Source organism: Cereibacter sp. Soil_C_27 (assembly GCF_057657095.1).
Genome location: NZ_JBDGJD010000003.1, coordinates 115343 through 565958, shown reverse-complemented (window position 1 = coordinate 565958; position 450616 = coordinate 115343). Strand labels below are relative to the sequence as shown.

Sequence of the window (450616 nt, the reverse complement as noted above, 5' to 3'; positions counted from 1 at the left end):
CATCAGCCCCGGCCCGAGGATCGCCACCATGACCAGCGCCAGCAGCAGCGACGGGAAGGCGAGGATCACGTCCATCACCCGCATGATGACGGTATCGACCCAGCCGCCGAAGAAGCCGGCGATCAGCCCGAGGATGATGCCGCCGAAGAGCGCGATGGTGACGACGACGATGCCGATCACCAGCGACTGCCGCGCGCCGAAGATCAGCCGTGAGAGGATGTCGCGCCCCACCGCATCGGTGCCGAGCAGGAAGCTGGACATGCCGCCCTCCTGCCAGACCGGCGGCACGAGGAAGGCGTCGCGGTTCTGCACCGTCGGGCTGTGCGGGGCCAGCAGCGGCGCGAAGATGGCGATGACCACCAGCGCCATGAAGACGCAGAGCCCGATCACCGCGCCCCGGTTCTCACTGAAGTAGAACCAGAACTCGGAGAGCATCCGCCGGGTTTCGGAGGTCTGTTGCGTAGTCTCTGTCATGTCGACCTCACTTGTGACGGATGCGCGGATTGATGACGCCGTAGAGCAGGTCGACGATCAGGTTCACGATCATCACCACCCCGGCCATCAGCAGAAGACCGCCTTGCACCGACGGGTAGTCGCGGCGCGAGATGGAATCGATCATCCATTTGCCGATCCCGGGCCAGGAGAAGATGGTCTCGGTCAGGATCGCCCCGGCCATCAGCACGCCGATCTGCAGGCCGATGGTGGTGATCACCGGGATCAGCGCGTTGCGCAGCGCGTGGATGCCGACCACGCGGAACGGGCTCATCCCCTTGGCGCGGGCGGTGCGGACGTAGTCTTCGCTCAGCACCTCCAGCATGGCCGAGCGCGACTGCCGGGCGATCACCGCCATCGGGATCGTGGCCAGCACGATGGACGGCAGGATCAGGTGGCGCACCGCCGAGGTGAAGGCGCCGCTCTGGCCCGAGGCGAGCGAATCCCACAGCATGAAGCCGGTGCCGTTGGGGAAGAAATACAGCAGGTCGATCCGGCCGGAGACCGGGGTCCAGCCGAGGATGCCCGAGAAGAAGATGATGAGCAGCAGCCCCCACCAGAAGATCGGCATCGAATAGCCGACCAGCGCCGCGCCCATCGACACCTGGTCGAAGACGCTGCCGCGCTTGATGGCGGCGAAGACGCCGAGCGGGATGCCGACCAGCGTCGCGATCAGGATCGCGATGAGCCCCAGCTCGATGGTGGCGGGGAACAGGGTCATGAACTCGTCCAGCACCGGCTTCTTGGTGCTGAGCGAGCGACCGAAATCGCCCTGGAACAGGTTGCCGACGAATTCGAAATATTGCGCCCAGATCGGGCGGTCGAAGCCGAGCTGCTCGGTCAGCTGCGCGTGGCGTTCGGGCGAGATGCCGCGTTCCCCCGCCATCAGCAGCACGGGGTCACCGGGCAGCAAGCGGACGAAGCCGAAGGCGACGATGGTGATGCCGATGAAGGTCGGCACCAGATAGGCGAGCCTGCCAAGGAGAAATCTTATCATCTCGATCCCGAATGAGGAGAGGCGCGCCGGGGGGACGTCCCCGACGCGCCTGCACGTTAGTGTAGCGTGTTTACTCGGCGATATCGACGCCCGTGAAGTTGTGGGTGCCCAGCGGGTCCATGATGTAGCCCGTTACCTTCTTCGACATCGGCATGAAGACGGTGGAGTGACCCAGCGTCGCCCAGGGGTTCTGATCCTTGAAGATCACCTGGGCTTCTTCATAGAGCTTGGTCCGCTCGGCCTGATCCGCCGTCACCTTGGCCTTCTGGATCAGCGCGTCGAAGTCCTCGTTGCACCACTGCGCACGGTTGGCACCGCCTTCGCCGGTCGCGGCGCAGCCCAGAAGCACGGCGAGGAAGTTGTCCGGATCGCCGTTGTCGCCGGTCCAGCCGAGGATGACCGCGCCCTTGCGGGCCGGATCGGTCGACTTCGCCAGATACTCGCCCCACTCATAGGAGACGATCTCGACATTGACGCCGATCTTGGAAAAATCCTCCTGCAGCATCTCGGCGGTGCGGCGGGCATTGGGCATGTAGGGGCGCTGCACCGGCATGGCCCAGATTTCCATGTTCAGGTCGCTGACGCCGGCATCGGCGAGCATCTGCTTGGCCGCTTCCGGATCGTAGGTCGTGTCGACCACGGCGTCGTTGTAGCTCCACATGGTCGGCGGGATCGGGTTCTTGGCCAGCTGGCCCGTGCCCTGGAACACCGCATCGACGATGGCCTGCTTGTTCATCGCCATGTTCAGCGCCTTGCGCACTTCGGGCTTGTCGAAGGGCGCGACGGTGGTGTTGTAGGCGAGGTAGGCCACGTTCAGACCGGCCTGCTCCATGACGGTCAGGTTCTCGTCGGCCTTCAGCGCCTCCAGGTCGGCGGGCGCCGGGTAGGGCATGATGTGGCATTCGCCGGCCTGCAGCTTCTGCATGCGCACCGCCGGATCGGTGGTGATGGCGAAGACCAGATCGTCGATCTCCTCGCGGCCTTTGAAGTAGTCGTCATGCGCCTGATAGCGGATCACGGCGTCCTTCTGGTAGGCCACGAACTTGAACGGGCCGGTGCCGACCGGGGCGTTGTTCATGTTCTCCATCGTGCCGGCCGCTTCGAGCTGGTCGGCGTATTCCTTCGACAGGATCGAGGCGAAGCTCATCGCGAGGTTGGCGAGGAAGGGCGCCTCGGGACGGGTGAGCACGAATTTCACCGTCAGGTCGTCGACCTTCTGGATTTCCTTGATGACCGTCGGCATTTCCATGCCGCTGTAGTACTCGTAGCTGATCCCGGCGATGTACTGGTGCCACGGGCTCGCCTCGTCGCCCTGACGGTTGAACGAGAAGATCACGTCGTCGGCGTTGAAGTCGCGGGTCGGGGTGAAGAAGTCGGTGGTGTGGAATTTCACGCCCGGACGCAGCTTGAAGGTATATTCCAGCCCGTCTTCCGACACTTCATAACTCTCGGCCAGCGAGGGCACGACATTGGTGGTGCCGAGATCGAATTCGACCAGACGGTTGTAGACCGTCTTGCCCGAGGCATCGAGCGTGGTGCCGGCGGTGTAGGGCGCCGGGTCGAAGCCTTCGGGCGATCCTTCCGAGCAGTAGACCAGCGTCTTGGCATGGGCGCCGGCGGCCGACATCATCGCCAGCGAAGACGCGGCGACCAGATGTGCGAGTTTCATTTCGTTTCCCTCCGTTTTTGTTGGACTGGCCGCGGGGTTTCCCGATTTCGGCGACTGCGGCGAATTGAATGGGTTCGTTCTGTCAATTGCAAGCCGGATTCTCCAGAGGTGACGTTGCGGCCGGCCGGCCGTCACGCACGATCTTCCTGTTGACAGACGGCAGATCGTAAGGTGCCCTCACGCCCGGGTCACGGGCAGCGGGAAAACCCGCCGGAACGGCGAGAAATCTCTTTGCCCGCGGCGTCTCGCGGTGCAGGCTTGCGATCCATCGGACTGCAACGGGAGGAACTTGCATGACCATCTCTGGAAAAATCATTGCTTCGGCGGCGCTTGGCGCGGCGCTCTTTGCCGCACCCGCGCTGCGCGCGCAAGAGTTCATCAACGTGCTGACTGGCGGCACCTCGGGGGTCTACTACCCGCTGGGCGTCGCCCTGTCCGAAATCTATGCCGAGGGAATCGAAGGCTCGCGCACGCAGGTGCAGGCGACGAAGGCCTCGGTCGAAAACCTCAACCTGCTGGGACAGGGCAAGGGCGAGATCGGCTTCTCGCTGGGCGACGCGGTGGCGCTGGCCTGGGAGGGTGATGCCGAGGCGGGCTTTCCGCAGCCGCTGAAGAACCTGCGTGCCATCGCGGCGATCTATCCCAACTACATCCAGATCGTCGCCGAGACCGCCTCCGGCGCCACGACGCTGGAAGACCTCAAGGGCAAGACGCTCTCGGTGGGCGCCCCCGCCTCGGGGACCGAGCTGAACGCCCGGGCGATCTTCGGCGCGGCGGGGATGAGCTATGACGACCTGGCCAAGGTCGAATACCTGCCCTTCGCGGAATCCGCCGAACTGATCAAGAACCGCCAGATCCAGGCCACGCTGCAGTCGGCGGGTCTCGGGGTCGCCTCGATCAAGGATCTTTCGGCCACGCACGAGATCACGGTGATCGGCATTCCCGAGGAGGTCGTCGCCAAGATCGGCGCGCCCTATGTGCCCGCAGTGATCCCGGCCGGCACCTATACCGGGCAGGACGCCGATGTGCCGACCGCCGCCGTGGGCAACATCCTCGTCACCAACGAGGAGGTCAGCGAGGAGACCGCCTATCAGATGACGAAGCTGATCTTCGACAATCTCGACCGGCTGAAGTCGGCCCACAGCGCGGCGGGCAACATCGCGCTGGAACGGGCGGTGGAAGGGCTGTCGATCCCGCTGCATCCGGGGGCGGAGCGCTACTACCGCGAAGTCGGCGTGATCCAGTGATCTGACCGACGGCGGGGCGGCGCAGCCGTCCCGCACGCCCCCCGCCGCGGGGGCAGGACAGCCTTGGGAGGGGCAGCATGACCGAAAAACCGACAGTCGAGGTCTTGGCGCAGACCGCCGAGGAAGCCATCGAGGGGCTGCCTGCCGGCTTTGGCGAAGGCTGGACGGGCCGCGCGGCCTTCTGGATCGCGGTGACCTTTTCGGCCTTCCAGATCTGGACCGCCGCCTATGGCACGCTGGCGAGCCAGATCGTCCGGGCGATGCATGTCGGCTTCCTGCTGCTTCTGGGTTTCGCGCTGGTCGCGAACCTTCTGGCCAAGCGGCCCCTGACAAAGGCGCTGTTCTGGGCGCTGGCGCTGCTCGGCTTTTCCACCGGGCTCTACAATTGGGTGTTCTATGACGAGATCATCCGCCGTTCGGGCTTCCTGACCACGGCGGATATCGTCGTCGGCTCGCTGCTTCTCGTGCTGGTCTTCGATCTTTCGCGCCGCCTGATGGGCTGGGCGCTGGCGACCATCGCCGCGATCTTCCTCGCCTACTGCTTCTTCGGCCAGCATCTCCCCGGCCCGCTGGTGCATCGCGGCTACGACTTCGTGCAGATCATCGAGCATTTCTCCTTCGGCACCGAGGGCATCTACGGCACGCCGATCTATGTCTCTGCGGCCTACATCTTCATCTTCGTCGTCTTCGCCGCCTTCCTCGAACGCGCCGGGATGCTGAAGCTGTTCAACGATTTCGCGCTCGGCCTCGTCGGCGGCTGGCGCGGCGGGCCGGCGCAGGTCTGCATCCTGTCCTCGGCGCTGATGGGCACGATCTCTGGCTCCGGGGTCGCCAATGTGGTGGCCAGCGGCCAGTTCACCATTCCGCTGATGAAGCGTTTCGGCTTTCGCTCCTCCTTTGCCGGCGGGGTGGAGGCGACCTCGTCCATGGGCGGGCAGATCATGCCGCCGGTGATGGGGGCCGTGGCCTTCATCATGGCCGAGACGCTGAACGTGCCCTATGCGTCGGTGGTGCAGGCGGCGATCCTGCCCGCGATCCTCTACTTCGGCGTCTGCTTCTGGATGGTCTATCTGGAGGCCGGGAAGGCCGGGCTGCAGGGGATGGACAAGGCCGGCCTGCCGAACCCGTGGAAGGCGGTGAAGGAGCAGTGGCCGCTGGTTCTGCCGCTGGTGGCGCTGGTCTGGCTGCTGTTTGCCGGCTTCACCCCGATCTTCGCCGGGACCATGGGCCTCGCACTCGTCGTCGTGCTGATCCTCGGCGCCCCGCTGGCGGCGCTGATCGGCCCCTTCGTCTTCCGCCTCTTGTTCTGGATCGTGCTGGGCCTCGCCGCTGCCTCCTTCATCCGCTTCGGCGTCGACCTGCTGGCGCTGGTCATCGTCTTGCTGGTTCTTGCCTGTGCCGTCTTCAAGGGCGGGCGCGAGACGCTGCTGATCGTGCGCGACGCCTTGGCCGAAGGGGCGCGCAACGCGCTGCCGGTGGGCATCGCCTGCGCCATCGTCGGGGTGATCATCGGCACGCTGACCCTGACCGGCATCGCCTCGACCTTCATCGGAGCGATCATCGCCATCGGCGAGAACAACCTGTTCATCTCGCTTTTGCTGACCATGCTGGTCTGTCTCGTACTCGGCATGGGCATTCCGACCATCCCCAACTACATCATCACCTCCTCGCTTGCCGGTCCGGCCCTCCTGGAGCTGGGTGTGCCGCTGCTGGTCAGCCACATGTTCGTCTTCTACTTCGGCATCATGGCCGACCTGACGCCGCCGGTGGCCCTGGCCTGCTTTGCCGCGGCGCCGATGGCCAAGACCTCCGGGCTGCGCATCTCGCTGCAGGCGTCGAAGCTGGCGGTGGCGGGCTTCGTCGTCCCCTTCATGGCGGTCTACACCCCGGCCCTGATGCTGCAGGATGCTGGCCCGATCGCCGAGAGCTTCGGCTATCCGGTCGAGGTGGTCTACATCTTCGCCAAGGCCTGTCTCGCCATCGGGCTCTGGGGTGTCGCGGTGGTGGGCTACGGCTTCGGCCATGCGCTTTGGTGGGAGCGGGTGGGGGCCTTCGCGGCGGGCGCGCTTTTGGTGATGGCGCTGCCGCTGACCGACGAGCTGGGGTTCGCGCTGGCCGCACTGGTGCTCGGGGCGCATTGGCTGCGCGCCCGCAGGCTTGCGCGGCAGCACCCGGCATGAGCCTCTGCGTCGCCGCGGGGGCGGTGGTGCTCGCCCTCGCCGTGCCGGAGTTCGAGCTGAGCTGGACCCATTCCGTCACCCGCGGTCTCTGGTGGGAGCGCTGGGAAGTGAACGCCGAAGGTCTGCGCCCGGTCGAGGCGCGGATCAGCGGCAGCGGCGCGGGGATGGAGCCGCCCGAAGACGCGCGGCTGGTCGATGGCGTCTGGAGCTATGCGCCCCAACTGCCGCCGCAGCGCGAGGTCTTCCTTGCGGCCTCGGGGGCGACGGGCGGGGGCTGGACGCTTTGCGCGGCGGGAGCGTGTCATAGCCTCGGCGCGGCGGCGGGCCCGCCGGTGCGGCTCTGGCAGGCGGTGAACTGCGACAGGTAGCCCCCGCGCCGCCAAGTGGCAGCGCGGGGGGCCGGGCGCTCACTCCGCCGGTTTGGCCTTGGGCTTGCGCGGCGCGCGGGGGGCCTTCTCGGTTGCGGGTTTCGACTCTGCCGCCTCGGTCTGCGGGGCCTCTGTCTTGGCGGCGCGCTTCGATGCGGTGCCGGCGGCTTTGGTCGCGCGCGGCGCCTTCACCTTCTCCGCGGCCGGTGTCTCGGCGCTGCTTTCCTGCTCGGCGGCAACGGCTTCGGCGGCGCGATGCCAGTGTTCCTCGTGGCGGCCGTCCGGCTTGCCTTCCTTTTCCCACAGGTCGTGCGCCATCTTGGCGATGCGTTCGTCGCGCTGGGACATTCTAGAACCTCCTTGAATGCTGCCCGGAAACAGGGGCCTGTGCAGCAACGCAATATGCGCCAGAAAGTGCCATGGGAAAAGCAAGCTGCGGCGAATGGCCCGTTTTGCCGGCAGGGCGGCCTATTTGTGAACGATTGCCGCCATCAGTACGAAGGACAGGATCAGGCTTAGAAAAAGCGCCCCCGCGGTGGTGCAGAAGAGCCCGTGCCAGAGGCGTTGCAGGCGGGTCTTCAAACACAGGCGCCACCGCGGAGGCGACTCTGCCGGGGCAAGGTCCGGCAACAATGAACGGCGATTCATAAGATTGTCCAAGTGCAAAAGGTCTTGTAGTTCAAAAGCTTGTAGGGAAATGCCTAGCATTTTAGATAGCTTTTGATAGCTGACCTTTTGGACAGTGTCGCCGCCGGAGCAGAGGACAATGCACCCCCGGCAGCGGGATTTCCATGGACCGCGGCGGTGGCTCAGCGGGCAGCGGTTGCTACCGGCGCAGCGGGCGCATCCGGGGGTTGCGCGATCGAGCGGGCGACCGAGGCGCCGATCTCGGCGCTGGCAGTGATTCCCTGAATGAAGGGCCTGCGCCGCATCAGGAAGGGCAGCGCGGCGAGGCGGATCTCGCCCTTGGTCTCCGCCGGCACCTTGACGCGGAACTCGGGGTCCACCGCGATCTCCAGCCCCTTCGGGTCGGCCTCGCCCGCCAGCTGACGGCGCAGGCTGGGGAAGGGCAGGGCGGCAAGGTCGAGCGGGCGCTGGCCGCGCGCGTCGATGAAGAGATCGAAGCGGCGGTCGCCCGCCTCGCCCGAGACGGCAACCCCCGAGCCGCGTTCGCTCAGATCATAGTCCGTCCCCAGCCGCAGCACCTCGACCACACCCGCCCGGTGCAGCGCCAGCAGGCGGTTAACCGATGCGGGCGGGATGGCGGCGTAATTGTCGACGAAGACCGTCTTCATCCCGGCGTCGAACCGCTTCAGGTCGTCTTCGTCCAGCGCCGGGATCGAGGCGTCGAAGACCTCGTGCATCCGCAGGATCGCATAGCGCCACGGCACCGTGCGCCGCGCCGCGCGGTTCTCCAGCGCCTCGGCCAGATTGCGCGCGGCATGGGCGAAGGGCTCGGCCTCGCGCCGTTCCGCGAAATAGGCACGGGGGAAGGTCTCGACAGTCAGATCCGCCAGACCGATCGCCGCGGCATAGTCCGGGTCGGCGGCGGCAAGCTCTGCCTTGAACAGCGCGAAGAGCCGGTCGAGCAGGCCCTCTGCCCCTCGCGCCGCCTCGGCCTCGGCGGCCTCTTCGGTGCAGAACGCCAGCGGCTCGTAGGGCAGGGGGCAGTAGAAATCCGCCTCGGGTAGCACGCCGCTGCGCGACATCAGCGTGATGTTCGGCAGGTGCTCCGGGTCATCGGGATGATAAGTCACCGGCGTGTCATCCTCGCCGCCGCTGAAGTGGCCGTGCTGGGTGGCAATCGAGGTGGCGGCGTCGAGCGCGCTGAGCGAGGTGCCCAGAACGCCGATCCTCACGGCCGGGATCTCGGCTTCGGGCAGGCCGCTCCAGGGGCTGAGGTAGTAGGTCGGCGTGTCCTGCGTCTCGTCGGGCCAGACATGGCCGGTGGCGAGGATGATGCGGTCGTGGAAGAACGGCTCGGGCTCGGCCTCATCGGTCGAGGCCAGCAGCCGCAGCCCCTCGGGCAGCGCCTCGATGTCCAGAACGCGGCAGCGTTCGCGCAGCGCGATCTGATGGCCTGCCGCGCGGCCCCTCTCCAGCAGACGCTCGAACTGGTCGCGGAAATAGCCACCCAGCAGCAGCCGGGGCAGGAACTGACGGTCGTGCAGCGTGTCGGGATCGACGCCGTAGATCCGCAGGAAGGCGGGGGGCTGGCGGTGCAGCCAGTCGAGATAGGTCTCGGTCAGCGGCGGGATCTCGATGCTGGCGATATTGGCGAGCATGGCGATATGCGTCGCATCCGGGCTGTAGGGCATGCCGACCCCGCCGAGGCCGGCGGATTCGTAGATCGTCAGCAGCATCGGGTCGGCGTGGTCGACCAGCGAGGCCAGAGTGTAGAGCCCGGTAGGGCCGGAGCCGACGAGAGCGATATTGAGCGTCATGTGTCACCCGGAAAGGGTGCGGCGCACCCGGTAGCGGCTCGGAAGGAAAGCAAGCGGGGCCCGACCGCCGGGCTCGGCTGCGGTCAAACGACCCGGAAGCGCGGCGGTTCCCAGCCCGGTCTTCACATCGCGGCGTCGTGGCGTCGGCGCTACCGGCGGCGGGGCGGGCGCTGGCCGGGACGCGCGGGGGCTGCGGCGGGCTGGGCGCTTTCCTCGCTGAGCTTGCGCCAGCGGTTGACCCGCGCCGCGTCGAGCCTGCCCTCGGCCACCGCCGCCAGCACGGCGCAGCCCGGCTCATGCGTATGGGTGCAGTTGCGGAAGCGGCAGAGCGGCGCAAGCTCGGTGATCTCGGCGAACAGCGTGCCGATGCCGAAGGCCGCGTCATTGACCTGCAACGTCCGCATCCCCGGCGTGTCGATCACCCAGCCGCCGCCCGCGATGGGATGCAGCGAGCGTGCCGTGGTGGTGTGGCGCCCCTTGGCGTCATCCTCGCGGATCGCGCCGGTCAGCTGCGGCACCTCCAGCGCCTCGCCCGCCAGCGTGTTGAGAAGCGTCGACTTGCCCACGCCCGACGAACCGACCAGCGCCACCGTCTGTCCCGCGCCGCACCAGGGGGCGAGCACCTCGGCCGCCGAGGCGCTCTTGGCATCCAGCGCCACCGCCGCCAGCCCGCGCTGCAGCGCCGTGGCATCGGCGACATAGGCCGCGGCATCCGCCACGGTATCGGCCTTCGTCAGCACGATCACCGGCTCGGCCCCGGACTCGTTGGCCAACGCCAGATAGCGCTCCAGCCGGGCGAGGTTGAAATCCTCGTTGCAGGAGGTGACGATGAACAGCGTGTCGATGTTGGCCGCGATCAGCTGCGTCGCGGCGCTGCCCGCGGTGTGCCGCTCCAGCAGCGTGCGGCGCTCCAGCCTGCGGGCCAGCACCAGCGTTGCCGGATCGGCGAGAACCCAGTCGCCCACCGCGAAATCCGTGGTCCGCACCCCGGTCGGCAGCCAGAGCCTGACGCTGCCCGTCTCGGCCAGCGCCGTCAGCCGCGAGCGGTGCACCGAGAGGATGCGCATCGGCGCGAGTTCCGCCTCTTCGGGGCGGCACTGTTCGGCGAAGAACCCGGTCCAGCCGCGATCCTCGAGCGCGCTCACCAGCGACGGCTCGGCAGGGTCACGGTCGGCAGGTCGTCGGTCATGGAAGCTCCGGGGGTTGCGGCGCGCATTCCCTGCCTAGCATCGCCCGCCCGGCGTTTCAATCGCGGCCTCGGGCACCCGCCCGGCATACAGCATCTTGCACTGCCCGCGATTGCCCGGGATCATGCGCGCCGGAGCGGCCGACACCCTGTTGACGCCAGCCGGATCAAGGGGGCCGCATGGCAGAGGCAGGTATCGCGCAGATGGTGGGGCCGGTGATCGTGCTCCTCGGCTCGGCCGTGGTCGCGGTGCCGCTTTCTCGCAGGCTGGGGCTCGGCTCGGTGCTCGGCTACTTTGCCGGCGGCCTGCTGGTCGGGCCTTCGGTCTTCGGTATCTTCACCGAGCCTTCGACGATCCTGCACATCTCGGAACTCGGCGTGGTGATGTTTCTCTTCCTGATCGGGGTCGAGATGCGTCCGCGCAAGCTCTGGGGCATGCGGGCGCAGATCTTCGGGCTCGGCCTCTCGCAGGTGCTGCTCTGCATGGGACTGCTGACCGGGGCGGGGCTGCTGATGGGGCTCGATCCGGTCACCGCCTTCATCGCGGGTTCGGGCTTCGTCCTGTCCTCCACCGCCGTCATCATGTCGGTGCTGCAGGAGCGTGGCGACATCGCCTCGCCGCAGGGCCAGCAGGCGGTGTCGATCCTGCTGCTGGAGGATCTGATGATCGTGCCGCTTCTGGCCGTGGTCGCCTTCCTCGGCGCGCGGGGCGAGACCGAGGTGGGGCTCCTCACCGTGCTCGTTCCGCTGGGGGCCATCGCGCTGCTGATCGCGGTCGGCACATGGCTGCTCGATCCGTTCTTCGCGCTGCTCGCGCGGGCAAGGGCGACCGAGGTGCTGACGGCGGGAGCACTGCTGGTGGTGCTGGGCTCGGCGCTGCTGATGCAGGAGGCGGGGCTGTCGATGGCGATGGGGGCCTTTCTCGCCGGGGTGATGCTGTCGGGCTCGGGCTACCGCCACCAGATCGAGACCGATGTCGAGCCGTTCAAGGGCCTCCTGATGGGGCTCTTCTTCCTTGCCGTCGGCATGTCGCTCGACCTGCGGGCGGTGGTGGCCGACTGGGCGATGATCCTCGGGCTTCTGCTGCTCTACATCCTCGTGAAGTCGCTCGGCATCTTTGCGGTGGCGCGGCTCTTCGGGGCCAGCCAGCTGCAGGCGCTGCGCCGCGTCTCGCTCTTTGCCCAAGGGGGCGAGTTCGCCTTCGTGCTCTATTCGGCGGCGCTCGGCGGCGGGGTGATCGGGCCGACCGAGAATGCGATCTTCTCCAGCGTCATCATCCTGTCGATGGCGGTGACGCCGCTGGTTCTGCTGGCCGCCGACCGCTGGCTGGCGGCCGAGGCGCCCTCGATGGACGGGGTCGAGCCGGTGGACTGCCTGAAGGGCCGGGTGCTGATGATCGGCTTCGGCCGCTTCGGCCAGATCGCCTCGCAGATGCTGCTGGCGCAGGGGGTGGACGTCTCGCTGATCGACAACGATCCCGACCGCGTGCGCGAGGCGCGCCGCTTCGGCTTCACCGTCTATTACGGCGACGGCACCCGGCTCGACATCCTGCGCCAGTCTGGGGCGGCGACCAGCGACATGGTGCTGGTCTGCGTCGATAACCCCAAGTCCACCGACCGGATCGTGCAGCTGGTCACCGAGCATTTCCCGGCAAGCCGTGTGCTGGCGCGCGCCTATGACAGGGGGCATGCAATCCGGCTGCGGAAGATGGGCGTGGATTTCGAGATGCGCGAGACCTTCGAATCCGCGCTGGCCTTCGGCGGGGCCGGGCTGCGGACGCTGGGGATGACGGCCTTCGATGTGGCCGAAGTGGAAAGCGACATCCGCCAACGCGACATCGAGCGGCTCGAGGCCCAGTCGCAGGGCAACCTGCATGCGGGGAGCGATACGCTGCACACTGCGCCGCGCCCCGAACCGCTGGTCAAGCCGCGTCAGCGGGCCTGAGCGGCGCCGCGGAAAAAAAACTTCAGCGGCGAAGGACTGGTTTGCCGCCCGGCTCCGTATACCTTGCAACATGGACCGGAAAGCGCCCTTCGACATCATGGCCCAGCTGGGCAGCCTGCGCCGCTACGCGCGGGCGCTGACGCGCAACGATGCCGATGTCGAGGATCTGGTGCAGGACGCGCTGCTGCGCGCGCATGAGCGGCGCGACAGCTTCCGCAAAGGGGCGGATCTGCGGCTCTGGCTGATGTCGATCCTGCACAATGCCTTCATCGACAGCTATCGCGCCCGCCGGGCCGAGCAGCGGCGCGAGTCTGCCGCGGCACGGCTGGCACCGCGGTCGATGGCCGCGACGCAGGATGATGTGGTGCGGCTGGCGCAGATCCGCGCGGCCTTCTTCCGCCTTCCCGACGATCAGCGCGCGGCGCTGCATCTCGTGGCGATCGAGGGCATGAGCTACCCCGAGGCCGCGGCGATCCTCGGGGTGCCGCAGGGCACGCTGATGTCGCGGATCGCCCGTGCCCGCGCCGCGCTGCGCGCCTTCGAGGAAGGCGGGCCGCATCTGAAACTGGTGGGAGGACGCGATGACGTCGATGGATGAGCCCGTGATCGCCGACGACCTCGTGGCCTATGTCGATGACCAGCTCGACCCGCACCGGCGGATCGCGGTGGAGGGGCATCTGGCCCGCAACCCGCAGCTTGCCGCCGAGGTGATGGGCGACCTTCGGCTGCGCGACGAGCTTCGGCTGGCGCTGGCCCTGTCGGAGCCGCGCGCGACCCCTGCGACAACGCAGGCGGCGCGCCGTCTGGCGCGGGCGATGGGACAGGACCGGCTGACGCGGCGGCTGGCGCGGATGGCCGCCGTGGTGGCGCTCTTCGGGCTCGGCTGGCTCGCGCATCAGGGGCTGGGGCCGCTGTCGATCGGCACGATCAACGCCTCCGAGCGGCCCCCGGCCTTCGTCGAGGCGGCGCTGGCGGCCCATGCCACCAGCCGGCTGCGGATCGAGATGACCTCGCAGCCCGAGGTGCCTGAATTCGACCCCGCCGAGATCCGCGCTGCCACAGGCATCGTGCTGCCCGAGGTTCCCGCCGACTGGTCGGTGCGCGACGTGCAGGTCTTCCCTTCGCCGCAGGGGCCGAGCGTCGAGATGTCGCTCGATGCCGCCGAACTCGGCGCGGTGTCGCTCTTCGCCGTGCGCCCCGGCAATTTCACCGTGTTGCAGCCGCGCTCCGCCGTCCGGGCTGGAACGACGGTTGCATGGTTCCAGATCGGCGAGGTGGCGCATGTGCTCGTGTCCACCGGCGCCGAGGACGAGGCGCTGACGACCAGCGCCGACCGGCTCGCCCATTCGCTTTACTGAGACAGAGGAGACCCTGATGATCCCCGCCAGAGACAGATTCCAGACCGCAAGCGCCGGCTACGCGCTCGACGAGGGCCTGCGCGCGCATATGCTGCGCATCTACAACTACATGGGCATCGGCCTCGCCCTGACCGGCATCGTGGCGATGCTGGTGGCGGCCACGCCCGCGCTCTACGTGCCGATCTTCTCCACCCCGCTGAAATGGGTTGTGATGCTGGCCCCGCTCGGCTTCGTGATGTTCCTGTCCTTCCGCATCGAGCGGATCTCGGGCGGCACGGCGCAACTGCTGTTCTGGGTGTTCTGCACCCTGATGGGCCTGTCGCTCGCCTCGGTCTTCCTCGTCTTCACCGGCACCTCGATCGCCCGGGCCTTCTTCGGCGCGGCGGCGATGTTCGCGGCCTTCAGCCTCTACGGCTACACCACCAAGCGCGACCTGACCCAGTTCGGCAGCTTCCTGATGATGGGCCTGATCGGCGTGATCATCGCCAGCGTCATCAACATCTTCCTCGGTTCCTCGGCGCTGCAGTTCGCCATCTCGATCATCGGCATCCTGGTCTTCGTCGGCCTGACCGCCTGGGACACGCAGTCGATCAAGCTGCAATATGCCGAGCACCACGACGGCGAGACCCGGCAGAAGCTGGCGGTGATGGGCGCGCTGTCGCTCTATCTGAACTTCGTCAACATCTTCCAGCTCCTGCTCAGCCTGACCGGCGAGCGCGAGTGACCTGACAGCCTGCCCGCGGTCCGGTGAGGGACGCGCGGGATCGAGGGGGGCCGAAGCGATCCGGCCCCCCTCTGCATGGGCGGCGCAGGAACAGAGCCCGGCACCCGGCGTTGAGAAGGCCCCAACCCGGAGCCTCCGATGATCCAAGACCCCATCCGTTTCCACCCCGGGCTGGAGAGCCCCGACGAGAATGAACCGCAGGTGACGGCCGACCTGATCGCGGCGCTGCAGCAGATCCTCGAGACCACCTACGAGGATTACGGCCATGCCGTGCGCGCCGTCCATGCCAAGAGCCACGGTCTGATCGAGGCCGAACTGACGGTGCTCGACGGCCTCGCCCCCGAATATGCGCAGGGGCTGTTTGCCACGGCCGGCACGCATCCGGCGGTGATCCGGCTTTCGACCAATCCGGGCGACCTTCTGGCCGACAGTATCTCAGTGCCGCGCGGGCTCGCGCTGAAGGTGCTCAAGGCGGAGGGCGAGCGGCTGCCGGGCGCCGAGGGCGACACGCAGGATTTCGTCATGGTCAACGGCCCCGTCTTCGTGGCGCCGGATGCCGAGACCTTCCTCGGCAGTCTCAAGCTGCTCGCCAAGACCACCGACCGCGCCGAATGGGCCAAGAAGGCGCTTTCCGCCGTGTTGCGCGGCACCGAGCGGGTGATAGAGGCGGTGGGCGGCGAGAGCGGCACGCTCAAGACCATGGGCGGCGCGCCGAACGTGCATCCCCTTGGCGAACGCTACTTCACCCAGACCGCCTATCGCTACGGCGATCATGTGGCCAAGCTGTCGCTGGTTCCGGTCTCGGCCAGTCTGACCCGGCATGGCGGCGAGCGGATCGAGGTGGACGGGCGGCATGACGCGATCCGCGAGGACGTCGACCGGGCGATGCGCGAGGGGCCCGCGGAATGGGAACTGCGCGTGCAGCTCTGCCGCGACCCCGAAGCGATGCCGATCGAAGACCCGACCGTGCTTTGGGACGAGGCGGAAAGCCCCTTCGTCACCGTGGCCCGCCTGCGCGCCGAAGCCCAGCCGGGCTGGAGCGAAGATCGCGCGGAACGCATCGACGAGGCCATGCGTTTCTCGCCGTGGACAGGGCTCGAGGCGCACCGCCCGCTCGGTTCGGTGAACCGGGTGCGCAAGGCGACCTACGAGGCATCGGCGGACTTCCGGTCCCGCTTCAACCGCTGCCCGATTCACGAGCCCGACCGACTGGCCGGATGATCCGGCGCTTTGAAAGAGGAAAAGACATGCAGCTTACTGGCAAGACCATCGCCCTTCTGATCGCACCGCGCGGCACCGAAGAGCCCGAATTCACCCAGCCCAAGAGCGCGCTCGAGGGCGCGGGCGCCAAGGTCGTGGTCGTCGGGCTCGAGGCGGGCGAGGCGCAGACCGTGAACAACGATCTCGACGCGGGCGGCGGCTACACCGTCGACAAGACCGTGGCCGAGGTTTCCGCGGACGACTTCGACGGGCTGGTGATCCCGGGCGGGTCGGTCGGTGCCGACAAGCTCCGCGCCGACGAGGGAACCGTGGCGCTGATCCACGCCTTCTTCGCGCAAGGCAAGCCGGTGGGCGCGATCTGCCACGCGCCTTGGACGCTGGTCGAGGCCGATGTGGTGAAGGGGCGGACGCTGACCTCCTACCCTTCGGTGAAGACCGACATCCGCAACGCGGGCGGCACTTGGGTCGATCAGGAGGTCGTCACCGACCAGGGCCTCGTCACCAGCCGCACGCCGAAGGATCTGCCTGCCTTCTGCGCCAAGCTGATCGAGGAATTCGGCGAGGGCAAGCACAAGGGCCAGGCCCGCAGTGCCTGATCGCGGCGGCTGAACAGGCAGCAAAGGGGCGGTGGGTCATCCGCCGCCCTTTTCACATCAGATGAACGGTTTGCCGCCGGTGACGGCGACGGTGGCGCCCGAGGTGTAGCTCGACCCCGGATCGGCCAGCATCACATAGGCCGAGGCCAGTTCCGCCGGTTGCCCGGGTCGTTTCATCGGCACCTGCGTGCCGAAGTTCGACACCTTCTCGCCCGGCATGGTCGAGGGGATCAGCGGCGTCCAGATCGGCCCCGGTGCCACGCAATTTGCCCGGATGCCCTTCTCCGCGAGGAACTGCGCCAGCCCGCCGGTGAAGTTCTGGATCGCGCCCTTGGTCGTGGCATAGGCCAGCAGGCCGGGGTTCGGGCTGTCGGCATTGATCGAAGTGGTGTTGATGATCGAGCTGCCAGGCTTCATGTGCGGCACGGCGGCCTTGGTCAGATAGAACATCGCATGAATGTTCACCCGGAAAGTCAGCTCCCATTCGGAATCGGAAATGTCGCCGATATCGTCGAAGGTCGCCTGATGCGCGGCGTTGTTCACGAGGATGTCGATCCCGCCCAACTCGTTCACCGCGCGGTCGATGATCGACCGGCAGTGGCTGGCGTGCTGGATGTCGCCGCTGACCAGAACGGCCTTGCGCCCGGCCTCTTCCACCAGACGCGCCGTCTCGGCCGCGTCCTCGTCCTCCGAGAGGTAGGAGATCAGCACATCCGCCCCCTCGCGCGCGAAGGCCAGCGCCACGGCGCGGCCGATGCCGCTGTCGGCGCCGGTGACGACGGCCTTCAGCCCCGCCAGCCTGCCCGAACCCTTGTAGCTCGTTTCGCCATGATCCGGGCGCGGCTGCATCGCGTCGGTGCGGCCCGGCATCGGTTGCTGTTGTTCGCCGAACGGCGGCACGGGATGATCGGTCATTGCGGTCTCCTTGCTTTTGCTGACGAACCTTTCGCGACCGATACTGTTCCCATGCGCGGCCCGAAGCCCCGCCACGCTTCAGCCGACCGGCCCGAAATGCCAGACGGCGACCGGCACCGCCAGGAGCAGCACCAGCGAGGCGAGAACCAGCCCGCCGTCGCGGGTCAGAAGCCCCGTGGCGAACAGCGCGATCACTGCCGAGGCGATGCTGCCCGAGGTCGGGATGATCTCCATCACCGGCATGAAAAGTGCCAGCCCGAAGATCAGGGTCAGCGGCAGAAGCGAGCCGGGCCGGTGCAGCATGAAGCGCAGCCGGGGCCGGGCAAAGCGCTCGACGAAGCGCACCGGGCGGCGCAGCCAGTCGATGGCGCTGCTCAGCTTATCCGAGGGAATACGGCGGTGCATGACGAAGCCCGGCAGCCAGAGCGAGCGCCGCCCGACGATCATCTGCACCACCAGCGTGGCGACGATCAGCCCGACGGTGGCGGTGAGTCCGGGGATGGCGCTCGCCGGCGAGGTGGAGATCAGCGAGAACACCAGCATGAGCGAGGCGAAGGAGTGGTGCCCGAGCCCGTCGACGATATCCTCGACCGCGACTTCGTCGCTGGCCAGCGTCTGTTCCATCTGGTCGAGCACCTCGCTCAGCGCGCCCGTCGTCTCATCCGCCATGTCGCCCTCCTGTTGCCCAACCGAACGATCCTGCCCGGGGGCCTGTTCCCCCGCCGCTCGCGCGGACGTGTGGCGGGCAAGGGGGCGCCGGGCTGGACCGGGGCGCGGCGCGGGGGTAGTCAGGTCGGGTGACGGGAGGTGCGGCGATGGGCATGGGCAGACCGATGGTTCTGGCGCTCTCGGCAGCGCTCGCCTGGCCCGCCATGGCCGGGGCGCAGAGCGGCTGGGACAGGCTGGCCGCACAGATCGGCGCCGCTCTGCCGGCAGGCGAGCCGCAGGCCGACGCGATCCTGCGCGCGCTCGCGGTGGGTGGGGTGCAGACGGCGACCGACATGCTGGCGAAGTCGATCCTCGCCTCGCGGCAGCAGGCGCTCGACGAGGGCACGGCGCCGATCCCCGCGGCGATCCGGCAGCGGCTCGAGGGCTACGTTCCGGCGGTCGATCTCGATGCGGTGCGCTGGCGGGTGGGCGGCGGCGACGAGATGTCCTTGCAGAGGAACGCCATCGTCAACGGGCCGGCGACGGCGATCACCCTGCTCGATGTCGTGGTCTTCGAGGATGAAGGCGACGCGCTGGCCAATGCCGAGCTCTGGGCGCATGAGCTGCACCATGTCGGGCAGTACCGCCTCTGGGGGCTACAGGAGTTCAGCCGCCGCTACGTCACCGATCACCGCACGGTGGAGGCCGGGGCCGTGGCCTTTGCCGCGGGCTGGCGCGCGGCGCGCGGACGCCGCTGACGGCTGCCCGATCCGCGAGTTTTCGTTCCGCGTCAGGCGTCTGGCAGATCTCGAGGCCGCTGAGGGTGGTCGCTCGGGGCCGGATGCGCTAGGTTGGGGACAGGAGCAACGGACGACCCGGATCAGGCTCCGAAGGAGACTTCACGGATGGCACAATCAAAATCCAGCCTCGAAACCTTCGATCAGATGATGCGTGGCGAGCCGCAGACCGGGGCTGCGGGTGGCACGGCGCGGTCCCAGCCGCCGCGCTCGGAGCAGCAACGCAAGGCCGACGCCACCACGGAGGCGGCCCGCCTGCTGATCGATGCCGAACGCGAGGCGCGCGATGCCAAGACCGAACGCCTGAAGGCGATCCGGCTGGCCCGCGAAACCGGCGATACCGGCGATACCGCCGCCAAGTGACGGTTCGCGCCTCATGCGCATGAAAAAGCGGCCCCCGATGAGGGGGCCGCTTTTTTTGTGCAATCCGTTCAGTCTGCGCTGGCTTCGCCGAGCTGCAGCCCGGCCGGAGCCCCGCGCAGCGGCATCGCCTCGGCGTGCTGGTCGTCCCGCGCGCCGTTCATCACCGCATGGAAGCGCTCCATGTCGATCGCGCCCTCCCAGCGGCTGACGACGACCGTGGCCACCGCGTTGCCGATGAAGTTGGTGATCGAGCGGCATTCCGACATGAAGCGGTCCACCCCGAGGATGATCGCCATCCCGGCCAGCGGGACGGTCGGCACCACCGACAGCGTCGCGGCCAGCGTGATGAAGCCCGCGCCGGTAACGCCTGCAGCGCCCTTGGAGGACAGCATGGCCACCAGCAACAGCAGGATCTGCTGCTGCAGCGACAGGTCGGTGTTGGTCGCCTGCGCGATGAACAGGGCCGCCAGCGTCATGTAGATGTTGGTGCCATCGAGGTTGAACGAGTAGCCGGTCGGCACCACCAGACCCACGACCGGACGGGCGCAGCCGGCGCGCTCCATCTTGTCCATCAGGCTCGGCAGGGCGGACTCCGACGAGGAGGTGCCCAGAACCAGCAGGATCTCCGCCTTGAGATAGGAGATCAGCCGGAAGATCGAGAAGCCGTTCAGCGCGCAGACGGTGCCGAGGATCACGATGATGAACAACGCCGAGGTCAGATAGAAGGTGCCGACCAGCGCCGCGAGGTTCACGATCGAGCCGATGCCGTATTTGCCGATGGTGAAGGCGAAGGCCCCGAAGGCGCCGAGCGGGGCGACCTTCATCAGGATGTCCACCACGCGGAACACGGCGTGGCTCGCCGCCTCGAACAGCGCCACGACGGGCTTGCCCTTGTCGCCGATCAGGATCAGCGCGACGCCGAACAGGATGGCGATGAACAGCACCTGCAGGATGTTGCCCTCGACGAAGGCCGAGGTGAAGGTGGTCGGGATGATGTCCATCACGAAGCCGGTCAGCGTCGTCTCATGCGCCTTGGTGGCGTAGTCGGTGACCTTGCTGGCATCCAGCGTCGCCGGGTCGATGTTCATCCCGGCGCCGGGCCGCACCACGTTGGCGACGATCATGCCGATGATGAGCGCCAGCGTGGAGAAGAAGAAGAAATAGCCGAAAGCCTTGCCCACGACCGAGCCCACACCGCGCAGCGTGCCCATCCCGGCGAGGCCGGTGACGATGGTCAGGAAGATCACCGGCGAGATGATCATCTTCACCAGCTTGATGAAGCCGTCGCCCAGAGGTTTCAGCGCGACGCCGAGGTCGGGGTAGAAATGCCCGATGGCGGCACCCGTGACGATGGCGACGAGAACCTGGAAATAGAGATGTCTGTAGAATGGCCGCGGCGTCTGCGCCGCCGGCTGTGCCAACGTATCGATCTGCATGAGGTCCTCCTCCAACCTGCGGATGTGAAAATCCGGTGACGGTCAGGATAGGGATTCGCGGCTGCGCAACAAAATTGCGACAGGATCGGGCTAATTCCTTGATTCCATGCAGGATGGAAAAGCCGAGGCGCGACAAACTGTTTCCTTTTCCACACGCCGCCCCATCTGCTAGTCTGGAAATCCACACAGCCCGCGCCGGAGGACAGGTGAGCGCTCCCGCCCTCGATTCCCTTGCCCAGCCCCCGCGCCAGCGGGTCCGTCTGCTGCTGCTGGCCGGTCTGGTCTCCCTGCTCTGCCTCGCCATGCTGGCCGAGGTCTTCCATCTGGCGCGGCAGACCGCGCTGGAGCGCATCCGGCTCGAGGCCGAGGTGGCGGCGCGGTCCCGCGCGCTGGCGGTGGAGAGCGAGTTCGCCAAGCACCGCGCGGTGGCCGCGATCCTCGCCGACGACACCGAGTTGCGGAACACGCTGGCAAACCCTTCGCCGGAGGCAACTGCGGCATTGTCGCGCAAGCTCGACCGGCTGCATGACGAGACGGCGAGTTCGGTGATCTATGTGCTCGACCGCACCGGCAACGCGCTTGCCGCCTCGAACTGGGACGAGCCGGTCTCCTTCGTCGGCTCGAGCTATGCCTTCCGTGACTACTTCACGCTGGCGATGCGCGACGGCACTGCGCAGCAATTCGCCTTGGGAACGGTGAGCCGCCGCCCGGGGCTCTATCTCTCCCATGTCGCCGGTGAGGGGTTAGGCGTCGTGGTGGTGAAGGTGGAGTTCACCGCCATAGAGGCCAGCTGGGCCACCAGCGCCGACCGGACCTTCGTCACCGAGGCCGACGGGCGGGTGGTGCTGGCCAGCCGTGCCGAGGCGCGGTTCCAGCCCATGCCGCTGCCGGAGGGGCGCGAGCTCTCGACCCGGGTCGTCCTGCCCTCGGCGGGCTGGCAGCTCCTTCTGTTCAGCTCCTCGGCTCCCGCGCTCGAGGCGGCGGTCTTTGCCACCGGCACTGCGGCGCTCGGGCTGGGGATCGTCGCGCTCGGCGCCGGTTTCGCCTGGCGCGGCACCCGGCGGGCGGCGCGGCTGGCCGAAGCCGAGCGGCGCTACAGCGCCGATCTGGAACGCGCGGTGGACGAGCGCACCCGCGCCCTGTCGGACGAGATGCGCGAGCGGCGGGCGACCGAGCAGCGGCTCGGTGCACTGCAGGCCGATCTGGTGCAGGCCAACAAGCTTGCCGCCCTTGGCCAGATCACCGCGGGCGTCGCGCATGAGGTGAACCAGCCGCTGGCAACGATCCGGCTTCTGGCCGAGAACGGGTTGGCGATGCTGCCCGAAGACCGTCCCGCCCCGCCGGATGTGGCCGGCAACCTCGCCACCATCGTCCGCATGGCCGAGCGGATTGGCCACATCACCGCCGAACTGCGCGGCTTTGCCCGCAAGGCGACCGGCCGCACCGAGCCGGTGAAGCTGGGCGAGGCCTTCGAGGCCTCGCTCCTGCTGCACGGCAGCCGCCTGCGCTCCGACATGGTGCGGGTGATCGCACCCGCTTTCCCGCCGGGCCTTGCGGTGATGGGAGACCGCATCCGGCTGGAGCAGATCCTCGTGAACCTGCTGCAGAACGCGCAGGACGCTCTGGCCGACCGCCCCGATCCCGAAATCCGCGTCACCCTGCGCGAGACCGCCGAGACCGTGGTGCTCAGCATCGCGGACAACGGCCCCGGTCTCTCGCCCGAGGCGGCGGCGAAGCTGTTCATCCCCTTCACCACCACCAAGGCGAACGGGCTCGGCCTTGGCCTCGTCATCGCGCATGACATCGCCCGCGACTTCGGCGGCAGCCTGCGCGCCGACCCTCCCGTGCCGGGGCAGGGTGCCACCTTCCATCTCGAACTGCGCAAGGCCTGATGACCGACACGCCCCCCCTCGTCCGGCTCGTCGATGACGACGCTGATCTGCTCGCGGCTCAGGTCCAGTCGCTCACGTTGCAGGGGTTCCGGGTGGAGTCCTTCTCCAACGCGACCGATGCGCTGCGCGGGATGACGCGCGACTATCCGGGGGTGGTGCTGACCGACCTCCGGATGCCGCAGATCGACGGGATGGAGCTTTTCGCCCGGTTGCGCGCGATGGACCCCGATCTGCCGGTGATCCTGCTGACCGGGCATGGCGACGTGCCGATGGCGGTGCGGGCGCTGAACGAAGGGGTCTACGACTTCCTGACGAAGCCCGTCGCGCTGGACGATCTGCTGGCCACCCTGCGCCGCGCCGCCACGGCGCGGGGGCTGGTACTGGAAAATCGGATGCTGCGCCGGATGCAGGCGCAGGGCGAGGGCGGGGCGGAGCTTCTGGGCGACAGCCCGGCGATGCTGCATCTGCGCGAGACGGTGGCGCGGGTGGCCGAGGCCGGGGTGGACGCGCTGATCACCGGCGGCAGCGGCGTCGGCAAGGAGGCGGTGGCGCGGCAGATCCACCGGCAGAGCCCGCGCCGCGCCCGGGCCTTCGTGCATGTGAACTGCACCACGCTGAACGAAGACCGTTTCGACGCCGATTTCCTCGGTGCCGAGCCGGGGCTGCGCGCCGGGTCGCCGCAGCGCACGGGCCGGGTGATCGGCCGGATCGAGCGGGCGCATCGCGGCACGCTGTTTCTCGATCAGGTGGAGGCGCTCTCGCCCGCGCTGCAGGCTCGGTTGCACGGGTTGATCGAGGCGCGCGAGCTCTGGCCTCTCGGTGCGGAGGTGGCACGCCCGCTCGATCTGCGGGTGATCGCCGCGACGCAGGTCGATCTCGGCGCGCTGGTGCGGGAGGGCGGCTTTCGCGCCGATCTCTACTATCGGCTCGGGGGCATCGTGCTGACGGTGCCGCCGCTGGCCGAACGTCGCGAAGATATCCCGCTGCTGTTCCAGCACTTCCTGCTGTCGGCCTGTGCCCGGCTAAAGCTGCCGGTGCCCCTGCTGACTCCGGGGCTGAAGGCGCGGCTCGCGACGCATGACTGGCCGGGCAATGTGCGCGAGCTGCAGCAATTCGCCGAACGGCAGGCGCTGGGGCTTGCCCCCGCCGATGCCGAGGCCGAGGGGGCGGGGCAGACGCTGGCCGAGATGGTCGCGGCCTATGAGGCGGAGCTTCTGCGCGACGCGCTGCGGCAGGCCAACGGCAACGCGAGCCGGGCGATGCAGCGTCTGGGCCTGCCGCGCAAGACCTTCTATGACAAGCTCAGCCGCCATGCGATCCGCGCCGAGCTGTTCCGCACCGGGACGGAGGGGCCATGAGGCGCTGCGCGGTTGTATCGCCGCACGGTTTCGGGCATCAGCAGCACTGATTTCAGGGGAACATCATGGATTATGGAAAAGCGGGATCGGTCAAGACCGGCAAGGCCGCACCACGTCACACCGAACACAACGCCAAGGGCACCGAAAAGAACCCCTTTGGCGACCGCGCGACCAAGGCCGAGCTTCTGGCCCGGATGAAGGCGGCGGTCGAGGCGAAGAAGAAGAAGGCCGAGTAAGGCCCGAGGTTACGCCTGCGGCGCAGACGTCATCTGGACGGGCGCCCTGCCCACCGGCCAAAGGCGCGATGGGCGGAGAGCGGCGGGGCCGACCCTGCGCTACCGCTCCAGTTCCGCGGCCACCAGCCGGCTTGCCCCGGAGAGATCGCCCAGCTTCTCGCCCGCCTCGATCTTGCCGCGGTTGCGCCCCGCGCGGGCCTGACGGGCCGTGGCCTCGGCCAGCACTTCGGCGGCTTCGTCGGGCGGCAGGATCAGCACGCCGCAGGCATCCATCAGCACCAGATCGCCCGGCATCACCGGCACGTTGCCGCAGGAGATCGGCAGGTTCAGCGCGCCGCCCAGATCGTTGAGCCGCGTGGTGATGGCCGAGACGCCGGTGCAGAAAACCGGCAGGCCGACCTCGATGATCTCGTCGGGGTCGGTGCAGGGGCCGTCGAGCACCACGGCGATCGCCCCCGCGGCCTTGGCGGCAAAGGCGACGCCGCCGCCGAGGCAGGCATGGCGGCGGTCGCCCAGCCGGTCGATCACCACCACATCGCCGGGCTGCACCACAGAAAGCGCGTGATGCAGCAGGGTGGAATCCGTGCCTGGGATGGCGACGGTGACCGCCGGACCCGCCAGAAGACCGGTGATCGGCGCGATGGGGCGCAGGGCGCGGTCGACGAAGCCGCGGTGGCGGAAGTGGCCGATGGTGGCGATCTCGACCTCGCGGAAGCCCGCAAGCAGGCTCGCGTCGAGCGGTGCGGGGCGCGGGCCGATGCGGTATTTCTTCATGGCTGAACTCCTTGCGCGGGTTTGTCCTGCCAGCCACGCCCGGGCACGGCAGACAGCAATTCGCGGGTGTACTCTTCGCGCGGATGGGCGAAGAGCTCGGCTGCGGGCCCTTGCTCGACGATCCGGCCCTGCCGCATCACCGCGATCCGGTCGCAGATGCGCGAGGCGACGCGCAGGTCGTGGGTGATGAAGAGAAGGCCGAACTGCAACTCGCGCTGCATCCGGGCCAGAAGATCGAGGATCTGCGCCTGCACCGACACGTCGAGCGCCGAAACGCTCTCGTCGGCGATCAGGAGATCGGGATGCACAGCCAATGCACGGGCGATGCAGATACGCTGGCGCTGCCCGCCGGAGAACTCGTGCGGGAAACGGGTCGCGGCGCTGCGGTCGAGCCCCACCGCCTCGATCAGGTCTAGCGCCCGGGTGCGGGCGTCGTCGCGGGACAGGCCGTGGATGATCGGCCCCTCGGCGATGGCGTCACCCACCGACTGCCGCGGGTCGAGCGCGGTGTAGGGGTCCTGGAACACGATCTGCACCTTGCGCCGCGCTTCGCGCAGCACCTGCCCGCTGAGCCCGGTGAAGCGGCCGCCGTCGATGGTGACCTCGCCGCCATCCGGCTCCACCAGACGGATCACCGCCTGCGCCAGCGTGGACTTGCCGCTGCCGCTTTCGCCGACGAGGCCGAGCGTCTCGCCGCGGGCGAGGGTGAGATCGACATCCTTCAGCGCCTGCACCTCGCGGGCGGCGCCGATCAGCGTGCGGGTCCGGTAGGTCTTGCGCAGGCCGACGGCGCGCAGCACGGTCTCGCCAAGGCTGGCCGTGGTCGTCTTCGGCGCGAGCCGTGGCACGGCGGCGATGAGCTGGCGGGTGTAGTCTTCCTGCGGATCCATCAGCACCTGATCGCGCGTGCCGATCTCCACCAGCCTGCCGTGGCGCATCACCGCGACGCGGTCGGCGATCTCGGCCACCACGCCGAAGTCGTGGGTGATGAACAGGATGCCCGTGCCATGGTCGCGGCGCAGGTCGAGCATCAGTTCGAGGATCTTCGCCTGCGTCGTCACGTCGAGCGCGGTCGTCGGCTCGTCGGCGATCAGCAGGGCGGGGTCGAGCGCCAGCGCAGTCGCGATCATCACCCGCTGGCACTGGCCGCCCGAAAGCTGGTGCGGATAGGCGCGCAGGATCGCCTCCGGGTCTGGCAGGCGCACCTCGCGGAAGAGGTCGACCACCCGCTTGTTGATCTCCTGCGAGGAGAGGTCGGTGTGCAGGCGGAAGGTCTCGGCCACCTGGGTGCCGATCCGGTAGATCGGGTTCAGCGCCGCGACGGGTTCCTGAAACACCATGGCAAGCCGCTGGCCGAGAAGCGGCAGCCGCTCGCGGCGCGACAGCGAAAGCAGGTCGCGGCCCTCGAAGCGGATCTCGCCCTGCGGTTTCGGCAGGTTGGAGGGCAGCAGCCCCATAGTCGAGAGCGCGGTGAGCGACTTGCCCGAGCCGGTTTCGCCCACGACGCAGAGGATCTCGCCTCGGTTCAGCGTCAGCGACAGATCCTCGACGGCAAAGCGGCGGTCGGCGCCCTTGGGCAGCGGGACCGAGAGGTTGCGGATGTCGATCAGGGGCTCGGTCATGGCATGGGCTCCGCGACGGGTCGGCGGGGATCGTGCTGGCGCAGATGGGCAACGAGCCGCGCGCAGTAGCCGGTCAGATGCTCGACGATCCGCTCTCCGGCCTCGGCCGAGGCCAGCGCCGGATCGCCGCCGAACATGCCGTCGGGATGCAACTCTTGACCATCCAGCGGCAGGTTCACCGCCAGCCCCTCGAAGCGGACGCCGGAGGCGCCGATGCTGGGCAGGCCCATCGCCTCGGCCGGGCGCGCCGCCTGCATCAGGTCGGGCCGCATGGTCTCGGGGCGCAGATACATCGAGACGGAGGTGACCGGATCGCCGCCGTGACCGCGCGCCTTCGCGGCGTCGGGGCCGTGGATCTCGGTCCAGAGACTGTCGGGGATCGAGCGCCAGAGATCGACCGAGGCCACGGCGACGCCGGTCCTGCGACGCAGGGCGCGCAGGGTCTCATCGATCAGCGCGGCATTGGTGGAATGGCCGTTCAGGATCAGGATGCGGTTGAGCCCATGGTCGAGGAAGGCCGTCACCATGTCGTCCAGCACGGCGCGGAAGGTCGGGGCGCGCAGCTGGATGCCGCCGGGATAGCCGCGGAAGAACTCGGCATAGCCGAAGGGCAGGCAGGGCGCCGCGATGGCGCCCGAGCGCTCGGCGGCGCGCAGGGCAATCGCCTCGGCCAGCAGATAGTCGCCCATCGGCGCATGCGGCCCCTGCTCCTCGTGACTGCCGAGCGGCAGCAGGATCACCGGGTCTTCGGCCAGACGGTCGCGGAACTCCGCGACCGTCATGTCTTTCAGCGCATGTTTCACGCCGGCAACGTCATGTAATCGCCGAACATCCGCATCTCGCCGTCGGGGCGCGCCACGAACTCGATGTCGGCGCGGTGGGCCCAGTTGTAGACGCTCTTCCACAGGTAATAACCGGGCGTCACATCCTGCCAGGCCTGCGAGAGCTTCAGATAGGCTGCCTTGCGCTCCTCGAAGGTGATGGCCTCCTCGAATTCCTTGCCGGCGGCGAGATATTCCGGCGTCGGGTCCCAGGTCTTCCAATGCGCGGTGGAGCGGCTGGCGGTCGGACCCCAGTCGAGCCAGAGCGGCTGGTAGGGGTCGCCGGGGATGAAGTCGGTCGACATCGACATGTTCATCAGGTGGTAGGGCCGGGTGTAGACCAGCTCGAAGTTGTCGAGGATCACCGCCTGCACGTTGACGCCGATCTGGCGCCACTGTTCCACCATGATCTCGGCCGCGGCCTCGTAATTCGGGTAGAACTGCCGCGTGATGTGCCAGCGCAGCACCTGCCCGTCATAGCCCGACGCCTCGACCAGCGCGCGCGCCGCCTCGGGGTCGTAGGGCAGCGGGTTCACCATCTCGGGATCGTAGAAGTCGCCGTATTCGGGGAAGTTGAACGGCACGGCGGGATGGAAGGTCGTGTCGCCGAACAGGGCCTGCACGATGGCATCCATGTCGATCGCCTGCACCATCGCCTTGCGGAGGTTCACGTCGACCAGAGGGTTGTCCTCGGGGTCGGGCCGGGTGTTGAAGGCGAAGGCCGGGTAGTTGCCCGCCAGCGCCCGCGCCACGGTGACGTTGTCGTAGCTTGCCAGCTGCGCTTCCTGATCGGTGGGGATGTTGGCGATGAACTCGAACTCGCCCGAGACGAGACCCGCCATGCGGCCCGCGAATTCCGGAACGATGCGCCAGATCAGCTTCTGCGCCGGGGGCGGCCCGCTCCAGCACTCGTCGAAGGCTTCCATCTCCAGCACCTCGCCGGAGCGGAACAGGGTGACGCGATAGGGGCCGGTGCCGATCGGCGCCTGACCGAAGGCATCGACGCCCATCTCGAGATAGGCCTTCTTCGGCACGACGAAGCCGATGTAGCCGGTGAGCTTGCCGGGGATGTAGGGGTCTTCGCGCTCGGTCTCGATCTCGACGGTCAGGTCGTCGATCGCCTCGACCCGGACGAAGCCCGCGGTGAAGGTCTTGCCCCGCGGCTCGAAGGGGGTCTCGCCCCAGAGCCGCTCCGGCCCGAGGGTGAAGGCCACGTCCTCGGCGGTCATCGTCTCGCCGTTGTGGAACTTGACGCCCTCGCGCAGTTTCAGCGTCCAGACCTTGCCGTCGCGCGACCATTCGGTGGCGAGCCCGGGCACCAGCGTCAGACCCTGCTCGTCGGCGATGTAGTCGCGCTCGACCAGATGCGAGTAGATGTTGGGGAAGAACCGCCGCGTGGTGGTGGAGATCCCGTTGATCGTGTTGATGTTGGCCCAGAGGTTGTCGACCGCGATGGTCAGGGTCGGGCGGGAGCCGTCCTGTGCCAGGGCGAGCGAGCCGGGCAGCCAGAGAGTCGAGGCGCCGGCGGCGAGGGAGTATTTGCCAAAGTTGCGTCTGCTGATCATCGCAGTACCTCCTGTGGGTTGGGTGTTCCTGATTTTCAGGTTGTTCTTGCCTTGAGCATCGGATCGAGCCGGTCGCGCAGGGCATCGCCCAGAAGCGACATGGACAGGGTGATCAGGAAGATCAGCGCCCCCGGCCAGACCGAGATCCACCACGCGGTGGAAAGATAGTCGCGCCCGTCGCCGAGGATCTGCCCGAGGCTGGTGTTGGGCGGCTGGATCCCGAGCCCGAGGAAGGACAGCGAGGTTTCCAGGAGGATGATCTGCGGGAAGGTCAGCGTGACCTGCACGATCAGCGCCGAGGCGACATTGGGCAGGATGTGGCGCAGGTAGAGCCGTCCCGGCCCCGCCCCCAGCGCTTCGACCGCGCGGGCATAGGGCTGCGACCGGGCGGAAAGCACCACGCCGCGCGCGAGACGGGCGTAGGTCTCCCAGCCGAACATGCCCATCAGGATGACGAAGAGCACCATCGAGTTGCCGAAGAACGCCAGCAGCGTCAGGGCGATCAGGATGAAGGGCAGCGAGGCCTGGAAGTCGACCAGCATCATCAGCACCTCCTCGACCAGCCCGCGGAAATGGGCGGCGAGGAAGCCTACGAAGGTGCCGAAGATCGCGCCGATCAGCGTGCCCGCCAGCGCCACCGAGAGCGACATCTGCAGCCCGGCGACCAGACGGGCCACCATGTCGCGGCCGATCCTGTCGGTGCCCAGCGGGAACTCGGCGGTGCCGCCGAGGAAGGCCGGCGGCTTCAGCCGGCTCAGCAGGGCCTGATCGGTCACTTCATGCGGGGTGAAGACGTTGCCCACCAGCGCGACCGCGACGGAGGCGGCGAGGATGCCCCCCGCCATGAGGGTGAGGATGTTCGGCCGGCTCATTTCGCGCCCTCCCGGATGCGGGGGTCAAGCAGGCCGTAGAGCAGATCCACCACGAGGTTGGCGAGCACCATGGTCACGGCGATCACCAGCACCAGCCCCTGCACCACCGCCAGATCGCGTTGCGACACGGCGACCACCAGAAGCCGCCCGATGCCGGGCCAGGCGAAGACGGATTCGACGACGATGGCCCCCGCGACCAGCTGGCCGAGGTTGAGGCCGATCACCGTGACGATCGGGATCGCGGCATTCGGCAGCGCATGCAGCAGCACCCGCTTCCAGAACGGCACGCCTTTGGCGGCGGCGGCGCGCATGTAGGGCCGCTCCAGCACCTCGAGCATGGCCGAGCGGGTGAAGCGGGCCAGCGTTCCGGCGGTGAAGGTGGCCAGCGTCGCCGCTGGCATGATCAGGTGCAGGAAGGTGCCGGTGCCCGAGGAGGGCAGCACCTGCAGATAGAGCGAGAAGAGCAGGATCAGCAGGATGCCGAGGAAGAAGTTCGGCAGGGCGAAGCCGAAGACGGCGAAGACCATGACGATCCGGTCGGTCAGCTTGCCGCGCTGCAGGGCGGCGACGATGCCCGCCGGAATGCCGATCACCGCGGCGATGGCGAAGGCGGCGAGGCCGAGCTCGACCGTGGCGGGCAAGCGTTCGAGGATGATCTCAAGCACCGGGCGGCTGTCGCGCAGCGAGATGCCGAACTGGCCCGTCGCCATCTGGCCGACGTAGCTGACGTATTGGGTGAAGAGCGAGCGGTCGAGGCCCCAGAGTTCGCGGAAATGCTCGATCTCGGCGGGGAGCGCATCGGCGCCGAGCAGGGCCACCACCGGGTCGCCGGAGGTGCGCAGCACGATGAATGTGAAGGAGACGACGAACCAGAGCGTGATCACCGTTCGCAGAAGTTTGATCAGCCAGAAACGTGTCATGAACCTCTTGCCTGCCGTTGATCCCCCAGCGAACCATGCAGGCGCAGCATGATCAATTCCCCATTCACCAATCATTTGATATGCTGAGCATATGAATACCGGGATCGATCTTCGCCAGCTCCGCTACTTCGTCTGCCTCGCAGAGGAGCTTCATTTCGGCCGCGCCGCCGAAAGGCTGGGGATCGCGCAGGCGCCGCTGAGCCTGCAGATCCGCGCGATGGAGGACCGGCTGGGGGTGATGCTGTTCCACCGGACCACAAGGCGCACCCGGCTGACGGCGGCGGGCGACACGCTTTTGCGGCATGCGCGCAGCCTGCTCGACGGGATGGACCGCGCCGTGGCCCAGACCCGCGCCATGGCCGGAGAGACGACGGGCCGGATCACGGTGGCAGGCGTCAATCTGGCGATGACGCATGTGATCCCGCCGATTGTTGCGGAATTCCGCAGGAAATGGCCGGCGGTAATCGTCGATCTGGCGCATATCGGCACGTCCGAGCAGCTGCGCCAGCTGGAGAGCGGCGAGATCAACGTGGCCTTCATCCGCCCCACCGAACGCCCGGCCCATGCGCAGGTCGAGACGCTGATGCGCGAGGGCTTCGTCGCGGCGCTGCCGAAGGGGCACCGGCTGACGGCGAAGGCCGAGGTCAGCCTGCAGGATCTCGCGCAGGAGCCGCTGATCGGCTATGCGCCGATCATCGGGGCGAGCTATGCGACCTTCCTGATGAACGAATTCCGCCGGGCGGGGCTGCATCTGCGCATCGTGCAGGAGAGCACCCATACCACCGGCGTCGCCTCGCATGTCGCTTCGGGGCTGGGGGTGGCGGTGATGCCGGAGTGGATCACCAACATCCGCTCGCCCTATCTTGAGTTCCGCCCGGTGCCCGAACTGCCGCGAATGATCGAGCTGGTGGCGGCCTGGCCCGCGGGCGAAAGCTCGCCCGTGGTGCTGGATTTCATCGAGACCACGCGCCGGGTATCGCGGCAGATCGCGGGCGGGCTGGGGATGGACCCGGTGCCCGGCCCGCGGTTCTGACCGCGCTCAGACCAGGATGTCGATGCTGCGCGGCGTGGCCCCGCGGTCGATGGCCTGAAGGTTCTCCATCATCCGGGTCAGCGAGGTGGCGACGCTGTCGGCGGAGATCGCGGCGATATGCGGCGTCAGCACCACGCGGTCCAGCCCGAGAAGCGGGTTGTCGGGCGTGATCGGCTCGGCGGCGAAGACATCGATGCCCGCGCCGCGCAGACGGTTCTCGCGGATCGCATCGGCCAGCGCCTGCTCGTCCAGCACGCCACCGCGGGCGGCGTTGATCAGGATCGCGTCGGGCTTCATCAGCGCCAGCTCGTCCCGCCCGATCAGGTTGCGGGTGGAGGCGTTCAGCTCGCAGTTCAGGGTGACGACATCGGCGGCGGCCAGCAGGTCGGGCAGGGTGGCGAAGCGGATGCCGAGCTCGGCCTCCTCCTGCGTCGGAAGCGGGCTGCGCTTGGTGTAAAGCACGGTGCAGCCGAAGCCGCGCAGCAGCCTGACCAGCGCCTTGCCGATATAGCCCATGCCGACGATGCCCACGGTGCGGCCCGAGAGCCTCATCGAGCTGGGGGCGAGTGCGCCCTTCAGCCAATCGCCCGAGCCGATGCCGACATGGCCGCGCACCAGATTGCGGTTCACCGCGAGGATCAGGCCGAGCGTCGTTTCCGCCACCGCCACCGCGTTGGAGCCGGTGGTGCGCAGCACCCGCACGCCGTGCCGGCTTGCCGCCTCGAGGTCTATGCCGTCATAGCCGACGCCCCATTTGTGCACGGCCTTCAGCCCCGGCACCGCCATCATCGCGGCGCTGACCGGCACATCGCCGGTGATCGCGTAGCGCGCGCCCTGCAGCGCCGCGAGCTGATCCTCGGCCGCGCGCGAGGCCGCCGTGGTCAGGCGCCAGCCCTCGGGCAGGAAGGCCGCGACCCGTTCCATGCGGTCGGGTGCGGCGGGGTCGAGCATCACGACGGTGGTCATGGGTATCTCCAGTCAGATCTGAAAGCGGACGCCGGGGCGGGCCAGCCCGCCGCCCTGCGCGGTGACGGTGCCGTCGGCGCGCCAGCAGGCGGCGCCGGTCATCATGCCGTCCTCCTCGAAGGCGATGGCGTTCATGCCGCCGCCGATGGTCTTGACCAGTCGCACCTCATGGCCGCGCGCCCGCAGCGCCTCGGCCATCGGCGCATAGGCCGGTTCCAGCTCCACATGCTGTCCGTCGGTCCAGAGCCGCGGCGCCTCGACCGCCTGCTGCAGCGTCATGCCGTGGTCGATCAGGTTGACGATGGCCTGCATGGCAGAGGGAAAGATCCGCACCGCCCCCGGCAGCCCGAGCGCATAGAGCGGGCGGTCGCCCCGGAGCACGATCATCGGCGCCATCGAGGTCGGCACCCGCTTGCCCGGCAGGATCGACAGCGCCTTGCCGGGATGGGGGTCGTAGTTCAGCATGTAGTTGTTGGGGATGATCCCGGTGCCCGGCACCATGATCCGCGCGCCGAACAGCCCGTTCAGCGTATGGGTGGAGGCGACGACATTGCCCTCGCGATCCGCCACGGTGAGATGCGTGGTGTCGCGGCTCTCATGGCCCGCGACCGGCGGCGGTACGGGACGGGCGAGGTCGCGCAGGCGGCTCTGGCAGGCGAGCGCGTAATCCTTGGAGGTGAAGCGCTCAACCGGCACATCGACGAAATCAGGATCGCCCGAGGCGGCGCGGCGGTCCTCGAAGGCGACGCGGATCACTTCGGCCAGGAGGTGCAGGCCCTCGGCGCTGCCGAAGCCCATGCCGCGGATGTCATGCGGCTCCAGCATGTTCAGCATCTGCGCCACATGCACGCCCGACGAGGCCGGGGGCGGCGGCCCGGCGATGACATGGCCGCGGTAGCTGCCGAAGATCGCCTCGCGCTCCACCGCGCGATAGGCCACGAGATCCTCGAGCGTCACATGGCCCGCCGCTTCGCCGCCCTCGGCCAGCCGCTCCACCAGCGCCCGGCCGAGCGCGCCGCCATGCAGCGCCTCGTCACCCTGCTTCTGGATCAGCCGCAGGCTCTCGGCGTAATCGCCCATCACCAGCCGCGACCCGGCGGCCAGCGGCTCGCCGCCCGGCAGGAACAGCCGCGCCATTTCGGGGTCGGCCAGCAGATCAGCCTGATGCTCGCGCAGCGCGCCGTTCAGGTAGTGGCTGACGAGAAAGCCCGACTCCGCCACCCGGATCGCCGGGGCGATCACGTCGGCAAAGGGCAGCTTGCCATAGCGCTGCTGCATCTGGCACCAGCCGCGCAGGTTGCCCGGCACCGCCACGGCAGAGGCGCCGACCGTGTTGCGGCGATGCTTCGTGTCCATGTAGGTCGGCGGCGCGTCCGAGACGGTCTCGAACATGTCGGGCCGCGCGGCGGCGCCCGCGGTGGAGAGCGCGTCGATCACCACATGCCGCCCGTCCGCCAGCCGGATATGGGTCATACCGCCCCCGGCGATCCCGACCATCATCGGCTCCACCACGGTCAGCATCAGCATCGCCGCCACCGCCGCATCGATGGCGTTGCCGCCCACCGCCAGCATCTCGTTTCCCGCCGCCGATCCGAGCGGCGTGTTGGTCACGACGACGCCCAGAGCACCGGAGGCGGGCCGTTTTTCGCAGCTGAAAGGCAGGGGAAAGGATGTGGGGGGCAAGGGAAGATCTCTTTTCAGGAAGGGTGTGAGACCCCGGTGCGGCAGGGCTGCCAAAAGGATGGGGCGACTGTAACGCCCTCGTCGCCGGGGTAAACCCGCAATCTGGGACTGATGTTTTCGCGGTCGGCGTGCTGCTGCCGGGCGTCTCTAGCGTTCGGTGGCGCCCTTTCCGGCGAGGATCCGGTCGCGGAAGGCGGCGACGCGCCTTGTCCGCGTCGCCGCCTGCCTGGCCGTGCTTAGGGCGATGACATAGCTTCTGCGGCGGCCCGGGGTCAGGCGGTGGAAGGCCTCGGCAAGTGCCGGATCGGCGTCGAGCGCTTCGGCAAGCTCTTCGGGCAGGTCGGGTTCCCTCATGTCGCGTTCGGGCTTCAGGCCCTTTGCAGCATGGTCCATCGCCTGTGCGAGAAGGTTACGGATCAGGGGGGCCTTCCCTGCCACCTCGCCATTGGCGCGAAAGCGGATCATGTCGGGGTAGCGGGTGTTCGGCCCCTGCCGTTCGAGGGCACCCTCGGGATCCTCCAGCAGGGCGGCGTTGAAGAAGCTCAGCCGGAAATCGTCGCGCAGTGCGCCGAACAGCGCGACATTGCGCCCCGCGTGGGTGTAGCAGGGGTGGCCCCATTTGACAGTCTCGGTCAGGCCTTCGCTCAGGCAGATTTCGCGCAGCGCCGCGAGACCCGGCGCCCAGGGCTGGACCGAGCAGTCGGGCGTCGCGAAGCGCGCGCAGCGGCCGCAGCCCTTGGTGAAGAAGTCGTCGATATGCTCGATCATCGGGGGCGCCCGGCCTGCCTTCGTCGACAGGATAGCAGGCGCGGGCGGGCCGCGCCAAGCCGTCAGGGTGCGTAGCGCAGCACATCGGCATGCGAGGCGAGGCGGAAGCGGCCCAGCCCTGACGTGCCGAAGCTGCAGCTCTGAGCCTCAGGCGCGCCAGCGACGCAGGCGGGTCAGGATCGCTTCGAAGCCGAGGTCGATGACGATGGCGAGCCCGCCGACCAGCAGCGCGCCCTGCAGGATGTAGCCGATGTTGTTGCCGTTCAGCCCGACGATCATCGGCGAGCCGAGCGAGATCGCACCGACGGTCGAGGCGAGCGCGGCGGTGCCGATGCCGATGGTGACCGAGATGCGGATGCCGGCGAGGATCACGGGGGCGGCCAGCGGCAGCTCCACCTTGCGCAGCAGTTGGCTTCTGGTCATGCCGATGCCGAGCCCGGCCTCGCGCGCCGCGGGCGAGACGCCTTCGAGCCCGGCGATGGTGTTCTCGCAGATCGGCAGCAGGCCGTAGAGCGCCAGGGCCACGAAGGCGGGCCAGAAGCCGAAGCCGATCATCGGCACGGCCAGCGCCAGCACCGCGACCGGCGGGAAGGTCTGGCCCATGGCGGAGAGGGTCTCCACCAACCGGCGGAACTCGCGCCCGCCGGGGCGGGTGACGAGGATGCCTGCCGCGACGCCGACCACGGTGGCCAGCAGGCTCGCCGCCGTCACCAGCCACAGATGCGCCAGCACCAGATCGAGGAAGGGCTGCTGGACGTAGAGCGGGCGGTCGAGTTCGGGGAAGAGCCAGGCAAAGAGCGGGGTGCTGTGCGGCAGCGCCGCAAGCAGCGCGGCAAAGCCCAGAAGGGCGGCGACAAAGCGCAGCCCGGCGCGGCGTTCCTTCGCCGTCATGTGACGATATCCGCCAGCATCAACAGGCCGACGCGGCGCCCGGCGCTGTCTGCCACGCCCAGCCGGTCGGTCTTCAGCGCGACCATGTGCGAGAGCGCGAGCCGCAGGCTGTCCTCCTCCTGCACCGCCTCGGGGATGGCGCTGCTGTCCTCGCGCCGCATGTGGGCGCCCGCAGTCTCGACCGAGAGCAGCTTCAGCCCGTAGTCGTCCTTGCCGAGGAACTCGCGCACGAAATTGTTCGCCGGGTCGTGCAGCAGGTCGCGCGGGCTGGCGGATTGCACGATCCGGCCCTTGTCGAGGATGACGACGCGGGTGGCGAGACGCAGCGCCTCGTCCATGTCATGGGTGACGAAGACGATGGTCTTCCCCGTCTCGGCATGGATGCGGCGCATCTCGGCCTGCAGGCTATCGCGGGTGATCGGGTCGAGCGCTCCGAAGGGTTCGTCCATCAACAGCACGTCCGGGTCGGCGGCCAGTGCCCGGGCGACGCCCACCCGCTGCTGCTGCCCGCCCGAGAGCTGGTGCGGATAGGCGGTGCGGAAGCGCGCGGCATCGAGGCCGAGAAGCGCCATCAGCTCGGCGATGCGCGCCTCGATCCGCGCGGCGTCCCAACCCAGAAGCCGGGGGACGGTGGCGATGTTGGCCTCGACCGTCCAGTGCGGGAAGAGGCCGACCGACTGGATCGCATAGCCGATGCGGCGGCGCAGCACCTCGGGGGCGAAGGAGCGGATCGGCTCGCCGGCAAAGCGGATCTCGCCGGCGCTGTGCTCGATCAGCCGGTTGATCATCCGCAGGATGGTGGATTTGCCGGAGCCCGAGGGGCCGATCAGCACGCAGAACTCGCCCGCCTCGACGGTGAGGTTCAGCCCCTCGATCACCGTCACCGCGTTGAAGGTCTTGGTGATGTTGCGAAATTCGATCATGCGCTTCCCCGTCTCGAAAGTTCGACCGCCAGCTTGAACAGGCCATCCGCCACGGCGGCCAGCGCGATGATCGGCAGCGCGCCGAGCAGGATCAGGTCGAGCGCGTTGGAAAACAGCCCCTGGAACATGATGGAGCCGAGCCCCCCGGCGCCGATCAGCGCCGCCACTGCGGCAAGGCCGATGGCCTGCACCACGGTGATCCGCAGGCCGGAGAGGAAGACCGGCAGGGCCAGCGGCACCTCGACCTTCCAGAAGACCTGCCGCCGGGTCATCCCCATGCCGCGCGCCGCGTCGATGGCGCTGGCGGGCACCTGCGCCAGCCCCTCTGCCGTGTTCCGCACGATGGGCAGCATGCAGTAGAGCGTCAGCGCGATCACCGCCGGGGCGAGCCCGATGCCGCTGATCCCCAGCGCGCGGGCGGCCGGAAAGGCGGTGGCCAGCGCGGAGAGCGGGGCGATCAGCAGGCCGAAGATGGCGATGGAGGGCACGGTCTGGACGAGGTTCAGCCCTGAGAGGATCGAGGTGCCGAGCCGCTTGCGCCGCGCGGCGATCACCCCCAGCGGCACGCCGATGGCGAGGGTGGGCAGCAGCGCCGCGACGACGATCACCAGATGGCGCAGGATGGCCGCGTGAAACTTGTCGGGGCGGTTGGCATATTCCTTGAGGATCGACAGCTGGTCGAGATGCCCGGTGGCCAGCATCGCCACGACAGGCAGGGCGGCAGCAAAGCCCGCGAGCAGCCGCAGCACCGGCCCGACGCCGCTGCGCGCCACCAGATCGGTGAGCGCCAGCACCGCCGCCAGCGCCATCACCCAGAAGCCCGCACCGAAGGAGGTCCGCGCCGCCCGGCCCGCGTCTTCGGCCAGACGGTCGGCCCCGAGCGCTGCTGCATGGACGAGCCCGGCGAGGAACAGCATGGCGGCCAGCGCCAGAAGCCCTGCGATCCGCCGCCGTTGCGGCAGGAAGGGCCCTGCGAGCAGCGCCAGCCCCGGCAGCAGGAACCACGGCGCGCCGCCGCCCACCTGCCAGAGCGCGATCGGCTGGCCCGAGAGCAGCCGGTTCGGCGCGTGGCTCAGGAAGGGCAGCAGCACTGCCCCGATCACGAGCAGCAGGGCCAATAGGCACAGGGGTCGGTTGTGGATCGCCAAGGGCTCGTCCGTTCCGGAGGGGGCCCGCTCCGCAGGCGGAGCGGGCGGGAGGGTTACTTGAGGAACCCTTCGGCGGTCAGGTAGTCGGTCGCGACGGTGGTGATGTCCTGCCCCTCGACCTGGATGAGCGCGTTCAGCTCCTGCAGGGTCGTGGCGTCCAGCGTGGCGAAGACCGGGTCGAGCAGGTCGCGGATCTCGGGATGGGCGTCGAGCACCGCCTTGCGCACTGTCGGCGCCGGCTCGTAGACCGCCTGCGCGCCCTTCGGGTCGGCCAGCACCACCAGCCCCAGCGCCGCGATGGCACCGTCGGTGCCATAGACCATCGCCGCGTTCACGCCCGAGGTCTGCTCTGCCGCGGCGCGGATCGTCGCCGCCGTGTCGCCGCCGGCGAGAACCAGCGTCTGGTCGGGGTTCAGCGTGAAGCCGTAGGCCTCCTGGAATGCCGGAAGCGCTGCCGGGCTTTCGACGAACTCGGCCGAGGCCGCAAGCTTGAACGCGCCGCCCCCGGCGAGATAGTCGGGCAGATCCTCGAGCGAGGTCAGCCCGCCCTCGGTGGCGGTATCCTCGCGCATCGCAATGGCCCAGGTGTTGTTGGCGGGCGCGGGCTTCAGCCAGACGATGTCATTGGCGGCATCGAGCTCGGCTGCCTTGGCGGCGGCCTGCGCCGCATCCTTCCACGCCGGGTCGGTATCGACGCCGAAGAAGAACCCCGCGTTGCCGGTGTATTCGGGGTAGATGTCGATCTCGCCCGCGGTCAGCGCGTCGCGCACGATCTTGGTCGGCCCGAGCTGCAGCTTGTTCTCTGTGGCGATGCCGTTGGCCTCCAGCACCTGGATGATCATGCTGCCCAGCAGCGCGCCTTCGGCGTCGAGTTTCGAGCCGACGCGCACGGCCTCCTGCGCCAAGACGGCGCCGGTGGTGAGGGTCAGCGCGGCCAGGGCGCCGAGGATCGTGCGGCGGGGGAAAAGCAGGGTCATTCAGGGTCTCCACAGGTGGGAAGGCGCCCGATCGAACGCCCGTATGTCATGCACGGCGCCGGGACAAACCGCCACCGTCGGGGCAGCGGCCTGAAGGCATCGCCTGACAGAGATAGCGCGGGATGGCGGTGGTCAACTCTTCGGCACCGGATGAGGCGATGTGGCGGGCGCTGGCCTCAGCTCTTCACCCGCGCGCGACCGTCGGCCTTGGCGCCGTAGAGCAGCTTGTCGGCCAGACGCAGGTGCTCGTAGATGTCCTCGTCCGGCTGCACCGCGACGAGCCCGGCGGAGAAGGTGTAGCGGATCGCGGGAAGCCCGGCCGAGACCGGGGACAGGCCGATCGCCTGCTGCAGGCGATCGAGCCGCTGGCGTGCCATGTCGAGCGGGCAGTTGGGCATGAGGAACAGGAACTCCTCGCCGCCCATGCGCCCGAAGAGGTCGAAGGGGCGGATGCTGGCCACCACCTCGCGGCAGAAGGCGACGAGCACCGCATCGCCGAAATCGTGGCCGTGGGTGTCGTTGATGCCCTTGAAGTTGTCGAGGTCGATCACCGCAAGGCAATGGGTGCCGAAATCGGCCTGCATCCGGTGAGCCTCGAACCATTCCTCCAGCCGGTCCATGACATAGCGCCGGTTGGGCACCCCGGTCAGCGCATCGGTCCACGACGCCCGCCGTGCCGCGTCGCGCTCCAGCCGCAGGTTGCGGCTTTCGGAGCGGAGCGAGGAGATCTCGGAGGCGTGGAACAGCATGCGGCCCTCGGGCGAGAGGGTCTCGGTGATCCAGAGCCATCTGCCACCATGCAGCCCGGCCTCGAAGGACCGGTAGGGCACCGAGGCGCGGCGCGCGCTGGCGGTGGTCAACCAATCATCGATGTCGGCGGTCTCGATGATCGGGCCGCGCTTGGCACGGTAGTTGGCCCGCATGATCTCGTGCCAGGGCAGCTGGTCGGAGGGGTCGCAGTGATAGGCGGCGCAGAAGGCGGGATTGGCCGCAATCAGCCGGTCGCCCGCGTCGAAAAGGGCGATGAGATCCGGTGTTTGTGCCAGAAGATCGAAGAGGATCCCCGCCGCCCCCTCGCTGATGCCTGCTGCGATCGTTTCCACCTGATCTCCCCCGGAACTCTGGTCGCCAGACATCATCAGTCGCGGGCGGGCGCAAGCCTTCACGGGAGTCACGAGGGGCGGTTCAGATGCGACACATCCGGTTCTATGAGGGCCTCGAAGGCGGGGCGCTCGATCAGATAGCCCTGCACCAGCTCCACGCCGAGATCGCGGATCACCGCCAGCTCCCCCCGGGTCTCCACCCCTTCGCAGACGATGGTGATGCCGAGATCGTTCAGCATGCCGACGACATGGCCGAGCACCACCTGCTTCACGCGCGAGGTGTCGATGTCGCGGATCAGCTCCATGTCGATCTTCACGATGTCGGGCTGCATCTTGGCCAGCAGGCCGAGCCCGGAATAGCCCGAGCCGAAATCGTCGATGGCGGTCAGGAAGCCGATCTCGCGATAGGCGCTGAGGATCTGGCGCAGGTGGCGCGGCTCCAGCTTTTCCTGCTCGGTGAACTCGAAGATGATCCGCTCCGGCGGCAGTCCGGCCTTGTCGGCGGCGGCGATGGTCTGGCGGATGCAGGCGCGCGGCTCGTAGACCGCATTGGGCATGAAGTTGATCGAGAGCAGCGCCTTGGTGCCGACAATGCCGAGGCCCGTCGCCTGCTCGATTGCCAGAACCCGGCAGGCCTGATCGAAGCCGTAGCGGTTCTCGCTGGTGACGCGGGAGAGCACCGTCTGCGCAGGCTCGCCCTGGGTTCCGCGCGCCAGAGCCTCCTGCGCGAAGGTCTCGCCGCCCGTGATGTTCACGATGGGCTGGAACGCCATGGAAAAGGTCTGGCGGAAAGCCGACCCGCTTCTGCAACCCGCGCATCCGTCCATGTCTTCTACTTTCTTCGGCATCGACAGGCCCGGGGCGCGATGCGGGATAAAAGGCCGCGCATTGGGCGCGTCCAGATGTTCAAGGTGCGGGGAGGGGCCGATGTTCCCGGGATACGGGGGCAAAAGGACGTGCCGCAGCGGGGTGTGGCGTCGGGGTGACACTTCGGGCTTTCGGCCTGCGGATCCGGGCGATCTTCGCGGGGAACAAGGCGCCGGGGGGCCGGGTTGGCGAGGCTGAAAGGCGCCCGTCGGCAGATCCCCTGCATCGACTGCAGGCCGGAGAGAATGATGGACGAACAGCTTCCCGTCGGTATCGAGGCCTGCCGCCTTTTCGCGGAGATCAAACCGGAGGAGAGGGTGATCCACATCACCTCGGGGGAGGGGCGCGCAGAGGCCTTGGGCCGCTTTCTCCGGCAGGTGCTGCCGGAGCGGCAGGTCGAGGTGTTCCCGCCGTGGGATTGTCTGCCCTTCGACAGCGCCTCGCCCTCGCCCGCCGCGATGGGGCGGCGCATGGCGGTGCTGCAGCGGCTGTCCTCGGCGGAAGCGGGGGTGATTGTCATCGTGCCGCTGAGGGCGCTGGTGCAGCGCCTGCCGCCGCAGTCTGCCATGCGCGGGATGCGGCTTTGCACCGGCGATGCGGTGGATGTGGAGGCGCTGCGCGACTTCTGCCTCGGGGCGGGATATGTGCCGGACGAGCGGATCGACGAGCCGGGCGAGGTTGCCTTCCGCGAAGGCACGGTGGAGCTGTTCCCGGGCGGAGAGGAGATGCCCGCGCGGATCGAGATCGCCGAGGGTCGCGTCGGGGTGATCCGCCGCTTCGACCCGGTGTCGCAGCGCTCGGTGGCGGAGATCGACTGTCTCGACATCGCGCCGGTTACCGAATTGCCGCCCGCCGACGAGCCGTGGGAGCGGGGGGCGGAGCATCGTCTGGCCGAGGCCTATGACAGGCTCACCACCCTGCCGGACCATCTGCCCGGCGCGCGGCTGACGGGGCTCGCCTCCACCCTCGGCGGGGCGGAGGCGCTGTTTGCCCGGCTGGAGGAGGCGCAGGCCGATGCGGCGGAGGCTGCGCAGGGCAGGGCGCCCAGGGCGGGGCTCTACCTGGACCCCGAGACCTGGGCGGCGCTTCGGGGTCAGGTGGTGGCGCTCGACGATCCCGCGTGGAGCCCTGTTCCTGCCTTCGCCGCCGAGCGGCGGCCGCGCAACCGTCTGGCGGAGTTCCTGTCGTCGGAGAAGGGTGCGCGGCGCCTGCTGCTGACGGCGCATTCGGAACGCGAGCTGCGCCGCCTGCAGCGCATGATGCGGCAGGCGGGCGGCGAGGAGCCGGCGCTCGTCGCGCACTGGGACGAGGCCGAAGGCAAGCCCTGCGCGGCGCTTCTCGCCGATCTGGAGGGTGGGTTCCTGCTGCCGGATCTGGCGGTGCTGACGCCTGCCGATCTGATCGGCAGCCGGGCGGAACTGGCCGACATGCCGCTGCAGTCGATGACCGCGTGGAAGCTGCCGGATGCCGGGTTCCAGATCGGCGATCTGGTGGTGCATGAGGATCACGGCCTTGCGCGGCTGGAGGGCATCGAGCCGCTGAACACCGATGAGCCGGGGCCGGAGGTGATCCGGCTGGCCTATGCCCGCGACGAGCGTCTGCTGGTGCCGTCGCGCGATGCCGGGCGGCTCTGGCGCTATGGGTCGGGCGAAGGCGGGGCCAAGCTCGACCGGCTGGACAGCGCGGGCTGGGCGAAGCGGCGTGATGCCACGGCGGAGGGGTTGCAGAAGCTGGCCGCAGATCTGGTGCGGTTGGCCGAGGAACGCCAGTCCGGCGCGGCGCCGAAGATCACACCGCCCGCCGCCGCCTTCGAGCGTTTCGTCGACCGCTTCCCCTATCCGGCCACCGCCGATCAGCGTCAGGCGGTGCGCGAGGTGCTGGCCGATCTGGCCTCCGGTCGGCCGATGGACCGGCTGTTGATCGGGGATGTCGGCTTCGGCAAGACCGAAGTCGCCTTGCGGGCAGCCGCCGCTGCCGCGCTGGCCGGTCGGCAGGTGGCTGTGGCCGCGCCGACCACCGTGCTCGCCCGCCAGCATTTCGAGACCTTCCGTCGCCGCTTCGCCCCCTTCGGCATCGAGGTCGGGCATCTGTCGCGGCTGGTGACCGGCAAACCTGCGGCGGCGCTGAAGGCGGGGCTGGCCGATGGGTCGATCCGCGTCGTGGTCGGCACCCATGCGCTGGTCGGCGGCGATGTCGCCTTCGCCGATCTGGGGCTGCTGGTCATCGACGAGGAGCAGCGCTTCGGCGCGGCACAGAAGGAAAAGCTGCGCGCGCTGGGGCGGGGCAGCGGCCATGTGCTGTCGATGAGTGCCACGCCGATTCCGCGCACGCTGCAGACCGCGCTGGTCGGCCTGCAGGAGCTGAGCGTGCTCGGCACACCCCCCGCCCGCCGCCGCCCGATCCGCACGCTCGTCGCCGGAGGCGATGACGCGACGCTGCGGCAGGCGCTGATGCGTGAGCGGCGTCGGGGCGGGCAGAGCTTCGTCGTCGTGCCGCAGATCGAGGATATCGAGCCGGTTGCCGAGAGGCTGCGCGGCCTCATGCCCGACCTGTCGCTGCGCGTCGCCCATGGCGGCCTGCCACCGCGCGAGATCGACGCGACGATGGTCGGCTTCGCGGCCGGGGAAGGCGATGTTCTGCTGGCCACCGCGATCATCGAGAGCGGGCTCGACGTGGCGCGGGCCAACACCATGCTGATCCTGCGGCCATCGCTTTTCGGTCTGGCACAGCTGCACCAACTGCGCGGGCGGGTCGGGCGCGGGGCGCTGCAGGCCTATTGCTACCTGCTGACCGCCGAGGGCGAGACGCTGGGCGAGGAGGCCGAGCGCAGGCTGGGCACCCTGCAGGCGCTGGACCGGCTGGGGGCGGGCTTTGCCATCAGCGCCGCCGATCTGGACCAGCGCGGCGCGGGCGATCTTTTGGGTGACCGGCAGGTGGGCCATGTGAAGCGGGTGGGGCTGGGGCTCTATCAGCAGATGCTGGCCGAGGCGCTGCAAAGGGCGCAGGGCCGCCCGCCGCTGCAGCCGCCGCCGCAGGTGCTGGGCGACGTGGGCTTCATCCCCGAAGAGCATGTGCCGGAGCCCGAGACACGGATCGATCTCTACCACCGCATCGCCCGCGCGGCGCTGCCGCTGCAGGTCGGCGAGCTGGCCGACGAGATCGCCGACCGCTTCGGCGCGGTGCCGCCGCCGCTCGAGGCGCTGCTGCGCGCCGCCTCGGCCCGGGCGCTGGCGGGCAGTCTGGGGGTGGAGCAGATCAGCCTCGGCCCGGAGGGCACGGCGCTCGGCTTCGGCGCGGCGACGGCAGGGAAGGACTACGACAAGGCGATCCGCCGCATTCCCGACCTCGACTGGGACGGCGAGCGCTTGCTGCTGCGGCGCGGGGCCGAAGACCCGGTTGAACAGCTCGACGATGTGGCGGATCTGCTGGAGCGGCTTGCCTGACAGGGGGGGCGGCAGCTTGACGCAGGGGAAGGATGGGAGGGGCGCGCTGCGCCTTTCGGATAGACGCTGCGGTGCGTCGGGTGGCACGAAGATCCTGCCACCGTTCTGCTGCGCACCGCCGGTCTGTCAGAGAGGAGCCATCCGATGCCGCCCCTTCCCCGCATCCGCCCCCGCTTGCCGCTGTTGCCTGCCATGGCCGCGGCCTCGCTGCTGCTCACGACCGCATTCGCTGGTCCCAGCCTCGCGGCGGATGCGTCGATGCCTGCCGTTGCCGGGCCGGATCAGCTTGCCTTCAGCCCCGAGAACATGGACATCTCGGTTTCCCCGGGGGCGAATTTCTACCATTACGCTGTGGGCAACTGGCTGAAGCGGGTAAAGGCGCCGGAGCGTTTCGCCAGCTATGGCTTCTTCGAGATCATGGGGGAGCGCGTCGAGGCGCAGATGCGGGACGTGCTGGCCGAGGCGGGGAGGGCGGCCGCCACCGCCGCGCCGGGCAGCCCGGCGCAGCAGGTCGGCACCTTCTACAACGCCTATCTCGACGTCGCCGCGCGCGATGCCGCCGGGCTGACGCCGATCAAGGCCCATCTCGACGCCATCGACGCGGTAGAGGACATGGACCAGCTGGTGCGGCTGATGGCCGATCTGTCGCTGAAGGGCGGGCCGACGCTCTTCGTCGCGCTCAACCCCGACATCGATCTCGCCAACAACGCCGCCTACGCGATCTACGCCGGGCCCGGGCAGCTGGGTCTCGCGCCCGAGGTGGAGGATGTCTTCGAGGAAGCCGATGGCGGCCCGCGGATCGAGGCCTATCGCGCCTTCCTTGCCGGGGTTCTGACCATCGCCGGTGAGACCGAAGTGGAGGCCGCGCGCATCGCCGATCTGTCGATCCGCATCGACCGGCATCTGCATGCGGCCAAGCTGACCCCGGCGGAATCGGTCGATCTGCGCGCCATCTACAACCCGACCGCAATTGAGACGCTGCAGGCGCAGATCCCGCAGCTAGACCTCGGCCTGCTTTTCGCTGGCTTGGGGCTGCCGGTGCCTGACCGGGTGATCCTGACGGACCCGCGGTATTTCCCGGCGCTCTCGACCCTGCTGGACGAGCTTTCGCTGCAGGATCTGCGCGATTATGCCCGGCTGCAGACCGTGCTCGCCTTCCAGCCCTATCTGAGCACCGCCTTCGATGCGCCCCTCGCCGGGCTGAACCGTGCGCTGATCGGGGTGAGCGTGCTGCCGCCGCTCGAGGAACGCGCGCTGGGGCTGATCAAGATGCACCTCGGCCATCCGGTGAGCCAGCTTTACGTGCAGAACTTCTTCCCCGACGAGACGCGCGAGAAGGCGGTCGAGATGATCGGCCTGATCAAGGGCACCTTCGAGGAGCGGATGCCGAGCCGCGACTGGCTGACCGAAGAGACCCGCGCGGCGGCCCTCGACAAGCTCGAGGTGCTGTCCTTCAAGGTCGGCTATCCGGAGGCTTGGATCGACTATTCCAAGGTGCCGGTCACCGGTGATCTGGTGGCGAGCGTCTCCGAGATCGCGCAGTTCACCGCCGCCCGGCACCGCGACAAGCTGGGCAAGCCGGTGGTGCGCGACGGGTTCACCGGCAAGGACGGCCTGCCGATCGTGGTGAATGCCGGATACGACCCGACGGTGAACGGCTTCGAGGTGCCCGCCGCCATCATCCAGGCGCCGATCTACGATGCCGCCCTCGACGCCCCGGTGAACTTCTGCCGCATGGGCGCGGTGATCGGGCACGAGATGACCCACGGCTTCGACCGCACCGGCAAGTCCTTCGACAGCGCCGGCAACCTGCGCAACTGGTGGCAGCCCGCCGACGAAGAGGCCTTCGACGCCCGGGCGCAGGGGCTGATCCGGCAGGCGGACGCCTATGAGGTGCTGCCCGGCCTGCCCGGCAACGGTGCGCTGGAGGTGGGCGAGAACATGGCCGACCTGGGCGGCATCACCCTCGCGCATGCGGCGCTGCGCAGCTATCTGGCCGCGCATCCCGAAGAGGATGTGGCGATCGACGGGCTGAGCCCGGACCAGCGCTGCTTCATCGCCTGGGCGCAGCTCTGGGCCTGGCAGGGAAAGGAGGAGGTGCTGCGCTCGGCCGCGGCGACCGACCACCATCCGCCCAACGTGTACCGTGCCGCCGCCCCGCTCCGGCACCTCGCCGCCTTCTACGAGGCCTTCGGGATCGTGGAGGGCGACCCGATGTGGCTCGACCCGACGCTGCGGGTTTCGGCGTGGTGAGGCGGGGAGGGTGAGGCGAGCGGGGGCGGGTTTTGACACGCCTTACGTGACCCGCGTTGACCGGGGAATCCTGCAAGAGAAAGGCCGCAACGGCTGTTGCGGCCTTGATCGTCTTCGAGCCGGTGCCTTGGCCGAGAAACCTCTGGTAAAAGAGCTTCAGAACCCCAGCAGACGGGGCAGCGTGACGGCAGTCGCGGGGACGTAGGTCACGATCAGCAGCACGACCACGAGGATCCCGAGCATCGGCAGGGTGGCGCGCAGCACCTTCTGGAACTCCAGCCCGCCCACCTGCGAGAGCATCTGCAGTACCAGACAGACAGGCGGGGTCATCAGGCCGAGGGTCAGGTTGAAGATGACGATGACCCCGAGATGGATCGGGTCGATGCCGTATTCCATCGCGATCGGATAAAAGATCGGAACGGTGACAAGAAGCCCGGAGGCCGGTTCGAGCACCATGCCGACGAGCAGCAGGAAGATGTTCAGCAGGAGCAGGAAGAACAGCGGATTGTCGGTGATCGAGGTCAGGATCTCGGCCACCTGCTGCGGGATCTGCTCGCGCGCCATGATGTAGGAAAAGAGCGCGCCGACACTGGCGATCACCATCACCCGACCCGTCGTGGTGGCCGTGCCCGCCAGCGCCGCGTAGAGCCCCCTGAACGAGAGCCAGCCGCAGGCGAAGGACAAAAGCACGAGGTAGGCCGCTGTGATCGACGCCGCCTCGGTCGGGGTGAAGAACCCGCCGAGAATACCGCCCAGAAGGACGACTGGGGCGACAAGGATCGGAAGCGCGCCCATCAGGGTCGCCACTGCCTGCTCGCGCTCGACCGGTGGTGTTGTCAGCTCCGGACGGTTGCGGGCATAGAAGTAGACGTAGACGGTCAGCGACACAAAGATCAGCAACGCGGGGATGACGCCGGCAAAGAAGGTGGCGGCGACGGAGCTGCCGGTCAGCACCGCATAGAGCACGGCCGAGATCGACGGCGGCATGATCGGGCCCATAGTCGAGGACGCGGCGGTGATGCCCGCGGCAAAACCGCCCTCATAGCCGTTCTTGCGCATTGAGGGGATCAGGACCGAGCCGAGTGCTGCAGCATCCGCCAGAGCCGAGCCGCTCATCCAGGAGAAAACGAGGGAGGCGTTGATGTTCGCATATGCAAGGCTACCGCGGATGCGCCCCGTCAGCACGAGAAGGGCCGCGATCAGCTTGTCGGCGAGACCGGCGGAATTTGCCACGAAGCCCACGAAGATGAACAGCGGCACGGCGAGCAGCGGAAAGCTGTCGAGCAGGGCGGTGACCCGTTGCAGCGCCACCCCCATCGAGATCCTCGGCGAAAGGCCGATGTAGCCCAGCGAGGGCAGAAGCATCGCGAAGGCGACCGGCACGCGCAGAACCAGCAGAAACGCCATTCCGCCCAACAACATCAGGAGCAGCATGCGGATCGATCCTATTCGAAGGTTTCAGCGAGGGGAGGAACGGCAGGAATACGCCCCGTTGCGACGAAGACGAGGTTGAGAAGACTGTGCAGGGTCATCAGCGCGAAGGACAACCACACGCCGCCGTAGAGCCAGATCATCGGCACCCGCAGGGCGGGGGACTGGGGACGCGCGGTCTTCAAGAGCCAGTCGAAGCTGTAGACGACGACCGCCATGCAGGTCAGCGCGACGATGGACTGGGCGAGAGCCTCGAGCAGGCGGAGATGCTTCGGCGAGAGAAAACCGTCCAGAAGCCCCACCGTGACATGACTGCGGCGTCCGGTGACGAAGGCCCCGGCGAGGAAGGCCATCCAGACATAGCTGTAGCGCGCCAGCTCGTCGCCCCAGAAGAGCGGCGCCTGAAAGACGTAGCGCGCCACGACCTGCGTCAGAACCGCGAGCAGCACGATGCTGAGCAGCAGGACGCTCGCCCACTCCTCGATCCGGTCCAGCCACTTCAGGGCGGGCACCAGATCGGGGGGCGCCGCTGGCGCCCCCACGACCGGCCGATCTTCGGGAGCCGTGCTCATTGCAGCTCCACGAGAAGGCTCTTGTAGGTTTCCGAGAAGGGATAACCCTCGGAAAAGGCGGCTCGAGACCTGGCCTTCATCGCCTCGCGGTCCACCTCGACAATGGTGAGCTCGCCCGACGCCTTCCAGCTTTCCAGTGCCGCCGCGTCGGCTTCGCTGGCGCAGTCGAGAACCCGGTCTGAGCCTGCTTCGACGGCCGTGGTCAGCGCTTCCTGCTGTTCGGGTGAGAGTGACTGCCAGAAATCCTCGTTCACGACGAAGGGCTGCGCGCTGATCAGGTGGCGGGTCATCATCACGTAGTCGGCGGGTTCATCGAAGGATTCCGCCTCGATGACTGCCAGCGGGGCCTCGGCGCCGTCGACGATGCCCTGCTGCAAGGCAAGGTAAAGCTCGGAATAGGCCACCGGGGTCGGCTGTGCGCCGAGCGACTTGGCGCCCTCGATCGACACGAAGGTTTCGGGCACGCGCAGCCGGACGCCGGAGAAATCGTCGGGGGCCTTGATCTCCTTGGAGCCGAAGACGTAGCGCTCGCCGTAGAGCCATGGGCGACCGATCACCCGGATATTGGCCACCTCGAGCAGTTCGCCCAGCAGCTCCTTGGCGGTGGGCGTCTCGTAGACCTTCACGGCTTGGTCCACCGTGTCATAGAGGTAATAGGTTTCCAGCACGGCGAGGTTCTCGACCCAAGCGGCAAGGATGGAGGAGGTGATCGTCGCCATCTCCAGCTCGCCGGACCCGATCTGTTCGGCAAGCTGGTTCTCGGAGCCAAGCTGGGCCGAGTGCACGACGTTCAGCCTGAAGCCCGCGTCGATCAAGGCCTGATCCTCCGCCATCGGGATGGCGCCGCAGCGCACGAGGGGAACTCCCGGAGCGAAGATGCTGCCGAAATTGGCCTCGACCTCTTGGGCGGTTGCTGTGAATGCAATGGTGGTACTTGCGGCCAGCGCGAAGAGCGCAGCCTTCATGCGGATCGGGGTCATGGTCTTCTCCAACTGTTGAGGTGCCTTTGTTGTCTGTTCGAGGCGGTGCCCGGCACTTTGCCCGCCGTTCAATCGGGTCGTTCCGGCGACGCTATTCGGCGTAGTCCGGTTCCTCGCGGTCGAGGCGGCGGCGCCAGCTGTCCAGATGCAGGCGCGCGTCGAAGTAATCCGACCAGGGCCCGCGATGCTGCATCCTGAACTGCGGGTTCAACTCGCGCAGCCTGCCGCCCGCCGCCAGAGCGGTCATCTGATATTTGCAGGTCTGCTCTGCCATGTAGAGCTCGTCGAAGGCGTCTTGGATGGTCGGGCCGACGACGGTGACGCCGTGATTGGCCATGACCAGCACGGTCCTGTCGCCCAGCTTCTCGGCGATGCGGTCGCCTTCTTCGTCGCTCAAGGCGATGCCGCCGAAGTCGTCGTCATAGGCGATGCGCTCGGCCAGAGCCATGTCGTTCTGATGGCTGAAACCCATGCGCCCGCCCTCGATCAGCGATAGCGCCGTCAGATACTGCGGATGGGTATGCAGGACGCAGGCAGCCGCCGGATGGCGCATGTGGATGCGGGCGTGGATGTGCAGGGCGACCTTGCGCAGCTCGCCCGAGCCCCGCACCACCCTGCCGTCGAGCGTGCAGAGCAGCAGCCTGCTTGCGGTCATTTCCGAGAAATGCCAGCCGCGCGGGTTTATGAGGAACATCGGTTCGCCGCCGGAGACCTCCTCGGGCACCATCATCGAATTGTGCCCGGCGATCTGCTCGGTCATGCCGAGCCGGGCCATGGCGCGAAAGACCGCGGCCAGATCCCGACGCAGCTCGAGCTCGGTGTCGGTCATCTGCATCAGTCGAGCCTCGCGAAGCGGCGGACGACGTTTTCGAGCATCCTCGACACACCGTTGTCGAAGTTGTTCCAAGGCAGGCTGCCGCAGAAGCTGATCGAGCCGGTGGCGAAGATCTGCCCGCCGCCGGGCAGGCTGGCGTGCACGATTTCGGCGCGGACCAGATCCTTCGGCGGCTCGCCCGAGACGGTGGCGATGTGGCTCAACACCTCTTCCGGCACCGTGATGAAACTGGGGCCATGGCCTTCGCTACGGGCAAGAACCACCGTCCCCTCGGGCGTGCCCAGAGCAGCATCCGCGCGGTCGAGCTCGAAGCCTGCGGCGCCGCCACCCGAAAAGCCGTAGGCGCCGAGCGGGTTTTCTTCGACCCCCGCGAAGACCCAGGACAGATTGCCGTAGGAGGTCTCCGTCCGTCGGTAGGGCGAGCCCTCGAAGAGACCCTGGGCCGAGAAGCCGACCGCGCCGACTTCCTGCGGCGGGCGCCCGTTGCGCCGCCAGAGGCCGCCATACTGGCCATCGAGCACCTGATAGCCCTCGCCGGGCTCGGTGGCCCACGCACGGATACCACCTTCGGCACGGCGCACCTCCATGGTGCCGGGCACGGTGTCGCTGACGGCGATGCGCCAGTAGAAACCGTTGCCGCCCAGATAGATGAAGTTCCCGCCGCGGGCACTGTAGGCCTTCAGCGCATCCAGGGTGCGGGTGGTGTGATATTCGGGATGGGAGCCCGTCACCACCACGTCATAGCCGGCGATCGCCTCGACACCCTCGCGATGCAGATCCTCGTCGGTGATCACGTCGATCTCTAGGTTCTTCTGGCGGAACCACTCGACCAGATGCCCGTCCGCCGGGAAATGCCGCAGTCCGGAGCCTTCGTGGATCGCGAAGGTCAGAAAGCCGGGCCGCATGGTGAGCAGCGGCCGCAGTCTGGAGGAGAAGCAGGTGCCCGACCCGTCTGGATGGAAGTTGTAGGTCGAGAAACCGAAGCCCGGATAGCTGTCGGGGCCCTCGGGCGTCTTCCACTCGTCCATGCGGGTGCGCATGGCCTCGTCGAGGTTGCCGCGCGCATGGTTTCCATAGGCCATATAGGTATAGGTCGAGGCGAGATAACAGATCCGCGCGGTCGGGCGCCCCTTCGGCGCGATGACATAGAAGGGGACGATGTCTTCATGCCCGTTCTGCGTCAGCCTGACCCCGTAGACGCCGCTGGGCAGATCGTCGGGAATGCACAGTTCGACGTCGGTGTCCCAGCCGCAGTCGTAGATGTCGTCCTCGTGGAAGTGGATCGCCGCATATTGGCGCGGTGCGTGCTGGAAGGACTGCTCGGTCCCATCCCACAGCGAGCCGCGGACCGCGCGGGTGGGCAGGTTGACGAGCTGGCCATGCAACCCCTGCGGGCCGCTGTCGATGATGGTGGCGCCCTGCATGGCAAGGCTGAAATCCCAGAAGGCCTGCAGGGGGCCGTCAGGCGCATCCGACCGAAGCTTCACATCCTCGATGCGCCCGTTGAAGTGCCGCGCCATGCGCCCAGCTTCGGGCAAGGCGGCAAAGAACAGCTCGGCCTCCTTCGCAGCGGCCCAGGTCAGCGTTCCCGACCCTGCGGCGGATTGGCGACCGTCGAGCGAGACCACCTGCAGATCGACCGTGCCTGCACGCATGTCGAAGCGGATCGTGGCGTCGTACCAGACCTTGCGCTTGTGCGTCATCTCTGCCTCGGCGGCGCTGGTGCCGCCAGCGTCGATGCGCAGCCCGCCGGGGTAGGCACAGAGCGTCCAGAGCGGTTCCTGCCCTGGAGCGCAGAGCGAAAGCAGCGCCCCGCCATGGTCACGCACCAACCAGGGCTGATAGCGGAGCGTCATCACCGCGACCGGATCGCGGAAAAGACCGCGGGCCGGTGCCTTGCCCCAGCTGCCCAGCGAAACGGCCTGCTTGCGCGCGGGGAAGCGTCCCAGATCCAGACCGTCGACGGCCTCGGTCTGGATGCCTATTCCCGCCGGATTGCTGTCCGCGTTCCAGATGCGCACGACATGCGCCGCCACCTCTCCCGGTGCCTCGCTACTGACCTTGACCGCGATGTGCTCGCCCGGTCGCGCCGACAGTCGGTCGAGATAGCCTGCGAGAGGCGGGAAATCGGTGGCGTCTTTCTGGGACATCGAAGGTATGGCTCCGCGTTTCGGTGGGGGACTGTGCGTCATCCGCAGGATCAGGTTTCGGTCAGACTGTTCAACCTCGCCGACATCTGCTCGAGTCCAGTGTCGAGCCGCGCTAGCAGCAACTGGATCTCTTCGGCGGTGATCACGAGGGGAGGCGCGATCAGCGTGGCGTTGTTGTAGGGCGCGATGCCGGCCGGGTAGACGATCAGCCCTGCCGCCTGACAGAGATCGGCGAAGAGGCCCGAGGCATTGAAGGCCGAAGGGGGCGGCGTACGGTCTTGCCGATCCATCACGAACTCGAAGCCCCAGAGCAGGCCGCGCCCGCGCACATCCACCATATGGCGGTAGCGTTGGGCGAGCGCCTCGAGCCCTTGCCTCAGTTCCTCGCCCCGCACTCGGACATTCTCCAGCACGCCGTTCGTCTCGATGTGGTCCAGCACGGCGAGGCAGACGGCGGCGCTCAGGGGATTGCCCGAGAAGGTGTGGCCGAAGGGTGCGCTGCCGCTGCCGTTGCGCATCGACTCCACCAACGGCTCGCGCATCAGCACCGCACCCATCGGGGCATAGCCGGCACTCAGGCCCTTGGCGGTGATGATCATGTCAGGCACGATGCCTTCGGCCTCCGAGGCGAACCATGTTCCCGTCCGGCCCATGCCGGTGATGACCTCATCCATGATCAGCAGCACGTCGTGCTTGTCGCAGATCTCGCGCAGACGCTTGAAATAACCACTGGGGGCGACCAGCGCTCCGCCAGCGGCGCCAACGATGGGTTCGGCGATGACGGCGGCAACGGTGTCGGGTCCTGCGGCGAGGATGGCCTTTTCCCAGTCGTCCGCAGCGCGCCATTGCTCGTCCTCCGGCAGCTGTGCCCAGTCGCTGCGGTAGGCATAGGCTGCTGGAACGACCGCGAAGGGGTGGAGCAGGCTGCCGTAATCCGGCCGCCGTGCCTCGTGACCCGACATCGACAACGCGCCCATGGTCATGCCATGGTAGCTGCGTTCGCGGCCGAGAATCTTGAGCTTCGCGGGTTCGCCCCTCTCGCGCCAGACATGCAGCGCCACGCGCATCGCATGTTCGGAAGCCTCCGAGCCGCTACTGACGAAGAAGGCATGGTCCAGATCGCCGGGCGCGAGGGCGGTCAGCCGTGCCGCCAGCTCTTCCGCGGGCCCGTTGGTGAACTGGGTGCGAAAGGTAAAGGCGATCTGGCTGGCCTGCCGCTGCATCACCTTGGCGATTGAGGCCACGCCATGTCCGATATTGGCCGTCATCGCACCCGAGGACCCATCGATATAGTCCCGCCCCTCGCTATCCCAGAGCCAGATGCCCTCACCGCGCTCGACCGTCGGATAAACCTTGCCCAGGTTCTGCTTGAGCAATGATGATGCCATGACGCTTCCTCGCACTGGTCGATAGGGTTACGTATTCATACCAAGCAGAGGCAACCCGTCAACCGCCCAGTTCAGGCGGGCTACGTTCCCTTCACCGACGAGCGCAGCACGGGCTCGCAGCGCACAAAAAACAGGCTCCGAGGGTGGGCCTCGGGCTCCGCGAGAAGTTGCAGGGTCATCTCGATCATGGAATCAATGGGTTGCCTGATCGTGGTGAGATCATAGGCCGCCCATCCCGCTTGGGGCACATCGTCGAAGCCCACGACAGAGACATCCTCCGGCACCCTACGATGCAGCTTGTAGCGCAGGGCATCCATGGCGCCACAGGCTATCGCATCATCGGCGCAGAAGATCGCATCGGTCCGCGGCTCCGCAGTCAGGATGTCGAGCGTGGCCTGCCAACCCCAGTCGTAGCTGAACGTGCCCTGCAGGATCCCGGCAGGCACAAGGCCAGCTGCCGTCATGGTTTCGAGATAGCCCTGCTTTCTATCCTGGTTGGGCGACGAGTCTTCGTTCCCACCGATATAGGCGATATGCCGCGAGCCCGCCTCTACCAGAAGCTTCGTTGCGTCGGTCGCTCCCTGCCGGTTGTCACAGGCAACGGCAAAGGCTCCGCCGGCGCTTGCATATCGGTGGAACAGCACCACCGGCACGCCGGCAGTGTCGCAGAGCTCTGATGCACGGCTGCTGAGCGAAACGGTCGTCAGGATGATCCCGGCCACCTTGTAGGTGAGCACGTCTGGCAGCAGTTCATCGAGATCCTGCCCGTGGGCGGCGTTGAACAGCAGGACTTCGCGACCCTTCCTGCGCAGCGCGTCGGTCATCGCGGCGAGGATCAGCGGAAACAGCGGGTTCGTCACATTACCCACCACGATGGCGACAATGTTCGAGCGACCGGTGATCAGGCTTCTCGCTACCGGATCAGGGCGGTAACCCAGACTTTCGGCGGCCTCCTCGATTTTGCGGCGCACCTCGTCGGCCACATAGCCCTTCCGGGCCATCACCCGCGACACAGCCGTCTGGCTGACATTGGCCAGACGCGCCACATCGCGCTGCGTAACCGGGCGGCGCATCTCCACGGTCTCCATTCCGTTGTGTCTGTGCCGGGCCATCAGTCCTCTCTCGGGGGTGAGCTTGTCAAGGCGGCGAGAGAGAAGGGCGGCACCCGCCTGGAACTTGGCATGCAACATGAAAGCTTCATCAAGTTCGCTGTTTGCTGCGAAAGTTCCAGGGTTTCCTGCCGACCGACCTTGCGTCATGGCGCTTGTGTACAAGCCGGTTCGGACAGCTTCGGGTTGCTGCGTCCTGCGCATGGAACTACACTTCTTCCTGCTTAAAAGCGGTCAAGCGACGTCAGGATCAGGATCATGAGTGGAAAGATTGCAACATTGGGTATCGTTCCCCCAGAAGTCCTGACTGACCTCAGAGCGCTGGGGTTCACCGACTACGAAGCGCGGGTCTACATTCAGCTGCTGCGGCAAAGCCCCGCGACCGCCTACGAAGTTTCAAAGAACGCGGGTGTGCCGCGACCCAATACATATAATGCGCTGGAAAGCCTTGCACAGCGAGGCGCCGTTCTCGCGGTGAGCGAAAGCCCCGCCCGCTATGTCGCAGCGCCGCCGGACCAGTTGCTCGACGGCCTGTCGCGCCAGACGAGCGCCTTGTGCAACCGCGTATCCGCCAAGTTGGCGGCGATGGTCTGGACGGTAGATGACCAGCACGTCTGGACGCTGTCGGGCGAAGAGCAGGTCCACGCAAAGATCGACGCGCTGATCGACGGCTGCGAGGAAAGCCTGATGATCAAGGTGGCCGCCGATATCCTGCGGCGGCACAAGCCGGCATTGCAGCGCGCTGCCGACCGTGGCGTCGAGATGCTCGTCGTGCTCTTCGGGGAGGATGCGGACGAGTTCCGCATGGGTCCCGGCTGCAAGATCTACATTCACGAGGGAAATGGCGTCCGGATGGGCAAGACGGACAACCTGTTCACCATCGCCTCGGATCACGTGGAAATGGTCACCGCGACGATCCAGAAACAGGTTGTGGCCGTTCATACCCGGAATGCGCCAATCGTCACCATGGCTGAATCATTGATCCGCCATGATTTCTACATGGCGGAGATCTTTGCCCGCTTTGGAGATCAGATCGACGCGGCTTTCGGGCCTTATCTCAGGGATCTGAGGTTGGCGTGCTTTACGCCGGAGCAGGCCGAAAGCTTCAAGCAGAAGACCGGATTGAAATAAGCAGGGCGGCCATCAATCAGGTCGCCCTGTCTGGGATTTCAATGATGACGCCGGTTCAATCGCTTTTCGATGTGAGCGACGATTGCAAGTGCTCCCGCCATTGCTGGGATCTCGTCGAAAACCGGCAATCCGATCAGCCGGGCCTTTTCCCGATAGAGCCGCCGTTTTTCTTCAAGCTCGGGCGAACCGTCGGCCCGCAACGCGAGAGCGAAATGCGCGACGCCCGGGAATTTGCGCAAAGTGTCTTCGATCACGGCAAACAGGTTGTCGATAGGATCGACGGTCCCGCGACCGACGAAGGCAGCGAGATTGAGATGCATGGCGATGGCATCGGGCGAAGCGCCGGAAAGCACGTGATCAAGGATTTCCCCCGCGATCCAGCCCTCCTTCTCCTGCAGCGTACGCACGGGTGTGTCGATCGGGTTGGCGACGCTTGTTCCGGGCGGCAGCCCCATTGCTTCCAGTGGTGCCAGCACCGCTGCGGGGAAGGGCGCGACCGTCAGGCCGTTCTTCGCGAAGACATCCGTGCCGAGAACGCTCGATCCGCCGCCGTTTCCGAACAGCACGACGTTCTGCGTCGGCTTTTCGGGGCGCAACTCGAAGGACTGCAGTACCAGAAGCGCATCGATGAACTCGTCGACGGTCGTCACCATGGCAACGGGCAATTGCGCGGCAAGGGCGTCCCATGCGCGGTCGTCTCCCGCCAGAGCGCCGGTATGCGAGGCCGCTGCCGCACGGCCCAGATCGCTGCGCCCCCCTTTCAGGATGACGACAGGCTTCGGGGCGGGGTGGCTGCGGAGCAGATCGAAGAATGCCCGGCCCTCGCGCACGTCTTCGATGTAAAGTCCGACGGCCTTCGTCTGCGGGTCGGCGAAATAGTAGTTCACCAGCTCGTGCGGCGCGACATCCGCACTGTTGCCGATGGTCACCAGACCCGAGAACCGAAGGCCCCGCCATTGCCCGCGCTTGATGATGTCGGTGGACAGACCTCCCGACTGTGATACCACGCCGATGTGGCCGACGTCGCGCGGCGCGCCGGAGGGGAATGTCAGCCCGCCGCGTGGCGAATAGGTGCCGAGGCAGTTCGGCCCGAGAACGCGCACGCCGGCATCGGCGGCTTTGCGGACAAGGTCCTCCTGTAGTCCGCGGCCCTCTTCAAGCTCGCCGAAGCCGGAGGAAATGACCTGCGCGATCTTCAGGCGGCCAGCCGCCCCCGCAATGGCATCGGGAATTCGCGCAGCACCGATGGCGATGTAGGCGTAATCGACCGGTTCGGGGGCTTCGGCGATGGAGGGGTAGGCGGTCAGTCCCTCGATTTCGGCAGCGCTGGGATGGATCGGATAGATCTGCCCCTCGTAGCCGAAGTCCTTCAACCTGCGAATGAAGGTATTTGCAATCGCCACGTCCTTGGTCGATGCGCCCAGCACCGCAATCGTCCTGGGCTCGAAGAGCGGACGAAACTCTTCTGTCGGGTCCGAAAGCATCGCGGGCGACGTGGGCAAGGCCGCATCGGCGAGGATGAAGCGCGCATCCGCCGCGACCGCGCCGGAGGCGGAGACTATCACCGGGTTCAGATCCGCCTCCGAGATGTCGTCGGAGAAACTCATCAGCAGGCCATCGGGGCCGCCGATCGAAACCATCGCATCGATCAGGGCGGATTCGTCCACTGCCGCTTCCCCGCGCGCGCCTTGCAGAAGCGGATAGCCTTTCAGATCCTGCAGCATCTCCTGCGCTTGAGCCCGGTCGATGGGGCAGATACGGAAGGCTACATCCTTCAGCACCTCGACGAAGATGCCGCCGAGCCCGACCATTACCATCGGGCCGAACTGCGGGTCGCGGAAGCCGCCGATCACCACCTCTCGCCCCGCTGGGATCATTTCCTCGACCAGCCATCCTTCGACCGTTGCCGCGGCGATCTTGGGCTTTGCGGCCATCGTAAGGATCGCCGCCTCCACCGCTGCTCCATCGGCAAGATGCAGGGTCACCCCGCCCGCATCCGACTTGTGGAGGATGTCAGGGGAGACGACCTTCACGACGAAAGGTGCCGTCAGGGACCCGGCGCGTTCGGCACCCTCCTTCGCCGATCGGACGACGACGGACCGCGGGGTGCGGATGCCGAAACGCGAAAGCAGGGCCTTACCCGAGGCTTCGTCCAGTGCTGAGCGCCCCTCGGCGCGGGCGCGGGAGATGATTTCGGCGGCACCATGTGATTGGATGGTCATGATCGTCCCCTTAGTAGCTTGTCGGCCAGGTGCGCATCAAGTGCTGCCCGACCCCGCCGGTCCTGCGACGCTGCTGGATGTCGAGCATCCGGATGAGATAGGCTCGCGTTTCCTGCGGCTTGATCACGTCATGGGCCGAGAAAATCGTCGCCATGTCCCAGATCTCCAGATCCTTCTGGATCTCGGCCAGCGCAGCCTCGAATCCTTCGTCTCCCGCTTTCAGGTTGTGGACGATGCTCGTTGCGAAGACCGGATCCATGAACGAGACCTCAGCCATCGGCCAGGCGATGATCGCGTCGTTGTGCGCGCCGCCCCCCATCGCGACATAGGCCCGGCCATAGGCCTTGCGACAGATGACGGTGACCTGCGGGACCGTCGTCAGGCAGGTCGCGTTCATGAAGTTCATGATGTGTCCGGGCGCGCCGCGGCGCTCGGCGTCGGTGCCGACGACAAAGCCGGGGGTGTCCATCAGACGCACGATCGGGATGTTGAAGCTGTCGCAGAGCACGGTGAAGTCGACGATCTTGCGGCAGGCCTCTGCCGAGAGGGCTCCGCCTCCCACCTGCGGGTTGTTCGCGATGACGCCCACGACCTTGCCGTCCAGCCTCGCCAGGGCGACGACAGCGGAGCGGCCGAAGCGGGCCTTGAACTCGAACAGGCTGCCTGTGTCGAAGATCACTTCCATGACCTTCTTCATCGAGTAGACCTGCGTCCGCTTTTCGGGAACGATATCGAGAATGCGCTCCTGAGCGTCGCCCGATCCTTCGGCTACGGCGGCGACCGGGGAAAGTTCGCCATTGTGTGCGGGCATGTAGGACAGGAAGCGGCGGATGGCTGCCATGGCTTCTTCGTCAGTGTCGACGAACTGGTCGATCAGCCCGGTCTGCTCGGCATGGATACGCCAGCCGCCAAGCTCCTCCAGATCGACTTTCTCGCCGATGGCCATGGACACGAGGCGCGGGCTGGAGACCGACATGATCGATCCCTTGCGCATGACCGAGAAGTCGGAGCAGCAGCACAGCCAAGCAGAAGAACCGAAAGAGGTGTCCAGAGCCGCCGCGGCCCAAGGCGTATCTCGCATGCGCCGGAACTGTGTCGTGTCATTGCCCAGCATGGTGCCCATGCCCTTGGACCCCATGGCATCGGGCAGGCGTGCACCAGTGGATTCGCCGACATGCACGAAGGGCATCCCGCGTTCGGTTACCGTCTTGCGGATGTAGCCGATCTTCTTCGAGTTTGTGGCACCCGTCGAGGCACCCTTCACCGTGAAGTCGTTGACAACGACCCCCACATCCCGTCCGTCAATCCGCCCGAAGCCGGTGATCTTTCCATCGCGCGGAGTCCGTGCGGCTTCGGCTGCGGAGTAGCTGGATCTGCCGAGCAGCCCGGTCTCGAAGAAGCTGCCGCCGTCCACCAGCGCCGCCAAGCGCTCCTCGGCGTTCAGCTGCCCCTTCTCGCGGCGTTGTTCCAGCTTCTTCTCGCCACCCATTGCCAGTGCTTCGGCGCGGCGGCGATCAAGCGCCGCCAGGATTTCGTCATGTGCCATCAGTTCCTCCCTTGAGTGGTGTAGTCGACGCGCTCCGCCGTCAGCCGATCGACCTGAGCGCGGTCAAGTTCCGGCCGGAAACCGGCGTCGAGCCGGACAGCCCCCTCGACAAAGGGCAGCGGCATCTTGAAGACTCGCTCCCGTGCCTTGAGAAATCCGTTGAATTCGCCCGCGTTGCGGATCGTGGTGCGCGCCACGCAGGCTTCCATCCAGCCGTGGATTTCCGACCCGAGGCCATCACCCAGCACGGGCTCCATGCCGTTGTTGCGCACGGCGTCCAGACCTTCCTTCAACCGGCCCAGCCCGCCGAAGCGCTTCAGCTTGAGCTTGCAGAACCCGACGCCCGGCATGGCTGCAGCGCGCTCGATGTCACCCAAGGTGCAAATCGGTTCGTCCAGCATGAGCGGAACGGTGGACGCGCGGGCGACATCTCCGTTCGCCTTCCAGTCGTCAGAGTCGCACGGTTGCTCGAAAAGCTCGATGCCCTCAGGGTCGAGAGCGGCCGCAAAGCGGATGCCGTCTTCCCGGCTGAAGGCGCGATTGGCGTCCAGCCGCAGCGTGGCCCGCCCGTTTGATGCCGCCTGAATGCAGCGGACGCGCTCCAGATCGGCGTCCACATCCTTTCCCACCTTGATCTTGAAGGTGCGGAAACCCTGAGCCAGCCAATCCTCGACCTCTGTCGCGATCAGATCCGGCGTGGTCTGGTTGATCGGCGTGAGAAGCGGAAGAACCTTCGCCTCGCTCACATGGAGAAGCGGATCATCCAGCAGATGCTCCAGAGCCGTTACCAGCGCAGTGGTTGCAACCTTGCTCTCTTCGAACTGCCGCAGGACCGATAAGATGGCCTCCTGCGGCTCGGCGCCGATACTGGCGCTGATGTGCTCGTCCAGAAAGGCCCATGCGCCTTCCCGGGTCTCCTCGCTCGACCCGGGTGACACATGCGCATCGGAAAAGGCAAGATGTCCGGCGTCATCTTCCACTTCGATCATGAACGGTTCGAAGGTCTCGAAGGTTCGGTATGACAGCCGGTAGGGGCGGATCAGGGGCAGGTTCAAACGCCTCAGAGTGATCTTTCGAATCGCTGCCATCATCTGTCTCCGGCCATGGTTTCACAGTTCGATTTCCCCAGCATTTCCAGAGGTTCAGCGCGCAAGATGGATGCTTGAGGACTGGAAACACTGAGGAAATTTAGTAGTTGCTTAAGCGACTACGCTTGCCTAATCTTTGTCATGCGCCCCTCGTCAATGCAACAGTGATTTGCCGAAGGGCTCATGGGAGGAGACAAGATGAACAAGTTTAAGGTGGTGGCCGCAGCCGCCCTGCTAAGCGTCACGGGCGCCGTCCAAGGCAGCGCCCAGGACTATCCGGGCGGTCCCTTGCGCTATGTGCTGCATGTCGAGCCCGGCGGAGCGACGGACGTGATGGGCCGCCGGCTCGCCGAACAGCTCCAAAAGCAGCTCGGCGAAAACGTCATCGTTGAAAACCGCCCCGGTGGCAGCGGCGCACGGCAGATGGCCCAGCTTGCGCGCGCCAAGCCAGACGGCCTGACGCTGGGTTCCGTCACCGCTTCGCATCTGGGGATGTTCCAGCAATCCGGCCAGTTCAACATCGAGTCGGTCGAATGGGCGTGCAACCTGGTGCTTGAGCCCTACTTGCTGACGGTCCGCGCAGACAGCGGGATCGAGTCGATGCAGGATCTGGTGGCGAAGGCGAAGGCCTCGCCGGGGTCGCTCTCTGTTGCAGGATTCGGCGAGGCCTCTGGTGGGCACATCGCTTGGCTCATGTTCGGGGAGTCAGCGCAGCTCGCGGATGGCGACATCAACTGGGTGCCCTACAACAGCGTCGGTGATGCGGTCGTTGCCACCTTGGGAGGGCACAACAACATCGCAATCTCCTACATCGGGCTGGTGAAGCAGCATGTCGATGCGGGGACGTTGAAGGTGATCGGCATCATGTCCGACACTCGCTCGGAGATCATGCCCGACGTTCCGACTTTTGCCGAGGCTGGCTTCGACGTGGACACCCGTTGGCAGCAGTTCCGCGGCATCATCATGCCCAAGGGCACGCCGCCCGAGGCACAGCAGGCGCTTTGTGCCGAGGTCGAGACTGCCCTTCAGACCCCGGAACTCCAGAAGTACATCACCGACTCGGCGCTCATTCCCGGATACATGCCGACCGAGGAATTCACCGACTTTGCGAAGGCGCAGGAGACGGCGACAAAGACATGGCTTGACCGGCTCGGTCACGGGCAGTGACGCCATGGAGCGCCCCGACAAGAAGCCAAACAAGGCAGAGGCGGAGTTTCCCGTCTCTGCCGACGCGGAGCATGTCCCACCGTCAGGTCCGGACGCAACCGAGGAGTGGGAGAGCGAGGTAGCTGTCCCCGCGCCGCTCTACGACATCATCATCTGCGGTGCGTTGCTGATCCTGGGGTGCTGGTTCGTTTATGGGGCCTTGCAGATGCAGCAGACCACGGCTGTGTTCGATCCGGGCACCTTTCCCCTGATTGCCGGCGGTCTGCTCATCCTCCTGTCAGGCGTTCAGATCGCCCTGACAGTGGCGGGCAAGGGGTCACGCGGTTCAGTTGTCTTCCAGCGTCCACTATGGCTGGCAATCGGCATGGTTCTTGTCATGGCGTTCCCCTTCGCCGTGGGAGCCTTCGGCTACTACATCGTCGCGCTGATCTGGGTGCCTGTCTTCGGGTGGGTGGCGGGCGTCCGCCACCCCCTGTCGCTTCTGGCAACGACTGCGATTGTCCTGCTGCTGGCCAAGGGCGTCTTCGAGATGCTGCTCGGCACGCCTCTGCCGTGATCGGAGCGATATATGATCGACAACTTCATCAATGCCTTGGGCCTCGTCCTGACCTTCAAGGTCCTGATCGCCCTAATGTGCGGCATCCTTGTGGGCTACTTCGTTGGCGCGATGCCGGGGCTCACCTCTTCGATCGGCATGGCTTTGCTGATCCCCTTCACCTTCGGGCTCGAGCCTATCCCGGCCATCGTCATGTTGGTGTCCATCTACATGGCCTCCGACTATGCCGGCGGCATTCCGGCAATCCTGGTCAATGCGCCGGGGCAGCCAGCCTCGGCGGTGACGGCCTTCGACGGCTTTCCGATGAGCCAGAGGGGAGAGTCTGGACGCGCGCTGAACCTGTCGATCATGGCATCCGGAGCCGGCGCCCTGATCAGCGGCGTGCTCCTCGTCATCTCGGCGCAGCTGATGGCTTCGGCGGCGCTTGCCTTCGGTCCCGCGGAATATTTCGCTCTGGCCGTTCTCGGGCTTTCCCTGATCGGGGTGCTGAGTGCCGGCTCTACGCTCAAGGCGATCATCGGCCTGATGTTCGGGCTGACCGTCATCACCATCGGCATCGATCCTATCCGAGGCTCCGAGCGCTACGTCGTTCACTTCCTGCTGATCGACGGCCTCCCGTTCCTGCCTGCGCTGATCGGACTCTTCGCGCTGTCCGAAGTGTTCGTCATGCTCGAGACCGCAAACCAGAAAACCATGCCGATCAAGCACACGCCGTCGGCATCTGCCTCCTTCAAGGCTCTCATGCCCTTCAAGGTGACCGTCATCCGCTCGTCCCTGATCGGTTATTTCGTGGGTGTCATTCCGGGAGCAGGGGCGTCGATCGCCTCCCTCATCAGCTACGGGGTGACCAAGAACCTGTCCTCAGACAAGGGAAGCTTCGGCAAGGGCAACCCCGAGGGCATCGTTGCCTCGGAGGCGGCCAACAACGCATCGGTCTCCGGAGCGCTTGCGCCGCTTCTCTCCCTCGGGATCCCCGGATCGGCCAGTGCCGCCGTCCTTATTGGGGGCCTGACCATCCAGGGGCTGCAGCCGGGCCCGCTTCTCTTCGCGACAAACCCGGAGATCCCCTACTCGATCTTCGTGGGTCTGTTCGTCGGATTGCCGCTCATGGTCGCTGTCGGCCTGTTCGGCGCACGGCTCTGGGTGCAGATCACCCGGATACCGCGCCCCATCATCGCGACGGTGGTGGCGTCGATCTGCATGCTTGGAGCTTATTCCGCCGCCAATGACACTTTCGAGATGATGGTCACGGCCTTCTTCGGGGTGATCGGTTATCTTCTGCGGCGGTGCGACATCCATCCCGCTCCCATCGTTCTGGCGCTGGTTCTTGGAGACATGCTGGAGGCGAGCCTGCGCCGCGCCATGATCACGGCGAACGACAGCTTCTTCAGCCTTCTGCTGCAGCCGATCACAGCGGTCCTCATCGCGCTTGCGATCCTCGTTCTGATTTCCCCGCTGCTGGGCCGTCGGCGCGCCCGGTGAGCCATGAACAGGCCTGTGCACCTTCTTCCCGCCGTTGTCTTTGCATCGGCGGGAGGAGCACTTGCGCACTTGGCAGGCCTCCCGCTGGCATGGTTGGTCGGAGCGGCACTGGCGAGCGCGATCTATACCATGACGGTCGCGCACATAAATGTGCCGCAGCGGGCCTATCGCATGGCACAGCTTGTCGTGGGCACTTCGGTAGGTCTGACGGTAAGTGCGGACGTCGTTTCGCGCATCGGATGGCACGCCCTGGTGATCCCGCTCGGTGCCGCCTTTTCGCTGGGCATCGGTCTGCTGCTTGCCGCGCCGATGGCCCGGCTTGCGAAGTTGGATCGCTCGACCGCGCATTTCGCGATGATCCCGGCAGGGATTTCCGAAATGGCGGATCTCGCCGGACGACATGGTGCGGATGTCGGCGCAGTGGCGACGTTTCACGCCATGCGGGTCATGTTCGTCGTCTTCGTGCTGCCGCCGCTCATCTTTTCGGTGAACGAGGCAGCGGCCCTGAGCGTCTCGCGAGACCCCGGAGCCTGGACGGCTCCACTGGCGTTGGCGTTGCTGAGCGCCGCCTTCGCCGGATGGGGTGGCTCCCGTCTGGGGTTGCCATCAGCCTGGTTTCTTGGGCCGATGGCCGTCGTTGCACTGCTTTCGGGAGGCGGGCTCGTGGCCGCCTCGGAACCTCGCGAACTGATCGCGGTGGCGCAGATCGGGCTCGGCCTGAGCCTCGGGGCACGGTTGAAGCGCGAGACGGTCCGTCGGTTGCCCCGGGCGCTTGGGGCAGGGGCCATCATGATGCTGGTGCATGCGGTCGTCATGGCAGGCGCGGCCTTGGGGCTGGCGATCCTCCTGCGGGAAGACGTGGCCACGATGATCCTGAGTCTCGCAACCGGCGGTTCTGCCGAAATGGTGCTGACGGCGCGCGCCGTAGGAGCCGATGCGGCCATGGTCGCAGCCTATCAGCTGACGCGGGGACTGGCCGGGAACGCTCTGGCCGAGCGACTGCATCGAAGATCCTGGGAAGGGTCGTCCAAGGAAGGGACAAGACGTGACGATGATGACTGACCATGCCCGGCTTCTGCCGCTCCGGGAGACGGCTGGGAAACTACTTCCCGGCATTGCCGTGTCCTTCACGGTGGCTGCCGCCGCAACCTTCCTCTCCGAGCATTACGGCGCGCCCGTGATGCTGTTCGCGCTGCTGCTCGGCATGAGCCTGCATTTCCTGGCGGCCGAGCCAAAGTGCGCCCCTGGCGTCGAATTCACTGCAAAGAAGCTGCTGCGCTGGGGCATCGCACTTCTGGGTGCAAGGATCACCTTCTCGCAGATCTCCAGCCTCGGCACCGGACCCATCGCGCTGGTGATCGTCTGCCTCGTGTCTACCATGGGTTTCGGTTTGCTACTGTCGCGCATGCTGGGCCGTCGCTGGAGCTTCGGCGTGCTCACGGGGGGAGCGGTGGCGATCTGCGGCGCATCGGCTGCGCTTGCCATATCCGCCGTGCTGCCCAAGGACCGCGACCACGAGCAGAACACGCTCTTCACCGTCATCGCCGTGACTTCGCTGTCGACGGTCGCGATGATCGTCTACCCCATCATCTTCACCGCGCTCGGCTTCGACAACGGCGAGATCGGTGTCCTGCTCGGCGCCACGATCCATGACGTCGCGCAGGTCGTCGGCTCCGGCTACGCCGTTTCGGATGAGACGGGCGACATCGCGACCTATGTAAAGCTGCTCCGCGTTGCCATGCTGCCTGTCGTCATAATCCTGCTCGCGTTCATCGCCACGCGGCGCGACCGCAGCGATGGCGCGTCGGTGCCGTGGCCGCTCTTCACCGTCGCCTTTGTGGCGATCCTGATGGCCAACAGTTTCGGCCTGATCCCGGTCGTCATCGCAGGCCTGATGGTCGACACTTCCCGCTGGCTCTTGGTCGGCGCCATCGCCGCCCTGGGCATCAAGACGTCGCTTCAGGCGATGTTTGCGCTGGGGCCGGTCAACCTCGCTGTGGTGGTGGCGGAAACCCTGTTTCTGGCCGTGCTCGCCGTGCTGGTCCTTACCCTGCTCTGAAAGGAATCCCCATGACCTTCCGACCCCGCCGCAGCGCGCTTTACATGCCCGCCTCCAATCCGCGTGCTCTCGAGAAGGCACGCGAACTTGCCGCCGACGTGCTCATCCTCGATCTGGAGGACTCGGTTGCGCCGGACAGCAAGGCGGACGCCCGGACGAAGGTGCTGGAGGCCATTGCCAAGGGCGGCTTCGGCCGGCGCGAGGTGGTGGTCCGGGTGAACGGCCTCGATACCCCTTGGGGCGCCGAGGATCTTGCTGCCGTCTCCTCCTCCGGTGCTGACGCGGTGCTTGTCCCGAAGGTATCGTCGCGCGCTGATGTCCTCGCCGCACGGGAGGCGTTAGGGAATAACTCGGAGATGGGGCTCTGGGTCATGATGGAGACACCGGCGGCCATGTTGACTGCAGCCGATATTGCTGCGGCCCGTTCAGAGGTGCCGGGTCTGACGGCAATGGTCATGGGGACCAACGACCTGGCCAAGGAGACACGCGCCAGTCTTCTGCCCGGGCGAGCCGCGTTCCAGCCGTGGCTCGCAATGTGCCTCGCCGCAGCGCGAAGCGCAGGGCTCGATATTCTCGACGGCGTCTTCAATGACCTCGAAGATGCCGACGGCTTCGAGGCGGAGTGCCAGCAGGGGCGCGAGATGGGGTTCGACGGCAAGACCCTGATCCATCCACGGCAGATCCAGCCCTGCAACCGCCGGTTCTCTCCCACTCCCGAGGAGGTCGCCTGGTCGCGCCGCATCGCCGATCTCTTCGAGCAGCCAGAACATCAAGGCTCCGGTGTGGTGCGGCTGGAGGGACGCATGGTCGAGCGGCTCCACTCCGAGATGGCGCGCCGCCTACTTGCCGTCGTGGATGGAGGATGATTGCATGGTGCCCTGCGCGAACCCGCAGTTCCTCCGGACTTTGCCGGAGACCGATCTGAACTACCTCAGCCTTGCGGCAGCCGAGGAGGACGTCGGACCGTTGCGCGCCCTGCCGCGTTCCCTGAAGGTCCTCGCCGAAGATATTCTCTGGCGTCTGCCGCGGGAGGAGGCCCGCCGCGAACTGGACGCCTTGCGAGGCGAAGCTGGTGAGCGTCAGATCAGTTTCGCGCCGGGACGTGCGCTGCTGCAGGATTTTCTCGGCGTTGCGCTGATGACCGATCTGGCCTCGATCCGCGACACCATCGCCGGCGAAGGGGGGGATCCACGTCGTCTCGATCCGGTCATCCCGGTCGATTTCGTGGTGGATCATTCTCTTGCGGTTCAGCACTGCGCCAGCGCTGCGGCGCTCGTGCTGAACCGCCAAGTCGAGATGGAACGCAATCGGGAGCGGTTCGCCTTCATCAAGTGGTGCCAGAGCGCCTTCGGCAACTTCCGGGTCATCCCGCCGGGCCGCGGAATCATGCATCAGGTCAATCTCGAATGGCTGAGCCACGTTGTGCGGGTGCAGGATGGGTGCGCGCGACCGGACACGATGATCGGCACCGACAGCCATACCACCATGGTCAATGCGCTGGGGATCCTCGGTTGGGGTGTCGGCGGGATCGAGGCGGAAGCCGCGATGCTGGGGCTGCCGCTGGAGTTCAGCCCGCCCCGGGTTGTGGGCATTCAGCTTACCGGGGCCATGCGCCAAGGCGCGACGGCGACGGACCTTGTGTTGCACATCACCGAGATGCTTCGGCGGCTGGGCGTTGTCGGCGCCTTCGTCGAGTTCTACGGAGATGGCATCTCTGCGCTCTCCCTCGCAGATCGTGCGACCATCGCGAACATGTCACCGGAATACGGCGCGACATGCACCTATTTCCCGATCGATGAGGCCACCCTGTCCTACTTGCGCATGACCGGCAGGGAGGAGGGCCACCTTCGGCTCACCAGAGCTTATGCAAAGGCCCAAGGCCTGTGGCATGATGACCAGCCGGAGTTTGCGGAGCGTCACCTCTTCGACCTGTCGGAGGTCGCTCCCTCCATGGCGGGGCCCGAGCGCCCCGAACAGCGCGTCGCCTTGAAGGATGTTCCCCGCTCGTTTCAGGACCGGTTGGCGCGGTTGGGCATCGCGGGACAAGCGGATCATGGTGCAGTGGCCATCGCGGCGATCACCAGCTGCACGAATACCGCCAACCCCGTCCTGATGATGACGGCAGGCCTTCTGGCTCGCAACGCGGCGCAGCGTGGGCTCGAACCTGCGCCCTGGGTCAAGACGTCGCTTGCGCCGGGGTCTCGGGTGGTTACCGACTATCTGGACGCCGCGGGGCTGACCCCGCACCTCGAAGCTCTTGGATTTCATACGGTCGGCTACGGGTGCACCACCTGCAACGGCAACTCTGGGCCACTGCTGCTCGAACTTGCCGCCCGCATTGAAGAGGAAGGTCTGGCGACGGTTGCCGTGCTGTCCGGCAATCGCAACTTCGAGGGGCGGATACATCCGTCGATCAAGGCGGCCTATCTGGCGTCGCCGCCGCTCGTCATCGCCGCCGCGCTGGCAGGAAACATTTCTGTCGATCTGGCCACCGAACCGCTCGCAACGGATAGCGCCGGCATCCCGGTTTATCTTCGTGACATCTGGCCGGACCCGGCAGAGGTCGCCGATCTTGTGGCGTGCCACGTCACCGCGGAGTTGTTCAAGGCGTCCTACGCGGCGGGAATGGAGACGACCGAAGATTGGGAAGCCTTGCCGTCGCCCAGCGGAGATCGGTTCCCTTGGGATCGGGACAGCCTGTTCATCCAGCCCTCCGATTTTGCCGCGATGTCACCTGCCTATGGGCAGGCGAGCGATCTGGTGGACCTGCGTCCCCTGCTCTCGTTGAAGGACGGCATCACCACAGACCACATCTCCCCCAACGCAGCGATCCGCGCGGACAGCCCGGCGGGCCGATGGCTCACAGAGCGCGGCACACCACCGAACAGGCTTGGCAACTACGGCCTTCGACGAGGCAACCCTGACATCTGTGCTCGCGGGATGTTCGACAATCCGCTGCTGGAAAACGAGTTCTTCGACGGAGAACGCGGAAACCTCGCCCGCATCGATGACTTCAGCGGCAGCGTCTGGGAGGTTGCACAACAGCAGGCACAACTCGGCAGGGGGCTGGTGGTCCTCGCGGGGCACAATTATGGTGCCGGGTCGTCCCGCGACTGGGCGGCCAAGGGGCTGAGGACGCTGGGAGTCGTCGCGGTGCTCGCAGGCAGCTTCGAGCGCATCCATCGCTCCAACCTGATCGGCATGGGCGTGCTGCCGCTGGTCTTCATCGAAGGCGCAACGCGCTTCGATCTCGGGTTGCAGGATAGTCGACCGCTGTCGATCCACGTCCCGGACGAAGGCCTGTCTCCCCGGGGCCGGCTGGAGGCGCGGGCCGGAGAGCAGCATGTGCCCTTGCGGCTGGATGCACATTCGGAGGCCGAGGTGTCATTGCTGCTGGATGGCGGTCTGCTGCCGATGATCCGAAGGCGCTTCACCGGCCCGGTCGATCTCCGTGACTGAGCTGTCGCGCTGTTGCACTCCCCATGCGGAAGGGGTGACTGTCTGGCGCTGCGCGGGCAACGGGTCTCCGCTGGTGATGCTGCACGGCGGTTCCGGCTCGTGGACCCACTGGAGCCGCAATGTCATGGGGCTCTGCTCGGACTACCGCTTACTGCTGCCCGACATGCCGGGTTTCGGTGAGTCCGATCCATTGACCCTGACGGCGGATCTCGATCCTCTCGCCTCGGCGCTGCTGTCGGGCATAGAGGCGCTGATCGGCATGCAACCGTTTACGCTGGTCGGATTTTCCTTCGGCGGTCTCGTCGCGGCGCGTGTCGCGCGTTTGGCGGGGCCTCGGGTCGGACGGCTGGTTCTGGTCGGGGCAAGCGGGTTCGGCCTGCCGACCTCTCTGCGCCTGCCGATGCGGGCATGGCGTCATCTCCCTGTCCAGCAACAAGCGGCTGCCCATCGTCACAACCTCGAGGTTCTGATGCTGGCGGGGGAGGTCGGGGCAGAAGCGGTGCGGCTTCAGGCAGAAAATGCGACGCGGGCGCGGCTGAACAGCCGGCCGTGGTCGAACCGTCCGATCCTGCGCGAGACGCTGCCGCAGCTGCAGGTTTCCCTCGGAGCGATCTGGGGTGGCGCGGATGCGGTGCTGCAAGATGACCTCGATCAGAGGATCAGCCTCTTGCGCAGGAGCGATCCCGCTTGCCTGGTCGAGGTGATAGAGGGTGCGGGTCACTGGGTCGCTTTTGAGCAGCCAGGTCGCTTCGAGGCCGCGTTGAGGGCAATGCTCGTCGCCAGCTAGCCAAGCTTCACTCCATGAAACAGGAAATGCCCGGTGCGATCCGGGTTGGCAGGCACGCTCAGCGTTTCGCTGCCGGACATGCCGGAGAGTCTTCAGCGCGTCGCGGGGGGCAGGTGTGCCCTGCCTCCCGCAAGCGATGCCGTCTCTCGGTCGGTCACGGTTTACGGCGTCGCAGGCTCAGCTTCGACGGACGCTCCCAGCAAGGCGGTGAGGTTCTCGTCGATGAAGCTCGTATAGACGTCGCCGCTGGCGAAGCCGTCGTTCTCGAGACAGCCGATCAGGAAGGTGCGGTTGGTCCGCAGGCCATCCACCTTGACGCGCCGCAAAGCCTGTGCCGCCCGCTCACGCGCCTCGTCGCGGGTGGCGCCGTGCACGATCAGTTTGGCGATCATCGGATCATAGAAGGGCGTCACCGTGTCGCCCTCGCGATAGCCGCAATCGATGCGCAGTCCCGGGACGGCGGACGGCAGCGAAAACACCGACAGTGTGCCCGGCGAAGGCATGAAGCGCTTCTCGGGATTTTCCGCGTAGAGACGACATTCGATGGCATGTCCGCGCGTGCTAATCTCATCCTGCGGCAGGTTTCCGATCTCCCCCGCTGCGAACCGGAGCTGGAGAGAGACGAGATCGTGCCCGGTCACCATCTCGGTCACGGGGTGCTCGACCTGAATGCGCGTATTCATCTCCAGGAAGAAGAATTCGAAGCTCTCGGCATCCACGATGAATTCCACCGTTCCGGCGCCACGATAGGCCACGTGCCGACACAGCCGAACCGCCGCCTCCGTCATCCGGTTGCGGACAGAGTCGGGAAGGCCAGGTGCGGGGCTTTCCTCGATCACCTTCTGGAAGCGGCGCTGGAGCGAGCAATCCCGCTCGTAGAAATGCACCGCGCCAGCCTCGCCGAAACCAAACACCTGGATTTCCACATGCCGCGCCTTCGGAACGAAGCGCTCGAGAAAGACCGAGCCATTGCCGAAGGCCTTTCCAGCCATCGACTGCGTCGCGATGACGGTCTCGCGCAGCTTGGCAGGATCATCGACCCGCCGCATTCCGATCCCGCCCCCGCCTGCCGCGGCCTTGACGAGCAGCGGATATCCGACCTCCGCACCCGCCGCCTCGATGCCCTCGGTCGTATCCGGGGCAATCCGGTCGGAGCCGGGGACGATGGGAACGCCGGCGGCCTCCGCCAGAGCGCGAGCACGTTGCTTGTCGCCCATCGTCCGGATCGAATCCGGCGTTGGGCCTACCCATGTCAGACCCGCGGCCTCGACCGCTTCGGCGAAATCCGCGTTCTCCGACAGGAAGCCGTAGCCCGGATGAACGGCATCGGCGCCCGAAAGGCGTGCTGCCTCAAGCACCTTGTCCACGTTGAGGTAGCTGTCGCGAGCTGGGGCAGGACCGATGGGCCAGGCCTCATCCGCCTCGAGGACATGCACGGCATGGGCGTCGGCTTCCGAATAGACCGCAACCGTCGCGATGCCGAGCTCTCGTGCCGAGCGGAAAACCCGGCGGGCGATTTCGCCACGGTTGGCCACAAGAAGCTTCTTCATCGGATCAGGCCTCAATCCGCGCGACGACGGTCCCTTCCGTGACTGTCGCGCCTTCCTCCGCAAGCACTTCGATCAGCACCCCATCCTCGGTCGCGCAAACCGGGATCTCCATCTTCATCGATTCGAGCATGATGATCGTGTCGCCCTCGGCCAGCTTCTGTCCGGGCTGTGCCTCGATCTTCCAGATGTTGCCGGTGATTTCGGTTTTAATGTCGATGATGGCCATGAGTGCTCCTCCGCAGACAGACGTTCGTGCCGTCGCCATCTAGGCAACTCAAATAGTAGTTGCATTAACAACTACGGCCATGCAAGACAAAAAGTCGAGACGGAGGAGGATGACGACATGGACATCGAAAGCTGCATGCCTTGGCTGGGGCACACCGAGACCCGCGAAGATCGTGCCGATGCCTGGCCCGTGCAGGGGCTTCTGGCACTGCTGGACACGGCAGAAGTCACAGCTGACGGCAGCGCTGCCCCCTTGCTGAGCCAGTGGCTCTACTTCGGCCCGACGGCGAGGCAGTCGCAGATGGGGGAGGATGGCCATCCGGCGAGGGGTGGCTTCCTGCCGCCCGTCGATCTGCCGCGGCGGATGTGGGCCGCGAGCGATATCGAATTCCATGCACCGATCCGCCTCGGAGCGGCTTTGACCAAGACATCGAAGATCGCCGATATCTCGATGAAGGCTGGCGCCAGCGGTGCGCTGGTCTTCGTCAAGGTCGAAAACCGCTACGAGAGTGAAGGGAGGCCGCTGCTCGAGGAAACGCAAACGCTGGTCTACCGAGATCAGCCGCCCAAGGATGCGCCTGCACCTGCCGGAAAGCCTGCGCCGAAGGATGCAGCATGGAGCGTCAGGCATCAGCCCGACGAGGTGATGCTCTTCCGGTATTCGGCAGTCACCTTCAACGCCCACCGCATCCACTATGACCAGCCCTACGCAACCGCCGTCGAGGGCTACCCCGGCGTCATCGTTCAAGGGCAGCTGCTGGCGACGCTGATGCTTGAAGCCTGCAGATCCAAGGCAACACGGCCGATCCGGCGGTTCGGCTTCCGCGGCGTGCAGCCTGTCTTCGCCGGAGAGATCGTCTTTGCCGAAGGGCGGCAAACGCAGGATGGTTTCGATCTCTGGATCCGCGACGAAGCGGGGGTCCTGCGGACGACGGGCACTGTCGCACTTGGCGACTGATCGAGGAGGGGCTGGCTGATGCAGATGAAGAGTGGACTTTTCACGTCGGAGAGTGTGTCGGACGGTCATCCGGACAAGATCTGCGACCAGATCTCGGATGCCATCCTCGATGCTTGTCTTGCTCAGGATCCTGTTTCGCGCGTCGCAATGGAGACGGCGGTGAAAGGCGATCTTCTGTGCCTGATCGGCGAGATCACAACGCTGGCCAAGGTGGATTTCGAGGCGGTAGCACGGGATGTTCTGCGCGACATAGGACATGACGGCGGACGGTGGGGTGTCGATCCGGATCGTATCCGCATCCTGCGCCAGATCAGCCAGCAATCACCCGAAATCAGTTCGGGTGTCAGCCAGACGGAGACCGGAGCCGGCGATCAGGGCATGATGTTCGGTTTCGCCTGCACCGAAACGCCCGAGCTCATGCCGCTGCCAATCCAGCTGTCGCACCAGCTCATGCGCCGGCACCGCGACCTGCGGTTGACGGGCGTGGGGCAGGCCCTCGGGCCAGATGCGAAATCGCAGGTCACGGTGCGCTACGAGGACGGACGTCCCCGCGAGGTGACGCACGTCGTGCTCTCGTCGCAGCACGCGCGGGACCTTGGGTTGAACAACCTGCGCGAAATCCTGCGGGAAGAGGTGGCAATACCGGTCTTGGGAGACTGGATCACCGGAAATACGGTGTTCCACCTCAACCCGGCAGGGAGCTTCCATGTCGGAGGCCCACAGTCTGATGCCGGACTGACCGGCCGCAAGATCATCGTCGACACCTATGGCGGTTATGCCCGCCACGGCGGAGGAGCGTTCTCCGGAAAGGATCCGACCAAGGTCGATCGGTCTGGCGCCTACGCGGCGCGGCAGCTCGCCCGGGACGTCGTGGCGCGGGGCTGGGCGTCCGGCTGCGAGGCACGCGTCGCCTATGCGATCGGGGTTGCGGAGCCGTTGGAGATTTCGTTCGCCGTGACCGGCGGTGAGGAGCCAGAGGCCCTCTATCGCGAGGCGGGTGTGGATCTCGCCGATCTGATGCGTCCTCGTAGCCTCATCAGCCGCTTGAACCTCAGTCGCCCCTGCTTCCGCTCCACGGCGACCTTCGGTCATTTCGGACAGGCCGATTTTTCCTGGGAGTCGGCCTTGGTCGCTTGATCCTTCAATCTCTTCGAGATTGGTCTCGGTTTCAAGACGTTGGTTATGCTTAAAGAATTAGGCTGGGGCGCGGCGCTGCTGCTCCCCAGCCTTAAGCGTTCCAAAACATCATTGAAAGTCTTTTGGGCTCCCAGCTGCTGTCTGCGCCGATTAACCTGAGGTGCCGATGGGGCACTGGTTATCGCCCGACATTAAAGCACCTGCCGTCGACGCGCAGTGTCACAGGAGAGCCAACACCGCGGACGAATCTGCCGTCGGGGGCACCGCGGGCCTGTGCACATCTCATGCACACCCGATGCACGCCCTCTGCATCAGGATGTCGTTTTCCCGCCAAACTGTCAGCACAAGACAGACCTGCAACCAAACGGCGGGGCCGCCACCCGCTGCGCCATCCACAATTATAGATCGTAGTTGACGGCAGTGGGGTAAGCGCCGTGTAGTCATGGATATGAACTACATGCCATTATAATGTAATAACAGGGGAGCTGACCATGATCGTCCGTGCCACATGCTTGTTAAGTTCGGCCTTGATTGCCCTTTCCGTCGCAGGGTCCGCCTCTGCCGAGGGAACCATCGATGTCGCCATCATCGGCGATCCGGATACGTTCGATCCGATGGTCTCGACGAAGGACGTGGTCAGCATCGTTACCCAGCATTTCATGGAGACGCTCTATACCTTCGACAAGGGCGGAAATGTCGTGCCGCTGCTGGCTGCGGACATGCCGGCGATCAGCGAGGATGGGCTCGTCTACACCATCCCGCTGCGCGAGGGTGTCAGCTTCCATGACGGCTCGTCGATGGACAGCGCGGATGTGCAGGCCTCGCTCGAGCGCTGGATGAAGGTCGCGAGCCGCGGGATGGGCATTGCCGACAAGATCGAGAGCATCGAGGCCAGCGGGCCCGCCGAAATCACCATGACCCTGAACGCGCCCTATGCGCCGCTTCTGGCGCTGCTCGCCTTCTCGAACTCGGCGGCGGTCGTCTATCCGGAGGAGATCCTCGCCGACCAGATCGAGACGCCGGTCGGCACCGGGCCCTACAAGCTCGCTGCGCATGAGCCTGATCAATACGTCCAGCTGACCCGCTTCGACGGCTATACCCAGCCGGGTGCGGCGGCGGGGGAGCGCAAGCAGACCCTCGACGAGATCCGCTTCGTGCCGGTGCCCGACACCAACACCCGCGTCGAAGGCCTGCTCTCGGGGCAGTTCGCCTTTGCCGACAGCCTCTCGACCGAGGCCTATGACCGGATCGAAAGCTCCGAGGTGGCAGAGCCGCTGCTGCTGGAGCCCTTCGGCTGGCCGATCTTCGCGGTGAACCACAAGCAGGGGCTGATGACGGATCTCAACATCCGTCGCGCGGTGCAGGCGGCGCTGCCGCTCGACGACATGCTCTTCGCGGCATTCGGCGATGAGAAGTTCTTCCAGACCGACGGCGCGCTCTACCCCGAGGGCTGGACCTGGAACACCGGGGAAGGCACCGATCTCTACAACATCAACGATCAGGCGCGTGCGGGCGAGTATCTGACCGAGGCCGGCTATGACGGCCAGCCGCTGCGCATCCTGACCTCGCGCCAATACGAGTTCCACTACCAGATGGCCGAGGTGGCGCGGATGGCGCTGGAGATGGCGGGCTTCACGGTGCAGATGGATGTGGTGGATTGGGCGACGCTCGCCCAGAATCGCGACAACCCCGAGCTCTGGGATGTCTACATCACCCATTCGCCCTTCCTGCCCGAGCCGTCGCTGACCTCGTCCTTCTTCGCCACGGCGCGCGAGGGGTGGAACAACCCCGAAAAGAACGCCATCCTCGACCGCTTCACCGCCGAGACCGATCCCGAGGCGCGGCGCGAGATCTATGCCGAGCTGCAGAAGATCACCTATGAGGATGTGGGGCTGATCAAGATCGGCAACTTCAACTCGCTGCAGGGCAAGGCGCGCAAGCTCGAGGGGGTGGAAGCCTCTGCCTGGCCCGCGTTCTGGAACGCCTCGATCACGCAATAGGCCCGGTGGCCACGGGGGGCTTCCCCGTGGCCCCGCCGTCCGCCCCGTCCTTCGCCCGCCGCCCTGACCCGAGGCCGCCCCATGCGCAGCTATCTGTTCCGCCGTCTCGTCGGCATGATCGTCGTCATCTTTCTGGTGCTGACCATCGCCTTCATCCTGGTCCGTCTGGCGCCGGGCGATCCGGCCTCGCTGATGCTGGGGCCGGATGCCACGCCGGAAGAGGTCGATGCGCTGCGGGTCCGGCTGGGGCTCGACCGGTCGGTGCTGGCGCAATACCTCAGCTTCCTCGGCAATGCGCTGCGCGGCGATCTGGGGCAGTCGCTGTTCTACAACCAGCCGGTCACCTCGGTTCTGGCGAGCCGGGCGGAGCCGACGATCTTCCTCGCGCTGTTCTCGCTGCTGGTGGCGCTGGTCATCGCCACGCCGATCGGCATCTGGGCGGCCTACCGGCGCGGCTCGCTGCTCGATCAGGGGTCGATCACCAGTGCCATGCTCGCGGCCTCGGTGCCGAGCTTTCTCACCGGGCTGGTGTTCCAGCGCTACCTCGCCACCGATCTGGGCTGGTTTCCGGCCTCGGGCTATGGCGGGGCCGGGGCCGGGTTCGGCGACCGCATGTGGCATCTGGTGCTGCCCTCGGTCACGCTCGGCATCACCAATTCCGCGCTGATCCTGCGCTTCACCCGGGCGTCGATGCTCGACATTCTGGGCGAGGATTACGTCCGCACCGCCCGCGCCAAGGGCATGAGCGAGCGCCGCGTCGTGCTGCGCCATGCGCTCAAGAACGCGGGCATCCCGATCATCACGGTCGTGGGCCTGACCTTCGCGCTGCTGGTCTCGGGGGCCGTCGTTACCGAGCGGGTGTTCAACCTGCCCGGCATGGGCAATCTGGTGGTGAACGCGGTGCTGCGGCGCGACTACCCGGTGATCCAGGGCACGCTGATTGTGGTCGCGGCGCTCTATGTGTTCGTCAACCTGATCACCGATCTTCTCTATCTGGTCGTCGACAAGAGGGTGAAATACTGATGGCCTCCTCCTCCATGGCCGAGCCCGGCTTCGGCAAGATCCTGTTCCAGCGGCCCTCGACCGTGGTGGCGCTGGTCGTCTTCCTCGCCATCGTCGCCGCCTGCTTCCTGCTGCCGCTCCTGGGCATCACCGAGATCGGCGGCATGTCGGTGCGCAACCGGCTGACGCCGCCGGGGGCGGAGTATCTGCTGGGCGCCGATGCCTTCGGGCGCGACCTGCTGGGGCGGCTTCTGGTCGCCGGGCAGACCTCGCTGGGGATCGGTCTGGGCGTGGCGCTGCTAGCCTCGGTCGTGGGCATCACCATCGGGCTGGTCGCGGGCTTCTTCCGCAGGCTCGACACGCCGTTGTCGCGGCTGATCGATGCGATGATGGCCTTCCCCGACATCCTGCTGGCGCTGTCGCTGGTCGCGATCTTCGGCGGCACGATGGTCAACGTCATCCTCGCGCTCTCGGCGGTCTATGCGCCGCGCATCGCCCGGATCGTGCGCGCCTCGACGCTGGTGATCCGCGAGCTGCCCTATGTAGAGGCGGCACGTGCGCTCGGCACCCGCACGCCGACGATCATGGTCACCCATGTGCTGCGCAACATCATGTCTCCGATCCTCGTGCAGGCCACCTTCATCTTCGCCTATGCGATGCTGGCCGAGGCGGGGCTGTCCTTTCTGGGCGTGGGTGTCGATCCGCGCACGCCGACCTGGGGCATCATGGTGAACGAGGGCCGCCAGTTCATCGACAATGCCTTTTTCATGATCCTGTCCCCCGGCATCGCCATCGCCCTCTCGGTTCTCTCGCTGCAGATCGTCGGCGACGGATTGCGCGATGCCCTCGATCCCAAACTCGCCAAGGAAAGCTGAGATGGCTCTGACGCTCACCAACTTCACCCCCACAGGCTTCGACGCGAGCTCGTCCGAGATCTTCGTCGATGACGAAGGCCGGGTGGCGGCAGCGCCGGTCGATGGCGCGCGCAGCGTCGATCTGAAGGGGGCGTATCTCTCGCCGGGCTGGTGCGATCTGCATGTCCATGTGTGGTATGGCGGCACAGACATCTCGGTGCGCGCCTCCGAGGCGGGGCGGCCCACCGGGGTGACGGCGATGGCCGATGCGGGCTCGGCGGGCGAGGCGAGCTTTCACGGGCTGCGCGAATATGTGATCGACCCGGCCAGCGAGACGATCCGCGCCTTCCTCAACATCGGCTCGATCGGCCTCGTCGCCTGCAACCGGGTGCCGGAGCTGATCGATTGGCGCTCGATCGACATCGACCGGACACTGGCGGTGATCGAGGCGAACCGCGACGTCATCTGCGGCATCAAGGTCCGCGCCTCCGGGGTGATCGTCGGCAGCTGGGGCATCACCCCGGCCAAGATCGCCAAGCGCGTGGCCGAGATGACCAACCTGCCGCTGATGGTCCATGTCGGCGAGCCGCCGCCGCTGATCGACGAGGTCTTCGACATCCTGAGCCCGGGCGACATCGTCACCCATTGCTTCAACGGCAAGCCCGCGGGGTCGATCCGCGACACCGCCGCGCTGTTCCAGCAGGCCAAGGATCTGGCCGAGCGCGGCATCCTGATGGACATCGGCCACGGCGGCGCCTCGTTCAACTTCAAGACGGCGCGGGATTCCATTGCCGACGGGCTGCGGCCCTTCTCGATCTCGACCGACCTGCACCAGCATTCGATGGCCAAGCCGGTCTATGACATGGCGACCACGCTCGCCAAGCTTCTGGCGGTGGGCCTGCCCTTCGACGACTGCATCCGCGCCGTGACCCAGGCGCCGCGATCGGTGCTGGGGCTTTCGGGTTCCAATGGGCTGACGCCGGGTCTGCGCGCCGATTTCACCGCCTTCGATCTGGAGGAGGCGCAGATCGACGTCGAGGACAGCCAGGGCAACCACATGGTTCTCGACCGCATGTTAGAGCCGCGCCTGACCGTCCTGGGCAGCGACCTGCGCCCGGCGGCGCGGCGTCTGCCGCCGGGGGCCTGAGCATGGGCGCGATGTCCATGCCCGAAGAGACCATCCTCTCGGTCGAGGGGCTGAGCGTCGGTTTCGGTCGCGGCGCCGCCGGCGTGACGGCGCTGCGCGACGTCAGCTTCTCGCTGGCGCGAGGGCGGACGCTGGCGCTGGTGGGCGAGAGCGGGTCGGGCAAATCGGTGACGTCGCTGGCCCTGATGGGCCTTCTGCCGCCCTCGGGGCGGATCCGGTCGGGGCGGCTGTCGTTCACCGGCCGCTCCGGTGAGGTGACCGATCTCGCCAGCCTCGACCCGGCGGGCTTCCGCAAGCTGCGCGGCCCCGGCATCTCGATGATCTTCCAGGAGCCGATGTCGTCGCTGAACCCGCTCTTCACCATCGGCGACCAGATCGGCGAGATGCTGTTCCTGCACGAGACACTTTCGGCCGAGGCGCGGCGCAAGCGGGTGATCGAGATGCTGGAGCTGGTGGAGATCCCCGGTGCCGCCGCGCGGTTTGACGCCTATCCGCATCAGCTTTCGGGCGGCATGCGCCAGCGGGTGATGATCGCCATGGGTCTGATCTGCCACCCGACGCTGCTGATCGCGGACGAGCCGACGACCGCGCTCGACGTGACCATCCAGGCGCAGATCCTCGATCTGATGCGGCGCCTGCAGAAGGATCTCGGCATGTCGATCCTGTTCATCACCCATGACATGGGCGTGGTGGCCGAAATGGCCGATGACGTGGCGGTGATGTATGCGGGCGCGGTGGTGGAGCAGGCTTCGGTCAACGATCTCTTCGACGACACCCGCCATCCCTATACCCAGGGGCTGCTCTCCTCGATCCCGCGCGCTGGGTCGGGCCCGGACAACCGGCTGGTGCCGATCGCGGGCACGGTGCCGCCGCTGACCCGGCTGCCGCCCGGCTGCGCCTTCGCGCCGCGCTGCCCCTATGCCCGGCCCGCCTGCCAGGAACCCGTCGCGCTGGAGGAAAAGGCGCCGGGGCATCTGTCGGCCTGCATCTTCGACATGGCGGGGGCAGCATGACCGAGCCGCTGCTGCAGATCCGCAACCTGACCAAGCGCTTCGACACTGCCGGGGGCGTCGTGCATGCGCTGGAGGATGTCAGCTTCGACATCCCGCGCGGCTCGATCACCGGGCTCGTGGGCGAGAGCGGCTCCGGCAAGACCACGCTCGGGCGCAGCCTGCTGCGCCTGATCGAGCCGACGAGCGGCCAGATCCGCTTCGACGGCACCGATATCGCCGGGATCTCCGCCGAGGAGATGCGTGCCATGCGGCGGCGGATGCAGATCATCTTCCAGGACCCGATGTCCTCGCTGAACCCGCGGCTGAAGGTCGGTGACCTGATCGCCGAGGGGCTGCGCGCCTTCGGCATCGGCACCCGCGCCGAGCGTCGCGACCGCGTGGCGGCCCTGCTGGAGGAGGTGGGGCTGAGCCCCGATCACATGGGCCGCTATCCACATGCCTTCTCCGGCGGGCAGCGCCAGCGGATCGGCATCGCCCGCGCGCTTGCGGTCGAGCCGGATTTCATCGTGGCCGACGAGAGCGTGTCAGCGCTGGACGTCTCGATCCAGGCGCAGGTGCTGAACCTGCTGCTGGATCTGCGGGCCAAGCGCAACCTGACGATGCTGTTCATCGCGCATGACCTGTCGGTGGTGAACTACCTCTGCGATCAGGTGGCGGTGCTCTATCTCGGGCGGCTGATGGAGGTCGGCCCGGTGAAGGAGATCGGCAGCGCGCCCGCGCATCCCTACACGCAGGCGCTCAACTCCGCGATCCCGCAGCCCGATCCGCGGGCCAACCGCAACCGAACCCTGCTGGAAGGCGACATCCCCAGCCCGCTGGCGCCGCCCTCGGGTTGCGTCTTCCGGACCCGCTGCCCGCATGCGGCACCGATCTGTGCCGATGGACGGCCCGCCGCCCATCCGGTCGGGGCCAATCACCAAAGCTATTGCAAAAGAACCGAGGAACTTCATGGATACCGTGGCGTCGCCCCCCTCTCCTGAAAAGCGTCTGGCGACCCTGGGCATCGTCTTGCCCGGCACCGCTCCGACCCCGATAGGCTCGTTCCGCAACGTGCGCTGTTCGGGGAACATGATCTATGTCTCCGGGCAGGGGCCGGTGCGCGACGACGGCACGCTGATGCGCGGCAAGGTCGGCCAGGATGTGACGCCCGAGGAGGCGCGCGACCATGCGCGGCTGGTGGCGATCAACATCATGGCGGCGCTGCGCGACCATCTCGGCTCGCTCGACCGGGTGGGTGGGGTGGTCAAGCTGCTCGGCCTCGTCAATGCCGGACCGGATTTCGAGCGGCATCCCTTCGTGATCGACGGTGCCTCGGATCTTCTGGCCGAGGTCTTCGGCGAGGCGGGCATCCATGCCCGGTCGTCCTTCGGCGTCGGCTCCTTGCCCAACCGGATCAGTGTCGAGATCGAGGCGATCTTCGAGGCGGCCGAGGACGAGGCTCAGCGGTGAGGCAGCCCGAGCGCCCGCTCGACCGAACGTGCGGCCTCCCGCACCTCCTGCGCCACCATGTCGAACTTGTCGCGCACCCGGTGCTTGGGCATGACCACCGAGAGCGTCAGCTCGCAGGTTCCGTCCTGCCCGCGCACCGGCGCGGCGATGCAGGCGACCTGATCCTCGGACGTGTCGATCTGCACCGACAGCCCGTCGAGGAAGTCGCGCCGCGACACCTCGGCCAGAACCTCGGGGTCGGTCTCGGCCAGCCCGGTGTTCGAGGGGCGCGCGCAGGCGCGGAATACCGCCACCCGCGCCTCGTCGGGCAGATGGCCGATCAGCAGCCGGCCCGAGGCCGTCCAGTTGAGCGGCACGCGCGTGCCCACGTCGGAGGTCACGCGGAAGGCGCCAGTGCCCTCGGCCATGGCGACCACCTGCATCATGCCCTCGTCGCGGGTGCAGATCTGCACCATCTCGCCGACCCGCTCGTTCAGCGCGAACATCGCGCGCTCGGCCTCGCCGAAGGCGCTCATCCGCGCGCGATAGGCAAGGCCGTAGCGCATCAGCCGCGGCCCGAGCCAGGCCCGCCCGTCGGCGCTGCGCGACAGCATGTTCCGTTCGATCAGCTCGTCGATCAGCTTGTAGACGGTCGAGGGCGGCGCGCCCGTGACCTTGGCGAGATCGTAGGCCGTCATCGGCTGATGCCGCTCGGTGAGGATGTCGAGGATCTGCAGCGACCGGTCGATGCCGCTGGTGCGGCTGCGCGGTTGAACGGCGGGTTCGGGGTCGGGGAGGGTCATGTCGTTGCTCATGGCATCTTCCATTGCTTCGCCCGCGCTTACGTAATTATGGAACAACCTGCAAGGACAGAAAGATAGCACATGATCAAGAATACCCAGCATCCGATCGACTGGTCATGGCACGACGCCCAGGGCTATGGCCGCATGATCAACGTCTCGGGCACGATGACCTCGCTCGGCGGCTCCATCGCCACGCGGCGCGTGGCCGAGGCGACGGCCGAGGCGATGCCGCGCTTTGCCCGCATCCATGAGATGCAGGCCCGCGCCTCGGAGGTCATCGGGCGGCTGACCGGGGCCGAAGCGGGCTTTCTGACGGCTTCGGCCAGCGCCGGCATCACCCTCTCGATCGCCGGTTGCATCACCGGGCTCGACCCGGCCCGCGCCGAGGCCTTGCCGGAGGCTCCCGGCCCGCGCAACGCTGTCGCCATCCAGATGGGTCACATGTGCGAATACGGTGCGCCGGTCTCGCAGGCGATCTCGCTTGCCGGGGGCCGGACGCGGATCGTCGGGCAATCCACCTCGACCAAGGACTACCAGCTCGAGGCCGCGCTGGACGAGACCTGCGCCGCGGCGCTCTACGTCGTGTCGCATCACGTCGCCGATTACGGGATGATCCCGCTCGACACCTTCGTGCAGATCGCCCATGCGCGCGGCGTGCCGGTGATCGTCGATGCCGCCTCGGAATACGATCTGACGGGCTTTCTGACGGCGGGCGCGGATATCGTGATCTATTCGGGGCACAAGTTCCTCGGCGGCCCCACCTCGGGCATCGTCGCGGGCGCGCTGGAGCTGGTGCGGGCGGCCTATCTGCAGAACACCGGCATCGGGCGCGGCATGAAGATCGGCAAGGAGAGCATCGCCGGGGCCATCGCCGCGATGGAGCAGTGGATGGAGCGCGACCACGAGGCGATCCGCGCCGAGGAGACCCGGGCGCTGGATCTGTGGCAGAGCGCGCTGGCGCCGCTGACGGGCGTCACGCCGCTGCGCATCCCCGATCCCACGAACAACCCGCTGGAGCGGCTGCAGGTCTGGGTCGATCCGACGCAGGCCGGTGCCAGTGCCGCGCAATTCGCCGAGATCTGCGGGCGGCAGGACCCGCCGCTGATCGTGCGGGGCCATGAGGTCGAGAACGGCTATTTCCAGCTCGACCCCTGCAACCTGATGCCGGGGCAAGCGGAACTGGTGCGCGACATCCTGATCGCGGTGCTGAGCGATGCCCCCACGGCGGCGAAGGTCGATGCCCGGCGCGCTCTGGCGGGCGCGCGCAATGGCGGCACGCAGAGCTATCTCGACTGGCTGAAGCCTGCGTCGGAGCGCAGCGCGGGGTGAGGATCGGGCTGTGGCGATCCGGGCCGGGCTGGCCCGGGTTGCCGCTGCCGCCCGGCGGGTGACGGTCAGTCGAGGTGGAACACCTCTTCCGTCGCCGCCCACCATTCCCCCTCGGCGCGGGTGTCGAGCGGCACCTGCATCGGACCGCAGAGCGCCCACCAGCGCTGCGTCACCGGATCGGCGGCGATGGCAGCATCGTCGGCCGCGAAATCGGCGCCGACATATTCCCAGTAGCTGAACATGAGATTCTCCGGCTCGCGCAGGAAGATCGAGTAATTGGTGATGTTGGAGGCGCGGAGCCGCGCCAGCACCTCCGGCCAGACGGCCGCGTGCAGCCGCTTGTACTCGGCGATATGTTCGGCCCGGATGCCGATGACATGACCCATGCGTTGCATCCCGATCCCCTCAGCGCAATTCGTAGAAGCGGCGGGCCGTGCCGCCGAAGATCTGCGCCCGGTCTTCGGGCGTCAGTTCCGCCGTCAGGTGCTGCGCAACCTCCAGCCAGTCGCCATAGGTGCCCGCCAGCTCCAGGACCGGCCAGTCGCTGCCCCACATCAGCCGTTCCGGCCCGAAGGCCGAAAGCACGTGGTCGAAGACCGGGCGCAGGGTGCCCGCGGACCAGCCGGGGCCGAATTCGTTGGCGAGGCCCGAGAGCTTGCAGCAAAGGCCGGGGCGGGCGGCCAGCGCGCTCATGCCGCGACGCCAGTCCTCGCCGGGGTCGGTGCCGGTGAAGACCGGCTTGGCGCAATGGTCGATGACGATCGGCAACGTCGGGACCAGCGCCGCAAGCTCGGCGATCATCGGCAGGTGGCGCGGGGTGATCAGCGCGTCGAGCCGCAGGCCGGCCGCAGCCACCTTGCGCAGCCCGGCGACGACCGTCTCTTGCAGCACCCAGCCGGTATTCTCGATATCCTGCAGCATCGGGCGGATGCCGCGCAGTGCGGGGTGGGCGATCTCGGCCAGCTGGCGGTCCACATCGGCCTCGAGGTCGATCCAGCCCACCACGCCCTGCACCAGCGGGCTGCTGTCGGCGAGTTCCAGAAGGAACCGTGTCTCGGCCAGCGTCGGGGCAGCCTGCACCAGAACCGTGCCGCCGACCCCGTTCGCCACCGCCAGCGGCTCGAGATCCGCCGGCAGGATGTCGCGTCGGATTGCCGCGACGCTGTCGTCCATCCAGCCGTAATCGCCCCGCGAGATGCGCCAGAAATGCTGATGTGCGTCGATGATCACGGCTTGTCCTTGTCGCTTACGCATGTTCTAAATAATAATAAACCGTATCGGAGGAGTGGGCGACGTGTCAACAATGGCAATGGCGCTCTCCGACAGATCGCCCAGGCAACGCCGCGACGCGGCTCCGGCAGGAGAGAAGGCATGAAGAGCAACCGGATCGGCAGGACTGAGGTCAGCGTGACCGATATTTCCTTCGGCTGCGCCAGCATCGGCAACCTCTACCGCGAGATCGAGGACGCGGCGGCGCAGGAGGTGCTGCAGGCGGCGTGGGACGAGGGCATCCGCTATTTCGATACCGCGCCGCATTATGGCCGGGGGCTGTCGGAGCAGCGGCTCGGGCGGTTTCTGGTTGGACGGCAGGGCTATGCGCTTTCGACCAAGGTGGGCCGGGTGCTCTCGCCCGCTGCGGCGCCGATCGAGGAGGCCGATGGCTACATCCGCCCGGCGCAGAACGACGTGCGCTATGACTACTCCGGCGACGGGATCGAGCAGAGCCTGGAGCAGAGCTTCGAGCGGCTGGGCGTATCGCGTGTCGACATCGCCTATGTGCATGATCTGGGCAGCTACACCCATGGCGCGGGCAATGCCGCGCATATGGAAGCTTTTTTCAGTTCGGGCTACGAGCGGCTGGTGCAGCTGAAGCGAGCGGGCCGGATCGGCGCCTTCGGGCTTGGGGTCAACGAGTCCGAGATCTGCCTGCAGGTGATGGATCACGGGCCGCTGGACGCGATCCTGCTTGCCGGTCGGCTGACGCTGCTGGACCGCTCCGCCGAGGCGGAGCTGGTGCCGCGCTGCCGCGAGGCCGGGACGAGCCTGATCCTCGGCGGCATCTTCAACTCCGGCATCCTCGCGACCGGGCCGGTGCCGGGGGCCACCTATGACTACGGCCCCGCGCCGCAGGATGTGCTGGACCGTGTGTCCGAGCTGCAGCGCCGGGCCGAGGCGCAGGGTGTTCCGCTGGCGACCGCCGCACTGCATTTCGCCCGCCGCCATCCCGCCGCGGCCTCGGTTCTTCTGGGAACCGCAAACCGGCGGACGCTGCAGCGCAATCTCGAGGCGCTGCGGCAGGATCTGCCAGCGGGGGCGGAGGGGCTGCTAGCCTAGATCGTGGTGGCGCAGCGAGGAGAGCAGCGTCGATTTCGAGGTCCGCAGATGCCGCCGCGCCGCTTCGGTCGCGCGCGCCGCATCGCGGGCCTCCAGCGCATCGATGATCGCCAGATGCTCGTTGATCGCGGCGAGGTTGCGCTCCTTCTCGTGGGTCTTGTCCCACATGTAGTGGTAGTGGAAGATCAGCGAGATCACCTTCTGGAACTCGGTGACGAAGCGGTTGCGCACCACCGAGTTGATCGCCTCGTGAAAGGCCTCGTCCAGTTTGGAGAACTCGTGAAAATCGGTTTCAATCTGTGTGCTCAGCGCCAGATGCGCTTGGCGCAGCTCCGCCAGCCGCGGCCAGATCGGGTGATCCAGCGGCGCCTCGGCGGCCTTGGCCACGGCGTCGAGCTCCAGCACCAGCCGGAAATCCGACAGCTCGATCGAGAACTCCTTGGTGAAGCCGCGCAGCATCCAGCCGCCCTGCGGTCGGCGCGCCACCAGCCCGAAGCGGCTGAGCCCGGCGAGGAACTCCTTCAGGTCGTGCTGGGCGACGCCGAAGGTGCGCGCCAGTTCCGCGACTGACAGCGGCGTGTCGGCGGGCACGTCGAAGCGCAGGATCCAGTCGAGAAAGCGCTGCTCCAGCTGGTCGCGCCCGTTGCCGCTGTCGCTGACCGCGATCCGGTCGCCGGGCTGCGGCGCGCGCAGGATCTGCTTCGATCGCCCGTCCCAGGCGATGACGCCGCGTTCGGCAAGCCGGGCGAGACAGCGCCGCACCACGGTGCGGCTGACGCCCGCCACCTCGCTCAGCGCGGCCTCGGCGGGCAGGGGCGCGCCCACGACCAGGGTGCCGCAGAAGGCGAGCAGCCGGTTGTGCGCCTCGCGGTAGCGGATATCGCTGCGTGACATGGCGGCCTCCTGCTGCGTCGGTTTCTGTATTTGTCCTAAATTATTAAAAACCGTTGACAGATACAAGCGCCGCAAACATGGTGTTTAATAATTTGATGCAATCGGTCGGGGGGAACGATGTCAGATGCGAGCAAGCCGTGGCTCGGCACGGGCGACCGGAAGCTGATGGTTGCCAGCGGTCAACTTCACCGGGTCTCTGCCCTTTTGACGCTTGTGCTGCTGGTGCTCGGCTTTGCCATGGCGAGCCCTGCCTTCCTGTCGGTGAACAACGGGCTCACCGTGCTCTTGCAGACTTCGGTCATCGGGCTTCTGGGCATCGGCATGACCATGGTGATCATCACCGGCGGGATCGATCTGTCGGTCGGCTCGGTGCTGGCGCTGTCGGGGGTGATCTCGGCGATGGCGGTGAAGATCGGCCTGCCGGTGATCCCGGCCATGTGCGCGGGCATCGCCGTCGGCGCGGCCTGCGGCGCCTTCAACGGCTTCGTCATCACCCGGATGCGGATCCCGCCCTTCGTCGCCACATTGGGCATGATGCTGATCGCGCGCGGCGTGGCGCTGCAGCTGACCGGCGCGGCGCCGATCTCGCAGCTCGGCGACGGCTTCGGGCTGCTGGGCAACGGCGCGCTGTTCCGCATAGTCGAGATGCAGGCCAACGGCTTTCCGCGGGTGATCTTTCCGGGCATTCCCTATCCGGCAATCCTGCTTCTGGTGGTGGCGCTGGCTGCGAGCTACCTGCTGCGGCGGCGCCAGATCGGCAGGCACATCTATGCCACGGGCTCCAACGAGGAGGCCGCGCGGCTGTCCGGGGTCAAGGTCGACTGGACCAAGATGTATGCCTACACCATGTCGGGCGCGCTGGCCGGGCTTGCGGGCAATGTGCTGATGTCGCGTCTGGTCACCGCCCAGCCGAGCGAGGGCGTGATGTACGAGCTCGACGCCATCGCGGCGGCGGTCATTGGCGGGGCATCGCTGTCGGGCGGGGTCGGCACGATCGGGGGCACGATGATCGGCGCCTTCATCATCGGCATCCTGCGCAACGGGCTCAACATGTCGGGCGTCTCGGCCTTCATCCAGCAGATTGTCATCGGCTTCGTCGTGATCGGCGCGGTCTGGATCGACCAGCTGCGCAACCGGCGCTGAGTCCCGCACCACAATCATCAACGGAGGAGGAACCAAGATGAAGCTGCTGAAGACATGCCTGGCCGTATCCGCCCTCGCCCTGACCGCAGGCGCGGTTCAGGCGGGCGAGATCGCGGTGATCGTCAAGACGACCAATTCGAATTTCTGGCAGAACGTGAACAAGGGCGCGCAGGCCGCCATCGAGGGCCAGTCGGAGCATACGATCACCTTCGACGGCCCCGCTTCGGAAAGCGCGGTGGCCGATCAGGTCGGCATGGTCGAGAACGCGATCAACCGCGGCGTCTCGGGTCTGGTGCTGGCGCCGTCGGACCCCGATGCGCTGATCCCGGTGGTGCGCCGCGCCTATGAGAGCGGCATTCCGGTGGTGATCATCGACAGCGCCCTGGGCGAGGGCGGCAAGGGCGCCTTTCAGGCCTTCCTCTCCACCGACAACTGCGCCGCGGGCGAGGCTGTCGCCAAGCGCATGATCGAGGCGGCCGGGACCACCGGCAAGGTCGGCATCATGTCCTATGTCGCGGGCGTCGGGTCGGAGATCGGTCGCGTCGGCTGCTTCAGCGACTATCTCAAGGCCAATTCCGAGCTGGAGATCGTCGGCCCGCTTTATTCCCAAAGCCAGATGGCCAATGCGCTGAACCAGACCACGGACATGCTGGCCTCTAACCCCGATCTCGTCGGCATCTTCGGCGCCAACGAGCCGACCGCCGTCGGCATGGGGCGCGCGATCATGCAGGCAGGCAAGGCCGGTCAGCTTGTGGCGCTCGGCTTCGACGGCAACGAGGATCTGCAGCAATTCGTCCGCGACGGCGTGCTGACGGCGACGGCGGTGCAGGGCTCCTTCGCGATGGGCGAGATGGGCGTGCAGGCGGTGATGGACATCCTCGGCGGCAAGACCGTCGAAAGCTTCATCAACACCGGCGTCGTGATGGTCGACAAGGCCAATGTCGATTCCGACGAGGCGCAGAACGTCCTTTACTGATGCCAGCCGGGGGCCGTGCGCGGCCCCCGCTTCCCGACAGCTTGCGAAAGGCCCCAACCATGTCACAGCAGCCGCTGGTCGAGATGATCGACATCGCGAAATCCTTCGGCGGCGTCCGCGCCGTGGACGGGGTTTCGGTCAGCCTGTTCCCGGGCGAGGTCGTGGGTCTTCTGGGCCACAACGGGGCGGGCAAGTCCTGCCTGATGCGTATCCTGTCGGGGGCGATGACGCCGAGCAGCGGCGAGATCCGCGTGAATGGTGGCGCGGTGAAATTCACCGAGCCCAATGATGCCCGCGCGCAGGGCATCGAGACGATCTATCAGACATTGGCGCTGGCCAACCATCTCGATGCGCCGAGCAACCTGTTTCTCGGGCGCGAGCTGAAGACCCGCTTCGGCAATCTTGACGATGCCGCGATGCTGCGCGCCGCCCGCGAGGTGCTGGCGCGGCTGAACCCGAATTTCAAGAACCTGCGCGATCCGGTCTCCAGCCTGTCGGGCGGCCAGCGGCAGGTGATAGCCATCGCGCGGGCGATCTATTTCGATACGAAGGTGCTGATCATGGACGAGCCGACCGCGGCGCTCGGGCCCTCCGAGACGGCGATGGTGGCCGACCTGATCCGCCAGCTGCGCGCCGAGGGCATCGGCATCTTTCTGGTCAGCCACGACATGCACGATGTCTTCGACCTCTGCGACCGGGTGGTGGTGATGAACAAGGGCCGCGTCGTCGGCGCCCATGCCATCGCCGAGGTCAGCAAGGACGACGTGCTCAGCCTGATCGTCAAGGGCGAGCTGCCCGGCGATTGGAGCGCCCGCAACCTCGAGGCCGCGCAATGAAGGATGTCGTGACGACCATGATGGACTGCGGCGTCTGCGTCGAGCCGGGGCAGTTCAGCGTCGAGCCAAGGCCGATGCCGGTCGAGGCGCCGGAGGGCTGGGTGCTGGTGGACATCGCCGCCATCGGCATCTGCGGCACCGATTACCACATCTTCGAAGGCAAGCACCCGTTCCTGGAGTATCCGCGGGTGATCGGCCACGAGCTGTCGGGCCATGTCGCCAGCGGTCCCGATCAGGGCAAGCTCGTCGTGGTGAATCCCTATCTCTCCTGCGGCACCTGCCGGGCCTGCCGGCGGGGCAAGCCGAACTGCTGCCGCCAGATACAGGTTCTGGGCGTGCACCGCGACGGCGGCATGTGCGCGCGCATCGCCGTGCCCGCGGGCAATCTCTACCCCGCCGACGGGCTGACGCCCGAGCAGGCGGCGATGGTGGAATTTCTGGCGATCGGCGCCCATGCCGTCGCACGCTCCGGCGTGGGCGAGGGCGATCTGGTGCTGGTCACCGGCGCCGGGCCCATCGGACTGGGGACCGCGCTCTTTGCGCGGCTGGCGGGGGCGGAGGTGCATCTGATGGATCTCAGCCGGAAGCGGCTGGATCTGGCGCGCGATCTCTGCGGTTTCGACCGGCTGCACCTGCCGTCGGATGATCTTCTGACCGGCGATCTGGCCGAGGGGTTCGATGCGGTCTTCGACGCCACCGGCAATGCGCAGGCCATCGAGGCCGGCTTTCCGCTGCTCGCGCATGGCGGCAGCACGGTGCTGGTGAGCGTGGTCAAGGGCGACATCGGCTTTTCCGATGCCGAGTTCCACAAGCGCGAGGCCCGGATCATCGGCAGCCGCAACGCGCTCCGCCTAGATTTCGACCGGGTGATCGCCGCGATCCGCGCCGATCTGATCCCGACCGAGGCGCTGATCTCGGGCGTGGTGCCTCTGGCGGAGCTGCCCGCGCGGTTCCCGGCGCTGGTCCATGACCGCGACGGGATCGTCAAGATGCTGGTCACGCCATGAGTGCCCCGACCGTTCTGCGCCTGCATGAGCGCGACAACATCATGGTGGCGCTGCAGCCGCTGGCCCCCGGCGCCCCGGTGGCGGCCACGGTCAGTGCCGCGGAGGCCATTCCCGCCGGGCACAAGGTGGCGATCCGCGCCATCGCGGCGGGCGAGCCGGTGCTGAAATACGGGCAGGTGATCGGCATGGCGACAGAGGCCATCGCGGCGGGCGCGCATGTCCATGTGCAAAACCTCGGAATGGGGGCGCATCGGCAGGATTACGGCTTCGGCACCGCCACCACGCCGCTGCCGGTCGCCGAGGCGCCGGCGAGCTTCCGCGGGTTTCACCGGCCTTCGGGGCGGGTGGGGACGCGGAACTACATCGGCATCCTGACGTCGGTGAACTGCGCGGGGTCGGTCGCCCGCTTCATCGCCGAGGAGGCGGAACGGCAGGGCTGGCTGCGCGACTTTCCCAATGTCGACGGCATCGTGCCCATCGTCCACGGCACAGGCTGCGGCATGTCGGGCAAGGGCGAGGGCTACGAGACGCTGTTCCGCACCATCGCGGGCTATGGCCACAACCCCAATTTCGGCGCGATCCTCATGGTGGGGCTGGGCTGCGAGGTCATGCAGATCCCCGACCTGATCGACCGCAAGGCGCTGAAGGACAGCGCGCGCTTCCGCTACATGACGATCCAGCAGACCGGCGGCACCCGCGCCACCGTCGACAAGGGCGTGGCGGTCCTGCGCGAGCTGGCCGCCGAGGCCAACCGCGCGAGCCGCGCCGAGGCGCCTGCGGCCAAGCTGGTGCTCGGCATGCAATGCGGCGGATCGGACGGCTATTCGGGCATCACCGCCAATCCGGCGCTGGGGATCGCCTCGGATCTTCTGGTGGCGCAGGGCGGCATCTCGATCCTGTCGGAGACCTCCGAGATTTACGGCGCCGAGCATCTTCTGACCCGCCGCGCCGACGAGGCCACCGGGCGCAGGCTGATCGACCTGATCGAGTGGTGGGAGGATTACACCGCCCGCAACTTCGGCGAGATGGACAACAACCCCTCGCCCGGCAACAAGCGCGGAGGGCTGACGACGATTCTCGAGAAGAGCCTCGGCGCGGTGGCCAAGGGCGGGGCCGCGCCGCTTTCAGCGGTCTACCGCTATGCCGAGCCGATCGACGCGCCAGGCTTCGTCTTCATGGACAGCCCGGGCTACGACCCCTGCTCGGTCACGGGGCAGGTGGCGTCGGGGGCCAATCTGATCGCCTTCACCACCGGGCGCGGCAGCGTTTCAGGCTATCGCCCGGTGCCCTGTCTCAAGATCGCCTCCAACCCCGACCTCTGGCGGCGGATGGAGCCCGACATGGACGTGGACTGTGGCGAGATCCTCTCGGGGGTGACGCTGGAGCAGAAAGGCCGCGAGATCTTCGAGCGGATGCTGCGCATCGCCTCGGGCGAACACACCAAGAGCGAGGCGCAGGGCTTCGGCGCGGTGGAGTTCGTGCCGTGGCAGATCGGCGCGGTGATGTAGATGGGGGCGCGAATGACACGCGGAGATCTGAGCGGACAGCGCGTGCTGATCACCGCTGCGGCACAGGGAATCGGCCGGGCGAGCGCGCTGGCCTTCGCCCGCGCCGGGGCCGAGGTGATCGCCACCGACATCAACGAAACGGGGCTGGAGGGGCTGACGGGCTGCCGCAGCGCGCGGCTCGACGTGCTCGACAGTGCCGCCGTCGCCGCCTTCTGCGCCGGGATCGGCCCGGTGGATGTGCTCTTCAACTGCGCCGGGGTCGTGCATTCCGGCAGCATTCTCGAGGTGACGGATGCGGAGCTGGACTTCGCCTTCGATCTGAACGTCAAGGCGATGCTGCGCACCATCCGCGCCGTGCTGCCGGGGATGCTGGAGCGGGGGCAGGGGGTGATCCTGAACATGTCCTCGGTCGCTTCTTCGGTGAAGGGCGTGCCGAACCGCTTTGCCTATTCCACCACCAAGGCCGCGGTGCTGGGGCTGACCAAGTCGGTCGCCGCCGATGTCGTGGGCCGTGGCGTGCGCTGCAACGCGATCTGCCCGGGCACGGTGCAGTCGCCTTCGCTTGACCAGAGGCTTGCCGCGACCGGCGATTACGATGCCGCCCGCGCAGCCTTCGTCGCGCGTCAGCCGATGGGTCGCATCGCCGAGGCCGAGGAGATCGCGGATCTCGCCGTCTATCTGGCGGGGGCGACATATACCACCGGGCAGGCGGTCTGCATCGACGGCGGCTGGACGCTTTAGGCGGGCGGGCTCAGCCGCGCTCCGCTTCGGTGACCTGCGCCTTGATGCCGCCCATGAAGGCCCGGACGGTGCGGGTGACGGCGGCGGCGGCATCCTGCGGGACGTCGGTGCTGTAGATGTACTTGCGGATCGCCATATAGAAGACCCCGCCGTGCAGGCCCCAGAACAGCTCTTCCTCGGCCTCGGTCGGAGCGCGCTCCGGCAGGCCGAGGTCGTGGCGCAGCTCCATCGCCGCCGGAAGGATGACGCGGGTCCGGATGATGCTGAGATAGCGCTGCGGAAGGCTGTAGGATTTCAGCCCGGACGATACGAAGATCCGCACCCAGTCATATTCGAAGACGCAGTCCACATAGGCGCGGTAGAATCGGATCAGCCGTTCCTCCAGCGGCAGCGAACGGTCGAGGATCAGCGCCTCCCAGTCGCTGCGCCAGCGGCTGGTGTAGACATGCTGGTAGACCCGCTCGATCAGCGCCTCCTTGCTGTCGAAATGCCGGTAGATCACCGCATGCGACACCCCCAGCCGCTTGGCCAGCTCGCGCGTCTGGCCCTCGAAGCCGTTCTCCGCGAAGAACCGCACTGCCGCCTCGAGAATCTGCTTCTCGCGATCTTCCCACCGCATGTTCTTGCGTCGGGGAGCCGGCGCCGGCACCTGATCGTCCATCGGATCACTCTCCTCAAATCGCCCGGAGGATAGCCTCCCGGCAAGATGTGACCAAGTGGTCATTTATTTCTTGCGCAGACTCGCTGCTCCTGCCACTTGTAACCAAGTGGTCAGAAGTTGGGTCGAGGAGCCCGCCCTGGCCGGAGGACGGGGAAGAGATGAAGCCGCCACCCTTTGAATATCGGCTTGCGGATTCCGTGTCGGAGGCGCTGGACCTGTATGCCGGATCGGCGGGCGATGCGCTCTGGCTGGCCGGGGGGCACAGCATCGTGCCCTCTCTGGCGCTGCGGCTGCAGGCGCCTTCGCTGCTGATCGACATCTCGCGCCTGCCGGAGCTGATGGGGATTTCGCTGACTGGGGAGGGGCTGCGGATCGGCGCGCTGACGACCCATGCGCAGATCCTCTCCGACCCGCTGGTCCGCACCCATGCGCCGCTTCTCGCCGAGGCCGCCGCCCATGTCGCCCATCCGGCGATCCGCAACCGGGCGACCTTCGGCGGCAATCTTGTGCTGGCCGATCCGGCATCGGAGTTTCCCGCCGTGGTGCGCTGTCTCGATGCCGTGTTCGACATCGTCGGACCGGAGGGCGCGCGGCAGGTCGGGGTGGAGGACTTCTTCCTCGATCTCTTCACCACGGCGCTGGAACCGGGAGAGATCCTGCGCTCGGTGCTGATCCCGCCCGCGCCCGCCGGCCTGCGCTGCGGCTTTGACGAGCTGGCGCGGCGGCATGGCGACTTTGCCATGGTGGGCGCTGCCGTCTGGCTGGTGGAGGCCGAGGGGGTCACCGCCGAGGCGCGGATCTGCTTCCACTCCGTCGGTGCCACGCCGATGCGCGCGAGCCATGCCGAAGACGCGCTGCGGGGCCTCGCGCTCGATGGCGATGCCATCGCCGCGGCGCAGGCGGTGCTGGGGAATGACCTCGATCCGGCGGATGACGTCACGCTTCCCGGGGCGACGCGGCTGCATCTGGCCCGCGTGCTGCTGGGCCGGATCCTGCACCGGCTTGCCAAACAGCCAGCCCTGGAGACTGCCGCATGACGCTTCCGCTTCACCTGACCGTCAATGGCGAGGCCGTGGCTGAGCATGTCGAGCCGCGCATGAGCCTTGCCGATTTTCTCCGCGACCGGCTGCAGCTGACCGGAACGCATCTGGGCTGCGAGATGGGCGTCTGCGGCGCCTGTCTGGTGCTTCTGGACGGCAAGCCGGTGCATGGCTGCCTCGTGCTGGCGGTGCAGGCGGCAGGATCGGAGGTGCAGACCATCGAGGGGCTGGCGGAAAGCGGTGATTTGGCCGATCTGCAAAGGGCCTTTCACGAGCGCAATGCGCTGCAATGCGGCTATTGCACGCCCGGCATGCTGATCACCGCGCACAGCCTGCTCGAGGCCACGCCCGCGCCGGATCGCGGCGAAATCCGCACCGCGCTCTCGGGCAACTTCTGCCGCTGCACCGGCTATGAATCCATCGTCGATGCCATCGCCGTGACCATCGAGCGCCGCGCCGCGGGGGCAGGGGCATGAGCGACCGTCCCGCCCACATCGGCCAGCCGCATCTGCGGCACAACGCTCTGCGCCATCTGGCCGGGCGCGGCGCCTTTGTCAGCGACCTGCAGCTGCCGCGCATGCTGCATGCGGCCTTCCTGCGCAGCCCGATGGCGCATGGCCTGATCACCGCGCTCGACGTCGAGGAGGCGCGGACGGCACCCGGGGTCGTCGCCGTCTTCACCGCGGCAGAGCTGAATGCGCGCTGCAAGAGCTGGACCAGCGGGCTGGGCCATTTCGCCGGCATGGTCAGCGTGCCGCAGAACATCCTCGCCGAGCGCGAGGTGCTCTGGGCCGGGCATCCGGTGGCGATGGTGGTGGCGCGCAGCCGGGCCGAGGCGGAGGATGCCTGCGAGCGCATCCTGCTGGATCTCGACGAGCTGGAGCCGGTCTCGGGCGTGGACGAGGTGCTGCTGCCGGGCGCGCCGCTGGCGGCGGAGGGGCTGGAGAGCAACCTGTGCTTCCGCACCGAGCTGAAGACCGAGGGCGTGGCCGAAGCCTTCGCCCGCGCCGCGCATGTGGTCGAGGGTGAATATGCCTTCGGCCGGCACACGCCGGTGACGCTGGAGCCGCGCGCGGTGGTGGCGGATTACACCCCGTCGAGCGGGCAGCTGACGGTGCATCACGGCACGCAGACGCCCTACCAGTTTCAGGACATCTACGCCCGCCAGTTCGGCCTGCCCGACCACAAGGTGCGGGTGATCGCGCCGGATGTGGGCGGCAGCTTCGGCATGAAGCTGCATCTCTACAACGAGGAGATGGCGGCGGTGGCCGCCACGCTGATCCTGCACCGCCCGGTGCGCTTCGTCGCCGACCGGCTGGAGAGCTTCGTCAGCGACATCCATGCCCGCGAGCATCACGTCCGCGCCCGCATGGCGCTGGACGCAGACGGCACGATCCTTGCGATGGATGTGGAGGACCGCACCCCGGTCGGCGCCTTCTCGGCCTATCCGCGCACCTCGGTGGTGGAGGGCAACCAGTCGATCCGGCTGATGGGTGCCCCCTACCGGATGCCGGACTACCGGGGCGAGCTGAAGGTGCTGTTCCAGAACAAGGTGCAGGCAAGCCAATATCGCGCCGTCGGCCATCCGATCGCCTGCCAGGTAACCGAGGCTCTGGTGGATCAGGCAGCGGCGCTGCTGAACATCGACCCGTGGGAGATCCGGGCGCGCAACGTGGTGCCCGACGACGCCTATCCCCGCACCTCGCCCACCGGCTATCAGTTCGAGAGGCTCTCGCACCAGAAGTCGCTGCGCCTGCTGCGCGAGATGATCGACTATGACGGGCTGCGGCGCGACCAGGCGGAGCTGCGCAAGGCGGGCATCCATCGCGGCATCGGTCTGGCCACCTTCGTCGAGATCACCAACCCGGGCGCCGCCTTCTACGGCGTCGGCGGGGCGCGGATTTCGGCGCAAGACGGGGCGGTGGTGCGGCTGACGCCCGGCGGCGAGGTGCATTGCGCGATCTCGGTGACCGAGCAGGGGCAGGGGACCGAGACCATCGTGTCCCAGATCGTCGCGGACCAGCTGGGTGTGAACCCGGATCAGGTGAAGGTCACTACGGGCGACACCGACACGACCCCCTCGGGCGGGGCCGCCTGGGCCTGCCGCGGGGCGGGGATCGGTGGCGAGACCGCGCTGCGCGCCGGGCGCAAGCTGGCGCGTCGCATCGCCGAGATCGCGGGGGCGGTGCTGCAGGCCGATCCCGACACGCTGGCGTTGCGCGACGGGACCGTGGTCGACGCGGCGACCGGAGTGGAGCGTCTGACGCTGGCCGAGGTGGGCCGCATCGCCACCTACCGCCCCGAGACGCTTCCCGCGGGCACCGACAACTCGTTGAGCGTGGCGCAGCATTTCGCGCCCACCGGCTACCCGTTCGGTTTCACCAACGGGGTGCAGGCCGCGCTGGTCGAGGTCGACGTCGAGACCGGGATGGTGCGCCTGCTCAAGCACTGGGTCGTCGAGGATTGCGGGCGGATCATCAACCCGCTGCTGGTCGACGAGCAGATCCGCGGCGGCGTGGTGCAGGGGCTCGGCCCCGCTCTGTTCGAGGAATGCCTTTACGACGAGAACGGCCAGCTGCAGAACGGCTCGCTCGCCGACTATCTGGTGCCGATGGCCTGCGAGATGCCCGACATCATCATCGGCCATGTCGAGACCTTGACCGAAGACACGATCCTCGGCGCCAAGGGCGTGGGCGAGGCGGGGACCGCCGCCGCCGGAGCCGCCGTGATGAACGCCGTGAATGACGCCCTCTCGCCCTTCGGCGCGCGGCTGATGCAAACCCCGATGACCCCCGCACGCATCCTCGCCGCACTCGGCGTCGGTCAGGGCTGACCGGATCCCATCATCGATCGCGCAGGCGCCCGGCTTCGCCCTCTGCGCAGCGGGTTCAGATCACGTCCTGCAGCTTCCGGCAGATCTCGTCGATGTGCAGCGGCTTGAAGGTCATCGCGCCGAAGCCGACGCAGAACAAGCGCTCGATATCCTCGCGCGCCGCGGTGCCGACGAGGGCGAGGGCGGGGACCTGACGCTGGCCGCGCATATGGGCCGCGTCGCGCAGCTTGAAGAGGGTCTCGACCTCGTTCTCCACCGCGTCGACATCGACGATGACCGCATCGAAGCGGCCAAGGGCCGAAGCCCCGCCCTGCCCCAGCGTCGTCACCCGCGCGCCGCGCGAGACGAGGAGTGCCGAGGCCGTCTCGAGCGTATCATGGGCCTCGCCGATCAGCAGGATATGCAGCCCCGAAAGCTCGCCCACCGGGCGCTCGCCGGAGGCCTTCGGCAGGGTGATGCAGAGTTCGGTCTGGTCGTGCAGCCCGGCGGCGATGCCGACTTCGGCGCCGAGGTCGAAGACGAAGTCGCGGATCACCGATTGCAGCGTCCGGCCCGGCGCCCGGTCGCCCGACCAGAGCAGCTGCTGATCCCGGTCGGGGGCACCGATGTCGGAGAAGGTGAGGAACAGCCGCAAGGCGCCATCCGTCGCGCGATCGACGCGCAGGTTCACCTTGCCGTTGCGCGAATAGCGCACGGCGAGGCTGACGAGCGAGGTCGTCAGCTGCAGCACGCGGTCGCGGTCGTCGAACTGGCTCTCGTCATGCGGGTCGGTCGTCCGCACCCGCAGCGTGACGCCCTCGATCCGGGCGAGCGGGCTCAGCCCGCGGACGCGGTTGGCGAGTTCGCTCGGGTGAAAGCGGTTGCTTGCCGCCGGCCGTGCGACGGGACGGGGAGCGATGCGGCGCATGCCTTCTGGCTGGGATACCGGGATTGAAAGTTGCTGCACGTGACTCTCCTGCTTGGCTGTCCGCCCGGCCCGGATGGGCGCGTTGGCGTGCTGACAGCAGTGGATCACATCGTTGTTGAACCGGCAGCCAACAGTCCGTTCATCTTGGGTTCATCTAGAGGAGGAAGCCTGCCTCAGCCCTTGGCGCTGAGCCCGTGGGCGCCGCGCATCGGCAGGCGGAGCACGGCGCAGAGCCCGCCGAGCGCCGAGGAGCCGAGCCCGAGCGAACCGCCATAGACCTCCACCAGATCGCGGGCGATGGGCAGGCCCAGACCGGACCCCTGCGCCGAGAGATCGAGCCGCCCACCGGCCCGCATCGCCTCCGCATGGGCGCTTTCGGGCAGGCCGGGGCCGTCATCCTCCACTGTCACCACCGCTTCGACCCCGTCGGCGACCGCCCGCAGCCTCACCTCGGACCGGCACCACTTGGTCGCGTTGTCGAGCAGGTTGCCGAGCGCCTCCTCGAAATCCTGCGTGTCCATCGCCACGCGCAGCCCCTCCTCGACCTGGATCGACAGCCGCGCCTCGAGCTTGAGCATGGAGCGGAACAGCCGGGCCAGACGCTCGGCGGATTGCCGCACATCGGTGCGCGCAGTGCCGACCGAGACATTGGCCGCGCGGATCCGGGCCAGCGAGCGCAGGATCTGGGCATCGATCCGGTCCAGCGCTTCCAGCGCGCGCTGCGCGGGCACGTCCTCGGCCAGAAAGCTGTCGAGTTCGTTGCGCAGGATCGCCGAGGGCGTGCGCAGCGCATGGGCCAGATCGGCACCCTGCCGGCGGTTGCGGTCCAGAAGATCGCGGTTGCGCTGGATCAGCAGGTTGATGTCCTCGACCAGGGGCGCCACCTCGGAGGGATAGGCCTGCGGGTCGAGCACCTCCTCGCCCTGCCAGCGCCGGGTGATGTCGCGCCGCAACGCGCCCAGCGGGCGCAGCACGGCGGAGGTCTGCAGCAGCGCGCTCACCAGACCGAGGGCGGCGACGAGGCTGAAGGCCGCCGCCAGCCCGTTGCGGACCTGCCGCCGCTCGGCCACCAGCCCTTCGGTCGCCTCGCCCACGACCACGGTCTGGGGCTCGGCATCCTCGGTGAGGATCTGGCGGTAGCCGAGCCTGACGGGGCCGTCCGGCCCTTGGGCATCGGAGAAGGCGAGGGCGGAGCCGACATCGGCCGGAACCGGCAGCAGCGCGTCGAAGAGCGAGCGCGAGGTCAGGGCCGAGCCGTCGGCGCGCACGATCTGCCAGTAGCTGCCGGAATAGGGCCGGTCATAGGCGGGCAGGGCCAGCGCGCTGGCGATCGCCTCGGGGTCGGGCCCGGCGGAGAGCGAGGCGATGACCACCTGCAGATGCCGGTCGGAAATCGCGTCGTCGAAGCGCTCCTGCGCGATGGCGTTGAGGAAGACGAAGAGCGTGACGCCACCCAGCCCCATGCTCGCCGTCGCCAGCGCGGCGCCCGACAGGATGGCGCGTCCCTGCAGCGAGCGCATCATGCAGCGTCTATGCAGTAGCCTCTGCCGCGCACCGTGCGGATCAGATCCGGCCCCAGCTTCTTGCGCAGCCGTGCCACGAAGACGGCGATGGTGTTGGAGTCGCGGTCGCCGTCATAGACGTAGATGTGTTCCGAAAGCTCGGTCCGCGTCACCATCCGCCCGACGTTGTGCACGAGATAGGTCAGCACCGCTACCTCCTGCTGGGTCAGATCGACCGGCATGTAATCGATCGAGGCGCGGCCGGTCCGGGTGTCGAACTCCACCGTGCCCTTGCGGAACACCGGATCGGCGGAGGGCATCCGGCGGCGCAGGATCGCGCGGATGCGGGCGGCGAGCTCGGTCATGTGGAAGGGCTTGGTCAGATAGTCGTCCGCCCCGGCGTCGAGCCCGTCGACGCGCTGCGACCAGCCGTCCCGCGCGGTCAGGATCAGCACCGGCGTGGTGATCCCCTGCGCCCGCCAGTCCTTGAGGATCGACAGCCCGTCGCGCTGCGGCAGGCCCAGATCGAGGATGATGGCGTCATAGGGTTCGGTCTGGCCGAGGAAGGCCACCTCGTCGCCGTCATGCGCCACATCGACGGCGCGGCCCTCTGCAGCCAGAACCCGACGGATCTGGTCGGCGAGCACGGCTTCGTCTTCAGCCAGCAGAATGCGCATCATGGCTCCGGCGTGGGGGATGGAGAGGCGAGAGTAGCTACTTTCGCCCGTTGCCGCCACCGTTTCCACCGCCGTTACCGCCCCCGTTGCCGCCACCATTTCCGTTTCCGCCGCCGTTGCCCCCGCCGTTCCCGCCGCTGTTGCCGTTGCCGCCGCCGTTTCCGTTATTGCCGCCGCCGCTATTGCCGTTGCCGCCGCTATTGCCGTTTCCGTTCCCGCTGTTACCGCTGGTCCCGTTTCCGCTGTTCCCGTTGCCATTGTTGCCCCCGGCGTTCCCGTTCCCGTTGCCGTTGTTGCCTCCGGCGTTCCCGTTCCCGTTGCCGTTGTTGCCTCCGGCGTTGCCGTTCCCGTTGCCATTGTTGCCGTTCTTGCCCGGCGCTCCTCCGGCATTGCCGCTGCCCTTTCCCTTGCCGGGCTTGCCTTGGGCGGCACTCGGCGCGGCGGAGGGGCTTGGCTGGGCGGCGCTGTTGCGCACGGCTCTGGTGACCTCACGCGCGACGGCGCTGTTGCTTGGCACGACAGTGCCGGTGGCGGCATCGACAACGACCGAGGTCAGTTTGCCATTCGGACGCATGACGAGAATGCGGTAGAATACCCCGTCGCCGGCGATGGCACGGACATCCACCGCCTCGCCGGGCAGTCTCTGGCCGACCTTGCGCAGCACGCGGGCAAGACTCAGGCTGTCGCCGTTGCGCACCCGCTCGCGCAGTTCGGCCTGCCCAAGCTCTTGCCACGCCCATCCCGAGCCGGGAAGGAACGCTGCGAGGGCGAGGACGAGAAGGGCGAAACGGCCGGTCATCCCCTTGGCCTAGCAGATAGATGATGAACCGGGAATGAACACCTGCCGACGCCGCGGTTCCCTGCCGATCGGGAGGACCGGGGAACAATGGCGGGCGACCCCGGTTCGCAAGAGGAACAGTGCGGAGGAAGAGACGATGGCGAACCATGATCTTGGGCCCTTGCTGCGGACCCCGCGCGGCGATGCGACGCGCCTCCCGGGCCGCTGGTCCCGGCGTCCCCTGCTCTCCGGTCTCGCCCTCTGCAGTCTCGCAGTCTTCGGTCAGCCTGCGTCGGCGCAATCCGACGACTTCCTGCGTCAGGCGCTCGATCTGGTGAACGGCGCGCGGGAGGAGGCCGATCTCGGCCCTCTCGAGAGCGGCGAGGATCTGGTGGAGGCGGCCGCGGCGCATGCAGAGGACATGCTGGCGCGGGATTTCTACGCCCATGAATCGCCCGAGGGCGACACGGTGCAGGATCGCTACCGCGAGGCGGGGGGCAGCGAGTGGGAACTGGTTGCCGAGAACATCGCCCGCTGCACCGGCTGTCCCGCCCCCGACGCCGCGCGCATCGCCTCGTTGCAGGAGGGCTGGATGAACAGCCCCGGGCACCGCGCGAATATCCTGCGCGAGGGCCTCGCCCGCTTCGGCTTCGCCGTCGTCGGCGGCGGCGGGCGTGATCTCTATGCGGTACAGACCTTTGCCGGCCCGGGCCTGCCGCGCGGCGACGACACGCAGAGCCTGGCCGCCGCCGATGCCGCCGCAGTCGCGCTGGAGCGGCTGAATGCGGCGCGCGGCGAGGCTGACCTCACGCCGCTGCAACCGAGCCCGGTGCTGAGCGAGGCGGCGGGACGGCTGGTGCCGGAGGATCTTTCCGGCTTCTCGCTCTCGGGCATGGAGGGGCTGGGCGAGGCGCTGCCGCCAGAGGACCGCGGCGGCTGGCTTACCATCGCGAGCCTCGCAGGCAGCTGTGGCGGCTGCGGCGCCGCGCTCACGCGGGGCGATGCGGAGGCCTTCGTTGCCGACTGGCTGGAGCCCGGGGGCTCGCGGCAAAGGCTGCTCGATCCGGCGCTGACGCATTTCGGCTTCGTGCTGCGCAGCGATGGCACCGGGCGCAAGGTGGCGCTGGGGCTCTTCGCGGAGACGGCGACGCCCTGAGGGGCTTCACCCGCAGGATGGACAGGCGACAAGAGGCCCGCGCGGAAATCCCGCGCGGGCCTCCTGGCTTATTGCTCCTTGGTTTACTGCTGCGCTTCCAGCGTCAGACCGGCGAGGGCGCAGGGCTCTTCCTCGGCCTGTTCCAGCGTCATCCCCGCGTCGGAGGAGACCACCGCGCAGGTCATCGGGAAAGGCGTCGTGCCGATGTCGCCTTCGGCCTCGGAGAAGGTCAGCCGGCCGGCCTCGACGGCATAGGTTCCGTTAACCTCCTCGCCGCGCGCCTCGTTGCGCAGCGTGAAGCGACCGTCGTCGGCCAGCGTCACCGCCAGCGGCCCGGCGGAGTAGGTGCCCGGCGCCAGCTCCGCCGCCGGGGCGGGGGTGGCCGGAGCTTCCTGCGCCTGCAACTCGCCCATGCGCTTCTCGACCTCGGCCAGCTGCTGGCCGCGCGCGGCCAGATCTTCGGAAAGCTGGGTCACCACCGCCTGCACCGACTGGCGCTGTTCTGCCGCCGCGGTATTGTCGGCGGCCAGACGGTCGCGGCGCTCGGTCATCTCCTGCAGCTCCTGCGACAGCCCGTCCCGTTCTGAGGTCAGCCGGTCGAATTCGGCACTCGCCGAGGTCAGGGCGGTCTGCAGCGAGGCTTCTGCGTCGCGTGCTTCCTGCACCCGCGCCTCGGCTTCGGAGGCCTCGGAGGTCAGCCGCGCGGTTTCCTCGGTCAGCACCGAGAGCTGCTGCTGCAACTCGGCCTCGCTCTCGCGGGCGGTCGTCAGGCGCTCGCCGACATCGGCCAGCTCCTGCGTCCGCTCGCTCAGCCGCTGCTCGGCCTCGGTGCGCGCAGTGTCGAAACCCTCGATCTCGGCGCGCAGCGGCGTCACCTGCTGCTGCGCCGCGGCCAGATCTGCCTGACCCTGCGCCAGTTCCGCCTCGGCAGCCGTCACCTGCTCCTGCATCGCAGTAAGCTGCTGCTGCTGCTCGGCCACACCCGCCTGCGCGGTGTCGCGGTCGGCAGTGAGGCGCTGGGTCTCGGCTGTCAGCGTCTCCACCTCGGAGCGCAGGCTTTCCAGCGTGCCGACGGCCTGATTTTGCTGGTCAAGCTCCGTCTCAAGGCTCGACCGAGCGCTGAGCAGGTAGAGCGCGAAGCCCCAACCGATCACCGCCACCACCGCCAGCACGATGGGCACGGGCCCCCTGAACGCTCCGCCTTCGCTCATAGCCATCCCCTTTTGAAAAGCAGCCAACGGGCCCCGGAACATCGGGGCCTTCCCTGTCGCAACGTCAGGCCTTGCTTCGGGTTCCCCGGAGATCTGCAGGTCAGGCAGGCAGACCGGGGAAAGGCTCGGCCTTGAGCAGCCGTGCGGCATGAACCGCGTTCGAGACCGCCATCGAGATCGTGGAGGCCACGTTCTCGGGCACCTCGGGCAGATCGACAAAGTTGGTCTTGCCCATCGCCTCGCCGACCCAGTAGAGCCCGGCATTGGCCGGGATGGTGAAGCCCACGTCGTTCAGCGCCTGAAACGCCGATGCATGGCAGGAATGGGCGCCATCCTCGTTGCCGACCACGGCCACCAGCGCCACCTTGCCGAAGGCGGGCATCCGGCTCTGGTCGTCGGTCTCGGAAAGGAAGGCATCCAGCCGTTCGAGCACGCGCTTGGCCACGCTGGAAAGCTGGCCCATCCAGATCGGCAGGCCCAGGATGAAGATGTCGGCCTCGACGATGGCGGCGCGGATCGCGGGCCAGTCGTCGCCCTCGCCCATGTCCGACAGCACCCCGGGCTTCACGTTCTGCTCCACGACGCGCACCGTCTTGCCGGTGACGCCGTGGGTGCCAAGCTCGGTGAAGACCGCCTCGATCATGCGCTGGGTGGAGCTCGGCTCCTCGTCGCCGCTGGCCCGGAGCGAGCAGTTCAGGGCGATGGCGGTCAGGGGACGTTCGGTCGGCATCGGGAAACCTCGTGCTTGTTCTGATGCGTCCCAAGCCGGGAGCGGGGGCAATGTTCCCGTGTCCGCCGGGCCAATCGGGCGGCGCCGGAAACCCCGAGGCCCTTTGGCGGTTGAGCTTCATGGCACAGGATGGTGTCGGCCTGCCGCGGAGGACGACCATGCCGAACCCGATGCTCGAGGCGATCAAGGCCAATCGCCACCACGCCCCCCGGGTCGCGGTGCAGACCGGGGCGGCAGTGCTTTGCGTGCATCTGGTGATGCGGTCCATCGCGCCCGACCTGCAGTCCTGGGCGATCCTCTCGGCGCTGTTGACCATCGGCACCAGCGCGGATGCGAGTCTGCGGGCCGGGCTCGGGCGCATCGCGGGGGCGGTGCTGGGCACGGCGCTCGGCCTCTCGACGCTGCTGCTCGGCGGGCCGGTGCTTCTGTCGCTGCTCGTGGCGGCGGTGGTCGGCAATGTCGTCGGGGCGATCTGGCCGGCGCTCGGCTATACGGCGGTTCTGGCCGCGATCGTGGCGCTGGACCCGACGCCGGAGAATGGCAGCGTGCTGGGGCTCGGCGCCGCTGCCGTCTTCGGGGCGGTGGTCGGGGCTGCGGCGAGCTTTGTCGTTCTGCCGGTGTTCGGGCGCGACCGGGCGGCCTTGTCGCTGCGGCGGACGCTGGAGGACTGCCGCGAGTTCCTGCGCCTGATCGAGCGCAGCGTGACCACCGACGACCGGCGCAACCGCGACCGGGTGCACCGGCGGTTCCGCAGCAACGTCTCGGACCTGCGGTCACGGATTTCGGAGACGCGGTTCGCGCCGCAGCTCCGCACCGGCGCCTGGCTGATCGACACCGCCGAGGCTGTAGAGGCCTTCTGGTCCGGACTCGTCATCCTCGACCGCGTCATCACCAACGAGCGGCACGATCTGCCCTCGGGCACGACGGACAGGATCTGGCCCGCGCTGGAGGATCTGCGCGGCGAGGCCGACGGGCTTATCGACGCGCTCCTCCTCGTCACCCGGCGCGGCAGGCGGGATCCGATCGACCAGACCGCTTTCCGCGAGGCCCTCACCCGGGCGCGGACTTCGGTGCTCGATGCCGGAGAGGTGGCGGTGGTCGAAGACCGCGCACTTCAGGCTCTGGTCTTCGCGCTGAACGAGATCGAGCGCACGCTGCTGGCGCTGATCAAGGCCATCGAGCCGCTGCGGCAGTCGTGAAGCCCCGATCCGGGGTCATGCCGGGACGGTCAGCGCATCGGCGCGGCGGCGGGCGACCACGGCGCAGACGAAGAGCTGGGTCATGTGGAACATCATCACCGGCAGGATGATCGCGCTGACGATGCTCGGGGCAAAGATCGCGCTGGCGATGGGCAGGCCGCTGGCGAGGCTCTTGGTCGAGCCGCAGAAGAACAGCACCGCGCGGTCCTCGGCCGGCAGGCCGAGCACCCGGCCCGCCCCCTCCATCAGCCCCATAGCCAAGGCGAGGAAGACGGCGATGACGCAAAACAGGATGAGCAGCGTCTCGGGCGGGATCGAGGACCAGATGCCGGCCACCGTGCCGGCGCTGAAGGCGGAATAGACGATGAGCAGGATCGAGCCGCGGTCGACCATGCGCGAGAGCGTCATCTGCCGCTTGATGAAGCCGCCGATCCAGCGGCGCAGCGCCTGACCGAGGAGGAAGGGCAGAAGGATCTGGGTGCCGACCTTGAGGATCGCGTCGAGCCCCACCGCGCCGCCGTCCTGATGCAGCATCAGCGCCACCAGCGCCGGGGTCAGCGCGACGCCGATCAGGTTGGAGAGCGAGGCCGCGCAGATCGCGGCCGGCACGTTGCCGCCCGCCATCGCGGTGAAGGCGATTGAGGATTGCACCGTCGAGGGCAGCACCGCAAGGAACAGCACGCCGAGCGCCAGCGTCGGACCGAGGAGCCCGCCCACCACGCTGGTGATGCCGAGACCCAGAAGCGGGAACAGCGCGAAGGTGGCGGCGAAGGTCAGAAGCTGCAGCTTCCAGTTCATCATGCCCTTCAGGACCGCCGCCGAGTCGAGCTTGGCGCCGTAGAGGAAGAACAACAGCGCCACCGCCCAGAAGGTGATCTGGTGCAGGATGTCGGCCCCTACCCCCCGCGCCGGCAGCGCCGCGCCGAGCGCCATCATCGCCAGCAAGAGGAACATGTAGCCGTCGATGCCGACGCGTTTCAGATAGGTCATGTCTATTCCGTGGATTTCCGCGGGCGCGCGGCCCGTCTTGCACTGTCGCGGCGCCCACCGCCGGAGGCTTGCGGGCCGCGCTTAGCTGCCGCCGGCGGGGCTTTCATGCAGGGTGATGAGCAGGTTCGCCAGCATCGCCAGACGCGGGGCGATGGAGGGGACCAGCAGATGCTCGTTGAAGGTATGGGCGTCGGCGCCATCGGGGCCGAGCCCGTCCAGCGTCGGCAGGCCGAGCGCGGCGGTGAAATTGCCGTCAGAGCCGCCGCCCGAGGTCATCGGCACCAGCGGATAGCCCATCGCCTCGGCAATCGGGCGGGCGGTTTCCAGCAGCGCCAGCGTGCCCGGCTCGGCGCTGAAGGCGGGGCGCGAGACGCCGCCGGTGATCTCGAAGCGGATGTCGGGATCGACGGGGGCCAGAGCCTCGATCGCCGCCGTCACCTCCTCCTGCGCCTGACGGTCGGGCAGGCGCACGTCGATGTCGAGCACGCAGAGCGCGGGGATGGTGTTGCGGGTGGTGCCGCCCTGTATCACGCCGACATTGACGCCGATGCCGCGCGCGGGGTCGTTCATCGCCTCCAGCGTCAGGATCAGCCGGGCGGCGGCGCGGATGGCGCTGCGCCCGTCCTGCGGGCGGGTGCCGGAATGGGCGGCGCGGCCATGCACCTCGATCCGGTAGATCGCCGAGCCGCGCCGCCCGGTGACGATCTTGCCGCCGTCGCGCGCGGGCTCCATCACCAGAACGGCGCGGGCCTTGCGGGCGGCGGCCTCGACGGCGGGGCGGCCGGCATAGGTGCCGGTCTCCTCGTCGGGGATGAAGAGCACGGTGGCGGCGGTGCGGTCGCCGGCGAGGGCAAGCGCCTCCAGCGCCATCAGCGCGCCGCTCTTCATGTCATAGACGCCGGGGCCGAAGAGCTTGTCGCCCTCCTCGCGCCAGGGCAGCGGGCCGGCCAGCGCGCCTTTTGCGTGGACGGTATCGAGATGGGTCAGGATGAGGATCTCGTCGGCGCGGTCCTCGGGGCCGTGGCGGGCGGTCAGCAGATCACCGGTCGCGTCATCGGTCGGCTGCCGCGTGACGCTGAGGCCGAGCGCCGTGGCATGGGCTGCGGCGCGGTCGGCCATGGCGTTGACGGCGGCGGGATCGGCGGTCGGGCTTTCCAGCGAGACCCAGGCCCGCAGCTCCTCGAGGAAGGCCGGACGGTCGATGTCCTCGGGACGGATGGGGTAGGTCTCGGTCATGTCAGGGATCCTGGTCGGGAAGGGGTTGTCGGGCGAGCCAATGCGCCACCTGCCGGCGCTTGGAGTCGAGATGCCGGCGCAGCACCGCGCCGAGCCTGGCGCCGTCGCGTTCGGCCAGCGCTTCCAGCATCTCCTCGTGTTCGGCGATGGCGGTGGCCCATTCGTCCTCGCCGATCCGGGCGATGAAGCGCAGGTTGACGATGCGGGTGAAGATCAGCTTGCGGGTGCTGTTGAGGATGGCGTTGCCAGCGGCCTCGAAGATGGCGTCATGGATGCGGCGGTTGTGGGCGTAATAGCCGTCGAGGTCGCCCGCGGCGCGGCAGTCGAGCATCGCCGCATGGTCGGCGCGGATCGCGGCCAGCTGCGGCTCGCTGATCCGCGGGGCGGCAAGCTCGCCGGCTAGCCCTTCCAGCGCGCCCATCACCACGAAGCTCTCGAGGATCTGGTCTTCCGAGACAGTGGCGACCGAGGCGCCGCGATGCGGGGTGACGACCACCAGCCCTTCGGCGGCCAGCGCCCGGATCGCTTCGCGCAGCGGCGTGCGAGAGACGTTGAAGCTGGCGCAGAGATCCTTCTCGACCAGCTTGGAGCCCGGCGGCAGCACGCCCCGCGCGATCAGCCGACGCAGGCTGCCAACCAGGTCATCGTGAAGGCTTCGTCGTTCAATTGGCTCGATATCGGGCAATCCGTCCACCCATGGGCATTTACCGCTCAAGTTTTAAGCTTCGGACAAATCGTCATCCGGCATCCGAACCGCTCTCAAAATTATGTATACAAAATTAATCCTTATGAATAGCCTTTCCGAAGCGCGACGAGACGCCACGCACTGTCTGCAGAAGGAACGCACATGAAAACAGCTCTTGCTTATACGACTGCCATCATCCTCGGCCTCGGGGCAGCGCCCGCAGTCGCGGGTCCTGCAGACAACTCGCTGGCCTGGGCGTCGGACAGCATGCCGTCGAGCATCGATTTCTACACCCACACGATCCGGGAAGGCATCGTGTTGGGGCATCACATCTGGGACACGCTGATCTACCGCAACAACGACACGAACCAGATCGAGCCGCATCTGGCCGAATCCTTTGAGTGGATCGATGACACCACGCTGGAGTTCAAGCTGCGCCAGGGCGTCAAATTCCACGACGGCAGCGACTTCACCGCCGATGACGTGGTGGGCACCGTCGAGTTCGTGACCACCAACACCACCGTGCAGCCGATCTTCTTCCTCGAGAGCGCCGAGAAGATCGACGACTACACCGTGCGGCTGAAGACCAAGGGCGTCTTCCCCGCGGTGCTGGAATATCTCGCCAATGTCGTGCCGATCTACCCGTCGGACTATTATGCCGAGGTCGGGCCCGACGGCATGTCGCGCCAGCCCGTCGGCACCGGCCCCTACCGCGTGACGGAGATCGTGCCGGGCGAGCGGGTCTCGATGGAGGCTTTCGGCGACTACTTCGGCGGGGTGAAGGGCAAGCCTTCGATCGAGAAGCTGGAATTCCGCCGCATCGCCGAGTTCAATACCCAGGCGATCGAGCTGATGACCGGCAATCTGGACTGGATCTGGCGCGTGCCGCCGGATGCGGTGCAGCAGTTCGAGGGCCAGTCGCAGCTGAAGGTCGAATCCGGCGACACGTTGCGCGTGGGCTTCATCGGTCTCGACGCCGCCGGGCGCACCGGCGACACGCCGCTGAAGGAGCTCGAGGTGCGCCGCGCGATCAACCACGCGATCAACCGCGACGGCATCCGCGAGGCGATGATCGGCCCGGGGTCGCAGACCATCGACACCGCCTGCGCCCCGCCGCAGTTCGGCTGCTCGGCCGAGGGGATGACGACCTACGCGTATGATCCCGCGAAGGCGAAAGAGATGCTGGCCGAGGCCGGGTATCCCGACGGGTTCTCGATCGACTTCTTCGGCTACCGCGACCGTCCCGTGGTCGAGGCGATCATCGGCGATCTGGCGGCGGTGGGCATCACCGCCAACCTGACCATGCTGCAGGCCTCGGCCATCGCCCAGGCCCGCAACGAGGGCCGCACCCCGATCTGGTTCCAGGCCTGGGGCTCGTCGTCGATCCTCGATGTCAGCGCCGGTCCGGGCTACTGGTACGACGGCTCGGCGGTGGACTATGCCCGCGACGCCGAGGTGACGGCGCTGCTGGAAGAGGGCAACACCACGATCGACCCCGAGGCGCGCAAGGCAGCCTATTCCAAGGCGCTGGTCCGCATCTCGGATCAGGCGCTGCAGGTGCCGATCTTCACCTATGCGCTGAACTACGTCTACAACAGCGCGCTCAACTTCACCCCCGTTCCCGACGAGACGCCGCGCTTCTTCGAAGCCAGCTGGAACGAGTGAGACAAGCGCCTGCGCGGAGTCTTCCGCGCAGGCCAACCGAATACTGGTGACATATGCTGCGATATCTGATGCAGCGGATCGGCCTGGCGCTGCTTGTCTGCGTGGCCGTTTCGCTCCTTGCCTTCACCCTTCTGAACGCCTCGGGCGATGTCGCCATCGCCGTGGCTGGTGAAGAGGCCACCGCCGCGCAGATCGAGGAGATCCGCGAGGATCTGGGGCTGAACCGGCCCTTGCCGGTGCGCTACGGCGAATGGCTGGGCAATGCCCTGCAGGGAGATTTCGGCAATTCGCTGTTCTTCCGCCAGCCCGTGGCCGAGCTGATCGCCTACCGGCTGCCCAACACGCTGACGCTGGCGGTCATGTCGCTCGGCGTCATGCTGGCGCTGTCGGTGCCCTTGGGCGTCGCCGCCGCGCTGAAGCCCAACAGCCTGCTCGACCGCTTCGCGATGCTGGTGGCGGTGATGGGACAGGCGATGCCGACCTTCTGGTTCGCGCTGATCCTGATCGTGATCTTCTCGCTGACGCTGGGCATCGCCCCGCCGTCGGGGTCCGAGACGCTGGGCCATTTCGTGCTGCCCGCCATCGCCTTGGGATATTACTCCACCCCGCCGATGATGCGGCTGATCCGTCAGGGCATGATCGAGGCGCTGTCGTCGGACTATATCCGCACGGCCCGGGCCAAGGGGATCAGCAGCTGGAAGGTCGTGTTCAAGCACGCGCTGCGCAACGCGGTCATTCCGGTCGTGTCGCTGTCGGCGGTGCAGTTCGGCAACATGCTCGGCGGCTCGGTGGTGATCGAGACGGTGTTCGGCATCAACGGGCTGGGCTTCCTCGCCTGGGAGTCGATCTCGCGCATGGACCTGCCGGTGGTGCAGGCGGTGCTGCTGATCGTCGCCATCTTCTACGTCATCATGGTCCTGCTGGCCGATTTCATCAATGCCTGGCTCGACCCGAGGATCCGCATCCAATGACCAGCCCGGAACTCGTGCTTCCCAAAGCCCCCGCAACCCGCAAGGGCTTCACCGCCCGCGCCCTCGGCAACCCGGTGTTCCTCTGCGGCGCCATCGTGCTGGGGCTGATCTTCCTGATGGCGGTCTTCGCGCCGCTGATCGCGCCCTATGATCCCCTGGCGCAGGACATGCTGAACCGCACCGTCTCGCCGATCTGGCTCGACGGCGGCGACTGGGCGCATCCCTTGGGCACCGACGGTCTGGGCCGCGACTATCTGAGCCGCATCATCTACGGCGCGCGGATCTCGCTGCTGATCGGGGTCTTCACCGTCATCACTTCGGGCATCATCGGCACTCTCATGGGGGTGCTGGCCGGGTATTTCGGCGGGCGGATCGATCTGGTCATCAACTTCCTGATCATGACCCGGCTGACGCTGCCGGTGATCATGGTGGCTCTCGCCGTGGTCGCGATCTTCGGCGGCTCGCTGATGGTCGTGGTCTTGGTGCTGGGGCTGCTGCTCTGGGACCGCTTCGCCGTGGTCATGCGCTCCGCCGTGATGCAGATCCGCAATCAGGAATACATCCAGGCCGCGCAATCGATGGGCTATTCCACCCCGAAGCTGCTGGTGAAGGAACTGCTGCCGAACATCTTCGACCGGCTCGCGGTGATCGCCACCTTCGAGATGGCCCATGCCATCCTGCTCGAGGCCTCGCTGTCCTTCCTCGGGCTTGGCGTGCAGCCGCCGACGCCCTCCTGGGGGCTGATGGTGGCCGAGGGGCGGCAATACCTGCTGTTCGACAGCTGGCTGATCCTGATCCCCGGCGCCGCGATCTGCGTGCTGGTGCTGGCGATCAACATGATGGGTGACGGGCTGCGCGACGCCCTCGCTCCCGAAAACAGAAACTGAGAGAGACCGACATGACCCGTTCCACCGTCGTGGCCGCCGCTGGCGAATATGTGACAGGGGGCCGCTTTCTGGCCGACATGCAGGCGCGTCTGGCCATCCCGTCGGAAAGCCCGCGCGAGGACAGCGGCCCGGACCACCTGCGCTACCTGAATGAAGAGATGCGCCCGCTGCTGGAAGGCATGGGCTTCACTTGCCAGATCCTGCCCAACCCCAAGCTTGACCGCATCCCGGCGCTCTTCGCCGAGCGGATCGAGGACCCGGCGTTCCCGACGGTTCTGACCTATGGCCATGGCGACGTGCTCTGGGGCATGGCGGGCGACTGGAAGGAGAACCGCAGCCCCTGGGAGGCGACGCTGGCGGGCGACCGGATCTATGGCCGCGGCATCGTCGACAACAAGGGCCAGCACGCGCTGAACCTTGCCGCGCTGCAACTGGTGCTGGAAACCCGCGGCAGCCTCGGCTTCAACGTCAAGGTGCTGATCGAGATGGGCGAGGAATCTGGCTCGCCGGGGCTGGCCGAGATGGCCGAGATCCACAAGGATCTTCTGCGGTCGGACGTGCTGATCGCCTCGGACGGGCCGCGGGTTTCGACCCATGTGCCGACGGTCTTCCTCGGGGCGCGGGGCGGGCATGGCTTCCACCTGATCTGCGATCTGCGCGAGGGCGCGCATCACTCGGGCAACTGGGGCGGGCTCTTGCCGAACGCGGGCATCCGGCTGGCGCATGCGCTGGCGACGATCACCGACGCCAAGGGCCGCATTGCGATCCGCGAATGGACCCCGGGCACGATCCCGGCCAATGTCCATGCCGCGCTGAAGGACATCGAGATGGAATTTGGCCCGGACGATCCCGAGACCGACCCGACCTGGGGCGAGCCGGGGCTGGTCGGCCCCGAGCAGGTCTATGGCTGGTGCAACTTCGAGGTGCTGGCCTACAAATGCGGCCGTCCGGAGGCGCCGGTGAACGCCATCCCGGGCACGGCCAAGGCCACCTGCCAGCTGCGCTATGTCGTCGGCGTCGACCGCGAGCGCATCCTCCCCGCGCTGCGCGAGCATCTCGATGCCCACGGTTTCGAGGACATCCGCATCGAGCCGATGGACCGCGGCTTCTTCCGCGCCACCCGCACCGATCCCGACAATGCCTGGACCCGGCTCGTCGTCGCCTCGGTGCAGGAGACCACTGGCAAGAAACCGGCGCTGCAGCCCAACTTCGGCGGCTCGCTGCCGAACGAGGTCTTCGCCGAGACCCTCGCCCTGCCGACGATCTGGATCCCGCATTCCCACCCCTCCTGCTCGCAGCACGCGCCGGACGAGCACATCATGGTCGATGTGGCGAAAGAGGCGGCGCAGATGATGGCGGGGCTGTTCTGGGACATCGGCGAAGGCAAGCTGCAGCCATGACCCAGCCCGTTCTCTCGGTCCGCAACCTGACGGTCGATCTGCCGCCCAGCGGCGACCGGCCCCACGCGGTCAGTGGCCTGTCCTTCGACATCCACCAGAACGAGATCGTCTGCGTGGTGGGCGAGAGCGGCTCGGGCAAGTCGGTCACCGCCTTCACGGCGATGGGCCTTCTGCCCAAGGCGCTGAAACCCTCGGGCGGCGAGATGCTGTTCGAGGGCAAGGACCTCTTGAAGATGTCGAAGCGCGAGCATGGCCGGCTGCGCGGCAAGCGCATCGCCATGGTCTTCCAGGAGCCGATGACCGCGCTCAACCCATGCTTCACCGTGGGCGACCAGATCGAGGAGATCTTCGCCGCCCACACCAGCCTGTCGAAGGCCGAGCGCAAGGCGCGGACCATGGCGCTGCTGGAAGAGGTCCGCCTGCCGGACCCGCCGCGGGTCTATTCCAGCTATCCGCACCAGCTGTCGGGCGGCCAGCGCCAGCGCATCGTTATCGCCATCGCCCTTGCGATGGACCCGACGCTGCTGATCGCTGACGAGCCGACGACGGCGCTGGACGTGACGACGCAGGCGCAGATCCTCGCGATGTTCAAGACGCTGAAGACCACGCATAACGCGGGCATCCTCTTCGTCACCCATGACTTCGACGTGGTGGCCGAGATCGCCGACCGCGTCGTGGTGATGCAGAAGGGCATCGTGGTCGAGCAGGGCACGGCGGCGGAGGTGCTGAACAATCCGCAGCATCCCTATACCCGCCAGCTGATCGCCGCCGTCCCCCGCCGCCGCGAGGGCGCTGCCGCGCCTTTGGACGAGAACATCGCGCTCCGGGTGCAGGGTCTGGAGAAGACCTATCACGTCGCGGGCTCGCTGATGAAGAAGCCGCGCACCGTGCATGCGCTGCATCCGACCGATTTCACCGTGCGGAAGGGTGAGACGCTGGGCATCGTCGGCGAGAGCGGCAGCGGCAAGACCACGCTGGTGCGCTGCCTGATCCGGCTGATCGATCCGGACGACGGGGCGATCTGGGTCGGCAACCGCAACTTCGCCCAAGGGTCGCGCAGCAGCCTGCGCTCGGCGCGCAAGGACATCCAGATCGTCTTCCAGGACCCCTACGGCTCGCTCAACCCGCGCCGCTCGGTGGGCGAGCAGCTGATCGGCGCGCCGATGAACTTCGGCGTCTCGCGCGAGGTGGCGCTGGAGCGGGCCAAGCGGCTGATGAAGATCGTGCGGCTGGAGGAGGAGGCGCTCTATCGCTATCCGGCGCAGTTCTCCGGCGGGCAGCGCCAGCGGATCTGCATCGCCCGGGCGCTGATGGTCGAGCCGAAGATCCTGATCGCCGACGAGGCGGTGTCGGCCTTGGACGTGTCGGTGCAGAAGGAGGTGCTGCAGCTGCTGGCCGACATCAAGCGCGAGATGGGGCTGACGATCCTGTTCATCACCCACGACCTGCGCGTCGCCTCGCAGATCTGCGACAACCTGATCGTGATGAGCAAGGGCCGCATCGTCGAACGCGGCACGGTGGACGAGGTCTTCGGCAATCCGCAGGACGCCTATACCCGCCAGCTGCTCGGCGCCATGCCCGGGCGTGGCTGGGAGGTGCCGGATCTGGAGGGGCAGTCTCTGCTTGGGGCGCGCTGACGGCCGGTCGCGTCGTCAGTGTCCGCCCGCCCTGCCGTGGCGCCCGATGGGCAGCATCATCGGGCGTCCCGAGACCGGATCTGTGAGCGTGCGGCAGGGAAGGCCGAAGACCGCCTCGACCATGGCTTCGGTCAGCACCTCTTCCGGCGGGCCCGCGGCATGGACGCGGCCCGCGACAAGCGCCACCAGCCGGTCGGCATAGCGCGCTGCAAGGTTGAGGTCATGCAGCACCATGACGATGGTCGCCCCGCGCTGACGGTTGAGATCGGTCAGAAGGTCGAGCACCTCGACCTGATGCGCGATGTCGAGGAAGGTCGTCGGCTCGTCGAGCAGCAGAAGGTCGGTCTGCTGCGCCAGCGCCATCGCGATCCAGACCCGCTGGCGCTGACCGCCCGACAGCTCGTCCACGGCGCGTTCGGCCAGATCGGCGGTGCCGGTGGCCTCCAGCGCCGAGGCGACGGCGGTGTCGTCGGCCGCGGTCCAGCGCGACAGCAGCCCGTGATGCGGGTGCCGCCCCCGGCTGACCAGATCCAGCACGGTGATGCCGTCGGGCGCGAGGGGCGATTGCGGCAAAAGACCCAACTGCCGGGCCAGCTCGCGCGGGGGCAGGCGATGCACCGCCTTGCCGTCCAGCAGCACCTGCCCGGCACGCGGCGCCAGAAGTCGCGACATGCTGCGCAGCAGCGTGGACTTGCCGCAGGCATTGGCGCCGACGATGGCCGTGATCTGCCCCGGCGCCACAGCGAGGTCGAGCCCCTGCAGCACGGGTCGCGGTCCATAGCCCGCTTCCAGCCCGTGGACCACCAGCCCTTCGCCGCTCATATCCCGCCTCCTGTCCGGTTCACCCGGATGATGAGATAGATGAGATAGGGCGCGCCGATGGCCCCTGTGATCACGCCCACCGGATAGCGCCCGGGCAGCAGCATCTGCCCGGCGTAATCGGCAAAAAGCACCAGCGCCGCCCCGATCAGTGCCGCGGGCAACAGGATCGGCCGCCCGGGCGCCGAGATCCGCGCCGCGATCGGGCCCGAGAGGAAGGCGACGAAGGCGATGGGCCCCGCCGCCGCCGTGGCAAAGGCGATGAGCCCCACCACCGACAGCAGCACCACCAGCCGGGCGCGCGCCAGCCGGATGCCAAGCGCCGCCGCCTTGTCGTCGCCCAGGCGCATCGCCTCGAGCGTGCGGCTCTGGCCCAGAAGCAGCCCGCCGAAGACGATCAGCGCCGCTGAGAGCGGAAGCAGGTCGGAAAGCCGCGCGCCGTTGACGCTGCCGGTCATCCAGCGCATCGCCTCCTGCAGGCTCCAGTCCGGCGCCTTCAGCAGGATGTAGGAGGTAACGCTCTGCAGCATGGCCGAGATGCCGATGCCGACGAGGATCAGACGCGCCCCGGCGACCCCGTTGCGCCATGCGAGAAGGTAGATCACCAGCGCCGTCCCAAGCCCCGCGATCACGGCCAGAAGCGAGACCGCAGCGCCGCTCCAGCCCAGGACCACGATGGCGAAGACGGCGGCGGCGCTGCTGCCCGCGGTGATGCCGATGATGTCGGGGCTGGCCAGCGGGCTGCGCAGGAGCGTCTGACAGGCCGCCCCGCCGAGGCCGAAGCCGAGCCCGGCGAGGATCGACAGCAGCGCGCGCGGCAGCCGCAGCCTGCTCACGGTGAAGGAGGCGCCCTGCACCTCCTGCCCGGCGAGCACGCGCAGCACATCGAGCGGCGGCACCAGCGTCTTGCCAAGGATCAGCGTCAGGGCAAGGCCCGCGAGGACCAGCGCCAGCAACAGGAGACCCAGCCGCAGACCCTGACGGCTGCGGGCGCGCCGATGCGCGGCGATGCGGTGCAAAAGGTCCGGAGAGGGTGCGTTCACAGCTCGCGCAGCCTTCTGCGGCGGACGATCCAGATGAAGGCGGGGGCGCCGACGAAGGCGGTGACAATGCCCACGTCCAGCTCTGCCGGGCGGGCGACGATCCGCCCCAGTACATCGGAGAAGATGAGCAGCGCCGCCCCGGTCAGTGCCGAGGCAGGCAGGAGCCAGCGGTGATCGACGCCGAGCACCAGACGGCAGAGATGCGGCACCACCAGCCCGACGAAGCCGATCGGCCCGCAGATCGCCGTGGTGGCGCCGCAGAGCAGCACGGCCCCGGCGGCGGCGAGGAACCTGCTTGGCCCGACGGCCACCCCGAGCGCCGCTGCCGTCTCGTCTCCCAGCGCAAGCATGTTGAGGCTGCGCGCCGAGAGCAGGCTCAGCACGAATCCCGCGACGAGGAAGGGCAGCATCGCGAGGATCGATTCTCCCGTGGCGCCACCGACGCCGCCGATCTGCCAGGAGCGGACGCTGCCGGTGATGTCGTTGCGCGGCAGGATGATCGCCAGCGTCAGCGAGGTGACGGCGATTGAGGTCGCGGCCCCGGCCAATGCCAGCTTCAGCGGCGTCGCCCCGCCACGCCCGAGCGAGCCCACGGCATAGACCAGCCCCGCCGCCAGCCCCGCGCCGAGGATCGCCGTCCAGAGATAGGCGGGCAGCGCCTCCATCCCGAACCAGGCGATGCCGATGACCACCGCCATCGCCGCCCCGGCGTTGACCCCCAGGATGCCCGGATCGGCCAGGGGGCTGCGGGTCACGCCCTGCATCACCGCCCCCGAGAGGCCGAGCGCCGCGCCGGCCAGCGCGGCGAGCAGGGTGCGCGGCACCCGCACCGCCACCACCGCCTCGCCCATCGTCCCGCTGCGCCCGGCCAGGGCTCCCGCGATGTCGGGCCAACCCACGTCGCGCGTGCCCACCGTCACCGACAGCGCGCAGCCCGCGAGCAGCAGCGCGACGCCCAGCAGGAGCCAGAGCAGCCGCAGCGGCGCCGGACGCCGGATGGGCGGAGAGAGCAGGCTGCGTGTCATTCCGACTTTCGCGCGGCCTCGGCCAGAAGGTCGAGGTAGTCTTCGAGCACCCAGGAGATCGAGAGCGGCGTCGGGGTGGCTGCGGTGCCCATCGGGTCGTTGCCCAGGAGCACCATCGCCCCGTTGCCGACGGCCCGCATCCGCGAGGTCAGCGGGTTCTGCCCGACCCGCTCGCGCAGCGCCTCGCCGCCGTAGCTCACGAGGATGTCCACGTCGTCGAAGGCGTCGATCCGTTCGGCGCTGATCTCGCCGGAATAACTGCCGCCCACCGTCGCTTCGCGGACCCGCTCCGGTGTCGCCAGCCCCAGATCATCGAAGAACTTCACCCGGCTGTCATTGGCGGAGTAGAAGCGGATCACGCTCAGGTCGCGGATGTCGAGATGGGTGACGAACATCGCGGTCTTGCCCTGCAGCTCGGGGCGGCGCGCGGCGGCCTCGGCAATCTCGGCCTCGATCCGGGCGATGAGCGCCTCGCCCTCGGCGGCGAGCCCAAGGGCGGCGCCGTTCAGCCGGATCATCTCGCGCCAATCGGTCGCCCAAGGCGCATCGCGATAGGCGACTACCGGGGCGATCTCGCTCAGCGTGTCGTAGTCGGACTGGCTGAGGCCGGAATAGGCGGCGAGGATGACATCGGGCGCACTGGCTGCCACCGCCTCGAAATCGATGCCGTCGCCCTCGTCGAAGAGCATCGGCGGCTCGGCGCCCAGCTGTTGCAGCCGCTCGGACACCCAAGGCAGCAGGCCGTCGCCATCGTCGTCGCCGAAATTGGCCCGCGCAAAGCCCACCGGCACCACGCCGAAGGCAAGGGGAACCTCGTGATTGGCCCAGGCCACCGTCGCCACCCGGACCGGGCGCTCGGGGATCACGGTCTGGCCGAAAGCATGGTCGACGGTCAGCGGAAACGCCTGCGCCGTGGCGGCAGGGGCGCCGAGAGCGAGGCAGAGGGCTGCTGCAAGGGCGAGGAGGGGGGCGGCGAGGACGCGGGACATGCGGAGACTTCCATGGGGAAAGGCGGGTCGCTGGGCCCGGAATTCCATGCTCATCCCGAAGCCGTCAACCCATGGCCCGTCGGTTTTTCATGCGCGATCCACTGCTTGGACAGATTTCCCGGAGAATCCGACAATAACAGTCGGAATCTACAATACAGCCTCTTCTGGCTCGGTTAGGGCTCTCGCAGGAAATCCGGCCTCGTGGCGGGAGCCCTCGCCGTTTCACGCGTGCCGCGGCGGCAGGGGCACAGTCCGATCGACGACGGCAGAGCGAGCAGATGCGCGGCATCAGGCCAGCGAGCAACAGACACTTTGATGGAAGCACTCATGGACCCCAGATCCGAGGATACCTCGCGCCTTTTCCCCCGTACCCGCTGCCTCGCGGCCCTTCTCCTCGGCTGCAGCGCGCTCGTCACCCTGCCGACCGGCGCCCTTGCGCAGGAGGCGAGCGGCGCCGAGGGCGAGGACGGGGCCTTCCGGCTTTCGCCGATCATCGTCGATGCGGGCGCTGCGAGCGATGACGATGCCAATTCGGTCGTGGTGCGCGAGCTCTGGGTCGGCGGCAAGGTCGCGACCAGCATCCTCGACACCCCGGCCTCGGTCTCGGTCGTGACGCAGCGCGAGATCGCACAGCGCAACGCCACGACGACGGAAGAGGTGCTGCAATATTCTGCCGGGATCGTCACCGACTATTACGGCAGCGACGACCGCAACGACTATTTCCTCGTCCGTGGCTTCCAGGCCTCGACCTACCGCGACGGGCTGACCCTCGGCTCGATGCGCGGCGTGCGGGAAGAGCCCTATGCCTTCGAGCGGGTGGAGGCGCTGAAAGGCGCCAACTCCACGCTCTTCGGTGTCTCCGATCCGGGGGGTTCGGTGAACTTCGTGACCAAGGTGCCGCAGTTCCGCCGTTTCGGCGAGCTCTTTACCCAGATCGGCACCAACGATCATGCCGAGCTCGGCTTCGACTTCGGCGACACGCTGAACCCAGAGGGCACTCTGGCCTACCGCCTGACCGGCACGGGGCAGGATGGCGCGCTGGACTATGACCATTCGCGCGACGACAACGCCTTCCTGATGGGCGGGCTCAGCTGGGCTCCGACCGAGAACACCACGCTGACCGTAACCTTCGACCATCTGGATCGCGACTCCACCCCGAACAGCGGCGGCTACCCGCTCGACCGCGAATACGACCGGAGCGACTTCTTCGGCGAGCCCTCGTTCAACGACCACGATGTCGAGCGCGACACGCTGACCGCGATGCTGCGTCACGATTTCGGCAGCGGGCTCAGCGTCAGCGCCAACCTGCGCTACAGCGACCTGACCGACGATTTCGGCTACATCTACCTGTCGGATTTCGCGGGCCGCACCGGGACGGTGGTTGACCGCGACTATTTCGGCACCGACAGCACTGCCGAGGAGCTGATCGGCAATGCCATCCTGCAATACGACACGAGCTTCGGGTCGACCGACAGCAGCACGCTCGTCGGCTTCGAGTTCCGCGATGCCACCTTGACCTCGCGGTCGGTCTACGGCGATGCCGCGCCGATCGATCTCGCCGATCCGCAATACAGCGGCGCGCCCGCGAGCCTTGCCGTCTATGACGAAAGCGAGACCGACTACACCACCAAATCCGTCTTCCTGCAGCAGAACCTGTCCTTCGCCGACCGGCTGATCGCCACGGTTGGCCTCCGGCACGACTGGCTCGATCTGGCGAGCAAGGGGCAGAGCTGGGGCGCGGCCTTCGACGACAGCGATACCTTCTCGGAAACCTCGATCCGTGCGGCCCTGACCTACAAGGTGACCGACGAGATCTCGACCTATCTCAGCTATGCCGAATCCGTCGCGCCGCCGAGCCTCGGGGTGGAGCCGGAGCGTGGCGAGCAATACGAGCTGGGCATGAAGTATCAGCCCGCCGGCACCCGCGCACTGTTGTCGGCGGCGGTGTTCGACCTGACCAAGAACGACATCACCATGCCCGTCGTGCTGGACAATGGCGCGATCGAGCGGCAGCTGGTGGGCGAAACCCGGGTGCGCGGTTTCGAGTTGGAGGGCAAGGCCGAGATCGCCGAGAACTGGGACGTGATCGCCTCCTATTCCTATCTCGATACCGAGGTGGTGAAGTCGGGCCCGGTGCGCGGCGTCGAGGTGGAGGGCAACGAATTCGCCACTGTGCCCAGGCACATGGCCTCGCTCTGGGTGAACCGGATCGTGCCGGGCAGCGAGAGCCGGGGCGAGATGACCTTCGGCCTCGGGGCGCGCTATGTCGGCTCCTATTACTACGATTTGCAGAACACCACCGGCGAGAGCGACGCGACCACGCTGTTCGACGCGGCCTTCACCTATGAGGTCGCCGCGAACACCGGGCTTGCGGTGAATGTGAGCAACCTCTTCGACGAGCAGCATGTCGTGGGCAGCGGCACGGCCGATTACTACAACCCCGGCCGCAGCATCACCGCCACGCTGCGCCGCACCTGGTGAGCCTTCTGCCCCGTCCGCCCGGCGGGCGGGGCGTCCTCAGGTGGGGTTCTCGCCACCCGGTCGCGCCCGGCGCCAGGCCGCCGGGGTCGCCCCGGTCACCTGACGGAAGACGCGGGTCAGATGCGCCTGATCGGTGAAGCCCAGACGGTCGGCGATCTCGGCCACGCTGAGCCCGCTGCCGCAAAGCAGCCCCTGCGCCAGATCGACCCTCTGGCGCAGCTGCCATTGCAGCGGCGTGGTGCCGGTGGCGTTCTTGAAAAGATGCGAGAACCAGCTTTCCGACAGGCCGATGGCATCGGCCATCTCGGCCACGGTCAGGCTGCGTCCGCCCGCCGCGCGGAAGCAGCTTTCCAGCCGCCGCATCTGCGCCGCGCTCAGCCGCGCCTCCACCCGTCCGCTGGCCCCGCCTTCCAGATCGAGGATCCCCGTCACCAGAGCGGCGACCAGCGCCTCGGCATGCAGCGCATGGCGGCTCTGGCTGCGCGTCTCCTCGGCCAGAAGCCGCGCCAGCGTCTCGAGCCCCGGCGCGGCCGGACCTTCCACCGGGCGCTCCAGCAGGTCGAGGGCGGCGGGGCGACTCAGCGCGGGGGTGAGCATCTTCAGGAGCCGCTCGCCGTGCAGATGGATGTCGAGATGCGAGAAGGTGTGCCCCGCGGTGAAGCGCGTCCACATCGGCAGCCCCGCCGGAACGAAGAGCACCCGGGGCAGGGGCCGCCCGCCGCGCAGGGCGAGGCCCGCATCGTTCGAGAGCCGGATCGAGGAGACATCCTCGAAGAAGAACAGGATGCGCGGCTGGTCCGACAGGTAGTAGCCCCGCGCCCCGCGGGCGCCCTGCGCCTGCCAGAAGACGGTGGTCATCCCGTCGAGCGCGCGCCATCGCACCGGAGCGGTGCGCTCGATGCCCTCGGTCTCTCCGATGAAGGAATGCTGGAAGCTCATCCGCTCCGGGCCCCCGGCAGGTGGCAGACAGGTCGATCGGCTGGCGGATGGCTGGCTGATCCCCTGCCTCGCACGATCGGGCGCGGGATGCAATCGGGCCGTGGGGGCCGACCTGCCGCGCAATGGCTGGAAAGCCCGCGCCTGCGCGACAGGGCAAAAGGTCGCAGCGTGCATTGTCAACGCAAGAAATGGAAAGTAGGTAGGCAGCCGATGCAATTCGCGGAGGAAAGCCTGTGGGAATGAAAAAGTTTGTTGCTCTGGCGACGGTGGGGGCTCTGGTGGCCGGGGCGGCGGCGGCCGATCCGGTCGAGGTGAAGATCGGCTACGCGCTGGCGGAAAACTCGCATTACGGGGCCGGCTCGAAGACGTGGATCGAGGTCACCGAGGGCCTTCTCGGCGACAAGTTCAACTTCGTGGAATTCCCCTCCTCGGCGCTCGGCGGCGAGCGTGAGGTGATCGAGGGGCTGCAGCTCGGCACGGTCGAGGCCACCATCGTCTCCTCCGGCGTGCTGTCGAACTTCGTTCCCGAAGTCGGCGTCTTCGACATCCCCTTCCTGTTCCGCGACTTCGACCATGCCCGCGCCGTGCTCGACGGCCCGATCGGCCAGGACATGCTGGCGAAGTTCGAGGATCAGGGCCTGATCGCGCTGGCCTGGGGCGAGCAGGGCTTCCGCCACATCACCAACAACCGCGCGCCGATCAATGCGCCCGCCGATCTGGCCGGGCTGAAGCTGCGCACGATGGAAAACCCGGTGCACATCCTCGCCTTCCAGACGCTGGGCGCGGCGCCGACCCCGATGGCCTGGCCCGAGGTGGTCTCGGCACTGGAACAGGGCACGATCGACGGGCAGGAAAACCCGCTCTCGGTCATCGTCTCGTCCAAGCTGAACGAGGTGCAGAAGAACCTGACGCTCACCGGCCATGTCTATGCGCCGAACGTGCTCTTCGTGTCGCAGATCTTCTGGGAAGGTCTGACCGACGAGGAGAAGGAAGCCTTCCGCAAGGGCGCCGTCGAGGGCGGTCTGGCAATGCGCGCCTTCGTCGACAATGCCGAGGCCACCGGCGCGCAGGCGATGGAAGACGCCGGGATGACGGTCAACACGCTGAGCGTCGAGCAGAAGGAAGTCATCAAGGAGGCTCTGGCCCCGGCCTATGCCAACTATGCCGAGACTTTCGGCGCCGACCTGATCCAGCAGATCACCGACGTCAAGTAAGCCGCGATCCGGCCTCGCAGGCGGCCCCCGGGTCGCCTGCCCATCGACCGCGTCCGCAGGCGGCAGGAAGGACGATCCCATGAGCCCGTTTCTCAGCACGGCAGAGAAGGCTTTTCTCGCCCTGAACCGCTGGGCCGTCATGCTGGCTCTGGCGGCGATGGCCTGTCTCGTCTTCGCCAATGTCATGCTGCGTTTCTTCACCAACAACTCGATCGTCTGGGCCGAGGAAGTCGCACGCTACCTGATGATCTACATGACCTTCCTCTCGGCCGGGCTGGCGCTGCGCGGCGGGCTGCTGGTGGCGGTGAGCCAGATCCACCTGCGGCTGCCCCAGAGCGCTGCGCGCCTCCTGCGCGGCGCGATGCTGCTGGTGCTTCTCGTGTTCTGCGGCTGGATGATCTGGTCCGGCCTCGAATACGTCTCGCGCATGGGGCGGCAGGTGACGCCGGCGACGCGGATCTCCTTCAGCCATATCTACCGCGCCATGCCGATCGGCTTCGGCCTCCTGATGATCCATATCCTGCTGGTCTCGCGCCATTTCGTGACGCAAGGCCGGTTCGATGCCGAAACGCACGAGCATGGCTCGGCGGTCGGCGGCTGAGGAAACCCCATGACCCTCGCGCTCGTCCTCCTCTTCGCGGTCCTGCTGATCGCAGGCTTCCCGGTCGTCTTCGCGCTGGCCATCTCGGCCTTCGGCGCGGTGCTGATAGAAGGCAAGTATCCGGTCATCGTCGTGGTGAAGGAGATGTTCACCGGGCTCGACAGCTTCCCGCTGATGGCGGTGCCCTTCTTCGTGCTGGCGGCCGAGCTGATGACCGGCGGCGCGATGACGGCGGTGCTTTTGCGCTTCGCCGCGCAGTTCTTCGGCCGGGCGCGCGGCGGGCTCGGCTATGCCAACGTGCTGTCCTCGACGCTCTTCGCCGGGATCTCCGGCTCGGCCCTGGCCGATGCGGCGGGGCCGGGCGGCATGATGATGAAGATGATGGAGAAGGAGGGTTATCCCCGCTCCTATGCCGCGGCGCTCACCGCCTCGGCGGCGGTGGTCGGGCCGATCATCCCGCCCTCGATCACCATGATCATCTACGCCATGCAGGACGAGCGCGTCTCGGTCGGCGGTCTCTTCATGGCGGGCATCCTGCCCGGCATCCTGATCGCGCTGATCTATGCCGGGGTGAACATGATCCAGAGCTTCCGGCACGGCTACCGCTCGGAAACCCCGGTGCCGCCGCTGCCGCAGATCCTGCGCAACACGGTCCATGCCATCCCGGCGCTCCTGCTGATCGTCGTGGTGATCGGCGGCATCCGCGGCGGGATCTTCACCCCGACCGAAGCCTCGGTCATGGCGGTGTTCTACGCGCTGTTCTGCGGCATGTTCATCTATCGCAGCCTCCGGCTCCGCGCGATCCCCGAGATCCTGCTGGCCTCCGCCGTGACCTCCGGCGCGATCCTGATGATCCTCGCCGCCGCCCGCGCCTTCGCCTGGGTGCTGGTGATCGAGCGCATCCCGCAGGATGCCGCGCAATATATCGTCGACATGAACCTCTCGCCCATCGCCTTCCTGCTGGTGGTCAATGTGGCGCTTCTGATCTTCGGTTGCTTCATGGACCCGCTGCCGGGGGTGATGATCATCGTCCCGATCCTCGCCCCCATCGCGGCCTCGATGGGGATCGACTCCACCCATTTCGCCATCCTCGTCATCGTCAACCTGACGATGGGTCTGGTGACACCGCCCGTGGGGAGCCTGCTGTTCGTGGTATCCTCGGTGGGCAAGGTGCCCGTGGCGCAGATCCTCAAGGAGATGCCGATCTTCATGGTGGCGAACGTGCTGATCCTGCTCATGCTCAGCTTCCTGCCCGCCATCACCACCTTCCTGCCGCGGATCTCGGGGTTCTGAGGCGGTCCGCTGCGGGGCCGCCCTTCGTCGCCTAGTCCGGCGCGTTCAGCACAGGCGCGCCGCCGGTGACGTTGAAGGCCTCGAGCCGCCAGCGGCCATCGTCCTCGGCGAGGATCGACAGGCTGGCGGGACCGACCGGGATGATCTGCGCCGGGCTGAGGCCGATCAGCGCGTCGAGGGCGGCGCGGATGACGCCGCCGTGGCAGACGACGAGCGCCGTGATCCGGCTTGCGGCGAGAGCCGCTTCGGCGCCTGTGCGGACGCGGTTGCGGAACTCCTGCCACGGCTCGGCGCCCGGCGGGGTCAGGCGACCGGCGCGCCATTCGGCATAGGCCGTGCCTGCGGTTTCGCGGATCGCGGCGATGTCGCGCCCGCTCCAGTCGCCCAGCGATTGCTCGCGCAGCCGCGGCTCGCGCCGGGCGTCGGGATGGCCGAGCAGGGCTGCCGTCTGGGTCGCGCGGCTGAGGTCGGAGGTGGCGACGTGATCTGGCGCGAGCCCTGCCACCAGCGGCGCCAGTGCACGCGCCTGTGCGCGGCCCCGGTCACTGAGGGCGATGTCGGTCTGGCCCTGCAGGCGGCGGTTGGCATTCCATTCCGTCTCGCCATGGCGGACAAGGATCAGGCGTTTCACGGGATGGGGTTTCCTTCTGTGTCGAAAAGCGCCGCCGGGGCGGCGGGAAGTGCAAGATGCAGCGTGTTGGGCAGCGGCTCCGCGGGATCGGCGATCACCGTCACCCGCTGGTCGTCGATCCGGCAGGTGACGACCAGCCGCCCCGCCATGGGCACCACCTCGACCCGCGTCGCGGGCAGGCTACGGGGCCCGGGCGGGGCAAGGCGCCACTCCTCGGCCCGGACCATGGCATGCCCGGTCGCGCCACGCAGCGCCGCGTCGGGCAGGCGGCCCAGCCACGCGCCGTCGCGCACCGGGATCAGGTTGGCGGGCGGCGTGCCGATGAAGCGCGCGACGAAGGCGGTGGCGGGGCGCGCCAGCAGCTCGTGCGGTGGGCCGAACTGCTCGATCCGGCCGCGGTTCAGCACGGCGACATGGGTTGCCATCGTCATCGCCTCGACCTGATCGTGGGTCACATAGACCGCCGTCGCCCCCGTCGCCGCATGAAGCCGCGCCAGCTCGTGCCGCATCTCGACCCGCAGCGTGGCGTCGAGATTGGAGAGCGGCTCGTCGAACAGCATGATCCGTGGCTGCGGGGCGATCATCCGGGCCAGCGCCACCCGCTGCTGCTGACCGCCCGAGATCTCGGAGGGGTAGCGCCCGGCCAGATCGGCAATGCCGACCAAGGCCAGCGCCTCAGCCACCCGCCCCCTGCGCGCTGCGGCATCGAGCCCCGCGACCTTCAGCGGCCAGTCGACATTGCCCGCCACCGTCATGTGCGGCCAGAGCGCGTAGGATTGGAACACCAGCCCCGCGCCACGCTTGTCGGCGGGCAGCGACTGGCCGCGGGCGCCATCGGCCACCAGCGTCTTGCCGAAGCGGATCGTGCCTTGCGTCGGGCTCTCTAGCCCCGCCAGCATGCGCAGCATCGTGCTCTTGCCGCAGCCCGAGGGACCGAGCAGCACGAGAAATGCGCCCTCCGGCACCGAGAGGCTGACGCCATCGACCGCAGGCGCGCCGCTGCCGAAGGATTTGCTGAGCTGGTCGAGCTGGATCATGACGAGGTCCTTTGCCGCTTGCGCAGCAGATTGGCGACGAGGGTCGCGGCGATCGAAAGGGCGAGGATCACCAGCGTCACCGCATTGGCGAATTGGTGGAAACCGTCGGAGGCATAGCGGTAGGAGAGCACCGAAAGCACCGGGGTGGTGGGGGTGTAGAGCAGCACGACGATGGCGAGATCACCGATGACGCTGACGAAGGTCAGCAGCATCCCGGCGATCAGCCCGCGGCTGGCGAGCGGCAGGGTGATCGCTCCGATCCGCCGCAGGAAGCCCGCGCCGGTCATGCGCGCCGCCTCGTCGATCTCGCCCGAAATCTGCGCGACGGTGGCTCGCCCGGTCTGCACCGCGAAGGGCAGCATCGCTGCCGTCAGCGCCAGCCCGAGCAGCAGCGGCGTGCCGTAGAGCGCCGGGAAGGGGCCGATGGGCGCGCCGTAGAGCGCGATATAGGCGGCGCCGAAGGCGATGCCGGGCAGCAGCATCGGCAGGAAGGAGAGCTGCGTCGCGGCGCCGGTCAGGAACGGCAGGCGCCATCGCGTGGTGCTGACCGCGACAAGAAGCCCGATGGCATTGGCCGCTAGGGCCACCGCGACACCGAGACCGAGCGTCACCCCGAGCGCGGTCAGCAGATGCGGGTTGTTGAAGATCCCGGCCTGCCCGCGGGCAAAGGCGGGGTCGGCCTCGCCGATCCAGAAATGCAGCGTCCAGTCGGCGAAGAGAGCGGAAGACATCGGCGCGAGGCTGGCGGCGATCAGCAGCAGGATCGGCAGGATGGTCGTGGCGAGGCAGATGGCGAGGGCCAGCGCGCAGAGCGGCCAGCGCGCGCTTCCCAGCGCCATCGTGCGGCCACGCCCGCCCTTGCCGGTGATCGTCGAGAAATTGCGCCGCCCGGACAGCAGCCGGTTGCCGAGCCCGAGAAACAGCGCCGAGACCGCGATCAGCAGGATCGCGAGGATATAGCCGCGTTCGGTCTGGCCGATCTCGATCATGCCGAAGAGCCGGGTGGAGAGGGTCTGCATCCGCACCGGCAGGCCGAGCAGGGCGGGGGTGGCGAAGTTCGACACGGCCCCGGCGAAGGCCAGCGAGGCGCCCGCCAGCAGGGCAGGCGTCACCACCGGCATGATGATCCCGGTGACAATGCGGCGGCGCGATGCGCCCGTCATGGCGGCGGCGTCGACTAGATCGCCGTTCACGCTGGAAAGCGCCGCGGCGATGACGGTGAAGGCCAGCGCGTAGTAATGCGCGATCAGCACGAGGATCACCGGCACGAGCCCCCAGGCCAACCAGTCCGGCACGTCGAGCCCCATGCCCTGCAGCAGCCCGGCGCTGCCGCCGGTGCGCCCGTTGCGGAACAGCGTGCCCCAGGCGAGGGCAGTGGCGAAGCTCGGGATCATGAAGGGCAGCGTCGCCATGAAGCCGATCGCGCGGCGCAGCGGCACATCGGTCATGGTCACGAGCCAGGCGAGGAAGCCGCCGATCACGAGGCAGCCCGCCGCAACGGCGAGGCCGATCAGCAGCGTGGTGCCGAGGGGTCGCCAGAGCAGGTTGCGCGACAGCCTGCTCGCCAGAACCTCGCCCCATGCGGGGCTGCCGAAGGTGTCGGCGAGGATCGTGGCAAGCGGCGCCGCCACCAGAGCGACGAGAAGGGCGAGAACTGCCAGCGTCGGCCAGAGGCCGGGGCGGCGCAGGAGATGGGTCATTGCGGGATCCGGGTGGGGCAGGGCCGCGAGGGCGCCGCCCGTGAGGTCATTGCAGCGTCAGGATCAGGTCGGCCACATCGGCCCGGATCTCGGCGGTCGCCGCCGGATCGATGACCCAGCCGTTGAACGCGTCGAGCGGGATCGCATCGGGATGCGGGGCGATGTCGCCGCGCGTCGCCCAGTCACCCGCGACGTAGAAGGGGGCAAAGCCCGGCCCGCCGGTCTCGCTGTCGTCGCCCATCAGGAAGTCGATGGCGAGCCGGGCTGCCACCGGATTGGCGGCATTGGGATTGACCGCCAGCAGTGCCGGGAAGACGATGCCGTTGGCCGGCGCGATCTCGTTGGCCACCTGCAGCGCCCAGCCCTCGTCCTCGTTGTCGCGGCGGTCGGAGTAGGAGGTGAAGCCGATCGGCGCGGCCTTCTGCCCGAGGGCGCCGATGGCCGCGTTCACGTCGTCGGTGGAGCCGACCAGCACGAGATCATTGGCGAAGAGATCGGCGATGAACTGCTCTCCGGCATTGGCGATGCCGTCGCCGAGGGTGATCGGCGTGCCGAATTCGGTCTGGTAGGCTGCGGCCATGGCGTCGGATTGCAGCACGACCTCGGTCATCAGATCCAGATAGTCGCCGCGCTGCAACGGATCGACCATGATCACCCGCCCGGCCCATTCGGGCTTCGTCAGATCCCAAAGCGTATCGACCGGCGCGCCGTCGGGATAGCTTTCCTCGTTGTACATCAGCACCTTCGTCGACAGCCTTTGCGCCAGCAGCGGGCTGCGGAAGGTCTCGTCGAGCAGGCCTTCCAGCCGCGGCGGCACATAGGGGGCGACGAGGCCCTTCTCCAGGAGTTCGGTCAGCACCACCGGCGCGTCGGAGATATAGACCACATCCGCCCCCGGCAGACCGGCCTGCGCCTCGCTCGTGATGCGGGCAATCTGTTCGGTGGAGGACATGTCGAAGGAGACCATGTCGATGCCGGGATAGGCGGCCTCGAAAGCCTCTTCGACACGGGCGATGCGACTGGTAAAGGCATAGACCGTCACGGTCTTTTCGGCGCGTGGCAGCAGGGCTGCGGTGTCGAGACTGTCGAGGTCCTGGGCGGAGAGCGGGGCAGCCAGGGCGAGAAGCGCGATCGCGGAAGCGAGGGACGAGCGCATGAGCAAAACCTTTCGGATCAGGGTGCGATGGCGGCTGTGTAGGGGATTCTTGCAACATCTGTATGACATGCAAGTAATCTTGCAAAGATGTTTGCTGCCGCCTCACCGTGCAGCTCGCCCCGCTTATTCGAAGCGCTCGATCAGGCTTCCGAGCCGTGACAGCGCCGCCAGTGCGGTATCGCTCTGCCGCTCGCCCAAGGCGAGGATGAGCGCGTTGCAGATCAGCATCGGCACGGTCAGCGTCTGCAGCCCGCCCTCGCCGCTGCTGCGAGGAGCCGAGAGAAGGAAATCGGGCGCGGGGTTCAGCGCCGGGCCGAGCGTGTCGGAGATCGCCAGCGTCGCCGCGCCCTGCTCACGCGCGAGGGTGGCCAGCGCCGCATAGGCGCGGGGCTGGCGGCGGAAGGCGAAGAGCAGCAGCGCATCCCCGGCACCCATGGCCAGCGCCTGCTCCGCCAGATCGCGGGCACTGCCGGTCAGCAGGATCGGCTGCACCCCCATCCGCCGGAGCCGCCGCGCCGTCATCTCGGCCAGCACCGTGGCGTTCCCTTGGGCGAAGAGGAACAGCCTCGGCCGGTCGATCAGTGCGGCGGCGTCCTTCAGGCGGGCGGCGTCGAGATGGTCGCGGATCGCCGCGATGGCTGCCGTCTCGCTGGCGATGAGCCCGGCCAGCGGATCGCCGCCGCTGCGCTCCAGCGTTGCCGAGAGCCGCTCGGCCGGGTCGGAGGACTGCAGGTATTCGCGGCGCAGCTGGTCGCGGAAGGCGGCGTAGCTTTCGAACCCCAGCTTGCGGGCAAAGCGCGAAGTCGTCGCCTCATGCGCTCCGGCACGTGCGGCGAAATCGGCTGAGGTGCCGAGCGCCACCTCGCGCGGATGCGCAACGAGCGCAGCGACCAGCCGCTGCTCGGTCTGCGTCAACTGCGCGGAAAGCGCCTGAATTCGCCCGATAATGTCCTGCATCTGCCTCGTCACCCGACCATCCTCCGCCATCTTGACCCGGGCGCCTGTGCCTGTCCATCGGTCAGGCCGATTGCCTCGGCGCGAGAAGACGGATCGGCTGGCGATCCCGGCCCCATCAGCTTGGTGCGCCACCGCCAGCCCGGTCCAGGCCCGCTGCCGAGGCGGGTCAAGAAGAAGATCAGGTAGATCCGATTGATATTTCAAGAAAAGGAACTGGCCTCGCAGGCGGCGATTGCGATAAACCAACAGCGCAGAATCAACCATTCAACCTTTAGGTGAATGCGCGGACGTCTCCCCCGCATTCCTGGCCGACGACGGGGCGAAATCGTGGTGCGACGGCTCCACGGTGGCGTCCTTAGCAAGGAGCCGACCATGACCATGCAGAAGACCGGGTTTTCCGTCGGCGCCGCTGCAGGGTTGTTTCAAGACCATCCGCATCCGATGTGGATTCACGACGCAGAGAGCCTGCGCGTCGTCGAGGTGAACGATGCGGCGCTCGTGCAGTACGGATACAGCCGGGACGAGTTTCTTGGCCTGACCTTGCCTGAGATCGGCGCTTCCGGCGCGGTCGAGCCGGGCGCTGCCGCCATGGCACAGACGCACCGCCGCAAGACCGGGACGGAGTTTGCCGCCGAGGTCGTGTCGCGAGATATCGAGTTCGGGGGCCGCCCTGCCCGGCTGGTGACGGTGCGGGATCTGGCCATCGGGACGGGCGGCGATGCCCGCTCCGCGAACCACGAATCCCCGTCTGCGGCGCATCTGGCCGAGGGGCTGCAGTCGATGCTGATCGGCATGTCCGACGGGTTGCTGCTGATCGACCGTGACTGGCGCCTCTGCTGCGTGAACCCGGCGGCGGCGGCGTTGCTTGACCGCCGCCGGGAGGAGCTCGAGGGCCGCATCTTCTGGACGGAGTTTCCCGACTTTGTCGGCACCCGGCTCGAGGTCGTGCTGCGCGAGGCGCGGCTGCAGGGTGGGGTGCAGCGCTTCACGCTCTGTCTCGGCTCGCCCGAGCGGTCGCTGTCCTTCACCGTCCAGCCGGGCGGCGAGAACATGGCGCTCTATTTCCGCGATGTCAGCGACGAGATGCGTGCCAAGGAACAGCGGCGGCTGATCGATCTGGCGGTCTCGCGGCTGAATGACGCGGTGATGATCACCGAAGCGGAGCCTATGGGCGATGGGCCTTACAACCGCATCAGATATGTCAACGACGCGGTGCAGCGCCTGACGGGCTTCCACCCCGAGGAGCTCATCGGCCAGACGCCGAAGATGCTTCAGGGGCCGAACACGGAGGGGCCAGACCTGGACAGGTTGCACGAGGCGATCCGCCTGCGCAGCCATGCCCGGGTCGAGCTGGTGAATTACACCCGGGCTGGCATCCCCTACTGGGTCGAGATCAGCCTGTCGCCGGTCTTCGATCAGGCGGGGCACTGCACGAACTTCATCTCCGTGCAGCGCGACATCACCGGGCGCAAGAACGCGGAGCGATCATTGCAGCTTGCCGCGCCCCGCGACAGTCTCACCGGGCTGCTGAACCGGGCTTCGCTGCTCGACGTCCTGCGGCGGGAGCTCGAGACGCATCGGGCTGCCGGGCAGACGCTGGCGCTGATCTTCATCGACTGCGACAACTTCAAGACGGTGAACGATACGCTGGGTCATGCCGTGGGCGACGCGCTGCTGGCGGCGGTCGCCTTCCGGCTGTCGGAGGTCTCTTCGCGTGGGGCGCGGCTGGCGCGGATCGGTGGCGACGAATTCGTGGTGATCGCCTCGCACACCGGAGCGCTGGCGGGGCTCAGGCTGGCCGAACGGCTGCGCGAGGCGATCCTCGCGCCCTTCGTGCTGGAGCAGGAACGCATCTCGGTGACGGCCAGCATTGGCCTCGCGGTCGGACCGGGCGATGGCGAGACGGCGGATCAGCTGATTCAGAATGCCGATATCGCCATGTTCCACTCCAAGGCGGCGGGACGCAACGAGGTCACGCGCTTCGACAGCGCGATGCAGGTCGCGATGGTGCGGCAGGCAGGGCTGACGCGGGCATTGCAGCAGAGCCTGATCGAGCAGAAGGGCTTCCGCTTGCTCTATCAGCCGCAATTCGCGCTCGACGGCATGCGGCTGATCGGGGCCGAGGCGCTGCTGCGCTGGCACGACGCAGAGCGTGGCGACATCGAGCCGAGCGAATTCATACCGGCAGCCGAAGGCGCCGGGCTGATCCGCATGCTCGACCGCATGGTGATCGACCTCGCCGCGACGCAGCTCGCCAGGTGGAGCGCGACCGAGCATGAGCTGAAGATCTCGGTCAACATCTCGCCGCTCAGCCTGCGGCTCGACGGCATGGCCTCCTACATCCTCGACCGATTGAGGAAACATGCGATCCCGCCCGCCCGCTTCGGGGTGGAGATCACCGAGAACACCTCGCTCGACCACCTGCCTGCCGCTTTGAGCAATCTGCAGCAGCTTCGCGACGCCGGCATTTCGGTGGCGATCGACGATTTCGGCACCGGCCATTCCTCGCTGAGCTATCTGCAGCGGCTGCCGGTCGACGTGATGAAGATCGACCGCAGCTTCATCAACGGGCTGACCACGCAGCCGGAGCGAGACGCGCCGCTGGTCGCCGCGATGCTGGCCATGGCCCATGCTCTGAAGCTGCAGGTCGTGGCGGAAGGGGTCGAAAGCAAGGCGGAACTCGACTGGCTGGCGGATCATGGCGCCGAGGCGGTTCAGGGTTTCTGGACCGGCAGGCCGGTCGATGCCGAGGAGTTCGAACGCGTGCATCTGGAGGTGCCGGTCATCCTGCCACGCTGCCTCAGCGCGCGGTGACTTGCCGCAACGGGCGGCTTGCCATCCGGCGGCCATCCGCCATGCTGGCGCCTCGTTCCGACCGAAGGAGCCGCAGCCCTTGTGCAACCTCTATTCCCAGACCAAGTCGCAGGATGCGATGCGCCAGCTCTTCGACCTGCCGTTGGTCGATCTGACGGGCAATCTCGCGCCTCAGCCCGAGATCTATCCCGACTACCGCGCGCCGGTCATCCGGCAGCAGTCGGAAGGGCGGGCGCTGGTCATGGCGCGCTGGGGCATGCCGACACCGCCGCAGTTCCTGATCGGCAAGAAGACCGACCGGGGTGTCACCAACATCCGCAACACCCAGTCGCCGCATTGGCGCCGCTGGCTCGGCCCCGACTGCCGCTGCCTTGTGCCCTTCACCACCTTTGCCGAACCCGACAGCCGCCAGCCCGGGCGGAGCAACGTCTGGTTCCGGCTCAGGGGAGACCGCCCCGCCTTCTTCGCCGGGATCTGGACCCGCTGGACCTCGGTGCGCAAGCTCGCGGAGGGCGAGACGACGGACGATCTCTTCGGCTTCCTCACCACCGAGGCGAATGCGGAGGTCGCGCCGGCCCATCCCAAGGCGATGCCGGTCATTCTGACCGAGCCGGAAGACTGGGATCGCTGGCTTACCGCGCCATGGGGCGATGCGCGCGGGCTGCAGCGGCCCCTGCCCGCAAGGATGCTGCAGGAGGCGTAGTGTGGGGTTCTACCCCACCTCGCGCGACCCCAAGTCGGGCCCAGGCGGAAAAAACCATCGCGACGGCTTGCGCCCTTTTGCCCCTCAACTCCACATGGCGCGCATCGCCGCGCCCACGTCGATCGGGGCTGGGGCGGGGCGGGTGGCGCCTTCTGCCACGGGGGGCGACCAGCTCACCGCCTCGAAGCGGTCGAGGATCGCCGCCGGGATGAAGCGGCTGCGCGTGGCATAGACATGGCGGTCGCCGTTGCGCGTCTGCTGGCTGACGTAGAAGCGCAGCGGCAGGCCGAGGGTCAGCTGGTCCTTCGCCCGGGTCATGGCGACGTAGAGCAGGCGGCGCTCCTCCTCAAGCTCGCGCGTCGTGCCGGTGCCGAGGTCGGAGGGGATGCAGCCGTCGACCGCGTTCAGGATATGCACCGAGCGCCATTCCTGCCCCTTGGCCGAGTGGATCGTCGAAAGGATCAGGTAATCCTCGTCCTTCAGCGGCACGCCGGCCTGATCGCTGGTGGCGTCCGGCGGGTCGAGCGTCAGCTCGGTCAGGAAGGCCTCGGCCGATGGATGACCGGCCGCGATCTGCTCGAGTTGCAGCAGGTCGGCACGGCGGGCGTCGGCATCCTCGTGGATGCGGTCGAGATGCGGCTCGTACCAGGCGCGGGCAAGGCCGATGGCGGCGGGCCAGGGCGCCTCGGTCTGCATCGCCGAAACGAAGCCCGGCCAGTCGGCGCCGGCCCGGGACGGGGGCGAGACGTCGGCCCAGGCCGCCTTCGGATCGGCGGCGAGATCCAGCGCCTCAAGGATGCGGCCCGCGGCGCGGGGGCCGATGCCGGGGATCAGCTGCAGCACCCGGAAGCCCGCCACCCGGTCGCGAGGATTGCGCGCCAGCCGCAGGATCGACAGCAGGTCCTTCACATGGGCGCTGTCGAGGAACTTCAGCCCGCCGAACTTCACATAGGGCACGTTGCGCCGGGTCAGCTCCACCTCGATTTGCACCGCACGGCTGGAGGTGCGGAACAGCACCGCCTGATCCTTCAGGTGCAGCCCCGTCTCGCGATCCGCGAGGATGCGGTCGACCATGAAGCGAGCCTGCAGCGCCTCGGTGGCCACCGTCACCAGCCGCGGCTTTGCCGCCGAGGCGCGGTCGGACCATAGATCCTTGCTGTAGCGCTCGGACGCCCCCGCAATCACGGCATTGGCGGCAGCGAGGATCGGCTGGGTGGAGCGGTAGTTGCGTTCCAGCGTGATGACATCGGCGCGGGTGGCGAAGCTCGCCGGGAAGTCGAGGATGTTGCGCACATCCGCCGCGCGGAAGGCATAGATCGACTGCGCATCGTCGCCCACCACAGTCATCCCGCGCCCGTCCGGCTTCAAAGCCGTCAGGATGCGGGCCTGCAGACGGTTGGTGTCCTGATACTCGTCGATCAGCACATGATCCCAGGCCGCGCCCAGATGCGCGGCAAATCCCGGGTCGGCCATCACCTGCGCCCAGGCCAGTAGAAGATCGTCATAATCCAGCACGTTCTGCGCCTGCTTCGCCGTGACATAGGTGCCGAAGAGCTGCTTCAGCGGTGCCTCCCATCCGGCGCACCACGGGAAATGGTCGCGCAGCACCACGGGGAGCGGCTCTTCGGCATTCACGGCGCGGGAGTAGATCGCGAGGCAGGTGCCCTTGGCGGGAAAGCGGCTCTCGGTCTTCGACAGGCCGAGCTCGTGGCGGCAGAGGTTCATCAGGTCGGCACTGTCCTCGCGGTCGTGGATCGAGAAATCCGGATGCAGCCCGATCGCCAGCGCATGCTCGCGCAGGATGCGCGCGCCGATGGCGTGGAAGGTGCCGCTCCAGCTCAGCGCCTCGGCGGCGACCGGCGTGCCCGTCGCCTGCCGGGTGATCCCCTCCACCCGCCGGGTGAGTTCGGTGGCAGCGCGGCGCGAGAAGGTCATCAGCAAGATGCGGCGCGGATCGGCGCCCTTGACCAACAGATGCGCCACCCGATGCGCCAGCATGCTGGTCTTGCCCGAGCCGGCCCCGGCGATGACCAGAAGCGGCGGCGGCAGATCCGGCCCGTCCAGCCCGAACTCCACCGCCGCCCGCTGCCGGTCGTTGAGCTTGTCGAGATATGTCGCCACCGCCATGCCGCGCCCTCTGCCGCTTCGTCGGGGCAGTTTACCGGGGCGGGAACGAAATGGAAACAAATTGCTGGCGAGGCTGAGCGGCATTCCGGCCATCCGGCTGCGACGTCACCACGCCGCGCGATAGATCCCGAGCGCGTCCGCCTCGGTCACCGGGCGCGGGTTGTTGATCAGCAGGCGCTGCTGCTTCATCGCATCGGCGGCCATCTTGGCAAGGTGTTGCTCGCCGATCCCCACGTCGCGCAGCCGGCGCGGCAGGGCGAGCCGCTGCATCAGCGCCTCCAGCGCGTCGATGAAGGCGGCGCAACGCTCGGGCATCGCGACGCGGGCAAGGTCGGGGAAGGCATCCGCGGCGATCTCGGCATAGAGCGGCGCTGCCTCGGGCGCGTTGAAGCGCATGACCTGCGTCAGCACCAGCGCATTGGAGAGCCCGTGCGGGATGTGGAAACTGCCGCCGATCGGATAGGCGAGGGCATGGACGGCGGCAACCGGAGCATTGGCAAAGGCCTGACCCGCCAGCATCGAGCCGAGAAGCATCGCCCCCCGCGCCTCGAGATCGGCGCCGTCGGTGACCACCCGCTCGATGTGCCCGCCCAGGAGCTGCAGCGCCTGCCGCGCCAGCATGCGCGACATCGGATTGTTGTTCGGGTTCTGCGAGGTATAGGCCTCGATGGCATGCACCATCGCATCGACGCCGGTCGCCGCGGTGATCTCGGGCGGCAGGCCGGTGGTCAGGCTTGCGTCGAGCAGGGCGACATCGGGCAGAAGGATGGGCGAGGAGACGCCGCGCTTTTCCTCGTCGCCCACGGTGATGATCGCGACCGGCGTCACCTCCGACCCGGTGCCTGCCGTCGTCGGCACCAGAACCAGCGGCAGCCGCGGGCCCTTGGCCTGTCCGACCCCCCAGGCCGCGTCGAGATCCTCGCCCGAACCGAGCAGCAGCGCCGCGAGCTTGGCGACGTCGAGCGAGGAGCCGCCACCGAAGCCCACGACCCCTGTCGCCGAAGCGGCGCGCCCGCAGTCCACCGCTGCCATCAGGGTCTGCCGCGAGGGGTCGGCCTCCACCGCATCGAAGACCGTCACATCGGCGCCGCTGGCGCCGAGCGAGGCGATGGCCGGATCGCAGAGACCGAGCCGCCTCAGGCCCGGATCGGTGACGAAGAGGATCGAGCGCCCGAGCCTCGGGCCCGCCAGACCGGCAATACGGCCCGCCGCCCCGGGCGACACGATTACGGAAGGCGTGGTGTTGAAGGCGAAGTCGGAGGTCTGTCCCATGCCGCCGACCCTGACAAACGCCGTTCGGGCTGTCGAGGAAAAAGGATCGCGGCGGAGGCTGCCGGAGCCCCGCGGTGCCGGCAACCCGAGCGGCGCCCGACGCATCCAGGGATGCCGCGCGTGCCGGAGATGAGGCGGATCGATCACATTTTGAAGGCGGTTTGGGCTGCGTCGTTTTTCGCATCAAAAACGTCGCAAACGGCAGCCGGGCTGTTAACGGTAACAGTATATGCCAATGACTTCCGTGACATCCGCTGAGCCGGTGCATTTGCCGGCAAGGTGATCTCGCTCCTCGTCTGGTAGCCGGGAGCCCCCGGATCTGCCGCTTTTCCTCCCGGCTTTCCCCGGACCTCGCCCCTAGCTCGACGGACGCCGCCCTCAGATGCCACCGCTCAAGACCCCGACAGACTTCAAGGCATCTCCTGCGGATCCGCTGCTGCCGGCGGAAAGATCCCGGCCGTGAAGTCCCTGTCCCTTTCGGCGCAGTTGCTTACCGCGTCCTTCGTGATCTTTCCCTTCTTCGCCGGCGCGATCTTGTATTTCGTGACGCAGGTGAACGTCTATCACACCCGCATCGAAGCCCTGCTGCAGACCGAGCTCGAGACCAAGCGTCTGCTGCAGTTTTCGGCCGATGCCGAGACTGCCGGAAGGGGCTATACGCTGATCCTCGAGCCGGAACTGCTGCGGCCCCTGACGGAGGCGCGGCGCGGCATCGAACAGGGGTACGATCTGCCCGATGCGGTTCCCGCTGCCCTGCTCGCGGATCTGGGGGCGTTCGAGCAGCTGGTGGATCGGCGCATCCGCAATGCGGAAGACTTCGTCGCCAGGCTCGACGAAGGGATCATTACCCCCGAGGAGCGGCGCGCGGCCTTTGCCCGGGGGCGCAAGCTGCAGGACAGCGTGCGCGTCGAGGCGGCGGCGATCATCAAGGCTAGCCGCGCGCAGCTCGAGATCCACCGCAAGACGGTAGGGGCCTATCTCTTCATCCTTGTCAGTGCCATCGGTCTGACCACCGTCACCACGCTGTCGCTGATCTTCTTCTGGCGGCGGGCGCTGCTGAAGAACCAGACCATTCGCGAGGATATCGAGCGCACCTACAAGACCGCCTTCAAGGATGCAGACATCGGCATCGCGATCCTCGACGCGGGGGGGGTGATCGGTTCTGTCAACGACAGCTTCCTGCGGCTGGTGGGGCAGGGGCCGGGTCAGGTCGTGGGGGCGACGCTGGAAGCGGTCTTCCCGCAGCTTGCGGCGCAGGGAGCGCCTGAGGACGGCTCCGCCCCCGGGGCCGACAGCCTGCGCCAGACGGTGATCCCGCATGTCTCGGGCGGACGGAAGCGGTTCCTGCGTCTGTTCCTGCCGGGCTGCAGTCGGCCGGACGAGGATGCGCGGCGGCTTCTGGTGGCGCAGGATGCCACGGCGGAGATCGACAATCTCGAGGTGCTGCATCGCTACGAACATCTTCTGGATCAGGCGGGCGAGATCGCGGGTTTCGCTGCCTGGTCCTTCGAGCCTGCCACGGGGACGGTGCTGGTGGGCCGCGCTGTGGCCGCGCTGCTTGACCTGCCGGTGATGGAGCCGGTGCCGCTGGCCAGGCTGCGGTCCGCCATCCAGCGGCCCGACCTGCGCGCCCTGTCGCGCGAGGCGCGGCGCTGTCTGCGCAGCGGTCGGCCCTTCGAGCTGGTCATCCGGGCCGGAGCTGCGCCGTCCGAGGCCGCGCTGCACGACATCCAGATCTCCGGCCAGTGCAAGCGCGGGGCGGATGGGGCGATCTGGATCGAGGGTTCAGCGCAGAACGTCACGCAGCTCCACGAGCAGGCCCGCGCCGCCCGCCGCAACGAAGAGAAGTTCAGGGCCATCGCCCGCGTCACCAACGATGTGGTCTGGCAGGTCGACATGGCGACCCGCCGCCTCAGCTTCAGCTTCAGCTCGGCCCGCGATGCCGGCGGGCTGGGTGCATTGGTGGTCAGCGATCTCGACAGCTTCATCGCGACGATCCACCCCGAGGACCGCGACAGCACGGTGGAGAGCTTCCGCCGTGCGGTCAGCTCGGGCGCCGTGTCCTGGGGCCGTGAGTTCCGCTATGCCGACGGGTCGGGGATGCTGCGCTTCGCCCTGTCGCAGGCCGCCTTCATCCGGAGCGAGGGGAAGGTCACACATATCGTGGGCGGTTTCCACGATCTGACCAAGCGCAAGCAGATGCAGGCCGCGATGCAGGGCATGGCGGCGACTGTCGCCAGCGTCGGCGAGCAGGATTTCTTCCACAAGATGCTGGGCGCGCTGGCCGGGGGTTTCGAGGCGGATGCGGTCTGCATCGCCCGGATCAACCCGGATGGCGAGACGGCGACCTCGCTCGCCGTGCTGGTCGATGGCAAGCCGCAGGAGAATTTCACCTACGAGATCAACGGCTCGCCCTGCGAGAACCTGCTGACCGAAGAGGAATGCGCCGTGCCCCGCGATCTTCAGAGCCTCTTCGCCGGGGCCGGGCGGATCGGCGACCTGCGGGCGGAGGCCTATATCGGGGGGCGCCTGACCGGGGCGGGGGGCAAGCCCATCGGCTTTCTCTTCGCGCTGTTCCGCAAGCCGGTGAAGCGCACGCATGCCATGTCGTCGCTGCTGCAGGTCTTCCTCGCGCGAGTCGAGGCCGAGATCCAGCGGCAAGATGCCGACAAGATGCTGCGCGAGCAGGCGGAGCTTCTCGATCACGCCAAGGAGGCCATCATGGTCTTCGATCTCGACGGGCGCATCCGCTTCTGGAACCGAGGCGCCGAGGCGCTCTATGGCCTGCCGATGACCGAGGCGATCGGCACCGACATCGCCCGCTTCTACAGCGATCCCGCCGAGCTTGCGGAAGTCTTCAACGAGGTCGGCCATTCCGAGCAGGTCGTGCGGGAGTTCGCGCAGCGCGCCTCGGGCGGGGAGGCCGAAATCTATGTCGAGGAAAGCTGGACGCTGATCCGCTCGAATGACGGGCAGCCGATCTCGATCCTGAAGGTGGGCAGCGACGTCTCAGAACGCCGCCGTGCCGAGGCGCAGATCCGCGAGCTTGCCTTCTTCGACTCGCTCACCGGCCTGCCCAACCGGCGGATGTTCCTCGAGAACCTGAACGAGGCGCGGGAGAATGCGCTGCGCTCGGGCAAGCATGGCGCCCTGCTGTTCTTCGACATGGACAACTTCAAGCTGGTCAATGACGTGCATGGCCATATGGCGGGCGACAGGTTCCTGATGCGCGTCTCCGAGATCCTCGGCCGGCTGCTGGGGCCGGAGGATTTCGTGGCCCGGCTGGGCGGCGACGAATTCGTCGTCATCCTGCAATATCTGGGGCCGAGCGCCGCCGAGGCCCGCACCCGCGCCGTCCTCTTTGCCGAGCGCGCCATTGCCGATCTGCACCAGCCCATCGATCTGGGCGAGGTGACGGTGTTCTCCAGCGCCAGCATCGGCATCGCGCTCTATTGCGACGACAGCCTGCACATCAACGAGCAGCTGCGGCAGGCGGATGTGGCGATGTACAGCGCCAAGGAGGCAGGGCGGAACACCTACGCCGTCTATGACGCCGAGATCCATGACCAGAGCAGCGAGAATGCGGCGCTGATCGCCGATCTGCGCGCCGCTGCCCAGACCGGGCAGCTGCAGCTCTGGTATCAGCCTCAGGTCGATCCGCGCGGCCGCGCCTATGGCGCCGAGGCGCTGCTGCGCTGGCGGCACCCGGAGCTGGGGCTGATCGCACCCGCCGATTTCATCCCGCTGGCCGAACGCTCGGGGCTGATCGTCGAGATCGGGCGCTGGGTGATCGCCGAGGCCTGTCGTCAGGTGGCGGTCTGGGCGGAGACGCCGGAGCTGCGGGGCATGAAACTGTCGATCAACGTCAGCGTGCAGCAGCTGCGTCAGGACGATTTCGTGCCGCATTTCCTCGATGCCATCCGCATCTCGGGCGCCGATCCGCGGCGGATGATGATCGAGGTGACCGAGAGCGTGCTGGAGGGCAAGCTGGAGGTGACGGCGGCCAAGCTGCAGGTGCTGCGCAGCTACGGTATCCGCGTCTCGCTTGACGATTTCGGCACCGGCTATTCCTCGCTCAGCCGGCTGCGCAAGATGCCTTTCGACGAGATCAAGATCGACAGCTCCTTCGTGCGCGACACGCCGGAGAACCAGCGCGACTGCGCCATCGTCACCTCGATCATCAGCCTCGGGAAGACCATGAACATGCGCGTCGTGGCCGAGGGGGTGGAGACCGCGCGCCAGCTCGAATTCCTGCGCGGGCAGGGCTGCATGGCCTTCCAGGGCTATCTTTTCTCCCGCCCGCTGCAACAGGCCGACTTCCTGCGGCTGATCCAAGAGAGCCCCGAAACCGACCCGCCGATGCTGCTCGCCGTTTGAGGACGTGCGGTGCGCGCGACCGGCGGGCCTCGCTGCGGCGGGGCTGTTTCGGCTGCCCGGATCGCACAAGCCCTTCCGCGACGACAGAGACGGCCCGCCGCAGCCTGTCGGAACCATTCTCCCCCCCACCAGTTGCCGAGCCCAATACCTTCTTCGACAAGGAGCGACGCAATGAAGCAGATCGATCACTTGCCAGACCTTCGTGACCGCCAGACGCTCTGGCTCACGCTGGGGATCGGCGCGCTGGCGGGGGTTGTGGGCTATTCCGTCTATCAGGAGGCCACCCGCAACAAGGTCGCCTACCGCCCCGGCGACGACGCCCCCTCGCGCACCACCAAGCGCGGTGGCCCGGCCCGCAAGGTCGCCGGACGCACCGTGACCATTTCCAAGCCGCGGTCCGAGCTCTTCGCCTACTGGCGCGACTTCAACAACCTGCCGCGCTTCATGCAGAGCGTGGGCAGCGTGACCCTGCAGGGCGACACCGCCCAATGGCAGCTGCTCGGGCCCGGCGACCGGCCGATGTCGCTGGAGACCCGCATCGTCGAGGAGCGCGAGGGCGAGATGATCGTCTGGCGCAGCACGCCCGCTTCGGAGATCGAGGCGGCGGGCCGCGTGACCTTCCGCGATGCGCCTGCGGGCCGCGGCACCGAGGTCGAGGCGCTGATCGCCTACAACCCGCCGCTCGGCGAGGCCGGGCGCTGGATCGCCAAGCTGTTCCAGGCGGATCCCTCGATCCAGGGCCGGCGCGAGCTGAAACGTTTCAAGATGCTGATGGAGGCCGGCGAGATCGCCACCTCCCGCAACCACAACTCCTGAGGAGGCGACATGCGCGCACTTACCTGGCACGGCAAGCACGACGTCCGCGTGGACACCCATCCGGACCCCGAGATCATCAACCCGCGCGACGCGATCATCGAGGTGACCTCCACCGCGATCTGCGGCTCGGATCTGCATCTCTATGACGGTGTCATCCCCGGCATGCTTTCCGGCGACATCCTCGGCCACGAGTTCATGGGCCGCGTCGTCGAGGTCGGGCCGAAATCCACACTGAAGAAGGGCCAGCGCGTCGTCGTGCCCTTCACCATCTCCTGCGGCCACTGCTTCCATTGCCAGAAGCTCCAGTTCTCGGCCTGTGACAACTCCAACCCTGCCGAGAAGCAGGATCTGACCGAGCCGCTTTACGGCCATTCCCTCTCGGCTCTCTTCGGCTATTCCCATCTGACCGGCGGCTATCCGGGCGGGCAGGCGGAATATGTCCGCGTGCCGTTTTCCGATGTGGGTCCGATCGTCATTCCCGAAGGGCTGGAGGATGATCAGGTGCTCTTCCTGTCGGACATCCTGCCGACCGGCTGGATGGGGGCTGCGAATTGCGACATCGAGCCGGGCGACACCGTCGCCGTCTGGGGCTGCGGGCCGGTAGGCCTCTTTGCCATCCAGTCGGCGCTGCTGATGGGCGCGGGCAAGGTGATTGCCATCGACGAATATCCGAACCGGCTGGCGCTGGCGAAGAAGCTCGGCGCCGAGATCATCGACTTCAAGCGCACCCATGTGCTCGAGGCGCTGATGGAGATGTCGGGCGGCCACGGTCCGGATGCGGTGATCGACGCGGTCGGGATGGAGAGTCACGGCTTTGCCCCCGACACGGTGATGGACAACATCAAGCAGAACATCGGCATCGGGGCCGACTCGGCCCATGCGCTGCGCGAGGCGATCCTCGCGGTGCGCAAGGGCGGGCGGGTCTCGATTCCCGGGGTCTATGGCGGGTTCGTCGACAAGTTCCCGCTGGGCGCGATGATGGAGAAAGGCCTGCAGATCCGCACCGGCCAGACCCATGTGCAGAAGTATCAGGAAGAACTTCTGCGCCGGATCGGCGAGGGCGAGATCGACACCACCTTCTTGATCTCGCATCGCTTGCCGCTGGAGGATGCGGCGCGCGGCTACAAGAACTTCCGCTACAACCAGAACGAATGGACCAAGGTGATCCTCAAGCCCGGCACGCAGGTCGCGGCATGACCCTCGCCGTCATCACCGGAGCCTCCAGCGGCATCGGGCTGGAGCTTGCGCGCTGCGCCGCCGAAGACGGCTGCGACCTGATCCTCTGCGCCGACGAGGTGCAGATCGAGCAGGTCGCGCGCTCGCTGGAGCGGCCGGGCATCACCGTGACCGCGGTGGTGGCCGACCTCTCCACCGGCGAGGGGCTCGACCGGCTGTGGGATGCCATGTCGGGCCGCGAGGTCGATTACCTGATGGCCAATGCCGGGCGGGGGCTCGGCTATGCCTTCCTCGATCAGGATCTCGACGATATCGGTACGGTGATCGCGCTCAACGTCACCGGCACGACGCAGCTTCTGCACCGTAGCGTGCGCAAGATGCGGCTGCGCGGCGAGGGGCGGATCCTGATCACCGGATCCATCGCCGGGCTGATGCCGGGCAGCTATCAGGCGGTCTACAATGCCACCAAGGCCTATCTCGACACGCTGAGCTGGGCGATCCGCAACGAGGTGAACGATACGGCGATCACCGTCACCTGTCTGATGCCCGGCCCTACCGAGACCGAGTTCTTCGACCGGGCCGACATGCTGGAGACCCCGGTCGGCAAGGCTGACAAGGACGACCCCGCGATGGTGGCGCGGTCGGGCTACAAGGCGATGCTCGCCGGATCGTCCGGCGTCACTACCGGCTTCATGAACAAGGTGCAGGCGACGCTGTCCAGCGTCGTGCCCGACAGCGTGCTTGCCGCCCTGCATCGTCGCATGGCCAAGCCGGAGGATGCGGCATGACCAAACTGGCGGTGGTGACCGGCGCCTCCAGCGGCATCGGCTATGAGCTCGCACGCTTTGCCGTCGAGGACGGTTATGCCATCGTAATCTGCGCCGACGAGCCGGAAATCGAGGCGGCGGCGGAAAAGCTGGGCCGTCTGGGCGGCGCGGTGGAGGTGATTCAGGTCGATCTCGCGACGCGCGAGGGTGTGGACAGCTTCTGGCAGGCGATCGAGGGGCGCGACATCGACCTCTTCTGTGCCAATGCGGGCCGCGCTCTGGGCGAGGCCTTCCATGACCAGTCGTGGCGCGACATCGACCGGCTGATCGCGCTCAACATCACCCAGACGACGATCCTGCTGCACCGGGTCGGCAAGCAGATGCACAAGCGCGGCAGCGGCAGGATCCTCGTCACCGGCTCCATCGGCGGCTTCGTCCCCGGGCCCTTCGATGCGGTCTATGACGCGACCAAGGCCTATCTCGACAGCCTGAGCTATGCGCTGCAGGACGAGTGGCGCGACGGCGGGGTGACGCTGACCTGTCTGATGCCCGGCCCGACCGAGACGCGGATCTTCACCCGCGAGGGCAATCACCTGCAGGATGCACCGATCACCGAGAAGCCGAAGGACGATGTGACCACCGTCGCCCGTGCGGGCTATGACGCGATGATGGCCGGCGAGCGCGGCGTCGTGCCGAGCTTCACCAGCAAGGTGATCGCCATGCTCTCGGGTCTCGTGCCGCAGAGCGTGCTGGCGCAGATCCACCGCAAGGGGGCCGAGCCCGACCCCAAATCCCGGGGCTGACGCCCCTTCCCGAAAGGACAAGCCATGCCCAACACGCCGAAACCCGCCAAGGAAAAGCGCCCGCCCGAGCCGCCGAAGCATCACGATCAGGCCGAGCACGAGGGCTCGCCGCATACGCCGGACGAGTTCGACAGCATGAACCCGGCCCGGCAGGTGGAAAAACCCTGACGGGCGTGACCCTGTCACAGTCCGCCATCGCGCGATCCGGCATAGGGTAGGCGCGCGCGGCAGTGACGGGGAATGCGATGACCGAAAACCTTGCCTTCTGGAACCGGATGGCTGAGCGCTACGCCGCGCGGCCCGTCCGCGATGCGGCGGCCTACGAGGCGATGCTGGAGGATCTGGCGCAGCGTCTGTCACCCGAGGACCGGGTGCTGGAGATCGGCTGCGGCACCGGCACGACAGCGCTCCGCCTCGGCGGGCGGGTGGCCGCGTGGCGGGCGACCGATGGCGCGCCCGAGATGATCCGCATCGCGGCGGCAAAGCCCCGCGTTCCCGGCGTGACTTTCGCCGTTGCCGATGTCGGGCAGGCCTTCGATGGCGCGCCCTATGACGCCATCTGCGCTTTCCATATCCTGCATCTGGTGCCGGAAATGGAGCGGACGCTGATCCACATTCACGAGGCGCTGAAGCCCGGCGGGCTCTTCATCAGCAAGACGTGGTGCTTTGCCGAGATGAGCTGGCGCTTCCGGCTACTGATGCCGCTCCTGCGGCTGTTCGGCCTGTTCCCGCCTGCGCGGAAGCTGCGCGCGGAGAGCCTGCGCCGGGCCATCCGTGCTGCGGGCTTCGTGATCGAGGCCGATCTCAGGTTTGGAAGCAGCAGTGCCGCGCCCTATATCGTCGCACGAAGACTCGCCTCCGGCCCGATCCATTCATAGACTTCGCCGCCCGCCCCGGCGCTGCACCCCGCGCAGCCGGCGCAGCGGCTGGTGTCGGCGGTCGCCAGACGCACCAGCCCCTTCGTCACCCAATGCCCCAGCATGGCCCGCATCGCCTCGGGCTCCCGGCCGAAATGCAGCGCGAGGTCCGTCAGCGGGACGCGGCGGCGTTCCTGCAGCAGGGCGCGGATCTTCAGCAGCATGCCGGCCCTCTCAACCCGGCACCGGAAGCCCGCTGCCCGCCCGGCCGATGCGGCGCAGCAGCAGGATGGTCAGGGCGAAGGCCAGAAGGATGCCCCCGATCCAGGAGGCTGAGCTTGCCGGATGCCGGGTGAAGATTGCGGTCTGGTAGAACAGCACCGCCGAGCCCCAGCCCATCAGCAAGGTCCAGCCGCTGACGAAGAGCGTCCAGCGCCAGCCAGCCTCGCGCCAGATCGCGGAAATCGCTGCCGTGCAAGGCACATAGAGCAGAACCATCAACAGATAGGCGAAGGCGCCCGCCTGACCGTCGAAGAGCCCGCGCATCGCGCCAAAGGTGTTGACCGTCACCCCCTGTTCCTCAGCGGCGACATCCGGCCGGGCAAGATCTCCGACGGAGAGGCCCAGCGGATCGGCGAGCCGTTCGGCCAGACTGCCCAAGTTGGTGCCCACCGTGCCCCATGCCTCGGCGAGCCCCGCGGAGAGGTCGAACCCGGGCGCAGCTTCGGCGCGCGGCGCCTCGGCCAGCCCGGCATAGAGCGCGTTCAGCGTTCCAACCACCGCCTCCTTGGCCAGAAGCCCGGTGAAGATGCCGACGGTTGCGGGCCAGTTCTCGTCACGGATGCCCATCGGCTCGAATACCGGCACCAGCGCCTGCCCGATCCCGGCGAGCACCGAGTTCCGACTGTTCTCGTTGCCGAAACTGCCGTCACGGCCCCAGGAGTTCAGCATGGCGATCACCGCCACCACCGGCACCAGCACCCGCCCCGCGCGCAGCACGAAGGCTTTCAGCCGGTCCCATGTGCGGATCAGCACGCCCTTCAGCGTCGGCAGGTGATAGGGCGGCAGCTCCATCACGAAGGGCGAGCTTGCCCCCGGCAGCAGGGTGCGCTTGAGCATGAAGCCGGTAAAGACAGCTGCCGCAATGCCGATCAGGTAGAGCAGGAAGACGAGGTTCTGCCCATTGACCGGAAAGAAGGCGGCGGCGAAGAGCGCGTAGACCGGCAGCCGCGCGCCGCAGGACATGAAGGGGGTCATCGCGATGGTCATGGTCCGGTCGCGCTGATGCTCCAGCGTGCGGGTCGCCATCACGGCGGGCACGTTGCAGCCAAAGCCGACGATCAGCGGCACGAAGCTCTTGCCGGGCAGGCCGATCATCCGCATGAAGCGGTCCATCACGAAGGCCGCCCGCGCCATGTAGCCCGAATCCTCCAGCACAGAGAGGAAGAGGAACAGGCAGGCGATCACCGGGATGAAGGTCGCCACCGTCTGCGCGCCGCCTCCGATCCCCGAGGCGAGGAGGGTGGTCAGCCAGTCGGGGCTGCCCGCCAGATGCAGGAGATGCGCCGTGCCCTCGACAAAGATCGTGCCTGCCGCGATGTCGAAGAGGTCGATGAAGGCGCCGCCGAGATTGATGGTCACCATGAACATCAGATACATCACCGCAAGGAACAGCGGGATGCCGAAGACCCGGCTCAGCACCAGCCGGTCGATCCTGTCGGAGAGCGTGTGCCCCAGCGTGCCCCTGCGGTGGATGACACCCTCGGTCAGTTCGGCCACCCGGTCGTAGCGACCGCTGGCGATCATCGTGTCGGCATCGCAGCCGAGCTCCGCCTCGAGCTGCCGCCGCAGATGGGGCACCCGGTCCGCCAGAGGCGGGAAATGCCCGAGCAGGGTCTCGTCGCCCTCGAGCAGCTCCAGCGCGATCCAGCGCGGCGCCCGCCTCACCCCCGCGGTGCGCAGCGCGGGCAGGAGGTCGGCCACCGCCGCCTCGATCTCCGGCGCATAGCTGACCTTCTCATGCGTCTGGCGGTCCGCTCCGGCCACCCGCGCCACCTCGGCCTTCAACGCCTCGATCCCTTTGCCCGAGGCGGCGATGATCGGCACGACCGGGCAGCCGAGCCGCTCCGACAGGCGCGCGGCATCGACTTCGATTCCTTGGGTCTTGGCGATGTCGGTCATGTTCAGCGCGATGACCAGCGGTGCGCCGATCTCCATCAGCTGGACGGTGAGGTAGAGGTTGCGCTCCACGTTGGAGGCATCGACGATGTTGACGATCAGCTGCGCCGCGCCGGACAGGGCGTAATCGCGCGCGATCCGCTCGTCGATCGAGACCGCGTGGCCGGAGCCGAGCGAATAGGTGCCTGGCAGGTCCACCAGCTCGAAACTGGCGCTGCCGACCCGCATCTGCCCAACCTTCTTCTCCACCGTGACACCGGGCCAGTTGCCCACCATCTGCCGGGCGCCGGTCAGGGCGTTGAAGAGGGTGGTCTTGCCGCAATTGGGGTTGCCGAGCAGGGCGATGCTGCGCCCGCTCATGCGCTGCCCTCCTCGATCAGCAGTGCCTCGGCCTCGCTCTTGCGAAGCGAAAGCCGGAAGCCGCGTAGCTCGATCTCTACCGGATCGCCCAAGGGGGCGACACGGACCATGCGGAAAGCCGTCCCGGGGGTGAGCCCCATCGACAGGAGCTTCTGCCGGTAGGCCGCGCCGCCCTCGGCATATCCCGCCACCCGCGCCACGGCCCCCACCCGCATCTCCGCCAGCCTTGCCCCCATACCCGTTCCCCTCATGCCCGCGCCAGAATGGCTTCGTGGGCAAGTGTCCTAGTCTTTTGGTAGGAAATCGCTGAGGTGAATTGCCGCTGGCTGACGCTCTGGCATTCCCGCGGCGCGACCGGAGACCTGTTCGGAAGGCGCAGGCGGGGCGCGCAGCCTTGCTGCCGCCGCAGAAGGATTGGCTGAGTGCGGCGAACGGTCGCAAAGTGGTTGCACGCGGCACGCCGTGCTCTTCGCATTGCGGATAGCCCGGCCGGACCGGCGCGGCGTATAGCTGAGGGAGGTCTGCTTGGCCTGCTCCCGCTCGAACCCGGAGGATCTCGGATGACGCCTGCGCTTTCGCTCCTTGCCCTTGTCGCCGTTGCCGCCCAATTCGCCGCCGCCCCCGCGCGGGCCGAGATGTCGGACAGCGAGAAGGTCGCCGCCGCTATCGCGATTCTCGGTGTTGCGGCGCTGGCGCATCACAAGCACCACTACGACGAGGGCAAGGCCCCCCGCGATGGCGAGGAGACGGCGGAGTTCGAGCGCGGCTACCGCGACGGGCTGCATGGCTATCCCTATTGGGAGGACAATAGGACGCCGTCCTATGCGCAGGGCTATCAGGCCGGGGATGGGGAGCGGGAGAACAGCATGGCGCATCGTCGGCAACGGGCCGATGCGCAGGCGCCCCACATGGCCAACAAGGGCTGTGCCGAGCATGTCGCGGGGCAATTCGCCGTTGGCATCCATCAGGTGCATATCGTGAAGGCCCGCTCGCCCGGGAAGCACGAGTGGGAGATCGAGACTGCCGTCGGCCGAGAGCACATGGTCTGCACGATGCGCGACACGGGCGAGTTGATCGATCTGCGCGGCGGTCGGTTGTGAACCTGCGCGTTTCGGATAGCGGGGCGGGCCGCCGCCGCCCTATGCTGCCTCGAGCCCACCGCGAATGGACAGACATCATGCGCCCATCCCTGATGACCTCCCTGCTTTCCCCCTTGCTGCTGGCCGGTTGCCTTGAATCCACCGCGGCCACAGAAACTGCCGCGCCGACGACCATCGCCCCCACGGCGGAAGATCGGAACAGCCCGGCCTACAATGCCTGCGTCGCGGCCATCGCGGGCGAGACCAACCGGCCGGCCTCGGATATCGCGGTGTTCGATTATCTCTACTCGGAGGCCAATACGCAGGTGACGGCGACGGTTGCCGGGGCGGAGGCGCCGTGGCGCTGCCTGTCCTCGAACAGCGGTGTGGTCGCGCAGGTCATGTATACCGGGAGCGAAGGCGCGCTTTGAACCGGGTCTAGGTTTCTGCTGGCGCGGCATCTCCCCCAGACCGCGCTGGCCGGCACGCGGGGAGGCCGTTTGCGGCCTCCCCGCACCCCTCGGGTCAGGGGGCAAGCAGCACCTCCTGCGTCAGCGTCGCCTTTTCGAACACGGTGATCAGGATGTCGAGCCGCAGCTCCCACGGCCCGACGCCGGGCAGGGTGATCGGCCCGGCCCGCCATGTGCCGTCGGGCTGCTTTTCTGCCCGGCTCTCCAGCGGTCCAAGCCCGCGGGCCGCGTCGGTGAAGCGCAGCCGCACTTCCAGCGGGGTCAACGCCGCGAAATCGCCATCGGCGAAGCTGAGCGAGACGCTGTTCTGCCCAGCCTGACCCGGGCTGATCTCCACGTCCGCCATCGCCTCGCTGCCATGCATGTGCAGATAGACCGGAGGCGGGGCGGTGATGAGACGGGGCGGCGAGGTCAGGCGGAAGCTGGAGGCGAGGGCGAGGATCGCCACTGACAGGACGATCTCGGCCATCAGGCTGCGGCGCAGCGGGGCAGAGGCCGCGGGCTGCCGTGCCAGCCGCGGCGTGAGCCAGAGCCGGTTCGCCAGCGCCAGCAGCAAGAGAAGGGCGACGAGGCTCAATTTCACTGCGAGGATCATCCCCCAGGCGCTGCCGATCAGCGCCTTGAGCGAGCCCGCCTGCACCAGCGTCAGCGCGGCCCCGCTGCCGAGCACCACGATCACCATCGGCAGGGCGATGGCGGAAAAGCGGCGCAGCAGCCCTCCGGCCCCCGGCGTACGCAGCCCCGCCACGAGCGGCACCAGCGCGCCGAGCCAGAAGATCAGCGCCAGCCCGTGCAGCGTGAGTGCAGATCCCGCCAGCCAGCGCGGCGTGGCCTCGGCGGCGTGTCCCGAGGCGGCGAAGGAGACGGCTGCGAGTGCCCAGGCGACCAGCGCGAAGGCCGTGCTGCGCAGGCGGAGCGAGAGCAGCGCGGCCAGCGCGGCGGCGGCGGCGAGACCGAGGCTTTGCGCCACCGGCGCGCCGGTGGCCGCCTGCCAAGACGCGAGGCCGAAGAGCGCGGCGGGTGAGGCGCCCAGCATATCGAGCCCGTGCAGGCCGAGCGCCAGAAGCGCGGCGGGCAGTGTCAGGCCGCTGACAATGGCGGTCGCGCGCCTCAACCCCTGGCCCAGCGGCGCGATCAGCCGGTCGAAGACAACCGCCCCCGTCGCGAAGACCAGAAGCAGCGTCACCAAAAAACGGCCCGCCGCCGCGAGCCTCGCGGGGGTGGCATCGGGTGCCACAGTATCGGCCCCCCGCGTCGGCGCGCCGACAGCGAAGACCAGCACGCCCGTGACCGGATGCCCGTCGGCCGAGGCGACGCGCCATGTCAGAAGGTAGCTGCCCTCGCCCCCTTCGACCGAGGCCACCACCAGATCGTTGCCGCGCACCTCTGCCGTCGTCTCGGCCTCGCTGCCGTCGGGCAGCAGCCAGCGCAGGGCCAGCGGCGCGACCGGCTCGCTGAAGCTCAGCGCCACCGTTTCGGGCAGGGTGCCCACGATGGATTCGCGCAGGGGGTCGGTCTTCTGCAACTGCGCATGGGCCTCGGCCGATCCGGCGAAGGCGACCAGCAGCGCGAGCGTGGCGAGGAGGCGGGAGAGAAAGCGGGTCATGGCGGCTCTTTGCTGCAAAAGGACGGCTCTGCGGAGGAAGGACGGAGGCCGGATGCGGTCCGGCCCCCGCCTTGTCGTCAATGCGCCTCTGCGGCGGCCTCGGTGATCTTCACCCCCGGGGCCGGGCCTTCCAGCGCGTCCGGGTCCTGCCCCTCGGCCGGGATCTCGATCCAGCGTTCCGCGCCGGTCGCGCATTCCTGCACGGTCGGGAAGTAGACGGTCGAGCCGACGGGAAGCCCTTCGGTCAGCGTAGCGCGAAAGGTGAATTCATCATAATAGGCATCCGGCAATTCACCGCTCCAGACCAGTTCGCGCACGCCCTCGGTCATCGGCGTGCCGTAATAGTCGTAGGTCTTGTCATAGGGGCCGGTAACGATCTCCAGTGTCCAGCCGGGCTTCGGCATCGGCTTCACCGCGATCACGCCGTCGGGGATCTGGATGCGGACCTTCAGAGTCGCTTCGCCGCCGCAGCCATGGCCGATGCGCATGACGCCCTTGTAGGTGGATTTCGTGGGCGCCTCCTGCTGTTCCAGCGTGGCATGGGCGGAGGCGAGCGTGCCTGCGGTGGCGAAGAGCGCGGTCAGCGCGAGCGTCTTGAACATCGAAGAGGTCTCCGTTGAGGGCATGAGAATGTCGTTGCGGAGCGGATGCCCGTCCCCTGCCGCAGCGAGAGCGGCGGCGCGCCATGCGCCGCGCGGATCGACAGGCGGATCAGGGACGGCAGCCGCCGCACGCGAGGCACGGACGGGCCGGTGATGCTGTGGATGTCATGGGTCTGCCTGAACGGGGCATCGGCCCCGGGGTCACGGTCGGTGAGGACGTGCGGTCAGGCGAGAGGGGGCGCTCTACTGCCCAGAGCAGGGTCGCGGGGCGCGCGTGCGGCGACGATGCGCGACGGGATGAGCACGGTGGCTGCGAAAGCTCGCTCCACCGCGACGAAGCCCGGCTCGGGCGGGGGCAGCACGGCGGCGCCCACCAGACGGCAGGCATCACAATCGGTCTGGGTCAGGGATTTGCCGCTGCCCGCATCGCAGAGATCGTCCAGATCGCCCCCGGCCAGCACATAGGCCGCCAGCGCCCTATCCTGCGGCGCGGGCATGCGATGCGCAAAGGTCGATGCCACCAGCGCCACGCCGAGAACCAGCGTGAGCACGATCCCGATCAGAAAGGAGCGGCGCGGATGCATCATTCCGCACCGATAGCAACTCGGCGGGAATGGCGGAAGCCCCCTCGGGCAATCGGCGTCGAAACTCCGTCAGGCCTTGCGCTGCACCATGCCGTTCATCCCCAGAAGCCAGCGCTTCTCCAGACGCACCTTGCGCCGTTCATGCAGCACGAGATCCGCCGTTGCCGAGAGAAGCGCCTGATCGACCCACCACTCCGGCGCGGTCCCGCCTTCGGTCAGCCCGGCGTAGAGCCTGCCGTAGATCGCCAGAAACTCCGCCGTCCCTGCCGTGGGCGCGGCCACCAGCGTCTGCGCCGTCACCCTGCGCCACGGCACGGCGGTGAGATAGCCGCGCGGCGAGTCAGGATTCGTCGCCATGTTGAGCAGCATGTCCTGCCCCTTCAAGCTGTCGACCAGCGGCGTCACCGCTTCGCAGAACAGCGCATCGGCGTCCGAAGTGACCAGCACCTGCTTGTAATGCGCCAGAAGCTCCGGCAGCCGCAGGAAACGCACGGTGGCGAAATAGGCAGTTGGCGCGCGGGGCACGTCTTCGAAAGAGTGGCGCAGATGCGGCGCGTCGAGGATCGCCGTGGGGTCGGGGTTGATGACGTGGAAGTGCAGGTTGGCCCGGCCCTGCGCGGTATCGGCCAGACGCTGGGCATAGCGCGCGTAATAGGTGCCATCCAGCCCCACCACCACGATTGGCAGGGCATCGGCAAAGCCGCGGTCGCTGGCAAAGCGCATTGGCGGCAGGACGGGGCCCGCGCCGGAGCGCGCCCAGTCGGAATAGGTCGCAAGCGGCCTTAGCGACAGGAGCCCGCCGTTGTGGTGCCGCTTCACCCCCTTTTCAAGAAGCGCGCGGCGGGCGTTGTCGAACTGGGCATAGGCCGCGACCAGTGCGCCCTGCATGTAGAGAATGCCGCCCTGCAGCTGTCCGAGCTGCGGCCCGCCGTGACGCGCGTCATGGGCTCGGACATAGCGGATCACCCGCCCCAGCCCGTCCTGCCGCCGCGCCAGATCCTCCAGCGAGACCTGCTTCTGGTCGCCCGCAAGGCGCTTGGCATTGTGGTGGAAGGCCAGCTGCACGAGGAAGTCGCAAAGCACGTCCCGCATGCCCGGAGACATCTCGGCCGCTTCCAGCATTTCCACCATGTCGCCGGCGCTGAGGCGGATCGGGATTTCGGGCTTGTGGATGAAGATATTGTTCAGCCGCTTCGAGATCCGGTGCAGGTGGTCGGGATTGTCGGTGCGCAGCGCGATCAGCCTGTCGATCAGGCCGCGGTTCAACACTTCCCACGACAGCCCCTCGAGGTCGGCCTTGGCGCGCGGCTCCTTCGCAGCGGGCTTGGGCGCAGGCTCGGCGCCATGCAGCGCGGCGATGCGCCTGCCGCGCAGGAAGCCCGGCCAATGGCCCTTGTCATTCTCCAGCATCAGGTCGATCACCCCCGCCAGCATCTCGATGTGGCGCAGCTCGTCGGGCGAGAAATGGTCGGAGGCGGCCAGCGACTGCGGCTTGGCGCAGGCAGTGTCCACGGCTTTCTCCAACTCGCGCACCATCACCGGATCGGCGGCGAGCACCGTGCGGTCCAGCGTCTGCGCATCCGCGAGATAGTGGCGGCGGATGCGTTCGGCCAAGGCACGGTCAAGCTGCAGTCGGGTCTGCGTCCCACGCCGCGCCTTTGCGGCGGCCAGCGCGAGCGTCCAGCCCATCGCGTGACGCAGCGGTTTCGCCCGGTGCTGCAGATGCGACTGCACCTGACGCACGAAAGCCAGATCCTCGAGGCAGAGCGTCTCGTTGGTCGAGTCGTCCTCGATCTGCAGCCGTGCCTCGGGGCCGAAGACGGTGCGGGCGAAATCCTCCAGCACCGACTGGCCGTGTAACCTGTCGCGGACCATGGCGCGCAGCAGGAAGCGGCTGCCGAAGACAGTCTGCCAGGGAGCGAGCCGCTTCACATAGTCGAGCCGGCCCGACTTGGCCATCGTCTGGTGATAGGCTTCTAGTGTCCCCTGGAAATGGCCGAGCTTCACGTCTTCGGCGAAGTTCGACAGGATGCGGCCGGCATGGGGGCGCAGGTAGCAGACGATCCGGTGATCGGTGACATGCGGCAGGAAGAAACGCTCCATCGCCGCCTTCAGCGCCTTGGGGTCGGCGCCCTCGAACTCCTCCGCCGAGAAGATCGCCGTGTCGAAGCCGCCTTCCGCCAGCCGCTTGGCCTCGGTCTCGAGGTTGGGCACGGCGGCGGAGCCGGGCAGGAACTCGCCCGTCGTTGCGAAATGTTCGACATGACGGCGCAGCCCGTTGTGGTTCAGAGCCGCGGTATAGAGAATGCGCCGTCCCTCGACGCGCAGGCTTCCCGTGGCAAGCGCGTGCTGGATCGCGGTCGATCCGGTCTTGTGGTGACCGATGTGGAAGATCAGTTCTGGGCCGTTCATCGCTATACCTCTGCCCCGCCGCCGGCGGACGAATGACGGCAAGGCTAGACCACGGAATCCGCAGACGGACAATGATCCGCGTTCGGGCGCGGCCAAGTTGCGCCACCCTGTCAGGCGGATCGGCAACATGGCGCACATCGCAGGGCGGGAAAGCCCCGATTGCTCAAGAGGGGAAAAACAACGCCGATTTATGCGGTCGGTTCCGCGCAGACCTGTCTTTAAGGTGCGTCGAGGCGAAGTTTTCATTGCGCGGGTTGCCCCGAGCCACTAGACGCCGCGCCAAGCACGCAGGGCATCCGCCGCATCGGGCCGGATATGGATATCTTTCTTCACCTCCTCAACAGCACGACGCTGATCACCTCCATCGCGCTTCTCTACGGCACCGTGCAGCGCGCGCTGGATGGGCAGGCGCTTCGCCATGTCGTGCTCGGGATGCTCTTCGGCGCGGGGGCCTCGCTGTCGATGCTTCAGCCGATGGTCGTCTCGGAAGAGGTGATCGTCGACTCCCGGCGGCTGTTCCTCGGATTTGCGGGGGCCTTCGCCGGGCCGATGGCGGCGTCCATCGCCTTCGTGCTGGCGACGACGATGCGGGTCGCGCTGGGGGCGTCGGAGCATGCGCTGGTCGAGATCTGCCTGATGTTCGTGACCGTGCTCATGGGCCTTCTGTGGAGCCTCCTCGCCGAGCGCCTTGCCTTGCGCGGTGCGAAGGGGCTGCTGCTGCTCGGGGTGATGATCTCCACCTCGCTCTTCGGGATCTTCTTCCTGCCGAGCTACGAGGACGTCCACACGAGGCCGTGGATCCCCGCGCTGCTCGTGGCCTACAACATCGCGGGGGCGCTGACGCTGGGCGGCGTCATCCTGCGCGACCGGCGGCGGGCGCGGCGCGAGCGGGCGGCGCAGCAGGATGCCGAGACCGATCCGCTGACCGGGCTCCTGAACCGGCGCAACCTCGATCAGGTCTTCAAGGCGACTACGCGGCGGGGCAGCCGGGGGAGCGTGCTGTTCCTCATCGACATCGACCGTTTCAAGGGCATCAACGACCGCTTCGGCCACGCGGTGGGCGACCGGGTGCTGCGGGCGGTGGCGCAGAGTCTGCGCAGCACCGTCCGCGACGGCGGCCAGATCCTGCGGCTCGGCGGCGAGGAATTCGCGATCTTCCTCGGCAATGCCTCGCAGGAGGAGGCGCGGGCGGTCGGCGCACGGATCGTCGAGCAACTGCGCATGACGCTGACGCTGAGCAGCGAGGTTGCCATTTCGGTCACCTCGAGCGTCGGGGCGCATCATTGGCAGCGCAGGGACATGAGCTTTGCCGAGGCCTACGAGGCCGCCGATGCCGCGCTCTATGCCGCCAAGGAGAGCGGGCGCGACTGTCTGGTCTTCACTCTCGCCTTGCCGAAGCAGGATCGGGGCGATCTGCGGCGTGCGATCTGATTGGTTTGATTGGTTCGCCATTGTTTGGGTGGAGCGCTTGCCAATTGACCTGCAACAGTTGACTCGTAAGGCCTGCACCACTAGTGAACCATGAAAGTTTTTGGTTCAGCATTGGTCAGGAGCGCGCCGTGGGGTTGGAGATCGAGATCGGAACGCTGCTCGTCTGGGTCGGCGCGCTGGTCGTCGCCGGGCTCGTGGGCGGGCTTCTGGCCGGGTTGCTCGGGGTCGGTGGCGGGATCATCATCGTGCCGGTGCTCTATCACCTGCTCTCGGCGATGGGCGTCGATGACGACATCACCATGAAGATTGCCGTTGCCACCTCTCTCACCACGATCATCGCCACCTCGGCCGTGTCGATCCGCAGCCATCACCGCCGGGGTGCGGTGGATGTGGCTTTGCTGAAAAGCTGGGGGCTGCCGATCTTTCTCGGCGTCATCGCCGGCACGGCGATCGGCGGGAGGGTCGATGGCGAGGTGCTGACGGCGGTCTTCGCGGGGGTTGCGCTCCTGGTGGCGGCGAACATGCTGTTCGGCGGTGGCAAGTGGGCCGAGGGATTTCCGAACCGGGTGGTGAAGGCGGTGGCTGGGGTGTTCGTCGGGCTGGTGTCGGCGCTGATGGGGATCGGCGGCGGCACGCTGAGCGTGCCGATCCTCAACGCCGTGGGCTACGACATCCGCAAGGCCGTCGGCACGGCGGCGGCGATCGGCTTCATCATCGCCATTCCCGGGACCATCGGCTATGCGCTGGCCGGGCTGGGCAGTGACGACCTGCCGCCCTATTCGCTGGGCTATGTCAACGTGTTGGGCGCGGTTCTTCTGGTGCCGATGACCATGGCGATGGCGCCGGTCGGGGCACGGCTGGCGCACTCCATCGACCGCAGGCTGCTGCAGCGCTGCTTTTCGTTGTTTCTGTTCCTGACCTCGGCCAGGATGTTCTACGACCTGTTGAGCTGAGGTGGCGATGCGCGCGGGGGACGGAACGGCGGAACGGCTGCGCGCGCGCCTGCTGGTGGAGGATGCGGGCGTGGTCTCTGAAGGTCGACTGCTGCCCGAGCGTGCGCTGGCCGAAGCTCTGGGCATCGGGCGGCGCGAGTTGCGGCAGGCGCTGGCGCTGCTGGAAACCGAGGGGCTGATCCTGCGGCGGCAGGGGCAGGGTACCTTTCTCGCCTCGCAGGTGACGGCGCAGGCCGATCTCGGCCTGATTACCAGCCGCACCAGCCCGGTCGAGATCATGGAGGTGCGCCGCGCCATCGAGCCGCAACTGGCCCGCATCGCAGCCCTGCGTGCCACCCCGACCGACATCGACCAGCTGCAGCGGCTGGCTGAACGCGGGGGAGAGGCAACCTCGGGCACGCAATACGAAAAGCTCGACAGCCAGTTCCACGGCAGGATCGCGGAATGCGTGCGCAACAGCCTGTTCCTCGACCTGTTCCAGCTGGTCGCCTCGGTGCGGACGGCGCAGAACTGGTCAGGGATGCGCGAGCGGACCTTCGCGCCCGCCCTGCGCGACCGTCTGGTCGCCCAGCACGTCGGCATCGCCGAGGCCATCGCCGTGCGCGACCCCGATCTGGCGCAGGCGCGGATGGCGGCGCATCTGGGCCTCGTGCTCGACGTGGTGGGCGATTAGGGTCAGTCCTCGGAGCGCCCGGTGCCCTCGCGGTCCCGCTCGTAGTGGTGGCGCAGCGGGAAGGGCGGCAGCCAGCTTTCGCGGCGCAGAGTCCAGAGCTCGTAACTCGGCCGGAACCGGTCCGGCGCGTCGAGGCTGCCGAGGTTCACCTCCACCTCGTCGCCGGAGCGTCCGAAGACCGGCGAACCGCAGGTGGGGCAGAAGAAGCGGCCCCCGTAATCGCGCGCCTCCCCGGTCACCACCACCGCCTCCTGCGGGAAGATCGCCGAGGCGTGGAACAGCGCGCCATGATGCTTGCGGCAGTCTAGACAGTGGCAGAGGCCGACCCGGTAGGGCTGGCCCCGCGCCTCGATCCTGAGCGCCCCGCAGCGGCAGCCGCCGGTGATGCTGTCCATGATCGTCCCCTGTTCCGGCAAGGCGGCGGGCGTCGTTGGGCCAGCCTAGCGCGAGGCTGCGTAATAGGCGACCTTGCGTTCGAGGAAGGCGAGGAACTCCGACAGCGAGAAGGCGAGACCGAAGAGCACGATCAGCACGGCCCAGAACTCGGCCATCAGGAAGTTGCTGGAATAGGTCTCGAACAGCGCGCCGAAGCCGACAATCGAGATCAGCAGCTGGCCGATGATGACGCCCTTCACCGCGCGGATCACCCCGATCCGCACGCCACCGAGGATCTCGGGCAGGGCGGCCCAGAAGTAGACTTTCACGAAGGCATCCATCGGCGAGGCGCCGAAGCTGCGGGCCATCTCGACCAGCGAGCGGTTGATCTGCTTCACCCCGGCGCGGGCGTTGAGGATGATGATCCAGATCGCGAAGAGCGTGGTGGTGATGATGACCGTGCGGGTGCCGAAGCCGAAGAGCACCATCAGCACCGGGACCAGCGCGGTGAGCGGGGCGGAGAGGAAGATGTTGACCCAGGGCAGCAGCATCTCGTCCAGCAGGCGGCTCTTGCCCATCAGGATGCCGACCGGGATGCCGATCACCACCGAGAAGAAGACGCCCGCCCAGAAGGCATAGGCGGTGACGCCGAGCGCGTTGAGGAAGGCCGGGGTCTGAACGAGGGCGACGAGCGTGACCAGAACCTCGGAGATCGGCGGGATGAAGAAGGTCAGGTCAAGCTGGCCGACGATCTCCCACAGGGCGGCCCAGAGCAGCAGCGAGGACATGGCGGGCAGGCGGTAGCCGAGAAAGGTCATCTCCGGTCACTCCACATAGCTGCGCAGCGATGCCCAGATTTCATCGACGATATCGAGGTATTCCGGGTCGCGGCGAATGTTGTCGACGCCCTTGCCGCGGAAGCTGGTGGGGCGGATGATCTCGGACACGCGGCTGGGGCGGGGCAGCAGGATGGCGATCTGGTCGGAGACGTAGACCGCCTCCTCGATGGAATGGGTGACGAAGATGAAGGTCTTCTTCTCGTTCTGCACCAGCGACAGGAGATCCTCCTGGAACTTGCGCCGGGTCTGCTCGTCCACCGCCGAGAAGGGCTCGTCGAGCAGCAGCACCTGAGCATCGACCGACAGGGCGCGGGCGAGGCCGACGCGCTGGCGCATGCCCCCCGAGAGCTGATGCGGAAACTTCTTCTCGAACCCGGCGAGGCCGACGTCGCGGATATATTTCTCGGCGATCGCTTCGCGTTCCGATTTGGCCACGCCGCGCAGCTCCAGCCCGAAGGCCACGTTGCGGATCACGCTGGCCCAGGGCAGCAGGGCGAAATCCTGGAACACGAAGGCGCGGTCGGGGCCGGGCCCGGTGACGGTCTTGCCTTCGACCTCGATCTGGCCGGAGGTGGGCTGCATCAGCCCGGCAATGATCTTGAGAAGCGTGGTCTTGCCGCAGCCCGAAGGGCCGAGCAGCGAGGTCAGCTCGCCGCGCGGAAACTCCAGCGACAGATCCTTCAGCGCCTGCACATCGCCATAGGTCTTGGAGACGTTCTTGACGGAAACGGCGCTGCCGGGGGCCGTGGAGGCGAGGGCGGGGGGGAGCACGGTGGGCCGCGTGTCCGGCTTAATCTGAGACATAGCCACGGTTATTCCCTTCGAAGAGATAGTTTTCCAAGGTCTCCAGCAGGTTCAGAAACAGCACCGCGAGGAGGATGATGGAGAAGATTGCCGCATACATGCTTGGATAGTCGGCAATGGAGCGGCTGTAGGTGATGATGTCGCCGACGCCGGTCGGGGTGATCTTCAGCTCCGACAGGATCGCGCCGATGAAACCGGCCGACACTCCGAGCCGCAGGCCGGAGAAGATGATCGGCGAGGCGGCGGGCAGGATGATCTTCAGCAGCACGTCATGGTCCTTGGCCATGAACGACCGCGCCATCTCCTTGATCGAGCCGGGGGTGTTGCGGACGGCGCTCGCAGTGTTCAGCACGATCACCGGCATGGCCATGATGCAGACCACGAAGACCTTGGCGGTCAGGCCGATGCCATAGACCATCACCAGCAGCGGGATCAGCGCCGCCAGTGGCGCGGCCTGCATCACGATGAAGATCGGCGAGAAGATCCACTCGAAGCGGCTGCTCAGCCCGATCCAGAGCCCGACGCTGATGCCGACGATGGCCGAGATGACGATGCCCACCATGAGCGGGCGCAGCGTCTCGCCATAGGCCACGAAGATCGAGCCGTCGGAGGTCATGCGGGCCAGGGCCGCCATGGATTCGAGGAAAGTTGGAAAGGCGTAGCTGACCGGAATGCGGCCCGCGATTTCCCAGGCGCCGAAGACGATGGCGGCGGACAGGAGCTTGAGCAGCAGGGAGCGGTGTTTCATGTGTCTGTCCCGAGGTCGTCTGTGTCAGAAACCCGCTGTCGGCCGGGGATCCGGCCGACAGCCCGTGGACATGGTTGGATCACTTCATCGCGGCATCGAGCGGCGCGAAATACCAGAAGTCCTCGGGGTTCAGCGTCGCCGGATCGCCTTCCAGCTGGCCCGCGCCGACATACCATTCGAGATCGGCCTTCGCCGCCTCGCGCCCGCCGCCGTTCGGGTCGTAGAGCCCGCCTTCGACCGCGTTCTTGTAGAAGCCGTCGAGCTCGGCCAGCACGGTCGGGGGCAGCTGGCCGATCGGGCCGTCCGGATCGGTCTCGCGGCTGACCATGGTCGGGTCTTTCGCCATGTCGGTCCAGGTGCTGTGCAGCGCCTTGACCAGCGTGTTCACCGCCTCCTCATTCTCCTGGATCCAGTCGAGATTGGCAAAGAGCGCCTCGTCGCTGGCTTTCACCTCGAACATCGGCAGCGCGTGGAAGCGGTCGGGCGCCTCGGCCACCAGTTTGTTCTTGTTGGAGAGATCGAGGATCGTGGCTTTGGCCTGGCCCGCCAGCATCGCCACCACCCGCTTGTCCGAGCCCGGCACGTAGGAGCGCTCGCCGAGCGTGATGCCGGCCCTCTCTTCGATGACATTGGCGATGGAGTCGGTGCCGCCGCCGCGGGAATGCAGCATGATCGGCTGGCCGTTCAGGTCCTCGAGCTTGGTGAACTCGGTCGTGGTGACCGGGAAGAACACCAGTTTCGACAGCTGGAAGATGATCCTGACCGGTGCCTTCGAGCGCTGCATGGCGGCGTAGGGGGTGCCGAAGGCGATATCCATGTCGCCGCTGAGCACGGCCTGGATGGCGAGCTCCTCCTCGGCGAAGGCGGTCCATTCGTAGTCGAGGCCATCGGCCCTGGCCCGGTCGAGCGCCACGAAGAAGGCGGCGAGCTCGTCGGAGGGCGGTTCGGCAAGGGCGATGCGGATGGTCTCGGCGCTGGCAGCCGTGGCCATCAAGCTGGCGGCAACCGCCAGTCCGGCAAGTCTCCTGACAAAGGTATTCATGGTTCTCCTCCCTGAGAATTCATGCACGTCCCTGATGTTATGTGCCGTTCCATACGCCTCCTGATGGTCCGGGTCGTCCTGCCTGTCTCCTTTCAGTTCTCGCCGAAGAGCCGCTGCGCCACGGAGCGCAGATGCTGGCGCATGGCCTCGTACGCCGCCGCCGGATCGCGGTCGGCGATGGCGGCGGTGATGGCAAGGTGCTCGGCGAAGCTCGAATGGTCGGGCGAGGGCCGGGGGCTCTGACGCTCCACGCTGCCCCAGGCCACGGCGCGGCGCACCTCGTTCAACTGGTCGAAGAGCGAGAGCAGCAGAAGGTTGTCGCTGGCTTCGGCCACGGCGCGGTGAAACACGTCGTCCTGCGCCTCGTATTCCTTCCAGGTGGTCGCGGACCTGGCGCGGTCGACAGCGCGCTGCATCCGGGCAATGGCCTCGCCCGAGGCATTCACGGCCGCTTCCCGGGCGATGGCGGGCTCGATGGTGGCGCGGGCGCGCATCATCCGGAACGGCGTCAGCTGCCGGCCCAGCTCCACCAGTGCGCCGGTTGGCCGCCGGGTTTCGTCATCGGCGACGAAGGTGCCCTTGCCAACATGCCGCCAGATCACCCCGTCCCGCTCCAGCGCGTCCAGGGCCTTGCGCAGCGTGGCGCGGGTCATGCCAAGTTCGTCTGTCAGATGGCGTTCGGGCGGCAGACGCACGCCCCGGGTGAAGCCCCCCTCGGCGATGTAGCTGCGCAGCCGCGACACGGGATCGAAGTTGTCGGCTGTCTGGTCAGACATGGTCCGTCACCCGCTAATTGGTTGACCAATCCATTGCACGATTCGCCCCAAATCGCAATGAAATAATCAATCAATGGCGGATAGGCCGCGATATACCAGTGCATACTGAGATTGATCGAGATTGATTTTGCCGGGATGCTGCGCTACCGTCCGAGGCACCGTCATTGCCAAGAGGTGAAAAATGGCCGATTTCGTGATCCCCGCCCCGCCTGTCCCGACCATCCCCGTCGTCGGCGGAGGCGCGTTTCCCGTGCGCCGCGTCTACTGCATCGGGCGCAACTATGCCGCCCATGCCGTCGAGATGGGCCATGACCCCGACCGCGAAGCGCCGTTCTTCTTCCAGAAAAACCCCAACAACCTCGATGCCTCGGGTGAGTTTCCCTATCCGCCGCAGTCCTCCGACGTGCATCACGAGGTCGAATTGGTGGTGGCGCTGAAATCGGGCGGGACCAACATCCCGGTGGAGTCGGCGCTCGACCATGTCTGGGGCTACGCCGTCTCTCTCGACATGACGCGGCGCGACCTGCAGGGCGAGGCCAAGAAGCAGGGCCGTCCGTGGGAGATCGGCAAGGCCTTCGAGCGCTCGGCCCCCGTGGGCGCGCTGACGCCGGTGAGCGATCTGGGCGATCTGACCAACGGGCGCGTGGAGCTGAAGGTGAACGGCGCACTCAAGCAGGAGGGCGACCTGAACCAGATGATCTGGAAGGTGCCGGAAATGATCTCCTATCTCTCGGACTACTTTGAATTGCAGGCGGGCGACGTTATCATGTCGGGCACGCCGTCCGGCGTCGGGCCGGTTGTGAAGGGGGATACGATGGATGCCTCGATCGAAGGTCTGGGCACGCTGACCGTCAAGGTCGTCTGAGCGTCGGGGCCTTCGGGCCCCGATCTTCCGGATATGTCGGGTGGTGTCGGCGGCGTTGTCGTGTAGACCTCGGTGATACGTCGAAGCGATTCATGTGAATAAACAAGACAGGCTGAAGAAAATGACTGAACGTCCCGTCCCCGACATCATCTACACCAAGGTCGATGAAGCGCCGCAGATCGCCTCTGCGTCGCTTCTGCCCGTCATCCGCGCCTTCGCGGCGGCGGCCGGTGTCACGGTCGGCACCAAGGACATCTCGCTTGCCGGGCGCATCATCGCCGCCTTTCCCGAGCGCCTGACCGAGGCGCAGCGCCAGCCCGACGATCTGGCCGAGCTGGGCGAGCTGGTGAAGACGCCAAACGCCAATGTCATCAAGCTGCCCAACATCTCGGCCTCGACGCCGCAGCTGGTGGCCGCGATCAAGGAACTGCAGTCGCAGGGCTACGATCTGCCCGACTACCCCGAAGCGCCCGCCACCCCCGAGGAAAAGACCGCCCGCGCCCGCTACGACGCGATCAAGGGGTCGGCGGTGAACCCGGTGCTGCGCGAGGGCAACTCCGACCGTCGCGCCGCGGTGGCCGTGAAGAACTTCGCCAAGGCCAACCCGCATTCGATGGGCGCCTGGGCGTCGGACAGCAAGACCTATGTCTCGACCATGGGGAGCGGCGATTTCCGCAGCAACGAGACCTCGGTGACGATCACCGACGCGCAGGCCGGTCCTGCGCGGATCGAGCATGTGGCGCAGGACGGCAAGGTGACCGTGCTGAAGGAGGGCGTGAGCTACCCCGCCGGCACCGTTGTCGATGCGACCTTCATGTCGGCCAAGGCACTGAGCGCGTTCCTGGCCGAGCAGATCGAGGGCTCGAAGCGCAACGGTGTGCTGTTCTCGATCCACCTCAAGGCCACGATGATGAAGGTCTCCGATCCGATCATCTTCGGCCATGCCGTGCGCCAGTTCCTCAAGCCGGTCTTCGACAAGCACGGCGAGGCGCTGATGGCCGCGGGCGTCAACCCGAACTCCGGTCTCGGCACGCTGATGGAGCGGGTCGCCGAGATGCCGGAGCGCGCGGCGATCCAAGCGGACATCGAGGCGGTGATGGCCGAGCGCCCGCCGATGTACATGGTGAACTCCGACAAGGGGCTGACCAACCTGCATGTGCCCTCTGACGTGATCGTCGACGCCTCGATGCCGGCGCTGATCCGCGCGGGCGGCAAGGGCTGGGGGCCAGACGGCAAGGCCGCCGACACCAATTGCGTCATCCCCGACAGCAGCTATGCCGCGATCTATGACGAGACGGTGAGCTACTTCAAGGCGACCGGCGCGCTCGATCCGTCGACCGCGGGCACGGTGCAGAACATCGGCCTGATGGCGCAGAAGGCCGAGGAATACGGCTCGCACCCGACCACCTTCGAGATCGCCTTGGCGGGCACGGTGCGCCTGGTCGCGGCAAACGGCGACGTGCTGCACCAGCACGAGGTCGAGGCCGGGGACATCTGGCGCGCGGCCTCGACCCGGCGCGCGCCGATCGAGGACTGGGTGAAGCTTGCCATCTCGCGGCAGAAGGCCGAGGGTTGTCAGGCGGTGTTCTGGCTCGACGAGACGCGCCCGCATGACGCCGAGCTCATCCGCTACGTCACGCCGATCCTCGACGCCGAAGGCGTGGCCGACCGCTTCCAGATCCTCGCCCCGCGCGAGGCGACGTGGCTGGCGCTGGAGACGATCCGCAAGGGCGAGAACTCCATCGCCATCACCGGCAACGTGCTGCGTGACTATCTGACCGACCTCTTCCCGATCCTCGAGCTCGGCACCTCGGCCAAGATGCTGTCCATCGTCAAGCTGATGAATGGCGGCGGCATGTTCGAGACCGGGGCCGGCGGCTCGGCCCCCAAGCACGTGCAGCAGATCATGGAAGAGAACCACCTGCGCTGGGATTCCCTGGGCGAATTCTGTGCCTTGGGCGAAAGTCTGAAGTTCCTCTCCGAAGTGTCGGGCAACCGCAAGGCCGAGGTTCTGGGCAAGGCGGTGGATGCGGCGACGCAGGGCGTGCTCGACAACGACAAGTCGCCCGGCCCGAAGGTCGGCAAGACCGACAACCGCGACAGCCACTTCTACTTCGCGCTCTACTGGGCCGAGGCGCTGGCGGCGCAGGGCGAGGATGCCGAGCTTGCCGCGCATTTCGCGCCCATCGCCAAGGCGCTGGCCGAGAACGAGGCAAAGATCGTGGAGGAGCTTGCCGCGGTGCAGGGCAAGCCTGCCGATCTGGGCGGCTACTACCACACCGATCCGGCCAAGGCCGAAGCGGTGATGCGGCCCTCGGCCACCTTCGCGCAGATCATCGGCTGATCCCGCGCTTCGGACGGAGTTGAAACGAGGCCGGGCCCTGCGCCCGGCCTCGTCACATGTCGAGCGATAATTGCCGGGGCGGGGGCGCCAGCTTCTGCCCCATCTCCTGCTCGCCAAGAAAGGATTGCGCTGCCGCGACAATGGACGCGCGATGCTCGGGCGTCATCTGCCCGAGGCTGCGATAGGGCAAACCCATGCGCGGGTTGCTGCGCAGCCGGTCCTCGTTCTCGATCAGGAAATTCCAGTAGAGATAGTTGAAGGGGCAGGCCTTGGGGCCGAGTTTCTGCTTCGGATCGAAAGCGCAGCCCGCGCAATAGTCCGACATCCGGTCGATATAGGCGCCCGAGGCGGCATAGGGTTTCGAGCCCATCCGCCCGCCATCGGCATGCATCACCATGCCATGCACGTTGGGCAGCTCCACCCAGTCATAGGCATCGACATAGACGACCAGATACCACTCCTCGATCTGGCGCGGCTCGATGCCCGCGAGCAGCGCGAAATTGCCCGTCACCATCAGCCGCTGGATGTGATGCGCATAGCCATGCCGCCGCGAGGTGCCGATGCAGTCCGCCAGACAGCGCATCGGCGTCTCGCCCGACCAGTAGAACCACGGCAGATCGCGCCTGGCCCCGAGGTGGTTGCTCGCCGCATAGGCCGGCATCTCGGACCAGTAGATGCCGCGCACGAACTCGCGCCAGCCGAGGATCTGGCGGATGAAGCCCTCGACCGCGTTCAGCGGCGCCTCTCCGGCGCGGAAGGCGGCCTCGGCGCGGTAGCAGACCTCTGCCGCGGTCAGGAGCCCGCAGTTGAGATAGGGCGAGATCAACCCGTGGAAGAGGAAATCCTCGCCCGCCTTCATCGCATCCTGGAAATCCCCGAAGCGGGGCAGGCTGGATGCAACGAAGTCCTCCAGGGCCGCCAGCGCGTCCTTCCGCGTCACCGCCCAGCCGAAGAATTCGAGATCGCCGAAATGATCGGCAAAGCGGCTGCCGACCAGCGCCATCACCTCGCGCGTGGTGGGGTCGGGCTCAAAGCGCAGGCGCTGCGGCGGGGCGAGGCCGCGGGGCAGGGGCTTGCGGTTGTCGTGATCGAAGTTCCACTGCCCGGCCTCGGGCTTGCCGTCCTGCATCAGAAGCCCGGTGCGGCGGCGCATCTCGCGGTAGAAATTCTCCATCCGCCCGGTCTTCTTCACCTCGGTCAGATGCACGAACTCGGCCCGCGAGCAGAAGAAGCGATCGTCCTCGCGGATCTCGACCGGCAGGCCGAGCTCGGCGCTCCAGTCGCGCATCCGCTCCCAGACGCGCCATTCGCCGGGCTCGGTGACGACCACCGCCTCGGGGGCATGGCGTTGGGCGGCGCGGGCCAGCTCGCCGGTGAAGCTGTGGCTGTTCTCGGGATCGTCCAGCCGGACGTAATCGACCCGCACCCCTTCGGCTGCGAGCTCTTCGGCAAAATGCCGCATGGCCGAGAGGAGCAGCACGATCTTCTGCTTGTGATGGCGCACATAGCCGGTTTCCTCGGCCACCTCGACCATCAGCACCACGTCCTGCGCCTTGTCGAGATCGGCCAGCGCGCTCAGATCGCGCGTCAGCTGGTCGCCCAGAACGAAACGGAGCCTGCCGGTCATGCGGGCCGCGCCTCGCGCGCAGGCCGGGCGGCGCGGCATCGGTCGGAGCAGTGGCGCACCTCGGGCCAGTCGCGCTCCCATTTCTTGCGCCAGGCGAAGGGGCGGCCACAGGTGGCGCAGATCTTGCTGGGCAGATCGGCCTTCTTGCGCATCTTAGCCACGGTCGGCTCTCCGTCTTGGCCGGGACGGGCTGGCCCCGGAGGCCTGAGCATCGCCTGCGGGGGCGGGGCGCACAAGCCGTCTCGGCGCGGAAGGCCGCGGGCCGGCCTTTGCCGCGGCGCGGTCTTGCCGCAGGCCCCGGTGCCTGATCCTATGGCGCGGCACAGATATCGGGGATGCATCCATGGTCCTTCACGCCCTGCCGCCGGCGGTTCAAGGCTTCGCCCGCTCCTTCTCGCTGGCGGGGCTGCTTCTGGCGACGCTGTTCTTCGCCGCCTCGCTCTCGCCCAGCCTCATCCCGCGAAGCCCGGTGGTGCAGGGCGCCGTCTCGGGCGTTTGCCTCGCGGCGGGCTATGGCATCGGCGTGGCGCTCGGGCAGATCTGGCGCTACCTGCAGCTGCCGCGCTGGCGGCCCGGCCCGGTGCCGGTGCTGGTGGCGGCGGGGATCTGCCTCGGCATCGCCTTCTGGTTTCTCTGGCGTGCCTCGGACTGGCAGAACGCGATCCGCAGCCTGATGGAGCTGGAGCCGGTGGAGACATCGCGCCCGCTCGAGGTGGCGTCGCTGGCGATCCTGCTGTTCCTCATCCTCGTGCTGATCGCGCGGCTCTTCGGCTGGCTGTTCCGCACCCTCTCCCGGCGCCTCGCGCGTCATGTCCCGCCGCGGATCTCGCGCATCGTCGGCTTCACCCTGGCGCTGGCGCTGTTCTGGGGCGTCGCCAACGGGGTGCTGCTGAACGTCGGGCTGCGGATGTCGGACGGAGTCTACAAGCAGCTCGACCTGATGATCGAGGACGGGATCCTGCAGCCCGAGGACCCGATGAAGACCGGCAGCCCCGCCTCGCTGGTTAGCTGGGCGAGCCTCGGGCGGGCAGGGCGCGAGATGGTCGCCCGCGGCCCGACCCGCGCCGAGATCGAGGCCTTCACCGGCGCGCCCGCGCTGGAGCCGATCCGGGTCTATGTCGGGCTGAACGCCGCCGAGACCCCCGCCGAGCGCGCCGATCTGGCGCTGCGCGAGCTGCTGCGCGTCGGCGCCTTCGAGCGCTCGGTGCTGGTCATCACCACGCCGACCGGCACCGGCTGGGTCGATCCCGAAAGCCAGATCCCGCTGGAATACCTGCACCACGGCGATGTGGCGAGCGTTGTGGTGCAATACTCCTATCTCACCAGCGTGCTGGCGCTGCTCTTCGAGCCGGATTACGGGCGCGAGACCGCCGAGGCGCTGTTCGACGCGGTCTACGGCCATTGGACGGCGCTGCCGCGCGACGCCCGGCCCCGGCTCTATCTGCACGGGCTGAGCCTCGGTGCGCTGAACTCCGACCTCTCGGCCGATCTCTTCAAGGTGATCGGCGATCCGCATGACGGCGCGCTCTGGGCCGGCCCGCCCTTCCCGAGCCGGACCTGGGGGCAGGTGACGGCGATGCGCGAGCCCGGCTCGCCGCAACGGCTGCCGCGCTTCCGCGACGGCTCGCTGATCCGCTTCACCGCGCAGGAGAACCATCTGGACGAGGCCCGCGCGCCCTGGGGGGCGATGCGCATCGTCTATCTGCAATATGCCAGCGACCCGGTCGTCTTCTTCGACCCCGCCGCCTGGTACCGCCCGCCCGCCTGGATGCGCGACCCCCGCGCCCCCGACGTGGCGCCCCAGTTCCGCTGGTATCCGGTGGTGACGCTGTTCCAGCTGACGCTGGACATGGCGACGGCCACGACGACGCCGATGGGCTACGGCCATATCTACGCGGCACCGCACTACATCGATGCCTGGCGCGCGGTGACGGAGCCGGAAGGCTGGGACGAGGCGCAAATCGCCCGGCTGAAGCGCGCGCTGGGGGGAGGGGAGTGACCCGTCAGCTGCGGCGGCTTCCGGGCGTATGCAGGTTTTGTGACGTGGCGCGGAAAACACGCATGCCGTGTTCCGCTTCAGCGCAAGCTTGCGCAGAAGGGTAAAAGCCGCCAAACGGGGACTGTCGCAAGGCGTGCTTCCCGCCTTGCAGGCACCGCATCCCGGGCCCCATCGCGGCAGCGCCGGTGCGGTAGCCGTGGGTGGGGGCAGAGGGACTGCGAGGGTCCGATGCTAAGCGTTATCGGGGGTTGAAAAAGTTCATAGTGCCCCCGCTTTTCGTCTATGGCAATTGCAGGCAACACCCCTTGAAGTGGCGGTAGAACGCCCCTGCCTTTGGGACGCGGAAGCAACGCATTTACCGCTTCCCTTCGTACTCATGGCGCTTCAGTCGGATTTACGATCGGCGTCTCTGAGATGGTGCATTACGGGAAATGCTTACGCCTACGGGAATGAAACTCTGGACGCAATATATATTTTACGCGACGTAACGCCTTCTGACTCGTCGAGAAATAGAAACCCTAGACGAAAAACCGACGTCATATGAGCGAAGCGCTCTGCAGGCGCGACCTAAACTCGTCCCTCTAACGTTATAAAAAAAACCGGAATGCTTATTTCCGCGAAGCGTCTGGAGCAACGACCACTTCTCCTAGACAAGAGCAAAGATTGTTGCCCCTAAACGTCAATCCAGCCGACAAGAGAGGTTGCTCCGCCGTGATCAAAATTCTTACCGTCTTCGGTACACGTCCGGAGGCCATTAAGATGGCCCCAGTGGTGAAGCTGTTAAACGAAACTTATGGAGTGGACATTCGGGTTGCCGTCACTGCTCAACATCGAGAGATGCTAGATCAAGTCCTTAAACTATTCGAGATCGTTCCGGATTTCGATTTGAACATCATGAAGCCTGGACAAGGTCTTACCGAAATAACTAGCGACGTCCTCGCCGGATTGAAATCCATCCTCGAGGCTTATCGTCCCGATCTCGTCTTAGTACACGGCGACACCAGCACGACCTTAGCAACTTCGCTTGCAGCCTACTATCAGAGAATACCGGTAGGCCACGTTGAGGCGGGCCTCAGAACTGGCAACATCTATTCACCGTGGCCCGAAGAAGTTAATCGCAAGGTTGCCGGGGCAATTGCTCACCTTCATTTTGCGCCAACGGAACAATCTCGTCTAAATCTCATGGCGGAGAACGTGGATGGTGTTCGAGTCTTCGTGACCGGTAATACAGTTGTGGACGCACTATTATGGGTTGTAGATAAGCTCGATGCAGATGCGGAGCGAAGTTCCGATCTTGATAGTCTTCTTGGCATTGATTTGACTAAGAGGATAATTTTAGTTACCGGCCATCGCCGTGAGAGTTTCGGCGCCGGCTTCGAGCGGATATGCGACGCCTTGGAGCGCCTAGCCGCGCGCCAAGATGTACAAATAATCTATCCTGTGCATCTGAACCCGAACGTCAAAGGACCAGTGGAAGCACGTCTAGGTAGGATCAGTGGTATAAATCTGATTCCGCCGCAAGATTACTTGCCTTTTGTTCATCTAATGCGGAGGTCTCATGTGATATTGACTGACTCAGGAGGTGTCCAAGAAGAGGCTCCGTCACTGGGGAAACCGGTATTGGTCATGCGAGATACGACCGAACGGCCGGAAGCTGTGGAAGCGGGCACAGTCAGTCTTGTGGGCACTGATCCAGTTAAGATATTTGCGCAGGTTTCCCTTTTGCTGGACGATGAAGATGCATATGGTCGAATGGCACACGCGCACAATCCATACGGCGACGGTCATGCGTCATTTCGTATCCGAGACGCAATTCTAAGCTACGCAAACAACCTAAACGAGAGTTGATATGGATGATGTGAACTTCAAGAGGATTTCGGTAATCGGCCTCGGATACATTGGGCTGCCTACCGCGGCAATGTTTGCATCAAGAAAGTTCGAGGTCATTGGTGTTGACGTAAATCATCGAGCTGTGGAGATGATCAACAGAGGCGAGATACATATCGTCGAGCCGGATCTCGACATGATTGTACATGCAGCGGTGAGCGAAGGCTACTTACGCGCCACCCTAAAGCCCGAGCCTGCTGACGCCTTTCTAATCGCCGTCCCAACGCCTTTCAAGGGAAACGACCACGAGCCGGATCTTTCATTCATCGAGTCAGCAGTGAAAGCTATTGCGCCTGTCCTTGAGCCTGGCAACTTAGTTATTCTTGAGTCAACATCGCCCGTTGACACGACAGAAGTTATGGCGGACTGGCTTTCGGAAGCTCGACCCGACTTAACCTTCCCACAAAATTTGGGGGACGCATCAGATATCCGCATTGCTCACTGCCCGGAAAGGGTGCTCCCGGGTAAAGTGATGCAGGAGCTCGTTACCAATGACCGAGTGATTGGCGGCATGACTCCTCGTTGCTCTGCGCTTGCGGCGCGGCTGTACAAATCGTTTGTGACGGGTGATTGCATCATTGCGTCGGGACCTCGAGTGGCTGAAATGTGCAAGTTAACAGAAAACAGTTTTCGTGACATCAACATCGCGTTTGCCAATGAGCTCTCGGTCATCTGTGATAAGCTAGAAATAGACGTTTGGGAGCTAATTCGGTTGGCAAACCGGCACCCTCGGGTGAAGATCCTTTCGCCCGGCCCAGGTGTTGGCGGTCACTGCATTGCCGTAGATCCCTGGTTTATCGTTGCTAAGGCTCCGGCAGAAAGCAATGTCATTCGTGCCGCCCGTCTTGTCAACGATAGCAAGCCAGAATGGGTCCTTGACAAGATAAACGCTGTCGTCGCGGCCTTTATGGAGGCAAAACAACTGCTAGCGTCAGAGGATGTAACAATAGCTTGCTACGGTCTTGCTTTTAAACCAAACATAGACGATTTAAGAGAGAGTCCGGCAATACAAATACTTAGGACTTTGATCACCAGGCACAACGGGCCTATTCTGGCGGTTGAACCCAATATCAAGACCCTGCCACAAGATATGGACACAGTTGAACTTGTCGAGATGCAAGAGGCATTTCTTAAAGCGGACGTGCATGTGTTTTTGGTGGCGCATCGGGAATTTCTAGGAGCCGCGAGGCCGTTAGACTATGTAATTGATCCAGTAGGCCTATCATCTGCTTCCCGTTCTGGGTGACACGGACGGTACTTTCCAAGATGGACTCATCCTGTAACAAATGCCTAGTGTCTATATGCGCAATTAGGATTGGGAAGGGGCTAAAGTACCCAATAATAAATGTCTAGGGTAAGATAACAGCCACTGCGCAAGTTTCCTCGAGGGAGCTTAAATTAGAACCGGGTTCCAATGTTGCTGCTAGGGGATTGGTTCGGCACGGGAGTCAATCATTATATGCTGAAATGGTATACAGTTCTCGCGGTACTCTCAAGAGGGTCTATATCATTTGGTGTGCTCTCAGCTTCGCTCTTTATGTCAGCAAGCGATTTTGGACTTTTGGGCGTAGCCTTCATTGCAATTACTTCCTCCTCTCAGGTATTTGGTCACCCCGGATATTTAGCAGCTTTAAAGAGCGAAGAAGGGGACCACGAAAGGCGCAAGCTCAATGTGCCGTTATACACGGTTTTGGGAGCCGCTGCGTTCGTCTTTGTATTGTGGTCGTTCTGGGCTCAGCTAAGTGGGTACAACCTCTTGCTACTCCTATTGACCGCGGGGCTGGCAGGCACATCGACCGCCGCGCAAGTGGTAAATGGAACGCTGCAGGCAGGTGGCCTAGCCAAATTTGCCGCTGGTAACACCGGAGGCTTTATCATCGGGGGAACGCTGATCGGCGTAATTGCGTCGGTGTACCTTGGACCATCAGGTATAATCGCATCGCTCGCCTTGTGCTATTTATGTGCATTGTGCAGAACTCTGAAATTTATAGAGAGCATTTCTCAGGAACATAAGCTAGGAGGTCCCAGATACCTCAGCGTCTTTCAGTTCGCCCTGAGCGGCGCCGCTTCGAGTGTATTGTACATGGCCACCGCAAAGATTCTATTCGACCATGGCGGTGCAGTCCAAATGGGAAAGCTCAGTTTTGCCTTGCAACTTAGAGCCCTTATAATAGTGGGTGCGGGCATACTGGGCGCGGAAATGCTGGCTCGATATGCAAAGCTTTTCTCCAGTTCCGGCGAGATCCAGTTCAAGGAGGTGCGTCGAGACGCTGTTAGGATCACCAAAATGCTTCTGGTGCCGGTGATTGCAATCATCGCCGCGATATCTTCGTTTGATTATACCGAGTGGCTCCCGCCTCTAGATCAAGAAGTCATCTTATATATGTTAGGCTCAGGAGTCTGCATATGTTTAAGCGTCCCCTTCGTTCGAGCAATATCCACGGTGCATAGCGAATTCTTAAACGTCACGCTCACCGCCTTGAATTCCTTATGCTGTATTTGCATCTTAATTCTACTGCCAATAAACGCTGTAAACGCTGCATTTGTATTCCTGCTGAGCGGGTTAATGCAGCTAGTTATGTCAATGGCCGCATACTCTTGGATGCAAAAAAATGAATGCTCGTAAGATCCTATTGAAGGTATTTCTAAGATTTATCAGGTATCCCATCTGGGTCTGTTCTCCCCCGCTTTGCACTCGGTTAACCCAGATAGCGCTCACGCAACTGGGAGTCCGCGTAAACGGGAGGCTCAATTACATCTCTGCCCAAGTATGGTTTGACGGGGACAGGTATGAGAGCATCTCACTCGGACATGGCGTCACCATTTCGTCAAACGTCCGCTTGCTGACCCATGACTGGTCGCACTATACAGTTGCAAAAAGCCTTTGGGGCGATGACATTGAGGTAAAAGGCGTCAAGCGATGCATACGTCTTGAAGATTATGTGTTTGTTGGGACTGGGGCAATTATTATGCCGGGTGCAAACGTGGGCAGAGGATCTATTGTGGGGGCAGGCAGCGTAGTTCGCGGTAATATACCGGAATACTCGGTAGTAGTAGGAAATCCGGGCATCGTCGTTGGCGACGCGAGAGCTGTGGCGAGGAAAGTGTATCACGAATGAAAGAAATTGCTATCGTGCAAATGTTGGACTCTCCTTGTGTTCGCATGAGGAAGGTCGCGCATTCACTATCCCAGTCAAATTTAACTTACTTTGGCTGCTTACGCGGGGGCGCGAGATTAGATTCTCGCGTCAACGTTGTACATGTCGGACCTTCAGTCCCGTCGAAATCTATCAGGAAGGCCTTCTTGGCTCCGATATGGTCACTTGCTGCGGCATGGCGGCTACGGAGAACAGAGCTCGACATGATATATGCGGCCGATCTCGAGGCAGGTCTTGCTGCTTACCTTAGCGGCAAGGCATATATTTATGATGTGCTCGACACGTACGCAGATAGGTATAAGTTGCCGCCACCGATAAAATACTTGATCAGGCAGCTTGAAACATTGGTTTACCAAAAGGCGGCACTAAGTATTCAAGTTAGTGAGCATAGATATGACACATTGGGGACGAGGAGCGGTGATAATCGTCCCACTTTCACCGTGCCAAATACTCCTATGCGGTCGGACCTTCCTTTCATTAAAGAAGAACGGACGTTCGACGTGATAGCGACCGGCAACATCGACGCGAACCGCGGCTGTGATCTTCTACTGGAAGCGAGTCGATGCCTCAATCTAAGAGTATCGGTAGTCGGTAAAATTTCTGATGAGATTCGCCACCGATTCGGAGAGGATGCCAACATCCAATTTACTGGGTATGTCTCGAGTTCGGACGCCCTAGAGCTTTGTGCTGACGCGCGGGCAATATTCTGCGGGTATGATCCAGGTTTGCTGATCAACCGCCTTGCAGCTCCCAATAAAATCTATGACGCGATTTTTTGCGGTACTCCTGTAATCATCAACAGGGAAACAGTGGTTTCGAAGTTTGTCGAAGGTGCCGGTCTCGGGGCAACGTTTGTTTGGGGTGATTTAGAGAGTTTGATAGCCGTCCTTAGGGAAGTTCGTAGTGATGTTTGGGAAGCTCGGATGGCTCGTACTTTCGAGTATGGCAAGGTAGCTCCTCTCTGGGATGAGGCATTTATGCCTATTGCTGACTGGATTTACAAAAATGAGTTAGTAACGGACTAGACGACTTGTGTTTGCACAAGTACTACAAGTATGTTCTAAATGGAAAAGGCCTCGCGAAAAAATGCTTTCTGCTGTTGCCTTCCTTTTCACGTTTTTTCTTTTCTTCGCATTGTTCCCCGGCAAATTTTCCATAGTATTGGCGGTCTTTATTTTTGGATTTTCTTTCCAGTATGCCTTATCGATCGCTAGCTTGCTGCTCCTCAACGATAGCGGAAGCATACGTGCGTCTATTGAATCTCGCGTTATAGCGCTTGTCGCGGTACTATGGTCCTTTGCGTTGGGTTGCGTCGCTATTATCGCGGTAAGACCAAAAATCGCCTATCTTAGTCCATTGCGCGATGCGACTTTTTCTCGGGTGAATCAGATAGTTTCTGTGCTGTGCCTGATTGGTGTGGCGGCGCTGGCGCAGGTCTATTTTATTGTGGACTTTTCGGATAGACTTAGCGGGCGCTCCGGAAAGGGGTACATTTTCATTTTTGGGTTCCTAGGGCTCGCCGCGACGTTTAATATGCTCCGCACTGGTCGTTCAAAAAGTTCTATGTTCTTCTGGGTTGCCCCTCTTTTAGCGCTCATCTTTTTCTTTTTAGCGGGTTACAGGTCGATAGTGTTTCTTATTCTGATAGTGGTTGGTTTATGTTTTGTAGGCTTCGATATTAGTCGCAGACGATTTTTAACCGCCGTAGCGGCCGCCATCTTGGCGGTCGCTTCGGTGCCGGCCAATTTTATCTCTGGAGCTGTTAGATCGATCTTATCTGGTGCATCCAGAGACTTAGACGTGCAATCCACTGTGCAACTCGCTCGGGAGTTGAGTGATCGTCAGCCAGTCCCTCTTGCGAATTCCCATTTAGAAATTCTGGCACACCACTTAAGTAGTGCAGAGCGCAACGAGATCTGGTTGGGGACCTTCAAAACATTTTTTTCGGGCCTGTTCAATTTTCTTCCTAGAGCATTTTTTCCGGACAAGGGGGAGTCAACAGGCGTCGCGGCGGCGCGTTCACTATTCCCAGAATGGTTTGACGGCGGTGTGCACTCCAGTTCGGTGACTGTGGGGCTAATCTACGAGATGGTCCTCGGATTTGGACTTGTCTTGGGCCCATTAGCCTTCGCTCTCTATATATTGTTAATTTGTCTCTCCGTTAGGTTGCTGGAGAAATCAGGTATATACGGTAGATTTTTCTCCGGCTTTGTTATCTGGAATGGATTTTTTAATGTCTACTTTGATGACCTTGGTGGGGTGGTGAACAAATTCGTTTTGATCTTTATTGGGGCTTCGATTGTTATGGTGATTGACCAGTCTCTAATCCGCTTAAGAAAAGTGTGAGCACTCCGTCTCGCCTAAGACAGCATACGTAAGTAAGGGGCAAACTTTTGTGAAACAGCTACTTCAATCATTGCGCGACGGTACAACTATGGTGGCCGACGTTCCTGCGCCGCAATGCGCAAGCGGGCAGATTTTGTCGCGCACCAGCGTGAGCCTCGTTTCGGCCGGCACGGAACGCATGCTCGTTGAATTTGGCAGGGCGAGTTTGGTCCAGAAGGCTCGCTCTCAGCCCGAAAAAGTTAAGCAGGTCTTAGAAAAGGCTCGAGTCGATGGTGTCGCTTCGACGTTGGATGCGGTCCGCGCAAAGCTCGATCAACCATTGGCTCTAGGATATTGCAATGTCGGGCGGGTGATCGAAGCACGCGCCGATGGGTTTTTTCCGGGGGACCGGATCGTTTCCAACGGTAAGCATGCGGAGATAGTCTCTGTTGCTAAGAACCTGTGCGCGCGGATCCCAGCCGGTGTGACGGATGAGGAGGCAAGCTTCACCGTTCTTGCTGCTATTGGGCTACAGGGCATACGTCTTGCGCAACCCACTCTTGGCGAGTGTGTTGTTGTTACCGGGCTCGGCCTTATTGGGCTAATGACGGTACAGATGCTTCGCGCTCAGGGCTGTCGAGTCCTAGGTATCGACTTCAATTCGGAGCGCCTAGAGCTTGCAAGACGTTTTGGTGCCGAAACCGTTGATCCCTCTGCCGGTGAGGATGTGCTTGATCGGGCTGCCGCCTTCTCACGCGGTTCGGGGGTAGATGCAGTGATCATCACTGCGTCTTCTTCGGGCAATGAGATAGTCAAGCAGGCAGCGCAGATGTGCCGTAAGCGCGGGCGCATCGTGCTGGTTGGGGTAGTTGGGTTGGATCTAAGTCGCGCCGATTTCTACGAGAAGGAATTGACTTTCCAAGTGTCCTGTTCGTATGGACCCGGGCGCTATGATCCGTCCTACGAGGAGAGTGGCCAGGACTATCCCATTGGATTTGTGCGATGGACAGAGCAAAGGAACTTTGAGGCCGTTCTCGATCTCATGGCCGCGGGGACTCTTTGTGTTAAGCCTCTGATTACGCACAGAATTATAATCAGCGACGCCGCGCAGGCTATGTCACTGCTCACGGCGGTGGAACCCTCGATGGGCATATTGTTAACTTATCAACAGCCGCTAACAGATACGCCGCCGCAGCGGCGCTTGTTTATAGGTGGTAGTCCTCGGGCTGGAAAGGGCGTGGTTGGGTTCTTGGGGGCGGGAAACTATGCGAGCCGCGTGCTTATCCCGGCTTTCAGTGCCGCAGGCGCCAACCTGCACAGCATTGTCAGCAGCGGTGGCGTCAGTGCAGTACATTTTGGGAAAAAATTCGGTTTTGTCCAAGCAGCCACTGAGATTGAAGCTGTATTGGATAACAGAGACATTGATACTGTTGTGATCGCTACGCGCCACGGGTCTCATGCGGGTCAGGTTCTAGCTGCCCTACGTGCAGATAAACATGTCTTTTGCGAGAAGCCACTATGTCTGTCGCTGGCGGAACTTGCCCAGATTGAGTCAGAGATTATGCTCCGCCCCGACCAGCACCTCCTAGTCGGCTTCAATCGCCGCTTTGCTCCACAAGTTGTTAAAATGAAATCGTTGCTTGCGCCAATTGACGTGCCGAAGAACGTGGTTATCACAGTAAATGCGGGCGATATTCCGCCTGAGCATTGGACGCAAGATCACAAAGTTGGCGGCGGGCGGATAATCGGCGAAGCCTGCCATTTCATTGATCTTGCCCGGCATTTAGTCGGACATCCAATTACGGCACATCGGGCGGTTGCTCTAGGCCGTCATCACGGGAACGCAGTGCGTGATGATAAGGTCAGCCTAACGCTTGAATTTGCAGACGGGTCGGTCGCCTCAATCCTTTATCTCGCCAATGGGAACAAGGGCTTTCCTAAGGAGCGAGTCGAGGTCTTCACGGCCGGCAGGGTGTTGCAGTTGGACAACTTCCGTAAGCTCCGCGGCTGGGGGTGGCCCAATTTCAGAAGGATGAATCTCTGGCGGCAGGACAAGGGCGCAAAACCCTTCGTCTCGCTTTTTCTGGAGTCCGTGATAAACTCGAAGCCGATTCCCATCCCCAAGGTGGAAATCTTGGAAGTGTCACGTGTATCCATCGAGCTTGCAGAAGAAGTGCGCGATTGAGTCAGGTCTAGGCGGAACAATAGATGCTCTATGGCTGCCTTTTTTTAAGTACAGTATGATGATCATTCCTAAAGGCATATGTTATATCGTGAACCACGCTGCTTGCGGGCATCACCTCCGCGCGAACGTTGCGAGCAATGCGGCTATGACATGGAACGGACCCGCGGAACAGGCTTTATGTATACGCTCCATTGTCCGCATGGAAACTAGCCGTTTTTTTGGCAACGAGGCCGTAATTCGCCCTGGCAAGACTTCCGGTTTTCGCTTGAAGTTCCAAACTTTAGAAAATCTCGATGTTGATGGGATTTTGCGCATCAGGTTATTGACCATGGCAATTGACGTTTATAGCTTCGTCAAATCTTCCAATTCGAGCAATCCGCATGGCCATGATGGGCGTGTCTACAACCGGGTTGAATCACAGGAAACGGATGGGCTTCGAGTACACGAAACGCATTATACCCCTTTAAGGCTCACACGTGACAGACACTTAGGGAATGCGGAAGATTTTTGGTTCACGCGATGGACGCATCTGCTCCCTTGTTTGCCAAACTCGCTAGCGCTCTAATGGCTCGACTTTCCACATTTTGGCGGACCGCTCGTCACCTTCGGCCGGTACAGATCTATGGCCGATTGGCCTTTCAAATTTTGCGTCCGCGGCCGGATCTTTCCCCGGCGCCTCCGTTGAGACGCCGCAGCAGTGTTTGGAAGCTGGCTGCATGTCGTCCACCGAGCATGACAGGTCCGGGCAGCTTCAGGTTACTAAATGAGGCAGGGGACCTCGCCGTGCACGGTTGGGATGATCCCGCCAAAGAGAAGCTATGGCGCTACAACCAACACTACTTCGATGACTTGAACGCGGTGGATGCCCGGGGCAGGGTCGTTTGGCACGAGGCGCTGATCGACAACTGGATCACTGCCAATCCACCCGGTGAGGGATCTGGGTGGGAGCCCTATCCCACCTCGCTTCGGATCGTTAACTGGATTAAATGGGCATTCGCCGGCAATACGATGCCCGATCATGCACTTCACAGTCTTGCGGTACAGGCCCGATGGCTGACACGCCGTCTCGAGTCACATCTCTTAGGCAACCATCTCTTCGCCAACGCCAAGGCCCTAATTTTTGCGGGACTTTATTTTGACGGGCCCGAGGCGCAGCGGTGGAAAGAAATGGGGATAACAATCCTATCTCGCGAAATCCCAGAACAAATTCTTTCTGACGGTGGTCAGTTTGAGTTAAGCACCATGTATCACGCGCTGGCGCTTGAAGATATGCTAGACTTGGTAAACGTGGCAAATGCCTTTTGTCAAAGCGATCTAGCGAGGACATGCTCTGATCGGGTCCCGTCTATGCTTGCATGGTTGGCAACGATGATCCATCCCGATGGCGAAATTTCCTTTTTCAATGATGCGGCATTTGGCGTTTCACCAAGCCCAGGCTCCCTCTTCGACTATGCATCGAGACTAGGTTTTGTCATCCCGAAGGTTAATATCGGTTCGACGTGGCTTCGTGAAAGCGGTTACATACGGCTGGATAATGGCGTTGCCGTTGTGCTGGCGGATGTGGCTCGGGTTGGCCCCGATTATCTCCCGGGGCATGCGCATGCAGACACGCTAAGCTTTGAGCTCTCTATCTTCGGGGAGCGTCTAATTGTTAACTCGGGATCGTCGGTATATGGAACAGGTTCAGAGCGCCTTCGTCAGCGTGGAACGCCGGCTCACAGCACAGTTACTGTTCAGAGCGCCGATTCATCGGAGGTGTGGAGCGGGTTTCGAGTGGGGAGGCGCGCTTCTCCATTCGATGTACATACGCGGAAGATACGCGATGATCTATTATCAGCTGAAGCTTCGCATGATGGATATCGTCATTTGCGAGGTTCCCCGACGCATCGTCGGATCTGGTCACTGAGCGCCCACAAGCTCACTATTGAAGACCATGTTTTCCCAGCCGTCAAATCCAAGGCGCGGTACATCCTTGCCCCGGGGGCCGTGGCAAACAATGATAGCATGGACGGGGGTAACATTACTCTGCTCTCCGGGCGGATCTTGCGCTGGCATGCGGGTGGTGCTCGTGCTTGGATCGACGATACTACTTGGCATCCGGAGTTTGGCTTGAGTATATCAACGCAATGCATAGTTCTGCCTCTGAGACTTGGTAGCGCATCTTTGACACTTACTTGGACCTAGCCCATGCATATCCTCATCTTATCTGATAACTTCCCGCCGGAAGCTAATGCACCAGCAAATCGAACTTTTGAGCATGCTCGGGTCTGGGTGGAAATGGGCCATACCGTTACCGTTATAACTTGTGCGCCCAACTTCCCTACGGGAAAAGTTTTCTCCGGCTACAGGAACCGCCTCTGGCAATCTGAATACACCGCTGGCATCCGAGTAATTCGCGTCTGGAGTTATATGACGCGCAATGAGGGCTTTGGGTTGCGCGTCCTCGACTATCTGAGTTACATGGTCACCGCGTTTTTTGCGGGGTTGCCAATCCGAAAGGTGGACCTAGTATTGGGCACCTCCCCTCAGTTTTTTACCGTCTGCGCGGCTTGGGCTGTTGCAGCCTTAAAGCGCCGTCCATTCGTATTTGAGTTGCGCGACATATGGCCAGAGTCAATACGCGCCGTCGGCGCGATTAAGGGCAGCAGGCTATTGAACTTACTAGAACGGGTCGAAATATTTCTTTATCGGCGGGCTGATCTGGTTATTTGTTTAACTCATGCCTTTACTGAAAACCTTATGCAGCGTGGTATCGCCTCAGATAAGCTTCGAGTTATAACCAACGGGGTTGATGTATCAAGTTTCACTCCCCGTACCAAAGATTCTGGGCTGCTTTCACAATACAAACTAGGCGAAAAATTCGTTGTTGGTTATGTCGGTACACTTGGATTGGCGCATGGACTCGACACTCTGCTGGATGCCGCCAAATTGCTAGCTAGCAATGCGGCAACTCAGGATGTGCGTGTGCTCATTCTTGGAGATGGAGCAGAACGCCTTAAGCTTGAAGCAAGGGTCCGGGACGAAGGTCTGGATAATGTCTTTATGGTGGGTTCAGTCCCTCGGGAGGAGGTTGCTCGATACTGGTCTTTACTGGATGTCGCGGTCATTCATTTGAGGCGATCCAATCTATTCAAGTCGGTGATCCCTTCGAAGCTATTCGAATGCATGGCGATGGGCATTCCTGTCTTGCATTGTGTTGAGGGTGAATCCGCCGAAATTGTGATCGGGAATGCCGTTGGAATGACTGCTCTGCCGGAGGCCGCTGAGGATATGGCTGTTGCTATCGCGTGTCTTCATGCTAGCCCGGGGGTGCTGGGGGCCATGCGATGCGCAGGCCCGGTGGCCGCCCGCAAATACGATCGGCGCGAGCTGGCGCGCAGGATGGCTGAACTCTTGGAAGAAGTTGCTTTGTCTAGATGATTACAGAAATGTGTTGCTTCAATGGAGGCGATGCGATGTTAAGAAAAGGCGGCCAAGGCTGCCAGAGAAGGCATGTGACATGTGCGGCATCGTGGGCGTTCTGGGGGATCACGAGGTTGCCCCGCTGCTGGTCGAGGCGCTGAAGCGGCTGGAGTATCGCGGCTATGACAGCGCCGGGATCGCCACGGTGAACCACGGCACGCTCGACCGCCGCCGCGCGGTAGGCAAGCTGGTGAACCTGTCAGACCTTCTGGTGCATGAGCCGCTGTCGGGCAAGGCGGGCATCGGCCACACCCGATGGGCTACCCATGGCGCGGCCACGGTGGTCAACGCCCATCCGCACAAGGCCGGCCCCGTCGCCGTGGTGCATAACGGCATCATCGAGAACTTCCGCGAGCTGCGCGCGGAGCTGTCCGAGGCGGGCTTCGCCGCCGAGAGCCAGACCGACACCGAGACCGTCGCCCTCCTCACCCAGCTGCACATGTCCAGGGGCATGAACGCGGTCGAGGCGGCCACCGCCACCATCGCCCGGCTGCACGGCGCCTTCGCGCTCTGTTTCCTCTTCGACGGCGAGGACGACCTGATGATCGCCGCCCGCAAGGGCTCGCCGCTGGCCATCGGCCACGGCAAGGGCGAGATGTTCGTCGGCTCCGACGCCATCGCGCTTGCCCCCATGACCGACGAGATCACCTATCTCGAAGAAGGCGACCGCGCCGTCATCACCCGCGCCGGCGCCGAGATCTTCGACGCCGAGGGCCGCCGGGTGAACCGCGCCATGACCCGCATCCAGCTGTCGGCCACGCGGATCGAGAAGGCCGGCTACAAGCATTTCATGGCCAAGGAGATCGCCGAGCAGCCGGTGGTCTTGGCCGATGCGCTGCGCCATTACGTGCAGGATCAGCACCTCAACCTGCCGGTCGATTTCACCGGCGTCGACCGGCTGACCATGGTCGCCTGCGGCACCGCCTCCTATGCCTGCCATGTGGCGAAATACTGGTTCGAGCAGCTCGCGGGCCTGCCGGTCGAGGTCGATATCGCCTCGGAGTTCCGCTACCGCGAACCGCCGCTGTCCCCGACCTCCTGGGCGCTCTTCGTCAGCCAGTCGGGCGAGACCGCCGACACGCTGGCCGCCCTGCGCTATGCCAAGGAGAAGGTGGCCAAGATCGTCTCGGTGGTCAACGTCCCCACCTCCTCCATCGCCCGCGAATCCGATCTGGCCCTGCCGATCCTCGCCGGGGTCGAGGTGGGCGTGGCCTCGACCAAGGCCTTCACCTGCCAGCTGACGGTGCTCGCCCTTCTCGCGCTGAAGGCGGCGGTGGATCGCGGCCGGCTCGACGCCGAAGGTCTGCAGAAACACCTCGCCGATCTCGCCAGCCTGCCCGGCCTGATGAACCACGCACTCAGCGGCGGCGACTACCCCGAGATCGCCGAGGAACTGGCCGAGGCGCAGGACATTCTCTTCCTCGGCCGCGGCGCCATGTTCCCGCTGGCCCTCGAAGGTGCGTTGAAACTCAAGGAGATCAGCTACATACACGCCGAAGGTTACGCATCGGGCGAGCTGAAGCACGGCCCCATCGCGCTGATCGACGCCCGCGTGCCGGTGATCGTCATGGCGCCGCGCGACGTGCTCTTCGACAAGACCGTGTCGAACATGCAGGAGGTCATGGCCCGCCACGGCCGCGTGCTCCTCATCTCGGACGCGCAGGGTGTGGCCGAGGCCGGCGCCGGCTGCTGGCGCACGTTGACCATGCCACAGGTGCCCGATGTGCTGGCCCCGATCCTCTATGCCCTGCCGGCGCAGCTTCTGGCCTATCACACCGCCATCGCCAAGGGGACCGACGTCGACCAGCCGCGCAACCTTGCGAAATCGGTGACCGTGGAGTAACCCGCCCGCAACAGCCGGGAGGCCCGCCATGCTGTCGCTAGGCCCGGTGCTTGAGCGGCCTCCCAGTCGAAGATTATTCTCTGTTGGATATCCCCCGGTGGGGTTCGCAAGCCGGTTTAAACCGCAATAGCTTTTGTCCCATTTTGGAACCGGCGGCGGTGCGCATAAAAAGTGATGAAGTCCGATGGGGCATATCCACCGAGTCATCAGCTACCTGCCGATGCGCACGAGACGTGCAGTTCCGCCTGAGGTGGACGCCCATGGGCACTAACGGTCGCGGTATTAACGAGACGTTATCGCACCCGTCGGTCGCAAAGGCCCGCTCCAGCTGGCACTCGCGCCACAGTTGACATAAATTACGATGCTGCCCTTGCTATCGCCGCTCCATAGCCGGAGTGTCTGCCGTAACGCGCGCCGATTTGCCAAGCAGCTCACTGGCTTGCGACTAGTACGGATTGTATGGAGCTAATAAAATGACACCCGACAGGTATATGTTTCTGGTTGTTGCCGCTGCGGGGACAATCTCGGTAGCGACGCCTGCTTTTTCTCAACAAGTGTCTGCTTCCGAGGTGACTGGGGACCCCCAGCTGACAGCTTCGGCCCTGATCAATTCTCTGGATGATCTGAACCGGGCAGTGCAACCTCAGAAACTTGTCTCAATTCAGGGGATCGGGTCCGGCACGGTGGCAAGCCGCGGACTGGTGTTCGGCTCTGTCTCGGGAACCGACCAACGCAACGCGCCAGGTTCTGGCATTGATGGATCGCTCTCGCTTGGTGCCGGCTTCGGAGATCCCGAATCGGGCGTCGGTGGTCAGGTTACGGTCAACATTACCTCGGCTGACTGGGACGACTTTGGCGACTCAGGTTATTTGTCCGCCAAGTTCGGGACACGGATCTTCCGTAACGCGGGCAATACTTACGCCGCGGTCAACTTCGACGGACTGGCCCCCTGGGGGGACTCGTCAGGCATGGACATCCGCACAACAATGGCGGTCACGACCTTCAACGAGGTAGGGGGCGGGCAGTCGGGTGAAATGTATCCCCTCATGCTTACTGCAGGGGTTACATCGCACGACGGTGATGGGGACAGTAACGTATCTCCAATCCTCGGCGCGGGCATCGGCCTGTCTGAGTTCTTCAGCGCAAGCACCTCCTACAACGGCGACTACGTCAACGTCGGTATGGGCGCGAAACTGCCGTGGTTCGAATCTGCAGTGACAACGCTGACGCTGAATGATGTTTTCGACGACGAAGAGCAACAGCGTGCTGTGCTTGCTGTGTCCTTCGCGACCACCGACCTCTTCAAAGGATTTCAATGATGCGCCTCAACATCAGAACTCTTTCAGCGTTGGCAGCCGGTGCGTTCGTCTCGACCGTCGGAATTGCTGCCGCCGGGGTCACGATCGTTGAGCCGATTGAGCCCCCCCTTGTCATACCCTTCAACACGCCAACTACGGGCGTCGGCGGGGGTGCGGTTGCTGGCAGCCCGCAGGCTATTTCTGCTGCACTGGCAGCCGGCAATGCGCTTGCGCTCCAGGTGACGGCTCAAGGCGTGCCGCCTTTGACGGCACAACAACGGGCTTATGCTGCAGCGCGGGTTACGGCCTTGATCAGCCGGACTGGATCAACGCCTCAATTGCAGGCGCTGCTTGTCGCCATCCAGAATGCGCCTGCGGCTAACTAAGTCGCGCCATTGAGCTGACTTCCAAAATTATGGTTAACCGCGAGAATAGCGGTTAACAAAATACAAGCCTCCTTTGGTTGCGACGATCCGCAGCTTCAGAGGGCCGCAGGTGTTGCAGCAATGTCGGTGTACGTGGGCAAGGGTTACAGCTGTGACGGGGCTCGCCGTGTTTTTTCTAGAATAGCACAAAAGCAGCAGCTGCCTAACAGTCGCTATGGATCACTGCTGCCCAAACCTTACTTAATCAGCTTGCTCGAGCTGCGCGGGAGACATCAGTTGAGGACAAGCTGACGCTGACGGCGCGTCCCATGCATTTCAACAAAATATACATTCTTTCACTGGCCGAAAGCCTTTCGACGATGCCCGGGATGGCCTTCGTTCTGCAAGTGCCGTGTCATCTGGCGGAACCGTAGAACGGCGCGTCCCAGGAACTGCTTGGCGATCAACAGCATCACGTCGAGGTTCATCGCCGTCTCGCCCTACGGCGCGTAATAGAACGACGATCGCGCGATCGACAGCAGGCGGCACTGCGCGCCCACTGACAGCTTGGGATGTGAGCGTTCGATCATCCCACGCCTCACTTGCCGATCCAAGCTTGAGCATTTGTGACGAAAAATCGTCGGCGACAGCCAGCTCTCCGGTCTTGGGATGCAGGTCACGGATCGTTTCTTCGGCAACCTCTGCCGCCACAGCAGTCTTGCCGCCGCGCCAAAGATGCCTGCGGCACCCTCCAGCAGTGACCGCGCCCATTGATGGGTCATCGTCGGATGCGCCATATTCGGCGGCCAGTTCCGACACTGTGCGCTCTCCCTTCACGGCCTCCAGCGCCACACGCGCCTTGAAGGTCGCGTCGCGGTTCCGGCGTCTCTACATGTCCTGATCTCCTCGTGCTTCGAGATCAGCAGACTCCAGATCGTAGCTTCCGTCAGTGTTGGATTTTCTGGGGGGGGTAGCTCAAAGCGTTCGGTTGGGTTTGTCTATCGCGTCCCTCAACAAGCACTTCTCTACCTTGTGCTGGTGGCTGCCTAACCAGTTTCCACAACCCGGGCGACTTCGCGCAGCGGCAGGTTCACTCGGACGGCGCGGCCCATGCAGTCGAGTAGGATTGACACCCGCTCGCTGTCCGACAGGGTCTCCACCGTTCCGAACCGGCCGAAAAAGGCACCACTGCGCAGCTCCACCGTATCGCCGGGAGCGAGCGGTGGCGGCGGGCGCAGCACGCCTTCTTCGCTGCACGCGTCGATCAGCGCTTGGATGATTTCCGGCGGTACGGCGGTAGGGCTGCGACGGTCCAGCGAGACGAGACGTGAGACACCGAAGGTCGAGTTGATCGTCGTCCAGCGCGGCTCAAGCCGGTCCGCCTGCACGAAAAGGTAGCCGGGGAACAGCGGCCTCAGCCGCTCGACGGGGCGGTTGCGTACCAGCGCCGGCTCGATGAACTGCGGCAGGAAGGTCGTGAACCCCTGCCGCCTGAGATTGAGCGTCGCGCGCGGGGCCCCGTTCGGGCGCAATTGCGCGAGAAACCACGTCAGCTCTGTCATTATTCAGGACCTATCTGCCGCGTTGCGTCATTGATGCCAGCTAACCGGCCCAACGCAATTTGACAACTTGAAGCTGCGGCAACGGTGTCAGGGCGACGTTAGGGAAGGCCGTGGCGGCATATCAAAGAAAATGCGCGAGGTAGCGGCAGAGGCTGCGAACTTAGCACGCGACCGCTCCGAAACTGCTCATCGCGAGAAAATTACCGGCGCGACTAGAAATCGTGCAGGTCGCTGTCGCTTACAGTGCCGCAACTCCATTCGGTGTCGCCGCACTGCGAGAGCAAACCGCCTTTGCGCCTCCCGACACCGAATCTGCGTTTCTCAGACGCACCTTCAGTTGGCCTCCCTTTGTGCCTAAAGCTTCTGCTGCTCATGCAACCTGCCAGAAAAGCGACCTATGATCACCTCGGCATTCAAGTAAGGATAGCGGAAAAACCCTTTCTTCGCATAAACATATCATTCCTCTGGTATGTACCGTCTGAAGACGACAGCTGATGGAATGCCACGATGGACCTAGCTACCAGGCTAAGACGCCAACTCGAAATGGGGCGGCACTTTAGCGGGAGGGCGAGCCACGCTGACTTCTGGCGTTTCCTGCTGCTCGTTGGCGTTTCGCTCGCGGTGGCGGCAATTGTTGACGCGCTCGTCTTCCCAAACCTTGGGATCTGGCTCATCTGCCCGCTCTCGACCCTCGTTGCGATCGCGCTGCTGCTCCCCTCGCTGGCCATCAGCGCGCGCCGGCTGCACGATGTCGGGCGGTCGGGCAGCTGGCTCTTCGTGGCGCTCATCCCCGGTATCGGGCTTCTTCTCCTGATCTGGTGGTTCCTGCTCGAGAGCGAGCCGCGCACCAACCGCTACGGACGCGATCCTCTTGACGTCGCCTGACCGTCACCCGTCAGGTCCAGACGTTCTGCTCGGCATCCTGCAGATAGCGTGACAGCACCTCGACCGATTTCCAGCCACCGGCGCGCATGATGGCCGCAGTGTCATGGCCGTTGCGCAGAAGATCCTGCGCGGCGCCTACCCGCAGGCTGTGTCCTGAGAAGGCCAGCACGGTTTCCTCATCGAACCCGGCTTTCTTCGCGGCGGTCTTGATCAGCTCCTTCACTGCAGTCGTGCTCAGACCGCGATCCAACGGGTGCTGCTTGTAGATCGGGCAGAACAGCCAGTCGGTCGCCTCTCCGCGCCATTCGAGCCAAGCCTCCAGATGCTTGCCGCTGCGTCGTGAGCAGAAGGCCGTGCGGCCCTTGCCGAAAGGATCGGCCTTTGACCGCCGGATGACGAAGCGGTAGGTCCCATCGCCCCGCGCCGTCATGTCGGTATCACGCAAGGCCACAAGCTCGGAGCGCCGCGTCAGCAGATCGTAGCCGAGCGACAGCATGGCCCTGTTGCGCAGGCCCCAAGGGCTGTCCGGCTGCCCCGCGATGAACTCGGCGAGGAAGTCGCTGGTCAGCCCTTTGGCCTGCGTGGGCCGGGCGAATTTGGTCCTCCGTATGCGGCGCAGCTCGAGGTTGACCTCTTCGTCGCGCGTCGGATCAGGCAGCCGCATCAGCTGGTGGATCTTCCGGATGCCGTAGCAGCGTCGGTTCAACGTCGACATCGAGAGGCCCGACGCCGCCTGATCCTGGAGGAACTGCGCGAGCAGGCCGGGCGTCGCGGGGAAGGGCTCCTCCCGCTGGGCGGCGCACCACGAGGAGAAGATCTCGATATCGGTGAAGTAGCCCTTGATGGTCGCGGGAGCATAGGCACCCTCGAGACGCGTAATTTCGTCTTTCCAGAAAAGCGACCGCATGTTATGTCCTTGATATGGTCTATATGACCTATATCGTTTCATATGAGCTGAATGTCAATGATCATAAGTGAGCAAATTCGGGCCGCACGGCATGTTTTGCGCTGGAGCATCTCCGATCTGGCCCAAAAGAGCGGTGTCAGCGCCAGCACGATCAAGCGGATCGAGGCGGAGGACGGCGTGCCGAGCTGCACACAGCCGAATCTGCGGGCGCTGCGTCAGAGCCTTGAAGGTTCCGGGATCGAGTTCATCGGCACCCCGGAAGATGCGCCCGGCATCCGCATCCACCCGCGGGCGCAGAAAGCAGAGTGATCTGATTACACTGTGGGGCGGGCTTCGCGAGCCTCGATCGGCGCGATGAGGGCAATGATGCGTTCCGGGGCGATCGTCGTGAGGCGATCAAACGTGGAACTTGTTCTGCTACCGTGAGATGGCGTGCGACCCGTGCGCGCGTTGCAGGTTCGCGAAGGCTCTGAGCGTCTTGATCGTGTCGAAGGTCAATTCAGAACGCTGGGACTTTTGACACAGGCGGCTGTTGTCACGCAACCGCCAGATCTTTGGCATTCCACGCGCCAACGTCCCTGATGAGGTCCTCAGGTGAACCTTCGAACGCGAGATCTCGCGCGGTCGTCCTTCGGGGCGGGTGGACCCACTTGACCCAGAATTTGCCGCATGATCAGATCTCTCGAATGTTTATAATTTTTCAGGCAGATTGTGGTACATAAGACCATATCATGACCAGACCCGACGGGCATCCTCCCAGCACAGTCAAGTTCCTCACTGAAGCCCCGGCACTGGAGGAAGGTCTGCGCTGCAGCGGGAATGGCCTGTGGCGCTGGAAAATTGACAGCGATCAGTTGGAATGGACGCGCAACCTTGAAGAGGTGCACCGCCTTGCGGCTGGCACGTTCGACGGCACCCTATCAAGTTTCCAGCGAGATATTCACCCAGACGACGCCGACGCGGTCTGGCAGAAAATCATGGTGAGTGTCGAGACCGGGACACCCTACCGCGCGGTCTACCGCACGGCTCCACGAGCAGACGAAAGCGAGCTTTGGATCGAGACCGCCGGTGCGGTAACGACGGATACCGACGGCAGCAGGTATCTCACGGGGGTCTGCTTTGACGTCTCTGAACGCGTCAGAAACGAGCTGCAGCTAGTGCGGCGTTTGGCGCAACAGCGCGCCGTTGCGCATTTCGGGACGTTCGCACTGAACGAACGTGACCTCCAGACGGTGCTGGATGAGGCTACGCGCGTGGCTGCCGAGACCCTCGGTGTACCTTTGGCAAAGATCCTCCAGTTCGCCGATGCCGCCGATCATCTTCTGCTCCGGGCGGGAACGGGTTGGAAGGACGGTCTTGTGGGGCACGCTATGGTCGGTATCGACCGTGCCTCGCAGGCAGGGTTCACACTGTTGTCGAAAGATCCGGCAATTGTCAGGGACCTGTTGACCGAGACGCGGTTCAGCGGACCCCAGTTGCTGCACGACTACGAGGTTCGGAGCGGCATCTCCGTGGTTATTCCGGGCATCGATGCCCGGCCTTTCGGCGTTTTCGGAATACACGCGCGCAACCTAAGGGAGTTCGATCAGACTGACGCAGAGTTCTTGGTCACGCTGGCTAATATCGTCGCGGGAGCGACAAGGCAGGTTGCCGCAGCTGATCACCACCTGCTGCTGGTCCGGGAAATGGCGCATCGCGCTGGAAACATGCTTCAGCTCGTGAGCAGCATCGCCCGTCAAACCTTCAGGGCCCAGGCAGATCCCCAAGTAGCACAGGCTTCATTCAATGAACGTCTGAAAGCGCTTGCGCGCGCAAACCATGTGGTGGCGCGCGGGGGGTGGACCTCAACATCCTTCGCGGCGCTCGTCGAAGAAGCGCTCAGGCCTTTTGGCGACCGAGTGAATTCCAAGGGGCGGGACGTACTTCTGCCACCCGAATTCTGCTTTGACATGGGGCTTGTCCTGCACGAACTGGCGACAAATTCGGCGAAGTACGGTGCGCTGGGAGCTGACGAAGGCGCCGTAGATATAGATTGGTCGGTCTGTGCGCACGCACGCGGGGGGCGGGCGTTCTCGTTTAAATGGAGCGATCCGCATTCGACTTTTTCGGGCCCGCCCGAGCGGAGTGGGTTCGGATCGGAACTGATCAACACGCTCGTCGAAAAGAAGTGGGACGGCAATGTAACGCGCGAGGAGTCACCCCACTACTGCATCATCTTGGAGGTTCCTCTGTCCCTTTGACCGGATGTCGCATCTGGCGGACTGGAAATGGTGGCTATCGAGGACAAGACGGCGCACTACGCCCGCGTATTCTACTCCGCCTCCTGCAGATAACGAGACAGTACCTGGACTGACTTCCACCCGCAGGCCCTCATGATCGCGATGGTGTTGTGCCCAGTACGGTAGAGGTCTTGCGCCGACCCAATACCCAAGCTGTGGCTGGAAAAAGCCAGGACTGTCGCTTCGTTGAGGCCTGCCTGAGCGGCTGCAGCCTTTATGAGTTGCTTGACGGCGTTGTGCACAGGTCCGATCTATGGGCTGGCCCTTGTAGATCGAATATAACAACCGTTCGGCTGAATTGCCTCGCCACGTCAGCCGGTGCTTCAAAAGCACGGCGCTTCTTCTTAAGCAGAAGGCTGTGCGGCCTCCGCCGAACGGGTCCGCTATCGATCGCCGAATGACGAAGCGTGAGCTTCCGTTGTGGTGCGGGACCACGGCCTCGTCGCGCAACGCCACGAGCTCGGAGCGCCGCGTCAGCAGGTCGTAGCGAGCGATAGCATGGCCTTGTTGCGCATACCCATGGGTTGTCTAATTGCCCTGCGATGACATCGGCGAGGAAGTCGCTGATCAGCTCCTTGGACTGCGTGTGCCGGGCGAACTTCGTCCACGGTATGCGGCGCAGCTCGAGGTTGACTCTTTTTCCCAACTTGGATCAGGCAGCCGCATCAGCTGGTGGATCTTGCGAATGTCGAGGCGGAGGACGGGGTGCCGAACTGCACACAGCCGAATCTGCCTGCGCTGCATCAGAGCCTCGAAGACTTCGGCATCGAGTTCATCGGCACCCCGGAAGACGCGCCCGGCATCCGCATTCACCCGCGGGTGCAAAGAGCAGAGTAGTCTGATTTTCCTGAGGGCGGGCTACGCTAGCTTTGATCGGCGCGATGAGGGCAATGATGCGTTCCGATGCGATCTTGGTGACGCGATCAAGCGTGGAACTTGTTCTGCTACCGCGAGGCGTGCGACCCGCGCACACTGCGGGTTCGCGAAGGCTCTAAGCGTCTTGGGCGTGTCGAAGGTCAATTCAGAAAGCTGGGACTTTTGACCCAGCCGGTTGTTCTCACGCTACCGCCAGATCCTCGGCATTCCACGCGACAACGTCTCTGATGAGGTCCTCAGGTGAACCTTCGAACGCGAGGGTAAAGAGATCGTTCAGCCGACCCATGGTGGCGATCGTCCATAGGACGCTGTGATCGTTTCGGCCCCACAGCGGCACCAGATGTGCGTTTGCACATTCGGCAGCCTGGAGGGCCGACAGTGTGTCCTGCGGATGCAAGGCGGCAAAGCAGTAGATGGCATCGGTCCTGTTTCGAGCGTCACAGGCGCACAGCGGATCGTAAGCCGGCGCCGACCGATCGCCGCGCAAGAGACGCAGCGTGTCATTGATGGCCCTGCCGCCGAAGGAAAGCCCACGCCGGAGCCCGGCCATTTTTGCAAAGCGCACCGCCGGAAGGGCGCCGCTACTCGTGCCCAGAGCAATGACATCCTCGTATGCAGATGTCAGGGGCGCGGCAGTGCGGGGCAGGTTGGTGAGGTCGCACGTCCCGTCCCATATTCCGGTCCGGTAATGGCTGTTCTGCATGTCCAAGAGGAGGAGGAGATCGGCTTCGGGCGGCAGTGCCTGCATGAAGATCGGCAGGGGCATCATCATCCGCCTCGCTGCGCCGGTAAAGCCGACCAGCAGACGCCGCCGCCGTGTTCCAGGCCGCACGTAGAGCCGCGCGAACTTCATCTCGACGTCGAGACGCAGCTCGGAGACACTGGTGGCTCCTCTTAAGTTCTTTGAGGAATGGGAGTCGGCGAGCTGGTCCACGAAGAGGGCATCACCCGCCGCAGCCGCCGCTCGCTCCGCTTCAAGAAACTCGAGCGGCGTCGATTTTGTCTCCAAGACCCGGACCTTTGCCTGAGCGGCATGAAGTCGTTGCAGATCCGTGACCGGGCTCATGCGGCCTGAGACACGGTTTTCGACACCGCCGCGATGAGATCCGACAACGTCTCAGAGGCGAGGACAGCCGCGGGGGCAATCTCTACCTCGAACTCCTCTTCCAGCTGCATGATCACCTCGTAGGCAGACAGGCTGTCAATATCGAGGCTTGCCAAAAGAAAGTCGCCTCCAGAGAGCGCGATAACCGCGAGGTCGGGCCGGTTCATCAGCCCGGTCGTCGTATCGAGCGCAGCAAGAACCGATTGGCGGATGTCCACGGTCATTTCTCCATATCCGTTTGAGAGACCTTCGTGACGAGGAAGGTTGAGGGGATGTCGAACACATCATCTTCTTTACGCAGGAACTGCACCACCTGAAGGCCGAATTGGCATCCGTTGAGCTCGTTCGCGACGACTGCGAAGAATTCGAGCCCCAAAGGTCTGCCGATACAGACGTGCGCGCCTGCCCCGAAAAACCGAAGCCTTTCGGCCTCGGTGCCTTGGCTAAAGCTGTCGAGGCGACATTCGACCAATGCTCCGGCACCGACGGGACAACCGTCCACCTGTGTATCTTCTTGTGAAACGCGGCCGATCACGGCGACGCCCGTATCGGTCGGGACTTTTGGCAGCGGGTGCTTGCAAAACGGCGCCCCTTGCAGGACTGTCAGATGTCGATGCAACGTCAGCCCCAACGTTCCGATCAGGGCATCGCGCCCCATCACCCATTGTCCGACCCGCAGGGCCAGTCGGGTGTCGTCTTCGGCCGGAAAGAGGCTGCGCGCGACCTCGAGTTGCTTGCGAAGCGCGGCATCCAGTGTCCGGCGGGCTGCAACGCCAATGTTGGAGCTGAAGATGTTCGGGAGTGCCGTGCCCTCGGGAGCAAAGCGCGGTAGCCCGGTGACCTCTTCCATGAAAGTGTCAGCAAGATCGCGGATCAGCGCCAACAAGTCGATCTCTCCGCTCGCATCAACGAGCGCCGTGTGGATGCTGTCGCACATCCGCCGCGCGGCGGTTTGCGTCTTCGCGCGACGATCTTCCGCGAGGAAGGATGCGACGTCGCGGCGCAGGGTGGAATGCCGGGTACCGTCGGACCAGAGCGGCAGCTGCCGCATCACCAAGAGGGTGGCCGACAGATCCAGCTTCAACCGCTCGGCCAAGGCGGCGGTGAACTGGATATGCGGGGTTACGCCGAAACTCTCGCTCGACAGCACGTCGAGCGCCGTAGCGTTGCGAGCGACCAGTTGTGGCCGCGCCGGATAGGATCGCGCTGCTGTCATGACCCTCTCCGAATGCCCCCGTCTGAACATTGCCCAATATCGACAGTGCCGCAATAGTGTGACGACGTAACCGAAAAGGGGCACACAGCAGTGCAAAGCGGGTCAGTGTCATTATGCGCACTGGTCGGGCAGGCCGTGCTCCAGCAGCTAAGGGTATCCACAACCGCACAATTATGCTCGCAGCAATCTGTAGTTTATCGAGAGACCTTACCGTTGACGTACGTTTCGCCCGACGGCTTCCGGCGGGGTTTAGGCTGAGAGAGATACCGACGCTCGTGGCGCTGCGGAAGCGACCGAATTTTCGCGGCGGGTGTCCGGGAGCCGGATGGGCTAGGATCCCATGCAGATCCTGCAGGACCTGAAAGCGCGACGAAGGAGTGTGTCGGCCTCGTCGCCTATCGGCTGACCGGCAAAAACTATGCCTCCGCGTGGTAACTGCTGGCTGGCGTCTGCCGATCCGAAGCAGTAGTCGGCCTCGCAGAGCCAACACGCTGCGACAGAGCGCCGCGCCGCAGACTGAAAATCTGCCTCCGCGCCGTTCAGCATGAAGAGCAGAAGGAGGCTTGATCATGAACAAGCTGATACTTCTTGCGACCCAGATGGCTTTCGGCGCAACTTTGGCTCTCGCGCAGGCGCAGCAGCCCAGAGCGATGTTCCTGACCCAGTAGGACGATCATGCCGACGGCCAGGTCACCTTTGGCGAGGCACGCCAGAGGCGGTCGGACATGTTCGAGATGTTCGATCAGGACAGCAACGGCTCCCTGTCGGCAGCGGAGATCGACCGCGTCGCCAGCTTTCGCAGCGAGATGCAGACGGCGGCTCAGGGTGCCATGGGAGCACAACGTCGGGGAATGGGGCAGGGGCGCGGGGGCGGTCTAGGGCAAGGCCGGGGAGCCGGATGGGGCCGCGGGCCAAGCCCTATCGGCGGTGGCTGACCTGCGCCGCTTCGGTGCCAACAATGGCACGCTGACGCAAGCGGAGTTCGTGCAGGGCACGGACGCCTGGTTCGCGATGATGGACCGCAACGGCGACTCCGTCGTCAACGCCAAGTACTTTGGCAGACGTAGGTAGGGATGGGCAGGTGCTGTCGCGGCTTGGCTGCTGGGTTCAACCCGCGCCGCCGCGACAGGTCTGTGCGGATGGGAATCGGCCCCAGCGCTGCTCTGCGATCCATACATCTGCCCGTCCCCTGAAGCAGAAACCAAAAATTTTCCTGTCCACCAAAATGAGCCCGTTGCGCTATCTGCTCCCGACCTGCTAATAATCGAATCACGATGCATAGGATGTGCGTCATGAACTCTTACCCGCTAGGGATGGAAACTTCATGTCTCACTCCAAAATATCGCGCAAATCTGCGCAAAATGTATCGACGCCCCGCCAGCCTGCAGGATCGTCTCTCGCCCCGGATGAATGCCGGGTCAGCGCCGGTCTGATCGAGAGCATCGTGCGCGACCAGATGGATCCGGTCACGCCCTATGAGCAGTGGCGCAGCCGGGAAATCGCAGCCATTGAGCGCGAGATCCACGTAAACCGCGACCGCAAGAACGCGCTCCTGTCCTCCGTCAGCCGTGCAGCGCTCTCGCGTCTGCTTGCCCGCCGGGCCGACGAGCCTGCCATTGCTGGCTTGGGAGAGCCCTACGAGGTCGCCCGCGCCTGGATCGACGGGTCATCTGACCTCCGAGCCAGCACTGAAGCCGCGCTGGAGCAGGCGGGCATCTTCGTCAAGGAGATGGCTGCGGAAGCCTATGCCGCCCAGGCTTTTGCCCTTGCCGAGTTCAGCCGCGAAGCGGGTCAGCTTGAACGCCGCCGCCGTCTCCTCATGAAGGATTTTGAAGAGCTAATGGCTCTGCGTGTCCTCAAGACCGCCCGGCCGATTGGAGAGGCGTGAGCGCATGGCCAGCCCCAAGCAAATCGCGGCCAATCGCCGCAACGCCGCCCGCAGCACCGGTCCGCGCACGGCTGCAGGCAAGGCTAAGGCCGCGAGCAATGCCCGGCGCCACGGCTTCACCGTCCGCGTGCCCGAGGCGGAGGTGGCCGGAATGATGTCCCTGATCCTTGGCGGCATCACGGAGGGTCCGAGCGCACTCACAGAGATCGACTGGGAGGCCACCGCTGAGCTGGCACGCGCCGAATTGGATCTTGCGCGGATCAAACAATTTCAAGCAAATCGTCCGGAGCTGGACGCCGCGCCGGACCCGCTCATACAGCGCTACCGCTCCGAGGCGGAAAGCGGTCGCCGGACGGCCTTCCGCGCTTGGATTGCCACGCTGTCGGATACTCCGCGTGCGGTGGCGCAATGAAGAAGCAATCCCCCAGCAGCATTTCGGAACCTGTGAAACCTCGGGGTTTCCGCTACGATGGCTTGGCGCCGCTGCGTCGGCCCCGGCACGAGGCTTTTGCACAATATTACGTCAGCTCTGGCTTTGACGGCAGCATGGCCGCCCTTTCGGCCGGATACGGCAAGAACGCCGCGCGCGTCTGGCCGCGGCTCATGCGCTGCAAGGCGATGCGGAAGCGCGTTACCAGCCTCGCCTCCGGTCTGAGGCTCCCGGGCAATGACGCTGTCGCTGTACTGAAGGAGATCATCGCGGATGCTTATGTGGATCTGTCGCCCCTGATCCGGCGCGACGCCGGTCCCGGAGAGGTGATTTACAACTTGTCCAAGGCTACGCCACGCCATATTCGGGCGCTGGAATTCATTCAGGAAGTCACGACGACGGGTGGCCGCCAGACTGTCCGTGTCACGATCCGCCAGAGGGACCAGGCCGCTCGCTTCCGCATGATTGCCGCGGAGCTTGGCATCAATGGCCGTGCCGCGTCGGCTCCGCCGCAAAACGATTTCGAAATAGCCTTCCGGCAAATTCTGGGTCGGGGCTCCAAGGCGCCGATTTATGTCGACCCTAGGGGCAACGGATAGTAGCCAACTTCTGCTCTTTGACATCGTTAATCTAATTGGCGCATCAGCGCGCCAACCGACACAATGGAGCAGCTATCTGCGCGTTGCGGACAGGTGGCAGGGTTGTGTCGGAGTCGCATCGGTCACTCTGCCGATGCGGCATGTCTGATTTAAAGCGCCTGCCAGAAGGGTCGAAGTTTCGTTATTTCGAAATTGAATGGCGCCAGCGACGTGCTAGGCTCCAGACCCATTGATTTCAGGATTGTGGCGTGATTCAGGCGCCGCAAGGAGACCTGATCGATGAGCAACCTATACTGGCTGACCGAGGCCCAGATGGAGCGTCTGAAGCCGTTCTTTCCGAAGAGTCATGGCAAACCCCGCGTCGATGATCGGCGCGTCCTCAGCGGCATAATCTTCATCAGTCGCAATGGGTTGCGGTTGTGCGATGCGCCGAAGGAATACGGCCCGGCCAAGACCTTGTATAACCGCTGGAAGCGCTGGAGCGACAACGGGGTCTTCGCCCGGATCATGATGGGCCTGGCCGCCGAACGGGCCGAGCACAAGACGATCATGATCGACGCGACCTATCTCAAGGCGCACCGCACGGCCTCAAGCCTGTGCGTGAAAAAGGGGGGCGCGGACGCCAGATCGGCCGAACCAAGGGCGGCATGAACACCAAGCTTCACGCCGTCGCGGATGCCAAGGGGCGGCCGATCGGGTTCTACATGTCGGCCGGTCAGGTCAGCGATTACACCGGCGCGGCGGCGCTGCTGGGTAGCCTGCCGAAGGCGGGCTGGCTTCTGGCCGACAGGGGCTATGATGCTGATTGGCTCAGAGAAGCTCTGAAAGACAGGGGGATAAAGGTCTGCATCCCCGGCCGGAAGTCCCGCAAGAAGGCCGTCAGATACGACAAGCGGCGCTACAAGCGACGTAACCGCATCGAGATCATGTTCGGCCGCCTGAAGGATTGGAGGCGCGTCGCAACCCGCTACGATCGATGCCCGGAAACGTTCTTCTCAGCGATCATGCTCGCCGCAGCCGTTCTGTTCTGGCTCTGATACGCAATGAGTCTGGAGCCTAGAGGACGGGCCCTCAGACATATCATTCTGCGGCGACTACGGCGCGGCCTTGTGCTGCCGGGGGCAGTCTGGCAAGCCAGCGTTCGCTAAGGCTGATGATTGGCAGGGGCGGGTCAAGATAATACCCTTGGAACAAGTCGCAGCCTAGCATTAGCAGCTGGTTCAAGCTCTCCTTCGTCTCAACCCCTTCACAAACAACAAGCAGATCCAACGCGTGGGCCATGAGTATCATCGAGGAGAGGAGCGCAGCTCCCTCCGGACGGGCGCCGACGTCGGCCACAAAGGAGCGGTCTATTTTAAGCGTGTTAAAGCTAAGCTGGCGCAGGTAGCCGATCGACGAGTAACCGGTGCCGAAATCGTCTAGTGCCGTGGCGAACCCCGCTTTTCGCAGTTCCTTGAGCCGCTGAGCAGCCAGCCTTCTGTCCTCGACGACCATGGCTTCTGTCAGTTCTATCTCGATGCGGGCCGCATCGATCTGCCTCTCTTTAAGCTTTTCTAGCAGCATAGTCATGAAGTCGGGGGCCATGAGCTGCAAAGGTGAAACGTTAAGGCCGACCTTTAGATCAGGATATTTCGACAGGTCGTTGCAGACGATATCGAGCAGCTTGCGCCCAAGCACGACGATCAGGCCCGCTTGCTCTGCCACTGCGATAAAGCGATCGGGTGGAACGACCCCCAGTTGGGGCGAGGTCCAGCGCGCTAGAGCTTCGGCTCGAGCCAATCGGCCGCGTGTATCTACGATCGGTTGATAAACAACAGACAGTTCATCTGTTCGGGCCAGGGCAACACGCAATGCTTTCTCGATCACCGATGCATCGTGCGAAGCTTCTTCGATCACGGCGCTGAATGCCACGGGCTCGCACGTCTTCTGGCGCTTGGCCTCGTACATCGCGAGGTCCGCCTGTCGGATGAGGTCTTCTCCGGACATGGAGTTTTCGATTTGTACGGCATAACCCATCGCCATCCCGATCTGCATTTGGTGGCCCTGAATTCGAAACGGATGCTCCATGGTGCGCTGGACGTCGCGTGCGATTGAGGTGATGCGGGCCATGGCATTCGGGCATTTTAGGACCAACACGAACTCGTCCCCGCCGATACGAGCGAGTAGACAGTTTGGGCCCGCAACGCTTCTAAGGCGCTTTGCCACAACGACAACCACTTCGTCACCCGCAGCATGCCCGATACTGTCGTTGATGCGCTTGAAGCCATTTACATCAAGAAACAGGATAGCTCGTTCTCCAGCCAACGCAGGCGCAGCGAGAGCTTCGTTGAATGCAGCTCGATTGGGCAAGCCGGTCAGCGCATCGGTGAGGGCGGCGCTGGAGGCGCGATGCTTGGCGACGACAAGCTCCTTGGCATTGCGCTTGATCAGCACGATGCCAAACCAAGATAAGCCGGTCATGAGCGCCAGGGCCAGGGCGAGGGGCAGAGCCAAGCGATACAAAAGGTTTGTACTGGGGTGAACGGGAGTCCATGCGAGGTAGGCCACTGGAAGCCCGTCGGCGCCGGGGAGGGGGACCGCCTGCTGGTCTGGTAGCGCCTCCCGGACCACATGGGCGTCACCAATCAGATTTTGCTGGCCGAACCTTGCTACCTCCGCCTTGGTCACGCGCCGCCCCATCAGAATGCGCGGTGTGTTTACGTCCCGCGAAACGAGGTTTGCTACGGCAACCCTTGAGTCTGGTTCAAACCGCGACGCAGCCATCGCGTAGAGCGAACCATCGTACCAAGCAAAGAATTCTGTCCCCTTGTACAGGTTGAGCGGAAGTCGGAGGAGATTTGCCTCGACCTGGCGAAGCAGGACGGGTTCTACCAATCCGCTACGCCCCTCCCGGAGACTGTCGTCATATTTCCAGCCGACATCTTCTTCATAGGGACCGCCCCAGAGCACGACGAGCTGGAAGGAGAACCCGGACACAGCCGAAGATCCAATGTTTTCATAGATCCATGGCATGTCTTTGGCCTGGATCATAGGCACCGCCGCCTCCCACTTAGCGTAGTCGAGCATCAGCATCCCGGTCTGTGAGAGGAGGTTGGCTGCCGCAGTCTGCATCTGCGTGAGGCCGGCCTCATGATCCTGCCGGTCCAGCGCGCTCACAATCCATGCGACAAAGGCGCTGAACGTCAGGACGAACACCAGGAGGGTGCCGATCATCACCCTGGCAATACGATCGGGAAGTTCCTGGTTTGCCATAATCATCGCGAGCCCCTGGAACGTCCCTTTGACCTGAGAAACAGGTAACGGCTAGAGCAAGATTTTGCGTCGAAATTTGGGCAGTGCGAGCTCCTGGCTGTTAATGCGCTGAATGTTTTGGCTCAAGCCAACAGGCTGCGGCATCATCGGAAGTGGGCAAGACTGATGTGTTGAAGCCCGCCACTTACCGCGCGCTCGGCAGCGGAAGGCGGAAACAGCCCTTGCTGCCAGGCCTGCGCCGCGCGAAGCGTCCGCTGAGGCAAGCATTGCCCGAGGCAGCCGGGCATTAGCAGCGAAGCGCGCAAAATGCTCAGCGACGGTGACGATATTGCGGCCCTGTCTCTCTGGCTGTCGCACTGAGAAAACTGAGCGTCGTCGACTACCGCCCGCTGAGTCACCAGCCTGTCGACAGCTGGCGCGCGCGAAGTTGGTCCGCGCGAATGGCGAGTTCTGCAGGCTGGAGCCTTGCCGAGTGAGAGATTTTGCCGGTGCCGCCTTTGCCCGGGTTCATCACGCGACGGTTGTAGGGGGGGCCCGCGAGGATTCGAGCGTGGTGCCGGGATTGAAGTTGTGGGTTCTTTCCTCCTCCGTCACCCGGATGCCACGTTGGGGGCGTCAGGTGCTCAATCATACGCTGGCCTAAGGTCAGCGAAGTATGGCGGCTCGTTCAAATGTCTCAAGGCGCTGATCTTCGGCGCCGCTTGCGTGTCATGTCAGCCGTGCGGAGCAGCCATATCGGAAGCAAGATCAACGGGAACATGGATGACGCTCCGGCGTTCCGTAGCCGGGACCTGCCACCTTTCACGAAAGGAAGCCATCATGATCAGCCTCACCGTCAACGGAGAAGAGCGAAGCTATGATGGCGATCCGGAAATGCCACTCCTGTGGTACCTGCGCGACGAGCTCGGTCTCACCGGGACAAAGTTCGGCTGCGGCATGGCACAGTGCGGAGCCTGTACAATCCACCTTGACGGCGCCCCGACCTTTGCCTGCATCACGCCGGTGTCACTTGCCGAGGGCTCCGAGGTACGCACCATAGAAGGACTTTCGGAGGGCGGAGATCATCCGGTTCAGATTGCCTGGCGCGATTTGAACGTGGCGCAGTGCGGCTACTGTCAGTCGGGGCAAATCATGCAAGCCGCAGCCCTGATCGAGTCCACCCCCGATTTAACCGACGACGACATTTATGCGGTAATGAGCGCGAACCTCTGCCGATGCGGGACCTATCCGCGCATCCGTGCGGCGATCAAGCAAGCCGCCTTGGCGAGGAGCGAGTGATGTCGAACGCTTCGATTCTCAATGTCAGCCGCCGATCCATTCTTCTGGGGCTAGGTGCCGGCAGCCTCATCTTGGCAGTAGGCCTGCCGACACGTGGCTCTGCCCAAGAGGCAGAACTATCGTTCGGCCGCGACGCGATGCCGAACGGCTGGCGCGATGACCCCAGCGTTTTTGTGTCAATCGCAGAAGACGGCAAAGTAACGATCACCATTCATCGCGCCGAGATGGGGCAGGGCGTTCGTACGTCGATCGCCATGGTCGTGGCAGATGAGCTGGAGGCTGACTGGGCAATGGTCGGCGTGACCCAAGCGCCGGGCGATGAGCCGCGATATGGAAACCAGGATACAGACGGTTCTCGCAGCTTGCGGCATTTTTTCGACCCCATGCGAAGGGCGGGAGCTTCGGCGCTGGCTATGTTGAAGCAAGTGGCGGCAGATGAATGGGGCGTGCCTGTTGAAGAGGTGCGTGCAGAAAATCATGTTGTCACGCACGAAGGCTCTGGCCGGTCCGTGGGCTACGGCGCGCTGGCTAAGGCTGCGTCTCAGCTGTCGGTGCCGGATCGCGAGAGCCTTCGTCTGAAGGACCCAGCAGCATTTCGCTATATCGGGACTGACACCGTTGGACTGGTGGACAACGAAGATATCTCTCGGGGGACGACGACCTATGGGATTGACGTGCGTCGCGAGGGCATGTTGTACGCGGTCATTGCGCGCCCCCCGGTCTTCGGCGGCCGTGTTGCGAGCTTCGACGACAGTGCCGCGCTCCAAGTCGCTGGCGTCGAGCGGGTGATCTCAATTGACCCGCCTTCCGTTCCAGCCGAATTCCAGCCGCTTGGCGGCGTCGCCGTGATTGCTCGGAATACTTGGGCCGCGATAAAGGGCCGTGAGGCGCTTTCGATCGAGTGGGATGATGGCCCTCATGCATCCTACTCCTCGGAAGATTATAGGGCTGAACTGGAAGAGGCTGTGAAGTCCGGAAGCGGGAAGCTAATTCTCAACCGCGGCGATGTCGAAGCAGCCTTTAGCGAGGCACCGACCCGCATCGTGGCCGAGTATTACATTCCTCACCTCGCGCAGGCGCCTATGGAGCCCCCAGCAGCGGTGGCCGACGTCCGTGACGGCACCTGTGAGGTTTGGGCATGCGTACAGGCCCCGCAAGTCACGCGCCTGCGGCTGTCAGAGCGGCTGAAGCTACCCGAGGAGAAGGTCACAGTAAACGTGACCTTGCTGGGGGGCGGATTTGGGCGCAAATCAAAGCCCGACTTCGTACTTGAGGCTGCAATTCTCAGTCAAGAAATAGGCTCTCCGGTCAAGCTGACCTGGACGCGTGAGGATGACCTGCATCACAGCTACTATCACACCGTCTCGGTAGAGCGTTTGGAAGCGGGGCTCGACGCGGACGGAAAGCCCCTCGCGTGGCTGCACCGGACCGCGGCACCAACGATCGGATCGATTTTCGCGCCAGATCCCAAGCAAAAGCTCCCGTTCGAGCTTGGAATGGGCCTCACCAACATGCCGTTGGACATCGCGAACGTGCGGGCAGAAAATCCCGAGGCCCCAGCCCATGTCCGCATCGGCTGGTATCGCTCGGTCTCGAACATTCCGCATGCGTTCGCGATCCAGTCATTCATTTCGGAGCTTGCAGAAGCAGCAGGCCGAGACCCGCGTGACTACCTCCTTGAGGTCATCGGGCCCGCCCGGCTGATCGATCCCAGCGAGATCGGGGACGTCTGGAACTATGGAGAGAACCCGGAGCGCTACCCGATTGATACGGGCCGCCTCCGTCGTGTGACCGAGACTGTTGCTGATGCTATTGAGTGGGGACGGCAGATGCCCACGGGCAGTGGACTAGGCCTCGCGTCGCACTACAGCTTCGTCACTTATGTTGCGGTGGCTGCCGAGGTTGAGGTCACTGAAGGCAGCGTCCACATCCCCCGCATCGAAATAGCTATCGACTGCGGGGCAAATGTGAACCCTGACCGCATCAGGTCGCAGATGGAGGGCGCGGTAATCATGGGTGCGGGACAAGCTCTCATGACGGAAATCACCTTTCAGAACGGCCGTGCCCAGCAAGATAACTTCGACACCTATCTCATACCGCGGATGGACACGGCACCGCGCCAGATCAACGTTCATCTGGTATCCTCTGGCGGGTTCGACCAACCGCTCGGGGGGGTAGGGGAGCCGGGCTTGCCGCCAGTTGCTCCGGCCATCGTGAACGCGATCTTCGCTGCCACAGGTAAACGCATTCGCCGGCTCCCTGTTGGTGACCAACTCCAAATGTGAGGATCAGAAGATGACGATTAGGCATGTTTTCCTGTCAGCCGCCCTTACGTTTGCGTCAGGACCCGCATTTGCAAACTGCATAGACCAAATCAGCTTCCTGGAAGAGGTGCTGGATGAGGTATCAAAAATGGCAATATCGGCCTCTTCAGGAGGGCAAGGCGTGGCTGGAGCTCGAGAGGCGCAGGCAATGTCCGAAGGCGACAGTCAAGATCCAGCAATCCCTTATCAGGAAGAACCAGAAGCCGAGGACGCGGTGGAAGAAGCCGAAGAGGCCGGGGATGGTGGCGACAATATCATCCGCGCGCGCGCGGCTTTGGGGGAGGCTCGGGGTTTGGCTGACGCCGGGGATGCAGCCGGGTGTGAGAAGCAGGCCCGGGAGGTCCTTATAGGGCTCATCCAGGATTAGGTATTTCACATGCTCTTCTAACGCGGTGGTGTCTCGGAGGCGCAACACGATTGATGCCTACTATGCTCCGTTTGGGATGCATATAATTGGCAGAAGATAATGAACGCGCCTCCCGTTTTCTGGAGGCCTGCATGCTCATGGCAGCAGAAGACCTTAATCCGCTCATTGCTGACAAAAATGCTGACTTTTTTGAGTGGATCATAAGAACCTGCGACCCTGCCACACCGAAATAAACTGGCCGACCTCAGTGTGGGCCATGGGCCGTGCGAAGAAAAAACCCTGAGCAGTGCTGCAGCCTTCTTTGCGCAAAAACGCCGCCTGTGCCGCGGTTTCAACCCCCTCGGCCACGACTTCAACGCCGAGGTTCTGGCCGAGGCTAAGAACAGCTTTGACGACCGCGGCGTCACTGCCGTCCAGCGCGACGTCTTTGACAAAAGATCGATCGATCTTGATGACGTCCACAGGAAATTCCTTCAGGTGGGACAGGGACGCATACCCTGTTCCGAAGTCATCGAGAGCGATCGTAACGCCGGCGGAGCTGAGCTTGTGCAGCGCCCGTGCCACAAAATCGGATCCATAACCTAAGAAGACGCCTTCGGTTACCTCCACCTCAAGGTATCGCGTGGGCAATTCAGCACGGCTCAGCTCTTCAAGTACACGCTCGGCGTAGTCGTCGCGCCGAAACTCCGCAGAGGACGCGTTAACAGCGATGCGACCTATCTCAGTTCCCGTATCCCTCCACCTCCGGAGATGCTGAAGCACGCAAAACCGGATGCGTTCGCCTATTGCTACACCGAGGTCGGTATTGTCGAAAGCAGGAGAGATTGACTCCGGCGACTGAATTCCGGCGCGCGGATGGTTCCAACGCAGAAGGGCTTCAAAACCGGCTAACTGACCTGACTCAAGGTCAACCTTGGGCTGGTAGTGCGGCACTATCCAATCGAAAGCAACGGCCTGTCCCGCCACCCGGAGGGCTGAAGCTACCTTCTGCTGCTCTTCAAGCATAGACGGGCGAAACATCGTGAACACGCTGCGGCCAGCAGCCTTGCTGGCATAAAGAGCAAGGTCTGCCCGCTTGCTTAAACCGTCCGGCTCTTCGTTCTGCCCTGGCTGCGTCATCGCGCCGCCGATACTGGTGCGGCAGTCCAGCGCATTTCCGGCGAACGAAAGCGGTTGATGCATGTGCTCCAATATGTCTCTTGCGGCTCTCGAAAGGTCAGTTTCATCGACCACGTTGGGTAGGAGGACAGAGAACTCATCTCCGCCAAGGCGCGCGATCAAGCCACGATCGCCTACAGCCTGGCGCAGGCGTTCGGCAAAGGCTTTAAGAAGTGCGTCGCCGGTGTCATGTCCGAACCTGTCGTTGATCTGCTTGAAGTGATCCACATCCATTGCCAAAAGACCAACCGGACGCTGTGCAGCTGAAGCTTCATCGAACGCGGCCTTGATCTTCGCCTGAAACAGCCTCCGGTTTGATAGACCAGTCAATTCATCATGATGTGCAGCCCATCGCATCCGCTCTTCTGTTTGCTTTCGTTCAGTGATGTCGCGAGAAATGCCGATAACGCCGATAATTCCGCTGCTGTTGCGCCATGGTGCTTTAACGGTATGATAAAAGCGGTCTCTGTTGTGCGTAAGTGCTTCCTCAATACTCACCTGATTTCCAGTTGTCATGACGTATTGATCAGAATCGCGAAACGTCTCCGCCTCTTGCGGAAACAGCTCCTGATCGACCTTCCCTACAACCTCCAGTCCACCGAATTTCTTGTTCGCGAACATGTATCGTCCGCCAGCGTCCTTGACGAAGATCAGGTCGTCTACACTGTCAATCACGTCTTGAAGAAGGTTGTGCACTTCGCGAGCGCGGGTCTCTGCTTCCTTTCGCGCCGTGATATCTTCCGCGATAGTAATGGTTTCTCCGAAGATTCCTGCTTCGTCAGGAACAAAAGATATGTTGACATTGCACCAGACGATAGAACCATCCGGACGAACATATCGTTTTTCTAGCCGAAGAGGTTCGCCGGTACGATAATGCTCTTCGAGTAAAATATTTTGCCAAGCTGCATCGTCCGGATGCGTGAATTGGATGAGAGATATGCCATCGAGTGCCTCTCGTGACCTGCCTAAAATCTGGCAATATCGATCATTTACCATAATTATCCGGTTGGTCGGATCATGGTGAAGAATACCAACCGAAGTCGAGTTAAAGATTGTTTGTAACTGTCCTTCACGCTCCTGCAGAGCCAGTGCAGCTAGCTTGTGCTCATGAATATCCTCAGACGCACCATACCAGCGAATTATGGTGCCTACCTCGTCATATCGGGGAGCAGCACGACTCCTGAACCATCGGTACTGCCCGCTGGCCGTCCGAAGTCGAAACTCGAAGTCGGCCAGTGCTCCACTTGCCAGAACGACTTGCCAGCGCGTAGCCGTTGGCGCAGCGTCGTCGGGATGCAATGCGTCACTCCACCCTCGCCCTAGAGCCTCTTCACGCGAAATTCCCGTAAGTTCGCACCACCGCGAGGAGAGATCTATTATGTTACCCTGAGGGTCAGCCAACCAGCGGATGCTCGGGTCGAGCTCAACTGAATAGCGGTAGTGCTCTTCGCTCTCGCGCAAGGCAGCTTCAATCTGGCGCCGCTCGGTAATATCAAGGCAAGAGCCAACGTAGCCTTGAAAGGTACGGTCGATAGTAAAACGCGGCTCTGCAATATCAAGGACCCAAGCCCATGTTCCGTCTGCGCGGCGAAGTCGGTACTCCACCTGAAAGGCAGTTTGGCGTTCACGAGCAGTTTCAAAATTTTGTCCCACTCTCGACCTATCGTCAGGATGGACGGTCTCCAACCAGCTATGGCCAAGAGCTTCGTCATATTTTTGACCGGTGACTGTTAGCCACAACTTATTAACGAAGGTCGTGACACCTTCTGCATCGGTCATCCATATCATCACTGGAACGCCGTCCGCCATCACGCGGAAGCGCTGTTCGCTTTCCCGGAGCTCAACCTCGGCACGCCGGACCTCTGTGATATCTAGGAGGCTGACCATCAAGACCGGTTCTGCATCGAATAGACCCGGAACACTGAGGGAGCGCTTACGGGTCTTTACAATTCGTGTGTTTCCCTCTGAAAGCGTGAGCTCCTCTTCGAAATCGGTTTCCTGCCCAGTGGCCATTACCAGATCATCAGCGGCAAAGTAGGCTTGCGCGTGCTCTGCAGGAAAAAGGTCTGCATCGCAACATCCCAGCAGTTCATCGCGTGTTCGCCCCAGAAGGATACACATCGCGTCGTTGACGAAAATATAACGACGGTTTTGGTCCTTCAGCAGAAGCGGATCAGGCAAGCCATTGAGCAAGCGCTCCAACGGCCCTGATTCGCTCTTGCAGGCAGTAGCTCCCGGCGTTCCGGTTAAAGCCAATTCAGGTTCCTCGAGTGTGACGGAAGGAAAGTTGATCGCGACGAACTGCTCTGTGCCATGGCGTGACGTAATTCTCTTGAGTGTGACAGGGGTGCCGGTGCTGCGAATGAGCGAATAGTACGCGCGCAACCTCTTTCTAACGAGGAACCGGGAGCGAAACCAGTCTCCCGTAGGTTGAGGGCTGAACAGGTGGCTCGACAGCTGGTGTTCTTCTTCTTCTTCTTTCTGGCGCGGGACTTCGTCGGCGAAATCCTCTACAGGCGGCCGTTGCCAACTGCGGAACGGCGTAATGGGTTGGTCAGTGGGCAGAAAACAGGAAGGAGTACATGCTGTAGCCGTCTTGCTCAAAGATAGCCTGCTGGAAGGAGCTTCGTACTTGGGTGAGACTTCACGAGCTCAATATGTCAGCCGCCCCAAGTGTCATGTGAACCTGAGGTTGTGCTACAGGCCGATTCGTGCCAAGCAGCATCCTGCTAAGGATGGGGCTTTGGCGCACGGAATCGAGCAAAGTTCTGACAAGGCAGAAGGCAATTGGTATGAGCAACGGATGCGCGGGTTGCCGCAACGGGCTGGCGTTTAATAGCGCTTTTTCTATGGCGTTTCAGCCAATTGTGGACCTTGGCGCGGGCAGAACTTACGCGCAAGAAGCTCTCGCGCGTGGACCCAATGGCGAGCCTGCCGGAACAGTCCTTTCCCAAGTCACTTCTGAAAATCGGTACGGGTTCGATCAGGCTTGTCGCGTCTTGGCGATTGAAAAAGCCGCGGCGCTTGGCATGCGCGATACCGAGGCGCTATTGTCGATCAACTTCATGCCTAATGCGGTATACGAACCGAGGGCCTGCATCCGCCAAACCATTGCAGCAGCTGAGAAGGCAGGGTTTCCTCCGCAGCGACTGATCTTCGAATTCACTGAAGATGAAATAATTGAGCCCCCGCACCTTCTGCACATTCTGACCGCTTACCGCGAGATCGGATTTCTGACTGCGATCGATGATTTCGGTTCAGGCTATGCTGGACTTTCTCTGTTGTCTAAGCTGCAACCGGATATAGTGAAAGTCGATATGGAGTTGATCCGGGGCATCGATAGGGACCGGGTGAAGCAGGTGATGCTGAAGCACCTTTTAGGAATGCTCAATGACCTAGGGGTAAGGGTTGTTTGCGAGGGGATCGAAACCGTCCAAGAGCTCCAAGTGGTCTTGGATATGGGCGTTGAACTGGTCCAGGGTTTCCTGCTCGCCAAACCCGCATTCGAAGCTTTGGTTGAGCCCGATCTTTCAGGTATTCGGAATACGTTGTGACTGGAGAGGCAGAACATACCTTTTAACTATTGCCTCCAATTTAGCGACCGAAAGATATTCAGTCGAGGGAGCTAGGGCCGGGCGATGAAGCAGTCAAAATCAGAAGGCGGGATTTCTTCAGAATTCGAAGCTCTACTTGATTTGCTTTGGCAGACCCCGGATCTTGTCGCGGTGTTTGATAGCACTGATCGGCTTCAGGTGGCCAATCCTGCTTATTGTGCGGCTTATTGCTGCAATGCTGCTCAGCAGCCTTTTTGGCAAGACATTATGCGAGCCAACCACGCCAACAAGCGGTCCAGTGATCGAGACTCTTGATATTGAGGGGTGGTTGACCATCGCAAGTGCGCGGCGTTTCGCAGTCCCCTATCGAGCATTCGAAGCTGGTCTGCATAGCGGCCAATGGATCTGGATTACGGAGACTGTGGCGCCGACCGGGCATATGCTGTTTCATGCTTCCGAGATTTCATCGCTGCGGAGCGAAAGCCGCTTTCTGCGATTGGAGCGCGATGCGGCGCGTAGAGCGTCTTGGACAGATGCACTGACCGGCGTGCCCAACCGGCGGTATGTCATGGACCGCTTGGAAGAGTGGTTCGAGAGGCAGTGTCATCAAGCAGAATTCGGATGTCATTCGCTATCGGTACTGGATCTGGACAACTTCAAGATGATTAACGACAAGCATGGCCATGATTGTGGTGACTCCGTCTTGATATCTTTTTGCAGGGATGTAGTTAGTGTCATTCAGCCGTTTGATCTATTTGGGCGTATTGGCGGCGAGGAGGTTCTCTTTTTAATGCCAAATTGTACATTAGATGTTGCCCGCAGCCGTCTTAACTCTCTTCAAGAGATAATCGGCAAGACTGCTCTTCCTGGACGCCTGAACACGCAATATACTTTTTCGGCCGGGCTCGTTCCCGTCGGTCCTAGCAGAGACATTCATGAGCACATCCGGTTGGCAGACAGATTACTTTACGGCGCCAAAAGCAGCGGGCGCGCACGGGTGCACGGATAACACACCACTGCATGGCGGTTTCGCTTGAGCCGAGATAGGAACGCTCGGCCTTGTTGAGGTGGCTGGCGTTCCGAAAGGATGCTGGCATAATGAGGCTTGGCTGAGGACACGGCTTCAGCAACAGAGGCTTAGATTTGGCCAACTAAAGGGTCGCTGAAGGGCGGGAGGTTGCAGGAGTGTTCAAGTTGTACGCTTTTAAGTCTCGCTGACGATTGTGACGGACTGAATGCAAAGAATGGGCGGCGCGTTTTGCGCTGAGGCCGACGCGGCTGTGCGCTGCAATTGCAACATTTACTGGCGCCGGATGATGTGTTGCTCGGTTATCCAATTTTTCCGTTGCGCTTCCGAGGTCCGTGCTGATAGTCAACCCTTAGCTGCGAGAGCGGTCGACCCATAGGATGTGTGTCATGAACTTTTGCCCCCACCAAAGGGTCTATTCATGCTATACGTCACATCGATCTTCGGCGGCATCATCCTACGCTCCGATAAACGGCAGCGGTCTCCCTTCCTGAGTTCCTCTGAGCGCTGTCGTTCTTTCATCGGCATGAATGACAACAACGCTTCTTGCGACGAGGGGTGCTCCACGCGGAGCGTGCCAAGTCTGGTCGTGGGAGGGGACGCGCAGCGCGGCATCCCAACTCAGGGGCCAGAGCCTCCTTGATCTGTCGGACGCAGTGGAATCCAGCGTTTTCGATCGCCAAGCGGCGATGGCGGCCGCAGTGCCAGACCCTATGTCGGACCAAAGCGCGCGCACTACATTCCCGACCTGTGCTTGAAGGCGCGAGCTTGGCGCCATGAATGACCGCGACAGTATGATGGCGGGACCACGACCGGTCCCTGGCTCTTTGACATCGTTAATAGATCCTGTGCGGTGGCGATGCTCACGATCAAAAAATGTGCTCTGACAGGTCATCCTTTTCTTCCTAGGGAACGGACCGCGACGCGCCGTCATCTTTTACTCAAGAATCTCGATAGACTTACTTAAGAAGGATCTTCCCAGGTCGCGTTGGGAAAACCTGCCTGAGAGGTAGATCGGAAACCCCGCAGCTTGGAAGCGAAAGCAGATGTCCCTTAGGCTCGTCGCGAAGTTCAGCTGGAGAACGGGATATCATGAAGAGCAGACATTGCGTCTCCATCGGCAGGCCAGCACGAGCGGGTCGTGGCCGTGGAGAGCTGGCGAGAAACGACTTCGCTCGAGTTTGTCCGGCAAGCACTTGGGCCTGCGTGCCAAACCCCTGCGTCGGGCATGCCTCCTTTTGCTTCATGCAACACCCCTTCGGTCCTCGCATTTTCCGGGTTTCCCGAAACGAAGCCAAATTTGGGTGGCGGGGCCAGTTTTTCGACGAGCGCAACCAATCGCTCTGCGGCAGGGTATGCGGCAATGGACGATGACGCAGCTTTCCCGAAACGAAGCCAATTTTTCCGAATAGAGCCTGTAACGCTTCTCAGCGCGTGTCCGACTGGTAGCTGTAACGGTAGTTGTAGTAATAGCCGCGATTATAGGCGCGGCCCATGTCGCGGTAGCCGTTCAGGATCGTGCCAGCCAGCTTGCTGCCCGAGGTCTCGAACACCCGACGCACGGCTTCGACTTCCGGCAGCGCGGTCTCCAGATGGCGCACCACCATGATCGAGGCGCCCACGGAACGGCTCATGATCACCGGATCGGTGACCGCGAGGGCAGGGGGGCTGTCGATGATGATCAGGTCGAACTGCTTGTTGAGCTTCTCAAGGAGCTCGGGGAAGCTCGCCCGCATCAGGAGTTCCGACGGGTTAGGCGGGAAGCGGCCCGAGGTGATGACCGAAAGGCCGGGCACTGGTCCCGCGATCATTGCCTCTTCCGCCGTCTTCTCCCCGGCAAGTACCTCGGCAAAACCGGGCGCGTTGCGTTCGACGCCGAAGTAGCGCCGCAGATAGCCGCGGCGCATGTCGGCGTCGATCAGGCAGACTCGCTGCCCGGCCTGAGCCGTCACCACAGCAAGGTTCACCGCGTTGAAGCTCTTGCCCGCCGCCGGCGCGGCCGAGGTCAGCATCACCGTGTTGGTCTTGGCGTCCAGCATCCCGAAATGCAGAGAGGTCCGCAGCGAGCGCAGCGCCTCGATCACCAGATCGTTGGGCCGCGTCAGCGCCATGATCGGCAGCGCGCCGCGGATGCGACGATGGTTGGCCGCGTCCTCCGAGAAGTTCACCGTGGCGAAGACCGGCAGTCCGATCCGCTCCAGCTCCTCGCCGCCCTTCACGCCGCGCCGCGTCATGTGCCGCAATAGCACGAGGCCGGCGCCGCCGATCAGTCCGAGGATCGCCGCCAGTGCGAGCGTCCGCCCCTTGCGCGGTGCGATCGGCAGCGCGCTCGCCTGAGCCGTGTCGATGATCCGCACCGAGCCGATGCTTGACGCGCGCAGAACCTGCAACTCCTGCACCCGGTTCAGCAGTTGCAGATAGACCTGCTGCGCCACTTCCAGATTGCGAGTGAGGTTGAAGATTTCCTTCTGCGTCTCCGGCAGCCCGCCCGCTTCGGCCCGCAGCGCGTCGAGATCGCCCTGCAGCTGGGAGCGGTTCTTCAGCAGCGCCTGATAAGTCGGGTGGTTGATGGTGTAGCGCTCTTTAAGTTCTTCTTCCTGCAGCCGCAGCTTGCTCAGCTCTTCTTCCAGCGCCGTGGCGCGGTCGAGTAATGACTGGGTTTCATATGTCAGGTCGACAGACTGCTGCTGCTGGCGGTAGGCGTTCAGCGCGTCCTGCGCATTCGCCACTTCCTGCTCCGAAAGCGGCAGCTGCTCGTCGATGAACTCGAGGCTGCGCTGTGCCTCGAGCGAGCTGCGCGAGATGTTCTGCGCAACATATGCCTCCGAGATAGCGTCCAGGATTGTAGCAGCGCGCTCCGGACTGGAAGCAGTGAGCTGGATGCTCAGGATCGAGGACTGGCGCGCGCTTTCGCTGACCGAAAATCTTTCCCGCAGTTCGCTGACAACAAGAGGTGTGCTGCGCCGCACCAGATCGAAGGTTCGGCCCGCCGCGCCCTCCAGCACATCGACGCGCAGCGACAGGCCAAGCGTATCGTCGCGCAGCGGCTCGCGGACCTTGCCTTCGCGCGTGCTGCCATCGGGCAGCAGCAGGCTGTAGGCGCCGTTGCCGAGCGCGGTAACCAAGAAGGGTTCGCCCATCCACTGATCGGGCACCTCGAACTCGCCGATGGTGATCGCCTCGTCGCTCCAGGCGTAGGGGGCGAGCATGCCGAGACCGGGGTCGGGCAGGTTCAGCCGGTCAAGCATCCGGCCGATGACCGGCAGGCGGTGCGGCTCGGCCTGGACCTCGAGATCGAGCTGATCGACCACCGCGCCCAGCACCATGCGCGATCGCAGGATCTCGATTTCGGTGGCGCTTGCGGCCTCTTCCCCCAACATGAGGTCCTGCATCCCGGTGGGGATGGCCAGGCCGCTGCGCTTAGGTTCGAGCTGCAGCAGCCCGTCGGCCCGGTAGACCGGGTCGGTCAGCAGCACGGATGCGGTGCCCACGCCGAGCGCCACGATGAGGCAGGCCAGAACCCAAGGCCAACCGGCAACGACCACGCCCAGCAGCTGCAGGATGTTGATCTCGTCGTCGTCTTCCATCCGTGCGTCGCCGCTCATGTGTTCGTCCTGCTCAGTCTTTGAACCCAGCCATCGACGGCTTTGGCAATTTCGTCTTGTACCCGGCCATGTATGTCACGCGAGCGACGATAGGGATCGTCAATGCCGCGCGCGCCGCTCCACTGGTCGAAGAGCATGGTCTTGCCCGAAAGGTGGGGGGCAATGCGCACGATCTCGGCCTTGTGCTTGGGTTCCATAACAAGGATCAGATCATAGCCCGCGGCGAGCTGTGGGGTAAACTGCCGCGCGGCATGTCCGGCCAGTGACAGGCCACGCTCTGCCGCGACGTCATTTGCCAGCTCGTCCGCGGGATAGCCAACGAGGGCGCCGAGACCGGCTGAAGCCACCGTCATATCCGGCAGCCGTGCGGCAAGAAGCCGTTCGCCCACGGGCGAACGGCAAATGTTTCCGACACAGACCACAAGGATGGAGCCGATCACCGTCAGAGACCGTCCACGGCCTTCGCCGTCGTGAGGCTCGGCAGGAGACTGGTGATCAGACGGTTCCAGCGGGAGAGCGGCGCGGTCGTCACATAGATCACGTCCTGCGGCAGGACGGTAAAGCGGGTGCCAAGGAGGAAGGCGGTCGGGTTCGACGCGTCGAGCTGGTAGACGGTGATGCCGCTCGACGTGTCACGGAACACGAAGATCCCGCGCGCATCCGCCTGATCCTCGTTGAGACCGCCCACCCGAGTTAGCGCTTGCGTCAGGCTGACATTCTCGCGGGTGAGGTCGATCGTGGTCGGCTTGACGATCTGGCCCAAGAGATAGGCTTCCTTCAGCGCAAGGCGGGGCACGTTCACCACATCGCCGCTTTGGAGCGTCGGGTTGTTGGAAGACACACCCCGCTCAAGGAAAGCCTGCAGATCGACATTGTAGACCCGGCCGCCGCGCCGCAGGGTCACGCCAGAGGCATCGGCTTCCTCGGTTAGGCCGCCCGCCGCATCGACCGCCTGAAGGAGCGTTACCTGCGTCGCCGTCAGCGGCTGGCGGTTGGGCGATTCGACCTCGCCGGTAATTGAGACCGACTGCGAATTGTAGCCAACCACCCGCACCTCGACCTGAGGATCGGGGATGTATTCGGCCAGCTTCTGCGTCAGGTTCGCGCGAATCGCCTCGGGGGTCAGGCCCTTGGCGGTGATCTGTCCGACGAAGGGGTAGAAAAACGTCCCGTCCGCCTGCACGCGAAGCCCCGATTCTTCGGGAGTTCGATTCGTGCCCGAGGGCATGGTCAGCTCCGGGTGGTCCCAGACCACGACATCAAGGATGTCGCCTGTCCCGACCCGGTAGTTGTATCCGCCACCGTTCGGCAGGTTGGTTGTGCCTCCGCCGATCTGCCGTTGCGCGCTGTAGGCGCCGATATTGTCGGCGGTGAGCGCGACCACGGTCACATTGGTGGCGAGCTGTTCGACCTCTTCGCGCACCGCATCCGGATTGACCGGAAAGTCGGTTTTGGTTCTGTCGCAGGAGGCCAGTAGCGCGCAGGCGAAGCCAATCAGGATCCAAGGCCGCATCGTGCTCACCCTCAAAGGTTATTGCGCATCTTGCTGCGCATCATTGGCGCGGCGAGGTGCCTGCGCGCTGTTTCGATAGTCCAAGGGGGCAAAAAAACCAACCCTTAAGAGAATGAGCGATGGCAGAGGCGCGCAAGGTGTTGCGGAGGAGCCAAAATGGGTACGGACGAGCGAGGAGAGGGAGCGGCACTTTGTAAAGGTCACGGCGGCAGGGCAAGCATCTTTGGAGGGACGGGCAACGAGGGGCGGTGCGGAGGCAGTCAGGCGCTAGACCTGTCTGCAACCTGCGCGAGAAATGAGCAAAAGCATCGAGTTTTCAACAGCTGTCTTTCTTCTGCGACAGTGCGTCACGGGTGGGCAGCCTTATGGTGAGCCGTTTGTCCTGAGTGAGAGACTCTGCAAGAGTCTTCACCCGTTTTGCCCGGATCAAAGCCCGTTCAGTGAAAAAAACACACACAGGTCTGCATTTGGCCTTTGAAACGCATATGCAACCAACCGTCGGCGTAGCCTCATCATCTTCCGGCGCACCCGGTGGGCGGGCGGGGTGGCGGTTTTCTCACTGTGATCAGATTGCCCAGGCCCTTTAAAATAAGTCCGTAATGGATAACGAATGGTTGATGTTGCTTCAGAGCTCTCTCATGGTCTGCCTGTCGGTGACAGCGAGTCGCCGTTGGTAGTGATCGGGTGATCCTTTGGGGAGGGTCGCTTTGTTGTTAACAGTTGGGACTACGATTTTCTGCGGCTGCCCGTCACGTTGCTTGCATATTATGCTCGAAGCGATGGTCGTACTCCCGTGGACGTGTGGGGAAAGCACTTGCAATGATTCCGGACCTTCTGAGCGCGAACGGCACTGGCCCGTTCCTGGCGCCTGCCCTCGTTGGGGCAGTGTCGAGCCTGTTTGTCGCTGTCCTTCTAGTGGTGACGCAGCGGTATCACGGGCACCTGACGCTCGACAGCCATCAGGGCGTGCAGAAGCTGCATCTGGCGCCCACGCCGCGGATCGGAGGGCTGGCCCTCCTCGTCGGCGCTGCCGTGGGCGGATCGCTCCTGCCGAAGGAGGCGCAGCTCCTCTGGTGGGCGATCTGTCTCTCCGCCCTCCCGGCCTTCGCCTGGGGGCTGGCCGAGGACATTACCAAGAAGGTCGGCGTGAAGGCGCGGCTTTTCGCGACTATCGGAGCGGGCCTCGTGTTCTGCACACTGACCGGCTACCGGATCGAGGCGGTCGATGTGCCCGGAGCGGACTGGCTTCTGGCCTTCCCGGCCTTCTCCATCGTCTTCACCGCCTTCGCCATTGGCGGCATCGCCAATGCGCTCAACATCATCGACGGGGTGAACGGGCTGGCATCGGGCACGGCGATCATCGTGCTCTCGGGCTTCGGGATCGTCGCGGCGCAGTCGGGTGACACGGCGCTTCTGGCCTGCATCCTCGTGGCCATCGGCGCGCTCTTCGGCTTCTTTCTGATGAACTTTCCCGTCGCCAACATCTTCCTCGGCGATGCGGGGGCCTACACCACGGGCTTCCTGCTGGCCGTGGTCGCCGTGGCGCTGCCCGCGCGCAACCCCGACCTCTCGCCGCTGATCGGGCTTCTGGCCCTTGCCTATCCGGTGGTCGAGACCATGGTCTCGATCATCCGCCGTGTCAGCCGCGACGGCAGCAATCCGGGCAAGCCGGACCGTCTGCATCTGCACAGCCTCGTCTACCGCAGTCGGGCGCGGCGGGCGGCCCAGCAAATCGGCCTGCCGCATCTCCGCAACCCGATGACCAGCATCATCCTCTGGTCGCTCTCGCTGATGTCCTGCGGGCTGATGGTGCTGACACGCGACAGCTCGGGTCTGGTGTTGCTCGGGCTGGCCGCGGTGGCTGTCGCCTACGTCATGTTCTACCGGCGGGTGGCCTTGCTCGGCCCGTTGTTCGAAAGACGGACGGCAGAAACCCTCACCGGCTCGTAAGAAACAAAGCTGGGGCGGCCGGTCTCGCGGTCGTCCCTCGCGGTGCGACGCGGGCGGACCTGAAGCGGCTGATCGCGAACCAGCCCGAGCCATGCGGACAAGGTCAGCCAGAGCAGGGCCAGACAGGGGAAGATCAGCAACGCGGTCATGGACAGTCCTTTCGCCAGGATGGTCACTGCAGATGAACGCGTCGCCCTGCCTATTGTTCCTGTCGCGTCATAGCTGCGGGTGGTACGCGGCGCCTGCTCAAGAGCAGGAAGATCTTTTCGTCGCCGCCGAGGCGAGGCACCGTGAGCAGCGCCAGGCCCAGCATCTTGTCGCATAGGTGCGACCTTTGGTGCGGCCAAGAGAGCGAGCCGCAGCGCAACGCCGAAGCTTTGCTCGCCCGGGATGTCTGGAATTACTGCCGGTTCGGCTCGTAACCCGCTGTTCGTGCCGACACCTCCTGCAGCCCATGGACGAGAAACACGCCCATGACGCCGTGATAGAGGATCGACGCGCCAAGGAGGTGCAGGAGGTAAACCCAGCCCTCCGCCACGCCCGCCGTCACCACCACGCCCAGCGATCCCACCGCCGAGATCGCCAGCGCCGCGAGGATCGCCCGGCCGTTCGGGCCGAGCCTGCGGGCGACGATGGCGCGGCGTTCCCACTCGGTCGCGCCCAGCAGAAGCGCCAGCGAGACCCCGAACGACAGGGCGAGAAACTGAAACATGCCGGGCCTCCATCCGCTCCGACCGGCGCAGGAGGCCGGTCCCACCCTCTTGCGATAGCTCTGCCGCAAGAGGGCGTCCATGGGACGGAATGGCGCGCCCGAAGCCTTAGGCCGCGTCGCGCTCGACTCGGACAGGGACCGACTTGTAGGCCGGGGTCTTCGAGAGCTGGTCGTGGTGATCGATCGGCACCAGCACGTTGCACTCGGGGTAGTAGGAGCCGACGGTGCCGCGCGGCAGCTCGAAGGGCAAAAGCGTCAGCCCCCCGAGCCGCCGGACATGGCCATCCTCGGTGTCGGTGACCAGAGCCACCATATCGCCCTTGGCAAAACCGATCGCAGCCATGTCCTCCGCGTTCATCAGCAGCACGTCGCGCGTGCCCTCGATGCCGCGGAAGCGATCGGAATAGCCGTAGATCGTCGTGTTGAACTGGTCGTTGGAGCGCAGCGTCAGAAGGCTGTAGCGCCCCGCCCGGTCCTCGTAGCCGAGCGAGGTCAGCCGGTCCGGTGTCGTCACCTCGGCCTTGCCGCTTTCGGTCTCCCAGATCCGGTCATGCGCCGGGATGCCGCGATAGAAGCCGCCCGGCTGGAACATGCGCTCGTTGAAGCCCATGAAATCCTTGGGGTAGTTCGCCTCGATCAGGTCGCGCACCCGCCCGTAGTCGGCGGTCCACCCCGCCCAGTCCAGCTTCGGATGCGGCGGGATCAGCGCCGCGGCGATGCCGGTCACGATGGCAAGCTCGCTCTTCAGCTGCTCCGATGCCGGTTTGCGCCGCCCGAGCGAGCCGTGGATCATCGAGAAGCTGTCCTCGATCGTCACCGCCTGCTCGCCACCCGCCTGCTGGTCGCGCTCGGCGCGGCTGAGGCAGGGCAGGATATAGGCGGCCTTGCCGGGAAAGAGGTGGCTGCGGTTCAGCTTGGTCGAGATCATCACCGTCAGATCCTGCTTCGGCCAGGCCTCCTCCATCCGCTCCTGATCCGGCACGGCGCGCAAAAGGTTGCCGCCGAGGCAGAGGAAGGCCTTCACCTTGCCCTCAAACAGCCCCTCGACCGCCTCGACGATGTTCATCCCGTCCTCCTGCGGCGGCTCGAAATCATAGAGCGCACGCAGCTTGTCCATCGGAATGAGGCTCGTCTTCTCGGCGATCCCCACGGTGCGCTGGCCCTGCACGTTGGAATGGCCGCGCACCGGGCAGCAGCCCGCGCCAAGCCGGCCGATGTTGCCGCGCAGCAGCAGCAGGTTGACCAGCATGGCGATGTTGAGCGAGCCGTGCGTGTGCTGGGTCAGGCCCATGCCATAGACACCGATCACCCGCTCGGCCTCGACATAGATCTGGCCCGACGCGCGCAGCGCCGCCTCGGTCAGCCCGCAGGCCGCCTCGATCTCCGGCCACGGCACCGAGCGGGCGTGGGCGATGAACGCGTCCATCCCGGTCGTGTGCTCTGCGATGAACTCGACATCCAGCACCCGCGGCAGGCCCTCGGCCTGTGCGCGGTCGTCGGCCTCGATCACCACCTTGCAAAGCCCGAGGATCGCCGCGATGTCGCCCCCTGCCTTCAGCTGGTGATACTGGTCGGAGATGATCGTCTCGCGCCCGGTGACCATGTCCGACAGGTTCTGCGGGTTGACGAAGGACACCAGCCCCTGCTCGCGCACCGGGTTGAAGGTGACGATCTTCGCGCCGCGGTCTTTGGCCTCCTTCAAGGGATGCAGGAAGCGCGGCGAGTTGGAGCCGGGGTTCTGGCCGAAGAAGAAGAAGCAGTCCGTCGCCTCCAGATCCTCCCAGATCACCGTGCCGACCGAGGAGCCGATCACCTTCTTCAGCCCGACCGAGGTGGTCTCGTGGCACATGTTGGAGCTTTGCGGCAGGTTGTTGGTGCCATAGAGCCGCGCCAGAACGCCGTAGAGGTAGGAGGCCTCGAGCCCGGCATGCCCCGAGGCGTAGAACACCGCCTCATCGGGCTCGAGCCCGCGCAGGCTCTCGGCGATGCCGGCAAAGGCCTCGTCCCAACCGGTCTCGACGTAGCGGTCGCGCGCCGCATCATAGCGCAGCGGGGCTGTCAGCCGCCCGGTCGATTCCAGATCGTGATCCGACCAGTTCCGCAGCTCCGACACCGTATGATCGTCCCAGAAGGCGGGCGTGCAGCGCGAGATCGTCTGATCCCACATCGTCGCCTTGGCGCCATTCTCGCAGAACTCGAACGGGTGGTAATTCGCGGGCTTCGGCCAGGCGCAGGAGGCGCACATGAAGCCGCCGGGCTTGTTCTGCCGCCGCAGCGTGTCGAGCGCCCCGGGCGAGGCCCAGCTTTCTCCGAAGATGCGGGCCATGCCCTTGACCGATCCCCAGCCGCCAGCCGGTCCGGATTCCTCGGGAAGATCGCTGATGTCGGTCATGCTCATGCCTCCGGGCTTGGTCTGAGGAGGGGTAACGCACCACGCGCGATCCGGTTCGCAGAAACTGTATCGGAAGCCTGATTACAGAGTTCAGATGGCAATTGACATCTGACGAATCCCGGGTAACTTACACAAGTCATCGCGTGGCGAATATTGTCGATACGAGCCGCGCAGACCGGGAGGGTCTTCGACACCGGAGCAGGATGCGGCGCAGGGCCTTCGGCCCGCGCGCGCTCGCCTTGGTGTCTGCCTGTCGGGGAGCGATGTGGAACGACGGTCCGCCGGGGCGGATGCGGGGTAATGACGCCGTCAGGGCGGGCGCAGGCCCGACCTTGCAGGGCGGCGCAGGAGACGAGAGACGAGATGCAGAGATTCATCAACGATCCCGACGATCTGGTGGACGAGACCGTGGCCGGCTTCGTCAGGGCGCACCGCGATCTGGTGCGGCTCGACCCGGCCAACCCCCGCGTCATCGTCTCGACCTCCGCCCCGCGTCCCGGTCGCGTCGGCATCGTCACCGGCGGCGGCTCGGGCCACGAGCCTGCCTTCATCGGCTATTGCGGCCGCAACATGGTCGATGCGGTCGCCGTGGGCGAGCTCTTCTCCTCACCGACGGCCAAGAGCTTTGCCGATGCTATCCGCGCCGCCGATGGCGGGGCGGGGGTCGCCGTGCTCTACGGCAACTATGCCGGCGACAACATGAACGTGAAGATGGCCGCCCGCATGATCGGCAAGGACGGCATCGAGGTGGCGACCGTCGTTGCCAATGACGATGTCTGCTCGGCCCCGCTGGACGAGCGCGCCAAGCGGCGCGGCGTGGCGGGCGAGATATTCATGTGGAAGATCGGCGGCGCCAAGGCCGCGCAGGGCGGCACGCTGACCGAGGTTCAGGCCGCGGCCCAGAAGGCGATCGACGCCTGCCGCTCGGTCGGCGTCGGCCTCGGCCCCTGCACCCTGCCGGGCGTCGGTCATCCCAACTTCCAGATCGAGCCCGGCACGATGGAGGTCGGCATCGGCCACCACGGCGAGCCCGGCACCCGGATCGAGGCGCTGAAGACCGCCGACGAGGTCGCCGACGACATGCTGCGCATCGTCATGGACGACCACGCCCTGCCCAAGGGCAGCGAGCTTGCAGTGCTGGTCTCCGGCCTCGGCGCCACCCCGGTGAACGAGCTCTACGTGCTCTACGACCGCATCGAGCGCGGGCTCGAGGCCATGGGCATGACCGTCCACAAACCGCTGGTCGGCAACTATTTCACCTCGCTCGACATGGTCGGCGCGACCCTGACGGTTATGGCGCTCGACGACGAGTTGAAGGCGCTGCTCGACCACGACGCGGCCTCGCCGGGCCTTTCCGTCACCAATGCCCAGTGAGGACAGCATGACAAGCATCGCAAACGCAGGGCAGGGGCCGATCGTCGAGGAGCTGGCCGAGGTCATCGTCGCCAACAAGGCCTATCTCTCGGAAATCGACGGCAAGATCGGCGACGGCGACCACGGCATCAACATGGCCAAGGGCTTCGGCCGCGCCGCCGAGCGCATCCACGGGCAGGAGCTGACGCTCGATCAGGCGATGATGGTGCTGTCCGAAGTGCTGATGGGCGAGATCGGCGGCTCGATGGGGCCGCTCTACGGGCTGATGTTCGAGGACATGGCCGGGGCCATCGCCGGCAAGGCACAGATCGATGCCGAGACCTTCGGCACCATGCTGCAGGCCGGGCTCGACGGGGTGCAGGGCGTGGGCGGCGCATCGGTCGGGGACAAGACGCTGATGGACACGCTGGTGCCTGCCGTCGCTGCCTTCCGTGCCAGTGCCGACAAGGGCTTCGCCGAAGCGCTGCCCGCGATGGCCGCGGCGGCGGAGGCCGGGCGCGACAGCACGGTGGATCTGGTGGCCAAGATCGGCCGCGCCAGCCGTCTCGGCGAGCGCTCCCGCGGGGTGCTCGATGCGGGCGCGACATCCTGTTGCCTGATCCTGACCACGCTGGCGGGTTCGGTCAGCCGCAGGCTCGGCTGAGACAGGTCAGGATCGCCGCAATGCAGCCCTTCAGCGCAGATCAGGTCGTGGCCCTCCTCAGGGTGGTCGCCGCGCGCGTCGCCGGGGCGCGCGCCGATCTGGGCACGCTGGATGGCGCCATCGGCGACTCCGACCATGGCACCTCGATGGCCGAGGGTTTCGCCGCCGTGGTCCGCGAGACCGCCGAGGCCGCCGGGCGCGGTACGGCGGCGGGCGATCTCTTCCCCATCGCCGCGCGCGCCTTCCTCGATGCGGTCGGCGCCACCACCGGCCCCCTCTATGCCAGCGCCTTCCTGCGCGCGGGCCAGCGCTTCCACGGCCAGACCACTCTTGCGGCAGAGGACCTGCCGCTGATCGTCGCCGCCTTCGCCGAAGGCATCGCCGAGCGCGGCAAGGCCCAGGCGGGCGACAAGACCATGATGGATGTCTGGGGCCCCGCCGCCCGCGCCGTCGAAAAATCCCGCGCCGCCGGAGAGGGCCCGCTCCCCACCATGGCAGCCGCCCTGCGCGCCGCCGAGGAAGGCCGCGACGCCACTCGCGCCATGATCGCCGCCGTCGGTCGCGCCGCCCGTCTGGGCGAGCGGACTCTGGGCCATCTCGACCCCGGCGCTGTCTCGGCCACGCTGATCATCGCGGCCCTGCATGACGGGCTGGCCGAGCATCTGGCACGGGGGGCCGCCTGATGGCGCCGCGTCTGCCTGTGCGCGGGGGCCAAACCCGCAGCGATGCCGACATGCCCCTGCGCTTCGGTGACGACCCGCTGCTCTGGGCGGCCTGGCTCTATTACGAAGAGGGCCTGACCCAGGGCGACATCGCCGAAAAGATGGGCCTCTCCCGCGCCTCGGTGAACACCTATCTCGCCGATGCCCGGACCCGCGGCATCGTCAACATCGCCATCTCGCCCGAAAAATTCCGCACCCTCTCCGTCGCTCAGGCGCTGAAGGACCATTTCGGCCTGCAGGACTGTCTGGTGATCCCGAGCGAGGGCGCCGACCGCCCGCTGATCTCGCGGCTGGGCGAGGCGGCGGCGCAGGCGCTGACCCGCTACGTCCAGTCCGGGGATACGCTCGCGGTGACCTGGGGCCGGACCGTGCTCGCGCTGGCCGAGGCGCTGGACCATCCCGGCCTGCAGGATGTGCGCGTGGTGCAGGCGACCGGCGGCACCACCGCCAAGATCCCGTGGACGCCCGAAGCCTGCGCCTCGCGTCTGGCCGAAGCCCTCGCCGCGCGCTGCATCCCGATCTCGGCCCCTGCCATCGTCTCCACCGCCGAGATGCGCGCCCTTCTCATGCAGGAGCCGGTGCTGGCCGAGCAGCTCGCCGTGCTGGCCGAGGCCGACCGCATCGTCATGGGCATCTCCTCGCTGCGCCCGGAAAGCACGATCCACAGCAGCGGCTTTCTCGACGGCATTGCCCAGCACTCGCATTACCATGAGGCCGTCGGCAGCATCGTCGGGCGGTTCATCTCGGCGCGGGGCGAGCCGGTGATGGGCCCGGTGAACGACCGTACCATCGGCATCGACCTCGAGGCCCTGCGCCGGATCCCGCAGCGCATAGCCGCGGCGGGCGGGATGGACAAGGTCTCGGCCATCCTCGCGGCCCTGCGCGGCGGCTATGTCAACGTGCTGGTGACCGACGCCGCCACCGGGCGCGGCATCCTTACGGCCGAGGGCTACAAGGACGGTCGCGTGCGCCCCGCAGCGGCCCCGCCGCAGGTGGCGACGGCACGCAGCCATGTCAAAAAGCTGATAAACGCACCGCAGGATGCGGTCGATGAGGCGCTGAAAGGTGCAGTTTTCGCACATGAGCACCTCATCGCCGCCGTTCCCGGCGCCCCGCGGGCCATCGTCTCGCTGGAGGGCCCGCGGCTCGGCAAGGTAGGCATCGTCATCGGCGGCGGCGCCGGGCACGAACCCGGCTTCTGGGGCTATGTCGGGCGCGGGCTCGCGGATGCGGCCGCCGTCGGCAACATCTTCGCAGCCCCGCCGCCGGGGCCCATCCTCGCTGCAACGCAGGCGGCGGATGGCGGGGCCGGCATCCTCTATATCTACGGCAACTTCTCCGGCGACGTGATGAACTTCGGCATGGCCGCGGAGCTTGCCGAGGCCGACGGCCTCCGCGTGCGCACCGTCGTCACCACCGATGACATAGCCTCCTCGCCGCTGGAATCGCGCGCAGCGCGGCGTGGCGTGGCGGGCAATGTTTTCGTCTTCAAGATCGCCGGCGCCGCCGCCGACCGCATGCTGCCGCTCGACGCCTGCGAGGCCATCGCCCGCCGTGCCGCGCTGCGCACCTATACTATGGGTCTCGCGCTGGAGCCCGGCAGCCTCTTGGAAACCCGCCGCCCCAGCTTCGAGCTCGGGCCCGACGACATGGAGATCGGCGTCGGCGTGCATGGCGAGCCCGGGGTGGTGCGTCAGGCAGTGGCCTCCGCCGATGCCTGCGCCGACCTGCTGCTCGACCGCATCCTGGCCGAGATGCAGCCCGCCAAGGGCGACCGGGTGGCGGTGCTGGTGAACTCGCTCGGCGGTACGCCGGCGATGGAGCTCTACATCGTCCACCGCCGCATCCGCCAGCGGCTGAAGGCGCGCGGCCTCGTGGTGCATCACAGCCTCGTCGGCCCCTATTACACGTCGCTCGACATGGCGGGCGTGTCGGTGACGTTGCTGCATCTCGACGACGAGCTCGCCACGCTGCTCGATCACCCCTGCCGCTCGCCGGCCCTGACGGTGGAGCAGGGCTAATGCGCGGCACGGAGAAACCTGTTGACACTCGTCACGCCGCTTTGACAAATGTCAGACGCGGCTGGCGGGAGGCCGGAGCCCGCGGATCGCGCGAGGCTGCCGCCATGCGAGGGCGCCTCGGCGCCGCGAGGAGGGACAAGACGTGAGTTTCGGGGTGGACCGCCAGACAGTGTTTCTGGCCGCGATCAATATCGCCGTTCTGGGCGCAGGCGCGATGCTGGCCAGCGACAGCTTCATGGACAGCTACAACCTGCAATCCATGGCCTCGCAGGTGCCCGAACTGGGGCTGCTGGCGCTCGGCGTGATGCTGGCGATGATCTCGGGCAATGGCGGGATCGACCTCTCGGGGATCGCGCTGGCCAATCTTGCGGGCATCGTGGCCTTCCTCACCGCGCGCAACATCATCGCCCCCGAGGACGCGCCGCTCCTCTTCGCCTGGACCTTCGCGGGTCTGGCGCTGTTGGTCGGGCTCGTCGGCGGCATCATCAACGGGCTGATGATCGCCTATGCCCGGCTCACGCCGCTGATCGCCACGCTGGGCACGCAGCTGCTCTTCACCGGCGTCGCGGTGTTCCTCACCAACGGTTCCGCCGTCGGCATGGGCTACATCCCGCCGCTCGACGATTTCGGCAACATGCCGGTGATGGGCGTGCCGATGAACTTCGCGCTCTTCCTTGCCATCGCCGCAGCCCTGGCCTTCGTGCTGGCCTACACCCCCTTCGGCGTCCGGCTGCGCCTCATGGGCAGCAATGCCAAGGCCGCCCGCTACGGCGGCATCTCGGAAACCCGGATGCTGATGATCACCTACACGCTCGCGGGGCTTCTCGCCTCGGTGGCGGGGATCGTGATCGCCGCGCGCAACGCCTCGGTGAAATGGGATTACGGCGGCTCCTACGTGCTGATCGCCATCCTCATCGCCGTGCTCGGCGGGGTGAAGCCCGAGGGCGGCTACGGCAAGGTGATCTGCGTGCTTCTGGCCGCGACGGCGCTGCAGATCCTGTCGAGCCTCTTCAACTTCCTCAACATCTCGAATTTCTTCCGCGATCTGGCCTGGGGGGTGCTTCTGCTCGCGCTTCTCGCCTCGGCGCGGTTCGATCCCGGCCTCTGGCTCCGGCCAAGGCGGTAGCCCTGCGATCCGTCGCGACGCGGCGGGGCGGACAGACCATCCAAGCTCTCATCATCTAGGAGGATAACATGAGTGCGATTTCCAGACTTGCCGGCGGCGCGATGTTTGCCGGTGCCCTTGCGGCGGGAGGTGCCTTCGCACAGGACAAGCCCTCGATCGTGACCGTCGTGAAGGTGACGGGCGAGAACTGGTTCATCCGCATGAACGAAGGCGTGGACGCCTACAACGCCGAGCATGACGATGTCGACGCCAGCCAGATCGGCCCGGCCAAGGCCGATGCCGCGCAGCAGACCCGCATCATCGAAGACCTCGTGGCCAAGAACGTCTCGGCCATCGCCGTCGTGCCGATGGACCCCTCGGCGCTGGAAGGCGTGCTGCGCCGCGCGGCGCAGCGCGGGATCAAGGTCATCACCCACGAGGGCGACAGCGTGGTGAACACCGCAGTCGACATCGAGGCCTTCGACAACGCCGCCTTCGGCCAGCGCATCAACCAGAAGATGGCCGAGTGCATGGGCCAGTCCGGCAAGTGGACGAGCTTCGTCGGCTCGCTGGGCAGCCTCACCCACAACCAGTGGGTCGATGCCGGCGCCGAGAACGCCAAGCAGTTTGCCGAGATGGAACTGGTCGCCGAGAAGAACGAGTCCTTCAACGACGCCAACCGCGCCTACGAGAAGGCCAAGGAAATCCTGCGCCGCTACCCGGACATCAAGGGCTTCCAGGGCTCCTCGGCCATCGACGTGATCGGCATCGGCCGCGCGGTGGAAGAGGCCGGTGTGCAGGACAAGACCTGCGTCTACGGTCTGGGCCTGCCGAAGGACACCGGCCCCTATCTCGAGACCGGCGCTGTGGACGAGATCTTCTTCTGGGATCCGAAGGATGCCGGCTACGTCATGAACCGCGTGGCCGACATGGTGCTGAAGGGCGAGGAGATCACCGACGGCATGGATCTCGGCGTGCCGGGCTACGACAAGATCACCGTCACCCCGGGTGCGGGCGAGGGCATCATCATCCAGGGCCAGGCCTGGGTCGATGTCGACAAGTCCACCTACAAGGACTACCCGTTCTGATCCTGCCCCGGATCGTCTGACCTTCCGGGATCGCGGCACCTGCCGCGGTCCCGACCGATGCAAGTTCAGGAGACTGCGATGCAGCCCCTTTCGCCGCCCCCTTCCAAGCCGCCCTTCCTCGAGGTGAGGAACGTGCGCAAATCCTTCGGCGGCGTCCGCGCCCTGAAGGATGTGAGCCTCGTGATCGAAGCGGGCGAGGTCTATCACCTGATGGGCGAGAACGGCTGCGGCAAGAGCACGCTGATCAAGATCATCTCCGGCGCGCAGATGGCCGACGCGGGCCAGATCGTCATCGACGGCGCTCCGGTCGGCACGACCGCGGGCGATCTCGGCGCGATCGGTGCGCTGCGCGCGGGGATCGAGACGGTCTACCAGGATCTCTCGCTCCTGCCCAATCTCTCGGTCGCCGAGAACATCGCCCTCACCGGCCAGCTCGTCGAAAGCGAGGGGCGTCTCGCGCGCAGGCTCGACGTGGCCGGGCTCTACGACACCGCCGCCCGGGCGCTGGCCGAGGTGCATCTGCCCGCAGACCGCCCCTTCTTGCGCCGCCGCGTCGATACGCTGCCGCTGGCCACCCGCCAGCTTGTCGCCATCTCCCGCGCCATCGCCTCCGACGCGCGGCTCGTGATCATGGACGAGCCGACAACCTCGCTCACCCGGCAGGAGGTGGACAACCTGCTCGCCGTGGTGCGCAAGCTGCAGGCCAAGGGCGTGGCCGTCCTGTTCGTCACGCACAAGCTGGAGGAGTGCAAATCGCTCGGCGGGCGCGCGATCATCATGCGCGACGGCCAGAAGGTCGCCGAGCTCGACGTGGCCACCCACAGCAAGGCCGAGTTCAGCCATTGGATGACCGGGCGCGAGATCTCCGAGGCGCGCTACCGCACCGAGCCCAATCCCGGCGCGGAACTGCTGAAGGTCGAGCGCCTCGCCAGCGGCAGCGCCTTCCGCGACCTCTCCTTCACCCTGCGCCGCGGCGAGATCCTCGGGTTGACGGGGCTGCTCGATTCCGGTCGCAACGAGGTGGCGCTGGCACTCGCGGGTGTCGCGCCCGCCACTGCCGGCACCATCACCCTCGATGGCAAGACCATCGCCCCCCGCACCCCCGCCGAGGCCATTGCCCATGGTATCGGCTATGTCCCCGAGGACCGGCTGACCGAGGGGCTGTTTCTCGAGAAGCCCATTCAGGACAACATCACCCTGCCGGTGCTCGACCGGCTGCGCAACGCCTTCGGCGTCATCAGCACCGGCAAGGCCCGGCGTCTCGCCGAGCAGAGCGTGGCCGATTTGCAGGTGGTGGCCCCCGATGTCACCGTGCCGGTGCAGTCGCTGTCGGGCGGCAACCAGCAGCGCGTGCTGATCGGCCGCTGGCTGACCATCAACCCCCGGCTCCTGGTGCTGCACGGCCCGACGGTGGGCGTCGACGTCGGCTCCAAGGACACGATCTTCCGCATCATCCAGCGCCTCGCCGACGAGGGCATGGCCGTGCTGATCATCAGCGACGACCTGCCCGAGCTGCTGCAGAACTGCGACCGCATCCTCGTGATGCGGCAGGGCGGCATCGTCGCTACCTACGACGCCGAGACGGTGGACGAGGACAGCATCTATCAGACGATGGCAGGCACCGGCGCCGCCGCAGAGGAGGTCGCGCAATGACCCATCCCGCAACCGTTCCCGCCCGTCCGGGCCTCGGCGCCCGGGCCTGGGCGCTGATGGGGCAGCGGCCCGAGCTCTTCACCCTCGCGCTGGTGCTGCTCACCTGCCTCGTGGTGATCGCGGCCAACCCCGACTTCCTGCAGATGAGCAACCTCTTCGACGTCCTCCGCGCCTCGGTCGTGCGCGGGCTCTTCGCGATGGGCGTGCTGGTGGTGCTGGCCGCGGGCGGGATCGACGTGTCCTTCACCGCCATCGCCGCCTTCGTGATGTATGCGCTGACCATGCTCGTCACCAACGTCTTCCCCGGCATGCCAATGCTGCTGATCGTGCTTCTGGCAGCCCTCGGCGGCGCGGCCTTCGGCGCGGTGAACGGCTTTCTGGTGCAGAAGCTGCAGGCGCCGTCGCTGATCGTCACCATCGGCACGCAATACATCATCCGCAGCTTCCTTCTGACCTTCGTCGGCACGGCGCTGTTCATGAACATTCCCCTGTCGATGGACAGCTTCGGCAAGGCCGCGCTCTACACCCATGTCTCCTCGACCGGCGTGGTCTCGATCCTGCCCGCCACCGTTCTGGTGCTGCTCGCCGCCGCGCTGGTGACATGGTTCATCCTCGAGCGCACGCTGATGGGCCGGGCGATCTTCGCCGCGGGCGGCAATCCCGCCATCGCCGAGCGGCTCGGCTTCAACTTCTTCCGCATCCGCATCTTCGTCTTCGCCTACGCCGGTCTGCTGGCCGGGATCGCCGGGGTCGTGCATGTGTCGAGCGCGCGGCTCGCCAACCCCTTCGACCTCGCGGGGATGGAGCTCGAGATCATCGCCGCCGTGGTTCTGGGCGGCGCGCGGATCACCGGCGGCTCGGGCAGCGTGATCGGCACGCTGCTCGGCGTGCTCCTGATCACGCTGGTCAGCAACGTGCTGATCTTCGTCGGCATTCCCAGCACGCTACAGCTCGCGATCGTCGGTGCCTTCATCCTGCTGGCCGGCACCATCTTTGCATTGCGCAACCGCGGCTGATCCGCCGCGGTCACTTTCAGGGAGCACCCAATATGGCGCATGATGTCTCGGTGATCGGGCTCTACATCCTCGATGTGCTGGGCCGCCCGGTCGATGCCATCCCGGCTGGCGGCAGCGTGGATTTCATTGACGAGATCCGCCTGACCGTCGCGGGCACCGCCGGGGGCACGGTGGTCGATCTGGCCAAGCTCGGGCTGAACTGCCTTGCCGTCGGCGCGGTGGGCGAGGATGAGAAGGCCGATTTCGTGCTGGCGACCTTGGCGCGCTATGGCGTCGACACCACGCAGATGCAGCGCCTGCCCGGCGTGCCGACCTCGGCCAGCATCCTCAACATCCGCCGCAACGGCGAGCGTCCCGCCCTGCATGCGCGCGGCGCCTCCGACCATTTCGACGTGCCCGAGGCAGCGCTCGACGCCGTTCTCGCGCCGCCGATCGTGCATCTCGGCGGCACGGGTCTGCTCGCCAGACTCGACGGCGCGCCGAGTGCGCGACTGCTGTCCGAGGCCAAGCGGCGCGGGCGCACGGTGACCTTCGACCTTCTCGGCGCCAACGACGGCACGCTCGACCTGATCGCGCCGCTCTTGCCGCATATCGACTATTTCATGCCCTCGATCGAGGAGGCCCGCCAGATCTCCGGCGCGCAGGAGGTCGAGGCGGCGGGGCGGTTCTTCCTCGATCGCGGGGTGAAGCATTGCGTCTTCACGCTGGGCGGCGAGGGGGTCTGCTTCATGGATGCGGGCGGGCAAGTGCTGCGCCAGCCCTCGTTCCAAATCGAGGTGGTCGACACCACCGGCTGCGGCGATGCCTTCGACGCGGGCTTCATCACCGCGCTGCATCACCGGATGGATCTCGTGACCGCGCTGAACTTCGCGCAGGCCTCGGCGGCGCTGGTGGCGACCGGGCTCGGCTCCGATGCCGGCATCCGCTCCTTCGAGGACACGCTGGCCTTCATGAACACCACGCCGACCAACGGCTGAGGCTCACTCCGCCAGAAGCCGCTCGGCCACCTCCATGTCGGTGACCAGATGCGTGGCGAAGCCGCCGCGCAGCGTCGCCCGGATCGCCTCCACCTTGGGGAGCCCGCCCGCGACGCAGATCCGCTGCGGCACGGCGCGCAGCTCCTCCAGCTCGATGCCGATCATCCGCCGGTCGAAGTCCCGCGCCACCTGCCGCCCCGCGGGGTCGAGAAAGCGGCAGATCAGCACCGCGACCGCCCCGGCCTCGGCATAGGCGTCGATCTCGGCGTCGCTGGTGATCTCGGCAAAGCGCATGGTGCTGTCCGCCTCCAGCGAGCCCACGCCGAAGACGATCATGTCGGCCCCCGCGATCAGCCCGAACTGGCGCCGCAGCACCGGCTCCTGCATCAGCGCATCGCGCAGCGCCGCGGTGGTCAGCACGGCGGGCGACAGCATGTTGACGCTGACCGCCCCCAGATTGCGCGCGAGGATCGAGGTGCAAAGCTCGGCCGAGAACTCGGCCTTCCCGATGGAAGAGCCCGTCACCTGCACCACGCTCAGCCCCTCGACCGGGCGGGGCAGGGCGATGGCATCGGCGATCGCCAGCACCGTCCGCCCCCAGGAGACGCAGATCGTCTGCCCCGGGCGGATCATCCGCTCCAGTAGTCGCGCCCCGGCGGCCCCCAGCATCGGCAACAGCGCGGCACTCCCCGCCGCCTCGCCGCGCGGAATCACCAGCGCCTCGCGCAGCCCGAACTTCGCGGCCAGATCGCGGGCGATGGTGGTCCGGGCCAGCACCTCGGCATTCATCAGGACGCGCACCACCCCGCGCCGGCGCGCCTCCTGCAGGTAGTTTACGATGCTCGCCCGCGACACGCCGAGGATCCTGGCGATCTCGCCCTGCGTCAGTTGGTCCTCGTAGTAGAGCCAGGCGGCCCAGACCACCGCATCGTCAAATTCCGCCGGAATCGCAGCGGCAGGGGGCGGCGGCTCGGCTGGTGTCATCGCATCTTCCCGGTGGTCCCGCCCTTCCCTCGCACAAAAGCCGAGGCCTGCCAACGGGGTCGCGAAAGCGCCTTCCAAGGGTAGAAGCGCTTGCATGGCGGGCATCATGGCAACAGACTGGCGGCACAGCCCAAAGCTCACGCCACGACGTCCATCATGTGGACCTTCCCTCCGTGCCCGGAGGCGATGCCGCGCGTTTTTTTCGCTGGCCACCGACATTTCCCGTTGCCAAGCCCGTTTTCTGCCGCCTAACCTGCATCCCGCAGCAAAGGGATCGTCCACATGGTGGAACGGTGCCGCGGGGTTGGGAGGCTCCGGCTGGCAGAGGGAGGGAATGCATGCAGTTGACTGACGCCCAGTCGGAGGCCGAGCTGGCGCTTGGCGGGATCGAGGCTCTGACCGAGCCGAAGCGCGCCGAGAGCTGGATGCGCCCGGTGGAGCTCGTGGCTGCCGCCCTCCTGCTCCTGATGATCGTCATGGTGCTGGCCAATGTCTTCTTCCGCTACGTCCTCGCCCAGCCGCTGATCTGGGGCGACGAGGTCGCCTCGCTCAGCTTCATCTGGATGGCGATGCTCGGCGCGGCGCTGGCGGTGGACCGGCACGAGCACATGAAGCTCACCATCTTCCTGCCGCTGATGCCCCCCGCCGTCGCCCGCGCCGCCGAGATCGCCGGGCAGGTGCTCGTCTGCCTGCTTCTCCTGCGCCTGCTGCCGGTGGCCGTCGAATATGCCTATGAGGAATCCTACGTCACCTCGCCCGCCCTCGGCCTGCCGATGACATGGCGCGCCTCGGCGCTGCCGGTCGGCATGGGGCTGATGGCGGTGCTGATGGTGCTTTCGGTCGTCCGCACCCGCGCCTGGGGCGTCATCGCCGCCACGCTGCTGATCACCGCCGCCGTCGTGGCGCTGCTGTGGTTCGCCCGGCCGTCCATGCTTGCCCTGGGCAACTGGAACCTGCCGCTCTACCTCGGCCTTTTCGTCGCGCTCCTGCTCGCCATTGGTGTGCCCATCGCCTTCTGCTTCGCGCTCGGCACGCTGGCCTACATGACCTTCGCCACCAACGCCCCAGTCTTCGTGATGATCGGCCGGATCGACGAGGGCATGTCCTCGATCATCCTGCTGTCGGTGCCGGTCTTCGTGCTTCTGGGCTGCATCCTCGACGCCACCGGCATGGGCCGGGCCATCGTGATGTTCCTCGCCTCGATGCTGCAGCATGTGAAGGCGGGGATGAGCTATGTGCTTCTCGGCTCGATGTTCCTCGTCTCCGGCATCTCCGGCTCCAAGGTCTCCGACATGGCGACCGTGGCCCCGGCGCTCTTCCCCGAGATGAAGCGGCGCGGCCATTCGCCCGCCGAGATGACCGCGCTTCTGGCGACCGGCGCTGCCATGGCCGACACCGTGCCGCCCTCCATCGTGCTGATCGTGCTGGGCTCCGTCGCCGGCGTCTCCATCGCCGGGCTCTTCACCTCGGGCTTCGCCATCGCCATGGTGCTGCTCGTGGTGCTCGCGCTCCTCGCCCGCTGGAAGGCCCGGCACGAGATCATGGCCGGCGTGCGCCGCGCCAGCTTCCGCGACGTCGTCAAGGCGCTGGTCATCGCCGCCCCGGCGCTGGTGCTGCCCTTCATGATCCGCAGCCTCGTCGGCGGCGGCGTCGCCACCGCAACCGAGGTCTCCACCATCGCGGTGGTCTATGCCTTCGTCATCGGCATCGTGCTCTACGGCGGCATCCCGAAGAAGAAGCTCCTGCCGATGCTGGTCGAGACCGCCGCCATGTCCGGCGCGATCCTGCTGATCCTCGGCGCCGCCTCGTCGATGGCCTGGGCGCTGACCCAATCCGGCTTCGCGCGCGATCTCATGGCCTTCGTCATCGCGCTGCCCGGCGGCTGGGGCGTGTTCATGCTCGCCTCCATCGCGATCTTCCTCGTGCTCGGCTGCGTGCTCGAAGGCCTGCCCGCCATCGTGCTCCTGGCGCCGATCATGTTCCCCATCGCGCGCGGGCTCGGGATCAACGACATCCACTATGCCATGGTCATCGTCACCGCGATGAACATCGGGCTGATGGCCCCGCCCATCGGCATCGGCTTCTACATCGCCTGCAAGATCGCCAAGGTGCCCGCCGACGCGGTGATGGCCAGGATCTGGCCCTATCTGCTGGCCCTGCTGATCGGTCTCGGCGTCATCGCCGCCGTGCCGTGGTTCTCGACCGCATTGCTTTGAAAACCCTGAGGAGGAGGAACTCATGAGCATCACCCGCCGCTCGATCTTGCTGGGCGCAACCGCAGGCGTCCTTGCCGCGCCGTTCATCCGGCCCGCTGGCGCGCAGTCCGCCGAATTCACCTACAAGCTGGCCAACAACCAGCCGCTGACCCACCCGAGCAACATCCGCGGCGCCGAGGCCGTGGCCGCGATCCTCGAGGAATCCGGCGGTCGCGTCGACATCCAGATCTTCCCCTCCAACCAGCTCGGCGCCGATACCGACGTGCTGGGCCAGCTGCGCGCCGGCGGGGTGGAGTTCTTCCTGCTCTCGCCGGTGATCCTGTCGACGCTGGTGCCCAATGCCTCGATCAACGGCATCGGCTTTGCCTTCCCGGACTACGACGCGGTCTGGAAGGCGATGGACGGCGAGCTGGGCGCCTATGCCCGCGGCCAGATCGAGGATGCCGGCCTCGTGGTGATGGACAAGATCTGGGACAACGGCTTCCGCCAGACGACCACCTCGACGAAGCCCATCGTGACGCCCGCCGATCTCGAAGGCTTCAAGATCCGCGTCCCGGTCTCGCCGCTCTGGACCTCGATGTTCACCGCCTTCGGCTCGGCCCCCACCTCGATCAACTTCGCCGAGGTCTATTCCGCGCTGCAGACCGGCGTCGTCGACGGGCAGGAGAACCCGCTGTCGATCATGAAGGTCGCCAAGCTCTGGGAAGTGCAGAAATACTGCTCGATGACCAACCACATGTGGGATGGCTTCTGGCTCTTGGGCAACCGCCGCGCCTGGGCGGCGCTGCCGGAGGATCTGCAGGAGATCGTCTCGAAGCACTTCAACGGCTCCGCCGACAAGCAGCGCGCCGACGTCATGGCGCTGAACACCTCGCTGCGCGGCGAACTGGAGGCCGAGGGCTTCGTCTTCAACGATGTCGATCCGGCGCCCTTCGAGGCCAAGCTGCGCGAGGCCGGCTTCTACGCCGAGTGGAAGAAGACCTATGGCGACGAGGCCTGGGCGATCCTCGAAAGCGCCATCGGGCGCACCCTGGCCTGAGGCGCGCGCCGTGACCCTGTCGATGCCAAGCCCTCTGCCTCTCGACGCCCCCTCGGGGGCGGCGGGATCGCAGTCGGTGCAGCGCGCGCTGTCGCTCCTGTCGCTGGTCGGCAGGGGCGGCAGCGCCGGTCTGGGTCTGGCGCAACTGACCGCCGCGGCGGGGCTGACGCGCCCCACCGTGCGGCGGCTGCTGGTCGCGCTGGGAACGGCGCGGCTGGTCGAGCAGGACGCGGTGACGCGGCGCTATCACCTCGGCCCCGAGGCCTATCTGCTGGCAAGCTTCGCCGCCCCCCGCCACGGCATCCTCTCGCATGCCGCCGACAGCCTGAAGCGCCTCGCCGCCGAGACCGGCGACACGGCCTTTCTCTCGGTGCAGCAGGACGATCATGTGCTCTGCCTCGCGCATGAGGAGGGCAGCTTCCCGATCCGCACCCATGCGCTGAAGGCCGGCGACCGCAACCCGATCGGGCTCGGTGCCGGGGGGCTCGCGCTTCTCGCGGCGATGCCCGAAGCCGAGGCCGAGGCGCTGCTGCAGCGCATCGCCGCCCTGCCGCTGAAACCCGCGCTGCAGGATCTGCGCGCCGATGTCGCCCGCGCCCGCTCTCTGGGCCATGCGGTGAACCCCGGGCGGGTGGTGCAGGGCTCCTGGGGCATCGGCGTCGCGCTGCGCTGGCCCGATGGCCATCCCGCCGCCGCGCTTTCCGTCGCCGCCATCGAGGACCGCATGGGCCCCGACCGCCAGCCTGCGCTGGTGGCGCTCCTGCACCGCGAGGCCGCCCGCGTCGAGGCGCGGCTCGCCCGACATTTCGCCCCCTCTGACTGACAGGAGACCCTCATGTCCGAAGCACTGATCGTTGGCTGGGCCCATAGCAAGTTCGGCAAGGCCGAAGCGCCCGACACCACCGCCCTGATGGCCGAAGTGGCCCGCCCCGCGCTCGACCATGCCGGCATCCCGCCCGAGGCGGTCGACGGCATCTTCGTCGGCGTCTACAACAACGGCTTCTCGCGGCAGGATTTCCAAGGCGCCCTCGTCGCCATGGGCACGCCGGAGCTGGCGGGCATCCCCTTCCTGCGCACCGAGAACGCCTGCGCCACCGGCTCGGCGGCGCTCTATGCGGCGGCGGATTTCATCGCCTCTGGCCGGGGCCGCATCGCGCTGGTGATCGGCGCCGAGAAGATGACCGTGACGCCGATGGAGGAGGTGGGCAACATCCTGCTCTCCGCCAGCCATGTGCCGGAAGAGGCCGCCATCGACGGCGGCTTCGCCGGGGTCTTCGGCCAGATCGCCAACAGCTATTTCCAGCGCCACGGCGACCGCTCGGAAGAGATGGCAATGATCGCGGCAAAGAACCACGCCAATGGCATGCGCAACCCTCTGGCCCATATGCAGAAGGATTTCGGCTTCGACTTCTGCAACCGTCCTTCCGAGAAGAACCCGCTGGTCGCCGGCCCCCTGCGCCGCACCGACTGCTCGCTGGTCTCCGACGGCGCGGCGGCCATCGTGCTGGCCGATGCCGAGACGGCGGCGGGGCTGGCGCGGGCGCTGCGCTTCCGGGCGCGGGCGCAGGCGGGCGACATCCTCGCCCTGTCGCGCCGCGACCCTATCGCCTTCGATGGCGCGCGGCGGGCCTGGGCTCAGGCGCTGGCGCAGGCGGGGGTGGCGATCACTGATCTCGATCTGGTGGAGACACATGACTGCTTCACCGTGGCCGAGATGATCGAATACGAGGCGATGGGCCTCGCCGCTCCCGGCGAAGGCTGGAAAGTGGCACGCGACGGCACCACCCGGCGCGATGGGGCGCTGCCGGTGAACTTGTCAGGCGGGTTGAAGTCTCGCGGCCACCCCATTGGCGCGACAGGGGTTTCCCAGCATGTGATGGTGGCGATGCAGCTGATGGGCGAGGCGGGCGAGATGCAGAAGCCCGGCGCTGAACTGGGGGGCGTGTTCAACATGGGCGGCGCGGCAGTGGCCAATTACTGCTCGATCCTGGAGCGGGTCAGATGAGCGATCCCAAGGGCGGCGTCGCCCCGGTCTCGACCCGGGTGATGAACCTCGCCACGCTCCTGACCCAAAGCGCCCGGCGCGACCCCGAGGGCATCGCGCTGGTGATGGGAGAGGCGCGCTGGACCTGGGCCGACTTCGAGGCGCGCACCGACGCGCTGGCCGCGGCGCTGCAGCAGCGCTTCGGGGTGCAGAAGGGCGACCGGGTGATGTGCCAGTCCCAGAACTGCCTCGAGATGCTGCAGGCGATGTTCGCCGTCTGGCGCGTCGGCGCGGTCTGGGTGCCCGCCAACTTTCGCCAGACGCCGGAGGAGGTAGTTTATCTCACCCGGTCCTCCGGCGCCTCGCTGATGCTCTGCAACGCGGCCTTCCCCGACCATGCCGCCGCCTGCGCTGCGGGCTGCGACGGGCTGCAGCTCCTGTCCTTCGGCACCGCCGACTTGGGCCCCTCGGTCGAGGATCTGACTGCCACCCATGCCGGGCAGAAGCCGCAGGTTGCGGCTGTCCAGCGCGATGATCCCTGCTGGTTCTTCTTTACCTCCGGCACCACCGGACGGCCCAAGGCCTCGGTGCTGACCCATGGCCAGATGGCCTTCGTGGTGACGAACCATCTGGCCGATCTGATGCCCGGCCTCACCTCCGCCGACGCCTCGCTGGTGGTGGCGCCGCTGTCGCATGGCGCGGGGGTGCATCAGCTGACCCAGATCGCGCGCGGGGTGAAGACGGTGCTTCTGCCCACAGACCGCTTCGACGTGCCGACCGCCTGGGCGCTGGTGAAGGAGTGGCGGGTCTCCACCATGTTCACCGTGCCGACGATCCTGAAGCTGCTGGTGGAGCATCCTTCGACCGCCGAAGCCGATACTTCCTCGCTGCGCTACGTGATCTACGCCGGTGCGCCGATGTACCGCGTGGATCAGCAGAAGGCGCTTCAGGTGCTGGGACCAGTCCTCGTGCAATATTTCGGCTTGGGCGAATGTACCGGCAATATCACGGTCTTGCCGAACGATCTTCATGTGATGGATGATGGTCCGCTGGCCCGCGTCGGCACCTGCGGCCACGCCCGGACCGGGATCGAGATCCAGATCCAGGACGATGCCGGGCAGGAAGTCGCGCCGGGCCAGACCGGCGAGATCTGCGTCATCGGCCCGGCGGTCTTTGCCGGCTATTACGACAACCCCGAGGCCAATGCGAAGGCCTTCCGCGACGGCTGGTTCCGCACCGGCGACCTTGGCCATATGGATGAGGCGGGCTTCCTCTACATCACCGGGCGGCAGTCCGACATGTTCATCTCGGGCGGCTCCAACGTTTATCCGCGCGAGATCGAGGAGAAGATCCTGACCCACCCGGCGATCAGCGAGGTCGCCGTGCTGGGCATGCCCGACCCGCTCTGGGGCGAGGTCGGCTGGGCGGTCTGTGTTCCGGCGCCGGGAGCGGCTGTGACCGAGGCGGAGCTGACGGCGCATCTCGAGGGCAAGCTTGCCCGCTACAAGATGCCCAAGCGCGTGGTGCTCTGGGAGGCGCTGCCGAAATCGGCATATGGCAAGATCACCAAGAAGATGATCCGCGACGAGCTCACCGCTCGCGGCCTCGCCGGAGAGCCCGCATGATCCATCCCGGACCCCGCGCGCCCGAACGGGCAGTGGCGCGGCGCACAGTGCTGCGCCCGCTGCGCGGCGTGCTGTCCAAGGGGCAGAGCGTGATGAAGGCAGTGGGCGAGCTTTTCGCCGCAAACGATTGCAAGGGCGGCGTTATCGCGCTCGACGGCGTCACCTGCGATCCGCTGCGTTTCGTCCTGCCCGCGCTCTCCACCGACGGGCTGCATGCGGCTTGGTATTCCGACACCCATGCCCCGGAGGGCCGCGTCGCCATCAGCCGCGCCACGGCCATCGTCGGCTGGCGCGACGGCGCGCCCTTCCTGCATTGCCACGGGCTCTGGACCCCCGGCGGCGTGACGCAAATGGGCCACCTCTTGCCCTTCGACTCGGTGATGGCCGAAGACGCCGAGGTCACCGGCCTCGGCAGCCCCGATTGCTGGTTCGAAAGCCTGCCCGATCCCGAGACCGCCTTCACCCTCTTCACGCCCGAGGGCGGCGGCACCGGCCCGGCGCTCCTCGCCCGCATCCTGCCCGGCGAGGATTGCGTGACCGCCATCGAAGCGCTCTGCGCCGCCCATGGCATCACCGAAGCCGCGATCCACGGTGTCGGCAGCATCGACCATATCCGCTTCATCGAGGGCCATCGGATAGACTGCCTCGCCACCGAGCTGCGCTTCGACGGCGCCGTGCTGCGCGACGGCATCGCCACGCTCGGCATCGAGGTGGTGGATATCCACGGCGCCATTGCCAGAGGCGCCCTGACGCGCGGCGACAACCGCGTCGGCGTCACGCTTGAACTCGTCATCGAACCCAAGGACATCACATGACCAAAGTCGCCCTCGTCACCGGAGCCTGCCGCGGCATCGGCCTCGCCGCCACCGAACTGTTCCTCGAGCAGGGCTGGCGGGTCGTCATGGTGGACCGCGACACCGAGGAACTGCACAGCGCCGCCGGAAAGCTGGAGAACGTGCTGGCGGTCGAGGCCGATGTCTCGATCCCCGGGGATGTCGACCGCATGGTGGCAGAGGCGCTGGCGGGCTTCGGCCGGATCGATGCGCTGGTGAACAACGCCGGCGTGGCGCTGTTCTCGCGCGTCGGCCAGACCAGCTTCGAGGGTTGGCGCGAGGTGATGGCGACCAATCTCGACGGCGTCTTCCTCTGCACCCAGGCCGCGACCGAGGCTCTGGCCGAGACCCGCGGCGCCATCGTCAACATCGCCTCGATCTCGGGCCTGCGCGCCTCGACGCTGCGGGTGGCCTATGGCACCTCGAAGGCGGCGGTGATTCACATGACCAAGCAATATGCGGTCGAACTGGGCGAGCGCGGCATCCGGGTGAACTGCGTGGCGCCGGGGCCGGTGAAGACCAAGCTCGCCATGGCCGTGCATGCGCCCGAGATCATCTCGGCCTATTATGACGCCATCCCGCTGAACCGCTACGGCGAGGCGCGCGAACTGGCCGAGGCCATCGTCTTTCTCTGCTCCGACAAGGCGAGCTTCGTCACCGGGCAGACGCTGGCGGTGGACGGCGGTTTCGACGCGGCGGGGGTCGGCCTGCCGGCGCTACGGCGCGCCAACCAGTAGGCCGCGCCGCTCACATCCCCAGGAATCGCAGGATGGCGCCGCCATGGGTCAGCCCGGCCCAGGCGCCGCCCCCGGCGATCAACAGCGTCAGCGGCCGCGCCAGCGCCGCTGCCGTGAAGACGAAGCGCAGCACCACCCACAGGCTGCCGACCAGCGAGGAGACCAGCAGAAGCAGGATCGCGGCGGGCATGAAAAGCTCGGTCAGCATGGTCTCGATGGGCTCCGGAACGAGGCGCGCGCCCTGCATGGGCCAAAGCCCGTGCCGCGTCAAACGACGCTGCCGTGAACGCTGCGGCAAGGTGATGTTGCGTCACCCGGCTGCAACCTGAGCTTGAACGGCAAGGCGTATCGCGTATACGTCGGCGATGGCGAAGAATGATCACGATGAGATCCTTGAACGGCTCCGGGGCAGGTTGGGCAGCGTGCCCGAGCCGCTGTTGCCGCTGATCGAACGGCATCAGGAAAATCTGAGCCTGCTGGTGGAGACGCTTCGCAACGCAGGGCATCCTCAGGATGTCGTGCGCGCGTCGGTGCACGATCTGCTGGTTGCTTACGAGGTGGACATTCTGGCGGCATTGGACGGTATGGGGGACGAATGACGCTCATGACAGCACTGCATCTCGACGACGAGGAAGGCCGGCTTGCCGCGCTGCGCCGCTACGAGGTGCTCGACACCGCGCCCGAGGAAGAGTTCGACGCGATCATCCAGCTCATGCTGAACATCTTCAAGGTGGAAGTGGCCGCCATCTCGCTGATCGACCGCGACCGGCAGTGGTTCAAGGCCGCCCGCGGCGTCGGCTCGAGCGAGACGCCGCGCTCGACCGCCTTCTGCGACCATACCATCCGTTCTGCCGATGTCTTCTCGGTCGAGGATGCGATGCGCGACCAGCGCTTCGTCGGCAATCCGCTGGTGACCCCGGCCGACGGGCTGCGCTGCTATCTCGGCGCGCCGCTGACCACGCCCGACGGCTACAACGTCGGCTCGGTCTGCGTCGCGGGCCGTACGCCGCGCCATTTCAGCACCGCCGATCACGAGGTGCTGCGCAGCTTCGCCCGGCTGGTCGTGTCGCAAATGGAGCTGCGCCGGATCGCCAAGCGCGACTCCCTTACCGGCGCACTCAGCCGTCGCGGCTTCGAGGAGGCAGTGGCGCAGAGCTTCCTCGACTTCCACAAGACCGAGAAGCCCGCGAGCATTGCCGTCTTCGATCTCGATCACTTCAAGACGATCAACGACACCTACGGCCATATCGTCGGGGACATCGTGCTGCGCTCGGTGGTCGAGGCCGCGGGCGGGGTGCTGCGCCGGACGGATGTCATCGGACGGATCGGCGGCGAGGAATTCGCGGTGCTGATGCGCGGCACGCCGGTCGAGGCGGCGATGCAGGTGGCCGAACGGCTGCGCGGCGCGATCGAGGCGCTCCGCTTCGCCGAGGAGCCTTCGCTGCAGGTCACGACCAGCATCGGCGTCGCCGCCTGCAAGCCCGACGATTCAGAGCCGCATCTCTGGCTCGACTGCGCCGACAAGGCGCTCTACGCCGCCAAGCAGGCCGGGCGCAACACGGTGGTCCGGGCCTGACGGCGCCCCGCGGAACCGCGGGGCGGCCCGGGGTGTTGCGCCTCTGCCGCGGGCGGGAACCTGCCAGAGCGGACATTCCGTCGCGGAAACGGGTCTACCGGAATTGGCTCTGCCTGCCTAAGCAGGATCTGCATCTTTGCCAAAAACGCATCAACCGCACGGAGGAACCACCCCATGAGTCTTCATCCCTTCCGCACAGGCCTGTGCGCCCTTGCCCTGCTGGCGGGCACCACCACGCTCGCCTCGGCTCAGGTGACGCTGGTGCGCGGCAACGACACCGACCCCGCCACGCTGGACCATCACCTGACCTCGACCGTCGCCGAGTCGCGGATCCTGCACGACCTCTACGAGGGTCTGGTGATCCAGAACGCCAAGGGCGAGGTGGAGCCGGGCGATGCGGAGAGCTGGGAGATCTCGGAAGACGGGCTGACCTATACCTTCAAGCTGCGGCAGGACGCCAAATGGTCGAACGGCGACCCGGTGACCGCGGGCGACTACCTCTTTGCCTTCCGCCGGATCATGACGCCCGCGACCGCGGCAGGCTATGCCAGCATCCTCTTCCCGGTGCTGAACGCCGAGGCGATCACCGCCGGCGAGAAGCAGCCCGATGAGCTGGGCGTGGAAGCGGTGGATGACCACACGCTGAAGATCACCCTCAACGCGCCAACCCCCTATTTCCTCGAGCTGCTGACCCACCAGACCGCGCTGCCACTGCACCAGACGACCGTGGAGGCCGAGGGCGCGAACTTCACCCGTGCCGGCGTCATGGTGACCAACGGTGCCTACATGCTGGAAAGCTTCACCCCGAACGACAAGATCGTCATGGTGAAGAACCCCAATTTCCGCGATGCCGACACGGTGCAGATCGACCGCATCGAATGGACCCCCTTCGAGGACCGCGCCACCTGCCTGCGCCGCTTCGAGGCGGGCGAGGTGCAGATCTGCTCCGACGTGCCGGCCGAGCAGATGAGCTACATGCGGGAGAACCTGCCGACCAACCTGCGCATCGCGCCCTATCTCGGCACCTATTACCTGCCGGTGAAGACCACCAACGAAGGCCCGCTGTCGGACCCGCGTGTGCGTCAGGCGATCTCGATGGTGATCGACCGCGACTTCATCGCCGAGGAAGTCTGGCAGGAGACCATGCTGCCGGCCTATTCGCTGGTGCCGCCGGGCATCGCCAACTACGTGGCCGAGCCGCCGATGCTCGACTATGCCGAGACCGACCTGCTCGACCGCGAGGATCAGGCCAAGGCGTTGCTGGAGGAGGCCGGGGTGGCCGAGGGCAGCCTGACGCTGGACCTGCGCTACAACACCTCCGAGAACAACAAGAACACCATGACGGCCGTGGCCGACATGCTGAAGAACATCGGCATCAACGCCACGCTGAACGAGATGGAAGGCGCCGGCTACTTCAACTACCTGCGCGAGAACGGCCCCTTCGACATGGTCCGCGCCGGCTGGATCGGCGATTACAGCGATCCGCAGAACTTCCTCTACCTCAACCAGTCGGGCGTCTCGTTCAACTACTCCAAGTGGACGAACGAGGAATATGACCGGCTGATGCAGGAGGCCTCGACCACGCTCGACCTCGCGGCGCGGGCTGAAATCCTCGCCGATGCCGAGCGCATCTTCCTCGCCGAGGTGCCCTCGATCCCGATCCTCACCTATTCCTCGCGCGCGCTGGTCGCGGACCGCGTGCAGGGCTGGGAGGACAACCTTCCCGACGTCCACTACACCCGCTGGCTGTCGCTGAGCGAGTGACGCGTTCCGGGGCGGGCTCTCCAGCCCGTCCCGCCGTATGAGGGCCGCTCCATGCTGCGTTATACCCTGCGCCGACTGGCCAGTGCCGTTCCCACGGTGTTCATCATCGTGACGCTCACCTTCTTCATGATCCGCCTTGCCCCCGGTGGCCCGTTCGATCTGGAACGGCCGCTGGACCCGCTGATCATGGCCAACCTGAACCGGGCCTACAATCTCGACGGCTCGCTCTGGTCGCAATACCTCACCTATCTCGGCAATCTGCTTCAGGGCGATCTCGGCCCCAGCTTCACCCGCCGCGACTTCTCGGTGAACGATCTCTTCGCCGCCGGCCTGCCGGTGTCGATCCTGCTCGGCTCGCTGGCGCTGCTGCTCGCCTCGGTGATCGGCGTATTTCTCGGTGCCATCGCGGCGCTGCGGCAGAACACGGCGCTCGATTATACGATCGTCGGCCTCGCCACCTTCGGCATCACCACGCCGAACTTCGTGGTGGCGCCGCTGCTGAGTCTGTTCTTCGGCGTCATGCTGGGCTGGCTGCCCGCGGGTGGCTGGTCGCAGACCGATCCGATCTTCTGGGTGCTGCCGGTCACGACGCTGGCCCTGCCGCAGGTCGCGGTGATCGCCCGTCTGGTGCGCGGTGCGACGATCGAGGCGCTGCGTTCGAACCATGTCCGCACCGCCCGCGCCTATGGCCTGCCGGCCCGCACCGTGGTCATCAAGCACGCCCTGCGCGCGGCGATGCTGCCCGCCGTCTCCTATCTCGGGCCGACGGCGGCGGGGCTGCTGACCGGGTCGGTCGTGGTCGAGACCATCTTCGGCCTGCCGGGCATCGGGCGCTATTTCGTGCAGGGCGCGCTGGGGCGGGACTACACGCTGGTGATGGGAACGGTCGTGGTGATCGCGCTCTTCGTCATCCTGTTCAACCTCGTCGTCGACCTGCTCTACACCTTCCTCGATCCGCGGGTGCGGTATGACTAGGGGGCTCACATGACCGTCACTCCCGATCCGGCAGAGGTCGTGCAGATCTCCGGCCGCTCGCTCTGGCAGGACGCCTGGATCCGGCTGCGGCGCAACCGCGCCGCTGTGGCCTCCGCCGTCGTGCTGATCCTCCTCGGGCTCGTCGGCCTCTTCGGTCCGATGCTCAGCCCGCATGACCATGCGCGGGTCTATCCGCAATTCGTCCGCGTTCCCGCCAGCCTCGAGGCCTATCCCCGCGCCGACGTGGTGCTGCCGAGCTTCGAGCGCGAGATGTCGCGCGCCCGGATCGAGGGCGAGCCGGTGCTGGAGGATGGCAGCGTCACGCTGGCGCTGCAGCAGGACGAGCCGATCGACGAGCGCATCCTGCGCTATTTCCAGCGCTCGGACCTCTTCGTGAACCCTCGGCTCGACCTCGCCCCCGACGGGCTCAGCGGCACGCTGACCGCCGAAGTGGAACAACTGCACTTCTACTTCGGCACCGATGCCGTGGGCCGCGACCTGATGAGCCGGGTGTTCATCGGTGTCCGCATCTCGCTGGCCATCGGGCTTCTCGCCTCCTTCATGGCGCTGGTGCTCGGCGTCTCCTACGGCGCGATCTCGGGCTATCTCGGCGGGCGGGTCGACAACGTGATGATGCGGGTGGTCGACATCCTCTACTCGCTGCCCTTCATCTTCTTCGTGATCCTGCTGGTGGTGTTCTTCGGGCGGAACCTCGTCATCATCTTCATCGCCATCGGCGCGACCGAATGGCTCGACATGGCGCGGATCGTCCGCGGCCAGACGCTGAGCCTGAAGCGGCAGGAGTTCGTGCAGGCCGCCGAGGCTCTGGGCGCCACCAAGGCGGGCATCCTGCGCCGTCACATCATCCCCAACACGCTGGGGCCGGTGGTGGTCTTCGTGACGCTCCTGGTGCCGAAGGCGATCCTGCTCGAGAGCCTTCTGTCCTTCCTCGGCCTCGGCGTGCAGGAGCCGCTGACCTCGCTCGGGCTCTTGATCTCCGAAGGGGCGAACAACATGCGCGGCGCGCCGTGGCTCCTGTTCTTCCCCGCCCTCACGCTGACCGCGATCCTCTTTGCGCTGAACTTCCTCGGCGACGGGTTGCGCGACAGCCTCGACCCCAAGGACCGCTGAGATGGAGCCGATCCTCGACATCAAGGGCCTGCGGGTCACCTTCCAGACCAATGACGGCCCGGTGGAGGCGGTGCGCGGCATCGACCTCAGCGTGAAGCCGGGCGAGACCGTGGCCATCGTCGGCGAGAGCGGTTCGGGCAAGAGCCAGGCCACCATGGCGCTGATGGGGCTGCTTGCCCGCAACGGCAAGGCCACCGGCTCCGCGCTCTACCGCGGGCAGGAGTTGATCGGCATGAGCGAGCGCAAGCTGAACAAGGTGCGCGGCGACAAGATCACCATGATCTTCCAGGAGCCGATGACCTCGCTCGACCCGCTCTACCGCATCGGCGAGCAGCTGGCCGAACCCCTGCGCTTTCACCGCGGCCTCTCGCGCGCCAAGGCACGCCCGCGCATCGTCGAACTCCTGAAGGTCGTCGGCATCCCCGAGCCGGAGCGGCGGATCGACAGCTATCCGCACGAGCTGTCTGGCGGGCAGCGCCAGCGGGTGATGATCGCCATGGCTTTGGCCTGCGACCCCGACATCCTGATCGCCGACGAGCCGACCACCGCGCTCGACGTGACGATCCAGGCGCAGATCCTGACGCTCTTGGCCGATCTGCAGCAGCGGCTCGGCATGGCGATCCTGTTCATCACCCATGACCTCGGCATCGTCCAGCGCTTCGCTGACCGCGTCTATGTCATGCGCCGCGGCGAGGTGGTGGAGACCGGCGCCACCGCCGATCTCTTCGCCGCCCCCGCGCATCCCTACACCAGAATGCTGCTCGACGCCGAGCCGGAGGGCCGCAAGCTGCCGCCGCCCGAGAACGCGCCGGTGCTGCTTGACGGGCGGAATGTCGAGGTGGTGTTCCGCTCCAGCGGCGGCCTCTTCCAGCCCGCGGACGAGCTCCGCGCGGTGGACGGCATCTCGGTCGCGCTGCATCAGGGCCAGACCATCGGCATCGTCGGCGAATCCGGCTCGGGCAAATCCACCCTGGGCCGGGCGCTCTTGCGGCTGCTGCCCTCGGCGGGGGTGATCTCCTACAAGGGGCGCGAGCTGACCAATGACCCGGCGGCGATGCGCCCGATGCGGCGCGAGCTGCAGCTGGTGTTCCAGGACCCCTTCGGCAGCCTCTCGCCGCGCATGACCGTAGGGCGGATCATCACCGAGGGGCTGATGATCCACGAGCCGGCGCTCTCGGCCAGGGAACGCGACGTCCGCGCGGGCGAGGCGCTGGCCGAGGTCGGGCTGGAGCCCGGCATGCGCAACCGCTACCCGCACGAATTCTCCGGCGGTCAGCGCCAGCGCATCGCCATCGCCCGCACGATGATCCTCAAGCCCAAGGTCATCGTGCTCGACGAGCCGACCTCGGCGCTCGACCGCTCGGTGCAGAAGCAGATCGTCGACCTGTTGCGCGACCTGCAGCAGAAGCACGGGCTGTCCTATCTCTTCATCAGCCACGACCTCGCCGTGGTGCGGGCGCTGGCCGACTACATCCTCGTGATGAAGCAGGGCCGGGTGGTGGAGCAGGGCCAGACCGAGGCGATCTTCGACCATCCGGCGCAAGAATATACCCGCACGCTGATGGCCGCCGCGCTGGAGACCACCCGCTTCCGGCAGGAAGACCCCGCGCCGGCGCTGCGCTGAGGCTCAGCCCTCCGGCGGCCTCAGCCGCCGGAGCAGCGCCAGCATCCCCCGCGCCATCGGCGGGCCGAGCAGCACCACCGCGAACAGCCGCACCGTCTGCAGCGTCATGATGAAGGAAATGTCGCTGCCGGTGGACAGCGCGATCAGCGCGATGGAATCGACCGATCCCGGCACCGTCGCCAGCATGGCGCTCATCAGATCCACCCCCGCCACCACCGACAGCAAAGCGCCGGAGCCGGCGCAGAGCACCAGCAGCAACACCCCCGCCACCAGCAGCCACGGCATCGCCCGCGCCCCGGTGCGGATCATGTCGGGGGTAAAGCGCAGCCCGACCTGCGCGCCGAGGAAGAAATAGGCGACCGCCACCAAGAGATAGGGCGGCGCCACGTTGATCCCGTTGATGGTGAGCAGGCTGCCCGCCACCAGCGGCACCAGCGACGCCCCCGCCGGAACGATGGGCGCAAAGCGCGAGACGCCGATGCCGAGCAGGCCCAAGAGCATGGCGACCGAGGTGGAGAGCGCATCGGGCAGCGGCGCGCTCGCATCATGCGGCACCGGAGGGCCGACCAGTGCGGCGCCCACCACAACCATGGTGGCGATCACCATCAGCAGCCGCAGGATCTGGATGAAGGCCACCATCCGGCTGTCGATGCCGCGCTCATGCGCCAGCGCGATCATCGTGCCCGCCATGCCGGGCAGGAAGCCCCAGACCGTCACCTCGCGGTCGAGCCCGGTCAGCCGGGCGGCGACCAGACCGACGGCGCAGGCCAGGGCCAGCGTCAGCACCACGAAGGCCAGCACCACCGGCCAGATCTCCACCGTGCGCCCGACGATGGCCGGATCGAGGTTCAGCGCGATCAGCGTCCCGGCAATGGCCTGCCCCCAGAGATAGGGAGGGCGCGCGACCCGGATCTGCGATCCACGCATCGCCAGCAGCGCGCCGCAGACGATGGGGCCGAGCATCAGCGCCGCCGGCACATGGGCAATGCCGAAGAGTGCGGAGAGACCGGCGCTGCCGCAGACCAAAAGCGCCCACTGGCCGATGTCGCGCCATCGCCCCGGCGGCAGGGCAGGCAAGCTGCTCACACCCTCCGCACCCGGCTGCGCCCCCACCCGGCCCCGCGCCCGAAGCGCGCCGTTTCCTTCATGCAGCTCGTCCTTCAAATCGTTGGGCCGGCACCATAGTTCCCGCCCGCCGCGAAGCCAACCGGCGGGGAAGCACCCGTGGCCACCGCCGCGCTGGCCACCGCCGCGCAGGTGAAGCCCCTGATCGGAAAGCCTTGCACGGCGCCACCCTTTGTAATTATCATACGATAATCTATTTTGGGAGGAGACCACTATGGCGATGACGGTGAACCGGAAGGCGATTTACGAGGCGGCGGAAAAGCTGTCGAACTGGGGCAGGTGGGGCGACGACGACCAGATCGGCACGCTGAACCTCGTCACCGAGCAGGATGTGGCCGACGCGGCCAAGCTGGTCCGTCGCGGCAAGACCTTCGCGCTTGGCCTGCCGCTGGACGAGAAGATCCAGTCCGGCCTGTTCGGCGGCCGCTGGAACCCGATCCACCAGATGCTCGCTACCGGCACCGACGCGGCGGCCGGGGTGCAGGACAAGGGCAAGGCCTACCTCCGCTACGCCGATGACGCGATCAACCTGCCGATGCAATGCTCGACCCAATGGGACGCGCTGGCGCATATCTTTCTCGATGACAAGATGTACAACGGCTACCCGGCGACGCTGGTCGATGTGAACGGCGCGAAGAAGCTGGGGATCGAGCATACCAAGGACCGGATGGTGGGGCGCGGGGTTCTTCTGGACGTGGCGCGCTGGAAGGGAGTCGAGGCGCTCGAGGATGGCTATGCCATCACCAAGGCCGACCTCGACGGCACGGCGGCGGCGCAGGGGGTGGAGATCCGGCGCGGGGACTTCGTGATCGTGCGGACCGGGCAGCAGGAGGCCTGCCTGAAGGCGGGCGACTGGTCGGGTTATGCCGGGGGTGACGCGCCGGGGCTGGCCTTCGAGACGGCCTACTGGATCCGCGAGAAGGATATCGCGGCGATCTGCGCCGATACCTGGGGCTGCGAGGTGCGGCCGAACGAGACGGACGAGGCGAACCAGCCCTGGCATTGGGTGGTGATCCCGGCGATCGGGATCACTATGGGCGAGATCTTCTATGTGAAGGAGTTGGCCGAGGATTGCGCGGCGGATGGGGTCTATGAGTTCTTCTTCTGCGCGCCGCCGATGAACCTGCCGGGGGGCTGCGGTTCGCCGATCAATCCTCAGGCGATCAAGTAAGCAGACTTCCCGGCGTTTTCACGCGTGAAAACGCCGGGAAATCGTTATCTGTCAATAATATACGGTCGCGTGTTAAGATTCTGGTAAAGGTGGGCGCACTGGATTTTCGCAGAAAATCCGTGAGGACGAACTTTCTGCGAAAGTTCGGAAGGTGCCCCTTCGTCATGGCGGGCCGCGGGGCTCAGGGCACCACGGCGGTGTCGCGCAGGATCGTCATCAGATTGGGGTTGTCGCGCCCGCCGCGATTCCGGGCCACATCGCCGTCGAAGATGTAGCGACCGAGCCGCTGGCCGGTGTCGCGCGCCATCAACGCCTCGGGGGTGCGCTCGGCGGAATAGGCCTGCAGCGCCGCCTCCACCGGCATCGCGGCCAGCGCCCGGGCCAGTGCCTCGGCATCGCAGGCGGCCTTGGTCACCCCCATGCCGACATGGGGCCGGGCGACGCAGGCCGCATCCCCGGCGAGGGCGACCCGGCCCACGGCCATGGTCGGCGAATGGTGATCGTAGATCGGCGTGAAGAAGGGCCGTTCGGCCCGGGCGAGGATCTCGAGGAAGGGCGCTGCCAGATGGCGCGTGGCGAACTCCTGCATCCGGGCCAGAACCTCGGGCCGGATCAGCGGCGGCGGGATGGTCACGTCATGGCGATGCCCGGTGGCATCGGTCAGCATATCGGCAAGATCCTCTTGCGGAACGGGGGCATACCAGACGAAGTTGTAGCGGCGGTGCCCGGGGCGGAGATCGTTGCCGGGGCCGGCGATCGGGTAGCCGAGGATCTGCGTGCCGGTGGGCAGGAAGAAGCCGAAATGGCCGAAGACCTGCGCCCGCAGCTCGGGCGACAGTGCCGCCTCGTCGGCCAGCGCGCGCCAGACCACATAGCCGGAATAGGCCGGCTGCACCGAGGGGTGCATCTGACCGCGGACGGCCGAGCGGAATCCGTCGGCCCCGACCAGGAGATCGGCCTCGAGCTCGCCCTCTTCGGTCAGAACCGTGACCTTGTCCCTGCCCTGGCGATAGCCGCTGACAAGCTGGTTCAGCCGGTAGCTGCCCTCGGGGCAGAGCGCGCGCAGCAGCGAATGCACCCGGTCCCAGGAGGTGACGATCTGCGGCGAGGGCAGCCGGGCCACGGCGGCGCCGTCGATGTCGAAGGCGACGCGCTCCTCCACCTGCACGCCCAGATCCTCGATCGAGGCGCCGGTCAGGGCGATGAGCTCGATCAGCCTGTCATGGGTGACGATGCCCGCGCCGCGCCCGGAAAGCTCCACCTTCGAGCGTTCCAGAACCGTCGTCTGCCAGCCGACCCGCCGCAACAGGGCTGCCGCGAACAGACCGCCTATCGAGCCGCCGCTGATGATCGCATGACCCGCCATGATGACCCCCTTGGAATTTGTGACTTGGCCCATTTAATTTATCAGGCTATAAATTAGCAAGCAAAACCGTAGGAGGGCACATGGATCGGCAAGTTGGTGAATGGTCGGAAGACCTTGCAGCGGAATATGCGGCGGCGGCGACGAACGGACGCGTGGGCAGCGAGCTGGTCAGCGAGACCGAAACCTTCCGCGTCTGGCTGATTCGGCTCGAGCCGGGCGAGCGGCTGGCGTTCCATACCCATGTGCTCGACTATTTCTGGGTGGCGACCACGCCGGGCCGCGCGCTGTCGCGCCATGGCGCGGGCAAGGTGGCGGAGATGGATTATACCGTGGGGCTGACCCGGCACATGCGCTTCGAGCGGGGCGAGAGCATGACGCATGATCTGGAGAACACCGGCGATACGGTGCTCTGCTTCACCACGGTCGAAGACAAGCGCTGCGCCAATGCGCCGCTGGTGCTCTGAGATGGCATCGACAACAGGGGAGGAGAACCCGATGGAACTGACACTGGAGATTGCCGACCGGATCGCCGAGGCCACGCTGGCCGCCGGACGCGACCGGGGGGCGCAGCCGCTGACCGTGGCCGTGCTGGATGCGGGCGGGCATGTGGTGGTGATGAAGCGCGCCGATGGCAGCGGCATCCTGCGCTGCGAGATCGCCTTCGGCAAGGCCTGGGGGGCCCTGGGCATGGGCCTGCCGAGCCGGGTGCTGTTCGAGCGCGCGGCGGCGGCGCCGAACTTCTTCACCGCGCTGGCCTCGGCCTCGGGCGGGCGGATGGTCCCGAACCCGGGCGGGGTGCTTCTGCGCCGCGAGGACGGGCGGATCGTCGGTGCCGTGGGGGTCAGCGGCGATCTGCCGGATGTGGACGAGGACTGCGCGCTCGAGGCGATCTCGGGCAGCGGCCTCGTCGGCGACGCCGGCCGAGGCTGATCCCTTGCCCGTCTGGGAGAATGGGGTTATCGGACGATCATTCATCCCAGACGGCACAGGCAAGATGACCGAACAGGCCCCCAAACCCCGCCCGGCGCGGATGCCGCCGGAAGAGCGCAAGCGCGAGCTACTGGAGAAGGCGATCTCGTTCTTTTCGGAAGAGGGGTTCGACGGCGGCACCCGGGTGCTGGCCCGGCAGATCGGCATCACCCAGCCGCTGATCTACCGCTACTTCCCGTCGAAGGAAGACCTGATCAACGAGGTCTATCACGAGGTCTATCTGTCGCAATGGCGCGACGCATGGGCCGAGGGGCTGACCGACCGCAGCCGCCCGCTGACCGAGCGGCTGCTGGACTTCTACGAAAGCTACACGGCGATCTTCGACCGCGCCTGGCTGAGGATCTTCTTCTTCGCCGCGCTGAAGGGGCTCGACATCCACACCCGCTATCTCAACCTGGTGATCGACCGGCTGCTGGTGCCGGTCTGTCTGGAGATGCGGGCGGAGCTGGGGGTGGAGAGCGCGATGCCGGTGACCGAGGCCGAGCTCGATCTGGTGTGGATGATGCATGGCTCGGTGTTCTACCAGGGCATCCGCGAGCATATCTACCAGCTGCCGCGCACCATCGACCGCGAACGCTCCTACCGGCTGGCGGTGGCGACCTATGTCGCGCTGACGCGGGAGATGCTGCCCGCGGTGGTGGCCGCCGCCGAAGCCGAGAAGGACGCCGGGCGCGAGGTCGCCTTCGACGCCCTCGCCCGGCTGCAGCTGCCGCTCTAGGCTCAGCGCCCGATGTTCGGCAGCCAGGTGGCGAGGCCGGGGAAGACGATGACCAGCACCGCCGCCAGGAGGATCAGCGCCACATAGGGCAGGGAGCCGCGGAAGATCTCGCCGAGGCCCGCGTCGCGTTCGGGGATGGCGCCCTTCACGGTATAGACGAGGAGGCCGAAGGGCGGGGTCAGCAGGCCAGCCTCGATCACCAGGATGCCGAAGATGGCGAAGGCGATCGGGTCGACGCCGAGCGAGGCGGCGATGGGGGCGAAGATCGGCACGGTGAGCAGGATGATCGAGACGGAGTCGATGATCATGCCGAGCAGCAGCCAGACGAGCGCCATGACCGCGACGATGACGATGACCCCGCCGCCCATCCCGAGGAAGACGCCCTGCAGGTAGTTCACCGCGCCGCCCATGGCGAGGAGGCGGGAATACATGGTGGCGGCGATCAGGAGGAACATGATGGGCGCGGTGGTGCGGCCGGCGTTGTAGATCGCCTGCATCACCTCGCGCCGGCGCATGCCCTTGGCGAGGCCGAGGAGGAGGGCGCCAACCGCGCCGAAGCCCGCGGCCTCGGTCGGGGTGAAGATGCCGCCCCAGATGCCGCCGATGACCAGCGCCACGAGGGCGAGGATGCCGAAGGCGCCGATGTTCTCGGACCGGGTGCGCGGGGGCTGGTCGGAGGCGGCGACGGGGTCGGGGGCGATGGCGGGGTTGAGGGTGGCGCTGCCGATGCAATAGCCGGCAAAGAGCAGGGCGAGGAGGAGGCCGGGGACCACCCCGGCGATGAAGAGGGCGCCGACCGACATCTCGGTCAGGATCGCCCAGACGATGAGCAGGACCGAGGGCGGGATCAGCATGCCGAGGCAGGCGCTGCCCGCGACCGCGCCGAGGGCGAAATCCTTCTTGTAGCCGAGCTTGCGCATCTCCGGATAGGCGATGCGCGAGAAGGCGGCGGCGGAGGCGATGGAGACGCCGGTGACGGCGGCGAAGATCGCGTTGCCGGCGACGGTGGCGACGGCGAGCCGCCCCGGGATGCGCCGCAGGGCCGAGTTGCAGACCCGGTAGAGATCGCCCGCGGCGCCGGATTTGGAGACGAAATCGCCCATCAGCACGAAGAGCGGGATGACGATGAAGGTCTGGCTGCGCAGCGCCTCGTAGGCGCTGGAGCCGAGCAGCGAGATCGCGATGTCGAAGCTGCCGAGCATGAGGAAGAGGCCGAGCACGCTGGTCAGCGCCATGCTGACCGCGATGTGCAGGCCGAGGAGCACCAGAACGACCAGAAGGCCGATCATCGAGAGGACGACGGTGATGGCCATCAGTGGGTTCCCTTGCGGTCGGCCATGACCCCGGAGGCCTCGGCGTCATAGGAGAGCAGGCCCGGATAGGCGAGCTCCTCTTCCAGCTGTCCGGTCCAGTCGAGCCAGATCATCGAGAGATAGGCGAAGGCGGCGAAGACGGCAGAGCCGATGAGCAGGAATCGCACCGGCCATGTCGGCACCCTGAGCGCGCCCTCGCCCTCGTATTCGCCGATGCGCCACGCGTTGCCGGCCTCGTGCCAGCTGGCGACAACGATCAGCACGAAAAGGGCCGCGCCGCAGAGATAGGTGAGGCTGCGCAGCAGGCGCCGCCCGCCGGGGCCGAGCCGGTCGGAGAAGATCTCGGTCCGCAGCATGGAGCCGGAGAAGATCGCCAGCGGCATCTGCAGGAAGGTGATCGCCACGACCGAATTCTTGACGATCTCGATGGTGCCCTGCACCGGCGTGGCGAAGAACGTCCGCCCCACGACATCGACGATGATGGCAATTCCCAGAACCAGAACCCATGTCGCCGAAACGACATGGATAGCCCGGGCCGCCGCGACGGCTGGCTTCAACATGCACTATCCTCCCTGCACGGCCTCCCAGCCGCTGCCTGCATCCTAACGCATGGAAAAGGCGGGTCAAACAAATTAGCGTATGATAAATACATCTTTTTGCACCGCCGGAGCCGCCGAGTCTATTGACGCGCAGGTTCTGCTCGGACACGGTTAGCAAGTGATAAACAAGACCTGCGGTCCGTGGGAGGAGGGGCAGAGCCGCGCCGAGCGGCAGAGCCCCTGTCGGGCCGCAGCGTCAGTGGGAGGAAGACCATGATGCGCAACTCGACCACCTATCTGCCTGCCGCGGCGGCGCTGCTGCTTTTGCCGCAGGTTGCCGCCGCCGACTCGTTCACGCTCCGCGCCGGGGCGGGGCATCCCTCGGGGCCGACGATCTATGTGAACCTCGTTGAGACCTTCTTCGTGCCCGAGGTGAAGCGGCGCGTCGCCGAGGAAACCGAGCATGAGGTGGAGTTCATCGAGGGCTACGGCGGGGCGATGGCCTCGGTCTCGGACACGCTGGAGGCGGTGCAGACCGGGCTTCTGGATGTCGGCGCCTATTGCTTCTGCTTCGAGCCGTCGAAGCTGTTCATCCACAACTTCCCCTATTACGTGCCCTTCGGCCCGCAGGACGGCCTGTCGGCGATGAAGGCGGTGCGCGCCACCTATGACGCGGTGCCGTGGCTGACCGAGACCTTCGAGCGCGAGCACGGGCAGGTTCTGCTCGGGCTGTCGGGTTGGGACAACTACCATCTCGGCACCACCGACCCGTGGGACACGGTGGCCGACCTTCAGGGCGTGAAGATCGGCGGCGCGGGGCCGAACCTGCCGTGGCTGCAATATGCCGGCGTCGTGCCGGTGCAGTCGGCGCTGCCCGACGGCTACATGAACATGCAGACCGGGGTCTACAACGGCTGGCTGATGTTCCCCTCGGCCTATCTGGGCTACAAGTATTACGAGCCCTCGCCCTATTACACGCTGATCGGCTTCGGCGCGATGGGGGTGAACGGGCTGACGATGAACGCGGCTTCGCTGGAGCGGCTGCCCGAGGACGTGCAGCAGATCATCCGCGAGGTCGGGCGCGAATACGAGGCGCGCTCGGGTCAGGTGATGGACGAGCGGCAGGCGGCGGGGCTGAAGGGCCTGGCCGAGCAGGGCGCCGTCATCAAGGAGCTGCCGGAGAGCGCGCGGGCGGAATGGGCGCAGGCGATGGCCGAGTTCCCGCGGGCGATGGCCAAGGATGCCGATGGCCGCAGCCTGCCGGGGACCGAGGTGATGCAGACCTATCTCGATGCGGTGACCGCCGGGGGCCATAGCTGGCTCACCGAATACAAGCTGGACTGAGCGGTCCATGCAGGGCGGGGATGACCAAGGTGCGGGGCGCGGCATGAGGCTGCCGCGCACGCCCTCCTTCCGGCTGGAGGGCCGGAGCGCGCTGGTGACAGGGGCGTCCTCCGGGATCGGGCTGGCCGCTGCGGTGGCGCTGGCCGAGGCGGGGGCCGCGGTGACGCTGGTCGCGCGGCGGATGGAGGCGCTGGAGGAGGCGCGCGATGCGTTGCGCGCCCAAGGCCATGCGGCCGAGGCGGTGGCGCTCGATGTGACCGACATCCTGGCGACGACCGCCTTCCTGTCGGAGGGCGGGCCCTTCGACGTGCTGGTCAACTCCGCCGGTCTGGCGCGGCACACGCCCGCGCTGGACACGACGCCCGAGGATTACGACGCGGCGATGGCGCTGAACCTGCGGGCGGCCTATTTCCTGACGCGCGAAGTGGCGCGGGGGCTGATCGCGGCGGGGCGGCCGGGGAGCCTGATCAACATCTCGAGCCAGATGGGCCATGTCGGCGGGCCGGATCGCGGGGTCTATTGCGCGACCAAGCACGGGCTCGAGGGGATGACCAAGGCGATGGCGATCGAATGGGGGCCGAAGCGCATCCGGGTGAACACGCTGTGCCCGACCTTCATCCGCACGCCGCTGGGCGAGCAGACGCTGGCGATCCCCGAGCGGCGGGCCTGGATCGAGAGCAAGATCAAGCTCGGTCGGGTGGGAGAGCTCGAGGATGTGATGGGGCCGGTGGTCTTTCTCGCCTCCGACGCCTCGGCGCTGGTCACGGGGACGGCGCTGCTGGTCGACGGCGGCTGGACGGCGGAATGACGGCCGGGCCGCTGGCCGCGACCGGAGGGCGCCCCGTGGGGCGCCCTTTTTCCTACATCGGCGCGACGGTGACGGGGCGGCCTTCGCGGGCGGAGATGGTGATCGCCTCGAGCACGGCGATGTTGCCGATCTTCTGCGCGTCGGTGAAGGGATAGGTCGCGGCGCCCCGGATCTGCTGGGCGAAGAGGTCGAGGTTGGCGCGCACCGAATCCGTCCAGTCGTAGGTCGTGACCCGCGCGGGCTCGCCCGTCACCTGCACGGTGAGGGTGGAGGGGCCGGGCGTGTCGGGATGGGTCTCGTTGCGGTATTCGACCCAGGCCTTGGTGCCGAAGACGGCGAAGCGCAGGTAGAGCGGGGTGTAGAGCACCGCGTTGAGATAGGCGGTCTCGCCGCTTTCGAAACGCAGGAGCACCGAGACCACATCGCCGTTCTCGCCGGGGAGGACGCGCTTGGCGGTCATGGCATAGACTTCGGTCACCGGGCCGAAGAGGTTCACATAGGCGTCGCTGAGGTGGATGCCCATCGCCGTCATGCCCGCCGCCGGGCTCTCTGTGGCCGAACGGCGCCAGTCGGTGACCGGCACGTTGATCAGCTTGTCATGGCTGAAGCTCGACTCGGAATGCATGATGGTGCCGAGTTCGCCCGCCCGCACCATGCGCTGCACCTCGAGCATCGCCAGCTCGAAGCGGCGCTCGTGGCCGATGCCGAGGGTGACGCCATGTTCGGCGCAGATCGCCACCGAGGCCTCGGCCTCGGCGCGGGTCAGGGCGAGGGGCTTTTCGCAGAACACATGCTTGCCCGCCCGCGCCACCGCCGCGACCTGCGCGGTGTGCTGGGTGTTGGGAGTGCAGAGGATGACGGCATCCACATCCGCGTCGGCCAGAACCTCGTCGAGCGACCCCGAGAGCCGCAGGCCGTTCTGGTCGGCGAAGTCGCGGTGCAGGTCGGGGTAGAGATCGACGGCATGGGTGACGCGCATCTCGTCGGAGGATTTCATCCGGCCGGTGATGGTCTTGCCCCACCAGCCCAGGCCCACGATGGCGGCGTTCAGCATGTTCTTCCTCTCCGTTTCATTCAGGCCGCCGCGTCGTGGCTGGCGTGCAGGCACTCCCGGATCGCGCTCAGGAAGCGCTCGGGGTTTTCCATGTTGGGCACATGGGCGAGGCCGGGCAGCACCTTGAAGCCCGAGCGCGGCGTCGCCTCGTGCATGGCGGCCATCGCCTCTTTCGGGGCGCCCATGTCCTCTTCGCCGACGATGTAGAGCACCGGGGGCTGCATCGTGCCGAGATCCTTGAGGTAATCCAGCCGCTTCAGCGCCTCGGCGCAGCCGATCCAGCCTTCGGGCGGGGTGGCGAGGATCATGGCGCGGGCGCGGTCGCGCGCCTCGGGCGGGCAGTCGGCGGTGAACCAGCGGTCGAGCGTGCCCTCGGTGATCGCGGCGAGGCCGCCCGCGCGGATCGCGGCGATCCGGTCGTCCCAGCCCTGGACGAAGGGCGGTGGCGCGTCGGCGCGGGCATCGCAGACGATCATCCGCCGCACCCGTTCGGGATGGGCGAGGCCGAGCCCCAGCGCGGTCATGCCGCCGAGCGAGAGGCCCAAGATGTCGGCAGACTCGGCGCCGACATGATCGAGGATCGCGACCATGTCGCCCACCAGCAGCTCGAAGCTGTAGGGGCCGGGCGGCACCGAGCTTTCACCATGGCCGCGCGTGTCGTAGCGGATGACGTGGTGGGTCTTGGTGAGCGCGGCGATCTGGTCGTCCCACATCGAAAGGTCGGCGGCGAGGGAATTGGACAAGAGGAGCCACGGCTTGCCCGCGCTGCCGTCGATCCTGATCGAAAGCCGGGCCTCGCCCGATGCCACGGTCTCGCGAGTCATTCTGCGGCCTCCGCTGTCTGTTTCTCGGCAGCCATGACGGCGGGCTGCACTTTTTCCTGCATCAGCACCATGGAGCGGCGGGCGAGATCGACATCGGCCCAGTCATGCCCGGCGCAGAGCAGGGTGCCGAAGGGGCCGACCTCTTCGCGGAAGGCGAGAAGTTCGTCGGCCACCTTGTCGGGCGTGCCCCAGATCACCAGCCGCTGCATGACGTAGTCCAGCGTCACCGCCTCGTCCGGCATCGACTGGTCTTCCTTGAAGAGGTTGGCGCGGCCGTTCTTCACCAGCTTCGTCACCAGCGACTTGTAGTAGTGCAGATAAGGGCTGCCCGGATCATTGGCATAGGCGCGCGCGGTTTCCATGTCGTCGGCGACGAAGACGCTCTTGGCCACGCGCCAGTTGCCCAGATCGGCCTCGCGTCCGCCTTCGGCGCAGCCATCGAGGTAGCTCTTGCGGTGGGTGGCGACCCATTTCGGCAGGAGAAAATTGGCCGAGATCGGATCCCAGCCGCGTGCCGCCGCCGCCGTCACCCCCTTGGAGAAGGGCGCGACCGCCGTCACCACCACGGGCGGATGCGGGCGCTGCAGCGGCTTGGTGATGATGCCCTGACCGATCTCGGGCAGGAGCGTGCGTTCGGTGGTGATGTTCCAGTACTTGCCCTTGAGATTGTAGGGCGCGTCCCTGGTCCAGAGCGCCAGCACCATGTCGATGGCCTCGAGGAACATGGCGTTGCGGTCGGCGTCGATGTTGCCGAAGATCTCGGCGTCCGACAGCAGCCCGCCGGGGCTGATGCCGAAGTTGAAGCGCCCGTCGAGCAGGTGGTCCAGCATGGAGATCTGGCTTGCGACATGGGCGGGGTGGATGTTGGGCATGTTGATCGTGCCGGTGCCCATGCGGATCTGCTTCAGCCGCGAGGCGAGCGAGGCGATGAAGACCACGCAGGAGGTGATGTTCTCGGCCAAGTCGGTGACATGCTCGCCGACATAGCCCTCGGCATAGCCCAGCTCGTCGGCCAGCAGGAAGGCCTCGGCATCCTCGCGCAGGCACTGGCGGTAATCCTTGCCCACGGGGTGGATCGGCATGGTGAAGAAACCAAGCTGCATGGCTGCACGCTCCTCTAATCTGTCAGTGCAAAGATTAGTCCGCGCTGCGCCTTAAGGAGAAACGATACTATCTGATGCTTGCTATCGCGTGGGCTGATACCCCTCAGGCGCCGACGCGGGCGAAGACCTCGGCCCATTGCGCATCGCTGCGGGCGTATTCGGCCTCCAGCCGTTCGAGGAACAGACGCGCGGCGCGGGAGAGGGCCTTGCGGGCCGGTTCGATGACGGCGTAGCTGACGCTGAGCGAGGGGCCGACGATCGGGTGCAGCCAGCGCAGGCCGCCGTCGAGATCCTTGGTGCAGATGGTGGCGGGCAGGATGGTGACGTAGTCGGAGGAGGCGACGAAATCGAGCGTGGCGATCATCGCATCCATGTCGACCAGCGAGGCGACGGCAATGCCGGAACGGTCGAGGAAGGCGTCGATCCCGTCGCGGCGGGCATTGCCGCGGGCGGGCAGGACGAGGTGCAGGGGCTGCAGATCGGCCAGCCGCACCGGCGAGAGATGCGGCAGCGGTCCGCCGGGGCGCTGCACCAGGATCTCGCGGTCGCTGCCGAGCGGGCGGCTGACGATGCCGTCGCGCGGCGCGGCCTGCGGCACGACGGCGAAATCGACCTCGGCTTCGGCCACCTTCTCGGTCAGCACGCCGCTGTAGGCCTCGGTCACCGAGAGCTCGACATTGGGGAAGTCCCTGAGGAAGCCGCTGACCACCGGGGCGAGGATGCCGCGGGTGAAGGTGGGCATGAGGCCGATGCGCAGCGGGCCGCTGACCGTGCCGGAAAGCGAGCGCAGCTCCAGTTCGGCAGCGTCGAGGCGGCGCAGCACGTCGACCGCGACGGCGTAGAGCCGGGTTCCGGCGAAGGTCGGGGTGACGCCCTTCGCTGAGCGCTCGAACAGCGGGGTGCCGAGACTGTCCTCCAGATTGCGGATCTGCATCGAGAGGCCGGATTGCGTGGCGTTCAGCCGCTGCGCGGCCTTGTTGAACGAGCCTTCCTCGTAGATGCCGACGAAGGCGGCCAGTTGGCGCAGGTTCATGGGGTATCACCGGGGCTGATAGGAAAATCCATTTCTTATTGTTACTGCTGAAGGTCAATCCCACATAGATTGTTTTTCGCGGCCCGACATGCTGCGATCCGAAACCTGCGAAAGGACATCCGATGAACGCGCTGTCTCCCTCCGATGTCGCCCGGGCGAGCGTCGATCACCTGCTGCCCTGCGATCCGCCGACCTACCGCGACGTGATGGGCAGCTTTCCGACCGGGGTCACGGTGATGACGATCCTGCGCGGCGACGGCACGCGCATCGGGGTGACGGCGAGTTCGTTCAACACGGTCTCGCTCGACCCGCCGCTGATCCTGTGGAGCCTTGCCTTGAAGGCGCCGAGCCTTGCCGCCTTTCGGGAGGCGGAGTTCTTTGCCGTCAACGTGCTGGCGGCGGAGCAGGCCGATGTGGCGCTGCAATTCGCCCGGCCCTCGGAGGACAAGTTCGCCGGGGTCGAGACCATCGCCGGGCAGAGCGGGGTGCCGCTGATCCGGGGGGCGCTGGCGCATGTGGAATGCCGGATCGCCGCGCGCTATCCCGGGGGCGATCACGAGATCATGCTGGGCGAGGTGATCACGCTGGGCCGCCGCGTGGAGGAGGGCGTGCCGCTGGTGTTCCAGCGCGGCGCCTTCCACCGGCTCGCCGGGGCGTAAGGCGCGAAATCCGCGCCGCGCCGAGCGTGGCGTTTGACTTTGCGGGCAAAGCGCTTTTGATTATCGGACGATAAAGACAGTTCAAGGAAGACAGCATGCCGCGCCCGATGATTCTGGATGAAGCCGCGCTCTCGCCGGAGCAGCAGACGATCTTCGATGCGATCCAGTCCGGGCCGCGCGGCATCGTCGAGGGGCCGCTCCGGGTCTGGCTGCAGAGCCCGGGACTGGCCGAGACGGCGCAGCAGCTGGGGGCCTTCTGCCGCTATCGCACCTCCCTGCCACCGCGGCTGAGCGAGCTGGCGATCATCCTTGTCGGCGCGCATTGGCAGGCGGGGTTCGAATGGGCGGTGCATGCGCCGATCGCGGTGAAGGCGGGGGTGGCGGAGCCGATCGTCGAGGCGATCCGCACCGGCGCCGCGCCGCAGTTCGCGGCGGAGGACGAGGCGGCGGTGCATGACTTCGCCGTGGAGCTGCTGCGTGACCGGCGGGTGAGCGACGCAACCTATGCACGGGCCGAGGCCCTGCTGGGCAAGGTCGGCGCGGTCGATCTGGTCGGGGTGCTGGGCTATTACACGCTGATCTGCATGACGATCAACGCCTTCCATGTGCCGCTGCCGCCGGAGGCCGCGGACCCCTTTCCGGCCAAGGCCTGACCCCAGAAGCGGAGCGACGAGATGCTGAAAGTCGGGATAGCCGGGCTGGGCTGGTGGGGCCGGACGCTGGTGCGGGGCGCCCAGGCGACAGGCGAGATCGAGGTGGTGGCCGGGACGACGGGGCGGCGGGCGCTGGCCGAGGAGTTTGCCGCCGAAGCGAGGTTCCGGCTGCATGACGATCTGGCCGGGCTGCTGGCCGATCCGGCGGTGGAGGCGGTGATCCTTGCCACGCCGCATCTCGACCATGACGCGCATATCCTTGCCGTGGCCGAGACGGGGCGGCATGTCTTCGTCGAGAAGCCGCTGACCCTGACGCGGGCCGGGGCCGAGCGCGCCCTGCAGGCGGTGGAGCAGGCGGGCGTGGTGATCGGCTTGGGGCACAACCGGCGCTTCCATCCCAACATGCAGGAGATCCGCCGCCGGCTGGCCGATGGCACGCTGGGGACGATCCTGCATGTCGAGGCGACGATGACGGCGCCGAACGGGTTGTTCCTGAAGGCGGGCAGCTGGCGCACCGATCCGGCGCAATCGCCGGCGGGAGGCATGACCGGGCTGGGCATCCACATGGTCGATGCGATGATCGATCTGCTGGGCGAGATCACCCGCGTCACGGCGCGCAGCGTGCATCGCGCGGTGCCGAGCGGGGCCGAGGACACGACCTCGGTGCTGGTGGATTTCGCCTCGGGGGCGACGGGCTATGTCGGCTGCATGACGGCGACGGCGCCCTCCTACCGGCTGTGCCTCTATGGCAGCGGCGGGATTGCCGAGATCCGGGGGCAGGGGCTCGACCAGTTCGGCTTCGTGCCGACGCCGGATGCGCCGCTGGGAGGGCATGCCGCGCCAAAGGCGCCGGAACTGACAGAGCTGCGCGGCTTCGACACGGTGGCAGCGGAACTCGCGGCCTTCGCGGCAGCGGTGCGGGGCGAGGCGGCGTTTCCGATCAGCCCGGCGCAGATGCTGCATGGCGTCTCGGTCTTCGAAGCGATCACCCGCTCGGCCGCGGCGGGTGCCTCGGTCGAGGTCGCGCGATGAGCGGACAGCTGGCGACGGCGCTGGCCGCGCTGGTGGCGGCGGGGGCCGTGCTGTCGGTGCAGGCGCCGGTCAATGCGGCCCTGGCCCGCGGGGTCGGTGACCCGGTGCTGGCGGCGGCGCTGAACTTTCTGGTCGGGTTTCTGGTGCTGGCGGTGACGGCTCTGCTGCGCGGCGTCGATCCGGGGCAGATCAGCATCGGGGCGGTGCCGCTCTGGGCCTGGCTCGGCGGCTTCATGGGCGGGTTCTATATCGTGACGCTGATCCTGACCGTGCCGATCACCGGCGCGCTGACGGCGGTGGCGGCGGTGATCTTCGGCCAGCTGATCCTTGCGGTGCTGCTGGATCATCACGGCGCCTTCGGGCTGCCGGTGCATGAGCTGACATTGCCCCGTCTGGCGGGGATCGGGCTGGTTCTGGCGGGTGTGCTGCTGACCCGGGCCTGAGCGTTGCCCGGCCCGGGTCGGTTGGCTCAGGCGGCGGTCGCGCCGCGATACCAGTCGGCGATCTCCTCGCCGGTCATCCAGGCGACGCCCTCATGGCCGAGGATATGGTCGATGGCCTGCTCCAGATAGCCGATCCGGTGCGGCACGCCCGAGAGATAGGGGTGCAGGCTGATCGCCATGACGCGCGGCTGCTCCGCCCCTTCGGACCAGAGCCGGTCGAACTGGTCCTTCACCCGGTTGCGGAACCCGTCCGAGGGCAGGTGCTGCACGGCATGGACGACGATGTCGTTGGTCTCGACCGTGTAGGGCACCTGCAGGATCGGGCCGTGCTTCGTCTGCAGCTCGGAGGGCAGATCGTCGATCGGCCAGTTCGCCACATACTCGATCCCGGCGGCCTTGAGATGGTCCAGCGTGGACTCGGTCTCGGTGAGGCCGGGGCTCTCCCAACCGCGGGGCGGTTTGCCGGTGAGGCCGCGGATCGCCTCGATGGTGGCGTCGATGGCGGCGCGCTGGTCGTCGAGCTGATGCATGGGGCGCTGGTGAAAGCCATGGCCCATGAACTCCCAGCCCGCTTCATGCGCTGCCTCAGCAATGCGCGGGTAGCTGTTGAGAACGTTGCCGTTCACCGCCAGCGTGGCGCGCAGGCCGCGGGTCTTCAGCGCCTCGAGGATGCGCCAGAACCCGACCCGCATGCCGTATTCGTGCCAGGCCCAGTTTGGCAGGTCCGGTTGCAGCGGGTTGCCCATCGGCGGGGTCAGCACCTGCCGGGGCATGGGCCGCTCGAAGGCCCATTCCTCGACATTGACGATGAACCAGACGGCCACCCGCTCGCCCTGCGGCAGGTGCAGCCGGGGGCGGTCGGGGAACGCCTGATAGGGCGCGCGGTCGGTCATGCGCACCATGGCTCAGTCGAGCCCGAGGATGCGACGCGCGGTGCCGCCGGCGACCTTGGCGGTATCCTCCGGCGAGAGGCCCGCGGCGATGACCAGCTCGACCGTGTCATAGTCGCACATGTCATAGGGGTAGTCGGTGCCCATGACGATCTGGTCGGCGCCGAAGACTTCGACGAGGTAGCGCAGCTGGTGCGGGGTGAAGACGACGTTGTCGAAGAACACCTTGCGCAGGTAATGCGTCGGCGGGTGCGGCAGGTCGGCCCGGCAATCGGCGCGCGCGCCCCAGGCGTGGTCGATGCGGCCGGAATAGGCGGGAAGATAACCGCCGCCATGCACCGCCAGCAGCTTGAGATCGGGGTGGCGTTCCAGCGTGCCCGAGAAGATCAGCTTGTGCAGCGCCAGCGCGGTCTCGAAGGGGTTGCCGATGACGTTGGAGAAGTAGTAGTCGCGCAGCCGCTCGCCATGGGTGAAGCCGTTGGGGTGGATCATCACCAGGGCGCCATGCTCTTCGGCGCGCTTCCAGAACGGGGCGAAGCGCGGGTCGGAGAGTTCGGCGCCATGCACGTTGGTCAGCACCTGCACGCCCTTGAAGCCGAGCTCCATGCAGTAGTCGAGCTCCTTCACCGCCTCGGCGGCATCCTGCATCGGCACGGTGCCGAGCCCGGCAAAGCGGTCGGGGCGGCGGCCGACGAAGGCGGCGAGACCGTCGTTCACCATGCGGCTGGCCTTCACGGCATGTTCCAGCGGGATGCTGTAGTAGCATTGCAGCGGCGGCGGGGCGACGACCTGGAAGTCGATGCCCATCGCGTCGAGCACGGCGAGGCGGTCGTCGAAATCCTTCAGCGCGGTCTGGCGGTTGCCGTCCTGCGCCTTGTTCACCTCCTTGGTGGCGTCGTCGGTGAAATGCGCCAGCGGGATGTCGCTGAAGTTGACATGCGGCGCGGCATAGGCGGCGGCCTCGGGGATGGCCACATGGGCGTGGATATCGACCGTCGGGGTCGAGAGCCGCTTCTTGCCATCCGGGCGCGGACGGGCGGCCGTCGGGCCGTAGCGGTTGAGGGAGTCGCCGAGGTCGACGGTATCGATGTCGGAATGCGCCATGGTGTTCCTTCAGTCCTTCAAAGCGGTGCCGTCCGGTGCCCATGGCACCGGCCCGGTCGGGGAGGGCCCGCGGTTGCGGGCCGGGTCAGGGAAGGGCGGCCCGACGCACGGGCCGCCCGGCTGTTCACTTGTTGGCGTCGTGCCAGGCGGCAACTTCGGCCTCGACCTCGGCGCGGTCCCAGTCATTGGCCGCATCGATGTAGGTGTCGTTGAGGAAGGTGGTCACGTCGACCTCTTCCGGGATCGCACCCGAGGACAGGAGCCGCGGCTGGATGCCGGTCCAGACCTCGGGCTGCAGATCGCCGAGCTGCTCGGTCACCGAGACGTTCATGCCGATCGACATGTCGAGATAGAGCTGACCGGCCTCGGCATTCTCCCATTCGGTCGGGACCGACTGGCGCAGGATCTCGGCCACGGCCTCGGGGTTCACGCTGGCGGCATACATGCCCTTGGACCAGGCGCGCAGGAAGGCTTCCATCGCCTCGCGCTTGGGCTCGACGTTGGCCGCGTTGATCGCGAAGGTGTTGGCGGGGCTGGCCAGAACCTCTTCCGGGGTGATCATCCGCATCTTGATGCCGCTGACGATCAGCGCGATCCAGTCGGGCGCAGCGCCCGAGATGGCCGAAACCGAGCCGTCGCGAATGGCGGCGGCCAGCGTCGGGCCGCTTTCGCCCAGCACCACGGTGCTCACGTCGTCGATCGAGGCGCCCGCCGCGGTCATCGCCGCCTGCAGGAAGGAGCGGTCACGGTCGGAGACGAGACCCACGGTGGTGCCGGCGAGCTGGTCGACCGAGGTGTATTCGCTCGACTCCAGCACGCCGATGGCCTCGGGCGCGTTCTGCATCACCTCGTAGACCGTGGTGATGCCGGTGCCCGCGACGACCGCGTTGATCGTCTCGACCGGGTCGAGCATGGCGACATCGGCCTGACCGTTCTGCAGGAAGGCGGCATAGGGGATCGAGGTGTCCGACGGCAGGACATTCACCTCGACGCCTTCCTCGGCGAAATATCCCAGCGCCTCGCCCACGACGAGCGGGAAGAACTGGGTGGAGCGCGGCAGCGGGTTGATCAGGTTGACCGTGGTCATGTCCTGAGCGGCGAGCGGGGCGGCGAATACGGCAAGCGCCGAAGACAAGAGCAGAGACCTTACAGCAGACATCTTTATTCCTCCCTGGTTATGGTTCGTCAGGCGCCCGGATTTCCTCTGATCCGGGCCCATTTGCGCGCGCGTGCCTTGGATACGGCAGACATGCGCGCCTCCCGACGCCAGAACACGATCCGGTCGTCGAGCAGTTCCATCGAGTAGAAGAGCAGCAGCCCCATCACCGTCATGCTGAGCAGCGCGGCGAGCGAGGAGGCCATGTTGAGCTGGAACGAGAAGCGGGCCATCAGCACGCCGACCCCCTCGGTCGCCTGGGCGAACTCGGCCACGACGGCGCCGATCAGCGCGGTGGTCAGGCCGATCTTGAGCCCGGCGAACATCAGGGGCAGCGCGGCCGGCAGCCGAAGCTCGAAGAAGATCTGCCGGGCATTCGCGTTCAGCGAGCGGAACAGCTCCTCGCGGTCGGGATCGGTCTGCTTCAGGCCGGTCAGCATGTTCACGTAGATCGGGAAGAAGCTGATGATGGCGCCGAGCGCGATCTTGGAGCCCATGCCATAGCCGAACCAGGCGATGACGATGGGGGTGAGGGCGATGCCCGGGGTCACGTTCAGCACCACGGCATAGGGCGAGACGTAGCGGTGGAAGATCTCGGACCGGGCCGAGCCCACGGCGAGCGACATTGCGACGGCGGTGCCGATCAGGAAGCCCAGCACCGCTTCGGAGAGGGTGATGAAGAAGTGCCACCAGATCGTGCCCTTGATGAAATAGAGCTCGACGATCGCCTTGAGGATGGCGCTGGGGGGCGGGATCAGGATCGAGGTGATGATCCCGGTGGCCACCGCCAGTTCCCATGCGCCCATGATCAGGCCGAAGATCACGAGATGGGGCAGGACGCGGATGGCAAACAGAACCGAGTTGTTGGGGCCCATGGGTCAGATCCTCCCGGCGGCGAAGCGGCGGGCGCGTCTTTTCGAGACGCGGGCCATCGCGGGCTCGCTTTTCCAGAACACCACGCTGCGGTCGAGCAGCTCCATCCCCTTGAAGATGAGAAAGCCGATCACGGTGAGCGAGAAGATGCAGGCAAAAGCCGAAGCCATGTTGAGGTTGCGGGTGTAGGTCAGGATCAGCGAGCCGATCCCCTGATCGCGCTGGATGAACTCGGCCACCAGCACGCCCGAGAGCGCCGCCGTCATGGCCAGACGCAGGCCCGCCATGATGACCGGGATCGCGTCAGGGAAGACCAGCTTGCGCAGGGTCTGGCCCTTGGAGGCGCCGAGCGAGCGCATCAGCTCGTATTTCTCGGGCGCCGCGTTCATCACGCCGGAGAGCGTGTTGATGAAGGGCGCGAAGAAGCAGACCAGCATGATGATGGTGATCTTGGACTGCGCGCCGAAACCGACGATGCCGATGATGAGCGGGGCGACGGCGATGCGCGGCGTCGCTTCCAGCACGATGACGTAGGGCTGCAGGAAGCGGCGGACCAGCGGGTTGAGCCCGACGATGCTGCCGAGGCCCACGCCGAGGATGGAGCCCGCGATGAAGCCCAGAAGCACGAGGCCGATGGAGACACCGAGGTGATACCAGATGTGGCCCTGGCCGATGTAGAGCAGCCAGAAGCTGCCGAGGATCGCGCTGGGGGCGGGGAAGAACAGCGGGTCCAGCCGCCCGGTGCGGGCGCCGAACTCCCAGAGGCTGATCAGCACGATAAAGATCGCCGCATGGGTTGCCGCGCGGCGGATCTTCAGCTGGGCCGCGCTCTGCGGGGCCGGCATGGCGATGGCGGCCTCCATCAATGCGCCCCCAGGACGTCGCGGGCCTCGGCCACGAGCGCGTTGAACTCGGGCGAAAGCTGCAGCGACAGCGGGCGGGGCCGGGCGAAGGGCACGTCGATGACCTTCGACAGCCGCCCCGGGCGCGGGGTCATCACCATGACCTGATCGGAGAGGAAGATCGCCTCGCTGATGTTGTGGGTGACGAAGACGGTGGTCGCCTTCACCTCGGCGACGATGCGCATCAGCTCGACGTTCAGATGCTCGCGTGTGAATTCGTCGAGCGCGCCGAAGGGTTCGTCCAGGAGCAGCACATCGGCGCCGGTCATCAGCAGCCGCGCGAGGGCGACCCGCTGCTGCATCCCGCCCGAGAGCTGCGAGGGGAAGGAGAAGGCGAAGTCCTTCAGCCCGACCAGTTCGAGGAAATGCATGGCGCGGTCGCGGTCTTCGCGGGTGACGCTGCCGCGGATCTCGACCGGGAGAAGGGCGTTTTCGATGGCGGTGCGCCATTCGAGCAGCGTGGCCTTCTGGAACATCAGGCCGACATCGGTATGCGGCCCCGTCACCTGCCGGCCATGCACCGAGAGGCTGCCCGAGCTTTTCGAGATCAGCCCGGCGATCAGACGGAGCAAGGTGGACTTGCCGCAGCCCGAGGGGCCGACGAGGCTCACGAAGGAGCCGGGCGCGATGTCGAAGGAGGCACCCTCGAGGGCAATCACCGACCCGTTGGCAAAGGTCTTGCCGACACCCTTTCCCGAAATGACCGGGGCGGATTGCCCCCGTATCGGTGCGTGCCCGGATGCGATCTCTAGCATGGCAGTCAATTTCCCCTCCCTGGTGAGATTTCAGCCCGACGCAAAACTTTGTATCCTGCCGTCTCTTGCGGCATGTTCTGGCCTGTCAGGCGACGATCATCTGACTTGTCGCGAGGCCCCGCATGATGGCACGGCGCGAGCGGTTGACGTGTCTGGTCGCCACCCGCGCCGCAGCGGCGCCATCTCTCGCCTGCAGGGCGTCGATCATTGCGTTGTGGTCCGCGACCGGACCGTCGAAACCGTCCTTGCCGCGCTGGTTCGACAAGGAGATCATGCAGAGCCGGTCATACATCTCCATCACCCGGCTGGTCTCCTCGGCCAGCCGACGATTGCCCGAGAGATGGGCGAGATGACGGTGGAAGCGACGGTTGTAGGCCGTAAACGCTTCTATTGACTGGTCTTTCGGGTCGCGGAACTCGTCGAGCGCCGCAAGGTCCGCCACACTCGCCCGCTGCACGATCCCCTTCAGCGAGCCGATCTCGAGGATGACGCGCAACTCCAGCATGTCCTCGGCATCCGAGATCGAGATCGGCTTCACCCGATGCCCGCGACGCGGTTCGATCTCGATCAGGCCTTCGAATTCCAGCTTCTGCATGGCGGCGCGGACTGGCGACTTGGACACGCCGTAGCGCAGCGCAAGCTCCAGCTCGCGCAGCTCCTCTCCCGGCAGGATCCGGCAGGTGAGGATGTCGTTGCGGACGGATTCGAAGACCTGGTTGCGGACGAGATTCATGGACGTTTCACCACCACTGATATTTCACGATGCTTGCAGAGGCGTGTTCATGGGTCAAGTAATTATCGGACGATCATCTTAAATAGATATCCGATCCAGAGGTTTTCCGCGCCGCGCAGCGAAGATCCGCCGGGGCCCGTGCCGGCTCCGGCGACAGGCTGCCGGGGGTCGCCCCGCGCTTGCGGGGAAAGATGGGTGAGTCGGAGAGGGCGCGATACGGCGGGGCAGCGAGCGCCCCGCCGCGGTCTGCGCGTCAGGCGCCGGAGGCGGCCGTCATCTGTTGCAGCACCGCATAGAGCGCCGCGGTGTCTTCCGGCTGGCGGCCCTGGGCGATGGCCGCGGCATAGTAGGGGACGGAGGCCGACATCAGCGGCACCGGCACGCCCAGCTCGCGGGCGTGGTCGAGGATCAGCGCGATGTCCTTCTGGTAGACATCCATCTTCATCGTCGCGGGCTCGTAGCGCCCGTCGATCATCAGCGGCACGCGCAGGTCGAACATCTTCGACTGGCCCGCCCCGGCCTTCACCGTCTCGTAGACCATCTGCAGGTCGAGCCCGGATTTCTGCGCCAGCAGCAGGGCCTCGGCGGCGGCAAGATTGTGGATCGTGACCAGAAGGTTGGCGATCAGCTTCAGCTTCATTCCGTCGCCGAAGACGCCGACCAGCCGCACCTCGCGGCTGAAGGCCCGGAACACGGGCTCCAGCCGGGCATAGCCCGCGGGATCGCCGCTGGCATAGACGATGATGTCGCCGGTATCGGCCTGCGCGCCGGTGCCCGAGACCGGGCAATCGAGCATCAGGCCGCCCTTGGCGGCGACGGTCTCGGCGGCGCGGGTCTTGGCTTCGACGGGCAGGGTGCCCATTTCCGCGATGACATGCGATGCGGTGAGGGCAGGCTGCAGGGCGGCGACGGTCGCCTCCAGCACCTTGGGCGAGGCGAGGGCGAGAAGCACGATCCCGGCCTTTTCCGCCACCGCCTTCGCATCGGCGGCGACTTCGCCACCGGCGGCGCGCAGCGCGTCCTGCGCCTGGGGCGAGGGGTCGTAGCCGATGACGGCGTGACCCTTCGCCAGAAGATGCCGGGCATAGGCGCCGCCCATGATCCCAAGCCCGATGATGCCGACTGTCTCGTTCATGTCACCCCTCCTCCACGGGTGCGGCCAAGCCGCTGAGTTGTGCCTCCCGGCCCCCTCCCGGGCCGGCAGGCGCGGCCGGTCAGTCGGCCTCGCCGCGACGCAGCACACCGACGACCAGACGGCTGCTTGCCATGCGGTTGACCTTGTCGGCGGAGAGCCCCTCGAAGTCGCGCAGCATCGCCTTGATCTCGGCGTGGTTGCGCGGCTTGTGCGCCGTCAGCTGAGCGACCGCAGCGGCCACGGCGGCATCGAGCTCCGCCTCGTCCTCGACCAGCTGGTTCACCAGACCGAGCCGCAGCAGCTCGTCGCCGGCAAGCGGTTGAGCGGTCGCGGTCATCCAGAAGGCGGCACGGCGGCCGACCACACGCGGCAGCCAGGCGAGGACCACGGCGGGGGCGAGGCCGATCTTGGCCTCGGGGAAGGAGAACCTGGCGCTGCGCGTGGCGATGGTCACGTCGCTGAGGGCGGCCATCCCGGCGCCGAAGCCCGCGGCATCGCCCTGCACGCGGGCGATGGTCACGAGGCGCGAGGCCTCGATCGCTTCGTTCAGGCCGATCAGGATGCCGGATTCGCGCACGAGCCCGGCAGGATCGGAGGCGCCGCGGTCGCGCCCGGTGCAGAAGGCCGCCCCGCCCGCCGCGAGGATCAGGATATGCGCGCCCTCCGGCGGATCGTTCAACAGCTCGGTGAGTGCCTCGCAGATCTCCATCGAGACCGGGTTGCCCTCGCCGCGCTCGAGGCGCGCGGTGAGCACGGCGCCGTCGCGGGTGACGGTCAGGCCGTCCTTCTCGTAATCCTGCAGATGCATCAGTTCAGCCTTTCGGTTGCAACGCCGCGATACCAGTCGACCGCCTCTTCGGTGGTGCGGACGGTGACGGCACGGACATGGGTGAAACTGTGGAAACTCTCCCAGCCGCCCTCGCGACCGATGCCGCTTTCGCGCACACCGCCCCAGGGCGAGGAGGGGTCGAGCCGGTGGTGGTCGTTGACCCAGACGATGCCGGTGCGCAGCTTGCTGGCCACGCGATGCGCGCGGTCCACGCGCCGGGTCCAGATCGACGAGCCGAGACCGAAGGGCGAGTCATTGGCCATGCGGATCGCATCGGCCTCGTCCTTGAAGGGGATGACCACCACGACCGGGCCGAAGATCTCTTCCTGCGCCACCCGGGTCTCGTTGGTGACATGGGTGATGACGGTGGGGCGGAGGAAATAGCCGCCCTCGCAGCCCGGCACCTCGACCGCCTCGCCGCCGGTGGCGATGCGGCCGCCCTCAGCTTGGGCGAGGGCGCAGTAGTCGAGGATGCGCTTGCGGGCGCGGTCCGAGATCACCGGGCCGAGCTGGGTCGCGGCCTGCGACGGATCGCCGATGCGGATGGACTCCGCCTGCGCCACCAGCGCCTCGACGAAGGCGTCGTGCATGGTTTCCTGCACGAGGATGCGGGTGCCGGCGATGCAGGTCTGCCCGGCGCCGATGAAGCCGCCGAAGGCCGCGCCCTTGGCTGCCACATCGACCGGCGTGTCGTCGAAGACGAGGACGGGCGACTTGCCGCCGAGCTCGAGCGTGGTGCTGGCGAAGCGCTGTGCCGCGGCCGTGGCGATGCTGCGCCCCGGGGCGGTGCCGCCGGTGAAGGTGATCTTGGCCACGTCGGGATGTTCGCAGAGCGCCGCGCCCGCATCGGGGCCGAGCCCCTGGATCACGTTCAGCACACCCGGCGGCATGCCGGCCTCATGGGCGATCTCGGCCAGAAGCAGCGCGGTGAGCGGGGTCTGTTCCGAGGGCTTCAGCACCACCGAATTGCCCGTGGCCAGCGCCGGGGCGAGGCTTTTCGAGGCGATCATCATCGGGTGGTTGAAGCTGGAGAGGATGCCCACTACGCCCAGCGGGAAGCGCGAGGTGTAGGAGTGATACCCGCCCGCCATCGGCACCACGGCATCGCGGTCGGACAGCAGCAGCGCCGCGGCGTAGCGATACCATTCCGACAGCCGGGTGATCTGCGCCTTGGTCTCGGTGATCGGTCGACCATTGTTCTTGGTCTCGAGAACATAGAGCTCGTCCATCCGCGCCTCGATGCCGTCGGCGAAGCGGTTCATGATGCGGGCGCGGTCGTGGATGCGCATCTCGGACCAGACGCCGCTCTCGAAGGCGCGCTTGGCCGCTGTCACGGCGAGATCGACATCGGCGCGTCCGCCCTTGGTCACCTGCGCGAAGACCGTGCCGGTGGAGGGGTTGACGACGTCGATCACCTCGCCCGACCGGGCCATGACCTCCTCGCCGTCAATGAACATGCCGCGCAGGCGGCTGGTGTCGAATGGTCCCTGAGTGTCTTTCATCGAACTGTCTCCGGATTGGTTCCGGCGGCGCTGCGATCGCTTGCCACCAGATGTTCAAGGATGAAGTCATGCGAACTGCGCAGATGTTCGCGGGTGAGGGTCTCGACCGTGGGCGCATCGCCCGTCTCGGCGGCCTTGAGGATCTGCGCATGTTCGTCGCAGAGCCGCTCGCTGCCGCCGATCACCGTCAGATGCAGGTGCAGGTAGCGGTCGGTCTGGCTGCGCAGGCTTTCGATCAGCTGGGTCCAGCGGACGCGGCGGGATTTCTCGTACATGGTGCGGTGGAAGAGGGTGTTGGCCTCCAGCCAGCGGGCGGGGTCGGTGGTTTCCTGCATCACCAGCTCGGCCTCGCGCAGCAGGCGCAGGTCGGACCGCCCGAGGCTGGCGATGCCGAGTGCTGTGGCGCGCGGCTCCACCAGACCGCGCAGCTCGTAGAGCTCGTCCAGATCCGCGACCGACATGGCCGAGACCAGCGCGCCGCCGGAGGTCAGATCGACCAACCCCTCGCCGGCGAGGGCGTGCAGCGCATCGCGCACCGGAATGCGGCTGATGCCGAAACGTTCGGCAAGGTCGGACTGGTTCAGGTGCATGCCCGGGGCGAGCTTCGCCGTCACGATCTCGTCGCGCAGCTTGCTGGTGACGCGGTGGGTGGAGGAGACGCTCATCGGGGCCTGCGGACTGATGTATACATTGTGATGTCAGCGTATACACGGTGATTTCAGGCGTCAACACATTCTTCGGAGTCGTCGTCGGCGCCCGCCTGCGCGGTGTGGCGCCCCTCGGAACATCGGCCCGCGCCGCCGGTTGACTCCTCGGGTGGCGCAGGCCCCAGGGTCGCGCCGCCTGAACACAGGAGGAAGACGATGGCGAATGCGGACAAGAAGCACTTCGGTGCCGGGATGCAGGGCAAGGGTGACGGGACGGGCGCCATGGCGGTGGCCGAGACCGGCGAGATTCCCGCCAATGGCGTCCTGTCGAACCGCGACAAGCAGGGATCGCCGGAGCGCGGCCGCGATGGCCGGGCGATCCAGACCGAGCAATACGAGGACCATCAGGCCAACCGTCGCAACGACGGCTGAACAAGGAGCCTTCCGATGACCAGCAGAATGCCCCCCGTACCGCAGGCCAACCGCAGCCCGAAGGGGCCCGGCGGCAGCGCCAAGGCCGATCCCGCTGCGGCGAAGGCCACGGGCACGCCGGACCCCGACAAGCAGGGCCAGCAGGCCAACAGCAAGATCAACACCACGAACCAGGGCCTGCAGCAGGAACCGTGATCCTTCGGCCCGCCGCGACGTGACAACGGCCCGCCTCGGCGGGCCGTTTGCTTTTGGGGATCAGGCGCCGAGGGCGGCCTGCACCCGTTCCTGCTTCAGCGGCAGCGCGGTCATCCGCACCCCGGTCGCCTGCCGCAGCGCATTGCCGATGGCGGCGGCGGTCGGGCCCTGTGCGGCCTCGCCGGTGCCGAGGAAGGGCTCGCCCGGGCGGTCCATCACATGCACCGCGATATTGTCGGGCACCGAGGCGAAGCGCAGGATCGGATAGTTCGACCAGTCGATGCTGGTCGGGCGGGTGCGGTCGAAGACGACCTCCTCGTAGAGCGTCCAGGACAGCGACTGGATGATGCCGCCTTCGGTCTGGTTGCGGATGCCGTCGACATGGACCGCCTCGCCGCTGTCGATGGCCGCCACCACGTCCCGGACACGGATGCGCCCCGTCTCGGGCTCCACCTCCAGCGTCAGCGAGAGGGCGAGATAGGCGGCGAGGTTCTTGTAGCGGGCGAAGGCGAAGCCGCGGCCCTGATTGGGCGGCAGCGGATCGCTGCTCCAGCCACCCTCGTCCACCACACGGGTGATGACGTCGCGCGCGCGGGGATCGTCGAGATGGCGCAGACGGAACTCGACCGGATCGGCCCCGGCCAGAAGCGCCATCTCGTCCATCATGCTTTCCAGCGCGAAGACATTGGCATAGGCGCCAAGCGCCCGCAGCGCCGAGACGCGCAGCGGCATCTCGGACAGGTGGTGCCAGAGCACGCGCTTGTTGGGGATGGTGTAATAGGGATTGGCGTTGCGGTCGCCGTTGCCGGCGGGGCTGATGCTCAGCTTCGGCGGCACGAAGGCGAAGGGCTGCTGCAGATGCTGGGCGGGCAGCAGGTTCTTGGCGCCACCGGGGCGGGTGGAGTGGCTGTTGCTCCACAGATCGAAAGTCCAGTCGCTGATGCGCCCGTCGCTGCCGACCTTGCCTGCCACGTCGATCACCATGGCCGGGCCATAGGGCTCCCAGCCATGTTCCTGCTCGCGCATCCAGTGCAGCCGGATCGGGCGGCCGGGCACGGCGCGGGCGATCAGTGCCGCATCGGCGGCAGCGTCATCGGCGCCGTTGTGGCCATAGCAGCCCGAACCCTCGACATGGGTCACGCGTACTGTCGAGGGGTCCATCCCCAGCATCTCGGCAATCGCCTCGCGGTCGGGATAGACGCCCTGAGTATGCGACTGCACCGTCAGCTGGCCGTCCTGCATCAGCGCGATGGCGCAGGATGGGCCGATGGAGCCGTGCAGCATGTAGGGCCGGGTGAAGGTGAGCGCGAGGCTGCTGTCGCCCGAAGGGTCGGGGCTGCCCGCCTCGGCGACGGTGCCGATCTCGCCCACGCTCGCGCGCTGGCTCTCGTGCAGCCGCGCCGGGTCGGGCAGCGTCTCGCTTTCGGCCCAGCGGGCGTTTTCGGCCAGCACCCGCATGCAGAGCACCGCCTGCCATTCAGTCTCGGCCACCACGGCGAGGAAGTTGCCGTCGCGCACGGTCGCGACGAATCCCGGCATGGCCTCGACGGCCGCGGTATCGACCGAGTCCAGCGTCGCCTTGGGCGCGGTGGGGCGGATGACGCGGGCGTGCAGCATGCCCTCGGGGCGCAGGTCCTGCAGGAAGGCCGGGGCGCCCGCCAGCTTGGCCGGGATGTCGACGCGCGGCTGGTCCCTGGTGAAGAGGCTCAGATCGCCCGCCTGACGGAAGGCGACATCGGGCCGCGCCGGCACGGTCAGATCAAGCCCCGCGGCAACTTCGCCATAGCCCAGGGCGCGCTCGGCGCCATGGATGCTGCCGGCCTCGAGCCGCAGCGTGGCGGGGTCGGCGCCGAGCTGGCGCCCGGCCTCGGCCAAGAGCAGCTCGCGCACATTTGCGGCGGCGTTGCGGATCGCCATGCCGCTGTTGGCCATCGACTGGCTGCCCGCGGTGAAACCCTCGTCGGGGGTGCGGGCGGTGTCGGCGGTGACGAGCTCGATCTCGGCGGGGGCGACGGCCAGTTCCTCGGCGGCGACCATGAGGAGCGCGGTGCGGATGCCCTGACCGAGCTCGGCCTTGCCGGTGAAGACGGTGATGCGGCCCTCGGGCGCGATCCGGATCCAGGCGTCGAGCTGCGGCGCGTCGGAGAGCGAGCCCGGAAGCTCCTGCCCGAGCGCCGGGATGGCGAAGCTGACGATCAGCCCGCTGCTGGCGGCGAGAAAGCCGCGACGGGAAAGTGGCAGGTCCATCAGTTGTCCCCTCCGGCATCGGCGCGCTGCATCTCGTCGCGGGCGCGGCGGATGGCGCGCAGGATGCGCATATGTGTGCCGCAGCGGCAGAGGTTGAACTCCAGCCCCTGACGGATCTCGTCCTCGTCGGCCTGCGGGTTCTGCGTCAGGATCGCCTGCGCCCGCATCATCATGCCGGGGATGCAGTAGCCGCATTGCGCGGCCTGCTCGGCAAGGAAGGCGCGCTGCATCGGGCCGGGCTCGTCGACCGAGCCGAGGCCCTCGACCGTCAGCACCTCACGGCCCTCGACAGTCAGCACAGGCATCAGGCAGGACAGCACGGCCTCGCCGTCCACCATGACGGTGCAGGCGCCGCACTGGCCGAGACCGCAGCCGTATTTCGCGCCGTTCAGCTGCAACTCGCCGCGCAGGACATAGAGAAGCGGGGTTTCGGGATCGGCCTCGACTTCGACGCCGTTGCCATTGAGGGTGAAGGCTGTGCTCATGGTCCGGTCTGTGCTCCGATGTTGTCGGGACCGCGTTCGATCCCATCTGCCGGGCGCACCGCGACATGGTGTGCGCCCGAGCGTGTGTCGGCCACCATCTGCTCCAGCCCGTCCCAGGCCGGGCGATCGCTGTAGGTCTCGCGCAGGTGGGTCAGCAGCGCCACCATGTCGGCATCCGACAGCACGCCACGGAAGGCGGGCATCACGGCGCTGGCCTGACCATCGGCAGGCGGCAGGCCGAACAGGGTGACGTTGACGATGTTCTGCGGGTTCTCGGCGTTGACGGCGGTGCTTAGGTGGAAGGACAGCCCGCCAAAGGGTTGCGGACGCCCCGCGTCATGGCAGGAGGCGCAGGCGGCGGCGTAGATCGTCGCGCCGCGGTCGCTGCCGGTATCGGGCGGCGCCTGAGTGTCGGCCTCTTGTGCGGTGCCCGAGGGCAGGGTGGTTGCGGCAACCGCCTCGCGCGCCGCCTCGGCCTTGGCCAGACGATCGGCATCCGGCTCGCCCATGCGGGCGGCGGTATAGGTGGCGATGGCGGCAACATCCTCGTCGGAGAGACGCCGCAGGTTGCCGGTGACTTCGGCCATCGGGCCACGTGAGACGCCATGCTCGGCGTGGTAGCCGTGCCGCAGGTAGAAGGCGAGGCCCTCGGCATCCCACGGGATCGGGGCGGGCGAGGCCGCGTTGATCGGATAGGCCGTCCAGCCCTCGGCCTCGCCGCCCGACCATTCCTCGTCGGCGATCCGCGCCCCGAGCGCATTGCGCGGGGTGTGGCAGGCGCCGCAATGGCCCAGACCTTCGGCGAGATAGGCGCCCCTGTTCCAGGCCTCGTCCTGCCCGGCGTCGGCGACATATTCGCCCTCGTCGAAATAGAGCAGCTTCCAGCCCGCCACCATCATGCGGATGTTGAGCGGGAAGGGCAGGTCGTTCGCGGGCGCCTCGGCCTGCACCGGCTGGCGCGTCATCAGATAGGCATAGAGCGCGCGGTTGTCTTCTTCGGAGACCTTGGTGAAGTGGTCGTAGGGGAAAGCCGGATAGAGGTGATAGCCCGCGCGGTCGACGCCGCTGTGCATCGCGCGCTGGAAGGCGGCCTCGCTCCAGCCGCCGATGCCGGTGGCCTCGTCAGGGGTGATGTTGGTGGAATGGATGGTGCCGAAGGGTGTTGGCACCGCGAGCCCGCCGGCAAAGGCCTCGCCTCCGGGCACGGTGTGGCAGGCGATGCAATTGCCGACGGCGGCGAGGCTTGCGCCACGCTCCACTTCGGAAGGATCGAACTGTCCGGGGTCAGGTTTGGCGACCGGGTCAAGTTCGGGACGCCAGGTGAGGGCAGCCGCAATGGCGGCGAAAGCGAGCAGCGAGACGAAAACCGCTGCAGTCCAACGTAGCAAGCGCATCAGATCCTCCGACCGACCTAACGCTGCGGCAATCCGAAGTGTTCCGGGTAAATTGCATTTTGCGGCGGGAACTGCAGGGCGGGGCCGGGGCTTTCCCCTCCGACCCTGCAGGGCAGGCAAGATGTGAGGACTGCGATGACAAGCGACAAAAGCAAGATCGTCAGCGACGTGGCGAAGCGGCATGACCTTTCGGAAGACGCGGTCGGGGCCTTGCTCGAGGCGCTGACCTCGGGCCACGGGCAGGCGCAGTTCAACCACCCCGAGCTTGGCGGCATGGGCCAGTGGTCGGGCAAGGGGAATGTGATGATCGGCGAGATGTCGAACTCCGGTCTGAAGGCCAAGGTGGATGCGGCCTGCAGCGATCTTGCGGACCGGCTTTCCGACGGGAGCCTCTCCGACAAGGCAGATGAGGGCGAGACCAGGGACAGCGGCTGGCCCGCGGAGCTGGGCACGCCGAGCGCGACCGGCAGCCAGAATGCGATGCGCTATGCGGTCTTCCCCGAGACCAACCGCCTTGCGGTGGAACGCGACGGGAAGGTCGAGGTCTATGACACGGGTGCGCACCGGATCGGCGGCGCCTCGCAGCAGCAGAGCGGCGGGCAGTCATTGTCCTTCAGCAGCCAGAACGGCCCGGTCGCCTTGTCGGATCTGAAAAAGCTGAGCTGAGCCCGGGGTTTGGCCCAGCATCGCCTTCGCTCGCGCTGATTGTCACAGAGCTGTCGTGCTCCTGTCATCCGGCTGTTGCCTCGTCCCATCAGACGGGCAACGGATACGATCCGGGTTCAGGAGTCACTCATGTCGACAAAGGTCATCTGCCTCACCTCGGTGCTGGCGCTCACCGCAGGCACCGCAAGCGCCGAGATGCATTTCAATCGCGTGTCCAGCTTCGCCACCCCGCTGAACGCGGCGGCGGGCGAGGATGCGGCGCGCCCCAGTTCCGCCGAGATCATCTCGGCCAGCGGCGACGGGATGACGCTGGTCTATACCGACAGCCCGCTGGGCGTGATCGGGATGATCGACATCACCGACCCGAAGGCGCCGAAGCCCCTGGGCAACCTCGACATGGGCGGCGAGCCGACGGCGGTGTCGGTGATCGGCAACACGGCCTATGTCGCGGTCAACACCAGCGAGAGCTTCACCAATCCCTCGGGCGTCCTGCGCGCCGTGGATCTGGCGACGCGCGAGGTGATCGCCTCCTGCGACCTCGGCGGCCAGCCCGACAGCACCGCCGCGGCCAAGGACGGCTCCTTCCTGTCGATCGCCATCGAGAACGAGCGTGACGAGGATGCGGGCGACGGCCGCGTCGGCCAAATGCCGGCCGGTTTCCTCGTGCAACTGCCGCTCACCGATGGCGCCCCGGATTGCGCCGCGCTGCGCAAGGTCGAGATGACCGGCCTGACCGAAATCTCGCCGGAAGATCCCGAGCCGGAATTCGTCGACATCAACGAACAGGGCGAGACTGTCCTGACCCTGCAGGAGAACAACCATATCGCCGTGATCGCGGCGGATGGCACGGTGACGGCGCATTTCCCCGCAGGCTCCACCGACCTCACCGGCATCGACGCCACCGACGAGAAGGCGGCGCTGCGCTTTGACGAGGAACAGTCGGCCCGGCTGCGCGAGCCCGATGGCGTGCAGTGGATCGACAACGAAACCTTCGTCATCGCCAATGAAGGCGACATGGACGGCGGCGCGCGCGGCTTCACCGTGATGAAGAAGGACGGCACCGTCGTCTTCGAGAGCGGTGCTGCCTTCGAGCATGAAGTTGCGCGGATCGGCCATTACCCGGACCGCCGCTCGGACGCCAAGGGCATCGAGCCGGAGGGCATGGAATTCGCCCGTTTCGGCGATGTGCCGATGATGTTCCTGCTGGCCGAGCGCGCCTCGGTCGTGGGCGTCTACGACATGACCGACCCGGCGGCGCCGGTGCTCAAGCAGATGCTGCCCTCCGGCGTCTCGCCCGAAGGCGCCGTGGCCATCCCGCAGCGCAACCTCATCGCCACCGCCAACGAGACCGATCTGATCGAGGACGGCGGCGTGCGGGCGCATGTCATGATCTACGAATATCAGGATGCGCCGGCGGCCTATCCGCAACTGGTCTCGGCCGATGACCAGCTGATCGGCTGGGGTGCCATCTCGGGCATGGTCGCGGGTGAGGGCGGCACGGTCTATGCCGTGAACGACAGCTTCTACGGCTTCCAGCCGATGATCTTCGAGATCGACACGACCCAGACCCCGGCGACGATCGTCAAGGCGACGCCGATCACCCGAGGCGGCGCCGCGGCGCAGATGCTCGACATCGAGGGCATCACACTGGACGGCGAAGGCGGCTTCTGGCTGGCCTCGGAGGGCCGCTCCGACCGGATGATCCCGCACGGGCTCTACCATGTGAACGCCGAGGGCGAGATCGAGGATCAGGTGGCTCTGCCCGCCGAGCTTCTGGCCGGCGAGACGCGCTACGGCTTCGAGGGGATCGCCAAGGTCGGCAACACCCTGTGGATGCCGGTGCAGCGCGAGTGGAAGGACGACGGGAAGGGCATGGCCAAGATCCTGGCCTATGATCTGGAAGCCGAAAGCTGGGGTGCGGTGCATTATCCGCTGACCGCTTCGGAAGGCGGCTGGACCGGGCTTTCGGAACTGACCGTGCACGGCGACCACGCCTATCTGATCGAGCGCGACAACCTGATCGGCTCTGCCGCGGCGCTGAAGCAGATCACCCGCGTGCCGCTGTCCGAGATGGTGCCGGCGCAGATCGGCGGGACGCTGCCGGTGGTGACGAAGGAAGTCGTGCGCGACCTGATCCCCGATCTGGCAGCCAATGGCGGCTATGTCGTGGACAAGATCGAGGGTCTGGCGGTGTTCGGCGACGGCACGGCCTGGGTCAGCACCGACAACGATGGTGTGGACGACAGTTCGGGCGAGACCTTCTTCTGGAGCTTCGGCAAGCTCTGAGTGCAGGCCGGAAACGGAGCGGGGCGCGGCAGCGATGCCGCGCCCCTTTTCATTGGGCGGATCGGTTCGGCGGGTCGGGATGGGCAGAGCCGATGGGTAGCCCGGGTCCACAGCGACAGTCGCGGTGCGGACGACGCCCTGACGAGACCTTCCTTCAGGGCTTCGGCATACTTCCAGGGGGCGAAACGGATCGGGGCGCGGCAGGGATGCCGCGCCCCTTCTCGGTGATTGGATCGGTTCAGCGGCTCAGGACGGCCTGACGGGCATAGCCGCGATAGAGATCGGCGGAGCGCGCCCGGCCGCCCACGGCCTGTGCCGTCGCGGCCAGCGCCATCGGCAGATCGGGTCGCGGGGTGACGTGGAACTTAGCCAGCCAGCCATGCAGCCCGGCGCGGAACCAGCCCGGCAGCCCGGCCTGCGTGCCGAAATCGACGATGTGCAGCTCGCCCCGCGGCGCCAGATGCGATGCCGCATGGCTCAGCGCGCGGCGCCAGTCGGGGATCATGGAGAGCGAATAGGAGAGCACGATCCGTTCGAACTGCCGCACACCGAAGAGTGCCTCGGCATCGAAGCTGCAGGCGTCGCCGAAGGCGAGCGTCGCTGTCTCGCCCAGGGAGAGCCGGGCCGAACGCAGCATCTCGGCCGAGATGTCGAGCCCGTAGAGCAGGGCATCGGGATGCTGGCGCTGGATCAGGCGCAGGTTGCGCCCGGTGCCGCAGGCCAGTTCCAGCACCCGCGCGCCGGGCGGCGGGGCCAGATCGGCGATCAGCCGGTCGCGGCCGAGCAGATAGTAGCGCCGGGTCGCGTCGTAGATCAGCCGCTGATGCCGGTAGGTGCGATCCATCAGATGCGCATGGCTCAGATCCATCAGCGCCTCCGGTAGACGTGGAACCCGCCGTAGATCGCCGAGCGGTCGGAGCGGAAGCCGGTCTCGGAGGCCGCGCAGTCGTAGGTCCAGCGCCCGAGGATGTCGGCCCGCACCCGGCCCGGCAGGATGTCGGTGGCGCCGCCGGTGCGGAAGATCACGGTGGCGCCCGGGGCTGCCGTGCGGGTGATCTGGCGCCAGAGCGCGCCCAGCTGTTCGTCGGTCATCCAGTCCTGCGCGTCGAGCAGGCTGTAGCCATGTGTCGAGGCCTCGGGCTCGTCGGCCAGCGCATCGGTCAGCGAGCGGTTCACCAGCCGTGCCCGGCCCGCCGCATCGCGCAGCGTGTCGAACTGGTCGGGCTGCAGATAGGGCGGCAGGGCGCGTGGCGCCTCGGGGGCATAGCCGCGGTGGAAGGCCTGCCAGGCGAAGTAGTTCTCGGAGAGCGGGAAGCGGCAGACCAGCCGCCGCAACCGCTCGCGCAGCACCGGGATCACGTCGCCGTCGCCATCGGCGGCGAGCTTGTCATATTGCGCGGGCGGGATGCCCAGCCCGAAGAGCGAGGCGCGGCGGCGGGCGAGGAACTGCACCGCCCAGGTGTCGAAGAGCGGCGCGAGCTTGTCGTCGAAGAAGCGCTGCTGCTCGGCAAGGGTCTGGCAGGCCAGAAGCGGGCGGAAATCCACCCCGCCGAGCCGGGCCACCACATGCGCGGCGCCGATGAAGCGGCCGAGCAGCCCGTGGCGATGCACGCCCTTGGTGAAGACCTCGATCCGGCGATGGCCGAAGCTGCCCGCCTCCCAATAGGCGCGCGTCGCGGGGTCGAGATGCGGCGCCACATGCAGATCGTAGCTGCGCAGGTTGGAGGCGCGGTCGGCATGGCCGAAGAGATCGTAGAAGCGGGCGTGGTCGGGCATGTGCTGCGCCGCGGCCAGCTTCAGCCGCCCCAGCGCCACATGCGCGGGCGAGAGATCGACCGCCAGCAGGGAGGCGGGGCCCGCGGTGAGATAGGACATCATGTTGCAGCCGCCCGAGGCGATGCAGACGAGATTGTGGTCGGGCCGGATCGCCAGCGCCGTCATGTCGGTGACGGGATCCTCCCAGATCTGGGTATAGACCATGCCGTGGAACAGCCGCGAGAACAGCCGTTCCAGAAGGCCCGTCGGGCTCAGCGAATGGTTCTGGTGGACGGCGGAGCCGATCTGGGCGGGGAAGGGGACGTCTGGCGCAAGGTGCAGCACGGGGGACACTCCGGGAGGGAACACGGTTGCGGATGTCTAGCGGCGGAACGCGACGCTTGCGTGACGCGGCTCGGGGTCAGCGAAGACCGGCGCAGGCTCGGGGGCGGCCTCGAGCAGGCTGAAGCTGCCCGCGTCGTCCTCGGCGATGGCGGTGAAACTGTCGACCCAGTCGCCGCAATTGGCATAGCTGAGCCCGTGGTCGTCATGCAGCGCGGGCTTGTGGAAATGGCCGCAGATCACCCCGTCGCAGCCCGCCGCCCGCGCGCGCGCCACCAGCCGGATTTCGTAGCCGGTGCCGAGCGCCATCGCCGAGTTGACAGCTGACAAAAGCGCCTCGATCAATCCGCGCCGGTCGGGATCGACGCGGCGGCGCAGGCGCTTCAGCCGGTCGTCGAGATGGCGCAGCGCCCAGTCAATGCGGCTGCCGATCCGGGTCAGGATATGCCAGCGCAGGAAGCGCGCGTCGCAGACATCGCCATGCAGCACCAGCCAGCGCCGCCCGTCGGCGGCCTCGTGCACCACCTGCTCGGCCACCTCGATCCGGCCGAAATGCGTGCCGCGATAGAGCCGCATCGCTGTGTCGTGGTTGCCGGTCAGGTAGAAGAGCTGCGCGCCTTCCTGCACCCGGCGCAACAGCAGGGCGAGGATCTCGTCATGCACCTCGGTCCAGTGAGGGAAGGGCGGGTGCCAGAGGTCGAGCACATCGCCGACGAGATAGATCTCGGCGGCGGTGTTGTGCTCGAGGAAGTCGAGGATGCGCTCCGGACGGCAGCCCCGCGCGCCCAGATGCAGGTCCGACAGGAACAGGCTGCGGTGACGGTGCGGTTGGCGCGGGACAGGTTGCGGCATGAAGCGCTCCTCGATGGCATCGCCCGACGCGGGGCGTCTTGCTGCGCTATGCCAAAGCAAGGCCACGATTTTATGACTGCGGCCTGCGACAGGCCGCCCGGCCTTGTGCCCGGGCGCTTTCCCGCGCAGGCTGACGGGCTCGGGCGAGGCAGGAGAGGCGGGGCGATGCGGCTGGAAGTGGTGGCGGGCCGGGTGACGGTGGAGGCCGAGGATCTGGCGCCGCTTCTGGGGCTGGCTGCGGCGGATGTGCCGCGGCTGATGCGCGAGGGCCGGATCACCGGGCTGGTGGAAGAGGGGCGCGACGCCGATGCGGGCCGGACCCGGGTGACGTTCCGCTACAAGGCGATCCGGTTGCGCTTCACGCTGGATGCCTCGGGCGCCATCCTGTCGCGGAGCCGGGTGGAGGGGGCGGCGCGCTGAGCCGCCCCGTCGAGCTTGTCCGCGCTCAGTCGCCCTGCCAGCCGTCCTCCATCACCAGATCCTCGAGCGGCAGGCGCTGGCGCCAGCCCTTCAGCGCCAGCTCTGGCGCGGCGTAGAACTGGTCGACATGGCCGATGCAGAGATAGGCCACGATCTTGATCCGCTCGGGCAGGCCCAGCACGGCGCGCAGGTCGGTCTCGTGATAGATGCTGACCCAGCCGACCCCCAGCCCCTCGGCCCGGGCGGCGAGCCAGAGGTTCTGCACGGCGCAGACGCTGGAATAGAGGTCCATCTCGGGGTTGTGGGTGCGGCCCAGCACCACCGGGCCGCAGCGGTCGCGGTCGCAGGTGACGCAGATGTTGAGCGGCGCCTTGAGGATACCCTGCAGCTTGAGCGCCCGGTAGGTGGCCTGCTTCTCGTCGGGAAAGAGCTGGGCCGCCTCGTCATTGGCACGCTGGAAGGCCGCATGCACCTCGGCGCGGCGGGCGGGATCGCGGATCAGGATGAAGTTCCACGGCTGCATGAAGCCGACGGAGGGCGCCAGATGCGCCGCCTGCAGCACCCGGTGCAGCCGCGCGGGGTCGATCGGGTCGGGCAGGAATTCGTCGCGCACATCTCGCCGCTCGGCGATGATGTCGTAGAGCGCCTGCCGTTCGGCGTCGCTGAAGGCGCGGGCGGGCTGGGGGCGCACCTCGGTGCAGGCAGGGGGCGGGGTATCCGGCATGATCCAGACCTCCTTCATGGACGATCCGCCGCAGTCCACGCGGCAGAACCTCGTTGCCGGGCCGGTCTTCTGGCTTCGGATCGTCTGCCCCGCGCGCCTTCGCGGAAAGATCCAGTGGCCTTCTGCCCGGGGCATCACCGTTACAGCGGCGGGCCCACGCCGGAGTCGCACCGGCTTCCCGATTCTCCGCCTCGCGGCGGCACCCGGCAGGGATGGGAAACCAGATGCCGGGCGGGCGCGCAAGCCCGCTCTGGTCGCGAACGCCTCAGCGCGGCGGTGAAAGCAGCGCCTCCATCCCGTTGAGCGCGGTCGTCATGTCGTTGGCCATCGCCTCGGGATGCAGATGGGCGACCATGCCCGCGGCATCGGTGACGATCTGGCCGCAGACCATGACCCGCGCCTCGGGACAGGCGATGCGGATCGCCACGAGCAGCCTGCCCAGCGGCAGGAGGCTGCGCGGACCGCTGGCGGAAAGGCCGAAGACACGCCGGCCGCTGGCGCAGAAGCGCTCGATCAGCGCTTCGTGCGGCAGGCCGAGCAGCAGGTCGACCTCCCAGCCCTCGCGGCGGAAGAGGTCGGCGGCCATGGTGACGCCGAGCGTGTGGGTCTCGCCGGGCACGGCGGCGAAGACGGCGGCCTTGTCGGTGACGGGGAGCGGGGCGGCCAGCACATGCCGCAGCCCGCGCATGATGGCGTAGATCCGGCTGGAGGCGATGGTGACCTGCGCCGAGGGCACCCGGTCCTCGTCCCACCACTGCCCCAGCCGCCGTGCCGCCGAGGCGAGGTAGGCGAGGTAGATCACGTCAATTCCGGCGCCCTCGCGGCGGATGGTCTCGATGAACCGCGCCCCGGCATCGGCATCGGGCGAGATGAGCGCGGTGCAGAGCGCGTCGATTTCTTCCGCGGTCGGATGGGCGACATCATGGGCGGGCAGGTCGCGCGCGCGGCTGGCAAGGCGGCTGACGACCTCCTGTGCGAGCGAGAGGACGGCATCGGCGGGCAGGGCGGACTTGAAGGCGGCGAGGCCGAGATGCGAGCGCTCGAAGAGAGGGCGGTCGAACGGCCCGTGATGTCCCGGAGTCATGCCACGCTCTCCCCCCGGGATCCCCGCCTTCCGCATCCTCGCGCCCCGGCTCAAGCCTCGGCCAGAAATGCAGAGTCTGTCAATCATGGTTTGGGCCCCCGGAACGGTGAGCTCAGCCCTTGATGGCGGCGACGCGGCGGCCGCGCATCACCCGCGCGCCGTCGCGGATGGTGACGAGCCCGGTCAGGGGGTCTTCGGCGATGACGATGCCATGGGCCGAGATATAGGCGGAAATCTGGATGGTCGCATGTTGCATGATCTGGCTCCTCGCTGCGGATGACCGGCACCGGAGGGTGCGGCAGGCAGGGAGGACGATGCGGGCAGGAGGGCCGGGCCGCCTTGACCCAGATCAGTCAAAGCTGCGACCAAAAGTCATCAATACCTCAGTCGATCAGCGCCATCCGCTGCAGCACGCGCAGCAGCCCGGCCTCGGTGACGGGCTTGGCGATGAAGGAGGCGCCGCGCGCGAGGCACTCGGGGTCGGGGGCGTGGCGGCCCGAGATCACGAGGATCTTGCAGGCGGGCCAGCGCTCGGCCACCACGGCGGCTAGGCCGAGCCCGCTCATCGAGCCGGGCATGTCGATGTCGGTCAGCAGCGCCGAGATCTCGCTGCGCCGCTCCAGCACCAGCAGCGCCTGATCGGCATTGCTGGCCTGCAGCACGATGAAGCCCAGATCGGACAGCTGGTCGGCCAGATCGAGCCGGATCAGCCCATCGTCCTCCACCAGCAGCAGCGTCGTCTCGGCTCCGCGCACCTCAATGCTCCTTCTGGAAGGTGGCGAGATCGCCGGTGATGTGGCAGCGCAGGCCGTGGGGCCGGTAGTCGAGCACCACTTCGCAATCGGCGGTTCCGGCCAGACCGGCCCGGATCAGCCGCGCACCCGCCCCTTCGAGCGGCGCGCCGGTGACGCGGGGGCCGCCGCTTTCCTCCCAGGTCAGCTCGAAGCACCGGCCGCAATGGGTGACCTGCCAGTCGAGTGCCACGCGGCCTTCGCAGCGCGACAGCGCCCCGTGCTTCCGGGCGTTGGTGGCCAGCTCGTGCAGGATCAGCGACAGCGAAAGCGCCGGGCGCGAGCCGATCTTGAGGTCGTTGCCCGAGACGCTGACGCGCGGCGACACCGGATCGTCGTGGATCGTCAACATGCCCTCGACGATGTCGGTGACATTGGAGGCGCCGACCCCGCCGCGCACGATGGCGTCATGCGCCTCGCCCAGCACCGAGAGCCGTTCCGACAGCATGCGCCGCGCCGTCCGCATGTCGGCGCTGCCGCGCAGGGTCTGCGAGGCGATGGCCTGCACCATCGCCAGCTGGTTCTTCAGCCGGTGGCCGAGCTCGTGCGCCAGCAGCTCGCGGTGACGTTCCTCGGCAAGGCGGTCGGTCACGTCCTGCGCCTGCACGAGGATGCCGATGATCTCGCCCTCGTCGCTGGTCATTGGCTGATAGGTCAGGTCGATCAGCCGGTCCTGCACCTCGCCCGCCGGGCCGCGGTTCAGCGCGATGGGCACGGCGCGGGCGGCGAAGGGGGCGCCGGTCTGGTAGACGCCATCGAGCAGCTCGATGAAGCCCTGCTGCACCACCTCGGCCACCGCCTCGGCCACGGGCTTGCCGATGATCTCGCGGCTGGCGCCGATGAGGGCGAGGTAGCCCTCGTTGACATAGTCGAAGATGTGCTGCGGGCCGTTCAGCATGGCGATGCCGCCGGGCGACAGTTCGAACACCCGGATGAAGCGGTCGCGCTGGCTGAGGGCGGCGCGGCGCTTCTTCACCTCGGCGGTGGTCTCGGTGCAGGCGCAGAACATGCCGAGCACCTCGGCATCGGCGTTGCGGACCGGAGTGAAGGAGAAGGCGAAATGCACCTCTTCGGGCTGGCCGTTGCGATGGATGATCAGCTCGATATCGGTCATCGAGGTGCCCTGCCCGGCGTAGGCGGCGGACATGATCGGGTCCAGCCTGTCCCAGACGTCGAACCAGATCTTTTCCAAGCCGAGGCCGAAGGCCGCGGGGTGACGCTCGCCGCAGATCGCGGCATAGCCGTCATTGTAGAGCGCGATCCTCTGCGGCCCCCAGACGACCACCATCGGCTGCACCGACCCCAGCATCACGCCGACCAGAGTTCTCAGCTCGGCTGGCCAGTCGGCTTGCCGTCCGAGAGGCGAGGCCGCCCAGTCGGTACTGCGCAGTAGATACTCGCACTCACTTTTATTGGATGACATGAAACTCTGGGTCCTCTCCCGGACCGTTGCCGGTCCGGAGCATACTGCCGCAAAGGCGAACGAGCGAGCGGCGCCTGAGGTTCCGTGAGTGCGACCGTTGCCGGCAATAAGGTGCCGGCGGATGCGGGCGGGGTGGGGGCGTCGTGGAAGGCTTCAGGCGCGCGCGGTGCCGAGGAAGGCGATCAGGCCGCCGAGATGGGCATAGGCGGCGGGATCGTGCTGCATCAGCACCCGGCAGGCCTCGATCAGTTCGGCATCGCTGTGCTGGCCGATCTCGGCAATCGTCGCCCGGGCCTTCGCGATGGGATCAGTGACCACAAAATCCAGCATGTTCGGTCTCCATCATGTCTGTTGTGCTGCCCGGAGGCTGCGGCTGGCGGGATGCGCCAGTGCCGGCAGGGCGCCAAGGTCGCGCCAGCCCGATCGGGAGACTGATTTTAGCGTTATGCTGCACTGCCGCAATCTGCACCGCCGCACCCTTGCTGTGCGAAAGAGCCGAGAACCGCGCAGGCGGGCGCCGCGTTGTCTGCCTTGACCCGCAGCACGCGGAACGGCTTGCAGGCGGTGGCGTTTCGGGGAGGCGGGGAGCTTTCCGGGTCTTGCCAACCCGCTCCGGTCGGGTCCGACACCCCCGGGGCCGCACTATGGGCCGGCGGCTGCCGCACCGAAGCTGGCGTCAATGGGCCGCTGGGTCGCTCCCATGGGAAGGCAGGCCGTATCTGACGCAGCGTCAATGCTTTTCCACGGTCACAGAAGGGGCTTGACCACTGTCAACCTGCCCTGACCCCCCTTACGGTTGACAGCTACCCGCGATACAAGAGGCCGCCAATCCCACCCGAGAGATCCATGAGCACCGGCACGAACAGCAAGTCAGGCTTCGTCGCGGACAGAGAAGGCGGCTTCTGGCCGTCGATGATGCGGCGCGTCACGGCCCTGTCGCTGGTCGAGCGGAGTCCTCGCTTCTGCGCGCTCTTCGCCGTGAGTGCCTTCGTCATCTCCTTCGGGCTGCGCTACGGGCTCGACCCCGCGCTGCCGCCGGGTTTTCCCTTCCTGACCTTCTTCCCGGCAGTCATCCTCACCACGCTCTATGCCGGGGTGGCGGCAGGCACCGCGCTTGCCGTCGCCTGCGGGCTGGCTTCCTGGTATTTCTTCATCAGCCCGTTCAATTCGCTGGCGATCACCGGAAATTCGGCGGTGGCGATGGGCTTCTACATCTTCATCGTCGCCACCGAGATCCTGCTGGTCCATGCGATGAACCTCGCCCTGCGCGCGATGCAGCGGGCCGAGCAGCGCAGCACCGGGCATGCGCAGGCGCGCGAGCTGATGTTCCAGGAGCTGCAGCACCGGGTCTCGAACAACCTCACCACCGTCTCGGCCCTGCTGGGGCTGCAGGCGCGCAAGATGTCCGACCCGGTGGCGAGCCGGGCCTTGGGCGAGGCGCAGGCGCGGCTCGATGTGGTGGGGCGGCTGCAGCGGCGGCTGCACGACCCCGAACAGCAGGAGCTGGAGCTGGGCGGCTTCATCGGCGCTCTGGCGCAAGACACGATCCGGGCGATGGGTGTCGAGGACCGGATCACCGTGCAGTCGCGGACGGTGCCCATCGCGGTGACGCCGGACCAGACGGTGCCCCTGGGGCTGATCGCCACCGAACTGCTGATGAACGCCATCGAGCACGGCTTTGCCGGGCGCGAGCGCGGCACCCTGACGATCTCGCTGGAGCGCAGCCGGGCCGCCGGGGCGGAGACCGGGGTGCTGACGCTGGCGGACGATGGCAACGGCCTGCCCGAGGGCTTTGCGCCCGAAGCCACGCGCAGCCTCGGGCTGATGGTCGCGCATCAGTTCGCGGCACAGCTGGAGGGCTGCATCCAGTTCCGGCGCGACCCGGCGGGCGGCACGGAATGCCGGCTGGAGTTTCCCCTGCGGGACACGGCCAAGCGCCTCTGACCCGGACGGAGCCTGCGCGGGCGGCGGCGCCACAGGCGCTTTGACATTCCCGAAATTCTGCATAGACAGACGCTGATGGCGGCGCAGGAGAGCATATGCCCGGATTGGAACTCGCCCCGACTGTCGAGGCATGGGTGGCGATCGGCATCATCCTCGGGATGCTGGTGCTGTTCATCCGCGAAACCCTGCCGGTCGAGGCGACCGCGCTGATCGGTGCGGCGCTGATGCTGGTGCTGGGCATCCTGCCGCAGGATCAGGCGATGAAGGTGATGTCCAACGCGGCGCCCTGGACCATCGCCGCGATGTTCATCGTCGTGGGGTCGCTGGTGCGGACCGGGGCGCTCGACTGGGTGACGCAGCTTGCGACGCGGCATGTGATGACGCGCCCGCGCACGACGGTTTCGGTGCTGGCGGTGGGGATCGTCGGCATGTCGGCGGTGGTGAACAACACGCCCATCGTCGTGGTCTTCCTGCCGGTCTTCATCCAGCTGGCGGCACAGCTGAGGATCGCGCCCTCAAAGCTGCTGATACCGCTCAGCTATCTGTCGATCATGGGAGGCACGCTGACCCTCGTCGGCACCTCGACCAACCTCGTCGTCGATGGCGTTGCGCGCACGGCGGGGCTGGAGCCCTTCTCGATCTTCGAGATCACGCCGGTCAGCCTGCCCATCGCGCTGGTCGGGCTCGTCTATCTCGGGCTGCTCGGCAACTGGCTGCTGCCGAGCCGGCCCTCGATGACGGCGATGCTGACCAACCGCTCGAAGATGAAGTTCTTCACCGAGGTCGCGGTGCCCGAGGGATCCTCGCTGATCGGCAAGCCGCTGGAGTCGGTCGATCTGTTCCGCCGTGGCGGGGCGATGGTGATCGACGTGCTGCGCGGCGATGCCTCGCTGCGGCGCGACCTGACCGGGGTGGAACTGATGGCGGGCGACCGGGTGGTGCTGCGCACGCCGATGTCGGAGCTGCTGAGCCTGCAGGACCACAAGGATCTGCAGATGGTCGACAAGCTGACCTCGGTCGCGACCGACACGGTGGAGGTGCTGATCACCCCCGGCTGCCGGATGATCGGGCGGTCGCTGGGGCAGATGCGGCTGCGGCGGCGCTACGGCGTCTATCCGCTGGCGGTGCATCGGCGGAACCAGAACATCGGTCGCCAGCTCGACGATCTGGTGGTGGCGGTGGGCGATACGCTCTTGGTCGAGGGCGCGCCTTCCGACATCCAGCGGTTGGCGCAGGACATGGAGCTGACCGACCTGTCGCATCCGACCGAGCGCGCCTTCCGCCGCAAGAAGGCACCGATCGCCGTGTCGGTGCTGGCGGCGATCATCCTTCTGTCCTCGCTGGAGGTGGCACCGATCGAGATCCTCGCCTTCATCGGGGTCGCCGTGGTGCTGGTGACGCGCTGCATCGACAGCGACGAGGCCTTCGCCTCGATCGACGGGCGGCTGCTGGCGATGCTCTTCGGCATGATCGCCGTGGGGGCGGGGCTGGAGCAATCGGGCGCGGTGCAGCTGCTGGTCGGGGCGTCCGAGCCGCTGCTGGTGGGCATGGCGCCGTGGCTGCTGATCTTCTGCGTCTATGCGCTGACGTCCTTCCTGACGGAACTGCTGTCGAACAACGCCGTTGCAGTGGTGGTCACGCCAGTGGCCATCGGGCTGGCGCAGAGTCTGGGGGTCGATCCGCGGCCGATCCTCGTGGCGGTCATGTTGGGGGCGTCCTTCGGCTTTGCCACGCCCATCGGGTATCAGTGCAATCTGTTGGTCTACGGGCCGGGGGGCTACACCTTCGGCGATTTCATGCGGATCGGCGTGCCGTTGAACATCCTGATGGGGATTGCTGCGGCAATCGTCATTCCGATCGTCTATGGTCTCTGAGAGCGTCAGGCGGCGCGAAGAACAGGCAGTGTCGTGATGAGCCGGACCGATTTTCTCAGCCCTGAGCCCGGAATGCCGGTGCTTCTGGACGATCTGCCGCCGAAACCCTTCTCGGCCATCCTGCAGGACATTGCCGCCGGCCCGGGCGAGCGGATCTCGCTCGGCGATCTGCTGGAGGCGATGCAGGGCCGGGCGTTCGGGGCGCTGCTGATCGTCTTCGCCTTTCCCAACATCCTGCCGAGCCCGCCCGGTCTGGCCGGGGTGCTTGGACTGCCGCTGATCTTTCTCTCGGCGCAGATGGTCATGGGGCGTCCGCCTTGGCTGCCGCAGTTCATCGCCCGCCGGTCGATGGCGCGCAGCGCCTTCGCCACGCTGGTCAAGCGCGGCGCACCCTGGCTGGCCCGGGCCGAGCGGCTGCTGCGCGAGCGGATGCTGGGCCTGTCCTCGGCGGGGGCGCAGCGGCTGATCGGGCTCGTCTGCCTGCTCCTGTCGCTGACGCTGGTGCTGCCGGTGCCCTTCGGCAACATGCTGCCCTCCATCGCGCTCTGCCTCATCGCGCTCGGCGTGCTGGAGCGCGACGGGCTCTGGATCGTCGGCGGGATCACCAGCGCCTTCATCGCCGTCGTCATCGTCGGCGGCATGGGCTATGCGCTGGCGCAGTCGGCGCTTTTCGTGATGCGCAGCGCCTTCTAGTCGGCCTCGGTAAAGACCTGCTCGCGCTTGCGCCGCACCTGCGGCAGCAGCACGACCACCAGCACCGCCAGCGCCATCAACAGCAGCACGAGGCTGATCGGCCGGGTGACGAAGGTCGTCGGATCGCCGCGCCCGAGGATCATCGCGCGGCGCAGGTTTTCCTCCAGCATCGGCCCCAGCACGAAGCCCAGAAGCAGGGGCGCGGGCTCGCAGCGCAGCTTCATCATGATGTAGCCGAGGAGGCCGAAGAAGGCGACGGCGTAGAGGTCGAAGGCGTTGGAGTTCACCGAATAAACCCCGATGGAGCACATCGCCATGATGATCGGGAAGAGCACATGGTAGGGCACGGTCAGAAGCTTCACCCAGAGGCCGATCAGCGGCAGGTTCAGCACCACCAGCATCAGGTTGCCGATCCACATCGAGGCGATGATGCCCCAGAACAGCGCAGGCTGCTCGGAGGCGACGTTCGGCCCCGGCACGATGCCCTGGATGATCATGGCGCCGATCATCAGCGCCATGACCGGATTGGCCGGGATGCCCAGCGTCAGGAGCGGGATGAATGAGGTCTGCGCGCCGGCGTTGTTGGCCGATTCTGGCCCGGCCACCCCGGCGATGGCGCCCTTGCCGAAATCCTGCGGGCGGTCGGAGAGGCGTTTCTCCATCGAGTAGCTGGCGAAGGAGGCGAGGATCGCCCCGCCGCCGGGCAGCACGCCGAGCGCGGAGCCCAGCACGGTGCCGCGGACCATCGGCGCGACCATCGCCTTGAGGTCGACACGGGACGGCCAGAGCGAGCCGACCTTGTTGGTGACCATGGTCCGGGTATGCTCGCCCTCGAGATTGCGCAGGATCTCGGCGATGCCGAAGACGCCGACGGCGAGGGCGACGAAGTTCAGCCCGTCGGCATATTCGCGGATGCCCAGCGTGAAGCGCGGCGTGCCGGTGTAGATGTCGGTGCCAACGAGGCCCAGAAGCAGACCCAGCACCACCATGGCCAGCGCCTTGACCACCGAGCCATGCGCCAGCGCGATGGAGGCGACGAGGCCGAGCACCATCAGCGAGAAATATTCCGCCGCGCCGAATTGCAGCGCGATGACGGTCAGGGGCGGCGCGAGCAGCGCGACGAGGAAGGTCGCGACAGTCCCGGCGAAGAACGACCCCAGCGCGGCGATGGCCAGCGCCGTGCCCGCCTTGCCCTGCCGCGCCAGCTGGTAGCCGTCGATCGCCGTCACCGCCGAGGAGGATTCGCCCGGCATGTTGATCAGGATCGCCGTGGTCGAGCCGCCGTATTGCGCGCCGTAGTAGATGCCGGAGAGCATGATCAGCGAGGAGACCGGCTCCAGCTGGAAGGTGATCGGCAGGAGCATGGCGATGGTTGCCGTCGCGCCGATGCCGGGCAGCACACCGATCAGCGTGCCGAGCATGACGCCGATCAGGCAAAACAGCAGGTTCTCGGGCGAGGCCGCGGTGGCGAAGCCGAGGCCGAGGTTGGAGAGCAGATCCACGAAGGCGATCCTTTCAGAACGGCAGCCAGGGGCCGAAGCGGCGGAAGGGCAGGCCGAGGGCGTAGCTGAACACCAGCGTCGAGAAGATCGTGACCGCCACCGCCAGCAGAACCGCCGCGAAGGGCTTCATCTTCAGCGAGGCGAAAGCGGCGATCAGCGTGGTGAGGAAGATCGAGGGCACGAAGCCGAGGCCGCGCACCGTCAGCCCGAAGAAGATCGGCGCCGGCAGGATGAACAGGAGGCCGCGCCAGGCATGCTCGCCCATCGGCTCGTTCTCGGCCTTCATCGCGCCGAACAGCACGATCATCCCGAGGAGGATCAGCACGCCGGACAGGATCAGCGGGAAATACCCCGGACCCATGCGGAAGGCGGTGCCGAGATCCAGCGACAGCGACTGCGCGCCGAAGAACAGGCCGCAGAAGATGAACAATGCCCCGGCGGCCGCGTCGGTCTTGTCGAATTTGGTGTCTTTCATGGGCAACCCGCTGCTGCGCGCCGGAAGTCTGCCCCGCCGAACCTGTCGGCGGGGCGGCGAGGCTCAGTCGGCGTAGACGCCCGCGGCCTCGATCACCGGCTTCCAGCGGGCGATCTCGGACTCGAGCTTGGTCTTCAGCGCCTCGGGGGTCGCATCCTCGGCGGGCGAGGGTTCGGTGCCCAGTTCGGCGAAGCGGGTGGCGATGTCGGCATCGGCGAGCGCCTTCTGCAGCGACTCCGACAGGCGCTGGTTCACCTCGGCGGGGGTGCCCTTCGGCGTGTAGATGCCGTGCCAGATCATCACCTCGAACCCGTCGAGGCCGCCTTCGATGGCGGTCGGCAGTTCGGGGAAGATCTCCAGCCGCTCGGGCGAGGTGACGGCATAGGCCTTCACGGTGCTGCCCTGGATCTGCTTCGTCGTGTTGGTGGTCTGGTCGCACATCAGATCGACCTGACCGCCCAGAAGATCGGTCATCGCCGGGCCGGTGCCCTTGTAGGGCACGGTGACCAGCGGCACGTCGAGCGCGCTCATCAGCATCATGCCGCAGAGATGCGAGGCCGCGCCGATCCCGGCATTGGCCAGCGTCACCGTGTCCTTGTTGGCCTTCACGTATTCGATCATCGAGGCGAAGTCGCTCGGCTCGAAATCCTGCCTTGCGATGACGGTCATCGGCACCTCGGTGACGAGGCCGACATAGTCGAAGGCGTTCAGCGTGTCATAGGCGAGGCTGCGGTACAGCGTGGCGCTGGTGGCCATGCCGATATGGGCCAGCAGCATCGTGTAGCCATCCGGCTCGGCTTCGGCCACGCGGCCGGCACCCAGCGTGCCGCCGGCGCCGCCGACGTTCTCGACGATGATCTGCTGGCCGAGATCGGCCGACATCTTCTCCGCTATCAGACGGGCGACGGTATCGGTCGGCCCACCCGCGGCAAATGGGACCACCATGGTGATCGACTGTTCCGGATAGCCCTGCGCCGAAGCCCCGGACGCTGCGAAAACGACGCCGGCAGCAAGGCCGGCGAGCCTGTTGGTTAGTGCCATAGTATCCTCCCGAAATGGCGCTGCGACCGCACGGCCCCTCCCGGACGCGCGACTGGCGGTGACTAGACCATTCACCAAGGCTTCACGCAATCGGGAAGAGTGTGGTTGACGTTGCGGCAAGCAGCCCGGGCCTGCCACCAATGGACTGTTTGCAAAGCACGATCCGCAGGCGAAGCTGTCGGCACGAACCGGGAGGAACGACCATGTGCCAGATCTTCGCCCAGCAGGACCCGGGCGGGTATCGCCCGATCACCCGCCGACTGCGACTGAACGGCCAGAGCACCAGCATCCGGCTGGAGCGGCTGTTCTGGGACATCCTCGACGACATCGCGCGGGGGGAGGGGATCTCCACCCCCGCCTTCGTGTCGAAGCTGCATTCCGAGGTGCTGATCCATGCGGGCGAGGTGGAGAATTTCACCTCGCTCCTGCGCTGCACCTGCCTGATCCACCAGCGCCGCACGCCGATGGGGCTCGCGGCGGAATAAGCGGCCCGTAGTAGGCGATTACTACCAGCGCCCTGCGACGCTCTGTCACGCTGACCCGATCGGAGACAATCGGAGGCAAGGGGTGGCAAAGGCGATCCACAGCATGATCCGCGTTCTGGAGGAGGAACGCGCAACGAGGTTCTACGGCACGGCCTTCGGGCTGACGCCGGCGGACCGTTTCGACTTCGACAGCTTCACCCTGATCTACCTGCGCAACGACGCGGCGGATTTCGAGCTGGAGCTGACGGTGAACAAGGGCCGCACGGAGCCCTATGCGCTTGGCGATGGCTACGGCCATCTCGCCTTCTGCGTCGAGGATCTCGATGCGGAACACGCCCGCTTCACGCAGGAGGGGCTGAACCCCCGCAAGATCGTGGAATTCAACCGCGACGGCGCGCTGCTGGCCCGCTTCTTCTTCGTGCAGGACCCTGACGGCTACCAGATCGAGGTGCTGCAGAAGCACGGACGCTATCGCTGACGGTCCGTCCCGGTCCGGCCAGCGCGAGCGAGCAATGACGATGGGAGGAGACAAGAATGGCACTGAACGACCGCAGCACGCTCACGCGGCGCGCGCTTCTTTCGCGCAGCGTCGCGGCGGGCGCCACCCTGATGATCGGGACCGGCTATGTGGCGGGCCGATCCGCCGCCTGGGCGCTGGAAGTCACGACGCTGAAACCCGAGACCATGGCGACGCTGATCCAGATGGCGCGCGACATCTATCCGCATGACCGCATCGCCGACGAGTTCTACGCCATCGCGGTGAAGGGCTATGACGCCGCCGACAAGGCCGAGATGGTCGAGACGGGCGTGGCCGCGCTGAACGCTGCCGCCATTGGCAAGGGCAACGCGAGCTATCTCGGGACCGCTTGGGAGCGCGACCGGGTGGACCTGCTGCGCGGCATGGAGGAGAGCGACTTCTTCCAGACCGTGCGCGGCGGGTTGGTGACCGGCCTCTACAACCAGAAGGCCGTCTGGCCACTGTTCGGCTACGAGGGCGAGAGCTTCAGCCACGGTGGCTATGTCCACCGCGGCTTCGACGACATCAGCTGGATCTGAGGGAGGACGTCATGGCAGCACCGTTCGATCTGAACGACGACACCGTGGTCGTCATCGTGGGCACCGGCGCGGGGGGCGGGGTTCTCGCAAACGAGCTGGCGCAGAAGGGCATCTCGGTCGTCTCGCTGGAGGCGGGCGGGCGTTATCTGCCCGAGGATTTCATCAACGACGAATGGGACAGCTTCGGCCAGCTCGCCTGGCTCGACCCGCGCACCACCTCGGGCGACTGGCGGGTGGCCAGGGATTTCTCGGGCCTGCCCGCCTGGATCGTCAAGGCAGTGGGCGGCACGACGACCCATTGGGCCGGGGCCTCGCTGCGGTTTCAGGAGCACGAGTTCAAGGCGGCGACCACCTATGGCCCGATCGCCGGGGCAAACCTGCTCGACTGGCCGGTCGATCTGGCCGAGATGGCGCCGTGGTATGAGAAGGCCGAGGAGAAGCTGGGCGTGACCCGCACCGGCGACCGCGCGGGCCTGCCGGGCAACAACAACTTCAAGGTCTTCGAGGCGGGCGCCAAGGCCGTGGGCTACAAGGACGTGCATACCGGGCGCATGGCGATCAACAGCGCCGAGCGCGACGGGCGCAACGCGTGCCAGCAGACCGGCTTCTGCTTCCAAGGCTGCAAATGGGGCGCCAAATGGTCGGCCGCCTATACCGACATCCCGGCGGGCGAGGCGACCGGCAATCTGGAGGTGCGCGAGCGGTCGCATGCGATCCGCATCGAGCATGACGCGGGCGGCAAGGTGACGGGCGTCACCTATGTCGACAAGGACGGGGCCGAGAAGACGCAGAAGGCGCGGATCGTCTGCGTGGCGGGCAATTCCATCGAAAGCCCGCGGCTGCTGCTGAACTCGGCTTCGGAGATGTATCCCAACGGGCTCGCGAATTCCTCGGGGCAGGTGGGGCGCAACTACATGCGGCATGTGACGGGGTCGGTCTATGGCATCTTCGACAAGCCGGTGAAGATGTGGCGCGGCACGACCATGGCCGGGATCATGCAGGACGAGGCGCGCCACGATCCCTCGCGCGGCTTCTCGGGCGGCTACGAGTTGGAGACGCTGGCGCTGGGACTGCCCTTCATGGCGGCCTTCCTCGACCCCGGTGCCTGGGGGCGCGAGTTCACCACGGCGCTCGACAGCTACGAGAACACCGCCGGGATGTGGATCGTGGGCGAGGACATGCCGCAGGAGACCAACCGCATCACCCTGAACCATGCGGTGAAGGACCAGTTCGGCCAGCCCGCGCCGGATGTTCATTTCAGCGACCACCCCAACGACGTCGCGATGCGCAACCATGCCTACAGGCAGGGCATGGCGATCTACGAGGCAATGGGGGCGACGCGGGTCCTGCCGACGCCGCCGTATCCTTCAACCCACAACCTCGGCACCAACCGCATGTCGGAAGATCCCCGGCTGGGCGTGGTGAACAAGTGGGGGCAGAGCCACGACATCGCCAACCTCTTCGTGTCGGACGGCAGCCAGTTCACCACGGGCGCTGCAGAGAATCCGACACTGACCATCGTGGCACTGGCGATCCGCCAAGCCGATCACATCGCATCCGAGATCGGCAAGGGGACGCTGTAACGAACGACGGCCCGGAGGGATGCTCCGGGCCGTCGTCTCCTGTGGCTGGCTCAGTCGATCAGCCGCTCGATCCGCGACAGGTCGCGGACGGCGCCGCGCGCGGCGTTGGTGGTCATCGCCGCATAGGCGCGCAGCGCGGTGGAGACCTTGCGCTTGCGCGTCGCGGGCTTCCAGGCCTTGTCGCCCTTGGCCAGCATCGCCGCCCGGCGCGCCTCGAGCACGTCGTCGGCCACCGCGAGATGCAGCTTGCGCGTCGGGATGTCGATCTCGATCCGGTCGCCTTCCTCGATCAGCGCGATCAGCCCGCCCTCGGCGGCCTCGGGCGAGACATGGCCGATGGACAGCCCCGCCGTGCCGCCCGAGAAGCGCCCGTCGGTCAGGAGCGCGCATGCCTTGCCCAGCCCTTTCGACTTCAGGTAGCTGGTCGGGTAGAGCATCTCCTGCATCCCCGGCCCGCCGCGCGGCCCCTCGTAGCGGATCACCACCACGTCGCCCGCCTTGATGCCGTTGCCGAGGATCGCCGCCACCGCCGCATCCTGGCTCTCGAACACCCGCGCCGGTCCGGCGAAGACGAGGATCGACGGATCGACGCCCGCCGTCTTCACAATGGCGCCTTCCAGCGCCACGTTGCCCGACAGCACCGCCAGACCGCCATCCTTGGAGAAGGCATGTTCGGCGTCGCGGATCACGCCGCCGCTGCGGTCGGTGTCGACGCTGTCATAGCGGCGCGACTGGCTGAAGGCGACCTGCGTCGGCACGCCGCCGGGGGCGGCGCGGAAGAAATCATGCACCATCGGGCTGTCGGTGCGCTTCACGTCCCAGCGGGCCAGCGCCTCGGCCAGCGAGGCGGAATGGACCATCGGCAGATCGGTGGTCAGAAGGCCGGCCCGGTCGAGCTCGCCCAGGATGCCCATGATGCCGCCGGCGCGGTGCACGTCTTCCATATGCACGTCGGATTTGGAGGGCGCGACCTTGCAGAGGCAGGGCACGCGGCGCGACAGGCGGTCGATGTCCTCCATGGTGAAGGGCACGCCGCCTTCCTCCGCCGCGGCCAGGAGGTGCAGCACGGTGTTGGTCGAGCCGCCCATGGCGATGTCGAGCGACATGGCGTTCTCGAAAGCGGCGAAATTGGCGATGGCGCGCGGCAGCACGCTGGCGTCGTCCTGTTCGTAGTGGCGGCGGCAGAGATCGACGATCAGATGTCCTGCCTCGACGAAGAGCCGCTTGCGGTCGGCGTGCGTCGCCAGCGTCGAGCCGTTGCCGGGCAGCGACAGGCCAAGGGCCTCGGTCAGGCAGTTCATCGAATTGGCGGTGAACATGCCCGAGCAGGAGCCGCAGGTCGGGCAGGCGGAGCGTTCGATGGTCTTCACATCCTCGTCGCTGATCGAGTCGTCAGCGGCGGCGACCATGGCGTCGACCAGATCGAGCGCGACTTCCTTGCCCTTCAGCACGACCTTGCCCGCCTCCATCGGCCCGCCCGAGACGAAGACGCAGGGGATATTCAGCCGCATCGCCGCCATCAGCATGCCGGGGGTGATCTTGTCGCAGTTGGAGATGCAGACCATCGCGTCGGCGCAATGGGCGTTTACCATGTATTCGACGCTGTCGGCGATGATCTCGCGCGAGGGCAGCGAGTAGAGCATGCCGTCATGGCCCATGGCGATGCCGTCATCGACGGCGATGGTGTTGAACTCCTTGGCGACGCCGCCCGCCTGCTCGATCTCGCGGGCAACGAGCTGACCCATGTCCTTCAGGTGCACGTGCCCCGGGACGAACTGGGTGAAGGAGTTCACCACGGCTATGATCGGCTTGCCGAAATCGCTGTCCTTCATCCCGGTCGCGCGCCAGAGCCCGCGGGCACCGGCCATGTTTCGGCCGTGGGTGGTGGTGCGCGAACGATAGGCTGGCATGGTCTTCTCCCGGATTGATGACCCCGGTCTTGTGCTGCGCCGGGGCCGGTTTTGCAAGGCCGGGAGGGTTGAAAGCCTTGTGACACTGGGTTTTTCCGGCATCGGGAGAGCGGACGGGCTGCTGCGGCGGTCCGTCGCAGGGCAGCGGCGGGGGCGGCTTGTTCTTCATGCGGCGCCTTCGGCTGTTCCGGTAAGTGGTTGGGGTATCTGGACTTTCCTTAATTGTTGACAGTCAGAATGGGCCTCCGCCGCCTCCGACGGAAGCCAGAGCCTGTCGCGTTGCAGTCGGGACAGCCGGAGCACTCCCCGCACCGGCGCTTTTCCGGAGCCCTGCCATGTCGCCCCTCCTCAACCGCTATGCCACGCCCTTCATCACCGGCCTGTTTCTCGTCTCCACCGTCTCGGGCCTCGCCCTGTTCTTCCACATCGGCCCGAGCGGCTTTCACGGGATGCACGAATGGCTCAGCCTGCTCCTGATCCTGCCGTTCGTGCTTCATGTCTGGAAGAACTGGCGTCCGCTTCTGGGCTACATGAAGCACGCGCCGATGGGCATCGCGCTGGCGGCCTCCCTCGCACTGGGGGCGCTGTTCCTGATCCCGGCGGGCCGGGGCCCTGCCGGGGGGCCGCCGCCCTTCGCCTTCTCGCATCGGCTGCTCGGCAACACGGCGGGCGAACTGGCACCGTTGCTCGGCACCACCTCCCAGGAGCTCACGGCGCGGCTCGCCACGGCGGGCATCCCGCTGGCCGATCCCGCGACGCCGCTGGCCGAGGCCATTGCCGCCAGCGGTCGCAGCGAGATGCAGGCGATCGAGGTCCTGCTGGGCCCCGCGGGGTGACGGCACTTGCGGCCTGCAGCACACAGGCCGCAGGCTTCTGACCGGCAGGTCGCATTGCCGCTTTGAGAAAGGCGGGGGCGCTGCTACTCGCGGGGGAACCCAGATCTTCCGAAGGATACCCGCGATGACCGCCTCGCCCGCCGCATTCCGCCCCGTGATCCGCGCGCTGCCGCTGGTTCTGGCGCTGGCTCTGGCGGCCTGCGGCGGCGGGGGCGGCGGGTCGGGCGCCGACAGCGTGAGCAGCCGGGCCGACGCCGGGGTGACCAGCGGCAAAGGTGGCAGGAAGGTCGTGACGCCCGCCTTCGAGACCTATGTCACCCAGCACAACGGCTACAACCGTGTCCGGCTCGACAAGTCCACCGGCGCCGCGGATGACAAGATCCTCGCCCAGTTCGACGACGCCAACCCGGCCTCGCCCGCCGGCTATCGCAGCCTGATCGCCAAGCAGGAGAAGGTGTTCAGCAAGCACATGTTCATCGAGGTGATCGGCGAGGTGGACACCGTCAACGGCAAGCAGCAGGTCTCGCGCATCCTGCGCATGACCACCGACCAGAAGCCGTTGAACACCAGAAAAGGCGCGACCGGTAAGTTCTACTTCCGCGGCGAGAACTACGTCTGGGCCTCGCTCGACGGAGGCGCGGTGCAGGCTGGATCGGACGAGCGCGGGCTTGTAGACATGGTGATCGACTTCGACAGGGGGAGAGTGGATCTCGACCTGCGCACCACGGTGGCGGGGTCGTCCAAGCTGCGCACCGAGATGAAGGCCAATGGCCTGCCCTTCAACATCAGCACCGGGGCCTATGGCGGCAACGTGAAGCTGAAGGTCTGGGACAACAGCAGCCCCGACATCCTGAAGGCGGGCGGCTCGCTGCGCGGCAATCTCGGCGGCAGCCCGACCTATGCCAACAGCAAGCACAGGCTGACGACCTCGGGGCTCTACACCATTTCCGGCGCCGACAAGAAGACGGGCCGCAAGCTGCGGGCGGATGGCGTGTTCTTCGGGGCCGATCCGAATGCGCTTCCCTGACGCTGCAGCGTTGGCCGCGGCCGTCTCGCTCTGCGCGGCCACGGCATCCTTTGCCGACGCCCTCGCCCGCGCGCAGATCAGCCAGATCGCCCCGTCGGAGCGGCTGCGGCTCTTTGCCTTCGGAAAGCTGCTGGAGAGCGGTGCGGCGCTGCCCGACAGTGTGGCCGGGCTGAAGCAGGACATGGTGCGGCAGGGGTTCTACTACACGCCGGGCAGCGACCCGCTGATCGCGGCGCAGGCCTGGGCCGAGCCGGTGCTGGGCCATGACGGCAACATCAACGGCGGCACCCCGCGCGACAGCTTCACCTCGGGCGGCTTTGTCTTCACCGCCGATCCGTCGATCACCGCGAAATCCGGCGTGGTCGTCGGGCTCGCAGGCGGCGGGCTCGCCCGCTTCGCCTGGGCCGAGGGACGTTTCGTCGAAGCCGCGGTAAGCGCCGAATCCGCCTGGTCGCCCGAGCACGAGATCGGTCGCAGCAGCGCGCAGGCGCGGCTCTGCGCCCGCAACCACGTGGTCGGCTGGACCTTTCTCGACCTTTGCCAGACCGGCTCGGTCTTCGAGCGCGACCTCGACCGCAGCAATGTGCGCCAGACCGAGGCGACGCTCTCGACGCTCTTCGCGACGGGCGAAGGCTATCACGAACTGGCGGCGGGTCTCGGGCGGGTGGAGATGAACGCGGGGGCGCAGGAGACGCTGACCCTCAGCCTCGGCTCGGTCTGGGACCGCTTCGCCACCACCGCCGCGCTGACTCTTTCCAGCGCGATCCCGGACGAGACGGCGCAGCGGCTGCGGCTGTCGGGCGAGCTGCACTGGCTGGCGGCAGACCGGCGCTGGAGCCTCGAGTTCTGGCGGCAGGAAGCCGAGGGAGGGAGTTTCCTGGGCGAGACGCGCGAGGACCGTGCCCTTGGCGTGAGCCTCGCCACCGATCTCCGGTCCGGGCTGCGGGTGGAGATGGGCTTTGTCCACAACACCTCGACGGCGGAATTCTTCGACTACGATCAGGTGACGCTGGGCGCGAGTTTCGCCGCGTTGCAGTGGTAAGGCGTGTGCAGGGCGTGCAAGGTTAGCAATGCTTACGCGACGGGAGTTCTTCTTTTACGCGAGTGGCTTGCGCCTTGCTCTCCCTCAACGGGAAACGGGGCAAAGACCTGCGCGGCGCGCTCTCGGATCGCGCGCTTCCTCGCCGAGAGCGGGGGCTGCGGCAGGGTGCCCTCGTTGACAACCAGGAAGGCGGATGGTGTCTTGCCACCCGGTCGCCTGCCCTTGGCGAGGTGCCGACGTCTGATCCGCAGGCGGGCATCCGGCGGCCGCCCTTGCCCCGGACCGAAAGCCCTTCCATGACCTCACCCGTGACGGCCTCCCACGCACAGACGGCACTCTGGCTTGCGGGGCGCATTCTGCCCGATGCCGCGGCCCACAACCTGTTGTGGAGCTTGACCCTGCGTGGCCCGCTCGATGTGGCGCGGCTGTCGGCTGCGCTGACGGCGGTGGTGCGGCGGCAGGAGAGCCTGCGTACGGTGCCGGAGTGGACGGGCGAGCGGCTGGCGCTGCGCATCGCCGCGCCGCAATCGGTCAAGCTGCGGGCCGAGGCGCTGGCCGAGCCGCTGGAAAGCTTCGCCACCCGCTTCGGGATGGCGCCCTACGATCTGGAGGCAGGGCCGCTTTGCCGCTTTCACCTCGTGGGTGAGGATGCCGAGACGCATGTCCTGCTCTGCGGCTTTCATCAACTGGTGATCGACGGCACCTCTTGGCCAGTCTTCGTCGAGGATCTGCTGGCGGCGCTCGGCGGGAACGCCCTGCCGGATCCGGCGCAGGGATATGCCGATCACTGCCGCTGGCAGCACGGCCCGGCGGAGCCCGAGGGTTGGGACGCGGCGCGCGAGCATTGGCGGCGGATCGGCGCGGCGCTGCCGTCGGCCTGGGAGGTGCAGCTCGAAGGCGAGAGCGGTGAGGAGGAGCGGGGGGCGGCCCTGCATCGGCTGGCATTGCCCGACGTTCTGTCCGACCGGCTGCGACAGAGGGCGGAGGAGTGGCAGACCAGCCCGTTCCGCATCGCCTTCGCCGCCTGGATCGCGCTTTTGCATCTGGAGACGCGGCGCGAACAGCTGCCGATCGCCACCACCTACGCCGGGCGTCGTCGCGGGGACTGGCCTGGAGTTGTCGGGCTCTTCGCCAGCAGCGGGATCGTGCAGGCCGAGCTCACGCCCGAGACGGACTTTCGCGCCCTGGTTGGGCAGGTGGCCGCGCAGATCGCGAAAGGCGTGGCGCATCAGGGTTTTCCGAGCCGCCTCGCGCATCAGGATGCCGCGGCCGCGGGGAGGCAGATGCTGGAGGCGCTGCCGGTCTCGTTCAGCCGCCAGCCCGGTGGCCGCAGCCAAAGCTGCGGCGCGCTGGAGGTCCGGGACGCGCGGGTCTTCCTGCCCTGCACCGATCACGATCTCGCAGGTCATTTCCTCGACGAGGATGGGAGCTTCGTGCTGCAACTCGTTTACAGGTCGGCAAAATTCCGTCCTGCCGCGATAGCGCGCCTTGTCCGGCGCTATGTGGTGCTGCTGGCCCACGCGCTCGAACGGCCAGAGACGGCGGTGGGGGCGCTCGACCGGCTGCCGCCGGAAGATCGGGATTGCATTCTGGGCGCGTGGAACCAAAACGACCGCAGCTTCGATCTGCGGCCACTGCACGAGCTGGTCGAGGCGCAGGCAGCGCGGACGCCGCATCGGGTGGCACTGGTGGGGCCGGAGGGGGCACTCAGCTATCGGCAGGTGAACGGCGCGGCCAATGCGCTGGCGCATCGGCTGATCGCGGAGGGCATCGGGCCGGGCAGGGTGGTGCCGCTCCTGATGGAGTCGTCCGTCGAGATGCTGATCGCGGAGCTGGCGGTGATGAAGGCCGGGGCGGCCTTTGCGCCGCTCGACCCGCATTGGCCGCAGGCCCGGGTCGAGCGCATCCTGACCCGGCTTGACGCCCGGCTGGTGCTGGTGGCCGGGGCGGAGGAAGCGGCACTGGCCGGGCCCGACCGGCTCTCGCTGCGCGTGGCGGTCCGAGAGGATGGGGCGGAAAACCCGCGCGTGGCCTCCGCACTCGACGATGCGGTCTATTGCATCTTCACCTCCGGCTCGACCGGCGAGCCGAAGGGGGCGCTGAACGCGCATCGCGGCGTTGCCAACCGGCTGCTGGCGATGACGGAGGCCTTCGGCTCGCCCATCGAGGACCGCATCCTCGCGACGGCCTCGGCCATGGCCGATACCCATGTCTGGCAGTATTTCTGGCCGCTCATCGGTGGCGGGCGCGTGGTGATCATGCCCAGGGTGCAGGTGACTTCGCCGGCCCGCATCGTCGCGCTGATGCAGGCCGAGGCAATCACCTTCACCGATTTCATCCCCCCGATCTTCCAGCCGCTCGTCGCCCATCTTGCCACCCATCAGGAGTCGCGGCCGGCCTGTTCGGGGTTGCGCTGGGTGCTTCTGGGCGGCGAAGCGATGAATGCCGCCGACACGCGCGGCTTCCAGCGAATTCTGCCGCATGTCGGGATCTGCAACACCTACGGGCCGACCGAGACCTCGATCGGCGTGCTGTTCCACAAGCTGCCGCTGCCCTTTGTCGAGCCGATCCCGATCGGGCGGCCCTTGCCCAACGTGCGCGCGGTGATCCTCGACGCCGAGGGGCGGCTTGCGCCGGTGGGGACGGTGGGCGAGCTTTGCATCGGCGGTGCTGCGGTGGGGCTGGGCTATCTCGGCAATCCTGCGGCCACGGCGGAGAGGTTCATCGCCAATCCCTTCCCCGAACTCGGCTGCGACCGGCTCTATCGCACCGGCGATCTGGCGCGGTTCCGGCCCGACGGGCTGATCGAATACCTCGGGCGCGAAGATCACCAGATCAAGATCCGCGGCGCGCGGATCGAGCCGGGCGAGGTGGAGGCCGCGCTGATGCGGCACCCGACGGTGGCTCAGGCGCTGGTGGCACGGGACGAGGGCGGCACGATGCTGATCGCGCATCTGGTGCCTGCGGCCGGCGCGGTGCTCGATGCTGCGGCGCTGCGCGAGGCACTGCGCACGGAGCTGCCGGTGCACATGATCCCGGGGCGCTTCGTGGAACTGGCGGCGCTGCCGCTCACTTCGGCGGGCAAGACCGACCGGAAGGCACTGAGCCGGCTTTCCGGCATGGCGCTGCCCAATGCACCCGAGCATGTCGCGCCGCGCAGCCCTCTGGAGCGGCAGCTGGTCGCGATCTGGCAAGGCGTGCTGCGGCGCGAGGGGGTTGGGGTGCACGACAACTTCTTTGCCGATCTGGGGGGCGAGTCGCTGAAGGCGCTGCTCCTCGTGGCGGCCCTGCAGGAAGCAGGGCTCGGCGGCGACATCCGCTTGCTTTACGAGACCCAGACCGTTGCGGGTCTTGCCGTGCGGCTGAGCAGCGCCGAGCGGCCCGACGGGCAGCGTGCCAGGGGTGGGGCGATCATCGACCGGCAGCGGCCCTATCTCGCGACATGGAGCGGCGAACGGGTGTCGCCGGGCGGGCTGCTCTTCACCCGCAACGCTGGCGGGCCCAAGCCGCCGCTGTTCTGGTGTTTCCAGGGAGCGGTGGAGTTCCAGCAGCTTGCCGCCCACCTGGGGCCGGAGCAGCCGCTGATCGGCATGCGCTCGGGCCATCTGATCATGGACTATGACGACGTGAGTCTTGATGCCATCGCCGCGCGCTATGTGCAGGAGATGCTGGCGCTGCAGCCGCAGGGGGCGTTCCGGCTGGGCGGCAACTGTCAGGGCGGGCGGATCGCGCATCGGATCGCGGCGCATCTGGCCCGGCGTGGGCGCGAAGTGGCGCTCTTGATCCAGATGGAGGAGACGATCTTTGCGCCGCATTCCGGCAGGGTGGCGCTGATCTATGGCAAGATCAGCAAGCTCAACCCCTTCATCGACGGCGATCCGACGCCGCTGCTGCAGGAGCGCTACAGCGGCGGCTACAGCGTCGACATCGTGCCGGGCGCGCATGGCGAGTTCTTTCAGGACCGCCATGTTCCCGCATTGGCGCGGGCGGTGTCCGCACGGCTTGCGGAGCCGCGACTGGCGCGCGACGAGGCGGCGTGAGGATCACTCCTGCGCCGTGAGCACCTGCGACAGCCGGCTGCGGCCGAAGCCGATCACCGCCCCCATCGCCGCGGCGGCGGCATCGGCGTCGCGCGCGGCGATGGCCTCGACGATGCGGCCATGGGCGTCGGCCACCTCGGCCTGAACCCCGGGATCGGCGGCAGGCGAACTGAGCCGGAAGGACGAAAGCAGGGCCGCTTCGATCACCGCACCGACGGAATACATGAAGACATTGCCGGAAGCCTCAAGAACTGCTGAATGAAATGCCAGATCCGCAAGGGCGAAGGCGCGGTCGTCGGGGGCGTTGCGCATCGCCTCGACATGGGTTTCGAGGCGGGTGACATCCTCTGCCCCCGCATGGGCTGCGGCCAGACGCGCGGCATGGGGCTCGATCGACAGGCGCATTTCGAACAACTGGTGCAGGAAACCGCTGCCGATCCCACTGTCGAGATGCCATGTCAGAACATCGGCGTCGAAGAGGTTCCAGTTGCGGCGCGGCGTGACCTTGGTGCCGATCCGGGCGCGGGCGATCAGCAGCCCCTTGGCCGCCAGCGTCTTCATCGCCTCGCGCAGGACGGTGCGCGACACGCCATAGGTCAGCTCCAGCTCGTCATCCCCGGGCAGCAGCGTGCCGGGCAGGAAGCGGCCCTCGACGATGGCGCGGCCCAAGGCCTGCACCACCTGCGCATGGTTGTTGCCCGCCCTGCGGCCACCGAAGCCTTTTTCCAGCAGGCGGGTCATCGCGGACCCAGTCTCAGCAGGGCTTTCTGCAGCAGGATGAACAGGAACAACAGGCCACCGATCACGATCTTGGTCCACCAGCTCGAGAGCGAGCCGTCGAAGACGATGTAGGTCTGGATCAACCCCATGGTCAAGACGCCGATCAGCGTGCCCACGACGTAGCCGCTGCCACCGCTCAAGAGCGTGCCGCCGATCACCACGGCGGCGATGGCGTTCAGCTCCACTCCCACGGTGGCGAGGGGATAACCCGCCGAGGTGTAGATGGCGAAGACAATCCCGGCGAGTCCGGCCATGAAGCCGGAGAAGGCGTAGATCAGCACGGTGGTCCGGGCGATGGGCACGCCCATCAGCCGGGCCGTCGCCTCGCCGCCGCCGAGCGCCATGACATTGGCGCCGAAGCGGGTGCGATGCGCGACGAGGGCGCCGACGAGGACCGAGGCCAGCATGATGCCAGCGATCAGGTGCAGGCGGCCCTTGCCGGGCATCAGCCAATAGGCGCCCTGCAGCGATTTGAAGAACGGATCGTCGATCGGCACGGAGTCGATGCTCAGCACATAGGCGAGGCCGCGGGCGAGGAACATGCCCGCCAGCGTGACGATGAAGGGCGGCATGGCGAGGAGGTGGATCAGCCCGCCCATCGCCGCGCCGAAGCAGGTGGTCAGAGCCAGAAGCAGCGCCAGCACCAGAAGCGGCGGCAGCGCGGTGTCGCGCAGCATCACCGCGATGAACACTCCGGCGAAGGCGATCACCGAGCCGACCGACAGGTCGATCCCGCCCGAGAGGATCACCACCGTCATGCCGATGGCCGCGATTCCGAGATAGGCGTTATCGGTCAGCAGGTTGCCGACGACTCTTGTCGAAAGCATCGAAGGAAACTGCAGGATGCAGATCGCATAGGCCAGAAGGAAGATCGCCGTGGTGGCGAGAAGCGGCAGCAGGCGCGGGTTCATTCGCCAGCCTCCTTCGGTCTTGCCAGCGGCGCGCGGCGCGGCAGGGCGAAGGCCTGCGCCAGCCGCGGCGACTGCAGCATGAGGATGACGACGACCAGCCCCGCCTTGATAACGAGGTTGAACTCCGACGGGTAACCCGCGAGAAGAATGCCGGTATTTATCGATTGGATGATCATGGCGCCAAGGAGTGAGCCGAGGATCGAGAAGCGCCCCCCGAGCAGCGAGTTGCCGCCGATCACCACGGCGAGGATCGCGTCGAGCTCCAGCCAAAGCCCGGTGTTGTTGGCATCGGCGCCGCGGATGTCGGCGGTGACGATAAGCCCGGCGATGGCTGCGAAGAGCCCGGCGATCAGGTAGACCGCCACCAGCAGGACGCGGGTGTTCAGCCCCGCGAGGGTGCTCGCGCGCGGGTTCACCCCGACCGCCTCGATCAGCAGGCCGAGCGCGGTCTGGCGTACGACCAGCCCGGTGACGGCTCCGGCGGCGATCCAGATCAGCGCCGGCACCGGCACGCCCAGCAGACTGCCCGAGCCGAGGAAGGCGAGACCCTCGTGCGAGAAGGTCAGGATCGTGCCCTGTGTGACCAGCTGTGCCACGCCGCGCCCGGCGACCATCAGGATCAGCGTTGCGACGATGGGCTGGATGCCGAAGGCCGCCACCAGAAGCCCGTTCCAGATGCCGCAGAGCATGCCTGCACCGAGCGCCAGCCCCAGCGCCGCGCCAAGGCCGTGACCGCCGACGATGGCCCAGGCCGCGACCGCGCCGCAGATCGCCATGACCGCGCCGACCGAGAGGTCGATGCCGCGCGTGGCGATCACCAGCGTCATGCCGATGGCGAGGAGGGCGACCGGCGCGCCGCGCTTCAGGATGTCGATGGGCGCGCCGACCAGCCTGCCGTTGCTGAACTCGACCGACAGGAAGCCGGGGAAGACCAGCGAGATCAGCACGATCACCGCGGCAAGCGTCAGGAGTTGCGGGGCGAGGCGTTTCATGCCGCATCCCCCGCGGCAATGGCGTCGACGATGCGGTCCGCCGTCAGCCCGCCGCCCGCCAGCTCCGCCACATGCCGGCGGTCGCGCAGCACGATCACCCGGTCCGAGACCGCGACGAGCTCCTCCAGCTCCGAGGAGATCACCAGAAGCGACATGCCCTCGGCCACCAGCCGGCGGATCAGCCGCAGGATCTCGGCATGGGCGCCGACATCGATGCCGCGCGTCGGCTCGTCGAGGATCAGGAAGCGCGGGTTCATCGCCAGCCAGCGGGCGAGGATCACCTTCTGCTGGTTGCCGCCCGACAGAAGGCCCACCGGCTTTTCCGGGCCGGGGGTGCGGATGTCGAGCTGGCGGATGTAGTCGGTCGCCAGCCGGGTCTGTTCGGCACGGGGGATCGGTTTCGCCCAGCCGCGGCGGGCCTGCAGCGCCAGCACGATGTTCTCGCGCACGCTCAGATCGGCGATGATGCCATCGGTCTTGCGATCCTCGGGGGCAAAGCCGAAGCCCGCCGCGATGGCCTCGCGCGGGCTGGCGAGGCTCAGCGGCCGGTCGCCGTCCCGCGCCTCGCCGGTATCGCGGGGCGAAAGGCCGAAGAGCAGCTCGGCGCTCTCGGTGCGGCCGGAACCGAGCAGCCCGGCCATGCCGATGACCTCGCCCTGCCGCACCTCCAGATCGAAGGGCTCCACCGCGCCACGCCGCCCGCAGCCGCGAAAACTCAACATGCCGGGCGCGTCGTTCAGCTGCGCGGGGGCATGGGCCGCCTCCTGCGCCGCCAGATCTCGGCCCAGCATCATGGCAATCAGCCGGTGACGGTCGACCTCGGCCGCTTCGGTCGTGGCGATGAGCCTCCCGTTGCGCAGCACCGTCAGCCGGTCGGAAATGCGGAAGACCTGATCGAGGAAATGCGAGATGAAGATGATCCCCAGCCCCTTGGCGCGCAGCCGCTCGACCACGCCGAACAGAAGCTCCACCTCGCGCGCGTCGAGGCTGGCTGTCGGCTCGTCGAGGATCAGCACCTTGCCCGACAGCGCCACCGCGCGGGCGATGGCGACGATCTGCTGCACCGCCACCGAATAGCTGCCCAGATCGCGGTTCACGTTGATCTCAAGGCCGTAGCCCGCCAGCATGGCCTCGGCCTCGGCCTTCATGGCGCGGCGGTCGATCAGGCCGAAGCGGCGCGGCTGGCGGCCGAGCGTCAGGTTCTCGGCCACCGTCAGGTTCGCCAGAAGGTTCACCTCCTGATAGACGGTGCCGATCCCCAGCGCCTGCGCTTCCAGCGTACTGGCGGGCGAGATCGGCTGGCCGTGAAGCAGGATCGTGCCGGAGTCGCGCCGCATGGCGCCGGTCAGGCATTTAACCAGCGTCGACTTGCCGGCGCCATTCTCGCCCAGAAGGGCATGGACCTCGCCGGGGCGCAGGTCGAAATCGATGTCGGTCAGGGCCTTGGTGCCCGGAAAGCCCTTGTTCAGGCCCCGGGCCGACAGGATCGGAGAAGCATCCACAGGCAGCGCTTTCGATGGGGAAGAGAGCCGCCGGACCGGCGCACCGGCCCGGCGTTGTGCTGAGGGCGGGGGACAGAGGGGCGGGTTGCCCGCCCCCCGGCGATCAGTAGCCCAGATCCTTGCGCTGCTCGTAGACCGCCTGCGGATCGTCGGCCTGGGTGTAGAGCTTGGACTCGGTCTGGATGAACTTCTCGGGCATGGTGCCGTCCTTCCAGTAGGCCGCCAGCGCGTCGAAGGCGGGGCCGGCCATGTTCGGCGTCAGCTCCACCGTGGCATTGGCCTCGCCCGCCGCCATGGCAAGGAAGATGTCCGGCACGGCGTCGATCGAGACCACCTTGATGTCGGTCCCCGGCTTCAGCCCGGCCTCCTTGATCGCCTGGATCGCGCCCACCGCCATGTCGTCGTTATGGGCGTAGAGCGCGCAGATGTCCTTGCCGCCGTTCTCGGCCTGCAGGAAGCTCTCCATCACCTCCTTGCCGCGCGCGCGGGTGAAATCGCCGGTCTGACTGCGGACGATCTCGATGTTGTCGGCCCCGGCGATGCCCTCCTCGAAGCCCTTCTTGCGGTCGATGGCGGGGGAGGAGCCTGTGGTGCCCTGCAATTCGACGACGCGGCACTCGGCGCCGGCCACCTCGTCCACCAGCCATTTGCCGGCAACGCGGCCCTCTTCCACGAGGTCGGAGCCGACGGCGGTCAGGTAGAGCTCCTTGTCGCTGTCCACCATCCGGTCGAGCAGCACCACCGGGATCTCGGCCTCCTTGGCCTCTTCCAGCACCGCATCCCAGCCGGTCGCCACCACGGGCGCCACCAGGATGGCGTCGACGCCCTGCGCGATGAAGGACCGCAGCGCCGCGATCTGGTTCTCCTGCTTCTGCTGGGCATCCGAGAATTTCAGATCGATGCCGCGTTCTTCGGCCTGTTGGCGGGTCACGGTGGTCTCGGCGGCGCGCCAGCCCGATTCCGATCCGATCTGCGAGAATCCGACGGTCTGCGCCGCCGCGAGACCCGCGGTCAGCGTGAGCGCGGTGCTGCCCGCGATCAGTGTCTTGGTAAGCATTGATGTTCCTCCCTGACGCTGCCCTCCACAGCAGCCTGGAAAGAAAATCATATTATATTACTTTTGGGAAGGCATTCCTTGGGCGCAATCCAGCGTCCCGACCATCTCCTGCCAGAGGGCGAGGCTGGCCGGTCGGGCGTCGATCTGCAGGATCAGCCGCCCCGACCCATCCAGCGCCTGCAGCGTGGGCGCGGCGCTCTGCCCGGTGAGCCAGACCTGCTCCAGATGGTCGGTGCGCAGATGCAGGTTGAAGCGCGGGTCCATCACGTTGATCCAGTGCCCCGTCGGCACGATGCTGTGCACCGGCCCGCTATAGATCTGGGTGCAGCCCGGATTGCCGACGGCGAGCCTGAGCCCGATGCCGCGCGCCGCCGAACGCTCCAGCAGATGGGTCACCGCCTCGGGGGACAGCCGCCGCAGCTTCAGGCGGGGGACCACCGCAGGCTCCGGCGCGCGGGGCGCGAGGGGCAGGTGGTCGGACTGGTCGGCCAGACGCAGGCTTTCGACCAGCCGCGCGAAGGCCGCGACGTCGCTCTCCTCCGTCAGGTGGATCTTGTGCACCGCGTCGCCCGCCGCGTCGAAGATCTGCAGCGAGCGCTTGGTCGCCTTGGCCGTCGGTTCGGTGACGGCGAAGCCATGCACCCAATGGGCGGGGCGCAGGCAAAGCTCGATCTCCGGCCCGCGCAAGATCGGATGCACGCCGCGCTCATAGCCCTCGTAGCGGCCCTGCCGCTCCTGCACCGCCGAGCTATTGCGGGTCAGCGCCAGCGCCTCGCCCAAGGCGGCAGCCAAGGGCAGCAGCCGGTCGGGATCGGCGGCGATCCGCACCACCTGCGGCCCGGCGAAGGCCGCGACCAGAGCGGCCTCGGCGATGCCGTGACCCTCGGCGAAATCGCGGGCGCGGGCGCGGTGATCTGCAGCGCGGGCCTGACGGATATCTTCGGGAGTCATGGTCTTGTCCTTTGTGTTGCTGGCGCTCCCGGCCTGCCACAGGGCGCGGCCAAAGGGCATGCCGCATACTGCCGCTGCCCAAGGCGCCGACAGAGATCACGAAAAGCGGAACCGGACCGCCGCCTCGCGGGTTTGCACCCAGAAGCTGACACCGGAGGAGGAGCATCGTGACCCGCAGCGGCCCCCTGATCGCGCCATCCGGCGTCTGGGCCTGCGCATGATCGAGGCGTTGGCCGGAGTCTATTGCGGCCCTGCACCCCTTCCGGACGGGATCTGGTCGCAGTGGAACGGCGACCCCATGCTGCTGGCGGCACTGGCCTTGGCGGCCTACGCGCTGCGCCGCTCGACGGCGGGGCTTGCAGGCATCGCGGTTCTGGTTGTCGCCTTCGTCTCGCCGCTCTGCGCGCTGTCCGCCGCGCTCTTCTCGGCGCGGGTGGTGCATCACGTGCTGCTGCTGGCCGTCGCGGCGCCGCTGCTGGCGCTGGCCCTGCCGAGGGCGCGGGACGGCGTGGCCTTGCCCTTCACCCTCTTCACCGCGCTGCTCTGGATCTGGCACCTGCCGGCAGCCTATGATGCGGCGCTGTCGAATTATGCGGTCTACTGGCTGATGCAGGCCACGCTGCTCGGCTCGGCATTTGTCTTCTGGCAGGCGGTGTTCAGCCCGTCGCAGGCGGGGGGCGGCAATCTGCTGGCGCTGCTTGCAGCCTATGTGCAGATGGCGCTGCTGGGCGCGCTTCTGACCTTCGCGCCGGATGCGCTCTACGCGATTCATGCCACGGCGCCGCTGGCCTGGGGCTTCACGGCGCTTGCCGATCAGCAGCTTGGCGGGCTCATCATGTGGGTGCCGGCGGGGCTGCCCTTCGCGCTCTGGGGCGGGTGGCTGGCGCGGCGCGCCTGGCGGCAGATCGGTTCTGCCCATGTGGTATGAGGCGGTCATCCCGCATCTGAAGGCGCTGCACATCGTCATGCTGCTGGTCTGGTGCGGCGGGCTCTTCGCGCTGCCGCTGATGCTCGGACGGCACGATCCGGCGGTGGGGCAGGCGGATTACTCGCGCATCCGCCGCGCCACGCATTACAGCTACACCTTCATCGTCACCCCCGCCGCGGTGCTTGCCATCGCCTCGGGCGCGGCGCTGATCTTCGCACGCGAGATCTTCCACCTCTGGCTTTTTGCCAAGCTGGTGGGGGTTGCCGGGCTCGTCGCCTTTCACGCCTGGGTCGGCAACACGCTGGTCGAGGTGGCCGAGACCGAGGGCACGCACATGCCGCCCTCGCCGCTGTTGCCCTTGCTGATCCTGTTGATCCCCATCACCGCGATCCTGACGCTGGTTCTTGCCAAGCCGGAACTGCAGGAGATCGCGATGCCGGACTGGCTGACCACGCCGAGGGGCATTCAGTTGCCCTTCGACGTGCCCAGCCGATAGTCGAAGACGAGTTTCCCGCCATGCCAGCCAGTGACCGAAACCACCAGCACCGCGAAGCCCGAGATCAGGATGCCGTAAGGCAGAACTGCGGATTCGAAGCCGCTCAGGCGGTAACCCCAGTTGCTGCCGAGCACGGCGAGCAGCAGCACGGCGATGACGAAATGCGTCCAGGCCGCGGCGCGGGCGCGGATGCCGGGCACCATCAGCAACTCTGCCGTGCCGGTCAGCCCGGCAGCGAGACCGAAGAGAAACGCCGTGCCCGCGGCCCAGACCGCCGCGCGTGCCCAGAAGACATCGCCTGTCAGCCAGTAGAGCACGTCGGCGCCCAAGGTGCAGAAGGTCAGCGCCACCGGGAAGGCCACGGTCATCGCATGGGCCGGATGACCCCAGATGCCGATCCTCGACTCGGTCTCTTCGAAGGCGGGGCTGCTGCTGATCGGGTCGATCAGGGTGTCTTCGTCGGTCTGGATCTGCGGCTCGGGCATCGGGCTCTCCGTGTTGCGGCTGCCACGCTAACGCCTGTCGCGCTCAGCGGTTGCGAAAAAACTCTGTCCACCCTGCATCCCGCCGGGCCGGCGGCGCAGGAGATCGCGACGCTCTGGTGGGTGATGCTGGCCGGGGCAGTGGCGATCTTTGCCTTCGTCATGGTGCTCCTGACGCTGGCTTTCCGCAAGCCCGGGCGCAAGGCGGGCGAGGGGCTCTGGCTCGCCGGGCTGGGCCTTGGCTTCCCGCTGACGGTTCTGGGAGCACTTCTGGTCTACGGGTTGATGGTCGGCGAGCGGCTGATGCCGCGCGATCATCCCGACCGGGTGACGGTCAGCGCCGAGGCGCGGCAGTGGGAGTGGCGCTTCGGCTATGCCGACCGTCCGGGGCATCAGACGACTGGCCTCCTGCACATCCCCGCCGGTCGGCCCGTGGATGTGGAGATCACCAGCCTCGACGTGATCCACGGCTTCTGGGTGCCAAGGCTGGCGGGCAAGCTCGACGCGGTGCCCGGCCATGTGAACGTGCTCAGGATCGAGGCCTGGGAGCCGGGCGACTATGCCGGGGTCAGCGCCGAATTCAGCGGCGTGGGCTACCGCGAACACCGTTTCACCGTCCGTGCGCTCGATGCCGCCGGATGGGACGCATTCCTGAAAGGCACCGAATGACCGCTCTGCGCCGCCACCGCGCCCTTACGAGGATCTGGGCTTCCGAGCCCGGCTGGCGCGGCTGGTTCACCACGGTGAACCACAGCGACATCGGGCTGATGTTCATGGCCGTCTCGGCCTTCCACTTCCTCGTGGCGGGTGTGCTGGCCATGCTGATCCGGGCGCAGCTCGCCTCACCCCGGTCGGAGTTCATGGGCGCGGAGGTCTACAATCAGGTCTTCACGATGCATGGCACCATCATGATGTTCCTCTTCGCCATCCCGATGTTCGAGGGGCTGACGATCTACCTCTTGCCCAAGCTGCTGGGCAACCGCGACCTCGCCTATCCGCGGCTCAGCGCCTACGGCTTCTGGTGCTATCTCTTCGGCGGCTCGATGCTGATTTTCTCGCTGGTCGCGGGGCTGGCGCCCGACAGCGGCTGGTTCATGTATCCGCCGCTGTCCTCCACCATCGGCTCGCCCGGGATCAACCCGGATTTCTGGCTGATCGGCATTACCTTCGTCGAGATCTCGGCGATCTCGGCGGCGGTCGAGATCGTCGTCACCGTGCTGCGCTACCGGGCGCCGGGCATGTCGCTGGCGAAGATGCCGATCTACGCCTGGTATGCGCTGATCACCGCGATGATGATCCTCACCGGCTTTCCGCCGCTGATCCTCGGCTCGATCCTGCTGGAGCTGGAGCGCGCCTTCGGCCTGCCGTTCTTCCAAGTGGCGGAGGGGGGCGACAGCCTGCTCTGGCAGCACCTGTTCTGGCTCTTCGGCCATCCGGAGGTCTACATCATCTTCCTGCCCGCCGCGGGCGTGATCTCCACCATCCTGCCGGTGATGGCCCGCACCTCGCTGATGGGTTACGGCTGGATCGTCGCCGCCGCCGCCTCGCTCGGGGTGCTGAGCTTCGGGCTCTGGGTGCATCACATGTTCACCACGGGCATCCCGCATCTGAGCCTCGCCTTCTTCTCGGCGGCCTCGACGCTGGTCGCGGTGCCGACGGCGGTGCAGATCTTTGCCTGGATCGGCACGCTGACCAAGGGCCGGCCCGAGTTGCACCTGCCGCTGCGCTGGATTCTCGCCTTCTTCGCCACCTTCGTGATCGGCGGGCTGACCGGGGTCATGGTTGCGGTGGTGCCCTTCGACTGGCAGGTGCATGACACCCACTTCATCGTGGCCCATCTGCATTACGTCCTCGTCGGCGGCTTCGTCTTCCCGATGCTGGCGGCACTTTACTACTGGCTGCCGCATGTCTCGGGGCGGAAACGGTTTTTCCGGCTGGGCGAGACGGCCTTCTGGCTTATCACGCTCGGCTTCCACGTCACCTTCCTCGCCGTGCACTGGGTCGGGCTGATGGGCCAAAGGCGGCGGACCGAGACCTATGACGCGGGGCAGGGCTGGGAGGCGATCAACCTGATCTCCTCGATCGGCGCCTTCGTCATGGCGATGGGCTTCGCGCTGGTCATCATCGACATCGCGGTGAACGCCACGGTGGCGATCCGCGGCAGGCGCAACCCGTGGCAGGCGGGAACGCTGGAATGGGCGATGCCGACCCCGGCGCCAGCCTACAACTTCGCCAGCCTGATGCCGATCGACAGCCGCGATCCGCTGCATGTCGATCCCTCGCTGCCGCTGCGCATGGCACGAGGCGAAGGCTATCTCGGCACTGCGCGCGACGGGCTGCGCGAGACGCTGACGGTGGAGATCTCCAGCGGCCGCCCATCCTATCTGGTGATCCAGCCGGGCAACAGCATCCTGCCGATGATCATGGCGCTGGTGACGGGGCTGTTCTTCCTCGGGCTGCTGATCAAGGCCTATTGGCTGGTGCCGATCGCCGCCCTCGGTGTCGGCGCGCTGGCGTTGCGCTGGGTCTGGGACCTGGGTGCGCGGCGTTCGCCGGGACAGGTGGATGTGGGGCAGGGGCTGTCGTTGCCGACGGCGGGAGATATCGCCGATCCGCCCGGCTGGTGGGGCACGCTGTTCCTGCTGTTGGCCGATGCCACGCTCTTCGGCTCTCTGCTCTTCGGCTATGCCTTCCTCTGGACCGTCGCGCCGAACTGGCCGCCGCCCGCCTGGCTCGCGCCGGAGCCCGCGATGCTGCTGCTCGCGCTCTGCGGGCTGGCGGTCCCTCTGGGTACGCGGCTCGTGCTGCGGGGGCAGGCGGTGGTGGGGCTCGCACTGGCGGTTGCCGGGACAGCCGCGCTCCTGGTGGCGGTGGCGCTGGTGCTCGTGGCGCTGCCGGAGCCGCAGGCCCATGCCTATGATGCGACGGTCTGGGTGCTGATGGGTTATGTGGTGCTGCACGGCATCGTCGCGCTGATGATGCTGGGCTTCCTCGCCCTGCGCCTGGCCGCCGGGCACCTTTCTGCCGGCCGGCCCGGAGAGTTGCGCGTCTGCCAGCTCTGGGTCGATTACACCATTGCCACGGCCTTCCTGAGCCTTGCCGCTGCGGCTTTGCCGGGGATGATGCCATGAGCGACATCCTGCGCCTTTCCGTGCCGCTGACGCTCTGGCTGGCGCTGTTCAGTCTGGTTTACGGGCTGCACGGTGCCACCTGCGCGCTCGGCGAGACGCCGATCACGGGGCGGGTGGTGATGGTTGCCGTCTGGATCGCCGGGGTCGGGCTGCAGGCAGCGATGCTCTTTGCGTTGCGCCACCCGCGCTTCACCGCCCGCTCGCCGACGATCCGGCGGGCGAGCCTCGCGCTCTCGACGACCGCGCTTTTCGCGTCCGTCTGGAGCCTGTTTCCCGTGCTGGTGCTGCCGCTGTGCTGACCCGCCGGGCCCATCCCGGACCCTGAGGCAGACCCACAGGGCCCGGACCGACGCTGGAAGGAAAACTTGCATGACGCATTGGCGCTGGTGGATCGTTGTCGGGGTGGTTTTTCTGATCGGCGGGCTTCTCGCGCTCGCCAATCCGCTGGCCGCGACGATCACCGCCGTGAACCTTGCCGGGGCGATGCTGCTGCTGGGCGGGATCATCCAGCTCTATTCGGTCTTCCGCGCCATCGGGGTGGAGCTGCACCTCGGTTCGGGGTTGCTTGCGTTCTTCGCCATCGTGCTGGGCGTGCTGCTTCTGGCGCGGCCTTTCGAGGGGATGATCGCGCTGACATGGCTCGTCGCCGCCTACATGCTGGCCGCCGGCAGCGTGAAGACGGCCATGGCGCCGGCGCTGCGCGGCAGCCGGGCCTTCTGGCCGGTGCTGATCTCGGGCCTCTTGTCGGTGGTGCTGTCGGTGATGATCTTCGCTAACTTTCCCGAAGCGGCGGCAACGCTGCTCGGTGTTCTTCTGGCGGTCGATCTGATCTCCACCGGCATCTGCGTCATGGCACTGGCGCTGACCGCACGGGCCATTGGGCGGTAATAGAATTACATAATCAACATTATGAGATATAGACCAGCTTGCCCGGTGCCCTTTGTTTCCATGGCTCGTCCCGGCCCCAATGCGAGACTGGCGGCTCCTTGGAAGCCTCGTTAACCTCTGCGTCAAAGCAGTGATGAGGTGACGTGCATGGCTCTGGGACTCCTGATTGACGGCGTGAGCGGGCCGGCGGATGCCGGCGGGACTTTCGACCGCTGCGACCCGGTGACCGGCGCCGTCGCCACCACGGCCGCCGCCGCCCGGGCCTCCGACGTCGCCCGCGCCGTCGAGGCCGCGGGCCGCGCTTTCCCGGCATGGTCCGAGACCGGGCCAAGCGAGCGCCGCAAGATCCTGAACCGCGCCGCCGACATCCTTGAGGAGCGCGCGCCGGCGTTCATCGAGAAGGGCATCGCCGAGACGGGCGCCACCGCGCCGTGGCTCGGTTTCAACTGCATGTTCGGTGCCAGGATCCTGCGCGAGGCCGCGGCGGCGACCACCCAGATCAAGGGCGACATCATCCCCTCGGACAAGCCCGGCACGCTGGCCATGGGCATCCGCCAGCCTGTCGGCGTGCTGGTCGGCATGGCGCCGTGGAACGCGCCGGTGATCCTCGGCCTGCGCGCCGTCGCCATGCCCATCGCCTGCGGCAACACCATCGTGCTCAAGGCCTCAGAGATGTGCCCCGGCCTGCACCGCATGATCGGTGACGTGCTGGAGGCGGCGGGTCTGCCCAAGGGCGTGCTCAACGTGATCACCCATGCCGCAGAAGACGCGCCCGAGGTGGTCTCGGCCCTGATCGCGCATCCGCTGGTCAAGCGCATCAACTTCACCGGCTCGTCGAAGGTGGGCCGGATCATCGCCGAACAGGCGGGGCGGCTCCTGAAGCCGGTGCTGCTGGAGCTGGGCGGCAAGGCGCCGCTGGTCATCCTCGACGATGCCGACCTCGACGGCGCAGTGAACGCCGCGGCCTTCGGCGCCTTCATGAACCAGGGCCAGATCTGCATGTCGACCGAGCGCATCATCATCGACGAGAAGGTGGCGGACGCCTTCGTCGAAAAGTTCGCCGCCAAGGCCCGGGCCCTGCCCCATGGCAACCCGCGCGACAAGGTCGTGCTCGGGGCAGTGGTGAGTCAAGGCGCGGTGGACCGGGTGCATGCGCTGCTTGCGGATGCGACGGCACAGGGTGCCACGCTGGTCGCAGGCGGAACGGCCGCGGGCACGGTGATGAGCGCCACGGTCGTCGATCACGTCACCCCGGCGATGCAGCTGTTCAGCGAGGAGTCCTTCGGCCCGATCGTCTGCGTCATCCGCGTCAAGGACACCGAGGAGGCGATCCGCTGTGCCAACGCCTCCGAGTACGGGCTTTCGTCGGCGGTCTTCGGGCGCGATCTTGACCGGGCGATGAAGGTGGCCCGGCGGATCGAGGCCGGGATCTGCCACATCAACGGCCCCACCGTGCAGGACGAGGCGCAGATGCCCTTTGGCGGCGTCAAGGCCAGCGGCTACGGCAGGTTCGGCGGCGAGGCGGCCATCGCCGAGTTCACCGAACTGCGTTGGATCACCATCGAGGACCCGGGCCAGCACTACCCGTTCTGACCTTGAAGCGCGCTGCGCGGAGGGCGCCTACTCCGCCAGCGCCCGCATCTCCTGCGCCAGATCGCGCTTGCCCTCGAAGCCGATGCCCGGCAGATCCGGCATGGTGATGTGCCCGTCTTCGACCGCCACGCCATCCGGAAAGCCGCCGTAGGGCTGGAACAGGTCGGGGTAGCTCTCGTTGCCGCCCAGACCCAGCCCCGCGGCGATGTTCAGCGACATCTGATGGCCGCCATGCGGGATGCAGCGGGTGGGAGACCAGCCGAACTGTCGCAGCACGTCGAGGGTGCGCAGATATTCGACCAGCCCGTAGGACAGGGCGCAATCGAACTGCAGGAAGTCTCGGTCGGGCCGCATGCCACCGTAACGCAAGAGGTTGCGCGCATCCTGATGCGAGAAGAGGTTCTCGCCCGTCGCCATCGGCGCATCGTAGAATTCCGACATCGCGGCCTGCAGCGCGTAGTCGAGCGGATCGCCGATCTCCTCGTACCAGAAGATTGGATAGTCCCGCAGCATCTTCGCATAGGCGATGCCGGTCTCCAGATCGAAGCGGCCGTTGGCGTCGACGGCCAGCCGTGCCTCGGAGCCGATCTCGTCCAGCACCGCCTCGATCCGCGCGCGGTCCTCGTCGAGCGGGGCGCCGCCGATCTTCATCTTCACCACGGTATAGCCCCGGTCGAGATAGCTGCGCATCTCGGCCCTGAGCGCGCCATTGTCCTTGCCCGGGTAGTAGTAGCCGCCCGCGGCATAGACGAAGACCCGCGGATCGGCGCTGCGCCGGTGCAGATCGGCCAGATGGCGGAACAGCGGCTTTTCCTCGATCTTGGCCACCGCGTCCCAGACCGCCATGTCGATTGTGCCGACCGCGACCGAGCGTTCGCCATGCCCGCCCGGCTTTTCGTTGCCCATCATCGCCGCCCAGACGCGATGCGGATCGAGATTGCTGCCCGCGTCGATCAGGAGGCTCTCCGGCGCTGCCTCGAGGATCCGGTCGCGGAAGCGTTCGCGGATCAGCCCGCCCTGCCCGTAGCGACCGTTGGAATTGAAGCCGTAGCCGACCACCCGGCGCCCGTCGCGGATGACGTCGGTCACCACGGCGACGAGGCTGGTCGTCATCTTGCTGAAGTCGATATAGGCGTTGCGGATGGGCGAGACGATCGGCTTGGTTACCTCGCGGATGTCGATGATGCGCATCGTCTTGACCCTTGTTCTAGGAGAGCATGTGCACGCCGATGAGGATGAAGCTGGCGAGCACCAGCGTCTCGGCCACGATCAGCGCCACGGCGCTGCCGCCGACATCGACCATGCGCGCGAGCGAGGTCTTGATGCCCACCGCCGCGATGGCGACCAAGAGCGCCCAGCGGCTGAGGCTTTCGGCCAGCACCGCGATGCCGGCGGGGATCAGCCCGGCCGAGTTCAGGATCGCCAGCGCCAGAAACCCCATGACGAAGACCGGCAGCAGCGGCGGGCGCCTGGCGTCGGGCGCGGCATCGGCGAGCCCCCCCGCCCGGATCACCAGCGAGAAGATCAGCACCACCGGCGCCAACATCGAGACGCGGATCAGCTTGACCAGCGTCGCCGTCTCGCCAACCTCCGGGCTGATCGAGAAGCCCGCGCCGACCACCTGCGCCACGTCATGGATCGTGCCGCCGAGGAAGACGGCCGACTCCAGCGGGGTGAAGTCGAAGGCCTTCGACAGCGGCGGATAGACCACCATGGCGACGGTGGAGAGCACCGTCACCGACAGCACGGTGAAGGCCAGATTGCGCTCCGACTTGTCGGTGCGCGGCAGGACGGCGGCGATGGCCATGGCGGCGGAGGCGCCGCAGATCGCCACCGAGCCGCCGGTCAGCAGCGCAAGCCGCCAGCCCCGCCCGAAGAGCCGCGCCGCCAGCAGCGCAAAGAGGATGGTGACGACGACGCCCGCGATCACCAGAAGGATCATCCGGCCACCGAGATCGGCGAGCATCTGCACCGAGATCCGCGCACCCAGCAACGCCACGCCGATCCGCAGCACGGTCTTGGCCGAGAACTCCACCCCCGTTACCGTCCGGGTGCCCGGCTCGGCCAGGAAGTTCAGCGCGAGGCCCAGAAGCAGCGCCATCAGCATGGCCGGGGCGCCGTAATGTTCGGCCAGAAACTGCGCGGTCACGGCCACGAGCACGGAGACCGCGATGCCGGGGAAGAGCCCGCGCAGCCGGACGGTATCGATGCGCGGCGCTGTCGTGGTCAGCGCCATCTCAGGCCCCCGGACCGCGGCCGAGCGCGTCGATCTGCGCCAGAAGCGCGTCGTCGACGTCGAGCCCCTTCTCCGCCGCCGCCTGCTTCAGCGTGCCGCGCCGCGCCCCCGGCAGCCGCGTGCCGGGCTCGTCCTCGATCGCCCCGGCCAGATCGTCGATCCGGCTGCGCGCCCGGTCCGAAAAGGCATCCGGGTCCAGCGCGAGGATGAGCTGGCCAACGCCCGGCGGCTCGCCCTTCGCCTCGAAGAAGGAGGATGCCTCGTGGCCGAAGTTCGCGCCCATCAGCCCCGCGGCCAGAAGTTCGACCATCAGCGCAAGCGCCGTGCCCTTGGCATCCCCCATCGGGATCATCGTTCCCGCCAGTGCAGCGACGGGATCGGTGGTCGGCTTGCCTTCCGCGTCGAGCGCCCAGCCTTCGGGGATCGCGCTGCCTTTCTGCTCGGCGGCCATGATCTTGCCGCGTGCCACCTTTGAGAGCGAGACATCCACCACGACGGGCGCCCGCCCGCCGCAGCGCGGGGCGGCGAAGGCGATGGGATCGGTGCCGAACAGCGCCTTGCGCCCGCCCCAGGGCGCCATGGCGGCGGGCGTGTTGGCGAAAAGGAGCGCGACAAGACCGGCCTCGGCCAGCCGCTCCACGGTCACCCCGGCCACGCCGCAGTGATGCGACCGAGCGATGCCCGCGGCGGCGATGCCCTGCTGCGGCGCGGCCTTGACCAGCCAGTCCACCGCCAGATCGAGCGCGGGATAGGCGAAGCCATGCGCTGCATCGACCGCGAAGACCCCCGGGCGCGGGCTGTGGCCGGTGGGCGCGGCATGGCCGTCCACCTTGCCGCTCAGCGCCTGCGCCGCATAGGAGGGCACCCGGCGCAGGCCATGCCCCGCCTGCCCCACCTGCTCGGCCGCGATCAGCGCCCGCGCGACCGAGGCCGCATTGGCGGGGGCGGTGTTGCAGCGCAGCAGCGTCCGCAGCACCAGCTCATGGGCGGCTTCGGTGGTCATCACCGCCATGGGTCAGCCCCTCCCCGCCAGATGGTCCAGCACCTTGCCGGCGATCAGGCTGCTGACGCGGACGTTCGACTCTTCCGTCACGCCCGCAACATGCGGGGTCAGGATCAGGTTCGGCAGGCCGGTGAACTTCTGCCCCGCCTCCGCCGTCAGCGGCTCGGTCTCGAAGACATCGAGCGCGGCGCCCGCCAGCCGGTTCTCCCGGAGCGCCTTGGCCAGAGCCGCCTCGTCGACCACGCCGCCGCGCGCTGCGTTGATCAGGACGGCGTCGGGCCGCATCGCTTCCAGAGCCTTGGCGTCGATGATGTGCCGGGTCTCCGGCGTCAGGGGGATATGCAGGCTCAGCACGTCGGATTGCGCGAGGAGGTCCGCGAAGGAGACGGAGGTGGCCGCGGCCCAGGCGGGGTTGTCGCCGGGCAGATGCGGATCATGCGCGATGACCGTCATGCCGAGCGCCTGCGCGCGGCTCGCCACCTCGCGGGCGATGGAGCCGAAGCCCAGAAGGCCCATGACCCGGCTCGAGAGTTCGGCGCCGATCAGATCCTGACGCGGCCACTCTCCGGCGGCGACGCGGGCCGAGGCGTGGTAGGCGGTGCGCAAGAGGATCATCGCTGTGGTGATGACATATTCCGCCACCGCGAGATCGTTGGCGCCGGTCGCGGGCCAGACGGTGATGCCTCGCGCCTTGCAGGCGGCGAGGTCGATGTTGTCGAGACCAACGCCCAGCCGCCCGACCGCCTGCAGCCGGGGGGCTGCTGCGAGCAGATCGGCATCGACGCGGGTGCGGTTGCGCACGACCAGAACCTCGGTCTCGGCCAAGGCGCCCATCAGATCGGCGCGCCGATCCACCAGATCGGGCTGATAGAGCGTGTCATGGGCTTCGGACAGGCCCGCGACCGCGGCCTCGTCCATGAATTCGGTGATGACGATGCGCGACATGCGGATCCTTTCTCAGAACAGAAGAGCCGGAGGCAGCGGCACGTTCAGCACCCTGTCCAGCGTGACGTAGAAGAGCGTGACCATCACGAAGAGGCTGACCAGATAGGCCGCGAGGCGCGGCATGGTCAGCCGCCCGAACTGGCCAGTCAGCATCAGGAGGACGCAGGCGATCAGCGAGGTGGCGAAGAGCCCGAGATGCGGGAAGATCACCGCCCAGCCCAGCATCGTTGCCGCGAGGACGAACCCCCGCACCGTGCCCTCGGCGCTGCCGCCTTCGGCATTGGTGCCGCCCTGCCCGCGCAGGCTGCGCAGGATCTGCAGGAGCGACAGCAGCGCGAGCGCCGCGCCGATGGCATAGGGGAAGGCCGCGGCCATGACGCTGAGCCCGCTGGCCTGGATCAGCATCCAGACGGCGAGCGCAAGGAAGACGGCTGAGCCGATCAGCCCGGCCCGGTCGATCTGCACCGGCCCGGCGACAGCCCCCTCGCGGACGATCTCGGGTGCGGCCGCGCGGCGGGCGGCCCGCATCCTGAAGAGCGGCAGCATCATGGTGAGCAGGATCAGCGCGAGGATGCCCCAGCTGATCGGGCGGTTGACGAGGAGCTGGCCGAGGAAGTCGCCCCGCGCGCCGCCGATCATCCAGGCCCGCATGAAGCCCTGCTCGGCGATCTGGCCCAGCACCAGCCCCAGCACAATCGGCGAGGCGCCGAAGCCCGCGCGGCCCGCGGCCCAACCGATGATGCCCAGCACGACCATGACCACGACGTCATGCGGATTGGCATGGATGGCGAAACTGCCGATGATCGTCATGAAGGCGATGAGCGGCACCAGCATGGCCTTGGGCACGTTGGTGATGAAGCGGAAGGCATAGCGCCCGACGATCAGCCCGACCGGCAGCATCAGGAGCGTGGCCACGACCAGCCCGGTCATGAAGACATAGACCGTGTCGTCGCCCGACTGGAACAGCGACGGCCCGACCCGGATGCCCTGCACCATCAGCGCGCCCATGATCACCGCATCGGGCGGCGTTCCGGGGATGCCCAGCACCAGGGTCGGAATGAAGCCGCCGCCGACGGTGGCGTTGTTCGAGCTCTCGGTGGCCAGAATGCCGCCCGGCTCGCCCTTGCCGAAATTGTCGGAATTCTTCGAGGCCCGCTTCGCCTCGGCATAGGCGATCAGCGAGGCGATGGAGCCCCCTGCCCCCGGCAGGATGCCGACGAGCGTGCCGATGAGCGATGAGCGGATCAGGTTGAACCAGTTCTTGAGCGAGATGCCGATCGCCTCGAACAGCCGGAAGCCGCGCGCCTCGGCGGGCTCGAGATGCTGGTCGGGGGTCGCCACCATGCCGATCAGCACCGGCAGGCAGTAGAGCCCGATCAGCGCCGCGACGATGTCGATGCCGCCGAGCATGGAGGGCAGCCCGGCGGTGAAGCGCACGTCACCGCCGATGACGGCGACGCCGATCATCGACAGGAAGATGCCGAACATGCCGCCGATCAGCCCCTTCACCAGATTGCCCTGCGACAGCGTGGCGATCAGCGTCAGGCCGAGCAGCGCCAGCCAGAAGTATTCCGTCGACTGGAAGGCCAGCGCCAGCGTGGCGAGCTTGGGCGAGAGGGTGATCAGCAGGATCGCCCCCACCAGCCCGCCGAAGACGCTGGCGATGGTGGCCAGCGTCACCGCAAGGTCGCCGTCGCCGCGCTTGGCCATCGGATAGCCGTCGAAGGTGGTGGCGATGGCGCTCGGCGTGCCGGGCGTGTTCACGAGGATCGCGGCGAAGGCGCCGCCGTAGATCGCCCCGGTATAGATCGCGCCCAGCATGATGAGCCCGGAAGCCGGGTCCATCACGAAGGTGAAGGGGACGAGCACCGCGATGGCCATGGTGGCCGAGAGCCCCGGCAGGGCTCCGACGATGGTGCCCCCCAGAACCCCCAGCAATGCCAGAAGCAGGTTCATCGGGCTCAGCGCTTCGAACAGGATACTTGCTGCATCGGCCATGGTCATCCCCTCTGGCTAGCGACATCGCACACCGGGACCGTCGCGCGCGGGGCGCGCGGCGGCTGGCCCGGAGGGCTCGGGATCGGCGGCTTACTGCTGCGCGCGCAGTTGCTCGGCGATGGCCGTGTAGGCCTCGATCCGTTCGGCCATGAAGGCGTCCATCTCGGCATAGGGCACGTCGATCAGCGCGTAGCCGTCCTTCTCCATCTGCTCGCGGAAGCTCGGGTCGGCGTTGATCTTGCCGATGATGTCCGAAAGCTCGGTCCGCACTTCTTCGGGGGTCGAGGCCGGCACGCCGATCCCGCGATAGGCGCCGCCCACCATGTCGATCCCCAGCTCCTTGAAGGTCGGCACATCCGGGAAGAGCGGATGACGCTCTTCGGTGGCCACGGCCAGAACGCGAGTGGCATCGCCCTGACGCACGGCGACGGTGGTGTAGCCCCAGAGCACATCGACCTCGCCGCCAACGAGCGCCGTCTCGGTCGCGCCGGTGCCGGTGTAGGGGATGTAGGTCGTCTCGACGCCGGTTTCGTTCATGAAGACCTGATTGGCGACATGGTTGGCCGAGTTGGTGGCCGACCCGCCCGCAGTGACGCCGCCCGGCATGGCCTTCGCCGCGTCGATCACGTCCTGCACCGACTGATAGGGGCTGTCGTTGCGGACCATCAGCGCATCTGGGGTGAAGTGGAACATGTAGACGTTGGTGATGTCTTCGGTGGTATAGCCCGGGTCCTGCAGCATCGGCTGCAGCACGATATGCGGCAGGTTGGTGCCCATGATCGTCTGGCCGTCGCCATTAATGCCGTTCAGCCCGGACCAGGCCTGCGCGCCGCCCGCGCCCGGAAGATACTGGATGATCAGATCCTGCCCGGTGAGATCGCGGAAGCGCTGCTGCTGGTAGCGCGCGGTCACGTCGCTTTCGCCACCCGCGTTGAAGGGGATGACATAGGTCACCGGCCCGTCCGGATAGGCCAGGGCCGCTCCGGCAGTTCCCATCAGGGCTAGTGCGGCTGCGCCGATCAGGCGCCGTGTCGTTTGTCCGATCATCTTTCTCTCCTCCCGTGAAGTGTTTGATCCCGTCGGATGCCGAAGGCCTGCCGCGCTCCTCCTCAAAAGCGCGGCAGGCGGCAGCCGTCAGGCGCTGCGGTAGAGCTTGGTCATCGAGAACTCCCGGTGACCGAGGGCCTCGGCTGCGGTCAGGCGGCCATTGGCGGTGCGCATGATCATCTCGATCAGCGAGTCGCCCGCCTGATCGATGGTCATCTCGCGCGTGAGCACGCCGGTCACGTCCACGTCGATATGCTCGGACATGGTGCGCAGCGTGCGCGGGTTGCCGGAGATCTTGATCACCGGCACGATCGGGTTGCCCACCACATTGCCCTGCCCGGTCGGGAAGGTGTGGATCACATAGCCACCCGCCGCCATCAGCGTGACGCATTCCGCCGCCGCCGAAGAGCTGTCCATGAAGTAGAGCCCCGGCCCCTTCTCGGGCGATTCAGCCGGGCCGATCGCGTCGATGTAGGTGGAGGTCTTGCCGATCTTCTCGAGGTTGCCGAGGGCCTTTTCCTCGATGGTCGTCAGACCGCCGAGGATGTTGCCCTTGGTCGGCTGGCTGTCCGACAGGTCCGAGGTCTTGAAGGCCTCGATCACGTCATCCTGATAGGATTTCCAGATCTTCTTGAACTTCGCCGCCGCTTCGGGCGTGGCCGCGCGGGTCTCGCAGATATGCTCGGCCCCGGTGATCTCCGACGTCTCGCCGAAGCAGCCGTAGATGCCGTGCGGCAGCAGCTTGTCATACATGTTGCCGACGGTCGGGCAGGAGGACAGGCCGGTGGTCGTGTCGCTCTCGCCGCATTTGGTCGAGACCCAGAGATCGCTGACCGGGCAATCCTCCTTCTGCAGTTCGGTCGCCCAGTGGACGTATTCCTTGGCCTTCCAGCTGGCCTGACGGATCGTCTCGAAATCGCCCTTCTGCTCGATGGAGAAGCCAGTGACGGGCTTGCCGGTCTTGGCGATGCCGTCGACGATGACCTTGGTCCATTCCGGCTCGATGCCGATCACCACCACGGCGGCCACGTTCGGGTTGGCGCCGGTGCCGATGATGGTGCGGAAGTGCAGGTCGAGGTCCTCGCCGAACTGCAGCCGCCCGTAGGCATGCGGCAGGGCCAGCGTGCCCTTGACGTTGTTGGCCACCGCCTCGCAGGCGGCGTTCGAGATGTCGTCCACCGGCAGGATCAGGATGTGGTTGCGCACGCCGACGCGGCCATTCTCGCGGCGCCAAGCCTTCACGGTCGCGTTGCTGAAATCAAGTGCCATGGCTTACCACCTCTTCGTCTTGCAGTTGTGGGTATGGACATGGCCGCCGACCTCGGCGTCGCCGACCATCTTGCCGATATCCTCACCGTATTTGATGACCGTATCGCCCGCCTTCAGCGGTTTCAGCGCTACCTTGTGACCGATCGGAATGTCGGTCTTCGCCGTCAGGCGGAAATCCGAATTGTCGGCGGTGACGACGCACAGCATGTCGGTGCCGGCGGCCAGATCCTCGACGACGACAACGCCGACGTTGTCCTCGTGATCATGGACCAGAAGTTGCGGAATGCTCAATGACCCCTCCCTTTCGCAGATTGACTGGAACTCCTCGGCAACCTGCCTAACATATACATCTACTCTTATACAAGACTTAATGTATAACGGCTGGCGCAGTGCCCGCAGCGGTGCTAAATGTCTGGAAACACCAGAGGACCGCATGGCGCCGCCGCTTTATCAGACCGTCATCGACTCGATCATCGCCCGGATCGCGGCGGGCGACCTCCTGCCCGGCGGCATGCTGCCCAGCGAGACCCAGCTGGCGCTCGATACCGGCGTTTCGCAGGGCACGGCGCGCAAGGCGCTGATGATGCTGGAGCAACACGGCATTGTGCGCCGCGAGCAGGGGCGCGGCACCTTCGTGACGGCGCGCACGCCGGAGAAGTCGCTGTTCAACTTCTTCCGCCTGCGCCCGAAGGACGGGCGGGTGGTCTCGCCGGTGGTGGCTTCGGAGCGAATCCTGCAGCGCCCGGCGACGGAGGCGGAGCGGGAGGTGCTGCAGGGCGCGCCCGAGCAGGTGACGGAGATCCGGCGCATCCGCTCGCTGCTCGACGTGCCGAGCGTGCTGGAGACATCCGTGGTGTCGAGCGACCTCTTTCCCGGGTTGGAACGCCGCTCTCCCCTGCCCTCTGCGCTCTATGTGCTCTACCAGCAGGCCTATGGCTGCATCATCCTCCACGCCGAGGAGTCGATGGCCGCGGTGCTGTCGACGCCCGACGTGATCGAGGCGCTGCAGCTCCCGGGGCCTACGCCGCTGCTTCAGGTCGACCGCAAGGCACGTGACATCCTCGGCCGGACGGTGGAGATCCGCCACAGCCTCTATCGCACCGACGAGCTGCGTTACGCGATCAAGCTGGACTGACCGGGCGACGCCCCGCCGTCACGCCTTCACGACATGCTCCGCCGAAAGCCCCAGCCGGTCGAAGACATTGCGCGTGTCGACGATCAACGGTGCCCATTGCGCGAGGCTCGCGTAATCGACGCCCGCGTGATCGGTGGCGATCAGCACGGCATCGAAGCCGCGGATCGTCGCCTCGTCCCACGACACCGAGCGCCGGCCCTTCAGCGCGGCATATTCGCGGGTCTGCGGGATCTCGGGCACGAAAGGGTCGTGATAGGCCGCCGTGCCGCCGCGCTCCTCGATCAGCTCGATCAGCTTGAGCGAGGGGCTTTCGCGGATGTCGGGCACATTGCGCTTGTAGGCGAGCCCCATCACCAGAACCCGGCTGCGGCTCAGCGCCTTGCCCGCGCGCCGGTCGAGCGCCTCGGCCAGCCGTCCGACGACATGGCGCGGCATGGCCGAGTTGATCTCGCCCGCGAGCTCGATGAAGCGGGTCGGCAGATCGTATTCACGCGACTTCCAGGTGAGGTAGAAGGGGTCGATCGGGATGCAATGCCCGCCGAGACCGGGGCCGGGATAAAAGGGCATGTAGCCGAAGGGCTTCGTGCTGGCTGCGGCGATCACGTCCCACACGTCAATGCCCATCGCCCCGTAGACGATCTTCAGCTCGTTCACGAGAGCGATGTTCACCGCGCGGAAGATGTTCTCGGTCAGCTTCACCGCCTCGGCGGTGGCGGTGCTCGCCACCGGCACCACCCGGTCGACCGCCGCCGCGTAGAAGGCCTCCACCAGCTGCGCGGCCTCCGGCCCGTCGCCCGCCACCACCTTGGGAATGGTCGAGGTGGCAAAATCCGGGTTGCCCGGGTCTTCTCGCTCCGGCGAATAGCCGAGGAAGAAATCGCTGCCCGAGCGCAGGCCGCCCGCCTCGAGGATCGGGCGCACGATGCCGTCGGTGGTGCCGGGGTAGGTGGTCGATTCCAGCACGATCAGCTGGCCGCGCCGCAGGCTGCGGGCGATGTCGCGGCTGGTGCCGGCGACGAAGGAAAGGTCCGGATCGCGATGCGCGGAAAGCGGCGTGGGCACGCAGATGACGATGACATCGCATTCGGCAAGACGGGCGAAATCGCAGGTGGCCTCCAGCCGCCCAGCCTGCCGCTCGCGAGCCAGCGCCTCCGAGGAAACGGCGGCGATGTAGCTGGCATCGGCCTCGATGGCGACGATCTTCGCCGGGTCGATGTCGAATCCGGTGACGGGGTAGCCCGCCCGTGCCAGCGTGAGGGCCAGCGGCAGCCCGACATAGCCGAGGCCGATCACCCCGGCGCGGGCCTTCCGTCCCTCGATCAGCGCGTGCAAGGCGGCGAAGGCGGAGGCGTCGGATGACATGGCAGGGCACTTTCGGTCAGGGGGCAAGACCACTTGCGAGAGTTCGCCCCACCTGTCAAGTTCTGCCGGACCGACGGAAATCGGGCATCCCGCCCGGTCGCCTCGCCTGAACCAGAGAGTGCGGGACATGCGCCACCTTCTCCTCCGCAGCGCCACGCTGGCCATTGCCCTTGCGGCTCCCCTCGCGGCCTTCGGGCAGAGCCCCGCCGGGACCGATCTCTTTGACGGCTTCGACGCCAGCGGCTTCAGCGAGGCCGGGGGGCTCTATTACCGCGAGAATGCCGAGCAGACGGCGGGAACGGTGGAGTTCCAGCAGGAAACGGTGCTCAATGGCCCCGGTGCGCTGAAGCTGTCGGTCCGGCAGATGTGCCCGGCCAATGCCGAAGGCTGCAGCGAGCGCGCCGAGATCTGGGAGAAGACCGAGCTGCGCGTGCCCTATGACGAGGGCGTCTGGTACGGCTTCGCGCTGAAGTTCGACGACCCGCCGCCCTCGGACGATCACCGCTATGTGATGGCGCAATGGAAGCGCGAGATCGGGCCCGAGGCGGATGGCGATTTCAGCCCCTTCCTCGCGCTGCGGCTGAAGAGCGGGCGGATGTTCTTCACTGCCGAGACCAATTACCACGCACCACCCGAGGGCGCGCCCGAGGCCGTCGCCGGGCAATGCCCCGAAGGCTACACGCCGGTCTGGCTGAGACCCGAGACCAACCAGATGCGGCTCTTGGTGGCGAACGATGCCGAATGGTCCGAGGCGGATGGCGCGGAATTCACCCGCTGCACCGACAATCCCAGAGTGACGCAACGGGGCGGCGCGCTGCCGGTGCCGGGAAGCGGCTGGATCGATTTCGCCATCTACAGCCTGCCCGGGCCGGAGGGCGACGGGCGCATCGAGATCTTCGCCAATGGCGACTGGCTGGTGACGATCGAGGGGCGGATCGGCCATGGCGATCCGGGGCTGGAGGAGAACCAGTATTTCAAGTTCGGCCCCTATCGCGATGCGCGCGAGGGAAACTGGACGCTCTACTATGACGATTTCCGCCGCTCCGCCAGCTGCGAGAGGGTGCTGAAAGACGCTGCCACCTGCGCCGCCCTGCCCTGACGCCATGAAGATCGCCTTCTACGCGCCGCTGAAGTCGCCGCGGCATCCGGTGCCCTCGGGCGACCGGCTGATGGCGCGGCTGCTGATCGAGGCGCTGGAGCTGGCCGGGCATGAGGTGGCGCTTGCCTCGGACCTGCGCGCCTTCCTGCGCGATGCCGAGGATCGGGTGGCCTTCGCCGCGCTGACGCAGGCGGCAGAGGCGGAGCGGGCGCGGCTGGCGGCGGATTGGGCGGCGGGGGGCAAGCCGGATCTCTGGTTCAGCTATCACGGCTATTACAAGTCGCCCGACCTGATCGGCCCGCCACTCTGCCGTGCCCACGGGGTTCCGCTCGTCACCATGGAGAGTTCGCTCTCCGCCCGCCGTGACATCGGCCTCTGGGCCGAGACGCAGGCAATGGTGCGGGCGGCCGTGACCAAGGCGAGGCTCAACCTCTGCCTGACCCGCCGCGACCGGGACGGGCTGGCGGAGGCGGTGCCGCAGGCCGGGCTGGCGCTGGTCGCTCCTTTTCTTGCGGCGGAAGACTGGCTGGCTCTCACGCCCGCCCCGCGTCCGCACCGGCTGATCACCGTGGCGATGATGCGCCACGGCGACAAGTCGCAGAGCTTCGGCCATCTCGCCCGCGCACTGGCGCTGTTGCCGCCGGAACTGCCGTGGAGCCTGTCGGTCATCGGCGATGGCCCTGCGCGGGCCGAGGTGGAGGCGTTTTTCGCCGCTATCCAGCCGGGTCGCCTGTTCTGGCACGGCCAGCGCGACCCGGCCTTCATCGCGGAGGAGCTTAGCTCGGCGGCGCTCTATTGCTGGCCGGGCTGTGGCGAGGCTTACGGGCTTGCGTATCTCGAGGCGCAGGCGGCAGGCGTGCCGGTCGTGGCCTTCGCCACGGCCGGGGTGCCGGAGGTGGTGGCCTCGGGCGAGACCGGGCTGCTGACGCCGGACCGCGACGACCGCGCCTATGCAGCGGCCATCGCGACGTTGCTGGCCGATGAGCCGCGGCGTGCCGCGATGGGCCGGGCGGCGCGGGCACGGGTAACCGCCCGTCACACCCTTGCCGTCGCCGCCCGCCGCCTCGCCGATCTGCTCCGCCCCCTTCAGGAAGGCCCCGCCGGATGACCATTCCCGCCGCGCTGCTTGCTACCCTCGACCGCCTTGCCACCTCGGGCGAGCGCGTCGCCTTCTGGCTGCGCGACGACGATGCGTTCGAGCCGACCCCGGCGCTCGACCGGCTGCTGCAGACGATGCAGGGCCAGCCCTTGACGCTCGCCGTCATCCCGGATCAGACCGGTGCGCCACTGGCGCAGCGGCTGGCGGGGCTGGCAGAGGTGAGCATCGCCGTGCATGGCTGGTCGCACAGCAACCATGCCCCGGCGGGAGAAAAGAGCCAGGAGCTTGGCGCCCATCGCCCGTTGCCGCAGATCAACGGCGAGCTTGGGCGCGGTTTCCAGAAGCTTGCGGGGCTTTTCCCGCAGCAATTCCTGCCGCTGCTGGTGCCGCCATGGAACCGCATCGCGCCCGAGGTGACCGCTGGCCTCGCCGATCTCGGCTTTCGTGCCCTGTCGCTCTTCGGGGCGGACAAGCCTTCGCCCATCGCGCTCTGCAACACGCATCTCGACATCATCGACTGGCGCCGGACGCGCGGTGGACGGGAGGAGGCGGATCTCTGGGCGGATCTCGAGGCACAGATCGCAGCGGGCCGCCGGACGGTCGGCGTGCTCACGCATCATCTGGTGCATGACGCGGCGGCGTGGCGTTTTCTGGACAGGCTCGTGCCGCTCGTGCTGGACCACCCTGCCTGCCGCTGGCACTCGGTCAGCCGATTGGTGGCTCTCGGGGACTAGCCCCGGATCAATGGACCGGCTGCCGGCGGCGCCAGTCCGATTCGCCCTCGGCCCGGGCCAGTTGCTCGCCGAGTGCGCGAATGGTCTCGGCGCTTGATTTCGGGCAGGCCGCCAGCACCTTCATGAAGCAGTCGCGGTTGATCCGCAGCGCCTCGACCGGGGTCACGGCGGTGACGGTGGCGAAGCGGCGATGGTCGGTGACCATGGAAATCTCGCCCACGATGTCGCAGCAGCCACTGCCGGCGCCCTTCACCATGGCGATATCATTGCCCTTCTTGATCTCGACCGTGCCGGAAATGATGACGAATGCGGTGTCGCCCGGATCGCCTTGGCGGAACAGATCCTGCCCGGCGGAGAAGCTCAGCCGGTCGGAGGTATAGGCAAGCAGCCTGAGTTTCGCCGGGTCCATGCCCGCGAACAGATCCAGACTTTGCAGTGCTTTGACTTCGTCGCAAAGGATCATGTCAGTCCCCGCTGTGTCGAACGGTGTGAGCCGATCAAATCATGGTGTGGCCTGCCTTGGCAAGGTGTCATCATGACTCATCACCGCGTCATATGTTCCATCCGCCTTCAGACGCCCGTTTTCAAAGCCGATCACCCGGTCGAAATGGTGCGCGAGATGCGTGTTGGAAAGCACCCAGATCACGCTCGGCCCGTCGGGGTGGCTTTTCAGCATCTCCAGCGTCGCCTCGAGCATCTCTTCCTGCAGCTGCGGATCGACGCCGGCCAGCGGCCGGTTGAAGATGTAATAGCTAGAGCGGCGGATCAGCGCCCGGGCAAGGCTCAGCTTCTGGCGCTGCAGCGCGTTGAGCCGCCGGCCCCCCGGCCCGACATTGTACTCCAGCCCCATGACGATGGCGCCGCGGAACAGCGCCGGGCTTTCGGCGACAAGCTCCGCGCCGATCTCGCGGATCTGGTCCTGCGCATTGCCCTGACGGTTGTTGACCTTCCCGAACAGGATGTTCTCCAGCATGCTGGTCGAGGTCAGGTATTTCTCGGGGTCGTATGGCTCGATCCAGCTGCGCGTTTCGGGGTCGAGCGACTCGTGGAAGCGGCGGCGCGCCACCACGATGCGCTCCCTCAGCTCGTCGTTCAACAGGCCGAAGCGGTAGCGCGGTTCGATGTAGAACAGGCTCAGCAGGATCAGCTTCCGGCGATCGGCCTCGCTCGCCGCGTCGAAACCGTCGCTCACCCGCTGCAGGAGCTGCGCATAGTCCGGCACCTCCTCGGATTTCATGTAGGTCAGCATCTGGAAGAAGGAGTGATCTTCCGGCAGGTCGCTGAACAGTTCCACCGTGTTGCGGGCGAAGTCGTGGCCGATGTCGTAGAGGATCCGCTCGAAGCCGTTCTGGCGCAGCAGGCTCTTGATGTAGGGCCGGTCGAAGACGGTCTGGATCTTCTCCATCGGCACGGTCGCCACGCCGAACATCAGGTTCTCGCCGAGATTGGCCTCGGCGTTGTAGCGGTCGGGATGGAAGGGCACGACGAGGTGCTCGAGATTGCGCTCCTGCAAACGCTGGTGGAAGCGCATGCGCAGGTCGAGGATCTCCTTCGGCAGATCGGGGAACTTCTCGGTGTCCACAATGGAGCGCAGCGCGAAATCGAAGACGTCCTGCGTCAGCCGCGTCACCCCCAGCACGGCCAGCACGGCGCTGACCAGCTCCGCCTCCTCGGAGGCGGGATGCAGGGTGGCATAGTCGATCCAGTCGTCGTTCAGGTCGAAATCCGGGTTGCCCGAACTTTGCGATTCCCGCGTCTCCCAGCGCCGCGCCGCCGCCGCCTTGCCATCATAGCTCGCCCGCCCGGCCGGGGCATGTTTTAGCCCGTAGACCAGATTGTCCATCAGCGTGCCCGAGAAGAAGAAGCTGTCAGACGAAACGTAGGAGACCAGCCGCCCGCTCAGCCGCTCGGGCAGGGAGTGAATGTCGCGCGAGCCGATGCAGATCAGCCCCGCGCTCGGCAGCACGACCCGCCCCAGCGCCTCGGCCAGAGCCTCCGCCTCGCCCGTGGCGCTGCCGAGGAGGGCGACACGCTCGCCCCTGGGGATCTGCAGCGAGATGTTCTCGATGATACGACCGCCATTCTCGTCGTTGACGCCCAGATTGCGCACCGAGAGCGGATCGACCTCCTCGTCGTCGTCCCCCGGCATGCCGGGCTGGTAGAGCAGCGGGTCGGTCATGCCTTCGGCATCGAACTGCTCCACGACCTGCTCGTATTTCACTTGCACGTCCTGCCGCGCCAGATCCCAGTCGATCAGCTCCTTCAGCGGGCCCGGGAGCTCCTTGTAGGCGTTGATCACCGCGACCAGCTGGCCCACGTCGATGCGGCCGGTGATCGTGAGGTAGCCGCCGATTGAGTAGAACAGGAAGGGCGTCAGCTGCGCGAGGAAGTTGTTGATGAATTTGACGAGGAACTTCCACTGATAGATGTCGTAGCGGATCTTGAAGATCCGCCCCAGCCGCGCCGAGATATCGGCACGCTCGAAGTTGCTGGTGTCGTAGGAGTGGATGGTCGAGACCCCCTCGACGATCTCCGACACCCGGCCCGCCAGCTGCCGCGCCGTCAGCTGCCGCTCGCGCCCGAGCACGATCAGGCGGCGGCGCATCCGCGGGATGATGGCGACCTGCAGCGCCGCCATGGCGAAGGCGACGGTGCCAAGCCAGAAATGCTGCATGAAGATGAAGACCAGTGCCGTCAGCGCCTGCCCGCCGAGCAAGGCGGGTTGCACGAAGGCATCGGCGGAGAAGCCGCCCATCGGCTCCACCTCGTCCTTCACCATGCTCGAGACTTCGCCCGCCTTGATCCGCTTGAACTTCTGCGGCGGGAAGCGAAGGATGCGGTCGATCAGTTCGAAGCGCAGGCGGCGCAGCAGCCGCTCGCCCAAGCGGCCCTTGTAGGTGTTGATGTAGAACTTGAAGAGCCCGTTGACGAGCACGAGGGACAGGAAGGTGAGGCTCAGCGCGAGGAGCGAGTCCAGCCGGTCCAGCTCGACGCCGGGAAAGGCTGGCAGCGGGCCGATCAACGGCAGGTCGACATCGAAGGCCATGAAGGGCTGGGTGGCCCCGGGCGTTTCGAACCCGGTGCCTTGGATCGGGCCGTTGACGATCCGCTTCGGCAGGTCGAAGGACAGGTAATAGGGGATCATCGACAGAGCGACGATCACGAGGATCCAGAGCTGCTGTCGTTTGGTATGCGCCCAGATGTAGCGGAATATACTGGTTTCCATGACCGCTTCACCCCTTACCGAACAGCCCCTGTGGGGCCGGCGGCCCCTGCCCCCGAAGGCGCTTCTCAGTCTCTACGAAGCAGACCCCGCAAGAGTTGCGCAGACCGGGCCGCCCCATCCAGGGCAATCGTGCTTTGGGCCGGATCAGGGCCGTCGAGGGCGCGACGGATGGCCAAGGCCATCTGCGCGCCGGACAGGTCGGACTCCTGAAGAACGACCGCACGCTCCCGCGCCGCAAGCCGTGCCGCGCGAAAGGATTGCTCGGTCTCGCCACCCGCTGCGTAGGGAACCAATACACTGCGGCATCCTGCCTGAAGGATGTCGCAGACGGTGTTATATCCCGCTTGCGAGACCGACAGCAAGGCCGAGCCCAGCAGCGCCGGGAAGTCGGATCGGAAGCGGTGGAACTCCAGATGCGACGGCGCCGCAGCCCGCAGCCGGGCCACCTCGGCCTCGGGCAGGTTGGGCCCCGTGACGATGCACCAGCGCCGAAGGTCCGGCAGCCCTTTCGCGGCTTCCATTGCCGCGGCGATCACCCCTGCCCCGACTGCCCCGCCCCCGGCGGAGACGACCACATCGAACTTGTCGGACGACCGCTCCGCCTGCGCTGCCGCCACCAGCCCCGTGTAGCTCACCAGCCCGGAGATTTCGTCGGCGAGCGGGAAGGTTTCCTCGAGCCGGGCCAGCGCCGGATCGCCGTGCACCAGCACCGCGTCGAAATGGGCCTTCAGCAGAGCGACGGTTTCCTCGTCCCGCCCGGGCTTCGCGCGCTCCTGCAGGATGTCGCGCAGCGACGAGACGAGCACCGGCCTCGGCTGCGCCGCGGCAATGGCGTCGAGCAGCGGCAGCAGCTCGAACCGCATCTGCCGGCGACCGAAGGGGAAGGCCTCGATCACCACGGCATCGGGGGCGAACTCGTGGAAGGCGGCAAGCAGTCGGTCGCGTCGTGCCGCCTGAAAAGCCGCATCGACCGGAGTGCCCTCCGCGTCGACGAGGCCAGAGAACCCTTCGCCCGCCGTCGCCACCGCCGGAAGCGCCAGATGCTGCACCTGCGGCCCCGGAAACCCCTCCACCGGCAGGCCGCCGGTCACCACGAGCACCTGCCAGCCGTCCTCTGCCAAGGCCCGGCAGATCCGGCTGGCGCGGGCCAGATGGCCGATCCCGAGCAGGTGCTGGACGTAGAACATCACATGCTTCATCGCGCATTCCATCCGCTCTGGAACAGCGCCTTCAGATGGCGGATGCCCGGAACCATGTCGAAATCCGCCCGCACCCGCGCCTCGGCAGCCGCTCCGAGGCGAGCGCGTTCGGCAGGGTCGCGCATCGCCCGCTCCAGCGCCCGGCTCAGCGCAGCGGGGTCTTCCGGCGGCACCAGACGGGCGGTCTCGCCATCGGTGAAACATTCGCCGATCCCGGAAATGTCGGTCGAGACGCAGGCGAGCCGCTGGCTCGCCGCCTCCACCAGCACATTCGGCAGGCCGTCGCGGTCGCCGTCATCCGTGACGCGGCAAGCGAGCACGAAGAGGTCGGCGGTGCGGTAAAGCTCCAGCACCTCGCGCTGATCCATCGGGCCGCGCCACTCGATCCGATCGGCAAGGCCGAGTGTCCCGGCCAACGCGCGCAGCCGCTCCAGCTCGCTGCCACCGCCGACATGGATCAGCCGCCAGTGCAGCCCTTCGGGCAGGCTCGCCAGCGCCTGCAGGAGGATGTCATAGCCCTTCTTCGGCACGGCACGGCCCACGCTCAGGAGCAGCAAGGGGTCCGAAGGATCGCTGCCGTCGCGGGTCGAGGGCGCCCGCTCCGATGGCGGAAAACGCCCGAGGTCGAGACCGTGGTAGCTCAGATGCACCCGCCCCTCTGGCGACAGCGCAGCCAGCCGGGCGCGACCCGCTTCGGTGCAGGTCACCGTCCAGCAGGCGCTGTGCAGCTTCTGGGTCAGATCCCAGTCGGGGGAGGTCCAGATGTCCTTGGCATGGGCCGAGGCCGACCATGGCAGCCCCGCGATGGCGGCGGCATATTGCGCGACCGAGGCGGGGGTGTGGATGAAATGGGCATAGAGCCAGCCCGCAGGCTCGGGCCATTCGGCCACCAGCACCGCCGCCTGTCCGAAACGGCGCAGCCGATTGCGCGTGGGATCCCGGCGCAGGTCGCCGAGGAAGGCGCGGAACGTGGCGCCGAAACCCGGCCTTTTCGCGCTGCGCCAGAGGCCGCGCAGCACCCGCAGCGGCTCCTCGTGCAGATACTCCGGCAGATAGGCGACCGGCGCGCGGATCTCGTCGTGGATCGGATGGCGCTTGCGGTCGGTCGGGCGCCGCATCGACACCAGCCGCAGGTCGAGCCCCGCCCGCTCCAGCCCCAGCAGCTCCTGCGCGATGAATGTTTCGGACAGGCGCGGGTAGCCCTTGAGGAGCACGACGATCGGCGGCAGGGTCACGGTCGTCACCCTTTCGCCAGGCTCAGCGGCGCTTCGGCCTGCTCTTTCAGCCAGCCGCCCACATCGGCGCAGATGTTGCAGAGCCCGTTCAGCCGCAGCGCCTCCGGCGCGTCCGAGGGCCGGGGCATGCTGGGAAGGCGGCGCAGCATCTCGGCAAGGCGCGGGGCATCGGCGGCCTCCTCCGGCATCATCATCTGCACCAGCCCCAGCTCCGCCCCGCGGCGGGCGCGGATCAGCTGCTCCTCGCGCGGGACCACACGGGGGATGATGAGCGCGGGTTTGTCGAAGGACAGGATCTCGCAGAAGGTGTTGTAGCCGCCCATCCCGACCACGGCACTTGCCCCGGCGATCAGATGCTCCATCCGGTTGTCGAACTCGATGATCTCGATCCCCGGCAGCTCGTGGCCCAGATGCGCGAGCTCCGCCCGCTGCTTGGCCGGAAGATAGGGCCCGAGCACGAAGAGCGCCCGCTGCAGCGGCTGGGGCGCCGCGCGGTAGGCCGCGATCACGTCGCGGATCAGTTCGGCCCCGTCGCCGCCGCCGCCCGTGGTGACCAGCAGATACGGGCCCTCGGGTCGGGGGGCATCGCTGTCGACGACCGGGGCGTGGCGCTCCAGAAAGCCCACATAATTCATCCGCGACCGCACCGCCGCGCTGACACCGAGACCGGCCAGCGGGTCGTGGAAGTTCTCGGGGCCGTAGATCCAGATGTTGTCGTAGAACTGCTCGATCTTGGCCAGCAGATCGCCGCGCCGCCATTCGGCGTCCAGCAGATGCGGCGCATCCATCACCTCGCGCAGGCCGAGCACCAGCCGGGTGCCCCGCGTCTTGAGATAGGTCAGCGTCTCCTCGATCTCGCCCTGCAGGCCCATCGGCTCCTTGTCGGCGATGAAAATGTCGGGGCGGAAGGTCTCGGCGGTGTGGCGGATGATCGAGCGGCGCATCATCAGCGTGTCGTCCAGCGCGATATGGCTGCCGAGCGAGGTGTATTCGCCGTTGCGCAGCTTGATGACGCTGGGGATCTTCACGAAATCCACCCGGGCGCGGTAGTCGAAGGCCCCCGCGATCGGCGCGCCGGAGATGATCAGCACCGTCACCCCGCGGAAATTCTCGACCAGCGCATGCGCGATGGCCCGGCAACGCCGCAGATGCCCCAGCCCGAAGGTGTCGTGGCTGTACATCAGGATGCGGACATCATGGAAGCGCGCGGTCGCGGGGCCCAGCCCGTCATCCGCCGATGCGGCATCCGTCGCTCCGCCGCCCTGTGGCCCTCCGGCGCTCTCAGGTTCAAATGCCATGCGACCGCTCCTTCAGGTATAGGGATCTGCGGCGTCTCGAAGGCCGTCACCCAGAAAATTGAACGCGAGAATAACCAGCACAACAGGTACGATCGGGAACAGCAGCCACGGGTAGAGCGTGATGATGCTGATCCCCTTCGCCTCCGTCAACAAGATGCCCCAGCTCGTCACCGGCGGTCGCAGGCCCAGCCCGAGGAAGCTGAGCGCGGTCTCGCCGAGGATCATGCCCGGCACCGCCAGCGTGGCACTGGCGATGAGATGCGACAGGAACCCCGGAATGAGGTGGCGTCCGATAATGCGCGCACTCGATGCTCCCATCAGTTCGGCAGCGAGCACATACTCCTCTTCGCGCAGCGCGAAAAGCTTGGATCGCACCGCCCGCGCCTGCCCCGTCCAATCCAGCATCCCGAGGATCAGGGTGATGCCGAGATAGACGAGGATCGGGCTCCACGATACCGGGATGATCGCCGCCAGCGCCATCCAGAGCGGAATGGACGGAATCGACTGCAGCACCTCGATCACCCGCTGCACGATCAGATCGAAGGCCCCGCCGCGATAGCCGGCGATGCCGCCGATGATGATGCCAAGCACGAAGCTGACCAGCACCCCGAAGAGGCCGATGGTCAGCGAGATCCGCGCGCCATAGATGATGCGCGACAGCACATCCCGTCCCAGCCGGTCGGTGCCCAGAAGCGAGAGCCGCCCGCCCTCGGCCGGGCAGACCAGATGCAGATCGGCCTCGACCAGCCCCCAGAAGCGGTAGCTGTCGCCGTGGCAGAAAAAGCGCAGCTTCTCCACCTCGCCCGGATTGTCGGTGTAGATCCGGCGCAGCGTGTCCATGTCGAGCGTCATGGTCTGGCCCAGCACATGCGGCCCGACGAAGGCGCCCTCGTGAAACAGCCTCACCCGCTGCGGCGGGGCATAGATGTGATCGACATCGCGGCTATGCAGGTTGTAGGGCGCCAGAAACTCGCTGATGAACAGGCTGCCGTAGATCAGCAGCAGGAAGATGCCGCAGATCAGCGCAATGCGGTGACGGCGGAACTTCATCCACATCAGCTCGAGCTGCGAGGCGTGGCGCAGCGTCGTGGCCCCGGCCTGCGGCTCGATCTCGGGATCGAACGGCGCCTGCGAGACGTAATGCGGCAGCGGTTCGCCGGGGCCGGGCAGCGGAGCGGTCATTTCCGGTTGCCTCCGCCCAGCCTGATCCGCGGATCGAGGATCGACAGCGCGATGTCGGAGACGAGCACGCCGATCACCGTCAGGAAGGCGAGATACATCAGGAATGACCCGGCCAGATACATGTCCTGGCTCTGCAACGCGCGGATCAGCATCGGGCCCGTGGTCTCCAGCGACAGGATGATCGCCGTTACCTCGGCCCCCGAGATGATCGAGGGCAGGATCGAGCCGATATCGGCGATGAAGAAGTTCAGTGCCATGCGCAGCGGGTACTTCAGCAGGAGCGGCGTCGGAGCCATGCCCTTGGCCCGTGCCGTCATCACATATTGCTTGTGCAGCTCGTCGAGCAGGTTGGCCCGCAGCCGCCGGATCATCCCCGCCGTGCCCGCCGTGCCGACGATCACCACCGGGATCCACAGATGCGAGAGGATGGAGCGGAACTTTGGCCAGCTCATCGGCGCGTTGAGGAACTCGCGGTCCATCAGATGGCCGATGGAAGTGCCGAACCAGACGTTGGCGAAATACATCATGATGATCGCCAGCATGAAGTTCGGCACCGCGATGCCGATCAGCCCCAGCAGGGTCAGCCCGTAATCGCCCCAGCTGTATTGGTGCGTTGCCGAATAGACCCCGATCGGGAAGGCGATGATCCAGGTGAAGACGATGGTCACGAAGGAGACGAAGACCGTCAGCCACAGCCGGTCGCCCACCACCTCGTTCACCGGCAGGCGGTATTCGAAGGAATAGCCGAAATCGCCGGTCAGCATCCCGCCGACCCAGTGGAAATAGCGGATCACCGCCGGCTGGTCGAAGCCGTAGCGCGCGCGCAGCTCCTCGATCTCCTGCAGGTCGGCCGTCTCTCCGAGGGCGCGTAGCTCGGCCACGTAGCTTTCGAAATAGTCGCCCGGCGGCAGCTCGATGATGGTGAAGACGAGCATCGAGATCAGCACCAGTGTCGGCACCATCACGCAGACCCGCCAGAGGATGTAGCGCAGCACTAGTCCTGCTCCCCATACCAGAAGCAGTCAGGCATGTAGACCCCGAGGAAGGAGGTCGGCACGAAGCCGTAGAGCGCAGTCTCGGGCACGTTCCTCATCCGTCGGGCGTGCAGGATCGGCTGCAGCGCGCCGTTCACCGTGCCGATGCTGAAGACCTGATCGGCATGGATCGCCAGCATCTCGTGCCAGATCGCCTCGCGCGCCTCGGTGGTCACGCTGCGCCGCCACTCGCCCAGAAGCTCCACCAGGCGCACGGCCTCGGGCAGATCGGGCGGCACGCCCTGCAGATGTCCCGACAGGTAATGAACCCCCCAGGCCGGCCATTGCACCTGATCGTCGGAGGTGGGGGCGAGCTGGGTTGGCGCCATGTCGGCGGTGGGCACGCCATTGTCGAGCCCGGTCCAGACCCCCATGGTGACGGCCCCGCCCATCACCCGGCTGCGGAAGATGTCGCGCTGCGAGGAACGTGGGAAGATGCGCAGCCCGACGGCACGGAAATGATCCCCCGCCAGCTCCAGCACATCGGTCTCCAGCGTGCTTTCCCCCGCCGTCTCGACGATCAGATGCGCCGGACGACCATCGGGCAGCAGGCGGATGCCGTCTGCGCCCCGCGTGGCGAGCCCGGCGTCGTCCAGCAGGGCATTGGCCTGCTCGGGGTCGTGCCGCGCCCAGGCCTGCGCATATTCCGGCCGGTAGAGCGGGCTTTCGGGAAGCACGGTATCGGCGCTCTCGCTGCCCAGCCCGAAGAACAGCGCCTTGTTGATCTCGGTCCGGTCCAGGGCCAGCGACAGCGCGCGGCGCACCCGCACGTCGCGGAAGAGCGTGCGCCACACCGCATCCTGACAGTTCAGGTTGGGCTGCAGCGCGACGCGCGAGCCTTGCGTGCGCTTCCACAGCGTCACCGTCACCGGATGCAGCTTCTCCGCACCCTTCAGCATCGGGTAGTCGCCGAAATCGATGCTGTTCATCTGCAGATCGCTCTCGCCGGTCGCGGTCTTCGCGCCGATGATCTCGTAGGAACTGACGTTCAGCACCATCCGGTCGAGATAGGGAAGCTGCAGCCCGTTCTCGTCGACGCGGTGGAAATAGGGATTACGCTCGAAGACGAACTGCTCCGCCGGAGGGGCGGTGCGCGGGCGCCAGGCTTCCAGCGTCGGGAGGTCGGGATTCTCGGGCCGGTTCTGCCGCGACATCTTGGTGTGCAGCGCCGACCAGTCGTCGACCCGCTGCGCCTTGATCGCGACGTCGAGCGCTTCCTTCGACTGATAGCTCGCGTGGAAGCCCTTCATGTAGGCCGCGGGCAGCATCAGGCGCAGCGGCACCGGGGCGGCGAGATTGGGCAGGAAGTCGGGGATCGGGTTTTCCCAAGTGTAGCGGACGGTGAGCTTGTCGATCACCTCGAAGACCGGCGGCCTGCCTTCCGCCAGCAGTTCGCGCTGCATCCCGCCGAGTTCCTGGTGCAGGATCACGTCTTCCCAGCAGTAGCGGAAATCCTCGGAGGTCAGCTCGCCGCCGTCGGACCAGCGGTGACCCTCGCGGATGTGGAAGGTGAAGCGGCGTTCCTCCTCGACCTCGCAGGCTTCGAGGATGTCGGGCTGCAGTTGCAGATGCGGGTCATAGCCGACCAGCCGGGCATAGCTGTTGATCGGGATCAGCCGCACGTCGCGCTGGCCGCCGATCAGCATGCGCGCCGTGCCGCCATGCCTGCCGGGCAGACGACCGCTCGCCCCGAGGTCGATCACCCGCGGGTTCTTCGGCAGGCGGCCGGCCACCTCGGGCAGGCGGCCTGACTCCACCGCCGCGCGCAGAAAGTCCGAACCCACGAAGCGCGCCGCCGAGGCGGGCGTCGCCACGGCGGCGGCCAGCAGGGTCAGCGCGGTGCGGCGGGTGATCACGATGCCAGATCCACGGGATCGGCCATGCCGCGCGCCCGCACCAGATGCCCGCCACCGATGTCGACCAGCTGCAGCGGCGCGCCGCCCGGCGTCTCGCGGAAGGCTGCGGGCCAGTCTTCGGCGGCAAGTGCGCTGGTGCGGCCCGCCGTGGCGAAATCCAGCCGGTGCCCCACATCGGGCATCGGCACCGCGGCGAGGAGCGCGCGGGTGTAGGGGTGGATGGGCTTCGTCATCATCACCTCGCAGGGCGCCAGTTCGACAATCCGGCCCCGCCACATCACCGCGACCCGGTCCGCCATGTAATTCACCACGGCGAGGTTATGCGAGATGAACAAGTAGGTCAGATGAAGCTCGCGCTGCAGATCCTTCAGAAGGTTCAGGATCTGCGCCTGCACCGAGACGTCCAGCGCCGATACCGGCTCGTCGCAGATGATCAGCTCCGGCGCCAGCGTCAGCGCCCGGGCGATGCCGATCCTCTGACGTTGCCCGCCCGAGAAGCTGTGCGGGTAGCGCGGGATCGCATCGCGGTCGAGCCCCACGGCATGCAGCAGCGTCGCCACCGTCTCGCGCTGCGAGGCCCGGTCTCCGCGCTTGTGGATCTCCAGCGGCTCGCCGAGGATGCGCCCCACCGTCATGCGCGGCGAAAGCGACGAGACCGGGTCCTGGAAGATCATCTGAATCCGGGTTCGCAGCCTCTGCAATTCCTCGCCCTCGGCGGCCAGCACATCGACGGCGCGGCCAGAGGCATCCTCGAAGATCACCGACCCCTGATCCGGTGCCACCGCCCGCATCAGGATCTTGCTCAGCGTGGTCTTGCCGCTGCCGCTCTCGCCCACGAGGCCAAGGCATTCGCCGCGCCGGATGTCGAAGCTCACGTCATCCACCGCCAGCCCGCCCTGCCCGGCGCCACCGAACCACCAGCCCTCGCTGCGGCTGACAAAGGTCTTGCTGACGTTGCGCACGGACAGGAGCACCCCGTCCGGCTTCACCGGCGTCACCGCCTTGCGCGCGGCGATCTCGCCCAGCTTGCGCACCCGGTCGAGCCCGATCTCGCGCAGGGGCTTCAACCGCTCGCGCCCTTTGGAGCCGAAGCCGGGGATCGCCTCGATCAGCCCGCGCAGATAGGGGTGCGAGGGGGCGCGGAAGATGTCGTCCACCGTCCCGGCCTCCATCACCTCGCCGCGATAGAGCACGACGACCTCGTCGGCGATATTGGCGACGACGCCAAGATCATGGGTCACGAGCAGCACCGCCATGTCCATCTGTTGCTGCAGATCGCGCAGAAGCCCGAGGATCTGCGCCTGGATCGTGACATCGAGCGCCGTGGTCGGCTCGTCGGCAATGAGCAGCGCCGGGCCGCAGATCAGCGCCATCGCGATCATCGCCCGCTGCCGCATGCCACCCGACAGCTCGAACGGATACATGTCGAAGACCTTGGCGGGGTTGGAGAAGCCCACCCGCGCCAGCATCGCCTCGCAACTCGCCCGGCGGTCGGGCGCGTCCTGCAGCGTGTGGATCTTCAGCACCTCGGTGATCTGGTTGCCGATGCTGTGCAGCGGCGAGAAGGAGGTCATCGGCTCCTGAAAGATCATCCCCATCCGGGCTCCGCGCATCGCCCGGATCTGCCGCCCGTCGGGCGGCAGGCGCAGCATGTCGACCGGGCTGCCCAGCGGGTCGTCGAACAGGACCTGCCCGCTGACCTCGGCCATATGCGGCTGCAGCCCCATCACCGTCTGGCCGAGCACGGTCTTGCCCGAGCCGGACTCGCCCACCAGCGCCGTGACCTTGCCGGGCAGGACGCGCAGCCCGGCGCCGCGCAGCGCCTCAACCTTGCCGCGCATCAGCGGAAAGGTCACCCGCAGATCCGAGATCCGCAGCAGATCGCGACTGCCTTGCCTGCGAAGAGAACTGGTGTCGCCCTGCATATCAGCCCATTGTCCACTGCCGCGTAGGGATGACCGATTTCGCTTGGACTTCAACTGCTGTAAGTGTCGGCGGCAGAGAGAATTGCAAAGAAAGCGGTGGATGTCAGCGAAGGCGAGAGTAGACGAAATTCTCCGGCAGGCAAACATGCATTGCAGCGAGGGCCGTACGACCGAGGCACGGCTGCTGCTCGATGCACTTGCGGGCGATGCCGACCGAGATCTGCTCGGTCCGCGAACCGCGCTGGGGCTGCCGCGCCGGTTGCAGGCGGGCTTCCTGCGGCTGGCCAAGGCCGAGGGCGACCTGCGGGCCAAGACCGCGCTGCAATATCATCTGGTGCCGCCGCCCGAGCTGCTCGCCCCGTTGTTCAGAACGGATGACTCCGACCGCGCGGCCTTGACCGAGGCGGCGCAGCAGCCGGTGCCGCGCCTGGTGCATCAGATTTGGATCGGCTCGGCCCCGCCAGTGACGACCCGCGCCTGGGCCGAGGCGGCGGCGCGGCAGGGCTACGTTTACCGGCTGTGGCACGAGGCCGATCTGGCGGCGCTGGGACTGGAGGACGATCCGGCCTATCGGCACATGCGCGCGAAGGGCGACCTGCCCGGTGTGGTGGATGTGGCGCGCTATCACATCCTCGCGCGCGAGGGCGGCATCTATCTCGATTGCGACTGGTATCCCGCCCGCTCCACGCTCGACGCGGCGCTTCCGCGCTGCGGGCTGACCGCGCTGGCCGAGGAGACCCCCCGCCTGACCGGCGCAGGGCCGGTGCTGCTGAACAACGCATTGATCGCCGCCCCGCCGGGCCACCCGGCGCTGCTGCATCTGATCGCAGCCCTGCCCCGCGTGCTGGACCTGCTGCCCTCGGGCCCAGCGTGGTGGGTCACTGGCCCGCTGGTCTTCACCCTCGCCTGCCGGCGCGGGCCGGTGACGCTTGCCGATGCGCGGATCGTGGCGGCTCAGGCCGACTCCGGGATGAGCGAGGCCGACGTGAAGGGGCTGGCCGCGCGCTGCGACAACCCCGGTCTGCTCATCGCCTGGAAGCCGTGGTGACGGGCAGCGGCTGGTCGGGCCTTGCATCCAGCCGGGTGATTTCGCCTCCGGGCGCGAGGCGGAAGGCTGCATCCTGCGGCGCTTCCAGCGCCAGCGCCTCGTCGCGACCGAGTCCCGCATGCAGCGCCCGCAGCACCCGGCCCGCCACGGCATGCGAGACGATCACCGTCTGCCCGCCCCGCGCAGCGTGATCGGTCAGCGCCTCGGCCAGCCGCTGCGACAGCGCCTCGAAGCTCTCGCCCCCCGGCCCGCGGAACATCCAGTGCCCCTCGCCTTTGCGGTGTCGCGGCCAGCGCGTCGCAATCTCGGCCCGGGTCAACCCGTCCCACGCCCCCATGCCGACCTCCATCAGCCGAGGGTCCTGCTCGATCTCGCAGGCAAGGCCGAGGGCGCTGCGGAACAGCGTGGCCGTCTCCATCGCCCGGCCCAGCGGGCTCGCGACGATGCGGGCCTCCGGCGGAAGCAGCGGCCGCAAAAGCCCGGCCAGCGCGACCGCCTGATCCCGCCCGATGGCAGTGAGCGGTGAGTCCTTCTGGCCCTGATACCGGCCCTCGGCGTTGAAGTCGGTCTGGCCGTGCCGCAGGAGATAGATCACCCCTCGCCCCCCGCGCAGCCCGTTCCGTCGGCGGCGCAAATGTCGTAGCCATCGGGCATGTATGTCATCACGCTCAGTTCCATCCCGCCGCGCTTCCCCGACCTTCCCCGGGTGATCGAGGCCCTTCTGGCCCAGCGGCAGCCCGCCGCCGAGGTCCGTCTCTACATCCCCCACCGCTACCGGCGTTTTCCCGACTGGGACGGGCAGCTTCCCACCCTGCCCCGCGGCGTCGCCCTGCACCGGGTGGAGGAGGATCTGGGCCCGGCCACCAAGGTGCTCTTTGCGGCGCGCGATCTGCGCGGCGAGGATCTGGACCTGCTATATTGCGACGACGACCGGCTGTACACGCCGATCTGGGCCGAGACCCTGCTTGCCGCGCGGCGCAGCCAGCCCCGGGCGGCCATAGCCGTGCAGGGCTTTCACCTGCGCCATCTGGGCCTGCCCGAGTTGACTGAGCCCGCCCCGCGCATGAAGCGCGGCCGCGGCAAGCGCGACCCGGTCTACCGGCTGCACAAGGCGTGGCAGCGCCTGCGCTACGGCGACGACGTGCCGCCCTTCCTGCGGGCCCGCCCCCGCAGCTATGCCCGCTCGGGATACATGGACATCGCCGAGGGCCTGTCGGGCGTGCTGATCCGCCCGGAGTTCCTCGACGACGCCGCCCTCGACATCCCCGAGCCGCTGCGCGCTGTCGATGACATCTGGCTCTCGGGCCAGATGGCGCGGCTCGGCATCCCGGTCTGGCTCACCGCCACCCGCCGCCGCCTCTTCGTCGATCTGCCGAGCCAGACCGAGGAATCGGCGCTGCACCGCGTGGCAGGCAGCGACGGCCGCGACGCCCTGAACCGCCGCTGCGTCGCCTATCTGCAGGAGCGCTACGGGATCTGGTGAGGGGGCCACCTCCTCGCAAATATCGGCAGCGGCGGCGCAAAATTTCGGCCGTAGTGCCCGCAGGCGGCAGCAGGCGTTGCACTTGCGCCGGGGCTCGACCAATCTGCCGGGGAGCGACAGCCTGGAGATGAAAGATGACGACATTCGATCCCGAAGCCCTCGACCGCGCGCTGGACCGGCTTGCACAGAGCTATCCCGGGCCGGGAGGCGTTGCGGGCGTCGTGAAGGACGGGCAGGTGATTGCACGGCGGGCCTGGGGCTATGCCGATCTGGCAGCGCGGCGGCCGATGCAGGTGGGGACGCGCCTGCCGATCTGCTCGATCTCCAAGCAGTTTACCTGCGGGGTGCTGCTGGCGACGGTGGGCGATCCGGCGAAGCTCGACGCCGGCGTCGCGGCCTTCCTGCCGCAGTTCACCGGGCCGCTGCCGACGGTGCGCCAGCTTTGCGACAACCAGTCGGGCCTGCGCGACTACTGGGCGCTGACCGTGCTGCAGGGGGCCGAGGCGAGCCAGACCTTCCGACGCGAGGATGCGCTGCCGCTGATCGCGCGGATGAAGACGGGGCATTTCCCGCCCGGTTCGGCCTATTCCTACTGCAACTGCAACTTCCGCATCGTGTCGGAGCTGATCGAGGCCGAGACCGGGCGCGCCCTGCCGGACCTCTACGCCGAGCACATCTTCGGCCCTGCCGGAATGACCGGCGCCGAGCTGACCTCCGAGACAAGGCATCCCGCCGATGACGTGGTGGGCTACGAGGGCAATGACGCGACCGGGTTCTTTGCCGCCGACAACGGCATCTTCTGGATCGGCGATGCCGGGATTTCCGCCTCGCTCGACGACATGCTGGCCTATGAGGCCTGGATCGACACCACGCGCGACGACGAGGCCAGCCTCTACCGTCGCCTGTCGGCGCCGCCGAGCTATGCCGATGGCACGCCTGCGAGCTACGGCTTCGGCCTGTCGCACGAGACGGTCGCCGGGGTGCGGGTCACCGGCCATGGCGGCGCGCTGCGCGGCTTCCGGGCGCAGCGGTTCCATGCGGCGGAGGAGCGGCTGTCGGTGGTGGTGATCTTCAACCACGAGGCCAGCGCCCATGCCGCCGCCGCCTCGCTGCTGCAGGCGGTGCTGGGGCATGGGGCTGCGACGGGCCAGCGGCCCGAGGGCTGGGCGGGCCAGTGGCTCGACCCCGTAAGCGGGCTCCTGTTGCGGGTGACCGAGGATGCCGAGGGGCTTACCCTGCGCTTCGCCACCGGGCCGGACCGGCTGATCCTCGGCGAGGATGGCGTGGCGCGGGGGCCGGGCGTCGCCCTGCGCCGCGATGGCGAGGATCTGGTGATGGAGCGCGGGTCGGACAATCTGCTGGTCCGCGCCCGGCCCCTGCCTGTGCTGGAGGTCGCAGACGGCAGCGATCTGGTGGGCCGCTACCACTCGGAGGAGCTGGAGGCCGATCTCGTGATCGAGGCGCGCGATGGTGGCGTCTATGCGGGCTTCGCGGGCATGCTCGGCGCGGGGCCGATGGAGCGGGTGCAGCCCGTGGGGCCCGATGTCTGGGTGGTGACGACGCGGCGCTCGATGGATGCGCCTGCCCCCGGCGACTGGACGCTGCAGCTGCGTCGCGATGCGGCGGGCGCGGTCGCGGGCCTGACGCTCGGCTGCTGGCTGGCGCGCGGCATCGACTACAGCCGCGTCTGAGAGAAGGGGGCCGCCCAAGCGAGGGCGGCCCCTGCCCGGTCAGTTCTTCACGGTATCCTCGAGGAAGAACCGCCCCAGCGGGTTCTGGGTGAAGCCGTCGATATTGGCGCGGCTCACGTTGATGAAGGGGCTGTAGTAGAGGTCGATCCAGTGGGTGTCGGCCTTCGACAGCTCCTGTATTTTCGTGTACATCGCCTCGCGCTTGGCCGTGTCCATCTCCAGCCGGGCGTCGGCCACCAGCTGCTTCACCTCGTCGTTCTGGTAGCGCGTCATGTAGTTCATGTTCACGTCATGGCCGAGCACGAAGGTGGTCTTCTGGTCCGGGTCGAGGATGTCGTTGGTCCAGTACATCACCGAGAGGTCGTATTCGCCGTTCAGCAGCATGTCCCAGGTCATGCTCGGGTCCATCTTCTGCAGGTTCACGGTGACGCCCGCCCCGGCCAGCTGCTGCTGCAACAGCACGGCGATCTGCTCGTCGACCTCGTTGCCCGCGTTCACGACGTAATCCAGCGTCATGCCTTCGGCTCCGGCTTCGGCCAGCAGGGCCTTCGCCTTCTCGGGGTCGTAGGGGCGCAGCAGGTTGGCGTCGTTGTGATAGAGCGCCCCGGCGGGAATGTAGGAATTCGCCACCTGCGCCTGACCGAAGGTCACGGTGTCGATGATCGCCTGCTTGTCGATGGCGTAATCCAGCGCCTCGCGAACCTTGGGATCGTTCAGCGGCTCGTGCTCGTGGTTCAAGAGCAGATGGTCCTCCCGCGTCGAGGGATCGGCGGAGACCTTGAGGTTGGGGTCCTTCTTCAACTCCTCAACCCGCGAGAAGGGCACGAAGATCGCGGCATCCAGCTCGCCCGCCTGCACGCTCAGCATGCGGCTGTTGTCGTCGGGCACCGAGATCCACTCCACCCCGTCGAGGCTGACCCGGTCGGCTTCCCAGAATTCGGGGTTCTTCTTCAGGATCACCCGGTCGCCGCGGCGCCATTCCTCGACGGTGAAGGCGCCCGAGGCGATGGGCTTCTCGGCATAGGCCTCCTCGCCCATCGACTCCATCCCGGCCTTGGAGACCACCGAGACGGCGGGCATGGCCATGGTCGACAGGAAGGGGGCGGAGGCGGTCTTCAGCGTGACCACGAGGGTCTTGGCGTCGGTCGCCTCGGCGGTGTCGATGACGCTGTAGCTGTCAGACCAGAGCGACAGCTCGTTGTCGCGGATGCGCAGCAGGGTGAAGGCGGCATCCTCGGCGGTGATCGGCGTGCCGTCGGAGAAGTTCGCGTCGCGCAGGTGGAAGGTGTAGGTCAGCCCGTCTTCCGAGATCTCCCAGCTTTCGGCAAGGCCCGGCTCCAGCTTGGTGCCGGTCTTGTCGACGCGCACCAGCACGTCATAGACGTTGGAGAACACCCAGAAATCGACGTTCTGCGCCGTGGCGATCGGATCGAAGGTAGTGCCATCCTCGCGCCGACCGATGGTCAGCACGCCCGCGGCCTCGGCGATGCTGCCGAGACCGAGGCTCACGGTCAGCGCGATCAGGCCGACGCGGGCCCATTTGCGTGTCATGTCGTCAATCCTTCCTGTTGGAGTCCGGTTTCTGAAATTGCCCCGGCCTCGCCACCGCCGAGAGGCCGGTCGGGGTCGATGCTGGGGATGGCCGCGATCAGCGCCGCGGTATAGGGATGCGCGGGGCGCGCGAAGATCTCGGCCGAGGCGCCATCCTCGACGATGCGGCCGTGCTGCATGACGACCACCCGCTCGCAGAGCGTGCGCACGATCGCGAGGTCATGGGCGATGAAGATCAGCGTCAGCCCGTGATCCTGCACCAGCCGCCGGAACAGCGCGACGATCTGCGCCTGAATGGTCACGTCGAGCGCGGCCACGCATTCATCGGCCACGATCAGCGTCGGATCGACCGCCAGAGCCCGGGCGATCCCGGCGCGCTGGCACTGCCCGCCACTCATGCTGCGTGGACGGCGGGCGGCAAAATCGCGCTCCAGCCCCACCATGTCCAGAAGCTCACCGATCCGCGCCGGAATCCGCTCGGCCGGCACCTTGCCCTGCACCCGTAGAACCTCGGCCAGCGTCTCGCCGATGGTCATGCGGGAGTTCAGCGCGTTGAACGGGTCCTGGAACACCATCGCCGCCTCGCGCCGCAGCCGCGCCAGCGTCCGGGCGCGCTCCAGCGTCAGGACCGTGCCGTCGAAGGCGATATGTCCCGCCGTCACCGGCTGCAGCCCCAGCAGGGCGCGGGCCAGCGTGCTTTTCCCCGAGCCGCTCTCGCCGACGATGCCCACGGTCTCGCCCCGCCCGACCCGCAGGCTGACGCCCGCCAGCGCCTTCGTGCTGCGCTTGCGCCCGAAGAGCCCGCCTCCCGCCGGGAAGCTGACCTCCAGATCGTCGATCTCGACCAGCGGCGCCTCGTGCGGGCGCAGGGGCTCCCTCACCGCATCCTCCTGCGGCAGCGAGGGGTGCGAGGCGATCAGCGCCTGCGCATAGGGATGCTGCGGATGGGCCAGCAGCGCGCGCTTCTCGCCCTGCTCCACCACAGAGCCGTTGCGCATCACCGCGATCCGGTCGCAGACCTGCGCCACCACGCCGAGGTCATGGGTGATGAGGATGATCGACAGCCCGCGCGTCCGCCGCAGGTCTGCGAGCAACCGCAGGTTCTGCGCCTGGATGGTCACGTCGAGCGCGGTGGTCGGCTCGTCCGCAATCAGGATCTCCGGGTCGCAAGCCAGCGCGATGGCGATCATCGCCCGCTGCCGCATGCCGCCGGAAAACTCATGCGCATACATCCGCGCCTGCCGCGGCGGATCGGTGAAGCCGACCTGCCGCAGCAGGTCGACCGCCTCGGCCTGCGCCGCCGCCCTGCCCAGCCCGCGATGCCGCCGCAGCCCTTCGGCGATCTGGTCGCCGATCCGCATCACCGGGTCGAGATGGCTCGTCGGGTTCTGGAAAATCATCCCGATCCGCCGCCCGCGGATGCCGAGCATCGCCGCATCCGGCAGGCCGCTGATCGTCTCGCCGTCCAGCTCCACCCGGCCCCGGGTGATCGCCAGCTTGCGCGACGGCAGCAGCCCCATCACCGCCCGGCAAAGGAGGCTCTTGCCCGACCCGCTCTCGCCGACCAGCCCGAGGATCTCGCCCCGCTGCAGGTCCAGCGAGACGCGGTCGATCAGCAACCGGCTTTCGTCGCCGTCGCGGAACCGGACCTCCAGATCTTCGATGCGCAGCACGGCGCTCATTCCCGCACCCCCAGGAGATCGCCCAGAGCGTCGCCGACGAGGCTGAAGCCGAAGGCAAGAAGCACGATCGCCAGCCCGGGAAAGACGGTAATCCACCAGGCGGTCGTGACGAAAGCCTGCCCCTCGGCCACCATCACCCCCCATTCGGCGACAGGCGGCTGCACCCCCAGCCCGATATAGCTGATCGCCGCGCCGCCCAGCAGCACCAGCACGGCGTCTGACATGACGAAGACCAGCGACCCGGCCAGCGCATTGGGCAGGAGGTGGCGGAACATGATCCGCATCCGGGAAAAGCCGAGGCTCTCTGCCGCCACCGCGAAATCCTGCGTCTTCAGGACAAGGATCTGCGCCCGGATCAGCCGCGCATAGGAGACCCAGCCGACCAGAGCCATCGCGATGAAAAAGCTCTTCAGTCCCGGCCCGAGAATGGCGATGATCGACAGCATCAGCACGAGGAAGGGGAAGGCGAGGATCACGTCGATGATCCGCATCAGCACCGCGTCGACCCAGCCGCCGAAGAACCCGGCGAGCGTGCCGATGGCGGTGCCGATCAGGAAGGGAAACACCACGCCCAGCACCGCAATCTGCAGGTCGATCCGCGCGCCCCAGATCACCCGCGACAGCACGTCCCGCCCGAAATTGTCGGTGCCGAACAGATGCGCGAGGCTCGGGGGCTGCAGGCGCATCGTGCCGTCCTGAAAGATCGGATCGAAGGGCGCGATCAGCGGCGCGGCCAGCGCGACCAGCAGCGCCCCTGCCAGCAGCGCCAGCCCGAAGCCGAGCATCGGCCGCCGGCCGATCTGCATCGCCAGCGCGCTCACAGCTTCACCCGCGGGTCGAGCGCGACGGTGACGATATCGGCGAGGAAGTTCACCAGCACCGTCGCCACGGCAAAGGTCATCGCCACCCCCTGCACCACCATGTAGTCGCGTGAAAAAATCCCCCGCACTAGCAGCTGCCCCATGCCGGGCAGGGCGAAGACGCTCTCCACGACCACGGTGCCGCCGATCAGCCAGCCGATGTTCACCGCCAGCAGGTTCACCGTCGGCACCAGCGCGTTCGGCACCACGTGGCGCCAGAAGACCACGCCCTCCGGCATGCCCCGCGCCCGCGCCGCCGTCGCCACATCCGAGGCGAGCCCGGCGATCATCCCGGCCCGCAGGCTGCGGGTCAGCACCGCCGAGAGCGACAGCGCGACGGTCAGACCGGGCAGCACCAGATGGGACAGTTTCTCGGGCAGGGTCTCGCCATAGCCCGAGACCGGCAGCCAGTCGAGCGTGATGCTGAACACCAGGATCAGCACCAGACCCAGCCAGAACGGCGGCAGGCCGATGCCGACGGTCGAGACGATCCGGATCGCCTGATCCGCCGCCCGCCCCTGCCGCCGCGCGGAGATGGCGGCGAAGGGCACGGCGATCAGCAGCGACAGCAGGACGCTGGTGAGGACGAGCGCCAGCGTCGGCTCGATGCGCGAGGCGATCAGCGGCAGCACGTCGATCTTGAAGACGGTCGACCGCCCCATCTCGCCAGCGGAAAGGTTTTTCAGGAAGTAGAAGTACTGGGTCCAGATCGGCTCGTCCAAGCCGTATTGCGCCCGGATCCGCGCCAGCGCCGAAGGTGTCGCCCGCGCCCCGAGCAGGATGCGCGCCGGATCCCCCGGGATCAGCCGCACCAGCACGAAGGTGATGATCGATATTCCGAACAGGACCGGCAGGAACTGCAAGGGGCGCAACAGGACGAAGCGGTAGCGATGCATGGGCCGGGCAGTCTCCTTCAGCAGAGGGACCGGACGCAGCTCAGGGCGCCGGGCTCCCATGACAGAAAAGGGTCACGCGATGGGCGTCTTGTCTAGCCGAATGCAGAAGGTGAGGTGCTTTTCCGGGCGATCGGGGCGGTGGTGCGCAGGAAAAGGGCGCTGCGCACCACCGCCACATCCCGCACCGGCCCCACTCGACGGCCGAGCGGCACGGGAAGACTGCGGGGAAACGTCTGACATAGCCGCGCTCCAGCTCTCGGCGCAACCGGGGGCAGACTGCTGCCTCCGGTGTCAAAGGACCGAGGCGAGACCACAGGACGGCTCGACGCATCACGACCCGCTGAATTGCGGCGGCACCCCCTGCCGCCGCCCCGTCAGATCAGGCTCTCCGGATGAATCGGGAAGCGGTGCGGGCGCTTGCCGGTGGCATGCCAGACGGCGTTGCCGATGGCACCGACGGTGCCGGTGACGCCGATCTCGCCCACGCCCTTGATGCCGAGCGCGTTCACGAAGGGGTCGTCCTCGTGCACTGTCAGCGCCTCGATCATCGGCACGTCGGCATTGACCGGGATGTGATAGCCCGCGAGGTCGTTGTTGGTGAACCGACCCGTTCTCGCATCGTGCAGCGCCTCTTCCTGCAGGGCGAAGCCGATGCCCCAGATCATGCCGCCCAGAAGCTGGCTGCGGGCCAGCCGCGGGTTGATGATCCGTCCGGCGGCGAAGGCGCCGATCAGGCGGCTGACGCGGATCTGCCCGAGGTCGGGATCGACGAGCACCTCGGCGAAGACCGCACCATGCGAGAACATCGCGCGGGAGGGCTCGCCCGTCCGGGCGCCCGCCCCTTCGCCGCGCACCATGTCGAGACCGGCGCGGGCGAGAATGTCCTCATAGGCTTCCAAGCGGTCGTCGTCGTTGCGGTGGAGCCGGCCCGCGCGTGCCGTGACGCCCGCGTTGCCCGCCCCGAAGAGCGGTGAGGCCGGATCGTTGGTGGCAAGATCGGCCAGCTGGCGCACCGCGTCGGCGCCCGCATTGAAGAGCGCGGTCCCCGCGGTCGCAGTATGGCCCGAGCCGCCCGCCACACCGGCGTCGGGCAGATCCGAGTGGCCCGAGCGGAACTCGACGCGGTCGATGTCGAGGCCGAGCCCGTCCGCCGCGATCTGCGCCAACGCCGTCCAGGCCCCCTGCCCCATGTCGGCGGCCGAGGTCTCGACCACCGCGCGGCCATCTGCATGCAACGTGGCATGGGCCGCGGCGGTGAACATCGGACAGGGAAACTGCGAGCTACCCATGCCCCAGCCCTTGAGCAGCCGCCCCTGCCGCATCTGCCGCGGCTCGGTCGGGCGGCCCGCCCAGCCAAAACGCTCCGCCGCCTCGGCATAGCACTCGCGCAGCGCCTTGGAGGAAAAGGCCATGCCGTTTGACGGGCCGGTCTCGGCATAGTTCCTCAGTCGGAATTCCAGCGGGTCGAGCCCTGCGGCCTCCGCGGCGGCATCCATCGCGATCTCCAGCGCCGCCGACCCCGGCGCCTCTCCCGGGCCCCGCATCGGGCCCGGCGTGCCGATATCGGCGCGCAGGCCACGGTGCGAGGTCTGCAGCGCCGGCGCGGCATAGATGCTGTGCGAGGCGTTCGAGGCGGATTCAAGGAACTGGTCGAAGGTGGAGGTCAGCGTCAGCGTGTCATGCTGCAGGGCGGCGATCCGCCCGCCCTCGCCCAGATCGAGCCGCAGCGTCTGCCGGGTCGGGGCGCGGTGGCCGACGGGGCCGTACATCTGGTCGCGGCGCAGGACCAGCTTGACCGGGCGACCGATGTCGCGGGCGGCGAGAACGGCCAGCAGCTGCGCGCCATAGAGGATCGCCTTGGAGCCGAAGCCGCCGCCGAGGAAGGGGCTGCGGATCAGCACCTGCGAGGGGTCGATACCGAGGAAGGCGGCGAAAGTCTGCTTGGCAAGGCCGATTGCCTGATTGGGCGTGTCGATCTCGACCCGGTCGCCGTCCCAGCGCGCGACGATGGCATGCGGCTCCATCGCGTTGTGATATTGCGCCGCCGTCTCCACCGTCGCCGTCACCTGCTGCACCGCACCGGCGCGGGCGGCCTCCATGTCGCCCGAGCTGTGGGCGGCGGGGCGACCGAAGGCGGTGGTCTCGGTGTCGAAGGGCTCGGCGTCGTCCAGCGTCACCCGCGGCGTCTCGGCCTCGTAGCGCGGGGCGAGCAGGCGCGCGCCTTCGGTTGCGGCCTCCAACGTTTCGGCAAGCACCAGCGCGATCGGCTGACCGGCATAGCGCACCCGGTCGTTCTGCAGCGCCTCCATCCGCCAGACGAAAGGGTGGATCTTCTCGTCGGGGCTGACGGCCAGCGCCGGCACATTGGCGGGGGTGTAGACCTTCACCACCCCCGGATGCGCCTCGGCGGCGGCCACATCGAGATGGGTAACCCGGCCCCGGGCGATGGCAGCGGTCGCCGTCACCGCATGCAGCAGCCCCTCGGGCCGGTTGTCCGCGGCATAGGTGGCCGCGCCGGTCACCTTCAGCAGACCGTCGCGCCGCGTCAGCCCCTGCCCGGCATTCGAGCCGAGCCGCACATGGCCCTGCGTCTCCATCATGTCAGCCATTGGTCTCTCCTGCGAAGACGGAACCGGGAAGCGCGGGCAGCCGGTCGGGCGTGCCCGCAGCAGCGAGCTCGAGCGCGCGGATGGCGATCCGGGTCGCGAGCCGGATCTTGGCGGCGTTGTCGCCGGAGGGGCGCGCGCCCTCCAGGGCAAGTTCGGCGGCGCGGGCGAAGCTCTCGGCTGTCGCAGCTTGTCCGACCAATGCCTGTTCCGCCGCAGGACAGCGCCAGGGCCGCGCCGCGACGCCGCCAAGGGCGAGCCGGGCAGCGATGATCCGCCCCTCCCGCAGCTCCAGCGCGGCGGCAGCAGAGACGATCGCGAAGGCGAAGGAGGTGCGCTCGCGCAGCTTCACATAGCGGGCGTGGCGCGCCATGCCGCCCGGATCGGGCAGCCGGACATGGGTGATGATCTCGCCCGCGGCCAGCGGCGCGGGCCCTGCGCCCGTTGCATCGGGCAGCGGGTGGAACTGCTCCATCGGCACCTCGCGGCGGCCCGCCGGCCCCTCGATCTCGATCACCGCATCATGGAGAGCCAGCGCCACGCACATGTCGGAGGGATGGGTCGCGATGCAGCCCTCGGTCCAGCCGAGCACCGCATGGTTGCGGGTCTCGCCGCCGAGCGCGCCGCAGCCGCTGCCCGGCTCGCGCCGGTTGCAGGGCGAGTCCACGTCCTGAAAATAGCTGCAGCGCGTCGCCTGCATCACGTTGCCGCCCGCCGTCGCAGCATTGCGCAACTGGGCGGAAGCTCCCGAAAGCAGCGCCTCGGCCAGCGCGGGAAAGCGCTCGAGCACTGCCGGATGCCGTGCGATCTCGGCGTTGCGCACCATGGCGCCGATACGCAGGCCGCCGTCCAGCTGCTCGATCTCGTCCAGCGGCAGGCGGCTGATGTCGACCAGACGCGACGGGGTGGCGACGCCGATCTTCATCAGGTCCAGAAGGTTGGTGCCCCCGGCCAGAAAGCGGCCCTCGGCCGCCACGGCCTCGGCAAGGGAGGCGGCACGGGTATAGGCGAAGGGCTTCATGCCGGTGTCCTTTCTGCCGTTGCCATGGCGCGCGTGGCCTCCAGCACCGCCTCGGTGATGCCCGCATAGGCGGCGCAGCGGCAGAGGTTGCCGCTCATCCCCTCGCGGATGCGCTCGGGGTCCGTCCCCGCCTCGCCCTCGGCGATCAGGGCTACGGCCGACATGATCTGCCCTGGCGTGCAGAAGCCGCATTGGAAACCGTCCTGCGCGATGAAGGCGGCCTGGACAGGATGCAGCTCCTCGCCCTGGGCCAGCCCCTCGATCGTGGTGATTTCCGCCCCGTCATGCGACAGCGCGAGCGCGAGGCAGGCGTTCATTCGCCGCCCGTCGATCAGCACGGTGCAGGCACCGCACTGGCCCCGGTCGCAGCCCTTCTTTGTTCCGGTCAGCCCCAGGCGCTCGCGCAGGAGGCCGAGCAGCGTGGCTCGCGGGTCGTCCAGCGCGATCTGTTGCGCGATACCGTTGATGGTGAGGTGCAAGGTCTGTGTCATCTTTCCCTCGTTGGCAATAAGCTTGCAGGGAGGCCGACAGTATCCGGCTATATCGCATTAATACGGAGGCTGCCTCCGTTTTGCAAGAGAGATGATGGGTAGGCAAAAGGATGGGCGAAGAAACGCCAAAGGCAAGGAAACCCCGGGCTGATCAGCTGAGAAATCGCGAACTGCTGCTGGAAGCGGCACGCGAGGTCTTCCGCGACGAGGGCGGCAGTCTGGAAGCGGTGGCGCGGACGGCAGGGCTGGGCGTCGGCACGCTCTACCGGCACTTCCCGACCCGCGAGGCGCTGTTCCAGGCGGTCTATGCGCGCGAGGTGGAGCTTCTGGAACGCCGGGCCGCCGAGGACGGGTTCGAGGCGTGGATGCGGGCAGCGCTGCGGATGATGGCGACGAAGAAGGGTATGGTCGCGGCGCTGGCCCCGGTGTTCGAGCCCGAGTCGTCCTTCTTCAGCGATCAGTCGATGCGCATCCGCGGCGCCGTCTCCGCCCTGCACGCGCGCGCCGTGGCGGGCGGCATGGTGCGGCCCGACGTGACCAGCGACGACCTGATGCGGGTGCTGATGGCCCTCGGCTACGGCCCCGGCGCCGACCCTGCGCGCGCGGATCTGCTGCTGGAGGTGTTTCTCGACGGGTTGCGCCCGCGCTAGCTTCCGGCCTTCCGCACATCATGATGGCGCCCTGAAGCCCTTCGGGGTTGCGCACTCGCCACATCGCCTGTCTCATGGCTCCGGGGATGAGGCGCTGCCGGAAAGGACATGATGTCGACACTGAGCCGGATCTGGAGCGAGCTGGTCTCACCGTTCTTCCGCCGTCCCCGGCGGCATCAGGTGGCGGCGCTGTGCTATCGCGATGGGGCTTCCGGACATGAGGTACTGCTGATCACCAGCCGCGGCAGCGGGCGCTGGGTGATCCCGAAGGGCGGCCCGATGCGGGGGCGCAGCTCGGCCGAGGCCGCGCTGCAGGAGGCCTGGGAGGAGGCCGGGGTGCAGGGCCGGGCCAGCGAGACGACGCTTGGTGCCTATGTCTACGACAAGCTGCGCGACTCCGGCCTGCCGGTGCCGGTCGAAGTGCTGGTCTACCCGGTCGCGGTCGAGGCGCTTGCCGATGACTTCCCCGAGGTGGGTCAGCGCGAGCGTCGATGGGTCTCGCCCACGGAAGCGGCCCGTCTGGTGGACGAACCGGGATTGCGCCGGATCCTTTGCCAGTTCGCAGCCGTTGGGATTCCGCCGAACAAGGATTGAATCCTTGGGCCCTCCTGTTTAGGAGGCTGCGGACCACCCGGGAGAACCTATGGCGAACAGAGATTTTGAAGCGCGGCACCTCGAAACGCTCGACCGCGATCTCGGCCGCTTCTCGAACCTCGAACTCGCGACGGGTTACGTCACGCGTCCCATGGTCGGGATCGGCCTCGCGCTGATCTTCGTGCTAGTTGCGGCGCTCGCCGCAGCGCTGCTGCTCGGCCAGACGCCGAATGCGATGGTGGTCATCGTGGCGGCGGCCCTGGGGGCCTACATGGCGCTGAACATCGGCGCCAATGACGTCGCCAACAACATGGGCCCCGCCGTCGGCGCCAAGGCCCTGACGATGGGCGGCGCCATCGTCATCGCCGCGATCTGCGAGACGCTGGGCGCGCTCCTTGCGGGGGGCGAGGTGGTCGACACCGTCTCCAAGGGCATCATCGCGGTCGACAGCCTCGGCGGGCCGCGGGATTTCATCTGGGCGATGCTGGCGGCGCTGCTCTCCTCGGCACTGTGGGTCAACTGCGCAACCTGGATCGGCGCCCCGGTCTCGACGACCCATGCTGTCGTCGGCGGCGTCATGGGGGCGGGCATCGCCACGGCGGGCTTTGGCGCGGTGACCTGGCCGACGATGGGGGCCATCGCCGCAAGCTGGGTCATTTCGCCCCTGCTCGGCGGGCTCGTCGCGGCGGGGCTCTTGTGGTTCATCAAGGCGCGCATCATCTACCGCCCCGACAAGATCGCCGCGGCCCGGCTCTGGGTGCCGGTGCTCGTCGGGCTGATGGGCGGCACCTTCACCATCTATCTGGTGATGAAGGGGCTGAAGGCGGTCGTCCAGATCCCGCCGGGCGCCTCGGTTGGCATCGGTGCCCTCACCGGGCTCGTGATCTGGCTGGTGATGATCCCGGTGATCCGGCGCCAGTCCGCGGGGCTGGAGAACCGCAACAAGTCGCTGAAGGTGCTCTTCGCCATCCCGCTGATCGTCTCGGCGGCCCTGCTGAGCTTTGCCCATGGCGCCAATGACGTGGCCAATGCCATCGGTCCGCTCGCCGCCATCGTCGCCGCCTCGCAGGGCGCGGGCATCGCGACTGAGGTCGCCATTCCCTTCTGGGTCATGCTGATCGGTGCCGCCGGGATCTCCTTCGGCCTCTTCCTCTTCGGACCCAAGCTGATCCGCATGGTGGGCAGCCAGATCACCAAGCTGAACCCGATGCGCGCCTATTGCGTGGCACTGTCGGCGGCGCTGACGGTGATCGTGGCAAGCTGGCTCGGCCTGCCGGTCAGCTCCACCCATATCGCGGTCGGCGCGGTCTTCGGTGTCGGCTTCTTCCGCGAATGGGATGCCGAGCGGCGCCTGCGCAACATGCGGATGGCCCTGCCCAGCCGCCCGCAACTGTCGCCGGAGGAACGCCGCCGCCGCAAGCTGGTGCGCCGGTCGCATTTCATGACCATCGTCGCCGCCTGGATCGTGACAGTTCCGGCGACGGCGGGTCTGGCAGCCATCGTCGTCACAGGCATCCGGGCTGTGGCGGGCTGACCGAGGCGACGCCAGATCGTCAGAAGGCGAAGACGCGGCCATGGGACCGGGCATAGAACTGCGGCAACGGATCGAAGGTGAGCCATGACTGAAGACCTGACAGATGCGATCGGCTGGCGTCACGAGTTGCACCGCCACCCCGAACTGCTGTTCGATCTGCCCTGGACGGCGGGCTTCGTCGCGGACCGGCTGCGCTCGTTCGGTCTTGCCGTGGAAACCGGGATCGGCGGCAGCGGGGTCGTCGCGTTGGCGCGGGGCGACAGGCCCGGCCCGGTGACCGGGCTGCGGACGGACATGGACGCGCTGCCGATCCTCGAAAGGGCTTCGGCCGATCCTGTCTCGCTCCACCCCGGCAGGATGCATGCCTGCGGCCATGACGGGCACATGGCGATGCTGCTGCTGGCGGCGCGCCGTCTCGCCGCCCGGCGCGACTTTGCTGGCACCGCCGTCTTCATCTTCCAGCCAGCCGAGGAGAACGGCGGCGCCGGGGCGCGGGCCATGCTGCAGGACGGGCTGATGGAGCGGTTCGGCATCGAGCAGGTCTTCGGCATGCACTGCCTGCCGGGGCTGACGGAGAACACATTCGGCACCCGTCCCGGTGGGATCATGGCGGCGGCCGACAGCCTGCGCATCCGCATCGAGGGGCGCGGCGGCCATGCGGCGCGGCCCGAGAGCTGCATCGACCCTGGCCTGGTCGCAAGCCACATCCACCTCGCGCTGCAGACCGTCGTCTCGCGCAGCCTCGATCCGCTGGCCTCGGCTGTGATCTCGATCACCCGGATGGAGGCCTCCGACAACGAGGACATCATCGCGCCGACGGCCCGTCTCGCCGGCACCGTCCGCACGCTCGACGAGGCGGTGCGCGACCAGTGCGAGACGGCCATCGAACGCATCGCCACCGGGGTCGCGGCAGCGCATGGCGCGCGGGCCGAGGTGGAATATCTGCGCGATTACCCGGTGACGGTGAACGACCCGGCCTCCATGGCCCGCGCCGCCCGCAGCGCCGCGGCCATCGCGCCGACAGTGACGGATACCCCGCCGCTGATGGTCAGCGAGGATTTCTCCTTCATGCTGCAGGCCCGCCCCGGCGCCTTCCTGTTCCTCGGTCAGGGGCCGGGCCCCGGCCTGCACAGCCCGGAGTTCCAGTTCAACGACGCCGTGCTCGACACCGGCGCGCGCTTCTGGGAGCGGCTGATCCGCGATCAGTGACGGGCGAGGAAGCCCGACACCAGCGCCAACCCCTCGCGCAGCACCTCTGGGGCGTTGGCGTAGCCGATCCGGACATAGCCCTCCATTCCCATAGCCGAGCCGGGCGTGAACATCACGCCGGTCTCGCGCAGGAGCTCGGTGCAGAACTCGCGCGAGCTCATCGGCAGATCGAGCTTCACCAACGCGGTGGTGCCGGAGCGCGGCCGCACCCAGAACAGCTTCGGCTCCGCCTCGATCCACTCCGCCAGCAGGGCAAGGTTGCCGCGGGTGATCGCGCGCGAGCGGGCGAGGACGCGCCCCGCATTCTCCAGCGCCAGCGTGGCGAAATGATCGTCGATCATGCCGACGCTGATCGTGTCGTAGTCTCGCTGGATCAGCACCTCGGCGATCACCTCCGGCGGCGCCGCGACCCAGCCGAGCCGCAGCCCGGCAAGGCTGAAGGCCTTCGACATGCCCGCCGTGCTGATGCCCTTCTCGTAGAGATCGGCCATGGAGGCGGTCATCCCCGCCCCCTCCTGATCGGTGCCGCGGTAGACCTCGTCACACAGCACCCAAGCCCCCGCCGCACGGGCGATCTCGGCGATCTCGAGCAGCATCTCGCGCGGGATCAGCGCGCCGGTGGGATTGTTGGGGTTCGTCAGGGCGATGAGCTTCGTGCCCGGCAGCGCCAGCGCCCTGAGCGCCTCGAGATCCGGCAGCCAGCCGTCCTTCTCCTGCAGCTGCAACATCTGCACATCCGCGCCGATGCTGGCCGGGATCGAATGGTGCTGCTGATAGGTCGGCACGATCGAGACCACCCGGTCGCCCCGCTCCACCAGCGCGCGATGCACCAGCATGTTGGCACCGATGGTGCCATGGGTGACGATGACGTTCTGCGGGCTCTGGCTGTCATAGAGCGCGGCGATGGCGTTGCGCAGCCGCTCGGACCCCTCGATCGCGCCATAGGTCATCTTCATCGGCAGCAGCGCCGAGAGATCGGCGGCGTTGGACCCGGTGAGTTCCAGCAGCTCCGCGATGGTCAGGCTTTCGACACAGGTCTCGGCGAGGTTCAGACGGCACTTGGTCTCATACTCGTTCATCCAGATTTCGACGCCGAACGGTTCGATCTTCACGGAAATTCCTCGGGTTTGGGACCATCACCCGGAAAGTGGCACGCGGCGCCGGGGTCGTCCAGCACGAAGCCGTGCGCGGAGGCCGGCGCCTGTCAGCAGCCGCAAGACCCTCGCCATCACCTTGCGCTGCACTTGGGAGCGACAGTTTCAACGCGGCGCTTGTCCTGCGGCAATGGTGCCGCTCCGGAACTGTCGACAGTTGATAGATTTTCGGGCATCTGGAAATACAAGGGGCAGACGGATGTCATGCGTTGTACGCGCCGCCCGCATAGGAAGAACAACGGTCGGGATGCGCCGCGAGGGCTCACCGCAGGAGAAAGGAGAAGGCAGGATGATGGAGCCGATCAAGATCCGGTCGCTGGCCAATGAGGCTTTGGACCGTGTGGTGGCTGCGATCACCTCGGGCGAGTTCGAACCGGGCGAGAAGCTGTCGGAATCTCTGCTGGCGCGACAGCTGGGCATCAGCCGCGGGCCGGTGCGCGAGGCGCTGCAGCAGCTTGAGGGCAAGCTGGTGCAACGTGTTCCCCGGCTGGGCGTGAGCGTGATCCAGTTCGATCAGGACTCGCTGCAACAGCTCTTCTACCTGCGCGAGGCGCTGGAAGGCATGACGGCGCGTCTGGCGGCCACCAATGCCCCGGACGGCTGGGCAGAGGAAGCCGAACGCATGCTGCAGAAGCATGAGACCGATATCCGCGATACCGGCAACCGCGCCTACCGCCAGCGCAGCGTCGACGAGGACTTCCATTTCTCCATCGCCCGCGCCTCCGGTTGCCTGAACATCGAGCGCATCCTGCTGAACGAAGTGAACCTGCAGCTGCGCATCGCCCGGCTGAAGTCCTCGATGCGTCCGGGCCGGGCCGAAGAGGCGCTGCGTCAACACCACGAGATCGTCGCGGCGATCCGCGCACGCGATCCTGAACAGGCTGAAGCCGCCATGCGCCGGCATATCGCCTCCGCACGCAGCAGCTCAATGGCGATCCTGGCCGAGACCCCTGCTCCTGCCCCCGAGGATTGAAGCGCCGAAGACGACTTTGGCATGATAGTGCAAACTGTTGACAGCTGTCAGATTACAGTTCATGGTCCGGTTATCCGCCCTGCGTTTGCGGGGCATTCAGTTTCTGGAATTTGCCAATGCGCCCCACTCAGCGGCTTAAAGCCCTTGTCGCCCGCCGCGACGCAACGACCCTGCCGGGAGCTGCCAACGCCCTGTTTGCCCGGGTGATTGAGGATCTGGGATTCGAAGCAGTCTATGTGACCGGTGCAGGCATCGCGAACATGCGGCTCGGTGCGCCCGACGTCGGGCTGACCACCGTCACGGAAGTGGCCGAGACGGTTGCGAGCATCGCCGACGCGGTGAACCTGCCGCTGATCGTCGATGCCGACACCGGCTTTGGAAACGCCGTCAACACGGTGCGCTCGGTGCGCCTGCTCGAACGCGCCGGGGCTTCGGCAATCCAGATCGAGGATCAGGTCTTTCCAAAGAAATGCGGCCATTTCAATGGCAAGGAAGTCATTCCTGCCAGCGAGATGGTGCAGAAGATCCGCGCGGCGGTCGATGCCCGGGTGGATCAGGATCTGATGATCATCGCCCGCACCGATGCCCGCGCCATCGAAGGCCTCGATGCGGCGCTCGACCGTGCCAACGCCTATATCGAGGCAGGCGCCGACATGACCTTCGTCGAGGCTCCCGCCAGCTTCGCGGAGCTGAGCCGCATCGGTGCCGAGTTGAGCGTGCCGCAGGTCGCCAATATCGTCTTTGGCGGCAAGACGCCTGATCCGGGGCGCGAGGTGCTGGCCAGCAATGGCTTTTCCATCGTCCTCTACGCCAATGCCTCGCTGCAGGCCGCGCTGCGCGCCTCCACCCGCGTGCTGACCGCGCTGCGCGACGAAGGCAGTCTCGACAGCGTCGCCGATCTGCTGGCCGGCTTCGACGAGCGTCAGCGGTCGGTGAACAAGGACTTCTGGGATGGGCTGGAAGCCCGTTATCGATAAGCAAGGGACAGGGAGCAGGATCATGTCGCATCCGTGGGACGGAATCATCAGCGAGGAGGATCTCCGCGCCTACGATGCGGCTGGGTTCGGTCGCCCGACCGGCCTCGGCAAGCGGCCCGCGCTCGTCATCATCGACGTGCAGTATCGCACCACCGGCACCCGCCCGATGCCGTTCTTCGAGGCGATCGACGAGTTCAAGACCTCCTGTGGTGAGATCGCCTGGGAGGCCATGGCCAATATCGAGCGGCTGCTGACGCTGTTCCGCGCGAAGGGCTGGCCGGTTCTTTACCCCTACGTCGCGCCGAAGCAGTCCTTCGACACCGGACGGCTGGGTGACAAGGTGCCCGCGCTGCTGGGCGTCGCCGCGAAGGGCTACGAGTTCCCGCCGCAGATTGCACCCCGGGAAGGCGATATCTTGCTGCCCAAGAAGCACCCCTCGGCCTTCTTCGGCACGCCGCTGGCCAGCTATCTCATCGACCTCGGCGTGGACTCGCTGGTGGTCACCGGCTGCTCGACGTCGGGCTGCGTGCGCGGCTCGGTCGTCGATGGCTTTGCCTACAACTTCCGCTGCACCGTGCCGCAGGACGCCTGCTATGACCGCTCGTTCACCTCGCACGCGGTGAACCTGTTCGACATGGCCTACAAATACGCCGATGTGCTGTCGACCGACGACACGATCCAGGCGCTCGACGCCCTCGCCTGAGCCGACGGCGAAACAGCAAGACCACAGGAAGACCATCATGAGCGACGAGCTTGACGTTCTGATCATCGGCGCCGGGGCCTGCGGCCTCTGCGCCGCCATCCAGGCGCATGACAAGGGGCTGAGTGTGGCCCTGATCGAGAAGAACGACCGTCCAGGCGGCAACTCCGCATTGTCGACCGGCTCGGTTCCGGCAGCCAACAGTCGCTTCCAGCGCGAAGCGGGCATCGAGGATACGCCGGAGACTTATTTCCGCGACCTGATGGGCATCGCGGGCGAGACCGAGGCCGAGCAGCTGGTCCGGCGCATGACCGCGGTCTCTGCCGAAACCGTGGAATGGCTGATCGACGATGTCGGCTGCCGGATGGAGCTGATCACCGCCTACAAGCACATCGGCCATTCGGTTTCGCGGCTGCATGCTCCGCGCTCGCGCCGCGGCAAGGATCTGGTCGACGATCTGGTGGCAGCGGTCGAACGCCGCGACATCCCGATGGCCGTCGGCAATGCCGCCCGCAGCCTGATCGTCGAGGACGGTCGGGTCGTCGGAGCGCTCGTCGATTCCGGTGATGGCCAGCCGCAGGAGATCCGGGCTCGGGCCGTCATCCTGGCCTCGAACGGGTTCGGCAACAACCGCGCCCTCGTGGAGCGCTACATCTCGGAGATCGCGGGCGCACAATACTTTGGCGCACTTGGCTCCGACGGCGAGGCGATCCTGTGGGGCGAGGAACTCGGCGCAGAGCTGCTGAACATGGAAGCCTATCAGGGCTATGCCGCCGTGGCCGATCCGCATGGCTCGATCCTAAGCTGGACGACCATCGAGAAGGGCGGCGTCCTGCTGAACGAGAAGGGCGAGCGTTTCGGCGACGAAAGCCTCGGCTACTCCGGCTATGCGAGACACGTCCTGGCGGAAGGCGCGCGGTCCTGGGCCCTCTTCGACCAGCGGATCTTCGAGATTGCCATGCAGGAAGAAGAATTCGCCGAGCTCTGGGAACACAGGGGGCTCAAGACCGGCGCGACCGTGGCCGAGGTGGCCGCGGCGCAGGGGCTCGATGCCGACGCTGCCGAAGCGGCTGTGGCGGCCTTCAACGCTGCGGCGGAGGCAGGCGTGCCGGATGCCTTCGGCCGCACGGCCTATGGGCTCGCACCGCTTCAGGCACCCTTCTATTCCTGCCGCACCCTGCCCGCGCTTTTCCACACCCAGGGCGGGCTTGCGGTGGATGATGACGCGCGGGTTCTGCGCCGCGACGGCACGCCGATCCCCGGCCTCTATGCAGGTGGCGGCGCGGCGGCCGGGGTCTCGGGCAAGTCGGGCGCGCTCGGCTATGCCTCGGGCAATGGCCTGCTGACGGCAACCGCGCTCGGGCGTCTTGCAGCCCTTGCCGCCGCCGCTGACCTCGGGGCCTGAAATGACGCTTTCCGCCGAGGTGATCGACCGACTGCGCAGCCTGGGCGAGCTGCCCGGCTCGCTGCGCGGGACCGCCCTGCGCCATGTGACCGATGCCGTGGGTGTCGGCCACGCGGCCGCCGGATCGGCGGCAGGGGCACACTGGCGGCGCTATGCCAGAATGCAGAGCGGGCGCGGCCCGGCCAGCGTCTTCGGCCTGCCGCACGGACTGCCCGCGACCTCGGCGGCGCTGATCAATGGCGGGCTGATCCACAGCCTCGAATATGACGACACCCATACCGGCTCCATCGTGCATGGCTCGGCGGTGCTGGCCGCCGCGGCACTGGCGGCGGGTGAGGCCGAGGGTGCAAGCGGCTCGGCAGTGATCCGCGCCTACACGCTCTGGTATGAGGTGTTCATCCGGCTCGGCCTCGCGGCGGCGGGCGGCTTTCAGAACCGGGGCTTCCAGCTGACCTCGGTCGGCGGGGCGCTCTGTGCTGCAGGGATCGCCGCCGATCTGAAAGGGCTCGACGCCGAGCAGACCCAGCATGCGCTGGGGATCGCGCTGAGCCAGGCTTCAGGGGTGTTCGAGTTCCTGACCAATGGCTCGACGGTAAAGTCGATGCACCCGGGCTGGGCGGCACAGGCGGGGCTGATTGCTGCCGATCTCGCGGCGGCAGGCATGACCGGCCCGCTCACGGCGCTCGAGGGCCGGTTCGGCCTGTTCCGACAGTTCGCCGGGGACGAGGCGGCGGCGGAGCGTTTCGGCGTTTTGCTGGCTGACCTCGGCCAAGTCTGGCATTTGGAAGCCGCAGCCTACAAGTTCCATCCCTGCTGCCACTACCTGCACCCCTTCATCGAGGCCGCTCGGTTGCTGCAGGCGCAAGGCGTGACAGCGTCCGATGTTGCCCGGTTCGACTGCGGCGTGCCGCAGGGGGCAGCCGGGATCGTGGCCGAACCCTGGGCTGAAAAGACCCGCGCCTCCGGCCATCTGGCGCGCTGGTCGCTGCCCGTCACCGTGGCGATGCAGCTTGTCGATGGCCGGGTCGATCTCGCGAGCTTCGAACAGGCGCTGTCGCCCGGGGTCACGGGTCTCGCCGCGCGGAGCGACTGGCATGTGCTGGAGGACAGCCGTTTCCCGGCGCGCTTCGACGCCCTGCTGCGGCTGACGCTGGTCGATGGCCGCGTGCTCGAACAGCGCATCGACGATGTCTATGGCAATGGCTCGCGCCCGCCCTCGGACACCGATCTCGACGCGAAATTCACCGCCAACCTGGCCCGGCTTGCCCCTGGCGCAGAGACTGCCGCCCTGCGCGCGGCTCTCGCCGGGCTCGACGCCGCCCCCGACTGCACGGCGCTGTCCTCAGCGCTACGTGCCCTTGGTTCTGCAGAGGAGTGATCCGATTACCCCCTTCGACCTCGTGATCCGTGGTGGCGAAGCCGTATTGCCCGGCAGCGGACGCACCGCCTGCGACATCGCCGTGAAGGACGGCCGCATCGCGGCCCTCCTCCAGCCCGGCACCGAGGCCGTGGCATCGCGCGAGATCGATGCCACGGGTCTGGTGGCCCTGCCCGGCGTGATCGACGCACATCTGCATCTCGGGCATGGCAAGGACATCTCGCGCCCGCGCGAGCCGCGCGATGCCGAGGTGGAGACCGCGTCGGCAGCGATCGGCGGGGTGACCTGCATGGTGCCCTACCTGATGGCCTCCGAACCGCATGCCGCGACCTTCGACGAGGTCCGCTCGGTGACCGAGGCGGGTGCGCGCATCGATTTCGGCTATCACTTCATCATCTCGACCGAGGCCCAGCTGGCCGAAGTGCCGACCTACATCGACACTTTTGGCGCGCCGACCCTGAAGATCTTCATGAACAACCGCGGCGGCGAGGGCAAAAGGCTCGGGCTGCCGGATATCGACGACGGCTTCTTCTTCCGGCTTGCCGAACTGGCAGCGGCGCACGGCGGTATGGTCGCCCCGCATCCCGAGAACATCGAGGTCGCCTGGGTGCTGCGCGAGCGTGCGATGAAGGCCGACCCCGAGGGTGCCGGCGGTCTGGCGGCTTGGGATGCCTCCCGGCCCGATTTCGTCGAAGCCGAGGCCGTGCAGCGCGCCTCCTATCTGGCCAATGCGGCGGGAGCCCCGCTCTATGTCGTGCACACCTCCTCGGCGGCGGCACTGGAAACCGGGCTGGCCCGCCGTGCCGCCGGGGATGAGGTCTATTTCGAGACCTGCCCGCACTACCTCACCCATGACGTGACCGACCCAATCGGCGCCATCGGCAAGATCAATCCGCCCCTGCGCAGCCGAGATAACTGCGACCGGCTCTGGCAGGGCGTGGCCAATGGCGAAATCGACACCGTCGCCACCGACCACGTGCATCGCGATCTGACCGGCAAGGAAAACGGCATCTGGGCCGCCTCCCCCGGCTGCCCCGGCATGGAAACCCTGCTGCCGGTGATGCTGACCGAAGGCCATCACGCCCGCGGCATTCCGCTGGAGCGTCTGGTCGAAGTGCTGTCGGAAGCGCCCGCGCGGCTGATGGGCCTCACGACCAAGGGCGCGCTGAGCATCGGACTGGACGCCGACATCGTGCTGGTCGATCTGGACACCGAATGGACGATGACCCGCGACAAGGTGGTGTCTTCGGCGGGGTATTCGATCTACGAGGGAAAGACTTTCAAGGGCGCGATCCGCAACACGCTGGTCCGGGGGCATGAGGTCGTGCGCGATGGCAGGCTCTGCGATGACAGCATCGGCATCGGGCGCTACCAGCACCGCCGCCTCGCGTTCGGAGACTGAAATGGCCAACCTGCCGGTGATCGCCATCGTCGGGGCCGGGGGCACGATCTCGTCGCTCGCCACCGACAACCGCGACTACATGGATTACCCCGAAACCGGGCGGAAGCTCTCGGTGAACGAGGTGATCGAAGCGATCCCCGACCTCGGGCGCTTTGCCGAGCTGGTGCCACTGGCCTTCCGCTCGGTGGGTTCCAGTGCCGTGGGGCCGCAGGACTGGCTGCGGTTGCACCGCACGATCGACGAGGCGATTGCCGCCCGGCCAGAGATTGCCGGTGTCGTGGTTCTGCATGGCACGGCGACGCTCGAGGAGACGGCTTGGTTCCTGCACCTTACTCTCTCCGGTCCACGTCCGGTCGTGCTCGTGGGAGCGCAGCGCCCGCTGAACACGCTCTCCTCGGATGCCGCCGCCAACGCGATCAACGCTGTCCGCGTCGCGGCGGACCCGGCCGCTGCAGGCCGGGGGGTGCTGGTGGTGATGAACGACGAGATCCACGCCGCGCGCGATGTCACCAAGGGATCGACCTTCCGGCTCGACGCCTTCCACTCCGGCAGCTGGGGTCCGGTGGGCGTCGCCGATCCGGACCGGGTGCTGTTCCACCGGCCTCCGACGCCGCGCCCGCCCACGCTCGACCCCGGCATGGGGGAGGCCGGGCTGCCGCGCGTCGATATCTGCTATGCCTATGCCGGCAGCGACGGCACTGCGGTCCAAGCGTTTCGGGCGGCCGGTGCCCGCGGGCTGGTCTCCGCCGGTTTCGCCCCCGGCATGCCCGCCCCGCAGGAGCGCAGCGCCCTGCTCGACGCCTCTCGGGCGGGCATTCCCGTCGTTCAGGCCAGCAGGGTCGGACAGGGACGCGTGGCGCGCCGCGACTGGCTGCGCAGCGTGGGCTGGATCGCAGCGGGCGATCTGACACCGCAGAAGGCGCGGATCCTTCTGATGCTCGGCCTCGCGCAAGACGCGGATATCGAGCGGGTGCAGCATCTGTTCGACACATATTGAAAGCACAGGAGGCGGCGATGGAACTCAGGGATCACGGACGTTACGCTTACTCAGCCCTGCCGGAACGGCCTGTCTACGACTGGCCCGACGGCAAGCGGCTGGCATTCTGCCTGTGCAACAACATCGAGATCTTCAGCTTCTGCAGCGGTCTGGGCAGCGACAGCGCCACGCTCACCGCACCTCAGACCCATCGCAACTTCGCCTGGCGCGATTACGGCAACCGTGTCGGCCAGTGGTATCTCTTTGACCTGCTGACTGAGCTCGGTCTTCCCGCTTCGCACAACATCAACTCGGCAGTGCTGCGCCAGCATCCGCAGATCCTCGACCGTATCCGCGAGCGGGGCGACGAGATCATCGGCCACGGCAGATCGAATGGCGAGAGGCAGGACGGGCTGAGCGAGGCCGACGAGCGTCAGCTGATCGCCGAGGCCACCGAAGAGATCACCCGGCTGGCCGGAGAAGCCCCGAAGGGCTGGATGGGCCCCTATTTCGCCCAGAGCGCGGTGACGCTCGACCTGCTGCAGGAGGCGGGCTACGAGTTCATGCTGGACTGGCCGGTGGACGATCAGCCTGTCTGGATGCGGACCCGCGGCGGAAGCATCCTCTCCGTGCCCTATTCGGTCGAACTGAACGACTCTCCGTCGATGGTCTTCCGCCAGGAGAGCGCGGCCTCCTTCGAGCGGATGATCATCGACCAGTTCGACGAGATGCTGCTGCAGTCGTCGAAATATCCGCTGGTCTTCACGCTGATCACCCATCCCTTCATCATCGGCCATCCCTACCGGCTCAGGGCGCTGCGCCGCGCGCTGGCCCATATCCTGCAGCACCGCGATGATCTGTGGATCACCACCGTCGGTGGGGTGAACCGCCACATCCGGAGCCTTCCCGCCGGAACGCTGCCGGGCGCGCCCGGCTGACGCGTCCCGAGAGGGCGGGCTCGCTCAGGCAGGGCGCGCCCGCAGCACGATGAGACGGCGGCGCAGGCGCAGCCTGCCCTCGGTCAGAACCTCACTGTCGCCGCCAGCCGACAGGCCGATCCCATGCAGCGCCTCGACTGCGAAGCGCCCCGCCAGCAGATCTGCCACCGCACGCGGGCGCAGCGGAGTGAACGGGCCCTGCAGCGGGATCTGCCCGTGCGACTCCCCGCGCGCCCACTCTGCCCCATACCGTGAACAGCGGTTGCGCAGGCTCAGGACCATCTGACCGTCCACCTTCAAGACGCGCCGCACTTCGTCCAGCAGGTCCGCGGGTTCCGCGACGTGTTCGAGGCTCTGCGGGATCACGACGAGATCCAGCGAAGCATCGGCGAAGGGTAGCCGCCCCCCCTTCATCAGCGCCAGATCGACCGGGCGCGAGATGCCTTCGCGCGGCAGGCGGTCTCGGATGAATTCGATGTTGTTCGCGTGGCTCTCGACCACCGTCAGCGCCGCATCCCCGGGCAATCTGCGGGCCAGCGGCAGGGTGCTGGTGCCGCCCCAGGGCAGCAGCTCGGCCACCTTGGCCGCAGACGGAAGCGGGCGAATCAGATCGAGCTCGCGTTCGGTCGCCTCGCCTTGGCGACGGGAGGTATAGACCCCGGCGAGCGGCGATTTTGCCCAGACCGACCAGGCGCGGTAATCGGCAAGCTGTGCCGCCGACCAGCGCTGCGGGTTCCATTCCGCAAAGGGATTGCTTGCGCGCGACATGGCCGGAAAGGGATAGGCCGCGGCGGGGCGCACCGGATAGACAGTCTCCTCCGGACGCTCGAAGGTCTGAAACGAGACCACCGAGCCGAGCGGGCGGCGCGGCGGCTTGCGATCCGGCGCGTCGACCTTGGCACGGCCCAAGGCAATTGCCCCCTGATTGTCGAAGGTCTGCGGCAGTTGCAGCAGGGCGCGCACCGCATCCGGGTCGCCGGTGCCTGCATTCCAAATTGCCTGCCAGCCGCGAAGATGCGCCGAGAGCATCAGATGATAGCCAGCGGCGGCAACGCCTTGAACCACCGAGAAGTTGTCATGCGTCCAGCCCTTCTGGAAGCAGAGATAGACGAGCGCGGCGCAGCTGCGGAAATGCGGATTGCCCCCCGCCAGATCGGCAGCCCGTGCCAGCTGCTCGGGATCGTCCACCACGACGAAGTGCCAATGCTGCTGGTTGCAGGAAGAGGGCGCCTCCGTCGCGTCGCCCAGCATCGCCATCAGATCTTCGCGCGGGATGCGGCTGCCGTCGAAGTCGCGGCAGGAGGTTCGCTCTGCCAGCCGAGCCAGAATCTGCTCTGAAACGGGCAGCGGCCCGGTCGGGGTGCCGGTTATCTGGAACTCTTCTGTCTGTCGCATTCTGGCCTCCATCCGCAGCAGTGCCGCCTAGACCCGAGTATTGACAGACTGAGGGCGAAGTGCAAACTGTAAACAGTTGTCGGCATGTTGCCGAGAAAAACGTCAAGAACGGGCACGCAGATGCCCCCAACAGAGAGATCCAGACCCATGAAGCTACAGCTTTCGCTCTTTGGCGCAGCCGCGGTTCTCGCGATGTCCGGCTCGGCCGCCCTCGCGCAGGAGTTCCGGCTGAACTACGGCCACTACCTGTCGAACTCGCCCTTCGTGAAGGTCGAGCAGGACTTCGCGAAGCGGGTGGAGGAGCGCTCCGAAGGGAGGCTGAAAATCAACATCGTCTATTCGGGCGGGCTCGGCAAGGACTCGGAGCTGCTCGGCCTCGTGGGGCGCGGCGCCATCGACATGGCCGCCATCGTGCCGGGCTACTACGGCGACCAGCTGCTCTACAGCAAGATCCTGCAAACCCCCTTCGTCTTCGACAGCCCGGCAGAAGCCATCGAGATTGCCGACTACTCTTTCGCTGAGCTCGATGCCTTCAAGGCCGAAACCGAGCGTCTGGGCATCCATCGGCTGTTCCACCAGCCGCTCGATCCCTATTACCTGACCGGCAAGACCGATGAGTGCAAGTCGCTCGACGGGCTGAACGGCAAGAAGATCCGCACCTTCGGCAACCTGATCCCGCACATGATGTCTGCTGTCGGCGCAACTCCGGTCACGGTGCCGGCCGGCGATCTCTACGAGGCGGTGGACCGTGGGACCATCGACTACTCCTTCGTCAACCTCGGCAACGTCAACGCCTATCGGCTCTACGAGGCGGGCAAGTTCTCCTGCGGACCGGGCCTGAACATCGCGGGTCACATGGTGGTGCTGAGCGATCGCACCTGGCAGCGTCTGCCCGAGGATCTGCAGACCATCATCACCGAAGAAGCGGCTGTCGCGCAGAAGGAATACGTCGAGTGGATCGACGCAGCCATCGTGGCCGCTGCCGAGGAGATCGAGGCCAACGGCGGCGAGATCATCACCCTCTCGCCCGAGCTTCTGGCCGAGTGGAAAGCCAAGACCCCTGACCTGCTGCAGCTCTGGGTTGACGAGATGGCCGGTCGCGGCGAGGGCGAGGCAGCAGCCGAGGTGGCAGACGCCTGGCGCGAGCGCACCGCGCGCTGATCCCGCGACCATCAGCAAACAAAGGGGAAACCGGTTGACGCGCCTGATCAACAAGCTTGCAGTCTTCTCTGTCGCTCTCGGCAGCATAGGGCTTCTGTTGTCGATGTTCCTTGGCGTCACCGACGTCGTCGGAACGCAGTTGGGTCATCCGGTCCCCGGGGCGCTTGAATTCACCGAAAGTACCATGGTGCTCGTGGTCTTCGGCGGCATCGCCTGGGCCCAGATCCGCCGGTCGCATATCCGCGTCGAGCTGGTCTATCTCAACGTCGGCAAGAAGATGCGGTCGGCGATGGACATCGTCGCCTCTCTCGCCGGAATCCTCTTCTTCGCCCTGCTGACCTGGCAGGGCGGGGTCGAGGCGCTCTACAGCTGGCAGATCAACGAGGCGACCTCGGGTCTGCTGCGCTTCCCGCTCTGGCCCGCGCGCTGGATCCTCGTGTTCGGTTCGGTGCTGATGATCCTGCAACTGCTGGCGGATCTCTGGCACGACATTACCCGCTTCGGCGATCCCCACCCGGTCGAATTCGGCTGACCCTGCGGTCCCGGACCGTCACCGCTCTTCAGATCGCAAGGCATTCCATGTTCGATCCAGCCACCGCAGCCATCATCGTCACCGCGCTGCTCTTCATTCTCATGCTCACGGGCGTGCATATCGGCGTGGCCATGGGCCTCTGCGGCATCCTCGGGATCTACCTCTCGATGGGCGAATTCGCGGCTTTCGCCCAGGCGGGTTCCGTGCCCTTCGCCACGGTCAACAGCTTCACCCTCGCGGTGATTCCGATGTTCATCCTCATGGGGTCGCTGGCGACGCAGGCCAAGCTCACGACGGATCTCTACGCCGCCGCGTACAACTGGTTCGCCAAGTTGCCGGGCGGGTTAGCCATGACGACGACCATCGCCTCGGCGGCCTTCGGCGCCGCCTCCGGCTCGACCATGGTGAACGCGGTGGTCTTCACCAAGATGGCCATGCCAGAGATGACCAACGCTGGCTATGACAAGCGGCTCAGCTCGGGCGCCATCGCCTCGGCCGGGGTGCTCTCCGCGATGATCCCGCCCTCGGTGCTGATGGTGATCTATGCCATCACCACCGAGCAGTCGGTCGGCAAGATGCTGATCGCCGGGCTGATCCCGGGCGTGATGACCGCCTTCATCTTCCTCTTCGGGATCTACATCTGGGCTCGGCTGAAGCCGGATCACGCCCCGATGCCCAAGCACGAGGTCTCCTTCTCCGAAAAGCTGAACTCCCTGAAGAACACCTGGGGCATCCTGCTGCTGTTCGGCATGGTGATCGGTGGGATCTACGGCGGCTGGTTCATCCCGACCTATGCCGGAGCGGTCGGCGCCTTCGGGGCTTTCCTCATTGTCTTCTTCAAGCGCCGTGCCAGCCTTCGGACTCTGCGCGAGACCTTCCTCGAGGCAATCCTCTCCTCGTCGACGATCTTCCTCGTGGTGATCGGCGGGATGCTCTTCGCACGCTTCCTGACCTACACCGGCCTGGTTACGGAAATCTCCGACTGGCTGATCGCTCAGGATCTTGCGCCCTTCGCCTATCTCATGGCCTTCGGCGTCCTGTTCCTGATCCTCGGCTGCTTCATCGAGCCCATCGCCATCATGGTGATGACGCTGCCGGTGATGTTCCCGGTGATGATGAACGTCGGCTACGATCCGATCTGGCTTGGCGTCGTGGTCATCAAGATGTGCGAGATCTCGTTGATCACGCCACCCGTCGGATTGAACGTCTTCGTGGTGCGCTCGGCCTCGCCGGTGCCTCTGCGGCTGGAGCAGGTCTTTGCCGGGGTCACGCCCTTCATCCTGATGGAGGTGTTCTCGCTGGCGCTGCTGATCGCCTTTCCCGCGATCGTGACCTGGCTGCCCTCGCTGGTGGGCTGAAGAAGGAGACAGCGCGATGACGGCACCCGTTTCCGCCGAACTGCACAAAGCGACCGCAACTGCCCTGAACCGGCTCGTCGGCTTCACCGCGCCGCTGCGCTGGGAAGATCTGGCCGAGGACGTCCAGCGCCGCGCGGCGACCGTGTTCTGCGACGACCTGACAGCGCTGATCGCGGCGCGGGACGAGCCGGAGCTGCAGGCCCTGCGAGCCCAGTTGTCGCGGGTCAGCGGGCCGGGTGAGGCCACCGTTCTGGACGGCGCGCGCCCCGCGCTGCGGATGGACCGCTATTCGGCGGCCTTGGCCAACGGGACCGCCGCCGACTGGGCCGAGCTCGACGGCGGCTACCGCGCCGTCGTCTGTCACGCCGCGCTCTACTGCATCCCCGCCCTGCTCGCCGAAGCGGAAGCGAGCGACGCGAGCCTGCAGGATCTGCTTCTGTCGCTGGTCGTCGGCTACGAGACGGTGGCGCGGGTTGCGCATGCCTTCAGCTTTCCGGGGCTGGTCCTGCATCCGCACGGCGGGCTCGCCACGGTTGGTGCTGCGGCGGCCGTGGCCAAGCTGCGCGGCCTCGACATCGACCACACCTTCGCGGCGATCACGACGGCCGCGACGCTCTGCCTGCCCGGGCCGTTCAACCACGCCATTTCCGGCGCTCTGATCCGCAACGTCTGGCCGGGGCTTTGTGCGCAGAACGGCATACGGTCAGCCGACTGGGCACCCCTCGGCCTGACCGGCGGCCCCTGGTCGCTTACGGAGGTCTTTGCCGACATCTTCGGCGGCACCGTTGCGCCCGACGAGCTGGACCGCGATCTGGGCCAGGATTGGAAGATCAGCGGCGGATACCACAAGATGCATGCCTGCTGCCAGTATGCCCATTCCACGGTGGAAGCGATGCTGCTGGCCACCGCGACCGAGCGACCCGCGCCGGAAGAGGTCCTGGGCATCACGGTGGCGACCCACTGGAAGGGCCGCAAGCTCGACCGGGCCCGGCCCGACACCAGCCTCGCCGCCAAGTTCTCGATCCAGCACATCGCCGCGGCCAGCCTGCTTTACGGCCATGCCGGGGCAACCGCCTTCAGCGCCGAGAGCCTGAGCGACCCCCGCATGGTGCGGCTGCGCGATCTGGTGCAGATCACCTCCTATCCCGAAGATCTGCCCTGGCCGAACGACCGGCCTTCGCAGGTCACGCTCACCCTTGCAGATGGTACACAGCGCGACGGCCTCTGCCTCAGCGCGCCGGGCGGGGCTGATCAGCCGTTCAGCGCGGAGACGCTGCGTGGCAAGATCCTTGGCAATCTGCGTCCGGCCTATCCCGAGGGAGAGGCGTCGATCGCATCCATCCTTGACCTCGGTCCGGAGGTTCTGACAGCCCCATGGGCACAGACGCTGGCGCGCATCGTCGGGTGAAGGATCAATCGACATCTTCGCAGATGTGCATTCGCTCTTGCCCAGCCTGTCAGGATGCGCCCACGCTCACAGCAACCGGAACATCCCCGGTGAGCCGTGCTGCTGTTCCAGCACGAAGTCGCGCAGCGCGTTCAGGAAGGCGGCGCTGCGGGCGGGGCGGGCGCCGCTGGGGTGGATGGTGGCATAGGTGACCCAACGTTCGGGCAGCAGCGGGCGCAGCACCAGCCCGTCGCCCGGGGTGATCCGGCCGCAGATGCCGTCGACCACGGTCAGCCCCAGCCCGTCCTGCACCAGCGTCCGGACCACCGGGGTAGAGGTGGTCTCGATCAGCTCGGCCGGCAGGCCCACCCCGGCGAACACCTCGTCGAGCCGCTCGCGCCAACGCTGGCCCTTGGTCAGGCCTACCATCCGCTCACCGATCAGGCTCTCCACCGTCACCGCCTCCTGCGCGGCCAGCGGATGCATGCCCGGCATCAGCACCCCGAGACGCGCTTCCATGAAGGGCTCAACCGTCAGATCGAGGATGCCGTTCTCGATCGGCAGCGACACCAGCCCGATGTTGTAGGCCCGGGTCGCAACGCGGCTTTCCAGATCGAAGCGCGTGCCGACATTGATGACATAGTCCACCGGCTCGCCCCGCTCGCGGAGCAGCGCCAGCGTCGGCGACACGAGCCCCATGGCCAGCGGCGCGGCGGTGACGAGGCTGACCTGCTCGCGGCTGCGGGTCCGGATGTCGGCGGCCAGAAGATCCATTTCGTCCAGACCGCGCAGGATATGTTCGGTCTGCCGGTAGAAGCGGTCGCCTTCGCCGGTCAGCTCCAGCCGCCGCTTGTCGCGCGAGAAGAGCGGCAGCTTCAGCTCGGCCTCGAGCAGCGAGATCAGCCGGCTGGCGGCAGAGGGCGAGATGTTCAGATCCTCCGAAGCCTGAGCCAGCGAGCCGGTCACGACGACGCGCCGGAAAATGCGCAGCGAGCGCAGGTTCATGCCGATCTCTCCCTCGCCACGCGCCCCCGGTCAGCGCGGGCGCGGCATCTCAAACACATGGCTCGTCTCGACGTAGTCGCCGCGATAGCCGCATCGGGCGATTGTGGCAGCGCGGGTGATGTCGAACAAGCCATCCACCAGACAGGCGCGGTCGACATGCACCCGCAGCACCTGCCCGATCACCAGCCGGCTCGCGACGGGTTCCCCCGACAGATCGGCGAGAGGGCGGATCTCCGTCACCCGACATTCCATCGCCGCCGCAACTCCTGCCACGCGCGGCGGGCGCACGGTGTCGGAGGGCAGCTTTGCCAGCCCCGCCGCCTCGAACTCGTCGGTGTCGGCGGGATGGTCGGCGGATGTCTCGTTCATTGCCGCCGCGAAGGGGCGGGTGACGAGGTTGAAGACGAATTCGCCGGTGGCCTCGACATTGGCCAGCGTGTGCTTGCGCCCCTCGCTGCCGAAGATCAGGAGCGGCGGGCGCTGGGAGAACAGGTTGAAGTAGCTGTAGGGCGCCAGATTGGCCCGCCCCGCCGCATCGACCGTCGAGATCCAGCCGATGGGCCGGGGACCAACGATCGCCTTGAGCGGGTCGTGCGGCAGGCCATGCCCCGTCGCCGGATCGTAGGAGTGATACCCGGTCATTCGGCGGGACCGCAGCGCGAGGCCCGCAACATGCGCGAGGTGCGCCCGGCAAGCTCCGCTGCCTTGCGCGAGATCGCCACGCTGTCGCCCAGATAGCTCGCCGGGGCCAGCGCCGCCTCCAGCGCCGCGCGGTCGATCGCCGCGCCGATCTCGGGCACCTGCAGCAGCAGATCCGCGAGCTGCCCCTTGCCCTCCACCGCATCTGCGACGGCGTGATGCACCAGGTCATGCGCCAGCGTCCGCCCGATCTTGTCGGCCAGCACCATCATCAGGTGCTCGGTGGCGATGAAATCCGCGCTTCGGTTCAGGTTCTGTGCCATCCGCGCCGGATGGACCTCGATCTGGTCCAGCGTCGTCTGCAGCCGCTGCACCAGCGTCCAGGCCAGCGCGCTCGCCTGCTCCAGCGTTCCCGACATCAGCTGGTTGTTGGAGGCATCGCCCTCATGCGAGGGCATCCCCGCCTCGAGCGCCGGGGCCACCAGCGCGCGCAGCTGTGCCGCCCCGGCGATCAACGAGACCACATGCTTGGGATTGACCTTGTGCGGCATGGTGGAGCTGCCGATCACCCCTTCGGCCAGCCGTTCGCTGACCTCGCCGATCTCATCCGCCATCAGCCGGTAAAGCTCGCCGGCGATCCGCCCGATGGTCATGGCGAACAACCCGAGGCTGGCGACGTATTCCGCCTGCGCGTCCAGCGACACCCGGTCGGGCACCAGAACCGGCGTCAGATCGAGCCGACGGGCCAGATTGGCCGCGAGCGCCTCGCCCTGACCGGCGAAGGAATGCATGGCCCCGGTCGCGCCGCCGAAATGCAGCGCGAAGAGCCGGGTCTCGGTCGCGGCGAAGCGGTCGTTCTGCCGCGCCAGCTCCTCGATCCAGCCCGCGACCTTGAAGCCGAAGGTGATCGGCAGCGCATGGCGGCGATTGGTGCGCCCGGCCATCACCGTTCCCGCATGACCCTCGGCCCAGCCGCCCAGCGTCTCCAGCACCGAGGCAAGCCCGGTCAGCACGCCGCGATGCGCCTTGCGCAGCAGGAGCAGCCGCCCCGTCGACATGATGTTCTGCGTCGTCGCCCCCCAGTGGACGTAATGGCCCGCCTCGCCGCAAATCGCCGACAGCGCCCGCACCAGAGAGACGATGGGTGCCATGGTCTCGGCGGCGGAGCGTTCCAGCGCCTCCAGATCGAAGTTCTCGAGCCGCGCCTTCTGCGCGATCTCGGTCGCGGCCCAGTCGGGAACCATGCCGATTTCGGCCTGGGCCAGCGCCATGGCCGCCTCGACGTCCATCCAGGATTGCCAGAGCCGATAGCGCGCGAAGGCGTTCTGCGGGGTGAGGGCGGGAATCGTCTGGTTCAGCATGAGGGACCGTTCAGAGGCAAGGCGGCCGCGGCCGCAGCTGTCGCCGTCGGCGCATCCAGTTCGGGCACCGAGGACAACAGCAGTTTCGTGTAGGGGTGTTCGGGCGCATGCAGCACCTTGCGGGCCTCGCCGGTCTCGACGATGCGGCCCTTCTGCATGACGGCAATCCGCGAGGCGACCTGATGGACCACGCCGATGTTGTGGGTGATCAGCAGATAGGTCAGCCCGAGATCGCGCTGCAGATCGGCCAGGAGGTTCAGGATCTGCGCCTGCACCGAGACATCGAGCGCCGAGGTCGGCTCGTCGCAGACCAGAAGCGCCGGGTTCATCACCAGAGCACGGGCGATGGCGACGCGCTGGCGCTGCCCGCCCGACATCTGGCTGGGATAATTGTGCATCACCCGCTCGGGCAAGCCCACCTTCTCCATCACCGCCGCCACCTCGCGCCGCCGCGAGGCCGCGTCTCCGATGTCATGGATGAGCAGCGGACGGCCGATGATCTGCGCGATGGTGTGGCGCGGGTTGAGCGAGGAGTAGGGATCCTGGAAGATCGGCTGCATCAGCCGCGCCCGTCGCACCGGGTCCATCACCGTGACATCCTCGCCCTCCAGCAGCACCTGCCCGCTCTCGGGCCGGTCGAGCCCCAAGAGGATGCGGGCCAGCGTGGACTTGCCCGACCCGCTCTCGCCCACCACGGCGAAGGTCTCGCCCCGGCGCAGCTCCAGCGAGACGTCGGCAAGGGCCTGCAGCGTCTCGGGCTTGCCGAAGAGCGTCTTCCGACTGAAGCTGCGGTTCAGCCCGCGCGCGGCGATCAACGGTGTCGGATCGGCGGCAACCGCAGGCAGGACAACCTCGGTCGGCTGTGCAGGCGGCAGGGCCTCCACCTCGGCGGGGGTCAGGATGCAGCTGTAATGCCGCGCCGCATCGCCCTGCACAGGCGGGCGTGCGCGGTGGCAGACCGGTTGAGCGTGGCTGCAGCGCGAAGCGAAGACGCAGTGATCGACGTCGCCGATCAACGAGGGCACGATCCCCGCGATGGCCCCGAGCCGCCGCGGTGCGCCATTCATCTGCGGCACGCAGGCCAGAAGGCCGCGCGTGTAGGGATGCCGGGGGCTGAGCAGCACGTCGCGGCAGGGCCCGGCCTCGACGATCTCGCCGCCATACATCACGGCGACCTTGTCAACCGACGAGCCGACGACAGCCAGATCATGGGTGATCAGGATCATTGCCATGCCGAATTCGCGCCGCAGTTCCGACAGGAGCTCCATGATCTGCGCCTGCACCGTCACGTCGAGCGCGGTCGTTGGCTCGTCGGCAATGATCAGGTCGGGCTCGTTCATCAGCGCCATGGCGATCATCACCCGCTGCCGCTGCCCGCCCGAAAGCTGGTGCGGATACTGGCCCATCCGGCCGACAGGGTCGGGAAGGCCCATACGGTCCAGCAGCTCGATCGCGCGCGCCCGGGCCGCCGCAGGGCTGCGCCCCGCGAACAGCACCGCCGCCTCGGTCATCTGCCGCCCGATGGTGTAGACCGGGTTCAGCGAGGTCATCGGCTCCTGGAAGATCATCGAGATCCTCTGGCCGGCAATGGTCTTGGCGAAGCGGGCATCGTCGATGGCGCCGATGTCCTCGCCGTTCAGCCGCAGCCCGGCGTTGCGCATCCGCGCGACCCGCGGCAGCAGCCGCATGATGGCGAGCGCCGTCATTGATTTGCCCGACCCGCTTTCGCCGACGATGCCGATGGCCTCGCCTGCCCTGAGGTCGAAGCTCGTGCCCCGCACCGCCTTCAGCGCGCCTGCGGGCGTGTCGAGCACGACCTCCATGTCCTCGACGCTGAGGATGGTCCTCGTCTCCGCCATGTCAGTTCCTCCCCTGCGGCGAGGTGATGTCACGCAGCCCGTCACCCAGAAGGTTCGCGCCGATGACAAGGATGAAGAGCAGCGTTCCGGGCAGGATCACCAGCCAGGGCCGGTAGAACAGTGCCTGCTTGCCCTCGGCGATCATCAGGCCCCAGGACGGGATCGGCGGCTGGATCCCGACGCCGAGAAACGACAGCGACGCCTCGGCGAGGATCGAGATGCCCATCTCGAAGGTGAAGATCACGATGATGACGCCCGTCAGGTTCGGAAGGATCTCGCGGCTGAGGATCTGCCAGCGCCCCGCCCCCATCGCGCGCGCAGCGGCGACGAAATCCTGCGACTTGAGCCGCTGCGTCGCCGAGCGGGTGACCACGAGGAAATAGGTCCAGTGCAGCACGCCGATGATCCCGATCACCACCCAGAGCGAGGGGCCGATGATGAAGACCAGCGCCATCGCCAGAAGCAGGCCCGGCAGCGCCAGCTGCGCGGTCAGCAGGAAGCTGATCGCGTGGTCGATCCAGCCGCCGAAATAACCGGCGGCCACACCCAGCGTCACCCCGATCAGCATGCCGATGAGCGCCGCGCCGAAGCCGATGGTCAGCGACACGCGCGCGCCGTAGATCAGCCGGCTCAGATAGTCGCGCCCGACCTGATCGGTGCCGAGCAGATGCTCCCAGCTGCCGCCCTGCTGCCAGACCGGCGGTAGCAGGCGCTTGGCCAGCGTCTGGGCATAGGGATCGTGCGGCGCCAGCAGCGGGGCGAGCACCGCGACAAGGATGAGCGCGAGAAGGATCGCACAGCCGATCAGGAAGCCGTTGTGCGACAGGGCGCGGCGGCGCAGCAGCGCGCGCGGCGACACGGAGGACCTGGTCTCGGGCGTGGGAGAGGTGTCGGATACGGTCATGCGATGCGGATCCTCGGATCAAGGGCGGCATTCAGAAGATCGGCCAACAGGTTCATCAGCACGAAGGTGATGGCGAAGATGAAGATCAGCATCTGCACCGTCGGGATGTCGGACCCGAGGATAGATTGCAGCGCGAGCCTGCCCAGCCCGTTGATGGCGAAGACGCTTTCGGTGATCACTGACCCGCCGAACTTCTGCCCCAGCTGGACGGCCAGCACCGAGACAACCGGCAGGATGGCGTTGCGCATCGCGTGGCGGCGCAGCAGCGACAGCCCGCGGAACCCTTTCGACCGGGCGGTGCGGATATAGTCGGCCTCCATCACCTCGATAAGCCCGGTCCGGGTCAGCCGCATCACGGCGGGGACGGAGCTCGTTCCCAGCACGAAGGCCGGCAGCACGAAATGCTGCCACGTCGCATCGCCCGAGATCGGCAGGATCGGCATCATCACCCCGAGAAGGATGATCAGCATGAGCCCGAGCCAGAAGTTCGGGATCGCTTGCGCCGATACGGCGAAGCTCAGCGCGAAACGGTCTGCCCATGAATTCGGCCGCAGCGCGGCGACCGCGCCCAGCGGGATGGCGATGACGATCGTCACCAGCAGCGCCGAGAGGGCAAGCGTGATCGTCACCGGCGCGCGTTCCAGCACCAGCGCGCCCACAGGCTTGTTCCAGTAGTAGCTGTCGCCGAAATCGCCCCGCGTCACGCCGCCGAGCCACTCGACGTAGCGCACCATCACCGGACGGTCGAAGCCGTAGGTCTCGCGGATCTGCTGCACCACCTCGGGCGCCGCATCCTCGCCGGCAATGGCAGAGGCCGGATCGGCGGCGAAGTTCAGCAGCAGGAAGGTTGCCAGCGACACCACGAGGGCCACGGCCAGCGCCATCGCGCTGCGTTGTAGGATGTATCTGAGCATATGTGCGTCCTCGTCCGGGTCGGCCATGCAGCCGACCCGGTGCCCCGGGGGCGGTTACTTCCAGCTTGCGCTGTAGAGGCGCGGCAGACCGTCCGCGTTCAACGGAAACTCGAGATCCGGACTGACGAGATAGTTGATCGAATAGCTGACCAGCGGCAGCCAGTAGGCCTCGTCCGCGATCAGGGTCAACGCTTCGCTGTAGATCCGCTTGCGCTCGGCCTGATCGCTCGTCGCCTCCGCCGCCAGCACCAGCTCGGTCACCCGCGGATCGCCGGACAGGTTGCGGTCGGTCGTCTCGTTGAAGTGGATGTTGGCGATCGCAGCCGTATCCGCCGTGCCGCCCGATCCCCAGGTGCCGATATAGGCCGGGATCTCGCGGTTGGCCCGCGCCTGATCGAGCGAGGCAAGCTGCACATAGCGCAGATTCACCTTCACCCCGGCGTTGGTCAGATCTGCCGCCACCGCTTCGGCCATCGGGCGTTCGCGATAGGCCCAGAGGTCCAGGGGAAAGCCGTCGGGATAGCCCGCCTCGGCCAGAAGGGCCTTGGCGCGTTCGGGATCGAACGGGTAATCCTGCACCGTCTGGTCACAGCCGAACTGCGCCGGATGGCAAGGGGTGTGGATCGGCTCGGCCGAGCCGCCGACGAGATATTGTGCGATGTCGGCCTTGTTGACGGCATGGTTCAGCGCCTGCCGCACCACCTTGTCGGTAAGCGGTCCGTCCTTCTGCGTATGGCCCGCCGCATCCAGCACGACGAAGGCCACCCGCAGATCCGGGCCCGACAGATGCTGCGCGATCGGGGTGGAGCCGATGCTCTCGGCCACATCGAGCGGCACGTTGTACATCCAGTCGATGCCGCCGCCCATCAACTCGGCCTGCTGCGTGCCGATATCGGGAACGGTGCGGATGACGATGGTGCCGATCGACGGATCGCCCTTGGCGCCGCCCTCGTAATAGCCCTCGTAGCGCTCCAGCACCAGTTCCTGCCCCGGCTGGAAGCTGGCCACGCGGTAGGGCCCAAGCCCCACCGGCTCCAGCGCCGCGGCATTGCGCACCACCTTGCCATCGACGTGATAGGTGTTTTCCGGTCGGATCCGTACGCGGGTCGCGAGATCGCGCAGCGCCAGCGGATAGTCGGACAGCAGATGGAAGCGCAGCGTCACGTCGTCGACGACCTCGACCGATTTCAGCCAGTTGACATGGGTCGGGCCAGCATGGGTCTCGCTCTCAGGATCGATCACCCAGTTGTAGGTGTAGGCGACATCCTTGGCCGTCAGCGGCTGCTCGTTGTGGAAGGTCACCCCCTCGCGCAGCTTCACCTCGATGGTCATCGGATCGACGTACTCGTAACCCGTAGCCAGGCCGGGCTCGATCTCGCTGGTCTCGGGATCGATGCGGAACAGGTTGTCGTCGATCAGGTCCGAGATGATGATGTATTCTCGCTTGGTGGTGTAGTTGTAGTCGAGCTCCAGAATTTCCTCGGTGAAGGCGACGCGCAGCGTGTTGTCCGCCTTGCCAGCCATGGCCGCGCCGGCACTGGTGCTGCCCAGCAGCAAGGCAAGGGTCAAGCCCTTGAGCAAAGATTGGGTCATAGTTTCCTCCCGTAAACCTAGAGGATCATCCCAGAGGCGGGGAGTTGCGAAAAGTCGAAACATTGGAGCTTTGGTTGACAAAAATGCATGTATCGAGGCCGGTGGGTCTAGGGAGCCCATGGCATCCGCAGATTTCGAAGCTGGCCGGGCGAGGATGTTTGCGTCTGATGCGGTAAGCCGCGGACAGCCCGGAGCATCCCGTTTGAGAAAGCGACTGTAGGAGAAGGGGGCACCCAAAGATGCCCCCGCAAAGGCTCACGCAAGCAGCAGCGTGTCCTGCCGACGAAGACATCGGCATTGATCGTGCCGGAATACCCGGTGACGTCGATGATCTGCAGGCCGCCTTCGGCCTCATAGGCAAGGTAATCGCCGCTCAGATCCCCCGAGCCTACCGAAACGAGCGCGGCGGCCCGTCCGTCACTCTGATCGACGGCCGTCAGGGCGACGAGTTCGTCGTAGCTGTCGGCAGCCCCGGAGACCACCGTGACCTTGTCGTAGGGCCTCATGCACGGAAAAGTTGTGCGCCGAGGGACGATGCGCAGTCTGCATCCCTTGCGGACGCGACGGCATCGAGCCTCAGGAGGTGCCGCCTTCCACACGGGGAGGATCGACCGGCTTGCCATAGAGCCCGATATTGGCATCGCCCCAGAGTTTCAGCGCCATCAGGATCGGCTCCATGCTGCGCCCGAGGGCGGAGAGGCTGTATTCCACCTTGGGCGGCACCTGTGCATAGATCTTCCGGGTGATCAGCCCGTCCTCCTCCATCTCCCGCAGCTGATTGGTCAGCATCCGCGGCGTGACATTCTCGATCTGACGCCGGATCTCGCTGAAGCGCATCGTGCCGGACAGCAGGTGGAACAGGATGATCGATTTCCACTTGCCGTCGATCAGACCGATGGCCGCCTCGACCGAACAACCGGGGGTGCAATCGAAACGGGAATGACGGGCCTTGGCCACAGTGGTATCCTTTCTGATACTATGGGCGTTGCTTGTGCGTATTGCGCATTCGGTAGCATGGGCACAGGTTCTGGGCCAGACAGGCGAAAGGAGACCTTGCTCATGAAGGCCATCGGATATCAGACCCCGGGTGCGGCAACCGTGCTGACGGACATCGACCTGCCCCGCCCCGTCGCGCGCGGCCATGACCTGCTGGTGCGTGTCGCCGCCGTTTCGGTCAACCCGGTCGATACCAAGGTGCGCACCGGCGCCACGCCCGAAGCCGGGGAGTGGAAGGTGCTGGGCTGGGATGCGGTCGGCGTGGTCGAAGAGGTCGGCGAAGGCGTGACCCGCTTCCAGCCCGGCGACCGGGTGTTCTACGCGGGCTCGATCATCCGCCCGGGTGCGAATGCCGAGCTGCATCTCGTCGATGAGCGGATCGTGGGTCATGCGCCTTCGAGCCTGTCGGATGCCCAAGCGGCTGCCCTGCCCCTGACGGCCATCACCGCCTGGGAAATGCTGTTCGACCGGCTCGACATCCGCCGCGCCGTGCCCGGGGCGGCAGGGGCGATCCTGATCATCGGCGGGGCCGGAGGCGTGGGCTCGATCGCGATCCAGATCCTCCGCGCGCTGACCGATCTCACGGTGATCGCTACCGCCTCACGCCCCGAAACCAGCGACTGGGTGCGCGAGCTTGGCGCCCATCATGTCATCGACCACAGCCAGCCGCTGGCCGCGCAGGTCGAGGCTCTGGGAATCGGCGCCCCGGGCTTCGTCTTTTCGACCACCAACACCGACCGGCATCTGGCCGAGATCAACGCCCTGATCGCGCCGCAGGGCCGGTTCGGGCTGATCGACGATCCGGCGGCGCTCGACATCCTGCCCTTCAAGCGCAAGGCGGTCTCGGTGCATTGGGAGCTGATGTTCACCCGCCCGATCTTCCAGACCCCCGACATGGCGGAACAGGGCCGGCTTCTGGACGAGATCGGCCAGCTGGTGGAAACGAAGCGCCTCCGCAGCACCCTGACCGACGTGCTCAGCCCGCTCAACGCGAGCAATCTGGCGAAGGCGCATGCGATGATCGAAAGCGGCCGGACGCGGGGAAAGATCGTCCTCGAAGGCTGGTGAGGCCGGCTTCCGACCAGCAGAAGACGAAGGCCGCTGTTCCAACCGGCAGCGGTCCCGGCTTGGGCGGTTGCGGATCTCGCGGGCAACGGCCTGCAGCTTTCGGGACGCACAACCCGGCGCGGTGCAGGGGCTCTCAGCGCTGACCCCTCTCCCGCACCAGCGCAAGAAAAGCGGCAAATCCGGCGGAAGGGTTGCGCCTGCCGGGGTAATACAGGCTGAAGCCGGGGCGCGGGGGGGTCCAGTCTTCCAGCAGGCGGGTGAGGCGGCCGGCGGCGATGTCTTCGGCCACGCTCTGCTCGAAGAAATAGCCGATCCCCGCACCCTCCAGCACGGCGGCGCGGGCGATGTCGGCCTCGTCCACCGTCAGCCGCCCCCGCGCCTCGAGCTGCACCTGCTCGCCCGCCTTCTCGAAGGGCCAGCGCAGCAGCGCGCCATTCGGCAGACGGACCCGGATGCACTGCGCCGGGTCGAGATCGGCGGGGGAGCGCGGGGCGGGATGGCTGGCCAGCCAGTCGGGCGAGGCGACGATGGCATGGCGCTGCGGCGGGCCCAGCGGCAGGGCGATCATGTCGCGCGGCACCAGGTCGGCGGGGCGGATGCCGAGATCGAAACCCTCGGCCACGATGTCGACCAGCCGCCCCTCTGTCACCAGATCGACCTGCATCTCGGGGTGGCGGCGCAAGAACTCCAGCACCACCGGCGCTACCGCCCGCCCCGCCTGCACCGAAGCGTTGATCCGCAGCATCCCCGAAGGCGTCTCGCGCTGCGAGCGTGCGCTGTCCATCGCGGCGCGGATCTCGGTCAGGGCCGGGCCGACGCGCGCGACGAAGTCGCGTCCGGCATCGGTCAGGGCGACGCTGCGCGTGGTCCGGTTGAAAAGCCGCACGCCAAGGCTCGCCTCCAGCCGCCCGATCGTGTGCGACAGGGCAGTGGTCGACATGCCGAGATCGATCGCCGCCGCGCGAAAAGACCCGCGCCGTGCGATGGTCAGCACCGCTTCCAACCCCTTCAGCGCCGCATCCGTCATTGTCCCGATCCTGTCAGCACCAGATGCCGCTTTATCCCGATTATCGGCAGGCCCGTCGAGAGCTATGTTCCAGTCAGACCAGACAGGAGCACATCATGAATCTCCCTTCCCCGATCCAGACCTATTTCACCGCCGAAGCCCCGCAGGATGGCGCGACCTTCGCCGCAGCCTTCGCCCCCGATGCCGAGGTGCGGGACGAGGGCGCAACCCATCGCGGGCCAGAGGATATCCGCGCGTGGTGGCAGGCCGCCAAGGCCAAGTATCGTCACCGCGCCGAACCGCTGGAGCTGACCAAGGCTGGTGGCAAGACCGTCGTCCGCGCCCGGGTCAGCGGCGACTTCCCCGGCAGCCCTGCAGTGCTGAGCTTTACCTTCGGCCTCGCGGGCGACCAGATCCGTGATCTGAGGATCGGCTGATGGGCGGGTTCCTGACGTTGGAGGGCAAGCGCGCCCTGATCACCGGTGGCACGCAGGGCGCAGGCGCGGCCACGGTCGCGCTGTTCCGCGAACTCGGGGCGACAGTGCTGACCACGGCCCGCAGCCGGCCCGACGCCCTGCCGGAGGAGATGTTTGTTGCCGCCGACCTGACTACGCCCGCCGGATGCGAGACGGTGGCCGTGGCGGTGCGCCAGCGGATGGGCGGGGTGGAGATCGTCGTTCACATGCTGGGCGGATCCTCGGCGCCGGGCGGCGGCTTTGCCGCCCTGGGCGAGGCGGAATGGCAGGGCGAGCTGAACCTGAACCTGATGCCTGCCGTGCGGCTCGACCGGGCGCTGCTGCCCGGGATGGTGGCGCAGGGTTCGGGCGTGGTGATCCATGTCACCTCGATCCAGCGTCTCCTGCCCCTGCCCGAGGCGACCACGGCCTATGCCGCGGCCAAGGCCGCCCTGTCGGTCTACAGCAAGAGCCTGTCGAAGGAGGTCGCACCCAAGGGCGTCCGCGTCCTGCGCGTGGCCCCGGGCTGGATCGAGACCGAAGCCTCGGTCCGCCTGGCCGAGCGCGTGGCCGCCGAGGCGGGCACCGACCTTGCCGGCGGCAAGCGGATGATCATGGAGAGCCTCGGCGGCATCCCCCTCGGCCGACCCTCGACGCCCGCCGAGATCGCCAGCCTCATCGCCTTCCTCGCCTCCGACCGCGCCGGCAGCATCACCGGGTCGGAATACGTGATCGACGGGGGCACGGTTCCGACGGCCTGATGAACCGGTCAAGCTGCGGTTCGGTATCGGGCTCTTCCCGGCCTCGCCAGCATCAACGGGCGCGCGAGACCCTCCAGGAGGACTCCCGCGCGTCCCAAAGGGCGCTACTCGTCGCCCGGCACGCCGTAGGACGGCGCGTCGCGCGGGTCGAGGGCGCGGGTGACATAGGCGGCCATCTGCGGCTTGTAGATCTGCCAAGCCTCGGCCAGCGCCGCGATCGGGCAGTCCGTGGTCCAGTCGATGCGCAGTTCGGCCAGCGGCCAGCTGTGCCGGTCGACCAGCAGGAGCCCGGCGGAGTGCACCGGCCCGGCCTCGCCCCCGGCTGCCAGACCGGCGGCAAGCGCGGCCATCAGCCGGTCGCCGAGATGTCCCGTCGCTTTGCCGAAGGCGGCCACCATTGCCGTGGGCACCCCCGGATCAGCCAGAAGATTGCCCGCCGCCGCCACATCCCTGCCCTGCGCCTCGCTCCACTGGCCGAGGACGTGGCTGCCCGACAGGATCGCGGGATCCCCGCGCCTGCCCACGGCCAGCACCTGCCGCCAGTCCATATGCGCGCCGCTGCGCCTGAGGATGGCGAGCGCCTCGGCCGGGGTGGCGCCGCGTTCCATCAGGTCCAGCGCTTGTGGGCCGAGGCGGGGGTCGGTCACGTTCTGGGTGCAGACCGCGCCGACTCCGGACCGGGCGAAGGCGCAGCGGGCGGCGACGGCGGGGGAGGAGGAGGAGATGGCGAGGCCGAACATTCCGCTGTCCGGGCAATGGCCTACGAGGGAAAACGTCATGCGGCACCTCGGTCGGGGGGCATCGGCATCGGGTCAGTCCGGGATCACGGCGGTGGCGTCGATCTCGACCAACCAGTCGGGACGGGCCAGAGCGACGACCGTGAGACCCGTGCACACCGGATACACACCGCGTATGTATTCGCCCATCGTGCGATAGACCGGCTCGCGGTGGCGGACGTCGGTGATGTAGACCACGAGCTTGGTCACATGCTCCATCCTGCCGCCGCATTCCTCGACGAGCTGGCGGATGTTCTGCATCACCTTGTGGGTCTGCTCCACCGGGTCGTGACTCTCGATGTTCTTCGCCGTGTCTAGGTCCTGTGGACATTGCCCGCGCAGGAAGATCGTGGTCCCCCGGGCGACGACGGCCTGGGCCAGATCGTTGTCGAGGTTCTGCTCGGGGTAAGTGTCTTTGGTGTTGAACTTGCGGTGGCGGGTGTGGGCCATCTGGATCTTGCCTTTCTTGGGATGTCGGTTGGGGATCGGCGCGGCGCGATCGGCGCCGCCTTGCGGCCGGACGCCCGGCGCCTCAGGCCTTCCCGTAGGCCGCATAATTCCGCTGCACGCCGATATGGGTGGCGATGTATTTCGCGTCATACCAGCAGCCGTAGATGAAGGAGGAGGCGCGGTTGGTCAGCTCGGGCAGGCCAAGGAAGTAGATCCCGCTTTCCGACGAGATGCCGCGCTTGTGGAACGGCGTGCCGTCCTCGTGGAAGGCGTCGACCTTGAGCCAGCTGAAGTCGAACTTGAACCCGGTCGCCCAGATGATGCTCTGCACCCCAGCGCCCTGCAGATCGAGCTGCAGGACCGGGTTCGCCACGCAGTCCGGGTCGGGAGCGATCTCCCAGGCGTCCGGTTCGGGCGGCAGGTCGAGCCCGTTGCGCGCGACATAGGCATCCGCCTCCTCGAGCACCTCGAGATAGGCCCGGTCCCCGGCGGCGATATTTGCGGCGAGATCGTCGGCAAAGCTCAGCACACCCTCCTCGCAGGACCGGGTGGTGCCGAGCACCGTGACCCCGGAGTGGCCCAGACGGCGGAAATCGATGGTCTTGCCGCCGTCATAGCCGCTGACCGCGAAGGCCACATGCTTCTTCTTCCCCGTGGTCGTGATCGCGTCCCATTTGCCCAGCACGCCGAGCCACCAGACGTAATCGCGCTGCCGATAGGCGCGCGGCGGACGGTAATGCTCGCCGATCGAGAGATAGACCTTGCGCCCGGCGCGCTGCAGCTCTTCGGCGATCTGCGACCCCGACGCCCCGCCCCCGACCACCAGAACCGCGCCGTCGGGCAATTGCCCGGGGTTCTTGTAGGCCGAGGAGTGCATCTGCAGAAGCCCGGGCGCCTCCGGCACGATCCGCGGATACTGCGGCAGCTGGAACGGGCCGGTGGCCACCACCACCCGCTGCGCCTCGATCCGGCCCTGCGAGGTGGTGACCATGAAACCCGGGCGGCCCTCGCACCGTTCGACCCCGGTCACCGCGACGCCGGTGCGGACCGGTGCCGCGATCATGCGGGCGTAATCCTCGAAATAGCGCGCCATCCGCTCCTTGGCGGGGAAGCTTTCGGGCGGGATGTCGTCGAAGGCCATGTTGGGGAAGCGGTCGTGCCAGGCGGGGCCGTTGGCCACCAGCGAGTCCCAGCGTTCCGAGCGCCAGCGCTCGGCAATCCGGTTCCGCTCCAGCACGAGATGCGGCACCCCCATGTCCGTCAGATGCTCGCTCATGGCGATCCCGGCCTGACCCGCGCCGACGACGAGCGTGTCAATTGTTTCGACTGTCATGGCGGTGTCCTGGGTGTTCATCGGTCGGAGGGTCCGGAGGAGGAATCTGTTCCGGACGACCCTGCGCGGAGATGGCCGATCTGAAAAGGGGTATCTTTTTCGAGGGAGTCCATCGGAGCCGCGCGGCACGGGTCATGGCCGGAAAGCTTCGGTCTGCCGCATCCTTGATCGGGGAAAGCCGTCCCGGAGGCATCCCCTGACCACACCGCCAGTGCGGGGACGCCACGGCGCCCCGCCCGGGCGCCGGAGCCGGGCTTCAGGATGTCCGCCTACCGGACCCCGTCCCGCCGATCTGCGGCAGGGTCGGCGCGCGGATGGTGAACTCGAGACTGTAGCGGGTGCCCGGCCCGGGCTGGCGGGTCAGCTCGGCTTCGGCCTGGGCGAGCAGGCCTTCGAGGATGCGCAGGCCGGATCTTCGGTCGGTCGTCTCCGGGGCGCCGATGCCGTCGTCGGCGATGTCGAGCCTTGCCCGGTCGCCGATGCGCAGCAGACGCAGCGAGACCGAGCCCACGCACCCCTCGGGGAAGGCGTGCTTCACCGCATTGGTCAGGAGCTCTGCCACGATGAGCGCCAGCGGAATGGCGCTGTCGGGGCCGATCATGATGTCCTGTTCGAGGTCGCAATCGACGCGGATGCCGCGCTCGGGCGGCAGGATGGCGGGGCTGTTGGCCAGCCGTGACAGGAGCTGGCCAAGGTCGATCCGGTCGTTCTCCTGCGCGCGGTAGAGCAGCGCATGCACCTCGGCCACCGCCTGAAGCCGGGCCTTCAGCGCGTCGGGATCGACCTTGCCCGTCAGGCGGACCTGAAAGCTGATGAGGCTGCCGATCACCGCGAGATTGTTCTTCACCCGGTGGTTCAGCTCCTGCAGCAGCTGCGAGCGCTGCTCGGCCAGTTGCTGTGCCGCGACCAGCTGCTCGTGGGTCTCGCGCTGGCGCATGCCGTCGGCAAGGCCGCGCTGGATCCGGCTGGTCAGGACGAGGCTGAACAGGCTGAGTGCGCCGAGGAAGAGCCAGACCGGCAGGGCCTGGCCCAGCCACTGCCTGCGCACGTCGGAGACGGGGATGCCCGAGATCGCGAAGAGCGGCAACTCTCCGACCCGGGTGAAACCGTAGTAGCGCTCGATGCTGTCGGAGACGGCGATGGTCTGGTAGTGACCGTCGTCGTGCTGTGCCATGGACTTGCGGGCGGCATTTTCGGGATCGAGGAAGATCGGGGTCGAGGCCACGTTGCGCACCAGGAGCTTGCCGTCCTCGCGCAGCAGCGAGGCCGCCTGACCGGGGGTGGTGGCTATGCTCTGGAGGAACCCGCGCATCGACACGACCTGTATCGCGGAGATGAAGATGCCGTCGGTTTCTCCCAGCCGCAGGGGGATCGCGATGATGAAGGCATCCTGCGCCTCCCGCCCGACACTGCGGTCGAGGATCACGCGCGAGGAGGCGGCCGGGCTGTTGCGGTAGTCCTCCAGCGCCAGGTAGGGAATGTTGGCGAAGCCATGGCTCGCCGCCACGATCTCGCCATCGTCCGAAACGATCGCGAGGCCCTGCGACGCGGCCTGCGCCTCTTGCAGATCCGACAGGTAATCCTTGAATTCGGGGCTCGAGATGTAGTCGGGCGGCTCCGCCTCGACATGACGCTGGACCGCTTCCTTGAGGACCATCTGGGTCTGGATCAGGCGGTCGGTGTAGAGTTCGATGAGCTGGACATTCTCGGCGCCCTGCTGATGGGTGCGCTGGACCTGCTGCGCCTCGGACCAGAACGCCCAGAGCACGGCCCCGAGCAGCGGAAACAGCGTGGCACCCAGCCGGAGGGCCAGGAAGGCTTTCGAACTGAATCTCATATGATCATCTGCTGCTCCTGAAGCGATAGGTCCGCCGTCTTCCACGGAAGAGTGGGAGACAGAAAATGTTCCTGACATACCTCTTATACCCGATGATCGCCCCTCCTGCCCTGTCACCGCATGTCGCGCCCCGAGGGCGCGTCCGCGGTGGTGTCTCCCGTCCGCGGTGCCGTGTCCATATCCTGCTCGGCGCGGGGATGCGACCGAGGGGAGTGCGTGGGGCGGCGCCTGGCCCCTTGCGGTTTCGCGCAGAAGCGCATGATCTGGGGCGGGCCGCCGCGCGAGAAGGGGATATGATGCTGAGCAACAGCGATGTCGTCGAACTGACCGAATTCCGTCACCATCTGCACCGCCACCCGGAGGTCTCGGGGAACGAGGTCTGGACGGCGGCGCAGGTGGTCGCGACGCTGGAGCCGCTGGGGCCTTCGCGCGTCGTCACCGGACTGGGCGGTCATGGCGTCGCCGCGGTCTGGGATGCGCCGGAGCCGGGGCCGGTGGTGATGTTCCGGGCCGAACTCGACGCGTTGCCGATCGAGGAGATCTCGGAAATCGCACATCGCTCGACCCTGCCCGGCAGGGGCCATCTCTGCGGCCATGATGGCCATACTGCCATTCTTCTGGGCCTTGCGCGTCTGATCGCCCGCCGTCCGCCCGTGCGGGGGCGCGTCGTGCTGCTGTTCCAGCCGGCCGAGGAAGACGGCTCGGGCGCCGCCGCCGTGCTGGCCGATCCGCTCTTTGCCCCGCTCAGCCCCGACTGGGCCTTCGCGTTGCACAACATGCCGGGGCTTCCACTCGGCCATGCGGTGATCGCGCCGGGGCCGGCCAATTGCGCCTCGGAAGGCCTGCGGGTGGTGTTCCGCGGCCGGACCTCGCATGCCTCGATGCCCGAAAAGGGCGTCTCGCCCGCCCGGGCAATGGCTGCGCTGATGCAGGCGGCGTTGGCCGCCGGTCGCGGCGAAGAGATCGGACCCGGCTTCCGGCTGGTCAGCTTGTGCCACGCCCGGATGGGCGAGCCCGCCTTCGGCATCACGCCGGGCGAAGGCGAGCTGTGGCTGACGCTGCGCACCCTGCTCGACGCCGAGATGGCGGCGCTCAGCGAGGAGGTGACGACGCTGGCAGCGCGTCTGGCCGAGGAGCACGGTCTGACGGTGGACGTCACCTCTCATGACCGCTTCACGGCATGCGCGAACCATCCGGATGCCGCCGATGCCATCACCCGCGCACTGGATGCGCTCGGCCTCGGCCATGACGGCATCGGCCTTCCGATGCGCGCCTCGGAGGATTTCGGTCGGTTCGGCCAGCACGCCAGATCGGCAATGTTCCTGCTGGGCGCCGGGGCGTCGGCCTCGCTGCACAACCCAGACTATGACTTTCCCGACGCGCTGATCCCGCAAGGCGTCGCGATCTTCGAGCGCATCCGGCAGGATCTGCTGGGCTAGCGCGAGACCTCAGCGCGGTTCGGGCTTTATCACCGCATCCACGGCGCCGCTGATCGGTTGCTGCAGCCTCTGGACGAAGTGCTGGAAGCGCTCGGTCACGGCCTTCCACGCGGGCGGTGCATCCGGGGCCGCTGGCATCATCAGCCGCATGAAGAGATAGCTCTGCCCACAGATCAGCGCGAAGAAGGCCGCCGACATCAACGCGGCCACGGCAAAGCCGCGATGCGGATGGGGGGCGGCGTAGAGAAGGATATTGCCGAAGGAAAAGGTGAAGAGGCTGGTCTTGCCCATGAATTGCAGGCGGCTGCCCCAGCTGCGCTGGAACACGTCCACCGCCAGCACGCAGAGCAGCACGGCCGCAACGGTGAAGCCGAGGCCGAGCGAAAAATAGATCGGGTGGTTTTCATTGCGCAGCGACATGTCGGCGATGGCGAGCACGGTGGCGAAGGGATCCGCCCAGTTCCACATCAGCGCCGAGGCGGCAACCGAAGGCACAAACAGCAGGCCGAGGATGAGGAGGCCGTGACGGCGGCTTTCGGGCGCGGGATCGAGAAAGCGCATCACCCCGTGGCCCAGCACCATGCCGATGCAGACGAGGCTGAGCCCGTGCAAGAGCGAGGGCCCGCCGACGCCCTTCCCGCCGCCGTAGAGGAACCCGAGCGGCATCCCGAGGTAATCCTTGCCGAAGACGATCCGCGGCTCCGGGATCAGCTGAAGCAGCGGCCAGACGAACTGGATGCCGAGGCCGAGCGCCAGCAGCGGCACCAGCCCGAAGCGGAGGCGCAGCGTCAGCAGGGCCGGAGCCAGCAGCAGGGCCAAGGCGTAGAACTTCAGGATGTCGGCATAGGGGCTGGCCCCCAGCATCAGCATGCAGCGCAGCGCATAGCCGATCGAGACGTCGTCGAACAGCATGAGCGAGACGATGGTCAGGCAATAGAGCAAATAGCATTGCAGCGCGCGGATGTAGAGCTGGCGCAGCGCAGAAGCCCGGCGCGGGCCGTCGAGCCGCGGCTTGTAGACGATCTCGAGCATCGCCCCGAAGAGGCAGATGAAGGTGACCGGGGCCATCTGGATGACGAAGCGCATCACGGCCCCGGCATCGCCGAAGAAGTGGAAGAATCTGAACTCGATCAGCGTGTGGCTGAGCATTGCCAGCAGGATCGCGATGGAGCGACAAACGTCGATCCCGATGATGCGCTGGCTGCGGCGGGGTTCGGCGGAAGGGGTCATGCGGGAACTTCCTCGGTTCGCCCCGCGCGCGCAGGGCCGATCGAGCGCCGGGGCGCTGGGATGGCAGGCAGTGCCTCGCGTCTGACGCGGTCGTGCAGGGTTCAGGGCGACAAGCGCAGGGCTGTGGCCACGGTTGGCACAGGGGAAAAGGGATCTACGGAATGCGGGGACGGATACGATACGGGCGGACTATGGGCGCTGGGTGCCGGGGCTTCAACATGCGAGGCATGATGGGCGGGAAACAGGCAGAGACCCGCCGGAATCCCTGAATGGGGGGCGGGGATCAGCCGAGGCGCGATCACGGGTTCAGCCCCGGTCCGCCTGCGCCCGAAGGGTCAGGGGTCGGGCCGCCGGGGCGACCCAAGCGCCGTCAGCGCATGCCGTCCGGTTGCGCGCCCACCAGCGCACTGCGCTGGCGTGGCAGGTAGCGGCCCGCGCCGCGCTTCAGCTTCAGCGCGCCCCGGTCGATCGCCATCGCCCCGTTCAGGATCACGGTGACCGGCCAACCCGTCACCTCAAGCCCCTCGTAGGGCGTGTAATCCGCACCGTGGTGCAGGTCGTCGTTGGTCAGGCGGCGCGTCTCGGTCGGGTCCCACAGGACCAGATCGGCATCCGAGCCGACGGCGATGACGCCCTTCTGCGGGTAGAGGCCGTAGAGCTTGGCATGGTTGGTCGCGGTCAGCGCGGCGAAGCGGGGCAGGTCGATCCGGCCCTTCATCACCCCTTCCGAGAACAGGATCGGCAGCCGCGTCTCCACCCCCGGGATGCCGTTCGGGATCCAGCGGAAGCTGGTCTTGCCGCGGCTGTTCAGCTTGCCCTCCGGGTCGTCGAAGCGGAAGGGGCAGTGGTCGGAGGAGTAGAGGTCGAAGATGCCCTGCTCCAGCCCCTCCCAGCAGGCGATCTGGCTTGCCTTGTCGCGCGGCGGCGGCGAGCAGACGAATTTCGCGCCCTCCCAGCCCTCGCGGTCCAGATCGTCGGCGGTCAGCATCAGGTATTGCGGACAGGTCTCGCCCACGACCTTGGCGCCGCGCTGTCTGGCGCGGGCGATCTCCTCCATCGCCTCGCGGTTCGAGACATGCACGATGACGATTGGCACATCGACGATCTCGGCCAAGGACAGCGCCCGATGCGTCGCCTCGCGCTCCGCCGCGATGGGGCGGGTTGTGGCATGGGCGGGAGGCGCCACCCTGCCCGCCTCCTCGTGCTTGCCGATCAGAAAGCGGATCGCATCCTCGTTCTCGCAATGCACCATGACCAGCGCGCCGGAAGTCTTGGCGGCATCGAGCGTCGACAGGATCTCGTCATCCCGCAGCCGCAGGCCCTCGTAGGTCATGAAGACCTTGAGCGAGGTATAGCCATCCTCCACCAGCGCCGGGATCTCCTGCCCCAGCACCGAGGGCGTGGGGTCGGTGACAATCAGGTGGAAGCTGACGTCGGTGTAGCAGTTGCCCTCGGCCAGCGCGTGATAGCCGGTGAGCGCCTCGCGCAGGGTGCTGCCCTTCTGCTGCAGGCAGAACGGCAGGATCGTGGTGTTGCCGCCATGCAGCGCCGAGAGCGTGCCGCTTTCGAAATCGTCGGCCATCACGATCCCATCGCCCGAGGGCTGCGACAGGTGCACGTGGCTGTCGATCCCGCCCGGCAGGACATAGAGCCCAGTGGCATCGATCTCCTCCCGCCCCGGCGGAAGGGCTTCGCCGAGCATGGCGATGCGGCCATCGGCTATGCCGATATCGCACATGGTGACGGCCGACGCGGTGACGATCCTGCCGTTTCTTATGACAATATCGAACATCAGGCCGCTTTCCGCAGGATCTGGTCGAAGGCGGCGCACAGGCGGTCGACCTCCTCTACCGTGTTGTAATGGACCATCGAGACGCGGAGCAGGCCGCCGGCCCCGGTCTCGCCCAGATCCTCCACCAAACGGCGGGAGTGGAAATCACCGTGCCGGATGGCGATCTTGTGGGCGTCCATCGCCTTGGCCAGCGCGCCGGAGTCGTGCCCGTCGAAGCGGAAGGCCACGGTCGGGATGCGCCGGGAGCCCTCGTTGCGCGTCGCCCCGAACACCCGGCAGTCGTTGCGCGAGGTGAGGTAGGAGAGCAGCCGCGCCACCAGCGCATCCTCCTGCGCGGTGATGGCGGCAAAGCCGGTTTCTAGCCGCGACCGCGCCTCGCCCGAGGCGCCGCCCAGCCCCACGAGATAGTCGCGGATCGCCAGTGTCGAATAGGCGCATTCGTAGGAGGGGTTGCCCGGCTCCAGCTTGCCCGGGGTTTTGTCCTTGCCGTAGAAGTAGTGATAGAGGGTGTCGAGTTCCAGAAGATTCTCGAATTTACCATACATCACAGCATAATGCGGGCCGTAAGTCTTGTAGAGGCTGAAGACGTAGTAATCCACGTCCCAAGCCTGCACGTCGATTGCCCGGTGCGGCGCATAGGCCACCGCATCTACGCAGATCCGCGCGCCGCGCTCGTGCACGAAGCGGGCGATGTCGGCCACCGGGTTCACCTGACCGAGGATATTGGAGACATGCGTCACCGCCACAAGCCGCGTGCGGTCGGTCATCAGCGGCTCGAGATCCGCGAGATCCAGCATCAGCGTCTCGCGGTTGATCGGCCAGATCTTCACCGTCACCCCGAACTCTCGCAGGCTCATCCACGGGCCGATGTTCGATTCGTGATCGGCCACGGTGACGATGACCTCGTCTCCTTCAGAAAACTGCGAGCGCATGGCGCGGGCGAGGTTCTGGATCAGCACGGTCGTCGAGGGGCCAAAGACGATCTCCTCGGGCCGGGCGGCGTTCATGATGGTGGCTGCGGCCACCCGCGCCTCGCGCAGCGCCTCGGCCGCTGCCAGCGACACCTCGTAGCTGCCGCCGATCTGCACGTTCTTCTCGTAGAGGAACTCGGTTATCCGCTCGACCGCGCCCTTCAGGATCTGCGAGCCGCCGGCGTTGTCGAACAGGGTCCAGCCGCGCGACAGGCCGGGAAACTGGGAACGGACATGGGTGAGGTCGAGGGTCATCATCGTCTCCGAAAGGGGGGCGCTCAGTGGTTCAGCACGGCGCCAAGGAAATTGCGGGTCCGCTCTTCCTGCGGGGTGTCGAAGATCTGCGCGGGCGTGCCGGATTCGACGATCCGCCCGCCGTCCATGAAGATCACCCGGTCGGCGACCTGACGGGCGAAGCCCATCTCATGCGTCACCACCAGCATGGTGACGCCGGTGCCGGCCAAGGATTTCATCACGTCCAGCACCTCGCCCACCATCTCGGGGTCGAGCGCCGAGGTCGGCTCGTCGAAGAGCATCACCTTCGGCTCCATCGCCAGCGCCCGGGCGATGGCGACGCGCTGCTGCTGGCCGCCCGACAGCTTGCCGGGAAACTTGTCGGCCTGCTCGCCGATGCCGACGCGCCGCAAAAGTTCGCGCGCCCGCTGCTCGGCCTCGGCCTCGGGCAGATGCCGGACCCGCATCGGCGCCAGCATCACGTTGCGCAGCACGGTGAGGTGCGGGAACAGGTTGAAGGACTGGAACACCATGCCGACATCGGCGCGCACCTTCTCCAGCGCGCGACCGCGCTGCACCGGGGTGCCGCCGACGGTGATCGTGCTGTCGGCCGCGTAATCCTCCAGCAGGTTGATGCAGCGGATCAGGGTGGATTTGCCCGAGCCGGAGGGCCCGATGACGCAGACCACCTCGCCCTCGGCGATGTCGAGATCGATCCCGTACAGCGCGGTGAAGCTGCCGAAGCTTTTCTTCAGATTGCGGATATGGATGTAGCCCGGCATCTAGCGATCCTTCCCGTAGCGGCGTTCCAGCCGCGAGACGGCGGCGACCAGCGGCCAGAGGATGGCCAGATAGATGAGTGCCGCGCCGATCAGCGGGCTCGGGTTGGCCGAAAGCGCCTGCGCCTGCGTTGCCTGTTTCAACAGGTCGGGCATGGCCACGACCGAGGCGAGCGCCGTGTCCTTCATCACGTTGATGCAGTTGTTGGTCAGCGGCGGGATGACGATGCGGATCGCCTGCGGCAGGATCACGTCGACCATCTTGTGCCGCACCCCGAGCCCCAGCGCCTCGGAGGCCTCGAACTGGCCGCGCGGGATCGCCTCGATCCCGGCGCGGAAGATCTCTGCGGTATAGGCGGCGGAGACCAGCGACAGCGCCGCAACCGCCGAGAGGAAGGGCGAGAGCCGGATGCCGACGAAGGGCAGCGCGTAATAGATGATGATCAGCAGCACCAGAAGCGGGATGGAGCGCATCACGTCGATGTAGAGCCGGGCGAGAAACCGCAGCCAGCCCGCGGCATAGAGCCGGACCAGCGCCAGCCCGAGCCCCGCCACCAGCCCGGCAAGGATGCTGACGACGCCGATCTGCAGGGTGATCCACAGCCCGGAAAGGAGCAGCGGAAACGTGCGGATCAGCACCGGCAGGTTGAAGAAGGTATCAAAGATTTCCATGGACTGCTTTCATCGCCGTCGCTTCGGCCAGACGTCGGGAAACCGGCGGCGGGGGCGCCGCCGCCGGAGCGTCGTCACTTCAGCGCGGGCATCTCCATGACCGTCGCGGTGGAGGTGCTGGCTTCGGGTGCCGCTCCGAACCATTTCTCGTGGGTCGCCTGGACGAAGCCCTCGGTCTTCAGCGCGCTCAGCACCTCGCTGACTTCGCCGGCCAGAGCCGCGTCCTTGGCGAACATCATCGAATACTGCTCGCCGGTCGGGATACGCTCGACCACGGCGAACTGCGGCTTGTCCTTGGCGTAGTATTGCAGCGCCGGGATGTCGCTGATGTAGCCGTCGATCCGGCCATTGCCGAGGTCGAGCATCGCCGGGGCCAGACCCTCGAAGCGGCGGATCTCGCCGAAGCCGTATTCGGCCTGATGCTCGGTCGCCCACATGTCGCCGGTGGAGCCGGTATCGACGCCGATCACCTTGTCCTTCAGATCCGCCAGCCCCTTCAGCCCGCTCGCCGCCGTCACGGTCAGCGACTGGTCGCTGTCGTAATAGGGCTGGGCGAAGCTCACCTCGGCCAGACGCTTCTCGGTGATGGTGATTGACGACATCGCCATGTCGATCCGCCCGGACTGCACTGCCGAGAACAGGCCGTTGAACGGGATGTTCTCTATCGTCACCTCGCGCCCGAGCCGCTTGCCGACCTCGGTCGCCAGATCGATCTCGAAGCCGACGATGGCCCCGGACTCGTCCTGGAACTCCCAAGGCACGTTGCCCACATTGGCCCCGACCGTCAGCCCCTGGGCCGAGGCCATGCCGGCGACGCCGAGCGCGAGCGAGACCGCCGCGGCCTGAAGCAATGTCTTCCTGAACATTTCTTGTCCTTTCCCTGTCGTTGTTCTGTTGTTACGGTCCAACTGGTCTGACCGGTCAGGCCAGCCAAGCATGATGCGTTTTGCAACGCAAGACGTTAGCTGGATCAAACAGACGGCTGCGGCGCCCGGCCTCGGGTAACGCCGCCAAAACAGGCAGGAGCCGACAGGCGGATGACTTCGGAGATGGATTTCCCGACGACAGGCTGGACCCCGCTGCCGCAGGTGGTGGCGCGACGCATCCAGGCGATGATCCTCGACGGCGAGTTGCAGCCGGGCGACCAGATCCCGTCGCAGCGCGTCCTGTCGGAGCGGTTCAACGTCAGCCGCGCCTCGTTGCGCGAGGCCCTGCTGACGCTCGAGACGCTGGGGCTGATAAAGACCGAACCCGGCCGCGGCACCTTCGTCACGGCGCGCAAGGCCTCGGGGTCGGAACGGCTGAAATGGCGCTACGCCGACAGTTATGCGGTGCAGGACGTGTTCCAGACCCGGCTGATGCTGGAATCCGAGATCGCGGCCCATGCCAGCGGCTCGATCTCGGGCGAGGCGCTGGACCAGCTCCGCGCCACGACCGACCGGATGGAACGCTGCTGGGAGGCGGGCGATCTGTTGGCCAATGTGGAGGCGGACCTGCTGTTCCACCAGACCATCGCCCTTGCCTGTCCGAACCTGATGCTGCGCACGCTCTACGAGACGGTGCGCAGCCTGCTGACCGAGACCCAGCGCCAACCGATCCCCCGCACCGAAGCCGACCGCATGCGCGCCTCGCTGGGCGAACACCGCCAGATCATCACGGCGCTCGCCACCCATGACCCCGAAGCCGCGCGCCTCGCCATGGCCAGCCACATCCGCAACACGGCGCGCTGTGCGGGGGTGGGAATTTGATGGGCTAGAAAAAGTCCGGACTCGCCTCTCGGATTTCCTTCATGAGAGCAAGCGTCCCGGACAGGTGCTGCCGAACCGCCGCCTGAGCCCCGGCCACATCGCGCACTTGGATCCGTTCCATGATCTGGCCATGCGCCTGCAGAACAGTGGAAGCCTTGTCCGGCTCCATGAGGTTCAATGCCCGCAGGCGATCGATATGCCCCGAGCGCGCCTGGATCAGGTTCCAGAGGTCGGGCATGCCCGCAATCGCGAACATCTCGCAATGAAAATCGCGGTCAAGCTGGTTGAAGCGCACCAGATCCCGGTCGACGTGCAAGGCGGCTTCCTGCAGCCGCAGCAGGCGGGCCGGGCGGGCCAGGTCGTCCGCCGATCCTGTCTCGCACAGGACGCGGATCACCTCGAGTTCGAGCGACACGCGCAGGAACTGGGTTTCCTGAGCGTGACCGACGTCGATCCGCGTCACCTCGGTGCGCGACTGCGGATAGACGGTGACCAGACCCTCCTGCTCCAGCATCTGGAGCGCATCGCGCACCGGAGTCTGGCTGACAGCGTAGGCGGCGGCAAGTTCGTTCCGGGACAGCTGCATCCCGGGAGTCAGGTCGAGCGAGATGATGCGGCTGCGCAGGATCTCGTGCAGCTGGTGCGCAGCGGAAGTCCGCTTCAGGGCCGGCGCTATGGACACAGGTGGAATAACCTCCATGACGTTCGTTCAACGGAGCCCAGTATAGGACATGGTTGACCGAGAAAAACTAATATATTAGTGTTTCGGCTTATGGGGAAGATAATCCCCGCCTGTCGGGGAGGAATTTCATGATCGTGCGATTGATCGCGCCGCCGGCCTTCGGCGCCTTGCTTGATGGTGCGCCACGGCATCGGGCGATGTCATCCGGCGAAGCATCGCGCAGCCACCGCCCCACAGACGCAGTCACGGGATGAAAAGATGACCGGCAAGACCTACGCGCAACTCCGCTCGGCCCGCTGGATGGTGCCGGACGACCAGCGCTCCTTCGGGCACCGTTCGCGCACGATGCAGATGGGCTATGACGCGGCGGACTGGGAAGGCAAACCGATCATCGCGATCATCAACACCTGGTCGGATGCGCAGCCCTGCCACATGCATTTCAAGGACCGGGTGGACTGGGTGAAGCGCGGCGTCCTGCAGGCGGGCGGCTTCCCGATGGAGCTTCCGGCCCTGTCGCTGTCGGAAAACTTCGTGAAGCCGACGACCATGCTCTACCGCAACATGCTGGCGATGGAGACGGAGGAGCTGCTGCGCTCTCACCCGATCGACGGCGCAGTGCTGATGGGCGGCTGCGACAAGACCACGCCCGGTCTCACGATGGGCGCGATCAGCATGGGCCTGCCCTTCGTCTTCCTGCCCGCCGGGCCGATGCTGCGCGGCAACTATGCCGGCAAGTTTCTCGGCTCGGGCACAGACGGCTTCAAGTATTGGGACGAGCGTCGCGCCGGAACGATCAGCAAGGAGGAATGGCAGGGCATCGAGGGCGGCATCGCCCGCAGCTACGGCCATTGCATGACGATGGGCACCGCCTCGACCATGACCGCCATCGCCGAGGCCATGGGCCTGATCCTGCCTGGCGCCTCCTCGATCCCCGCGGCGGATGCCAGCCATCAGCGGATGTCGACCCAGTGCGGCCGGCGCATCGTCGAGATGGTGTGGGAGGACCTGACGCCGGACAAGATCATCACCCCGGCCGCGGTGAACAACGCGGTGACGGTGGCGATGGCGACGGGCTGCTCGACCAATGCGATCATTCACCTGATCGCCATGGCACGGCGCGCGGGCATCCCCTTGGAGCTGGACGACCTGGACCGCATCGGCCGCACGACTCCGGTGATCGCGAACATCCGCCCGTCGGGCACGGCCTACCTGATGGAGGACTTCTACTATGCCGGCGGTCTCCGTGCGCTGATGAAGCAGCTGGGCGACAAGCTGGACTCCGCGGCCATCACCGTCACCGGGCGCCCGCTGGTCGAGGGGCTGGAGGAGGTGAAGATCTGGAACGAGGACGTTATCCGTCCACTGTCGAACCCGGTCTACCACGAGGGCTCGCTCGCGGTGCTGAAGGGCAATCTCTGCCCGGATGGCGCGGTCATCAAGCCTGCGGCCTGCGATCCGAAGTTCCACAAGCACTCCGGGCCCGCGCTGGTCGCGGACAGCTATCCGGACCTGAAGAAGATCATCGACGACCCGGATTACCCGATGACCCCGGACACGGTGCTGATCCTGCGCAATGCGGGACCGCAGGGTGGGCCGGGGATGCCCGAGTGGGGGATGATCCCGATGCCCAAGGCGCTGCTGAAGCTCGGCCTGCGCGACATGGTCCGCATCTCGGACGCCCGGATGTCGGGCACGAGCTTCGGCGCCTGCGTCCTGCATGCCGCCCCCGAGGCCTATGTCGGCGGGCCGCTCGCCCTGGTGAAGACCGGCGACCTGGTCGAACTGGATATCCCGAACCGCAGCCTCAACATGCTCGTCTCCGACGCGGAGCTTGAAGCCCGCCGCGCGGCCTGGATCGCGCCGGAACCGCGCTATGGCCGCGGCTATGGCGTGATGTTCAGCAAGCATGTCGAACAGGCCGACAAGGGCTGCGACTTCGACTTCCTGAAAACCGACTTCGGCCGTCCGGTGGACGAGCCCGCGATCAATTGATGACCGGAGCCAGCATGACCGACTACATCCTTTCCGACGAGACACGCGCAAAGCTGAAGAAGATTTCAACCGCCTCGATCGCGACCGCGCTCTACAAGCGCGGTTTGCGCAACCAGTTCATCCAGAACGTCGTGCCCGTCGCGAAGAAGGAAGAGCGGATGGTGGGGCAGGCCTTCACCCTCCGCTACATTCCCGCGCGCGAGGATCGCAACCAGATCACCGTCTTCCGCAACCCGGACCATCCGCAGCGCGTCGCGATCGAGACCTGCCCGCCGGGCTGGGTTCTGGTGATGGACGCGCGCAAGGACGCCCGCGCGGCGACGGCCGGCTCGATCCTCATCACGCGGCTGGCGCTCCGCGGCGCGGCGGGCGTGGTGTCGGACGGCGGCTTTCGGGATGCGGAAGGCATCGGCGCGCTGGACATGCCCGCCTATTACGCCAGACCGTCCGCCCCCACCAACCTGACCCTGCACGAGGCACTGGACATCAATGTGCCCATCTCCTGCGGCGATGCCCCGGTCTTTCCGGGTGATGTTCTGCTTGGGGACAAGGACGGGGTCATGGTAATCCCGGCGCATCTTGCCGACGAGATCGCCGAGGAATGCGCCGGCATGGAAAGCTTCGAGGATTTTGTGCTTGAGCAGGTCCAGAAGGGCACGCCGATCATCGGGCTCTACCCTTGCACCAAGGACGAGAACCTGAAGAAATACGAAGAGTGGCGCAAGGCGTCGGGTCGCTGAGCCCCGGCCCCGGACCTTGCGACCTTACAGCGGAAAGGATTTCTGATGACCCTCACCATTCATGGCCGGCACCTCGTTGCGGGCGAATGGATCGGCAGCGACGAGACGTTCCGATCCGAGCCCGCGCATGGTCCCGTACGCGAGTTTTCGGTCGGCACGGTCGAGCTGGTGAACCGCGCCTGCGAGGCGGCAGAAGAGGCCTTCTGGACCTATGCCTATCTGAGCCGCGAAGAGCGCGCGCGCTTTCTCGACACGATCGCGGACGAGATCGAGGCCCGGGCGGAGGCCATCACGGAGATCGGCACCCAAGAAACCGGCCTGCCGGAGGCGCGCCTGAACGGCGAGCGCGGTCGCACCACGGGCCAGCTGCGCCTCTTCGCCAGCCACATCCGTGAGGGCGCCTATCTCGACCGCCGCCATGACAAGGCGCTTCCCGACCGTCAACCGATCCCGCGCCCGGATCTGCGGATGATCCAACGCCCGATCGGTCCGGTCGCGGTCTTCGGCGCCTCGAACTTCCCGCTGGCCTTCTCGACCGCCGGCGGCGACACGGCAGCGGCGCTGGCGGCAGGCTGCCCCGTCGTCGTGAAGGGGCACTCCGCCCACCCCGGCACCGGCGAGATCGTGGGCGAGGCCGTTGCGGCCGCCATCGAGAAATGCGGGTTGCCGAAGGGCGTCTACAGCCTGATCCAGGGCGGTCGCCGCGACGTCGGCACCGCGCTGGTCCAGCACCCGCTGATCAAGGCCGTCGGCTTCACCGGCTCGCTGGCCGGAGGCCGCGCGCTCTTCGACCTCTGCGCCGCGAGACCGGAGCCGATCCCGTTCTTCGGTGAACTCGGCTCGGTCAACCCGATGTTCCTGCTGCCGGAGGCCGCCCGATCACGGGCAGAGGCGCTCGGCCAAGGCTGGGCTGCCTCGCTGGCCATGGGCGCGGGCCAGTTCTGCACCAATCCCGGCATCGCCGTGGTGGGTCAGGGTCCGGAGGCGGATGCCTTTGTCGCCTCGGCCAAGGCTGCGCTGGAGAAGGTGGGACCGCAGACAATGCTTACCGAAGGCATCGCCGCCGCCTATCGCCAAGGGCGTGAGCGCTTCACCTCGCGCAACTCGGTGACCGAGGTCATGGGCCATGAAGACACGGGCCGACAGGCCAGCCCCAACCTCTTCGAGACGACGGCGGAAGCCTATTTGCAGGACCATGCGCTTGGAGAAGAGGTGTTCGGGCCGCTCGGTCTGGTGGTGCGGGTTTCGGGTGAGGAAGAGATGCTCACGCTTGCCCGCGGCTTCGAGGGTCAGCTGACCGCCACGGTGCACATGGACGCGGGCGATGCCGAAACGGCGCGCAGGCTTCTGCCGGTGCTGGAACGCAAGGCCGGGCGCGTGCTGTTCAATGGGTTTCCGACCGGCGTCGAGGTCTCGGACGCGATGGTGCACGGCGGCCCCTACCCGGCCTCGACCAACTTCGGCGCCACCTCGGTCGGAACACTGTCGATCCGCCGTTTCCTCCGCCCGGTCTGCTTCCAGAACGTGCCGGAGGACGTCCTGCCGGAAGACCTGCGCTTCTGATACCACGCGCCGCTCCGGAACGGGCTTCCGGAGCGGCGCGCCTTTGCTTAAAACCTCCCGAGCCACAGGGCCGATGGAGGATGCCATGACCACCGAAGACGCGGCACGGCCCGCCTCCTTCTCCGATCAGGTCTATGGCCGGATCATGACCGACATCATTTCGGGCCTTTTCCCCACCGGCGCGCGGCTGCCGTCGGAGCAGAAGCTGGGCGAGCGGTTCGCAGTCTCGCGTCCGGTCATCCGCGATGCATTGGCCCGGCTGCAGCGCGATGGGCTGGTGGAAAGCCGCAAGGGCAGCGGCACCTATGTCATGTCGCGTCCCCCCGCCGATCTGGCGCTGGTGGCCGATGTGAACGAGGTTGCCCGCTTCCAGCGGTTCCAGGAATACCGGCTGATCGTCGAGGCCGCCGCCGCCGCTCTCGCCGCGGAACGGCGCGACGAGAGCTCCATGGCGCGCATCCAGGAGGCCCACGAGCGTTTCGTGACCGAGATCCGCAGCGGCATCTTCGAATGGCGCTCCGACCGCGCGCTTCACATGGCCATCGCCGAGGCTTCTGGAAACGAGTTCTTCGCCGAGGCGCTTAATGGCAGCGAGATGCAGCTCGGCAATTTCATGCAGGTCTCGCTGCGATTGAGCCAATCCCGCTCGCCGCAGCGGGGCGAGATCGTCATCCGCGAGCACGCCAACATCGTGGAGGCGATCCGCGCCCGGGATCGCAACGGGGCGCGGATCGCCATCGAATACCATCTCGTCCAGTCGCGTCGCCGCATGTTGGACCGCTCCTTGGCGCCATAAGCTGTAATTTGTGTTGACAGGTTTGCCCTATGATGCGCGATATGGTCGCGTACATCGGAGGAATCTGTCATGCCAACTGCCACCCTCACCCCCGCGGATTATTCTGCGGTCGTCGCCGTGCCACCGGTTGCCCTTGATGCCGAAGGCCGCGTCTCGGTCGCCGAGAACCGCCGGTTGATGGAGCATATCGTCGACGGCGGCAGCGACGTCCTGCTCTATGGTGGCAACGCGAATATCTACCATTTCGGGGCGAAGCTGTTCCGCGAGGCGCTGTCGACCCTTACCGAGACCTGCCCGAAAGGCGGGAAAATCCTCTTCTCGATCGGCCCGGATTTCGGCAAGGCGATGGATCAGGTGCCGGATGTCCGCGCCTCGGGCCTGCAGAACGTGATGATGCTGCCGATGGCCTTCCCGAGCGATCCGCGCGGCGTGGCGGAAGGCGCGCGCCGGCTGGCGGATGCGCTCGGCTTCGGGCTGGTGCTGTATGTGAAGCGCGACGGCTATGTCGAGCCGGAAGCCGTTGCGCGCCTGGTTGAGGATGGGGCGGTGAGCTTCGTGAAATATGCGGTGGAGCGCAGCGAAGCGGCGCAGGACCCCTATCTGGATTCTCTGATCGCAGCGGTCGGCGCCGGCCGCATCGCCAGCGGCATGGGCGAGACACCGATCCACGATCATATCGGCCAGCGCGAACTAACCACTTTCACCTCGGGCGCGGTCTGCATCGCACCCGCCGCTTCGAACGAGTTGCTGCGGCTCTACCGCACCGAGCAGCACGAGGAGGCGCGCGAACGCAGCCAGCCCTTCCTGGAGTTCGAGCGGGTTCGCGCGCAACTGGGGGGCACTGCGGTGCTGCATGATGCCGTCACCCTGTCGCGAATCGCCGCCTGCGGGCCGCTGACGCCGCTTGTCTCGAACCTCACAGAAGCAGGGCTGGCAAGCGTTCGACCGGCGGTCGAGGCGCTACTGGCAGCCGAGGCCGAGGCGCGCCAGCGCAAGTTGGCTGCATGAGCGTTGACGGTCTAATATATTAGTGCTTTAGTTTGTGCAGACGTCATTTCGCCCTTGCGGCGAAAGCGAGAAGACCAAGAGGGCGCGTGATCAGGGAGGAAGCCGGTCACGCACCTTGGCGAAACATCTGGGAGGATTCACACATGCGCTACAGGAACAAGCTGCTTACGGGCGTTGCCGGCTTGCTGACGTCGGGTTTGCTGGTGACCGGAGCACTGGCGGAGGAAGTGACCATCGTCCTTCCCGAGCAGCCGGCCAACCTCGAGCCCTGCCGCTCGATCCGCGCCGATATCGGCCGCGTCATCAACATGAACATCACCGAGACGTTGACCGTCACCGACCCGGACACCGGCGAGGTGCTGCCGCATCTGGCGACGGAATGGAAGCTGATCGACCCGCAGACCTGGCACTTCACCCTTCGCGACGGCGTGACCTTCCAGGACGGCGCAGCTTTTGACGCCGCAGCCGTGGTGAACTCCATCAACCGCCTGATGAACCCGGCACTGACCTGTGACAGCCGCTCGAAGTTCGGCGACCAGAAACTGACGCCGACGGCGATCGACGCGCGCACGGTCGAGGTGAAATCCTCCATCGCCAACCCGATCATGCCGACGCTGATGAGCACGGTGCAGATCGTCTCGCCGAACCTGCCCTTCGACGCCGAGACCAACGCACCGGTCGGCACCGGCCCCTTCAAGCTCGAGGCCGCCGATGCCGAGCATGTCACGCTGGTGAAATCCGACAGCTACTGGGGCGACGCCGGCCCGGTCACCCGCGCCAACTTCATCTGGCGCAGCGAGTCGGCCATCCGCGCGGCCATGGTCGAAACAGGGGAGGCCCATATGACCCCCGCCATCGCCGTGCAAGACGCGACGAACCCGGAAACCGACTTCGCCTACCTGAACTCGGAAACCACCCGGATGCGGATCGACATGCAGATCCCGCCGCTCGACGACAAGCGCGTGCGCGAGGCCCTGAACATCGGCATCGACTGGGACGGCATGGGCGAGGCGCTGTTCGGCGAAGAAGTGCTGCGTGCGTCGCAGATGGTGGTGCCGGGCGTCGTCGGTCACAACGCCGACATCAAGCCTTGGGCCTATGACGCCGAGCGCGCCGCCGCCCTGATCGAGGAAGCGCGCGCCGATGGTGTGCCGGTCGACACTCCGATCGTGCTGATCGCCCGCAACGGCTTCTTTCCGAACTCGGGCGAGTCTCTGGAAGCGATGCAGGCGCTCTGGTCCGAGCTTGGTCTGACCATCGAGATCCGGGCGTTGGAGGCAGCCGACTGGGTGCGCTACCTCGACAAACCCTTCCCGGCGGATCGCGGCCCGACCCTGTTCCAGCAGCAGCACGACAACAACACCGGCGACGCGGGCTTCACCATCCCGGTGATGTACACCTCCAACGGCCAGTATTCGACGGTCGAGGATCCGGCGCTGGACGAGGTCATCCTGAAGGCCATGACCTCCACGGGCGAAGAGCGTGCGAACGGTTTTCAGGAAGCGGCGCGGATGGTGCATGACGACATCATCGCCGACATCCCGATGTACCATATGATCGGCTATGTCCGCGTCAGCCCCAAGCTGGACTGGAAGCCCGACCTCAAGACCAATGGCGAGATCCGCCTCGCGGACATCCGCTTCCGTTGATGTCTCCGGATCCGGCGCGACCTGCGCCGGATCCCCGCTTGGGGAGGACCCGATGTGCTGAGATACGTCTCCAAACGCAGCGTCCAGAGCCTTGTCGCCGTGATCGGCCTCGTGGTGCTGGTGTTCTTTCTTTCGCGGCTGACGGGTGATCCCGCCTATCTCTATCTGCCGCTCGATTCCACCGAGGCGCAAAGGCAGGCGTTCAACGATCTGAACGGCTTCGACGATCCGCTGGTCGTGCAGTTCCTGCGCTATCTCGGTGATATCGCGCAGCTGGACTTCGGCATGTCGCTGTCGCGCAATGTTCCCGCCATGGGCGTGGCGCTCGAGGCCTTTCCCCAGACGCTGAAACTGGCCGCGATCTCCATCTCGCTGGCGCTGGTTCTGGCCATTGTGGTCGGCTCGCTGGCTGCGGCGCGTCCCGGCAGTTTCTTCGACCGGATGACCACCACTGGCGCCTTGGCGGCGGCGAGCGCGCCGGACTTCTGGGTGGCCATCGTCGCGATCCTGACCTTCTCGGTCTCGATGGGGCTGCTGCCCACATCTGGCACCGGAACACCGCTGCACTGGATCATGCCGATCGGCGTCTTGATGCTGCGGCCCTTCGGTCTGCTGATGCAGGTGGTTCGGGGCACGATGCTGGGCGTCCTCAGCTCCGCCTATGTGAAGACTGCGCGGGCCAAGGGCATCAAGGGCCGCCGGATCCTTTTCATCCACGGGCTCCGCAACGCCCTGCTGCCGGTCATCACCGTCGCCGGCGACCTTGCCGCAGGCCTCGTCAACGGAGCTGTCGTGGTGGAGACAATCTTCGGCTGGCCCGGCATCGGCAAGCTGATGATCGATGCGATCATGCGCCGCGACTTCGCCCTGATCCAATCGACCATCATCGTGACGGCGCTCGCGATCTTCATCCTCAACATCGTGATCGACCTGATCTACGCAGCGCTCGATCCCCGCATCCGGCATCAAACGGCATGAGCGTGATGGACACTCAAGAAACGCGGACGACGGTGAAACGCCGGACCCTGCTCCCCGCCCCCCTCCGCCTGCTGGTGAAGGATCGCCTCGCGGCGACGGCTCTCATCTTCCTTCTCATCGTCGCTCTCGCCGCCGTGTTCGGGCCCATGCTCGTCGGCGACCTCTCCGAAAAGCCCAACTTCCGCGCCCGCAACATGGCTCCCTTCAGCATGGAGCAGGGCTGGGCCTATGTGCTGGGAGCCGACACGCTCGGCCGCAGCCTGTTGGCGCGCCTGATTGTCGCCGCGCAGAGCACCATCGGCATCGCGGCGTTCGCTGTCCTCTGCTCGCTGGTCCTCGGTGGCGCACTCGGCCTCGTCGCGGGCTACTCCCGCGGCTGGCCCAGCACGCTGATCCTGCGCGCGACCGACATCATCATGAGCTTCCCCTCGCTCCTGCTGGCCTTGATCGTGCTCTACAGCCTCGGCCCGTCGGTGATCAATCTGGTGATCGTGCTGGCCATCACCCGGATCCCGATCTACCTGCGCACCACCCGCGCCGAAGTGATGGAGATCCGGCAGCGCATGTTCGTCTCGGCTGCTGAGGCCTTGGGGGCAAGCCACATGCGGTTGATCTTCCGCCACATCGCCCCGATGGTGATCCCCACCCTGCTGACCATCGGCGCCATCGACTTCGCGACCGTGGTGCTGGCCGAATCCTCGCTTTCCTTCCTGGGCCTTGGGATCCAGTCGCCCGACTTCACCTGGGGCTCCATGGTGGCGACGGGGCGCGGCTATCTCGCCAATGCCTGGTGGGTTGCCCTGTGGCCCGGCCTCGCGATCCTGCTGACCACGCTCTCGCTCAACATCCTGTCGAGCTGGTGGCGCATCTACTCCGACCCCCATCAACGCTGGCGGCTGGAACTGGCAGCGAAGGGCTACCGCGCGCCCAGGCGCAAGGGAGGCAAGGCATGACCGACGCGCTCGTAACGGTCGAGAACCTGACCGTCGATTTCCACAATGGCGCAGGCGCCTTCCGCGCGGTGGACGGCGTCACCTTCCACGTCGATCCGGGCGAGACGCTCGTGATCCTGGGTGAGAGCGGATCGGGCAAATCGGTCAGCTCTTCCGCGCTGATGGGCCTGATCGACACGCCTCCGGGCGAGATCGTCTCGGGGCGCATCACCTATGACGGGAAGGACATCACCCACCTGACCGAGAACGAACGGCTGGCCTTCAACGGGTCCAAGATCGCGATGATCTTCCAGGACCCGCTGTCGCACCTGAACCCGGTCTTCACCATCGGCTGGCAGCTGATGGAGGTCTACACCGCCCATGGACGCTGCGGCAAAGCCGAGGCGCGTCGCCGCGCCATCGACGTCCTCGCCCGTGTCGGCATTCCTGAGCCGGAGGTGCGGATCGACTGGTATCCGCACCAGTTCTCCGGCGGGCAGCGGCAGCGCATCATGATCGGCATGGCCATCGCGCTCGGCCCCAAGGTGCTGATCGCGGACGAGCCGACGACGGCGCTGGACGTCTCGGTCCAGCAGCAGGTGCTTGATCTCTTGAAGAAATTCCAGCGCGAAGACGGGCTCTCGATCATCATGATCACCCATGATCTCGAGGTCGCGGCCAGCATGGCCGACCGGATCGTGGTGATGAACGGCGGCAAGATCGTCGAGCAGGGTGAGGCCCGCTCCGTCTTCGACGCGCCGCAGCATCCCTACACCCAGCGGCTCATGGCAGCCCTTCCCAAGGCCGACAGCTACGCCGAGAAAGCCGAGCGCGTGTCCGATGCGATCCTCGAGGTCCGCGGCCTCACCAAGATCTACGGCCTGTCGCGCGGGATGAAACCGCTTCCCGGCATGCTCCGGGCGGTGGACGACGTGTCCTTCACGCTGTGCAAGGGACAGACGCTGGGCATCGTGGGCGAATCCGGCTCCGGCAAGTCCACGGTCGCACGGATGTTGCTGCGGCTGACAGACGCGACCGACGGTCGGGCCCTGTACCGCGGGCAGGACATCTTCTCGATGGACAAGGCGCAGATGCTGGCCTACCGGCGCCGCGTGCAGATGGTCTTCCAGGATCCCTATTCCTCGATGAACCCGCGGATGAGCGTGTTCCAGATCATCTCGGAGCCCTGGATCATCCATCGTGACATCCTGGAGAAATCGCGCTGGCGTCAGCGGGTGGTAGAGTTGCTGGAGCTTGTCGGGCTGAAATCCGACCATGCCGATCGCTTCCCGCACCAGTTCTCGGGCGGGCAGCGCCAGCGGATCGCCATCGCGCGGTCGCTTGCCTGCGACCCGGAACTGATCATCTGCGACGAGGCCGTCTCGGCGCTGGACGTCTCGATCCAGATGCAGGTGATCGAGCTTTTGGCCGAACTGCGCGACCGGCTGGGCCTGTCCTACATCTTCATCACCCATGACCTGCCGGTCGTGCGCAACTTTGCCGACCGGATCATGGTGATGAAGTCGGGCAAGGTGGTCGAGGAGCAGGCGACCGAGCCGCTGTTCCGCAATCCGCACGCGGAGTACACGCGCGTTCTGGTCAACGCGGCGCCGAAGCCGAAATGGGAGACTGCCTGATCGTCCGGATGTCGCCGGTTCCGCTCGCCGTGGCGCTCATGGCTGGCAACGTCCTCATGGGGGCGCTGGATGCGGTCATCGGCCGCGCCGTCTCGGCGGAGCTGCACCCGTTCCAGATCACCTTCTTCCGGAACCTCTTCAGCCTCGTTCCCCTGCTCCTGGTCCTGCCCCGGCCCGCCCGGACGCTGGATGCGCAGGGTCTCTGGCCGACGCACGGCCTCCGGGCACTGCTGAAGCTGGTGGCGATGAGCTGCTATTTCGGCGCGATCGCGCTGATCCCGATCGCTTCGGTCACCGCCGTCGCCTTCACCATGCCGATCTTCGTGATGGCGGCCTCAATGATCTTCCTGAAGGAGCCACTGCGCCTGCACCGCGCCGTCGCATTGGGTGCCGGGCTCATCGGGATGCTGATCATCCTGCAGCCCGGCAACTTGCCCTTCGGCACGGGACTGGGGCTGGCGCTGGCGTCCGCGCTCTGCTTTGCAGCGGTGGCGCTGCTGATGAAGGTCACCAGCGGGCGGGAGGAACCGCTGCGCATCGTCTGGTTCAACCTTCTGGCGACGGTGCCGATGGCTCTGGCGCTGGCTCTGCCCTTCTGGAGCTGGCCAAGCTGGCCAGTTCTGGGCCTCTGCGCATTGCAGGGCGTGGGCGGTCTTCTGGCACAGCTGGCCTTCGCGCGGTCAATGCAGCTCGCGGACGCCTCGCTGATCATTCCGGTGGATTTTTTGCGCCTCCCGGTCGCCGCCGCACTCGCGCTGCTGCTGTTTTCCGAGCCGATCAGCCTGGCGACCATGATCGGCGGGACGGTGATCTTCTCGGGCATCCTGTTTGCGACACTGCGTGAGCGACGGATGGCCCCGCCGGGCGGCTGATCAGCGTTGGATCGCAACGCCCAGATGGGCGGTCAGCTCATCCACCACGTTGTCGGCCATGGCCTGCCGCGTCTCTCGCGTTCCGGAGCCGATATGCGGCGTCAGGATCACCCGTCGGTCGCGGATCAGCGCCTCGGGCACATGCGGCTCCTTCTCGAAGACGTCGAGCGCGGCGCCGGCCAGCCGATCCTCCGCCAGCGCCGCAATCAGCGCGGCCTCGTCCACGACCTCTCCCCGGGCGATGTTCACGAGGTAGCCCTGCGGGCCAAGCGCCTGCAGCACCTCGGCACTGATCATGCGGCGGGTTTCCGGAGTCAACGGACAGGTCAGGATCAGCATGTCACAAGCTGCCGCCAGATCGCGCACATCGGAATGGAGAGACAGATCCACCGGCTTCCGGTTCGGGCCCGTGTAGGACACCTTGGCACCGAGCACCTGCACGCGCCGCGCAACCGCCATGCCGATCGTGCCAAGACCGACGATCCCGATTTCCATCCCCACGACTGACCGCGCGAGGGGATATTGCGGCTGTTGCAGCCATTGCCCCGAGCGCACGAAGGCATCCGCATTCACGATGTCCCGCGTCAGCGCCAGCACCAGCGCCGTCGCCGCGTTGGCCACATCCTCCACCAGAATATGAGAGGTGTTGGTGATCTTCACGCCCCGCGACCGCGCATGGTCCACGTCCACCAGTTCCAGCCCTGCGCTGTAGGACGAGATGATCTCCAGCGCCGGCAGCGCGTCGAGCATCGCGCGGTCCAGAACCGTCTTGCGCAGAGCGATCCCTCTAATCCGGGAACCATGCTCGGCGAGAAAGGCAGGCACCAGCACCGGATCGTCGGGCAAGACCAGAAGCTCGAAGGCGCGCGCGAGCTCGCGCACGGTCGTCTCGGGCAGCTTCGCGGCCTTGAGGATGACAGGCTTGTCGTTGGCATGTTTCACGGTCATCTCCCCTTCGCGCGGCCGTACGCCTGCCGGCCAAGGCACCTGCAGCCGGCGATCTGTAATAGTAATATATTAGCTTGCAGGCACTGCAATGCTGATCCTGCGCTGCGCGCCTCAAAATGCGGAAGAACCACACTCATATCGTCCTCCCTCAGCAAGCCGCCGGACAGGTTTGCTACCAAAAGCAGATATGCGCGACGCCGAATGCAGTTGCTCGTTGAAATGCGCCTGAGGACGTCCGATGAAGGCGCCTTAAAAATTCAACGTTACCTATTTTGATTGAGCTCCACTGAGCGGCGGCCAGAGATTCGCTTGATTCCGCCATAGCCGACCGGAAAGAGGGTGCTTCTTTCGCCAAGGTTGCAGACGCGTCATTGCCCGTACAACCCCTGACCTACACGCTCCACCTGCAGGTGTATAAGCCCTTTGGAAAAGGCATCTTTCGAGCCATCTGGGCGATTTTTTGCCGATCTTTTAGCTCAAGATGTGACATATTGATCAGACATTGAACGGCCTTATCCAGTGATTTCAGCGGCTCCGCCAAGAGAGCCGCGCGGGAGATAAAGCGAATGACTTTGGTAACTGTCGGACTGGTGGACGATCATCCCATCGTGCTTGCCGGTCTATCCGAACTCGTGGGGGAACTTCAGAACAGGCGGGTCGTGGCGACGGGGTGTTGTGCCGCCGATGCGGTCGCGATGGCCGAGCGGGGCGGGCTCGATCTGATCGTCATGGATCTCAACATGAAGGGCGAGGTGCTGGAGGCGATCGCCAGGATCTCCTCTTTGGCCCAGGCGCCGCTGGTCCTGGTCTTCACCGCGAGCGAGAGGGTGGAGGATTGCTGCGCGGTGCTGTCGGCGGGCGCCAGCGGCTATGTCATCAAGGGCAGCAGCGAAAGCGAGCTCTTTCAGGCGATGGAGATCATTCTCGAGGGGCGCGAATATATCTCGCCTTCCCTCGCCGTCCGGGTGTTCCGCCAGATGCAGGCGCGCGACAAGAAGCAGGATGTCGTGCTGTCGTTCCGCGAGGATCAGATCATCACCCATCTGCTGAACGGCGCCTCGAACCGGGATATCGCGACCCGGCTCCGGCTGTCTGAGAAGACCGTCAAATACTACATGACCCAGATCATGCAGAAGCTCGATGCGAAGAACCGGGTCGAGGTTGCACTGGCTGTCCAGCGCGACCGCATGGAGCGTCAGGCCGCCAAGGTCTGAAGCCTAGGCGTCCTTCGGCAGCACCAGCCTGACGCGGGTGCCGCCGGTGGCAAGGGTTTCGATTGACAGCTGGCCCCCGCAGGAACGCGCGCGGTTCTGCATGCCGATCAGGCCCAGCGGCGCGTGATCGAAGGCTTCCGGCGCAGGCTCTCCGTTCGGGCAGCGGCCGGCGTCGAGCACGGAAATCTCGATCTCCCGTGGGCCTGCCGTCTTGATCACCTGCAGCCCCCGCCCGCCCGCGTGCTTGCGCGCATTGGTAAGCGCCTCGCTGACGACACGGTAGGCGACGATCAGCTGCGGCCCCGGCAGGAAAGTCGGCCCCGGCGCGATCTGCAGATCGACCTGCAGCCCCGAGTCGCGGCGGAAGGCGGTGACGGCACGCTGCAGCGCGTCTTCAAGGCTGCTGCCCTGCAGTTCCGGCAGGATCAGCCCGGCCGATATGCTGCGGAGATCGCGCAACGACTGGTCGAGCAGGTCCTGCGCCTTGCGGGCGCGCGGGGCATCTTCGTCGGAGACCTGGATCTTGCCGCGATAGAGCGCCGCCAGCGACAGAAGCTGCACCGGACCGTCGTGCAGCTCGGTGCCGATCTGGTTCAGCAGCGTCTCGCTCGCCTCCGAAGCGGCGCGGCGCAGGTCTTCGGATTCGGCGAGCAGCCGCGTCTTGTCGGCGAAAAGCTTCTCGGTCGCGAGCAGGCTGGCCCGCAGCTGCCGGTCCTGCCGGATCAGCCGTCGATGGGCAAAACGGACGAGGATCGCCAGCAGCAGAAGGCCCGCCGACAGCACGCCGATGCGCACGAGGTCGAGCGTGTTCATCAGCGTGTCGAGCCGCGCCACGAGTTGATCAAAGTCGTAATAGACCTCGATCACGCCGATCAGCGTGCCGTCGGTCGCGCGCAACGGCATGTAGTTCTCGCGGATCGCGCTGCCCAGATCGGCGTCGTTCAGGTTTTCCGCCGAGCCGGGGTCGAGCTCCACCGTGACCCTCTCGCCTGTCAGAGCGCGGACCACCGCAGGGTCGCTCGCCTGCCCGCCGACCTGCGAGGCATGCAGCGAGTCGAACAGCAGCCTGCCCTCCACGCTCCAGATCTTCAGCTTGGCGACATGCCGGTTGCCCATCCACATGTCGATCGCATCGTCGAGCGCCGTGGTGGTGGCCGGGGAAAACTCCTCCCGCAGCGGCGCGTTGCCGACGATGGGCAGGAGCGCCGAGCGCAGCAGCACCTCCTCGATGGCGAGCGAGTTTTCCAGCAGCTGCCGCTTGGCGATGAACCGCTCCATCCGCTCCGAGATGATGAAGGCGGGGACGAGGATCAGGAAAACCAGCAGCATGAACTGCGCCGTCAGCCCGATCGCATGCCAGCCGCGCATGGCAACCGAAAGCGGTGTCTGCAGGGTCTCCGGTTGCTCGCCGCCGACTTGCACCGTCACAGAATGGGTCCCTCCGCGCGTCTGCGGCAACCGCAATCGCATCACTCTTCTATCATGCTTCGGGTCAGGCTGTCGCGGATCGGTTGCGCGATGAAGTCGTAGGCGGTGCGCGAGCGGGTGGTCACATAGACCTCCACCGGCATGCCGGGCACGAGGATGGCGCCGTCGGGCAGGCTGATGCCTTCGGCGGGAGAGGCGGTGGCCAGAAAGAAGCTGGCACCGCTGGTCGGATCGGTCGTGCTGGCGGGGGCGACGGTGGCGATGCGGCCCGCGAGCTCCGGGGTGGTCCGCCGGTCGAAGGCGGGAAAGCGCAGCCGGGCCTCCTGCCCCGTGGAGAGCTGGTCGATGTCGGTGACCGGCACGCGGAACTCGATCACCAGATCGGCGCCTTCCGGCACGATGGTCGCCAGCACCTCACCCGGGCCGACCACCTGCCCGATGGTGTTCACCGGCAATTCGTGGATGCGACCGGCAACGGGGGCCTTCACCTCGGCCCGCGCCAGCCGCAGCTCGAGCGCGTCGATCTTCTGCCCGGTCTCGGCGATCACCGGCTCGATCTCGCGCAGCTTGCGATGCGCCTCGAAGGCCGCGGTGCGGTCCAGACGGTCGGCGCGGACAGCGATCTCGCGGCCCTGAACGGCATTGGACAGGATCTGTGCCTCGGTCTCGCGCAGCGCGCCGGTCACCCGGGCCTGCTCGGACTCCGCCGCCTCGACCTGCGCTTTCGCCAGGATGCCCGACCCGGCGAGCGAGCCGCTGCGGGTGACGGTGCCCGAGGCCACCTCGAGCTGGCGGACCAGAGCAAGGCGACGCGCATCCAGCGCAGCGGTGTCCTGCGCCAGCTGCTCGGCCTTCAGTGCCAGCACCTGCCGCTCGGCCTCGCGTTCGGCGCGGGCCCCGGCAAGAAGCCGCGTCTCGCCAGCCAGCGCCTGCGCCGCTTCGGGGTAGGCCGCAAGGAAGCCCGCGGGCGCCTCGGGCTCGGCCAGCCCGTCGCGTTCCGCCACCAGCCGGGCGGCCCGCACTGTCAGGTCGACCAGTTGCACCCGCAGCAGCGCCATCGCCGCCTCGGTCTCGCGGGTGTCGAGCTGGAGGATCACCTCGCCCGCGGCCACCGGATCGCCCGGCGCCAGCAGGATCGCGCTGAGCGTTCCGCCATCGGCGTGCTGGACGGTCTTCAACTCGCGGTCCACCTTCACGACGCCGGAGCCGATCACCGCCGAGTTCAACTGCGCGGTGGCCCCCCAGCCGCCAAGGCCGACGATCAAGACGGCGGAGAGCAGGAGCGCCGTCATCAGGCGGCCCCCCAAGGGGTAGTCGCTGCGGGCGGCACGGGCGCGGGAACGGGGCGCGGGCATGATGTCATCCTTGTCAAAGGTCAGTCAAAAAGGGCTCTGGTTCAATCGGTGCCGCCGGCTCGGGCGGGCTGTCGGCAGCGGCGGCGTCAACACCGCTGGGCAGGAAGCGCGCGAGATAGGCCTCGCGGGCCGAAGGGGTTTCCAGCGCCGCGATCTGCTGGCGGTCGCGGGCATAGGCCTCCCAATCCGCTGCGCCCTCGTAGGTTTCGGGTGCGCGGCGCAGGCTGTCGAGCCGGGCGGCGGAGAGCCAGTCACCGACCGCCACGCCCTGCAAGGCAGACTGATCCGCAGCCGATTGCGGCGCCAGGATCTGGCCAAGCTCGGTCAGAAGATCGTCCAGCCCATAGGGCAGCAGGCCCGCCGCAACCGGCCCCTCCGGCGTGGTGGGGGAGTTGTCCCCCGGTTCGGACTCATCCGGGGTTTCGCCGCCCGGCCCCGGCTCTTCCGGCTCCGGCCTCCCGGGCTCGGGCTTTTCGGGCTCCGGCTTTTCGGGTGCTGGCGCCTCCGGATCCGGCGTGGAAGGTGAACTGGGGCCACCTCCCCCCGCCGCCGGGCCTTCGCCCGAGGAATGCGGCCTGCCCGTGCCTCCTGCGATCCCGCCGTCGAAGCCGGGCGAGATCGACCCGGACGAAGCACTGCCGCCACCGCCAGCCTCGACCGCCGCCTGCGCCTCTGCGGCGGCCGGCGAGAGCGCCGCTCCCTGGAGGCCCGAAGAGAGAGGCTGCGTTCCCCCCGCCGGCTCGTTTTCGTCAGCGGCGGGGATGCCGCGCGGCACGGCGGCCAGAACCGGCGCGGGAGCGCCCTCGTCCGCGGAGAGATCCTCGGGCCCGCTGGCACTCTCCTCACCGGCTTCCGCCGATTGCGCCTGGCGCAGCACGAAGGCCTGCCAGAGCGCCGCCAGCGCGATCAGCACCGCTGTGCCGATCCGGGCGCTGCGGCTGCGGCCGGGATCGGCGGTCGCATAGGTCTGGGCCGCGGAGGTCTTCCGGCTGGCACGGCTGCGGATGTCTATCGCCATGATTCCATCCCCTCATGCGACGCCTGCGGAAAGACCCTGCGCGGGGTCCATCGGCACCACGACCCGGCCGGCCTTCTCGCCCAGAACCTCGTCGCGCGGCCCGAAGGCGATCATCCGGCCACCCTGCACGATGGCCAGCATGTCCACCGCGCTCAACACGTTCGGGCGATGGGCGACGACGATGACGATGCCGCCCCGGTCGCGGATGGCGCGGATCGTCTCGTTCAGCGCCTTCTCGCCAAGCGCGTCGAGCGCCGAGTTCGGCTCGTCGAGCACGACCATGAAAGGCTGGCCGTAGAGGGCGCGCGCCAGCCCGATGCGTTGCCGCTGCCCTGCCGACAGAGCGCTGCCATGCGGGCCCACCTGCGTGTCATAGCCGTCGGGCATGGAGGAGATCATGCCATGCACCCCCGCCGCCGAGGCCGCCGCATGGATCGCCGCGCTGTCGCGCTCGTCGGACAGGCGGGCGATGTTGTCGAGGATCGAGGCGTTGAACAGGTTCACCTCCTGCGGCAGATAGCCGACCAGCTCGCCCATCCGCGCGGGCTCCCAATGGCCCAACGCCGTGCCGTCGAAGCGCACCGAGCCGCGCAGCACCGGCCAGACCCCGACCAGCGCCCGCAGCAGGGTCGACTTGCCGCCGCCGCTGGGGCCGATCACCGCCAGCGCCTGCCCCGCCGCCAGTTCTAAGGAAATCTCGCTCAGGAGCACCCGGCCATTCATAGGCGAGGCGACGGTCAGCCCTTCCACCTTGAGACTCGCCTGCGGCTTGGGCAGCGTCAGATAACTGCGCTCCTCGGGCATGGCGGCGAGGGTCTCGCGCAGCTGCACCCAGGCGTGGCGGGCGCCAAGGATGCCGCGCCAGTTGCCGATCACCTGATCGATCGGTGCCAGCGCCCGTCCCGCCGCGACCGAGACCGCCATGATCGCCCCCGCCGACATGTCGCCCCGGATGGTGAGGAAGGCCCCCACGCCAAGCAGCGCCGATTGCAGGATCATCCGCAGCACCCGCGAGATCGCCGAGATCGTGGCGTTCAAATCGGCGCTGCGGGTCTGCAGCGCCAGCGCCTCGGCATTGGCCGCCTCGAACCGGCCGACGGCGCGGTCGACCAGCCCCATCGAGACCAGCGCATCGGCGGCGCGGGCATTCGACTCTGCCGCAATATTGCGCAGGCTCATCGCCTGCTGCGAGGACTGGGTGAGATCGCGCGACCGGATCTCGGCCACCACCGTCAGGAACGACAGGACCACCGCCCCGCAGAGCGTGATCGCGCCGAGCAGGGGGTGCAGCGCGTAGACGAACAGCAGGAAGATAGGCATCCACGGCAGGTCGAAAAGCGCGGGCGGCGCGCCCGAGGTCAGAAAACCGCGCAGCGTGTCGACGTTGCGACCCCGCTCCAGTGCCTCGCTGCTCGAGAAGCCGAAGCGCGGCATGTCGACGGCGACGCGATGCGCCAGAGGCGCCAGCCGCTTGTCGAGCCGCGCGCCGATCCGCACCATGATCTGCGCCCGGATGGCGTCAAACCCGCCCTGAAACAGGTAGAGGCCGAGCGCCAGGATCGACAGCGCCAGCAGGGTGTTCAACGAGCCGCTGGTCAGGGCGCGGTCGTAGACCTGCATCATGTAGATCGAGCCGGTCAGGGCCAGGATGTTGATGAGGCCGGAGATGGCGAACAGCGCCAGCCCGTAGCGGGTCAGGTCCTGCCGCAGAAGTCTTTTGGCCATCAGACGCTTGCGCGCCTCGGCGCGTGTAGGGGACTGGGACATGATCTTTGCTTTCACGCGAAGGGCGCGCCCCGGTCAGGGGGCGCGCCGATCCGGTTAGAGGGTAAAGCTGTCGGCGTTGAGCGACTGCCGACCCTGCACGGTCAGCGTGAAGTCGGCCACCCCGTCTCCATCGGTGTGCCCGGTGACAAGGGTCGTGTCCCCCTCGCCCTCGGCCAGCAGCAGAAGGCCCGCTGCGGGCGCCTCGTCTGCAGAAGCCAGGCGGAAGCTCTGGTTGCCCGACATCCCGCGCATCGCATCGATGCCCGAGAGGTCGATCATGTCGCCCGGCGAGAAGTCGAGGATCGCATCGCCCTCCGCCGAAGCTGCCGTGTCGAAGCGGAAGATGTCGTCGCCCTCGCCGCCGGCCATGGTATTGGCCTGCGTCCCCGCTTGGAACACGTCGTTCCCCGCGCCCCCGATGGCATTCTCGACACCCACCAGCCGGTCGGTCGTCCCGCCCGATTTCACCCAGCCGATGGCCGACAGGCTGCCGAGGTCGATCTCGGCATCCGAGAGGATCGCGCTGAGGTCGAGGGTGTCCCTGCCCTCGCCTCCAAACATCAGGTCGCGCCCGTCGTCTTCCAGCGCGAGGAAGGTATCGTCCCCCGCGCCCCCGAACAGCGCGTCATCCCCCGCGCCGCCCTCGATCACGTCGTCGCCATCGTTGCCCTCGATGGCGTCCTTGCCCCCCTCGCCCAAGAGCACGTCAGCCCCGCCGCCGCCGGCCATAATGTCATGCCCGCCGCCCCCGGCGAGGAAGTCGTCGCCCGCGCTGCCGGCGAGCGTGTCGGCCCCCTCCGTCCCGATCCGGGACATGACCGGCACCGGCACGGCCGGATCGGTCGCACCGTCGGTGTCGCCGGTGCCCTCCTCCTCCGTGTCGTCCTCTGTCGTGTCGTCCGACTCCTCCTCCGTGCTGTCCTCGTCCTCTTCCGTGCTGTCGCCCGGGTTGTCGTCCTCCTCCGCCGTGTCTTCGCCGGTCTCCGCCTCGTCCGTCACGTCGTCATCGGTCGAGGGCTGCTCCGCCTCGTCCTCCTCCTCCTCGTCGGAGACATGATCGTCGCCCGTGCCGTAGGCCACGATCTGCGGCAGCGCGTCGAGCGAACCGACGAAGGAAATGCTCGATCCGGCCGCCGTCAGCGTAATCAGCCCGGTCGTCGGGTTCTGGCTCGCCTGGTAGCTTGCCGGATCGGCACCGGCGGGGGCTTCGATCACGTCCTGCGCACGCAGGGTCCCGATGATCGTGTCCTGGCCGCCGCCGGTCCGGAACAGAATGCGGTGCGCCGAGTCGAGGCCGGAAATGTCGACCTGATCGGAGCCGTCTGTCCCGTTGATGGTGATCGTGTTGTAGTTCAGGCTCGTCCCGCCAAAGTCGCCGAGGATCGTCACCGAGTCGTTGTCGCTGAAGAGACCCCCGCCGTTGGTGTTGATGACGATCTCCTCGATCTCGCTGAGCTCGGCGATGATCGTGTTCGCGCCGAGCAGGGCCTGCCGTGTCACCACGATCTCTGTCCCGGCGGCGATGGCGCCGTTGGGGCTGCCTGCCTCGAGATAGGCGACGCGGGTGTAGACGCGGAAGGTCTCGGCGGTGTCGCTGCCGTTGATGATGTAGGTATCGCCCGCCGTCGTCTCGGTGCCGCCATTGACGATGTCGCGACCGTCGTTGGAGAACAGCGCCGCGTTCCAGACCACCGTGTCGTCGCCGGCTCCGGCGTTGATCACGTCGTTGCCGGTGCCGCCGATGATCGTGTCGTCGCCGTCATTGCCGGCAATTGTATCGGCGCCGCCGTTGCCGTTGAGGATGTCGGACCCGGCATTGCCGTTCAGGCTGTTGCCCGCCGCCGACCCGTTGATCGAGTCGCCGACGATGCCGGTGGCGGGTGCCAGAAGCACCGAAGGATTGCCGAGCAGATCCGTCACCGTCACCGAGGCCCGCAGCACATTGCCCGCATCGGCCTGTTGCGGCGTGTAGCTGAGCCCGGTGGCGAGGGCGATGTTGGTCCAGGTTGCGCCGTTGTCCGACGAACGCTGCCACTGGACCGCCGTGCCGCCGATGCCGTCGGGATCGGTCACTCCCGCGAGGCTGACGCTGATCGCCTGCGTCTCGGTCGGCGTCAGGTCGCTGATCGCCGGGGCGCCACTCGTCGGATCGTTGCCGTTGGTCACGGTCACGCCCAGTTGCCGCGTCGTGGTCGCAATCCCGTCGCTGACGGAGACCTCCACCTCGTAGAGGTTGTCCGCCCCCGCGTCGGCGGGCGCCTCGAAGTCCGGTGGCGCGACGAAGCTCAGCACGCCCGTCGCCGGGTCGATGGTGAAAAGCGCCGCATCCGCCCCGCCGGTGAGGGCATAGGTCAACCCATCGCCGTCGGCATCGGTGGCCGTCACCGTCAGCACCGCCGTGCCGTTTTCCGGCACCGAGACGGAGTCGGGGCTGGTGATCACCGGCGCCTCGTTCAGCAGATCCGCGATGGTGAACTCGCCATCGCCGAACCGGACGCGCTCGAAGTTGAACAGCCGGTCGCTGCCCTCGTCCGCGAGGTTCTTGCCGGTGGCGGGGTCGGTGACGCCCGCGGTCACCGTCGCATGGGTGACGGTGATGCTGCCATCCTCGTTCGCCGTGACCTCGTAGTTGTCGCGCACGTCCCAGTAGACCGCCACATCCTCATCGTCGGCCTCGCCGCCGTCGAGGATCTCGCGCACCGCTTCGAGCTGGCTGATCATCAAGTCGCGGGCAAAGAGCGCCGCCTCCAGCGTCTTGCCACCGAAGAGCGCGTTGCCGGCGCTGTCGAGCACCTGCGAGGTGAGCCGGGCCGCGGTGCCCAGGACCGTGCCGTTCAGCGCCTTCACCGCGATATGCACGGAGAGCCACTTGTCGCCGTCGAGGATGTCATTCCCCGCCATGCCGCGGATCAGGTCGGACCCGCCGCCGCCGAGGATGATGTCGGAGCCGTCCGACGTATCCATGACCCCGCGCAGAACCTCGGTCGTGGTGCCGCCGGGATGGGTCACGTCGAACCGCTCCAGATGCGCCACGAGATCGGAGAGGCCCGAGATCAGCGACAGGTTCTTTTCCAGCAGCACGTTGGAGAAGGACTCGACCGGCGCATCCGCGGCGATCTGTGCGGCATTGCCGTCTGCGTCATAGGCCCCCACGACCACCTCGCGCCCGGTCAGCACGTCGTCGTGGTTCCAGCCCGACAGCCCCTCGACCAGATCGTAGCGGTCGCGCAGGATGTTGTTCTGCTGGTTGACGAAGATCGACACGTTCAGATCGGCGTTGGCGGCGTAGTTGTTGCCCTGGTAGGAAACCCAGTCGAAGCCCGCCATGCCGTTGTTGCGGTTGACGCCAATGCCCTGCACCATGATGTCGTCGCCGGATTCCGCGTCGAAATCGGTGTCGTTCTCGCCCGAGAGCATCACGTCATGGCCGATGACGCGCGAGTTGAAGAACAGCTCGGAGTTGTCGCCGGTCAGGGTGTTCATGTTGCCCTGCCCCTCCATCCAGTCATGGCCCTCGTTGCCGAGGATCATGCCGCCGCCGCCCGAGGCCGCGCGGATGAAGTCGTTGCCGGTGCCGCCGAAGATGTCCTTGGCTTCCGACCCGCCGGCCAGCAGGTCGTTGCCCTCGCCGCCGAAGACGAGGTCGATGCCCATGCCGCCGTTGATGATGTCGTCGCCACCCTCGCCCTTCAGCACGTCAGCCCCGCCGACATCGGTTCCGCTGTCGGTGATGATGTCGTTGCCTTCGCCGCCATGGACGTGATCGACGCCGTAGCCGCCCTCGATCCGGTCGTCGCCGCCCTCGCCCCAGATGCCGTCGTCGCCCGCGCCGCCGATGATCGTCTCGGCCCGGTCGGTGCCACCCAGCACGACATGCTCGCCGCCGGTGTATTGCAGGTAGTCGGCGCGGCGGATGACCAGCGACGGGGTGCCGGCGATGGCCGAGATCACGTCGGCCTCACGGGTCGGGTCGTCATTTCCGAGGCCCGGGTTGTATTGCAGCGCCTGGTTCATCTCGATGATGTAATCCGCCGACTGGAAGGCCGCGCCGTTGATGTGGATGCCGCTTTCCTCGGTATCCGTGTTGCGGCGGATCAGGTCGGCGAAGCTGTCGCTTTCCAGCTCGGTCAGCAGGTTCATGCCCTGAGCCCGGCTGAGGTAGTAGAAGCGATCACCGTTCTGCAGGTTCTGGATCTGCGACTCGAAGACGAAGGTGAAGGTCGAGCCCAGCATGCCGCCGAAGGGCATCAGCGCCTCGGCCAGACCGCCGATCCAGAAATCGACGTCGTTCAGCCCGCTTTCCGTCCCGGCCCAGCTTCCCGTCGAATTCAGGAAGTCCAGCCGCTCCGTGCGTTCCGCCGCGGTTTCGCCCGCCGCGCCGAACACGAGGTCCGTCGCCGCCGCCCGCTTCTCGGCCAGCGTGGTCGCGCCGGTGATCGAGGCATGGGTGCCGTAGGCCGCGATGAAGTTGATCACCGACATCGGGTTCTTCAGGTTCTGCGCGTAGTCTGCCCAGCTCTCGTAGGGCTTGAGATAGGTGTCGTTGGTCTTCTCGAAGATCTCGCGGCGGGCGTCGTTCAGCGACGGAATGCCGGTCTCGCGCGCCCGGGTCATGTTCAGCGCAGCGAGGTCGAGCGGCAGGCCCACGAGGTTGTTGCGCAGCGCCGAGGTGGTGAACTCGTCGATCTCGTTGCCGGTCTGGCGCGACATGCCGCGCAGGATCGCCCCCGCGGCCGCGGCGGAATCCACCCCGGCACCGTCGAAGGCCAGCGGGTTGAGGAAGGCCTCGATCAGGCCGATCTCCTCCGGCGAGGCGCTGTCATTCACCAGCTTCAGCATCTCGACCTGCTCGTTCAGCATCGAGTGGCCGAAGCGGTAGACGACCTGGGCGAACTCCTCGTAGATCGCCCCGTTCAGCTCGACCGTGTGCGAGAAGACGAAGGGGTCGATCTGCGGCGCCACGGCGCGGACGAATTCCTCGAACACCAGATGCTGATAGACCATCTCGGTCGAGAAGCGCGCCGCCTGGAACAGACGCTCGCCGTCCCAGACCAGCGTCGAGGTATCCGCCGGCAATTCCGTCACATCGACCAGCAACCACTGGTTCAGGAAGGCGATGTCGACCGCCCCCTCGTCTCCCGGCTGCAGCAGCTGCGCCTTGATCTCGTCGACCTGGCGATTGTGCTCGCCATGGAAGACGGTGTGGACGGCGGTCAGCGCGATGTTCTCGTTGCCGCGACCGTCGCCGACGATGTAATGCGCGTCGAGCAGCTCGGCATCATAGGCCGCCGTGGCCGAGGGCGTGGCGGCATGGGCGATGTCGTTCAGAAAGCCCCGGCCCGAGGTGAGCGCGCTCAGCCCCGAGATCGGCGCGTCGAGATTGCCCTCCACGGCACCGGCAGCCGTCATCATCTGCGGCAGACCGTTGGTGCCGCGGACGAACTCGCCGTAGAGGTCGGTCACCAGGAGCGGCACGCTGTTCACGTTCAGATCGCCGAGCTCGATCCCCAGCATCTCGCGCGCCTGCGCCTTGATGTCGGCCCAGGTCGGCGGGCCGCCCTTCGCGCCTTCCAGCATGTGGCCGGTTGCGAGCGGCTTGCCCTCCACCATGACATATTCGCGCAGGAAGACCTGATGCGAGGCGTTCGAGGTGTAGACCTGGTTCAGGTCGATCCAGGGCGTCGTCTCGTTGCGGTGGTCGCGGACGTCATCGGCGGTGCCGAGAATGCCGTCGGCCCCCGGATCGTTGGTGGCGCGGGTCAGCACCATGAAGTTGGTCGGGCTTGACGGATCGTAGAGCGGATCGTCCGGATGCAGCGGGATCATCACCGTGCCGCTGCCGCCCTTGGTGGTCAGGTCGAGCCCGTGGTCGAAGAACTGGCCGAAGATCGTCATGAAGCCGTTGAACGAGGCGGTATCGCCCAGATCGGCGGCGACGTTGCGGATATAGACATTCTCGCCGTCGAGCGTGATGCCATGCTCGACCAGAGCCGCATCGAGCGCGGCCTCGGCCTGCAGCGCCACGGTTTCCAGATCGCCGTCGGCGGCCTGTTGATACTCCGCCTCGGCAGCGGCAAGCGCCGCTTCGGCATCGGCCACCGCCTGCGTGGCATCGGTCACCCCGACCGCCGCCTCCGCCTGCGCGGCTGCGGCCTCGGCCACCCCGGTCTCCGCTTCCACGACGGCGGCAATCGCCGCCGCACGGGCCGCATCGCCCGCCAGCGCCGTGCCGAGCACCCCCGCCGCATCGGTCACGGCGGTGCCTGCGGTGACGACCGTGGCGTCGGCGGCGGCCTTCTCGGCCGCGCGGGTCTCGGTGACGGCTTGCGCCGCGCTCACCGCATCGGTGGCGGCGGTAACCGCCTCTTCGGCAGCCGCCGTGACCGCCGCCGCATCCTCCGCCTCGATCTCGCGCGCGGCCAGATCTGCGGCGGCAAGGTCGCGCAGGGCCAGCGCGTCGGTATAGTCCTGCTGCGCCTGCTCTTCGGCCAAGAGAGCCGTCTGCGCCACATCGAGCGCGGTCTGCGCCGCACCCACCGCCGCGACGGCGGCGTCGTTGGCCAGAACCGCCTCGTCCCGCAGCGCCACGACCGTCTGCAGATCGCCCTCGGCCTGCGCCAGCGCGGCCAGCGACCCGTCGAGCGCCAGCGCCGCCTCGGCGGCCAGCGCATCGGCATCGGCATCGGCCTGCAGCGCTGCATCCCGCGCCGCTTCTGCCTCATCCGCCGCGGCCACCGCAGCGGACCAGGCGTTGATGTTGGCAACCGTCGGCGTGGCGAGAGCCAGTGCCTGCGCCGTAATGGCAGCCTCCTGCGCCAGAGCAAGATCTGCCTCGGCCTGAACCAGCTCCGCCTGCGCCGCCGCAGCCGCGGCATCGACCGCGTCCTTCTCGCCCTGAGCCTGGGTCACGGCCTGCTGCGCGCTGGCCACCACGGCCTGCGCCGTGGTCACATCGACGATGGCGATGGCCAGCGCTGCCGCCGTGCCCTCGACGGTGGACTGGGCTGCGGCGAGCGCCGTGCCCGCCTCGGCAACCGCCGAGGCCGCTGCCGCCAGCGCCGCCGGGTCGCCGTTGGTCGCTTGCAGCGCCTCTTCGGCGAGGGCCAGAGCCTGCTGGGCGGTGAAGATGGCGGCATTGGCATCCGCCTCGCTTGCAGCCGCCTCGTCGCGCACGGTGACGGCATCGGCCAGCGCCTGCTGCGCCACGGCCAGATCGGCCTCGGCCAGCGCCAGCACATCGGCGGCGTCCGACGCAGCGGCAATCGCCGCCGTCAGCGCCGTCGTCGCCGCCGCGACCGCAGCCTGGGCATCGGCCACGGCGGTCGAGCTCGGCCCGAGCGCATCCAGCGCCGCCTGCGCCGAAGCCAGCGCCTCCGCGGCGGCCTCGACGGCGGCATCGGTCGCCGCCTTGTCGGCGCTCGCATCGGCCAGCTGCGACTCGGCCCCGTCCAGCGCCAATTGCGCCGCATCGCGCGCCGCCTGCAGCGCTGCGACCACCGACGGATCGACGGCGGGCCCACCGGCCTCCGCCGCCGCCCGCGCGGCCAGCGCCGCCTGATAGGCCGCGGTGATCTCCTGCACCACGGCAAGCTGCGCAGCGCCCGTCACCCCGTTCACCTGCAGCGCCGCCGCAATGGCGGCAGGGTTGGCCAGCGTCTGATCCGCCACGAGGTTCGAGATCACCCGCGGCTGGCTGTCAAAGACCGTGCCGCTGGTGCTTTCATAGCTGGTGGGCGGACCGGGCGGACCGAAGGGGCTCGGCTCCGCCGTGCCATATTCCGGGGTCAGCAGCCGCAGCATGGCCTGATCCGCCGAGCCGAAATGCGTCATGCCGGGCTGGAAGTTGTTGAAGGTGCCATCCACCGTCCGCAGCCCGGTCGGCAGCAGCGGGCTGGTCACGAGCTGGGCCAGAGCCTCGCCGGGGTCCATGCCCTCGTCGCGGGTGAGGCGGGTATGCTCCTCGGCAATGAGGATCTGCGTGAGGATGTGGGAAAGGTCGTTCCGGTTCAGCGTGACCATGATCAAATAACCCTTGCTGTGAAATGCACCCAAAACGGGCAGGCATTCCCAAGCGTCGCGCCACCCGGCTCAAATCACGAGTCCAGCCGTCTCAGACTTTATGCGACGCAAAGCGGGCAGATCGCAGGCCCTTGGTCCGAGAGGGGACTGGACCTTGGTCGAATGGGCGGGGGGTCATCGGAAGGGGAGGCGCGGGGTGGCTGCTGACGCGGCTCGGAAGCCGCTTTTCCTGACGAGGTCGGTATCGACCCACGGCGATGGAGGCCGTGTCGGTGCTGTCGCGCGCGACTTGTTGCGGAGACTGCCCGCGTGGCACGGTTGCCCACGATCCGCAGCCGCGCCGCCACTGAGAACTGACGCAAATCCTCAGAAGTGGACTCGGCAGTTCCGCCGCTCAAAAACCATCGCCTGCGCGCCGGGACGTTCTGGCAGGAACATCAGGAATGCGCAGGTCGGCAGGAAGATACGCCCCGATAGCGCAACTTCGAGTCCCGTATCTCAGCACCCGCCAGATCGCGGCCCGCCTCTCTGGATTTTCGGACCGCCCCTTTTCATCAAAGCTCTCGCCCCAGCGCCTCCCCTCACTCTGCCGCCAGCCGCGTCTGCGTCGGGAGGGCGCGCTCCATCCAGTCCGCGTACCAGTCGATGAACTGGATCACGCCGCTTTCCCAGTTCGGCGAATAGGGACCGGGCGTGTAGGCGGGGGAGAAGATGCCCGTCTGGTTGGTCTCCACGATCTCGCGGTCCTCGTCGTTGGTGGCGATCCAGACCTCGGTCAGCCGCTTGAGGTCGTAATCGACGCCCTCCACCGCGTCCTTGTGGACGAGCCAGGTGGTTGTCACCTCGGTTTCGGTCGGGCTGATCGGCGTCACGCGGAAGGTCAGGGAGTGGTCGGGCAGGAAGTGGTTCCAGGTGCTGGGATAGTGGAACACCAGAAGCGATCCGGCATCGGGCTTCGTCACCCGGCCGAGCTGCCGCCGCACCGCCGCCGCGCCATCCATCGTGTAGCTGACCGCCGGGTGCTGCAGCGGCATCCGGGCCAGCCTGTACTGGCCGTCCGCGCTCAGGAGGAACTGCGCTGGCGCACCGGATGCCGCGCAGGCATCGAAATGGCCCTGCAGCGTCGCCGAGATCGAACCGTCGGCGGAGACCCCCGCGATCTCGGGGTCCAGCGGGAAGGACCGGCAGAGCGCCGGGTGATTGCCGCTGCAATGGTAGCACTCGCGGTTGTTTTCCCAGACCAGCTTCCAGTTGCCCTTCTCGATGATCGAGGAGCTATGCGCCACCTTGGCGTCCCGAAGATCATGCACGCCCAGATAGGGCGCCGCCTGCTCGGCGAAGGCGTCGAAATCCGGCGGCGTGTCCGACAGGCAGATGTAGATCAGCCCGTGCAGGTCACGCAGCGCCACGCTGCGCAGGCCATGCGCGGTCGGATCGAACTCCGGCCCCATGCTGTTGGCCCAGAGCAGCTTGCCATCCAGCCCGTAGGTCCACTGGTGGTAGGGGCAGACCAGCTTGGCCACCTTGCCCTCGCGCGACTTGCAGATCACCGAGCCGCGGTGGCGGCAGGTGTTGTGGAAGGCCCGCACCTCCCCATCCGCGCCCTTGACGATGACGATCTGATAGGCTCCGACCTGCAGCGTCACATAGCTTCCCGCCTTGGTCAGCTGGCAGGCCGGGATGGCGAAGAGCCAGTCCTTGTAGAAGATATGCTCCAGATCCAGCTGGTAGATCTCGGGCGAGGTGTAGAACGACTGCTCCAGCGCGTGGCCGGGACGGCGGCGCGCGAGCAGGGTCTGGATGCTGGTCTCGGTGGCGGACATGATGGCTCCCTGTCTTTGCGCCGAGTGTCCTGCGGCGAAGTCGCGTTGACAATGGCAGAAAATTTCACTCAGGATTACTTCAGTTCATCTGAAAACAGCACGGGACCGACAGGATGGAACGCCCTTACGACTTGTCCTCCATGACGGCGCTGATCTGTTTCGAGGCGGCGGGGCGGCATGGGAGTTTCAAGGCTGCGGCAAACGAGATTAACGTCACGCCTGCCGCCGTCAGCCATCAGATCAAGGCGCTGGAGGAGGATCTGGGCTGCGCGCTGTTCCTGCGCCGCCATCGTGGCGTCGGGCTGACCGAGAAGGGCGCCTTCCTGCTCGTGGCGCTGCAGCGCGGGTTCGAGGGGATCTCCGCCGCCGTCACCCATCTGCGCGAACGGCCGCAGGCGGTGGACGTGACCATCCGCGCCACCACGGCGGTCAGCGCGCTGTGGCTGACGCCGAAGATCACCACCTTCTGGAAGACCCATCCCTCGATCACCGTCGCGCAGATCGTCAGCGACGTCGAGCCTGCCGCCGGACGGCACGACATGACGATCGGCTACATGGCCCCCGCGCGCGACGGCGACGACTGGCAGGAGCTGTTCCGCGACCGGATCGTGGCGCTCGGCACTGCCCATTTCGCCGCCGAGCACCGGGTCCAAGGCGTGACCGACCTGCTGCGCGCGCCCCTCGTGCATCTGAGCGGCGAAGACTCTCCCTGGACCGGCTGGGAGGAGTGGTTCCGCGCCCTCGGCCACCCTGCCCCGCGCGGCCGCAGCTTTCTCGTGAACAACCACATGATCGCGCTGCAGGCGGCGGAGGACGATGTCGGCGCGGTTCTGGGCTGGGAAGGGCTGATGCAGGGGATGCTGGCGCGCGGGCGGCTGGTGAACCTCGTGCCCGAGAGCATCCCCTCCACCGTGCCCTTCTGCCTGCGGGTCCGGCCCCGCGCCTCGGCCAATGCCCGGCTCTTCGCGCGCTGGCTGGTAGAGAACGCGACCTAGCCCAGCTTGCGGGCCGCCTCCGTCGCCGCCTCCAGCGCCCGCAGGATCGCGCGGCTGAAACCGGCGTCTTCCGCCGCCTCCAGACCTGCCGCCGTGACGCCCCGGTAGTCGCGGTAGGCGGCGACCATCGCCGGCGCCTCGGCGACCCGCCCGGCCAGCAGTTGCGCCCCGCCGCAAACCGCCGCCTCGGCGGAACGCCAAGCGATCTGCTCCGCCACGCCCCGCTCGCGCAGGAACTCGGCCATCGCAACCGCCATCAGCGCCGGATAGGCCGCGCCCGACCCCGGAAGCGCCGTCGTCAGGTCGATCTGGTCTTCCGATTCCAGCTCGTCCGAGGTGCCGATGGCCGACAGCACCTGCGTCACCGTCGCCCGGTCTGCAGCCGAGAGTTCGGATGCCGCCCACCAAGGCGAGTAGGACTGGCCGATCTCCGCCGCCGCATTGGGCATCACCCGCACCACGCGCCCGCCGCAGGCGCGCAAGGCTTCCCCCCGCACCCCCGCCATGAAGGACAGCACCAGCCTGTCCTCCGCCCGCAGGTCCAGCGCAGGCCAGTCCTGCGGCCGGACCGACAGCACGACGACATCGACCTGCCGCGCCAGATCCGAGGGGTTCTTTGCCCAGATCACCCGGTCGTGCCCGTGATACTCCGGGCGCGGCCCGCTGCGGTTCAGCAGCACCAGATCCTCCGCCGCGACCAGACCCAGCTCCAGCAGCCGCTTCCCCAGCGCCGAGCCAAGCCAGCCGGTCGCGCCGATGATCCCGATCCGCATCGCTGTCTCTCCCCGGATCAGGCCGCCCGCTTCGGCACCAGCGCCCGGATCAGCGTCGTCATCTCCAGCATGCCCACCGGCTCGCCCTTGCGCGTCACCCGGTAGCGGTGCGTCGGGTTGCCCTCCGACAGGGACAGCACATGCTCCAGATTGTCATCCGCATCGACGCTGCCGGCGATCTCGCCCTCGACCGGCCCCTCGACCATGACCGAGCGGACCCGCAGCACCCGCGCGCGGTTGATGTCGCCGACGAAGGCCTCGATATAGGGATCGGACGGATTGAGCAGGATCTCCTGCGGCTCGCCCTGCTGGACGACCAGCCCGTCCTTCAGGATCACCAGATGGTCGGCCAGCTTCAGCGCCTCGTCGAGGTCATGGCTGATGAAGACGATGGTCTTGTGCAGCTCGCGCTGCAGCTCCAGCAGCAGATCCTGCATGTCGGTGCGGATCAGCGGGTCGAGCGCCGAAAAGGCCTCGTCCATCAGCATGATGCCGGAGTTCGAGGTCAGCGCGCGGGCAATCCCCACCCGCTGCTGCATCCCGCCCGAGAGCTGATGCGGGTAGCGGTCGCCGTAACCGCCGAGCCCGACCCGTTCCAGCCACTTCTGCGCATCGGGCTGGTAGCGGGAAATGGGGATGCCGGTGGTGGCCGGCGCCATCCCGGCGTTCTGCAGCACCGTCCGGTGCGGCAGCAGCGCGAATTTCTGGAACACCATCGACATGGTCTTGCGGCGCAGATCGCGCAGCCGGGCCTCGTTGAAGGTCAGGATGTTCTCGCCATCCACCAGCACCTCGCCCGCCGTCGGCTCGATCAGCCGGTTGAGGTGGCGGATCAGCGTCGACTTGCCCGACCCGGACAAGCCCATGATGACCGTGATCTCGCCCTCGTGCATGTCGATGTTGATGTCCGACAGCCCAAGGACGTGGCGGCGCGTCGCCAGCAGGTTGGCCTTGCTCATCCCGCCCAGCACATCGGCCAGCGCCGCCTGCGGAGTGTCGCCGAAGATCTTGTAGAGATGGCGGATCGAAACTTTGACAGGTCTGTTCATCGCTGCGCCCTTCATCCCCGGCCCGCCTTGCTGGCATCCAGCCGGGCCAGCGCCGACTTGGTCACCCTGTCCAGAATGATCGCCAAGAGCACGATGCCGAAGCCCGCGATCAGCCCGACGCCCAGCTCCAGATTGCGGATGCCGCGCAGCACCAGCACGCCCAGACCGGGGGCAGACACCAGAGAGGCGATCACCACCATGGCCAGGCTCATCATGATGGTCTGGTTCACGCCCGCCATGATGTTGGGCAGCGCCAGCGGGATCTGCACCCCGAACAGCTTCTGCTGCTTGGTCATGCCGAAGGCATCCGCCGCCTCGATCACGTCGCGGTCCACCAGCCGGATGCCGAGATCGGTCAGCCGGATCACCGGGACGATGGCGTAGAGGATGATGGCGATGCCGTAGAGCTTCGGCTCGGTCACGCTGAACAGGAAGATCAGCGGGATGAGATAGACGAAGGCCGGCAGGGTCTGCAGCATGTCGAGGATCGGCGTCATCACCCGTTGCAGCCGGTTGCTTCGCGACATGGCGATGCCGATGGGCACGCCGAACAGCACGCAGATGAAGGCACAGACGAAGATGATCGCCAAGGTCTGCATCGCCTCGGTGTAGTGATCCACGAAGGCCAGCGTCGCCAGCGCGACCGCTACCAGCACCAGCACCTGCGCCGAGCGCGACACGAGCCAGGTCAGCAGCAGCAGGATCGGCAGCATGACGAACCAAGGCGTCGCGGTCATCAGCCAGATCGTCTCGCTCAGCATCCAGGACAGCGGCTGCGTCAGCGGGTCGAGCACCACGCGCAGCACGTCACGCGCCGACAGAAAGCCGCGCTCCAGCCCCAGCGTCAGGTCGCGGGTCTGCGGAAAGGCAGCGCAGGCATCGTGCAGCGCGTTCAGCGAGGGGATCGGCAGCGACCAGAGAGAGGTTTCCTCTCCCGCCCCGCCCTGCGCCTGGGCCAGCAGATCGGCCATGGACATCGGCCCGCCGCCGCTTTCGCCGCGCGCGCACCAGTCGCTCAGCCCGAGTATTTCAAACAGCCTGTCATAGCTGGCCATGCCTGCGCCCCCCCTGCGTCCTGAAACCCGTCAAACCGCCGGCGCCCCGAGGGGAGCGCCGGCAGCATCCTAGACAGGGAACGGCTTACTTGATCAGCGTCGAGAGCTTCTCGCGCGCGCCGTCGGAGAGCCAGGTGGACCAGTCGGCGCTGCTCGTGGAGATGTACTGCACCGCGGCTTCCTGTGCCGAGGCCTTGTTCTCGTCCTGCCAGGCCAGAAGCGCGCTCATTTCCGAAGTCTTGAACGTCATCTTGCGCAGGAATTCGACGACCTCGGGCTTCTCCTCCACCAGCTTGGCGGTGACGGCGGTGACGCTCGGCGCCTCCGGGAAATCCGACACCTGCGGCTCAGGAGCGTTGGGGTTCTGCAGGTTGGCAAACTTCTGCTCGTCATAGGCGCCGAGGGCCACGCGGGTCATCTGGTACTTGCCCAGCGGCACAGTCGGCCCCCAGTAATAGCCGAACCACGGCTGCTCGGAGGTCACGGCCGAGCCCATCGACGAGGCCAGCGTTTCGCCCGACCCGTGGTTGAACACCTTGATCCCCGACGCCTCGAGGTCGAGCGCGCGCACGAGGTTGTCGCTCACCACGCGGCAGCCCCAACCCTCGGGGCAGTTGTTGAACTGCGCACCGACCAGCTCGGGGTTGGCCATCACGCCCTCGATGGTGGCGAGCTCGGGATGCGCCTCGACCAGATAGGTCGGCAGCCACCAGCCCTCGACGCCGCCCGGATCGAGCACGTTGGTCAGCGTGACCATGGTGCCGGCCTGCTCCAGCTTGGTATAGGCCTCGCCGGCCGAGTTCAGCCAGAGGTCGGTCACGATATCCGGCTCGCCATTCTCTGCCACCGAGGTGATGGCGGGGATCGTGTCGGATTTCACCAGATCGACCGAGCAGCCATAGCCCTGCTCCAGCAGGAACTTGGCGACCTCGGTCATGATCTCGGCCGAGGCCCAGCCCATCTGGGCGATCGACAGATCGCCGCACTGGCCATCCTGCGCCATGGCGGGGGCGGCGAAGACGCTGCCGAGGAGGAGGGCCGTTGTCGAAGCAAGAAGTTTCATGAGCGTTTCCCTGTTGGAGGTGATGAGGTGGCGTATTCAGCGGGAGGTCTTCGCCCCCCTTTCCGGTCCGATGATCCGCCCCCATCGGAGGCGGGTGTATTTACAGATCCTTCACGAGGCGCAGCGCGTCATAAATCGCCGCATGAGTGTTCCTCGCCGACACCGCATCGCCGATGCGGAACAGCCGGAACGCGGCGCCGGGGTTCTGGTCGAGCGCCTGCACCCGTCCCTCGGTCAGCGCGTCGTAATCCACCTCGCCCAGATTGCGCGACAGCGGCTTCAGCTCGAAATAGAGATCGTCCAGCGGCCGGGTGCCGTGGTTGACCACCACCTGATCCACCAGACGTTCGCGCCGGACATCGCCGTAGTCGCTGCCCAGCACCGCGCGCAGCCGGTTGCCCTCGCGCGCCACCGAGAGCAGGCGCCATGTGACGGTGAAGGTCGTGTCGCGCTTCTGCAGGTTGCGCATGTAGGGCACGAGGTTCATCGCCATGACTTCCGGCGCGAAGCTCCGGTCCGGGGTCACGATCTCGACCTGCGCGCCGGTGGCCGAGATCAGATCCGCCGCCTGAAGCGCCGCGTGATCGCCCGCGTCGTCGAAGATCAGCACGGACTGCCCCGGCTTCACATCGCCCGACAGGATGTCCCAGGCCGAGCAGACCAGATCGTTGCCGTCCTCCAGCACCTCGACATGCGGCAGCCCGCCGGTGGCCACGATCACCTCGTCGGGCCCGGTCGCCAGCACATCCGCCGCATCGGCGAAGCTGTTGAAGTTGAAGGTGACGCCGTGCTTCTCGCATTGCGCCGTGCGCCAGTCGATGATGGAGATCATCTCGCGCCGCCGTTCGTCCAGCGCCGTCAGGCGGATCTGGCCGCCCGGCCGGTCCGCCGCCTCGAAGACGGTGACGGCATGGCCGCGCTCGGCGGCCACCCGCGCCGCCTCCATCCCCGCCGGACCGGCGCCGACGATGGTGATCCGCTTCTTCGCCTCGGCTGCCGCAATGCTTTGCGGCATCGTCTGCTCGCGCCCGGTCGCCGCGTTGTGCAGGCAGAAGGCCATGCCGCCCTGATAGATCCGGTCCAGACAGTAGTTGGCGCCGACGCAGGGCCGGATGTCGTCCTCGCGCCCCTCGATGACCTTGCGCACCAGATGCGGGTCGGCCATATGCGCCCGCGTCATCCCCACCATGTCGAGCTTGCCGCTGGCAATGGCATGGCGTGCGGTCGCGACATCCGGGATGCGCGCGGCGTGGAAGACCGGGAAGTTGGTCGCGGCCCGGATCTCGCCCGCGAAATCGAGATGCGGCGCGCTGCGCATGCCCTGGATCGGGATCAGGTCGGTGAGGCCCGGATCAGTGTCGATATGGCCCTTCACCACGTTCAGGAAATCGACGAGGCCGCTGGCCTTCAGCTTCTGCGAGACCTCCATCCCCTCGGCCTTCGCCATGCCGCCCGGCAGGTCCTGATCGCCAGTGTAGCGCAGGCCGACGATGAACTCGTCGCCGCAGCGCTCGCGGATCGCGCGAAGCACGTCGAAGGTGAAGCGCAGCCGGTTGTCGAGGCTCCCGCCGTAAGGCGCGTCAAGGTCGTTGGTCAGCGGCGACCAGAACTGCTCGAGCAGGTGGCCGTAGGCCTCCAGCTCGATCCCGTCGACGCCTGCCGCCTTCATCCGCTCCGCCGCATCGGCGAAGTCGCCGATGATGCGGGCGATGTCCCAGTCCTCCATCCGCTTCGGGAAGGCGCGGTGCGCGGCCTCGCGCTCGTGGCTCGGCGCCACCACCGGCAGCCAGTCGGCCTTGTCCCAGCGGGTGCGACGGCCGAGGTGCGTCAGCTGGATCATCACGGCTGCGCCGTGGTCGTGGCACTCGTCCACCAGCTGCTTCATCCAGCCGACCACCTCGTCCTTCCAGACGAGGATGTTGTTGAACACCGGCGGGCTGTCTCTGGCGACCGAGGCCGAACCCGCCGTCATCGTCAGCGCCACGCCCGCCTTCGCCCGCTCCACGTGATAGGCGCGGTACCGCTCCTTCGGCATCCCGTCCTCGGGATAGGCCGGCTCGTGGCTGGTGATCATGATCCGGTTGCGAAGCGTCAGATGCTTGAGCTGATACGGCTGCAGGAGAGGATCGTTCGACATCGCATCTGCCTTTTCGGTGGAGCTTCACACCAATGTCATCGCGCAAAATGTTCACAGGTGTCAATTAAAATGTCGCAGGTGACCAGAGGCCATACATGCTTGAAATCTTGACGATTGAAACGGGCATGGGAAGGCTCTATCCCCTGAGCATGAAAGCACGCGACAACACAGAGACCGGGTGGCGCGGATCGCGCGAGGGCTGGCTCGAGGCAGGCTATTGCGCGCTGGTCGAAAACGGCGTGGACGCCGTGAAGATTCAGATACTTGCCAAGCAGCTGGGCCTGTCGCGGACCAGTTTCTACTGGTTCTTCCAGGAACGGGAGGAGCTGCTCGACGCCCTTCTCGAGATGTGGGAGACGCGCACGACCCAGCCGCTGATCGGCTCGGCCGCCCAATATGCCGAAACCCGGGCCGAGGCGATGCTGAACGTCCTCAGCTGCTTCCTGTCGGACGGGTTCGATTCGCGGCTGGAATTCGCGGTGCGCAGCTGGGCGCTGCAGAACGCGGCGGTGGCCGCCCGGATCGAGAGCGCCGACGCCGCCCGCCTCGCGGCGCTGCAGGCGATGCTCGTCCACTGGGGCCATTCCCCGGACGAGGCCGATGTGCGCGCCCGCACGATCTATCTCGTTCAGATCGGCTATATCTCGATGCAGGCGAATGAGACGATCGAGACCCGCCTGCTGCGCATCCCGACCTATGTCGAGATCTACACCGGCGCCGCGCCCACCGACCGCGAAATGGCCCGCTTCCGCGCCCGGTTCTCCTCAGCGACCGCGGCGGGCCGCCCCGGCCCAGACGCACCTCCGCTCTGACACCCGCTACGCAGCCACCTGACCGTGTGCTCCGGCGCCCTCCCGCCGCGGGAAGAGCGCCGTGTTCATCACCAGCCCGATGGTCAGCGCCACGAGGCCGGCAGCCGGAACGCGCAATACGAAATCCGCGAGCGTGAAGGCCCGGCTCCCGCCGAACTGCCCGTAGGCCGCGACGATGAGATGATTGGCGACGATCGAGGCAAGCACCAGCGTCACCACGCTGATGGCGACCAGACGCGCCCGCGGCACCGCCTCCGCATCGGGGGACTTCCGGTGAATGCGGAAGTAGAGCGTGACGAAGATGCCTTGAACCGCGCCGAGAACCGCCAGGGGCGCCTCGACAAGCACCGCCGCCAGAAGCGCCCGCAGCAGGACATCGGCACCGAGAAAGCCCCTCACCAGCGCCTGACCCAGATTGAGGAAGACCAGCAGCAGCAGCGACACGGCGGCGGCGATGACGAAATTTGCAAGATACCCCCGGATGTTCAGCGCCGTGCCGGACAGCCTGCTGTTTCGCGAGGCCGCGAGGAAGATCGGCGGCCCATAGATGCAGAGTGCCGAGATCGCCGCCAGCAGCGCGCCCACGCCCGGGTTGTCGGGCGACAGGCCGTAGAGCGGTCGAAGCGCCACGCCGACATAGCCCCATGCCCCGGCAATGAGCCCCGCCGCCAGAAGCGACAGCGTGGCGATGTCGAGCTCGGGCGCCGCCGACCTGCCGCTGCTCGACCGCTCGAAGAAGGCCGCGATGCTCCGCTGCGCGGGATCGGCGGGCCGGGCCAGTCTCGGGTCCTCCTTCTCGGAGTAGATGAACATCAGCGTGCAGATCTCGCCGCACAACTCCTGTGTGGCGCGCAGCCGATCGTCCCAGCGTTTCAACAGCGCATTCCTCTCGGGCATCGACAGGCCCTCGAGGGGAATGGCGGCGATATCGTCCAGATCCGCGAAACAGGCGTTGATATCGACGGAGAGACCGGCTTCGAGCGCCTCGTAGGGTGCCCGCGTCGGCAGCGAGGGCCAGACCCCGTCCATGATCCACACCTTGTAAGCGATGAGCTTCAGAAGATGCCGCTCGAACCGCTTCACCTTGACCGCCTCGCGGCCGAAGACCGCGGCGGCGGCCTCGATATGGCCGACGTAGCGTTTGAGGTCGGCCGCGATGAAATTCTCGCAGCCGATGTCATCGAGGCTCAGCGGCCGCTCGGCGATCGCATTGCCGGAGGACAGCAGCGCCCGCGGCAGGCCCATCAGCTCATGGGCGGCCTCGCGGATCTTCCGCTCGATCTGGGTGAGGAGTTCGAAACGTGGCGCGACCCCCACCATCGCAAGACTGACGGAAAGCGGCACCGTGGCGCTCGGCAGCCCGAGCGCCAGAGCCGAGGCGTCCCCCGCCTGAACCGCCGCGCCGACCCCGTTCTCCGCCGCGATGACGATGGCCCCGGCCAGAAAGACGAAGACCGCGTAGACGATGATGAGCAGCATGACATAGACCAGAAGGGCCCGCTTGCGCACCTTGTCTCCCCGCAGATGCGGCACGCTGAGGATCCGTGTCAGCCGTCCGTCATAGGTCCATGACGGCTGGTTGAACTGTTCGCGCGCGAAAAGCCACAGGACGATCACGCCGAAGAAGAACGCGAGCCAGAACTGCATGATGACCTCGCTGACAGGGAAGCCCCGACCGGGGCGGTTGATGACAAGCGGGCGCCGGGTTCAGCAGGGCTGGACCGCGGGGTTGCAGGCCTGCGCCTGCGCCGCGGAGGGTCCGGAGACAACCAGCCCGGCGATGGCGAGGGCAGTTGCCAGCAGCATGGTAAAGATGATCTTCATGGTTTCTCTCCTTTGAGATGGGTTTCAGTGGTCTCCTTGCCTGTCTCGACGGCCCTGCGGGGCAGCCGGATGCGCTCAGGCCGAGAGGCTCGCCGGCGCCACGGAAAACGTGGCGATGAGCCTCTCAGCGTCGTTGATCTTGGTCTCGAC

At 66.7% G+C, this 450616-nt stretch carries 395 protein-coding genes and 1 riboswitch (2 of these 396 cut by a window edge); of the genes, 197 read left to right on the top strand and 198 right to left on the bottom strand.

Annotated features, from left to right (window positions below; genetic code table 11):
- The 3 genes from AC3A5Z_RS14610 to AC3A5Z_RS14600 all read right to left on the bottom strand — a co-directional run.
- Window positions 1-474: the 5' portion of an ABC transporter permease subunit gene (locus AC3A5Z_RS14610; RefSeq protein WP_487520077.1), read on the bottom strand. The gene continues 420 nt to the left of window position 1, outside the view; the window shows 474 of its 894 coding nt (coding positions 1-474); the start codon lies at window positions 472-474; its stop codon lies off the left edge, out of view.
- A gap of 7 nt (window positions 475-481) precedes the next feature.
- Window positions 482-1489 carry an ABC transporter permease subunit gene (locus AC3A5Z_RS14605; protein WP_487520076.1) on the bottom strand — a complete coding sequence of 336 codons (1008 nt, stop codon included), beginning with the start codon at window positions 1487-1489 and terminating at the stop codon, window positions 482-484.
- 70 nt (window positions 1490-1559) lie between these two features.
- On the bottom strand, window positions 1560-3158 hold the full coding sequence (locus tag AC3A5Z_RS14600; protein ID WP_487520075.1) for an ABC transporter substrate-binding protein: 1599 nt from the start codon (window positions 3156-3158) through the stop codon (window positions 1560-1562).
- Window positions 3159-3451: 293 nt separating this feature from the next.
- Between AC3A5Z_RS14600 and AC3A5Z_RS14595 the strand changes: the two genes are divergently transcribed.
- The 3 genes from AC3A5Z_RS14595 to AC3A5Z_RS14585 all read left to right on the top strand — a co-directional run bounded on the left by AC3A5Z_RS14595 (window position 3452) and on the right by AC3A5Z_RS14585 (window position 6953).
- Entirely contained in the window at window positions 3452-4405 is a 954-nt protein-coding gene (locus AC3A5Z_RS14595; RefSeq protein ID WP_487520074.1) for a TAXI family TRAP transporter solute-binding subunit, read from the top strand.
- Between the two features lie 77 nt (window positions 4406-4482).
- Window positions 4483-6585, top strand: coding sequence for a TRAP transporter permease (locus AC3A5Z_RS14590; protein WP_487520073.1), 2103 nt, complete (start codon window positions 4483-4485; stop codon window positions 6583-6585).
- A complete protein-coding gene (locus AC3A5Z_RS14585) occupies window positions 6582-6953 on the top strand; it encodes a DUF1850 domain-containing protein (protein ID WP_487520072.1) in 372 nt (123 codons plus the stop codon). Before AC3A5Z_RS14590 ends, AC3A5Z_RS14585 begins: the two co-directional genes overlap by 4 nt.
- 39 nt (window positions 6954-6992) lie before the next feature.
- On the opposite strand, the gene AC3A5Z_RS14580 is transcribed toward AC3A5Z_RS14585, so the two are convergent.
- From AC3A5Z_RS14580 to rsgA, 3 genes are all read right to left on the bottom strand, one after another.
- Window positions 6993-7301, bottom strand: a complete 309-nt coding sequence (locus AC3A5Z_RS14580) for a DUF2934 domain-containing protein (protein WP_487520071.1) — start codon at window positions 7299-7301, stop codon at window positions 6993-6995.
- Window positions 7302-7762: 461 nt separating this feature from the next.
- The gene (locus AC3A5Z_RS14575; RefSeq protein WP_487520070.1) at window positions 7763-9397 is read right to left on the bottom strand and encodes an FAD/NAD(P)-binding protein; all 1635 of its coding nucleotides are present in this window, start codon (window positions 9395-9397) and stop codon (window positions 7763-7765) included.
- A gap of 149 nt (window positions 9398-9546) precedes the next feature.
- Window positions 9547-10542: a ribosome small subunit-dependent GTPase A gene (rsgA, locus tag AC3A5Z_RS14570; RefSeq protein ID WP_487520069.1), complete on the bottom strand. Its 996-nt coding sequence runs from the start codon at window positions 10540-10542 to the stop codon at window positions 9547-9549.
- 221 nt (window positions 10543-10763) lie between these two features.
- Here rsgA and AC3A5Z_RS14565 point away from each other — a divergent pair, with 221 nt between their 5' ends.
- From AC3A5Z_RS14565 to AC3A5Z_RS14540, 6 genes are all read left to right on the top strand, one after another.
- Window positions 10764-12527, top strand: a complete 1764-nt coding sequence (locus tag AC3A5Z_RS14565) for a monovalent cation:proton antiporter-2 (CPA2) family protein (RefSeq protein WP_487520068.1) — start codon at window positions 10764-10766, stop codon at window positions 12525-12527.
- A gap of 70 nt (window positions 12528-12597) precedes the next feature.
- The gene (locus AC3A5Z_RS14560) at window positions 12598-13125 is read left to right on the top strand and encodes a sigma-70 family RNA polymerase sigma factor (RefSeq protein WP_487520067.1); all 528 of its coding nucleotides are present in this window, start codon (window positions 12598-12600) and stop codon (window positions 13123-13125) included.
- Window positions 13109-13885: an anti-sigma factor family protein gene (locus tag AC3A5Z_RS14555; RefSeq protein WP_487520066.1), complete on the top strand. Its 777-nt coding sequence runs from the start codon at window positions 13109-13111 to the stop codon at window positions 13883-13885. Before AC3A5Z_RS14560 ends, AC3A5Z_RS14555 begins: the two co-directional genes overlap by 17 nt.
- Window positions 13886-13901: 16 nt before the next feature.
- Window positions 13902-14609, top strand: coding sequence for a Bax inhibitor-1/YccA family protein (locus tag AC3A5Z_RS14550; protein ID WP_487520065.1), 708 nt, complete (start codon window positions 13902-13904; stop codon window positions 14607-14609).
- A gap of 138 nt (window positions 14610-14747) precedes the next feature.
- Window positions 14748-15830, top strand: a complete 1083-nt coding sequence (locus AC3A5Z_RS14545; RefSeq protein ID WP_487520064.1) for a catalase family protein — start codon at window positions 14748-14750, stop codon at window positions 15828-15830.
- A gap of 26 nt (window positions 15831-15856) precedes the next feature.
- On the top strand, window positions 15857-16426 hold the full coding sequence (locus AC3A5Z_RS14540) for a type 1 glutamine amidotransferase domain-containing protein (RefSeq protein ID WP_487520063.1): 570 nt from the start codon (window positions 15857-15859) through the stop codon (window positions 16424-16426).
- A gap of 57 nt (window positions 16427-16483) precedes the next feature.
- Here the strand turns inward: AC3A5Z_RS14540 and AC3A5Z_RS14535 are convergent, their stop codons facing one another.
- Window positions 16484-17341, bottom strand: a complete 858-nt coding sequence (locus AC3A5Z_RS14535) for an SDR family oxidoreductase (RefSeq protein ID WP_487520062.1) — start codon at window positions 17339-17341, stop codon at window positions 16484-16486.
- Window positions 17342-17419: 78 nt separating this feature from the next.
- Window positions 17420-18010 carry an exopolysaccharide biosynthesis protein gene (locus AC3A5Z_RS14530; protein WP_487520061.1) on the bottom strand — a complete coding sequence of 197 codons (591 nt, stop codon included), beginning with the start codon at window positions 18008-18010 and terminating at the stop codon, window positions 17420-17422.
- A 152-nt stretch (window positions 18011-18162) separates the two neighbouring features.
- Here AC3A5Z_RS14530 and AC3A5Z_RS14525 point away from each other — a divergent pair, with 152 nt between their 5' ends.
- Window positions 18163-18747, top strand: coding sequence for an eCIS core domain-containing protein (locus AC3A5Z_RS14525; RefSeq protein ID WP_487520060.1), 585 nt, complete (start codon window positions 18163-18165; stop codon window positions 18745-18747).
- Window positions 18748-18894: 147 nt separating this feature from the next.
- Window positions 18895-19149 (top strand): hypothetical protein, encoded by a 255-nt coding sequence (locus AC3A5Z_RS14520; protein WP_487520059.1) that lies wholly within the window; start codon window positions 18895-18897, stop codon window positions 19147-19149.
- Between the two features lie 68 nt (window positions 19150-19217).
- On the opposite strand, the gene AC3A5Z_RS14515 is transcribed toward AC3A5Z_RS14520, so the two are convergent.
- On the bottom strand, window positions 19218-20585 hold the full coding sequence (locus AC3A5Z_RS14515) for a dicarboxylate/amino acid:cation symporter (RefSeq protein WP_487520058.1): 1368 nt from the start codon (window positions 20583-20585) through the stop codon (window positions 19218-19220).
- 206 nt (window positions 20586-20791) lie between these two features.
- On the opposite strand from AC3A5Z_RS14515, the gene AC3A5Z_RS14510 reads away from it, so the two are divergent.
- From AC3A5Z_RS14510 to AC3A5Z_RS14500, 3 genes are all read left to right on the top strand, one after another.
- Window positions 20792-22477 carry a sensor histidine kinase gene (locus AC3A5Z_RS14510; RefSeq protein WP_487520057.1) on the top strand — a complete coding sequence of 562 codons (1686 nt, stop codon included), beginning with the start codon at window positions 20792-20794 and terminating at the stop codon, window positions 22475-22477.
- Window positions 22477-23835 (top strand): sigma-54-dependent transcriptional regulator, encoded by a 1359-nt coding sequence (locus AC3A5Z_RS14505; protein ID WP_487520056.1) that lies wholly within the window; start codon window positions 22477-22479, stop codon window positions 23833-23835. Before AC3A5Z_RS14510 ends, AC3A5Z_RS14505 begins: the two co-directional genes overlap by 1 nt.
- A 65-nt stretch (window positions 23836-23900) precedes the next feature.
- A complete protein-coding gene (locus AC3A5Z_RS14500) occupies window positions 23901-24071 on the top strand; it encodes a hypothetical protein (RefSeq protein ID WP_487520055.1) in 171 nt (56 codons plus the stop codon).
- Window positions 24072-24170: 99 nt separating this feature from the next.
- On the opposite strand, the gene AC3A5Z_RS14495 is transcribed toward AC3A5Z_RS14500, so the two are convergent.
- The 6 genes from AC3A5Z_RS14495 to AC3A5Z_RS14470 are packed head-to-tail and all read right to left on the bottom strand — an operon-like array spanning window position 24171 to window position 30645.
- The gene (locus AC3A5Z_RS14495; RefSeq protein WP_487520054.1) at window positions 24171-24845 is read right to left on the bottom strand and encodes an RraA family protein; all 675 of its coding nucleotides are present in this window, start codon (window positions 24843-24845) and stop codon (window positions 24171-24173) included.
- A complete protein-coding gene (locus AC3A5Z_RS14490; RefSeq protein ID WP_487520053.1) occupies window positions 24842-26467 on the bottom strand; it encodes an ABC transporter ATP-binding protein in 1626 nt (541 codons plus the stop codon). Before AC3A5Z_RS14490 ends, AC3A5Z_RS14495 begins: the two co-directional genes overlap by 4 nt.
- Window positions 26464-27270, bottom strand: coding sequence for a creatininase family protein (locus AC3A5Z_RS14485; RefSeq protein ID WP_487520052.1), 807 nt, complete (start codon window positions 27268-27270; stop codon window positions 26464-26466). Before AC3A5Z_RS14485 ends, AC3A5Z_RS14490 begins: the two co-directional genes overlap by 4 nt.
- Entirely contained in the window at window positions 27267-28853 is a 1587-nt protein-coding gene (locus tag AC3A5Z_RS14480) for an ABC transporter substrate-binding protein (protein ID WP_487520051.1), read from the bottom strand. Before AC3A5Z_RS14480 ends, AC3A5Z_RS14485 begins: the two co-directional genes overlap by 4 nt.
- A gap of 35 nt (window positions 28854-28888) precedes the next feature.
- Window positions 28889-29725 carry an ABC transporter permease gene (locus AC3A5Z_RS14475; protein WP_487520050.1) on the bottom strand — a complete coding sequence of 279 codons (837 nt, stop codon included), beginning with the start codon at window positions 29723-29725 and terminating at the stop codon, window positions 28889-28891.
- On the bottom strand, window positions 29722-30645 hold the full coding sequence (locus AC3A5Z_RS14470; RefSeq protein WP_487520049.1) for an ABC transporter permease: 924 nt from the start codon (window positions 30643-30645) through the stop codon (window positions 29722-29724). The genes AC3A5Z_RS14475 and AC3A5Z_RS14470 overlap by 4 nt, the downstream gene beginning before the upstream one ends.
- Window positions 30646-30736: 91 nt before the next feature.
- On the opposite strand from AC3A5Z_RS14470, the gene AC3A5Z_RS14465 reads away from it, so the two are divergent.
- Window positions 30737-31678 (top strand): LysR family transcriptional regulator, encoded by a 942-nt coding sequence (locus tag AC3A5Z_RS14465; protein ID WP_487520048.1) that lies wholly within the window; start codon window positions 30737-30739, stop codon window positions 31676-31678.
- Window positions 31679-31684: 6 nt separating this feature from the next.
- Here the strand turns inward: AC3A5Z_RS14465 and AC3A5Z_RS14460 are convergent, their stop codons facing one another.
- From AC3A5Z_RS14460 to AC3A5Z_RS14420, 9 genes are all read right to left on the bottom strand, one after another.
- The gene (locus AC3A5Z_RS14460) at window positions 31685-32644 is read right to left on the bottom strand and encodes a 2-hydroxyacid dehydrogenase (protein ID WP_487520047.1); all 960 of its coding nucleotides are present in this window, start codon (window positions 32642-32644) and stop codon (window positions 31685-31687) included.
- A gap of 12 nt (window positions 32645-32656) precedes the next feature.
- Window positions 32657-34327: a gamma-glutamyltransferase gene (gene ggt / locus AC3A5Z_RS14455; protein WP_487520046.1), complete on the bottom strand. Its 1671-nt coding sequence runs from the start codon at window positions 34325-34327 to the stop codon at window positions 32657-32659.
- 147 nt (window positions 34328-34474) lie between these two features.
- Window positions 34475-35095, bottom strand: a complete 621-nt coding sequence (locus tag AC3A5Z_RS14450; RefSeq protein ID WP_487520045.1) for a YdeI/OmpD-associated family protein — start codon at window positions 35093-35095, stop codon at window positions 34475-34477.
- A gap of 147 nt (window positions 35096-35242) precedes the next feature.
- Window positions 35243-35986, bottom strand: a complete 744-nt coding sequence (locus AC3A5Z_RS14445) for an ABC transporter permease (RefSeq protein ID WP_487520044.1) — start codon at window positions 35984-35986, stop codon at window positions 35243-35245.
- Window positions 35983-36909, bottom strand: a complete 927-nt coding sequence (locus AC3A5Z_RS14440; protein ID WP_487520043.1) for an ABC transporter ATP-binding protein — start codon at window positions 36907-36909, stop codon at window positions 35983-35985. Before AC3A5Z_RS14440 ends, AC3A5Z_RS14445 begins: the two co-directional genes overlap by 4 nt.
- Window positions 36906-38057: an ABC transporter permease gene (locus AC3A5Z_RS14435; protein ID WP_487520042.1), complete on the bottom strand. Its 1152-nt coding sequence runs from the start codon at window positions 38055-38057 to the stop codon at window positions 36906-36908. The genes AC3A5Z_RS14440 and AC3A5Z_RS14435 overlap by 4 nt, the downstream gene beginning before the upstream one ends.
- Window positions 38058-38110: 53 nt before the next feature.
- Window positions 38111-39034 (bottom strand): glycine betaine ABC transporter substrate-binding protein OsmF, encoded by a 924-nt coding sequence (osmF, locus tag AC3A5Z_RS14430; RefSeq protein WP_487520041.1) that lies wholly within the window; start codon window positions 39032-39034, stop codon window positions 38111-38113.
- A gap of 176 nt (window positions 39035-39210) precedes the next feature.
- Window positions 39211-40137: a GGDEF domain-containing protein gene (locus tag AC3A5Z_RS14425; RefSeq protein ID WP_487520040.1), complete on the bottom strand. Its 927-nt coding sequence runs from the start codon at window positions 40135-40137 to the stop codon at window positions 39211-39213.
- A 68-nt stretch (window positions 40138-40205) separates the two neighbouring features.
- Window positions 40206-40964, bottom strand: coding sequence for an EAL domain-containing protein (locus AC3A5Z_RS14420; protein WP_487520115.1), 759 nt, complete (start codon window positions 40962-40964; stop codon window positions 40206-40208).
- Between the two features lie 288 nt (window positions 40965-41252).
- On the opposite strand from AC3A5Z_RS14420, the gene AC3A5Z_RS14415 reads away from it, so the two are divergent.
- Window positions 41253-44447: a DEAD/DEAH box helicase gene (locus AC3A5Z_RS14415; RefSeq protein ID WP_487520039.1), complete on the top strand. Its 3195-nt coding sequence runs from the start codon at window positions 41253-41255 to the stop codon at window positions 44445-44447.
- Window positions 44448-44591: 144 nt separating this feature from the next.
- Complete coding sequence (locus AC3A5Z_RS14410; RefSeq protein WP_487520038.1) at window positions 44592-46700, top strand: M13 family metallopeptidase; 2109 nt, start codon at window positions 44592-44594, stop codon at window positions 46698-46700.
- A gap of 156 nt (window positions 46701-46856) precedes the next feature.
- On the opposite strand, the gene AC3A5Z_RS14405 is transcribed toward AC3A5Z_RS14410, so the two are convergent.
- The 7 genes from AC3A5Z_RS14405 to AC3A5Z_RS14375 form a co-directional block, all read right to left on the bottom strand.
- Entirely contained in the window at window positions 46857-48134 is a 1278-nt protein-coding gene (locus AC3A5Z_RS14405; RefSeq protein WP_487520037.1) for a TRAP transporter large permease, read from the bottom strand.
- Window positions 48135-48145: 11 nt separating this feature from the next.
- Complete coding sequence (locus tag AC3A5Z_RS14400; RefSeq protein ID WP_487520036.1) at window positions 48146-48703, bottom strand: TRAP transporter small permease; 558 nt, start codon at window positions 48701-48703, stop codon at window positions 48146-48148.
- A complete protein-coding gene (gene dctP, locus AC3A5Z_RS14395; protein WP_487520035.1) occupies window positions 48700-49683 on the bottom strand; it encodes a TRAP transporter substrate-binding protein DctP in 984 nt (327 codons plus the stop codon). The genes AC3A5Z_RS14400 and dctP overlap by 4 nt, the downstream gene beginning before the upstream one ends.
- Window positions 49684-49774: 91 nt before the next feature.
- A complete protein-coding gene (locus AC3A5Z_RS14390) occupies window positions 49775-50518 on the bottom strand; it encodes a class II aldolase/adducin family protein (protein ID WP_487520034.1) in 744 nt (247 codons plus the stop codon).
- Complete coding sequence (locus tag AC3A5Z_RS14385) at window positions 50518-52668, bottom strand: N,N-dimethylformamidase beta subunit family domain-containing protein (RefSeq protein WP_487520033.1); 2151 nt, start codon at window positions 52666-52668, stop codon at window positions 50518-50520. Before AC3A5Z_RS14385 ends, AC3A5Z_RS14390 begins: the two co-directional genes overlap by 1 nt.
- Window positions 52669-52718: 50 nt before the next feature.
- The gene (locus AC3A5Z_RS14380) at window positions 52719-54056 is read right to left on the bottom strand and encodes an aminotransferase family protein (RefSeq protein WP_487520031.1); all 1338 of its coding nucleotides are present in this window, start codon (window positions 54054-54056) and stop codon (window positions 52719-52721) included.
- A gap of 80 nt (window positions 54057-54136) precedes the next feature.
- Window positions 54137-55246 carry a LacI family DNA-binding transcriptional regulator gene (locus AC3A5Z_RS14375; protein ID WP_487520030.1) on the bottom strand — a complete coding sequence of 370 codons (1110 nt, stop codon included), beginning with the start codon at window positions 55244-55246 and terminating at the stop codon, window positions 54137-54139.
- 177 nt (window positions 55247-55423) lie between these two features.
- On the opposite strand from AC3A5Z_RS14375, the gene AC3A5Z_RS14370 reads away from it, so the two are divergent.
- A complete protein-coding gene (locus AC3A5Z_RS14370; protein WP_487520029.1) occupies window positions 55424-56296 on the top strand; it encodes a TrmB family transcriptional regulator in 873 nt (290 codons plus the stop codon).
- A gap of 38 nt (window positions 56297-56334) precedes the next feature.
- Here the strand turns inward: AC3A5Z_RS14370 and AC3A5Z_RS14365 are convergent, their stop codons facing one another.
- The 3 genes from AC3A5Z_RS14365 to AC3A5Z_RS14355 are packed head-to-tail and all read right to left on the bottom strand — an operon-like array spanning window position 56335 to window position 61155.
- Window positions 56335-58518: an acetate--CoA ligase family protein gene (locus tag AC3A5Z_RS14365; RefSeq protein ID WP_487520028.1), complete on the bottom strand. Its 2184-nt coding sequence runs from the start codon at window positions 58516-58518 to the stop codon at window positions 56335-56337.
- A 10-nt stretch (window positions 58519-58528) separates the two neighbouring features.
- Window positions 58529-60064, bottom strand: coding sequence for an acyl-CoA carboxylase subunit beta (locus tag AC3A5Z_RS14360; RefSeq protein WP_487520027.1), 1536 nt, complete (start codon window positions 60062-60064; stop codon window positions 58529-58531).
- Window positions 60064-61155, bottom strand: a complete 1092-nt coding sequence (locus AC3A5Z_RS14355; RefSeq protein WP_487520026.1) for a mandelate racemase/muconate lactonizing enzyme family protein — start codon at window positions 61153-61155, stop codon at window positions 60064-60066. The genes AC3A5Z_RS14360 and AC3A5Z_RS14355 overlap by 1 nt, the downstream gene beginning before the upstream one ends.
- Window positions 61156-61350: 195 nt before the next feature.
- Between AC3A5Z_RS14355 and AC3A5Z_RS14350 the strand changes: the two genes are divergently transcribed.
- From AC3A5Z_RS14350 to AC3A5Z_RS14315, 8 genes are all read left to right on the top strand, one after another.
- Window positions 61351-62319, top strand: a complete 969-nt coding sequence (locus tag AC3A5Z_RS14350) for a Bug family tripartite tricarboxylate transporter substrate binding protein (RefSeq protein WP_169310779.1) — start codon at window positions 61351-61353, stop codon at window positions 62317-62319.
- Window positions 62294-62875 carry a tripartite tricarboxylate transporter TctB family protein gene (locus AC3A5Z_RS14345; RefSeq protein WP_487520025.1) on the top strand — a complete coding sequence of 194 codons (582 nt, stop codon included), beginning with the start codon at window positions 62294-62296 and terminating at the stop codon, window positions 62873-62875. The genes AC3A5Z_RS14350 and AC3A5Z_RS14345 overlap by 26 nt, the downstream gene beginning before the upstream one ends.
- Window positions 62876-62887: 12 nt before the next feature.
- Window positions 62888-64357: a tripartite tricarboxylate transporter permease gene (locus tag AC3A5Z_RS14340; RefSeq protein ID WP_487520024.1), complete on the top strand. Its 1470-nt coding sequence runs from the start codon at window positions 62888-62890 to the stop codon at window positions 64355-64357.
- 3 nt (window positions 64358-64360) lie between these two features.
- Window positions 64361-65419: an AbrB family transcriptional regulator gene (locus AC3A5Z_RS14335; protein WP_487520023.1), complete on the top strand. Its 1059-nt coding sequence runs from the start codon at window positions 64361-64363 to the stop codon at window positions 65417-65419.
- Window positions 65409-66416, top strand: a complete 1008-nt coding sequence (locus AC3A5Z_RS14330; protein ID WP_487520114.1) for a YeiH family protein — start codon at window positions 65409-65411, stop codon at window positions 66414-66416. The genes AC3A5Z_RS14335 and AC3A5Z_RS14330 overlap by 11 nt, the downstream gene beginning before the upstream one ends.
- Window positions 66417-66427: 11 nt before the next feature.
- The gene (locus AC3A5Z_RS14325) at window positions 66428-67282 is read left to right on the top strand and encodes an HpcH/HpaI aldolase/citrate lyase family protein (protein ID WP_487520022.1); all 855 of its coding nucleotides are present in this window, start codon (window positions 66428-66430) and stop codon (window positions 67280-67282) included.
- A 4-nt stretch (window positions 67283-67286) separates the two neighbouring features.
- On the top strand, window positions 67287-69875 hold the full coding sequence (acnA, locus tag AC3A5Z_RS14320) for an aconitate hydratase AcnA (protein WP_487520021.1): 2589 nt from the start codon (window positions 67287-67289) through the stop codon (window positions 69873-69875).
- A 76-nt stretch (window positions 69876-69951) separates the two neighbouring features.
- Window positions 69952-70662, top strand: coding sequence for an alpha/beta fold hydrolase (locus AC3A5Z_RS14315; protein ID WP_487520113.1), 711 nt, complete (start codon window positions 69952-69954; stop codon window positions 70660-70662).
- Window positions 70663-70823: 161 nt separating this feature from the next.
- Here the strand turns inward: AC3A5Z_RS14315 and AC3A5Z_RS14310 are convergent, their stop codons facing one another.
- Together AC3A5Z_RS14310 and AC3A5Z_RS14305 are read right to left on the bottom strand one after the other, a co-directional pair.
- Window positions 70824-72212, bottom strand: a complete 1389-nt coding sequence (locus AC3A5Z_RS14310) for an acetyl-CoA carboxylase biotin carboxylase subunit (RefSeq protein WP_487520020.1) — start codon at window positions 72210-72212, stop codon at window positions 70824-70826.
- Between the two features lie 4 nt (window positions 72213-72216).
- On the bottom strand, window positions 72217-72438 hold the full coding sequence (locus AC3A5Z_RS14305; protein ID WP_487520019.1) for a biotin/lipoyl-binding carrier protein: 222 nt from the start codon (window positions 72436-72438) through the stop codon (window positions 72217-72219).
- Between the two features lie 117 nt (window positions 72439-72555).
- Between AC3A5Z_RS14305 and AC3A5Z_RS14300 the strand changes: the two genes are divergently transcribed.
- From AC3A5Z_RS14300 to AC3A5Z_RS14260, 9 genes are all read left to right on the top strand, one after another.
- Entirely contained in the window at window positions 72556-73395 is an 840-nt protein-coding gene (locus AC3A5Z_RS14300; RefSeq protein ID WP_487520018.1) for an HTD2 family dehydratase, read from the top strand.
- A gap of 18 nt (window positions 73396-73413) precedes the next feature.
- On the top strand, window positions 73414-74532 hold the full coding sequence (gene metK, locus AC3A5Z_RS14295) for a methionine adenosyltransferase (protein WP_487520017.1): 1119 nt from the start codon (window positions 73414-73416) through the stop codon (window positions 74530-74532).
- A 491-nt stretch (window positions 74533-75023) separates the two neighbouring features.
- On the top strand, window positions 75024-76532 hold the full coding sequence (locus AC3A5Z_RS14290) for an ABC transporter substrate-binding protein (protein WP_487520016.1): 1509 nt from the start codon (window positions 75024-75026) through the stop codon (window positions 76530-76532).
- 81 nt (window positions 76533-76613) lie between these two features.
- A complete protein-coding gene (locus tag AC3A5Z_RS14285; RefSeq protein WP_487520015.1) occupies window positions 76614-77555 on the top strand; it encodes an ABC transporter permease in 942 nt (313 codons plus the stop codon).
- Window positions 77555-78409, top strand: a complete 855-nt coding sequence (locus tag AC3A5Z_RS14280) for an ABC transporter permease (RefSeq protein ID WP_136790991.1) — start codon at window positions 77555-77557, stop codon at window positions 78407-78409. Before AC3A5Z_RS14285 ends, AC3A5Z_RS14280 begins: the two co-directional genes overlap by 1 nt.
- Window position 78410: 1 nt before the next feature.
- Window positions 78411-79535 (top strand): amidohydrolase/deacetylase family metallohydrolase, encoded by a 1125-nt coding sequence (locus AC3A5Z_RS14275; protein ID WP_487520014.1) that lies wholly within the window; start codon window positions 78411-78413, stop codon window positions 79533-79535.
- 2 nt (window positions 79536-79537) lie between these two features.
- The gene (locus tag AC3A5Z_RS14270; protein ID WP_487520013.1) at window positions 79538-80548 is read left to right on the top strand and encodes an ABC transporter ATP-binding protein; all 1011 of its coding nucleotides are present in this window, start codon (window positions 79538-79540) and stop codon (window positions 80546-80548) included.
- Window positions 80545-81528, top strand: coding sequence for an ABC transporter ATP-binding protein (locus AC3A5Z_RS14265; protein ID WP_487520012.1), 984 nt, complete (start codon window positions 80545-80547; stop codon window positions 81526-81528). Before AC3A5Z_RS14270 ends, AC3A5Z_RS14265 begins: the two co-directional genes overlap by 4 nt.
- The gene (locus AC3A5Z_RS14260; RefSeq protein ID WP_136790988.1) at window positions 81497-81997 is read left to right on the top strand and encodes a RidA family protein; all 501 of its coding nucleotides are present in this window, start codon (window positions 81497-81499) and stop codon (window positions 81995-81997) included. Before AC3A5Z_RS14265 ends, AC3A5Z_RS14260 begins: the two co-directional genes overlap by 32 nt.
- On the opposite strand, the gene AC3A5Z_RS14255 is transcribed toward AC3A5Z_RS14260, so the two are convergent.
- Window positions 81988-82791, bottom strand: a complete 804-nt coding sequence (locus AC3A5Z_RS14255) for an IclR family transcriptional regulator (RefSeq protein ID WP_248632999.1) — start codon at window positions 82789-82791, stop codon at window positions 81988-81990. The two genes, AC3A5Z_RS14260 and AC3A5Z_RS14255, sit on opposite strands and share 10 nt — an antisense overlap.
- A gap of 69 nt (window positions 82792-82860) precedes the next feature.
- Here AC3A5Z_RS14255 and AC3A5Z_RS14250 point away from each other — a divergent pair, with 69 nt between their 5' ends.
- Window positions 82861-84108: an aminotransferase class V-fold PLP-dependent enzyme gene (locus AC3A5Z_RS14250; RefSeq protein WP_487520011.1), complete on the top strand. Its 1248-nt coding sequence runs from the start codon at window positions 82861-82863 to the stop codon at window positions 84106-84108.
- Window positions 84109-84173: 65 nt separating this feature from the next.
- Here the strand turns inward: AC3A5Z_RS14250 and AC3A5Z_RS14245 are convergent, their stop codons facing one another.
- A complete protein-coding gene (locus tag AC3A5Z_RS14245) occupies window positions 84174-84503 on the bottom strand; it encodes an L-rhamnose mutarotase (RefSeq protein WP_487520010.1) in 330 nt (109 codons plus the stop codon).
- Window positions 84504-84513: 10 nt separating this feature from the next.
- Entirely contained in the window at window positions 84514-85338 is an 825-nt protein-coding gene (locus AC3A5Z_RS14240; RefSeq protein WP_487520009.1) for an amidohydrolase family protein, read from the bottom strand.
- 141 nt (window positions 85339-85479) lie between these two features.
- Here AC3A5Z_RS14240 and AC3A5Z_RS14235 point away from each other — a divergent pair, with 141 nt between their 5' ends.
- A complete protein-coding gene (locus tag AC3A5Z_RS14235; RefSeq protein WP_487520008.1) occupies window positions 85480-86442 on the top strand; it encodes an aldo/keto reductase in 963 nt (320 codons plus the stop codon).
- On the opposite strand, the gene AC3A5Z_RS14230 is transcribed toward AC3A5Z_RS14235, so the two are convergent.
- On the bottom strand, window positions 86434-87336 hold the full coding sequence (locus AC3A5Z_RS14230; protein WP_487520007.1) for a GntR family transcriptional regulator: 903 nt from the start codon (window positions 87334-87336) through the stop codon (window positions 86434-86436). The genes AC3A5Z_RS14235 and AC3A5Z_RS14230 overlap by 9 nt on opposite strands.
- Before the next feature lie 117 nt (window positions 87337-87453).
- On the opposite strand from AC3A5Z_RS14230, the gene AC3A5Z_RS14225 reads away from it, so the two are divergent.
- Genes AC3A5Z_RS14225 through AC3A5Z_RS14200 form a run of 6 tightly spaced genes read left to right on the top strand, consistent with a single transcriptional unit; the run spans window position 87454 to window position 93547 of the window.
- Window positions 87454-88479, top strand: a complete 1026-nt coding sequence (locus AC3A5Z_RS14225; RefSeq protein WP_487520006.1) for an ABC transporter permease — start codon at window positions 87454-87456, stop codon at window positions 88477-88479.
- Between the two features lie 37 nt (window positions 88480-88516).
- Window positions 88517-89455 carry a substrate-binding domain-containing protein gene (locus AC3A5Z_RS14220; RefSeq protein ID WP_487520005.1) on the top strand — a complete coding sequence of 313 codons (939 nt, stop codon included), beginning with the start codon at window positions 88517-88519 and terminating at the stop codon, window positions 89453-89455.
- Between the two features lie 59 nt (window positions 89456-89514).
- Window positions 89515-90291 (top strand): ATP-binding cassette domain-containing protein, encoded by a 777-nt coding sequence (locus AC3A5Z_RS14215; RefSeq protein ID WP_487520004.1) that lies wholly within the window; start codon window positions 89515-89517, stop codon window positions 90289-90291.
- A complete protein-coding gene (locus AC3A5Z_RS14210; RefSeq protein WP_487520003.1) occupies window positions 90288-91298 on the top strand; it encodes a zinc-binding alcohol dehydrogenase family protein in 1011 nt (336 codons plus the stop codon). Before AC3A5Z_RS14215 ends, AC3A5Z_RS14210 begins: the two co-directional genes overlap by 4 nt.
- Window positions 91295-92806, top strand: a complete 1512-nt coding sequence (locus tag AC3A5Z_RS14205) for a UxaA family hydrolase (RefSeq protein ID WP_487520002.1) — start codon at window positions 91295-91297, stop codon at window positions 92804-92806. The genes AC3A5Z_RS14210 and AC3A5Z_RS14205 overlap by 4 nt, the downstream gene beginning before the upstream one ends.
- A gap of 12 nt (window positions 92807-92818) precedes the next feature.
- Complete coding sequence (locus tag AC3A5Z_RS14200) at window positions 92819-93547, top strand: SDR family oxidoreductase (RefSeq protein WP_487520001.1); 729 nt, start codon at window positions 92819-92821, stop codon at window positions 93545-93547.
- Window positions 93548-93557: 10 nt separating this feature from the next.
- On the opposite strand, the gene AC3A5Z_RS14195 is transcribed toward AC3A5Z_RS14200, so the two are convergent.
- The gene (locus AC3A5Z_RS14195; protein WP_487520000.1) at window positions 93558-94208 is read right to left on the bottom strand and encodes a TetR/AcrR family transcriptional regulator; all 651 of its coding nucleotides are present in this window, start codon (window positions 94206-94208) and stop codon (window positions 93558-93560) included.
- Between the two features lie 158 nt (window positions 94209-94366).
- On the opposite strand from AC3A5Z_RS14195, the gene AC3A5Z_RS14190 reads away from it, so the two are divergent.
- The 3 genes from AC3A5Z_RS14190 to AC3A5Z_RS14180 are packed head-to-tail and all read left to right on the top strand — an operon-like array spanning window position 94367 to window position 98081.
- The gene (locus tag AC3A5Z_RS14190; RefSeq protein ID WP_487519999.1) at window positions 94367-95245 is read left to right on the top strand and encodes an FAD binding domain-containing protein; all 879 of its coding nucleotides are present in this window, start codon (window positions 94367-94369) and stop codon (window positions 95243-95245) included.
- The gene (locus tag AC3A5Z_RS14185; RefSeq protein WP_487519998.1) at window positions 95242-95724 is read left to right on the top strand and encodes a (2Fe-2S)-binding protein; all 483 of its coding nucleotides are present in this window, start codon (window positions 95242-95244) and stop codon (window positions 95722-95724) included. The genes AC3A5Z_RS14190 and AC3A5Z_RS14185 overlap by 4 nt, the downstream gene beginning before the upstream one ends.
- The gene (locus tag AC3A5Z_RS14180; protein WP_487519997.1) at window positions 95721-98081 is read left to right on the top strand and encodes a xanthine dehydrogenase family protein molybdopterin-binding subunit; all 2361 of its coding nucleotides are present in this window, start codon (window positions 95721-95723) and stop codon (window positions 98079-98081) included. The genes AC3A5Z_RS14185 and AC3A5Z_RS14180 overlap by 4 nt, the downstream gene beginning before the upstream one ends.
- A 55-nt stretch (window positions 98082-98136) precedes the next feature.
- Here the strand turns inward: AC3A5Z_RS14180 and AC3A5Z_RS14175 are convergent, their stop codons facing one another.
- The 4 genes from AC3A5Z_RS14175 to AC3A5Z_RS14160 form a co-directional block, all read right to left on the bottom strand.
- Complete coding sequence (locus AC3A5Z_RS14175) at window positions 98137-99027, bottom strand: response regulator (RefSeq protein ID WP_487519996.1); 891 nt, start codon at window positions 99025-99027, stop codon at window positions 98137-98139.
- Window positions 99028-99161: 134 nt separating this feature from the next.
- Window positions 99162-100511: a sensor histidine kinase gene (locus AC3A5Z_RS14170; protein WP_487519995.1), complete on the bottom strand. Its 1350-nt coding sequence runs from the start codon at window positions 100509-100511 to the stop codon at window positions 99162-99164.
- Window positions 100508-101167, bottom strand: coding sequence for a response regulator transcription factor (locus AC3A5Z_RS14165; RefSeq protein ID WP_487519994.1), 660 nt, complete (start codon window positions 101165-101167; stop codon window positions 100508-100510). Before AC3A5Z_RS14165 ends, AC3A5Z_RS14170 begins: the two co-directional genes overlap by 4 nt.
- A gap of 37 nt (window positions 101168-101204) precedes the next feature.
- Window positions 101205-101966, bottom strand: a complete 762-nt coding sequence (locus AC3A5Z_RS14160; RefSeq protein WP_487519993.1) for a PepSY domain-containing protein — start codon at window positions 101964-101966, stop codon at window positions 101205-101207.
- A gap of 136 nt (window positions 101967-102102) precedes the next feature.
- Here AC3A5Z_RS14160 and AC3A5Z_RS14155 point away from each other — a divergent pair, with 136 nt between their 5' ends.
- Window positions 102103-103101: a CAP domain-containing protein gene (locus AC3A5Z_RS14155; protein WP_487519992.1), complete on the top strand. Its 999-nt coding sequence runs from the start codon at window positions 102103-102105 to the stop codon at window positions 103099-103101.
- Between the two features lie 83 nt (window positions 103102-103184).
- Here AC3A5Z_RS14155 and AC3A5Z_RS14150 read toward each other — a convergent pair whose 3' ends face one another.
- Together AC3A5Z_RS14150 and AC3A5Z_RS14145 are read right to left on the bottom strand one after the other, a co-directional pair.
- Entirely contained in the window at window positions 103185-104312 is a 1128-nt protein-coding gene (locus tag AC3A5Z_RS14150; protein ID WP_487519991.1) for a hypothetical protein, read from the bottom strand.
- 100 nt (window positions 104313-104412) lie between these two features.
- Window positions 104413-105042: a flavodoxin family protein gene (locus AC3A5Z_RS14145; protein WP_487519990.1), complete on the bottom strand. Its 630-nt coding sequence runs from the start codon at window positions 105040-105042 to the stop codon at window positions 104413-104415.
- 158 nt (window positions 105043-105200) lie between these two features.
- On the opposite strand from AC3A5Z_RS14145, the gene AC3A5Z_RS14140 reads away from it, so the two are divergent.
- Window positions 105201-106241 carry an aromatic acid exporter family protein gene (locus AC3A5Z_RS14140; RefSeq protein WP_487519989.1) on the top strand — a complete coding sequence of 347 codons (1041 nt, stop codon included), beginning with the start codon at window positions 105201-105203 and terminating at the stop codon, window positions 106239-106241.
- A gap of 15 nt (window positions 106242-106256) precedes the next feature.
- On the opposite strand, the gene AC3A5Z_RS14135 is transcribed toward AC3A5Z_RS14140, so the two are convergent.
- The 3 genes from AC3A5Z_RS14135 to AC3A5Z_RS14125 form a co-directional block, all read right to left on the bottom strand.
- Window positions 106257-107231, bottom strand: a complete 975-nt coding sequence (locus tag AC3A5Z_RS14135; RefSeq protein WP_487519988.1) for a bile acid:sodium symporter family protein — start codon at window positions 107229-107231, stop codon at window positions 106257-106259.
- Between the two features lie 81 nt (window positions 107232-107312).
- Window positions 107313-108467 carry a M20 family metallopeptidase gene (locus AC3A5Z_RS14130; RefSeq protein WP_487519987.1) on the bottom strand — a complete coding sequence of 385 codons (1155 nt, stop codon included), beginning with the start codon at window positions 108465-108467 and terminating at the stop codon, window positions 107313-107315.
- A gap of 1 nt (window position 108468) precedes the next feature.
- The gene (locus AC3A5Z_RS14125) at window positions 108469-109152 is read right to left on the bottom strand and encodes a GntR family transcriptional regulator (protein ID WP_487519986.1); all 684 of its coding nucleotides are present in this window, start codon (window positions 109150-109152) and stop codon (window positions 108469-108471) included.
- Between the two features lie 162 nt (window positions 109153-109314).
- Between AC3A5Z_RS14125 and AC3A5Z_RS14120 the strand changes: the two genes are divergently transcribed.
- From AC3A5Z_RS14120 to AC3A5Z_RS14100, 5 genes are read left to right on the top strand one after another with little or no spacing between them, the layout of a single operon-like run.
- Entirely contained in the window at window positions 109315-110817 is a 1503-nt protein-coding gene (locus tag AC3A5Z_RS14120; RefSeq protein ID WP_487519985.1) for an ABC transporter substrate-binding protein, read from the top strand.
- Window positions 110818-110870: 53 nt separating this feature from the next.
- Window positions 110871-111788 (top strand): ABC transporter permease, encoded by a 918-nt coding sequence (locus AC3A5Z_RS14115; RefSeq protein WP_487519984.1) that lies wholly within the window; start codon window positions 110871-110873, stop codon window positions 111786-111788.
- Window positions 111785-112675: an ABC transporter permease gene (locus AC3A5Z_RS14110; RefSeq protein WP_487519983.1), complete on the top strand. Its 891-nt coding sequence runs from the start codon at window positions 111785-111787 to the stop codon at window positions 112673-112675. Before AC3A5Z_RS14115 ends, AC3A5Z_RS14110 begins: the two co-directional genes overlap by 4 nt.
- Before the next feature lie 11 nt (window positions 112676-112686).
- Window positions 112687-114075, top strand: coding sequence for a M20 family metallopeptidase (locus AC3A5Z_RS14105; RefSeq protein ID WP_487519982.1), 1389 nt, complete (start codon window positions 112687-112689; stop codon window positions 114073-114075).
- Window positions 114072-115712: an ABC transporter ATP-binding protein gene (locus AC3A5Z_RS14100; protein ID WP_487519981.1), complete on the top strand. Its 1641-nt coding sequence runs from the start codon at window positions 114072-114074 to the stop codon at window positions 115710-115712. Before AC3A5Z_RS14105 ends, AC3A5Z_RS14100 begins: the two co-directional genes overlap by 4 nt.
- Before the next feature lie 15 nt (window positions 115713-115727).
- Here the strand turns inward: AC3A5Z_RS14100 and AC3A5Z_RS14095 are convergent, their stop codons facing one another.
- The 4 genes from AC3A5Z_RS14095 to AC3A5Z_RS14080 are packed head-to-tail and all read right to left on the bottom strand — an operon-like array spanning window position 115728 to window position 119588.
- Window positions 115728-116534 (bottom strand): ABC transporter ATP-binding protein, encoded by an 807-nt coding sequence (locus AC3A5Z_RS14095; protein ID WP_487519980.1) that lies wholly within the window; start codon window positions 116532-116534, stop codon window positions 115728-115730.
- Window positions 116531-117574 carry a FecCD family ABC transporter permease gene (locus AC3A5Z_RS14090; RefSeq protein ID WP_487519979.1) on the bottom strand — a complete coding sequence of 348 codons (1044 nt, stop codon included), beginning with the start codon at window positions 117572-117574 and terminating at the stop codon, window positions 116531-116533. The genes AC3A5Z_RS14095 and AC3A5Z_RS14090 overlap by 4 nt, the downstream gene beginning before the upstream one ends.
- On the bottom strand, window positions 117571-118599 hold the full coding sequence (locus tag AC3A5Z_RS14085) for a FecCD family ABC transporter permease (RefSeq protein WP_487519978.1): 1029 nt from the start codon (window positions 118597-118599) through the stop codon (window positions 117571-117573). Before AC3A5Z_RS14085 ends, AC3A5Z_RS14090 begins: the two co-directional genes overlap by 4 nt.
- On the bottom strand, window positions 118596-119588 hold the full coding sequence (locus tag AC3A5Z_RS14080) for an ABC transporter substrate-binding protein (RefSeq protein ID WP_487519977.1): 993 nt from the start codon (window positions 119586-119588) through the stop codon (window positions 118596-118598). The genes AC3A5Z_RS14085 and AC3A5Z_RS14080 overlap by 4 nt, the downstream gene beginning before the upstream one ends.
- Before the next feature lie 327 nt (window positions 119589-119915).
- On the opposite strand from AC3A5Z_RS14080, the gene AC3A5Z_RS14075 reads away from it, so the two are divergent.
- On the top strand, window positions 119916-122069 hold the full coding sequence (locus tag AC3A5Z_RS14075) for a TonB-dependent siderophore receptor (protein ID WP_487519976.1): 2154 nt from the start codon (window positions 119916-119918) through the stop codon (window positions 122067-122069).
- 36 nt (window positions 122070-122105) lie between these two features.
- On the opposite strand, the gene AC3A5Z_RS14070 is transcribed toward AC3A5Z_RS14075, so the two are convergent.
- Complete coding sequence (locus AC3A5Z_RS14070) at window positions 122106-123008, bottom strand: helix-turn-helix domain-containing protein (RefSeq protein ID WP_487519975.1); 903 nt, start codon at window positions 123006-123008, stop codon at window positions 122106-122108.
- A 239-nt stretch (window positions 123009-123247) separates the two neighbouring features.
- On the opposite strand from AC3A5Z_RS14070, the gene AC3A5Z_RS14065 reads away from it, so the two are divergent.
- The 3 genes from AC3A5Z_RS14065 (at window position 123248) to AC3A5Z_RS14055 (ending at window position 126116) form a co-directional block, all read left to right on the top strand.
- Complete coding sequence (locus AC3A5Z_RS14065; RefSeq protein ID WP_487519974.1) at window positions 123248-124222, top strand: TRAP transporter substrate-binding protein; 975 nt, start codon at window positions 123248-123250, stop codon at window positions 124220-124222.
- Window positions 124223-124301: 79 nt separating this feature from the next.
- Window positions 124302-124823, top strand: a complete 522-nt coding sequence (locus tag AC3A5Z_RS14060; RefSeq protein WP_487519973.1) for a TRAP transporter small permease — start codon at window positions 124302-124304, stop codon at window positions 124821-124823.
- A 9-nt stretch (window positions 124824-124832) separates the two neighbouring features.
- Window positions 124833-126116, top strand: a complete 1284-nt coding sequence (locus AC3A5Z_RS14055; RefSeq protein ID WP_487519972.1) for a TRAP transporter large permease — start codon at window positions 124833-124835, stop codon at window positions 126114-126116.
- 31 nt (window positions 126117-126147) lie between these two features.
- Here AC3A5Z_RS14055 and AC3A5Z_RS14050 read toward each other — a convergent pair whose 3' ends face one another.
- The 5 genes from AC3A5Z_RS14050 to AC3A5Z_RS14030 all read right to left on the bottom strand — a co-directional run bounded on the left by AC3A5Z_RS14050 (window position 126148) and on the right by AC3A5Z_RS14030 (window position 131609).
- On the bottom strand, window positions 126148-126747 hold the full coding sequence (locus AC3A5Z_RS14050) for a histidine phosphatase family protein (RefSeq protein WP_487519971.1): 600 nt from the start codon (window positions 126745-126747) through the stop codon (window positions 126148-126150).
- Entirely contained in the window at window positions 126744-127784 is a 1041-nt protein-coding gene (locus AC3A5Z_RS14045; protein ID WP_487519970.1) for an ABC transporter ATP-binding protein, read from the bottom strand. The genes AC3A5Z_RS14050 and AC3A5Z_RS14045 overlap by 4 nt, the downstream gene beginning before the upstream one ends.
- Complete coding sequence (locus AC3A5Z_RS14040) at window positions 127781-129484, bottom strand: ABC transporter permease (protein ID WP_487519969.1); 1704 nt, start codon at window positions 129482-129484, stop codon at window positions 127781-127783. The genes AC3A5Z_RS14045 and AC3A5Z_RS14040 overlap by 4 nt, the downstream gene beginning before the upstream one ends.
- 46 nt (window positions 129485-129530) lie before the next feature.
- Complete coding sequence (locus AC3A5Z_RS14035; RefSeq protein ID WP_487519968.1) at window positions 129531-130640, bottom strand: ABC transporter substrate-binding protein; 1110 nt, start codon at window positions 130638-130640, stop codon at window positions 129531-129533.
- A gap of 123 nt (window positions 130641-130763) precedes the next feature.
- Window positions 130764-131609: a MurR/RpiR family transcriptional regulator gene (locus AC3A5Z_RS14030; protein ID WP_487519967.1), complete on the bottom strand. Its 846-nt coding sequence runs from the start codon at window positions 131607-131609 to the stop codon at window positions 130764-130766.
- 360 nt (window positions 131610-131969) lie between these two features.
- Here AC3A5Z_RS14030 and AC3A5Z_RS14025 point away from each other — a divergent pair, with 360 nt between their 5' ends.
- Both AC3A5Z_RS14025 and AC3A5Z_RS14020 read left to right on the top strand, forming a co-directional pair.
- Window positions 131970-134411: a sensor domain-containing protein gene (locus tag AC3A5Z_RS14025; protein WP_487519966.1), complete on the top strand. Its 2442-nt coding sequence runs from the start codon at window positions 131970-131972 to the stop codon at window positions 134409-134411.
- A gap of 79 nt (window positions 134412-134490) precedes the next feature.
- Window positions 134491-135114 (top strand): SOS response-associated peptidase, encoded by a 624-nt coding sequence (locus tag AC3A5Z_RS14020; RefSeq protein ID WP_487519965.1) that lies wholly within the window; start codon window positions 134491-134493, stop codon window positions 135112-135114.
- Window positions 135115-135198: 84 nt separating this feature from the next.
- On the opposite strand, the gene AC3A5Z_RS14015 is transcribed toward AC3A5Z_RS14020, so the two are convergent.
- Together AC3A5Z_RS14015 and AC3A5Z_RS14010 are read right to left on the bottom strand one after the other, a co-directional pair.
- The gene (locus AC3A5Z_RS14015; protein WP_487519964.1) at window positions 135199-137241 is read right to left on the bottom strand and encodes an ATP-dependent helicase; all 2043 of its coding nucleotides are present in this window, start codon (window positions 137239-137241) and stop codon (window positions 135199-135201) included.
- Between the two features lie 105 nt (window positions 137242-137346).
- Complete coding sequence (locus AC3A5Z_RS14010) at window positions 137347-138513, bottom strand: iron-containing alcohol dehydrogenase (RefSeq protein ID WP_487519963.1); 1167 nt, start codon at window positions 138511-138513, stop codon at window positions 137347-137349.
- A 459-nt stretch (window positions 138514-138972) separates the two neighbouring features.
- On the opposite strand from AC3A5Z_RS14010, the gene AC3A5Z_RS14005 reads away from it, so the two are divergent.
- The 7 genes from AC3A5Z_RS14005 (at window position 138973) to AC3A5Z_RS13975 (ending at window position 147330) form a co-directional block, all read left to right on the top strand.
- Window positions 138973-142890 carry an EAL domain-containing protein gene (locus AC3A5Z_RS14005; protein WP_487519962.1) on the top strand — a complete coding sequence of 1306 codons (3918 nt, stop codon included), beginning with the start codon at window positions 138973-138975 and terminating at the stop codon, window positions 142888-142890.
- Window positions 142891-143061: 171 nt separating this feature from the next.
- Window positions 143062-143706, top strand: a complete 645-nt coding sequence (locus tag AC3A5Z_RS14000; protein WP_487519961.1) for an SRPBCC family protein — start codon at window positions 143062-143064, stop codon at window positions 143704-143706.
- Between the two features lie 9 nt (window positions 143707-143715).
- Complete coding sequence (locus AC3A5Z_RS13995; RefSeq protein WP_487519960.1) at window positions 143716-144903, top strand: zinc-dependent alcohol dehydrogenase; 1188 nt, start codon at window positions 143716-143718, stop codon at window positions 144901-144903.
- The gene (locus tag AC3A5Z_RS13990; protein ID WP_487519959.1) at window positions 144900-145670 is read left to right on the top strand and encodes an SDR family NAD(P)-dependent oxidoreductase; all 771 of its coding nucleotides are present in this window, start codon (window positions 144900-144902) and stop codon (window positions 145668-145670) included. Before AC3A5Z_RS13995 ends, AC3A5Z_RS13990 begins: the two co-directional genes overlap by 4 nt.
- Entirely contained in the window at window positions 145667-146452 is a 786-nt protein-coding gene (locus AC3A5Z_RS13985) for an SDR family NAD(P)-dependent oxidoreductase (RefSeq protein WP_487519958.1), read from the top strand. Before AC3A5Z_RS13990 ends, AC3A5Z_RS13985 begins: the two co-directional genes overlap by 4 nt.
- Before the next feature lie 24 nt (window positions 146453-146476).
- Window positions 146477-146620, top strand: coding sequence for a hypothetical protein (locus AC3A5Z_RS13980; RefSeq protein ID WP_487519957.1), 144 nt, complete (start codon window positions 146477-146479; stop codon window positions 146618-146620).
- Window positions 146621-146697: 77 nt separating this feature from the next.
- On the top strand, window positions 146698-147330 hold the full coding sequence (locus AC3A5Z_RS13975; RefSeq protein WP_487519956.1) for a class I SAM-dependent methyltransferase: 633 nt from the start codon (window positions 146698-146700) through the stop codon (window positions 147328-147330).
- On the opposite strand, the gene AC3A5Z_RS13970 is transcribed toward AC3A5Z_RS13975, so the two are convergent.
- Genes AC3A5Z_RS13970 through AC3A5Z_RS13960 form a run of 3 tightly spaced genes read right to left on the bottom strand, consistent with a single transcriptional unit; the run spans window position 147285 to window position 150098 of the window.
- On the bottom strand, window positions 147285-147533 hold the full coding sequence (locus AC3A5Z_RS13970; RefSeq protein ID WP_487519955.1) for a FeoC-like transcriptional regulator: 249 nt from the start codon (window positions 147531-147533) through the stop codon (window positions 147285-147287). The two genes, AC3A5Z_RS13975 and AC3A5Z_RS13970, sit on opposite strands and share 46 nt — an antisense overlap.
- 10 nt (window positions 147534-147543) lie before the next feature.
- Window positions 147544-149847: a Fe(2+) transporter permease subunit FeoB gene (gene feoB, locus AC3A5Z_RS13965; RefSeq protein ID WP_487519954.1), complete on the bottom strand. Its 2304-nt coding sequence runs from the start codon at window positions 149845-149847 to the stop codon at window positions 147544-147546.
- Window positions 149844-150098: a FeoA family protein gene (locus AC3A5Z_RS13960; RefSeq protein ID WP_487519953.1), complete on the bottom strand. Its 255-nt coding sequence runs from the start codon at window positions 150096-150098 to the stop codon at window positions 149844-149846. Before AC3A5Z_RS13960 ends, feoB begins: the two co-directional genes overlap by 4 nt.
- Window positions 150099-150407: 309 nt before the next feature.
- On the opposite strand from AC3A5Z_RS13960, the gene AC3A5Z_RS13955 reads away from it, so the two are divergent.
- On the top strand, window positions 150408-150947 hold the full coding sequence (locus AC3A5Z_RS13955; protein WP_487519952.1) for a hypothetical protein: 540 nt from the start codon (window positions 150408-150410) through the stop codon (window positions 150945-150947).
- Between the two features lie 77 nt (window positions 150948-151024).
- Window positions 151025-151357, top strand: a complete 333-nt coding sequence (locus AC3A5Z_RS13950; protein WP_487519951.1) for a hypothetical protein — start codon at window positions 151025-151027, stop codon at window positions 151355-151357.
- Window positions 151358-151451: 94 nt separating this feature from the next.
- On the opposite strand, the gene AC3A5Z_RS13945 is transcribed toward AC3A5Z_RS13950, so the two are convergent.
- From AC3A5Z_RS13945 to AC3A5Z_RS13930, 4 genes are all read right to left on the bottom strand, one after another.
- On the bottom strand, window positions 151452-153002 hold the full coding sequence (locus tag AC3A5Z_RS13945; RefSeq protein ID WP_487519950.1) for a copper resistance CopC/CopD family protein: 1551 nt from the start codon (window positions 153000-153002) through the stop codon (window positions 151452-151454).
- Window positions 153003-153079: 77 nt separating this feature from the next.
- Window positions 153080-153604 carry a YcnI family copper-binding membrane protein gene (locus AC3A5Z_RS13940; protein ID WP_487519949.1) on the bottom strand — a complete coding sequence of 175 codons (525 nt, stop codon included), beginning with the start codon at window positions 153602-153604 and terminating at the stop codon, window positions 153080-153082.
- Between the two features lie 224 nt (window positions 153605-153828).
- Window positions 153829-154191 carry a hypothetical protein gene (locus tag AC3A5Z_RS13935; protein ID WP_487519947.1) on the bottom strand — a complete coding sequence of 121 codons (363 nt, stop codon included), beginning with the start codon at window positions 154189-154191 and terminating at the stop codon, window positions 153829-153831.
- Between the two features lie 66 nt (window positions 154192-154257).
- Entirely contained in the window at window positions 154258-156600 is a 2343-nt protein-coding gene (locus AC3A5Z_RS13930) for a hypothetical protein (protein ID WP_487519946.1), read from the bottom strand.
- A 315-nt stretch (window positions 156601-156915) separates the two neighbouring features.
- Here AC3A5Z_RS13930 and AC3A5Z_RS13925 point away from each other — a divergent pair, with 315 nt between their 5' ends.
- From AC3A5Z_RS13925 to AC3A5Z_RS13915, 3 genes are all read left to right on the top strand, one after another.
- On the top strand, window positions 156916-158031 hold the full coding sequence (locus tag AC3A5Z_RS13925; protein ID WP_487519945.1) for a GGDEF domain-containing protein: 1116 nt from the start codon (window positions 156916-156918) through the stop codon (window positions 158029-158031).
- A gap of 128 nt (window positions 158032-158159) precedes the next feature.
- The gene (locus AC3A5Z_RS13920; protein ID WP_487519944.1) at window positions 158160-158984 is read left to right on the top strand and encodes a sulfite exporter TauE/SafE family protein; all 825 of its coding nucleotides are present in this window, start codon (window positions 158160-158162) and stop codon (window positions 158982-158984) included.
- 7 nt (window positions 158985-158991) lie between these two features.
- Window positions 158992-159657, top strand: coding sequence for a FadR/GntR family transcriptional regulator (locus AC3A5Z_RS13915; RefSeq protein ID WP_487519943.1), 666 nt, complete (start codon window positions 158992-158994; stop codon window positions 159655-159657).
- A gap of 2 nt (window positions 159658-159659) precedes the next feature.
- Here the strand turns inward: AC3A5Z_RS13915 and AC3A5Z_RS13910 are convergent, their stop codons facing one another.
- The 6 genes from AC3A5Z_RS13910 to AC3A5Z_RS13885 all read right to left on the bottom strand — a co-directional run bounded on the left by AC3A5Z_RS13910 (window position 159660) and on the right by AC3A5Z_RS13885 (window position 164241).
- Window positions 159660-160052, bottom strand: coding sequence for a GFA family protein (locus AC3A5Z_RS13910; RefSeq protein ID WP_487519942.1), 393 nt, complete (start codon window positions 160050-160052; stop codon window positions 159660-159662).
- Window positions 160053-160097: 45 nt separating this feature from the next.
- A complete protein-coding gene (locus tag AC3A5Z_RS13905) occupies window positions 160098-160850 on the bottom strand; it encodes an ABC transporter permease (protein ID WP_487519941.1) in 753 nt (250 codons plus the stop codon).
- 6 nt (window positions 160851-160856) lie between these two features.
- Window positions 160857-161675, bottom strand: coding sequence for an ABC transporter ATP-binding protein (locus AC3A5Z_RS13900; RefSeq protein WP_487519940.1), 819 nt, complete (start codon window positions 161673-161675; stop codon window positions 160857-160859).
- Window positions 161662-162423, bottom strand: coding sequence for an ABC transporter permease (locus tag AC3A5Z_RS13895; protein ID WP_487519939.1), 762 nt, complete (start codon window positions 162421-162423; stop codon window positions 161662-161664). The genes AC3A5Z_RS13900 and AC3A5Z_RS13895 overlap by 14 nt, the downstream gene beginning before the upstream one ends.
- A 79-nt stretch (window positions 162424-162502) precedes the next feature.
- Window positions 162503-163465: an ABC transporter substrate-binding protein gene (locus tag AC3A5Z_RS13890; protein WP_487519938.1), complete on the bottom strand. Its 963-nt coding sequence runs from the start codon at window positions 163463-163465 to the stop codon at window positions 162503-162505.
- A gap of 92 nt (window positions 163466-163557) precedes the next feature.
- On the bottom strand, window positions 163558-164241 hold the full coding sequence (locus tag AC3A5Z_RS13885) for a FadR/GntR family transcriptional regulator (RefSeq protein ID WP_487519937.1): 684 nt from the start codon (window positions 164239-164241) through the stop codon (window positions 163558-163560).
- 181 nt (window positions 164242-164422) lie between these two features.
- Between AC3A5Z_RS13885 and AC3A5Z_RS13880 the strand changes: the two genes are divergently transcribed.
- A complete protein-coding gene (locus AC3A5Z_RS13880) occupies window positions 164423-165106 on the top strand; it encodes a fumarylacetoacetate hydrolase family protein (RefSeq protein WP_487519936.1) in 684 nt (227 codons plus the stop codon).
- A 121-nt stretch (window positions 165107-165227) separates the two neighbouring features.
- Entirely contained in the window at window positions 165228-167450 is a 2223-nt protein-coding gene (locus AC3A5Z_RS13875) for an NADP-dependent isocitrate dehydrogenase (protein WP_487519935.1), read from the top strand.
- Window positions 167451-167502: 52 nt separating this feature from the next.
- Here AC3A5Z_RS13875 and AC3A5Z_RS13870 read toward each other — a convergent pair whose 3' ends face one another.
- Window positions 167503-169077 (bottom strand): cryptochrome/photolyase family protein, encoded by a 1575-nt coding sequence (locus tag AC3A5Z_RS13870; RefSeq protein WP_487519934.1) that lies wholly within the window; start codon window positions 169075-169077, stop codon window positions 167503-167505.
- Window positions 169074-169238 carry a DUF2256 domain-containing protein gene (locus AC3A5Z_RS13865; protein WP_487519933.1) on the bottom strand — a complete coding sequence of 55 codons (165 nt, stop codon included), beginning with the start codon at window positions 169236-169238 and terminating at the stop codon, window positions 169074-169076. Before AC3A5Z_RS13865 ends, AC3A5Z_RS13870 begins: the two co-directional genes overlap by 4 nt.
- Window positions 169239-169420: 182 nt before the next feature.
- Between AC3A5Z_RS13865 and AC3A5Z_RS13860 the strand changes: the two genes are divergently transcribed.
- The 13 genes from AC3A5Z_RS13860 (at window position 169421) to AC3A5Z_RS13800 (ending at window position 187620) form a co-directional block, all read left to right on the top strand.
- Window positions 169421-171076 (top strand): alpha/beta hydrolase, encoded by a 1656-nt coding sequence (locus tag AC3A5Z_RS13860; RefSeq protein ID WP_487519932.1) that lies wholly within the window; start codon window positions 169421-169423, stop codon window positions 171074-171076.
- 711 nt (window positions 171077-171787) lie between these two features.
- Window positions 171788-172924 carry a non-hydrolyzing UDP-N-acetylglucosamine 2-epimerase gene (gene wecB / locus AC3A5Z_RS13855; protein ID WP_487519931.1) on the top strand — a complete coding sequence of 379 codons (1137 nt, stop codon included), beginning with the start codon at window positions 171788-171790 and terminating at the stop codon, window positions 172922-172924.
- A gap of 1 nt (window position 172925) precedes the next feature.
- A complete protein-coding gene (gene wecC / locus AC3A5Z_RS13850; protein ID WP_487519930.1) occupies window positions 172926-174209 on the top strand; it encodes a UDP-N-acetyl-D-mannosamine dehydrogenase in 1284 nt (427 codons plus the stop codon).
- A gap of 213 nt (window positions 174210-174422) precedes the next feature.
- A complete protein-coding gene (locus AC3A5Z_RS13845; protein WP_487519929.1) occupies window positions 174423-175589 on the top strand; it encodes a hypothetical protein in 1167 nt (388 codons plus the stop codon).
- The gene (locus AC3A5Z_RS13840; protein ID WP_487519928.1) at window positions 175576-176082 is read left to right on the top strand and encodes an acyltransferase; all 507 of its coding nucleotides are present in this window, start codon (window positions 175576-175578) and stop codon (window positions 176080-176082) included. The genes AC3A5Z_RS13845 and AC3A5Z_RS13840 overlap by 14 nt, the downstream gene beginning before the upstream one ends.
- Before the next feature lie 242 nt (window positions 176083-176324).
- Window positions 176325-177146 (top strand): glycosyltransferase, encoded by an 822-nt coding sequence (locus tag AC3A5Z_RS13835; RefSeq protein ID WP_487519927.1) that lies wholly within the window; start codon window positions 176325-176327, stop codon window positions 177144-177146.
- A 61-nt stretch (window positions 177147-177207) separates the two neighbouring features.
- Window positions 177208-178467: a hypothetical protein gene (locus tag AC3A5Z_RS13830; protein WP_487519926.1), complete on the top strand. Its 1260-nt coding sequence runs from the start codon at window positions 177208-177210 to the stop codon at window positions 178465-178467.
- A 49-nt stretch (window positions 178468-178516) separates the two neighbouring features.
- Window positions 178517-180631 carry a bi-domain-containing oxidoreductase gene (locus tag AC3A5Z_RS13825; protein WP_487519925.1) on the top strand — a complete coding sequence of 705 codons (2115 nt, stop codon included), beginning with the start codon at window positions 178517-178519 and terminating at the stop codon, window positions 180629-180631.
- A 783-nt stretch (window positions 180632-181414) separates the two neighbouring features.
- A complete protein-coding gene (locus AC3A5Z_RS13820; RefSeq protein ID WP_487519924.1) occupies window positions 181415-182815 on the top strand; it encodes a heparinase II/III family protein in 1401 nt (466 codons plus the stop codon).
- A gap of 3 nt (window positions 182816-182818) precedes the next feature.
- A complete protein-coding gene (locus AC3A5Z_RS13815; protein WP_487519923.1) occupies window positions 182819-184051 on the top strand; it encodes a glycosyltransferase family 4 protein in 1233 nt (410 codons plus the stop codon).
- A gap of 79 nt (window positions 184052-184130) precedes the next feature.
- Window positions 184131-185936 (top strand): glutamine--fructose-6-phosphate transaminase (isomerizing), encoded by a 1806-nt coding sequence (gene glmS / locus AC3A5Z_RS13810; RefSeq protein ID WP_487519922.1) that lies wholly within the window; start codon window positions 184131-184133, stop codon window positions 185934-185936.
- A 473-nt stretch (window positions 185937-186409) separates the two neighbouring features.
- Window positions 186410-187255 (top strand): hypothetical protein, encoded by an 846-nt coding sequence (locus tag AC3A5Z_RS13805; RefSeq protein WP_487519921.1) that lies wholly within the window; start codon window positions 186410-186412, stop codon window positions 187253-187255.
- A complete protein-coding gene (locus AC3A5Z_RS13800; RefSeq protein ID WP_487519920.1) occupies window positions 187255-187620 on the top strand; it encodes a hypothetical protein in 366 nt (121 codons plus the stop codon). The genes AC3A5Z_RS13805 and AC3A5Z_RS13800 overlap by 1 nt, the downstream gene beginning before the upstream one ends.
- 335 nt (window positions 187621-187955) lie before the next feature.
- On the opposite strand, the gene AC3A5Z_RS13795 is transcribed toward AC3A5Z_RS13800, so the two are convergent.
- Together AC3A5Z_RS13795 and nusG are read right to left on the bottom strand one after the other, a co-directional pair.
- Complete coding sequence (locus tag AC3A5Z_RS13795; protein ID WP_487519919.1) at window positions 187956-188087, bottom strand: hypothetical protein; 132 nt, start codon at window positions 188085-188087, stop codon at window positions 187956-187958.
- Between the two features lie 558 nt (window positions 188088-188645).
- A complete protein-coding gene (gene nusG / locus AC3A5Z_RS13790; protein WP_487519918.1) occupies window positions 188646-189161 on the bottom strand; it encodes a transcription termination/antitermination protein NusG in 516 nt (171 codons plus the stop codon).
- A gap of 507 nt (window positions 189162-189668) precedes the next feature.
- Between nusG and AC3A5Z_RS13785 the strand changes: the two genes are divergently transcribed.
- Window positions 189669-190046, top strand: a complete 378-nt coding sequence (locus tag AC3A5Z_RS13785; RefSeq protein ID WP_487519917.1) for a DUF805 domain-containing protein — start codon at window positions 189669-189671, stop codon at window positions 190044-190046.
- Between the two features lie 10 nt (window positions 190047-190056).
- Here the strand turns inward: AC3A5Z_RS13785 and AC3A5Z_RS13780 are convergent, their stop codons facing one another.
- A complete protein-coding gene (locus tag AC3A5Z_RS13780) occupies window positions 190057-190953 on the bottom strand; it encodes a tyrosine-type recombinase/integrase (RefSeq protein ID WP_487519916.1) in 897 nt (298 codons plus the stop codon).
- A 51-nt stretch (window positions 190954-191004) separates the two neighbouring features.
- On the opposite strand from AC3A5Z_RS13780, the gene AC3A5Z_RS13775 reads away from it, so the two are divergent.
- Both AC3A5Z_RS13775 and AC3A5Z_RS13770 read left to right on the top strand, forming a co-directional pair.
- A complete protein-coding gene (locus AC3A5Z_RS13775; RefSeq protein ID WP_487519915.1) occupies window positions 191005-191262 on the top strand; it encodes a helix-turn-helix domain-containing protein in 258 nt (85 codons plus the stop codon).
- Window positions 191263-191684: 422 nt separating this feature from the next.
- Window positions 191685-193193, top strand: a complete 1509-nt coding sequence (locus AC3A5Z_RS13770) for a sensor histidine kinase (RefSeq protein WP_487519914.1) — start codon at window positions 191685-191687, stop codon at window positions 193191-193193.
- 71 nt (window positions 193194-193264) lie between these two features.
- Here the strand turns inward: AC3A5Z_RS13770 and AC3A5Z_RS13765 are convergent, their stop codons facing one another.
- Window positions 193265-193474, bottom strand: a complete 210-nt coding sequence (locus AC3A5Z_RS13765) for a tyrosine-type recombinase/integrase (RefSeq protein WP_487519913.1) — start codon at window positions 193472-193474, stop codon at window positions 193265-193267.
- A 430-nt stretch (window positions 193475-193904) separates the two neighbouring features.
- Between AC3A5Z_RS13765 and AC3A5Z_RS13760 the strand changes: the two genes are divergently transcribed.
- Window positions 193905-194069, top strand: a complete 165-nt coding sequence (locus tag AC3A5Z_RS13760; RefSeq protein ID WP_487519912.1) for a hypothetical protein — start codon at window positions 193905-193907, stop codon at window positions 194067-194069.
- A gap of 220 nt (window positions 194070-194289) precedes the next feature.
- Here AC3A5Z_RS13760 and AC3A5Z_RS13755 read toward each other — a convergent pair whose 3' ends face one another.
- Genes AC3A5Z_RS13755 through AC3A5Z_RS13745 form a run of 3 tightly spaced genes read right to left on the bottom strand, consistent with a single transcriptional unit; the run spans window position 194290 to window position 196429 of the window.
- On the bottom strand, window positions 194290-195174 hold the full coding sequence (locus tag AC3A5Z_RS13755; RefSeq protein ID WP_487519911.1) for a hypothetical protein: 885 nt from the start codon (window positions 195172-195174) through the stop codon (window positions 194290-194292).
- Entirely contained in the window at window positions 195171-195437 is a 267-nt protein-coding gene (locus AC3A5Z_RS13750) for an acyl carrier protein (RefSeq protein WP_487519910.1), read from the bottom strand. Before AC3A5Z_RS13750 ends, AC3A5Z_RS13755 begins: the two co-directional genes overlap by 4 nt.
- Window positions 195434-196429 (bottom strand): hypothetical protein, encoded by a 996-nt coding sequence (locus AC3A5Z_RS13745; RefSeq protein ID WP_487519909.1) that lies wholly within the window; start codon window positions 196427-196429, stop codon window positions 195434-195436. The genes AC3A5Z_RS13750 and AC3A5Z_RS13745 overlap by 4 nt, the downstream gene beginning before the upstream one ends.
- A 1324-nt stretch (window positions 196430-197753) precedes the next feature.
- Here AC3A5Z_RS13745 and AC3A5Z_RS13740 point away from each other — a divergent pair.
- The 4 genes from AC3A5Z_RS13740 (at window position 197754) to AC3A5Z_RS13725 (ending at window position 200383) form a co-directional block, all read left to right on the top strand.
- On the top strand, window positions 197754-198317 hold the full coding sequence (locus AC3A5Z_RS13740; protein WP_487519908.1) for a hypothetical protein: 564 nt from the start codon (window positions 197754-197756) through the stop codon (window positions 198315-198317).
- 4 nt (window positions 198318-198321) lie between these two features.
- A complete protein-coding gene (locus tag AC3A5Z_RS13735; RefSeq protein ID WP_487519907.1) occupies window positions 198322-198729 on the top strand; it encodes a hypothetical protein in 408 nt (135 codons plus the stop codon).
- Entirely contained in the window at window positions 198726-199346 is a 621-nt protein-coding gene (locus AC3A5Z_RS13730) for a terminase small subunit (protein WP_487519906.1), read from the top strand. The genes AC3A5Z_RS13735 and AC3A5Z_RS13730 overlap by 4 nt, the downstream gene beginning before the upstream one ends.
- A gap of 279 nt (window positions 199347-199625) precedes the next feature.
- Window positions 199626-200383, top strand: a protein-coding gene (locus tag AC3A5Z_RS13725) for an IS5 family transposase (RefSeq protein WP_487519905.1) whose coding sequence is annotated in 2 segments (ribosomal slippage) — window positions 199626-199950 and window positions 199950-200383 — 759 coding nt in all. Because the reading frame shifts where the segments join, the coding sequence is not laid out codon by codon here.
- A gap of 43 nt (window positions 200384-200426) precedes the next feature.
- Here the strand turns inward: AC3A5Z_RS13725 and AC3A5Z_RS13720 are convergent.
- Complete coding sequence (locus AC3A5Z_RS13720; protein ID WP_487519904.1) at window positions 200427-202604, bottom strand: putative bifunctional diguanylate cyclase/phosphodiesterase; 2178 nt, start codon at window positions 202602-202604, stop codon at window positions 200427-200429.
- An 813-nt stretch (window positions 202605-203417) separates the two neighbouring features.
- On the opposite strand from AC3A5Z_RS13720, the gene AC3A5Z_RS13715 reads away from it, so the two are divergent.
- Genes AC3A5Z_RS13715 through AC3A5Z_RS13705 form a run of 3 tightly spaced genes read left to right on the top strand, consistent with a single transcriptional unit; the run spans window position 203418 to window position 206567 of the window.
- Window positions 203418-203876 carry a (2Fe-2S)-binding protein gene (locus AC3A5Z_RS13715; RefSeq protein WP_487519903.1) on the top strand — a complete coding sequence of 153 codons (459 nt, stop codon included), beginning with the start codon at window positions 203418-203420 and terminating at the stop codon, window positions 203874-203876.
- On the top strand, window positions 203876-206161 hold the full coding sequence (locus AC3A5Z_RS13710; protein WP_487519902.1) for a xanthine dehydrogenase family protein molybdopterin-binding subunit: 2286 nt from the start codon (window positions 203876-203878) through the stop codon (window positions 206159-206161). The genes AC3A5Z_RS13715 and AC3A5Z_RS13710 overlap by 1 nt, the downstream gene beginning before the upstream one ends.
- Before the next feature lie 10 nt (window positions 206162-206171).
- On the top strand, window positions 206172-206567 hold the full coding sequence (locus AC3A5Z_RS13705; protein WP_487519901.1) for a hypothetical protein: 396 nt from the start codon (window positions 206172-206174) through the stop codon (window positions 206565-206567).
- A 198-nt stretch (window positions 206568-206765) separates the two neighbouring features.
- Here AC3A5Z_RS13705 and AC3A5Z_RS13700 read toward each other — a convergent pair whose 3' ends face one another.
- Window positions 206766-210329: a sensor domain-containing protein gene (locus AC3A5Z_RS13700; protein ID WP_487519900.1), complete on the bottom strand. Its 3564-nt coding sequence runs from the start codon at window positions 210327-210329 to the stop codon at window positions 206766-206768.
- A gap of 188 nt (window positions 210330-210517) precedes the next feature.
- On the opposite strand from AC3A5Z_RS13700, the gene AC3A5Z_RS13695 reads away from it, so the two are divergent.
- The 3 genes from AC3A5Z_RS13695 (at window position 210518) to AC3A5Z_RS13685 (ending at window position 212288) form a co-directional block, all read left to right on the top strand.
- On the top strand, window positions 210518-211279 hold the full coding sequence (locus AC3A5Z_RS13695) for an EAL domain-containing protein (protein WP_487519899.1): 762 nt from the start codon (window positions 210518-210520) through the stop codon (window positions 211277-211279).
- An 84-nt stretch (window positions 211280-211363) separates the two neighbouring features.
- Window positions 211364-211594, top strand: a complete 231-nt coding sequence (locus tag AC3A5Z_RS13690) for a hypothetical protein (protein WP_487519898.1) — start codon at window positions 211364-211366, stop codon at window positions 211592-211594.
- A complete protein-coding gene (locus AC3A5Z_RS13685) occupies window positions 211578-212288 on the top strand; it encodes a GGDEF domain-containing protein (RefSeq protein WP_487519897.1) in 711 nt (236 codons plus the stop codon). The genes AC3A5Z_RS13690 and AC3A5Z_RS13685 overlap by 17 nt, the downstream gene beginning before the upstream one ends.
- Before the next feature lie 1445 nt (window positions 212289-213733).
- Here the strand turns inward: AC3A5Z_RS13685 and AC3A5Z_RS13680 are convergent.
- From AC3A5Z_RS13680 to AC3A5Z_RS13670, 3 genes are read right to left on the bottom strand one after another with little or no spacing between them, the layout of a single operon-like run.
- A complete protein-coding gene (locus AC3A5Z_RS13680; RefSeq protein WP_487519896.1) occupies window positions 213734-215911 on the bottom strand; it encodes a polysaccharide biosynthesis tyrosine autokinase in 2178 nt (725 codons plus the stop codon).
- On the bottom strand, window positions 215908-216351 hold the full coding sequence (locus AC3A5Z_RS13675; protein WP_487519895.1) for an arsenate reductase/protein-tyrosine-phosphatase family protein: 444 nt from the start codon (window positions 216349-216351) through the stop codon (window positions 215908-215910). The genes AC3A5Z_RS13680 and AC3A5Z_RS13675 overlap by 4 nt, the downstream gene beginning before the upstream one ends.
- A gap of 2 nt (window positions 216352-216353) precedes the next feature.
- Window positions 216354-217424: a polysaccharide biosynthesis/export family protein gene (locus AC3A5Z_RS13670; protein ID WP_487519894.1), complete on the bottom strand. Its 1071-nt coding sequence runs from the start codon at window positions 217422-217424 to the stop codon at window positions 216354-216356.
- A gap of 819 nt (window positions 217425-218243) precedes the next feature.
- Here AC3A5Z_RS13670 and AC3A5Z_RS13665 point away from each other — a divergent pair.
- Window positions 218244-219374: an MraY family glycosyltransferase gene (locus tag AC3A5Z_RS13665; RefSeq protein ID WP_487519893.1), complete on the top strand. Its 1131-nt coding sequence runs from the start codon at window positions 218244-218246 to the stop codon at window positions 219372-219374.
- Between the two features lie 400 nt (window positions 219375-219774).
- On the opposite strand, the gene AC3A5Z_RS13660 is transcribed toward AC3A5Z_RS13665, so the two are convergent.
- Together AC3A5Z_RS13660 and AC3A5Z_RS13655 are read right to left on the bottom strand one after the other, a co-directional pair.
- On the bottom strand, window positions 219775-220086 hold the full coding sequence (locus AC3A5Z_RS13660) for a hypothetical protein (RefSeq protein ID WP_487519892.1): 312 nt from the start codon (window positions 220084-220086) through the stop codon (window positions 219775-219777).
- A gap of 106 nt (window positions 220087-220192) precedes the next feature.
- Window positions 220193-222478, bottom strand: coding sequence for an FdhF/YdeP family oxidoreductase (locus tag AC3A5Z_RS13655; protein ID WP_487519891.1), 2286 nt, complete (start codon window positions 222476-222478; stop codon window positions 220193-220195).
- A gap of 363 nt (window positions 222479-222841) precedes the next feature.
- On the opposite strand from AC3A5Z_RS13655, the gene AC3A5Z_RS13650 reads away from it, so the two are divergent.
- The 9 genes from AC3A5Z_RS13650 to AC3A5Z_RS13610 all read left to right on the top strand — a co-directional run bounded on the left by AC3A5Z_RS13650 (window position 222842) and on the right by AC3A5Z_RS13610 (window position 233077).
- Window positions 222842-223852: a dihydroxyacetone kinase subunit DhaK gene (locus tag AC3A5Z_RS13650; RefSeq protein WP_487519890.1), complete on the top strand. Its 1011-nt coding sequence runs from the start codon at window positions 222842-222844 to the stop codon at window positions 223850-223852.
- Window positions 223853-223859: 7 nt separating this feature from the next.
- Window positions 223860-224495 carry a dihydroxyacetone kinase subunit DhaL gene (gene dhaL, locus AC3A5Z_RS13645; protein ID WP_487519889.1) on the top strand — a complete coding sequence of 212 codons (636 nt, stop codon included), beginning with the start codon at window positions 223860-223862 and terminating at the stop codon, window positions 224493-224495.
- Window positions 224496-224515: 20 nt separating this feature from the next.
- Window positions 224516-225178: a dihydroxyacetone kinase subunit DhaL gene (dhaL, locus tag AC3A5Z_RS13640; protein WP_487519888.1), complete on the top strand. Its 663-nt coding sequence runs from the start codon at window positions 224516-224518 to the stop codon at window positions 225176-225178.
- Between the two features lie 50 nt (window positions 225179-225228).
- A complete protein-coding gene (locus AC3A5Z_RS13635) occupies window positions 225229-227238 on the top strand; it encodes a bifunctional sugar-binding transcriptional regulator/dihydroxyacetone kinase subunit DhaK (RefSeq protein WP_487519887.1) in 2010 nt (669 codons plus the stop codon).
- Window positions 227239-227380: 142 nt separating this feature from the next.
- The gene (locus tag AC3A5Z_RS13630; protein ID WP_487519886.1) at window positions 227381-228364 is read left to right on the top strand and encodes an ABC transporter permease; all 984 of its coding nucleotides are present in this window, start codon (window positions 227381-227383) and stop codon (window positions 228362-228364) included.
- Window positions 228365-228432: 68 nt separating this feature from the next.
- A complete protein-coding gene (locus tag AC3A5Z_RS13625; RefSeq protein WP_487519885.1) occupies window positions 228433-229431 on the top strand; it encodes a substrate-binding domain-containing protein in 999 nt (332 codons plus the stop codon).
- Window positions 229432-229509: 78 nt separating this feature from the next.
- A complete protein-coding gene (locus tag AC3A5Z_RS13620) occupies window positions 229510-231084 on the top strand; it encodes a sugar ABC transporter ATP-binding protein (RefSeq protein WP_487519884.1) in 1575 nt (524 codons plus the stop codon).
- The gene (locus tag AC3A5Z_RS13615) at window positions 231081-232100 is read left to right on the top strand and encodes an ABC transporter permease (protein WP_487519883.1); all 1020 of its coding nucleotides are present in this window, start codon (window positions 231081-231083) and stop codon (window positions 232098-232100) included. Before AC3A5Z_RS13620 ends, AC3A5Z_RS13615 begins: the two co-directional genes overlap by 4 nt.
- Before the next feature lie 32 nt (window positions 232101-232132).
- Entirely contained in the window at window positions 232133-233077 is a 945-nt protein-coding gene (locus AC3A5Z_RS13610) for a carbohydrate kinase family protein (RefSeq protein ID WP_487519882.1), read from the top strand.
- 3 nt (window positions 233078-233080) lie between these two features.
- Here the strand turns inward: AC3A5Z_RS13610 and AC3A5Z_RS13605 are convergent, their stop codons facing one another.
- Entirely contained in the window at window positions 233081-234061 is a 981-nt protein-coding gene (locus AC3A5Z_RS13605) for a sugar-binding transcriptional regulator (RefSeq protein ID WP_487519881.1), read from the bottom strand.
- Between the two features lie 338 nt (window positions 234062-234399).
- Between AC3A5Z_RS13605 and AC3A5Z_RS13600 the strand changes: the two genes are divergently transcribed.
- Genes AC3A5Z_RS13600 through AC3A5Z_RS13570 form a run of 7 tightly spaced genes read left to right on the top strand, consistent with a single transcriptional unit; the run spans window position 234400 to window position 242495 of the window.
- Complete coding sequence (locus tag AC3A5Z_RS13600; RefSeq protein WP_487519880.1) at window positions 234400-236277, top strand: TRAP transporter large permease; 1878 nt, start codon at window positions 234400-234402, stop codon at window positions 236275-236277.
- Window positions 236278-236299: 22 nt separating this feature from the next.
- A complete protein-coding gene (locus AC3A5Z_RS13595; RefSeq protein ID WP_487519879.1) occupies window positions 236300-237316 on the top strand; it encodes a TRAP transporter substrate-binding protein in 1017 nt (338 codons plus the stop codon).
- Window positions 237317-237326: 10 nt separating this feature from the next.
- Entirely contained in the window at window positions 237327-238139 is an 813-nt protein-coding gene (locus tag AC3A5Z_RS13590) for an IclR family transcriptional regulator (protein ID WP_487519878.1), read from the top strand.
- A 12-nt stretch (window positions 238140-238151) separates the two neighbouring features.
- Window positions 238152-239321 carry an acetyl-CoA acetyltransferase gene (locus AC3A5Z_RS13585; protein ID WP_487519877.1) on the top strand — a complete coding sequence of 390 codons (1170 nt, stop codon included), beginning with the start codon at window positions 238152-238154 and terminating at the stop codon, window positions 239319-239321.
- On the top strand, window positions 239318-240925 hold the full coding sequence (locus tag AC3A5Z_RS13580; protein ID WP_487519876.1) for an acyl-CoA synthetase: 1608 nt from the start codon (window positions 239318-239320) through the stop codon (window positions 240923-240925). The genes AC3A5Z_RS13585 and AC3A5Z_RS13580 overlap by 4 nt, the downstream gene beginning before the upstream one ends.
- A complete protein-coding gene (locus tag AC3A5Z_RS13575) occupies window positions 240922-241740 on the top strand; it encodes a PPC domain-containing DNA-binding protein (protein ID WP_487519875.1) in 819 nt (272 codons plus the stop codon). Before AC3A5Z_RS13580 ends, AC3A5Z_RS13575 begins: the two co-directional genes overlap by 4 nt.
- A complete protein-coding gene (locus tag AC3A5Z_RS13570; RefSeq protein ID WP_487519874.1) occupies window positions 241737-242495 on the top strand; it encodes an SDR family NAD(P)-dependent oxidoreductase in 759 nt (252 codons plus the stop codon). Before AC3A5Z_RS13575 ends, AC3A5Z_RS13570 begins: the two co-directional genes overlap by 4 nt.
- A 10-nt stretch (window positions 242496-242505) precedes the next feature.
- On the opposite strand, the gene AC3A5Z_RS13565 is transcribed toward AC3A5Z_RS13570, so the two are convergent.
- A complete protein-coding gene (locus tag AC3A5Z_RS13565; RefSeq protein ID WP_487519873.1) occupies window positions 242506-242742 on the bottom strand; it encodes a hypothetical protein in 237 nt (78 codons plus the stop codon).
- A 118-nt stretch (window positions 242743-242860) separates the two neighbouring features.
- Here AC3A5Z_RS13565 and AC3A5Z_RS13560 point away from each other — a divergent pair, with 118 nt between their 5' ends.
- From AC3A5Z_RS13560 to AC3A5Z_RS13535, 6 genes are all read left to right on the top strand, one after another.
- Window positions 242861-243094: a hypothetical protein gene (locus tag AC3A5Z_RS13560; protein WP_487519872.1), complete on the top strand. Its 234-nt coding sequence runs from the start codon at window positions 242861-242863 to the stop codon at window positions 243092-243094.
- Window positions 243091-244071, top strand: coding sequence for a sensor domain-containing diguanylate cyclase (locus tag AC3A5Z_RS13555; RefSeq protein WP_487519871.1), 981 nt, complete (start codon window positions 243091-243093; stop codon window positions 244069-244071). Before AC3A5Z_RS13560 ends, AC3A5Z_RS13555 begins: the two co-directional genes overlap by 4 nt.
- A 174-nt stretch (window positions 244072-244245) precedes the next feature.
- Window positions 244246-245835: a peptide ABC transporter substrate-binding protein gene (locus AC3A5Z_RS13550; protein ID WP_487519870.1), complete on the top strand. Its 1590-nt coding sequence runs from the start codon at window positions 244246-244248 to the stop codon at window positions 245833-245835.
- Between the two features lie 51 nt (window positions 245836-245886).
- Window positions 245887-246810, top strand: coding sequence for an oligopeptide ABC transporter permease OppB (gene oppB / locus AC3A5Z_RS13545; RefSeq protein WP_136791848.1), 924 nt, complete (start codon window positions 245887-245889; stop codon window positions 246808-246810).
- A 9-nt stretch (window positions 246811-246819) separates the two neighbouring features.
- Entirely contained in the window at window positions 246820-247941 is a 1122-nt protein-coding gene (locus AC3A5Z_RS13540) for an ABC transporter permease subunit (RefSeq protein WP_136791847.1), read from the top strand.
- Window position 247942: 1 nt separating this feature from the next.
- Entirely contained in the window at window positions 247943-249565 is a 1623-nt protein-coding gene (locus AC3A5Z_RS13535; RefSeq protein WP_487519869.1) for an ABC transporter ATP-binding protein, read from the top strand.
- A gap of 3 nt (window positions 249566-249568) precedes the next feature.
- Here AC3A5Z_RS13535 and AC3A5Z_RS13530 read toward each other — a convergent pair whose 3' ends face one another.
- Window positions 249569-250651, bottom strand: a complete 1083-nt coding sequence (locus tag AC3A5Z_RS13530) for an AbrB family transcriptional regulator (RefSeq protein WP_487519868.1) — start codon at window positions 250649-250651, stop codon at window positions 249569-249571.
- 253 nt (window positions 250652-250904) lie between these two features.
- Between AC3A5Z_RS13530 and AC3A5Z_RS13525 the strand changes: the two genes are divergently transcribed.
- Entirely contained in the window at window positions 250905-251861 is a 957-nt protein-coding gene (locus tag AC3A5Z_RS13525) for a cyclase family protein (protein ID WP_487519867.1), read from the top strand.
- 181 nt (window positions 251862-252042) lie between these two features.
- On the opposite strand, the gene AC3A5Z_RS13520 is transcribed toward AC3A5Z_RS13525, so the two are convergent.
- Window positions 252043-253227 (bottom strand): FAD binding domain-containing protein, encoded by a 1185-nt coding sequence (locus AC3A5Z_RS13520; RefSeq protein WP_487519866.1) that lies wholly within the window; start codon window positions 253225-253227, stop codon window positions 252043-252045.
- A gap of 80 nt (window positions 253228-253307) precedes the next feature.
- Here AC3A5Z_RS13520 and AC3A5Z_RS13515 point away from each other — a divergent pair, with 80 nt between their 5' ends.
- The 3 genes from AC3A5Z_RS13515 to AC3A5Z_RS13505 all read left to right on the top strand — a co-directional run bounded on the left by AC3A5Z_RS13515 (window position 253308) and on the right by AC3A5Z_RS13505 (window position 254935).
- Window positions 253308-253691: a cupin domain-containing protein gene (locus AC3A5Z_RS13515; protein WP_487519865.1), complete on the top strand. Its 384-nt coding sequence runs from the start codon at window positions 253308-253310 to the stop codon at window positions 253689-253691.
- Between the two features lie 31 nt (window positions 253692-253722).
- The gene (locus AC3A5Z_RS13510) at window positions 253723-254157 is read left to right on the top strand and encodes a GlcG/HbpS family heme-binding protein (protein ID WP_487519864.1); all 435 of its coding nucleotides are present in this window, start codon (window positions 253723-253725) and stop codon (window positions 254155-254157) included.
- Between the two features lie 64 nt (window positions 254158-254221).
- Complete coding sequence (locus tag AC3A5Z_RS13505) at window positions 254222-254935, top strand: TetR/AcrR family transcriptional regulator (RefSeq protein WP_487519863.1); 714 nt, start codon at window positions 254222-254224, stop codon at window positions 254933-254935.
- Window positions 254936-254937: 2 nt separating this feature from the next.
- Here the strand turns inward: AC3A5Z_RS13505 and AC3A5Z_RS13500 are convergent, their stop codons facing one another.
- Both AC3A5Z_RS13500 and AC3A5Z_RS13495 read right to left on the bottom strand, forming a co-directional pair.
- Window positions 254938-256248 (bottom strand): TRAP transporter large permease, encoded by a 1311-nt coding sequence (locus AC3A5Z_RS13500; protein WP_487519862.1) that lies wholly within the window; start codon window positions 256246-256248, stop codon window positions 254938-254940.
- Entirely contained in the window at window positions 256248-256808 is a 561-nt protein-coding gene (locus AC3A5Z_RS13495; protein WP_487519861.1) for a TRAP transporter small permease, read from the bottom strand. The genes AC3A5Z_RS13500 and AC3A5Z_RS13495 overlap by 1 nt, the downstream gene beginning before the upstream one ends.
- A gap of 252 nt (window positions 256809-257060) precedes the next feature.
- On the opposite strand from AC3A5Z_RS13495, the gene AC3A5Z_RS13490 reads away from it, so the two are divergent.
- Together AC3A5Z_RS13490 and AC3A5Z_RS13485 are read left to right on the top strand one after the other, a co-directional pair.
- Window positions 257061-258131, top strand: coding sequence for a C4-dicarboxylate TRAP transporter substrate-binding protein (locus tag AC3A5Z_RS13490; protein ID WP_487519860.1), 1071 nt, complete (start codon window positions 257061-257063; stop codon window positions 258129-258131).
- Window positions 258132-258174: 43 nt separating this feature from the next.
- Window positions 258175-258939 carry an SDR family NAD(P)-dependent oxidoreductase gene (locus AC3A5Z_RS13485; protein WP_487519859.1) on the top strand — a complete coding sequence of 255 codons (765 nt, stop codon included), beginning with the start codon at window positions 258175-258177 and terminating at the stop codon, window positions 258937-258939.
- 52 nt (window positions 258940-258991) lie between these two features.
- On the opposite strand, the gene AC3A5Z_RS13480 is transcribed toward AC3A5Z_RS13485, so the two are convergent.
- The 4 genes from AC3A5Z_RS13480 to AC3A5Z_RS13465 all read right to left on the bottom strand — a co-directional run bounded on the left by AC3A5Z_RS13480 (window position 258992) and on the right by AC3A5Z_RS13465 (window position 262953).
- Window positions 258992-259993 (bottom strand): Gfo/Idh/MocA family protein, encoded by a 1002-nt coding sequence (locus AC3A5Z_RS13480; RefSeq protein WP_487519858.1) that lies wholly within the window; start codon window positions 259991-259993, stop codon window positions 258992-258994.
- 20 nt (window positions 259994-260013) lie between these two features.
- Window positions 260014-260817 carry an alpha/beta fold hydrolase gene (locus AC3A5Z_RS13475; RefSeq protein ID WP_487519857.1) on the bottom strand — a complete coding sequence of 268 codons (804 nt, stop codon included), beginning with the start codon at window positions 260815-260817 and terminating at the stop codon, window positions 260014-260016.
- Entirely contained in the window at window positions 260814-261920 is a 1107-nt protein-coding gene (locus AC3A5Z_RS13470; protein ID WP_487519856.1) for an LLM class flavin-dependent oxidoreductase, read from the bottom strand. Before AC3A5Z_RS13470 ends, AC3A5Z_RS13475 begins: the two co-directional genes overlap by 4 nt.
- 103 nt (window positions 261921-262023) lie before the next feature.
- Entirely contained in the window at window positions 262024-262953 is a 930-nt protein-coding gene (locus AC3A5Z_RS13465) for a LysR family transcriptional regulator (protein WP_487519855.1), read from the bottom strand.
- 122 nt (window positions 262954-263075) lie between these two features.
- On the opposite strand from AC3A5Z_RS13465, the gene AC3A5Z_RS13460 reads away from it, so the two are divergent.
- The 4 genes from AC3A5Z_RS13460 to AC3A5Z_RS13445 all read left to right on the top strand — a co-directional run bounded on the left by AC3A5Z_RS13460 (window position 263076) and on the right by AC3A5Z_RS13445 (window position 265740).
- Window positions 263076-263612 (top strand): flavin reductase family protein, encoded by a 537-nt coding sequence (locus tag AC3A5Z_RS13460; protein WP_487519854.1) that lies wholly within the window; start codon window positions 263076-263078, stop codon window positions 263610-263612.
- 95 nt (window positions 263613-263707) lie between these two features.
- On the top strand, window positions 263708-264265 hold the full coding sequence (locus AC3A5Z_RS13455; protein ID WP_487519853.1) for a carboxymuconolactone decarboxylase family protein: 558 nt from the start codon (window positions 263708-263710) through the stop codon (window positions 264263-264265).
- Window positions 264266-264286: 21 nt separating this feature from the next.
- Complete coding sequence (locus AC3A5Z_RS13450) at window positions 264287-265297, top strand: Gfo/Idh/MocA family protein (RefSeq protein WP_487519852.1); 1011 nt, start codon at window positions 264287-264289, stop codon at window positions 265295-265297.
- Window positions 265294-265740 (top strand): DMT family transporter, encoded by a 447-nt coding sequence (locus AC3A5Z_RS13445; protein ID WP_487519851.1) that lies wholly within the window; start codon window positions 265294-265296, stop codon window positions 265738-265740. Before AC3A5Z_RS13450 ends, AC3A5Z_RS13445 begins: the two co-directional genes overlap by 4 nt.
- A gap of 26 nt (window positions 265741-265766) precedes the next feature.
- Here the strand turns inward: AC3A5Z_RS13445 and AC3A5Z_RS13440 are convergent, their stop codons facing one another.
- From AC3A5Z_RS13440 to AC3A5Z_RS13390, 11 genes are all read right to left on the bottom strand, one after another.
- Window positions 265767-266633, bottom strand: coding sequence for a polysaccharide deacetylase family protein (locus tag AC3A5Z_RS13440; RefSeq protein ID WP_487519850.1), 867 nt, complete (start codon window positions 266631-266633; stop codon window positions 265767-265769).
- A 12-nt stretch (window positions 266634-266645) separates the two neighbouring features.
- The gene (locus tag AC3A5Z_RS13435; protein ID WP_487519849.1) at window positions 266646-267734 is read right to left on the bottom strand and encodes an amidohydrolase family protein; all 1089 of its coding nucleotides are present in this window, start codon (window positions 267732-267734) and stop codon (window positions 266646-266648) included.
- A gap of 124 nt (window positions 267735-267858) precedes the next feature.
- Window positions 267859-268893, bottom strand: a complete 1035-nt coding sequence (locus AC3A5Z_RS13430; protein WP_487519848.1) for an ABC transporter substrate-binding protein — start codon at window positions 268891-268893, stop codon at window positions 267859-267861.
- Between the two features lie 26 nt (window positions 268894-268919).
- A complete protein-coding gene (locus AC3A5Z_RS13425; protein ID WP_487519847.1) occupies window positions 268920-269765 on the bottom strand; it encodes an ABC transporter permease in 846 nt (281 codons plus the stop codon).
- 3 nt (window positions 269766-269768) lie between these two features.
- A complete protein-coding gene (locus tag AC3A5Z_RS13420) occupies window positions 269769-270626 on the bottom strand; it encodes an ABC transporter permease (protein WP_487519846.1) in 858 nt (285 codons plus the stop codon).
- Window positions 270626-271420, bottom strand: coding sequence for an ABC transporter ATP-binding protein (locus AC3A5Z_RS13415; protein WP_487520112.1), 795 nt, complete (start codon window positions 271418-271420; stop codon window positions 270626-270628). Before AC3A5Z_RS13415 ends, AC3A5Z_RS13420 begins: the two co-directional genes overlap by 1 nt.
- Before the next feature lie 85 nt (window positions 271421-271505).
- Complete coding sequence (locus AC3A5Z_RS13410; RefSeq protein ID WP_487519845.1) at window positions 271506-272153, bottom strand: GntR family transcriptional regulator; 648 nt, start codon at window positions 272151-272153, stop codon at window positions 271506-271508.
- A 253-nt stretch (window positions 272154-272406) separates the two neighbouring features.
- Window positions 272407-273288: an NAD(P)-dependent oxidoreductase gene (locus AC3A5Z_RS13405; protein ID WP_487519844.1), complete on the bottom strand. Its 882-nt coding sequence runs from the start codon at window positions 273286-273288 to the stop codon at window positions 272407-272409.
- A 79-nt stretch (window positions 273289-273367) separates the two neighbouring features.
- On the bottom strand, window positions 273368-274096 hold the full coding sequence (locus AC3A5Z_RS13400; protein WP_487519843.1) for an enoyl-CoA hydratase/isomerase family protein: 729 nt from the start codon (window positions 274094-274096) through the stop codon (window positions 273368-273370).
- Complete coding sequence (locus AC3A5Z_RS13395; RefSeq protein WP_487519842.1) at window positions 274096-275619, bottom strand: aldehyde dehydrogenase; 1524 nt, start codon at window positions 275617-275619, stop codon at window positions 274096-274098. The genes AC3A5Z_RS13400 and AC3A5Z_RS13395 overlap by 1 nt, the downstream gene beginning before the upstream one ends.
- Complete coding sequence (locus AC3A5Z_RS13390; RefSeq protein WP_487519841.1) at window positions 275616-276284, bottom strand: GntR family transcriptional regulator; 669 nt, start codon at window positions 276282-276284, stop codon at window positions 275616-275618. Before AC3A5Z_RS13390 ends, AC3A5Z_RS13395 begins: the two co-directional genes overlap by 4 nt.
- Before the next feature lie 198 nt (window positions 276285-276482).
- Here AC3A5Z_RS13390 and AC3A5Z_RS13385 point away from each other — a divergent pair, with 198 nt between their 5' ends.
- On the top strand, window positions 276483-276698 hold the full coding sequence (locus AC3A5Z_RS13385) for a hypothetical protein (protein WP_487519840.1): 216 nt from the start codon (window positions 276483-276485) through the stop codon (window positions 276696-276698).
- A gap of 15 nt (window positions 276699-276713) precedes the next feature.
- A complete protein-coding gene (locus tag AC3A5Z_RS13380) occupies window positions 276714-276893 on the top strand; it encodes a hypothetical protein (protein ID WP_487519839.1) in 180 nt (59 codons plus the stop codon).
- A gap of 60 nt (window positions 276894-276953) precedes the next feature.
- Here AC3A5Z_RS13380 and AC3A5Z_RS13375 read toward each other — a convergent pair whose 3' ends face one another.
- From AC3A5Z_RS13375 to AC3A5Z_RS13365, 3 genes are read right to left on the bottom strand one after another with little or no spacing between them, the layout of a single operon-like run.
- On the bottom strand, window positions 276954-279140 hold the full coding sequence (locus AC3A5Z_RS13375; protein ID WP_487519838.1) for a xanthine dehydrogenase family protein molybdopterin-binding subunit: 2187 nt from the start codon (window positions 279138-279140) through the stop codon (window positions 276954-276956).
- Entirely contained in the window at window positions 279140-279625 is a 486-nt protein-coding gene (locus AC3A5Z_RS13370; protein ID WP_487519837.1) for a (2Fe-2S)-binding protein, read from the bottom strand. The genes AC3A5Z_RS13375 and AC3A5Z_RS13370 overlap by 1 nt, the downstream gene beginning before the upstream one ends.
- Window positions 279622-281019, bottom strand: a complete 1398-nt coding sequence (locus AC3A5Z_RS13365) for a c-type cytochrome (RefSeq protein ID WP_487519836.1) — start codon at window positions 281017-281019, stop codon at window positions 279622-279624. The genes AC3A5Z_RS13370 and AC3A5Z_RS13365 overlap by 4 nt, the downstream gene beginning before the upstream one ends.
- Window positions 281020-281154: 135 nt before the next feature.
- On the opposite strand from AC3A5Z_RS13365, the gene AC3A5Z_RS13360 reads away from it, so the two are divergent.
- Both AC3A5Z_RS13360 and AC3A5Z_RS13355 read left to right on the top strand, forming a co-directional pair.
- A complete protein-coding gene (locus AC3A5Z_RS13360; RefSeq protein WP_487519835.1) occupies window positions 281155-281685 on the top strand; it encodes a hypothetical protein in 531 nt (176 codons plus the stop codon).
- A 129-nt stretch (window positions 281686-281814) separates the two neighbouring features.
- Window positions 281815-283971 carry an esterase-like activity of phytase family protein gene (locus tag AC3A5Z_RS13355; RefSeq protein ID WP_487519834.1) on the top strand — a complete coding sequence of 719 codons (2157 nt, stop codon included), beginning with the start codon at window positions 281815-281817 and terminating at the stop codon, window positions 283969-283971.
- A gap of 238 nt (window positions 283972-284209) precedes the next feature.
- On the opposite strand, the gene AC3A5Z_RS13350 is transcribed toward AC3A5Z_RS13355, so the two are convergent.
- Genes AC3A5Z_RS13350 through AC3A5Z_RS13340 form a run of 3 tightly spaced genes read right to left on the bottom strand, consistent with a single transcriptional unit; the run spans window position 284210 to window position 286920 of the window.
- Window positions 284210-284842: a class I SAM-dependent methyltransferase gene (locus AC3A5Z_RS13350; protein WP_487520111.1), complete on the bottom strand. Its 633-nt coding sequence runs from the start codon at window positions 284840-284842 to the stop codon at window positions 284210-284212.
- The gene (locus AC3A5Z_RS13345; RefSeq protein WP_487519833.1) at window positions 284839-286071 is read right to left on the bottom strand and encodes a BtaA family protein; all 1233 of its coding nucleotides are present in this window, start codon (window positions 286069-286071) and stop codon (window positions 284839-284841) included. Before AC3A5Z_RS13345 ends, AC3A5Z_RS13350 begins: the two co-directional genes overlap by 4 nt.
- A gap of 36 nt (window positions 286072-286107) precedes the next feature.
- Window positions 286108-286920: a UDP-2,3-diacylglucosamine diphosphatase gene (locus AC3A5Z_RS13340; protein ID WP_487519832.1), complete on the bottom strand. Its 813-nt coding sequence runs from the start codon at window positions 286918-286920 to the stop codon at window positions 286108-286110.
- A 165-nt stretch (window positions 286921-287085) separates the two neighbouring features.
- On the opposite strand from AC3A5Z_RS13340, the gene AC3A5Z_RS13335 reads away from it, so the two are divergent.
- Window positions 287086-287340: a DUF6522 family protein gene (locus AC3A5Z_RS13335; protein WP_487519831.1), complete on the top strand. Its 255-nt coding sequence runs from the start codon at window positions 287086-287088 to the stop codon at window positions 287338-287340.
- 25 nt (window positions 287341-287365) lie between these two features.
- Here AC3A5Z_RS13335 and bluB read toward each other — a convergent pair whose 3' ends face one another.
- From bluB to AC3A5Z_RS13305, 6 genes are all read right to left on the bottom strand, one after another.
- Window positions 287366-288064 (bottom strand): 5,6-dimethylbenzimidazole synthase, encoded by a 699-nt coding sequence (bluB, locus tag AC3A5Z_RS13330; RefSeq protein ID WP_487520110.1) that lies wholly within the window; start codon window positions 288062-288064, stop codon window positions 287366-287368.
- A 42-nt stretch (window positions 288065-288106) separates the two neighbouring features.
- Window positions 288107-288286, bottom strand: a riboswitch (cobalamin riboswitch).
- A gap of 43 nt (window positions 288287-288329) precedes the next feature.
- Window positions 288330-289148 (bottom strand): cobalamin B12-binding domain-containing protein, encoded by an 819-nt coding sequence (locus AC3A5Z_RS13325; protein ID WP_487519830.1) that lies wholly within the window; start codon window positions 289146-289148, stop codon window positions 288330-288332.
- A gap of 112 nt (window positions 289149-289260) precedes the next feature.
- Window positions 289261-289404 (bottom strand): hypothetical protein, encoded by a 144-nt coding sequence (locus tag AC3A5Z_RS13320; RefSeq protein WP_487519829.1) that lies wholly within the window; start codon window positions 289402-289404, stop codon window positions 289261-289263.
- Window positions 289405-289531: 127 nt separating this feature from the next.
- A complete protein-coding gene (locus AC3A5Z_RS13315; protein ID WP_487519828.1) occupies window positions 289532-289903 on the bottom strand; it encodes a response regulator in 372 nt (123 codons plus the stop codon).
- 1 nt (window position 289904) lies between these two features.
- Entirely contained in the window at window positions 289905-291362 is a 1458-nt protein-coding gene (locus AC3A5Z_RS13310) for a sensor histidine kinase (RefSeq protein ID WP_487519827.1), read from the bottom strand.
- 153 nt (window positions 291363-291515) lie between these two features.
- A complete protein-coding gene (locus tag AC3A5Z_RS13305; protein ID WP_487519826.1) occupies window positions 291516-291692 on the bottom strand; it encodes a hypothetical protein in 177 nt (58 codons plus the stop codon).
- Window positions 291693-292208: 516 nt separating this feature from the next.
- Here AC3A5Z_RS13305 and AC3A5Z_RS13300 point away from each other — a divergent pair.
- The 3 genes from AC3A5Z_RS13300 to AC3A5Z_RS13290 all read left to right on the top strand — a co-directional run bounded on the left by AC3A5Z_RS13300 (window position 292209) and on the right by AC3A5Z_RS13290 (window position 295873).
- The gene (locus AC3A5Z_RS13300; RefSeq protein WP_487519825.1) at window positions 292209-293306 is read left to right on the top strand and encodes a sensor histidine kinase; all 1098 of its coding nucleotides are present in this window, start codon (window positions 292209-292211) and stop codon (window positions 293304-293306) included.
- A 95-nt stretch (window positions 293307-293401) separates the two neighbouring features.
- Window positions 293402-295180, top strand: a complete 1779-nt coding sequence (locus tag AC3A5Z_RS13295; protein WP_487519824.1) for an SLC13 family permease — start codon at window positions 293402-293404, stop codon at window positions 295178-295180.
- A gap of 36 nt (window positions 295181-295216) precedes the next feature.
- The gene (locus tag AC3A5Z_RS13290) at window positions 295217-295873 is read left to right on the top strand and encodes an exopolysaccharide biosynthesis protein (RefSeq protein WP_487519823.1); all 657 of its coding nucleotides are present in this window, start codon (window positions 295217-295219) and stop codon (window positions 295871-295873) included.
- Here the strand turns inward: AC3A5Z_RS13290 and AC3A5Z_RS13285 are convergent.
- From AC3A5Z_RS13285 to AC3A5Z_RS13275, 3 genes are all read right to left on the bottom strand, one after another.
- Entirely contained in the window at window positions 295870-297375 is a 1506-nt protein-coding gene (locus tag AC3A5Z_RS13285) for a tripartite tricarboxylate transporter permease (protein WP_136793729.1), read from the bottom strand. The genes AC3A5Z_RS13290 and AC3A5Z_RS13285 overlap by 4 nt on opposite strands.
- Before the next feature lie 13 nt (window positions 297376-297388).
- Entirely contained in the window at window positions 297389-297850 is a 462-nt protein-coding gene (locus AC3A5Z_RS13280) for a tripartite tricarboxylate transporter TctB family protein (protein ID WP_136793728.1), read from the bottom strand.
- Window positions 297851-297913: 63 nt separating this feature from the next.
- Entirely contained in the window at window positions 297914-298891 is a 978-nt protein-coding gene (locus tag AC3A5Z_RS13275; protein ID WP_487519822.1) for a tripartite tricarboxylate transporter substrate-binding protein, read from the bottom strand.
- Window positions 298892-299094: 203 nt separating this feature from the next.
- Between AC3A5Z_RS13275 and AC3A5Z_RS13270 the strand changes: the two genes are divergently transcribed.
- From AC3A5Z_RS13270 to AC3A5Z_RS13255, 4 genes are all read left to right on the top strand, one after another.
- Window positions 299095-299376, top strand: a complete 282-nt coding sequence (locus AC3A5Z_RS13270; RefSeq protein ID WP_487519821.1) for a ribbon-helix-helix domain-containing protein — start codon at window positions 299095-299097, stop codon at window positions 299374-299376.
- Between the two features lie 82 nt (window positions 299377-299458).
- Complete coding sequence (locus AC3A5Z_RS13265; protein ID WP_487519820.1) at window positions 299459-299854, top strand: VOC family protein; 396 nt, start codon at window positions 299459-299461, stop codon at window positions 299852-299854.
- Window positions 299855-299910: 56 nt separating this feature from the next.
- Window positions 299911-300432 (top strand): Twin-arginine translocation pathway signal, encoded by a 522-nt coding sequence (locus tag AC3A5Z_RS13260; protein WP_487519819.1) that lies wholly within the window; start codon window positions 299911-299913, stop codon window positions 300430-300432.
- Window positions 300433-300443: 11 nt separating this feature from the next.
- On the top strand, window positions 300444-302015 hold the full coding sequence (locus AC3A5Z_RS13255) for a GMC family oxidoreductase (RefSeq protein ID WP_487519818.1): 1572 nt from the start codon (window positions 300444-300446) through the stop codon (window positions 302013-302015).
- 50 nt (window positions 302016-302065) lie between these two features.
- Here AC3A5Z_RS13255 and ilvD read toward each other — a convergent pair whose 3' ends face one another.
- Complete coding sequence (ilvD, locus tag AC3A5Z_RS13250; protein WP_136791645.1) at window positions 302066-303925, bottom strand: dihydroxy-acid dehydratase; 1860 nt, start codon at window positions 303923-303925, stop codon at window positions 302066-302068.
- A gap of 335 nt (window positions 303926-304260) precedes the next feature.
- Between ilvD and AC3A5Z_RS13245 the strand changes: the two genes are divergently transcribed.
- The 4 genes from AC3A5Z_RS13245 to AC3A5Z_RS13230 all read left to right on the top strand — a co-directional run bounded on the left by AC3A5Z_RS13245 (window position 304261) and on the right by AC3A5Z_RS13230 (window position 310870).
- Window positions 304261-304761: a DUF4405 domain-containing protein gene (locus AC3A5Z_RS13245; RefSeq protein ID WP_487519817.1), complete on the top strand. Its 501-nt coding sequence runs from the start codon at window positions 304261-304263 to the stop codon at window positions 304759-304761.
- Window positions 304762-304885: 124 nt separating this feature from the next.
- Window positions 304886-305788 (top strand): viral aspartic protease, encoded by a 903-nt coding sequence (locus AC3A5Z_RS13240; protein WP_487519816.1) that lies wholly within the window; start codon window positions 304886-304888, stop codon window positions 305786-305788.
- A complete protein-coding gene (locus AC3A5Z_RS13235) occupies window positions 305775-306830 on the top strand; it encodes a hypothetical protein (RefSeq protein ID WP_487519815.1) in 1056 nt (351 codons plus the stop codon). The genes AC3A5Z_RS13240 and AC3A5Z_RS13235 overlap by 14 nt, the downstream gene beginning before the upstream one ends.
- Window positions 306831-307126: 296 nt before the next feature.
- Window positions 307127-310870, top strand: coding sequence for a non-ribosomal peptide synthetase (locus AC3A5Z_RS13230; RefSeq protein ID WP_487519814.1), 3744 nt, complete (start codon window positions 307127-307129; stop codon window positions 310868-310870).
- A gap of 3 nt (window positions 310871-310873) precedes the next feature.
- Here the strand turns inward: AC3A5Z_RS13230 and AC3A5Z_RS13225 are convergent, their stop codons facing one another.
- The 6 genes from AC3A5Z_RS13225 to AC3A5Z_RS13200 all read right to left on the bottom strand — a co-directional run bounded on the left by AC3A5Z_RS13225 (window position 310874) and on the right by AC3A5Z_RS13200 (window position 317063).
- Window positions 310874-311611 carry a FadR/GntR family transcriptional regulator gene (locus AC3A5Z_RS13225; RefSeq protein WP_487519813.1) on the bottom strand — a complete coding sequence of 246 codons (738 nt, stop codon included), beginning with the start codon at window positions 311609-311611 and terminating at the stop codon, window positions 310874-310876.
- On the bottom strand, window positions 311608-312561 hold the full coding sequence (gene yjfF / locus AC3A5Z_RS13220) for a galactofuranose ABC transporter, permease protein YjfF (RefSeq protein ID WP_487519812.1): 954 nt from the start codon (window positions 312559-312561) through the stop codon (window positions 311608-311610). Before yjfF ends, AC3A5Z_RS13225 begins: the two co-directional genes overlap by 4 nt.
- Window positions 312558-313553 (bottom strand): ABC transporter permease, encoded by a 996-nt coding sequence (locus AC3A5Z_RS13215; RefSeq protein ID WP_487519811.1) that lies wholly within the window; start codon window positions 313551-313553, stop codon window positions 312558-312560. Before AC3A5Z_RS13215 ends, yjfF begins: the two co-directional genes overlap by 4 nt.
- Window positions 313550-315055: a sugar ABC transporter ATP-binding protein gene (locus AC3A5Z_RS13210; RefSeq protein ID WP_487519810.1), complete on the bottom strand. Its 1506-nt coding sequence runs from the start codon at window positions 315053-315055 to the stop codon at window positions 313550-313552. The genes AC3A5Z_RS13215 and AC3A5Z_RS13210 overlap by 4 nt, the downstream gene beginning before the upstream one ends.
- 103 nt (window positions 315056-315158) lie before the next feature.
- On the bottom strand, window positions 315159-316112 hold the full coding sequence (gene ytfQ, locus AC3A5Z_RS13205; RefSeq protein WP_136791653.1) for a galactofuranose ABC transporter, galactofuranose-binding protein YtfQ: 954 nt from the start codon (window positions 316110-316112) through the stop codon (window positions 315159-315161).
- Window positions 316113-316169: 57 nt separating this feature from the next.
- A complete protein-coding gene (locus AC3A5Z_RS13200; protein WP_487519809.1) occupies window positions 316170-317063 on the bottom strand; it encodes a ChuX/HutX family heme-like substrate-binding protein in 894 nt (297 codons plus the stop codon).
- Window positions 317064-317121: 58 nt separating this feature from the next.
- On the opposite strand from AC3A5Z_RS13200, the gene AC3A5Z_RS13195 reads away from it, so the two are divergent.
- Both AC3A5Z_RS13195 and AC3A5Z_RS13190 read left to right on the top strand, forming a co-directional pair.
- Window positions 317122-317991 (top strand): cytochrome c oxidase assembly protein, encoded by an 870-nt coding sequence (locus AC3A5Z_RS13195; RefSeq protein WP_487519808.1) that lies wholly within the window; start codon window positions 317122-317124, stop codon window positions 317989-317991.
- Window positions 317981-318487, top strand: a complete 507-nt coding sequence (locus AC3A5Z_RS13190; RefSeq protein ID WP_487519807.1) for a CopD family protein — start codon at window positions 317981-317983, stop codon at window positions 318485-318487. Before AC3A5Z_RS13195 ends, AC3A5Z_RS13190 begins: the two co-directional genes overlap by 11 nt.
- Here the strand turns inward: AC3A5Z_RS13190 and AC3A5Z_RS13185 are convergent.
- The gene (locus AC3A5Z_RS13185) at window positions 318457-318972 is read right to left on the bottom strand and encodes a DUF2231 domain-containing protein (RefSeq protein ID WP_487519806.1); all 516 of its coding nucleotides are present in this window, start codon (window positions 318970-318972) and stop codon (window positions 318457-318459) included. The two genes, AC3A5Z_RS13190 and AC3A5Z_RS13185, sit on opposite strands and share 31 nt — an antisense overlap.
- A 123-nt stretch (window positions 318973-319095) precedes the next feature.
- On the opposite strand from AC3A5Z_RS13185, the gene AC3A5Z_RS13180 reads away from it, so the two are divergent.
- From AC3A5Z_RS13180 to AC3A5Z_RS13160, 5 genes are all read left to right on the top strand, one after another.
- A complete protein-coding gene (locus AC3A5Z_RS13180) occupies window positions 319096-319638 on the top strand; it encodes a cytochrome c oxidase subunit II (RefSeq protein WP_487519805.1) in 543 nt (180 codons plus the stop codon).
- Entirely contained in the window at window positions 319635-322100 is a 2466-nt protein-coding gene (gene ctaD / locus AC3A5Z_RS13175; RefSeq protein WP_487519804.1) for a cytochrome c oxidase subunit I, read from the top strand. The genes AC3A5Z_RS13180 and ctaD overlap by 4 nt, the downstream gene beginning before the upstream one ends.
- Window positions 322097-322399: a hypothetical protein gene (locus AC3A5Z_RS13170; RefSeq protein ID WP_487519803.1), complete on the top strand. Its 303-nt coding sequence runs from the start codon at window positions 322097-322099 to the stop codon at window positions 322397-322399. Before ctaD ends, AC3A5Z_RS13170 begins: the two co-directional genes overlap by 4 nt.
- Before the next feature lie 70 nt (window positions 322400-322469).
- A complete protein-coding gene (locus tag AC3A5Z_RS13165; protein ID WP_487519802.1) occupies window positions 322470-322988 on the top strand; it encodes an HdeD family acid-resistance protein in 519 nt (172 codons plus the stop codon).
- Window positions 322989-323135: 147 nt separating this feature from the next.
- A complete protein-coding gene (locus AC3A5Z_RS13160) occupies window positions 323136-324581 on the top strand; it encodes an aldehyde dehydrogenase (protein ID WP_487519801.1) in 1446 nt (481 codons plus the stop codon).
- A 27-nt stretch (window positions 324582-324608) separates the two neighbouring features.
- On the opposite strand, the gene AC3A5Z_RS13155 is transcribed toward AC3A5Z_RS13160, so the two are convergent.
- From AC3A5Z_RS13155 to AC3A5Z_RS13120, 8 genes are all read right to left on the bottom strand, one after another.
- Window positions 324609-325772, bottom strand: a complete 1164-nt coding sequence (locus tag AC3A5Z_RS13155; protein ID WP_487519800.1) for a mandelate racemase/muconate lactonizing enzyme family protein — start codon at window positions 325770-325772, stop codon at window positions 324609-324611.
- 16 nt (window positions 325773-325788) lie between these two features.
- The gene (locus tag AC3A5Z_RS13150; RefSeq protein ID WP_487519799.1) at window positions 325789-326817 is read right to left on the bottom strand and encodes a YeiH family protein; all 1029 of its coding nucleotides are present in this window, start codon (window positions 326815-326817) and stop codon (window positions 325789-325791) included.
- 1 nt (window position 326818) lies between these two features.
- Entirely contained in the window at window positions 326819-327829 is a 1011-nt protein-coding gene (locus AC3A5Z_RS13145; protein WP_487519798.1) for an Ldh family oxidoreductase, read from the bottom strand.
- Window positions 327830-327832: 3 nt separating this feature from the next.
- A complete protein-coding gene (locus AC3A5Z_RS13140) occupies window positions 327833-328765 on the bottom strand; it encodes a hydroxyacid dehydrogenase (protein ID WP_487519797.1) in 933 nt (310 codons plus the stop codon).
- A 12-nt stretch (window positions 328766-328777) separates the two neighbouring features.
- Window positions 328778-330763 (bottom strand): tripartite tricarboxylate transporter permease, encoded by a 1986-nt coding sequence (locus AC3A5Z_RS13135; protein ID WP_487519796.1) that lies wholly within the window; start codon window positions 330761-330763, stop codon window positions 328778-328780.
- 90 nt (window positions 330764-330853) lie between these two features.
- Window positions 330854-331810: a tripartite tricarboxylate transporter substrate binding protein gene (locus tag AC3A5Z_RS13130; RefSeq protein ID WP_136791830.1), complete on the bottom strand. Its 957-nt coding sequence runs from the start codon at window positions 331808-331810 to the stop codon at window positions 330854-330856.
- 87 nt (window positions 331811-331897) lie between these two features.
- A complete protein-coding gene (locus AC3A5Z_RS13125) occupies window positions 331898-333079 on the bottom strand; it encodes a UxaA family hydrolase (RefSeq protein ID WP_107665237.1) in 1182 nt (393 codons plus the stop codon).
- Window positions 333080-333082: 3 nt separating this feature from the next.
- Window positions 333083-333370, bottom strand: a complete 288-nt coding sequence (locus tag AC3A5Z_RS13120; RefSeq protein ID WP_107665236.1) for a UxaA family hydrolase — start codon at window positions 333368-333370, stop codon at window positions 333083-333085.
- Window positions 333371-333512: 142 nt separating this feature from the next.
- Between AC3A5Z_RS13120 and AC3A5Z_RS13115 the strand changes: the two genes are divergently transcribed.
- On the top strand, window positions 333513-334214 hold the full coding sequence (locus AC3A5Z_RS13115; RefSeq protein ID WP_487519795.1) for a GntR family transcriptional regulator: 702 nt from the start codon (window positions 333513-333515) through the stop codon (window positions 334212-334214).
- An 18-nt stretch (window positions 334215-334232) separates the two neighbouring features.
- Here AC3A5Z_RS13115 and AC3A5Z_RS13110 read toward each other — a convergent pair whose 3' ends face one another.
- Window positions 334233-335576, bottom strand: coding sequence for a nucleotide sugar dehydrogenase (locus AC3A5Z_RS13110; RefSeq protein WP_487519794.1), 1344 nt, complete (start codon window positions 335574-335576; stop codon window positions 334233-334235).
- Window positions 335577-335703: 127 nt separating this feature from the next.
- On the opposite strand from AC3A5Z_RS13110, the gene AC3A5Z_RS13105 reads away from it, so the two are divergent.
- The 3 genes from AC3A5Z_RS13105 to AC3A5Z_RS13095 are packed head-to-tail and all read left to right on the top strand — an operon-like array spanning window position 335704 to window position 338508.
- Window positions 335704-336675 carry a polysaccharide lyase family 20 protein gene (locus AC3A5Z_RS13105; protein WP_487519793.1) on the top strand — a complete coding sequence of 324 codons (972 nt, stop codon included), beginning with the start codon at window positions 335704-335706 and terminating at the stop codon, window positions 336673-336675.
- 4 nt (window positions 336676-336679) lie between these two features.
- Window positions 336680-337783: a glycosyltransferase family 4 protein gene (locus AC3A5Z_RS13100; RefSeq protein WP_487519792.1), complete on the top strand. Its 1104-nt coding sequence runs from the start codon at window positions 336680-336682 to the stop codon at window positions 337781-337783.
- Window positions 337780-338508, top strand: a complete 729-nt coding sequence (locus AC3A5Z_RS13095; RefSeq protein WP_487519791.1) for a polysaccharide deacetylase family protein — start codon at window positions 337780-337782, stop codon at window positions 338506-338508. Before AC3A5Z_RS13100 ends, AC3A5Z_RS13095 begins: the two co-directional genes overlap by 4 nt.
- A gap of 7 nt (window positions 338509-338515) precedes the next feature.
- Here the strand turns inward: AC3A5Z_RS13095 and AC3A5Z_RS13090 are convergent, their stop codons facing one another.
- The 9 genes from AC3A5Z_RS13090 to AC3A5Z_RS13050 all read right to left on the bottom strand — a co-directional run bounded on the left by AC3A5Z_RS13090 (window position 338516) and on the right by AC3A5Z_RS13050 (window position 351463).
- Window positions 338516-338971: a cyclic nucleotide-binding domain-containing protein gene (locus tag AC3A5Z_RS13090; RefSeq protein ID WP_487519790.1), complete on the bottom strand. Its 456-nt coding sequence runs from the start codon at window positions 338969-338971 to the stop codon at window positions 338516-338518.
- A gap of 39 nt (window positions 338972-339010) precedes the next feature.
- Complete coding sequence (locus AC3A5Z_RS13085) at window positions 339011-341734, bottom strand: ABC transporter transmembrane domain-containing protein (RefSeq protein WP_487519789.1); 2724 nt, start codon at window positions 341732-341734, stop codon at window positions 339011-339013.
- A 65-nt stretch (window positions 341735-341799) separates the two neighbouring features.
- Window positions 341800-342933, bottom strand: a complete 1134-nt coding sequence (locus tag AC3A5Z_RS13080) for a glycosyltransferase family protein (RefSeq protein WP_487519788.1) — start codon at window positions 342931-342933, stop codon at window positions 341800-341802.
- A complete protein-coding gene (locus tag AC3A5Z_RS13075) occupies window positions 342930-344168 on the bottom strand; it encodes a glycosyltransferase family 4 protein (protein WP_487519787.1) in 1239 nt (412 codons plus the stop codon). The genes AC3A5Z_RS13080 and AC3A5Z_RS13075 overlap by 4 nt, the downstream gene beginning before the upstream one ends.
- 5 nt (window positions 344169-344173) lie before the next feature.
- Entirely contained in the window at window positions 344174-345466 is a 1293-nt protein-coding gene (locus AC3A5Z_RS13070) for a glycosyltransferase family protein (RefSeq protein WP_487519786.1), read from the bottom strand.
- Between the two features lie 12 nt (window positions 345467-345478).
- Window positions 345479-346648 (bottom strand): ABC transporter permease, encoded by a 1170-nt coding sequence (locus tag AC3A5Z_RS13065; RefSeq protein WP_487519785.1) that lies wholly within the window; start codon window positions 346646-346648, stop codon window positions 345479-345481.
- Window positions 346645-347643, bottom strand: coding sequence for an ABC transporter permease (locus tag AC3A5Z_RS13060; protein WP_487519784.1), 999 nt, complete (start codon window positions 347641-347643; stop codon window positions 346645-346647). Before AC3A5Z_RS13060 ends, AC3A5Z_RS13065 begins: the two co-directional genes overlap by 4 nt.
- Entirely contained in the window at window positions 347643-349538 is a 1896-nt protein-coding gene (locus AC3A5Z_RS13055; RefSeq protein WP_487519783.1) for an ABC transporter substrate-binding protein, read from the bottom strand. Before AC3A5Z_RS13055 ends, AC3A5Z_RS13060 begins: the two co-directional genes overlap by 1 nt.
- Window positions 349535-351463, bottom strand: a complete 1929-nt coding sequence (locus AC3A5Z_RS13050; RefSeq protein WP_487519782.1) for a dipeptide ABC transporter ATP-binding protein — start codon at window positions 351461-351463, stop codon at window positions 349535-349537. Before AC3A5Z_RS13050 ends, AC3A5Z_RS13055 begins: the two co-directional genes overlap by 4 nt.
- Window positions 351464-351608: 145 nt before the next feature.
- Here AC3A5Z_RS13050 and AC3A5Z_RS13045 point away from each other — a divergent pair, with 145 nt between their 5' ends.
- Window positions 351609-352511 carry a glycosyltransferase family 32 protein gene (locus tag AC3A5Z_RS13045; protein WP_487519781.1) on the top strand — a complete coding sequence of 301 codons (903 nt, stop codon included), beginning with the start codon at window positions 351609-351611 and terminating at the stop codon, window positions 352509-352511.
- Here the strand turns inward: AC3A5Z_RS13045 and AC3A5Z_RS13040 are convergent.
- Window positions 352489-353106, bottom strand: a complete 618-nt coding sequence (locus AC3A5Z_RS13040) for a histidine phosphatase family protein (RefSeq protein ID WP_487519780.1) — start codon at window positions 353104-353106, stop codon at window positions 352489-352491. The two genes, AC3A5Z_RS13045 and AC3A5Z_RS13040, sit on opposite strands and share 23 nt — an antisense overlap.
- 57 nt (window positions 353107-353163) lie before the next feature.
- Here AC3A5Z_RS13040 and AC3A5Z_RS13035 point away from each other — a divergent pair, with 57 nt between their 5' ends.
- Both AC3A5Z_RS13035 and AC3A5Z_RS13030 read left to right on the top strand, forming a co-directional pair.
- On the top strand, window positions 353164-353994 hold the full coding sequence (locus AC3A5Z_RS13035) for a glycosyltransferase family 2 protein (RefSeq protein WP_487519779.1): 831 nt from the start codon (window positions 353164-353166) through the stop codon (window positions 353992-353994).
- Window positions 353995-354128: 134 nt separating this feature from the next.
- Window positions 354129-355685 carry a D-aminopeptidase gene (locus AC3A5Z_RS13030; protein WP_487519778.1) on the top strand — a complete coding sequence of 519 codons (1557 nt, stop codon included), beginning with the start codon at window positions 354129-354131 and terminating at the stop codon, window positions 355683-355685.
- A 39-nt stretch (window positions 355686-355724) separates the two neighbouring features.
- Here AC3A5Z_RS13030 and AC3A5Z_RS13025 read toward each other — a convergent pair whose 3' ends face one another.
- The 7 genes from AC3A5Z_RS13025 to AC3A5Z_RS12995 form a co-directional block, all read right to left on the bottom strand.
- Window positions 355725-357236 carry an ABC transporter substrate-binding protein gene (locus AC3A5Z_RS13025; protein ID WP_487519777.1) on the bottom strand — a complete coding sequence of 504 codons (1512 nt, stop codon included), beginning with the start codon at window positions 357234-357236 and terminating at the stop codon, window positions 355725-355727.
- Window positions 357233-358918, bottom strand: a complete 1686-nt coding sequence (locus tag AC3A5Z_RS13020; RefSeq protein ID WP_487519776.1) for a dipeptide ABC transporter ATP-binding protein — start codon at window positions 358916-358918, stop codon at window positions 357233-357235. Before AC3A5Z_RS13020 ends, AC3A5Z_RS13025 begins: the two co-directional genes overlap by 4 nt.
- Window positions 358915-359739, bottom strand: a complete 825-nt coding sequence (locus tag AC3A5Z_RS13015) for an ABC transporter permease (RefSeq protein WP_245941355.1) — start codon at window positions 359737-359739, stop codon at window positions 358915-358917. The genes AC3A5Z_RS13020 and AC3A5Z_RS13015 overlap by 4 nt, the downstream gene beginning before the upstream one ends.
- Window positions 359736-360674 (bottom strand): ABC transporter permease, encoded by a 939-nt coding sequence (locus tag AC3A5Z_RS13010; RefSeq protein WP_487519775.1) that lies wholly within the window; start codon window positions 360672-360674, stop codon window positions 359736-359738. Before AC3A5Z_RS13010 ends, AC3A5Z_RS13015 begins: the two co-directional genes overlap by 4 nt.
- Before the next feature lie 374 nt (window positions 360675-361048).
- Window positions 361049-363283: a xanthine dehydrogenase family protein molybdopterin-binding subunit gene (locus AC3A5Z_RS13005; RefSeq protein WP_487519774.1), complete on the bottom strand. Its 2235-nt coding sequence runs from the start codon at window positions 363281-363283 to the stop codon at window positions 361049-361051.
- The gene (locus AC3A5Z_RS13000; RefSeq protein ID WP_487519773.1) at window positions 363276-364301 is read right to left on the bottom strand and encodes an FAD binding domain-containing protein; all 1026 of its coding nucleotides are present in this window, start codon (window positions 364299-364301) and stop codon (window positions 363276-363278) included. The genes AC3A5Z_RS13005 and AC3A5Z_RS13000 overlap by 8 nt, the downstream gene beginning before the upstream one ends.
- On the bottom strand, window positions 364298-364792 hold the full coding sequence (locus tag AC3A5Z_RS12995) for a (2Fe-2S)-binding protein (protein WP_487519772.1): 495 nt from the start codon (window positions 364790-364792) through the stop codon (window positions 364298-364300). The genes AC3A5Z_RS13000 and AC3A5Z_RS12995 overlap by 4 nt, the downstream gene beginning before the upstream one ends.
- 110 nt (window positions 364793-364902) lie before the next feature.
- Here AC3A5Z_RS12995 and AC3A5Z_RS12990 point away from each other — a divergent pair, with 110 nt between their 5' ends.
- From AC3A5Z_RS12990 to AC3A5Z_RS12975, 4 genes are all read left to right on the top strand, one after another.
- Window positions 364903-365442 (top strand): TetR/AcrR family transcriptional regulator, encoded by a 540-nt coding sequence (locus tag AC3A5Z_RS12990; RefSeq protein WP_487519771.1) that lies wholly within the window; start codon window positions 364903-364905, stop codon window positions 365440-365442.
- 108 nt (window positions 365443-365550) lie between these two features.
- Entirely contained in the window at window positions 365551-366036 is a 486-nt protein-coding gene (locus AC3A5Z_RS12985) for an NUDIX hydrolase (protein ID WP_487519770.1), read from the top strand.
- Between the two features lie 49 nt (window positions 366037-366085).
- Complete coding sequence (locus AC3A5Z_RS12980) at window positions 366086-367570, top strand: inorganic phosphate transporter (RefSeq protein ID WP_487519769.1); 1485 nt, start codon at window positions 366086-366088, stop codon at window positions 367568-367570.
- A gap of 84 nt (window positions 367571-367654) precedes the next feature.
- Window positions 367655-368779: an amidohydrolase gene (locus tag AC3A5Z_RS12975; RefSeq protein WP_487519768.1), complete on the top strand. Its 1125-nt coding sequence runs from the start codon at window positions 367655-367657 to the stop codon at window positions 368777-368779.
- On the opposite strand, the gene AC3A5Z_RS12970 is transcribed toward AC3A5Z_RS12975, so the two are convergent.
- Window positions 368773-369891 carry an aminotransferase gene (locus AC3A5Z_RS12970; protein ID WP_487519767.1) on the bottom strand — a complete coding sequence of 373 codons (1119 nt, stop codon included), beginning with the start codon at window positions 369889-369891 and terminating at the stop codon, window positions 368773-368775. The genes AC3A5Z_RS12975 and AC3A5Z_RS12970 overlap by 7 nt on opposite strands.
- 331 nt (window positions 369892-370222) lie before the next feature.
- Between AC3A5Z_RS12970 and AC3A5Z_RS12965 the strand changes: the two genes are divergently transcribed.
- The 8 genes from AC3A5Z_RS12965 to AC3A5Z_RS12930 all read left to right on the top strand — a co-directional run bounded on the left by AC3A5Z_RS12965 (window position 370223) and on the right by AC3A5Z_RS12930 (window position 378682).
- Complete coding sequence (locus AC3A5Z_RS12965; RefSeq protein ID WP_487519766.1) at window positions 370223-370906, top strand: GntR family transcriptional regulator; 684 nt, start codon at window positions 370223-370225, stop codon at window positions 370904-370906.
- A gap of 116 nt (window positions 370907-371022) precedes the next feature.
- Window positions 371023-371883 carry an isocitrate lyase/PEP mutase family protein gene (locus AC3A5Z_RS12960; RefSeq protein ID WP_487519765.1) on the top strand — a complete coding sequence of 287 codons (861 nt, stop codon included), beginning with the start codon at window positions 371023-371025 and terminating at the stop codon, window positions 371881-371883.
- Window positions 371884-371905: 22 nt separating this feature from the next.
- Window positions 371906-372586, top strand: a complete 681-nt coding sequence (locus AC3A5Z_RS12955) for an isochorismatase family protein (RefSeq protein WP_487519764.1) — start codon at window positions 371906-371908, stop codon at window positions 372584-372586.
- Window positions 372587-372623: 37 nt separating this feature from the next.
- Window positions 372624-373988, top strand: a complete 1365-nt coding sequence (locus tag AC3A5Z_RS12950) for an FAD-dependent oxidoreductase (RefSeq protein WP_487519763.1) — start codon at window positions 372624-372626, stop codon at window positions 373986-373988.
- Between the two features lies 1 nt (window position 373989).
- The gene (locus tag AC3A5Z_RS12945; protein WP_487519762.1) at window positions 373990-375366 is read left to right on the top strand and encodes an MmgE/PrpD family protein; all 1377 of its coding nucleotides are present in this window, start codon (window positions 373990-373992) and stop codon (window positions 375364-375366) included.
- Between the two features lie 46 nt (window positions 375367-375412).
- Window positions 375413-376768 (top strand): dihydroorotase, encoded by a 1356-nt coding sequence (locus AC3A5Z_RS12940; protein ID WP_487519761.1) that lies wholly within the window; start codon window positions 375413-375415, stop codon window positions 376766-376768.
- 1 nt (window position 376769) lies between these two features.
- On the top strand, window positions 376770-377765 hold the full coding sequence (locus tag AC3A5Z_RS12935; protein WP_487519760.1) for an asparaginase: 996 nt from the start codon (window positions 376770-376772) through the stop codon (window positions 377763-377765).
- Window positions 377766-377782: 17 nt separating this feature from the next.
- Complete coding sequence (locus tag AC3A5Z_RS12930; protein ID WP_487519759.1) at window positions 377783-378682, top strand: polysaccharide deacetylase family protein; 900 nt, start codon at window positions 377783-377785, stop codon at window positions 378680-378682.
- A gap of 24 nt (window positions 378683-378706) precedes the next feature.
- Here the strand turns inward: AC3A5Z_RS12930 and AC3A5Z_RS12925 are convergent, their stop codons facing one another.
- On the bottom strand, window positions 378707-380077 hold the full coding sequence (locus AC3A5Z_RS12925) for a nitroreductase family protein (protein WP_487519758.1): 1371 nt from the start codon (window positions 380075-380077) through the stop codon (window positions 378707-378709).
- Window positions 380078-380224: 147 nt separating this feature from the next.
- Between AC3A5Z_RS12925 and AC3A5Z_RS12920 the strand changes: the two genes are divergently transcribed.
- Genes AC3A5Z_RS12920 through AC3A5Z_RS12905 form a run of 4 tightly spaced genes read left to right on the top strand, consistent with a single transcriptional unit; the run spans window position 380225 to window position 384536 of the window.
- The gene (locus AC3A5Z_RS12920; RefSeq protein ID WP_487519757.1) at window positions 380225-381238 is read left to right on the top strand and encodes a TRAP transporter substrate-binding protein; all 1014 of its coding nucleotides are present in this window, start codon (window positions 380225-380227) and stop codon (window positions 381236-381238) included.
- A gap of 34 nt (window positions 381239-381272) precedes the next feature.
- On the top strand, window positions 381273-381770 hold the full coding sequence (locus AC3A5Z_RS12915; RefSeq protein ID WP_487519756.1) for a TRAP transporter small permease subunit: 498 nt from the start codon (window positions 381273-381275) through the stop codon (window positions 381768-381770).
- Between the two features lie 47 nt (window positions 381771-381817).
- Window positions 381818-383128 carry a TRAP transporter large permease gene (locus tag AC3A5Z_RS12910; RefSeq protein ID WP_487519755.1) on the top strand — a complete coding sequence of 437 codons (1311 nt, stop codon included), beginning with the start codon at window positions 381818-381820 and terminating at the stop codon, window positions 383126-383128.
- Window positions 383129-383144: 16 nt separating this feature from the next.
- A complete protein-coding gene (locus AC3A5Z_RS12905; protein ID WP_487519754.1) occupies window positions 383145-384536 on the top strand; it encodes an MmgE/PrpD family protein in 1392 nt (463 codons plus the stop codon).
- A 66-nt stretch (window positions 384537-384602) separates the two neighbouring features.
- Here the strand turns inward: AC3A5Z_RS12905 and AC3A5Z_RS12900 are convergent, their stop codons facing one another.
- The 9 genes from AC3A5Z_RS12900 to AC3A5Z_RS12860 form a co-directional block, all read right to left on the bottom strand.
- Window positions 384603-385520: a LysR family transcriptional regulator gene (locus AC3A5Z_RS12900; protein ID WP_487519753.1), complete on the bottom strand. Its 918-nt coding sequence runs from the start codon at window positions 385518-385520 to the stop codon at window positions 384603-384605.
- A 30-nt stretch (window positions 385521-385550) separates the two neighbouring features.
- Window positions 385551-386162, bottom strand: a complete 612-nt coding sequence (locus AC3A5Z_RS12895) for a flavin reductase family protein (RefSeq protein ID WP_487519752.1) — start codon at window positions 386160-386162, stop codon at window positions 385551-385553.
- On the bottom strand, window positions 386159-387520 hold the full coding sequence (locus tag AC3A5Z_RS12890) for a lyase family protein (protein WP_487519751.1): 1362 nt from the start codon (window positions 387518-387520) through the stop codon (window positions 386159-386161). Before AC3A5Z_RS12890 ends, AC3A5Z_RS12895 begins: the two co-directional genes overlap by 4 nt.
- Window positions 387514-389379 carry an ABC transporter ATP-binding protein gene (locus AC3A5Z_RS12885; RefSeq protein WP_487519750.1) on the bottom strand — a complete coding sequence of 622 codons (1866 nt, stop codon included), beginning with the start codon at window positions 389377-389379 and terminating at the stop codon, window positions 387514-387516. Before AC3A5Z_RS12885 ends, AC3A5Z_RS12890 begins: the two co-directional genes overlap by 7 nt.
- 1 nt (window position 389380) lies before the next feature.
- Window positions 389381-390283: an ABC transporter permease gene (locus AC3A5Z_RS12880; RefSeq protein ID WP_487519749.1), complete on the bottom strand. Its 903-nt coding sequence runs from the start codon at window positions 390281-390283 to the stop codon at window positions 389381-389383.
- Entirely contained in the window at window positions 390280-391197 is a 918-nt protein-coding gene (locus AC3A5Z_RS12875) for an ABC transporter permease (protein WP_487519748.1), read from the bottom strand. Before AC3A5Z_RS12875 ends, AC3A5Z_RS12880 begins: the two co-directional genes overlap by 4 nt.
- 54 nt (window positions 391198-391251) lie before the next feature.
- Window positions 391252-392790, bottom strand: a complete 1539-nt coding sequence (locus AC3A5Z_RS12870; protein ID WP_487519747.1) for an ABC transporter substrate-binding protein — start codon at window positions 392788-392790, stop codon at window positions 391252-391254.
- A 107-nt stretch (window positions 392791-392897) separates the two neighbouring features.
- Entirely contained in the window at window positions 392898-393296 is a 399-nt protein-coding gene (locus tag AC3A5Z_RS12865) for a hypothetical protein (protein WP_487519746.1), read from the bottom strand.
- A 70-nt stretch (window positions 393297-393366) separates the two neighbouring features.
- A complete protein-coding gene (locus AC3A5Z_RS12860; protein WP_487519745.1) occupies window positions 393367-393747 on the bottom strand; it encodes a winged helix-turn-helix transcriptional regulator in 381 nt (126 codons plus the stop codon).
- Window positions 393748-393849: 102 nt separating this feature from the next.
- Here AC3A5Z_RS12860 and AC3A5Z_RS12855 point away from each other — a divergent pair, with 102 nt between their 5' ends.
- On the top strand, window positions 393850-394854 hold the full coding sequence (locus tag AC3A5Z_RS12855; protein ID WP_487519744.1) for a zinc-binding alcohol dehydrogenase family protein: 1005 nt from the start codon (window positions 393850-393852) through the stop codon (window positions 394852-394854).
- Window positions 394855-394987: 133 nt separating this feature from the next.
- Here the strand turns inward: AC3A5Z_RS12855 and AC3A5Z_RS12850 are convergent, their stop codons facing one another.
- Window positions 394988-395881: a LysR substrate-binding domain-containing protein gene (locus tag AC3A5Z_RS12850; RefSeq protein ID WP_487519743.1), complete on the bottom strand. Its 894-nt coding sequence runs from the start codon at window positions 395879-395881 to the stop codon at window positions 394988-394990.
- A 95-nt stretch (window positions 395882-395976) separates the two neighbouring features.
- Between AC3A5Z_RS12850 and AC3A5Z_RS12845 the strand changes: the two genes are divergently transcribed.
- Together AC3A5Z_RS12845 and AC3A5Z_RS12840 are read left to right on the top strand one after the other, a co-directional pair.
- Window positions 395977-396297 carry a nuclear transport factor 2 family protein gene (locus tag AC3A5Z_RS12845; RefSeq protein WP_487519742.1) on the top strand — a complete coding sequence of 107 codons (321 nt, stop codon included), beginning with the start codon at window positions 395977-395979 and terminating at the stop codon, window positions 396295-396297.
- A complete protein-coding gene (locus AC3A5Z_RS12840) occupies window positions 396297-397076 on the top strand; it encodes an SDR family oxidoreductase (RefSeq protein WP_487519741.1) in 780 nt (259 codons plus the stop codon). Before AC3A5Z_RS12845 ends, AC3A5Z_RS12840 begins: the two co-directional genes overlap by 1 nt.
- Window positions 397077-397180: 104 nt before the next feature.
- On the opposite strand, the gene AC3A5Z_RS12835 is transcribed toward AC3A5Z_RS12840, so the two are convergent.
- The 4 genes from AC3A5Z_RS12835 to AC3A5Z_RS12820 form a co-directional block, all read right to left on the bottom strand.
- The gene (locus AC3A5Z_RS12835) at window positions 397181-397855 is read right to left on the bottom strand and encodes a DUF1028 domain-containing protein (RefSeq protein WP_487519740.1); all 675 of its coding nucleotides are present in this window, start codon (window positions 397853-397855) and stop codon (window positions 397181-397183) included.
- Window positions 397856-397888: 33 nt separating this feature from the next.
- On the bottom strand, window positions 397889-398302 hold the full coding sequence (locus tag AC3A5Z_RS12830; RefSeq protein ID WP_487519739.1) for a RidA family protein: 414 nt from the start codon (window positions 398300-398302) through the stop codon (window positions 397889-397891).
- 82 nt (window positions 398303-398384) lie between these two features.
- Complete coding sequence (locus tag AC3A5Z_RS12825; protein ID WP_487519738.1) at window positions 398385-399635, bottom strand: flavin-containing monooxygenase; 1251 nt, start codon at window positions 399633-399635, stop codon at window positions 398385-398387.
- 256 nt (window positions 399636-399891) lie between these two features.
- The gene (locus tag AC3A5Z_RS12820; RefSeq protein ID WP_487519737.1) at window positions 399892-401472 is read right to left on the bottom strand and encodes a sensor histidine kinase; all 1581 of its coding nucleotides are present in this window, start codon (window positions 401470-401472) and stop codon (window positions 399892-399894) included.
- 296 nt (window positions 401473-401768) lie between these two features.
- Here AC3A5Z_RS12820 and AC3A5Z_RS12815 point away from each other — a divergent pair, with 296 nt between their 5' ends.
- Window positions 401769-402911, top strand: a complete 1143-nt coding sequence (locus AC3A5Z_RS12815) for an amidohydrolase (RefSeq protein ID WP_487519736.1) — start codon at window positions 401769-401771, stop codon at window positions 402909-402911.
- 9 nt (window positions 402912-402920) lie between these two features.
- On the opposite strand, the gene AC3A5Z_RS12810 is transcribed toward AC3A5Z_RS12815, so the two are convergent.
- The 6 genes from AC3A5Z_RS12810 to AC3A5Z_RS12785 all read right to left on the bottom strand — a co-directional run bounded on the left by AC3A5Z_RS12810 (window position 402921) and on the right by AC3A5Z_RS12785 (window position 409455).
- Complete coding sequence (locus AC3A5Z_RS12810; RefSeq protein ID WP_487519735.1) at window positions 402921-404141, bottom strand: heparan-alpha-glucosaminide N-acetyltransferase domain-containing protein; 1221 nt, start codon at window positions 404139-404141, stop codon at window positions 402921-402923.
- 370 nt (window positions 404142-404511) lie between these two features.
- A complete protein-coding gene (gene hydA, locus AC3A5Z_RS12805) occupies window positions 404512-405933 on the bottom strand; it encodes a dihydropyrimidinase (RefSeq protein WP_487519734.1) in 1422 nt (473 codons plus the stop codon).
- On the bottom strand, window positions 405933-407159 hold the full coding sequence (locus tag AC3A5Z_RS12800) for a cysteine desulfurase-like protein (protein ID WP_487519733.1): 1227 nt from the start codon (window positions 407157-407159) through the stop codon (window positions 405933-405935). Before AC3A5Z_RS12800 ends, hydA begins: the two co-directional genes overlap by 1 nt.
- A 23-nt stretch (window positions 407160-407182) precedes the next feature.
- The gene (locus AC3A5Z_RS12795) at window positions 407183-407920 is read right to left on the bottom strand and encodes an amino acid ABC transporter ATP-binding protein (protein ID WP_487519732.1); all 738 of its coding nucleotides are present in this window, start codon (window positions 407918-407920) and stop codon (window positions 407183-407185) included.
- Entirely contained in the window at window positions 407921-408589 is a 669-nt protein-coding gene (locus AC3A5Z_RS12790; RefSeq protein ID WP_107665761.1) for an amino acid ABC transporter permease, read from the bottom strand.
- A gap of 74 nt (window positions 408590-408663) precedes the next feature.
- The gene (locus AC3A5Z_RS12785; protein WP_487519731.1) at window positions 408664-409455 is read right to left on the bottom strand and encodes an ABC transporter substrate-binding protein; all 792 of its coding nucleotides are present in this window, start codon (window positions 409453-409455) and stop codon (window positions 408664-408666) included.
- A 171-nt stretch (window positions 409456-409626) separates the two neighbouring features.
- Here AC3A5Z_RS12785 and AC3A5Z_RS12780 point away from each other — a divergent pair, with 171 nt between their 5' ends.
- A complete protein-coding gene (locus AC3A5Z_RS12780) occupies window positions 409627-410337 on the top strand; it encodes a FadR/GntR family transcriptional regulator (RefSeq protein ID WP_487519730.1) in 711 nt (236 codons plus the stop codon).
- A 4-nt stretch (window positions 410338-410341) separates the two neighbouring features.
- On the opposite strand, the gene AC3A5Z_RS12775 is transcribed toward AC3A5Z_RS12780, so the two are convergent.
- Window positions 410342-411019, bottom strand: coding sequence for a GntR family transcriptional regulator (locus AC3A5Z_RS12775; RefSeq protein WP_487519729.1), 678 nt, complete (start codon window positions 411017-411019; stop codon window positions 410342-410344).
- A gap of 258 nt (window positions 411020-411277) precedes the next feature.
- On the opposite strand from AC3A5Z_RS12775, the gene araD reads away from it, so the two are divergent.
- The 10 genes from araD to AC3A5Z_RS12725 all read left to right on the top strand — a co-directional run bounded on the left by araD (window position 411278) and on the right by AC3A5Z_RS12725 (window position 423186).
- The gene (gene araD, locus AC3A5Z_RS12770) at window positions 411278-413011 is read left to right on the top strand and encodes an L-arabinonate dehydratase (RefSeq protein ID WP_487519728.1); all 1734 of its coding nucleotides are present in this window, start codon (window positions 411278-411280) and stop codon (window positions 413009-413011) included.
- A gap of 14 nt (window positions 413012-413025) precedes the next feature.
- A complete protein-coding gene (locus AC3A5Z_RS12765; RefSeq protein WP_487519727.1) occupies window positions 413026-413751 on the top strand; it encodes a ribonuclease activity regulator RraA in 726 nt (241 codons plus the stop codon).
- Window positions 413752-413796: 45 nt separating this feature from the next.
- A complete protein-coding gene (locus tag AC3A5Z_RS12760) occupies window positions 413797-415314 on the top strand; it encodes an aldehyde dehydrogenase (NADP(+)) (protein WP_487519726.1) in 1518 nt (505 codons plus the stop codon).
- 85 nt (window positions 415315-415399) lie between these two features.
- On the top strand, window positions 415400-416110 hold the full coding sequence (locus AC3A5Z_RS12755; protein WP_487519725.1) for a FadR/GntR family transcriptional regulator: 711 nt from the start codon (window positions 415400-415402) through the stop codon (window positions 416108-416110).
- A gap of 69 nt (window positions 416111-416179) precedes the next feature.
- Window positions 416180-417118 carry a dihydrodipicolinate synthase family protein gene (locus AC3A5Z_RS12750; RefSeq protein WP_487519724.1) on the top strand — a complete coding sequence of 313 codons (939 nt, stop codon included), beginning with the start codon at window positions 416180-416182 and terminating at the stop codon, window positions 417116-417118.
- A 143-nt stretch (window positions 417119-417261) separates the two neighbouring features.
- Window positions 417262-418767 (top strand): ABC transporter substrate-binding protein, encoded by a 1506-nt coding sequence (locus AC3A5Z_RS12745; protein WP_487519723.1) that lies wholly within the window; start codon window positions 417262-417264, stop codon window positions 418765-418767.
- Between the two features lie 54 nt (window positions 418768-418821).
- The gene (locus AC3A5Z_RS12740) at window positions 418822-419745 is read left to right on the top strand and encodes an ABC transporter permease (protein ID WP_487519722.1); all 924 of its coding nucleotides are present in this window, start codon (window positions 418822-418824) and stop codon (window positions 419743-419745) included.
- A gap of 5 nt (window positions 419746-419750) precedes the next feature.
- Window positions 419751-420698 carry an ABC transporter permease gene (locus AC3A5Z_RS12735; protein WP_487519721.1) on the top strand — a complete coding sequence of 316 codons (948 nt, stop codon included), beginning with the start codon at window positions 419751-419753 and terminating at the stop codon, window positions 420696-420698.
- The gene (locus AC3A5Z_RS12730; RefSeq protein ID WP_487519720.1) at window positions 420695-422314 is read left to right on the top strand and encodes an ABC transporter ATP-binding protein; all 1620 of its coding nucleotides are present in this window, start codon (window positions 420695-420697) and stop codon (window positions 422312-422314) included. Before AC3A5Z_RS12735 ends, AC3A5Z_RS12730 begins: the two co-directional genes overlap by 4 nt.
- Window positions 422315-422322: 8 nt before the next feature.
- On the top strand, window positions 422323-423186 hold the full coding sequence (locus AC3A5Z_RS12725; protein ID WP_487519719.1) for a DMT family transporter: 864 nt from the start codon (window positions 422323-422325) through the stop codon (window positions 423184-423186).
- Here the strand turns inward: AC3A5Z_RS12725 and AC3A5Z_RS12720 are convergent, their stop codons facing one another.
- Window positions 423187-424128: a 2-hydroxyacid dehydrogenase gene (locus AC3A5Z_RS12720; protein ID WP_487519718.1), complete on the bottom strand. Its 942-nt coding sequence runs from the start codon at window positions 424126-424128 to the stop codon at window positions 423187-423189.
- A 572-nt stretch (window positions 424129-424700) separates the two neighbouring features.
- On the opposite strand from AC3A5Z_RS12720, the gene AC3A5Z_RS12715 reads away from it, so the two are divergent.
- The gene (locus tag AC3A5Z_RS12715) at window positions 424701-425348 is read left to right on the top strand and encodes a LuxR C-terminal-related transcriptional regulator (RefSeq protein ID WP_487519717.1); all 648 of its coding nucleotides are present in this window, start codon (window positions 424701-424703) and stop codon (window positions 425346-425348) included.
- 3 nt (window positions 425349-425351) lie between these two features.
- Here AC3A5Z_RS12715 and AC3A5Z_RS12710 read toward each other — a convergent pair whose 3' ends face one another.
- From AC3A5Z_RS12710 to AC3A5Z_RS12685, 6 genes are all read right to left on the bottom strand, one after another.
- Complete coding sequence (locus tag AC3A5Z_RS12710) at window positions 425352-426776, bottom strand: sensor histidine kinase (protein ID WP_487519716.1); 1425 nt, start codon at window positions 426774-426776, stop codon at window positions 425352-425354.
- Window positions 426777-426817: 41 nt separating this feature from the next.
- A complete protein-coding gene (locus AC3A5Z_RS12705; RefSeq protein ID WP_487519715.1) occupies window positions 426818-428131 on the bottom strand; it encodes an HlyD family type I secretion periplasmic adaptor subunit in 1314 nt (437 codons plus the stop codon).
- A gap of 13 nt (window positions 428132-428144) precedes the next feature.
- A complete protein-coding gene (locus AC3A5Z_RS12700; RefSeq protein WP_487519714.1) occupies window positions 428145-429149 on the bottom strand; it encodes a hypothetical protein in 1005 nt (334 codons plus the stop codon).
- Window positions 429150-429161: 12 nt separating this feature from the next.
- Window positions 429162-430916, bottom strand: coding sequence for a type I secretion system permease/ATPase (locus AC3A5Z_RS12695; RefSeq protein ID WP_487519713.1), 1755 nt, complete (start codon window positions 430914-430916; stop codon window positions 429162-429164).
- Between the two features lie 54 nt (window positions 430917-430970).
- On the bottom strand, window positions 430971-438935 hold the full coding sequence (locus tag AC3A5Z_RS12690) for a peroxidase family protein (protein ID WP_487519712.1): 7965 nt from the start codon (window positions 438933-438935) through the stop codon (window positions 430971-430973).
- 581 nt (window positions 438936-439516) lie between these two features.
- Window positions 439517-440758, bottom strand: coding sequence for an aromatic ring-hydroxylating oxygenase subunit alpha (locus tag AC3A5Z_RS12685; RefSeq protein WP_487519711.1), 1242 nt, complete (start codon window positions 440756-440758; stop codon window positions 439517-439519).
- A 113-nt stretch (window positions 440759-440871) separates the two neighbouring features.
- Between AC3A5Z_RS12685 and AC3A5Z_RS12680 the strand changes: the two genes are divergently transcribed.
- On the top strand, window positions 440872-441753 hold the full coding sequence (locus tag AC3A5Z_RS12680; RefSeq protein ID WP_487519710.1) for a LysR family transcriptional regulator: 882 nt from the start codon (window positions 440872-440874) through the stop codon (window positions 441751-441753).
- On the opposite strand, the gene AC3A5Z_RS12675 is transcribed toward AC3A5Z_RS12680, so the two are convergent.
- The 5 genes from AC3A5Z_RS12675 to hpbA form a co-directional block, all read right to left on the bottom strand.
- A complete protein-coding gene (locus AC3A5Z_RS12675) occupies window positions 441750-442526 on the bottom strand; it encodes a pyrroline-5-carboxylate reductase family protein (RefSeq protein WP_487519709.1) in 777 nt (258 codons plus the stop codon). The two genes, AC3A5Z_RS12680 and AC3A5Z_RS12675, sit on opposite strands and share 4 nt — an antisense overlap.
- 17 nt (window positions 442527-442543) lie before the next feature.
- Entirely contained in the window at window positions 442544-443575 is a 1032-nt protein-coding gene (locus AC3A5Z_RS12670) for a quaternary amine ABC transporter ATP-binding protein (RefSeq protein ID WP_487519708.1), read from the bottom strand.
- A gap of 11 nt (window positions 443576-443586) precedes the next feature.
- Window positions 443587-444630 carry an ABC transporter permease gene (locus AC3A5Z_RS12665; protein WP_487519707.1) on the bottom strand — a complete coding sequence of 348 codons (1044 nt, stop codon included), beginning with the start codon at window positions 444628-444630 and terminating at the stop codon, window positions 443587-443589.
- 85 nt (window positions 444631-444715) lie between these two features.
- Window positions 444716-445693, bottom strand: coding sequence for a glycine betaine ABC transporter substrate-binding protein (locus AC3A5Z_RS12660; RefSeq protein WP_487519706.1), 978 nt, complete (start codon window positions 445691-445693; stop codon window positions 444716-444718).
- 100 nt (window positions 445694-445793) lie between these two features.
- Window positions 445794-447830: an N-methyl-L-proline N-demethylase HpbA gene (gene hpbA, locus AC3A5Z_RS12655; protein WP_487519705.1), complete on the bottom strand. Its 2037-nt coding sequence runs from the start codon at window positions 447828-447830 to the stop codon at window positions 445794-445796.
- A gap of 149 nt (window positions 447831-447979) precedes the next feature.
- Here hpbA and AC3A5Z_RS12650 point away from each other — a divergent pair, with 149 nt between their 5' ends.
- Window positions 447980-448642: a TetR/AcrR family transcriptional regulator gene (locus AC3A5Z_RS12650; RefSeq protein ID WP_487519704.1), complete on the top strand. Its 663-nt coding sequence runs from the start codon at window positions 447980-447982 to the stop codon at window positions 448640-448642.
- A gap of 6 nt (window positions 448643-448648) precedes the next feature.
- Here the strand turns inward: AC3A5Z_RS12650 and AC3A5Z_RS12645 are convergent, their stop codons facing one another.
- Window positions 448649-450289, bottom strand: coding sequence for a hypothetical protein (locus AC3A5Z_RS12645; protein ID WP_487519703.1), 1641 nt, complete (start codon window positions 450287-450289; stop codon window positions 448649-448651).
- Window positions 450290-450541: 252 nt separating this feature from the next.
- Window positions 450542-450616: the 3' end of a D-Ala-D-Ala carboxypeptidase family metallohydrolase gene (locus tag AC3A5Z_RS12640; RefSeq protein WP_487519702.1), read on the bottom strand. The gene runs 5328 nt beyond the window's last position; only the last 75 of its 5403 coding nucleotides appear in the window; the start codon falls outside the window, past its right edge; it ends in the stop codon at window positions 450542-450544.

Excerpts from the sequence above, each read along its gene's own strand:
- AC3A5Z_RS14605 (WP_487520076.1), bottom strand. The coding sequence starts at position 1,489 with ATGATAAGATTTCTCCTTGGCAGGCTCGCCTATCTGGTGCCGACCTTC.
- AC3A5Z_RS14600 (WP_487520075.1), bottom strand. The coding sequence starts at position 3,158 with ATGAAACTCGCACATCTGGTCGCCGCGTCTTCGCTGGCGATGATGTCG.
- AC3A5Z_RS14595 (WP_487520074.1), top strand. The coding sequence starts at position 3,452 with ATGACCATCTCTGGAAAAATCATTGCTTCGGCGGCGCTTGGCGCGGCG.
- AC3A5Z_RS14590 (WP_487520073.1), top strand. The coding sequence starts at position 4,483 with ATGACCGAAAAACCGACAGTCGAGGTCTTGGCGCAGACCGCCGAGGAA.
- AC3A5Z_RS14585 (WP_487520072.1), top strand. The coding sequence starts at position 6,582 with ATGAGCCTCTGCGTCGCCGCGGGGGCGGTGGTGCTCGCCCTCGCCGTG.
- AC3A5Z_RS14580 (WP_487520071.1), bottom strand. The coding sequence starts at position 7,301 with ATGTCCCAGCGCGACGAACGCATCGCCAAGATGGCGCACGACCTGTGG.
- AC3A5Z_RS14575 (WP_487520070.1), bottom strand. The coding sequence starts at position 9,397 with ATGACGCTCAATATCGCTCTCGTCGGCTCCGGCCCTACCGGGCTCTAC.
- AC3A5Z_RS14565 (WP_487520068.1), top strand. The coding sequence starts at position 10,764 with ATGGCAGAGGCAGGTATCGCGCAGATGGTGGGGCCGGTGATCGTGCTC.
- AC3A5Z_RS14560 (WP_487520067.1), top strand. The coding sequence starts at position 12,598 with ATGGACCGGAAAGCGCCCTTCGACATCATGGCCCAGCTGGGCAGCCTG.
- AC3A5Z_RS14555 (WP_487520066.1), top strand. The coding sequence starts at position 13,109 with ATGACGTCGATGGATGAGCCCGTGATCGCCGACGACCTCGTGGCCTAT.
- AC3A5Z_RS14550 (WP_487520065.1), top strand. The coding sequence starts at position 13,902 with ATGATCCCCGCCAGAGACAGATTCCAGACCGCAAGCGCCGGCTACGCG.
- AC3A5Z_RS14545 (WP_487520064.1), top strand. The coding sequence starts at position 14,748 with ATGATCCAAGACCCCATCCGTTTCCACCCCGGGCTGGAGAGCCCCGAC.
- AC3A5Z_RS14540 (WP_487520063.1), top strand. The coding sequence starts at position 15,857 with ATGCAGCTTACTGGCAAGACCATCGCCCTTCTGATCGCACCGCGCGGC.
- AC3A5Z_RS14535 (WP_487520062.1), bottom strand. The coding sequence starts at position 17,341 with ATGACCGATCATCCCGTGCCGCCGTTCGGCGAACAACAGCAACCGATG.
- AC3A5Z_RS14530 (WP_487520061.1), bottom strand. The coding sequence starts at position 18,010 with ATGGCGGATGAGACGACGGGCGCGCTGAGCGAGGTGCTCGACCAGATG.
- AC3A5Z_RS14525 (WP_487520060.1), top strand. The coding sequence starts at position 18,163 with ATGGGCAGACCGATGGTTCTGGCGCTCTCGGCAGCGCTCGCCTGGCCC.
- AC3A5Z_RS14520 (WP_487520059.1), top strand. The coding sequence starts at position 18,895 with ATGGCACAATCAAAATCCAGCCTCGAAACCTTCGATCAGATGATGCGT.
- AC3A5Z_RS14515 (WP_487520058.1), bottom strand. The coding sequence starts at position 20,585 with ATGCAGATCGATACGTTGGCACAGCCGGCGGCGCAGACGCCGCGGCCA.
- AC3A5Z_RS14505 (WP_487520056.1), top strand. The coding sequence starts at position 22,477 with ATGACCGACACGCCCCCCCTCGTCCGGCTCGTCGATGACGACGCTGAT.
- AC3A5Z_RS14500 (WP_487520055.1), top strand. The coding sequence starts at position 23,901 with ATGGATTATGGAAAAGCGGGATCGGTCAAGACCGGCAAGGCCGCACCA.
- AC3A5Z_RS14495 (WP_487520054.1), bottom strand. The coding sequence starts at position 24,845 with ATGAAGAAATACCGCATCGGCCCGCGCCCCGCACCGCTCGACGCGAGC.
- AC3A5Z_RS14490 (WP_487520053.1), bottom strand. The coding sequence starts at position 26,467 with ATGACCGAGCCCCTGATCGACATCCGCAACCTCTCGGTCCCGCTGCCC.
- AC3A5Z_RS14480 (WP_487520051.1), bottom strand. The coding sequence starts at position 28,853 with ATGATCAGCAGACGCAACTTTGGCAAATACTCCCTCGCCGCCGGCGCC.
- AC3A5Z_RS14475 (WP_487520050.1), bottom strand. The coding sequence starts at position 29,725 with ATGAGCCGGCCGAACATCCTCACCCTCATGGCGGGGGGCATCCTCGCC.
- AC3A5Z_RS14470 (WP_487520049.1), bottom strand. The coding sequence starts at position 30,645 with ATGACACGTTTCTGGCTGATCAAACTTCTGCGAACGGTGATCACGCTC.
- AC3A5Z_RS14465 (WP_487520048.1), top strand. The coding sequence starts at position 30,737 with ATGAATACCGGGATCGATCTTCGCCAGCTCCGCTACTTCGTCTGCCTC.
- AC3A5Z_RS14460 (WP_487520047.1), bottom strand. The coding sequence starts at position 32,644 with ATGACCACCGTCGTGATGCTCGACCCCGCCGCACCCGACCGCATGGAA.
- AC3A5Z_RS14450 (WP_487520045.1), bottom strand. The coding sequence starts at position 35,095 with ATGATCGAGCATATCGACGACTTCTTCACCAAGGGCTGCGGCCGCTGC.
- AC3A5Z_RS14445 (WP_487520044.1), bottom strand. The coding sequence starts at position 35,986 with ATGACGGCGAAGGAACGCCGCGCCGGGCTGCGCTTTGTCGCCGCCCTT.
- AC3A5Z_RS14440 (WP_487520043.1), bottom strand. The coding sequence starts at position 36,909 with ATGATCGAATTTCGCAACATCACCAAGACCTTCAACGCGGTGACGGTG.
- osmF (WP_487520041.1), bottom strand. The coding sequence starts at position 39,034 with ATGACCCTGCTTTTCCCCCGCCGCACGATCCTCGGCGCCCTGGCCGCG.
- AC3A5Z_RS14420 (WP_487520115.1), bottom strand. The coding sequence starts at position 40,964 with ATGGACGGATGCGCGGGTTGCAGAAGCGGGTCGGCTTTCCGCCAGACC.
- AC3A5Z_RS14415 (WP_487520039.1), top strand. The coding sequence starts at position 41,253 with ATGGACGAACAGCTTCCCGTCGGTATCGAGGCCTGCCGCCTTTTCGCG.
- AC3A5Z_RS14410 (WP_487520038.1), top strand. The coding sequence starts at position 44,592 with ATGCCGCCCCTTCCCCGCATCCGCCCCCGCTTGCCGCTGTTGCCTGCC.
- AC3A5Z_RS14405 (WP_487520037.1), bottom strand. The coding sequence starts at position 48,134 with ATGCTGCTCCTGATGTTGTTGGGCGGAATGGCGTTTCTGCTGGTTCTG.
- AC3A5Z_RS14400 (WP_487520036.1), bottom strand. The coding sequence starts at position 48,703 with ATGAGCACGGCTCCCGAAGATCGGCCGGTCGTGGGGGCGCCAGCGGCG.
- dctP (WP_487520035.1), bottom strand. The coding sequence starts at position 49,683 with ATGACCCCGATCCGCATGAAGGCTGCGCTCTTCGCGCTGGCCGCAAGT.
- AC3A5Z_RS14390 (WP_487520034.1), bottom strand. The coding sequence starts at position 50,518 with ATGCAGATGACCGACACCGAGCTCGAGCTGCGTCGGGATCTGGCCGCG.
- AC3A5Z_RS14385 (WP_487520033.1), bottom strand. The coding sequence starts at position 52,668 with ATGTCCCAGAAAGACGCCACCGATTTCCCGCCTCTCGCAGGCTATCTC.
- AC3A5Z_RS14380 (WP_487520031.1), bottom strand. The coding sequence starts at position 54,056 with ATGGCATCATCATTGCTCAAGCAGAACCTGGGCAAGGTTTATCCGACG.
- AC3A5Z_RS14375 (WP_487520030.1), bottom strand. The coding sequence starts at position 55,246 with ATGTTGCATGCCAAGTTCCAGGCGGGTGCCGCCCTTCTCTCTCGCCGC.
- AC3A5Z_RS14370 (WP_487520029.1), top strand. The coding sequence starts at position 55,424 with ATGAGTGGAAAGATTGCAACATTGGGTATCGTTCCCCCAGAAGTCCTG.
- AC3A5Z_RS14365 (WP_487520028.1), bottom strand. The coding sequence starts at position 58,518 with ATGACCATCCAATCACATGGTGCCGCCGAAATCATCTCCCGCGCCCGC.
- AC3A5Z_RS14360 (WP_487520027.1), bottom strand. The coding sequence starts at position 60,064 with ATGGCACATGACGAAATCCTGGCGGCGCTTGATCGCCGCCGCGCCGAA.
- AC3A5Z_RS14355 (WP_487520026.1), bottom strand. The coding sequence starts at position 61,155 with ATGATGGCAGCGATTCGAAAGATCACTCTGAGGCGTTTGAACCTGCCC.
- AC3A5Z_RS14350 (WP_169310779.1), top strand. The coding sequence starts at position 61,351 with ATGAACAAGTTTAAGGTGGTGGCCGCAGCCGCCCTGCTAAGCGTCACG.
- AC3A5Z_RS14340 (WP_487520024.1), top strand. The coding sequence starts at position 62,888 with ATGATCGACAACTTCATCAATGCCTTGGGCCTCGTCCTGACCTTCAAG.
- AC3A5Z_RS14335 (WP_487520023.1), top strand. The coding sequence starts at position 64,361 with ATGAACAGGCCTGTGCACCTTCTTCCCGCCGTTGTCTTTGCATCGGCG.
- AC3A5Z_RS14330 (WP_487520114.1), top strand. The coding sequence starts at position 65,409 with ATGATGACTGACCATGCCCGGCTTCTGCCGCTCCGGGAGACGGCTGGG.
- AC3A5Z_RS14325 (WP_487520022.1), top strand. The coding sequence starts at position 66,428 with ATGACCTTCCGACCCCGCCGCAGCGCGCTTTACATGCCCGCCTCCAAT.
- acnA (WP_487520021.1), top strand. The coding sequence starts at position 67,287 with ATGGTGCCCTGCGCGAACCCGCAGTTCCTCCGGACTTTGCCGGAGACC.
- AC3A5Z_RS14315 (WP_487520113.1), top strand. The coding sequence starts at position 69,952 with ATGCTGCACGGCGGTTCCGGCTCGTGGACCCACTGGAGCCGCAATGTC.
- AC3A5Z_RS14310 (WP_487520020.1), bottom strand. The coding sequence starts at position 72,212 with ATGAAGAAGCTTCTTGTGGCCAACCGTGGCGAAATCGCCCGCCGGGTT.
- AC3A5Z_RS14305 (WP_487520019.1), bottom strand. The coding sequence starts at position 72,438 with ATGGCCATCATCGACATTAAAACCGAAATCACCGGCAACATCTGGAAG.
- AC3A5Z_RS14300 (WP_487520018.1), top strand. The coding sequence starts at position 72,556 with ATGGACATCGAAAGCTGCATGCCTTGGCTGGGGCACACCGAGACCCGC.
- metK (WP_487520017.1), top strand. The coding sequence starts at position 73,414 with ATGCAGATGAAGAGTGGACTTTTCACGTCGGAGAGTGTGTCGGACGGT.
- AC3A5Z_RS14290 (WP_487520016.1), top strand. The coding sequence starts at position 75,024 with ATGATCGTCCGTGCCACATGCTTGTTAAGTTCGGCCTTGATTGCCCTT.
- AC3A5Z_RS14285 (WP_487520015.1), top strand. The coding sequence starts at position 76,614 with ATGCGCAGCTATCTGTTCCGCCGTCTCGTCGGCATGATCGTCGTCATC.
- AC3A5Z_RS14280 (WP_136790991.1), top strand. The coding sequence starts at position 77,555 with ATGGCCTCCTCCTCCATGGCCGAGCCCGGCTTCGGCAAGATCCTGTTC.
- AC3A5Z_RS14275 (WP_487520014.1), top strand. The coding sequence starts at position 78,411 with ATGGCTCTGACGCTCACCAACTTCACCCCCACAGGCTTCGACGCGAGC.
- AC3A5Z_RS14270 (WP_487520013.1), top strand. The coding sequence starts at position 79,538 with ATGGGCGCGATGTCCATGCCCGAAGAGACCATCCTCTCGGTCGAGGGG.
- AC3A5Z_RS14265 (WP_487520012.1), top strand. The coding sequence starts at position 80,545 with ATGACCGAGCCGCTGCTGCAGATCCGCAACCTGACCAAGCGCTTCGAC.
- AC3A5Z_RS14260 (WP_136790988.1), top strand. The coding sequence starts at position 81,497 with ATGGATACCGTGGCGTCGCCCCCCTCTCCTGAAAAGCGTCTGGCGACC.
- AC3A5Z_RS14255 (WP_248632999.1), bottom strand. The coding sequence starts at position 82,791 with ATGAGCAACGACATGACCCTCCCCGACCCCGAACCCGCCGTTCAACCG.
- AC3A5Z_RS14250 (WP_487520011.1), top strand. The coding sequence starts at position 82,861 with ATGATCAAGAATACCCAGCATCCGATCGACTGGTCATGGCACGACGCC.
- AC3A5Z_RS14245 (WP_487520010.1), bottom strand. The coding sequence starts at position 84,503 with ATGCAACGCATGGGTCATGTCATCGGCATCCGGGCCGAACATATCGCC.
- AC3A5Z_RS14235 (WP_487520008.1), top strand. The coding sequence starts at position 85,480 with ATGAAGAGCAACCGGATCGGCAGGACTGAGGTCAGCGTGACCGATATT.
- AC3A5Z_RS14230 (WP_487520007.1), bottom strand. The coding sequence starts at position 87,336 with ATGTCACGCAGCGATATCCGCTACCGCGAGGCGCACAACCGGCTGCTC.
- AC3A5Z_RS14225 (WP_487520006.1), top strand. The coding sequence starts at position 87,454 with ATGTCAGATGCGAGCAAGCCGTGGCTCGGCACGGGCGACCGGAAGCTG.
- AC3A5Z_RS14220 (WP_487520005.1), top strand. The coding sequence starts at position 88,517 with ATGAAGCTGCTGAAGACATGCCTGGCCGTATCCGCCCTCGCCCTGACC.
- AC3A5Z_RS14215 (WP_487520004.1), top strand. The coding sequence starts at position 89,515 with ATGTCACAGCAGCCGCTGGTCGAGATGATCGACATCGCGAAATCCTTC.
- AC3A5Z_RS14210 (WP_487520003.1), top strand. The coding sequence starts at position 90,288 with ATGAAGGATGTCGTGACGACCATGATGGACTGCGGCGTCTGCGTCGAG.
- AC3A5Z_RS14205 (WP_487520002.1), top strand. The coding sequence starts at position 91,295 with ATGAGTGCCCCGACCGTTCTGCGCCTGCATGAGCGCGACAACATCATG.
- AC3A5Z_RS14200 (WP_487520001.1), top strand. The coding sequence starts at position 92,819 with ATGACACGCGGAGATCTGAGCGGACAGCGCGTGCTGATCACCGCTGCG.
- AC3A5Z_RS14195 (WP_487520000.1), bottom strand. The coding sequence starts at position 94,208 with ATGGACGATCAGGTGCCGGCGCCGGCTCCCCGACGCAAGAACATGCGG.
- AC3A5Z_RS14190 (WP_487519999.1), top strand. The coding sequence starts at position 94,367 with ATGAAGCCGCCACCCTTTGAATATCGGCTTGCGGATTCCGTGTCGGAG.
- AC3A5Z_RS14185 (WP_487519998.1), top strand. The coding sequence starts at position 95,242 with ATGACGCTTCCGCTTCACCTGACCGTCAATGGCGAGGCCGTGGCTGAG.
- AC3A5Z_RS14180 (WP_487519997.1), top strand. The coding sequence starts at position 95,721 with ATGAGCGACCGTCCCGCCCACATCGGCCAGCCGCATCTGCGGCACAAC.
- AC3A5Z_RS14170 (WP_487519995.1), bottom strand. The coding sequence starts at position 100,511 with ATGATGCGCTCGCTGCAGGGACGCGCCATCCTGTCGGGCGCCGCGCTG.
- AC3A5Z_RS14165 (WP_487519994.1), bottom strand. The coding sequence starts at position 101,167 with ATGCGCATTCTGCTGGCTGAAGACGAAGCCGTGCTCGCCGACCAGATC.
- AC3A5Z_RS14160 (WP_487519993.1), bottom strand. The coding sequence starts at position 101,966 with ATGACCGGCCGTTTCGCCCTTCTCGTCCTCGCCCTCGCAGCGTTCCTT.
- AC3A5Z_RS14155 (WP_487519992.1), top strand. The coding sequence starts at position 102,103 with ATGGCGAACCATGATCTTGGGCCCTTGCTGCGGACCCCGCGCGGCGAT.
- AC3A5Z_RS14150 (WP_487519991.1), bottom strand. The coding sequence starts at position 104,312 with ATGAGCGAAGGCGGAGCGTTCAGGGGGCCCGTGCCCATCGTGCTGGCG.
- AC3A5Z_RS14145 (WP_487519990.1), bottom strand. The coding sequence starts at position 105,042 with ATGCCGACCGAACGTCCCCTGACCGCCATCGCCCTGAACTGCTCGCTC.
- AC3A5Z_RS14140 (WP_487519989.1), top strand. The coding sequence starts at position 105,201 with ATGCCGAACCCGATGCTCGAGGCGATCAAGGCCAATCGCCACCACGCC.
- AC3A5Z_RS14135 (WP_487519988.1), bottom strand. The coding sequence starts at position 107,231 with ATGACCTATCTGAAACGCGTCGGCATCGACGGCTACATGTTCCTCTTG.
- AC3A5Z_RS14130 (WP_487519987.1), bottom strand. The coding sequence starts at position 108,467 with ATGACCGAGACCTACCCCATCCGTCCCGAGGACATCGACCGTCCGGCC.
- AC3A5Z_RS14120 (WP_487519985.1), top strand. The coding sequence starts at position 109,315 with ATGAAAACAGCTCTTGCTTATACGACTGCCATCATCCTCGGCCTCGGG.
- AC3A5Z_RS14115 (WP_487519984.1), top strand. The coding sequence starts at position 110,871 with ATGCTGCGATATCTGATGCAGCGGATCGGCCTGGCGCTGCTTGTCTGC.
- AC3A5Z_RS14110 (WP_487519983.1), top strand. The coding sequence starts at position 111,785 with ATGACCAGCCCGGAACTCGTGCTTCCCAAAGCCCCCGCAACCCGCAAG.
- AC3A5Z_RS14105 (WP_487519982.1), top strand. The coding sequence starts at position 112,687 with ATGACCCGTTCCACCGTCGTGGCCGCCGCTGGCGAATATGTGACAGGG.
- AC3A5Z_RS14100 (WP_487519981.1), top strand. The coding sequence starts at position 114,072 with ATGACCCAGCCCGTTCTCTCGGTCCGCAACCTGACGGTCGATCTGCCG.
- AC3A5Z_RS14095 (WP_487519980.1), bottom strand. The coding sequence starts at position 116,534 with ATGAGCGGCGAAGGGCTGGTGGTCCACGGGCTGGAAGCGGGCTATGGA.
- AC3A5Z_RS14085 (WP_487519978.1), bottom strand. The coding sequence starts at position 118,599 with ATGACACGCAGCCTGCTCTCTCCGCCCATCCGGCGTCCGGCGCCGCTG.
- AC3A5Z_RS14080 (WP_487519977.1), bottom strand. The coding sequence starts at position 119,588 with ATGTCCCGCGTCCTCGCCGCCCCCCTCCTCGCCCTTGCAGCAGCCCTC.
- AC3A5Z_RS14075 (WP_487519976.1), top strand. The coding sequence starts at position 119,916 with ATGGACCCCAGATCCGAGGATACCTCGCGCCTTTTCCCCCGTACCCGC.
- AC3A5Z_RS14070 (WP_487519975.1), bottom strand. The coding sequence starts at position 123,008 with ATGAGCTTCCAGCATTCCTTCATCGGAGAGACCGAGGGCATCGAGCGC.
- AC3A5Z_RS14065 (WP_487519974.1), top strand. The coding sequence starts at position 123,248 with ATGAAAAAGTTTGTTGCTCTGGCGACGGTGGGGGCTCTGGTGGCCGGG.
- AC3A5Z_RS14060 (WP_487519973.1), top strand. The coding sequence starts at position 124,302 with ATGAGCCCGTTTCTCAGCACGGCAGAGAAGGCTTTTCTCGCCCTGAAC.
- AC3A5Z_RS14055 (WP_487519972.1), top strand. The coding sequence starts at position 124,833 with ATGACCCTCGCGCTCGTCCTCCTCTTCGCGGTCCTGCTGATCGCAGGC.
- AC3A5Z_RS14045 (WP_487519970.1), bottom strand. The coding sequence starts at position 127,784 with ATGATCCAGCTCGACCAGCTCAGCAAATCCTTCGGCAGCGGCGCGCCT.
- AC3A5Z_RS14040 (WP_487519969.1), bottom strand. The coding sequence starts at position 129,484 with ATGACCCATCTCCTGCGCCGCCCCGGCCTCTGGCCGACGCTGGCAGTT.
- AC3A5Z_RS14035 (WP_487519968.1), bottom strand. The coding sequence starts at position 130,640 with ATGCGCTCGTCCCTCGCTTCCGCGATCGCGCTTCTCGCCCTGGCTGCC.
- AC3A5Z_RS14025 (WP_487519966.1), top strand. The coding sequence starts at position 131,970 with ATGACCATGCAGAAGACCGGGTTTTCCGTCGGCGCCGCTGCAGGGTTG.
- AC3A5Z_RS14015 (WP_487519964.1), bottom strand. The coding sequence starts at position 137,241 with ATGGCGGTGGCGACATATCTCGACAAGCTCAACGACCGGCAGCGGGCG.
- AC3A5Z_RS14010 (WP_487519963.1), bottom strand. The coding sequence starts at position 138,513 with ATGGGACAGACCTCCGACTTCGCCTTCAACACCACGCCTTCCGTAATC.
- AC3A5Z_RS14000 (WP_487519961.1), top strand. The coding sequence starts at position 143,062 with ATGAAGCAGATCGATCACTTGCCAGACCTTCGTGACCGCCAGACGCTC.
- AC3A5Z_RS13995 (WP_487519960.1), top strand. The coding sequence starts at position 143,716 with ATGCGCGCACTTACCTGGCACGGCAAGCACGACGTCCGCGTGGACACC.
- AC3A5Z_RS13990 (WP_487519959.1), top strand. The coding sequence starts at position 144,900 with ATGACCCTCGCCGTCATCACCGGAGCCTCCAGCGGCATCGGGCTGGAG.
- AC3A5Z_RS13985 (WP_487519958.1), top strand. The coding sequence starts at position 145,667 with ATGACCAAACTGGCGGTGGTGACCGGCGCCTCCAGCGGCATCGGCTAT.
- AC3A5Z_RS13980 (WP_487519957.1), top strand. The coding sequence starts at position 146,477 with ATGCCCAACACGCCGAAACCCGCCAAGGAAAAGCGCCCGCCCGAGCCG.
- AC3A5Z_RS13975 (WP_487519956.1), top strand. The coding sequence starts at position 146,698 with ATGACCGAAAACCTTGCCTTCTGGAACCGGATGGCTGAGCGCTACGCC.
- AC3A5Z_RS13970 (WP_487519955.1), bottom strand. The coding sequence starts at position 147,533 with ATGCTGCTGAAGATCCGCGCCCTGCTGCAGGAACGCCGCCGCGTCCCG.
- feoB (WP_487519954.1), bottom strand. The coding sequence starts at position 149,847 with ATGAGCGGGCGCAGCATCGCCCTGCTCGGCAACCCCAATTGCGGCAAG.
- AC3A5Z_RS13960 (WP_487519953.1), bottom strand. The coding sequence starts at position 150,098 with ATGAGGGGAACGGGTATGGGGGCAAGGCTGGCGGAGATGCGGGTGGGG.
- AC3A5Z_RS13955 (WP_487519952.1), top strand. The coding sequence starts at position 150,408 with ATGACGCCTGCGCTTTCGCTCCTTGCCCTTGTCGCCGTTGCCGCCCAA.
- AC3A5Z_RS13950 (WP_487519951.1), top strand. The coding sequence starts at position 151,025 with ATGCGCCCATCCCTGATGACCTCCCTGCTTTCCCCCTTGCTGCTGGCC.
- AC3A5Z_RS13945 (WP_487519950.1), bottom strand. The coding sequence starts at position 153,002 with ATGACCCGCTTTCTCTCCCGCCTCCTCGCCACGCTCGCGCTGCTGGTC.
- AC3A5Z_RS13940 (WP_487519949.1), bottom strand. The coding sequence starts at position 153,604 with ATGTTCAAGACGCTCGCGCTGACCGCGCTCTTCGCCACCGCAGGCACG.
- AC3A5Z_RS13935 (WP_487519947.1), bottom strand. The coding sequence starts at position 154,191 with ATGATGCATCCGCGCCGCTCCTTTCTGATCGGGATCGTGCTCACGCTG.
- AC3A5Z_RS13930 (WP_487519946.1), bottom strand. The coding sequence starts at position 156,600 with ATGAACGGCCCAGAACTGATCTTCCACATCGGTCACCACAAGACCGGA.
- AC3A5Z_RS13925 (WP_487519945.1), top strand. The coding sequence starts at position 156,916 with ATGGATATCTTTCTTCACCTCCTCAACAGCACGACGCTGATCACCTCC.
- AC3A5Z_RS13915 (WP_487519943.1), top strand. The coding sequence starts at position 158,992 with ATGCGCGCGGGGGACGGAACGGCGGAACGGCTGCGCGCGCGCCTGCTG.
- AC3A5Z_RS13910 (WP_487519942.1), bottom strand. The coding sequence starts at position 160,052 with ATGGACAGCATCACCGGCGGCTGCCGCTGCGGGGCGCTCAGGATCGAG.
- AC3A5Z_RS13905 (WP_487519941.1), bottom strand. The coding sequence starts at position 160,850 with ATGACCTTTCTCGGCTACCGCCTGCCCGCCATGTCCTCGCTGCTGCTC.
- AC3A5Z_RS13900 (WP_487519940.1), bottom strand. The coding sequence starts at position 161,675 with ATGTCTCAGATTAAGCCGGACACGCGGCCCACCGTGCTCCCCCCCGCC.
- AC3A5Z_RS13895 (WP_487519939.1), bottom strand. The coding sequence starts at position 162,423 with ATGAAACACCGCTCCCTGCTGCTCAAGCTCCTGTCCGCCGCCATCGTC.
- AC3A5Z_RS13890 (WP_487519938.1), bottom strand. The coding sequence starts at position 163,465 with ATGAATACCTTTGTCAGGAGACTTGCCGGACTGGCGGTTGCCGCCAGC.
- AC3A5Z_RS13885 (WP_487519937.1), bottom strand. The coding sequence starts at position 164,241 with ATGTCTGACCAGACAGCCGACAACTTCGATCCCGTGTCGCGGCTGCGC.
- AC3A5Z_RS13880 (WP_487519936.1), top strand. The coding sequence starts at position 164,423 with ATGGCCGATTTCGTGATCCCCGCCCCGCCTGTCCCGACCATCCCCGTC.
- AC3A5Z_RS13875 (WP_487519935.1), top strand. The coding sequence starts at position 165,228 with ATGACTGAACGTCCCGTCCCCGACATCATCTACACCAAGGTCGATGAA.
- AC3A5Z_RS13870 (WP_487519934.1), bottom strand. The coding sequence starts at position 169,077 with ATGACCGGCAGGCTCCGTTTCGTTCTGGGCGACCAGCTGACGCGCGAT.
- AC3A5Z_RS13860 (WP_487519932.1), top strand. The coding sequence starts at position 169,421 with ATGGTCCTTCACGCCCTGCCGCCGGCGGTTCAAGGCTTCGCCCGCTCC.
- wecC (WP_487519930.1), top strand. The coding sequence starts at position 172,926 with ATGGATGATGTGAACTTCAAGAGGATTTCGGTAATCGGCCTCGGATAC.
- AC3A5Z_RS13845 (WP_487519929.1), top strand. The coding sequence starts at position 174,423 with ATGCTGAAATGGTATACAGTTCTCGCGGTACTCTCAAGAGGGTCTATA.
- AC3A5Z_RS13840 (WP_487519928.1), top strand. The coding sequence starts at position 175,576 with ATGAATGCTCGTAAGATCCTATTGAAGGTATTTCTAAGATTTATCAGG.
- AC3A5Z_RS13835 (WP_487519927.1), top strand. The coding sequence starts at position 176,325 with ATGATATATGCGGCCGATCTCGAGGCAGGTCTTGCTGCTTACCTTAGC.
- AC3A5Z_RS13830 (WP_487519926.1), top strand. The coding sequence starts at position 177,208 with ATGCTTTCTGCTGTTGCCTTCCTTTTCACGTTTTTTCTTTTCTTCGCA.
- AC3A5Z_RS13815 (WP_487519923.1), top strand. The coding sequence starts at position 182,819 with ATGCATATCCTCATCTTATCTGATAACTTCCCGCCGGAAGCTAATGCA.
- glmS (WP_487519922.1), top strand. The coding sequence starts at position 184,131 with ATGTGCGGCATCGTGGGCGTTCTGGGGGATCACGAGGTTGCCCCGCTG.
- AC3A5Z_RS13805 (WP_487519921.1), top strand. The coding sequence starts at position 186,410 with ATGACACCCGACAGGTATATGTTTCTGGTTGTTGCCGCTGCGGGGACA.
- AC3A5Z_RS13800 (WP_487519920.1), top strand. The coding sequence starts at position 187,255 with ATGCGCCTCAACATCAGAACTCTTTCAGCGTTGGCAGCCGGTGCGTTC.
- AC3A5Z_RS13795 (WP_487519919.1), bottom strand. The coding sequence starts at position 188,087 with ATGAACCTCGACGTGATGCTGTTGATCGCCAAGCAGTTCCTGGGACGC.
- nusG (WP_487519918.1), bottom strand. The coding sequence starts at position 189,161 with ATGACAGAGCTGACGTGGTTTCTCGCGCAATTGCGCCCGAACGGGGCC.
- AC3A5Z_RS13785 (WP_487519917.1), top strand. The coding sequence starts at position 189,669 with ATGGACCTAGCTACCAGGCTAAGACGCCAACTCGAAATGGGGCGGCAC.
- AC3A5Z_RS13780 (WP_487519916.1), bottom strand. The coding sequence starts at position 190,953 with ATGCGGTCGCTTTTCTGGAAAGACGAAATTACGCGTCTCGAGGGTGCC.
- AC3A5Z_RS13775 (WP_487519915.1), top strand. The coding sequence starts at position 191,005 with ATGTCAATGATCATAAGTGAGCAAATTCGGGCCGCACGGCATGTTTTG.
- AC3A5Z_RS13770 (WP_487519914.1), top strand. The coding sequence starts at position 191,685 with ATGACCAGACCCGACGGGCATCCTCCCAGCACAGTCAAGTTCCTCACT.
- AC3A5Z_RS13755 (WP_487519911.1), bottom strand. The coding sequence starts at position 195,174 with ATGAGCCCGGTCACGGATCTGCAACGACTTCATGCCGCTCAGGCAAAG.
- AC3A5Z_RS13750 (WP_487519910.1), bottom strand. The coding sequence starts at position 195,437 with ATGACCGTGGACATCCGCCAATCGGTTCTTGCTGCGCTCGATACGACG.
- AC3A5Z_RS13745 (WP_487519909.1), bottom strand. The coding sequence starts at position 196,429 with ATGACAGCAGCGCGATCCTATCCGGCGCGGCCACAACTGGTCGCTCGC.
- AC3A5Z_RS13740 (WP_487519908.1), top strand. The coding sequence starts at position 197,754 with ATGTCTCACTCCAAAATATCGCGCAAATCTGCGCAAAATGTATCGACG.
- AC3A5Z_RS13735 (WP_487519907.1), top strand. The coding sequence starts at position 198,322 with ATGGCCAGCCCCAAGCAAATCGCGGCCAATCGCCGCAACGCCGCCCGC.
- AC3A5Z_RS13730 (WP_487519906.1), top strand. The coding sequence starts at position 198,726 with ATGAAGAAGCAATCCCCCAGCAGCATTTCGGAACCTGTGAAACCTCGG.
- AC3A5Z_RS13720 (WP_487519904.1), bottom strand. The coding sequence starts at position 202,604 with ATGATTATGGCAAACCAGGAACTTCCCGATCGTATTGCCAGGGTGATG.
- AC3A5Z_RS13715 (WP_487519903.1), top strand. The coding sequence starts at position 203,418 with ATGATCAGCCTCACCGTCAACGGAGAAGAGCGAAGCTATGATGGCGAT.
- AC3A5Z_RS13710 (WP_487519902.1), top strand. The coding sequence starts at position 203,876 with ATGTCGAACGCTTCGATTCTCAATGTCAGCCGCCGATCCATTCTTCTG.
- AC3A5Z_RS13705 (WP_487519901.1), top strand. The coding sequence starts at position 206,172 with ATGACGATTAGGCATGTTTTCCTGTCAGCCGCCCTTACGTTTGCGTCA.
- AC3A5Z_RS13695 (WP_487519899.1), top strand. The coding sequence starts at position 210,518 with ATGAGCAACGGATGCGCGGGTTGCCGCAACGGGCTGGCGTTTAATAGC.
- AC3A5Z_RS13690 (WP_487519898.1), top strand. The coding sequence starts at position 211,364 with ATGAAGCAGTCAAAATCAGAAGGCGGGATTTCTTCAGAATTCGAAGCT.
- AC3A5Z_RS13680 (WP_487519896.1), bottom strand. The coding sequence starts at position 215,911 with ATGAGCGGCGACGCACGGATGGAAGACGACGACGAGATCAACATCCTG.
- AC3A5Z_RS13670 (WP_487519894.1), bottom strand. The coding sequence starts at position 217,424 with ATGCGGCCTTGGATCCTGATTGGCTTCGCCTGCGCGCTACTGGCCTCC.
- AC3A5Z_RS13665 (WP_487519893.1), top strand. The coding sequence starts at position 218,244 with ATGATTCCGGACCTTCTGAGCGCGAACGGCACTGGCCCGTTCCTGGCG.
- AC3A5Z_RS13660 (WP_487519892.1), bottom strand. The coding sequence starts at position 220,086 with ATGTTTCAGTTTCTCGCCCTGTCGTTCGGGGTCTCGCTGGCGCTTCTG.
- AC3A5Z_RS13655 (WP_487519891.1), bottom strand. The coding sequence starts at position 222,478 with ATGACCGACATCAGCGATCTTCCCGAGGAATCCGGACCGGCTGGCGGC.
- AC3A5Z_RS13650 (WP_487519890.1), top strand. The coding sequence starts at position 222,842 with ATGCAGAGATTCATCAACGATCCCGACGATCTGGTGGACGAGACCGTG.
- dhaL (WP_487519889.1), top strand. The coding sequence starts at position 223,860 with ATGACAAGCATCGCAAACGCAGGGCAGGGGCCGATCGTCGAGGAGCTG.
- dhaL (WP_487519888.1), top strand. The coding sequence starts at position 224,516 with ATGCAGCCCTTCAGCGCAGATCAGGTCGTGGCCCTCCTCAGGGTGGTC.
- AC3A5Z_RS13635 (WP_487519887.1), top strand. The coding sequence starts at position 225,229 with ATGCCCCTGCGCTTCGGTGACGACCCGCTGCTCTGGGCGGCCTGGCTC.
- AC3A5Z_RS13625 (WP_487519885.1), top strand. The coding sequence starts at position 228,433 with ATGAGTGCGATTTCCAGACTTGCCGGCGGCGCGATGTTTGCCGGTGCC.
- AC3A5Z_RS13620 (WP_487519884.1), top strand. The coding sequence starts at position 229,510 with ATGCAGCCCCTTTCGCCGCCCCCTTCCAAGCCGCCCTTCCTCGAGGTG.
- AC3A5Z_RS13615 (WP_487519883.1), top strand. The coding sequence starts at position 231,081 with ATGACCCATCCCGCAACCGTTCCCGCCCGTCCGGGCCTCGGCGCCCGG.
- AC3A5Z_RS13610 (WP_487519882.1), top strand. The coding sequence starts at position 232,133 with ATGGCGCATGATGTCTCGGTGATCGGGCTCTACATCCTCGATGTGCTG.
- AC3A5Z_RS13605 (WP_487519881.1), bottom strand. The coding sequence starts at position 234,061 with ATGACACCAGCCGAGCCGCCGCCCCCTGCCGCTGCGATTCCGGCGGAA.
- AC3A5Z_RS13600 (WP_487519880.1), top strand. The coding sequence starts at position 234,400 with ATGCAGTTGACTGACGCCCAGTCGGAGGCCGAGCTGGCGCTTGGCGGG.
- AC3A5Z_RS13595 (WP_487519879.1), top strand. The coding sequence starts at position 236,300 with ATGAGCATCACCCGCCGCTCGATCTTGCTGGGCGCAACCGCAGGCGTC.
- AC3A5Z_RS13585 (WP_487519877.1), top strand. The coding sequence starts at position 238,152 with ATGTCCGAAGCACTGATCGTTGGCTGGGCCCATAGCAAGTTCGGCAAG.
- AC3A5Z_RS13580 (WP_487519876.1), top strand. The coding sequence starts at position 239,318 with ATGAGCGATCCCAAGGGCGGCGTCGCCCCGGTCTCGACCCGGGTGATG.
- AC3A5Z_RS13575 (WP_487519875.1), top strand. The coding sequence starts at position 240,922 with ATGATCCATCCCGGACCCCGCGCGCCCGAACGGGCAGTGGCGCGGCGC.
- AC3A5Z_RS13570 (WP_487519874.1), top strand. The coding sequence starts at position 241,737 with ATGACCAAAGTCGCCCTCGTCACCGGAGCCTGCCGCGGCATCGGCCTC.
- AC3A5Z_RS13565 (WP_487519873.1), bottom strand. The coding sequence starts at position 242,742 with ATGCAGGGCGCGCGCCTCGTTCCGGAGCCCATCGAGACCATGCTGACC.
- AC3A5Z_RS13560 (WP_487519872.1), top strand. The coding sequence starts at position 242,861 with ATGGCGAAGAATGATCACGATGAGATCCTTGAACGGCTCCGGGGCAGG.
- AC3A5Z_RS13555 (WP_487519871.1), top strand. The coding sequence starts at position 243,091 with ATGACGCTCATGACAGCACTGCATCTCGACGACGAGGAAGGCCGGCTT.
- AC3A5Z_RS13550 (WP_487519870.1), top strand. The coding sequence starts at position 244,246 with ATGAGTCTTCATCCCTTCCGCACAGGCCTGTGCGCCCTTGCCCTGCTG.
- oppB (WP_136791848.1), top strand. The coding sequence starts at position 245,887 with ATGCTGCGTTATACCCTGCGCCGACTGGCCAGTGCCGTTCCCACGGTG.
- AC3A5Z_RS13540 (WP_136791847.1), top strand. The coding sequence starts at position 246,820 with ATGACCGTCACTCCCGATCCGGCAGAGGTCGTGCAGATCTCCGGCCGC.
- AC3A5Z_RS13535 (WP_487519869.1), top strand. The coding sequence starts at position 247,943 with ATGGAGCCGATCCTCGACATCAAGGGCCTGCGGGTCACCTTCCAGACC.
- AC3A5Z_RS13525 (WP_487519867.1), top strand. The coding sequence starts at position 250,905 with ATGGCGATGACGGTGAACCGGAAGGCGATTTACGAGGCGGCGGAAAAG.
- AC3A5Z_RS13520 (WP_487519866.1), bottom strand. The coding sequence starts at position 253,227 with ATGGCGGGTCATGCGATCATCAGCGGCGGCTCGATAGGCGGTCTGTTC.
- AC3A5Z_RS13515 (WP_487519865.1), top strand. The coding sequence starts at position 253,308 with ATGGATCGGCAAGTTGGTGAATGGTCGGAAGACCTTGCAGCGGAATAT.
- AC3A5Z_RS13510 (WP_487519864.1), top strand. The coding sequence starts at position 253,723 with ATGGAACTGACACTGGAGATTGCCGACCGGATCGCCGAGGCCACGCTG.
- AC3A5Z_RS13505 (WP_487519863.1), top strand. The coding sequence starts at position 254,222 with ATGACCGAACAGGCCCCCAAACCCCGCCCGGCGCGGATGCCGCCGGAA.
- AC3A5Z_RS13500 (WP_487519862.1), bottom strand. The coding sequence starts at position 256,248 with ATGGCCATCACCGTCGTCCTCTCGATGATCGGCCTTCTGGTCGTTCTG.
- AC3A5Z_RS13495 (WP_487519861.1), bottom strand. The coding sequence starts at position 256,808 with ATGTTGAAGCCAGCCGTCGCGGCGGCCCGGGCTATCCATGTCGTTTCG.
- AC3A5Z_RS13490 (WP_487519860.1), top strand. The coding sequence starts at position 257,061 with ATGATGCGCAACTCGACCACCTATCTGCCTGCCGCGGCGGCGCTGCTG.
- AC3A5Z_RS13485 (WP_487519859.1), top strand. The coding sequence starts at position 258,175 with ATGAGGCTGCCGCGCACGCCCTCCTTCCGGCTGGAGGGCCGGAGCGCG.
- AC3A5Z_RS13480 (WP_487519858.1), bottom strand. The coding sequence starts at position 259,993 with ATGCTGAACGCCGCCATCGTGGGCCTGGGCTGGTGGGGCAAGACCATC.
- AC3A5Z_RS13475 (WP_487519857.1), bottom strand. The coding sequence starts at position 260,817 with ATGACTCGCGAGACCGTGGCATCGGGCGAGGCCCGGCTTTCGATCAGG.
- AC3A5Z_RS13470 (WP_487519856.1), bottom strand. The coding sequence starts at position 261,920 with ATGCAGCTTGGTTTCTTCACCATGCCGATCCACCCCGTGGGCAAGGAT.
- AC3A5Z_RS13465 (WP_487519855.1), bottom strand. The coding sequence starts at position 262,953 with ATGAACCTGCGCCAACTGGCCGCCTTCGTCGGCATCTACGAGGAAGGC.
- AC3A5Z_RS13460 (WP_487519854.1), top strand. The coding sequence starts at position 263,076 with ATGAACGCGCTGTCTCCCTCCGATGTCGCCCGGGCGAGCGTCGATCAC.
- AC3A5Z_RS13455 (WP_487519853.1), top strand. The coding sequence starts at position 263,708 with ATGCCGCGCCCGATGATTCTGGATGAAGCCGCGCTCTCGCCGGAGCAG.
- AC3A5Z_RS13450 (WP_487519852.1), top strand. The coding sequence starts at position 264,287 with ATGCTGAAAGTCGGGATAGCCGGGCTGGGCTGGTGGGGCCGGACGCTG.
- AC3A5Z_RS13445 (WP_487519851.1), top strand. The coding sequence starts at position 265,294 with ATGAGCGGACAGCTGGCGACGGCGCTGGCCGCGCTGGTGGCGGCGGGG.
- AC3A5Z_RS13440 (WP_487519850.1), bottom strand. The coding sequence starts at position 266,633 with ATGACCGACCGCGCGCCCTATCAGGCGTTCCCCGACCGCCCCCGGCTG.
- AC3A5Z_RS13435 (WP_487519849.1), bottom strand. The coding sequence starts at position 267,734 with ATGGCGCATTCCGACATCGATACCGTCGACCTCGGCGACTCCCTCAAC.
- AC3A5Z_RS13430 (WP_487519848.1), bottom strand. The coding sequence starts at position 268,893 with ATGTCTGCTGTAAGGTCTCTGCTCTTGTCTTCGGCGCTTGCCGTATTC.
- AC3A5Z_RS13425 (WP_487519847.1), bottom strand. The coding sequence starts at position 269,765 with ATGGGCCCCAACAACTCGGTTCTGTTTGCCATCCGCGTCCTGCCCCAT.
- AC3A5Z_RS13420 (WP_487519846.1), bottom strand. The coding sequence starts at position 270,626 with ATGGAGGCCGCCATCGCCATGCCGGCCCCGCAGAGCGCGGCCCAGCTG.
- AC3A5Z_RS13415 (WP_487520112.1), bottom strand. The coding sequence starts at position 271,420 with ATGCTAGAGATCGCATCCGGGCACGCACCGATACGGGGGCAATCCGCC.
- AC3A5Z_RS13410 (WP_487519845.1), bottom strand. The coding sequence starts at position 272,153 with ATGAATCTCGTCCGCAACCAGGTCTTCGAATCCGTCCGCAACGACATC.
- AC3A5Z_RS13405 (WP_487519844.1), bottom strand. The coding sequence starts at position 273,288 with ATGAACGAGACAGTCGGCATCATCGGGCTTGGGATCATGGGCGGCGCC.
- AC3A5Z_RS13400 (WP_487519843.1), bottom strand. The coding sequence starts at position 274,096 with ATGCATCTGCAGGATTACGAGAAGGACGGCCTGACCGTCACCCGCGAC.
- AC3A5Z_RS13395 (WP_487519842.1), bottom strand. The coding sequence starts at position 275,619 with ATGAAAGACACTCAGGGACCATTCGACACCAGCCGCCTGCGCGGCATG.
- AC3A5Z_RS13390 (WP_487519841.1), bottom strand. The coding sequence starts at position 276,284 with ATGAGCGTCTCCTCCACCCACCGCGTCACCAGCAAGCTGCGCGACGAG.
- AC3A5Z_RS13385 (WP_487519840.1), top strand. The coding sequence starts at position 276,483 with ATGGCGAATGCGGACAAGAAGCACTTCGGTGCCGGGATGCAGGGCAAG.
- AC3A5Z_RS13380 (WP_487519839.1), top strand. The coding sequence starts at position 276,714 with ATGACCAGCAGAATGCCCCCCGTACCGCAGGCCAACCGCAGCCCGAAG.
- AC3A5Z_RS13375 (WP_487519838.1), bottom strand. The coding sequence starts at position 279,140 with ATGGACCTGCCACTTTCCCGTCGCGGCTTTCTCGCCGCCAGCAGCGGG.
- AC3A5Z_RS13370 (WP_487519837.1), bottom strand. The coding sequence starts at position 279,625 with ATGAGCACAGCCTTCACCCTCAATGGCAACGGCGTCGAAGTCGAGGCC.
- AC3A5Z_RS13365 (WP_487519836.1), bottom strand. The coding sequence starts at position 281,019 with ATGCGCTTGCTACGTTGGACTGCAGCGGTTTTCGTCTCGCTGCTCGCT.
- AC3A5Z_RS13360 (WP_487519835.1), top strand. The coding sequence starts at position 281,155 with ATGACAAGCGACAAAAGCAAGATCGTCAGCGACGTGGCGAAGCGGCAT.
- AC3A5Z_RS13355 (WP_487519834.1), top strand. The coding sequence starts at position 281,815 with ATGTCGACAAAGGTCATCTGCCTCACCTCGGTGCTGGCGCTCACCGCA.
- AC3A5Z_RS13340 (WP_487519832.1), bottom strand. The coding sequence starts at position 286,920 with ATGCCGCAACCTGTCCCGCGCCAACCGCACCGTCACCGCAGCCTGTTC.
- AC3A5Z_RS13335 (WP_487519831.1), top strand. The coding sequence starts at position 287,086 with ATGCGGCTGGAAGTGGTGGCGGGCCGGGTGACGGTGGAGGCCGAGGAT.
- bluB (WP_487520110.1), bottom strand. The coding sequence starts at position 288,064 with ATGCCGGATACCCCGCCCCCTGCCTGCACCGAGGTGCGCCCCCAGCCC.
- AC3A5Z_RS13325 (WP_487519830.1), bottom strand. The coding sequence starts at position 289,148 with ATGACTCCGGGACATCACGGGCCGTTCGACCGCCCTCTCTTCGAGCGC.
- AC3A5Z_RS13320 (WP_487519829.1), bottom strand. The coding sequence starts at position 289,404 with ATGCAACATGCGACCATCCAGATTTCCGCCTATATCTCGGCCCATGGC.
- AC3A5Z_RS13310 (WP_487519827.1), bottom strand. The coding sequence starts at position 291,362 with ATGTCATCCAATAAAAGTGAGTGCGAGTATCTACTGCGCAGTACCGAC.
- AC3A5Z_RS13305 (WP_487519826.1), bottom strand. The coding sequence starts at position 291,692 with ATGCTGGATTTTGTGGTCACTGATCCCATCGCGAAGGCCCGGGCGACG.
- AC3A5Z_RS13300 (WP_487519825.1), top strand. The coding sequence starts at position 292,209 with ATGAGCACCGGCACGAACAGCAAGTCAGGCTTCGTCGCGGACAGAGAA.
- AC3A5Z_RS13295 (WP_487519824.1), top strand. The coding sequence starts at position 293,402 with ATGCCCGGATTGGAACTCGCCCCGACTGTCGAGGCATGGGTGGCGATC.
- AC3A5Z_RS13290 (WP_487519823.1), top strand. The coding sequence starts at position 295,217 with ATGAGCCGGACCGATTTTCTCAGCCCTGAGCCCGGAATGCCGGTGCTT.
- AC3A5Z_RS13280 (WP_136793728.1), bottom strand. The coding sequence starts at position 297,850 with ATGAAAGACACCAAATTCGACAAGACCGACGCGGCCGCCGGGGCATTG.
- AC3A5Z_RS13275 (WP_487519822.1), bottom strand. The coding sequence starts at position 298,891 with ATGGCACTAACCAACAGGCTCGCCGGCCTTGCTGCCGGCGTCGTTTTC.
- AC3A5Z_RS13270 (WP_487519821.1), top strand. The coding sequence starts at position 299,095 with ATGTGCCAGATCTTCGCCCAGCAGGACCCGGGCGGGTATCGCCCGATC.
- AC3A5Z_RS13260 (WP_487519819.1), top strand. The coding sequence starts at position 299,911 with ATGGCACTGAACGACCGCAGCACGCTCACGCGGCGCGCGCTTCTTTCG.
- AC3A5Z_RS13255 (WP_487519818.1), top strand. The coding sequence starts at position 300,444 with ATGGCAGCACCGTTCGATCTGAACGACGACACCGTGGTCGTCATCGTG.
- ilvD (WP_136791645.1), bottom strand. The coding sequence starts at position 303,925 with ATGCCAGCCTATCGTTCGCGCACCACCACCCACGGCCGAAACATGGCC.
- AC3A5Z_RS13245 (WP_487519817.1), top strand. The coding sequence starts at position 304,261 with ATGTCGCCCCTCCTCAACCGCTATGCCACGCCCTTCATCACCGGCCTG.
- AC3A5Z_RS13240 (WP_487519816.1), top strand. The coding sequence starts at position 304,886 with ATGACCGCCTCGCCCGCCGCATTCCGCCCCGTGATCCGCGCGCTGCCG.
- AC3A5Z_RS13235 (WP_487519815.1), top strand. The coding sequence starts at position 305,775 with ATGCGCTTCCCTGACGCTGCAGCGTTGGCCGCGGCCGTCTCGCTCTGC.
- AC3A5Z_RS13230 (WP_487519814.1), top strand. The coding sequence starts at position 307,127 with ATGACCTCACCCGTGACGGCCTCCCACGCACAGACGGCACTCTGGCTT.
- AC3A5Z_RS13225 (WP_487519813.1), bottom strand. The coding sequence starts at position 311,611 with ATGACCCGCCTGCTGGAAAAAGGCTTCGGTGGCCGCAGGGCGGGCAAC.
- yjfF (WP_487519812.1), bottom strand. The coding sequence starts at position 312,561 with ATGAACCCGCGCCTGCTGCCGCTTCTCGCCACCACGGCGATCTTCCTT.
- AC3A5Z_RS13215 (WP_487519811.1), bottom strand. The coding sequence starts at position 313,553 with ATGAAACGCCTCGCCCCGCAACTCCTGACGCTTGCCGCGGTGATCGTG.
- ytfQ (WP_136791653.1), bottom strand. The coding sequence starts at position 316,112 with ATGCTTACCAAGACACTGATCGCGGGCAGCACCGCGCTCACGCTGACC.
- AC3A5Z_RS13200 (WP_487519809.1), bottom strand. The coding sequence starts at position 317,063 with ATGACTCCCGAAGATATCCGTCAGGCCCGCGCTGCAGATCACCGCGCC.
- AC3A5Z_RS13195 (WP_487519808.1), top strand. The coding sequence starts at position 317,122 with ATGCCGCATACTGCCGCTGCCCAAGGCGCCGACAGAGATCACGAAAAG.
- AC3A5Z_RS13190 (WP_487519807.1), top strand. The coding sequence starts at position 317,981 with ATGTGGTATGAGGCGGTCATCCCGCATCTGAAGGCGCTGCACATCGTC.
- AC3A5Z_RS13185 (WP_487519806.1), bottom strand. The coding sequence starts at position 318,972 with ATGCCCGAGCCGCAGATCCAGACCGACGAAGACACCCTGATCGACCCG.
- AC3A5Z_RS13180 (WP_487519805.1), top strand. The coding sequence starts at position 319,096 with ATGCTGGCCGGGGCAGTGGCGATCTTTGCCTTCGTCATGGTGCTCCTG.
- ctaD (WP_487519804.1), top strand. The coding sequence starts at position 319,635 with ATGACCGCTCTGCGCCGCCACCGCGCCCTTACGAGGATCTGGGCTTCC.
- AC3A5Z_RS13170 (WP_487519803.1), top strand. The coding sequence starts at position 322,097 with ATGAGCGACATCCTGCGCCTTTCCGTGCCGCTGACGCTCTGGCTGGCG.
- AC3A5Z_RS13165 (WP_487519802.1), top strand. The coding sequence starts at position 322,470 with ATGACGCATTGGCGCTGGTGGATCGTTGTCGGGGTGGTTTTTCTGATC.
- AC3A5Z_RS13160 (WP_487519801.1), top strand. The coding sequence starts at position 323,136 with ATGGCTCTGGGACTCCTGATTGACGGCGTGAGCGGGCCGGCGGATGCC.
- AC3A5Z_RS13155 (WP_487519800.1), bottom strand. The coding sequence starts at position 325,772 with ATGCGCATCATCGACATCCGCGAGGTAACCAAGCCGATCGTCTCGCCC.
- AC3A5Z_RS13150 (WP_487519799.1), bottom strand. The coding sequence starts at position 326,817 with ATGGCGCTGACCACGACAGCGCCGCGCATCGATACCGTCCGGCTGCGC.
- AC3A5Z_RS13145 (WP_487519798.1), bottom strand. The coding sequence starts at position 327,829 with ATGGCGGTGATGACCACCGAAGCCGCCCATGAGCTGGTGCTGCGGACG.
- AC3A5Z_RS13140 (WP_487519797.1), bottom strand. The coding sequence starts at position 328,765 with ATGTCGCGCATCGTCATCACCGAATTCATGGACGAGGCCGCGGTCGCG.
- AC3A5Z_RS13135 (WP_487519796.1), bottom strand. The coding sequence starts at position 330,763 with ATGGCCGATGCAGCAAGTATCCTGTTCGAAGCGCTGAGCCCGATGAAC.
- AC3A5Z_RS13130 (WP_136791830.1), bottom strand. The coding sequence starts at position 331,810 with ATGATCGGACAAACGACACGGCGCCTGATCGGCGCAGCCGCACTAGCC.
- AC3A5Z_RS13125 (WP_107665237.1), bottom strand. The coding sequence starts at position 333,079 with ATGGCACTTGATTTCAGCAACGCGACCGTGAAGGCTTGGCGCCGCGAG.
- AC3A5Z_RS13115 (WP_487519795.1), top strand. The coding sequence starts at position 333,513 with ATGGCGCCGCCGCTTTATCAGACCGTCATCGACTCGATCATCGCCCGG.
- AC3A5Z_RS13110 (WP_487519794.1), bottom strand. The coding sequence starts at position 335,576 with ATGTCATCCGACGCCTCCGCCTTCGCCGCCTTGCACGCGCTGATCGAG.
- AC3A5Z_RS13105 (WP_487519793.1), top strand. The coding sequence starts at position 335,704 with ATGCGCCACCTTCTCCTCCGCAGCGCCACGCTGGCCATTGCCCTTGCG.
- AC3A5Z_RS13100 (WP_487519792.1), top strand. The coding sequence starts at position 336,680 with ATGAAGATCGCCTTCTACGCGCCGCTGAAGTCGCCGCGGCATCCGGTG.
- AC3A5Z_RS13095 (WP_487519791.1), top strand. The coding sequence starts at position 337,780 with ATGACCATTCCCGCCGCGCTGCTTGCTACCCTCGACCGCCTTGCCACC.
- AC3A5Z_RS13090 (WP_487519790.1), bottom strand. The coding sequence starts at position 338,971 with ATGATCCTTTGCGACGAAGTCAAAGCACTGCAAAGTCTGGATCTGTTC.
- AC3A5Z_RS13085 (WP_487519789.1), bottom strand. The coding sequence starts at position 341,734 with ATGGAAACCAGTATATTCCGCTACATCTGGGCGCATACCAAACGACAG.
- AC3A5Z_RS13080 (WP_487519788.1), bottom strand. The coding sequence starts at position 342,933 with ATGAAGCATGTGATGTTCTACGTCCAGCACCTGCTCGGGATCGGCCAT.
- AC3A5Z_RS13070 (WP_487519786.1), bottom strand. The coding sequence starts at position 345,466 with ATGGCATTTGAACCTGAGAGCGCCGGAGGGCCACAGGGCGGCGGAGCG.
- AC3A5Z_RS13065 (WP_487519785.1), bottom strand. The coding sequence starts at position 346,648 with ATGACCGCTCCGCTGCCCGGCCCCGGCGAACCGCTGCCGCATTACGTC.
- AC3A5Z_RS13050 (WP_487519782.1), bottom strand. The coding sequence starts at position 351,463 with ATGCAGGGCGACACCAGTTCTCTTCGCAGGCAAGGCAGTCGCGATCTG.
- AC3A5Z_RS13045 (WP_487519781.1), top strand. The coding sequence starts at position 351,609 with ATGCATTGCAGCGAGGGCCGTACGACCGAGGCACGGCTGCTGCTCGAT.
- AC3A5Z_RS13035 (WP_487519779.1), top strand. The coding sequence starts at position 353,164 with ATGTATGTCATCACGCTCAGTTCCATCCCGCCGCGCTTCCCCGACCTT.
- AC3A5Z_RS13030 (WP_487519778.1), top strand. The coding sequence starts at position 354,129 with ATGACGACATTCGATCCCGAAGCCCTCGACCGCGCGCTGGACCGGCTT.
- AC3A5Z_RS13025 (WP_487519777.1), bottom strand. The coding sequence starts at position 357,236 with ATGACACGCAAATGGGCCCGCGTCGGCCTGATCGCGCTGACCGTGAGC.
- AC3A5Z_RS13020 (WP_487519776.1), bottom strand. The coding sequence starts at position 358,918 with ATGAGCGCCGTGCTGCGCATCGAAGATCTGGAGGTCCGGTTCCGCGAC.
- AC3A5Z_RS13010 (WP_487519775.1), bottom strand. The coding sequence starts at position 360,674 with ATGCATCGCTACCGCTTCGTCCTGTTGCGCCCCTTGCAGTTCCTGCCG.
- AC3A5Z_RS13005 (WP_487519774.1), bottom strand. The coding sequence starts at position 363,283 with ATGGCTGACATGATGGAGACGCAGGGCCATGTGCGGCTCGGCTCGAAT.
- AC3A5Z_RS13000 (WP_487519773.1), bottom strand. The coding sequence starts at position 364,301 with ATGAAGCCCTTCGCCTATACCCGTGCCGCCTCCCTTGCCGAGGCCGTG.
- AC3A5Z_RS12995 (WP_487519772.1), bottom strand. The coding sequence starts at position 364,792 with ATGACACAGACCTTGCACCTCACCATCAACGGTATCGCGCAACAGATC.
- AC3A5Z_RS12990 (WP_487519771.1), top strand. The coding sequence starts at position 364,903 with ATGGGCGAAGAAACGCCAAAGGCAAGGAAACCCCGGGCTGATCAGCTG.
- AC3A5Z_RS12985 (WP_487519770.1), top strand. The coding sequence starts at position 365,551 with ATGATGTCGACACTGAGCCGGATCTGGAGCGAGCTGGTCTCACCGTTC.
- AC3A5Z_RS12980 (WP_487519769.1), top strand. The coding sequence starts at position 366,086 with ATGGCGAACAGAGATTTTGAAGCGCGGCACCTCGAAACGCTCGACCGC.
- AC3A5Z_RS12975 (WP_487519768.1), top strand. The coding sequence starts at position 367,655 with ATGACTGAAGACCTGACAGATGCGATCGGCTGGCGTCACGAGTTGCAC.
- AC3A5Z_RS12965 (WP_487519766.1), top strand. The coding sequence starts at position 370,223 with ATGATGGAGCCGATCAAGATCCGGTCGCTGGCCAATGAGGCTTTGGAC.
- AC3A5Z_RS12960 (WP_487519765.1), top strand. The coding sequence starts at position 371,023 with ATGCGCCCCACTCAGCGGCTTAAAGCCCTTGTCGCCCGCCGCGACGCA.
- AC3A5Z_RS12955 (WP_487519764.1), top strand. The coding sequence starts at position 371,906 with ATGTCGCATCCGTGGGACGGAATCATCAGCGAGGAGGATCTCCGCGCC.
- AC3A5Z_RS12950 (WP_487519763.1), top strand. The coding sequence starts at position 372,624 with ATGAGCGACGAGCTTGACGTTCTGATCATCGGCGCCGGGGCCTGCGGC.
- AC3A5Z_RS12945 (WP_487519762.1), top strand. The coding sequence starts at position 373,990 with ATGACGCTTTCCGCCGAGGTGATCGACCGACTGCGCAGCCTGGGCGAG.
- AC3A5Z_RS12935 (WP_487519760.1), top strand. The coding sequence starts at position 376,770 with ATGGCCAACCTGCCGGTGATCGCCATCGTCGGGGCCGGGGGCACGATC.
- AC3A5Z_RS12930 (WP_487519759.1), top strand. The coding sequence starts at position 377,783 with ATGGAACTCAGGGATCACGGACGTTACGCTTACTCAGCCCTGCCGGAA.
- AC3A5Z_RS12925 (WP_487519758.1), bottom strand. The coding sequence starts at position 380,077 with ATGCGACAGACAGAAGAGTTCCAGATAACCGGCACCCCGACCGGGCCG.
- AC3A5Z_RS12920 (WP_487519757.1), top strand. The coding sequence starts at position 380,225 with ATGAAGCTACAGCTTTCGCTCTTTGGCGCAGCCGCGGTTCTCGCGATG.
- AC3A5Z_RS12910 (WP_487519755.1), top strand. The coding sequence starts at position 381,818 with ATGTTCGATCCAGCCACCGCAGCCATCATCGTCACCGCGCTGCTCTTC.
- AC3A5Z_RS12905 (WP_487519754.1), top strand. The coding sequence starts at position 383,145 with ATGACGGCACCCGTTTCCGCCGAACTGCACAAAGCGACCGCAACTGCC.
- AC3A5Z_RS12900 (WP_487519753.1), bottom strand. The coding sequence starts at position 385,520 with ATGAACCTGCGCTCGCTGCGCATTTTCCGGCGCGTCGTCGTGACCGGC.
- AC3A5Z_RS12895 (WP_487519752.1), bottom strand. The coding sequence starts at position 386,162 with ATGACCGGGTATCACTCCTACGATCCGGCGACGGGGCATGGCCTGCCG.
- AC3A5Z_RS12890 (WP_487519751.1), bottom strand. The coding sequence starts at position 387,520 with ATGCTGAACCAGACGATTCCCGCCCTCACCCCGCAGAACGCCTTCGCG.
- AC3A5Z_RS12885 (WP_487519750.1), bottom strand. The coding sequence starts at position 389,379 with ATGGCGGAGACGAGGACCATCCTCAGCGTCGAGGACATGGAGGTCGTG.
- AC3A5Z_RS12880 (WP_487519749.1), bottom strand. The coding sequence starts at position 390,283 with ATGACCGTATCCGACACCTCTCCCACGCCCGAGACCAGGTCCTCCGTG.
- AC3A5Z_RS12875 (WP_487519748.1), bottom strand. The coding sequence starts at position 391,197 with ATGCTCAGATACATCCTACAACGCAGCGCGATGGCGCTGGCCGTGGCC.
- AC3A5Z_RS12870 (WP_487519747.1), bottom strand. The coding sequence starts at position 392,790 with ATGACCCAATCTTTGCTCAAGGGCTTGACCCTTGCCTTGCTGCTGGGC.
- AC3A5Z_RS12865 (WP_487519746.1), bottom strand. The coding sequence starts at position 393,296 with ATGAGGCCCTACGACAAGGTCACGGTGGTCTCCGGGGCTGCCGACAGC.
- AC3A5Z_RS12855 (WP_487519744.1), top strand. The coding sequence starts at position 393,850 with ATGAAGGCCATCGGATATCAGACCCCGGGTGCGGCAACCGTGCTGACG.
- AC3A5Z_RS12850 (WP_487519743.1), bottom strand. The coding sequence starts at position 395,881 with ATGACGGATGCGGCGCTGAAGGGGTTGGAAGCGGTGCTGACCATCGCA.
- AC3A5Z_RS12845 (WP_487519742.1), top strand. The coding sequence starts at position 395,977 with ATGAATCTCCCTTCCCCGATCCAGACCTATTTCACCGCCGAAGCCCCG.
- AC3A5Z_RS12840 (WP_487519741.1), top strand. The coding sequence starts at position 396,297 with ATGGGCGGGTTCCTGACGTTGGAGGGCAAGCGCGCCCTGATCACCGGT.
- AC3A5Z_RS12835 (WP_487519740.1), bottom strand. The coding sequence starts at position 397,855 with ATGACGTTTTCCCTCGTAGGCCATTGCCCGGACAGCGGAATGTTCGGC.
- AC3A5Z_RS12830 (WP_487519739.1), bottom strand. The coding sequence starts at position 398,302 with ATGGCCCACACCCGCCACCGCAAGTTCAACACCAAAGACACTTACCCC.
- AC3A5Z_RS12825 (WP_487519738.1), bottom strand. The coding sequence starts at position 399,635 with ATGACAGTCGAAACAATTGACACGCTCGTCGTCGGCGCGGGTCAGGCC.
- AC3A5Z_RS12820 (WP_487519737.1), bottom strand. The coding sequence starts at position 401,472 with ATGAGATTCAGTTCGAAAGCCTTCCTGGCCCTCCGGCTGGGTGCCACG.
- AC3A5Z_RS12815 (WP_487519736.1), top strand. The coding sequence starts at position 401,769 with ATGCTGAGCAACAGCGATGTCGTCGAACTGACCGAATTCCGTCACCAT.
- AC3A5Z_RS12810 (WP_487519735.1), bottom strand. The coding sequence starts at position 404,141 with ATGACCCCTTCCGCCGAACCCCGCCGCAGCCAGCGCATCATCGGGATC.
- hydA (WP_487519734.1), bottom strand. The coding sequence starts at position 405,933 with ATGTTCGATATTGTCATAAGAAACGGCAGGATCGTCACCGCGTCGGCC.
- AC3A5Z_RS12800 (WP_487519733.1), bottom strand. The coding sequence starts at position 407,159 with ATGACCCTCGACCTCACCCATGTCCGTTCCCAGTTTCCCGGCCTGTCG.
- AC3A5Z_RS12795 (WP_487519732.1), bottom strand. The coding sequence starts at position 407,920 with ATGCCGGGCTACATCCATATCCGCAATCTGAAGAAAAGCTTCGGCAGC.
- AC3A5Z_RS12790 (WP_107665761.1), bottom strand. The coding sequence starts at position 408,589 with ATGGAAATCTTTGATACCTTCTTCAACCTGCCGGTGCTGATCCGCACG.
- AC3A5Z_RS12785 (WP_487519731.1), bottom strand. The coding sequence starts at position 409,455 with ATGTTCAGGAAGACATTGCTTCAGGCCGCGGCGGTCTCGCTCGCGCTC.
- AC3A5Z_RS12780 (WP_487519730.1), top strand. The coding sequence starts at position 409,627 with ATGACTTCGGAGATGGATTTCCCGACGACAGGCTGGACCCCGCTGCCG.
- araD (WP_487519728.1), top strand. The coding sequence starts at position 411,278 with ATGACCGGCAAGACCTACGCGCAACTCCGCTCGGCCCGCTGGATGGTG.
- AC3A5Z_RS12765 (WP_487519727.1), top strand. The coding sequence starts at position 413,026 with ATGACCGACTACATCCTTTCCGACGAGACACGCGCAAAGCTGAAGAAG.
- AC3A5Z_RS12760 (WP_487519726.1), top strand. The coding sequence starts at position 413,797 with ATGACCCTCACCATTCATGGCCGGCACCTCGTTGCGGGCGAATGGATC.
- AC3A5Z_RS12755 (WP_487519725.1), top strand. The coding sequence starts at position 415,400 with ATGACCACCGAAGACGCGGCACGGCCCGCCTCCTTCTCCGATCAGGTC.
- AC3A5Z_RS12750 (WP_487519724.1), top strand. The coding sequence starts at position 416,180 with ATGCCAACTGCCACCCTCACCCCCGCGGATTATTCTGCGGTCGTCGCC.
- AC3A5Z_RS12745 (WP_487519723.1), top strand. The coding sequence starts at position 417,262 with ATGCGCTACAGGAACAAGCTGCTTACGGGCGTTGCCGGCTTGCTGACG.
- AC3A5Z_RS12735 (WP_487519721.1), top strand. The coding sequence starts at position 419,751 with ATGGACACTCAAGAAACGCGGACGACGGTGAAACGCCGGACCCTGCTC.
- AC3A5Z_RS12730 (WP_487519720.1), top strand. The coding sequence starts at position 420,695 with ATGACCGACGCGCTCGTAACGGTCGAGAACCTGACCGTCGATTTCCAC.
- AC3A5Z_RS12725 (WP_487519719.1), top strand. The coding sequence starts at position 422,323 with ATGTCGCCGGTTCCGCTCGCCGTGGCGCTCATGGCTGGCAACGTCCTC.
- AC3A5Z_RS12715 (WP_487519717.1), top strand. The coding sequence starts at position 424,701 with ATGACTTTGGTAACTGTCGGACTGGTGGACGATCATCCCATCGTGCTT.
- AC3A5Z_RS12705 (WP_487519715.1), bottom strand. The coding sequence starts at position 428,131 with ATGCCCGCGCCCCGTTCCCGCGCCCGTGCCGCCCGCAGCGACTACCCC.
- AC3A5Z_RS12700 (WP_487519714.1), bottom strand. The coding sequence starts at position 429,149 with ATGGCGATAGACATCCGCAGCCGTGCCAGCCGGAAGACCTCCGCGGCC.
- AC3A5Z_RS12695 (WP_487519713.1), bottom strand. The coding sequence starts at position 430,916 with ATGTCCCAGTCCCCTACACGCGCCGAGGCGCGCAAGCGTCTGATGGCC.
- AC3A5Z_RS12690 (WP_487519712.1), bottom strand. The coding sequence starts at position 438,935 with ATGGTCACGCTGAACCGGAACGACCTTTCCCACATCCTCACGCAGATC.
- AC3A5Z_RS12685 (WP_487519711.1), bottom strand. The coding sequence starts at position 440,758 with ATGTCCGCCACCGAGACCAGCATCCAGACCCTGCTCGCGCGCCGCCGT.
- AC3A5Z_RS12680 (WP_487519710.1), top strand. The coding sequence starts at position 440,872 with ATGGAACGCCCTTACGACTTGTCCTCCATGACGGCGCTGATCTGTTTC.
- AC3A5Z_RS12675 (WP_487519709.1), bottom strand. The coding sequence starts at position 442,526 with ATGCGGATCGGGATCATCGGCGCGACCGGCTGGCTTGGCTCGGCGCTG.
- AC3A5Z_RS12670 (WP_487519708.1), bottom strand. The coding sequence starts at position 443,575 with ATGAACAGACCTGTCAAAGTTTCGATCCGCCATCTCTACAAGATCTTC.
- AC3A5Z_RS12665 (WP_487519707.1), bottom strand. The coding sequence starts at position 444,630 with ATGGCCAGCTATGACAGGCTGTTTGAAATACTCGGGCTGAGCGACTGG.
- AC3A5Z_RS12660 (WP_487519706.1), bottom strand. The coding sequence starts at position 445,693 with ATGAAACTTCTTGCTTCGACAACGGCCCTCCTCCTCGGCAGCGTCTTC.
- hpbA (WP_487519705.1), bottom strand. The coding sequence starts at position 447,830 with ATGTCGAACGATCCTCTCCTGCAGCCGTATCAGCTCAAGCATCTGACG.
- AC3A5Z_RS12650 (WP_487519704.1), top strand. The coding sequence starts at position 447,980 with ATGAAAGCACGCGACAACACAGAGACCGGGTGGCGCGGATCGCGCGAG.
- AC3A5Z_RS12645 (WP_487519703.1), bottom strand. The coding sequence starts at position 450,289 with ATGCAGTTCTGGCTCGCGTTCTTCTTCGGCGTGATCGTCCTGTGGCTT.